We start from the raw sequence: 437,141 nt of genomic DNA, 5'->3' as shown, positions 1-437,141 counted from the left end.
GACGACATCGCCCAGCATCCGCTCCGAGAACCTCGGACTCATCTCGATCAACACCCTTCAATAATCAGGTGTTGCTCTAACCGTTAGAACCCGCGCGCCCATTCGGGGATTTTGCGTCACCGGAATGACTTGACGACTCGCCTGCTCGCCGCTATCTTATCGATTGTCGTTATTATCGATAAGCATTAAGGAGTATCCGCGTGCAGGTTGAAAGCAGCGTTCGTCCCACCCGGTCCGAGAGGATCGATCTGTGGACGGTCATCGTCGTCGGAGCTGTCGCCGCTCTCATCACCATCGGTTTCGCGGCGGTCAGGCTCGCGGGCATCCTGCCGAACTCCGGGGTCGAGGTGCTCGTCCCCTTCGTCAACACACCGGCTTCGCTACCGATCGGGCCCGGCGGAGCGGCCGTCGACGTCGAGGTCGACCAGGGAGTCCTGACGGTATCGGGGCTGCCCGGCAGCGTCGTCACGTTTCTCGCGCTCGCTGTCCTCGTCGACGCCGTGATGACACTCACCATCATCGGGTGCCTGGGCATCGTCTGCGTCAACCTCATGAAAGGTCACGCGTTCTCGCGCACGAACCCACGGCTGATCATCGTCTCGGCCGTCGTGCTCATCGCCGGTACCGCGTTCGGCAGCATCCTCCAGACGATGGGGGCCAATGGTGCGCTCGCCGCTGTGAGCGGCGGATCCTTCGACGGGGTCGTCGCGAGCGGTTCGATCGCACCGTACTTCGTCGCCGCCGGCCTGGCCGCCGTGTCGGTCGCGTTCACGGCAGGCGAACGGATGCAACGCGATACGGCGGGTCTCGTCTAGTGGGCGGCGGGGACGACGAGCCCACCGGCATCCGATGTCGGCTGGATGACCTCCTCGCAGCACGGTCGATGACCTTGACCCAGCTCAGCGAGCGGGTCGGGGTGAGCATCGTCAACCTTTCTGTGCTGAAGAACGACCGGGCACGGGCGATCCGCTTCTCGACGCTCGTCGCGGTCTGCGACGCCCTCGACTGCGAGGTCGGCGAGCTGCTCGAGCGCGACCGCCGATGACCCTCAGCTCAGCTGGTGGATCCCGAAGCTGACGAAGAAACCGAGGGTGGCAATGAGCCCGGTGAACGCCTTCGCGTCGCGGAACGCCTCGGGGATCATCGTGTCGCAGATCATCGCGAGGATGGCGCCGGCCGCGATCGCGGTCACGAACGCGGCCAGTTCGGCCGGAGCGTCCTGCAGAAGCACCAGACCGCCGAGGGCGGAGAGGGCACAGGCGAGGGTGATGCCGATCCAGAGCGTGAAGACGTAGCGAGGCCCGCGACCGTCCGCTTTCAGATCGGCCGTGGAGGCGAGTCCCTCAGGCACGTTGGAGATCACGATCGCCACAAGCACGGGGATCGAAACCTGCCCGCCGGCGACCATGCTGAGCCCGAGGACCGCCGTCTCGGGAACGCCGTCGAGCAGGGCGCCGATAGCGATGCCTGTTCCTGACCCGGGTGACTCCGCCGACCCCCGGCGGTTGCGCACATTCGCCCGGTCGAGAACGAGGTTGGCCGCAACATAGACGACCGCGCCGGTGACGAAGCCCGCCATCGCCGGCCAGAATCCGCCCGCCTCCGCCGCCTCCTCGACAAGGTCGAAGGCCAGGGCAGAGATCAGGACCCCGGAGCCGAACGCCATGATCGTGGCAACCACGCGGCGGGGCACGGCCACGAACCAGGCGATGAGGGCTCCGAGGAGCAGGGCTCCCCCAGCCAGCGCCCCTGCGCCGAGTGCCGCCCATTCAGCCATCCGGCCAGACTATGCCCGGATGCTACTGGAGCGCAGAACTGAGGCGAGCGAGGTTGTCGAGGACCGTCGATCTGAGCGGCTGTTTCATCCACTCGTCCAGGGTGAGTTCGCGGCTCTTGAGCCGGTACTCGTCTTCGACCTCGCGCATGTCGGAGACGAACGAGGCACCGCGGACCATGAGCGACACTTCCAGGTTGAGGCCGAACGATCGCATGTCCATGTTGCTCGATCCGATCACGGCGACCTCGTCGTCGATCGTGAAGTGCTTGGCGTGCAGGATGTACGGTGCCGGATAGAGGTAGATGCGCACCCCGGCCCGAAGCAGGGCCTCGTAGTACGAACGCTGGGCGTGGTAGACGAGTGCCTGGTCCCCGATCTCGGACACGAACAGATCAACGGGAAGACCGCGCTGCACCGCAGTGGTGATCGCGTACAGCATCGATTCGTCCGGCACGAAGTACGGGCTGGTGATGACGATGCGCTTCTGGGCCGCGTAGATCAGGCCGAGGAACAGCCGCAGGTTGTTCTCGCCGTCGAAACCGGGCCCGCTGGGCACGACCTGGCAGTCAAGCTCGCCGTTCTCGAGGTCGGGATCGGTGACGTCGATCTCGCGGGTCACCAGCTCGCCGGTTTCGCTGTACCAGTCGCTGAGGAAGATCGCGTTGATTCCCCCGACCACCGGTCCCTCCACACGGGCGACGAGTTCCTGCCATTTCAGGCCCCGGCGCAGGTTGCCGCGCTTGTTGTAACTGCGGTCGATGACGTTCTGCGAACCCATGAACGCGACGTCGCCGTCGACGACGAGGATCTTGCGGTGGTTCCGCAGGTCTGGTCGCTGGAACTTTCCCCGCAGTGGCTGCAGCGGCAACATCAGATGCCACTGGGCGCCGGTCTCGTCGAGCCGGCGCCTGGTTTTGCGGTACCCCTTGCTGCGCAGGTTCGCGATGTGATCGAGAAGCACGCGCACCTCCACACCGCGCTGCACCGCTCGCTCGAGAGCGTCGAAGAACGGCGCCGTGGTCCGGTCGCAACTGAGGATGTAGAACTCGACGTGCACATGGTGCTGCGCACCGTCGATCGCCCGTGTCATGGCCTCGAGGGTCTTGTCGTAGTCGCCGAGCAGCCGGGCCTCATTACCGCCGAGCAGCGGAAGAGCACCGAGGTTGCGGTTGAGCTGTACGAGGTTCGTGAACCAGAGGGGCAGCCCCGGCTGCAGATCCTGCTTCGGCAGGTTCTCTCCCGCGATCCGGATGTAGTCGTTGATCTCCTCCTGGATCTCCCGGCGCTTTCGTGGCAGCTTGGGGTGCCCGATCAGCAGGAAGGCGATGACACCGACATACGGGATGAAGAAGATCGCCAGGAGCCAGGCCATGCCGGCGGTCGGGCGGCGGTTGCGCGGAACCACGACGATCGCAATGACTCGGATGAGAAAGTCGATCGTGAAGAAGAGGACGACCCACCAGTCGGCGAACATGCTCGCCCACAGGGCCGCTAGATCCACGCGTCGGCTCCTGTCGTCGGGAAGAGAGGCCTCCAGTCTATCGGCGCAGGCCGATCAGCTCTCGACGGACCCGTCCCTGGCGTCGGTCGCCGGCGGAAGCCCGAGGCGGGCACGCTCGGCGGCCTCGAGGTTGGCGTACGCTGCCCGCTCGTCACGGTCCGCACGGAGAATCGCGCGCATGACGAACCAGAAGATCACACCGACGAGGACTGTCGGGATGATCGACCAGAGTGCGTTGAGCCAGTAGTTGTCCATGACTCTTCAAGGATACCCCGGCCCGGCCGTCAGCCCGCCGCGATAATTCCGATCACGCCGGAGATCACCAGGTACAGGCCGATGCCGCCGACGACCACCCAGATGATGATCCGGTTGGTCGACGGCTTCCGGGGGTCCTTGGGGTTCAGTTCTTCCTTGGGCAGGTAATCGCTCATCACAGCCTCATTTCACCAGGGGGAACAGGATCGTCTCGCGGATGCCGAGTCCGGTGAGGGCCATCATCAAGCGGTCGATGCCCATGCCCATGCCACCGGTCGGGGGCATACCGTGTTCGAGAGCGCGGAGGAACTCCTCGTCGAGGCGCATCGCCTCGGTGTCTCCCCCTGCCGCCAGTCGGGCCTGTTCGACGAAGCGCTCCCGCTGGACGACCGGGTCGACCAGCTCGGAGTACCCGGTCGCGAGTTCGAAACCGCGGATGTAGAGATCCCACTTCTCGACCACTCCCGGGATCGACCGGTGCGCCCGCACGAGCGGCGACGTGTCGACCGGGAAGTCCCGCACGAACGTGGGGCGGACGAGCGCGGACTTGACGAAGTGCTCCCAGAGCTCCTCGATGTACTTGCCGTGGATGGGGTGCGGGATGACGATGTCTTCCCGCACGGCGAGTTCGCGCAGCTCCTCGATCGGTGTCTCGGGCGAGATCGTCCGCCCGATCGCCTCCGAGAGGCTGTCGTACATGGAGATCCGCTCCCATTCGCCGCCGAGGTCGTACTCGGTGCCGTCGGCCCAGGTCACGGTGTGCGATCCCGCGATCGCGAGGGCGGCATCCTGGATCAGGGTCTGGGTGAGTTCGGCGATGGAGTTGTAGTCCCCATATCCTTCGTAGGCCTCGAGCATGGCGAACTCGGGGCTGTGCGTCGAGTCAGCGCCTTCGTTGCGGAAGTTGCGGTTGATCTCGAAGACATGGTCGATGCCCCCGACGATGGCGCGTTTGAGGTACAGCTCGGGCGCGATGCGCAGGAAGAGTTCGGTGTCGAACGCGTTCGACGTGGTGACGAAGGGGCGGGCGGATGCTCCGCCGTGCATCACCTGCAGCATCGGGGTCTCGATCTCGAGGTAGCCGCGCTCGGTGAAGGTGCGGCGCAGGCTGGCCACCGCTTTCGACCGCTGGACCACGTTCTGGCGGGCCTGTTCCCGGGCGATCAGGTCGAGGTAGCGGCTGCGGACGCGGCTCTCTTCGCTGAGTTCGTTGTGCAGGTTCGGCAGGGGCAGGATCGCCTTCGACGCGATCGTCCACTCGCTCACCATGATCGACAGTTCACCGCGGCGGCTCGAGATCACTTCACCGGAGACGAAGAGGTGGTCGCCGAGGTCGACGAGTTCCTTCCACAGCGCGAGGGATTCTTCGCCGACTTCGGCGAGGGAGACCATCGCCTGGATCCGGCTGCCGTCGCCGGACTGCAGGCTGGCGAAGCACAGCTTGCCCGTGTTGCGGAGGAAGACGATGCGACCCGCGACGCCGACGACATCACCGGACGTCTCGTCGGCCTGGAGCGAGCTGTGCCGTTCGCGGACGGCCGGGATCGTGGTGGTGATGGGCACGGAGACGGGGTACGCACCACCGGCCGCGTCTGCCGACAGCGCAATGAGACGCTCCCGCTTGGCCAGGCGAACGGCCTTCTGCTCGAAGATCTCTTCAGCGGTCGGCTCGACGGGCTGGTCTGGGGTGGGGGCAGTCATGATGAAAAAACGTCTCCTTGTGGGGTCGTCCCAGTTTACGTGCCGCTGCCGGGGCCCCTCACCGCGGCCCTGAATGGGTCAGTTGATGAAGAACCGGCTGTTGTCGATGAGGCGCGTAGTCCCGACACGTGCCGCGATGAGCGTGATCGCGGTGCCGTGGTGGTTGCCGGAGACCGGCAGGAACGTCGCCGGGTCGACGACCGCGAGGTAGTCGAGCTGGACGCGGGGTTCCCCCATGATCACGGACTGGGCCGCGGCGATGACGGCGTCGACCCCGCGGTCGGCTGCTGACGCGGCAGCCTCGAGCGCTCGGGAGAGCACCCGGGCGGAGCGACGTTCGACGTCGTCGAGGTAGACGTTCCGGCTGGACAACGCGAGGCCGTCCTCGGCCCGGACGGTTTCGACGCCGTGCACCTCGACGGCGAAGCTGAGGTCGCTGGCCATACGCTTCACGAGGAACAGCTGCTGGCCGTCCTTCTCGCCGAACACGGCGGCATCCGGGTCGATGATGTGGAACAGCTTGGCGACGACGGTGAGCACACCGTCGAAGTGCCCGGGCCGTGTGCGCCCCTCGTACCGCGTGCCGATGTCGCCGGCGCTGACCGTGACGGACGTCTGGCCGTCGGGATACATCTCGGCGGCTGTCGGGGCGAAGACGAGCTTCACGCCACGCTCGGCGAGTCGTGCGACGTCGTCATCGAGGGTGCGAGGGTAGCTGGTGAGGTCTTCTTTGGGGCCGAACTGCAGCGGATTCACGAAGATCGACACGACGACGATGTCGCCGAGTTCCGCCGCCCGGTCGACCAGGGCGAGGTGCCCGTCGTGCAGGGCGCCCATCGTCGGCACGAGCACGACCCGGGGGTTCGCGGTTCCGCTGTCGATGGCCTTCCGGCGAGCGTCTGCGATGCCGGAGCGGATGTCATCGATACTGTTCGTCACCCACCGATGCTACCGGTCGGCGCGGTGCCCTCGTCGCCGAGGTCGAAGCCGCTGGCGTCCAGACGCGGGCGTCCCGCCTCCTGCAGCGCGTTGTCGACGGATGACCGGACGAGGGACGAGAGGAACGCCCCGGGATGCTCCACCCCGATCCCTCCGAGAATCCCCGTCGCCTGCGTGACGATCGAACGGGAGAACGCCGTGGCGATCTCGATCGCTTCGGCATAGGCGGCGCGGTCGGCCTCGGCGACGATCACCGGCTCGCCGCCCATTTCGACGACGAGCGCCTGCCCGATGGGCTGGACGGGACCGGGCGCTGTGACGGCGAACCAGCTCTCGGTGAGCCGCGCGATGTCGATGCTCGTCCCGGTGAAGTCCATGGCCGGGTGGATCGCCAGCGGGATCGCGCCGAGCGCCTGGGCCGGCGCGAGGACCGACGTGCCGAACCCGGCAGCGGTGTGCATCACGAGTTGCCCGGGCAGCCAGGTCGAGGTGGCGGCGAGGCCGGCGACGAGCGACTCCAGCTCGGAGTCGGGGACGGCGAGGATGACGAGCTCGCTGCGCTCGACGATGCTGGGGATGTCGAGGATCGGCACCGCGGGAAGCATGGCTTCGGCGCGGTCCCGGCTCTCGGCGGAGACCGCGCTGATCCCGGTGATGGCGTGACCCGCTCCGGCGAGTGCCGCACCGAGCACTGGTCCGACCCTCCCTGCTCCGATAATGCCGATGCCGAGACGGCCGGCCCGCGCGCTCACAGCGAGCCCCCGGTGGACGGGGGAACGGTGTCGGCCTGAGCCTCTGCCCAGCGATGGCTGTGGTCGGTCCGTGACGCGACGACGATCCCGGCGGACACCTGCTCGAACAGGTTCGCGGCCTCCGCGGTTCCGATGACCGGGAGCGTCGCTGTGATGGGGCCGATGACGGTGTGGGCGCGCGCGGACGCGAGGCGGAGCATCCGCTCGAGCGGGCCCTGCGACACCGCGAAACTCACCATCCTCGCCAGGGGAAGGAGGTCGAGCTTGCGCCAGATGACGCCCTTGCGGAAGATGAGCAGGCCGTCGTGGAGGGCGTAGCCCGTGCGGCGCCACGCAAGCGGATCGAACCAGCGCGCGCGGCGCGGAGCGAGGACGAAGCCGGAGCGGGACGGGTCGCGGATCGCCAGCCCGAGTTCGTTGTGGAGCGCGGCCGTCGGGGCCACGCCGAGCAGAAGTTCCACCACACGTGACACGTCGGTCAACGTTCCGACGGGCAGGACCGTGGTGTTTCCCTTGCCTCCGGCGGCGGCCTCGGCCGACAACCCGGCCTTGTTGATCTTGACCTGCCACCAGCCGAACGGCCGCCAGAGAATCGACTGTGACACCTCGATGGCGTGCACCCGACCCGGCGGAAGGGTGTCGTTGCTCGTGGAGAAGAGGCCGAAGCCGATCCGGACCCCGGAGGGCGTTCCCGCAATCGAGTACCTCAGCGATCTGGTGACCGTCGTCCAGAAGTAGCTGACGATCCCGATCACGCTCGGGATGAACCAGAACAGCGCCCAGATCTGGCCGTTGACGAGTGACACCATCATCACCACGGCGAGGAGGAAAATGAAAACGGTCCCGAGGCTGAGCACGGTCGAGCCGATCAGCCGGCCGAGGGGGATGCGCACGACGGACTCAGGAGGAGCGGCCCCCGGGTCGAGCTCGGGGGCGAGAAAGTCGTTCACCCGCTCGTTGACGATCCGGCTGAGGGCCGCCTCGTTCTGGATGCCGTCCGGCCCGACCGTCGGAGCGGGGGCGAGGCCCTGGCTGGCGAGGTGCACACCGGATGCCAGCGTGAGCACGTCGCGGCGAAGGTCGTCGGCATCCCGGGAATAGAGGTACTCCAGCTTGACGCTGGCATCCGCGCCGGCGACGCTGACCTCCATTTTCGCGGCACCGAACAACCGCGGCAGGAACGGGCGCGAGATCCCGACGCCCTGGATGCGGTCCAGTTTGGCGTTGCGGTGCGTCCGGAAGAGGATGCCGCTGCGCACCTCCACCGCCTCGTCGGTGACCCGGAAGGTGTGCATGCGCCAGGAGAGATAGAAGGCGGCCATCACCACGGCGAGGACCCCGAGGACGCCGAGGAGGGCGAGCCCCACGTAGCCGTGCTCCCAGACGTAGGTGAGCGGGTCGTAGTTCTCATCGAACTCGGCGGCGCCGGGAACGAAGACGTCCAGCAGCCGCTCACGAAGGTTCGCGATGACGAATCCCGCGATCGCGAGGACGGCGATACCCCCGCGCAGGAGCGGGGTGGCTGCGTGCAGCCGGTGCCACTCGCCGTCGGTGAGGCTGCGACGTGCAGGCCCGGCCGGCTGACCGGCGTCGTTCACCGGCAGGGGAACATCCGATTCGCCCGTCATAGACCGGTCCGCCTGCTCTCTGCCACGACGACGAGGTGGTCACGCAACTGTTCGGCTTCCTCCTCCGGCAGGCCGGGCAGGACGATGGCACTCGCCGCAGACGCGGTCACGAACTTGAGTTCGGCGAGTCCGAACGCCCGCGCGACGGGGCCGCGGTTGATGTCGATGAGCTGCATGCGCCCGTATGGCACAGCGACGACGCGTGTCCACATGATTCCGCGGCGGAACAGCAGGTCATCCTGCCGAAGCTGGTAGCCGATGGCCCGAATGCGACGCGGTGTGAACGCAGCGCCGATGGCGATCGCGACGAGCAGCGCCGCCATCACCCACCACTGCCAGGCCTGCTGGAACAGGACGGCCCAGAGGATCGCGACCGCGATCACGATAACGGCGGTGATGCCGGCGCCGATGAGGTCGACGAGGATGTACTTCGGCGAGACCCGTCGCCATTCACCGCCCACCTCGACCCGCCGGGGCGCCTCGACGACCGGCGGCACGTCGGGAGCCGAACCGGGCAGGTCAGGAACTGCGGGGTGCTCCGGGAGCGTCATCGTCTTCATCCTTCGGAAGCGTGCAGAGGTGTTCGGCAATCAGTCCTGCGGCCATGAGCACCGCCGCGCCAACGCAGGAGGCGATCGCGAGCCACATCGAGCCTATCGCGGGCAACACCGGCCGGGTCGTGAAATAGAGCACGGCACCGAGGGACGCACCGGTGAGGAGGGCGCCGACGAGACTTGACGCCTTCGCGAGGACAACGATCCGCGTCGCCTGGAACGGATCGATGCGAGCCCGGCGTTTGCCGGTGACCGCTCTCCGGATCGGGATGGACACGCTGATCACGACGGCGGCGACCACCAGAAGCGTGAAGGGCATCGTGAGCGGCGGAACGACGAGGGGCCTGCCGTACGCCTCCAGGCCGTATTCGAGCAGGAACCCGGCGACGAACCCGAGAGCGGCCAGACCGATCAGCGGGGTCGGGTGAGTACGGTTCACCGGGCGGCTCCCGAGGAACCCGACAACGTCTCGAGGAGATGCGCGACCGGCCCCGCGCCGGGCAGCACGGCGTCGGGGGCGACCTCGAGCCACGGGGCGAGGACGAAGGACCGCTCGGCGGCCCGAGGGTGCGGAAGCACGAGGTCGTCGGTATCGAGTCGCAGCGAGCCGTAGGTGATGATGTCGATGTCGAGCGTCCGGTCACCCCAGCGCTCGGCGCGAACCCGGCCGAAATCGGATTCGATCGATTGAACGGTGCGGAGCAGCGCCCGCGGCGGGAGTGTCGTCTGCACGAGCGCGACGCCGTTGAGGTAGCGGGGCGCGAACTCGTCCTCGCCGTCAGGCTTCACGGCGACCGACTCGATCAGGGCCGAGACCGCCGTCACGGTCACGCCGTGCCCCGGAAGGGCGGCGAGGGCGGCACGGATGGTCCCCTCGCGGTCGCCGAGGTTGGCGCCGAAGGCGAGCACAGCGTCGACCGGCCGAAGCGGACGGACCGGCGGGTGGATCGGGGGTTTCGGAATCGGGGTCATGACCGGGCGGCCCGCTGCGCGCTTGTCGCCGCATAGCGGAGGATGCTGACGGCCACGTCGTCGAACGGAACCGAGATCGGGGCATCCGGTTTGTGCACGGTGACGCGCACACTCGTCGCGACCGGATACGCCAGCACGAGGTCAGCGACCCGTTCGGCGACGGTCTCGATGAGGTCGACCGGGTCGGATGCCACAGCGGCCGCGACCTTTTCGGCAAGCTCCCCGTAGTGGATCGTCTTCGCCACGTCGTCGCTCGCCGACGCCGCCTGGAGGTCGACCCCGACGGTCAGGTCGATCACGAAATCCTGGCCGTTTTCGCGCTCGAAGTCGTAGACCCCGTGATGCGCCCGCACGCGGAGTCCGGTCAGGGTGATGGTGTCGCCGGTAGTCACAGTGCCCACTCTACGGTTCATCGCCCCGCGCGCGGGAGCCCGGACAGGCGCCGCTGAACGTCGAGTGCGATCGTGGTCGCGCGCACGTTGTGCACGCGAACGCCCCAGATCCCGGCGTCCGCCAGCAGTGCGCTGATCACCGCGGTGGGCAGGTCCCGGTCGGCCATGGGGGCGCCGTCCTCGAGGAGCGTCCCGACGAATCGCTTGCGCGAGGCGCCGATCAGCACCGGAAGCCCGATGGACTGCAGCTCGTCGAGTCGGGCGAGGATCTCCCAGTTGTGCCCGGACGCCTTCGCGAAGCCGAGCCCGGGATCCAGGATGATCCGCTCGCGGGCGACGCCGGCCGATTCGACGACACCGAGCTGCGCGACCAGCTCGGCACGGACGTCGCGGACGACGTCGTCGTAGTTCGCGTGCGCATCCATGTCGGTGCTGTGCCCGCGCCAGTGGCTGAGCAGGAACAGGGCGCCGGTCTCCGCGGCGACGGATGCCATGAGCGGGTCAGCGCGTCCACCGGAGACATCGTTGATGATGTCGACGCCGGCCTCGACCGAAGCCCGGGCGGTGTCCGCGTTCATTGTGTCGACGGAGAGGCGGATGCCGTCGGCCGCGAGGGCGCGGATCACCGGCAGGATGCGCCGCTGCTCCTCGGCGCTGCCGATCCGTTCGGCACCGGGGCGGGTCGATTCACCGCCCACATCGATGAGGTCGGCGCCGTCGGCGACGAGTCGCCTGCCGTGCTCGATCGCCGCCGCGTGGTCGAGGTATCGACCGCCGTCACTGAACGAGTTCGGGGTGACGTTGAGGATGCCCATCACCAGCATGCGCTCGGCGGGTGCGGCCTCAGGCATGGGACGGGTGTGCGCCCCGGCCGATCAGCGTGATGATCTCGGCGCGCCTCACCGGGTCGGAGAGCTCTCCCCTGCTGGCCAGTGTGAGGGTCGACGCGGCTTCCTGCCGGGACCCACGGGCCGAGACGCAGCCGTGCACGGCGTCGAGGACGACGAGGACTCCCCGGGCGCCGAGCCCGCGTTCCAGCGTGTTGGCGATCTCTTCGGTGAGCCGCTCCTGCAGTTGCGGGCGCGACGCGAGCGTGTCGACGACGCGCGGCAGCCGGCCGAGTCCGACGATGCGGTCGCTCGGCAGGTAGGCGATGTGGGCGACACCGAGGAACGGGAGCAGGTGGTGCTCGCAGATGGAACGGAAGGAGATGTCACGCACGACGACGGCTTCGCCCGGTCCGTCGCTGCCGACCGGGACGGCATCCGTCAGAAGGTCCAACGGGTCCTCGCTGAGGCCGCCGAAGAACTCCGCGTAGGCCTCGGCGACACGCTCAGGGGTGCGGGCGAGCCCCGGCCGGGCCGGGTTCTCACCGATCGCGAGCAACAGTTCCGTGACCGCCCGCTGAATCCTCTCGCTGTCCATCCGGGCCCCTTCGGTGTCGCCCATGGGGGCTTATGCCGTTGCCGGTCGCGGGTTCACCTGTGGCGCGCGGGTCGGCTTGGAGTCGCTCTCGACGCCGCCGTCCGTGACACCCGGGTCGATCGGCGCCTTCGCGATCGGAACGGCGATCGGCGGGGAATCCGAGACCGGACGGTTGGTGCTGGAGAGCCACTGCGGGCGCGGCGGCAGCTTGCGGATGTTCGTGAAGATCTCGGCGAGCTGGTTGTGGTCGAGCGTTTCCTTCTCGAGCAGCTCAGCGGCCAGGCGGTCGAGGATCTCGCGGTTGTCGTTGAGCACCTGCCACGCCTCGTCGTGGGCCTGTTCGATCAGCACACGCACTTCGGCGTCGACCGTCTCTGCGATCTGCTCCGAATAGTCGCGCTGGTGTCCCATGTCGCGGCCGAGGAACACCTCCCCGCTCGACTGGCCGAGCTTGATCGCTCCGACGTTGGCGCTCATGCCGTATTCGGTGACCATCTTGCGGGCGATGCCCGTGGCCTTCTCGATGTCGTTGGACGCTCCGGTGGTGGGGTCGTGGAACACCATTTCTTCGGCGACACGGCCGCCCATCGCGTAGGCGAGCTGGTCGAGGAGTTCGTTGCGCGTGACGGAGTATTTGTCCTCGAGCGGGAGCACCATCGTGTACCCGAGGGCCCGGCCGCGCGGGAGGATGGTGACCTTCGTCACCGGGTCGGTGTTGCGCATCGCCGCGGCGGCGAGGGCGTGGCCACCCTCGTGGTACGCGGTGATGAGCTTCTCCTGGTCCTTCATCACGCGGCTGCGACGCTGCGGGCCGGCCATGACCCGGTCGACGGCCTCGTCGAGGGCACGGTTGTCGATGATCTGTGCGTTCGAACGCGCGGTGAGCAGGGCGGCCTCGTTCAGCACGTTGGCGAGGTCGGCGCCGGTGAAGCCCGGCGTCTTGCGGGCGAGAACGTCGAGGTCGACGCTCTCGGCCATCGGCTTGCCCTTGGCGTGTACTTCGAGGATGTGCGTGCGTCCCTTGAGGTCGGGAGCGTCGACGCCGATCTGGCGGTCGAACCGGCCCGGGCGCAGCAGCGCCGGGTCGAGGATGTCAGGGCGGTTGGTCGCGGCGATCATGATCACGTTCGCCTTGGGATCGAAACCGTCCATCTCGACCAGCAGCTGGTTGAGGGTCTGCTCGCGCTCGTCGTGTCCGCCGCCCATGCCGGCACCGCGGTGCCGGCCGACGGCGTCGATCTCGTCGACGAAGATGATCGCCGGCGAGTTCTCTTTGGCCTGGGTGAACAGGTCACGAACGCGACTCGCACCGACACCGACGAACATTTCGACGAAGTCGGAGCCGGAGATCGAGTAGAACGGAACGCCGGCTTCACCGGCGACGGCGCGCGCGAGGAGGGTCTTACCCGTTCCGGGAGGGCCGTACAGCAGCACACCCTTCGGGATCCGGGCGCCGACCGCCTGGAACCGAGCCGGCTCCTTGAGGAAGTCCTTGATCTCTTCGAGCTCCTCGATCGCCTCGTCACTGCCCGCGACATCCGCAAAGGTGACCTTCGGCGATTCCTTGGAGACCAGTTTCGCTTTCGATTTGCCAAACTGCATGACCTTCGATCCGCCGCCCTGCATGCTCGACAGCATGATCCAGAAGAAGACACCGATGAGCAGGAGCGGAAGAAGCAGTCCGAGCGCCGACAGCCACCAGCTGGGCTGTGGGACCTTGTCCGTGAATCCGTCGGCCGGCGCCGCGGCGTCGACGGCGGCGACGACGTCTTCGGCCCGTGCGGTCAGGTAGTAGAACTGCACAGTTGTGCCGTTCTCGCCGTCCGCCTTCGCCAGGGTGAGGTCGGCGCGGTTGTCGCCCTCGGTGAGCGTCACCTCGGTTACCTTGCCGTCCTTGAGCAGCTCGAGACCGTGGTCGGTCGAGACCTCGCGCATACCGTTGACGTTGAGAAGGCTCGACCCGACCCAGAAAACGATGATGGCGATCAGGATGTAAGGAAGCGGGCCCTTGAAGATGCGCTTAAAGTTCATAGTTCGGATGAGCGGATGCCCAACACCTTTCTGAAGGTACGGCGAAGCGTCGAACGCCCCGTGAAGTAAAGGTTATCGCCAGAACGCTGGACGCGGCCTCTATGTTCGCCGAAGGGGGAACGGCGGTCTTCAGGCGTAAACGTGCGGCGCGAGCACCGCCACGTCGCGCAGGTTCCGGTAGCGCTCGTCGAAGTCGAGGCCGTAGCCGACGACGAAGTCCGTCGGGATGTCGAAACCGACGTACTTGCAGTCGATCTCCACCTTCGCCGCCTCCGGCTTCCGGAGCAGCGCGCACACCTCGATGGACGCCGCGCCGCGCGAGGCGAAGTTGTCGAGCAGCCAGGACAACGTCAGCCCTGAGTCGATGATGTCTTCGACGATCAACACATGCCGGTCGGTCAGGTCGGAGTCCAGGTCCTTGCGGATCTGCACGACGCCGCTCGACTTCGTTCCTGCGCCGTATGACGACACGGCCATCCAGTCAATCGACACGTGGCTGGTCAGGGCCCGGGAGAGGTCCGCCATGACCATGACCGCTCCTTTGAGCACTCCGACCAGCAGAAGGTCCTTGCCCACGTAGTCGGCGTCGATGCGAGCGGCGAGCTCAACCAGTTTGTCCTGAATCTGCTGTTCGGTGACAAGGATCGTGGTGAGGTCGCGTGAGATGTCGCTCGATTCCATGCGTTCATCCTATCCGCGCGCCGAGAACACGATCAGGCCGCCCTCGCGCCGGACGCGGATGCCGGGAACGTCGATCGGGCCCTGCCCGTGCCAGTCGGTGACCAGGCGCGCGATCTCGAGCGTGTGGTTTCGGTCGAGCGAGCGGCCGAATTCGCTCGACGCGACGAGCCGGATGATCCGGTTGCGAAGCGCCGTGGGATTCACCGCGAGCGCGCGCACGTCGACGGCGATCCCCGCCTCAGCCGGTTCGCAGATCTCCTCGATCATCTCCTCGACCATGCGGTCGAGGGCCTCGGAATCTTCTCGCAACTGCTCGGCCGTGCGGACGAGGGCTTCAGAGATGCCAGGCCCGAGTTCCTTTTCGAGCACCGGGAGAACCGACGTGCGCAGACGGACCCTGGTGAACCGCGGGTCGGAGTTGTGCGGGTCGATCCACGGTTCCAGGTTCTCGGCCACGCAGGCGGCGTGGGCGGTTTTCCGGTGCACATTCAGCAGAGGACGCAGGTAGACGCCGGCAACCGGGGCCATCCCGCGCAGGCTGCCCGCCCCCGAACCCCTCGCGAGCCCGAGCAGCACCGTTTCGGCCTGGTCGTCGAGCGTGTGGCCCAACAGCACCCAGCGGGCATCCGTCGACTCGACGACGTCGTCGATCGCCCGGTACCGGGCGTCGCGGGCGGCCGCCTCGGGGCCGTTCCCCAGCACGACGTCGACTTTCCTCACCACAACGGGTGAGAGTCCGAGCCGTTCGGCGGCGGCAGCGGCCTGAGCGGCCGCGTCGCCGGAACCGTCCTGCAGGCCGTGGTCGACGATCACCGCTCCCGCCCGGAATCCGAGCGGCGGCGCTTCGAAGGCGGTCGCGGCGGCGAGGGCGAGCGAGTCCGGCCCGCCGCTCAGCGCGACAAGAACGAGGTCGCCGTCAGGCCGCCCCGACACACCGGTGGCGGCGAGCGCCCGCCGCACCGCGAGGCGGACGTCGGCGACCGCACGATTCAGCGGCGGGCGGCGCGGAGAACTGTTGTTGGGCATCAAGTAACGTTATTGCAGACTTTCGAATAACAGAGGAGAACACTTCATGGCCGAATATGACGTCGTCGTCGAGATCCCCAAGGGCAGCCGCAACAAGTACGAGGTCGACCACGAAACCGGTCGCGTCTACCTGGACCGCGTCCTGTTCACCGCCTTCAGCTACCCGGTCGACTACGGCTACTTCGAGAACACCCTCGGCCTCGACGGCGACCCCGTCGACGCGCTCGTGCTTCTCGAGTACCCGGTGTTCCCCGGCGTCGGCATCAAGGTGCGCCCCGTCGGCGTCCTCAACATGACCGACGAGGCAGGCTCCGACGCGAAGGTCGTGTGCGTCCAGCACAAGGACCCGCGCTGGGCGCATATCCAGGACATCACCGATGTGCCGGAACAGACCCGCCAGGAGCTCGAGCACTTCTTCGCCCGGTACAAGGATCTCGAACCCAACAAGTGGGTCACCATCGAAGGGTGGGGCGACGTCGTCGAAGCCGAAGCCATCGTCGAGGCCGGCATCGTCAAGCTGCGCGACGAAGGCCACTAGGCATCCGCTCCTTGAAACCCCGCAGCTTGCGAGCTGCGGGGTTTTTCCGTCCCGGTCAGACCAGGACGGGGAAGGTGGCCAGGATGATCATCCCGGCGACCGCGACGAGGACGCCGAGTCCGAGCAGGAACCATCCGGCGAAGGACGACGTGCTCCGTTGCGCCATGGCCGTGAAGAACAACACCAGGGCGAAGAGCACGGTGAGGATCGAGTAATTGTCTCCGCGCTGATTGCTCTCGAGCGCCGCGTCGAACGTCTCGTCGGCTCGAGCCGCGGCCGCGGCCGCCTCCTCGCTCCCGGCCGGAACATACGACGGTTCGCGGAACGGGGATTCCAGCTCTTGCCCATCGGCTTGCCAGTCGTCGAACGCGATCGCGAAGGCGGGCGAGAATCGCGCGCTGATGTACTCGGCAAGTGCGACATCACCGCGCGCTGTGGCGAGGATCCACTCGGTGTAGATGGCGAGGTCCACCGCCCGGGCATCGCGCGAAGCACTCGCGAAATCCACGGACTGGATGCGGGCAGCGGAGGCCTGGCTGAACTGGATCGACATCTGCCCACCCCACTTCGAGGACTCGAAGCCGCACCACGCCGTGAGGATGGCCGTGATCGCCAGGAGAAAGACGGCGAGGATCTCTCGCGCCTCGGCCCAGCGCCGCGGGGCAGTTCCGTCGGGGGGATTCTCTGCCATCGCACCGCCCATTTCTCACGGATTCCCACTGCAGACAGCCACACGGTAACGACCCGGACCCCACCTGCGAATCATCCTGCCGGGGTGAGCGCCACACCGTCGATGACCTCGTTTTGGCAAATCGCGCTCAGACCCGTATGCTTCTTCTCGGTAGTTACGGAGCCCTCACAGGCTCTCGGCCCCATCGTTTAGTGGCCTAGGACGCCGCCCTTTCACGGCGGTAGCACGGGTTCGAATCCCGTTGGGGTCACATAGCTACTACACTCAGTACAAGTAAAAAAGTAAGGCCCTGTAGCGCAGTTGGTTAGCGCGCCGCCCTGTCACGGCGGAGGTCGCCGGTTCAAGTCCGGTCAGGGTCGCTGAGGAGAAGAGCCCTTCCGCAAGGAGGGGTTTTTCACCTTTCGGCGGCGAAAGTTGCCTGGCTCTGTAGCTCAGTTGGTAGAGCGTTCGACTGAAAATCGAAAGGTCACCGGATCGATGCCGGTCGGAGCCACTGAAATCCTCGTAAGGCTTCTACTTACGGGGATTTCTTCATTTAAGCCCGAGTTTCCGCCGAAAGACCGAGGGTAGATTCCGCCGGACAACCGACGGTTTTCCCGTTTCAGCGGTCGATTTCCTCGGGCCCTCGCCGAGGCTGTGCCATTAATGTGCCATTAAGGCGGGCAGGGGTCCGCTGCTGGTCCATTTCCGGTAGGGCGCCCTCGTCTTTATTCATCGCGTCGTTGAGGGCGGCTCCTGCACGAAGCGCGACGCCCTCCCGGGCACGCGAATAGCGCTCGGTGACTTGGAGGCTCGAGTGACCCAGGGTCGCCTGCACATCGGGAGCGCTGGCGCCGGCGTCGAACAGGATGGTCGCGAAGGTGTGGCGGAGGTCGTGGATCCGCAGGTTGGGTCGGCCGATCGCCGTCCGTAGCTCCTCCCAGTCGGCGCCCCTGCGCGCATTGTGATTCGTGAGCCGTCCGCCATCGGCGCCGTCGAACAGCAGGTCGTTCGGCCGTTTGCCCCGCGCAGCCGCCTCGGCGTATGGGCGCAGCGCGTCGATCAGCGGAACCTCGCGTGACTTATGGCTCTTCGGCGACTGCTCGATCAGCTCGCCACGCATGCCTGGACTCAGCGACCGGCTGACCCGGATGATGCCACGCTCGAAATCGACATCGCCGACCCGCAACGCGGTGGCCTCCCCCGCCCGCATCCCGGTGTAGACGAGAGCGGCGAGGTAGCGTCGGTAGACGCCGTCGGGTACGAGTTCGAGCAGCTCGCGAATTTGGTCGAGGGTGAGCGCCCGCGAGACCGGCGAGATTGACTCGCGCATGCTCGGCCGTTTGACCTCGCGCGCCGGGTTGTAGTCGATGAACCGGGAACGCCGGGCGCCGTCCAGCAGTCGTGACAGCACGGCGAGTGCATCGTTCTTGGCGGAGGCCCCGCCCGACCACGCGACCATCGCCGACTCGATCATCGGCGAGGTGATGTCCTCGAGCCGATGGCGGCCGAGCGCCGGCCTTATACGGAGTCGCCAGGCGACGCCGTAGCTGCGCGCGGTAGCGGGCCGCACCGATGACTCGATCGCCGGCCAGTACTTCTCGTGCCACTGCTCGAGCGTCATCGAGCCGTTCGGGTTGCGGCCGGCTACCAGCTTCGCGAGCTCGCGCTTGGCTTCGGCCAACGTCAGGAACGTGCGCGACCGTTCTGCGGCGCCGCCCTCGACGCTCGGGCCGACGACGCGGATCTGGTACCGCTGCCGGTCAGCGCGCCAGCGGATGCCCTCTGGGAGCGGGCGCCCCGTGCGCGGATCAACCCTCGTCGGGGAATCCCGGCTGGGCCGCCCGGCCATCAGCTTTCCGTCCCACCCCGCGCTAGCAGATCGTCGATCGTGTCGGCGCTCCACAGCAGGTGCTTGCCCATGTGCGCGTCGGGCTCAGGAATCAGCCCGTCGTGACGAAGCTTGTCGAAAGTCGAGACTGGAACGCGGCACCGAGCGGCCGCCTCGACACGACTCAGATACTCCACCCTCAGCGCGGCGTCGACCATAATGCACTCCTTCGGCTGACTTGCCTACGGTGCTGGCGTCTAGTGCACGCCGGCACACGCGCGGCTATTTGCAATTACCTGAGAATACCATCGTCACGCGGCTTTTGGCAAGAACCTGAGATGTTTGGCTAGACTCGGTGCATGCCTCTTTCCACGCCGCGCCCTGGCGACCAGTCGTACGACGGCCTGCTGGTCGCGGGCGACCTGCCCGACGGGTGGTACCTGCCCAGCCGATTCCCCGGCGAGCGCGACGATAACGCGAGCGAGCAGATCGATCGCGTGCTCGGGTACAACGACTGGGTCGCAACCGAGTCGCAACGGGAGACGCAGAGTGTCTCCGAGGAGATCGAGACGATTGACGGTCGTTGGCGCTACATCGAGCACACGGCGACGCATACGCGAGTGATGATCCGGCTGCAGCGTCAGCTCTTCGCCGCGCCCGAAGAGGTCCGCATTACCGGCGTGATCTACCTACCCTGGCGCCCAGGCGACCCGATCACGAGCCAGCTCCTCCGCGAGCTGCCAACCGCCCGCATCGAGGCGGCGATCAACAAGCGGCTGTTCGCGATGAAGCGCACCGAGACCATCACCGGCGGGAAGATCGTGCTGCCGTCGGGACGGAAGATCAGCGAGCGGGGTTTACTCAAGCCGCTGGGTGATCCGAAGAAGGATCCGGACTTCTACGCACTGGTCGCCCTCCAGCACGGCCGGCTCACCCAGCAGAGGGACGCGAATCCGAGCGCCACGATGGCGCAGCTCAATGGTGTTGCACTGTCAACGGCGCAGGGGTGGGTCACCAAAGCTCGCGAGCGGGGGTTGCTGCCGCCAGGGAGGCGCGGGCGGGCGGGGTAGGTAGCCCATTGACGGCATCCGCGTACTCACAGGGATGTCCGCCGCTTCTCGCGAACGTCACGATCTCCCACCTGATCGAATGCGGCCTGATAGCACCGACCCTTCGGCGCATACAGTCCGACGTGCCCTTTTCCTCCGGGTTTCCGACAGCGAAACAGCGCGGACCGCAGTCGGAAGCGCGTACCTCAAGTTGCCCCGTTTACTGAATGGACGTATGCTACCGTAGGTAGTTGCAAGAACCTGAGTCGGCTCGGAGGGCGGCTATGAAGGGCGGGGTCATCCTGTTCCGGGGCTCTGGGGCGGACGCGCGCCGTTACCTAGAGTCGGATCGGTCGCGTGCCGACGAGTACTACCTCGAAGGCGGGACAGCCCTCGCCGAGTTCTCCGTCGTCGACGGCGACGGCGTGGTGATCGGCGAAGGGGGACTCACCCCAGACGAGTACGCGCAGTGGGTCGATTGGATCAACCCACTCACCACCGAGTCGATGGGCAAGCCGAGGCTACCGGGAGACGGACGGCAGGGATCGCCGCGCTTCGCTGAGATGGTCGTGAACGCACCGAAGTCGCTGTCGATCGCCGCGGCCCTGCACCCCGAGGTATCCGTCGCACTCGACGCCGCGCAACGCGACGCAGTCGCCGCAATCCGCGCCTGGCTCGGCCAACATTCCGTCACCCGCGTCGGACCGCGCGAGCAGCAGCGTGTCGTGCCGGTCGAACAGTTGGAGACGATCGCCGTCTCACACAAGACCTCGCGCGCGGGCGACCCTCACCGACACATGCACTTCCAGATCGGTACGCGGGTGTGGGCGGCCGAGGCCTGGCGCGGCCTCGACACCGCGGCGCTGTTCCGTCAGCAGGGAGCGATCCGTTCACTGGGCACGGCCGTGATCGCCGCGCATCCGCAACTCGCGGCTGCCCTCGACGTCCACGGCCTGACACTGGACCCCGTGACCGGAGAAGTCGCGGAGCTGCAGCCCTTCAACGCCCTGATGAGCAAGCGGGCTGAGCAGGTCGCGCGCAACCTGGCGCACTTCGAGAAAGAGTGGCGCACGGCGCATCCCGAGCAGCAGCCTGGCCCGGCTGCGATGTCGCGGCTAATCGCCATGTCCTGGGATCACGAGCGGCCGCACAAGCGACCGACCGAGCTCGGCAACGAGGCGGCATGGCGTACAGAGCTCGAGGACGCCGGCTACCAGTCCGACCTCGAGCGCGCGCCGGTGCGCGCATCGGTCTTGCTGGACGAGGTAAGCGTTCGGGATGTCGCATCGCGGGCCCTCGACCGCTGCGCGGCTTCGGCGTCGACGTGGACAGCGCACGACATCCAGGAGCAGGTTACTCGCATCATCACGGAGGCTGGCGTGCGCGCCGACCCCGAGCCGCTGCGCGAAGTCGTCACGCTCGCGACACGGTTGGCCGCGGATGATTGTCTGTCCGTCCTGCCACCCGACAGGCCGCATCCCGAGCACGTCGCACACCTCACGAGCCTGCACGTCATCGCCTCCGAGACTCGGCTGCGAGACCTACTCATGGCACGGGCTGCGTATGCCGGCCGCGGCCGGGCGCCGAACATGATGCACATCGCGCGCCGCCACCGGCTCGACCCTGCGCAGGCGCGGGCGGCCGCAGCGGTGGCATCCAGCGATCCGCTCGTCGTCGTGGAAGGCGCTGCCGGCGCGGGCAAGACGACGATGCTCGCCGCCGCGATCGAGGCCGCTGCCGCGCACGGCCGCGCAACCCGGGTGATCACGCCGACGAAGAAGGCGGCCGACGTCGCGCATCAGGAACTTGGCGTTGCAACCGACAGCGTCGCGAAGCTCGTCCACGAGCACGGATGGCGATGGAATCGCGATGGCGCCTGGACCCGACTCTCCGTTGGGGAGACCGACCCCGAGACCGGTGCCCGCTACACGGGCCCCACGGCGGCCGCGCGGCTCGTGCGCAGCGACCGGATCGTGGTCGATGAAGCCGGCATGCTCGACCAGGACGCGGCACTCGCGCTCCTCACCATCGCGGACGAGCACAGAGCCACCCTCGCCTTGGTCGGCGACCGCGCACAGCTCGCCGCGATCGGCCGCGGCGGCGTGCTCGACATTGCCGCGCAACTCCTCCCCCGCGTGCACGCCATGACGACCGTGCACCGTTTCGCCGATCCGGCGTATGCCGCGCTCACCGTGCAGCTGCGACGCGGGGAACACCCCACATCGCTATTCGACCGGATAGACACACTCGGCCTCGTCGTCGTGCATGAGAGCGCAGGCGCCCTCCATGACGCGGTCGCACGTGAATGGCGTGAGGGAGACGCGATCACCGTCGCGACAAACGACGAAGCGCGCGCACTGAACATGCGCATCCGCGCCGAACGGGTACGCGCGGGCCGAGTTGACGACTGCCGCATCTCCACCGGTAGCGACGGTCTGAACATGGGATGCGGCGATGTAATACAGACGCGGCAGAACGACTCAGCTCTGCACGTGGCGAACCGGCAGACCTGGATTGTGCAGAGTGTGGGCGACGACGGTGCGGTGTGGGTGAAGAACCAAAACGCGGGTCGAAGACAATCCGCTGTGCGACTACCGACGGAGTACGTCACCGAGCACACCCATCTGGCGTATGCGTCGACCGCACACGGAATGCAGGGCGCCACTGTGGACGAGTCCGGCACAATCCTCGGCGACGCCATGGATGCGGCTGGCCTCTACGTGGGCATGACCCGCGGAAGGAACTCCAATCGTCTGCACCTCGTCGCGTCCAGCTTTGATGATGCTCGCGAGCAGTTCATCCGTGCGATGGAGCGCGATCGGGCAGATCGCGGGCTCACGCACGCGACGGCCGCAGCGCGAGAGTCGATACGTGGCCTCGCCCCCGGCACCGACCGGCTCCAGCGCATCGCACAATCACCCGCCGTTATGGCCTTCGAGCGCAACGGCAGCAGAACGAACCCTTCGAGATCGGGTCTGAACCGGTGAGCCGCGTCCCTCGACCGAGTTTCGAGCGTAGCGGCAGGCACCGAGCTCACGCTGGTGAGCAGGTTCGCAAGACCCGGGAACCCTCAGCCGGACAAATGGACCGCAGCGTTCGAGGTGAGGTCACCCTCCCGTGAGATAGATGCACCTCGACCTGCTCGCACTCCAGACGAGTGCGCCAGCGGGAGGAGAGCAGTCAGGAGCCCAATGATGTGGAGAGTCCCGGGCCCGTTCAGATAGCGCGTAGCTGGAGCACCAAGTGGCCGCACGCGATAGACTTCCGATTACATTCCGAATATGCTGTCACTATGACAATCATGCAGGACCCCCGCACAACCAGCCGACGCTCATCCGATCTGAGCAAGCACTCAGCTGACGTGTTCGCCGAGGCTGAGGAGCACCCGGTCCAAGTCACACGGCGCGATGGTGAGCCTCTGGTGCTGATGTCTCAGCGCGAGGTTGACGCGCGAGACATGCTCCTGCAATTCGCTGCTGATCTCATCACGGTCACGCTCGATGACGACGGCACACTTGCCTCCCGCATGGCACGTAGGTTCTCTTGGATGCTCGCCCTTTCGACCGAAGACCAGGCGAGTTGTGCCCAGGATCTTGTTAACGCTGCACGGGCGTCCTTCTCCACGGGACAGGCACACCTCGCTGCGGCCGAACTTACCTCTTGGCGCGAGACCGCGACAGCGATCGCCGCAGGTCTCACGTCAACGCCGGTCGAGTGGCTTGATACCGCGTCGCCTGTTGAGCGCCCCTAGAGCGTGTCGAAGAGCGAGCAGGTCCCGAGGCCGACGAAGAAGTCCGAGTACACGATCCGATTCGCGTCAGTCAGTGCACAGAAAGGGTGGCGCAACCTGGCTTCCCAGATCCGTAACCAACTGGCGGACTCGTGGGACTTTCTGACCCGAACGCCGACAGAGCGCACTCCGACGAACTACCCGCTGAAGGGTAAGGAGCTGGGGTCAATCGAGCGTGGCGGCAAGACGTACGTGCGTTGGCAACACAAGCCCACAGCACAAGGGGACGCACGGATCTGGTTCTATGTCGATGGTCAGCACGTCTTCCTCGAGCAGGTGCACACCAAGCATCCGAACGAGACGAAATAGCACCGATAGGCCAAACATCGACGCGATCATCGGCGTCCGGCTCAAATGGCGGGTATTTTCAGCGCAGCCATTTGGCAGGCGCTGCCTTCCCACCCCACCTCGGGGGCGGCCGTCGTGCTGGACTTCCTTCAACGTGAGGCCCTGGGTTTGGCGTGCCATCCCGCGTTTCCCCCGGCGAGGCGTCGTTGCTCATTGTCGTGCAAGATCGAAGGGTGGTTCGCCGTGACCTGTAGTTCTTGGCTGTGGAGCTGCGTAATTCTGGACCCTGAGTGAGCGACTTTGTACTGGCAGCGCAGACGAGTCTGATCATCGCCGCCTCACTCGCGTCCATCTTGTTCATCGGTCAAGTGATTAGGCATTCAACCGAACCCGACTCACCGTTCAAGAGGTGGAAGACAGCGGCTGTCATAACGCTCACGCTGACAGGCCTGCTTCTCGTCACCACAGTTCTGCTTCTGTGGACATGAATCATCGTCCTAGGCGATGTACTCATTGTCTCGATTGCGAAAAAGTGCTTCGTGAATCGTGGCGGTGGCGGGACGCCCATCGGAGGCTCAACGCGGATAGTCGAGTTGCCCCTTGAAAGTAACCTGCGGGATCTCGATCGCGGACGAATCGGAGATGCCGTGATGACACGGAAGCGCTCGATGGTTGCGTCGGAGCAAGATTTTGCCCTCCGGGGACACTCTCTAGTGCACGGACCCATCTGACATGATCACCAAAGGACCACCGACCATTAACGACGCCTACCAAGGGAAATGATGAGCGCTGCAACGCGAATGAGGCTTGCCGCTATCGTGGGGTCGATTATCTTGATGACCATCACCTCGGCATGTGCGCACGATACGGCGACGACGCTGCTGGACGATGCGGCGGGGCCGCCGTATTCAGTTCGAGATAGCGTCGATCAATTCGGCGGGCTCGAGTTTGACTACGACCCATTTCGCTCGCCAGCCGCACTCGCTGAAAAAAGTTCCCTCGTGGTGACAGGAACGATCGATCGAGTCCAAGAAGGCCGGGTTCAGATCGTGCCCAAGAATGAAAATGCCGCGGGAGTCTCCACCATCGTTCTCGTTCTTCGCGATGCGAAGGAAGTCCTGGGAAGCGTTGATGACGGCAATGATGGGTTTGTCTATATCGAGTTGCCAAATCCGGGCCAGCAGGAGCCGGGGGCGTACTCGGACGGTCTCCGTACGGGCTCCGACGTCGTCGCGTACCTCCTTCCGGCCTCAGACGGGGCACCTGCGGAGGGTGTGGACATCGCCATCGCTGACCCTGTGGCGGGTCGACCCGATGGGCAGGCTCTCTACGTTCCGACAGCCCCCCAGGCGCTGATCCTCCAGCACCAAGACGAAGCGGTTGTCTGGCCCCTGATCGGCGAGAAGCGTGACGGCAGGATCGAGGACACGCTGCCGGGCGGAAAACTCATCGCACCCTGATTCAGCTCACAGCCCGCGTCGGTCGGGTCGTGTTCCCTACTCTCCACGAAGATCCTGCCGACCGATCAACCGAGCGACGACGGACGGCGTAGCCCGTCGGACGGACGCTCAACGGAAACCTTCTGCGGGAAACTCGGCGCGCAAAGATGGTGAGCGTCCGTGGAGGATCTCGAACGGCCGTGTTACGACCGAGCGCGGAAGCTATGTTGAGCCCATGACTAATCGGATAGGTGCGCTCGTCGCTCTGGGCTTTGCATCCCTGCTCCTTGCCGGGTGCGCCGGTCAGCGACCGGCGACTTGGGTCGAGGACGTCTGCAACATCCACGCGTCGTGGATCTCGTCTGATCGACCGCAGGCCGACGAGGAACGACTGACGAACTCGTTACGAGATTCGATCCCGGAAAGCAGCGACGGCGCGGTCGCGGACTCCGCACGAGCTTTCATTAACGCCGCACAGGAAGACGACCGCTCAGAGGTCGAGTCCGCCGACGAACAGCTCGTAGCGGCGTGCAAGGACAGCGGATGGGAGCCCGCGGAAGGCTAACCCCTGCCCCTCATTGGGAATCCTCAGCGAGACACCGATACCCGAACGCGTCGGGCCTTTCGCTCCAACGCTTTCCGTTGTGATCGTCCACGCTTGCTGAGAAGATACGCCCATGAGCGAGGTTGATCCGGACGACGACACAATATGGCGATGGGTGATTCACCACTATCGATTTGACCCAACGCGTAATCAGCGGCGCAACGTTCGCGTCGCGGCATACGACGATGAAAGCGAATTCCGGTCCGAGCTGGATCGATACACCGAGCTGATTCGTTCCGAAATCGCAGTTGGCACACGTAGCAATCGCGAGTCAGTCAGCGGCATTGCCTTAGAGCCCGGACACCTCGCGGCCCAGGCAGGCGGACACGACGTCCGCAGAGCGATCGAACACAATGTGAATCCGGAGCGGCTTCTGCGAACCGCTCCGATACCGCACAACATGGCGCTGTTGGGCTTTCACGACGAAGACTCTCCACCCGCCGGCCCACGCCCATAGCCCGCAGGCGCAACCCTCAACGGGAACGAATCTTCAGCTGGTCGGCGACTCGTGGTCGCACCCCAGACGAGAGTGTCGGACTGCGAACCTGATGGCGGTCTCAACGCGTTACGCTGACGGACAACCTGCGAATGGAGCCCCGATGGCGAAATCTGACGAAGCCAAAGGCGTGTCGGGGTGGTGGCTTGCCGTTATGGGAATTGTTTCGATCGCCTTCGGCCTGGGCGCGTACCTACTTGATTCCGTTAACATCATCAACGTTTCATACGAGCCTCTGATCACATCCCCGGTTGGCGTTGGTGTTGTTTTACTGATCATGGGCATCGTCATGGGCATCAGGGGAACCCGAGTCGAGAGCGACGGGAGAAACCGATACGGAAGGTTGATGAACAAGGACAACGACGCAGGTGGTTCCAGCAAGCCGAAGGACTAAACGGTCGGCGCGGATGCCCAAATACGAACCTTCAGCGGGACGGGTCAGGCGCTTCGCGGACTTCGGCAGAAGGCTTCATGCCCTCTCCTGCCTACGGCCGGGCCGGCTCCAACATGCAGAGGTTGAAGAGGCGATCTTCCGGCGAGAGCTCGTCCCAAGCGTCCTTTTGAGCCTCGGCTTTCTCCCAGGATCCGCTCACCTCAAGGAGATCTTGCGGCAGGACGAGGGTGCTGCTGTCGGGGCTTTCGTCCGAACTAGCTTTCGCGGCGCTGATGCGCTGATTGATCTCCGGGTTGTCACAAGCCTCGCGCTCCTCCGCGGTGATCTCCACGGTTATTAGCGCCAGATTTGGGGAGGGAACCGCCGAACTTGTCGAAACGGCGCCGCCGCCACCCAGTGACGCGCCACAGGCTGACGTCCCAAGGAAGACAGCGAGTGCGATCGTTCCTAACATTGGGATTCGACGGTTCATCAGTGCCCTTCGGTCCGTACTTTATGGTTGGTCAGTCCGGAGCCACTCCACGCCTCCGCGTGCGTTACGTCTGGCCCGCCACAGCTTATATAGCCAAGCAGCGACGAGGTCGAGACCGAAAACGATGCTGTCACCATTCGTCGCCACGCGAAGTGTCGCCTGCTCGGAGCGACAAGTTATTCGGCCACCTGCGCAGAGACGTAGACGGCAGCGAAGAGCGCTGACCCCTGACTTATGCAGCCCTACGAAGATGAGGGGTACAGGCAATCGGAATCCGGGTCTGCTAAATACGCGTCCGGGTAAGTTTCTCTGCTCAACCCGCCGGACGACACGCACCCCCCGAAGTCCAGCGACTGGAGCCATCCGATTCCGAGAGCAAAGAGGACGAGGAATATTGCAATGCAGACTGCGGTCACGATAGTGAACCGCAGCAACGGGCGCCAGGCCGGTTCGGGTTCCACTTTGACGAAGGCTGAATCACGAGCGAGGAAGATCTCTGGCAGCTCGGTCATGGTGTTACCATATCGAACTCGGTTGCGACAAGGGTCGTGAACTCGGTCTTTTCGTAGCCGGTTGACGGCTCCAAGGGGACGGTGACGGCATGCACATCTGCTCGTTGTCTTGGTCACCATGGGGTTGTTCGCCGCGGTCTTCGTCGCCGTGGTGCGGGGCATCGTCTGGACTAGCCAAAAGCGCGGACGGAACGCTGACCGGGCATGTCCTGGAGGACTCCGGCCCGCCTCCGTCGATGAAAGCTCCGATGGGGTCCCTTGGAGGCGCTTCTGCACCCTTCGCGACGGTGTTGGCAGACCGTGGTGCTCCGGTCGCGGAACCGGGGGCGCCGCTCGTGCCGGTGCGGTTCACTCGTCTGCGTACGGGTCGACCCAATCGGTTACGAGGTCCGCGTTCAGCGTGAGCACGTCACCCGGCTGGATCACAGCGCCGTGGCTGTAGCCGTTCAGGAGGCCGAGCGCATTTCCGTTGTAGATACAGAAGCGCTCGCCGATCCGGGTCAGCACGTCGCCGGGAGCGACGGTGTACGTCGCCGGGCGACCCTGGTCGTCCAGGCTGACCTCACCGTTCGCGAAGTCGAGCGGCCCCATGTCGACGAGGTCCGCGCCGCCCTGCTCGACGTGCATCGGCTCGTTCCCAGTGCTGCCGATCCAGATGTAGGCGGACGACTCGCACTCGCCGGGGCCGCCCACAGGAATGGAGGTCCCGGGACCGACGTTCACGTACTGCTCCGGGACGTCCGCCTCCACCTCAGGCTCGACCGCGGTCGGTTCCGGTGCCTGGCTCGCGGCGGGCTTCTCCGACGGGTCCGCCGCTTGCCGTGCCGTCGTGGCGGTACACCCGGCTAGCGCGGTTGCCCCAAAAACAAGGGCGGCAAGGGTCGCGGTGAGCTTGGCTGTGCTGGACATAAGGTCTCCTCGTTCAGGCTGCGAGTGCCGCTTCGGTTCGGTGGTGGGCATGGAGGCGGGCCATCAGCTACCGAAAGCATCTGCACCAACGGCGTTTCCACTACGAGCGCACGGTCGCGAAGTTGCAGTGCGGAAACGTGGGAGCGCATCCGCTCACAGTATCGGCAGCAGCCAACGGCTCGCGGGCCCCCGACCGGGGACTTCAGTGAGCAGGGTGGGCGGTCGTTCGGCTCCCCGTCGAGCCGCGTTAGAGAGCGAATCGGTTCCCGCACGACCGACCTCTACGGACACAGAATGAGGCCACACCCTCGAACCTCCTATTCTGACCGCGACGTGTCAGTTGGGAACGCTCACCGGGAATCACCGAAAGACCATGAAGATGCTGGCGTGCTCAGACTTCCACGGAGTAGTTCAGCTGCAACTCGTCAGCGGGTACTCCCCGAATTCCCCAGTTCGCACGAGGCGTCTCGGTGATTGTGATTTCAAGGTCGTTCGAAGTGACGCCGACCGCCGCAACACTGCTGATGAGCTGGCGGATGAAGTCCTTCTTTGTAGCCGTCGTGCGACCCTCGAACATGCTGACCTCGATGATGGTGTAGTCGATCGAACGATCCGAAGGCGTGATGAACTGTTCGGGATCCAGAGTGATGAAACGGTGGAATCGCTTCTCAACCGGCAATTGGAGCGCCGATACTGCCGCTGTGTGGATCGCGTCGGACAGCGAGGAGATGCGAGAGGCAAGCGCCGCTTTGTGTCCGTAGACAATGATTTGAGCCATGCCTTAGTTTCGCAGGTCACGCAGTTCGCGCCGCCCGAGCCTAAATCTCAAGCCCGTAAGCAGGACGATTGGCGGAACCCTCAGCGGGACATGGCAAACGGTCGGGGAGTGTATTGCTAATTAGAACGCGGCAACCGAGCCGCAGCGGCCGTCGTTCTGACGCTGCGCGCTCGAAGGCGACAGCTAGTTCTTCTCCATTTCCACGGTCGCAGAGTTGCCTTGGATGCTCACCGTGAAGCTAATGATGCCGTCCTCGTAGCTGAAATCTTTGGTGTCGTCTGTCGACGCCATGACCGCGGTGTCGGTCGCCGCAGCGTCTCGTTGCGAAGTCCAGGTGTGAGGCTCGGTCGCGTCAGCCGGGGCCTCGAACGTACCCACCCAGTAGACGGCGGTGATGTCTTCGCTGCCCAGCTCCCAGTCAATGCTGATGACCCCATCGGTGATGGCAGCCGTCATGAAGTCGGTCTCGCTCTGCGAGTTGCTCTGCTTCCAGTCTCCTGCCAGGTCGGGAGCCTTGGGCGCTTCCTCAACGGGCTTGGGCTCGTCAGCGGCAGCGGGCGAAGTGCTGGCAGGCGCGGCATTCGTCGCACCGCAACCGGTCAGGGCGAGAGCGGCGACGAGGACGATAGGCGCGATAATTTTCTTCATGGGCCCTATCGTGGCAGATCTCTGAAGCCCTCCCCGACGCCTCAGTCGGACTGAAGTGTTGAAGGGTGTTGTCTTCCTACGAACTCGACGCCTTTCATTGGGTGGGCGTGCGATACGCCCCTCTAGATCATCGTCGAATTCGCTCACGACCCAAAGATCTCTGGCTCCGTTTGAGTTGCAACGACGATCGTCGAGATAGTCGAGGTCGAGGTCGAGGTCGAAAGGAAGCGTCTCTTCCGCGGTCTGCCGTGCTCGACCGGCCGGACACACTGCCTCTTCTGTGGCTTAGCGTGTCACCTGGCGAGCATGCATATCGCCCCGAACACGTCACACGTTTTGAAAATTGTAGTGAGCGGCCTGCGGCAGGATGATAGCTATGAACAAGCTCCTCGCCCCGGTCGCTCCACTCGTCCTCCTAGTTGCTTTAGGACTGTCTGGATGCAGCAGCTCTGTTACGCCGGACGCGGCTCCCACGACCGGCACTGAGGTGGAGGTTGACGCCCCGAAGGAGGAGACACCCGCTGATTCCTTCGTTGATGGCGTCCTTAACACCAACGAAGTCAAAATCGCCATTACCGACTACCGCGTGATTCCCGTTGGGGAGGTCGGAAATGAATACGGTGAGGTGCCCGTGCTCGCCATCTGGTACGACACCACGAATCTCGGAACCTCTGACCGGGACATCTCGCCCATGGAGTTCATCTACACATTCGAGGCGTTCCAGGACAACGACCCCGACCGAGAGAACACGCTGGACGTGGGATCGCTTCCCGATGACGCGTTCCTCGACACGCAGACGGAGAACATCAAGGCGGGAGGCACCCTGTCGAACGCTATCGCTTATGAACTCGACGACACCACCACGCAGGTCGAGCTTGTCGCTGGAGGAATGATTGGTGACGAGATCGGTCGAATGTCCTTCAAGCTGAACTAAGACCATTTCGAGCGGTGTCCGTGCGAGAAGCTCGATTAGTCGTTGCATGTACCTAGCGGGCACATGTCGCACAGCGACCTTGGCGAGCTACGCTCAATGAGCGTCGCGCGAGGCTAACGGTGGCAGTATTCGACTATGAAAACATGGTTCCGCGGCGCGCACTTGCGTCAGGCTGCAAAAGGGCTGGGCGAGCTCGTCGGGGAGCGCCCAGAAGTCCGCGGCGTCAAGGTCTACGCAGAGCGCGAATCACGTGTCGGCTACGCGCTGGTCGAGTTCGTGCGACTTACGCCGAAGGGCAAACTCAAGATGCTCAAGTTCGCACTTCATTGGGACGACGACGGGCGAAGGCTCCTGCTGGTGAAGGCGAGTGCGTATGGCACCGGGCCCACAATCGAAAAGCGAAGTATCCCGGGAGATATGGTGCACCCCTGGCTGACAGCAGCCACCTCAATGCTCGAGGGGCTGTCCGAGAAGAAAGCCAAGCGCTCAGGTTGAGGCGCACTCGAGGCTGAATTCATTACCACAAGCGGGTCCGGTGTCAGAGTCGACCGTCGCGGGGGGACTGATCGTACCAATCAGAGCAGTGGCCAACCGGAGAGACGTGGCACGAAGTGAGACGTGGATGCTCGGCATCCGTGGTCATCGGAGGAACGACCAGCGGACGTCTTCGGAACATCCGGCTAGGTGGCCGGTGGATGCTCACCGAACTTCAAGGTCTCGGGTCGGTATGCTCGCCCTGTGTGGTTGGTCCTCCTCGAAGCGGTGCTCTGGTTTCTAACCTGGCTCGTGGAGCGCCCGAGAACGAAGCCTCCGAGGCGGAAACGCCGGAATAGCTAGGTTTGCAGCTGTCACTCAACGCAGTTCGCATATGCGTCGCCGAAGTCGGCCACGACAGGCCTTGAGCGTTGCTTACCCGTCGAACTCGTTGATTGACACAACCTGCCCTCCCGGCGCCAGCCTCTCCGTGAGCGCGCGCTCGCAATCCTGATCGGTCCATCCCCATCGGGGCCGCGGCTCGAAGTCGATGGTGAGCTCGGAGCAGGCGTATACAGAGGGCGGCCCGAAGTACAGGCCTTTCGACCCAGCGCTATTGTCAGCCGCAGCATCGCGCGGCCCAGAGCTGAGCAGCACATCGAACGATAAGCCGCCGGTGCGCTCCTTCAGGTCATGGATCACGAGACCTCCATCTTCCAAAGCGATGCTGTCGAGACGGGCTTCGCCATCCCAGTAGACGCCGGCGAGGAGGCTGCCATCACGGATGCCGCCGGCGAGATCCTCAACAGGCGTTATCTCGAGCGTGTTGACGAGAGATCGACTGAACGGATCTTTGAAGGCCGCCACCTGCCGCCACAGCACACCGTCGACGCCCTGCGATGCGCAACCGGATAGGGCCGTCACCACCAGCAGAGCTGTCGCGGCCTGGCGGAAGACGTAGCGCTGCGAGTACCCCATATCCGTAACCTATCGCGGCCCCGGACTATAACGGATTGGTATGGCGACGCAATGACCGAGCCGCTGAGCACTCACCCTCGAGACGTTCGCGGAAAGAGCCGCCGGAGATTCTCGACGCGCGTGCTTCAGCCTTTCGTCGTTCGGAACGTCCAACGGGACATTGACCCTAGAGGGCGGGTTCTCGGGAGACTTCGTGTCGTTCGCCGGTTCCTCTGTCCGCGCGCGCCGTTTGTCCATTGACAGCGACGCCGGATGAACGGTTGTATGGCGGCAGGGCACACGCCTCGTCTGAGGGGACGGAAGTCTCGGTCAGAACGGAGAGCATGGGCATGCACGCCACGAAGGAGCCTGGCTGGATCCCGTATCGGTGGTGGTGGGGCCTCGGAGCGGCATGCATTCTGCTCGCGATCCTGTTTGCCGTCGAGCGTTGGTCCATCTGGGCATCCATCGCCATGGGCTTCGCTGGCGTGACGCAGGTGATTCTCGGCTTCATCGAGAGGAACCGCGGTGCACCGCCGCTCTGACCTCGAAGGCATCAGCTCGTGAGCCCCCGCCTCACAGGAATCCTCACCATGATTGCCGCCGTCGGCCTGGCGATCTTTGGCGGCACCCTGTTCCAGTTCGGATGGGCGGGCATCGTCGGAGCCTTCGTCATCGTCAGCGCTTCGATTCTCTTCGCGATCGGGTCGGTGTGGACGTTGCGCAAGACGTGGGCGGATCGGACGTGGCCGCCGGATGTGTCGGTGGATGCGGCCAAGGCTATGCGCAGGCTTCGGGTTTTCTCGGTGGTCTCGTGCTGCTCCGGCGTCATCATCATCGGCGGGGCGATCGCTTTGATGGTGCTTGACGAATCATTCTGGCGGTACGCCTTGACACTGTTTATTGGTGTCCTGACTCTGTCCAACGGGATCCTCCTGCTTCGGGGCCTGACCCATCCTCCGAAGGACGACTTCTGGACGTCTAAGTAGGTCTCGGCCGGAACCGAGAGCCTTCGGGTGGCTAGCCGTGCAGGTACCCAACGCGGGATCGACCGCCAGTGTCCGGCGGCAAACGCAGATACCGTCGAGGGTCAACCGCTTTTCTTTGCACGTCGCAGTGTTAGTGCCACCATGACGAAGGCCGCCACACAGCAGAATGAACAGACACCGCCAAGCCAGACGTTCTGAGCAGTGAACTGAGATACCGCGAGCACGGCGAATCCCACTCCCGTCAGAAGGAAAATAATGGAACCAATCAAGAGTCTGGGTCGTCCTGGACCGTTGGTTGCCATCATTACCGCTCCTGACCTAAAGAAATCTTGCTCCTGGAATCCATCGAGGAGCCCCCTCCAGCCCCGAACCTACCGCTTTGAGGTCCCGCGCACACGGCCTCATAATGGGGACCCCCAGAGCATCAGCGCAGAGCGTCCTCGTATGCGGCGAGCCATACCCCGGACGTCATTCTTCGAACGTGAGCAGCAAATGCGAACTTCGTGAAGCATGCGCAGCCAATGACCAGCAAAACCCCAAGCGCCCAGCCCACCACACCGCCAAAAGCGGATAGCGCACCCATTGAGCTCGCAAGCAAAGTCAACGCGGCGACCATGATCGCGAAGACGGCCGCTGGCGTCTCGGCCCCGTTCGTACTGTGCGCACGAAGGACGGCCAGGACGGCGAGGCGCACTTTCGGTTTGTCGTTCGTGCCTTCGACGAACGCCTTTACCCGATCCACATCAAGCGATTCGTAGGGATCGTGCGGGAGGTAGAGCGCTGCCTCACCTGGCACACGATCGGTGATGTACGGCACGGAAGGGGACATGAGCGGAGAGCGAAGTTTCGACACGTCTACATGCTGCTTCGACCCACCGATATTACTCATAGCCTGCAATGGGCGCCGAGGCCCCGTCGCATGGCGGACCCTTCTCGGCCTTGTTCGCCTTGCCGTATTCCCGGCGGACTTCTGCGTGATCTCACGGCGCGACGCCATCGACAACTCTCTGTGCACACCGCCAGGAAACCACCACCGGCTACGCGGACATTCTCCTCTGAGGCACCCGAAGCCCTTCCCGGACCGTTTACGTGAGGCTCATCGGGGGCTGTCGTCCCCGCGGGCCCGGGGCGTACGATGACGCGCAGGCGCCTCGCTGGGGGTGCGCGCAAGTCGTGACAGCAGTGGTGGGGCAGATCAAACTTCAGGGCGAGTGCGGGACTCTACTGCAGGAGGCAGTGATGACCGAGACGACGACGGGAGCTGGCGATTCCCTGCCGCCTGGGGAAGGATCTGATCGAGGGCCTTCGATGAACGCTCGCACTGGAAGTCCGTTCAACCGTCTGCTCGTCCATGGGACCGGCGTCATCTGGGTCATGGTGGCCGGAGGGATTCTCTGGATTCTTCACGGCTACTTGCGGTCCATGACTCCCTTGGGCCATGACCAAGTGTGGCGGGAGGATCTCGGGTATTCGCCGATTCTCAGCACCGAACTTTTCCTGCTTTACGACCTGCCAGGAGTTCTGGCCCTTCTGCTCACATCCTGGGCGACACTCTCATACCTGACGATGCTTCGCACTCCACGCATTAGTCTGAAGCGCGCGGCCAAGCTGCTCGTGATTCTGGCATACATTTTCGGCCTGGTCGCCGCCGCAGGTCTGGTGATTTTGTTCGTGCCCCCGACCACGGCCGGACTCAACTTCGGAATTGCTGTCCTTGGTCTGGCTCTTTTCCTCGCTGGACTCGCTGCCCTCAAGGGCGGCGATGGCCTGTACGGCCGTCCGGGGCTATCGGGGCCAGTGCTGATGCTGCTGGCTGCCATTGGGATGTTCACGCTGCCTCTTCGGCCGCTGATGTACGCGTTTGCACTGGTACCTCTAGCATTCGGAGCCGCGGTATTCGCTCTGTACGGCGCAGGATGGATCGTTTTCGGCATCGGCCTTCGTCAGGAAACGGTCATGGTGCCGTGAAAGTACGTCTCGGAGAACTGAAGCATCGCGAGTATCCGGCTCACGCTCTTCTTCGTCGCCGTGAACGCTAACCAGTCAAGGAGTGCGTTCATCGCGTGCCCCTTCGTGTCGTCCAGGCCAAGCGACGCGTCGACGCGATTGCAAGATCCTTCGGGCGCCACAGCCAAACCCAACGTCCCTGAACGGTACACGTAGCGGGCGATCTCCTCCACGGGGCCCGATCCGGCGAGAACGCTGGACTGCATACCATGGACCCCGACGACCTCAACCGTGACCCATCTCCTGTGAGAGGCGTTACTGTAGCCGCATTCGGGCACGAGGGCGTCCAATCTTGGTGAGCTCGGCCAGGTCGCATATCCGATCGCGGTTTTGGATGAGCGTGACTGTTCCGGGAAACCGCAACGCGATCCGCAACGTGATTTCAACGGCCTCACCGTGCGAGGCAGTTTTCGTGCCCGTTTGACGGACGACGAGCGCGCCAAGGACGAGCGCCAGGAACCGCGACACGACCACGCCACCGCTTAGGCACGGCCCTGCGGTGCGTACTACGGCTCCGATGAGCGCCAGTAGCAGCCGTCACGTCAGGCCCATGTTGGTCAGCTCGGATCCCGCGTATGCGTTTCGGTCGAGGTTGAGGATGGTGTGGGGGTTCTCTCGTTGGGTCCATCGCCCGGCGGCCCGGTTGTAGCGGCGGCCGCGCCGCGCAGCAGCTTCTTGTAGCCCTTCCAAGCGACTACCAGTCCAACGGCGAACAACACGAGCCAGCCTCCAAGCAGTATCCATCCCAGTGGCGCGCGAGGCTCCCGCAGGGCGAACAGAAGAAGGGAGCTGGCCAGCCCATAGCCCAACACCACAGCGATCAAGATTTGAATGTAGCGCCGCTTCGCGGCGCCCGTCGGGGCCTGCGTAGTCACGTCCATAAATCGACCTCTGTTCCTGCCGGAGACCTTCATCCCCTCGGGCGGGCTTCGCCTCATGGTCGTCATACAACTCGCCACGTGGGGTCCCTGTCAACAGCGCCAGTCCAAGTCGATATCGCTGTGGCAATCCGGCGCCCGCGAGCCGGACCCCCTATGCGAATCGTTGCACGAGCGCCGTAGTTTGAAGATGCGCTGGCAACCCTCAGCGGCGTGCGCGCAATCCACGACCACCAGCGATTGCAACGGGAATCGCTGCAACGAAAACAGTCACGCCAAGTACGCGCAATATGAAGTCCTCCGCGGACAGAATCATAAAGACGCCCGCGGCCCACAGCGCCACCGCGACAATCACGAAAAGTATGGATCTTTGACGTCTACTCACACGGCTGACAGTAGCGGCTGAGCGTCCCCTTTGCGATGCCCCTGAACGCCCGATGGCGGGACGTCTATCGGGAACGGAGCCTCATCCGGCCGTACGCCGAACATATACCCAGGGCGTGCCCGACTCTTGCGTCCCCGCAAGCCGGACCCTCAGCGGGAACGAACGCCGCCCTGCAACGCCACGAACGTTTCATCCTGCGAAATGCGTTGGGCGCGGGTTGAGGGGTGTCGTCACGACGGATCACGCGATTCAGAACGCATTCGATTCCGGCGAGTGGCTCAATCGTTTGGAAGTCTCGTTTGACCCGCCCAAATAGATTCGCAATCGAGGTGCCTCATACGGCCGAAGCGATTGCTAATTCAATCCTTGGGGTAGCGCGATGTCTACCCCGATCCCAAGTGGGCTAGTACTGGTCGTCGCAGACGTTCGTGCAGCTCGGGAGAACGAGCGTCAGACGATCGGTGACAGAGACAGCTAGCGTCGTCGCGCGAAGTACGAATCCCTGTGGGGTGCGAAACACAGTGCACGTGAGGGCTTGGAAACTCACACCCAGAGCGTTAGAATTCAAGCATGAGATCGCGTGAGGCGCTGCGAGTGCTGGCGGAGGTGACCGAGTCCCACTGGGGCATGGTCACCTCCGCACAAGCCAGCGCGCGCGGCGTCAGCCATATGAACCTCACAAGGCTGACGGAATCTGGGGACCTGATCCGCCTGTCGCACGGGGTCTACAGGGATGCAGGCGCACCGGGCGGCCAGCACGAAGAACTGCGTGCGGCGTGGCTGGCGACCGACCCCGCGAAGCTTGCGTACGAGCGCCTCAGCGAAGATCCGAAGAGCGCCGTCGTTTCAGGCGAATCAGCAGCTCGACTCCACGGCATCGGGGACCTTCGGGCAATGAAGAGCGAGTTCACGACGCCGACTCGCAGGCAGACCCAGCGCGCAGACGTCCGATACCGAACCCGAGCGCTGCCCGATCGGGACGTTACCGTGCGGGAAGGCCTACCCACCACGACTCGGGAACGCACGATCGCCGACCTGGTCGAGGACCGCCACGACTTCAGCATCGTCGGCAACGCGCTGCGCGACGCGGTCAGGCAGTCCCAACTGGACGTGGACCGGCTCACCGAACTTCTGAGCCCGCTCGCCGAACGCAACGGCCACCGCAAGGGCGACGGCGATGCCGTCCTCGAAGACCTCCTGCGAGTCGCTGGTATAGACCAGGACGGCATCGCGAAGCAGATCGCCTCGATTCCCTCTCTCGGTGGCCTCATCGCGGCACGGTACCTGGAGGACCTCCCGAAGGTCGACACCACGAGTGCGCTCGCCGCACAGATCGCTTCGTCAGGCGAGGCGAGCGCTCACGCTCGCCTCGCAGAACAACTGCGCATTGTCGACTGGGCCTCGCTCGCCCTGGCTTCGCAACCGACGAGGAAGGAAGGTTGAGGCCGTGACCGAGACGGAGCGATACGCCACCCCTGGCGCCGTCGAAGCGGCCATCACCGCAGCAGCCCGAAAAGCGTTCACCGCGGACAACTCCCTCACGATCCAGGAACGCATCCGACTCGAGTATTCCACCGCTTTCTCAGTCGAGTGCTCTCCGAGGCAGACGACTCCGACTGGATGCTCAAGGGCGGCACCGCGATGCTGGCGCGCGTCGCTTCGGCGCGCACGACGATCGACGTCGACCTCTCCCGTCGCAGCCGCACTCTGGACACCGCGCTCGATGACCTCCGCAGGCTGGCTGCCGTCGATCTCGGCGACTTCTTCCGATTCGACTACACCGGGTACTCGAACGCCATTGACGGCAATCAGCAGACATACACCGAGGGCTACCAAGTGAGCTTCGACGTCTATGTCGGTGCGAAGAAGAAGGACAGTTTCCACGTCGACCCCGTCGTGAACGTCGTCATGACCGGTGAAGTGGAGATCGCCGAGCCGGCCAATGCGCTCGAGCTGCCGAAGCTGCCGAGCAACCCGTACCGGCTCTACCCGGTCGTCGACCAGATCGCCGACAAGGTGTGCGCGACGCTCGCGCTCTACAACGGTCGCCCGTCGAGCCGCGAGAAGGATCTCGTCGACCTCGTTGTCCTTGCCGCCACCCAGACGGTGGACGCGACGAAGCTCCGTCGCGCCTTGGACGCTGAAGCCCGTGTCCGCTCCCTGAGGCTTCCCGGCGATCTCGACACGCCCGCGAACTGGGGCGCCCGATACACGAAGCCCGCATCCAACGTTCCCGCCTGCGCCGGCTTCGAGACGGTCGAACTGGCGAGGAAACCCATGCTCACGTTTCTCAGCCCGGTGCTCCGCGGCGACGCATCAGGCCTCACCTGGTCGCCCGAATCGCTCACCTGGGGCTGATCACCGACCGAATCTTGTGCCATTAATGTGCCATTAATGGCCCGAAAACGAACTGAAACCAACTGCGACCATTCCGAAGAAGTCCTGATCAGCGCGATATCGCAACCATAGATACAGTGCGAAAACACCCCTGGGCTCACTGAAAATCGAAAGGTCACCGGATCGATGCCGGTCGGAGCCACTGAAATCCTCGTAAGGCTTCTACTTACGGGGATTTCTTTATTTAACGAAAAGCCGCACACGACCCTCTAAATCTGAGCATTCCTCACCCCTCTATCTGGGGGGAGTCTGCTGCGGGAGTCGCGGCTACTGTCGGTACTGCACCAAACGTGAGGCACCCTCGCCTTTTCCGGTACTGGTCCTCGGACAGACGCTCGCGCGTTCCGACAACCCGTCGGGGCGATCCGAGGTGCGCCCTCAGAAGGGAGACGACATGACACTCGACTCTTTCACAGGCGCTCACGGATTGCACCCGATCGCAGGAATCTCATGACTGAAGTCAAGTCTCGTGTTCTCTTCCCCGGACTCTTCCGGCCGCGAATCGGCGGCGGCATGCCCCCGGATGTTCGCGAGCACACCATGCGCCAGGCGTCCGAGCGCGTTTGGGCCCGCAACTATCGCATCCGCCTGCGGCTGACAGACGTGGCCACCATCATGCTTGCGGTGACCCTTGCCTTCTCGATGAGGTTCGGTGTCGAGGCCATCCCGGCGAGCGCCCGCATGGATGACGCCCAGTACCTGCTCATCTCGGCGGCCATCGTCGTCTGCTGGCTGGTGTCACTGGTCGCTTTCGGCGTCCACGACTCACGCGTCATCGGCGTCGGCGCGAGCGAATACAAGCGCATCGTCAACGCGAGCGCGACGGCGTTCGGCCTGCTCGCCATCGTTTTCCTCGTGCTCAAAGTCGACATCGCTCGCGGCTTCTTCATGCTTGCCCTTCCCATCGGCACGGTCAGTCTTCTGACCGTGCACTGGCTCTGGCGTCGTTGGCTCGTCTCCCAGCGCACCCTCGACCACTATCTCTGCCGGGCGCTCGTCGTCGGCGAACTCGACGACGTCGGCTACGTGATCCGGCAGATCCAGCAGAAGTCCGGCGCCGCCTACAACATCGTGGGGGCTGTGGTCTCCGACACCGATGCCCATTCCGTCACAACGGGCCAGAAGCCCGTCCCGATCCTCGGCATGCGCGACGTGGCGCAGATCGCGCGCAACGTCACGGCAGACACCGTCATCATCGCGGGTCAGCCCAAGGGCGGCGCCAATTTCATCCGCAACCTCGCGTGGCAGCTGGAGGGCACAGCGACAGACCTCGTGCTGGCGTCGCAACTGACGGATGTCGCCGGCCCGCGGATCCACTTCCGTCCGGTCGAAGGCCTCCCGCTTATCCACGTGGAAATCCCTCAATTCGAGGGAGGCAAACACGTCCTCAAGCGCGCATTCGACATCGCAGCATCCGGCGCCGGGCTCCTGGTGCTCGCCCCCGTCTTCCTCGCCATCGCGTTGTTCATCAAGTTCGACGACGGGGGTCCCGTCTTCTTCCGGCAGGAACGCGTGGGCCGCAACCAGCGGAACTTCCAGATGGTGAAGTTCCGTTCGATGGCGACAACGGCCGAACGGGACCTGGCGGCTCTCGTCGACAAGAACGAGGGCAACGGTCTGCTCTTCAAGCTCAAGGACGACCCCCGGGTCACGGCCGTCGGTAAGGTCCTCCGCAAGTACTCCCTCGACGAGCTCCCCCAGCTCTGGAACGTCTTCGTCGGGGAGATGAGCCTGGTCGGTCCGCGCCCACCGCTGCCTCGCGAAGTGGAGTCCTATGAGAGCCATGTGCACCGTCGGCTGTACATCAAGCCCGGGCTCACCGGCATGTGGCAGGTCAACGGCCGGAGCGATCTGAGCTGGGACGAAAGCGTCCGGCTCGACCTGTACTACGTGGAGAACTGGTCGCTGACCGGTGACCTGATGATTGTCTGGCGCACCGTGAAGGTGCTGCTCAAACCGGTGGGGGCCTACTGACATGACCGTTCCCTTCCCTGTACATGAGGACGCCGATCGACCGGGTCGTCCGCCCCACATCGCCGACAGCGCTGACATCGACAGTCTCGCCAGCATCGGCGACGGCGCACTGATCTGGCATCTCGTTCAGGTGCGTGAACGGGCCCGCATCGGTGCCGGGTGCATCCTCGGACGGGGCGCGTACATCGGCCCCGGCGTGGTCCTCGGCGAGAACTGCAAGGTGCAGAACTACGCACTGATCTACGAGCCGGCCGTTCTCGAGAACGGTGTCTTCGTCGGCCCTGCGGCCGTCTTCACCAATGACGTCTTCCCGCGGGCGATCACGCCAGACGGCCGGCGGAAGGACGCCGATGACTGGGATGCCGTCGGCGTGACGGTCCGCACCGGCGCCTCGATCGGAGCGAGGGCCGTATGCATTGCGCCGGCGACGATTGGGGCCTGGGCGCTGATCGCGGCGGGTGCCGTCGTCACCGGCGACGTCCCCGACTACGCGCTCGTCGTCGGCGTGCCTGCGCGCCGGATCGGCTGGGTCGGCCGCGCGGGCGTCCCCCTCACACCCATCGGAGACGACCTGTTCCGCTGCCCGTCGACGGGAGAGGAGTACCACGAGCACAACGGTGTGCTTCGGGCGTCCCTCGCGAAACCGGACAGGCCGGGTCGTCTCCGATCGGCAGACCACCTGCCCGAACTGAGCACGTCGAAGGCGCAGGGATGACCGGACGGGCGTCGCGACGCGCTCTCGTAGCCGTCGTCGCGACGCTGGGACTTGCCCTCGTCACCGTGGTCGCGGCCGCCGTGCTGGATACTCTCACGGGCGCAGGCACCACCGCGTCGACGCGGTCGATTCCCGCCTTCCCCCCGGCGCCGTCCGACGCCCTTCGCGCCCCGGGCGACGCCTCGGACACCGGTGCCTCCGCGACACCGAAGAGCGAGCCGCAGGATGCCGCCCCGATTACTGAACAACAGGGCTCGGAGGCGTCCCCGGCCACCGGGGAGACGTCGCCGATCGGGCTTCCGCCGTCGCCGCCGCTCCCGGACCTCGTCACCCTCCCCTTGCCTCCGAGCGCGAGCGAGACCGGTGCTCTTGCTCCCGGGTATCCGGCTGGCCTGGTTCCCCCGGTTCCAGGCGCGACCGTGACGTCGAGTTCCGTGGCATCCGCTGAGAGACACCTGCAGGTGACGCTCGCGGCAGACACATCGATGGAGGCGACGGCCGTGCTGGATTTCTACCGTGCGGCGTTTGCGGCGAACAGTCTTGTTGACAGCGTCGCTCCGGCGGCCGGCGGCTCGAGCGCCCTGCTCTTCTCACGCGGCTCCGACACCGTGGTCCTCACCGTCACGCCCACCGCCGGCGGATCGACCTACGGCGTCTTCGGCGCGTTTTCGGCGAAACACTAGGAGGGAGCCGGGGCTGATGTACATCTCGCTGTCCAACCGGAACCCGGTTGAACCGAACACGGCACGACCGCCACGACCCACGCAGTCGACGACGACGCGGGTCTCCTCCGTCGTCATCGCGCTCGGCGTCGTCAGCATGTTCACCGACATCTCCACCGAATCCGTGTCGGCGATTCTCCCGCTGTACATAACCGGAGTGCTCGGCCTGTCGACAGTCGCGTACGGGGTAATCGACGGCCTGTACCAGGGCATCAGCGCCGTCGTCCGGATCGCCGGCGGCTACGCGTCCGACCGCGGCGACCAGCCGAAATGGGTGGCGTTCTTCGGCTACGGCGTCTCGGCCGTCGCCAGGGTGGGTCTCCTGTTTGCAACGGGCTTCGCCGCGCTGAGCGCGGTCATCGCCCTCGACCGCCTGGGAAAGGGCGTCCGCACAGCGCCCCGCGACGCCCTGATCACGGCGTCGTCAGCACCGGAAAGCCTCGCCCGCTCGTTCGGCGTCCACCGCATGCTCGACACGGTCGGTGCCGCAATCGGACCGCTCCTCGCCTTCGCAATCCTCTTCTTCATCCCGGACGGGTACAGCACGATCTTCGTCGTTTCGCTAGCCTTCGCTCTTCTCGGGGTTCTTCTTCTCGGCGTCCTCGTGCCGAACACGCGGCCGAGGAGCGAACGTGCGGCCGCCCGGGCCCAGCCGCGGGCACGGTTCCGCTGGCGCGACCTCAACGACCGGCGGCTGCGCCGGCTCCTGCTCACGGCCGGCCTCCTCGGGCTCGTGACGGTCGGGGACGGCTTCATCTACCTCGTGCTGCAGAGCAAGAGCGGGTTCGCGACCGAATACTTTCCGCTGCTCTACGTCGGCACGAACGTCGCCTTCCTCGCGCTGGCCATTCCGCTCGGACGCCTGGCAGACCGGTTCGGCCGCGCCCGGATCTTTCTCCTCGGCCACGGTGCGCTGCTCGCCGCATACGTCTGCGCGGCCCTGCCCGAGACAGGCTGGCAGCTCACCGTCGCCTGCCTGATCCTGCTCGGTGCGTTCTACGCGGCGACCGACGGCATCCTTGCCGCCCTCGCCTCGCAGTCCACTCCCCTCGAGACCCTGGCCAGCGGCATCGCGGCCGCACAGACGGCCGTGGCAGCCACCAGGCTCCTCGCGTCCGTCGGCTTCGGCGTGCTCTGGTATGCGCTCGGGCGGGACACCGCCATGGTCGTCGTCGCCGTCGCCCTCGCGGTCGTGATTCCGCTGACCGCGGTCATCCTTCGCGATTCACTCCGGGGAACGCCGTCATGATCTCATTCCGGAAGTGGCTGGCACTCGCGCTCATCTCTCTTGTCGTGCTCGGTGCGGCACTCGTCTACGGTGTCAGCGCGTACCTGCGCTACCAGGCCAAGGCGGCCGCCCCGAGCGAGGTACTGACGACGTCTGCCGAGACGACGAACGCGGACCCGCAGATCGTGTTCCGCAACACCGCCAGCGGAGAAGGCTACGGCAGGGTGGCCGCCGTCCCCGTCGCGGCGCCGGCTGCGACGCGGGCGCTCTCGGAGCAGGCCTGCGACCGCGTCTATGCGACGACCGAGGTGATGTCGTGCCTCCAGATCAAGCGGGGCGTCCCGACGACGTATGCAGCCACCGTGTTCGACCGGAATGGCGCGGAAGTGTCGTCGCGGCCGCTCCCCGGCATCCCGAGCCGCACCCGGCTCTCGTCGGACGGCTCGCTCGTCGCGACCACCTCGTTCGTCACTGGCCAGTCCTACGCCACCGTCGGGTTCTCGACCGAGACGGTGATCGCCCGACCCGGCGGCGAGAGCTTCGGCAACCTCGAGCATTTCGCGTTGTGGATCGACGGCGAGCGGCTGATGGCCGTAGACCGCAACATCTGGGGCGTCACCTTCGCAGGGGACGGCAACTCCTTCTATGCGACGGCTGCGTCGGGCGGACAACGCTGGCTCGTGCAGGGCGACCTCACGAACCGCACGTTGACCGCGGTCGCCGACGACGCCGAGTGCCCGTCGCTGTCGCCAGACGGAAGCCGGGTCGCCTACAAGAAGAATTCCGGGACGACGGATGCCCCGCACTGGGGAATCGCCGTTCTCGACCTGACCAGTGGCGAGGAGGTCGTCCTGCCCGAACCGAGGAACGTCGACGACCAGGTCGAATGGCTGGATGATTCGACGCTGCTGTACGGCCTGCCGCGGAACGGCACGCCGGGCGACAGCGACGTCTGGTCGATTCTGGCAGCGGGGACCGTCGAGCCGTCGCTGCTGATCGCGCACGCCTGGTCGCCATCGGTGGTGAGGAAATGAGCGTCGACGCCGCTCCCGCGGGATGGCCGGGGCCGAAGCCGCGCATGGTCTTCTTCCGGATCAACGAGACGAACCTGCCCGAATTCATCACGGGACATTTCCGTGACCACGTGCGGTGTCTCGAGCAGTTCTTCGACATCGAGGTGATCAGCACGAACGCCGATTACGACGAGGTCGTCGACCGGGTACAGCCCGACATCGCCCTGTTCGAGTCCGGCGTCTACGCCCGTGCGGGGCGTGCGATCACGAACACGCACCGACACCCGACGATCCCGAAGGTCGGCTTCCTCGATTCGGACGCCTACTGCCTGACCCGGTCGGTTTTCCTCGCCGACATGGACGACTGGGGCGTCGACACCTTCTTCTCGATCGGCGTCTCCGCCGGCGGCTACACCCCCGACATCGCCGACCGGACGTTCGCCTGGCCCAACTTCGCCGACCGGTCGGTCTTCCGGACCTATCCGGGTGGCCCGACGCAGTCGATCCTGCTGAGTGGCAGCCGGGAGAACAACTACCCGTGGCGGGTTCGGATCGACCGGCTGCTGCGCGAGCGATTCCCGGTGCGAGCCCTCCCCCACGCCGGCTGGTTCGATCGGGACAAGGCCGCCGCAATGCCGTCGGGCGAGGAATACGCCCGGTCCCTCGGTTCTGCGCTCATCGTGCCCACCTGCGGCACCATCGCCGGAGACCTCGTGCGGAAGCATTTCGAGATCCCCGCGTCCGGCGCGCTCCTTCTCACCGAGCGGACCGCGGCGGTGGAGGCCGCCGGCTTCGTCGACGGCGAGAACTGTGTCTTCGCCGACCCGTCGGATGTCGTCGACAAGGTCGAGTTCCTCCTCGACAACCCGGAGGTCCTCGCCCGCATCTCCCGCGCCGGGCAACACCTCGCCCACAGCCGGCATTCGATCGAGAACCGGGATCAGATCCGGCAGTGGTTCGAACTGGGTCGAGCCATGCCCGGTGGTCGGATTCTCCAGCCGGAGATCTTCGGGCCGTTGCGGGTGGACGGGGAATCGGACGGGCCGGTCAGCTTCATCGCGCCGGCCGGGATCGATCGGGACCTTCTCGCCGCAGGACACCGGCACCTGGCATCCGGCGAACCGGGCGTCGCGGCGGAGCGGTTCGCCGAAGTGCTCAACTACCACTTCGAGCCGGAGGCCGCCCTCGGGCTTGCCCGGAGCTGGATCCGCCTGGGCCGGCCGGCCTGGGCTCGTCCCATCCTGGAGTACTCCACCGGCGTCGTCCTCAAACCGCATGGTGCGTCGCATCCGGATCCTGTCGAGTGGGCGTGGGTTGCGCGGGTCGCCCTCTGCGAGTCGGACCTGCCGCGAGCCCGAGCCCTCGCGGAGCAGTATCCCCGGCTCCGCCATCCCGAGCTGGACCGCATCCGGGCCGTTCTCGGCGTGGCCGCGGATGGCGCCTCGCCATCGCATGAGGGGCACCGCAGCGTCCATGCCGGCCGGGGCGAGGAGTGGGATGCCTGGATCGCCGACCTCGTCCGGGACCTGACCGCCTGCGGCCAGGACGCACTCGCGCGTCGGGCGGCGAGCCTCGGCGACCCTTCGCTGCATGCGACCAGACGGACGGCGGTCTCAGCCCGCACCACCTCGGCTGCGCGCGCGGGGCGGGCCTCGCTGGCGTCGCGGCGGTTCCTCGAAAGAGCTCGACGCCGTGCGGGCAGGGAGTGGTCGAGGGTGCTGGGCAGCGACCTCACGCCGGACCGGATGTCGGCGTTCCAGCTGCTTGAGGGCCGGCAGATCGACACCGTCGTGCTTCTCGTCGTTCCGGGCCCCACAGCCGACAAGGTCGAGTCCCTCGTCGACAACGACCCGTCCGCTGTCACGCTCGTGCGAATCGGGCGAACGGGACCACCGGTTTCCGGCCACGACTTCGCGCCCCGCGGGCTTCGCTCGGGAATCGACCCCGTTCTCCTCCGGCAGGTGCCTGAGTGGGGACGAACGCTCGTGATCGCCAGCCGGATTGGCGCCAGCATGCTGGGCACCGAGCACCTGGTCTCCACCGATCTCGTCATCATCCTCGGAGACGACGCTGCCGAAACCGGGGTCGAGGAGTTCCTGGGCTCGGGCTCCGGATGGCGTCTCGCGTCCGACGCGCTGACAACGCACGTTGCGGATGCGCTGGCGCAGCCCCGAGCCACCGTGTGGGAGAGAACAGCCGGCGACACCGGAGGCGATACCGTCGCTGCCGGCCGTGCGCCGGTCAGCCGGACGGTGAACATGCCGTGGGCAGGAGGGAGAACGTAATGAGGAATTTCGCACCGGTGTCCACGCAGATCCGCGAGGTGGTCGATCGGCACGCCATCCCCAGCACGTGGCTGGCGGCGGCCGCGGCTCTCCGTCCCTCGCACCTGCGTCCGATGGAACGGGTGCCCGCACGCGATGTTCCCCGCCAGGTTCGGCGCGCTCGCGTCTCAGTGGTCGTTCCCTGCTACAACTACGCGCACTTCCTGAGGGGCGCCGTCGGAAGTGCCCTGGCCCAGGAGGACGTCGACGTCCAGGTGGTCATCGTCGACGACAGGTCGCCCGACGACACGGCGTCGGTCGCCGCAGAGCTTGCGCAGGATCCACGGGTCACTGTGGTGTCGAACGAGCAGAATCTCGGCCACGTGCGCTCCTTCAACCGAGGGCTGGAGCAGGCCGACGGCGAATTCCTGGTGCGCCTCGATGCCGACGACCTCCTGACGCCTGGATGCCTGTCACGCGCCGTCGCCCTGTTCAGGCACGATCCCGGAATCGGCCTGGTGTACGGCAACCCGTACCATTTCACCACCGCTACTCCCCCGGCCCCGCGATCATCCAGGGTCTCCTGGACGATCTGGTCCGGTGCCGACTGGCTCGAGGAGCGCTGCCGGCGGGGAGTGAACTGCATCACCACGCCCGAGGCGATGGTGCGGATGTCGGTCATGCACCAGGTCGGCCCGCTCGACACGCGCCTCCGGTTCGCCCAGGACATGGAATTGTGGTGCCGGATCGCGGCGGGAAGCGCCGTCGGCCGGGTCAACGGCGTCGACCAGGCGCTTCACCGCGACCACGACTCGTCGATGAGCGCGACCGACGGGTCGCCGGCTCTCGTCGACCTCGAGGAACGCCGCCAGGTCTTCGCCTCGGTCTTCGAGAGCACGGGCGCCGCGCTGCCGAATGCCGCGGAACTCCACTCGCTGGCGACCCGGGTGCTGGCTCGCGAGTCGGTGACCTACGCGGACCGCGCGCTCGATGCCGGGGACCGTGCACTGGCGGAGCAGTTCCTCGGCTTTGCGCGCGAAACGGCTCCAGCCGTCCTGCACGAACGCGGGATGTCGTCGGTGCAGCGGCGGACACGGAACGAAGCGTCCCGCTCGCGGCTGCGGGTGCTTCGCCGTCGCCTCGCGGGAGTCGGCCGGGAATTCGACTACGTGCGGTGGGCGGTGCACGGTGTTTAGCGCGACGACGTTGAGCGCATCGGCGGGCGAGAAATCCCGGCAGCTCGGATCTCGTGTGAGCAGGGCCACAGACATCCTGCGCCACGACGGCCCTCACGCCCTCGCGCAGCGACTCGCGCGGTACGCCTATCAGAGGCTCGGGGCGGCGAACCTCGGCGACCCGCTCCACGACGACGACGTCGCCGATTCCACCCGGCTCGACCTGGCGCTCCCCGAACGCCGCCCTTCGCGAGGCGAACGGTTCACTGTCGGCTGGGTGATGACTCCGCCGAGCGCCGGTTCAGGGGGCCACACCACCCTGTTCCGGATGGTCGAGGCGCTCGAGCGGGCCGGGCACGTGTGCGTGCTGTTTCTCTACGACCGGTACGGCGGGGACATCCGGGCGCACGAGCAGGTCATCCGCAGCTGGTGGCCCGAGATCAAGGCGGAGGTGCGCGACGCCACCGCCGGGATCGACGGCGTGGACGCGAGCGTCGCCTCGTCCTGGGAGAGCGCCCACGTGCTCGCGCGGCGGGGACACGCCCCGATGCGCCGGCTCTACTTCATCCAGGATTACGAACCGTATTTCTACGCGCGGGGCGCGATGTACGCGTTGGCGGAAGATTCGTACCGCTTCGGATTCCGCTGCATCGCGCTCGGCGGCATGGTCGCCGAACTGCTGAGGAGCGAGGTCGGTGTCGACCCCGACGTGACCGAGTTCGGCTGCGACACATCGGCGTACCGGTTGCTCCCCGGGCGCGAGCGCACGGGAATCGTGTTCTTCGCACGGCCCGACTTCCCGAGGCGCGGCTACTGGCTCGCGCGGCTGGCGCTGCAGCGATTCCACGAGCTGCACCCCGACGTGGACATCCACTTCTATGGGTCGAAGGTCGAAGGCCTTCCGTTCCCCGCAACGCAGCATGGACGGTTGACCCCGGTCGAGCTCAACGAGCTCTACAACTCCTGTGTTGCCGGCCTTGTCCTGTCGTTCACCAACATTTCGCTGGTGCCGGAGGAGATGCTCGCTGCGGGAACGATCCCGGTCATGAACGATTCGGCGCACGCGAAAATGGTGCTCAGCAACGAGCACGCCGTCTGGGCGACGCCGACACCCAGCGGCCTGGCCGAGGCCCTCAGCGCGGCGCTGAGTCGTCCCGGAGGGCAGGAAGCGGCCCGCGCGGCATCCGAGTCGGTCCGGAAGTTCGGCTGGAGCCGGGCGCAGGCCGACATCGTCCGGATTCTCGAGAACGACGTGTACGGGCCGGAAGACCCCCACGTGGCGAACTGATGGCGACGACCATGACCGATCACAAGTCCGAAGCGACCAGGCCGACGAACTCGTCCATCAGCACGCAGACGGCGTCCGGTGTGCTCTGGATGACCGTCCAGAAATGGGCGATCCGTGTCTCAGGACTGGTGACGATCGCCGTCCTGACCCGTTTCCTCAGCCCGGAGGACTTCGGCACGGTGGCGGCCGCCTCAGCGGTTCTGCCGTTCTTCTACCTCCTCTCCGATATCGGGTTCTCCGCCTACATCGTGCAGGCAGACCGGGCGGATCGGCGGATGCTGAGCACGGGCTTCTGGTTCTCGACACTCGCGGGACTCCTGCTGGCCGCGGTGCTGGTCGCGGCAGCACCGCTCTTCGGCCTCCTGTTCACGTCCGATGAATTCGTGCCGGTGCTGCAGGTCCTGTCGCTGACGGTGATCTTCACGGCGCTGTCATCGGTGCCGATGGCTTTGCTCCGGCGCGGGATGCGGTTCCGTGCACTCGCGGTGCAGGGGGCAACGGCTGCCCTGGTTGCGCAGGTGATCGCGGTGGCGATGACGCTGGGCGGATTCGGGGTCTGGGCGCTCGTCGGCCAGGCGATGGCGTCACAGGTGGTCGTGGCGGTGCTCGCCTGGGCGACGGCGAAGTGGACGCCGGCCTTCGCGTTCTCCCGGAGCGAGTTCTGGACCATGGCCAGGTTCGGAAGCAAAGTGCTTGGCGTGGAGTTCGTGACCATGTGCCGGGTTTCAGCGGAGGCGGCGATCGTCTCGGCAACGCTCGGCATGGCCGCCCTCGGCTACCTGAACATCGCGCAGCGGTTGGTGCAGATCGTCCAGGACCTCACCGGCGCCGCACTCGTTCCGGTCTCGACCGTCGCGTTCGCCAGGATCCGCGAGTCATCCGAACGGCTTCGGAACGCGTACGTCCGTGCCCTCCGGATGACCTATGCAGCCATGTCGCCGCCCCTCACGCTCCTGGCGGTGGCTGCGCCGCTGATCATTCCGATCCTGTTCGGGGACGGCTGGGACGAGAGCGCCAGAGTGGCCCAGATCCTCGCCCTCGCAGGCCTCATGGTGGTCGGGGCGACGCTCGATCACGGCCTCTTCTACGGCACCGGCAAGCCCGGCCAATGGTTCGTGTATGCCGTTCTCATCGACGCGCTGACCGTCGCCGTCACGGCGGTGACGGCGCGGTGGGGCCTCGAGGCCATTGCCTGGGGCTTCCTCGGGGTCGCCGTCGTGGCGACCGTCACACGCTGGTTCCTCGTCGCGAGATTGCTGCACGCATCACCGAGAACGCTCGCCGGGCCTTTCGGCTTCCTTGCGGCTGCGGTGCTGGCGGGTGGCGGGGCAGGCTGGGCGGTCCTCGAGCTCACAACCGGGCTGCACCCGATCGTCCGGATCGGGCTCGCCGGCGTTGCCGTCCTGGTTGCCTACCTCATCGCTGTGCGCCTGTTCGCCCGTCAGGTTCTCGGAGAGCTGGCCGCCTACCTGCCGCATCCCAGCTGGATTTCACGGATACATCCCACCCCGAAAACCAAGGAGCAATCATGACTGGCGCCGCGTCGATTTCCCCGCACGTGCTCATCATCGTGCAGAACCTCCCTGTGCCGCTGGACCGGAGGGTGTGGCTGGAGTGCAAAGCGCTGATCGCCCGGGGCTACCGGGTCAGCGTCATCTGCCCGAAGGGTCCCGGCGATCCCTCGCGTCAGCGCATCGACGGAGTGGACATCTACAAGTACGCACCGGCACCGCAGGCGAGGGGGCCCGCCGGCTATGCGTGGGAGTTCGCCTATAGCTGGGTCCGCACCGCGGCGCTGTCCCTGACAGTACGGCTCAACCTGCGGTTCGACATCATCCAGGCCTGCAATCCGCCGGACACCTACTGGCTGCTGGCCCTGTTGTGGCGCGCCTCCAGGGTCAGGTTCGTCTTCGACCACCACGACCTGAACCCGGAACTCTTCATCTCGCGGTTCGGTGAACCACGGGGTCTGCTGAAGTTGCTCGAGTATCGCTTCCTGCTCTGGCTCGAACGCCGCACCTTCCGCCTGGCCGATCGGATCATCTCCACGAATGAGTCGTACCGTTCCATCGCGATCCGGCGTGGACACCGACGACCGAACGAGGTCACCGTCGTCCGGAGCGGACCCGACACCACCCAGATGCGTCCGATCTACCCGGCGCGCCCACGAGCTGCAGGCGAGATCAACCTCGTCTACCTCGGCATCATGGGACCGCAGGACGGGGTCGACCAGGTGCTTCTCGTCGTCGACGAACTCGTTCACCGCCGGGGACGGACCACCGTGACGGCCACACTCCTCGGCTTCGGCGACTGCCTGGAAGACCTCAAACGGCAGTCGGCCGTGCTCGGGCTCGAGGACCACGTGACGTTCACGGGTCGCGTGGACCGGGTGCAGATTGCCGAACACCTCAGCCGCGCCGACATCGGACTGTGCCCCGACCTCAAGACACCCCTCAACAACCTGTCCACCATGAACAAGACCATGGAGTACATGGCCTATGCCCTGCCGGCCGTGTCCTTCGACCTGCTCGAGACCCAGGTCTCCGGCGGGGACTCCGTGCTCTACGTGCCGTCAGGTGACATCCAGGCCTTCGCCGACGCCGTCGAGAAACTGATCGACGATCCCCAGCTTCGCGCGGAACTCGGGAGACAGGCGCGCACGAGGGTAGCCACCTTCCTGGACTGGCGGCCGCAGGCGGAAGCGTACGTCTCGGTGTTCGATGAGCTCTCCGGCTTCTCCCCCGTTGCGCCTGCTCCTCTCACGGCCGACGCCGACTCCAACGGTCGGCGCTACGTCGACCTCGACGACCCCGAGGAATTCGGCCGTTACCTTCTGCAGCGGGCCCACGGTGCGGAGAGGAGCCCGCGATGACCGCGTTGCGGGCCAACTTTCACCATCTGCTCTCCTCGGCAGCGCAGAAGACCCCGGCGAGCGCCGCGCTCAGCTACCGAGAGGTCACCGTCGACTACGCCGAAACGTGGCGGATGTCCTGCTCGACGGCGTCGCACCTGCGCGCCCTCGGCGTGACGCGCGGCGACCGGGTGGCGATCTACCTCGAGAAGCGGATCGAAACCGTCGTGGCCATGTTCGCGGTCTCCGCCGCTGGCGGCGTCTTCGTCCCGGTCAACCACGTGCTCAAGTCGAACCAGGTCAGCCACATCCTCGGCGACAGCGGGGCACGAGTGCTCATCACATCCGCTGACCGGCTCTCCCAGCTGGCCGCCTCGCTGCCCGGCACGCAAGTCACGGACGTGATCGTCGTGGGAAACACCGCCCCTCACGACGTCGGCCCCTGGGCTCTGCACACCTGGGACGACAGCAGAACGGGAGCGACGGTCCCTGAGCGGTCGCCGGTCATCGACCTCGACCCGGCAGCGATCCTGTACACGTCCGGCAGCACCGGGAAACCCAAGGGCGTCGTCCTCAGCCACCGCAACCTCCTCGTCGGGGCCGAGAGCGTGGCGAGCTACCTCGGCAACACGAGCGACGACGTTCTCCTCAGTGTGCTCCCGCTGAGCTTCGACGCCGGCCTGAGCCAGGTGACGACGGCTTTCTCCGTCGGCGCCCACTGCGTCCTGATGAACTACCTGCTGCCGTCCGAGGTGCCGAAACTGTGTGAACGGTACGGCGTCACCGGCCTCACCTGCGTGCCGCCGCTCTGGTTGCAACTGGCCGGGGTGGCCTGGCCCGAAGCCGCGGCTCGCCGGCTCCGGTACTGGGCGAACACCGGTGGCAGGATGCCGCGCTCGACCCTCGACCGGCTGCGGGGCACCTTCGCCGAGGCCGACCCGTACCTGATGTACGGCCTGACCGAGGCATTCCGGTCCACCTTCCTCGACCCGTCCGAAATCGACCGCCGGCCGGACTCGATCGGCAAGGCCATCCCCAACGCCGAGATCCTGGTGCTCCGCCTGGACGGCACACCGTGCGACCCGGGCGAGGAAGGCGAGCTCGTTCACCGCGGGGCGCTCGTGGCGCTCGGCTACTGGAACGACCCGGTGCGCACGGCTGAACGGTTCCGGCCCCTGCACCGGCCAGGAGAGGAATGGCGATCAGCCGAAACGGCGGTCTGGTCGGGCGACACGGTGGTCGCCGACCAGGAAGGATTCCTGTATTTCGTCGGCCGCCGTGACGCGATGATCAAGACGTCCGGGTATCGGGTGAGCCCGAGCGAAATCGAGGACGCGGCCTACGGAACAGGCCTCGTGCGCGACGCCGTGGCCATCGGCGTCGACGATGACGCGCTCGGCCAGCGGATCGTCCTGGTGGCTACCCCGATCAGATCCGACCTCGACGCCGCGACGCTCACCGCCGCGCTGAAGCAGGTCCTGCCGCTCTACATGGTCCCGTCCTCCGTCGATCTGCGGGACGAACTGCACCGTTCCCCCAACGGCAAGTACGACCTCAGTCTGCTCAAAGCAGAGGTGTCCGTATGAAAACGCACGAGCACATCGCCGGATTCGGCACGGCCGACGGCGAACTCCTGGTCGGCGGGATGACGGTCACGAGACTGGCCGCCCGCGTGGGATCGACGCCGTTCTTCGCCTACGATCGGGGGCTGCTCGAGGCGCGGGTTGCGCGCCTGCGATCGGTGCTTCCCGCGAAACTCGAACTCAGCTACGCGATGAAGGCGAACCCCATGCCCGCCGTCGTGCAGCACCTGGCCCGCAGCGTCGACCGGCTCGACGTCGCTTCGGGACTCGAGCTGCAGGCCGCACTCGACACCCCGATCCCCGCAGGCAAAGTCAGTTTCGCCGGCCCGGGCAAGAGCCCGGCAGAGATCCGCCAGGCGGTCGCCGCGGGCGCCCTGGTCGAGGTCGAATCGTCCACCGAGCTGCGACGGGTGATCGACGCGGGCGACGAACTCGGACATCGCCCGAACGTCGCGGTGCGGGTGAACCCCGACTTCGCGGTGAAAGGATCGGGGATGCGCATGGGCGGGGGTCCCCAGCAGTTCGGTATCGACGCAGAGCAGGTGCCACGTGTGTTGCGCGAGCACGCCACCGCCGGAGTGAACGTGCTCGGTTTCCACGTCTTCGCCGGTTCCCAGAACCTGAACGCCGAGATTCTCGCGGATGCCCAGCAACGCACCGTCGACCTCGTCTGCGCGCTCGCCGACGAGCTGCCGACACCTGTGCGCTACGTCAACCTGGGCGGCGGGTTCGGCATCCCGTACCTGGACCGGGACCAGCCCCTCGACCTCGACGTCGTCGCGGAGAACCTCCACCGGCTGGTGGACGGTCCGATCGCTGAGAGGATGCCGGAGGCGAGCCCGGTGATCGAGCTCGGCCGCTATCTCGTCGGCGAGTGCGGGATCTACGTGACCCGGGTCATCGACCGGAAGGTGTCCCGCGGCACCACCTTTCTCGTCGTCGACGGGGGAATGCATCACCAGCTCGCCGCCTCCGGCAACTTCGGCCAGGCGATCCGCCGGAACTATCCGCTCGCTGTCGGCAACCACGCCGAGCCCGGCCCCGAGGAGCGGGTCACGATCGTCGGCTGCCTCTGCACACCGCTCGACCTGCTCGGGGAGAACGTGGACCTGCCTCACGCCGCCCTCGACGACCTCATCGTGATCTTCCAGGCGGGGGCATACGGCCTCACCGCCAGCCCGACCGCCTTCCTCGGACATCCTGCTCCGGCGGAAGTCCTCGTCTGAACCCCGACCGCTCGGAAGGAGCATCCCATGACCAACACTCTGGACGCCGTACGTACGGTGCTGATCGAATCCCTCGAGTTGCAGCAGCGCCCTGAGGACCTGCGCGAGGACACCGTGTTGTTCGGTTCGCTGCCGGAACTCGATTCGTTCGGAGTGGTTCAACTCGTGACATCCCTGGAGGACCGGTTCGACATCAGGGTCGACGACGACGAGTTCGGCGCCGACATCTTCGAGACGGTGGGCACCCTGACCGAGTTCGTCGATGCCAAACTCGCCGTCGCCTGAGCGGCGAGGTCCCCACGCGGCACTGCCCGGTTTTCTGGCACTGCACCGCGACGATCCGGCGCTGAGTGAGGTGCTCGGCGCAACCGCCGGAGTCACCACCACGGCCTGCGGTGCAGCGAACCTGGCCTTCTGGGGGCTGACCTCGCTGACCGTCCCGACCCCCACCCTCGCGCTCTCCCGCGTCGCCCGCACCGAGCACGGAGAAGTCTCGTCCACCCGGATCGCCGAGGCCATGCGCCGCGACCCGGCCAGCCTGACACCCCTGCTCCCGCCCTTCGCTGCGGTGCGGGGAGCCGACAGCGGGGTGACCATGGTCGCGGACTCCATGGGTTTCCGCCAGCTCTATCACAGCAGCCCGGATGCCACCCAGCGGCCCGTCCTGTCGACCTCCGCCCTGTTCGCCGGGTGGGCGCTCTCGGCGGAACTGGACCACACGGCAGTGGCCGTGCAGTCCCTCCTGGGCTGGCAGCTCGGCCAGCGCACCCTGTTCCAGGGAGTCCAGAAACTCGCCCCAGGCGCCGTCGCACGCCTGGACGAGCGCGGAGTCGAACTGGAACGACCGGCACCGTCCCAGGATCCGGCGCTCACGCTCGAGGAGGCCGTCCCGCTCGCCGCGGCCCTGCTCCGCACGTCTCTGAACGCGCTGCTGGACGACCACCCGGGCGCTGTTCTGCAACTGACCGGCGGCCAGGATTCCCGACTCCTTCTCAGCGCGATTCCCGCCGCTCGCCGACGGGGCCTTTCCGCGATGACGCTCGGCGTTCCCGGCAGCGGCGATGTCACCGTCGCTCGCCAGCTCGCCGAGCGATATGGTTTGCGGCACGAGGTTCACGGTCTCGCGACTCTCGAAGACCTGGGCGACTCGGATGCGTGGGACCTTTCGCGGGAGGCAGCGATGCGTCTCGATGGGATGTCCGACCCGATCGCACTCGCCGCCCTCGACGCGGCCGAGGGCAGTTTCGACCAGGGTGTGAGGATCTCGGGACTCGGCGGGGAGGTCGCCCGCGGGTTCTACTACGTCGGCGCGGTACGCGAACGGCCCTTCTCACCGAAGGACGCCGAACGGCTCGCCGCCTGGCGGATGTTCGTGAACGAGGCCGTGGAACCGGACCTGCTCGACCCCGGGTTCGCTGCGTGGGCGCGTGCGGCCGCGAACGCCGAGGTCGCAGCAGCAATGGCTGCCGCGGGCGGCGAATGGTTCCGGGCGACCGACGAGTTGTACCTGCGGCACCGCATGCAGCGCTGGGCGGGAGTCACCGACACGGCGGTCGGCGATCGCCGTGTGGTCATCAACCCGATGTTATGCGAGCAGTTTCTCCGGATCGCGTCACGACTGCCGCCGACGGCGAAAGCGCGCTCACGGTTCCTCGCCCGGTTGCAGATGGAGCTCGACCCCGAACTCGGCAGCATCCCGCTCGAGGGACGCCCCTCCCCGGCTGCCGCGGCGTACCCGGGCCCGTGGCGATCAGCGAACGCGATGATCCGTACCGGGCGGCGCCTGGGCCGCAAGGTGACCCAGCGCATCCGTCGCCAGAACCGTCCACCCGCCGGCGGTTCCCTTCTCGCCGGCAAAGTCGTGGAGCACTGGCGGGCACACCCCGACCTCCTGTCTTCGGCGCAACTGGGGACCTTCGTCCGCACGGAGTGGATCGAGAGCGTTCTGACAGGCTCGATTGCGCCGCGCCCGAGTTCGGTCGCATTCCTGACGAACCTGATCGTGGCTGCCGGTGATCCGGCTGAGAAGCGCGGAAAAGAAGTACGGAAGAGAAGCGCCTGAACACGAGGAAACCTCGAATTTGACTTGCCCCACAATGTTCGTTGTAATGAGAGAGCGTTACATGTCCCCCGAATGGGGGTCGCCCTCCCGACAGGCGGGTGCCCGTCCGCCGGCTAACCGACACGGACCGCGTGGGCACAATCTCTCGATTCTACGAATCAGGCTCATCTTGTTTTCTTCTCACACTTTCGTGCGCCCTCGTGCGCAAAAAACGACCCCGACACCCATTATTCGCTTCGGCGCTGTCGCTGCTGCGTTCGCGATGCTGCTCGCCACCTTCCTGGCGATCGGCCCACTGACGGCCTCTCCAGCAGCCGCTGCCACCAGTACCCTCCTCGGTACGCCCACCAACCTCGTCCAGCACTCCGACACCGGCGGCGTCGAGGTCGGCACCAAATTCACCGCCGTCTCAGACGGCAGCGCCACCGCCATGCGGTTCTGGAAAACCAAGGACACCGTGGCATCCCACGGCGGAAGCCTCTGGTCGAGTTCCGGGACGAGGCTCGCCAGGACGACGTTCTCCAACGAGACCGCCTCCGGCTGGCAGACGGCAGAGTTCGACCAGCCGGTCGCGCTGAAAGCCGGCCAGACGTACGTCGTGTCGTACTACGCGCCGCGAGGCCAGTACGCCGTCACCTACGATTTCACCGGCCAGTCGCAGTCAGCTGACCTGAAGATCGCCGCCGGATCCGGCCTCTTCACCTACGGATCGACATCGCAGTTCCCCACCTCGAGCTGGCGCAACAGCAACTACTGGGTTGATGTTGTGTTCGAGCCGGCGCCGAAACCGGCACCGGCCCCGGCCCCGGCGCCGACGCCTGAGCCGACTCCTGAGCCGACTCCTGAGCCGACCCAGCCGTCCACCGGGTTCCCCTCCGCGGCGACAACCGGAGTACCCGCAGGAACGGCTCTCTCGACCTACACCGGCCCGTGCCGGATCACGACACCGAACACCGTCATCGACGCCAAGATCGTGAACTGTGGCGACCTGCGGATTGAGACCACAGGCGTCAGGATCGCAAACTCGATCATCAACGGCAAGGTCTACACCGACGAGCACGGCATCGGCGCCTTCACCATCACAGACAGTGAGGTCAGGGCCGGCAACTGGGAGGGCACCGGCATCGGCGATGCCCGCTTCACCGCGACCCGGGTCGAGGTGTCCGGCGGCAGCCGATCGGTCAACTGCTTCCTCAGTTGCACCATCCAGGACTCGTACGTGCACGGCCAGTTCACTGACTACACGGGGCGTGCCCACGAATCCGGGATCCGGATGGGATCCAACGCCGTGATCCGGCACAACACCATCGCGTGCGACGCACCCGACATCGCACCGGACGCGGGATGCTCCGCGGCACTGACCGGCTACGGCGACTTCTGGGCCGTGACCAACAACACGATCGACCGCAACCTGTTCGTCGGCGGTTCCGGCGGCTATTGCTCGTACGGCGGATCGACGGCAGGTAAGCCGTACTCCAGCGCGACCCGGGACATCCGGTTCACCAACAATGTGTGGGAGCGCGGAGAGAGCGGCCAGTGCGGATTCTGGGGACCGATCACGTCGTTCGATGTGAATGCGCCAGGCAACGTCTGGAGCAACAACACCTACGACGACGGATCAGTCGTCCGACCGGCGAACTGACCAGGACCGACCCGAGCGTCGCGGCCACCTTCGGGTGGCCGCGACGTTTTCGTTGTGCCTCACCACTCGAGCAGGGTCAGCTCGCTGTAGAGATAGTCCACGGCCTCGGGGGCGACAGCCTTACTGAGGAGCATCTTTGCCCGAGGCGTGCGCAATGCGTAGCCGTGCGGGACATCGAATCCGAGGATGCGGCGTTCGGCGAGCGTCGCCAGCGCACCCTGTCTCAGCAGCAGATGCGACGCGAGGTGGGGCCACGACGACCGCAGAAGCTCGGTACTGCCCCCGGCGTAGAGCGGGGTCGCGAAGAGCGGGAGGCGTTTGCGCCGATCCCGCCGGACGACGAGGTAGCAGTATGCCCCGCCCGCGGTCGCGACGATATGGCGGGCGGCCGGAGCATCCCGATGGTCGCGGAAGACCTGTGCGTCCCGCCCCGACAGGATGCCGTCGATCACGGCCACATCGTCCGTCACGGTGAGACCGCGGTGCGGCAGACGGGGCAGATTGGGCACCACCCGGGTGGCGGTGTCGAGTTCCTGGAACCCCAGCCGCCGGTTCAACGCGACGACGTTTCCGCTCGGGGAGAAGTCGGTGAACTCGAAATCCCGCTGGGCGAGGATCGCCCGTACCAGCCGGAAGCTCTGGGCCCGGTGGTCCTCCCGAACGCAGAACGCCGCCAGGTTGCAGAATCGCCTGGGGACGCCATCGACCTCCCGCTCTGAGTAAACCGCGACGTAGGCCCCGACGATGTCGGAGTCGACCACGAGCTGGAAGCCGTGGTTCGGCGCCTCGCCGTTCCACGGGGGCGCCAGGATCGCGTTCCACGCGTCGACAGACACCCGGGGATTCAGGTGGGTGTGAAGAAAACGGGAGACGGCATCGGCATCCGTGCCGCTGATCGGTCGGACTTCCGCTTTCCCGGGCTCCATGAGCCGAATAATACGGCACGCGCGGCGCGGGCCCGGTATCCTGCTCGACAGAACTGACTTGTCGACCGCGAACCACCGGAAGGACCCTCAGGATGCCGAGCGTCGTGATCGCCGCGCACAATGAGGAGAGCGTGTTGGGGCAGAGCCTCGATGCACTCCTCGACCAGGCCACGTCCGCGCCGTTCGAGATCGTTGTCAGCGCGAACGGCTGCACCGACCGAACGGTGGCTGTCGCCACCCGACCGGGTGTGACGGTGATCGATCGCCAGGAGCCGGGAAAGGCCGCGGCGCTCAATGCCGGAGACCAGGCTGCTGTCGGGTACCCCCGGATCTACCTCGATGCCGACATCCTGGTTCCGCCTGGCGCTCTTGCGGAGGTACTCGACAGCTTCGCCGGGTTTCCGTCCCCGCTCGCCGTTGTGCCTCGGCGCCGTCTGAACACGACGGGTCGGCCCTGGCCGGTTCGGGCGTATTTCGCCATCAACGAGCGGCTTCCTGCTTTCCGGAACGGCTTGTTCGGCCGCGGGATGATCGCACTCTCGGAGCAGGGCCGGGCGCGGTTCGACGCGTTCCCCGCTATGATCGCAGACGACCTGTTCCTGGACTCCCTGTTCTCGGATGCCGAAAAGGTTGAGCTGAGCGGTGTCGAGGTGGTCGTCGAGGCGCCGTTCACAACCGGCGACCTGCTCCGGCGGCTCGTGCGGGTCCGGCGCGGCAACGCCGAGATGAGGAAAGCGGCCGCCGCCGGACAGGTCGACGTGGTGGTACGACCCTCCGACCGGTGGGCCTGGCTGCGCGACGTGGTTCTGCCGAACCCGCGCCTGGCAGCGGCGGCTGTGCCGTATCTGTCCATCACGGTGTTCGCCGCACTCCGTGCGCGCCGGGGGGCCGCCGATGCCTGGGGCCGCGACGAGAGCACCCGCCGGCAACCACCGTCGGCGAGGAACGAGGCCTCAGCGTGAACGTCAATCTCTGCTTTCATGGCATCGGCACAAGCGTTCGCGAGCGGGAAGAGGGAGAATCGCGCTACTGGGTCAGCGAGAATACCTTCCTTCGCATCCTCGATGTCGTCGCCGGCAACCCTCGCGTTCGGCTGAGCTTCGACGACGGCAATCGGTCAGACGTCGACATCGCGCTTCCCGCCCTGCGTGACCGCGGGCTCCATGCCGCGTTCTTTGCCCTTGCCGGCCGCCTGGAGGACGAGGCGAGCCTCTCGGCCGGCGACCTGCGCGACCTGCGCGCGGCCGGGATGACGATCGGCAGCCACGGCTGGACCCATGTCCCCTGGCGCGGCCTGGACGAAGCGGCAGCGCGACGGGAACTGGTGGATGCGCGCGCGATTCTCGCGGAGGCCAGCGGGGGCGCGATCGACGACGCCGCGCTCCCCCTCGGACGGTATGACCGGCAGCTCCTGCGGCGCCTGGCGGCGATCGGGTACAGGAACGTCTACACCAGCGACCGATTCCCCGCACGCGCCTCCACGTGGCTGCAGTCCCGCTACAGCGCCACCGCCGCCGACTCCGCAGAATCGATCGGCTCGCTGCTGACGCGCCCTCCCGGCGCATCGGAGTTGCGGGTCCTCGCATCGAGCGCGTTCAAGAGGCTGCAGTAGCCGCCTGGCGGTGGCTCACAGAGCCCTCGGACGAATCTCGACCTGCTCGTAGAGCTGCACCATCCGATCGACTCGCTGTTCCCACAGATGAACGCGTGCGGCACGCTCGCGCGCAGCAGCCCCCATCCGAAGCCGCAAGGCCGGATCCTCGACGAGCGAGCGGACCGCCACGGCGCAGTCGGCTGCCAGCTGCTCCGGCGAGACGGCGGGCAGCCGGAACGCACAACGATCATCGACGTTCGCCCCGGGACCGCCACGATCGCAGACGACGAGGGGCAGACCGAACGCCATGGCCTCGAGGCTGACGTTGCCGCCCGGTTCCCGGTAGCTGGGAAAGACGAACACGTCGGCTCGCTCGTAGAAGCCGTCGACAGCCCCTCGCGGCACAGTGCCGTGGAAAGTGACGCGGTCGGTCAGGCCGAGCTCCCGGGTCAGCGACTCACACGCTTCCCGGTCGTTGCCGTCCCCCAGGACATCCAGCACCACGTCCAGGTCCTGCAGGCGATACAGGGCGCTGATGACGTCGCGCAGTCCTTTCGTGCGCACGATCCGGCCCACGTGCAGCAACCGCACAGGACCCGCGCGCGTGGACCGGTCGATGCGCGGACGGACCTCATGAACGGCTGTCTCACTCATGATTTCGAACCGCTGCAACCGGACGCCGGCGAGAAACTCCTCCACATACGGGGCGACCCCGATCACGCAGTCCGCGGACTCGTAGGTTCCGCGCAGCAGCCGGTCATGTCGCAGCCGCCAGTCGTCGAGTCTGCGGAGACGCTGGTACCACGGGGTGGCCCCCTCCTCGACGACGAATGCCGGAGGCGACGAAAGGCTCCCGCCGACCGGGCCGAGAATCAGGGGGATGCCGAGCCCGGCGGCCGGCGAGGGATAGCGCATGGCGACCGGCACGACCTGGTGGGCGAGATCGAACTGTTCACCCTCCGTCATGCACTGTCGGATCCATCTCCGCGCACGGGCATAGAAGACGGCATACGAGGGCTGCAACAGGGAGTTCAGGCGCTCGAACCGGCCGACGATCGGAGGCTCACCCCATTCGATGACGCGCACCCCCCGCAGTTGCCTGGAGGGCGGAGTGTGGCCCTGCTTGTAGGTGGTGAGCAGGGTCACGTCGAAGTGCGTCGACAGCAGGTTCGCCCACTGGAACGCCAGCCATGACTCACCCACATCCTCGCCGTCGCAGGCGGGCGCGATCATCAGGAGTGTCTTCATCGCGTCACCGGGGCAGGATCGCCGTGCTGGCGTTGAGCTGGGGAGGACGGAGCGAGGGGCGAAGCAGGGCGCGCACTGTCGACCAGGACTTGCGGTGCCCCAGGACCGCGCGCCGGAGTTCCACCAGGACGGTCATGACGAAGTAGAGCCACGCGCGCAGGTCGCCTGCCCGTCGGCGATACAGCCGGATCCTGTTGACCATCTTCATCGTGTGTGTCGCGGCGCTCTCCCCCGAGCCCCCTCCCACGTGCATCGCTCCGGCGTGGGGGGAATACACCGTGGCCCACCCCGCATCCCGTGCCCGCAAACTGAAATCGGTCTCCTCGGAGTACAGGAAGAAGGACTCGTCGAAGCCGTGAAGGGCATCGAAGCACCGGCCGTCCACGAGCAGGATCGCTCCGACCGCCCAGTCGACCTCGTGCTCGCTTACATACTCGCTCACCTCCTCGATCCGTTCCGTGAAGGCCGGAAGGCCGGTGAAGCTCAGGCCGCCGGCCCGGCCGAGGGTGGGACCTCTCCTGAGGGTTGGGGAGAGGCTGCCGTCCTTCTCCCGCACGCACGGCGCGACGATCCCGACGGATGGCCGCCGGAGCGTCTCGAGCATCCGCGGTACGGCGCCCGGGTCGAGGGTGGCGTCGGGATTGAGGATGAGAATCGCGGATGCCGGCGGCGATGCCTGGACCGCGCGGTTGATTCCGGCTGCATAACCATCGTTCGTCGATCTCACGATGGTGACCTCCGACCGGGAGACCAGCAGATCCGGGGTTCCGTCGACCGAATCGTTGTCGACAACGACGACGGAGTAGCTGACGTCGCCGAACGCCGCAGGCAGGCTGTCGAGGAGGGCGAGAACGTGGCGGCGGCTGTTGTAGGTGACGACGACAGCAGCGACGTCGACGGGCACAGGGGTCATGGTGTTGGGGGTCCAATCCGGTCGAAATCTTCACTCGGGGCGCGGCCATCGCGGCGATCGGGGATCGGGCGCGTTCCGGCCGATTCCGGCATTCCCGGACCGTCCCCGGCCGCAACAGCGCGGATGCTCGCACACAGCCCCAGGAGCAGGAAGAGCATGCCTCCGGCGATCGGAAAGGAGAGCCCGTCGAAGAAGAGAAAGAGAACCGCGACGTTGAACATGGCCGCGGCAAGCGCGTGTCCGAGCAGCCGGATCCCGGGGTCGGCCGAGAACCGGGCCCGGCGGGCACTCCAGATGCCGGCGACGAAGAGGCCGGCGAACGCGAGAATGCCCAGGGTGCCGAGTTCGACCGCGAGGAGCACCCACTGGTTGTCGAAGATGTAATACCGGGGCAGGAAGATGCCGTACCCGGTGCCGATCAGCGGTGAATGGGACATGAACCCGGGAACCAGTTCCACCCCCCGGGTCCGCGACTGGGTGCTGGGGTCATCACCGATGCCCGTGAACAGGCCGATGGTCGTGGACAATAATCCAGGGCTCGCCGCGAAGACGGCGAACGCGACGATCGTTCCGACCCCGAGTGTCGCTGGAAGGTATCGGCGCGGAACCGCGGGGAGCATGGAGATCACGGCGACGACGAACCCGATGATCGCCGACCGTGAGACAGCGACCAACGATGAGACGGAGATGAGACCGACGGGCAGCCACCACCAGAGGTCCCTGCTCGAGGGATTTCGCCGGAACCCGAGAGACACCGCAACGGCGATGACGAGGGGAAGCGCGGCGTTGAGGGCTGTCGCGTATTCGAGCGGGTGAATTGCCGTCCCGGATGACCGGATCACCCCCGCGCGCTCGCCGAGGCCGCCGGCGAGGCTGAGACCGGGAACGGAGCCGAAGAACCCGACGAGTGCCTGCCCGGTGACGACCTGCAGCAGGCCGAGGGCCGCGAGCAGTCCGGCCCCGATCCCGATCCGGCGCACCATGGCCGAGAGCTCGCTCATCGTGCGGATGCCGTCCACCGCGACGAGGAACACTCCCGCCCAGGACAGCAGCCGGATCAGTGCCGTGACGGCAGGACTCAGCTGGTCATCCGGCTGGCCGCGGAGCATCGCGGCCGCGAAGCTGAGCAGTGCGACGACCACGAACGCCGCGAACGCGAAGCGAACCGGCTGGGAAATGCCCGGCACCCCGTCTGCGTCCGTCTGCAGCCGCGCGACGGCCCACCAGACGACCAGGACCAGCCCCCAGATCAGGGATGGCCGGCCCAGGGTGCCCAGCGCGGTGATCGTGACCCCCGACGGTATCGCGAGGAGCAGCACGAGGTACACGGTGAGCATCGTGACGGCATCGATCTCCCTGCGCGCGCCGATGGCGAGGTGGAGGGATGCAGCGTGTCGCGGCGATCGGCTTTCGAGCGTCATGCGGGATCACCGTCTGGCGTCCGCGTGGGGACGTTGCGCTTCAGACAGAGTCTCGTCGACTGGCAGGCTCGCGGACGCGTCCTCGCGCTGGGCTGGCGCTCCCGGCGTCGCCTGTGCTTCAGCCGCACCGGCCTTGTGCGATCGTGGCGCCGCCCCGGGCTCGTGTTCTCCTCGAACAGCGGGTTCGCGCTCCCGCCTGCGCCTGCTGGATCCTTCGACGAGGCTCGCGATGAGCAGCGTGAGTATTGTTCCGACCAGGGCGACACCGGCGACAGCCAGGGCCCGGTCACGCACCTGCTCCTCACCCTGCTCGTCGACCGTCACGGGGATGACAGTCATCCGGTTGTTGTCGGGAATGCTCTCGACATCCTGGAACTCGTTGAGCACCGTCACCGTCCGATCGATGAGCATCGCCAGGACCGCCTCCGCGGCGGCATCGCTGCTCGCCGTCACCGTGATGAGGACGATCGGCCCGGCAGTTGTGGTGTCTCGCGAGATCTCCACATCGATTCCCGGATGCTCCTCGACCACGTCGTTCAGCACGTTCTCCGACCCGACCGCGCGCACGAGGACGTCGGCGGCGGGGGCCAGGCCGCCCAGGAACAGGTAGGGGTTCCCGCCTTCGGGGATGCTGTTGTCCCCGGGAATCAGAAGCTGGGTCGCTGACCGGTTGTAGTCAGGGGGGATCGCGAACCAGGCGCCGACCGCAAGGGACGCCGCGATCAGGAGGCCAGGAACAACGATGTACCACCGCCGCAGGAGGCCGAGGATGGTGTCGGTGAATTTCATGGTGTCACTCCTTCGCCCGGGCGGCCGCGGATGCTCCGGCGATCCCGGTTGGGATTGGGTCGTCTCTTCGACAGCACACCGTCCACGGTCACCGAGGCCCACGCAGCGGTGAGCACCGCCGCAGCGAGCATGGCGGCGAAGGCGGTGAACTGGGTCCTGCGGGAGGGGGTGATGTAGTCGATCTGGGTGGTGAGGGGAACAATGGACGCCGAAATCCGGTCGGCCGGCGACGCCCCCACGATCTCCTGCAGGGAGTCTGAAGCGGAGAGGATCCTGTCGATCGTCTCCTCCTGCTCTGACTTGACCTCGGCGAAGCTCCTGCCGGCGATGTCGATTTCGATTTCCGCTTTGCTGACGGACGAATACCATTGGTTTCCCGAGTTCGTCAGCGATACCTCGGTTCCCTCGCGGATACCGGCGCCGTAGTACGGGGCGTCCGCCAACGAATAGCCCTCGGGAGGTCGGCCGTCGTTGGCTTCCAGGACGACGGCCGCAGCAAACGCGATGATGCTGGCGTCGTCTGCTCCGTTGTCCGGTGAGAGGCTCGTGCCGGCGGAACGGAGAAACGTGATGACCGTCCTGGTCGTGTAGATGCCCCCGTCACGCGCCATGAGCACGGCGGCAATCGCAACGCAGGCGAGAATCGTGAGCGGGACGTACCAGCGCCTGACCATGGCGCCCACGATGGAACGGAGAGTCATGGCCGCAACGCGCCTTCGAGGCTGGCCGCGACGTACTCCTGCTGGTCGGGCGTGATGTGCGGGTACAGGGGAAGAGAGAGCATGGTGGATGCTGCCTCCTCGGCGACCGGGAAGCTCCCGGCTCCATATCCAAGGTGTGCGAAAGCACCAGTGAGGTGGACCGGCACCGGGTAATGAACCCCCACGCCGATTCCGGCATCGGTCAGCGCGCTGAGGATGCGGTCCCGATCGGCGACGCGAACGACATAGAGGTGCCAGACATCGACGTTGCCTTCCGCCGTGGTGGGGAGCACCACGTTCCGAAGACTCCCGAGCAGCGTCGAATAGTGAGCGGCCGCGGCTCGTCGTCGGTCGTTCCACGCTTCGAGCCGACGCAACTTGGCGTTGAGGACGACGGCCTGCACGGTGTCGAGCCGTGAGTTCATGCCGACGACCTCGTGCTGGTATTTGACGGCGCTCCCGTGCGCCCCGAGCAGGCGCACACGAGCGGCAACCTCTTCGCTGTTGGTCGTCACCGCTCCGGCGTCGCCCGCAGCACCGAGGTTCTTCCCCGGGTAGAAACTCGTCGCTGCGGCGAGTCCCCAGGACCCGGCCGCTCTCGAATGGCGGGAAGCGCCCTGGGACTGGGCGGCGTCTTCGATGAGCGCGGCCCCGCACTCGCGTGCGATCTGCTCGAGCATCTCGACAGGCGCGACCTGGCCGAACAGGTGAACGGGGACGATGGCCTGGGTGCGTTCGGTTACCGCTGCCTCCACCCGAGTGGGGTCGATGAGCAGGTGGGTGGGATCCACGTCCACAAGGACCGGGCGGGCTCCGATGCGCGCGACGGCTTCGGCCGTCGCGACGAAGGTGTTTGCCGGCAGGATGACTTCTCCTCCCGGCGTCACACCGGCCGCACGGAGTGCAAGTTCGAGAGCATCGGTGCCGTTCGCTACCCCGACGCAGTACCGCGCACCGACGAGTCGTGCGTACGCCTGCTCGAATTCCGTGACATCCGGACCGCCGATGAACGCCGTACTCGCGAAAACGGCTTTCAGGCCGGCCTGGACTTCGTCATCCACCTCAGCCTGCTGGGCTGCCAGATCGACCAGCGGAATCCGTGGAAGGACTTTCATGGCGCCCCCTCGGCTGGCGACGCGGTGGTCTCTGGCGGACGCTCTAAGGCCTCCGGGATTCTCAGGGGTCTGGCCGGGACGCCCGCCCACGTTTCTCCGTCGGGAAGCGGTTCAAGAAGCACGGCGCCCATCCCGAGGACGCTGCCGTCTCCTACCCGCACCTTTTGGCGCACCGACGCATTCATGCCGATGTAAGCGCCTCGGGCGATCTGCACGCCTCCACCGAGGACGGCGCCGGCGGCGATGGTGGCGAAGTCGTCGACGGCGTCATCATGGGTGAGCGTCACGTTCGGCATGATGACGACGTGGGATCCGATGCTCACGTCGGCCGTGAGGACGGTGTTGGCGAGAACGATGGAACCTGGACCGGGAACGCAGTTCCCGTGGTTGCTCACACTGGGGTCGATGACCGTCGTGTAGGAACCCGGCCCGAGACCGAGCGCAGCCAGCCTCTCGACGATGTTCTTCCGAGCCTCCCCGGAGCCGACACAGACCAGAAGTTTGATGTCGATGTACTCGATTGCCCGTTCGATCGAACCGAGCACGGGCACGCCGGCGAATGACTCGGCCATGTCTGCCCAGCCGTCGTCGAGGACGCCGAAGACCACCTGGGAGGTTCCGCTCTGGGCCAGCGCCAGCACTTCCCGTGCCAGCCCGCTCGCCCCGATCATCAGTATCTTCTCCATCGGTTCAGTTCCTCACTGCGGAATAGCTGTGGGACCGTCGCTGTTCGCCTGCGGCTAGCCGGATGGAGCCGACAACCCGCTCGATTTCCGCCGCAGTGATCTGGTGGAACACCGGGAGGATCAGCGTGTGGTCGGTCAGACGTTCGGTTACGGACAGGTCGGCCGTCCCGGTATCGCGGTCCCGGTACGCGGGCTGGCGGTGGGATGCCATGATGCCGCGGCGGGCCGAAATGTCAGCGGTGGCGAGGTGCTCGAGCAGCTGGTCTCGAGAGAGCGGGAACTCCGGCAGAACCTCGACCCAGAGGGACTGGAAATTGCTGGTCCCCCACTCCGGGTCGCGGACGAAGCGGATCCCCTCCACATCCCCCAGGGCTTCCGCATAGGTTTCGGCGATCGCCCGTCGCCTGGCGACGATCTCCGGCAGCCGACCGAGTTGGACGATGCCCACGGCAGCCTGCAGGTCGGTCATGCGGTAGTTGAAACCGATCTCGCCGTACTCTTCCGGCGACGCGAGCACACTGGCGTGACGGGCAGTGGCCGAAACGCTCATCGCATGCTCGCGCAGCCGCCGGGCCCGGTCCGTCCAGTCCTGGCGGGACGTTGTGAGCATCCCTCCTTCGCCGGTCGTGAGGAGCTTCCGCGGATGGAACGACCACGCAGCGATCTCGGCGCGGGCGCCGACCGGGGCGCCGCGGTAGGTCGACCCGGCCCCGCACGCGGCGTCCTCGATCACCCGGATGCCCCGGAGGTCACAGAGGGCGCGGATCGGGTCGAGGTCCACGGGAACACCGCCCTGGTCGACGACGATGACGGCTGCGGTCCGTTCGGTGAGGGCTGCCTCGATCGTGTCTGCGGTGACGTTTCCTGTGGTCAGGTCCACGTCAGCGAACACCGGGCGTGCGCCGACGTAGGTCGGAGCGTTGGCCGTGGCGATGAAGGAGAACGACGGAACAACGACGTCGTCTCCGGCTCCGACGCCCGCGACCACGAGGGCGAGGTGAAGGGCGGTCGTGCAATTCGACGTGGCGACGCCGAACGACGCGGCCATGGCATCCGCGAACGAGGCTTCGAACTGCGCCACTCGTGGCCCCTGCGCCACCCAGCCCGATTCGATCACAGCGGTGACCGCCGCGATCTCCTCATCGCCGAACCAGGGCTGCATCACGTTGATCCGGGTCACGTCAGAACTCCCTGCCGGTTGGCGGCGATCTCGTCCCGCAGCGGTTGCCACCAGCCCACGAGCCGGCGAAGGCCCTCTTCAAGAGGCACCGTCGCCTCGAAGCCGAGGTCGGCTCGGGCGGCTGACGTGTCGGCGAGGCGACGGGCGACGCCGTTCACAGCCCGCTCGGGGCCGTGCTCCACGGAAAGCCCGGAGTCCATCGCCCGCAGCAGGGTCTCGGCGAGGTCGAGGAGGCTCGTCTCGGTTCCGCTCGCGATGTTGTACACGCCCTCCGTCAGGGTCGACGATGCGGCGAGAAGGTTGGCTCGCGCGATGTCGGTGGTGAAGACGAAGTCCATCGTCTGGGAGCCGTCGCCGAAGATCAACGGGGCCTTGCCGTCGGCGATCCGCTCCATCCAGCGGACGAGCACTTCGGTGTAGACGCCGTGCACATCCATGCGAGGCCCGTACACGTTGAAGTACCGCAGCAGCACGTAGTCCAGGCCGCGCATCGCGCGGAAGCTGCGCAGCATCCCCTCGTTGAACGACTTTGCGGCGCCATAGAGAGTGTCGTTGTTGTGGTGGTGGTGTCGCTCCGATGTCGGGAACTCTTCAGCCATGCCGTAGACGGATGCGCTCGAGGCCGCGATCACCTTGTCGACGGATGCTTCGACCGCCGCCTCGACGACGTTGAAGGTTCCGTCGACGAGCACCTCGAGTGCGAGGCGCGGTTCCTCGGCGCACTGGGTGATCCGGATCGCCGCCTGGTGGAAGACGAGGTCCTTGCCCCGGGTGACGTCGTGAACGAGGTCGCGGTCGCGGATGTCGCCGTCGACGAGCGTCACCCGCCCCGACGCGAGTGCATCGTCGAGGTTCGCGCGCCGGCCACGGACCAGATTGTCGAGCACGTCGACGTGGTCCACTCCGGCGTCCAGCAGTTGGTCGACGATCGTCGATCCGATCGTGCCTGCCCCTCCGGTGACGAGAACCCGGGCTCCCCGAAGCTCGCTCATCGCGCTGCCTCCATTTCTCGTTCTTTGTCGCCCAACGGCACCGCGCTGCCCGACTGGGAAAGGCTCCGGGTCGCCGCCTCGAGCACCGCCAGGACGCGCCGGCCGGCTTCTCCGTCCGTGCGCGAGGGCTGGCCCGTGCGGATGCTCGACGCGAATTCGGACGCCATCGTCGAGAGTGCTTCGCGTTCCGGGAGGGCAGGCGACCACGTGTCACCGAGGCGGTATGAGATCGTCGCGTCCCGTCGGTCCGAGCGCCCTGCTGCCTGCTTTCCGAGGTCGACTCCGCGGTCATAGACGCTCAGCCGCTGCTGCGGATTGAGGTCGTCCCACACCAGCGTGCGCTTCGTTCCACCGATGACCATCTGCCGGATCTTGGTCGGGCTCAACCAGTTGACGTGGACGTGGGCGATCGCACCGCTCTCCAACGGGAGGGCCAGGTAGCCGATGCAGGAGCGACCCGCTCCGAGCGGGTCCGCACCGTGGGCGGCTACTGCGGTCGGGTGGAGTCCCCCCGGCAGGACGAAGTCCAGGATAGAGAGGTCGTGGGGGGCGAGGTCCCAGAAGACGTCGACATCGGGCTGGATGAGGCCGAGGTTGATCCGCACGGAGTCGATGAAGAGGATGTCGCCGAGTTCGCCCTCGGCGATGAGGTCCCGGATCTTGAGGACGGCCGGCGTGTAGCAGTACGTGTGGTCTGCCATGAGGATCAGCCCGCGCGCCGCAGCTTCGAGGACCATCGCCTGGCCGTTGCTGCCTGAGTCCGCCAGGGGTTTCTCCACCACCACGTGTTTTCCCGCGGCGAGCGCCTGCATCGCGATCGGGAAGTGGGTCTTCGCGGGTGTGGCGATGGCGATGGCGTCAAGATCGTCGGCGGCCAGCAGTTCGGTGAGCGAGGGAACGACGGGCACGTGACCGACCTGGTCGGACACCTGCCTGGCGCGGTCCTCGTCGAGGTCACAGATCGCCGCAAGGTCCCAGTCGGGGCTGGCAGAGAAGTTTCGTGCCAGGTTCGGGCCCCAGTAACCGGCGCCGACAACGGCGATTCGCAACGTTCTGTTCGTCATGTCCATTCCCATCGCTGAAGGGGATCGTTCGTCATCGGGATGCCTTACTCGTCCGGCCGGAACAGGGCATCCACCCAGAAATTGTGATTCGTCGTCGAGGTGGGCTTGCCCGTGCTGTAGGTGTAGCGCCCCCCGGCGGCTGTGCTGCTCAGTGGGCCGTTCAGGTGGGGGTCGAGGAGACCGTTCACCGTCACCGAGTACCGGCCGACGGGGGCCAGATAACTGACGACGTATTCGGTGCCCGGCTGGATGGACACCGGGGTGTCGAACACGGCGAACTGCCAGCCGCTCGCGCTCTCGCGGGTAAAGGTCACGGTGGCGAGGGCGTTCCCGTCGGGACCCCACAACGAGCCGGTGTGCTGACCGACATCAAGGGTTCCCTTGTAGAACCGGACGCCGAGCACCTTCCCGGGCACCGTCGTGGTGAAGGCCATCCCGAGGTGCACCGGCCCCCCTTCGTCCCAGTTCGTGCTCGACGGCTCAGCCGTCGACCCGAAGACCGAGATAACCCCGGGCTGCGTCAGCGGGTCGACCGGCTCCGTGGGCGTGGGGGTGGGTGTTGGTGTCGGTGTGGGCGTGGGCGTCGGCGTGGGCGTGGGCTCGGTCGCAACGGTCGAGAATTCGATGTCGACGAAGTAATTCGATGCGTTCCAGGAGTAGGTCGGCAATCCGCCCCCGCTGCCGTACAGGTATCGGCCGACCACCGCGGACAGGGGGCCCGAGGTGCGTGGGGACTGGAAGTACGCGGAGCTGTACGAATAGTGACCCTGGGGTGCGTAATAGGAGACGACGTACTCCTCACCGGCGCTGAGCTGCAGGGGCGTGTTCAGGCGAGCGACCTGCCATCCAGAGGCTGATTCGTTCGGGAAGCTCACCGTTGCCAGTCGCACACCCGCCGCGTTCCAGAGCGATCCGGTATGAGTGCCGACGTTGCCCTGTCCTTTGAAGAACCGGATCGCTGTCACCGAGCCGGCCTGGCTCGCGGTGAACGCCATCCCGAGCTCGACCGGCGACGCATCATCCGCCGAGAGCACAGCGGGCGTCTCATTGCCGAGGATGCTGTGTGTTGTGGTCGTGGCGGTGGAGGCAGTCGTCCGGAACGACCAGTCCTGGTCGGCGAGGGAGATCCCGGCCGTCGAGCGTATCCCGGAGGCGGTGACGTCGACGACAGCGTCGGGCGGCAGGTTCGACTCCGGCCGGAAGAGGATCGACTTGCGGTTACCGCTCAGCGATGTCGAGCCGTCGACGCGGGAGCCGTCCACCTCGACGAGCACGTCGAATCCGTCTGCGATCGCAGACGAGAACGTGATCGAGACGTCGGTGTTCCGATCCACATCGACCGCGCCCGCAGCGGGAAGCGTACTGACGACGGCCAGCGGGGCAGGGGTCGTTTCAAAGATCACATCGACGGAGTAACTCGTCGATGTCCTCGCGTTCGGGAACGCGTTGGCGTAGCTGTACACACCGGAATCCGCGGCCACCTGCAACGGCCCGTTGCTGAGCCCGGCGCTGAACGCCCCAGGCGTCACCGCGTACTGTCCCACCGTGGTCCGGTACGAGGCCACATACTCGGTGTCGGCCGCCACGGTCACGGGCTGCGAGAAGTAGGCGGTCTGCCATCCGGAGGTGCTCTCCGACGAGAACGTGGCTGTGGCGAGCTGCTGGTCACCGTCCGAGGTCCATAGCGTTCCGACGTGGGTGCCCGTGTTGCCGGCACCTTTGTAGAAGCGGATGCCCCGGACGATTCCGTCGTCGGTCGCTGAGAAGCGCACGCCGAGGGTGACGGCGTTGGGGTCGCCCACCTCGAGGATGGCGGGCACGTCGCCGTCGTCGTAGAGGCTGCAGGGGCAGATCCCCGGCTCCGCCGGCGGCTTGACTGTCGTGAACGACCAGTCGCCGCGTGCCACGCCCGAACCGTCCACCGTGAGGGAGACCGAATGCTTCACGAAGCCGGCGAGGGGCTCGGCCGGAACGAAGGTCACCGTGCGGGTCGCGGCATCGTACGTGGTCTGGCCGCTGACGCGAGCATCCAGACTGTCACGGACGGAGATGTCGACCGAGTCCGCCGCCACGTCCCTGGAGAGCACCGCTCGAACGACACTCGACGCGGCCACGCTCGAGGACCCCGGAAGCGGCCACTGCTGGGTGGCGAGCAACGGTGACGTGTCTTCGGTGTCGAAGACGGCATCGACGAAGTAGTTTCCACGCTGATAGACGCTCGTCGGAAAAGTCCGGGTCGTGCTGTAGACGCCGGCGGGCTGCGATCCGAAACCGCCGGTGACCGAGAGCGGGCCGTTGGTGGTTGCCCTGTACGCGCCGAAGTACGGCTGGGCCGCGTAGTGCCCCGATGGCGTGTAGTACGACACGGTGTATGTGCGTCCCGCGACGACGGGGGCTCCGGTGTCGAACGACGCCGTCTGCCAGCCGGACGGACTCTCATCGCTGAAGGTTGTGGTTGCGAGTCGGACCCCGGCGTCGTCCCACAACGAGCCGGTGTGGGTTCCGGTGTTTGCGCTGCCCTTGTAGAAGCGCACACCGAGCACGAATCCATCGATTTCAGGAGTGAAGCGCATCCCGAGTTCGACAGGCGAGGCGTCGCCCTTGTCTGGCACCGCGGGAATCTCGTCCCCGAAGAATGAGAAGGGCCCCGTGATGTCCAGTGCGAGGGACGTCGCCGTTGCCGGGAAGTTCGCACTGTCGTCGATGGCGCGGACGAGAACGCCGATCGTTCCCCTTCCTTGCTGCACGTACCGGTACGTCCAGTTCGCCGTGCCGGTGGCCGGATGCCATGACCCGCCACCGTCCGTCGACACTTCGACAGCGGCGACCCGGCCCCCGACATCGCTCGCGGTGCCGGCCAGGTCCACGACAGCTCCGTTCGGAATCGTCGTTCCGTCCGTGTGACTCGTGATTTCCGCAGTCGGCGCTGTCGTGTCCGAACTCGGCGTCGCGGCGACAAGGGCAGAGTCGAGCGATCCGGGCTGGGCTCCCATGTCGGCCAGCAGGTTCACCTGCGCCTGCTGCATGCGGCGGTCGGCCGGGGCACCGTTTCCGTCGTGCTCCGAGTCCAGCCCCCACGCCCATTGGATGCTTGCTGCCGAGAACACCAGCGCACCGCTTGCGGCCCGGTAGAGGGTCAGGTGGTGCGTGGTGGTACCGGGCGCGACGATGCTGCCGAAGTCGGTGAGGTACTCGGCGACGTCCCCTGTCGTCGTCGACAGGTGAAGAAGACCGTCCGGCCGGAACCCGTTGTCGACATCCTCATTGGACTCATAGCCGATGGTGTGCTGGGCGAGCGATGCCGTGGACCCCGGGGGCAGTTCTGCGAGGCTTGTGTTCCGCCAGAGCCGGAGCCTGCCCTCGCTGGCGGACACCTGCATGGCCAGGTCCGAATGGTTCACCTGGTACTGGGTTCCGATCAGGCCGTTCTCCGGCGTGCCGCCACCCGCCGACTGCGGTGCGAAGCGAGGATCACGCCAGGTTCCCGTCCACTCGGGCGACGGGTCGATCTTGTCGTTGCTCCAGGTCTCCTTGTAGCTCACCAGGGTGCGGTACGCGGTCGAGCTGGGGTCCGCTGACGGCTCATACCTGGTTCGCCAGTAGCCCTCGTTGCCCGAAAGGAATTGCAGGTTCACTCCGGCGTCGCGGGCGGCCTCGATGTTCGCCTTCTGCGCGCCTGACCAGTACTCGTCATGGCCGACCGACAGGAAGACGCGATGATTCGTGAGCAGCGTGCCCAGCCGGTCGGTGTCGACTCCGCTGAAGTAGCTGACGTCGTACCCGTTCTTCTCCAGGAACCGCACCTGCGCGTACTCGCTCGAGAAGTAGAAGTCACGTCCCGCCTCGTCGGCTCGGGTGTTGAACGGCCGGTTGTAGCTGATCTTGTAGGCACGGCCGTTATCGGCCCCCTGGTAGAAGTCGCTGCCGCCGTAGCTGTTGTATGCGTGCCAGGTCGGGTCCGAGGTTTGGAAGAGGACGTCGGATGTGCTGGCCTCGTCCCGGACGATGAAGGTGATGTGGCTGCTACCGGCAGTGTCCGCGCGGGTGAGGAGGGCGACATACACGCCGGAGACGGCGTCGGCCGGAACGTCCCATGAGGCCGATACGCTCCAGGTTCCGCAGTCGTAGAGCTCGGTCGCAGCGTCGGTGATGCACTCGTCCTGGCCCGCGGGCCGGTTCGGCGCGAGGTCAGCCGTGTCGATGAACCGAGCGCCGAGGCCCTGGTACCACCCGGTTCGGTAGATGTCGACGGTGTAATCGAGCACCTCGGCATCGATCTTGAAGTCGATGCGGTTTCCGACGTTGACGCTGATGTCTGTTGCGAATCCCTGAATGCTCTCGTCGCCGGCTCCCTCGATATCCCAGACGCCGGGATGTGTTCCCGGTTTCGAGTTCTCGCACACGATCTGGTTCGACCCGGGATCGCACGGGCCGACGGCGTGCGCGGCACCGACGGGGACGGGCAGCGTGACGAGCAGGGTCAGCGCCGCAACGAGTGCCGCAGAGCGTCGCGAAGGACGCATGCTGAACCGGGAGGTCAGCCTGCTGGAATTGAGCACGTCGTTTCTCTTCTCACGCTGAAAAATGGCCGCACGAATCCGTCCCCCCGTCTTCGGATGCGGCAAGAAGGAGAAACAACGACCCACTGTGATCGCATTATTCAAAACATGATGGAATGTCACGTTCTGTGCTGAAAGGCTAGCCCGGGACGAACGCCGGGGGATCCCCCCTTTTCGGGTGAGAAAAGCTCATATTTGCCCGACTTTCCTCGGGTTTCCACCCATTTTGGGGGGCGTCGCGCGGGCTTGACAGCGCCTAACATCCATACAAGCCGAAATGTGAGCAACTCTCGCCTCTCGGATTCGCGCAACGAAATGCCGTCACGACGAGGAGGAGATCTGATGTTCCTGCCAGTCGGGTGCCCGCGGCACATGTTCTCGACTCTCATACGCCCGGCCGGCGCGTATTGACAGTGCCGCACGCAAACCCAGGAGGTCGTTGCCCATGCGTATCGCCATGATCGGAACCCGCGGAGTTCCCGCCGCCTACGGGGGCTTCGAGACGGCCGTGGAGGAGATCGGCCGCCGTCTCGTGGAGCGCGGCCACGATGTCACCGTTTACTGTCGCTCGACAGCGGAGCGGACCCCGGAACACCTCGGCATGAAACTCGTCTACGTCCCGGCGTTGCAGTTGAAAGCGTGCGAGACCCTGAGCCGCACGGCACTGTCGGTGGCGCACGCCGTCACAGGCCGGCCGGTCGACGCAGCCTTCGTCTTCAACGCCGCCAATGCACCATTCCTGCCGCTGCTTCGGGCCAGGCGAATCCCGACCGCTGTGCACGTCGACGGCCTGGAGTGGAAACGGGACAAGTGGGGAAGCGCCGGGCGCCGGTACTATCGCTGGGCCGAGGAGGTCGCTGTACGACAGGCGGATGCCCTGATCTCAGACGCCGAAGGAATCGCCGACTACTACCGTGAGGAGTTCGCGGTCCCCACGGAACTCATTCGCTACGGAACGCGGATTCTCAGCCACACCCCGACTGACCGACTCGCCGCACTGGGCTTGTCACCCAACGGCTATCATCTCGTCGTTGCCCGGTTCGAACCGGAGAACCACGTCGACGTCATCCTCGAGGGCTACCGGAACAGCCGGGCGGGTCTGCCGCTCGTCGTGGTGGGCACCGCGCCATACGCCGCCGGGCACCTGGCCAGAATCTCCGAACTGGCCGACGGCGATCCGAGGATCCGGCTGCTCGGCGGCGTCTGGGACCAGGAGCTGCTCGACCAGCTGTACGCGCACGCGCACACCTACCTTCACGGGCACTCGGTCGGGGGAACCAATCCTTCGCTGCTCCGGGCGATGGGGGCAGGAACGGCTGTCCTGGCCTGGGACGTCGTCTTCAACAGGGAGGTCCTCGGCGCGGTCGGCTCGTATTTCAGCGACAGCGCGAGCCTCGCGATGCTCCTCGACGACGCGGAACTCAGCCCGCACCACATTCTCGAGGTCGGCGAGGCCCTCCAGTCCCGCGCCGCGGCACGGTATTGCTGGGAGGACGTGACGACGTCCTACGAGACCCTCGCGACGCGACTGGTTGCCGGGTACAGCACGCGCGGGGCCAGTCGCGGGCGCCTGCGCGCCGACGGGTGGGACGTCTTTCCCGCTCCGGTAGCGTCACCGTCAGACGCGGTCATCCGGGGTCGATTGTCATGAAGACAACCGCAGCGACGGGGTCGGAACACCTTCCGTCCGGCAGCTACAGCGACACGGTCCGGTCGCTGGCCGCTGCCCAGAAGCGCGCGGCGCCCGGCGCTCCGCCGTACTCCATCTACGTCAACCGGAGGGTCGGTCGATATCTGGCGGCGTGGGCGTTTCGACGAGGCCTGACACCGAACCAGGTCACGATGATCAGCGCCGCCTTCACGTTCTCGGCCCTGGCGCTTGTGGCCCTTGTGCCCCCGGCGGCGTGGCTGGGCGTCGTCGTCTGGTTCGCCCTCGCGGTCGGTTATGCGTTCGACTCTGCCGACGGCCAGGTCGCGCGGCTGCGCGGCGGGGGCTCCGCGTCCGGCGAGTGGCTCGACCACATCGTGGACAGCGTGAAGATCGCCTGCCTTCATGCCGTCGTTCTCATTTCGGTCTACCGCTTCTTCGATCTTCCGAACGACGCCTGGCTGCTCGTGCCGATCGGTTATGGGGCAGTCGCGAGCGTGTCGTTCTTCGCCATGATCCTCAACGACCAGCTCAAGGCGAACCGCGGCGATCGCAGGTCGGTGGCGCACGCCGCCACGAACGGCAACTGGTCCTGGCTCAAATCCGTACTCCTCCTCCCAACGGACTACGGCGTCCTCTGCGGTGTCTTCCTCCTCCTGGGCGCCCCATTCCTCTTCTTCGCCGTGTACTCGGCGATGGCTGTGGCGAACGCTGCGCACCTCGCGCTCGCGCTTGTGAAATGGTTCGGCGACATGCGGAACCTCGACCGCGCGGGGCGGTCAGGACGATGACCGGGCATCGCATCCTGCTCGCCCACCCCAGCGCCGATCTGTACGGCTCCGATCGGGTGCTTCTCGAAAGCATCGACGCGTTGCTTGCCGACCAGGCCCGGGTGACGGTCACCATGCCTGTGCCTGGACCGCTGGTCGCCGAGATCGAAAAACGCGGCGCCACCGTGGTGATCTGCCCGTCCCCGGTACTGAGAAAGGACATTGTCACTCCACGCGGGCTGGCACGGTTCCTCGCCGCTACCGTCCGGGGAGTCCTGTCCGGGCGCCGCCTGATCAGGACCGAACGGCCCAGTGCGATCTATGTCAACACCATCACCGTTCCCCTGTGGCTGCCGCTCGCGAGGCTCTCCGGCATCCCTTCGCTGTGCCACGTGCACGAAGCAGAAGGCTCCGCGGGGCGGCTGGTGCGAGTCGCGCTCGCGACCCCCCTGCTGTTCGCGACGAGGATCATCGCCAACAGCGAATACAGCGTCGATGTGCTGAACAGCGCGATCCCGCGGGTCGGCGCCCGCACCCAGGTGATCTACAACGCCGTGCCCGGACCGGACACGGCCAGCGAGGCGCGCGCGGAGCTGACCGACGGCATCCGCCTCGTGTACGTCGGCAGGCTTTCCCCGCGCAAGGGCGTGGACGTCGCCGTCTCGGCGCTGTCCGTCCTCCACGCACGGGGCATTCCGGCCTCCCTCGACGTGGTGGGCTCGGTATTCCCGGGCTACGAGTGGTACGAGCACGATCTTCGCGCCCAGGCTGCGCGGGTGGGATCAGTCCGGTTCCACGGCTATCAGGATCCCGTCTGGGATCATCTCGCCGAGGCGGACGTGGCCGTTGTGCCGTCCCGCTATGACGAACCGTTCGGCAACACGGCCGTCGAGGCGATGCTGGCACGTCGACCGGTCATCGTCAGCGCGACCTCAGGGCTGCGGGAGGCGACGTCCAGGTACCAGTCGGCGCAGAGGGTGCTCCCGTCGAGCCCTGACGCGATCGCGGATGCCGTCGAACAGGTCGCCTCCAACTGGGCAGAAATCCGTGCAATGGCCTCCGAAGACCGGGACCTGGCGCGAGACCGGCACAGCGCCGGCCGGTACGCCGCTGCCATCACCGGCGTCGTCCACGAGATGATCGCAAACGAGGACGAGCGTATGTTTCGTGGAAAGAAACTTTCGACGTCGATTGGGTGACGGGGACCCCACTCAGGCACGCCGAAGAATTCTCCTCTGGGAATATGAAGGAATAGCTCTGTGGCCTGCTGTTTAAGAAACATTCCTACGGACGAATAACGCGGGATTTTCCCCGTGGATTCGGGGCGGCCGGCGGTTCTCCCCGAGCTCGACGGCGTCCGCAAGCGTGACGATCAGTCAGATTCGTATGCATATAATGCTTAGGCGTGCCGCTCACACCCCCTGTAGAGGGGTCGGCACGGCCTCGTCACAAATCCAAGGTCGCCCTTCGGACTCTCACACGGCGCAGGCATTCCTTTGACCCCGATAGACAAGTTGAGTCTTTTCTTTGCCTAAAACACCTTCGAAACTGAATAAACCGCGCCTTCTTGCCATTCTGGCGGGGGCTTTGATCGCCACAGCGGGCGCCATCGTGCCGGCAACGGCAGCGTCCGCCGCCATCACCGTCCCGTTCGCCGTCCCGTCTGCCACGACCACCGGCGTGCCTGCCGGAAAGGTCCTCAAGGTCCACAACGGCAACATGGTCATCCGGACCGCCAACACCGTTCTCGACGGCTGGGAGATCCGCGGCACCCTTCGGATCGACGCTCCAGGAGCCGTCATCAAGAACTCCAAGATCACCGGTGGCTCGAACCCGGGCAACGCCGGCATCGTCCAGAACCTGGCCAGCGGAGCGAAGTTCACGATCATGGACTCCGAGATCTACGCGGCCACGCCGAGCAGCACCGCCGACGGCATCTTCGGAAGCAACTTCACCGCGCTGCGCGTCAACATCCACCACGTGATCGACCCGATCCGCGTGGTCAGCTCGAACGTCCGCATCCAGGACTCGTGGCTGCACAACAACCTGCACTACACGTCCGACCCGGCTCACGGTGGCGGCCCGAGCCACGATGACTCGATCATGATCCAGGGCGGCAGCAACATCGTCGTCACGGGAAACCGACTCGAGCACTCCCACAACGCCGCCATTCAGATCGTCCAGGACCGCACTCGCCCCCAGGTGAACGGCGTTACCGTGTCGAAGAACTACCTCGACGGTGGCGGCTGCACCGTGAACGTCGCGGCAGGTTACTTCCCGGGAATCAACATCACCGGCAACGTCTTCGGACCGCACCGCCAGTACGTTCACTGCCCCGTCATCGCGGGCAACAACCCGACGCCGGCCATGTCCGCCAACGTCTGGTACCTCACCGGCACCACGGTACCGATGGTCCGCCGCTAAGACCGGCTCACCAAAGCCGCCTCGGCGGTCCACTCAGGAAAGCCGCAGCATTGTGCTGCGGCTTTTCTGCGTCGGTGTGCGCCTTTGATCACGCCCTGATGCCCATCCGCTTGCGGCGCGCGCCGTACTCGCTGAAGGCGAACCCTCCCGAGCCTGCAATCATGCCTGCCCCCCGGTAGACCGTGCGAAGCCCCCGGGCCCGGTGAGACAGGGAGCCCGAGAGCACGCCCCAGCAGGAGCGTGCTCCTCCTCCCGCCACGCGAACGAGTCCCCGGAAGAATCGCTCGACTCTCACGAGCAGCCGCTCGGTCGCATCCTGTGCGAGGGCGATGTCGACCCGGGTCGATGTGTTGCCGAAACGGAACACGCGCATGAGGATCCAGGCTCGATTGAACCGCTCCTGGTCCTCGAGCTCCACGACGAGGGCATCCTGCGCCCACCGGATGGTGCCGCCACGCGCGACCAACTGCCGGGTGAACAGGCTGTCGCTCCCCCCGGTCAGCCCGAACGCCTCATCGAAGCGCAGTCCGAGCCGCCTCACCGTGGCAAGGTCGAGAAGGAGGTTGTTGGTCGCGGCTTCGTCCATCGACTGCCCATCGGCACGCTCGGGGCGGCGGAACGCTCCGCTGGCTCGAACCCACGGGTCTGTTCCCGGCGGAAAGTCCGTCTGGACCCGACCGGCAACAGCGTCGGCGCCCGTTTCCCGGTGCCGCGCGACGAGGGTGGCCAGCCAGCCGTCGGTCGCGATCTCGTCGTCGTCGAGGAAGACCAGCGCGTCGGAATCCATGCTTTCACCGAGCGCGCGATTCCGGACGGCGGCGATGCCTGGCCTTGGTTCGTGGACGTAATCCACGGCGAAGGATGCGACCGGCTCGCGGGCAGACGCATCCGGATCGTTGTCGATCACGAGCACACGGACCGACACCTCGCCGCCAGAACCCAGGGCCTCCGCCTGGGGAAGGACCGACTCGAGCGCCGCCACGATACCGGCCGGCCGGCGGAAGGTGGGGATGGCGACGGTGATGGAGTAGGGCATCACGCCATCTCCAGGGACCGGCAGATGGAGAGGTGCAGGGCATGCTGGTACGCCCGGAGATGGTCTGCTCCTGTCTGGTCCCAGTCACGCAGGTCCAGCCGGGGCCGAGGGCCCGCAGACCTTTCCCGGACGGTGTGCACGGCCTCGAGCAGCGCTTCCGAGCTCAGCGCACCGTCGAAGAAGTGAACCCACCCGGCGCCGACTTCACGGGCGAGCGCTTCGTTCGCCGGCGTTCGCGGCACGAGGACCGGACGGTCGAGGGACAGCGCGGCGAGAGCCGCACCCGAGTTGTGCATGCGCCGGTACGGAAGCACGACGATCTCGCTTTCGGTGATGATCTCGGTGAGCCGTTCATCCCGGACGTAGCTGAGCTCGAGGGAGATGTCGGGGTCTGCCAGCGCAAGCCCGCGCAGTTTCTGCGCGATGGCCTCATCACGAGGCTGGCCGGCCACAACCAGCGAAAGTGCGGGCTCCGCCCGGTGGGCTTCGAGGAACGCCGCCACGAGGTCGTCCGCACCCTTGTACGCCTTGATCAGACCCACGTATCCGATTCGGCCGGCCACTTGCCGGCGCCGGGGCATCGGCCCGAACCAATCGCGGTAGTGCCCGTGAGCGATCAGCTCGCTGGGAACGTCAGGCGGTACCTCGGTCGCCGGGTTGATGCGGATGCGCAGGGACACCAGGTCTTCCAGGTGGCCGATCAATGCCCGATCCAGCGCACGTCCCTCGGCCGCCGTGACGTTGTGCACCGTCTGCACGACAGCAGTGCCCCTGAGCCGGAGGCGGAGAAGCAGCGCTGCGAAGGCAAGGCGCTTGCCCAAGCGCGTTCCGGGATTCCGGGCGGCGAGGAGCGCGTCAGGCCAGTGGACGTGAAACACGTCATAGGAGCCCCGCAGCGCCTCTTTCCATGAGAACGGCAGGTGGGTGATTCCGGGAGTCGAACTGAGCTCCCGTGCCAGCATGGAGATGTAGGGATTCGTCGTCGGGCGCGGGACGCCGAACGATTGCATCACCCTGATCGCAGCTGGCACGGGGTGCCCCTATCGGACCGCGACGTTGTCGACGCGGACGAGAACCGGTCCGTTGGTGTTGGTGCTGGTGACGTAGGCCGAGATCCCGACCTGGCCGGCCCGCTGCAGTTGCGCCTGGGAGTCCGTCGTCGTGAGGAACCACGCCGTCGGCTCCGCCTGCCCTGCCGCCCACACCTTCGCCCTGAGGGTCGTCGTCGTTGCGCTTGAGGAGACGACCTCCATCCGGGTCTCCAGCACCGTGCCCGGCGTGTAGGTGAAGCCGGGCATCGGCAGGTTGGCGAGGAGCGTCTCGGCGGTTCCGACGACTTTCGCGATGCCGACGTTGACGACCCCGGTCGAGGCGATGCGAAGCTTGAGGCGGTAATCGCCGTCGACGGTCTTCCTCGTGAGGATGTTGAGGTGGGTTCCGCCACCGTCAGCGACGATGTTCGTCGACACCGACATCCGGGCGTCGACGTTGCTCGCGCTCGCCGCCGGAAGGAGCGTTGTGCGCGTCTGGGTCCGCGCAACGGAGATCTTCCCGGTGCCTTCACCGACCGAGAAGTCCGTCGTAGCGGACCACGCGCCGCCGACCTCGGCGGTTCCCCAGCCGGACGCCACCGACCGCTCGAAGCTGTCGCGAGCCACGTCCACCGCCGCACCGATGGTGACCGTTGCGGTCGCCTGGTCAGACGCGCCCAGGGAGTCCGTCGCGGTCAACGTGATCACATAGGTCCCCGCACTCGCGTAGGTGTGTGACGCTGTGGCGCCGGACCCGTCAGCCGTTCCGTCACCCCAGTCCCATGAATAGGTCAGCGTGGCACCGTCGGATGCTGTCGAACCTCGCCCGTCCACGTTCACGGTCGAGCCGGCGGTCGACACCTGCGCGGCGGCGACTGGCGCAGCATGCGGAGCCGTCGTGTTCACGACCCGGGACTCGGTGTCGCGGAGCCCGGCCGAGTCGGTGACCGTGAGCGTCACCGTATATGCGCCGGCGCTGGCGTAGTTGTGCGTCACCTGCCTGCCGGATCCGAGCGCCGTGCCATCACCGAAGTTCCACTCGTACGCGGTGATGGTCCGACCGGAGGGAGCCGTCGATGCGCTCGCATCGAAGGCCACACTGAGCGACGTGCCCGAAGACGTGAACGCGGCCGTCGGCACGGGCTGTGCCGACCCAAGGCTGTAATGAGCGGCGACCCGGCTGGCAGAGAGAACCGAGCCGTACACAGCGACCTCGTCGATGGCGCCCGTGAACCACTGGCTCGCGGGCAGGTTGGGCCAGGCGGCGAGGTTGTCGCCACCGACCCGCCAGAATCCGTTGAACGGCAGGGCCACCGTCGCCGACTCGTCGGATCCCACGAGAACTCCGTCGACGTAGAACTTCAAGCCGGTCGGGCCCAGGGTTCCCACGGCGTGGTGCCACTGGTTGTTGTTGTATGCCGCCTGTGATGTGACGGTCTTGTTCACGCCCTGGTGTTCGCCGAAGACGAGTCGCCCGTCGTTCTGCATGTAGATGTGCCGATCGTACGACGTCGAGTTTCCGGTCTGGTTGCTGCCGTAGCCGATCAGCTTGCCTCCCCGCGTGGTGTTCGTCTTGAACCACAACTCGACCGAGAGATCGGTCTGGGCGCCGACGGCGCGCGTGGAACTGATCAGTCCGTCCACGGTGCCGTTGAACGAGGACGCCGGTTGAGCATTTCCGGAGATGGCGCCGGGGGTCGTCGAGGTGACTCCCGAGCGCACGACGCCGTTGTTGGTGCCCGCCCAGTCCGTGCCGGCTTCGGCCGACGTGCCGCCGAGCGGCCAGTACAGCGTCGCCCCGTCGTCCAGGACCGCGTTGGTGTAGGCGGAGGCAGCGGATCCGCTGACGGTGGCCGTCACGCGGGTGCTGTCCTGCCCCGCGTTCCCGTTCGGGTCGCGGGCGACGACGCGGTACTCGTGCGTCGCGCCCGGTTGCAGATTGCGGTCGATGAGCGTCACGGTCGGCCGGTTCCAGTAGGTCGACTGGACCGTCGCCGTCGCGACCGCTGGTCCGACGCCCGTGCGGTACAGGGAGTAGGTGAGGGTCAGGTCGTCGCGATCCCAGTTGGCGGGAACCTGTACCCGCATCGTTCCCGTCGACACGGATTTCGCCGTGGGAACCCAGTTGGCGGTCGTCAGTCGTGGCGCGGACTTCGGGCCGCTGGGGGGCGCGTTCGAGAACCGCGCGAGGCCCTGCTGCCGCTGGCCGTTGACGAACGGGAACTCGCCGCCGTACACGACGTACTGGCCGTTGCCGGCGACGGACCAGCCCGCCTGTCCCTGGCCACTTCCTGTTCCTGTGACCCAGTCCGGGAACCAGTTGACGAAAGCCGGGGCGGCCCAGCCGCTCCAGTCCGCGTAGGTGCCGTTCACGTACTGCGAGCGGGCAAGGGTTCCCTTAGGCGCGGCCGTCAGCGCTGTCGCGTTCCTCATGTTGCCGGGAGCCGGGTTCAACTGAGTCATCCCACCGGCGGTTTCGCAGGCGTGGGCATGGCTCGCGGAGTACACGGTCGTTCCGTCGGAGTAGACACCGTAGTGGTCGCCGTGGCAGTCGGCGATCCATCGGATCTTTCCGGATCCGCCTTCCGCGGAGAAGACACCCTCGAGGTTGCCGACGGTCCTGTCTGCGAAGACCCACCCGGTGCCGTAGACAGCGTTCGCGTCCGTCGTCAGGCTCCAGATGCCGGCACGCCCGGCCAGGGTCCCGGTACCCACCCCGTTCTTGATCGTGTTCGGCGCCTCCCAGGGCAGGAGAGACCCGGTGGAGAGGTCCAGCGCAGCCAGTCCTCGCTGGGTCACCCCGTTGACGGTGCCGAACCGGCCACCGACGATCAGCTTGTCCTTCGTCGGAGACAGGACGAGCGCATCCCCCTGGAGGTCGGAGGTGGGCGCCCAGCCGAGCAGTGCGCCCGAGTTGCTGAAGGCCGCGAAGTTCTTTCGGGTGACCCCGTTGGCCGCGCCGATCAGGCCGGTCACGTAGACCGCGCTGCCGGTCGCGACGATCCCGTTCACGTACGAGCCGCCCACGGGCGGCTTGAACGACTCGAGGAGCGCTCCGGTCGCCGTGCTGAACGCCGCGATGTTGTAGCGCGTCGCACTGCCGACGCTCGTGAATTTACCGCCGACGTAGAGCACCGACCCGTCGGGCGACGACTCGAGCGACTTGACCTCACCGTTGACCTGCGGCGCGAAAGATGTGGCGACACCCGTCCGGATGTCGTAAGCGAGGATGTTACTCCGCGGCATGAGCCCGACACCCGGTGCCGCCCCTGCCGGGCGGGCATTCGTGAACTTTCCTCCCGCATACACGATGTTTCCGACGACCTCTTGTACCCAGACCACACCGGAATCGATCTGAACCGTGGGCAGCACGTCCGCCGTCGCCGTCGTCGCGCTGCGCTGCTCGACCGGGGAGGGGCCTGGTGCGGCGGTGGCGGCAGTCGCGGTCCCGAGGACCACCCCGGCGGCGATCAACGCCGTCGCCGCGGTCATCGCGATGACCCGCCTGGCCGAACGGTCGAACCTATTCATGATGTACTCCAGTTCACTGAGAAGCGTCGCCAACGAGGAGCACAACAGGCACTCCCGCTGAATAGGCAATGGTCAATTCGATGGGATCCCTGGCTCCTTCTGGAACCAGGAAGACGTAGACGCCGTCAGCGGACCCGCCTGGCGGTATCGACCCGGCGAATGGCCGGGCGGGGTCCGCTGTGGTGGGAGAGGCTGCGGCTCCTGCTGCGTCGAGCAGGGTGACCATGACGGTCTCGACGTCGAGGTCGGCGGCCGAGTCGTTCTCGATCCTGATCGTCACGGCAAGCGCCGGTCCGGCGGTCTCGCCAGGGGTGTGCGCTTCGACGTCGATCTCGGCGACGTCAGGGGCCGAGATCGTCACATCACTGTCCAGGACGGCGACGTCGCCGAGGTCCGCCTTGATCTGCTCGGGCTCAGGCGCAGGTTCGATGATGTCCTCGATGGTTCCGCCGTCCGGAGCAGGAACCGGCGTCGTGCGGGCAGGTTCAGGCGTCGCGTCTGTCGAGGGCTCCGATGTCGGCGAACTGGTCGGGCCGGCTTCGGGGGCGCCGCTCGTTGTGCACCCGGTCAGGACGGACAGCGACACGACGACAGCCACCGCAAGGGCGGCGAATTCAGGGATTCCGCCGTGAGCCGTAGCGCGCATGGGCGCCTTCCAATCGTGGACTCGGGTATGAGAACTGAGTAATCCTCATTGTCACAATTCTCATTGTCGCGTGAGGAATCGTCACTTACCAAGGCATCCCGATGAGATCACCCGCGAAGTGGGGGACCACCGTTGCGGCGTCCGCTTCGACGCGACGACGCGCGAGTCTTTCGCGGTCAGAGCGGGCGACGCACCCAGGGAGTCAGAGGGTCCCCTGCGCGCGTCACGAACGTGAGCGAGGAGAGCAGGACGCCGTTCTGGGAGGTCTCCAGACCGAGTCCCTGGCCGGCGAGGGACTCGGCCAGTTCCGGGAAGCTGGAGAAGTGGGGAGCGAGGATGTGGCTCGACGAGGCCAGGAGATAGAGGTCGGCCACCGAGGCGACGAGGGCGGACTTGCTGTTGTAGTCGCCTTTGTCGTGCTGGCTGACCGCGTCCGGGAATTCCTGCAGGATCTGCTGCAGCGCGGCATCCGTATCGGCGGAGACGAAAAACCCGACGTCAGGCCACATGCCACGGATTTCCTTCATCCGGGTCAGATACCAGCTGACCGGGGAGTGGAGCCGGGTTGCCTCATGGGAGTGGGCGTGAGCCCGAACCATGATGCCCACGAACGGCCGGTCACTGAACGCGGCGTCGAAGACCCGGCTCACCCTCGCGCGCACGTCGCTGACGGGGCGCAGGAGGCGGAGTTCGTCCTCCCACGACGCGGGCGACGGCAGGCTGAGGGCATGAGGCGTCCGGAGCTGCCAGAGCCTCTCCTTCCGCGCCCTGTCGTCGAGCCAGCCGAGCTTTCCGTCGCGGTACGGCGCTCGCCAGGCGAGGGCACGGGACACCAGGGCGGGCACCCGAACGCGGTCGTACTCCCATAAGTCGTCGAACGCGGCCCCGAACGTTGCGCCGGTGGGCCAGGCGTAGGCGAAGACGCGGCCTTCGAGCCGGGCGAGAACCTCGCTGCCGAGGACAGCGCGCACCCGGTTTCCGAGGCCGTGGTACTTCCCCGCCGCCACGATGAGGGACTTCTCGGTCATGAGGGACACGGCGGCGCTACGGAGCGGGCGTGACATCCGTCCGGCCCTTCCGTTCGTGCGCCGTCGACAGCATCCGCTCTCCGTCACGGATGCCGCGGAGAGCCGGCAGGATCGACCGCGCAGGATGCAGGAACTGGCGACGACCACCGCGAAGCAGAATGCGGTAGGCGGCCCCGGGCGTACGGCGGCGCCATCGCCTCAAGTCGGCCGGATCAAGGTGCTTCGATGCGTACAGCAGCCGGTTCCGGACGTTGTAGTAGTAATACTCGGGCGACTTGACCCGCCGTCCGGGGTCCGTCGTCTGGGTCGAACCGGGCTCGTGGACCGCTCGCGCGTCACCGTCGACCTCAACCGTGGCACGGAGCAGGGCGGCGCGGGCACAGAGGTCGATGTCTTCCCAGTAGAGGAAGAAATCCTCATCGAATCCCCCGAGAAGGTCCCACAGTCGCGCGCTGATCGCGAAGCACGCCCCACTCACCCACGGCGTCACCCGCTCGTTCGGGGTTCCGGGGGCGCGTTTCGACCGCCGGAGCGACTCTCCACGGTCGAGGTAGAGGTCTGTCAACTCCGAGAACACCCTGCCGTCCGGACGAAGCACGACGGGGGCGACGAGCGCCAGCTCGTTCTCCGCCACTCTCCTGTGCAACAACCGGATGCTGTGCGGATCGATGAACGCGTCGGGGTTGAGAAGCAGAAGTTCCGTGGCGCCGAGGTCGATCGCGGTACGGGCCGCCAGGTTCATTCCCGCGCCGAAGCCCAGGTTCACCTCGGACAGGACGCACGTCCAGCCCTGCGACGCCGCAAGTCGGTGCAGGGCGCGCTGCTCCGCCTCTGTGGTGAAGTTGTCGACGACGATGACCAGTCCGGCAAAGCCGTCGTCGAGCGATCGGGCGAGGTTCTCGCCGATCAGCTCATGCGAGCCGTAGTTCACCACAAGCACAGCCAGCGACGGCGACCATCGCTCAGGCACGGGAGGCCTGGTCGCGTCCGCACGCCTCGTGTCGGGCGGCTCGGCTCTTGGTCATGTCCCCTGACTTTCACGAACGAGTTGACGGCGACCGGCCGCCCCGACTCCGGCCTGTCGTTGCGCTGTCGTGCCGGCTCGCGCATTCTAACAAGACCGGTCAGGGATCGACCAGCAACGGATGTTGCTTCGTGGTCGGCGTCGACGACCCGCCCTAAACGGATCCCTTTCCGGGAGCGCGGTCTCGAGGCGACTTCAGGACGAGGCGTGCGAAGTCCCGAAGCAGCTTCAGGTCCAGCCGGTACATGCGCAGGACCAGCGCCACACCTGCGACGGCGAACCCGGCGGCGATGCCGAGAATCAGGGAGGCCCACGCCGGCAGGGCGCTCGTCAGCTCGCCCGACCAGTACGACACGCCCGCGACGGCGGCGACAAGGCCGAGGATGCGGAAAGCTCCCGCGTAGAGCGCCCTCACCGGTGTGGGAGTGAGCCGGGAGAGCCAGAACAACGAGAGCGGCCAGGAGATCATCGGCGCGACCGCAAAGCCGACGGCTACCCCGACGAACCCGAAGAGGGAGCCGATCAGGATGCAGGCGATCTTGATCCCGGTGGTGAGAAGGGTGAAGCGAAACAGCTGGGGGCCCAGTCCGCGGGCGAGGTAGATCCAATAGCCGACATAGGACAGCGTGTGGAGGATTCCCGCGACCGCGAACAAGCTCACGATCGGCGCCGCGTCGCTCCACTGCGGCCCGAGGAAGACCGCGATGACGTCGGAGGACAAACCGACGGCGAGGGCGAGCGGGACGCCGAGACCGTATCCGAGGCCCAACTGGCCCGCGACGATATACCGCGCGAAGCGGTCCGGCTCCTCCTGCATGCGCGAGAGCACGGGCAGAGCCACGGTGGTGAGCGGGCTCCGGATCTGGCTCAGGGGCGTCATGACGAGCTGAAACGCCCGGCTGTACAGGCCGAGCGGCGCAACACCGAACCGAAGGCCGACGACGATCGTGTCTGTTTGCGACCCGAAGTAGGTGAGGATGTTCGTCGCCACCAGGCTCCAGCCGAACTTCACGATGTCCCGAACCGAAGAGTGCCGGGAGGGCAATCGCGGCAGCCACCGGGATGCCGCGATCACGCCGATCACCGCCGCCGTCCCCATCACGAGTTGCTGCACCACGAGCGCCCAGTATTCCCAGCCAGCGACGGCGGCCAACACCCCCGCGATGAGGGCGATCGCGGCCGACGCGACGTCGATCGATGCCAGGGCGCGAAAGCGGAGTTCGCGCATGAGGGTTGCCCGGTACTGGGTCGCCACCCCGTTCAGGAAAAAGACGACGGCCAGCGCCTGCGCGATCGGTGCGACGGCGGGCTCCTGGACGATGGCAGCGAGGACGTCGGCCAGGGCGAACATCACGATTGCCAGCAGCAGGCCGATGGCGGTGTTGATCCAGAACAGATTGTCGCGCTGTCCCCGGGAGAGCACCTCCGCCTGAACGGACGCCGAGGTCAGTCCGAAGTCGCGAAAGATCTCGCCGAACGCCACGACAACGAGCACGATGGCAAGCAGCCCGTAGTCCGTCGGGCTGAGCAGCCGGGACAGGACGATGACGGAGAGAAGCTGGATGAGGATCTTCGCCGCCTGGGCGGAGAGCGTGAAGAAGACGCCGCGTGCTGCCGCACCCGCGAGGGTCGGTGTGCTCACGGGGCATCCTCCGCCCACAGCACCAGAATGCGCATTGCGGCTTCCTCCCAGTCGGGTGCTGCGCCCAAACCCGTCGAACGTTCTTATGCTAGGGCATACTCAAGCAGCGGAATCGATGGCGTCAACGTGAAAGGAGGGCGGGTTGGAGCTCACCCTGATGAACGCGATCCTCGCAGTTCTTGCCGTGTGCGGCATGGTCGGAGCGGTGCTTCTTTTTCGCGCCTACCCGCGAATCGTGATCGTCGTGTGGGCCGCCACTCTCTTCCTCGTACCGATCTGGGTCGGTGTCCAGGCCGGTATCTACTTCTCTGCCCTGGTTCTGGTGACCGTCCTGGCGATCGCCTCCGCTTCGCTGCACGGCTTGCGGTGGACGGTGGTCGACACCCTCGTGGTTACCTTCGTTCTCCTCCTTCTGATGGCGACGGCGATCGGCGGTTCGACCGGTGGCCACCTGCTCATCGTCCTCATCGACTGGATGATCCCGTACGCGTGGGGACGCGTCGTGCTCTCACGGGTCGACATTCACTGGGTTCACGGCGTCCTGGCCGGCGGAGCGGTCCTGATCTCGGTTCTGGCGCTCGCCGAATTCGTGGTCGGCACCAACGTGTTCGTCGCGATCGACACAGCCAACCCGCAGTATCTGACCTGGGGTGAGCTCCAGCCGCGCGGAGGAGTGATGCGGGTGGAGGCATCCTTCGGCCATTCGATTGCGCTCGGCTCGTCGCTGGCCATCGCGTCCGGGTTTGTTGCGGTGGCGAGATGGCCGATGTGGCTCAGGCTCCTCAGCCTGGTCGTCGTTCTCGCCGCGGCGGGGGTGACCTTCAGCCGGATCGGAATCGTGGGCGTGTTCCTCACGCTCCTGCTTGCGGCTGCGTTCCTCGGAGCGTGGATGCCGCGGGCCTTCCGCATCGCCCTCGTGGTACTGCTTGCCGCGATCGCGGCGATCGGCCTCCCGTTCATCTGGAACGTCTTCGAGCAGGCGGGCGAGGAGGCAGCGGGGAGCGCCGAGTACCGCGGCAACCTGGTCGCGCTCCTCGGCGACTCGTCGGTGCTCGGCATCACTCCGAGCTGGACGGTGCTCCCGACCGGCGAGACCTACTACGGTTCGTTCCAATCGATCGACAACGCGCTGATCCTCACCGCGCTCCGGTTCGGTCTGCTGCCGCTCGGCGTACTCATCGCCATCGTCGTCGTGGGTCTCGTGACCATCCTGCGAGGACGAGGAACCCCGGCTTCGATAGCGCTTGTGGCGCAGACGCCTGCGCTGGTGTCTGTCGCCCTCATTACGCAGTACGCCGATTTTCTCTGGTTTACGGTTGGACTTGCCGTCGCGTCGTATACCCTCATCAGCAAGAAGGAGCCGATCGAACCGCACGGCGGGTATCTCGATCAGCCGGCATTGGAGCTGGGAGGAGCCGGACGTGACCGCTGAGACACAGGCCGCGACGACGCGACGAGTTGTCGTCAGCGTCCTCAAACGCTGGTACATCGTCGCCCTGGCGGGGCTTCTCGGTGCGGTGCTCGCTTTCACGGCCTCGGCACTGACAGCGCCGGTCTACCACTCGTCATCGACACTGTTCTTCGCGCTCCAGTCGGGCAATAGCGGATCGGACATCAACCAGGGGTCCACCTACACCCAGAATCAGATGCTGTCGTTCGCACGACTCGGGATGTCCTCCATCGTGCTCGGCGACGTCATCGAGCAGCTGAACCTGGACATGAGTGAAGCCGAACTGCGTCATTCAATGGACATCACGATCCCCCAGAACACCGTCGTCCTCGATGTGCGAGTCGGCTCGACCGACAAGGAGCAGGCCGCGGACATCGCCAACGGCGTGGCTCAGCGGCTGGCGATCGTCGTCAGCGAGATCGCGCCGGCAGACGTGCAGGGCAACCCCACGGTTGTCGCGGAAGTCATCGAGCCCGCCGCACCGGCCGAATTCCAGACAACCCCGAACAAACAGCGTGACACGCTCGTCGGCGCGCTCGCCGGCGCTCTGCTCGCGATCCTGACGATCGCACTCGTGACGGTTCTCGACACGCGGGTACGGTCCGAGACCACCCTGGCGACAGTGACGAACCGTCCCCTGCTCGGCGCCATCAGCACCTACGTGGCGAAGAGCGACACTCGCCCGATCTCGCTCCGCTCGCCGAACAGTGTGCAGGCCGAGCAGTTCCGGAGAATCCGGTCAAGTCTTCGTTTCGCCTCAGCAAGCCACGACTTCACCTGCGTCGCCGTCACATCGTCGATTTCGGGCGAAGGCAAATCCACCGTCTCGACGAACCTGGCCGTGACGCTGGCGGAGACCGGGGCCCGTGTTCTGCTGATCGACGCGGACCTTCGCCGGCCGACCATCGCGACCCTCCTCGGCCTCGAACCGACCGTGGGCCTGACGACGATCCTTGTGGACAAGGTCGCGGCCGGAGACGTCGTCCATCGTTGGGGGCGGACAAGCCTCGATGTGCTCGCAGCCGGCGAGGTTCCACCGAACCCGGCGGAGCTCCTGGCGTCCACTCGGATGAAGGATCTTCTCGCGACGCTGTCTGAGCGGTACGACTTCATCATCGTCGACACCGCGCCGGTTCTCTCTGTTGCGGATGCGACGGTCATCGCCCAGCAGGCGGATGCGACGATCCTCGTTGTCGATGCGAGTGCGGTTCGGCGGGCACAGGTGAGCCAGTCGATCAACGCGCTCGAACTGGCCGGCGCCTACGTGTCCGGTGTCGTGCTCAATCGCATCCCTGCCCCCAAACACCAGGACCCGTACTTCACCGAGGACGACGAGGTCCCGAGCCCGAAGACGACGAGACGGGACACTCCCGCGTCACGTCGCACCCGGCTTCCCACCCGGACCTGACACCCCCACTTCGCGGGCGATTCCGGATTCGCGCCCTCGTTCTCGGCTAACCTTTTCTGAGGAATCCTCACACACGTGAGGAGCGGCGGATGGGGTGGACATGACGAGGATCGGATATGCGGCCGGTGCCTTCGATCTCTTCCACGTCGGCCACCTGAACATCCTCAAGCACGCCAAGAGCGAGTGCGACTTCCTCATCGCGGGCGTCGTCAGTGACGAGCTCCTCCTCCAGCGCAAGAACAGCGCCCCGGTGATCCCACTGAATGAACGCATGGAGATCGTCGGGAACATCCGCTTCGTGGACCGGGTCGTCGCCGAGACGCTGCCGACGAAGCTGGACATGTGGAGGGAACTCAGGTTCAACGTCTTCTTCAAGGGCGACGACTGGCGCGGCACGACCGAGGGCGTCCGCCTCGAACGACAATTCGCTGAGGTGGGTGTCGACGTCGTGTACTTTCCGTACACGATGACGACCTCGAGCACGGGCCTCCGCCGCGCACTCGATCTGCTGGAAGCGCGAAGCGACCGCGGCGGGCTTCCGGCCTCACTGCAGGCGTAGAGACAGTCCTTCGCCCACGGCGATGAGCGCCTCACGCTCGGTCAGCATTGCCGGGCAGCAGCGCCTACAGCTGCGAGCCGTCCACGGCGAAGGTGTCGCAGGCTCCCGCACCGTTCTCGTACCCGGTGGTGAACCAGCGCTGGCGCTGCTCGCTCGAGCCGTGCGTCCAGGCCTCTGAGTTGACCTCCTGGCCTGAGCCCTGCTGGATCCGGTCGTCGCCGACGGCGGCTGCCGCGTCGAGGGCATCCGTCACCTGCGCCTGGGTCGGGGGCTCGAGGAAGTTGGTACCGCTCGCATCGTCGGTTTCGGACGCGCCGGCGACCCACGCACCGGCGAAACAGTCGGCCTGGAGTTCGATGCGGACCGAGCCGGAATCCGGGCCGGTGCCGGTGCGGTCGGCGGAGTCCATGATGCCGGAGATGTTCTGGATGTGGTGGCCCCACTCGTGTGCGGCGATGTACATCTGCGCCAGGGTTCCACCGGTCGTGTCGAACGGCGGCTGGCGAAGCTGGTTGAAGAAGGTGGTGTCGATGTAGATCGTCTGGTCTGGCGGGCAGTAGAACGGCCCGGTCGCGCTGGAGGCCGCGCCACATCCGGTCGTCGTCGACTGGTCGAAGAGAATGAACTGCGGCGTGACGTAGGCGTTGCTCGCGACGGACGGGTACGCGTCCACCCAGAAGTCCTCGATCGACGCGCTCGCACCCTGCATCAGGCAGGTCACATTTTCGTTGGCGTCCTCGCCGGTCTGGCACTCGGTGATGGCCGTATCGGGGCCTGCTGCGCCCTGCTCGCCGCCGCCGATCAGCCCGCCGATGTCGACACCGGTCAGCTGGGAGACGACGAAGACGACGATCACGCCGACGATGCCCACGCCGCCGCCGACGGCAACGCCGCGGCCACGTCGCTTGACGTTGCCACCGGAGATATCTGAATCGGGATTGAAGGTCACGATGCCAACTTATCCCCCGGGTTCTCCACGGGCCACCACATTGCGCCGACGTCGTTCGAGGACTATGAGGCGAAGCGGTCTGTGGCCTCGACCAGGGCGTCGAGGATGCCCGGTTCGTCGAAGGCGTGGCCGGCGTCCGGGATCATCTTCAGTTCCGCGTGCGGCATCGCGTCGGCGAGGGCCCACGCCGTCATCGGCGGGGTGCAGATGTCGTATCGGCCCTGCACGATCACCGTGGGGATGCCGGCGAGCCGAACGGCATCCCGGATCAGCTGGCCGTCGTCCCACCATCCGCCGTTCATGAAGAAGTGGTTCTCGATGCGTGCGAAAGCCACGGCGTAAGCCGGTTCGGTGAACTGGGCGATCACGTCCGCTCGAGGAAGCAGGGTGATCGTCGAGGATTCCCACCGTGACCACGCGACGGCTGCCGGGCCGTGGATGGCCGGGTCCGGATCGTTGAGCAGGGTCGCATAGGCGCGGATGAGGTGCCCTCGCTCCCCGACCGGGACCGGGGCGAGGAATTCCTCCCACAGATCGGGAAACAGGGCGGCGGCGCCTCCCTCGTAGAACCAGTCGAGTTCGACCTGCCGGAGCGTGAAGATGCCGCGGAGGACGAGCTCGCGGACGCGGTCCGGGTGGGTCTCGGCATAGGCGAGCGCGAGCGCGCTCCCCCAGGAACCGCCGAAAACCTGCCAGCTGCCGATGTCGAGGTGTTCGCGCAGCTTCTCGATGTCGGCAACGAGGTGCGAGCTGGTGTTCGCCGAGAGGTCGGCCTCCGGTGCGCTCGCGTGGGGCGTGCTCCTGCCGCAGCCGCGCTGGTCGAACAGCACGATCCGGTACCGTGCCGGGTCGAAGAGGCGGCGGTGGTCGGCGCTGGACCCGCCGCCGGGGCCCCCGTGCAGGAACACGACAGGCTTGCCGTCGGGGTTTCCGCAGGTCTCCCAATAGACGGCCTGGCCGTCGCCGACCTCGAGGAGCCCGGAGTCGTACGGTTCGATCTCGGGGTACAGGGTACGCATCCTCCGACGGTACCCCTCCCCCGTGCGTCCTGTCCCGTTTCGTCCCGGCGACCTCGCGCGTAGGCTGTGCGCATTGAGACCAAGGGAGCTCCCATGACTGCGACCACTCTGGCGACGGTGACGCTGACCGGTGCCGGCGGGCAGATCGGCTACGCCCTGCTGTTCCGCATCGCTTCCGGGCAGTTGCTCGGGCCGGACACCCGGATCCGGCTGAACCTCCTCGAGATCCCGGCAGGGCTGGCCTCCGCCGAAGGCGCAGCGCTCGAACTGCAGGATGCCGCGTTCCCGCTCCTCGATGCCGTCACCGTCACCGACAGTGCGGCGACCGCGTTCGACGGCGCCAACGTTGCGCTGCTCGTCGGCTCGCGGCCGCGCGGCCCCGGCATGGAACGGGCCGACCTGCTGGCGGCGAACGGGGCCATTTTCGGGCCGCAGGGCGCCGCGCTCAACGCCGGCGCGGCATCCGACATCCGGGTCGTCGTCGTGGGGAACCCGGCCAACACGAACGCCCTGATCGCGTCGGCGCACGCGCCGGACATCCCGGCCGAACGGTTCACCGCGCTGACGCGGCTCGACCACAACCGGGCGGTCGGGTTACTCGCCGAGAAGCTCGGACTGGGCGCAGGCGAGATCGACGGGGTCACGATCTGGGGCAACCACTCGGCCACCCAGTATCCGGACCTGTCACAGGCCACCGCCGCGGGGCGGCCGGTCCGTGAACTCGTCGAGGAAGCCTGGGTTCGCGAGGAGTTCATCCCCCGGGTGGCCAACCGTGGCGCTGAGATCATCGAGGTCCGGGGCTCGAGCTCGGTCGGGTCGGCGGCAAGCGCCACGCTCGACCACATGCACGACTGGGTGAACGGGCATCGCGGTCGCTGGACGAGCGTCGCCCTGCCGTCGGACGGCAGCTACGGGGTACAGGAAGGCCTGATCTCGTCGTTCCCCGCCGAGAGCGTCGACGGTGCGTGGCGAATCGTGCCGGGGCTCGACATCGACCCGTTCTCCCGCGAGCGCATCGACGCGTCGGTCGCGGAACTTGCCACAGAACGCGAGCAGGTGCAAGCGCTGGGGCTGCTTTAGCAGCCGAGGCGGGTTCGGGCATAGCGTGGCGGCATGGACTATCGCTACCTCGGAAACTCCGGCCTCAAGATCACCGAAATCACCTACGGCAACTGGCTCACCCACGGCTCGCAGGTCGAGAACGACGCGGCGCGAGCCTGCGTCGCCGCCGCCCTGGAGAGCGGGATCACGAGCTTCGACACGGCGGACGCGTATGCGAACACCGCTGCTGAGACCGTTCTCGGGGAGGCACTCGCGTCGGAGCGGCGCGAGTCCCTGGAAATCTTCACGAAGGTGTACTGGCCGACAGGGCCGAAGGGCGCCAACGATTCCGGACTCAGCCGGAAGCACATCCTCGAGTCGATCAACGGCTCACTGGCGCGGCTCGGCACCGATTACGTCGACCTCTACCAGGCACACCGGTTCGACGCTGAAACCCCGCTCGAAGAGACGATGCAGGCGTTCGCCGACGTCGTCCGGCAGGGGAAGGCGCTGTACATCGGTGTCTCCGAGTGGGACGCCGACCAGCTCCGCCGCGGCAGCGCACTCGCGAAGGACCTCGGCATCTCGCTGATCTCGAACCAGCCGCAGTACTCGATGCTCTGGCGGGTGATCGAGGAGGAGGTCGTTCCGGCATCCCGCGAGCTCGGCATCTCACAGATCGTATGGTCACCGGTCGCCCAGGGGATCCTCACCGGCAAGTACAAGCCGGGGCAGCCGCTGCCCGAGGGAAGCCGCGCCACCGATGAGAAGGGCGGGGCGGATGCCGTTTCGCGCTTCCTCCGGGACGACGTGCTCACCGCCGTGCAGAACCTCCAGCCAATTGCGGATGAGCAGGAACTCACCCTGGCCCAGCTCGCGATCGCGTGGGTGCTCGCGAACGACAACGTGGCATCCGCCATCATCGGCGCCTCACGGCCCGAGCAGGTCCGCGACAACGTGAAGGCGGCCGGTGTGAAACTGTCGCCAGACACTCTCGCGCGCGTCGACGAGGTGCTCGGGAGCATCCCGGAGACCGACCCGCGCAAGACGGTGTCGCCCGAGGACCGCCCGTCCTGACTGGACGCTGACCCCGAACGAAAGGCCGACACATGAGTCGAATAGTTCTCATCGGAGGGCACGGCAAAATCAGCCGCCTGCTCACGTCCCTGCTGGTTTCGAACGGAGACGAGGTTGTCAGCGTCTTCCGGAATCCTGCCCACTCGAGCGACATCGAAGCGCTCGGGGCGGAAGCCTTTGTGTGCGACGTCGAACCGGCATCCGTCGCTGACCTGGTGCCCGCGATGGCCGGTGCGGACGCAGTCGTGTTCGCCGCAGGCGCCGGCCCCGGGTCTGGTGCGGCCCGCAAGTACACCGTCGACTATGAGGCGTCGCTCAAATCAGCGGAGGCAGCGCAGCAGGCCGGTGTGTCCCGGTTCGTGCAGGTCTCGGCGATCGGCGTCGACGAAGGCCCGGACCCGCGAGCCGATGAGGTGTGGGCGGCGTACATCGAAGCAAAACGCGACGCGGATGCCGCTTTGCGGCGGAGCGGGCTGGACTGGACGATCCTGCGGCCAGGTGCACTGACCGACGACGAGCCGACCGGGATGGTGGAGCTGGCGGAGCACACGGAGCGGGCGTCCATCCCCCGGGCGGATGTCGCGGCCGTGATCGCCGCTGTGCTCACGTTCCCGGAGACCGCCGGGCACTCGTGGGACCTCATCTCGGGCGAGACGCCCATCCCCGCCGCCGTCGCCGCGGCCGTCGCGGCGGGCTGAGCCCGGCTCGCCGGTCGGGCCCACAGGGTCACTCCCACCGTCGATCGGGCCCACAGGGCCACTCCCACCGTCGAGGGGGCCCACAGGGTCGTTCACATCCACGCGAACGACCCTTGTGGACCAACCGAATCGCCACGAAACGCGCTCTGCTCCGCAGGCGAACAACATCTCGCGGCGAATCGGCCGCCGCGCCAGCAGTTTGTGGTGACTCGACTGCCGCGCCGGTAGGGCCTGAAGGGTCACTCCCACCGTCGATCGGGGCCCACAGGGTCGTTCACATCCACGCGAACGAACCTTGTGGACCAACCGAATCGCCACGAAACGCGCTCTGCTCCGCAGGCGAACAACATCTCGCGGCGAATCGGCCGCCGCGCCAGCAGTTTGTGGTGATTCGATCGGCCGCCGCAGGAGCAGCTTGTGGTGATTCGACCGGCCGCCGATCGCTACTGTTGCGCGCGAACGAACGCGACGACGCCGTCGATCACCCGGGCAAGACCGAACTCGAAGGCCAGCTGCGGGTTGCTCGCGGCGTTGTAGGCCTCCCCTGAGGCCTGGCCGACGCGCCCGGCGAGCGGGTAGTTGGCGCCGCTCATGACCCGCTCGAGCAGAGGCGCGTTGATTTCCCACCACTCGGCGTCGCTCATTCCGGAGCGTTGCTGCGTACGCTCCATGTCCCTCGCCGAGCGCGCGGCGCTCGAGACGAAGCCCGCGAGCAGCGTCACAATCTGGTCCATCTCGATGTCGCTGACCCCGATGCCCTCGACCGCCGAGAGTTCCCACTCGTAACGATCGGCGAGGTTCGGCCCGAGCCAGGGGCGCGACGTATCGACCTGAAGCAGCCACGGATGCCGCCGGTACTCGTCCCAGAGGTGGCGGGCAACGGCATCCAGCCGGGCAGCGAGGTCCCCGTCGAGTGGGGGGTGGGGACGCTCCCCCATGACCTGGTCGACCATGAGACCGATCAGTTCGTCGCGGCCGGGAACGTAGGTGTACACCGACATGACGCCGAGTCCGAGCCGCTCGGCGACCTTGCGCATCGAGAACGTGTCGAGACCCTCGTCGTCGGCAAGGGCGATGCCGCTCCCGATGACCGCGTCGACCGTTGTCTTCTGCTTCGGCCCGCGAGCGGAGCCGGAACCCGCCTCCACGACCCGATGGCGCCAGAGCAGCGCGAGGGTTCGGTCTTCGGTGCCGGCAGTTCCGTCTGTGGCCATGGCACTAGTGTACGTACTCCGTATGGTGTACGCTCGCACATATTTGTAACTCCGTACAATGTACGACGATGGGAGTATCGTGCCCTCACACCTGTCCCTGTCTGCGGTCGGGCTGCGCAAACGCTACGGCGACGTCGCTGCGCTCGACGACTTCAACCTCGCCGTCCCCGCCGGCACCATCCACGGGCTGCTTGGCCCGAACGGCGCAGGAAAGAGTACCGCCGTCCGCGCCTTCACCACCCTGATCGACCTTGATGCCGGGTCGGCGTCGGTCGCCGGATACGACGTCAAGGCCGAGCCCGGCCTCGTACGCCGGAGCATCGGACTCGTCGGCCAGTCGCCGGCTGTCGACGAGATCCTCGGAGGACGGCAGAATCTCGTTCTGTTCGGGCGGCTCTTCGGCCTCAACTCGAAGGCGGCGCGGGCCCGCGCCGACGAGTTGCTCGCCCGATTTGACCTCACCGACGCAGCCGAGCGCCCGGTCTCGGGATATTCAGGCGGCATGCGCCGCCGGCTCGACATCGCGGCCGGGCTGATCCTGACGCCCGCCGTGCTGTTCCTCGACGAGCCGACGACCGGACTCGACCCGCGCGGCCGCAACGAAGTCTGGAACGCCATCCGGCTGATCGCCGAATCGGGCACCACGGTGCTCCTCACCACCCAGTACCTCGACGAGGCCGACCAGCTCGCCGACACCATCTCGGTGATGAACGCCGGCCGGGTGATCTCGACCGGCACCCCCGACGAACTCAAGAAACGCCACGGCGCCGACCGCATCGTCGTGACGGTGACGGATGCCGGCCAGCTCGACCGCGCCGCGGCATCCGTTCGCTCGATGTCAGAACCGGTGATCGACCCTCTGGCGCGAACGGTGACCGTGGAGTCGCCGTCCGGAACCGCCGGCATCCTCTCGGTCGTTCGGATCCTGGATGCCGCCGGCATCGATCCCGAGGACCTCGCGCTCCGCCGCCCCACCCTCGATGAGGTCTTCCTGGTCCTCACCGCGAAGGAGAGCACCCGATGACCGCCACGACTGCCGCACCGTTCTCAGCTCTGCGGAACGCCTGGATCCTCACCCAGCGCGAACTCCTGCACTGGGTGAGACAGCCGGCGCTCCCCATTTTCGGACTGTTGTTCTCGATCATGCTGCTGCTCATGTTCGCGTTCCTCTTCGGCGGGGCCATCGCGGTGCCTGGCGGCGGCGATTACATCAACTTCCTGCTGCCCGGGATGCTCACGCTGACGATGCTGTTCGGCCTCGACGGCACACTGCAGGCGATGTCGACGGATGCCGCGAAGGGAATCACCGATCGGTTCCGGTCGATGCCGATCGGCAGCTCAGCGGTGGCGCTCGGCCGCAGCGGCGCCGACATGGCCTCGTCGATCCTCAACCTCGTCGTGCTGATCGTCGGCGGTCTGTTGATCGGCTGGCAGATCACGTCCGACCTCGGGTCGGCGCTACTGGCTGTGTTCCTGCTGCTGTGGTTGCGCTTCTCGCTGCTCTGGATCGGGATCTTCCTCGGACTCATCTTTCGCGGGCCTGGGGCGACCATGGCCGTGCAGGTCCTCATCTGGCCCGTCGGGTTCCTGTCCAACGTCTTCGTGTCGCCCGAGACCATGCCCGGCTGGCTCGGCGCCGTCGCCGCCTGGAACCCGATCTCGGCAACGGCGACGGCCACCCGGCAGCTCTTCGGGAACCCGACGGGGCTCAGCGGCGGCTGGATGGTCGACAGCGCCATCGCCCTGGCCGTGGCCTGGCCTCTCGTTCTCACGCTCGTGTTCCTGCCGCTGTCCGCGCGGGCGTACCGGCGGCTGAAGCGGTAGCCGCGGCATCGATCGGGCCCGAAGCGACCCTTATGGACTACTCGATTTGCCACGACATGCGCCCCGACGCCCAGGCGGAGCGCACAGTGCGGCAACTCGAGCGCCGCAACGACACCTTGCGGCAACTCGAGCCCGCCACGGTCGGGCCCAGAGGGTGACTCCGCCGATCGGTCGGGCCGAAAAAGTGACCCGACCGTGGGCGGGCGACCCTTATGGACCACTCGATTCGCCACGACATGCGCCCCGACGCCCAGGCGGAGCACACAGTGCGGCAACTCGAGCGCCGCAACGACGCCTTGCGGCAACTCGCGCCGGGCTACTTCCTGCTCTTCTTGGGGTGGTTCAGTGCGTCGAACGTCGACTTCGTCGCCTTCTCGTCCACCGGGGCGTTGCCCGATGCCCGCAGGTCAGCCAGGTACGCCGCGGCTTCCTCCTGCCGTTCCGTCTCGATGCCCGAGGCGATCGGCGCCCGGAGGTGGGCCTGCGTGTAACCGAACGCGTCGACGAGGTCGACGGCGTGGGGGCGCAGACGGGCCAGCAGCCGGTCGATGTACGCAGTGACCGACTGGGCACGCTGGCCGGACAACCGCCCATGGATGAGGTACCAGGCGAGGTGCTTCTCGACCAGCCCGAACCCGAACAGGTCCCGCAGCCAGGTCAGGACCTTCTTCGTAGCCGGGTCGGAGATCGTCGAGAGCGCCTCGGTGAACGCCTCCCACTGCAGCAATTCGGCGTGGGCGATCGCCGCTTCGATGAGTTCGTTCTGGTTCTGGTTGAACAGCGCAGCCGCTTCGGCCTTCGAGAGCTTGCTGGCCGCGCGGAGCCGGCCGGCGATGGTGCCGATCATGCTCTCGACACGATCGGTGAGGAGTTCACGTTGTGCCTGCTCGTCCTGGAGCCGTCCGACCGAGCGCGCCGTCGATCCGAAGTCGGCGACGGTCTGGGCGAGGGAGCGCAGCCCGGTGCCGTTCACGACCTTGCCACGGGCCTGTTCGGCGGCGAACCGGGCCAGCGTCGTGGCATCCGCGTCCTTGAACCGCTTGCCGTAGTCGCCGAGCAGCCGCTTGCCGACGAGCTGGAGCAGCACGTTGTTGTCGCCTTCGAAGGTGACGTAGACGTCGAGATCGGCGCGGAGGCTGGTGAGGCGGTTCTCCGCCAGGAATCCGGCGCCGCCGCAGGCTTCGCGCGCCTCCTGCAGAACGTCGAGGGCATGCCAGGTCGACAGGGACTTGAGGGCTGCGGCCAGGGTCTCGAGGTCCTGCCGGTCGTCGTCGGTGTCCCTCTTGCCGCTGAACACGCCGTCGAACTTCACGAGCAGCTCATCGTGCGCGAAGGTCTGCGCGTAGGTCGTGGCCAGCTTCGGCAGCAGCCGGCGCTGGTGGCGCTGGTAGTCGAGGATCACTTCTTCCTGCACGTCACTGGCCGCGTTGAACTGGCGACGCTGGCTGGCGTAGGTGATCGCGATCTGCAGGCCGACAGCGGATGCCAGGACGGCGGCCCCGTCGAGCGACACACGACCCTGGACGAGGGTGCCGAGCATGGTGAAGAAGCGTCGGCCCGGGCTGGCGATCGGCGACGAGTATGTGCCGTCCGCGTCGACATTCCCGTACCGGTTGAGAAGGTTCGAGCGCGGGATGCGGACGTTCGTGAAGTGCAGCCGGCCGTTGTCGATGCCGTTGAGGCCGCCCTTGATGCCGTCGTCCTCGCCCCCGACGCCGGGAAGGAACCCGTCGTCGTCGCGGATCGGCACGTAGAAGCAGTGAACGCCGTGGTTCACGCCGTTCGTGATCAGCTGCGCGAAGACGGCGGCCGCTTTGCCGTGCACGGCGGCGTTGCCGATGTAGTCCTTCCATGCCGCGCGGATCGGCGTGTGGATGACGAACTCCTCCGTCTCGGCGTCGTAGGTCGCCGTCGTGGCGATCGACGCGACATCCGACCCGTGCCCGATCTCGGTCATGGCGAACGCGCCCGGGGTCTCAAGGCTCATGATGCCCGGCAAGAATCGCTCGTGGTGTTCCCGGGTGCCGAGGTGGAGCACGGCCGCGCCGAACAGACCCCACTGCACGCCCGACTTGATCTGGAGCGACGGATCGGCGGTGACGAGTTCCTCGAAACCGGCGATGTTGCCGCCGTGGTCCTCCATGCCGCCGAGCTGCTTCGGGAACGCCCGGTGCACCTGTCCGTTTTCGACGAGCAGTTTGAGCTGGCCGAAGACGGTGTCGCGGTACTCCTCCAGCGACTGTCCTTCGATGCGGTGGAACTCGGGCCTCGCGGTGAGCCGACGTGCCGCCCGACGCTGCTCCGGCCAGGAACCGAGCATTTTCTCGCTGAGTTCTTCGACGTCGATCCGGATTCCGTCAGTGACGTGGTCGCGGTCCTCGTCGAGGATGCCGCCCTCGACCGCGGCGGGAGAGAGGGAAGTGTCAACCATGGGTGTTCCTTTGTCTTTCATCGCTGAAGTACCTGTCCTTCCACGGTACGAGTCAGCGTCAGACCGGCGAAATGCCCCGTCAACGGCCTACAAACTCCCTCGCGGGTGGAGCACACCCGATTGCGGAAACCTACAGACGCAGAGGGCTTTTTACAGCCAGTGTCGACAACGCGGGGAACGCCATCGCTTCGCGCGGGCGGACCGGGGCTCCGCCCGTACCACTGTCGCGGTTAACAGCGTATGGTCGAGGGAACACAGCCGGCACAGCTGGCAGGCCAAAGGAGTACGGATGCCTAGTAAGTCACCTCAGAAGAACTCTGCGAAGAAGGAACCAGCGAAGTCCCTGAAGGAGAAGCGCCTCGACAAGAAGGCGAAGGGCGAGGACAAGGCCCGCAAGGGTTAGACCCTCCAAGACCTGGCGCTGCGCCGACCTGCGGGTCCGCGCAGCGCCTTTCGTTAACCCGCTGCGCTCTCCGTCGCCGTGGCGACCACCCCGAGGAGCGCGTCGCCGTAACTCGCGCGTTTCTTCTCACCGATGCCGCTGATACCGGCGAGGTCGTCGAACGTCCGCGGCCTCTCCGTCGCGATGGCCCGCAGTGTGGCGTCGCCGAAGACGATGTAGGCAGGCACGCCCTGTTCCTTCGCCTCAGCAGCACGCCAGGTGCGCAATGCTTCGAACAGCCCGGCATCCGCCGGGGCGAGATCGGCGACGGCTGCCTTCCGGGCCGCTCCGACCGAGGCCTTGCGCTCGGGCTCGTTGCGCATCGGCACGGTCAGCCCGCCGGACAGGACGTCGGCGCTTTCGTCGGTGAGCCCGAGCGTTCCGTATTCTCCGCGGGTGGCGAGCAGCCGCTTGGCCAGGAGCTGGCGGACCACTCCGCGCCATTGCTGCTCGCTGAGGTCGACCCCGATGCCCCAGGTGGCGAGCGTCTCGTGCGACCACTGCGTGGTGCGCGGCGTGGTCTTGCCGCGAAGGATGTCGATGAGGTGCCCGGCACCGAACTCCTGGTTGCGTTCGCGCTTCAGCCGCACGATCGTCGAGAGGAGCTTCTGGGCGGGGATCGTTCCGTCCCAGACGGCCGGCGGGTCGAGGCAGGTGTCACAGTTTCCGCATGCCTCAGAGGGCTGGCCGAAGTAGCTGAGCAGGTTGCGGCGGCGGCACTCGACCGTTTCGCAGAGCGCGAGCATGGCGTCGAGGTGCGCCGCCATGCGCCTGCGGTGGGCGAGGTCGCCTGGCGAATCGTCGATCATCCGACGCAACTGGACGACGTCCTGGAGCCCGTACGCCAGCCAGGCGACGGATGCGTCTCCGTCACGCCCCGCGCGCCCCGTCTCCTGGTAGTACCCTTCGACGCTCTTGGGCAGGTCAATGTGTGCCACGAACCGGACGTCGGGCTTGTCGATTCCCATCCCGAACGCAATCGTGGCGACGATGACGATGCCGTCTTCCCGGAGGAACCGTGACTGTGTCCTCTGCCGCAGGGAGGCGTCGAGTCCGGCGTGGTACGGCAGCGCGGTGATCCCGTTCGCCTGCAGGTGAGCCGCAGTCTTCTCCACGGTGTTGCGGCTGAGCGCGTAGACGATGCCGGCCTGGCCGGCCCCCTCTTTGCGGATGAACTCGACGAGCTGCTTGCGGGGCTCGTTCTTCGGAACGATCCGGTACTGGATATTCGGCCGGTCGAAGCTGGCGACGAAGTGGCGGGCGTTGTGCAGGTGGAGCCGGTCGGTGATCTCGCGGTGCGTGGCATCCGTCGCTGTGGCGGTCAGGGCGATCCGCGGCACGTCGGGCCAGCGTTCGGCCAGGTCGCCGAGGCTGAGGTAGTCGGGGCGGAAGTCGTGACCCCACTGGGAGACACAGTGGGCCTCGTCAATGGCGAAGAGGGCGATCCGGCCGTTCGCGAGGAATCGCTTGGTGGACTCGGAGCCGAGCCGCTCGGGCGCGACGTAGAGAAGGTCGAGTTCTCCGGCGAGGTACGCGCGTTCGACCCGGTCACGTTCCTCGGGTGACTGGGTCGAGTTGAGGAACGCGGCGCTGACGCCGACGGCGAGGAGGGCGTCGACCTGATCCTGCATGAGGGCGATCAGCGGCGAGATGACAACCCCGGTGCCTTCGCGCACGATCGACGGCACCTGGTAGCAGAGGCTCTTGCCCCCGCCGGTCGGCATGAGCACGACGGCGTCGCCGCCCGCGACGACCTGGTCGACGATGGCCTGCTGTTCGCCCCGGAAGGAGTCGAACCCGAAGACGCGAGAGAGCACGTCGGCCGCGCTGGGACGGACCGGTGCGGTCGGGCTGGGCAGTGGGGCGGTTGTCACCTGACGAACGATAGCCTGCGCCCCTGACAACTGACGAATTGCCAACCGACGAATTGCCCACCAGCGAATTGCCCACCAGCGAATTGCCCACCAGCGAATCGAAAGGTGAGCCGCACGCGCGCTGGCCGTCCGCGCGTGCGGCTGGGGGTCAGGGCGCGACCGGCGGGTCGCCGGGGCCGGATGCCGTGTCGGCACCGTCGGCTGACCGGGTCCGCGACCGCGCGACGAGCAGGATCACGGCGGCCGCGAGAACGAGGACGCCCAGCCCGGCACCGATCCAGAGGATGTCGGCTGCCGCTGTCGACGCCTCGTCCGTGTCGGCGGCAGGTGTGCTGGTTGCTGTCTCGGCCGGTGCGGCCGGTGCGGCCGGTGCGGCGCTCTCATCGGGAGCCGGGGTCTCACCCTCGGCGGGCGCCTCGCCGCAGGTCGGGGGCGCTGAATAGCCTCCGCCCAGTTCCTGTCCGTCGGCCGGCTGCCATGTGAAGGCGATGTCGCTGGCGCCGGGGTCTGCGCTGGTGATGGGGTGCCCGTCTGCCGACACGACCCCCCACGCCACGGTGTATTCGCCAGGCTCGCCGAGCTGCACGGGCATGGTGATGCTGGCCCCGTCGACGGTGGCGCATCCGTCCCCGTAGTAGAGCTGGGCGGCGCCGGGGCCGCGCACCTGCAGGTACGTCCGGCTGCTGTCTAGGCCCAAATCGAGCAGAGCGTCACTCGTCGTGATCACGAACAGGCCCGGCTGCTCGGTCACGACAGATCCCGCAACCGGGGTCGACGAGACAAAGGCGTTGTGGGCCTGGGCGGGAGCGGTTCCGACCAGGGCGGCGAGCGCGATGCCGGCGATGCCGCCGAGGCCGATCAGCGTGCGGAGGTTCATGAGTCCGAGCCCTTCGACGGTGCCGCCACCCGTGCGGCAGGGCGGCGGAAGAACAGGACGAAGAGAATGGCGGCGACTCCGGCGACGAGGCCGGCCAGGCCGAGGCCGCGGGCGACGAGATCGGGTTCCGCCACGGTCGTGCGGCCGGATGCCGCGCTGGCTGAGAGCTCAGCCCCGACAACCGGGGCGGCGTGGTCCACCACGGCCGCGGTCACGTCCACGGCAGGCGCCGGGTGATCGAGGTCATGCGGGTCCTGCCCTTCATCGGCGACCTGGTTCCAGTCGGTTTCGCCGACCTCACAGGTCTGGAGCACCGGGAACGCCAGCGTCGAGCCGTTAGCGTCAGCCGGCAGCGTGAGCTGCAGGGTGACGGTGTCACGGAACCCGTCCTCGAGCGGCGTGTTGGCCGTGTAGACGACCTGCCCGACCCGCTGCACCAGCGAGTTGCCGTGCGCGTCGGTGATCGGCTGGGCCAGATCGACGAGCACCTTTTCCGCGGTCCAGTTCGGGTGCACCGTCGGAGTGACCGAAACGATCTCCTCGGGAATGGTGAAGGTGAGGCCGGTGGTTGCCGAGCCCTCGCAGCCGTGGCCGACGGCGAAGGTGAGCTGAGTGGTCGACCCGGCCGCCGTCGACGACGGGGTCACCCCGACGTGGGCGACAGCGGCCAGGGGTGCGGCGAGAGCGAGGGCCGTGCCGGCGAGAATGCCGGTGAGAACGCCGGCGGCGACGGGACGGGAACGGCCGGCAGGCTGGCGGCCGGCAGAAGAAAGGAACGAAGACATCGGAGTAGTCCTTAAGACAGAGTAAGTACACGGCGGGCCGAAGGCGACCGGGCCGAGGAATGAACAGGTGACCGCAGGGGGTCTAGGCGAACGTCAGTGTGCGTCCGGCAAGCGGCGGGCCGCGCCGGTTCGCCGAGAACGGCAGCAGCGCCGTCGAGACGGCCGACGGCGGCAACCAGGCCGGCACCGGCGCACCGGGCGTGGCGACCGGACGTGCGGCGATCGCGGTGATCAGTGCCAGGAAGGCGAGTCCGAGGGTGGCGCCGATCGCGGAGATCACCCGCTCGCCGTGCAGCAGGGAGACGACGGTGACCACGGCGGCCGCAGCGTGGCCCAGCCACATGCCGACGTCGGTCGACGCGTGCGCATGCGTCACGGCATCCGTGGTCAACGAGATCATGCCGTGGTGAGCTGCCTGGGTTGCCGTGCCCGTCGTCACCGGAAGCGCGGCGAAGAGTGCGTGGAACGCGGCCTGGCTGACGACGACGGCGAGCGTCAGCCGCAGCGGGCTCGACCGGCCGGCCAGAGCGACGCAGAACGTGAGAGCGAGAACGGATGCCACGGCGAGCGCCAGCACACTCGGGGCTTCTCCGGAGGCGACGCCGTGCGAAAACGCGGCCGCGAAGGTCGCCACGGCCGCGGCGAGGACACCGCGTACCACCCGTGTTCGTCGTGCCTGCATGTCGTTCTCCTGTCGCTTCCACTGTACTTCGGAGCGGACGCCCAGCCGGATCGGTGGCCGACGATACGCTGATCCCCATGCTCACCGTTCTCATCGGACTCACCGGCGCGCTCATTTTCGGGGCGGCCGACTTTCTCGGCGGGCTGGCGTCGAAGCGCATCAGTCCGATCCGGGTCACCGCTGTCGCGGCCGCAGCTGGACTTGTAGGACTGCTGCTCGTGCTCGCCCTCGGATTCGGGGCCTGGTCGGCGGAGGCTGTGTTCTGGGGCGCGCTGTCGGGCGTCACCGGTGCCCTCGCCATCTCGCTGCTGTACGCGTGCCTCGCCATCGGGCCGATGAGCATCCTCTCGCCGCTCACCGCTGTCGTCTCCGCGATCGTCCCGATGACCTGGGGCCTTCTCAGCGGGGAACGCCTCGGCGTGGTCGGCTCCCTGGCGCTCGGGCTCGCCCTCATCGCCGTCATCCTCGTCGGATTCGTTCCGGAGAAGGGAGCGGTGCGGCCAAACCTCAGGGGAATCCTCATGGCGATCGGCTCCGGGGCGATGATCGGCGGGTTCATGATCCTCATTGACCAGACACCAGACGACTCCGGGCTGGTGCCCCTCGTGATGAACCGCACGGTCAACGCCACGCTGATGTTCACGACCGTCGGGGTGCTGTGGCTTCTCGGCCGCCGGGCCGCGCGAACGCGCGTGCCTGAGACGATCCACGAGGATGCGGCGGAGGTTCTGCACCAGGCCACCGCGCACGGTTCCGCGCCGATCAGCACCGGGTGGAAGCCGGGGCTCGCCCTCGCGGTCGCCTGCGGCGTCGTCGACGCCCTCGCGAACGCTCTCCTGCTGATCGGAATCCGCCTCGGCGACCTCAGCGTGATGAGCGTCCTGACGGCGATGTACCCGGCAGGCACCATCCTCCTCGCCGCCATCGTGCTGCGGGAACGGATCGCCCCGGTGCAGTGGGTCGGACTGGCCCTCGCCCTCGTCGCCGCGGGGATGCTCGCCCTCGCATAAATCCATGCATGCGAATAAAATGAGCCGGAGAGAGGTTGAGGAGAAGACTCACCGAAAAGCGGGACGGAGCACGCACTGTGACTGCAGAACAGGAACCGCGGCTGTTGCGTAACGACGCCGAACGCCGTTACGAGATGTGGCTGGGCCAGACCCTGGCCGGGGTCGCCACCTTCCGTGAGTCGGAGACCCAGGTGACGTTTCTCCACACGATCGTCGACGAGGCGTTCGGCGGCAGGGGCCTCGGCACGAAGCTCGCAGCGTTCGTGCTGCAGGACACGGTCGACCGGGGCAAGCGGATCGTCCCGGTCTGTCCGTTCATCCGGGAGTACCTCGAGAGCCATCACGAGTTCGACGACCACCTCGACCTGCCGAAACGGGTGCCCTCATGACCCGGTTCGACGCGCCGGTCGCCGAGAGCAGCTGCCACCGGATCGATCAGGACGGGCCGGCCACCCGCCTGCTGGAGGCGCGCGAGGTGCCCCTGGGCGGCATCCGGGGAATCCTGGTGCACCGATCGCTTCCGCAGCGGGAGCTGCCCATGGTGGGCGCGTGGTGCTTCCTCGACCGTTTCGATGACGACGAGTCCCGCATGCGGGTGCTGCCGCATCCGCACACCGGGCTGCAGACGGTGACCTGGCCGATCGAGGGCAGCATCCGGCACCGCGACAGCGTCGGCTCCGATGTTGCCGTGACGCCGGGCGAACTCAACATCATGACCAGCGGCTACGGCATCGCCCATTCTGAATTCTCGATCGGCGACCTTCAGTCGCCGTTGCGGGGCCTGCAACTCTGGGTGGCCCTTCCCCGTGAGATGGCCGCGGTCGACCCGTTCTTCGAGCGACACACGAATCTCCCCGTCTACGAAACCGACGGCCTTTCGGCGTCGGTCCTCGTCGGCAGGCTCGGGAACGTCGAGTCGGATGCGACGATCTTCACGCCGCTGATGGGGGCGGATGCCGTTCTCGACGCGGGCGCGGAGGTCACGATTCCGCTCGACGCCTCTTTCGAATACGCGGTGATGGTGATCTCCGGTTCGCTCGACGTCGCCGGGCATTCCCTGCCCAGCGGCCCACTGCTTTACCTCGGCATCGGACGGGAACGCCTCACCGTGTCGAGCAGCGATGGCGCCCGCTTCGTCCTGCTCGGCGGCATCCCGTTCGGGGAGGAACTCGTCATGTGGTGGAACTTCGTCGGCCGCAGCCACGATGAGATCGTGGCCGCCCGCGAGGACTGGGAGCGTGGAAGCGACCGGTTCGGCTTGGTCGACGGCCACGGCGGCGAACGGATCCCCGCTCCCCCGCTGCCCACCGTGCGGCTCACCCCGCGCCGTCGCCGCCCCTGACCGACCCCGCCCTTGGGAATGAGGCACGCCTCAACTAAATTGAGGAGTGCAGCGTCGCCCGGAACACATCGACCGATACGTAGAGAGCGCCCATGCGAAACACCAGCACACGGCTCCTCCTCACCTGCGCCGCCATCGGTGTTGCTGGCGGGCTGGTCTTCGTGGCGAGCGGGTACGTCCAGGGGCTCGTCGCCGCCACGCTCCCCATCGCGTACGGGTTGCTCGTCGGGATCTACTTCCTCCCGGGTGTCATCGCGCAGTCGCTGCTGCGACGTGGCGGGGTTGCGCTGCTGACGGGTCTCTTCGCCGGGCTCGTGGCTGCCGCGTTCAGCCCGCAGTGGTTCTTTCGCTACCTCGGCGCCGGGCTGGCCATCGGAGTGCTCCAGGAACTGCCGTTCCTCATCACCCGGTACCGCTACTGGCGAGCATGGATCTTTTACCTGGCCGCTACGGTCGCCGGCCTCATCCTGGGCTTCGGCGTCTTCGTGGTCATCGGCCTCAGCAGCTTCGCCGGCTGGGCGAACCTCGTCTACTTCGCGCTGTTCGCCGTCAGCCCCGTGATCGTCACCTGGCTGGGCCGGATCATCGCCGACCGGCTCGACAAGACCGGGGTGGCTCGCGGCCTGCAGCACGAGATCGACCGTCGGGCCGGCCGCTCGGAAACCACGAATGCGCTGATGGTCGCGGCGTGAGCCGCTGACGGGGATGGACGTTCGAACGGGTCTGCCCGTGCGCGTGCGCGACGTGCGCATCCGCCACGATGGACGCACCGGGAACACCCCGGACGGCGTCTCTTTCGACATCGCCCCGGGCGAGGTCGTGCTGCTGCTCGGCCCGTCCGGCTGCGGCAAATCCACCCTTGCCCTCGCGCTCAACGGGCTGGTGCCGCACGCCGTTCCCGCCCGCCTGACCGGCACGGTCAGCGCCGGCGGCATCGACACGGCGGATGCCACGGTGGCGCAGCTCTCCGAGAAGGTCGCCATGGTCTTCCAGGACCCCGATGCGCAGATCGTCACGGGATCGGTGCTCGACGAGGTGTGTTTCGGCCCTGAGAACCTGGGACTCCCGGTCGCGGTGGTTCTCGCACGCGCCGAAGACTCGCTCCGTGCGGTCGGGCTCTGGGAACGCCGGGCCGAGAACCCCGACCTGCTCTCCGGCGGCGGACGCCAGCGCCTGGCCATCGCGTGTGCCCTGGCCATGGAGTCGCCGCTGCTCGTGCTCGACGAGCCCACCGCCAACCTCGACCCGGTCGGCATCGACGAGGTCTACGCGGTGCTCCGCAGCCTGGTCTCCCACGGGGACCGGTCGATCCTGCTCATCGAACACAACCTCGACGCCGCGATCGAGCTCGTCGACCGGGTGATCGTCCTCGACCGGGTCGGCCGGGTGGCGCTCGACGGTCCGACCCGGGAGGTGCTCGTCGAGCGTGCGAATCAGGTCGCGGCGCTCGGCGTCTGGCTGCCCGTCGCGACCCTCGCGGCGCTGCGGCTCCACCACGCCGGGGTGCACGTCAACCCGCTTCCGCTGACCGGCGGGGAGCTCGCGGCCGCGCTCGACCGCATCCGTTCGCTCCCCGAGCCGGTCACTCCCGCGTCGGTTCGTCGCGCCACGGAAGTCGCCATCCGGGTACGGGACCTCAGCGTCGTTCGCGGTAAGAGCAGGTTGCTGGATGCCGTCTCGCTCGACATCGCCGAAGGCGACTTCACCGCGGTCATCGGGACCAACGGTGCGGGCAAGACCACCCTCGTGCAGGCGATCGCCGGCGTCGTCGCGCCGCCGCGCGGCCGGATCAGCGTCGGAGGCCTCGACCCGGCGACGAGCGATGTGCGTGCCCTGGCCGCGCACATCGGTTTTGTCTTTCAGAACCCGGAGCACCAGTTTCTCGAGAACACCGTGGAAGACGAACTTGCGCACGGGTTGCGGCTGACCGGTGCGTCGCTCGACGCCGCCGGCATCGAGGCGGCCGTCACCGGGATCCTCGATCGGTTCGGCCTCACCGAGCTTCGCAACGCGCATCCGTTCCTGCTCTCAGGTGGACAGAAGCGCCGGCTGTCGGTCGGCACGGCGCTCGTCACCGGCGCGCCTGTGCTGATCCTCGACGAGCCCACCTTCGGCCAGGACCGGGAGCGCGCGGACGAGTTGCTGGCGCTCCTCGCCGCGCTCAATCGGGGCGGGCGGACGGTTGTTGCCGCCACCCACGACCTGCAGCTCGTCGCCGAGTACGCGTCCTCCGTCGCCGTGCTCGCTTCCGGACGCCTGCTGGCTTTCGGCCCGACGGCCCAGATCCTCGGCGATGAGGAGCTGATCGACCGCGCCGGGCTGCGCCTGCCACCCCTGGCGCGCGCGATGCGCACTGTCGAGAACCACGCGTCGTGGCGATCGGTCACCCGCATGGCCGACCTGCCGGGGAGCCCGGCATGACAGCCGACCCGTACGCGGCGGTGACGGCGCCGCCACGATTCTTCCTCCATCGGCTGAACCCGCTGTCGAAGCTCGCCGCCCCGCTGCCGTTCATGGCCGTGCTGTTGGTGGCCCGTGAGGTGTGGACGCCGCTGCTGTTCCTCGTGTTCGCGATCGTCACGATCCTGATCGGCGCCCGGCTGACCCCGCGCCAGGCGGTCCTGCTCGTGGTCGGGTTGCCGGCCCTTGTGCTGGTGCTGTCGTTCAGCTTCGGGTTGTGGACGGATGCCTCGCTCGTCGACACGACGCCTCTCGTCTTCCAGGTCGGCGAGTACCGGTTCTTCCTCGGCGCCTGGCTGATCGGTCTGGCGACGGCCCTGCGGCTCGGCGCCGTCCTGGCGCTCGCGCTCATCCCGGGGCTGACCACCACCGGACCGGAGCTCGTCCGCGCCTCGGTCCAGCACCTGCGCGTGCCATACCGTGTCGGTTATACGGCCCTCGCGGCGTACCGGTTCGTGCCGCGGTTCCGGCACGACCTCGACCTCATCCGGCAGGCCCACCGCGTGCGGGGGGTCGCAGGGGGACGCGGACCGATTGCCGGCATCCGTCGTGCCTTCGGGTACGTCGTTCCGCTGCTCGCGGGCGCGATCCGCCATGCCGAGCGGGTCTCGTTCGCGATGGACTCGCGTGCGTTCGGGGCGTACCCCACGCGGACGGAGCGGCACCTCCTGCCGTTACGGCCGCGGGACGCCGTTTTCGTCGGTGTGTTCTGGCTGGTCGGGGCCGGACTGCTGATGCTCGCGGCTCGGCTGAACTGAGCGGCGCGGACTCTGAGAGCGCTTCGCACCAGAAATCGTACGCCGCCTCCCCGGAGGTTCACGGGACCGTTTTGTTCACAGGTGGGCGATTCTCCCCGGCTCCGTTCGAATCTATGTTCTAATTGCTCCATGCGGTGGGATGGACAGCAGCTCGGCACGGAGGAACCCTCCGCGCTGCCAGGGCTTGCGAAACTCAACAACCTGGTGCGCAGCGTGCAGACGCCCGAGTTCGCCGGTGTGACGTTCCACGAGGTGCTGGCGAAGTCCGCGCTCAACCGGGTTCCGCGGCAGTCGCAGATGCCCTTCGGCTGGACGATCAACCCGTACCGCGGCTGCAGCCACGCCTGTGTGTACTGCCTCGATCCCGACACGCTCATCCTCATGGCCGATGGACGGCAGAAACCGTTGAAATCAGTGAAGGTCGGCGACGAGATCATGGGCACGCGGACCGAGGGCCGCTATCGGCGTTACGTTGCCACCACCGTCCTCGCCTCCTGGGCCACCATCAAACGCGCCTACCGCATCACCCTCGCTGATGGCACCGAGATTGTCGCGAGCGGGGACCACCGGTTCCTCACGGAGCGCGGCTGGAAATACGTCAGGCCGGCGGGGGATGGAACACAACGCCCGTACCTGACCCTCGACACGGGCCTCGCGGGGCTAGGGATCCAGGGTCTCAGCAGGGTGACTTCGATTGAGAACGCGATTGAGAACACGATTGAGAACTCGGAAGTCGCCTCAGACGCGAAGCTCCAGGTCGTGGCCATCGACGACCTGGGCGAAGAGATCGACATGATCGACATCACCACCGGAACGGGTGACTTCATCGCCAACGGCGTCGTGAGCCACAACTGCTTCGCCCGCCCCACCCACACCTACCTCGACTTCAACGCCGGCGCCGACTTCGACAACCAGGTCGTCGTGAAGATCAACGTCGCCGACGTGCTCGCCAAAGAGCTGGCGAAGCCGAGCTGGGGGCAGTTCCCCGTCGCCCTCGGCACCAACACCGACCCATACCAGAGGGCAGAAGGGCGCTACGCCCTCATGCCGGGCATCATCGACGCGCTCGCCCGGTCGGGCACTCCGCTGTCGATCCTCACCAAGGGCACACTGCTCCGGCGCGACCTCCCCCTGTTCGCAGAGGCTGCCCAGACAATTCCCGTCGACCTGGCCATGTCCATCGCGATCTATGACGACGAACTGCAGAAGTCGATCGAGCCGGGCACCCCGTCGGCAAAGGCCCGGCTCGCCACCGTCACTGCGGTCCGCAACGCAGGGCTGGACTGCAGCGTCTTCCTGATGCCGATCCTGCCCTACCTCACCGACACGAAGGCACACCTCGACGAAGCGCTTCGCCGCGTGAAGGACGCCGGGGGCACGAGCGTCCTGTTCACCTCGCTCTACCTCAAACCCGGCGTGAAGCCGTGGTTCATGCACTGGCTGGAGCGACAGCATCCGGAACTGGTCCCGAAATACACCGCGCTCTACGCCCGCGGTCAGTACGCACCGAAGGAGTATCGCAGCTGGCTCGCGGCGAGGATCTCGCCGCTCATCCGCGCCCACGGGCTGGAGCGCGGTCGCGAAGACCCGTCGACGGGTGGTATCCGGTCGAAGGCGCTCGGGATGCTCCGCAACGACGCGGGCGAGCGCGTCGCATTCGCGAGCGACGACGGTTCCACCGGTGCCCGCATCCTGCCGGCGACGGAACAGCCGATGCTGTTCTGAGCTGACCTCCGTGGACGCGTCAAGGTCTCGCAGACAAGCCATTCCCCTCGGTGAGCTGACGCATCAGTGACGCGTCGTCGCGGACCGCCCAGTGCTCGACGCCCTTGCCGTCCACGACGCGAACCATGTGCATCTGCTTGTAGGCGAAGGCGCGCCCGGTGGCCGGCACCCCGAAGAAGTCGCCGGTGTGCCGACCGCTGTGCGTGCAGTACATGACCACCGTGTCGCCTTCGGCCAGCACCTTGTGGATCTCCCACCGCTGGTCGGAGAACGCCGCCGCCAGCATGTGCATGTAGAAGCTGATTCCTCCGAGCCCTGGCGGCGTCCCCGGGGGTGCCTCGTGGTTGACGAACGTGTCGCTGACCAGTTCCCGCAAGAGGTTGTCATCGTTGTTCGGGAACGCCTCTTCGAGCACACGGCGCGCTTGTTCCTTGATTCCTCGCTGCTGCTCGACCAGTTGGTCGTTCATATTCCGCTCCTCTGTGGTGTGAATTCTGGCGTGTCCCCCTGCTATCACCGTATTGATGCCACTATCATTCTCTCCAATGTCAGAGAAAACAAGCCCCCGTCGTCGCTACGACGCAACCCTGCGTCGGGAGCGAGCCGCCCAGACCCGGGTGGCGATCGTCGAGGCAGCCGCAAAAGAGTTCCTTGCCCACGGATACGCCGGCGCGACGATCCCGGCTATCGCGGCATCCGCCGGAGTGGCCGTGGAGACGGTGTACCGATCCGCCGCCGGGAAGGCAGGCTTGCTCGAAGCCGCAGTGCAGGCGGCGCTCGCCGGCGGGGTGAAGCGCTCGGCCGTGCCCGTCGAGGAGCGTCCCGGCATCCGGAGAGTAATCGAAGAAAACGACCCGCGGCGCCAGATCGAAGCGTACGTCGCAACGCAACCAGGAGTGTGGAGCCGGGTGGGCCCCTTGTTGCGCGTACTCGACGAGGCGGCCGCTTCCGACAGCATGCTCCAGGGACTCCGGGAACAGCACGCGGCGCAGCGCCGGCGAGGACTTCAGGGCTTCGCCGACCTGCTTCTCGAGCGTGGCGCCCTGCGCGAGGACGTTTCGGCCGGCCGGGCGGCCGACATCCTGTGGGCTTTGTGTGCTCAGGCGAACTATGAGGGCCTCGTGTCCTACCTCGGCTGGAGTGATACCGAGTACACGTCGTGGCTCAGCGCGCAACTCACCCACGCCCTGCTCCATGACGGCGGCGCAGCAGAACGCGAGTAACGGCATCCGGCGTCCCGAACGCGAAAACACCCGCCCCGGACGAAAGCATCCGGCGTAGCGGGTGGTTTCGCCCGGAACGGGTGTTCCGGTTGCAGCTGCGTGTTAGCGCGTGAGCTTCGCGTTGGTCATGCGACCGGCGATCTCTTCGACGATCTCATCGCCGGGGCGCGCGTTGACGTAGTCGGCCTCGATCTCGGCGCGGCCGAGGAGGTCCGTCATCCGGCGCTGGCGTGCCTTCGGGATGAGCGTGACAACCATTCCCTCCTTGCCGGCGCGGCCCGTGCGGCCCGAACGGTGCAGGTAGGTCTTGTACTCGTCGGGAGCGTCGGCCTGGATCACCAGGGTGATGTCGTCGACGTGGATGCCACGCGCAGCGACGTCTGTCGCCACCAGCACGTTCACTCGCCCGGAGGTGAGCTGTGCGAGGTTACGGGTGCGGCGGGCCTGGTTGAGGTCACCGTGAAGCGACACGGCACGGATGCCGGCGTCCTCCAGCTGGTCGGCGAGACGCTCGGCGTACGCACGGGTGCGCGAGAAGATGAGGGTCTTCTCGTCGCGGTTGGCGAGTTCCTCGATGAGGCGGTCCTTGTCGCGGTGCTCGACCACGAGAACACGGTGGTCGATCGTCGCCGAGGCCTGGTCTTCACCGGCGACCTCGTGGACGGACGGCTTCGGGAGGAACTCCTTGACGAGCGAGGCGACACCCTTGTCGAGGGTCGCCGAGAAGAGCAGCTTCTGCCCACCGGGAGCGGTCAGGCGGAGGATCCGCTGGACCGGCTCGAGGAAGCCGAGGTCGCACATGTGGTCGGCCTCGTCGAGGACGGTGATCGTGACTTCGGAGAGGTCGAGGCGACCCTGCTCGATGAGGTCTTCGATCCGGCCGGGGGTTCCGACGATGATGTCGACGCCGCGCTGGAGGGCGCCCACCTGACGAGCCTGCGGCACACCGCCGTAGATCTGCGTGGTGAACAGGCCGACGCTGCGGGCGATCGGCTGCACGGTGCGGTCGATCTGGAGGGCCAGTTCACGGGTCGGCGCGAGGATGAGGGCGCGGGGCTTGCGGCCCATGGCGCGCTTCTTGCCGCCGCCGTTCTCCATCAGCTTCTCGACGAGCGGAGCGCCGAAGGCGATCGTCTTGCCGGAGCCGGTGCGGCCGCGGCCGAGAACGTCCTTGCCGGCGATGACGTCGGGGATGGTCGCTGCCTGAATCGGGAACGGGCTCGGGGCACCGAGCTCGGCGAGCGCGGCGACGATGTTGCCGCCGAGGCCGAGGTCGGTGAAGCTCACGCCGACGACATCGGTCGCGAGGGTTGCCTGCGCTTCGAGACGCTCGAGCACGACGTCGTCTTCGGGCGTGAAGTTGCCCTTGGCGTCGCGGTTCGGGTAGAAGTTCTTCTCGCCGGCGTCACGACGGGGACGGTCGTTGCCGAACTCCTTGCGGGGCCCGCGGTCGTCGCGGTTGTACGAACCGCGCTCCGGACGGTCACTGAACGAGCGCTGCGGGCGATCGTCACGGCCTGCGGAGGTGCGACCGGTCGACGGTCGCTCGATCCGCTCGCCGCGGGTGAAGGTCGGGCGGCCGCTGTTGTACGCAGGACGCTCGGTGCGCTCGCCACTGTTGTACGCGGGACGCTCCGTGCGCTCGCCACGGTTGTACGCAGGACGCTCGGTGCGCTCCGGGCGGTTCTCGCCACGGTTGTACGCAGGACGCTCGTTCCGCTCGCCACGGTTGTACGCGGGACGCTCGGTGCGCTCCGGGCGGTTCTCACCACGGTTGTACGCAGGACGCTCGTTCCGCTCGCCACGGTTGTACGCGGGACGCTCGGTGCGCTCGGTACGCTCGTTCCGGTCCGGGCGATTCTCGCCACGGTTGTACGCGGGACGCTCGTTCCGGTCCGGGCGGTTCTCACCGCGGTTGTACGCCGGGCGATCGGTGTTGCGCGCGGCCGGGGCGTCATAACGCTCGTCGCGGGGGGCGCGCTGTTCGCGCGGTTCGTCGGAGTGACGGCGTGCGGCACGCTCATCGGCGTTCCAGCGAGCCTTCTTGGGCGCGTCGCCGTCGACCGGGCGGTAGCCGCGGTGTCCCGCGCTACGGCTCCCTGCCGGACCGCCGCTCTTGCGGGCGTAGCCGGGATCGAAGTTCTTAGCGGGTCGTCCGCCGGCCGGTTTGCTGTTCTTAGGCATAGTACTTTCCGGGTTTTTAGTCATGCATGAATCGCAAGCGCGCGCAGCAGTAACCGCGGCATTCTCATACCCGAGCAGTCGATGGCCGGGACCGTTTCACATCGTGTGAATACATACGCGTTATCGCGTAGTACAACCGGCCCACCAGACTTACAAAACCCTTCCGCAGTACATCCCGCGGTGTCCAGAGCCGACCCCGCAACATTACCCGAACCCAGCAGCCCTGTCACGCAATTGGGCAATATCGACTCGCCAGGTCACGGATTCGCGGCAAATCCCCAGAATGGGGGTACACCGGAGTATTATTCGGTTACACCCGCCTAACCCGGCGGCGAACCCGAGTCCCGGGCTCGGGACGTTCTTGAACAAATGGAGGTGGAGCTTTGAGCTTCCTCGCGTTTCTTCTACTCGGTCTGATCGCTGGTGCGATCGCAAAGGCCATCCTTCCTGGCAAGCAAGGCGGTGGGTGGTTCATCACACTGCTCCTCGGCGTCGTAGGCGCGCTCCTTGGTGGCTGGCTCGGTTCCCTACTCTTCGGCGTCGGTCTCGAGGAGTTCTGGAGCATCCAGACCTGGTTGGTCGCTATCGCTGGCGCCATCGTCGTCCTCCTCATCTACGGACTGATCACGCGCAACTCGCGCCGGGCGGCGTAAGCCGAACGGATTACAAAACGGATGCCTCCTCGCCACGGCGGGGAGGCATCCGCCGGTTAAGCCCCACATGTGAATAAGCTCCGAACCCGGGCCGAATGTTGAGAACCCCGGCCGGGTTCGGAAAGGTGGGACACTTCATTCGCCAACCGGAAGGAAGCACATGCTCACCCTCACCGAGAACGCAAGCACCATCGTTCGGACTATCACCACCCAGACCGCCGGCACCGAACAGAGCGGCCTCCGCATCTCCAGCCCCGCCGCGGAGAGCGTCGACCTCGCGGTTGCCGTCGCCGCGTCACCCGAGCCGCAGGACGAAGTCGTCGAGGTCGGCGGCGCCCGCGTCTTCCTTGAGGAGAACGCTGCCGTCGTGCTCAACGACAAGATCCTCGACGCCGAAGTTGACGAGGCCGGCGCAGTCCGCTTCGCCATCGGTGACCAGTCCGCTTTCCAGAGTTAAGCCGGTCGTAACCGTGGTGAAACAGATCCACGGTTGACTGGCGGCATGACGAGCTCGAAACCGACCGTGAGCCGCGCGCTCACCATTGCAGTGGAGAGTCCGCGCCGGGATGGCATCGCTCAGCTCCTCCAGCTCGGCACAGCGTTCGCAGAATCCCTCTATCCGCCGGAAAGTAACTTCCTGCTGGATGTCGCGGAGCTCGACCGCCCTGAAATCTCCGTCTATGTCGCCCGCGACGAGGGCGGCCATGCGATCGGCATGGCCGCCCTCGTTCCATGGGGCGTGGCGGTGACCGAACTCAAACGGATGTTCGTGCACCCTGATGCGCGCGGCCGCGGAGTGGCAACCAGCCTGCTGGCGCGGATGGAAGCCGATGCCCGCTCTGCCGGCCTGCGCCAGATCGTGCTCGAAACGGGAACACTCCACACCGCGGCCCAGTCGCTGTACGCGCGCTGCGGATTCTCCCCGATCCCCCAATTCGGCCGGTACATCGGCGAGAAGCACAGCTATTGCATGGCGAAGATGCTCTCCCACTGACGTCGGATCTGGCTCAGCCGCCAATCCGACGCGATAGTTCTGCGGCGGCGGCCGACACCGCGGAGACGAGGGAGCCCTGTTCAGCGTGCGTCTCGCTCGGATACGTGACGGCGATCGCCGCTGCCGGCCACCCGACGTGGTCGAGCACCGCGACGGCGACGGACGCCATCCCCTCGGTGATCTCACCATCCTCGGTCGCGAATCCGTCGGATGCCACCGTCTCGAGCAGCGCGCGCAGCTCACGGTACCGCGTGGGGCCGCTCCCCGTGAGATCGACGAACGCGGCGGCATCCGGGAACAAAGCCCGCACCTGCTGCCGGGGCAGCCGGGCGAGCATCGCCCGGCCGGACGCCGTCAGGTGCGCTGGGAGACGAACGCCGACGTCGGTGACCAGGTGCGGCCGCCGCGGGGCGCGCTCCTCGACGATGTAGAGCACATCCCTTCCGTGCAGCACGGCGAGGTGCGCACTCTCACCCACCCGGTCGACGAGGTCGGCGAGCAGCGGGTGGCCCAGGCGGCTCAACGGCTGTTGGCGGGCGAAACCCCCCGAGAGTTCGAACGCCGCAACCCCGAGCCCGTACCGCCGGGCCTCGGGCAGGTGCACGACGAAACCGCGCTCCTGCAGCACGCCCAGCAGTTGGTAGACCGTCGACCGCGGCAGGTCGAGTGCCGCGGCGATGGACACGGCGGCGACCGGGCCGCGCTGGGCCGCGAGGTGGCTGAGGATGCGCAGCGTGGCATCCGCCGCCGGCACTTTCGACTCGGGCACGCGCCTCCCTTGGTCAGCGTGTCTGGGATTCCGGACTGCTCCGAGTGTACGGCTGTCGTCACCGGAGCGATAACGGGCGCCGCGGCATCCGTCACCCGGGCACTCCGATGACCTCCTCCAACCGCCCGCGCGGGTCTTTTCGTCGGGCGCAGGTGGAACTGCGCCCGCGTCGGGCAGAAGCACCCGCGCGACCCGATCGCTGCGGCCGCCGCCCGAGCACGAGCACGGCCGACTCAGCCCCGTCGCCGCTTCGCCCGGGTGGGAATGAGCAGCCCGATGGCGACGAGCATGTAACCGAAGACCGCCACAGTGGGGAGGAACAGTCCGACGAGGATGAAGGCGAGATAGAGGGCGAGACCCGGTGTGAGGCGGCGCGTGAGCAGCTGGATGTCCTCGTCGTCGGGATCCCGTCGCACGAGGTTCTCCACGAGCGCGAACCGCCACAGTGCCGAGAGGCTCAGGGCGATCACGAGCAACACCACCCCGTACAGCGTGACCGCCACCCGTTCGGCATCCCGTGACGACATGTTCTCGGCCAGCAGATGCGTGGGGAACGGCAGGAAGCCGACGAAGAGCAGGAGGATCAGGTTGAGGCGGAGGAACCCCGGCGACACCTCGCTGAGGAACTCCGTCAGGTGGGCGTGCCCGAGCCAGATCGCGCCGATCGTCGAGAAGCTCACCAGGTAGGCCAGGTACGACGGCCACTCCCGCAACAGGGCCCCGAGAAGGTCGGCTTCGCTCGACGGGGGCACCGCGATCTCGAGGACGAGCAGGGTGATCGCGATGGCGAAGACGCCGTCGCTGAACGCCTCCATCCGCCCGGACCTCAGGCGGAGATGTCCCATCTCGTGCGCGTTCTCGCGACCCATGCACCGATGCTAGTGACGCGCCGCTTCGGCGAACAGCCTCCGTACCTGGCTGCGATCGGTGGGTGCCGTGGGGTACATGCCGCGGGGTGGATGCCGTCGAGCGGCTGGCCGGCATCCCGCGCGGGTCGATCGGCACGGCGCGGGCGCAACTGCACCGGCGCCGGGCCAAAGCACCCGCGCGAGCGGCTCAGCGGGGAGCCGACCCCGGCCGCGACCTCGAGCCCGGTGCCGCAACGCCCCGCCGTGCTGGGGCGAAAGCGGAGGGAAGCCCTATGCTGCCTGCATGGACGTTACGGGGCAGTCGGTGGATCGACGGACGATCGGAACGTACGCGATCGGTTCACTCGGCACAGGGGGTTTCGGGACGCTTCCCGGCCTGGTGCTGATCTACTTTCTGACCGACACCCTCGGCGTCGCCGCGCTCGCCGCCGGGCTCGTCGTCGGCGCGGCGAAGATCTGGGACGTCGTCATCGACCCGGTGATCGGCACCCGCAGCGACCACAGCCTCGCGACGACCGGGTCGCGTCGGCGGTACATGGTGCTCGGCGGGGTCTCGCTTCCGCTGTTCTTCTTCCTCACGTTCGCGGTCCCGGCGGGCATCGGGCCGACCGCGTCGGCCGCCTGGGTGTTCGTGGCCTTTCTTTGCTGCGCCACGGCGTTCAGCCTGTTCCAGGTGCCGTACATCGCGCTGCCGGCCGAACTCGCCACGCACTATAACGACCGCACGCGCCTGCTCACCTGGCGGGTCGTGGTGCTCACCCTGGCCATCCTTCTCTTCGGCGCGGGCGGTCCGCTGCTCCGCGGGCTGAGCGACGACACGCGCATCGGGTACCTCGTCATGGCGGCGGTTGCAGGGCTCGTCATCGGCGCGGGCATGCTCGTGGCGTCGACGGTTGCTCCGCGGGACAAACCGATCGCGCGCCGGTCGCCCGCGCAGTCACCGGTCGCCAGCTACCGGGCCGGCTTCGACGCGCTCCGCCGGAGCCGCCCGTTCCGCGCGCTTCTTGGTACGTTCGTCCTCCAGGGCCTGGCGACCGGGATGATGCTCGCCGGTGCCCAGTACGTCGCCACCTGGGTGCTCCGCTCCGAGGATGCGGTCACCCTGCTCTTCCTCGCGCTGATCGCGCCAGCGCTCTTCGTCGCACCGGTCTGGGGCCGGTTCGCCCGCCGGGTCGGCAAGGAGCGGGCCTTCGCCCTCGCCTCGAGCCTCTTCGCCCTTGCGGCGCTCTCGCTGGTCGGCCTGCTCTGGGCGCCGGGCGTCTGGATTTATGCTCCTGTCGCGCTCGGCGGTGCCGCGTACGCCGGCATGCAATCGCTCCCGATGGCCATGCTCCCCGACGTCATCTCGCACGACGCCCGCACCCACGGCGAGGGTCACGCCGGAAGCTTCAGCGGTGTGTGGACGGCCGGCGAAACAGCGGGGATGGCTTTCGGCGCGACCGTGCTCACCGTCATCCTCGCCGTGACGGGCTACACCGAGCGGGTCGCGGGCCAGGTTGCCGAGCAGTCGTCATCCGCCGTGGCCGGCATCGTGCTGAGTTTCAGCGTGGTCCCCGCGCTCCTCCTCGTCGCGAGCCTCGTCTCGCTTCGCCGGTACCGTCTGAGAAAGGCGGACATCGACCTGCCTCCCGTGCCGGCCGGAAGCGTCACCCGGTGACATCCGCTCTCCCCGACGGTTCCGCTCAGATTCTTGCGCGGCTCGAAGCGCTGCGCGAGGCGGACGCCGCCACCCACGGTGGCCGTGTGCTGTCGTACGTGTATGACTCAGGCCTGGCCGAGCTCGACCAGCTGGCGGCGGAGGCGATCCGCATCATGCAGCCGGTCAACGGCCTCGATCCGACGGCGTTTCCCTCGGTGGCGGCGTTGGAACGCGACCTGGTCCGGTTCGCCCGGCGGATGCTGCACGGCGGCGACGACGTCGTCGGCACGGTCACCTCCGGCGGCACGGAGAGCTGCCTGCTCGCGGTGAAGACGGCGCGGGATGTCTGGCGCGCGGCAGGCGGGACGGGAACACCACGGATCGTCGCCCCCGCGACCGTGCACGCGGCGTTCCCGAAGGCCGCGCACTACTTCGGCGTCGACCTCGACCTGGTGCCCGTCGATACCGACGGCACCGTCGACCCGGCACGCCTCACGGATCGGTTCGGACCCGACGTCGCCCTCGCCGTCGTCTCTGCCCCCGCCTACCCGCACGGGACGCTCGACCCGGTTGCTCCGGTCGCCGCCGCCGCCGCCCGGGCCGGTATCGCCTGCCACGTGGATGCGTGCATCGGCGGCTTTGTTCTGCCGTGGTGGGCCGGCGAGGACGACCCGCTGCCCGCGTGGGATTTCGCCGTCGAGGGCGTCACCAGTATTTCTGCCGACCTGCACAAGTTCGGGTACGCGCCGAAGGGGGCATCCGTGCTGCTGCAGCGCGGCCGCGACCGGCAACGTGCGCAGTATTTCGCCACCCGCGGCTGGCCCGGGTACCCGGTCGTGAACGCGACCATGCTCGGGTCCAAGTCGGCTGGGGCCCTCGCGGCGGCGTGGGCCATCATCGAACGGCTGGGCGAGTCGGGACTCGGTGAGCTCGCGGCTTCCTGCCGGCGGTCGACGGATGCCGTCACGGCAGCCGTGCGGGCGACCGACGGGCTGCGGGTGGTCGGCTCCCCGGTCGGACCGTTGTTCGCTGTGGCGACGGACGGAGCGGCGCCGGAACACCGCCGCGTCGACCCGCACCACTGGGCCGATTCGGTGCAGGAGCGCGGCTGGCGGCTGCAGTTGCAGCCGGGACTGGTGCAGGCCGACGGTACCCGGCTGCCGCACACCACCCATCTGACGATCACGCCGGTCACCGAGTCGGTGCTGCCCGAACTGCTCTTCGCCCTGGCGTCTGCCGCCGATGAGGTCCGCGGGATGCCGGCGGCCACGGCAGCGGATGTCGCCGCGTCGTTGCCCGGCGTCGGCGACGTGCTCGCGGGCCTCGCGGACCGGACCGAACCGCTCGACTCGGCGGAGGCATCCGCCCTGCTGGCCGGGCTGGGTGTCGGGACCGGCGCGTCGGCGCTCCCGCAGCGGATGGCCCCGCTGCTCGCCCTGCTGGAGTCGCTGCCGGCACCGATCACCGAGCGTCTGCTGATCGAGTTGCTGGCCGGGCTCGTCGAGCCGTAGAGCCACCAGGTCACCCGTTCCGGACGAAAACACCCGGCGCACCGGATGACCCCGACCGGAACGGATGCCCTCGCGTACAGGCGACCCACCGGATGCCACCCGGCCGCCGCTCCCAGCGGCATCCGCCTCCCGGGCCCACGGGGACCGCCAGCCCGCCCGACCCGGTCGCTTAGACGGACGGATCCGCCGACACGCCGACGCCACGGCCCGGCACACATCGTGTCGCGCAAACGATCCGTTTCGGGGCGCGCGGACGCCATAGGGCCAAACGGTCCGCCCTCCGCCGCCTGGTCATCCGTTCCGGACGAAAACACCCGGCGCACCGGATGACCCCGACCGGAACGGATGACCGCGCGAGCGCGGGCGGCCGCAAACTATCGGGCGACCGCCTCCGCAGCAGGCCCGACAGCAGGCCCGGCAGCGGCCTCCCGGGCCGCCCGGCGGGCGACCCGACGCTCACGGGCTCCCTCGACGAGGTTGTACAGGGTCGGCAGCACGATCAGGGTGAGGAACGTCGACGACACAAGCCCGCCGATGACGACGATCGCGAGCGGCTGCGAGATGAACCCGCCGTGCCCGGTGATGCCCAGAGCCATCGGCACGAGCGCGAAGATCGTGGCGAGGGCGGTCATCAGGATCGGCCGCAACCGGCGACTGGCCCCGTGCCGCACGGCATCCGCAACTCCCATGCCCCGGTCCCGGTACTGGTTCACGAGGTCGACGAGCACGATGGCGTTCGTCACGACGATGCCGATGAGCATGAGCACCCCGATCAGGGATGCCACGCCCAGCGGCACACCCGTCAGCACCTGCAGCCCGATGGCACCGGTCGCCGCGAACGGCACCGACACGAGCAGGAGCAGCGGCTGGCGCAGCGACCGGAAGGTCGCGACCATCACGACGTAGACGATGAGGATCGCGGCGAGCATGGCCAGCCCGAGCTGCTGGAACGCGGTCGACTGGTCGGCCGTCACCCCGCCGAGGGTGGCGGTGGCGCCGCCCGGCAGGTCGAGGGCATCGACCGCGGCGGAGACCTGGGCGCTGGCGGTGCCGATGTTGTCGCTCGCCGGGGTGATGGCGACGCTCGCCGACCGCTGCCCGCGGACCGTGGTGATCGACGACGGGCCGTCGACTTCACCGACCGTGGCGAGAGTGTCGAGGCGCACCGGGCCGAGCAGGGTCGGAACCGTCAGCGCGGCGAGTTCCTCGACCGAGGCGGGCGGGTCCTCACTGGCCAGGTAGATGCTCACCGTGGTCTCGTCGATGACGACGGTGCCGATCGTCGACGGCTGCATCGCCCCCGAGACGATGCTGCCGAGGGCGACCTCGGAGTAGCCCGCCTCGGCGGCGTTCAGCCGGTCGACCTGCACGGCGATGTACGGCCTCGAATCGCTGAGGTTGTTGGTGACCTGGCGCATGCCCGTCAGGTCCTCGGCCGCGGCGGTCACGGCATCCGTCGCCTCGCGCAGGGTCGCCTGGTTGGGAGCGGTGATGTCGACTTCGATGTCGCTCGTTGCGCCGAATCCACCGGATGCCGTCACCTCGATTTCCCCTGCACCGTCGAGTCGCTCGAGTTCGGTCCGCACCCGCGACTGGAGGGCTTCCTGGTCGGCGTCCTCGTCGGTGGTGATCGAGTAGGTGATGCTTCCAGCGCCGCCGCCGGTGAAGGCGTCGCGGAGCGAGCTTCCGGAGGAACCGATCGACAGCTGTATGCTCTCGATCTCGTCGGTGTCGCGCAGGACGTCCTCGACCCGGCTTGCGGCGGCATCCTGGGCCTCCAGGCTCGACCCGACCGGCAGCTTCTGCGACACGGTGAGGGTGTTCTGCCCGGAGTCGCCGAGGAAGTTCGTCTTCATGAACGGCAGCAGCGCGATCGTGCCGACGAGCACGAGGGCGGCGAGGAGGATCGTCACGACCGAGTGCTTGAGGGTCCAGTTGAGGATCGGCAGGTACCCCTTCTGCAGCGCGGTCGGGTGGTCGAGTTCGTCGTCGCCCTCCCCGCCGTTCCTGCGGCCGCGGCGGGTGCCGGCGGGCGCAGGCGTGACCGGAGCGGATGCTGTCGGGGCGGGCGACGCCGGAGGCTCCTCGACCGCGAGCATCGTCGAGACGGATGCCCCCTCGGCACGGGCGTCGGGCCGAGCCGGAGCGAGGAGGTAGCGGGCGTCGACGATCGCCGGGGAGGCGAAGACGCCGGCCGGCAGGCGACGCTCCTCAGGCGCGGAGTGGGCAACCGCAGCCTCGGCGGGCGCTGCGGCCGCTGCGGCGCGCGCCGCCTTCTTCGCATCCGAACGCGACACGGCGACCGGCCCGGCCGCTTTCGCCTCCTTGCCACGCAGGAACCAGTAGGCGAGAACGGGCACGATGGTCAGCGAGACGAGGAGCGACGCGAGCAACGCGATGGTGATGGTGAGCGCGAACGGGCGGAACAGTTCCCCGGTCATGTCGCCGACGAAGGCGAGCGGCAGGAAGACGGCGACCGTGGTGATCGTCGACGCGGTGATCGCCCCGGCCACCTCGCGCACAGCGGTGTGGATCGAGAACGCACGGCCGTCGGCGCTGCGGTCGCGCGCGGCGGTCATGTGCCTCTTGATGTTCTCGATGACGACGATCGAGTCGTCGACCACGCGGCCGATCGCGATCGTCAGCGCGCCGAGGGTGAGGATGTTGAGCGTGTAGCCGGTGGCCTGCAGCCCGATGAAGGTGATCAGAACGGAGGTCGGAATGGAGATCGCGGTGACCAGCGTGGCCCGCACGTCGAGCAGGAAGACGAGGATGATGAGCACCGCGAACGCGAGCCCGAGCAGGCCCTCGGTCGCGAGCGCCTCGATCGAGTCCTCGATGTACGGAGCCTGATCGAAAACGATCGTCAGGGTGACGTCGGAACCGAGCGCCTCCTCCAGGCCGGGCAGGAGCGCCCGCACGGCCTTCGACACGTCGACGGTGTTCGCGGCGGGGACCTTGGTCACCGCGATGGTCAGTGCCGGCTCACCGTCGACACGCGAGATGCTCGTCACGGGGTTGTCGGTGAGGGCGACGGATGCCACGTCGCCGATCGTGAGGACGCTGCCCGGCTGCTGGCCTGCGAGCGGCAGCGAGGCGATGTCGTCGACGGAGCCGAGCTTCGACCCGGTCTGAACGGCGAAGGTGACGTCGTTCTCGGTGATCTCGCCGGCCGGCTGGAGAACACCGTTCTGCTGCAGGGTGCCGCCGATCGCGGCGGTCGTGAGTCCTGCTGCCGAAAGCTGGGCGGCATCCGGGGTGATGGTCACGCGCTCGCCGACGTTGCCGATGATCGCTGCCTCGCGCACGCCGTCGACGTCTTCGATGTCGGGGACGGCAGTCCGGCTCAGGGCCTCGGAGAGTGCGTCGGTGTCGCCGTCGCCGCCGGTCGCCGCCAGCTGGAGAACCGGGAGGTCGTCGAGGCTGCCGGAGAGCACCTGGGGGTCGAGGTCGGCGGGGAGCCGGGACTTGATGCGGTTGATCGCCTGGTTGATCTTCTGCTCGGCGGTGGCGAGGTCGGTGCCGTAGGTGAACGTGGCAGAGATGAGGCTCAGGTTCGTCGACGAGGTCGCCGCCGTGGATTCGAGCCCGGCGACCCCCTGGATCGCTGTCTCGATCGGTGTGGAGACGTCATCGTTGACGACCTCGGGTGCCGCTCCGGCGTAATTCGTGATGATCGCCAACTGCGGGAACTGCACGCTCGGGGCGAGTTCCTGCTTGAGGCTGGTCAGCGCGATCCCGCCGAAGACGGCTGCGACGATCGTGACGAGCGCGATGAGCGCTCGGTTCTTCATGCTCAGAACAGCGAGGGCGTGCACGGTACTCCTGAAGGCCAGCGAAGGATGCCGCAAAACGCGACGACGGGGCGGCGTTTCCGCCGCTCAACCAGTGAAATTCTGTCACAGTACCCTGGCCGCTCAGAGCACACCTCCATGCACCCGATCACACCATTTCGGCCAGCAGGGCGGAGTCGGGGACGGGGGCTCGCATGATCGACTGCCAGGCAACGGCGAGCGCGTCGAGAGCCCTCTCGGTGTCGGGGAGCGGATAGGTGATGGGAATGCGGAGGAAACGCTCGAACGCCCCATCGATGCCGAACCGGGGTCCGGCCGCGATGAGGAGACCCTGGCTGCGGGCGGCGAGGACGAGCTGCGAACTCACCGGGGCGCCGAGGCCCGCCCAGACCGCCAGGCCGCCTTGGACGTGAGGCACCTCCCAGTGCGGGAGCCGGTCGGCCAGGATCTTCTCGACACCGTCCCGGGTGGCCGCGAGCTGCTCGCGCCTGCTGCGGAGGATGTCGGGCATCGTCGGGAGCAGCTCGAGAACGGTGAGCTGTTCGAGGATCGGGGTGCCGAGGTCGCCGACGCTGCGGGCGGCGACCAGTTTGCGGATCACACCGCGGTCGGCGCGGATCCAGCCGATCCGGAGGCCACCCCAGACGGTCTTGCCGACAGAGCCCACCGTGAGGATCTTCGCACCCGCATCGTCGGAGGCCGCGAACGGCACGAACGGCGCACCCCGATCGATGTCCAGTTCGGCGGTGGTCTCGTCGATGACGAGCACCGTACCCTGCCTCGCCGCCGCACGGCACACCCGTCGGCGGGCGTCGACCGACATGGTCGCCCCGGTCGGGTTGTGGAAGTCGGGCATGAGGTACGCGACGGTTGGCGACGACCTGTCGATCGCCTGCTCCAGGTCTTCGGTGTCCCAGCCGTCGTCGGCGGTGACGGCTACCGGCACCAGCCGGGCTCCCGCGGCCCGCAGGGCGTCGTGGGCGTGCGGATAGGTCGGATGCTCGATCACGGCCCGGTCGCCACGGGACAGGTGCGTCCTGGCGATCAGGCCGATCGCGTGCTGCGCGCCGAGGGTCACCAGGATCTCGTCCGGCGACGTGGGCAGACCGGCCTCGATGTACCGGTCGGCGATGGCCGCACGGAGCTCCGGCAGGCCGATCGTGTCGTAGTCGAAGGCGTCGAGGTAGTGCGGAAGCCTCGACGCGGCGCGCCGGGCGGCATCCGCGAGGCCGGGAACAGCGGGGAGCGCGGCTTTGCTGAAGTCCAGGTAGCCGAGTCCGCTCGCCGGCATCGGGCCGGGGCGGGCGCCCGGCAGCTGGGCGACGCTGCCGGAGCCGCGGATGCTCTCGAGGAAGTCACTGTCCCGAAGCTCCCGGTACGCTGCCGTCACCGTGGTGCGGCTGACGTCGAGCCGTTCGGCGAGGTCCCGCTCCGCCGGCAACCGGGTGTCCGCCGGGATCCGTCCATCGAGGATGAGCAGGCGGATGCGGTCGGCGAGCGAACGGTACGCGGCGTCGTCGGTTCGCCAGCGCCCGAGAAGCGCCGCGAGAGCCCGCGCGGTGATGTGGACCTCTGACATAAGGCCACTCTAGGAAGATTGGCCTCTTGAGGAAAGGCCAATTAATGAATTGGATGGACAACATGCTTCGTCGTGCCGTCCAATTGCTTCTCGGTCTCCTGCTGTACGGCATCGCGCTCGCGCTCATCGTCCGTGCCGAGATCGGTGTCGCACCGTGGGACGTCCTCACGCAGGGCCTCTCGCTCCAGACCGGGTGGGGCTTCGGCGCGCTCACCGTCGTCGTGGGTGCCGTCGTGCTGCTGCTGTGGATCCCACTGAAGCAGAAACCCGGAGTCGGTACCGTGCTCAACGTTCTCCTCGTCGGGCCGGCGGCGGACCTCGGCCTCTGGCTCATCCCCGAGGACCTCGACGTGTGGGTCCGCATCCTGATGTTCCCGGCCGGGCTCTTCCTGCTCGCCCTGGCCACCGGACTGTACATCGGCGCGCGCTTCGGCGCTGGGCCACGCGACGGGCTGATGACCGGCATCCACGAACGCTCCGGTTGGCCGATCTGGGTCGGCCGCACGGGCGTCGAGGTCGTGGTCCTCGCCGCCGGCTGGATCCTCGGCGGAAACGTCGGCGTCGGTACCGTTCTCTTCGCGGTGCTCGTCGGGCCGCTCTGCAACCTCACCATCCCCTGGTTCCGCATTACGCTGCCCAGCGACGCCCCGATCGATACCCGGCTGGCAGGCACGGCGACGCCGAGCGAGGCCCTGGTCGACTCCCCTGCGAACTAGGCGTATGGTCGCGGCCCCCGCCCGCTTGGAAAGGTTCGCGGGATGGCCCTTTCCGTCATGAGCGGGATGACCCGTGTGGGAAGAACGCGTGTGGGAAGAACGCGTGTGGGAAGAACGCGTGTGGGAAGAACGCGTGTGGGACCTATTTCGCCCCGACTACCAGAACCAAAGTCCTCGTCGCGACGCCCTGCCCGATTGTGCAGCGCCGCGAGCCCGGCGAGCTGCGCTGGCCGTGGACAGTCGATCACCGACCGTCAAACACCGATCGAGTGATTGTCGACGTTCGAGAGCAGTTCGTCGGCGTGGGCGCCGACGGCCCCACCGGGATGGCTGTGAAGGACCGACTCCCATGAGTATCCACGACGGTTCATGAGCGCCATAGCAAACGCGTCACCCCAGGCCGCGGTGGCGAGCGTCGAACCCATGGCGATGACTCCCCCGGGGTCAGCCGCCGAGGAGTCGACGAGAATGGCGAGGTCCACGAGTCGACCGAGCGGAGATTCCACGTTTGCGGTCAGTGCGATCGATTCAGCACCGCGATCCTTCGCCAACTGCACGAAGTTGGTGAGCTCGGCCGATTCACCGCCCTTGGAGATCGCGATCACGAGATCCCCGCCCCCAACTGCACCGACAGTTCCGTGTAGGCCGTCCGCCGCAATGAGGAAGAACGCTGGCGTGCCACAAACCGAGAGCAGGTGAGCGAGGCGGCGAGCAATCGCACCCGATGTGCCCGACCCGATGACCACGACCTTCCCCGCCAACGCGAGCAGCTTTTCAACCGCCTCGTCGAAGCTGTCGTCGATCTGGGCGGCGATCGCGGCGATGGCCGCAGACTCGGCGACGATGAGCCTGCGGGCCTCGTCCTGACTGGAAAAAATCTTGTCGGTCATGCGCGTGTGGTCCCTGCTGCGTGGATGGTGTCGGGGCTGGTGATATTTGGTGAGCGTGAAGGTTCGGAAGTGAGAGCAGCGCCGTCTGCCGGTGGTCTTTTCGTCATCCGCTGGATCCAACTGGTGAGTCGGCCCCGTCTCACCTCGACGACAAGCACGACAACGAGGATGAGTCCCTGCACGATCTGATACACGTACGGGCTGATATGAAGGCCGTTGAACCCACTCGAGATCGCCTGAAGGACGATCGCGGCGATGCTCACGCCCACAATGGGAGCGCGACCACCGAGTGGATTCGTACCACCGAGCACCGCGATAGTGATGGCGAGAAGAAGATACGACGAGCCGTAGTCGGCCGTTGCGCTTGCTGATCTCGCAGACATGAGGATTCCCGCAAAAGCTGCGATGGCCCCGGAGAGGGCGTATGTGCTCAACAGCACCCGACTACGACGGATGCCTGTGTAGTCGGCTGCCTCCGGGCTCGCGCCGACGAGAATGATGCGGAGCCCGAGTCCCGTCCGATTCATGACCGCCCAGATCAGGATGGTTGCGACCACTAACAACCAGAAACTCACGGGAATGATCGCGACGGTCTGCACACCCAGCGCGAGAATTGCGTTCGGGAGACCGTAAAGCGGGGTACCGCGAGTGAGGGCAACCGCGAGTCCGCTGAAAAGGGTCATGGTGGCGAGCGTTGCCAGGATGGGAGCGATCCGGACCTTGGCCACCAGCAAGCCGTTGATCAACCCGCAGCCGATACCGACCAGGAGTGCAACAGCAATCCCCGCAACGGCGGCGACGTCATCAGGCGTGCCGCTGGACAACAGCGCGATCGACACCGTCGCTGCGGCCAAAGCGCTGAGATTGGCGGTGGCAACGATGGAAAGGTCGATACCGCCACTCGACATCGTCACGGCGATCGCGAGAGCGAGCAGTGCAATCTCGGGCACGGCGTATGCGATCGACTGGAGGTTGAGGGGGGTCGGGAAAATTGTCGGATTCAGCAGGCTGAACACGACAATCACCCCGACGAGGAGAAGTCCGAGGTTTCCGGTGTGACCGGCTACGTCGAGCGTGCGGCGGGCGCGCGCAATGAACGACCGGGCGGCCGTGGATGTCGGACTCATGCGGTCACCGAGCTTTCAAGGATGGCGGAGCGCTTGTTACGGCGACGACGGCTCTGGGCCTGAATCGCGACTCCGAGGAGAATGACAACGCCGACGAATGCGGTGTGCCAGAACCCCGGCACTCCGAGTCGTACGAGCGAATTCTGGATGAGAGCGAGCAGCAGGACTCCGAGCGCTACACCCTGCACCGAGCCGCGCCCGCCGGTATCAGAGGCGCCACCAATCACCACAGCGGCAATCACGGTGAGTTCGGTTCCGACCAGTTCGAACGGGGAAGCATGTCCAACCAGCGCGACGTGAACCATACCGGCGAAACCGGAGAACGCCCCCGCGGCGATGTAGATGATGGTCTGCACTTGACCGACGCGGATACCGGCGCGCCGCGCCGATTCCGGCGCGCCGCCGATCGCGTAGACAGACCGGCCGAACATCGTCTTGCGGAGCACCGCCGAGAGACCTATGGCCAGGAGAATGACCGGGATCACCAGGACGCTCACGGCGGAGCCGCCGATTGTTGCGAGCCGTGCATCACCGACTTGGGCGAGCGCGGGCGGGAGCGACGAGATGTAGACGGAGCCGACGAATGCGAGCAGAGCACCGCGCACGATGCCCTGGCTGCCCAAGGTGGCAATGAGGGTCTGCAGCTTGAACCCGGCGACGAGAACTGCATTGACGATACCGATAAGGGCACCGATGACGGTGGCGGCGAGAAAAGGCAGGATGCCGTTGTCGAGCCCAATCGACCGCATCAGCACCACCGTGGAATACGCCGCAAAGATTGCGATCGCGGTGAATGACACGTCGATTCCACCCGAAATGATGATGAGCAGGACGCCCAATGCGAGCGCCATGTTGACGACCGAACTGCGTAGAACGTCGGAAAACATGCCGATCGAGAGAGTTCCGGGGCTGAATATCGCGATAAGGACGACCAAAAGCACGATGATGCCGAGAAGCACACCCTCGTTGTTGCGCCCGCGCAATCGCACGAGGTCGAACCGCGGGCTTCGGATGAGATCGCTCACGCGATGCTCCTTTCTCGGACGGCCTCAACCGTGACGTTGTCTGCGACGATCTCGTCGACGAGGCGGCCGCGACGCACGACAAGCACGCGATGGCAGACGCTTACCAGTTCGGGAACGTCATCGGAGATCAGTAGAACGGTGATCCCTTGTGCGGCCTTCTGGCGCAGGATCTGCAGGATGGCGGACTTCGAACCGATGTCGACGCCCACGGTGGGCCCGTTGAGCACGAGAACCCTAGGGTTGGTCGCCAGCCACTTTCCGATGACCACGCGCTGCTGGTTACCACCTGACAGGCTGGACACCGGATCCGCGGGTGAACCGACCTTCATGGAAAGGTCAGCAATCAAATCGTCGACCCCTTCGCGAATCGCCTTCGGCTGCAGCCACCCCAGGCGTGATGCAAACGACGAGATCGAGGATGCCACGAGATTGCGGCTGATCGACTGGTCGAGAAAGACTCCCTGGGTCAGGCGGTCCGATGGCACATAGGCGATGCCCGCAGCGATCGCACTCGCGACATCGCCGCTGCGGATGTCGCGCCCGTCGACAGACACGCGCCCGGACGTGAAAGGGATGATGCCGAAGATGGCGTCGGCGATTTCGCTGCGGCCGGAACCCATGAGGCCGGTGAGCCCGATGATCTCCCCGGCATGCGCCGTGAATGAGATATCGGCGAACAGACCCGGGGCGCTGAGCGAAGTGACTTCGAGCACAGGCGCGTCGTGTACCCCACCGGAGACGATGCGTTCTTCGAGTTCCCGGCGACCAATGAGTGCCTCGACGAGTGAGTCCCGGTCAAACTCGCCGGCTGTCCCCGCCGCGACGACCTTGCCATTACGCAGCACGGTTATACGGTCGGAAAGCGCGAAGACCTCTTCAGTCTTGTGACTGACGAAGACGATGGCGACTCCGTCGGCCTTGAGCGTTTCGATCACCTCGAACAGGGTGCCGACCTCGTTCCAGGTGAGGGCGGTGGTCGGTTCATCCATGAACAGCACTCGCACGTCATTGGCTATCGCGCGGCAGATGGCGACAAGTTGGCGCTGGGCGACGGAGAGCTCCTCAAGGAGCACATCGGGGTCGAAATCGAGCTTGAGTCGCTTCATCACGGTGATCGTCAGTTCTCGCGCGGCGGGAATGGAGATGATTCTTGCTTTTCCGGCAACACGCGTCGTCATGGCGACATTCTCTGCGACGCTCAGGTTCGGAAACAGCGAGAGGTCCTGGTAGATGACCTGGACGCCGTGCGAGATGGATCCGACCACGGACAGTTTCGGCACCACCTTGTCAGCGATGATGATGTCGCCGCGATCGGGCACTTCGACGCCGGACAGAATCTTGATGAGTGTCGATTTTCCGGAACCGTTGGCGCCTGCGAGGCAGTGGACTTCACCAGCGCGGATTTCGAGGTCGGCATTGGCGAGGGCATGTACCCCGCCGTACGACTTGTCGATCCCGCGCGCGCGAAGCACTATTGGGTGGTCAGTCATTGTGTAGCCTTCCGCGGTGGCCGGCTGCAATGAGCCGGCCACCGAGTTCACAGGGGTTAGAAGGGGTAGTCGGCCGCATTGTCAGCGGTGACGTCGACCCACGCGGTTCCGAAGAACGTGGTGGGGGAATCAGCTGACTGTGTGAGCTTCTCGTAGCCGGGGATACCGAGGTCTGCGCCGTCGACGAGCTTCTCGCCGTCGACAAGCAACTTCGCAATCGTCAGCATGGCCTTCCCCGCGAGGGCGGGGTCCCAGAAAGTGATGGTGTCGACCGCTCCTGTTTTAAGGGCGTCTCCCGCTGTCGAAGGCAGCGAGGTACCGATAACGCAAACACTGTCTTCCTTGCCTGCCTCGGCGATCGCACGACCAGCGCCGACGACGTCGGTTGAGGCGGAGCCGAGGACACCGCGCAGGTCGGGGTACGTCGCGAGCAGTTCCTTGGTGCGCTGGTAGGCGGTATCTGCACTCTCGTCCGACGAGATCGGGTCGCCGATCGACGTTACCTTCGGGTATTCAGCGGTGGCCTGTGCCTCGGCCCCCGCGACCCAGTTGTTGTGGCTTGTGACGGTGAGTCCGCCGACGAAATGAGCGTATGTACCACCGGCGTTGCCCATGCAGTCCGCGAGGAGATCCATCTGATGCGCGCCGTATGCCTTGTCATCGAAGGCCTCGATGTCGGCATCCGTGTTGACGATGCCGGCGGCCTCGTGCGTGACGACCACGACACCCGCGTCCCTGGCGCGCTTGAGGACGGCTTCGATGCTCTCAGGCGCGTTGGGCACGACCGTGATCGCCGCCGGCTGCTGCGGGATCGTGTCGCTGATGACAGCGATCTGCTTCTCAGGGCTGGAGTCGTCGCCGGCCGTCTGAGTAACAGTGAAGTCGTTCTCCGCGGCCCATTCCTGGTTGCCCGTCTCCATGCGGTTGAACCAGTCACCGCCGGAGAGCTTCACAATGTTGATCATCGACGTCGACGCCGAGCCTGCACCCTCGGCGTCGGCGCTGATTCCTGCGCCGCAGCCGGCCAAAAGCGATACGGTGGCGGCGCCAAGGGCGATCGCGCTGGCAGTTCTTGCAATTTTCACGAATGTTCCTTACAGCTCTGTATTGGTGGGATTACTGCGAAGTGGCCGCGTCATCGTAGACACGGCCCTTCAATCGGTGCATGACACCGACGTTCTGGCGGCCGAAATAGTCCACAAGCCCCAGGTAGTCGGCATAGGCCGACTCATAGGCTGCGGTGGCGGCTGGGTTAGGTGAATACACGTGCGATCGGAGTGCTCCGAGAGCATGGCCCGCCTGGTCGAGTGAGGCGAATCCACCGGCGGCGGGTCCTGCTGCGACGGCCGCGTGGATCGCCGCGCCTAGTGCGCCTGCTTGGGCGCTCTGCGAAACCTGGATTTCCCGGCCGGTGATGTCGGCGAGCAATTGCATGAACAGCGGGCTCTTGTGAGGCAGGCCGCCGCACGCCACGATGTCCTCGACGAGGATGCCGGCAGCTTCGAAGGTGTCGATGATGGCACGCTGACCAAAGGCGGCGGCCTCCAGAAGGGCACGGTAGACATTCTCCGGCTTTGTGCCGAGGGAGTATCCGATGACGGCGCCGCTCAGCGCTGAGTCGGCCAGGGGTGAGCGGTTGCCACTCCACCAGTCGAGCGCCAGAACGGTATTGCGACCAGATTCGATGGTGGTGGCGAGCGATTCGAGGTGAGAGAAGACGTCGATCCCAAGCGACGTTGCTTGTTCGACATAGGAGGCCGGCACGCTGTTGCGCACAAACCAGCCGAACATATCGCCGATGCCAGCCTGTCCGGCTTCATAGGCCCATGTACCTGGGATGATCGCGTCACGGACGACCCCGGCGACTCCGGCGACCGGCCTTCCGGTCTCGGAAAGCAACAGGTTACACACGCTTGTTCCCATGACGAGCACCATCCGACCTGGCGCCGTGGCATCACAGGCAACCATCGTGACCTGCGCATCCATGCTCCCCGTCGCGACCGCGATGCCGGCAGGCAGGCCAAGCGCCTCGGCCCACGCCGGCACCAGGGAACCGACCTGTGCTCCCGCTGGACTGAACTCGGTCGAGAGGCGGTCGAGGAGCGCACTGAACCCTGGCGCGAGCGCGTCGAGTGTCGAGGCAGACGCGTATCCGCCCGCCTCAACCCGAAAATTCGCTTTGAACCCCGCGGCCTGGGCGCTGCGCGATTCAGTCCCAGTCAGCTGCCAGGTTATCCAGTCCTGCGCTTCGATGAAGCGCTCGGTACGTTCGAAGACGTTGCGGGCTTCTTCGAACACCTGCAAGGCTTTCGGCAGCAGCCACTCGGAGGAGACCCGGCCCCCGTATGGGGTGACGTCGAGGTCGTCTACAGTCTCGGCGAGATTGTTGATCCGGTCGGCTTGTGGCTGAGCGGCATGGTGCTTCCACAGCTTGACCCAGGCGTGCGGTTGATCACGCAGATCCGCTACCCGACTGAGCGGGGTCGAGTCCGCGAGCGCCGGAACGATCGTGCATGCTGTGGCATCGATCGCGATCCCGATGATGGACGACGCTCCAGTCCCCGAGGCGGCGAGCGCTCCGGTGACAGCTTCGGTCAGACACCGCAGATAGTCGTCGGCGTCCTGAAGTGCCCAATCGGCAGCGAGCAGGACGCCCGAACCGGGGAGCGCGTCGGAGATGACCCCTGACGGGTAGTCCGAGGTGCACTCCCCGAGTTCCCGCCCGCTCGAAAGATCGACAACCACAGCACGGGCCGACTCAGTTCCGAAGTCGACGCCGATCGTACAGACGGCTGGTCTTTCGATCGTCGCGCTCATAGTCGCCTGTGACTCTCTTTCTAAAATGCTGCCCGCGATTTTCCGCGGCCCGAGCGAGCCTAGTCAAATGTGCGGAAAACATCCAAGTATGCTGCTCATATGAGCGAACAACCTGGCGGAGACGCCTTCACGGAGGAAGAACTCCGTCTTGCCGTGGAAATCGCGGAGCGCCATTACCTTCAGCAGCAGAGCAAGCTCACCATCGCCGCCGAACTCGATATTTCGCGATTCCGTGTGGCGCGTATCCTGCAACGCTCACTCGACGAGGGACTCGTGCGGATCTCGATTGCCGCTCCCCGCAGACGCAACACCGAATTGGCCGACCAGCTGCGGGCACGGTACGACCTCGAGCACGTGGTGCTCGTCGACATGCAGACGCTCAAGCAGGAACAACGGTTGCGCGAATTGCTGGGAGCCGCAGCCGCCGCCCTCGTCATGCGCATCGTTACCAAAGACGATGTTCTGGGCCTGGGCTGGGGGCGTTCCATTGCCGCGACAGCGTCTGCCATCTCCGCCCTGCCCCCATGCCCGATCGTGCAACTGGGAGGCATCGTCGGCTCCCTCGGCTCGAACTCGATGGAACCCTTGCGCATGCTTTCTGCCATCAGCCACGGCGAGACGTACCCGCTGTTCGCGCCGCTGCTGCTGCCCGATGCGGAGACGGCGAACGGACTGCGTCGTCAACCGGGCATCGCGTCCACCTTCGACATGTTCGACAAAACCACCATCGGAGTTGTCTCCGTGGGAAGCTGGACTCCGCCGAATTCGCAACTACGCGAAGCCTTCGTCCGCAGCGAACAAAGACGCATGACCGAACAGGGTGTACGCGCGGAAGTCTGCGGAGTACTTCTCGATGATCGCGGCAACCCCCTGATGCCGGAAGTCTCTGCCCGCACGATCGCCATAGGCGGCGAGCAGCTGCAGCAGATTCCGACCGTGATCGCAGTTGCCGGCGGGCTCACCAAAGCAAATGCCATCCACTCCGTATTGCTCGGCCGATATGCAACGTCGCTTGTCACTGATCTGGCCGTCGCTCGCGAACTGCTCTCGCGCGCCTGACGCAATTGCATCCGCGTCGCGCTCAAACGAGCGATTGAGTTGGAAATCCGGCGGGTCAACGGCCACACTGTGAAGAGCTCAGCGTAGAGGGCGGTGCCGAAGGGATACGCATGACGACAATCAGACTGTACGCCGACAGCGCGGAACGTTCGGCCGTCACGCCGCTGCTGACCGATGGGCTCATCACCGGTGTGACGACCAATCCAACGATCCTGGCACGCTCGAAGCTCGACTCAAGCGCAATTCCGGCGCTCTACGACGAGTGGCTCGCCGCAGGTGCTCACGAGATCTTCTTTCAGGCATGGGGAACCACTGCTGATGACCTCGAGCGCACCGGCCGGACAATCCTCAGCTTGGGCGAACGGATCGTCGTCAAGGTTCCCGCCTCAACCGAGGGCCTCCGCGCCGCCGCCCGGCTGACACGCGATGGCGCGATCGTACTCCTTACCGCCGTATACAGTCCCGGTCAAGCAGTCGCTGCCGCAGCCATCGGCGCCCGGTATGTCGCACCATATCTCGGCAGGCTCCAGGATGCGGGTCGACCAGGTCTCGATGAGATCGAAGGAATGCACAGATTGCTGGAGGGAACCGGCTGTGACGTGCTCGTCGCGAGCCTGCGCACTTCCGATGCGATCAGCGACCTCGCGGGCCGCGGCATTCGCCATTTCACAGCTGATCCCCAGGTGGTCAAAGCCTTGTTCACAGACCCAGCGAGCGACCGCGCGATCGTCAACTTTGAAGCGGCGACCGCCGACTGGGAGGTCTGGCCTCCTCGTGTCCCGCTTCGTGGACGAGACTCCGCTCCTTTTCCAAACCAGCGCTGAACGACTGGAGACCCTTGGAATTCAGGGGCACAAGACATTCGAAGGCGATGGCTTTCTTAGGGCGGGCACGGACGGCTGACCCACGCCGACGATCACCCACGCGCAACTCGGGCACGGTGAATTGCACCGTGCTACGACGCCGATAAGAACGCGCGTGCCGTTGACGGACTTGCGGCATCCGTCCACCAAAACAAACGGATGCCGCAAGGCAGACAGGCACTACAGGTTGCGTTCCGCGTACACCGCCAGGGCATCACGGACGAACCGGGCGCCCGCGAGCGGGTCCGCGGCGTTCGCGGACGCGTAGTTGGCCGCGAAGCGCTCGTCGGCGACGTACATCTCGCCGAGGCCTGTGACATACTCCTTCACCGCGCCCGGGGTCCCGGGGATCGACGCGAGCCACTCGACGTGGCGCCCCGCGATTGCCTGCGCCTCGTCGCTGTCAGCGGCGATACCGGACTCGGCCGCGGCGATCCAATCGGAACCGAGCTGTGCGGCCCGCGTCTTCCAGTCGGCCTTCTCGGCATCCGACATCGACCGCCACCAGGTGTCGCTCTTCGCGTAGGCGTCCTTGCCCCAGCGCTCCTCGACTTCCTCTTTGTACTGCGTGTGGTCGAAACCATCGAACATGTTCTCTGCCATCAGTTGTTCACCTCCTTCCAGTTTGTTGAGGGTGTCCTCCACCGCAGCGATCTGCAGCGTGAGTCGGTCCTGTTCCCGCCGCAGCCAGTCCAGGTGGGTCCGGAGCGCGCCGACCTGGTCGGCCGACTGCGCGAGGACATCGGCGATGGCCGGCAGCCCGAGGCCGAGCTCGCGCAGCAACAGGATTCGCTGCAACCGCACAAGTGCGTCCTCGTCGTAATAGCGATAGCCGTTCGCTCCCACCCTGCTCGGCCGCAGCAGGCCGACGTCGCCGTAGTGCCTCAGCGTTCGGCTCGTCGTGCCCGCGTGCCGGGCGATCTCCTGGATCGACCAGTCCATGTGCATTTCCTCCTGACGATTCCCACGCTAAATGTTTACGCCGCGTCAATGTCAAGGCGGGCGCCAAATTGCTAATGCTCGCACGGTGGCGAATAATCGCACCGATACCTCTTCGATTGGACCCGCCATGGACACCATCACCGTCACCGAACTCGCGCGGCTGAACGACGCCGCGATCATTGACGTGCGCGAGCCCGACGAATTTGAGCAGGTCCGGGCCGTCGGCGCCTCGAGCATCCCGATGAGCCAGTTTGTTGAGCGCGAAAGCGAACTCCCGGCCGACGAGACGCTCTATGTCATTTGCGCCTCAGGAGCGCGAAGCGCCCGTGTCGTCGAATATCTCGAGGCACGCGACTACCGGGCCGTCAACGTCGAGGGCGGCACCTATGCCTGGCGCGACGCCGGCCTTCCCGTCGCGGAGGGCTGACACCTTACCTGAGTGTTGCTCGAAAGCCCTTGATCTTCCCACAAACGCGATATATCGTGACTTCTCAACGGTTGCGATATATCGCGACCTCGAAATCGACCTCAGGGTCGGCAGAGAAGGAAGAACAATGGCATTGGAAAAATGGGTCGTGCTCCCCGGGGAGTCACGCATCATCGACGTCGAGCTTGTGCGCAGGCTCAAAGTCGGCCTCATCGGCGGCCAGATCGACATCCTCGGCCACGATGAGGATTCCGCCCGGATCGAGGTGCACAGCGTCTCGGGCAAGGACCTCAAGATCTCGATCGACGGCGACGTTCTCGAAATCGACCACCCACAACTGGGCTGGGACAACTTCCTCGACGTCTTCAAGTCATTCGGCCAGAACTCCGCGAAGGCCGAGATCAGCGTGCTGGTTCCCCGCCGCATCGCCCTGACGTTCGGCATGGTCTCGGCAAGTGCCCTCATCTCCGGACTGAAGACCAGCGCAAACCTGTCGACGGTCAACGGCGAGCTCCAGGTCGAAGGCGTCACCGGCGACCTCGACCTCAAGAGCGTCTCCGGCGAGATCAGCGTGCAGTCACATACCGGGGCCATCAACGCCCACACGGTGTCGGGCGACATCACCGCCGCGGGAAACATCTCGAAGTTCTCGAGCGACGGGGTCTCCGGCGACGTGTTCGTCGACGCCCAGGGGCACTGCGACCGGATCGCCACGAACACGGTTTCCGGCAACCTGACGGCCCGCCTGTCCGCCGATGTCGGCACGCGCTACGTCGTCAACACGGTGTCTGGCCGGCTTCAGCTCGACAACGCGGTGATCAAGGGCACCCGCGGTCGCGGCTTCCAGAGCACCACGGAAGGAGACGGCAACTTCTACACCGACGTCGTCGCCAATTCGGTCTCGGGCAACGTCACGGTGATCCGCCGCCCGGACCCCGCGCCGGCCGACAGGAACGCCTTCTCGACGGGTGGCGTGGCATGAGCCCCGTCTTCAGCCACGGAAGCCTCCGCCTCTACCTGTTGAGCCTCCTCGCGGAAGGCCCCAAGCACGGCTACGAGTTGATCCAGTCGCTCTCCGACCGCTTCGGGGGGACCTACTCCCCGAGCGCCGGCACGATCTACCCGCGGCTGGCGAAGCTCGAGGAAGAGGGACTGGTGTCGAAGGAGAGCGACGGCCGCAAGACCGTGTACTCGATCACCGATGTCGGTCGCCGGGAACTCGAGGGGCGCCAGGGCGACCTCGACGCCATCGAACTCGAGCTCACGGACTCGGTGCGGCGCCTCGCCGACACGGTCCGCACCGGCGTCACCGACGCGATGCGCAGCCTCAAAGCGGACCTTGCGTCCGCCGCCCGTCAGGCCTCGCAGTCGTCATCGAGCGCCCCGTCCGTTTCCACCGAGGAGCCAGACGACCGCGTCGCCAGCCGGATCGCCCTGCACGACGCCGACATGGTGATCGCGCAGTTCCGGCAGCAACTCCGTTCAGACCTCCGCCAGCAGGTGGCGACCGGCTCGCTGACGGATGCCACGGTGCAGCAGCTCCGGACCGATCTCGACCGCGTGCGTGACGGCATCCGGGCGGCATTCGGCACGACCACGGAGTAGCGGCTCGTGAGGGCGGACCGACAGGGTGGGTGTCCGGCGACGGACACTCACCCTTCTCCACGCTCTCGGCTGCCCGCGCGGCCGTTCAGGGCGGGGCGCCATGCTAAGATCGAGGTTAGTCTTTATCGTTCCCTGGTGGGTGAAAACCATAGGGCGGAACTTCACCGCCCCGCTACTAATTCGTAAGGGGGTCTCGCATGGGGCGTGGCCGTCAGAAGGCAAAGCACACCAAGATCGCGCGTGAGCTGAAGTCGTTTAGTCCTGATGTGAACTACGACGCGCTTGAGCGTGAGCTCACGGGTCATTCACACGACGACGCTTACAGCGACGAAGCGGCGAAGTGGTCGGAATACACCGACGACTTCCCTGCGGGCGAACCCAAGAGGGCTTGATCTCGACAAGCTCGATCCAAGGACCTCGGATCTCGATGTCGCGCGGTTCCTGAGCCTGTCGAAGGGCGATCACCGGGTAGAGCTATGCCCGGGCGGCGCGACGGGCGTTCCACCATGCCCAGAATCGCGCGAGCATCCGTTTGAGCAATCCGGCCGCCTTGCCGGCCCAGACGAACTCGGTTCCGAGAATCGCCAGCCCGAGAAAGACCACGAGCCATCCGGGCCCGGGGAGCGGGACCAAAAGCAGCCCGAGCAGGGCGATGCCTCCCCCGAGTCCGCCGACGGTGAATCGGTAGAAGCTGCGGAGGCGTGGCCGCGTGTCGATCCAGGCACGCACCCGTCGCAGCATCCGCCGAACGGGCCGGTCGGGGTTCTCCCCCGCGGCGATCTCGCGGCTCAGTTCTGCTTCGGTGACCATGTCGTCACGCTATATCGCGAGACTGGGTTTTCGCCGCGAGGTTAGCTGGCGACGGCGACGACGACCCAGGCGATGGCGCCGACGACCGAGATCACGCCGGTGCCGCCGGCGATCACCATCAGCAGTTCGTCGCGGGCACCCTGGCGAACCTCGCTGAACGGACTCGCCATCCTCTGGTTGTGTCGTGCGATCAGGCTCATAGTGAAAACTGTGTCACGGACGGCTGGCCCACGAAGCAGCATTGACAGCAGCGCCGGCGATGCGCTACGGGGTGGGTCAGGAGAGCTGGTTGCGCTCGACCCAGTCGAGGTACTCGGGTGTGACCGTTCCCGTGACGTAGTCGCCGGTGAAGCAGCTCATTTCGAGGTCGGTGACGCTCGAGCCCTGGATGATGGCCTGCTTCATGTCTTCGACCTCCTGGTAGATGAGGCGGTCGGCGCCGAGTTCGCGGGCGATCTCAGGAATCTTACGGTTGTGCGCGACGAGCTCCGATCGCGATGGCATGTTGATGCCGTAGACGTGCGGGTACCGCACCGGTGGTGCCGCTGAGGTGAACGTGACCTTGTTGGCGCCGGCGGCGCGAGCCATGTCGACGATCTCCTTCGACGTGGTGCCTCGCACGATCGAGTCATCGACGATGAGGATGTTCTTGCCCTTGAACTCCGTCGACATGGCGTTGAGTTTTTGTCGCACGCTCTTCTTGCGCTGCGCCTGCCCGGGCATGATGAAGGTACGGCCGACGTAGCGGTTCTTGTAGAACCCCTCGCGGTACTCGATGCCGAGCTTCTGCGCCACCTGCATGGCCGCCGGGCGCGAGGAGTCAGGGATCGGCATGACGACGTCGATGTCACCCATCGGCGTGTGTTCGGCGATGGTCCCCGCCAGTTTGTCGCCGAGACGCAGGCGCGCTTCGTACACCGAGATGCCGTTCATGACCGAATCCGGGCGGGCCAGGTAGACGTACTCGAACGAGCACGGCACGAGTCGCGGGTTCTTCGCGCACTGGCGGGAGTACATCTCACCCGAGGTGGTGATGAAGATCGCCTCACCCGGGGCGACCTCACGCACGACGTCGTAGCCGGCGCTCTCGAGAACGAGTGACTCCGACGTGACGATCCATTCGTCCCCGACGAACCCCGCTGAGCGGCGCCCGAGGATGAGGGGGCGGATGCCGAATGGGTCACGGAAGGCAAGCAGGCCGTGACCGGCGATCATGGCGATCGCCGCGTACGACCCCTCGACCCGTTCGTGCACCTGCGACACGGCCGTGAAGACCTGGTCGGGGTCGAGTTCGAGGCCGGTGATCTGCGACTGCAGTTCGGTGGCCAGCACGTTGAGCAGCATCTCGGTGTCGCTGGTGGAGTTCACGTGGCGGCGGTCGATGTGGAACAGGTCGTCGGCGAGTTCACGGGTGTTCGTGAGGTTCCCGTTGTGCACGAGGATGATGCCGTACGGCGCGTTCACGTAGAACGGCTGGGCTTCCTGCTCGTTGTCTGCGACGCCCTTCGTCGCGTAGCGGACGTGGCCGAGGCCCATCTTGCCCAGGAGCGACCGCATGTCGCGGGTGCGGAACGCTTCGCGCACCTGCCCCTTCGCCTTGTGGATGTGGAAGGTGGAGCCATCTGCCGTGGCAATGCCCGTGGAGTCCTGCCCGCGATGCTGCAGCAGCAGGAGCGCGTCGTAGACCTGCTGGTTGACCGGTTCCGGAGAGACGATGCCGACGATGCCGCACATACCTAGCGGGCTCCTTGCGTTGGAGGAATGTTAATGGGAATAGCTTCCGACGAGGCGGACGGCTCCGCCGTCGACGCCCTTCGCGCCCTGTTCGAACCCGGTGAGGTCGCGACGGGAGGTGGAGACCGTGCCGACCTGCCAGGCCGGGATGCCGCCGGCCGTGAGGTCCGCCGTGATCGCCGACGCGGCATCCGCCCGGACGACGGCGAAGAAGCCGATGCCGAGGTTCCACGTGCCCTCAGCACTCTCGAGCGTCGAGGAAGCGAGGTCGCTCAGCGCGCGGAAGACCGGGGCAGGAGACCAGCTCGTCCGGTCGACCTCGACCCAGCTGCCGACCGGAAGCACGCGCGCGAGGTTCGCGGCGATGCCGCCGCCGGTGACGTGCGAGAGCGCGTGGACGGCGCCCGGGTGGCGGCCGATGAGGTCGAGGAGCGGCGACGTGTACAGGCGGGTCGGCTCGAGGAGGACCTCTCCGACGACGCCGCCGAGCTCCGCCGACGTGTCGGTGAAGGCGATCTTGCGCTGGGCGAGGATGTGACGCACGAGGGAGTAGCCGTTGGAGTGGAGCCCGGAGGACTCCAGCGCGATCACGGCGTCGCCGTCTTCGACGAGGTGGGCGCCGAGCAGGGCGTCTGCCTCGATCACGCCGGTCGCGGCGCCGGCAACGTCGTAGTCGTCGGGGCCGAGCAGGCCGGGGTGTTCGGCGGTCTCGCCGCCGACGAGCGCGGTGCCGGTGTCTGAGCAGGCACGGGCGATGCCGGCGACGATGTCGGCGATGCGCTGTGGCACCACTTTGCCGCAGGCGATGTAGTCGGTCATGAAGAGCGGTTTCGCACCGACGACGACGATGTCATCGACGACCATGCCGACGAGGTCCTGGCCGATGGTGTCGTGCTTGTCGATGGCCTGCGCGATGGCGACCTTCGTGCCGACACCGTCGGTTGAGGTGGCGAGGAGGGGACGCTTGTACGAGGTGAGGAACGACACGTCGAAGAGGCCGGCGAACCCGCCGACGCCACCGAGAACTTCGGGTCCGTGGGTGTTGGCGACCGCTGACTTCATCAGCGAGACGGCCAGGTCCCCGGCCGCGGTGTCGACGCCGGCCTGCCGATAACTCGAGGAGGAGTCGTCGGCCGGGGTAGATGTGCTCACGCTTTGCCCTCGTTCGTGGTGGGGGGAAGATGCGGGGGGTTCTGCTCGAGAGCCGGTGCGGGCGCCGGGTCGATCGTCTCCGACTCGACCTGCGCGGGAGCCTCGTGCACGTCAACCTTATCCGCTTCGACGACACGGCTTCTCCGACTGCTCCTCCGGTCGAGCAGGAGGGCGACGACGAGGGCGAGGGCGATGCCGATCACGAGACCGATGAGCAGCAGGAACCCGAAGATCTGCAGTTGCGAGTACTCGGCGAACCCGTTGTCCCTGGCGTACTGGAGGTCCTGGGGAATCGAGACGGTGAGCACGAACGCGACGACGGCGCCGAGCAGGGCGCCGATCAGGACGAAGTTGCCGTACTTCGGTGAGCGCCTGACCGCTACCTGCCGACGGCCAACCGGCAGGCCGGATGCGGCGGGCTCTGCGGAGGGGGAGTCTGGCTCAGGACGGGCTGGCTCAGTGTTCATTGTTCTATTGTCGCTCATTACGCTGGGTGCTCCTCCCGCCCCGTTCGTATCGAGACGCGAGCGAAGCGAGCGTATCGAGACGCCGTGTCCTACCCTGTGAGCATGACGAGCAACACGACGAAGGTCGGCTTCCTCACCGGGTTCGGCCTGGGCATCCGGCTTCTCGCCCGTGGCTTCCGGCTCTGGGCGACGTCGCCCCGCCTCATGTTGATCGGCGCGATCCCCGGGCTGGTCACTCTTGTGATCATCGTCACGGCAGCCGTTGTGCTGGCCCTCAACCTCGAGAACATCTCCACATTCCTCACCCCGTTCGCCGACCGGTGGGACGAGGTGTATCGGACCGGCATCCGTCTGCTGGTCATGGCCGCGATCGCCGGTGCCGGCCTGCTCATCTTCGTCTACAGCTATACCGCGATCACCCTGCTGATCGGCCAGCCGTTCTTCGAGAGAATCTCCGAGCGGGTCGAGGCCTCGCTCGGCGGCGTCCCGCAGCAGGTCGACGCACCACTCCTCGCCTCCATCGCCCGCGGCATCGGCGAGTCCGTGCGGATCCTGCTTGTGACGCTCGCGATCGGTCTCGGTCTCTTCGTCCTCGGCTTCATCCCCGTCGTCGGAACGGTCCTCGCGTGGATCCTCGGTGCCATCACCGGAGGCTGGTTCCTCGCGCTCGAACTGTCGACACCGGCCTTTGAACGCCGGGGACTCCCGCTCAGACAGCGACGCGCTGCGCTCGGTGCCCAGCGCTCGACGACCCTCGGTTTCGGGGTCGCCGTGTTCGTGCTGTTCCTCGTGCCGCTCGGCGCCCTCGTCACCATGCCCGCGGCCGCTGCAGGCGCAACGCTTCTCGCCCGCCGCTCCCTGGGAGAGACCGACCGCCTCCCGGTGCAGAACGCATCCGGGACACCGCGCACGTAGGGCTGCCCCCGGCGCCTGGTCATCCACTTCGGACGAAGGCACCCGGCGCGCCGGACGACTCCGACCGGAACGGATGACCTCGCGGCCCAGGTGAAGCCAGCGATCAGTGCGGCAAGCGCAGCACCGGGATGTGACCGGTGAGGTCTGCGCGCTGCCCGGAGGCGGTGACGGTGCCGGATGCCGCGGCATCCGTCCACGACAGCGCTCCGGTCGCGAGGGCGAGCCAGGTTTCGGCATCCATCTCGATGACGTTCGGCGGCGTGCCGCGGGTGTGCCGTGGCCCTTCGATGCACTGCACGGCGCCGAACGGGGGGACCCGGACTTCGAGGGTGTTCCCACTCGACCGCTCGGCGAGCAACTGGAGGGTGTAGCGCACGGCGGTGGCGACCTCGTCGCGCGATGCCGCCTCGCGAACCGCGAGGTCGACCGCGTCGCGTCCGACGTCATCCGGAATACGGGCACGTGCCATGCGCTCTAGGCTAGTACGCGTGAAGATCCTTGTCCTCGGTTCGGGTGCGCGAGAGCACGCCATCATCCTGTCGCTCCTCAGTGAGGACGCCGACCACGAGGTTCTGGCAGCCCCGGGCAACGCCGGGATCGGGCAGGTCGTCGAAACCGTCGACCTCGACCCGAACGACCCCGTGGTCGTCGCCAACTACGCCATCGCCCAGGGCATCGCCCTCGTCGTGATCGGACCGGAGGCGCCCCTTGTCGCCGGTGTCGCCGACGAACTGCGTGAGCAGGGCATCCCCGTCTTCGGACCCGGGCGGGCGGCCGCCGAGCTCGAGGGTTCGAAGACCTTCGCGAAGCGCGTCATGGATGTCGCCGGTGTACCCACCGGTCGCGCCCGCCGTTCGTCCACTCTCACCGAAGCAGAGGCGGCGCTCGACGCGTTCGGCGCGCCCTACGTCGTCAAGGCCGACGGCCTCGCCGCCGGCAAGGGCGTCCTGGTCACCACCGACCGCGCGGCCGCCGTCGAGCACGCCCGCACCTACCTCGAACAGGGCAGCGTGCTGGTCGAAGAGTTCCTCGACGGGCAGGAAGTCTCCCTGTTCTTCGTCAGCGACGGCCACACCGTTGTGCCGCTGTCCCCCGCCCAGGACTACAAGCGCCTCGCCGACGGCGACGAAGGCCCGAACACCGGCGGCATGGGTGCTTACTCGCCGCTGCCCTGGCTCGACGAGACCTTCGGCAGCGAAGACGCCTTCGTCACGGAGGTGCTCGAGACAATCGCGAAACCGGTCGTCGCCCGGCTCGCCGACGAGCAGACCCCGTTCATCGGCCTGCTCTACGCCGGTCTCATCCTCACCTCCCGGCGCGAGAAGGCCGACGACCGCGGCATCCGGGTGATCGAATTCAACGCCCGCTTCGGTGATCCCGAGACCCAGGTCGTGCTCCCGCGGCTGACGACGCCCCTCTCCGAGCTGCTCTACGCGGCCGCGACCGGAACGCTCCGGGACGACCGCCCGACGTTCGCCGCGGCATCCGCCGTTACCGTCGTTCTCGCGAGCGAGAACTACCCGTCGGCGCCCGCCACCGGGCGCCCCCTCCGCGGCCTCACCGAAGCGGAGGCCGTCGCCGGCGTCCACCTGGCGCACGCCGCCACCGCGGTCCAGGGCGACGAGCTCGTGTCGACGGGCGGCCGCGTCTTGAGCGTGGTCGCGCTGGGCGACGACTTCACCGAGGCCCGCGCCCGCGCCTACGAAGCGCTCGGCCACATCTCGCTCGAGGGCGCTCAGCACCGGACGGACATCGCCGCACGCGTGGCCCACTGACGCCCCGCGCCACCTCACCCCGGACGATCGCGGCGACGCGCGGGGCGATCGGCGTCGCGCGGGCGCACTCGCACCCGCGCGAGGCCGAAACACCCGCGCGACGGAGCCGCCCCGTTCCGGCGCGATAATGGACGGGTGAGCGAATCGACGAACCTGCCCGGCTGGACCCACCTCTACTCAGGCAAGGTTCGTGACCTGTACGAACGCGACGGCGCGGCATCCGATGCCCTTCTCGTCGTGGCGAGCGATCGGGTGAGCGCGTTCGACCACGTGCTCTCCCCCGGCATCCCGGGCAAGGGCGAGCTGCTGACCACCCTCAGCCTCTGGTGGTTCGACCGGCTCGATGTGCCGAACCACCTGCTCGCCGACCACGAGCTCGCGGCGGCGGTTCCGGCCGAGGTCGCCGGTCGCGCGATGCTCGTGAAGAAACTCGACATGTTCCCGGTCGAGTGCGTCGTGCGGGGCTACCTCACCGGCTCCGGCTGGAAGGAATACCTCGAGTCGCGCAGCGTCTGCGGGATTCCCCTTCCCGACGGCCTGAACAACGGCGACCGCCTTCCGGAACCGCTCTACACGCCCGCGTACAAGGCGCCGATGGGCGAACACGACGAGAACATCTCGTTCGAGCAGAGCGTCGACCTGGTCGGCGAAGCGGATGCCACGGCGCTGCGGAACGCGTCGCTCGCGATCTACGCGCAGGCCGCCGCCATCGCGGAGCAGAGGGGCGTGATCCTCGCCGACACCAAGTTCGAGTTCGGCCGCGACCCGAAAACCGGGGTGCTCACCCTCGCCGACGAGGTCCTCACCTCCGATTCTTCGCGGTACTGGGACGCCGCCGTCTACGCCGGCGCCGAAACCCCCGAGGCCCGCATGGCGAGCTTCGACAAGCAGATCGTGCGCGACTGGCTCGCCGCGAACTGGGACTCGGCCGGCACCCCGCCCGAGCTTCCGGCCGGGATAGTCGAAAAGACCGCGGCACGCTACCGGGAATTACTGGAGCGACTGACAGCGTAATGTTCTGAGAGATGTCTGAACTCTCTCCGAACGATGCCCACGCCAACCGAGTCAAGTGGGAGAGCTTCTGGGTTTGCGTCGGTGTGGCCTGCCTCACCATTCTTGACATCGCCAAGATCAACGTGGGACTGCCATCGGTCGAGGACTCGCTCGGCGGCGGCGCCACCGAGCTGCAGCTGATCGTCGCCGGCTACGCGCTGGCTTTCGGGCTCGCGCTCGTCCCGTCGGGGCGACTGGGTGACATCCGTTCCCGCCGCACCATGTTCCTCATCGGCCTCACGTCGTTCATCCTCGCCAGCCTGCTCTGCGCCGTCGCACCGACGATCGAGATCCTCGTGATCGGCCGCATCCTGCAGGGCGTCGCCGCGGGCATCCAGATGCCGCAGGTGCTCGGTCTCATCCAGCAGCTCTTCCAGGGCCGCGACCGCGGCAAGGCTTTCGGTCTGTTCGGGGCCGTCATCGGCCTCTCCACCGCCTTCGGCCCGACCCTCGGCGGGCTGCTCATCGCGATCGGCGGCCACGAGGACGGCTGGCGGCTGCTGTTCTGGATGAACATCCCCCTGGGTATGATCGCCATCTGGTTCGCCTGGCGGCTCCTGCCGAAGACGCAGGTCCACGAAGCCGGGGCGAAGAACCTCGACGTCACCGGAATCCTGCTGCTCGGCGCCGCCACGTTCAGCCTGATGCTGCCCTTCGTGCTCACCACCGGCGGCCCCGACGACGACCCCGCCCGCTGGTTCTGGCTCGTCGGCTTCGTCGTCGCCGGCGCCGCGTTCGTCTGGTGGGAGCGCCGCTACCTCCGGATCGGCAAATCGCCTGTCGTGCACTTCGGGCTGCTCCGTCTCTCGTCGTACCGGAACGGCATCCTCATCGCCACGGCCTACTTCGCGGCGATCCCGGCCATGTTCCTCATCGTCACGCTGTTCCTCCAGCAGGGCCTCGGCCTCGAAGCGGTGTTCGCGGGCATGGTCTCGATCCCGTTCGCGCTCGCGTCAGCGGTCACGTCCTGGCTCGGCGGCCGGCTGGTCAACACGCACGGCCGGTCGGTGGTCGTGCTGGGCGTCGTCCTCGCCGGACTCGGGATCGGCGCCACGCTGCCGATCGCGGCGTTCGCGAGCGAAGCCTGGATGCCCTGGCTGCTCGCCGCGGTTCTCGCCGTTGCCGGCGCGGGTGGCGGGTTCGTCATCTCTCCGAACCAGACCCTCACCCTCCAGGACGTACCGGTCACGCAGGGCGGCGTCGCTGGTTCGGTCGGGCAGGTCGGGCAGCGCGTCGGCACCGCCATCGGCGTCGCCGTCGCCTCGAGCACCTTCTTCGCGACCCTCTACGCCGAGCAGGGGCTCGACAACCCGGTGGAGATCTACCGGGATGCCTACCTGCGGGGCACAACGATCATCGTCGCCCTCCTCGTCCTCGCCCTGATCCTCAGCCTGCTCGACCTGCGGAAGCGCGCGGTGTCCGCCTGAGTACGAAGAATGTGCCCGTAGCGGGAATGTTGTCGCTACAACTATAGTTATACCCATCATGAACTCGCTCGCACCCTCAGACAAACTTGCCGCAGACACCGCGATGGGCCCCGTGACGCTTCTCGTGGCCGACCTCGACGCGATGACGACGTACTACACGGATGCCGTTCCCCTGCACGTCCTGTCGGCCACCGAACACACGGTGAGCCTGGGCCGGGGCGGCGTTCCCGCCGTCATCCTCGAGCACGCCCCCGAGCTCAAGCACGCCTCGCCCGGGTCGGCCGGCCTCTTCCACACGGCCATCCTGTTCGAATCGAAAGCCGCCCTCGCCGCTGCGCTCTACTCGGTCGCGCGTAAAGCGCCGGGAACGTTCACGGGCAGCGCCGACCACCTCGTCAGCATCGCCTTCTACTTCACAGACCCCGAGGGCAACGGCGTCGAACTGTACTGGGACCGTGACCGCACCGAGTGGAGCTGGGTTCACGGGCAGATCGAGATGGCCACGCTCTACGTCGACCCCAATGAGTTCCTCTCTCAGCACCTCACCGAGCAGGGCCAGGCCATGCCCGGCGACGAGTCCGTCTTCGGCGGCGCGCAGGTCGGGCACGTCCACCTGTCCGTCGGCGACGTGACATCCGCCCGCGAGTTCTACGTCAACACGCTCGGCTTCGACGCCACCACCATGTTCGGCAACCAGGCGCTCTTCGTCTCGGCCGGCGGCTACCACCACCACATGGCGATGAACGTGTGGAACTCCCGCGGCGCGGGCCCCCGGATGCCCGCACTCGGCCTCGGCCGGATCGACATCGTCGTTCCCGAGGGGGATGCCATCGGCGAACTCACCGAACGCCTCACCCACCACAAGGTGCAGGTCCGCGACGACGGCCAGACCCTGAGCTTCGGCGACCCGTGGGCGAACCTCATCCGGGTGCAGTCCGCCTCCTGAGAACCCCGCAGGCCCGGCGCCGGGCCAGCCGTCAGGTGCACCAGTCAAGCCCGTACCGGAATCCTGCGCCGCCCGGCCGGACTTGGTACTGTCGAGCCCACCGAAAAGGAGGGATCGCCGTGCCACTCGATCCGTACTTCCGCGCCATGTACCTGGCCAGGCGACGCGACATGATCGTCGAGACCCGCAGCATCCTCCTCGGCTTCGTGACGAGCGCGGTCACGCGGCTGTTCCCCTGGCGACGGGATGCCGCGAAGCTCGCCCTCGTGGAATCCCCGGCCCGCACGGTCGGCACCAAGGCGGCGGGCACGGCCGTCGCCGGCGCCGAAGCATCCCACGCCGCAGCGGCTCCCACCATCAAACCGCCGCTCTCGCCGGAAGAGAAGGCCAGGCGCAAGACCCCGGCCTGGAAGCGGCACAACGCGCAGAAGTGGGACACCAAGCTCTACCGCCGGGTCGGTCTGGAACCTCCCGAGGTGGAGGTCACCGACCATCAGGTCGATGTTCCCGGCCATCCGACGGTTCGCGTGCGCGCGTACCGACCGCTCGACGGCGACGGAAGCGGAGTCGGCCGAGGCGAATCGGGGCCGCTGTTGCCCGCCGTCCTCGCCTTCTTCGGCGGTTCCTTCCAGCTCGGCGGCGTCGACTACACGAGCATCGATGCCACCTTCCGGTCCCGCACCGTCGACGCCCGCGTGATCCATGTCGCCGTCGACTACGCGCTCGCCCCTGAGCACCAGTACCCCACCCAGATCGAGCAGGGGTACGCCGCCCTCGACTGGCTCGTCGCGAACGCGGAGCGGCTGGGCGTCGACCCGGATCGCATCGGCATCACCGGCATCTCTTCCGGCGGGAACATCGCCGCGAGCGTCACGCTCGTCAACCGGGACCGTGCCCGGCATCCGCTTCGGCTCCAGGTGCTCGAGGTGCCCGTCACCGACCTCACCGGCAAGTCGATCGACATGGCGCCGGTCCGTGAGATGCGCATCCCCCGGTTCCTTGCACATCGTGAGCTCGTGCAGGTTGCGGAAGCGTACCTGGGCGACCTGACGCGGGCGAAAGAGCCCTACGCGTCACCGGCGCGCGCGCTCACCCACCGCGGACTGCCCCCCGCCTGGATCTTCACCGCCGAGTACGACGCCCTCCGACTCGACGGAGAGGGTTATGCCGCCATCCTCCGCGCCTCAGGAGTCGACGCCAGCGCGGTGCGATACCAGGGCGCCACCCATGAGGCGGCGATCTACACGAAAGTCGTGCCGCTCGCCCGCCGGTGGCACGCCGACGTTGTCACCGCGTTGCGCATCCTGCACGAGGATCAGGTCGGTCGGATGTAACCGCGGTCGCGGGCGGATGCCACGGCGGCCGTCCGCGACGACACCTGCAGTTTCGTGAAGATGTGCACCAGGTGGCTCTTCACGGTGGCCTCGGAGAGGAAAAGCGCTTTCGCGATGGCGCGGTTGGAGCATCCGTCGGCGACGAGCCCGAGGACTTCGGCTTCCCTCGTCGTGAGTGTCTCACCCGAGGAGTTCGCTCGCGCCTCGAGCCGCCCCGCGACGGTCGGCGCCAGGGCGCTTTCGCCCCGCGCCGCCGCACGCACCGCCGCGATCAGTTCGGCCGGCGGCGCGTCCTTGAGCAGGTAGCCGGAGGCACCGGCCTCGACCGCCCCGAGGATGTCGGCGTCCGTGTCGTAGTTGGTGAGCACGAGCACATGCGGCGCGCCGGCCGCCGACCGGATCCGGCGTGTGGCTTCGGCGCCCTGCATGCCACCGCCGAACTGCAGGTCCATGAGGACGATGTCGACGCCAGTCCCGCTCTGTTCGACCGCGCGCTCTCCGGTTGCCGCCTCCGCGACGACGTCGAGGTCGGGCTCCGTCGCGAACAACGCGCGCAGGCCGGCCCGGACGACCGGGTGGTCATCGGCGATCAGCAGCCGAATCACGCGGACACCTCCGATCGGGACGGAGCGGTTGGTGCTTCGTGGAGGATGGGCACGGTGACGGCAAGGGCCGTTCCCTCGCCCGGGGCTGACTCCACGCTGAGCACGCCGCCGAGCGACGCAACGCGCTGGCGGATCGCGCGCAGCCCGAAGGAGTCGCCGGGAGCGGCGGATGCCGCCTCGCCGGGATCGAAGCCGATGCCGTCGTCGACGACGTCGAGCGAGACACTGTCGGACTGGTAGGTGAGCGTGACGTCGGCGCGCGATGCCCGCGCATGCCGGGCGACGTTCGCGATCGCCCCCTGCGCGATGCGGAGCAGCGTCGCGGTGACGTTCATCGGCAGCGGCACCGGATCGCCCTCGAGCTGGAAGTTGACGGCCGCAGGTGTTCCCGCGGCGCGCAGGGTTTCGGCGGTGGAGTCGGCGAGGCGCGCAAGCGCGCCAGGCAGCGTGCGGTCGTCGAGCGCCGGCGGAGTAAGCTCGCCGATGATCCTCCTCGTGTCGACGAGGGAATCGGCCGCGGTCTGCCGCGCCAGCTGTAACTGCTCCAGGCCGGGGCGGTCGCCGTCGAGGCGCTCAGCCGCGTGCAGCAGAAGCTGGATGCTCGACAGCGCCTGCGCGATGGTGTCGTGGATCTCCCGGGCGAGGCGCTCGCGTTCGGCCAGCACCCCCGCTGCCCGTTCGGCGGCCGCGAGTTCACTCCGGGTCTCGACCAGTTCGGTGATGAGTTGTTGCCGTTCCTCCGCCTCCCGGTAGAGCGCCCGGTAGCCGAACCCGATCGCAAGTGCGACACCGGCACCGATGATCGGCCCGATCACCCCGCCGATCGTGAACGTGGAATGGATCCCGATGGCGGCCACGGCGAGCGCCGTGGAAACGACGACGGCGGCCACGGCGACGCGTGACGGAAGCAACTGGAGGAAGAGGAAGAAGAGCGGGAAGACGAGAAAGGCGGCATCCGGGGTCAGCCAGACGAGGGCGAGCCAGAGCAGGCTCAGCACGCCGACCCACAACCAGGCGACCCACCGCAAGGTCCGCACGCTTTCGGGTTTCAGATGCGCCAACAGGGAACCGCCGAGGTACACGACGAGGAGACTGGAGGCGAGGCCGTGGATGAGGGCCTCATGAGGGGCATCGCTGATCACCGACCGCACCATCACCACGACGATGAGCGCGATCAGCAACGAGTGCAGCGACCAGCGCAGACCCGTGAATACGGGTGTCAGGGCTGAATGGTTCATGGGCTCCCTCTCGCCGAAAGCCTAGTTGGGTGCGGTTCCCGCGGCATCCATCGTTAGTTCGAGGTGCCGGTAGGATTGAGGTATTCCCCCACCTCTATCACCCGGGAGACATTCGGTGCCCACCATCCTCGTTGAAGTAATGCCCAAAGCCGAGCTGCTCGACCCGCAAGGCAAGGCGGTCTCCGGGGCGCTCACGCGGCTCGGCAAGTCCGAGTTCACCGATGTTCGCATCGGCAAGCGGTTCGAACTGACCGTCGACGGCCCGATCACGGATGCCGTCCGCGCGGACGTTCAGCACATCGCCGACGAGATCCTCTCGAACTCGGTGATCGAGGACGTCGTCGCGATCACCTACCCGGAGGCCGAGTAGTCATGCGCATCGGCGTCATCACCTTCCCGGGCTCGCTCGACGAGCGTGACGCCCAACGGGCGATCCGTATCGCCGGTGCAGAACCGGTCGCCCTGTGGCACGGCGAGCACGACCTCCACGGCGTCGACGCCCTCGTTCTGCCCGGTGGATTCAGCTACGGCGACTACCTGCGTGCCGGTGCCATCGCATCCGTCTCGCCGATCATGGCGGAGGTCATCGACGCCGCGAACAAGGGTATGCCTGTCCTCGGCATCTGCAACGGATTCCAGATGCTCACCGAGGCGCACCTGCTGCCCGGCGGCCTGATCCGCAACGACCACGGCCATTTCATCCGCCGCGACCAGGCGCTGCGCGTCGAGAACGCCGACACCGCGTGGACGGGCGACTTCACCGCGAACGACGAGATCGTCATCCCGCTGAAGAACGGGGAGGGCGGCTTCATCGCCTCAGAGAACGAACTCGATCGGCTCGAAGGCGAAGGCCTCGTGGTCTTCCGCTACCTCGACCGCAACCCGAACGGCTCCCTCCGCGACATCGCCGGCATCACCAACGAACGCGGCAACGTCGTCGGCCTCATGCCGCACCCGGAGCACGCGGTCGAGCCCGGCTTCGGACCGGACACCCCGGATGCCATGCGTTCCGGCGTCGACGGCCTCACGCTCTTCACGAGCGCGATCGCGGCACTCCAGGCGGTCTAACACCTCCCTCGTTCACCGCGATCAGCGCTTGGCCGGAGCGACCACGGGGATGCCTGCGGTGTCCGTTCGACGGTAGCGCGGGTGCGGCGGCCGGGTCTCGAGGTGGTCGGCGTCGACGGCGCCGAGGTTGCGGATCAGGATGATCAGCCAGGAGAAGATGAGGAACGCGGCGATGAGTTCCGTCGCCGTGAGGTTGTAGTAGCCCTGCAGGAACGCCACCGCGGCGCCCACGATCACCCCGAGGAAGACGAAGCCGAGGGCGACGAACGCGCGTGAGATCGCCGGGACGAGATAGCCCATGCTGATGATCAGCGCGGCGTACACGGTCAGCATCCCCGACGCGACCGAATTGTGGACAGCGAGGTTCTCGTCGACGGGGAACAGTCCGACGCAGGCGAGCAGGATGCCCATGAGGACGAGTCCGCCCTGGAGCAGCAGGACCCGCCGACGCGACTTCTGTGACTTCGACTGCGCCGCGATCTCCAGCTCCTTCGTGGCGAAGCTCGCGACGATGGTCACCATGAAGCCCCCAATCGCCAGGGTGAAGTTGAACGCGAACCCGGAGAGGGTGTCGCCCATCCCCAGCGCGCTGAGGTTCTTCTGCCACCACAGGGGGTCCTCCGCCGTGAGCATGCTGCTGAGCACCCCCATCGACAGGAACACGGCGAGAAGCGCCGCGAGGAGGTAGATGTTCATGTTCACGGCGGACAGGTAGGCGAAATAGGTGGTGACGGCACCGACGACACCGATGATCACGGCGCTCGCGAAGGGAAACAGGACGGCCCCGAGGAACGAGCGGGACAGGAGCGAGAACAGGGCAAGAGTGCCGATGAGGAACACAGACGCGTGCGCGATCGCAAGCGCGGCGATGTCGAAGACGTCGCGTGCCGTTCCTCCGCGACGATGGATCGGGGGCCTCGACCTGCGGCGCTTCACGATCCCGACCACAACGGCCGCGGCACCGAGGATGGCAGCGCCTCCCGCGGCTGTCGCACCGGCCGATCCGCGGCCCGACAGCGGCACCGGTTCACCACCAGAGGCGATGAACCCGACGACGCTCATCACCACGAAGCCCGCCGCTCCCACGGCCAGTGCCAGCGTTTCGGCCGTGACGGCGCTGGGCGAACCGTCGATGTTGGTCATGGTCGTCTCCCCTCACGCAGGTGTTGCTCGGATCATCCCAAACGGCCGGCGGCCGCGCGTCGCCCCGGGAGGATGAGACCGAGCCCTGCGTGGAGGGTCGGGCGATTCTCAGGTCACATCCCGCTTCCACGACACGAAGTAGCCGAGAACGGTGAGCACGAGGGCGAGGAAAGCGAGCAGGAGCCCGCCCTGCCACCACTCGAGCGGGTCGACGCCGACACCGGTCGCGCCGGTGGTGAACAGGCTGGGCGCGCCGACGAGGGCGTCGCTCGCGGCCCCGGGCAGGAACCGGCCGAGGGCTGCCGCCCAGTCGGCGAACATCGTCACCGCACGGAGGGTCGGCTCAACGAACTGGGTGAACGCGAGGATCACGACGATCGCGGCGACCTGGTTGGGGATGAGGGCGCCGAGCCCGACGCCGATGACCGCCCAGAGCGCGAGCGCGAGAACGCCCCTGCCGATCAGCGCCCAGGTGTCGCTGTGATCGAGCTGGGTGTCGAGGCCGAACAGCGCGACGACTCCTGCTCCGGCACCGACAGACGCGATCACGCCGAACACCCCGAAGACCGCGCCGAAGATCAGCAGGGCGGCACTCTTCGCGCTGAGGACGACACCGCGCTTCGGCGTCGCCAGGAACGTCGGCGTGAGCATCTGGTGCCGGTACTCGCCGGTCACCGCGAGCGCGCCCAGGAGCACGGGGAACACGTACCCGAACGTACTGACCGAGCCGTAGAGCATCGGGGCGAGGATGTCCATGGGAGGCGCGCCCTGGGCCTCAGCCCCTCCGGCTTTCGAGAGGAACCCGAAAAGGGCACCCAGCCCACCCGAGATGAAGGCGATGTAGACGACGAGGATGATGGCGAGGATCCACCAGATGCGAGTGGTGAGGATCTTCGCGATCTCGGCACGGAAGGCGGGAACGAACGTGTTCACAGCGATCCCCCCTCTCCGACCAGCGCGAGGAAGGAGTCCTCGAGTCCCGACTTCTGTCGGTGCAGTGAACTCACCTCCACTCCGGCCGTGAACGCGATATGGCCGACCTGCCCCGGTTCGAGCCCCGAGACGAGAATGCCGGCCCTGGCGACCTCGAAGGTGGCGGATGCCGCGGAGAGCGCCGCCGTCAGTTGCTCGCGATTCGGGGAGTCCACGATCACTTTCGTCGCCGACCCTTCGATCTCGAGGCTCGACAGCGGCCCGCGGTGCACGAGCTCGCCCCGCGCGATGATGACGACTTCGTCGACGCTCTGCTGGACTTCGCTGAGAAGGTGGGAGGAGATCAGCACCGTGCGCCCTTCAGCGGCGAGTGTGCGGAGGAAGCCGCGGATCCATTTGATCCCCTCGGGGTCGAGGCCGTTGATCGGCTCGTCGAGCACGAGCACGCCCGGGTCGCCGAGAAGCGCGAAGGCGAGACCGAGACGCTGGCGCATGCCGAGTGAGTAACCCCCGACCCGCCGGGTTGCGTGCGCGCTGAGCCCGACAGTGTCGAGGACGATCGGCACCCGTTTCGGATCGATCCGTGCGGCTTTGGCGTAGACACCGAGGTGGTCACGGGCGGTCCTGCCGGGGTGGAAGCTGGCGGCCTCGAGGGCCGACCCGACCGAGGCGAGCGGCGACGGCAGATCCCGATAGCGCACGCCGCCGAGTGTGGCGGAGCCGGCCGTCGGGGTGACGAGACCGAGCAGCATCCGCAGTGTGGTGGTCTTTCCTGCGCCGTTCGGGCCGAGGAAGCCGGTGACACGGCCGGGCTCGACGGTGAAGCTGAGGTCAGAAACGGCGGTGACGGGGCCGAAGCGTTTCGTGACGCCGGCGAATTCGATGGGGACTCCCGTTGGCATGCTGCTCCTGAAGTAGATGGGCGGGGGTACGTCTCCACTCTGGCAGCGATCCGGATGCCGGGGCATCCCCCGAACGGCGGAGATGGGCGACGGATGCCGTTACTCCTTTCGGACGACGCCCCGCCGGCGGGGCGCCTGCGAGGATGGAGGCATCCCGACTTTCCGACCGCGAGCATCCGTTCGCCTCGCGGCCGCCCTTCCCCTGGAGTGTCTTCCGTGTCTCCCCGCCTGTTCTACCGCACGCTCGCTTTCGCCGAGGCGGTCACCTGGACGCTCCTGATCCTCGGGCTGCTCATGAAGTACGTGTGGGACCTCGGCGACGTGGGCGTTCGCATCGGCGGGTCGATCCACGGTTTCGTGTTCCTGGCGTACGCGGCGACGGCAATCCTCGTCGGGCTGAACCAGCGCTGGAGCGTTCCGCTGATCGCACTCGGGGTCGTGACGGCGATCGTGCCGTATGCGACGATTCCGTTCGACCTGTGGGCCGATCGCACCGGGCGCCTCGACGGCGGGTGGCGTCGCGACGCGACCGACGACCCCCGGGACCGGAGCTGGGTCGACCGCCTGCTGCGCTGGTTCCTCGCCCACCCGGCCGTCCTCAGTTCGGTGTTCGTCGTCGCCCTCGTCGGGATCTTCGCGACGCTCCTGGTGATCGGTCCTCCCGGCGGCGAGCGCTGACGGAACTGCCCGGCCGAGTGGCTCGCGTTCCCCGGATAGAATCGAGGTATCCGGCACCCCTCGATCTAGGAGCCTCCCCCTCGTGAACACCCCCGCAACCTCTGTTGCCGACACCGTCTCGATTGCCTTGGCCACTCCCGAGAAGGAGCAGCCGTACGCGGCTCTCGGACTCAAGCCAGACGAGTACGAGAAGATCAAGGAGATCCTCGGCCGTCGCCCGACGTCGGGCGAGCTCGCCATGTACTCGGTGATGTGGAGCGAGCACTGCTCGTACAAGTCGAGCAAGATCTACCTCAAGCAGTTCGGCCAGAAAGTCACGCCGACGATGAAGAAGAACCTCATGGTCGGCATGGGCGAGAACGCGGGCGTCGTCGACATCGGCGAGGGCTGGGCCGTCACGTTCAAGGTGGAGAGCCACAACCACCCCAGCTACATCGAGCCGTTCCAGGGCGCTGCAACCGGCGTCGGCGGTATCGTCCGCGACATCATCTCGATGGGCGCCCGCCCGGTCGCCGTCATGGACCAGCTGCGCTTCGGTGCGATCGACGACCCCGACACGGCTCGGGTCGTGCACGGCGTCACGAGCGGCATCTCGTTCTACGGCAACTGCCTCGGCCTGCCGAACATCGGCGGTGAGACCTACTTCGACAAGGTGTACCAGGGCAACCCGCTCGTCAACGCTCTCTCGGTCGGCGTGCTCCGCCACGAGGACCTCCACCTCGCCAACGCGTCAGGCATCGGCAACAAGATCGTGCTGTTCGGCGCCCGCACCGGCGGCGACGGCATCGGCGGCGCGTCCATCCTCGCGTCCGATTCGTTCGACGCGGCCGGCCCGACCAAGCGTCCCGCCGTGCAGGTCGGCGACCCGTTCGCCGAGAAGGTGCTCATCGAGTGCTGCCTCGAGCTGTACAAGCAGAAGCTCGTCGAGGGCATCCAGGACCTCGGTGCCGCCGGGATCTCCTGTGCCACGAGCGAGCTCGCCGCGAACGGCGACGGCGGCATGTTCATCGAACTCTCCAACACGCTGCTCCGCGACCCGTCGCTCACGCCTGAGGAAATCCTCATGTCCGAGTCCCAGGAACGCATGATGGCCGTCGTCGAACCGGGCAAGCTCGAGGGCTTCCTCGCTGTGACTGCCAAGTGGGATGTCGAGACCAGCGTGATGGGCGAGGTGACCGACACCGGCCGCCTCATCATCAACTGGCACGGTGAGGAGATCGTGAACGTCGATCCCTCCACCGTTGCGGTCGACGGCCCGGTCTACGAACGCCCCGTGGCCTACCCGGCCTGGCTCGACGCGCTGCAGGCCGACACGGCATCCGCTCTGGAACGACCGACGGATGCCGCGACGCTCCGCTCGCAGTTCCTCTCGCTGCTGGGCTCGGCGAACCTCTCCGACAAGAGCTGGATCACCGACCAGTACGACTACTACGTCATGGGCAACACGGCGCTGGCCTTCCCCGACGACGGCGGCATGATCCGGGTCGACGAGGAGTCCGGGCTCGGGTTCGCGATCGCGACCGACGCCAACGGCCGCTACTGCCAGCTCGACCCGTCGCTCGGCGCGAAGCTCGCCCTCGCCGAGGCGTACCGCAACGTCGCCTGCACCGGCGCGGTCCCCGCCGCTGTCACCGACTGCCTCAACTTCGGCTCGCCCGAGAACCCCGAGGTGATGTGGCAGTTCTCGCAGGCCGTCGAGGGCCTGTCCGACGGCTGCCTCGCACTCGAGGTGCCCGTCACCGGCGGAAACGTCTCGTTCTACAACCAGACCGGCGACACCCCGATCTTCCCGACCCCTGTCGTCGGTGTGCTCGGCGTGATCGATGACGTCGCGCGCCGGGTGCCGAGCGGCTGGCAGGACGAGGGCGACAACATCTACCTCCTCGGCGTGACGAGCGAGGAGCTCTCGGGGTCGGCCTGGGCGGGCACCATCCACGACCACCTCGGCGGACTCCCGCCCGCTGTCGACTTCGACCGTGAGAAGGACCTCGCCGCCCTGCTGCACGCCGGCTCCCAGTCGTCGATCATCGCGTCGGCGCACGACCTCTCCGACGGCGGTCTCGCACAGGCCCTCGCCGAGAGCGTGATGCGCTTCGGCGTCGGTGCCCGGGTGTGGCTCGGCGAGATCCTCGAGCGGGACGGCATCGACATCGCGACGGCCCTGTTCTCGGAGTCGACCGGGCGCGTGCTCGTCTCGGTGCCGCGTGAGGACGACGTCAAGTTCCGCGGACTCTGCGAGGGCCGCAACTACCCCGTTCTTCGCATCGGCGTGACCGACAAGGCGACCCCGGCGCTGGAGATCCAGGACCTGTTCACCGCAACGGTCGACGAGTTGCGCGCGACGCACCAGGCGACCCTCCCGGCCGCGTTCGCGTAAATCCCCTGCGAGATACCGAAAAGGCGACGACGCTCAGCAGGAAACTCCGCGTCGGACCCGGCGTTTCGTCCTGTTGAGCGTGCAGAACGGTCACATCCTCCTGTCGAGCAGAGGGGATCGATACGATTGAGATCATGACGATCACCGCTGCCGCAGACGGCTCAGCCCTCGGCAACCCCGGCCCCGCAGGCTGGGCCTGGTACGTCGACGACGCGCACTGGCAGGCCGGCGGCTGGAAGCACGCCACCAACAACATGGGCGAGCTCAAGGCCGTGCTCGAGCTGTTCCGCGCCACCGCGCACCTCGACGACGACCTGCTCGTGCTCTGCGACAGCCAGTACGTGATCAACACCGTCACCAAGTGGATGCGCGGTTGGAAGGCCAAGGGCTGGCGCAAGGGCGACGGCAAACCGGTGATGAACCTCGAGATCATCCAGGAACTCGACGAGGTCATGGCCGGGCGCCGCTATCGATTCGAATGGGTGCGCGGCCACGCCGGCCACCCCATGAACGAGGCGGCCGATGCCCGCGCCCGCGCCGTCTCCGAGGCGTTCCAGGCGGGCCGGCCGATCCCGCACGGTCCGGGCTGGCCACGGGAGGACGTCGAGACGGATGCCGTCGCCGGCGTCTCGCAAGCGGCATCCGCTTCTCGACCGCTCGCGGAGATTCCTGAACCGGAGATCCCCGACGCGGAGATCGCAGGAGCACCAGACGACACCCTCGCTCCGGACAGCGAACTCGCCCTGTTCTCCCTCGACGATCCCGACCTGCACGAGGTCACGCTCTGGCTCACCGACGACGAGCACATCCGGCTGCACGAACGGGCACGGCAGGAAGGCGTCAGCGCCGAGGAGCTTCTCCGCGGCCTGATCTGACCGCGGCGTCAGTCGAGCGGTTCGGTGAGCGCGTGGACGAGGGCAGGCAGTGTGGACCGCGCGAGGGGCGGGGCCGAAATCGTGTCGGTGTCGCCGCCTTCGAGGATGGCCTCCTGGAGCGCTGATTCGTACACGTTCACGATGATGCCGATGGCCGCGATCGGGTCCATCGTGAAGCGGAGCCCCACCGAGCGCACGGCGCCATCGATGCGCTCCGCCAGCTGCTCGAGAAAGTCCCGCTGGTAGGCAAGGTAGCTCGCCGCGACGGCGGGGTCCCTCATCGCCAGGAGCTTGAACTCGGACTGGACGACGCACCAGCGCCGGTCGTCCGACTGGAGTTCGAGGAACCGGATGACGACCTCGCCGAGCGTCGCCCCGGTCAGCGGTGTCGAGTCGAGTTCGGGCAGGATGGCGTCGACCCCCTCCTGCAGTCGCTCGAACCGGATCCGGTTCTCCCGCTCGGCGAGGGCGAAAAAGAGCTCTTCCTTCGTGTCGAAGTTCGAGTAGAAGGCGCCACGCGTGAAACCGGCACGCTCGGTGATCATCTCGACGGATGCCGCGTGCACACCGGTGTCGGCGAAGACCTCATAGGCGGCGTCCATCAGCCGGTCCCGGGTTTTTCGCCGACGGGCGCTGTCGACCTGCGCCGACTCGGCGAGGGGGATTTCGGTGGGCATCCTGACACCTTACTGGGAACGTTTGGATACATCAGTGTATCCGATACAGTTGTGAATCGGATACAGTTGTGAATCGGATACAGTCGCGTATCCGCCCTCCCCTTTCTCCCAGGAGCCCCCGTGTCGTCATTGCTGTACTCCCTCGGTCGATGGGCATTCCGCGCACGCGGCATCGTGGTCGGCGCCTGGATCCTGATCCTGGCCCTCGTCGGCGGAGGCGCGCTCCTCTTCAACCAGGGCATGGACAACGCCATCTCCATCCCCGGGACCGAATCGCAGGCCGCCCTCGACTCACTCTCGACGACATTCCCGCAGGTGAGCGGCACGACGGCACAGGTCATCGTCGTCGCCCCCGAGGGGGACCGCGTGACGGATGCCGACACGGCCGCCGCGATCGCGGCATCCGTCGACGCACTCAATGAGTTCGACCAGGTCGCGCAGGCCGTGTCGCCGTTCGATGAGAACGTCACCGGTGCCGTGAACGACGACGCGTCGGCCGGGCTCATCAGCATCCAGCTCGACGGGGAAACCGCCGACATCACCAAGGCGACGAAGGTGGCCCTCGGCGACGAGGTCGCCCACCTGCAGGAGGCCCTCCCAAGCGGCGCGGTCGCATCGCTCGGCGGTCAGCTGTTCAGCACCAACCTGCCCACCCTCAGCCTCGTGGAACTCGTCGGCGTCGGCGTCGCCCTCCTCGTGCTCCTGCTCACTTTCGGGTCGTTCCTCGCCGCCGGGATGCCACTGCTCACCGCCCTGCTCGGCGTCGGCATCTCGATGGCCCTGATCTTCCTGGCGACGGCGTTCACCTCGATCAACTCGACCACGCCGATGCTCGCCCTGATGCTCGGGCTCGCGGTCGGCATCGACTACGCGCTGTTCATCATTTCGCGACACCAGGAGCAGCTCCGCGGCGACCTCCCTGCCGAGGAATCCGCGGCGCGGGCCACGGCAACGGCCGGTTCCGCGGTGATCTTCGCCGGGCTGACCGTGATCATCGCCTTGCTGGGCCTCGGCGTGGCGGGCATCCCGTTCCTCACCGTCATGGGTGTCGCCGCTGCCGTCGGCGTCGGCGTGGCCGTGCTCATCTCGATCACCCTCATCCCTGCCCTGCTCGGCTTCGCCGGCGATCGCCTGCGTCCGAAGCCGTCGAAGGCGACGCGCCGGACGCGCAAGGCACACGCCGACGCAGCCCCGGCTGCCGAGGGCGAAACTCCCCCGCCGGCCCACCGTCCCAACCGCTTCTTCCTGGGCTGGGTGCGGGCGGTCACCCGGTTCCCCATCGTCACGATCCTCGCCGTCGTCACCGTGCTCGGCCTCGCGGCCCTCCCTGCCCTCGGGCTCCGCCTCGCCCTCCCTGATGCCGGTGGACTCCCGTCGGACGACCCGGCCCGCGTGACCTACGACCTCGTCTCCGACAACTTCGGCGAAGGGTTCAACGGTCCCCTTATCGTCACGGGCTCGATCGTCACCTCGACGGACCCGCTCGGGCTCATGGCCGACCTCAAGAGTGAGATCGAAGCCCTCGACGGCGTCGCCGCGGTTCCGCTGGCCACGCCGAACGCGACAGCAGACACCGGCATCGTCCAGGTGATCCCGGAGAGCGCTCCGAACTCCGAAGAGACCAAGGCCCTCGTGGCTGAGATCCGTTCGATGCACGACTACTTCGTCGACGAGTACGACGTCGACCTCTCCGTCACCGGCTTCACCGCTGTCGGCATCGACGTGTCGGACAAACTCGGCAACGCCCTGCTTCCGTTCGGGCTCATCGTTGTGGGCCTGTCGCTCGTTCTGCTGACCATGGTGTTCCGGTCGATCTGGGTGCCGATCAAGGCCACCCTGGGATACCTGCTCAGCGTCGCCGCGTCGTTCGGCATCGTCGCGCTCGTGTTCGAGTACGGCTGGTTCGCCGACGCGCTCCACGTCGCCAAGGAAGGCCCCGTGATCAGCTTCATGCCGATCATCCTCATGGGCGTGCTCTTCGGCCTGGCCATGGACTACGAGGTCTTCCTCGTCGCGCGCATGCGTGAGGACTACGTCCACTCCGGCAAAGCGCGCGCGTCGATCGAGACCGGCTTCCTCGGCTCGGCAAAGGTCGTCACCGCCGCCGCGATCATCATGTTCGCCGTGTTCGCCGCCTTCGTTCCCGAGGGCGACGTGAACATCAAGCCGATTGCGCTCGGCCTCGCCGTCGGTGTCTTCATCGACGCCTTCATCGTGCGGATGACCCTCGTGCCCGCTGTGCTCTACCTGCTCGGCGACAAGGCCTGGTGGATCCCCCGGTGGCTCGACCGGGCGCTCCCGTCGTTCGACGTCGAAGGCGAGGGCCTGCACCGCGAGATCGAACTCCGCGACTGGCCGTCCGCGGCATCCGCCGAGATCCTCAGCGCCGAAGGACTCACCCTGTCCGGAACCCGGGCCCCGCTCTTCGAGGGTGTCTCCGCCGCTCTGCCGGAAGGCGGCACCCTCGTCGTCTCCGGCGACCGTGAGGCGAGCGTCACGGCGCTGCTCCTGACGTTGTCCGGCCGCATGCACGCCGACGCCGGCAGGTTGAAAGTCGCCGGTTTCGTGTTGCCGGTGCGGGCGGCATCCGTTCGCTCCCGCGTCGCGTTCGTCTCGCTCAGCGAGGCGATGGACCCGGTGCGCGCCATCACCGACGCGGTGCGTGAGTCGCCGCGGATCCTGACCCTCGACGGCATCGACACCGTGACGGATGCCGTCACGCGCCGCAACCTGCACGACGCGCTCTCGCACGCGCAGGCCGGAGCGCTCGCAAGCGATCGCCCGCTTGCCCTCATCGTGGGCACCGCATCCCCCGACACGCTCTCCGACGCCGTTCCCGGCACCGCCGGCGCTGAGCGCGTCGCCCTTCTCCCCTCCGACCTGTCGCACGAAGCAGAGGTACCCGCATGAGCACGCCCCTGTCACGATTCGAATCCGCCCGCGCCTCCGGACGGGTCACCTGGCTGTCGATCGTCGGCATCCTCCTTGTGCCGCTCGTCGTCGCCGGCGTGCTGGTGTGGGCGTTCTGGAATCCGGCTGAACGCCTCGACTCGGTGAAGGCGGCCATCGTCAACCAGGACGTTCCTGTGGAACTCGAGGGCCAGACGGTGCCGCTCGGGCGCCAGCTCGCCGCCGGACTCGTCGGCGGAGCATCCGACACCAATTACACCTGGGTGCTCACTGACGAGGACGACGCCGTCGATGGCCTCAGCACCGGCGAGTTCGCTGCGGTCGTCACGATTCCCGAGAACTTCTCGGCGGCAGCGACCTCGTTCTCGGGCGAGGCGTCCGACGCCGAGAAGGCGACCATCGACGTCACGACGAGCGACAAGAGCCGCCTCGTCGACGATGCCGTCAGCCAGGTGATCACCACGACAGCCGCGGGACTCGTCGGCAACGAACTCACCACCTCATACCTCGAGAACATCTACGTCGGATTCAACACGCTCGGCGACCAGCTGGGCACGGCTGCTGGCGGCGCCGCCGAACTCGGCACCGGGGCGACGACCCTCGCCGAGGGTGCCTCGAGCCTCGCCGCAGGAACGACCGGACTCTCCACCGGTGCCTCCGGGCTCGCCACGGGCGTCTCGGAGCTGACCGCGGGGCTGTCCTCGCTGGCATCCGGGCTCACCACCCTCGAGGAGCAGACCGCCGCGCTGCCGGCGCAAGCGCAGTCGCTCGCGACGGGCGCTGCAGGCATCGCCGACGGCATCGACCAGCTGCAACTCGCGCTCGCCGGGCAGGCGACGGCGCTGAACACCCAGACCGCCGATCTGACGGCTCTGGCGACGGAGGCGTGCACCACCGACCCGGCAAGCTCCCTGTGCTCGTCGCTGACCACCGCTGCGACCAACGCGGCCGTCTCGGCTGGGACGATCGGTGCCATCGCCACCCCCGGCGAACTCGCAGCGGGGGCTGACGCCGTGTCCGGCGGGATCGGCGCACTTGCCGCCGGCCTCACCCCCCTGACCGCGGGAATCGGCGACACGGCATCCGGTGCCTCGTCGCTCGCCGACGGTGGACTGGTGCTCAACTCGGGCGCATCACAGCTTGCCGACGGAGTCTCCGAGTTGAGCGCCGGCACAGCCGGCCTCTCAGAAGGCGCCGCCGGCGTCGCGGAGGGTGTGAACAGCCTCACCTCGGGTCTCTCCGAAGCCGTCGACGCCGTGCCCAGCTACAGCGAATCAGAGCGGACGACACTCGCCGAGGTGGTCGCCCAGCCCGTTGTCACCAACGGCGGCGACGCCCTCTCGTTCGGCACGGCGGGGGTCCCGTTCTATGCGGCGCTGGCCCTGTGGCTCGGGGCGTTCGCCAGCCTCATCGTGCTCAGGGCCAGGCCGCTCGGTGCGCTCGGGTCGACACGCCCGTCGGCACTGCTGGCGATCAGGGCCTGGGCGCCGGCCGCCGGGGTCGGGGCCTTGCAGGGCGTCCTCGTCGCCGCGATCCTCCAGCCGCTCCTCGACCTGGATGCCGGGGGCTGGGTCGGGTTCGCCGCCGTCGCCGCCCTCACCGGGGTCGCCTTCGCCGCCGTGAACCAGGCACTCAACGCCGTGTTCGGGGGCGCGGGCCGGTTCCTCGCGATGATCGTCGCCCTGGTGCTCATCGGCACGAGCATCATCGCAACGGCACCCGCCGCTCTCGATGCGACGCTCACCTTCCTGCCCGTACAGCCGGCCGTCAACGCCTTCCACACCGTCGTGATCTCGGGTGGCGGGCTCGGCGCCGCGATCGTCGGGCTGCTGCTCTGGACTGCGGGTTCGCTGGCGGCGACCACCCTGGCCATCGAAAGGTCGCGGACGGTGTCGGTGCGGCAGCTGGTGCCGCGCACGGCGTAGCTCGGCTGCTGCTGGACCCGGCGCCGGCTCAGGCTCGCGCGGGTCGCCTGGGCCCGCGCGGGTGTTACTGCACCCGCGCAGCACCGAAAGACCCGCGCGGCATCCCCAAGCCAGACCCGTGGGCCAGACCCGCGGGCCCGGTCCGTGGGCCCGACCCGCGGGCCGGATCCGCGGGTCAGACCCGCGGGCCGGATCCGCATGAACCGGATCTGCACGACCCGATGCGGCCCCAGGGCCCTCCCACCGTGGCGCGCGGGTCGAATGGGCGCGCGCGGGTGTTACTGCACTCGCGCAGCACCGAAAGACCCGCGCGGCATCCCCAAGCCAGACCCGTGGGCCAGACCCGCGGGCCGGATCCGCGGGTCCGACCCGCGTGAACCGGATCTGCACGACCCGATGCGGCCCGAAGGGCCCTCCCACCGTGGCGCGCGGGTCGAATGGGCCTGCGCGGGTGTTACTGCACCCGCGCAGCACCGAAAGACCCGCGCGAGCGGATCGCGCGAGCGGATCGCGACGGAGCATCACGCCGGGCGTCCCGCCGCTACAGGAACGGCACCCTCGTCGCGACCTCGGCCTCAGCCCAGATCACCCGGGCGACGCGTTCGTCGGTCGTGACTCGCGCCGGCCGGGCCTCGACGGGCGAGCCCTTCACCAGAAAGCGCGGGCCGAAAAACGAGCCGCCCGCGGCATCCGGGTCGGTGACCGCGCGCAGGACCGGCTCAGCACCGCGGTTCTTGCCCTGCGTGTACGGGGCCTGCAGCGTGTCGACGAAGCGCTTCGCCCGACCCGGCTCGTTGACGCCCGGCACCGGCGGGGTGCGACCCGAGATCGAATAGCCCGGGTGGGCGACGAGAGAACGGATGCCACTCTCCCGCTCCTGCAGGCGCCGCTCGAGTTCGAACCCGAACGACGACAGCAGGATCTTCGACTGGGCGTAGGCCTGCCAGCCGGAGTAGCGGCGGTTCAGCTGCAGGTCGTCGGCCCTCAGGGACACGAGCCTGCTGGCAATGCTGCCCAGCGAGACGACGCGCGAACCCGCTGTCCGTTCGAGCGCGCGGAACGCAAACGCGGTGAGCGCGAAGGCACCGAAGAAGTTGGTGGCGGCGACGAGTTCGAGCCCGTCTGCGGTCTCGACGCGACGCGACGGCGGGTGCACGATTCCCGCGTTGTTCACGAGCGCATCGAGCCGCGGGAGCCCGGCCAGGTGCTCCCCGGCTGCGCGCACCGACGTGAGGTCGGCCGTGTCGAGGTGCAGCACCGAGAGATCCGCATCGGGTACGCGGGCACGGATGGCGCGCACCGCGGCATCCGCTCTCTCCAGGTTCCGACAGGCCAGGATCACGGATGCCCCGGCGCCGGCGAGCGCGAACGAGGTCCAGAACCCGATCCCGGCGTTGGCACCGGTCACGGCGACGACGCGCCCGTGCTGGGACGGGAGCCGCGCCGGGTCCCAGGTCACCGGTGGCCGTTGGCGATCTGCTCGTGGTGGTGGATCACTTCGGCGACGACGAAGTTGAACCATTTCTCGGCAAACGCCGGGTCGAGGTGTGCCTCCTCGGCGAGGCCGCGGAGCCGGGCGATCTGGCGTTTCTCCCGCTCAGGGTCGGCCGGGGGCAAACCGTGTTCCGCTTTGAGGGTCCCCACCTGTTGCGTCGCCTTGAACCGCTCGGCGAGCATGTGGATGAGCGCGGCATCGATGTTGTCGATGCTGCGTCGAAGACTGCTGAGCTCTGCTGATACGTCGTTCTCGGCCATGCCTCCAATGTACCGCTCCGCCGCCTTGCCCCCGTTGCCCGGCGGCGAGCGTGCGTGGCGTCGCGACCTCGGTTCGATCTGCGCAAATCGAGCCGTAGTCCGATTTCAGGTCGATTTGCGCACTCTCAAGCCGTGCTACCCGGCTGCCGCCCGGCGGGGCAGCCGGATGCGCTGCTGAGTGAGCAGGATGCCGAGGAACACGAGCACGGCGCCGATCGGCTCATGCCAGCCCAGCGATTCGTGCAGGAGCAGTACGCCGAGGATCACACCGACGACCGGCGTGACGTACGTGACGCCGCTCGTCGCCGTCGGGCCCCACGCCGTCAGCACATTCATGTTGAAGATGTAGACGACCCCGGTGCCGAGAGCTCCGAGCCCGACAAGGCTGAGCACGACCCAGACATCCAGCTGAACCGGATGCCACGCCACCACCGGGGTGAGGACCAGCATGATCACGGCGGCGAGGCCGATGTACATGAACGCGGAGGTGATCGACGGCACGCGATACGGCGCCAGGAACTTGCGGAGGTAGCCGAGCGCGAAGCCGTAACAGGTCACCGCTCCCAGGCAGGCGAGCTGGCCGCGCCAGTCGCCGAGGAGCGCGCCGACCTGCCACGGGGCCACGATCACGACGACACCGACCATGCCGACGATCACGCCGAGGACCTGGCCCCAGTTGAGCTTCTCCACCCGAAAGACGAGCGTCGCCATGATCGCCGTCGTGATCGGAGTCACGGCGTTGAGGATCGAGGCCAGGCTGGATGAGATGTACTGCTCTGCCCACGCGAACAGGAGGTACGGCACGACGCAGAAGGTGACCGCGATGACCGTGAAGTGCAGCCAGACGATCGGCTGGCGGGGCAGGCGGGCCCGGGTCACCACGGCGATGATGCCGAGGGTGAGGGCGCCAAGCATGATGCGGGTCCAGGCCACCTGACCGAATGAGACGCCCTCGAGCGCGACCTTCATGAAGAGGAAGCTGGCACCCCAGATCAGCCCCATCGCGAGAAACTGGAGCACGATGCGCGGCTGGGCGCCCGCGGTCGGCGTCGACGCAGCGGCGCGCCCGGTGGTGCTGGAGGTGGTCACCCCGCCAATCTAGCGACTCTGCCGCGAAGCCACTGGCGGATTTCGGTCACGACACCGCGAGTTCCTGCCGGTTCAGGTCAGGCGCGGCACGACAGGTCCGTGCTGCCGGGCAAGCCGGGCTTCGAGCCCGGCACGGACGGCAGGCCAGTCGTCGATGATCACCGAAAACTGGGCGGTGGTGCGCCAGCTGCCGTCGGCGCGCCTCATGTCCCGGCGGATCAGGCCCTCGAAGGTGGCGCCGATCCCGGAAATCGCGGCGCGTGACCGTTCGTTGCGCTCATCGGCCTGGATCTTCACCCGCCCGAATCCCGCGCCGAAGACACGGCCGAGCAGCAGCAGCTTCGCTTCGGCATTGACTGCCGACCCCCACACCCGTGGACTGTAGGCGGTCCAGCCGAGGTGGGCGTGCTCGTTCACTTCGTCGAAGTCGCCGAGGGTGGAGGTGCCGACGATACGGCCGTCGGCGTCGCCACCGACGATGCGGATGGTGAACGACTGGTTGCTTCCCCTGTTGTAGTACCCGGCGACAAAACCCGCGAATGCCTCGAGGTCGCGAGGCAACCTGGCGAGCCCTCCCCCGTAGCCGCCGGCGAAGACCTCGGGCACCGCGATCGCGTCGAACAGCCCGGGGATGTCGTCGCGCGTCATCGGGTCGAGCCGGATGAACCTGCCGACCAGCGGCGCCGGTTCGGGAATCGCAGCAGGCACCGACACCGCCTACAGACGCGCCCGGACAAGGCAGGTCGGCGACCCGACCTCGATCGACCCGATCCGTTTCGACGGCACACCGCGGGCGTCGAGCCGAAAACTCGACACCTCGCCCGACCGCTGGTTGGCGACGTGAAGCAGCTCACCCGACTCGACGTGGTGCCGCGGCCAGTTGCCGCCGCTGTCCACATCGGCGACCGCGCGCAAGGTCGATCCGTCACCCGTGATCGCGAGGGTCGCCACCCGGTTCGTGCCGCGGATCGACACGTGCAGCTGGTCGCGCGACGCTGCGAGGCTGATCTCCGAGGCGTTGTCGCCCTCCTCGATCGAATCCGCCGTCGCGAGGACGGATGCCACGACCCGCCATCTCCCGTCATCGCCCCGCCCCAGCGTGAAGACTTCGTTCGAGTATTCGGTGATGAGGTGCACGTGGCCTGACGGATGCAGGACGAGGTGGCGCGGTCCGACGCCGAACGGCAGGACGATCTCCTGGCTCAGCGACAGTCGCGTGCCGCTGCGGCCCCAGATCCGCACGGTGTCGTGGCCGAGGTCGGTCGTGGCGATGCGGCCCTCCGGCAGCACGAGGGAGGCGTGGGCGCGCGACTGACGGTCGAGGGCGGCATCCGTCACCGCCTTGCGGAGAGCAAGCTCGGCGAACGGGTCGTCGCCGAAGTCCACGGGCTCCTCAGACGCCGCCTGCGCGGCGAGCGGATTGCCGTACGGATCGTTCGAGGCGTCCGCGACGACACCGTCGGCGGCGAACGAGCCGTTGGCCGCGAGCGCGTAGACGACGATCCGTCCGTCGCCGTAACAACTCGCGATGAGGGCCGAGCCATCGGGGGTCACCGTGAGCTGGCAGACCGCTTTGCCGGCTTCGATCGGTTTGCCGAGCGGCACGAGGCCGTATTCGCCGCGGCGGGCGAGGGCCGCGACCGTACCCGAGTACTCGAGTGCGGCGTACACGACCGGCAAAGTGGGATGGGTGGCGACGAACGACGGCGAGTCGAGCGCCGACGACGACAGCGGATGCAGCGTGCCCCGGTCTTCCTGTCGGAGTGCGGTGATCCCAGCACCGGACCGGCCGGCGTCCTCGGTGTACGACCCGAGCCAGAAAAAAGGATTGGATACCTCGAGTTGTGCCATGCCTTTCAGTCTGGCAGCAGTTCGTGCAAGCATGGGGACCATGGGCACAGCCTCGAGTTTTTCCCGCGCCGCCGACGTCTTCGTCGGCCTCGTCCGTGGCATCCGAACCGACCAGTGGGAGACTCACGGGCTCGGAGTGTGGACTGTGCGTTCGCTGGTCGGCCACACCGCCCGCGCACTGATTACCGTCTGCGACTACCTCGAACTCGACCCGGCGAACCAGGTCGACATGGAGACCGCCGGTGACTACTACGGACAGATCTACCTCGTGTACACGAACCCGGAAGCCATCGCCCAGCGCGGGGTCGACGCAGGGATCGCGCTCGGCGACGACCAGGTCGCCCGCATCGAGGAGCTCAAGGAGAAAGCGCTCGGCCTGATCCTGGCGCAGGAGCCGTCACGCCTGGTGTCGCTCGGCGGGATGGGAATCCCGATCGCGGAATACCTTCGGACGCGGGTGTTCGAACTCGTCGTGCATTCGATCGACATCGCCCGCGCCACCGGGCAGGTAGCCCGTTTCGACCCGGACCTGATCGAAGAGGCCGCCGCGCTGGCCGCCGGCATCGCCGCCCGCAAAGGCGACGGCGAGCAGGTGCTGATGGCTCTGACGGGCCGCGAGCCGCTGCCCGAGGGTTTCAGCGTCGTCTGATTTTCTCGCCTGAGCCCTGTTGACCGGTGCGGGTCGGGTAAGTACCGTCGGAGGATGAATTTCGTCGAGGCCACGGGCCTCACAAAGACATACACACCCAAGGGCGCTCAGCCGGTGCACGCACTGGACGGCCTGGACCTCTCCGTGCCGCGCGGCACCATCACCGCCATTCTCGGGCCGAACGGTGCGGGCAAGACGACGGCGGTGAAGGTGCTGACGACCCTCATCATTCCAGACAGTGGCACGGCGACGATCGGCGGTATCGACGTGCTGCGCCGGCCGGAGGCGATCCGGCCGATCATCGGTGTGTCGGGCCAGTACGCCGCCGTGGATGAGAACCTCACCGGTTTCGAAAACCTCGACATGGTCGGCCGGCTCTACCACCTCGGTGCGCGCGCATCGCGGGCGCGGGCGAAGGAACTCATCGACCTCTTCGACTTGTCCGAGGCGCAGAACCGGCCGGTGAAGGGCTTCTCCGGCGGCATGCGGCGGCGCATCGACCTGGCCGGCGCCCTCGTCACGCAGCCGGAGGTGCTCTTTCTCGACGAACCGACCACGGGGCTCGACCCGCGGAGCCGGCTGGGCATGTGGGACATCATCCGCTCACTGGTGAACGAGGGCTCGACGGTGCTGCTCACGACCCAGTACCTCGAGGAAGCCGACCAGCTCGCCGACGATATCAACGTCATCGACGAGGGCAAGGTGATCGCAAGGGGGTCCGCCGACGAGTTGAAGGCATCCGTCGGCGGCCAGAGGGTGGAACTGAACCTCGTCACCTCCGATGACACCGATGCCACCGTCGAGGTCCTGCGCCGCTATGGCACTGCCGAACCTGCCGTGTCGAACGACTCGCGCACGGTCACCGTCAGCGTGGCGAGCGGCCCGGAGGCACTGCAGCTCGTTCTGCGCGACCTCGAGCAGCAGAACGTCGCCCTCTTCGACGCGGGTATGCGGCGACCGACCCTCGACGACGTGTTCCTGCGGCTGACCGGGCACACCACCGCAGCTGTCGAGGACGAAACCGTGAAGGAGAAGGCACAGTGACCGCGTCGACGGCGATTCGGACGGATGCCGCAGCGGGGCCTGGCCCTGTCACGCGCTGGTTCAACGACGGCTGGATCACCACCCGCAGGAACCTCATCAAGATCAAGCGGGTGCCGGACATCCTCGTGTTCACCACCCTGCAGCCGATCATGTTCGTGCTGCTGTTCACGTACGTCTATGCCGGTGTCATCGATATTCCCGGCAGCACCTACACCGAGTTCATCATGGCGGGGATCTTCGCGCAGACCGTTGTGTTCGGCTCGACCTATTCCGGGTCGGCGATGGCCCAGGACCTCAAGGACGGCATCATCGACCGGTTCCGCACGCTGCCGATGACCAAATCGGCTGTCCTCATCGGCAGGACGAACGGCGACCTCCTCGTGAACAGCATCTCGATGGGTGTGATGATGGCGACCGGGTTCGTCGTCGGCTGGCGGATCCGATCCAGCTTTATCGAAGCGGTGGCGGGCGTCGCCATCCTTCTCTTGTTCGCCTACGCGTTGTCGTGGGTCATGGCGTTCCTCGGAATGATGGTGCGCAGCCCCGAAGTCATCAACAACGTGTCGTTCCTCGTGCTGTTCCCCCTCACGTTCATCTCGAACGCGTTCGTTCCGGCCGAGACCCTTCCGCCGCCGTTGCGGCTCATCGCCGAGTGGAACCCAGTCACCTGGCTGGTGCAGGCCGCTCGTGAACTCTTCGGCAATGTGCCGCCGGGAACACCGGTCGGTGACAGGTGGGTGCAGCAGAACCCGGCTCTTGCTGTGATGATCGGTGTCGTCGTGATCCTGATGATCTTCGTGCCGCTGGCCATCCGCCGGTTCTCGGAAGTGACGTCGCGTTGATTGCGCAGCTTCGGACCCCCCGAACTGGTGTCACACCTTAGGCAAACCTTGAGCTTGGGCGACCCGAAATCCTGATGATCGGGGGCGATGCTTTTCACAAGCGGCAACCCGAATACCGCTTTCGGGCCGATGCCCGGTGATTAACTTCAGGAGTAGGACCGTGGTGAACTCCCCCCTCAACACCACGCCCGCTCCTGAGGTCACCGGGCATCCGCCCCTTCTCGACCTGACTGCGCTCGACGACCTACTTGCGGAACTCGACCAGGATGAGACAGCGCTCGACGGCTTCGTCGACGCGTTCCTCCAGCACTGGCCGGAGCGGTTGCTTCGCGCCGAGGCGAGCATCTCCGCCGGAGACAGCGACGCCGTCCTCGATTGTGCGTTGAGCATCAAGGTAGCGAGTGAGATGGTCGGCGCCGCGTGGCTGTCCCACTGCGGCGGCGAACTGGAATCGATGGCCCGCTCGGGCCGGCTCGACCAGGCAGCGGTACTGCTCGAAACAGTACGGGCGGTCGGGAACGAGACCCGCGTCGCGCTCGCAGCGGCTCGCAACCGCGGACTGGCCGCCTGAGTCAGTCCCGTTCGGGCGGAAGCCGGTAACCGACGCCACGCACCGTTTCGACCCAGCGCGGATGCTTGGGGTCGTCTGACAGCTTGCGGCGCAAGTTCGCGAAGTGCACCTCGATCGAGCGCTCCTCCGATTCGCTGACGAAATCGTTGGCGATGTACGCCTCATCCCGCAGTTCGCGTACGAGATCGGCTTTCGAACGCACCCGGCGCCTGCTGTGCAGGAGCGAGCGGAGCAGGTCGAACTCGGTTCGGGTCAGCTCCAACTCGACGCGCTCGAGTTCGACGGTTCGGGTGTCTGCGTTGAGCACGAGGCCGTTGTGGGCGTAGACGAGTTCGTCGGTTGCCGGTGCCTCGGGTGCTGGTGCCGGCTGGGTCACGGGGATCGGTGTCGTCGCCGGGGCGGCTGGCGCAGCATCCGTGTCGAACGTGTTGGTGATGCGTGGGCGACGGAGCATCGCCTCGATGCGGGCGCGAAGTTCGCGGGGCCGGAACGGTTTGATGACGTAATCGTCTGCGCCGGACTCGAGACCGAAGAGCAGGTCTGCTTCGTCGGACTGCGCGGTGAGCATGACGATGTAGCAGTCGGTGAAGAGGCGGATGCGGCGGGCGACTTCGAGACCGTCGATGTCGATGAGGCCGATGTCGAGGGTGACGATGGTCGGCTTCTTGTCGCGAACGAGTTCGACGCCTTCGGTGCCGCTCGCGGTGGATGTGACTTCGAAACCAGCCTGGCGCAGGACGGTTTCGACCAGTCCGCGGATGTCGGAGTCATCTTCGATGACCACGGCGGTGCGGCGTATGTCTTCTGCCATGTGGTGCGGTTTCCCCCCGGACGTGCTGTGCACTCCAGTGAGCGCCCTCAAGTTTCGATCGAATCGAACTGATGCCACTCTAGCGGCGCTCGCGGCATTCGACATGCCCGGTGTCTCGCTGCGTCATGACTCAGGCGTCGTCGCAGGAAAAGCTCAAGATCCTCGCAAGAGGCGGGCCCCGCCCGAGCAGTTCGAGAACCTCCGGCAGCATCGGCGTATCCCCATTGTGGGTGACTCGTAATAGTCGAGATCCGCGAGTTTCCGGGCTTCCAGATGTTGTACGAGGGGATCGGACTGATCCTGAGCAACGTTTGAGGGTGAACGGGGGTCAATCCTGAGGCCACGACCGGATGCTTATCACCAAGAAGGCGCCGAAAGGTGCCAAGAGCGCGCATCAGCGCATTACCCAAAAAGGAATCTCTCATGGCCAAGATCAAGTCCCGCAAGAAGCTCATCGCGATCACCACCGCAGCCCTCCTCGTGGCCGGCGGCGGAAGCGCAGCATTCGCCTACTGGACCGCCGCTGGCGAGGGCACGGGAAGCGCCGCGACGGGAACAACCGAAGCATTCGTTGTTGCCGCAACCACGACGGTTGGGAACCCGCTCACGCCGGGCGGCGCCGCGCAGACCCACAACTTCACCGTCACCAACCCGGGTACCGGCCTCCAGCAGCTCACCTCGGTTGTCGTGTCGGTCGACCCCAAGTGGGTTGGCGTTACCAGCACGACGAGCAGCGACACTTGCGATGCCGGTGACTACACCGTCAGTGCCGCCACGATCGCAAAGGGTGAAATCGCTGCCGGTGGCAAGGTCACCGGTTCCTTCACTGTTGCAATGAACAACCTTTCCGAAGTCCAGGACGCCTGCAAGGGTGTGACCGTTCCCCTGGTCATCACCGCCAGCTAGTCGATCTCCTCCGCTGATGCTCCCGGTGAGCCGCCACCATCTTGGTTGGCTGCCCACCGGGGGCGCTCTTCACCTCATCGCACACGAATCTGACCAAGAAGGTTCAATGTCTTCCGTACTCAGCAGCCACTCGTCGCATGGCCCCCATCGCACTCCCATGCTTCGCCGCGCGCTGAGAGCTGGAACCCTGGCAGCCACCCTGAGTGTCTTCCTTTTGGTCACGATATTCGGGAACGTCGCGCCGGCGTCGGCCTATTGGAAGTCTGCCGGCACCGCCAGCACCAGAGCCGCAACTGGGACACTCCTCGCACCAGCGAGCGTCACAGTGCCCATTGCGAGTTCCGGGGACGTGGATGTCAGTTGGACCCCATCCGCCGGATCCCCAACGCCCTCGGGATACTTCGTAACCCGAACGACCGGTGGAGTAACAACGGCCGCGTGTGGTTCGAGCCGAACCGTGTTGCTCACCACTGCATCCTGCACCGACGTCAGCGTGCCCGACGGAACATACACGTACACGGTCACCGCGGGGTTCCGTTCCTGGACCGCGAGTCGCATCTCAAGCGGATCAGTCACAGTGACCAGCCCCGTCGCCACGAAGCTCGTCTTCCTCACCCCTGCGGTGTCCGGGCAGGCGTCCGACGTCGCCAACCTGGGCCCGATCACCGTCGAGTTGCAGGACGACTCCGGCGTTCCAATGGCCGCTCCATCAGGGGGCGCAGTTGTGACGCTCACGTCAAGTTCCCTGGGAACAAAAATCTTCTCCGCGGCCCTGGGAGGGCCTGCCGTCACAAGCGTGACGATTCCGGCCGGATCGTTTGCCGCAACGTTCTACTACGGCGACCGGACAGCGGGCACGCCAACGATCACCGCACGAACGGGGCTCCTGTCCGCTTCGCAGACTGCCACCGTGACCGCCGCAGCCGGCTCGACACTCGCATTCATCTCAGCACAGGCCAACGGTGCGGCGACGAACCCGAGCCGCGCGACGGTCGGGCCCATCACTTTGCAGTTCCAGGACAGATTCGGCAACGCGGTCATCGCAACGAGCGACATCGTTATCAATCTTTCCTCTGACTCAAAGAATGTCCCGGTCTTCGCTGCGACATATGCTGGCACCGCAACAACGACGGTGACGATACTCGCCAACTCTTCATCTGTCGCTTTCTTCCACGGCGACACCAAAGCCGGAGCACCCGAGATCACCGCCGCCACCATCAGCGGAACCCTGATCGCGAAGCAGAAGGTCAGCTTCAGCGCGCCGAACTCTGCGAACTTTGTGACGACGACGACAACCTCCACCACGTCCACAGCGCGTTCCGCACCCGCGCCGTCGCCCACCGAAGCACCGGTGGCGGCACTGGTCCCCACAGTCGAACCCACACCCACACCTGCACCTGCACCTGCACCTGCACCTGCTCTCGGAACGGAGCCGACACCGGCGACGGAGCCGACGCCCGTGCTGTCCCCCATCGAACCCCAGGCGGCCCCGCCCGTCACTGAACCGGTGGTCGCGAACGAACCCCTGGTCGCCATCGATCCCTCCCCTGAAAGCACAGGTTCCTGATGCACTCGACAGCGGATGCGTCGCTGGTGCCCTGCACCGTACTCGCCACGACGGGCGGATCCATTTCGCCCGTGCTGATCCTCAGCGCCGTAGCCCTCGTCGTCCTGGGTCTGCTGTTTCTTCTTCTCGGAAGGCGTCGCCGCGGGGGTAGCAAGCGCGGCCGACACGGCACGGGCGCTGCCGGAGCCCTTATCGTCATCGCCTTCCTCGGCATCGGGACCGTCGCCGCTCCCCCCGCGCAGGCTGCGACATCCCAGTGCGCCGCGAACCCGGCAACGGGAATGTCGGTCGCCGTCGAACAGACGTCGACCATGGTCGGGATGGCTCCTGGGATCGCCCCTGTGGCAATCGAGGGAATCGTGACGAACACGGGCGGGGTGGCTCTTCACATTGAGTCGGTAACGGTCCGGATCGTCGACGTCTCGAAAGCCGCCAGCGCCGTCGAAGGCAGCTGCGACGCCACCGATTACGTCCTCCCGGCGCCGGACATGCCGGTCGACCGCGGTCTCACCAGCGGCCAGGCGACCACCTTCGCGGGCGCCTCGATCGGCTTCAGCAACAAGTCCGTCAACCAGGACGCCTGCAAGGAAGCAACGGTCCACCTGGCGTACGACGTCACGGTTCGCTGACGTCCTGCGGGCCTTGCGCACTGACACCCGAACCGTAATAATTCGCATCTCCCCACGGTGGAATCTCCGGCGTATCATCTGCGCTGAGGGGGCTCAGAACCAACTAAAGGGAGAAGTGGATCGCAATGAAGCGTTCCTTAGCACTATTGATCAGCATGCTGCTCGGCGCAGTGTTCCTTGTGTCGACCGGTCCTGCCGCAACCGCAGCGCCGTACTGCGGTATCTACTGGGGATCACTCGCCAAGAGCGATCTCACGGGATCCGCGAATGCATCGATCGCGAACGTCCGCAGCGGACAGCATCCGTGCTTCGACCGGCTCGTTATCGATGTGTATGGCGACCTGCAGGGATATGACGTTCGATATGTCCCCGTTGTTCTTGAGGACGCATCCGGTATCCCGGTTCCCGTGCGCGGCTCGGGCGACCTGCAAGTTGTCGCGACGGCATGGAATGGCGGCCCTGACATGCCGCAGACGTACTTCCCGCGCAACGAGAGTGAGCTCGTCAATGTGACGGGGTACTCGACCTTCCGTCAGGTCGCCTACGCCGGCACCCATGAAGCCCAGACAAGATTCGCGCTCGGCGTGCGTGCACGCCTGCCGTTCCGGACATTCATTCTGGACGGACCGGGCACCGGAAGCCGTCTCGTCGTCGACGTCGCACATTTCTGGTAATCGATAGCGGATCATCCGCAAACTGACGTTCGAGTCGCGCGTCGCTGAGGGGATGCGAGACTCGAACTAATGTCGGTGGTCTGGTGTTGACTTGGGGTATGGAAAGCACAGGCGCTGTCCCCGACGAAACACCAGACGACGAAGAGTCGACTGAACCCACAACCGCCGCGCTCATCGCCGACGCGTCTGGCTCGCTACTCGCGTGTGTTTCGCAGATTGATCGCCTCAGCGCCCGGCAGTCCGCCTGGAAGGCCGAGTTTATCGATCAGGCCCGGCGCGTCGCGCTCATGACCGAAGCAGCCGTGATCACGGTCGGCAAGAATCTCTCCCCAGCACAGCGACAGGATCTCGCCCGCCGCGCCTTCGTGGCCGAGGTCGCGTGCGAACTCCGCATTCCAGAGCGCACGGCGATCACGCTGATCGATGAGAGCGAAGCGCTGATGAACCGTCTGCCGCTCACCCTTGCGGCGCTCCGAGAGGGTGAGATCTCGTACCGCCACGCCCAGCTTCTGATCGATCAGATCGCCACCCTTGACCCGGATGCCACGGCGCAACTCGAACAAGCCGCCCTCCCCTTCGCGCGCAACCTCACGCCCGCCCGATTCAGCCACAAGGCGCGAACTCTTCGTGAGCGCCTACGCCCCGAGTCGGCTGTCGCCCGGCGTGAGAAGTCCGCCACCGACCGCAGAATTGAGTACGTTCCCGCCCGAGACGGCATGGCCTGGCTCAACCTCTACACGACGGCACCCGTTGCCGGGGCGCTCTTCACCTCGATCCGGACACAATCGGTGAGTCTGCAGGGTCCCGCCGAGTCCCGTACCGTGAGTCAGCTCGATGCCGACGTGTGCGCTGACGCACTGTTCGCTGGCCTGCATGGTGACGTGCCGTCGACGACGCCCGCTCCAGGCGCCCCGAGTCAGGCAGGAACGACCGGCACCGCCGGCGCTGAACCGGGCGCAGCGTTCCGGCGGGTCAAGCCGAATGTCACGATCACGGTCCCGATCCTGTCCCTGCTAGGCCGGAGCGACGAGCCGGCCACCCTCGACGGCTACGGGCCGGTCGACATCGAGACCGCCCGCCGGCTGGTCGGCCAGGCGACATCGTTCACCCGGGTTCTGACCGATCCAGAAACGGGCGCCGCCGTGTCGTGGGGCACCAAACGCTACAAACCGACCAAGAGGATGAGACAGTTCCTCGGCTACCGTGACCAACGATGTCGCTTCCCGGGCTGCAACTGCGCCGCCGTGTTCTGCGACGTCGACCATACGTTCGATCGTTACTTCGGCGGCGCCACCGAACTCGACAACCTGGCGATGCTGTGCCCCAAACACCATCGCCTGAAACACGACACCACCTGGAAGGTGGAACAGATTGGCGGAGGCAACCTCCGCTGGACGTCCCCAAGCGGGCGCGAGTACCTCACCCTTCCAGAGAACGAGGTCCGGCCGTTCCAGCCGCGGAACACCAAAACCGAAGACACTGCGGCCGCAGAGTCGGCGGTCACGGACGAGGCGCGGCGGGAGCCCGAGGCCGGTGCCGCGGTCCAGATTCCCGAAGCGGATGCCTCAGGCGACTCCGCAGGAGACCCCGCGCCGTTCTAGTCGATCAGGTCGTGACGCACAACGATCGCTTCACGGCCGGGGCCGACGCCGATCGCCGAGATGCGTGACCCGCTCATCGCCTCGAGGGCGAGCACGTAGTCCTGGGCGTTCTTGGGCAGTTCTTCGAAGCGGCGGCATCCGGAGATGTCCTGCTGCCAGCCCGGGAACTCCTCGTAGATCGGGGTGGCATGGTGGAAGTCCGACTGCGACACGGGGATCTCGTCGTGGCGGACGCCGTCGACCTCGTAGGCGACGCACACCGGGATGGTCTCGAGCTCATCGAGGATGTCGAGCTTCGTCAGAACGAAGTCGGTGACGCCGTTGATCCGCGCCGAGTAGCGCGCGATCGGGGCGTCGTACCAACCGACTCGACGTGGCCGCCCGGTCGTCGTCCCGAATTCGAAACCACGCGAACGCAGGTGCTCGCCGGACGCGTCGAACAGCTCGGTCGGGAACGGACCGGCACCGACCCGGGTCGTGTAGGCCTTCACGATCGCGATGACCCGGTCGATGCGGTTAGGGGCAATACCCGAACCGGTCGCCGCCCCACCGGATGTCGCGTTGGACGACGTGACGAAGGGGTAGGTTCCGTGGTCGACATCGAGCATCGTCGCCTGGCCGCCCTCGAACAGCACGATCTCGTCGCGCTCGAGCGCCTGGTGCAGCTCCAGGGCGGTGTCAGCCACCATCGGGCGCAGCCGGTCGGTGTACGACAGCAGGTCGTCGACGATCTCGTCAGCCGAGATGGCGCGGCGGTTGTAAATCTTGAGCAGCATGTGGTTCTTGACGTCGAGCGCGCCCTCGACCTTCTGCCGCAGGATGTTCTCGTCGAACAGGTCCTGGATCCGGATCCCGACCCGGTTGATCTTGTCGGCGTACGCCGGCCCGATTCCCCGCCCGGTGGTTCCGATCTGACGCTTGCCCAGGAACCGCTCCGTGACCTTGTCGAGCGTGCGGTGGTACTGCGTGATGACGTGGGCATTGGCCGACACCTTCAGCCGCGACACGTCGACACCGCGCGCAGTCAGCGCCTCGAGCTCATGGAACAGCACCTCGAGGTCGATGACGACACCGTTTGAGATGACCGGGGTCACACCCGGCGTGAGAATGCCTGACGGCAGCAGGTGCAGCGCGTACTTCTCGTTCCCGACGACGACCGTGTGGCCCGCGTTGTTACCGCCGTTGAATTTCACGACGTAGTCGATCCGGCTGCCGAGAAGGTCGGTTGCCTTTCCCTTGCCCTCGTCGCCCCACTGGGCGCCGACGATCACGATTGCTGGCATGGCGGATGCTCCTTCTTAGCCTGAAAAAATTGGGTTACGCCGCGGTCGACGACGACGTCGACCTAGTCCTGCCCGCGAACGAAGAACACTTCGGTCGAGGGCGGCGGCCCCAGGGGCAAGCCCTCGGTTTCGATCCGCGCGGGTGCTGTCTCATCTGCGTCACGCAGGAACTCGGTGAGTCTGGTCACTTCGTCGACCTCGCCAATGGCATCCGCCGCGTTGCGCAAGGCATACAGTGCCCGAAGGAAGCCCTGGTTGGGTTCATGCGACCACGGCACCGGCCCCTGGCCGCGCCAACCCGCTTTGCGCAGCGCGTCGAGACCGCGATGGTAGCCGACCCGGGCGTAGGCATACGCGGCGATCGGGTGAGCCGAATCGAAGGAAGCCTCGGCGAGACGGGCCCAGGCCAGTGACGATGTGGGGTGTGCTGCGGCGACGGCGGCGAGGTCTTCGACCGTCGTGGAGCGGTCGAGGGCGTCCACAACCTCCGGTTCCGCTGGCAGGCGGGTCTCCGGTACTCCAAGCAGGTTTTCTCCAGTCACCCGACCAGCCTACCGCGTCCCTTGAGACCGGCGTGGGCAGGCACCCGCTATCGCTAGAGCGAGACGCCGCGAGCGCGGAGGAACGGAGCCGGGTTGACGTGGCTGCCGTTGACGTAGACCTTCAGGTCGAGGTGGCAGCCGGTCGCGACGCCGGTTTCTCCGACGTTACCGATGAAGGTACCGCCGTTGACTTGAGTGCCCGGGCTGACTCTGAACGAGCCAGCCTGCATGTGTCCGTAGTAGGTCTGCACTCCGCCACCGTGGTCGATGATCACGCGGTACCCGAAGGCTCCGTCGTTCCTCGCGGAGGTCACGACACCCGGGGCCACAGCCTTCATCGGCGTGCCGCAGGCGTTGGCGAAGTCGATCCCTGCGTGGAACGAGACCGAGCAGCCGTAACCGCCGCAGAGGATCGGGCGGTTGCCGTACCACGAGCTGATGTAACCGGGCAGTGGACGCCACCAACCCTGGGCCGACGGTTGGAAGTAGGTTCCGGTGGCCCCGGCGTTCGAGCCGTTGCCGCCACCACCGCCACCACCGCCGCCGCTGCTGCTGCTGCTGCTGTTGTTTCTCTTGGCTGCTTCTGCCGCCGCCGCCGCTGCCGCCGCCCGCTCACGCGCAGCACGCTCTTCAGCGGCCTTCCGCGCCGCTTCGACGCCCGCGGCATAGCCGGCCTCGATGGTCGCCGTTTCGCCCTGGAGGAACGAGAGCTGACCCAGCAGGGTCTGTTCGTGCTTTTCCTGCTCAGCTACAGCGGCCGCGGCAATGGCAGCGGCGTCTTCGGCTGCCTTCAGTTTCAGTTCGGAGTCGGCCCGCGCTTCTTCGAGCACCGTTGCGGCGACCACCGCCTGCTCGCTCAGGGACGTGACCTGGTTGGCATCCTGCTTCGCCTCATCGAGGAGCTGAGAGGACAGGCCGGCGAGTTTATCGATGGCCCCGAGCTTGTACAGCGTGTCGCCGGCGTTGTCGGAATCGACGAGCAGGCTGGCGGTCACGTCGAAGGTATTGGTTCGCCCCATCCGGGCGAACATCGACCCGGCCTGCTGGGCCGACACCGAGGCCGTCGCCTGGGCTGCTTCGAGCTGCGTCTTCAGGTCGGCGGACTTCTGCTCTGCCTGCTGGGCGACGAACAGCGCTTCCTGATATTCGGCGGCAGCGGCCGCCGCGGTCTGCTGCGCTTCGGCCGACGCCGTGCGGAGCGATTCGATCAGGTTCTTGACGGTGTCGATCTGCCCCTGCTTGGCGGATTCGTTCGCCCGGGCGTTCTGGACGTCTTCCCAGCTGGGGTAGCTGGTAGCAGCCGACGCGGGCACAGAGATCCCGACCGCTCCAACGACGACCGCGAGGGAGACAGCCGCTATGAGAGATCGGAAAGGCAAACGCATTGTCTCATCGTGACAGAAAAAGTCGGATATGTCTGGCGGGTAAGGGTGAGTCGCACCAACCCAAAGCGGGTGCCCCCCGGCACCCGCTTCGGGTCGACGCCAGCCTAGAAGAGGTCCTTTTCGGCGAGCCAGTCCTTGGCAAGCACCTCAGGAGAAGCCTTCTCATCGCCCTGATTACGGGTGTTGAGCTCGATGAGATCCTCGGTCGTGAGTTCGGCCGAAACCGCGTTCAGGACGTCTTTGACGGTGTCGGATGCCTTCTCGGAGTTGATGAGCGGCAGCACGTTCTGCGGAAGAATCATGTTCTCCGGGTCCTCCAGCGTGACGAAGCCGTTCTCCTTGATCGACGGGGTGGTCGAGAAGATGTCAGCAATGTTGACGGTGCCGTCGAGCAACGCCGCCGTGGTGAGCGGTCCGCCCGAGTCGCTGATCGGAACGAAGCTGATCTTTGCGGCGTCGACACCGTAAACGTCAGTCAGCCCCTTCGGGCCGTACGGGCGCTCGGCCAGTTCCGGGTTGCCGCCGACGATGAGGGGAACGTCGAGCCCGGCGAGGTCGGCAAGGCTGGTGACCCCGTTGTCTGCGCTGAACTCCTTGGTGACGTTGTAGCTGTCCTTGTCTTCTGCCTCGGACTGGTCGAGCACCTCGAAGCCCTCCGGCAGTGCATCGGGGAGCGCGGCGTAGACTTCGTCGCTTGACTTCGCCTCGGAGTCCTCGTCGAAGAACTGCAGCAGGTTGCCGCTGTAATCAGGGATGAGGTCGATCGAGCCGTCCTCCAGCGCCGCGATGTAGACATCGCGCTGACCGATCTGCCCCTGGAAGTCGACGGTCACACCGTTGGCCTCGAGCGCCTGCGCGAAAATCTGCGCGATAATCTCCGACTCGGCGAAACCCGCTGAACCGACGAGGATGGTTTCGGCGTCGCCCGACGGGGTGTCCCCTGTAGCGAGAGGGTCGCCACCGGCACCGCACCCGGTCAGGACGAGCGCGGTGCCCGCGGCAAGAACTGCGGCGGCCAGACGGCCGCGTCGTGAAAAGAACATCGAATTTCCTTACTGTGTGGGGGTTCGTCGTTCAGCCGGTCTGTGAGGAGGCTGTTGCGATGTGCGGAGACTTCCGAGGTGTTCGGAGTGGTGCCTTCGCTCGGATTGCCCGAACCCCGGCCGGAACGGTCAGTCGTTGGATCAGGATGAGAATCGCCTCGAGTACGAGCGCGAGGAGAGTGACCAGCAGCGCCCCGACGAGCACCTTGGTGTAGTCACGCACCGGAAGTGCGTCGATGATGTATCGGCCAAGACCTCCCAGTGAGATGTACGCGGCAACGGTTGCTGTAGCGACAACCTGCAGCACGGCCGACCGTATTCCCCCGATGATGAGCGGCAGCGCCAGCGGGATCTCGACCTTCCTCAGAATCTGCCACTCGGTCATGCCCATAGACCGCGCGGCATCCACCGTTCGGGGGTCCACCGACTCGATCCCCGAGTACGCGCCGGCGAGCAGCGGCGGGATCGCGAGCAGGACGAGCACGATGACGGTCGGGATGAGGGCCAGCCGGATGCCGAAGGGGAACGCGATGGCCAGAAACGTCAGCAGACCCAGGGTGGGTAGCGCCCGCAGCGCGCTCGTCGCACCGATCGAGACGCCACGGAACCTCCCGGTGTGCCCGATGTAGAGTCCGAGGGGCACCGCGAGCAGAACTGCGATGAACACGGTGAGTCCCGAGTAGCCGAGGTGCTCGATGACGCGCGTCGGGATGCCGTCTGGCCCCGTCCAGTGGGCCGGATCGCCGATCCAGGCGAACGCGTCGGCGAAGGCGTTCATGCGGCGACCGCCTTGGTCTGGGCGGTACGGGCGTTGCGCCTGGCAGCCGCGTCGACGCGCGCCCATGGCAGCAGCAGACGACCCGCGAGGACGAGGAGCGCGTCGAACAGCACAGCGATGAGCACCGTTCCGACGATCCCCGTCAGCACCTCGGTGGGGAACTGGCGCTGGTATCCGTTCGTGAAGAAATACCCGAGCCCCGACATCCCTACGAGGGCGCCGAGCGTGACGAGGCTGACGGTGCTGGTGGAGACGACGCGAAGTCCGGCGAGGAGCACCGGGCCCGCGAGCGGCACCTGGACCTGCCAGAACCGGCGCCAGCCACCGAACCCGACGGCGGTGGCCGACTGGGTGACATCCCCCGAGACCGCGTCGAAGGCATCCGTCGCCGTGCGCACCATGAGGGCGACAGCATAGATCGTCAGCGTGACGATGAGGTTGACCGGGTTGAGGATCTGGGTGCCGAGCACGGTCGGCATGGCCACGATGAGGGCGAGCGACGGGATCGTGTAGAGAAGCCCGCACACGGTGAGCAGCACCCCGCGTGACACGCGGTAGCGGTGAGCGAGCCAGCCGATCGGCACGGCGATCACAAACCCGAGAAGGATCGGCGGAATGCTGAGCAGGATGTGGTCAAGGGTGAGCGCCCAGATCTGCTCGAGATTCGCCAACACCCAGGTCATGTCGGTGTGCCGTCGTTCAGGATGCCGGCAAGGCGGCCGGTTCCGTCGATCACCACCTGGCGCCCGGACACCTCTTCGATCCGGAGCGCCCGCCGGCCCCGGTCGGCGCCGATGAAGTTGTTGACGAAGTCGTCCGCCGGGTTGGCGAGGATCTCAGCCGGAGTGCCGACCTGGGCGACCTGTCCGCCGGTTCTCAGCAGCACGACCTGGTCGCCGAGCAGGAACGCCTCATCGATGTCGTGGGTGACGAAGACGATCGTCTTGGCGAGATCCTTCTGGATCCGGAGGAGTTCCTGCTGCAATTCACTGCGGACGAGCGGGTCGACAGCCCCGAACGGCTCGTCCATCAGCAGGATGTTCGGGTCGATGGCCAGTCCCCGGGCCACGCCGACCCGCTGCTGCTGGCCGCCCGACAGCTGCGACGGGTAACGCGCGGCCAGCGAGCGGTCGAGGCCGACCGTGTCCATCAGCGTGAGCGCACCCTCTCGCGCTTCCCCCCGTTTCACACCGGAAAGCAGGGGCACCGTGGCGATGTTGTCTGCCACAGTGCGATGCGGAAGCAGGCCCGAGTTCTGCATGACGTAACCGATGCTGCGCCGGAGCTTCACCGGCTCCAGGGTGGAGATGTCGTCGTCGTCGATGTGGATACTCCCGGCGGTCGGGTCGACCATGCGGTTGATCATCCGCAGCAGGGTCGTCTTGCCTGAGCCGCTCGACCCGACCAGGACTGTGGTCGTCCGCGATGGAATGGTCAGGCTGAAGTTCTCGACGGCGAGCGTCCCATCCGGGAACTTCTTCGATACCGCGTCGAACCTGATCATGGGCGTGCCCCTCGAGCGAAGCCGGTCGGGTGGCTGTGCATTGCTTCAGCGTAGACAACGAGACGCCGACCGCGCCAGCGTTGCTAGGCGGGACTCTGCTGGTGTAAAGCGACGCGCCAGCTACCACCGCCATACACGTAGGTCGTCGCCATGCGGAGTTCAACCCTTTCGTCGCCACGTTTCGCGACCGCGCGATAGGCGACGATCCCGGCGTGATCACCGAGCCGGATAATGGCGGGCTCGTGGATCTCGTAGGCGTCCCACGGCACGGTTCCCGCGAAGGAACCGGCGACGTCGGCGCGACCGATCGAGGCTCCCTCGACGATCATCAGGCCGTCACGGGTCATCGCCCGCGCGTAGTGCTCACCGCCACGGCCCTCGAGAATGGCTTTCCAGCCGGCGTGTTCCTCACGGAGGAGGATGGCGGGCAGATCATCGGTGATCTCAGTCATGGCCTCACGCTACCCCCTCGGGGCGTTCCACCGACGATCAGTTCTCGAGCGCCGCGAAGCTGACGTGCTGCATCACCCAGGCGTGCATGGCGACGGCCGCCGCTGCTGACGCGTTGATCGAGCGGGTGGACCCGAACTGGCTGATCTCCAGAACAGCGTCCGAGGCGGCGATGGCCTCGGGAGACAACCCCGGGCCCTCCTGCCCGAACAGCATCAGACAGCGCTTGGGAAGACTGAACGTTTCGATCAGCACCGACCCGGGCACGTTGTCGATGCCGAGGATCGGCAGGTTCTCCGCGCGTGCCCACTCGACCAGCCCCGCGACATCCGGGTGGTGCAGAACGTGCTGGTACCGGTCGGTGACCATCGCACCGCGTTTGTTCCAGCGACGGCGGCCGACGATGTGCACGGTGTCGGCGCCGAACGCGTTCGCGGTGCGCACGATCGATCCGATGTTCATGTCGTGCTGCCAGTTCTCGATGGCGACGTGGAACGGATGCCGGTGCTCGTCGAGGTCGGCGACGATCGCGTCGAGCTTCCAGTAGCGGTACCGGTCGATGACGTTGCGGGTGTCGCCGTGGATCAGCAGGTCGGGGTCGAACCAGGTCTCCTCCGGCCAGTCCCCCTGCCACGGGCCGACGCCGTTCGTCGACAGCTCGTGGCTGGGATTCTCGGTATTCTCGGGCACCCTCCCAGCCTAACCGCGCGGCCGGGTCCCGCCCGCGTCCGTGGCCGTCACCCGGCCGGTATTCCCGTCGACGGTGACCAGCTGACCGGGAGTGAGCACCGTCGTGGCGGCCCCCGTGCCCATCACCGCGGGCAGCCCGTACTCCCGCGCGACGATGGCGGCGTGCGATCCGACACCGCCGCTGTCGACGACCACGGCGGCAGCGCGCGAGAACAGCGGCGTCCACGACGGGTTCGTGTACGGGCAGACGAGGATCTCACCGCTCTGCAGCGTGCCGAAATCGGTGGCGTCCCGGATGATGCGCACCCGTCCGGTAGCCACCCCGCCGCTGGCCGGGCTGCCCTGCACGAGCACTCCGCCGGTCGGTGCCGGGAAGACCTGTGAGAGGTCGAGAAGTTTCACCGACGCGAGTTCGTCCCTCCGCGCCGCACGCCGGCGGATGGCTGACCGTAGCCTCGCCGCCTGCGCCGACGGCATCCGTTGCGGATCGGCGATCGTCTGGAGCTCCTCGAGGCGCAGGTGGAAGACGTCCTCCGGGATGGCGATCAACCCGGAAGCGACCAGCCGCCGACCCATCTCGAGCAGGGCCGACCGCAACGGTGGCAGCAGTCGCAGGAACTCGAAGTGGGAATCCTCCCGAAACCGGATGCCTTCCCTCGCCCGCTCGAGGATGCGCAGGACGCGGCGCCTCGAGGCGGCCCGCGCCAGCAGCGGATGCCGCAAGAGCTCCGATTCTGCGTCGCCCGCGGGTGACGTGCGGTTCGGGTCCTCGGCGGTGGCGAGCACGGCGAGAAGGCCGAGGGCGACGACGGGCTGCTCCGACCAGGTCGGCGAGGACGCGAGCACCGGGCTCACGGTCTCACGGTGGCCGTACTCGTGGAGGAACGACGCGAAGCCCGCCCGGAAGTGGTCGGCACCGGCAAGCGAGGCGAGGGCGCCCTCGATGTCGGCGGGATCGTGGGCGAAGACCGCCTGGAGTGACGGCGTACTCCGAATCTCGGCAGCGAGGCGCAGGAGGGCGTCGTTCCCGTCGGTGGTGCGGGTGCGCGCTCCGACGAGGAGGTTCCCCAGCAGCCGTCGCTTGCCGAGCAGGGTCAGGATGGCCAGCAGCCGGCCGATCGCCAAGGCCGAGCCGGGAAGGTAATCGGCACGGAGTTTGGTGATCGGCGTGATGGCCGCGGCGACCGCTGCCGGGACGCGGAGGAGTGTGCCCCATCGCATCCGTTCCGGCCTCGCCGCGCGCAGCTTGTTCACCGCGGCTTCGAATCGCACGTAGTGGGGGTCATCGTGCCAGCGGGCCGGGTCGTGCCGGGCGGCGCGCCAGAGGATGCGGAACGGGGCGGTGAGAGCCTTCGGCGTGAGCTGCGGCATCGGCGGCGCGAACCGGTAGACGACATCGTCGATTTCGGGGAGCACCCTGGCCTCGTCGATGTGGATGCCGAGCCCGCGCGCGATGGCGAGCATGAGCCCGGCCGGGCCGAACCGCCACCAGGTGGTGACGTCGAGCGGGTACGGGCGCACCGGAAGGTAGTCGAGGAGGACAGACGCCACCCGCTTCTGGATCGGATTCAGCCGGATCGGCGGCGGAGGAAGCGCGGTCATCGGCCGGGCCTGGAGGAGGAACACGCTGCCGTCGGCGAGCGCCCATTCGAGGTCCTGCGGGCGCCCGAAGTGCGCCTGCACAGCTGCTCCGAGTCTGGCCAGCGCCGCGATCTCTGTGGGCTCGAGGAGCGGCTCTGCCGTTGCTGTGCCGGCCTCGTGCCGGACGCCGTCGGCGGTCGGCCGGATCACCACCTCACGACGCCCCGGTGTCCAGCTCAGGAGCGACCCGTGCTCGTCGAGGACGAGGTGATCCGGGGTCACGAGCCCGGAGACGACGGACTCCCCCAGACCGGCGCTCGCGTCGAGAATGAGACGACCGCGATGCCCGGTGACCGGGTCCGCGGTGAACAGCACCCCCGCGGCATCCGCGTCGATGAGCGACTGGACCACGACGGCGATCGCGACCTCGTCGGGAGCGATCCCGAGCCGCTTCCGGTAGGCGATGGCCCGGTCGGTCCAGAGCGACGCCCAGCAGCGCCGGACCGCGTCGACCACGGCATCCGCGCCCGCGATGCCGAGGTAGGTGTCCTGCTGGCCGGCGAAAGCGGCGCCGGGGAGGTCTTCGGCGGTTGCGCTGGAGCGTACGGCGACCTGTCCGCTGCCCAAGGCGTCATACGCCTCCGTGATCCGGGTACGCAGGTCGGCGGGGACGACCACCGAGGCCAGCGCGGCGCGGATCGCTGCGGCGTCGCCGGCGTGGTACCAGCCGGCGATGTCGAGCTCTTCCGCCACGCGGGCATAGGCGTCAGTCGTGACCACGAAGCCCGGCGGCACCGGAAAGCCGGCTCGGACGAGTTCCCCCAGGTTGGCGCCCTTGCCACCGGCGAGCGCGACGTCGCCCCTGCCGAGGGCGTCGAGGGCAAGCACGGGCGACGGAGCCGTCACGGGGACACCTCCTTCGGCGAGCAACTGCTTCCTGTCCAGTCCTACACGACGGAGAGCCCCGATTGCTCTTTTCGGTACGCCGAAATCTTGCTAAGGTTTCGGCATGCCGAAACCTGTGGGGATCCGTTGGGCTGCGTTCGCGCTGTCCGTTCTCGCTGTGTGCACCGGATGCTCGTCGTCTGCCGACGCCCCCGCGGCGGCAGACCCCCGCCCGCTCGCCCTGACGACCTTCACCGTGCTGCAGGATCTCGCCGAGAACGTCGCCGGCGACGTCATCCGGGTGGAATCGATCACCCGCGCCGGGGCCGAAATCCACGGGTACGAGCCGACGCCCTCGGATCTCACCCGCGCCGAAGGGGCGGACCTCCTCCTGGCGAACGGCCTGGGCCTGGAGAGCTGGTTCGAGCAGTTCACGGCCGATGTCGAGGCGCCGACCGTCGTCCTCAGCGAGGGGGTCGAGCCGATCCCGATCGCCGTCGGCGACTACGAGGGCCGGCCGAACCCGCACGCCTGGATGTCGCCCGTTGCCGCCGAGACGTATGTTCGCAACCTCGTGACGGCGTTCTCCAACCTCGTGCCGTCCGCGGCGGCGACGTTCGAGGCGAATGGGGCCGCCTACACGGCGAAGCTCCGTGCCGCCGCCGATGAGCTTGACGCCGCTGTCGCGTCGCTTCCGCCGGAGAAGCGCATGCTCGTGAGTTGCGAAGGCGCTTTCAGTTACCTCGCGAGGGATGCCGGCCTCGACGAGGGCTACCTGTGGGCGGTCAACCAGGAGGGGCAGGGCACCCCGCAACAGGCGGCACGGCTGATCGACACGGTGCGCGAGCGTGACGTTCCGGCCGTATTCTGCGAATCGACGGTCAGCGACGCCGCCCAGCAGCAGGTCGTCACGGACTCGGGAACGCGGTTCGGCGGCACGCTCTACGTCGACTCCCTCTCGGCCGGCGAACCCGTTCCCACCTACCTCGACCTCCTGCGCTACGACATCGAGCTCATCACCCGCGGATTGGGCCCCGCATGACCGCGGCGATCTCGGTCGAGAACCTCACGGTCCGGTACGGCGAGGTCACCGCCCTGTCCGACGTGAGTTTCAAGGTCACGCCGGCCACGATCACCGGGCTTCTCGGCATGAACGGATCGGGCAAGTCGACGCTCTACGCCAGCGTGATGGGACTCGTGAAACCGGCGGCCGGTCGCGTGAGGATCTTCGGCACCTCGAACGGCGCGGCGCGGGGATCGAATGCCGTCGCGTACGTTCCCCAATCGGAGTCCGTCGACTGGAACTTCCCGGTCTCCGTCCGTGACGTGGTGCTGATGGGCCGGTACGGCCGGATGGGCTTCTCCAGGCGCCCGCGACGGGCAGACCACGATGCCGTCGATGCGGCGCTCGAGCGAGTCGGCCTCACCGACCTGGCCTCCCGCAGCATCGGCGCCCTGTCCGGCGGGCAGCGCAAACGAGCCTTCGTCGCCCGCGGCATCGCCCAGGACGCCCGGCTGCTCCTCCTCGACGAACCGTTCGCGGGCGTGGACACCGGCAGCGAGGCCACCATCACCGTGCTTCTGCGGGAGCTGCGGGCGGAAGGACGCACCATCCTCCTCTCCACCCACGATCTCGGCGGCGTTCCCGAGCTCTGCGACGACGTCATCCTGCTCCACCGCCACGTGCTGTTCCAGGGCCCGCCGCATGAGGCGCTCACCCCCGACCGGCTCGCCCTGGCGTTCGGGGTCCGGTCATGATCGACGCCCTCCTCGCCTGGATCACCGACCCGCTCCAGTACGGCTTCATGGCGCGGGCCCTCGCCTCGACGCTCATCGCCGCCGTGACCTGCGGGCTGCTGTCGTGCTGGCTCGTACAGATCGGCTGGTCTCTGATGGGTGACGCCGTGTCGCACTCGGTCCTGCCCGGCGTGGTTCTCGCCTATGCGATCGGCTGGCCGTTCGCGGTAGGCGCCTTCCTCTTCGGGGTGGGGGCGGTCGCCCTCATCGGCGGCATCCAGTCCAACACGAAAATCAAGGCGGATGCCGCGATCGGCGTGGTCTTCACCAGCCTGTTCGCCCTGGGCATCGTCCTCATCTCGGTGACGCCGAGCCAGATCGACCTGGCGCACATCCTCTTCGGCAACGTGCTCGGCGTCGGCCCCGAGGACCTCCTCCAGGTAGCGGTGATCGGGCTCTTCACCTGCTCCGTGCTCCTCGTGAAGCGACGGGATTTCACCCTCTTCGCGTTCGACCCCCTCCATGCGCACGCGATCGGCATCAACACCCGCCTGCTCCGCGTGATGCTCCTCGGCCTTCTCGCGCTCACCGTCGTCGTCACCCTCCAGGCCGTCGGCATCGTGCTCGTCGTCGCGATGCTCATCATCCCGGGCGCGACGGCGTACCTCGTCGCCAGGAGCATGGGCGGCATGCTCGCCGTCGCCACCGCGGCCACCTGCGTCGCCGCCCTGGCCGGCGTCTATGTGAGCTTCTACGCGGATTGGTCGACCGGCGGCTCGGTCGTTCTCGCGCAGGCTGTGCTGTTCTGCCTTGCCTTCCTCTTCGGCCCGCGTGGCGGGGTCGTGACGGTGCGCCTCCGCTCACGCGCGGGCAGTCTGGTCAGCTCATGAAACCGTCGAAGCCGGTCGTCGAGGACTACCTCAAGACCATCTACTCCCACACCGAATGGCAGGCGGATGCCATCACCCCGTCGGCCCTCGCCACCCGCCTCGGACTGGCGCCGTCGACCGTCACCGAGATGGTGAAGAAGCTCGCCGCGCAGGGCCTCGTCACCCACGTCCGCTACGGCGCGATCTCGCTCACCCCGGCCGGAACCGCCCAGGCTGTCGCCGTCGTGCGGCGACACCGGCTGGTCGAGACCTGGCTGGTGAAGGAGATGGGATACGGCTGGGACGCGGTCCACGACGAAGCCGAGGTACTCGAACACGCGATCAGCGACCGCCTGCTGTCGAGCATCGACGAACGGCTCGGGCACCCCGACCGGGATCCGCACGGCGACCCCATCCCCGCTGCGGACGGAACAGTGCGTCGTGAGCGCGCCGTGCTGCTGGAGGACGCCAGCGACGGGCATACCGGCTGCGTGTTGCGGATCAGCGACCGCGACCCGTCCCTGCTGCGCGAGCTGGAGGCATCCGGCATCGATGTCGGCACGACGGTCTCGGTTCGAAACGGCGCCCTGCTCGTCGGATCGACGCGCGTCAGGCTCACGGCATCGGCGCACTCGGCGATCTGGCTGAGCGCCTGACCCGTGGCCCGCCACCCTAAACTGGCTGTGAGCGAAGGAGTTTCTTGCATGACGAGACGCGATGAAGTTGAGTGCTGGCTGACCGACATGGACGGCGTCCTGGTGCACGAGAACCGTCCGCTGCCCGGAGCCGCTGAGCTCCTGCAGCAGTGGCGAGACCAGGGAAAGCCGTACCTGGTGCTGACGAACAACTCGATCTTCACCCCCCGCGACCTCAGCGCCCGGTTGCGCGCGTCGGGCCTCGAGGTGCCCGAGGAGTTCATCTGGACGTCAGCGCTCGCGACCGCTGCGTTCCTCAAGGACCAGATGCCCGGTGGCTCCGCCTTCGTCATCGGCGAAGCGGGCATCACGACCGCGTTGCACGAAGCCGGTTTCATCATGACCGAGACGGCGCCGGACTATGTCGTCGTCGGCGAGACCCGCAATTACTCGTTCGAGGCGATCACCAAGGCGATCCGCCTGATCAATCACGGTGCGCGATTCATCGCCACGAACCCGGATGCCACGGGGCCGAGTGCGGACGGCCCGATGCCGGCGACCGGTGCGATCGCCGCCCTCATCACGAAGGCCACAGGCAAAGAGCCCTACATCGTGGGCAAGCCCAACCCGATGATGTTCCGCTCGGCGCTCAACAAGATCGGCGCCCACTCCGAGAACACCGGAATGATCGGCGACCGGATGGACACCGATGTCGTCGCTGGAATCGAAGCGGGGCTTCACACGATCCTCGTGCTCACCGGCATCAGCGACCAGACGGAGATCAACAAGTACCCGTTCCGCCCGTCGGAGATCCTCGGCGGCGTGGTCGACCTGCTCGAACCCCATCCGGTCGAGTCAGAGGTCGTCTGACCGCCCGTCAGCCTTGTGCGGCGACGGACCCGGTCAGCGGTTCACCGCTCGAGCGATTGACGAAGCAGAAGTAGTTGCGTTCTCCATCAGCCCACTGCTCCTCCGAGACCGGGTAGGTGCCCTGAACCTGCAAGTCTGAGTACTCACTCGCTGCCGCAGCGTCGAGGACGCCCGGGGCACTGCACCACAGGTAGATCTGCTGGAGGATGGCGTCTTCGCCGGGGTAGGCGGCTGCCGGGTCCTCGTTCACCGGGCCGGTGGCGATCATCTGCGCCGCGTGGGGGGCGCCGCAATCGACGATGGTGAACGTTTCAGCCCACGGCGTCGAGTACGGGTCGATGCATTCCCCGCCGGCGAGGACGGCCCAGTCCTGCTCGCCGAGCGCGGCGGGACCGGCGGGCGCCGCGGGAGCCGTCGGCTCTTCCGTTGGGGCCGGGGTCGGGGTGGGCGTTGCAGTCGGTGTCGCCGCGGGGCCGGCCAGCAGGGCGGGGAGCTGGGAGCCGAGGAAGAACAACCCGCCGAGAACGAGGAGCGCGACGACGGCGATCGCCCCGAGGACGACGGGACGGGATGCCCGCGCTCCCCCTGCGCGAGCGGGACCAGCGGGACGCGCCGGGCGGAGAGGTCGCCGTGCGGGGCCGGGCGGCAGGCCCAGGGTTCCCGGTGACGCCGGCTCGGTCGCGGGGCCGGTGTAGGTCTGGCGGCGCGGCCCCGGTGCACCGGAATCGGCCCGGCCCGGGATGATCACGGGCTCTGCAGGTGTTGCGTCCTCGCGACGGCTCGGGACGGTGTCTTCGGTATCCGTGTCGTCCGAATCCGTGTCGTCGGAATCCGCGTCGACGACGGGGAGAACGGATGTCATTCCGTCGTTCCACTTCTCGTCCGGCACCTCGGTGGCACCAGCGGTATCGCGGTGGATCAGCGGGTCGAGCTGTTCGTTCCGGGAGAGCTTCCAGCTGAAGTTGTCGAGGTCGTCGGTGTCGTTCTCGGTGTCGGTGTCGGTGTCGGTGTCGGGCCTCGCGGGCGCCGCGGGCTCGGTCGGCTCCGGACGGAACGCCGAAGCAGGCGCGGGCACGGGCACAACATCGGGTTCATCGTCGCGCCCGGCAGGCCCGGCAGCAAGGTCGGCGTCGGTCGGCTCGACGTCCGGAACGAGGGGGTCGCGCGCTGACCGCGGCTTGAACAGCGGGGGCTCGACCGACGGAATCAGACCGGTTTCGGCTTCGTCCTCGAGTTCGGGTTCGAACGTGTCGTCAGCGCCGAGGCTCCAGCTCCGGTCAGCGTCGTCGTGAACGTCCGATCCTGCCGTGTCGGTGTGTGCGGCATCCGGGGTCGGAGCGTCACGGTTCGACGGCAAGGGAATCCAGGCGGGCTCGGGAAGGAAGGCCGCCTCGGGAACGAACGCGGCCTCATCGTCGACGGGCGCCTTTGGTTTCTTTTTGGCCGGGCGCGGCTGGGGCGCCGGCTCAGGGCGGGGAGGCTCGCTGTCGTCGGTGTCGCCCCCATCCGGGCGTGATTCGGGATTGACCAGGCCGTCGGCGGCGATGAGCTTGTCGCGCCACCACGCCAGCACCGGGTTATCCCCTGCTCGGCCCGGGGCGGAGGTACCGTCGGCGTCCTTCGGCGGGGTGGTGTCGAATTGACCTGTCGGCGCCGCGTCAAGCTGGGAGAGCAGCCAGTCAGCGCCGCCGACCTCGTTCTCTCCGGTGGGCGGGTCAACCGGCGTCTTGTCCTCGTCCGGTCGGCGGGTATCGTCAGACATCACTCAAGCCCCAGGTCGGACAGGCCGATCGCAGCGTAATACGGGTAGCCGGCGGCCTCGATGATCTCGCGGGCCCCGGTGTTGCGGTCGACGACGACGGCCACGCCGGCGATCTCGGCGCCGACCTTCTTGAGCGCCTCGATCGCGGCCAGCGGGGATCCTCCGGTGGTCGACGTGTCCTCGAGCACGACAACGCGTTTGCCTGCGAGGTCGGGACCCTCGACCTGCTTGCCCCGGCCGTGGTCCTTGGGCTCCTTGCGCACGACGAACGCATCGTAGGCGAGGCCACGGGCGGCGCCCTGGTGAAGGACGGCGGCGGCGACCGGGTCGGCGCCCATGGTCATGCCACCCACCGCGACGACGTCGGGGATGTCCTCGATCAGGTCGATCATGACCTGTCCGATCAGCGGCGCGACACGATGGTCGAGGCTGACCCGGCGGAGGTCGACGTAGTATGTCGCCTTCTTGCCGCTGGTCAGGGTGAAGTCCCCATGGAAGACGGCATCTGCCGTGATGTACTCGATAAGTTGCTGGCGCGCGTCGGTCACACCCGCCAGTTTAGCGATGTGCGGTTCCGAGCGCCGAATGCCGCGACCAGAACGTCCCGGCGAGTTCGCAAGAGCCTGCCTTACGGCAGAAGGACGTACGTGCGGGTCGGCACCCGACGGTAGCCGTCACGCTTGACGACGACAACACTGCCGGCGATGGCGGCGACGCTGAGGGCGATGATTCCTGCAAAGAAGACGAACATGAGGATTCCAGCCCTTTCCGTGGGTGAGAGCGCGCGGTGGGTGCCGCTGGCTACTCCTCAATAGTGTCTCCTTCAACTATTCAGCACAAGCGAAGAACTATTGGCCTATTCAGTAGCATTGCTTCATGGATGTTCGGCGACTGGATCTTCTCCGCGAGCTGGCTGAGCGGGGCAGCATTGCGGCCGTCGCGGCCGCCACCCACCGCACGCCCTCCGCGGTCTCGCAGCAGCTCAAGGTCCTCGAACGGGAGGCGGGCGTGCCGCTGACCGAGCGGAGCGGACGCGGCGTGACCCTGACGGATGCCGGCCGGGCGCTCGCCTCGAGCGCCTCAGACATCGCTGTCGCCCTCGAGCGTGCCGCCGCGGTGTGGGACGAGTACCGTAACGACGCGACAGGCACCGTCACGGTCACCACTTTTCCGACCGCCGGGCAGATGCTCCTGCCGAAGGTGCTCGCGTCGCTTCAGCCGGGGCTCGACGTCACCATGGTCGACCGCGACCCGGAGACCGAGGACTTTCCTGCGCTGACCGCCGACTTCGACATCGTGCTCGCGCACTCGGTTCCCGGCGGACGATCCTGGAGCGGCCGCGGACTGCGCAACCTGTACCTCCTCAGCGAACCGCTCGACATCGCGCTTCCCATCGGGCACCCGCTGGCGGAGGTGGACGAGCTGACGCCGGACCACCTCGTGAATGAGCCGTGGATCGGCGTCCCGGAGGGTTATCCGTTCGACCGCCTCCTGCACGAGATCGAAGCTGTCACTGGCGCGTCGTTGACCGTGGTGCAGCGCGTCACCGACAGCGGAATCACCGAGGCGCTCGTCGCCGCCGGCATCGGGATCAGCCTGATCCCCCGGTTCACGGCATCCGGCCCGGACAGCGGCATCGTCACTCGCCCCCTCATCGGCGTCGACATGTCGCGCCACATCGTCGCGCTGATGCGCCCGGACAAGGCAGAACGCCTCGCCGTGCGCACCGTGGCCGACGCGCTGCAACGGGAGGCGGCAGCGCTGCAACGGACCCACATCCCGCGAGCTGCCGAGGTTGAGGGGGTCTAGTCGGGATCAGACCCCCTCAACCCCAGCAACTCGCGGCCGGGTCAGTCGTGCTCGGGGAAGCCGAGGTTGATTCCGCCGTGGCTCGGGTCGAGCCAGCGGCTGGTGATCGCCTTCTCGCGGGTGAAGAACTCCACGGCCTGCGGCCCGTACGCCTTGGCATCGCCGAACATCGAGTGCTTCCAGCCGCCGAAGGAGTGGTACGCCACCGGCACGGGGATCGGCACGTTGATGCCGACCATGCCCACGGTCACCTCCCGCTGGAACCGTCGTGCAGCGCCGCCGTCGTTGGTGAAAATCGCCGTTCCGTTGCCGTACGGGCTGTCGTTGATGATTCCGAGCCCTTCGGCGTAGCTCGACACCCGCACGACCGAGAGGATCGGCCCGAAGATCTCGTCGCTGTAGACCGTCGACGACGTCGGCACGTGATCGATCAGGGTGGGCCCGAACCAGAATCCGCCGTCCTCACCGTTGACCTCGGGGTTCCGGCCGTCGACGACGACGGTTGCTCCGTCCGTCGTGGCCACGTCGACATACGCGGCGACCTTGTCGCGGTGGACCTCGGTGATCAGCGGCCCCATGTCGCAGCCGCGACGCCCGTCGCCCGTGGTGAGCGCGGACATCCGCTCGGCGATGCGGGCGACGAGGTCGTCCGCGATCGTGTCGACGGCCAGGAGCACGCTGATCGCCATGCAGCGTTCGCCCGCCGAGCCGAAACCGGCGTTGACCGCGGCGTCGGCGGCGAGGTCGAGGTCAGCGTCGGGCAGGACGAGCATGTGGTTCTTCGCGCCGCCGAGTGCCTGGACCCGCTTGCCGTGCTTCGCCGCCGTCTCGTAGATGTAGCGGGCGATCGGGGTTGACCCGACGAACGACACCGACTGGATCACCGGGTGCTCGAGGATCGCGTCGACGGCTTCCTTGTCACCGTGGACGACGTTGAAGACACCGTCCGGGAGGCCGGCTTCCTTGAGCAGTTCGCCGAGCCACACCGCGGCTGACGGGTCCTTCTCGCTGGGCTTCAGAACGACGGTGTTCCCGGCGGCGATCGCCAGCGGGAAGAACCAGAGCGGAACCATGGCCGGGAAGTTGAACGGGCTGATGATCCCCACGACGCCGAGCGGTTGCTTCACGGTGTACACGTCGACACCGGTCGACACGTTCTCCGAGTGCTCGCCTTTCAGCAGGTGAGGGATGCCGGTGGCGAAGTCCACGACTTCGAGGCCGCGGGCGATCTCTCCGCCGGCATCCGACAGCACCTTGCCGTGTTCGGAGGTGAGGATCTCGGCGAGCTCACCCTTGCGTGCGCTGAGCAGTTCCCGGAACGTGAACAGCACGGCCTGCCGTTTCGACAGGGACGTCTCGCTCCACGCCGGGAACGCCGCCGCAGCGGCCTGGACGGCTGTGTCGACGTCGGCGGTGCTGCCGAGCCGGACCTCTTTCGCGACGGCACCGGTCGCCGGGTTGAAGACGGGTGCGGTGCGCGTGGACTCGCCCTCAGCGGTCGTGCCCGCGATGAAGTGGTTGATGTAAACGGTCATGCGTGTCCTCCCTGGACAGTGGTGAAGACGGCGTCGTAGGCAGCGATGGCCTCGGCGACGTCGTCGTCGGTGACGGTGCACGGGGGCACCACGTGGATCCTGTTGTCCTGCACGAACGGCAGGAGGCCGCGTCCGACGAGCGCGGCCTTGAGCTGCGCCATCGTTGCCGCGGGAAGCGGTTCGCGGGTGGTGCGGTCGGCGACGAGTTCCATCGCCCAGAACACACCCTCTCCCCTCACCTCGCCGATGAGCTCGTGTTTCTCGGCCAACCCGGCGAGCGCAGGCCCGATCGCCTCCCGCCCGATGCGGGCGGCGTTCTCGACGATGCCCTCGTCGGCCATCGCGTCGAGCGCCCCCACGATCGACGCCATGGCGAGCGGATGCCCGGAGTAAGTCAGCCCGCCGGGGAACACGGTCTCGTCGAAGTCGGCTGCGATGGGGTCGGAGATGATCACGCCCCCGGCGGGCACGTAGCCGGAGTTCACTCCCTTCGCGAAAGTGATGAGGTCGGGCACGACGTCGTACCCCTCGAAGGCGAACCAGCGACCGGTGCGGCCGAAACCGGCCATCACCTCGTCGAGGATGAGCTGGATGCCGTAGCGGTCGCAGAGCGCACGCACTCCGGCCAGGTAGCCGGGCGGCGGCACGAGGATGCCTGCGGTTCCTGGGACCGACTCCAGCAGAATGGCGGCGATGGTCGAGGCGCCCTCCGCCTGGATCACCCGCTCGAGGTGGTGCAGGGCGCGTTCCGCTTCCTGTTCGGGCGTCGTCGCCCAGAACTCGGAACGGTACAGATACGGCCCGAAGAAGTGCACGTGCCCGCGCGCGTATTCGTTGGGCATCCGCCGCCAGTCGCCCGTCGCGACGATCGCAGCGCCGGTGTTGCCGTGGTACGACCGGTAGGTCGACAGCACCTTGTCCCTGCCCGTGTGCAGGCGGGCCATCCGGATGGCGTTCTCGTTGGCATCCGCCCCGCCGTTGGTGAAGAAGACCTTGTTGAAGCCGTCTGGGGCGAGGTCGGTGATGCGTCTCGCCGCCTCCCCGCGGGTGAGGTTCGCTGTCGACGGCGCGACCGTGGTGAGCTGATCGAGCTGGGCTTTGATGGCGGCCAGAACGGCCGGATGCTGGTGGCCGATGTTCACGTTGACGAGCTGGCTGGAGAAGTCGAGGTACTCGGTGCCTTCGAAATCCCAGACGCGGCTCCCCAGCCCCCCGGCCAGGACGAGCGGCTTGAGCGAACCCTGTGCCGACCAGGAATGAAAGACGTGGGCGCGATCGAGGTCGAGCGTCTGCTGGTTGGTCTCGGATGTAAGCGTGAGTGCCACGACATCTCCTTTGTGCGTGAGTGTGTTGCTGGTGGAGGCCCAGGACGGCGGAAGCCGCCCTGGGCCGGTGGTGCTAGTTGCCGCCCTCGTTGAGGGTGACCTCGATGGGCTCGAAGTCGGCGCCTGAGGTGTCGACGTCGTCTTCTGCCAGCTCATCGAGCGCCTGCTGGACGTACTCGTTGGAGTACGCCGTCTCGGGCGGTTCGGTGGTGATGATCGTCGCGCCGGTTTCGTTCTCGGTGCCGAGCGCGATCTCGACGGTCTGCTCCCAGGCCGCTTCGTCGATCAGGCCGATCCCGTTCGTCGACGGCCAGATCAGCTTGTTGATCTCGTTGGTCATCCAGAGCTGGTGGCTCTCGCCGAGGGTCGAACCGGCTGCCGTGACGATCGCCGCGGCTTCCTCCGGGTTGTCCTTCGCGTAGACCCAGCCCTTGATGGACGCCTTGATGAACTTCACCGTCGTGTCGGCGTAGTCCTCGTCGTCGAGCTTCTCGGTGTCGGCCCAGATGGCGTCCTGGAGCATCGCCGTTCCGACGTCGTTCCAGTTGATGACGTTGAGGTCCTCGGGCTGGTACAGCTCACCGGTGTCCGGATTGACGCTCTCCAGCACCTGCGCGTACTCGTTGTACGTCATGGCCTGCGCGGCGTCGATGTCTCCGGCGAGGAATCCGTTCATGTCGAACGCCTGCTGGACGAGGCTGATGTCGTCGAGCCCGACGCCCTCCTTCTGCATGCCGGCGAAGAGCTCCCACTCGTTGCCGTAACCCCAGCTGCCCACGTTCTTGCCTGCGAGGTCCGCCGGCGAGGTGATGTTCTTGTCCTTGAACGAGATCTGCGTCGTGGCGGAGCGTTCGAAGATCTGGGCGACGTTCGTGATGTTCGCGCCCTGTTCGATGGAACCGAGCACCTTGGGGACCCAGGAGATCGCGTAGTCGGCATCTCCTGCGGCCAGGACGTCCTGCGGCACGATGTCGGCGCCGCCCTCGAGGATTTCGACGTCGAGGCCCTCCTCCTCGTAGTAGCCCTGGTCGACGGCCGCGTAGTACCCGGCGAACTGGGCCTGCGCGACCCACTGGAGCTGGAGTTTGACCGGGGTCAGCTCGCCCGAGTCAGCGTCGCCGTCGCTCGGTGAACCTGATCCCGAACAACCGGTCAGAACGAGTGCGCTTGCCGCTGCGATCGCGCCGATCGCCAGGCCAAACCGTTTGCTGTGTTTCATTCTTCCTCCTTCTAGCTTCTGAAGTCTGTGGTGCTGTGGTGGTGCTTCGACCGCGATGCGGACGTTTCAGGGGGTCGGCCGGTGCCGCGAAACGAGTTTCTCGAGGCCGAGGGTGATCGAGTAGAACACGAGGCCGAGCAGGATCGAACCGAGCACGTAGGCCCAGGCGAGCGAATAGTTGCTGCTCGACGCCGCCGAGGTGATCGACTTGCCGAGACCGCCGACCGGGCCACCGAAGTATTCGGCGATGAGCGCGGAGATGACGGCGAGGCTCGACGCGATTCGCAGCCCCGTGAAGATGAACGGCAGCGCGCTCGGGATGGTGACGTTGCGCGCCGTCTGGATGCCGGATGCCGCATACGCGTGCATGAGTTCGCGGTGCACCGGGCGGACCTGCCGGAAGCCGCGCAGCGAGTTGAGGTACACGGGGATGAAGACGGCGATGGCCGCGACGATCTGCCGTGCGGTCTCGGCGCCCGCCCCGTACATCGTGTACAGCACGGGGGCAAGCGCCACGATCGGGATGACCGCGAGCGCGGCGACGATCGGGGCGCTCAGCTCGTCGAGCACCGGCCACAACACGGCCAGGGTGGCGAAGAGCACCCCGGCCACAGCACCGAGCACGAGTCCGACGAGGGCGTTCCAGCCGGTCACCGCGCTCGCCGTCCAGACGTTGTCGAAGTTGCCGAAGAACTGGTCGGCGATCGCCACAGGGCCCGGCAGCACGAACGGTTTGATCTCCAGGGCGACGACCGCGAGCTGCCACAGGACGAGGACCGCGAGGCCGAGCAGGACCGGCGCGATCACTGTCCTCGCCGACGTGAAGTGCAGCCTCATCGGGAGTCCACCCCTCGAGCATTCCCGGCATCCGGGACGCCGTGCAGGCTCTCACGCACGGCGCTGACGCCCTCGAAGAACGCGGCGTCCTCGCGGATGTGCTCGCTGCGGTCATCGGGCCCGCCCAGCCGGATCGGCAGCACCGAACGGATGCGACCCGGTCGCGGCGACATCACCACCACACGGTCGGAGAGGAACACCGCTTCAGGGATCGAGTGGGTGACGAAGACGACGGCGGCCCGGGTCTCGGCGCAGATCCGGATGAGCTCGTTCTGCATTCTCTCCCGGGTCATCTCGTCGAGCGCGCCGAACGGTTCGTCCATGAGCAGGAGGTTCGGGCTTTCGGCGAGCGCACGGGCGATGGCCACCCGCTGCTGCATGCCGCCGGAGAGCTGGTCGGGGTAGCTGTCACCGAAGTCACCGAGCCCGACGAGTTCGAGCAGCTCGGTCGACCGAGCCTTGCGGGCGGTCGCCCCGACCTTGTGCAGCTCGAGCGGCAACTCGATGTTCGCCCGCACCGTCCGCCACGGCAGGAGCCCGGCCTGCTGGAAGGCGATGCCGTATTCCTGGTCGATCCGCGCCTGCCGAGCGGTCTTGCCGAACACCTCGATGGTCCCTGCTGTGGGCTGGTCGAGGTCGGCGATGAGCCGCAGCAGCGTCGACTTGCCGCACCCGGACGGGCCGATCAGTGACACGAATTCGCCGGGTGCAACACTGAGGTCGACCGATTCGAGTGCCGTCACCGCCGGTTTTTTCTTCATCGAGAAGATCCGGCTGACCCCGGTCACGTTCACTGCGTGGGCATCGGTCACGGTCAGGGAGTCCTTCCGGGTCATGCGGGAACCTCTGCTCTGCGGTAGCGGCGGAGGGTGAGGCCGATCAGGGAGACCAGGCCTGCGGCCAGGAGGCCGACGAGGACGGCGCCGAAGATCGGGGCCCAGGGTTTGCCCGGGTCGCCGCCGGCCGCTGCCGCGAATTCGACGATCATCCGTCCGAGGCCGCCGCGCAGGCCGATCGACACCTCGGCGACCACCGTACCGATCACGGCGCTGGCCGCCGCGAGACGGAGCGCAGGAAGCAGGTACGGGACGCTGGCCGGAAGGCGCAGCCGGACGAGTGTCCTCCACCAGCCGGCCGCGTAGCTGTGCATCAGTTCGACATGGTTCGTGTCCGGGGATTCCAGGCCGCGGAGCGCGCCGATCGAGATGGGGAAGAACGCGAGGTAGGAGGCGATCAGGGCCACGGACATCCAGTTCTCCCAGGAGAACTCCCCGACCTCGAGGGCAGACCCCCAGCGCCGGACGAGCGGGGCGATGGCGATGAGCGGCACGGTCTGGCTGAGGATGATCCAGGGCAGGACCGCCTGCTCCGCTGTGCGGAATCGCTGCATCAGCAGCGCGAGGAGCATCCCGACGACGACGGCCACCAGCCACCCCACCGCAGCGACCCCGAGGGTGAACGCCGACGCCTGCAGCACGGCGAGCCACATCGGCGGCGAACCGGCCGCAGAGGTGACCGGCTCGAACAGGCGCTCGAACATCACCCAGATGTGCGGCATGGCGAGGTCGCTGGTGCGGGGAAGCACGGTGACGCCGTTGATGACCACGCCCTCGGCCGGCCCGAGGAACTTGTACAGTTCCCAGGCCCCGGCGAGGAGCGCGACGCCGAGCAGGCCGAAGACGAAGCGCCGCCACCAGCTCGTGCCTCTCGTCATGCGGTCGCCACGATCTTTTCCTTCAGCGCCGGGATGACGGTCTCGCCGTACACCCGCAGCGTCTCTTCCTTGTTGTCGTGCTGGAGGTACCCGGCGAACTGGTCGACACCGAGAGCCTTGAGCGCTTCGAGTTTTTCGATGTGCTGGTCCGCGGTGCCGAGGATGCAGAAGCGGTCGACGATGTCGTCCGGCACGAAGGAAGTGTGCGTGTTGCCCGCCTTGCCATGCTCGTTGTAGTCGTAGGACTCGCGGCCCTTGATGTAGTCGGTGAGCGCCTGAGGAACTCCGCTGCCCGTTCCATACTTGGCGACGATGTCGGCCACGTGGTTCCCAACCATGCCGCCGAACCAGCGGCACTGGTCGCGCATGTGCTCCCAGTCGTCGCCGATGTACATCGGTGCAGCGACACAGAATTTGATCGACATCGGATCGCGGCCGGCCTTCTCGGCGGCATCCCGAACCGTGGTGATCATCCATTCGGCGATGTCGAGGTCGGCGAGCTGCAGGATGAAACCGTCGCCCACCTCGCCGGTGAGCTTGAGGGCGAGCGGGCCGTACGCCGCCACCCAGATGTCGAGCTTCGAGCCGACACTCCACGGGAACTGCACTGTCGCGCCGTGATACTCGACCGGACGCGAGTTCGCGAGCTCACGGATGACGTGGATCGACTCGCGCAGCGTCTTGAGATTCGACGGCGCACCGTTGGTGGCGCGCACCGCCGAGTCGCCGCGGCCGATCCCGCAGATCGTGCGGTTGCCGTACATCTCGTTGAGCGTGGCGTACGTGGATGCCGTCACCGTCCAGTCCCGCGTGGCCGGGTTGGTGACCATCGGGCCGACGGTGATCCTCTTGGTTTCGTTGAGGATCTGGCTGTAGATGACGTACGGCTCCTGCCAGAGCAGGTGCGAGTCGAAGGTCCAGACGTGACTGAAGCCGTACTGCTCGGCGAGTTTGGCGAGGTGGACGGTTCTCGAGGCGGGCGGGTTGGTTTGGATTACTGCTCCGAAGTCCATGGCTGCCCTTAGATCAGGTACTGGCTGAGTCCGCGGGGAACGTATTTGCCGTCACCCTTGGTTCCCAGGTAGGAGTTGTCGTCGACGATCACCTTGCCGCGGGAGAGCACGGTGTCGACGTGGCCGTCGATCTCGTAGCCCTCGTACGCGGAGTAGTCCATGTTCATGTGGTGCGTCTTGCCCACGCCGATCGAGGTGTGGCCGTTCGGGTCGTAGATGACGACGTCGGCGTCCGCGCCGGGCTGGAGAACCCCCTTCTTGCCGTACATGCCGAACATGCGCGCCGGAGTGGTCGAGGTCACCTCGACCCAGCGCTCGAGCGAGATCTTCTTGTCGACGACGCCCTGGTAGAGCAGGTCCATCCGGTGCTCGACGCCGCCGATGCCGTTCGGGATCTTCGAGAAGTTGCCGAGCCCCATGTCCTTCTGCCCCTTCATGCAGAACGGGCAGTGGTCGGTGGAGACCATCTGGATGTCGTTCGTGCGCAGGCTCTGCCACATGTGGTGCTGGTGGCCTTCAGCCTTCGACCGGAGCGGTGTCGAGCACACCCATTTGGCGCCCTCGAAGTCGCCCCACTCCTCGCTGGTGGCGCCGAGCTGGTCTTCGAGCGACAGGTAGAGGTACTGCGGGCAGGTCTCCCCGAACACGTTCTGTCCGTTGTCGCGGGCCATCGCGATCTGCTCGACCGCCTGCTTGGCGCTCACATGCACGACGTAGAGCGGAGCCCCGGTGAGGTTCGCGAGCATGATCGCGCGGTGGGTCGCCTCCTCCTCCGCCTGCCAGGGGCGGGTGATCCCGTGGTAGTACGGCGTGGTGTTGCCTGCGGCGAGGGACTGCTGCACGAGGAGGTCGATGACGCTGCCGTTCTCGGCGTGCATCATGATCATCGAGCCGTTGTCGCTCGCGCGCTGCATCGCCTTGACGATCTGGCCGTCGTCGGAGAGGAGGACTCCCTTGTAGGCCATGAAGAGCTTGAAGCTGGTGACACCTTCTCGCACGAGCTCATCCATGGCGGTCAGCGATGAGTCCTGCACGTCGCTGAGGATCTGATGGAAGCCGTAGTCGATGGCGCAGTTGTCGCGGGCCTTCTCGTGCCAGAGGTGGTACTGGTCGAGCACGTTCTCGCCGGCGTATTGCACGACGAAGTCGACGATGCTCGTCGTGCCGCCGTGCGCGGCCGCCCGCGTGCCGGTTTCGAACGTGTCGCTGGCCTCCGTGCCGCCGAACGGCATCTGCATGTGGGTGTGGGCGTCGATGCCGCCGGGGATCACGTATTTCCCGGATGCGTCGATCACGGCGTCGACGTTGCGCTCGACGTCGAAGCCGAGCAGGGTCGAGCCTGGGGCGAGCACGGCGGCGATCGTTTCGCCGTCGACGAGCACATCGGCCTGGGCGGTCCCCGTCGAGTTCACCACGGTGCCGTTCTTGATGAGGGTTTTCATGGTTCCTCCTTCGCGCTACGGCTTCGGGATGGACGTGTAGGACTCGGGACGACGGTCGCGGTAGAACTGCCAGTCGTCGCGGACTTTCCTGATCATGTCGAGGTCCAGGTCGCGGATGACGAGATCCTCGTGCTCGGAACTGCCGCGCTCACCGACGAAGTTGCCCTGCGGGTCGGCGAACTGGCTGGTGCCGTAGAAGGTGACGGCGAGGTCGCCGTACTCGTTGTCCTCGGTGCCGACGCGGTTCGGGGCGGCGACGAAGTAGCCGTTCGCCGCGGCGGCGGTGGCCTGCTCGAGATCCCAGAGCCGGTTCGACAGGCCGGGCTTCGTCGCGTTCGGGTTGAAGACGATCTGGGCGCCGTTCAGGCCGAGTTCGCGCCAGCCCTCGGGGAAGTGCCTGTCGTAGCAGATGTACACACCGACCGGCCCGACGGCCGTGTCGAACACCGGGTACCCGAGGTTGCCGGGGCGAAAGTAGAACTTCTCGTAGAACTTCTCGAGGTGCGGGATGTGGTGCTTGCGGTACTTGCCGAGGATCGTTCCGTCGGAGTCCACGACGACGGCGGTGTTGTAGTACACGCCCGGCATGTCTTCCTCGTAGATGGGGAGGATCATCACCATGCCGAGTTCCTTGGCCAGGGCCGCGAAGCGCTGCACGATCGGTCCGTCCGCCGGCTCGGCGTAGTCGTAGTACTTCTTGTCCTCGGTGATCCCGAAGTACGGACCGTAGAACAGCTCCTGGAAGCAGATGACCTGCGCGCCCTCGGCGGCGGCATCCCGGGCGAACTGTTCATGTTTCGCGAGCATGGATTCTTTGTCGCCGGTCCAGGTGGTCTGGGTGATTGCGGCGCGGACTACCGTCATGTTGAGCCTCCGTATCGTCATTGAGCGGTGGGCGCTTCAGCCTGGTCTCCGGCTCCCGATGGGGGGTTTTCCGGATCTCAGGTCGCAAGCTGTTCTGCTGTTCCGCTCATTTGTTATTATTCGAGCTGAACATTTCTCCATTGTTTCCTTCTGTGACGCATTCGTAAATACCCAATTTGGGTTTTTCAGGGAAGGCCGACCATGATCCCGGCGTACGGCGAGCTGATCGACGACCGTTCCCCCCGGGGAATCGCCGAGGCGATCTCGCGCCTGATCACAGCGGGAATCCTCGCTCCGGGTGATCGGCTGCCTACGGTGCGCCAGCTCGGCGCCGAGCTGGGGGTCAGCCCGGCGACCGTCAGCCAGGCCTGGCAGGCCATGGGGAGCGTCGGCCTCATCGTTTCGCGGGGCCGGAGCGGCAGCTTCGTTCGGGCCAGCCCGGTGCCCTGGCTCACCCCGCGCGTGCAGTCGATGGCCGGGCACCTGGGCCAGTCACGGCTCGACCTCTCCCGGGGCGCCCCAGACCCCCTCCTGCTGCCCGATCTCACGCATGCGCTCACCCGGGTCTCCGAGTCCGCCGGCACCTTCAGCTACCAGGAGCTTCCGGTGATCCCACCGCTCCTGGAGCACCTGCGCGCCGCCTGGCCGTATGACGTCGAGGCGATCACGGTCGTCGACGGTGCCCTCGACGGGATCTCACGCTCGCTCGAGCAGGTGATCCGCTTCGGCGACCGCGTGATCGTCGAGGACCCGACGTTCCCGCCGTTCTTCGACCTGCTCGACCAGCTCGGCGCCGTGCGCATCCCGGTGCCGGTCGACGCCGAGGGCCTCGAACCGGCCGCGCTCCGACGCGCGCTGGCGCTCGGGCCGGCAGCACTGATCCTGCAGCCGCGGGCGCAGAACCCGACCGGCATTTCGATGACGGTGGAGCGCGCCGAGGAACTCGCGCGGATTCTGCGGGCCAGCCGGCAGGCATCCGAAACGGTCGTGATCGAGGACGACCATTCGGCCGGAATCAGCGCGTTCACCGAGGTCAGCCTGGGCCGCTGGTTGCCGGAGCGGGTGATGCACGTGCGCAGCTACTCCAAATCGCACGGGCCGGACCTCCGGATCGCCGCACTCGGTGGGCCGGAGCGGCTCGTGAACCAGGTCGTCGCCCGGAGGATGCTCGGGCCAGGCTGGACCAGCAGGATGGTGCAGACCATCCTGTACGAACTCCTCACCAGCCCGGATGCCATCAGCACGGTGGCCGCCGCGCGCAGCGTGTACCACTCCCGGCAACGGCAATTCGCGCAGGCCCGGCTCGCCACCGGTTTCTCAGCGCCGCAGACCGACGGGCTGAACACCTGGATCGAGGTCGGCGACGAACGCCACGCGCTCGTGCAGCTGGCCGCGTCGGGCATCCGCGTCACCGCCGGCTCCCCGTACATCTCTGCACCGGGTGACCGCCAGTTCGTGCGGGTCACGGTGGGGATGCTGCGCGACGATTTTCGCGAGGTCAGCGACGCGCTCGCTTCCGTCGCACCCGGCCGCTGACCGCTCGCGCTCGTCGCATCGCGCGCAATAGGCTCGGGGCGTGCACCAGGTCAACGACGACGAGCCCAGCGCCCCCTCCGACAGCGATTCCCTCCTCCGGCGCGTCGACGGGCGGATCGGCCGGATCACCCTCAACCGCCCCGACGCGCTCAACGCCCTCACCCCGGCCATGCTCCGCGACCTGTCGGTCGCCCTGACCGAGTGGGCCGACGACGACCGGATCGACGCCGTCATGATCGACGGGGCCGGCGGGCGCGGACTCTGTGCCGGCGGCGACATCCGCCTGATCGCCTCGATGACCGCCCCGGAGGCCGCCCGGTTCTGGCGTGACGAGTACGCCACCGACCTGCAGACGAGCCGGTTCCCCAAGCCCTATATCGCGGTCATGGACGGCATCACGATGGGCGGCGGGGTGGGGATCTCTGCCCACGGCTCGGTGCGGATCGTCACCGAACGGTCGCGGGTGGCCATGCCTGAGGTGCGGATCGGGCTCGCTCCCGACGTCGGCGGCAGCCTGCTGCTGGCGCGCGCGCCCGGCGAGCTCGGTGTCCACCTCGGCCTCACCGCGGGGACGATGACCGGGCCGGATGCCATCCTCTGCGGTTTCGCCGACCATTACGTGACCTCGGCGAAGCTGGGTGCGCTGCAGGCTGCCCTCGCCTCGAGTGGAGAGGACCCGGAGGCCGTGGTGCGGGAGTTCGCCGAACGACCCCCGGCGGCACCGCTCGCGGAGCATCGCGAGTGGATCGACGCGTGCTATTCCGGCGATTCGGTTCCCGCCATTCTCGACCGGCTGGCCTCTGCCGGTGCCGACGCTGCGGCATCCGCCCGGGAGGAGATCCTCGCGATGAGCCCGACCTCGGTGCTGGTGACTCTGGCTGCGATCCGCCGTGCGGGCACCCTCGACTCCCTCGACCTCGTGCTCGAGCAGGACCTGCGGGTCTCGACCGCGCTCTTCGCCAGGCCCGACCTGGCCGAGGGCATCCGGGCGCAGGTGATCGACAAGGACCGGTCGCCGCGCTGGAACCCGGCCACTCTGGACGCGGTGAGACTGCACACCGTGCGGGCCATTCTGGGCACCGACCGGCTGTCGATTGACCGCGACATCAGCATCTGACAGACTTACTGTCCGTCCGGTCGGTTATTATCCGGCCGACGTGATGCACCGACGATGCAGTCTGGAGTTTCGATGGCCGAGGCCTACCTGATCGGCGGAGTTCGCACGCCGACCGGTCGTTTCGGTGGTGCCCTGTCCGGCGTTCGACCGGACGACCTCGCCGCCCTCGTGGTCCGTGAAGCGGTGTCGCGCGCCGGGATCGATCCGGCCCTCATCGACGACGTCATCCTCGGGGCCGCGAATCAGGCCGGCGAAGACAACCGGAACGTCGCCCGCATGAGCGTGCTGCTTGCCGGCCTCCCCGACTCGATCCCCGGCATCACGGTGAACCGGTTGTGCGCGTCGGGAATGTCGGCCATCACGATGGCCGCCCAGGCGGTGCGGGCGGGCGACGCCGACATCCTCATCGCCGGCGGCGTCGAGTCGATGACGCGGGCGCCGTGGGTGCAGGCGAAACCGGAGAAGGCCTTCGCGAAACCCGGCGCCCAGTACGACACGTCGATCGGCTGGAGGTTCCCGAACCCGGTCCTCGCCGCGCGCGACAAGGCGACCTATTCCATGCCGGAGACGGCGGAGGAGGTCGCACGCGTCGACGGGGTCACCCGCGAGGACGCCGACGCCTTCGCGGTGCGAAGCCAGCAGCGCGCCGGCGACGCACTCGACGCCGGGCGCTTCGACGACGAGATCGTCGCGGTGCCCACCCGGGAGGGAACGGTCTCAGTCGACGAGACGCCGCGCCGCGACACGACGCTGGAAGGCCTCGCCGCGCTCCGCCCGGTCGTTGCAGGCGGACGCGTCGTCACCGCGGGCAACTCCAGTCCGCTCAACGACGGCGCCTCGGCCATCGTCGTGGCCAGTGCGGATGCCGTCGCCCGGCACGGCCTGATTCCCCGAGCGCGCATCGTGGTCGGCACGAGCGTAGGCCTGGCGCCGGAGATCATGGGGCTCGGCCCGGTTCCCGCGACCGAGCGGGCGCTGGCGCGCTCAGGCATCCGCCTCGATGCGATCGGCTCGATCGAACTCAACGAGGCGTTCGCCACCCAGGCGATCGCGTGCATCCGCCGGCTCGGACTCGACGACGAGCGGGTCAACCGCGACGGCGGCGCCATCGCCCTCGGGCACCCCCTCGGCTCCAGCGGCGCCCGGCTCGTCGTCACCCTGCTCGGCCGGATGGAACGCGAGAACTCACGCCTCGGCCTGGCCACCATGTGCGTCGGGGTCGGGCAGGGCGCCGCGCTGATCGTGGAACGCGTCTGATGCCCCTGCCCCGTTTCCACCCTCGTTTCCTCCTGGAGGCACCATGACCGACATCCTGCCCAGCTACATCTCCGGGAGCTGGTGGACCCCCGAGGACACAACGGATGCCGTCGAAGTCACCGACGCGTCGACCGGCAAGGTCCTGGCCCGGGTGTCCACCGCCGGACTCGACCTCTCCTCAGCCCTCGAGTACGCGCGGACGGTGGGGCAGGCATCCCTCGGCACTCTGACCTTCCACCAGCGAGCCGTCCTGCTGAAACAGATGGCCCAGGCGCTGACCGAGCGGAAGGCGGAGCTGTACGAGATCTCCAGCCGGACCGGCGCGACGAAGGCGGACTCGTGGGTCGACATCGACGGCGGCATCGGCGTTCTCTTCACCTATTCGTCGAAGGGCAGGCGTGAGCTGCCGAACACCGTCGTCTACCCTGACGGCCCGGTGGAGTCGCTCTCGAAGGACGGCTCTTTCCTCGGCAGGCACATATACACCCGGCTGCCAGGCGTCGCCGTGCAGGTCAACGCCTTCAACTTCCCGGTCTGGGGTGCGCTCGAGAAGTTCGCACCCGCATTCCTCGCCGGCATGCCCACCCTCATCAAACCGGCCACCCCGACCGGGTACCTGACCGAGGCCCTCGTCCGCATCCTGATCGACTCGGGGCTGGTGCCCGACGGGGCGCTGTCGCTCGTCTCGGGCAGTGTGCCGAACCTGCTCGACGCGCTGCGGCTCGGCGACCTCGTCGCGTTCACCGGGTCGGCCTCGACGGCCGAGACCCTGCGCTCCCATGAGAACGTCCGGGTCGGCGGGGTTCGCTTCACGACCGAGACCGACTCGATCAACGCGTCCATCCTGGGAACGGATGCGACGGAAGGCACCCCCGAATTCGATGCCTACGTCAAGCAACTCGTCACCGAGATGACGAGCAAGAGCGGGCAGAAATGCACGAGCATCCGCCGTGCCCTCGTGCCGATGGGCCTCGTGGACCCGGTGATCTCCGCCGTCCGGGCACGCATCGGAGAACGGGTCGTGCTCGGCGATCCGCGGGCGGACGGCGTGACGATGGGTCCGCTCGTGTCCCTCGGCCAGCGCGATGAGGTGCTCAGCCAGGTCGCCAAACTCGTCGACGCCGGCGGCCGCATCGTCGTCGGGTCGACGGACGCCCCGAGCGTCCGTCTCGCCGACGGCAGCGACCGGGTCGCCGAGGAAGGCGCGTTCGTCGAACCGCTGCTTCTCCACTTCGAGGACGGCAACGCGGATGCCGCGCACACCGTCGAGGCGTTCGGTCCGGTCTCGAGCGTGATCGGGTACGACGGCATCCCCGACGCCGTCCGGCTCGTCACCCTCGGCGGCGGCTCCCTCGTCACGAGCCTGGCCACCCACGACCCCGCGGTCGCCACCGAAGTGATGACGGGGATCGCGGCGATGAACGGCCGCGTGCTGCTCCTCGACCGGGATGACGCCCGCTCCTCGACGGGGCACGGCTCCCCCGTTCCCCACCTCGTGCACGGCGGCCCGGGCCGGGCCGGCGGCGGCGAGGAGCTCGGCGGGATCCGCGCCGTCCTGCACCACATGCAGCGAACCGCGATCCAGGGCTCACCCGACATGCTGACGGCGATCACCGGGATCTGGCACGCGGGCGCGGCCGCGAACCCGACCGGCGGGCATCCGTTCCGCAAGAGCCTCGCCGAGCTCCGGATCGGGGACCAGGTGCTCTCGGCCGAACGCACGATCACGATAGAGGACATCAGCCACTTCGCCGAGTTCACCGGCGACACGTTCTACGCCCACACCGACGAGGAAGCGGCGGCGGCGAACCCGTTCTTCCCCGGCCGGGTGGCGCACGGGTACCTCCTGGTGTCGTGGGCGGCCGGCCTGTTCGTCGACCCCGACCCGGGGCCCGTGCTTGCGAACTACGGGCTGGAGAACCTGCGGTTCGTGACGCCGGTGTCGCCGGGCGACAGCATCCGGGTGGCTCTCACGGCGAAGCAGATCACCCCGCGGGAGACCGACGAGTACGGCGAGGTGCGCTGGGATGCCGTGATCTCGAACCAGAGGGACGAGCTGGTCGCCAGCTACGACGTGCTCACCCTCGTGGCGAAGGAGTAGCGGGCGGGGTCGGCTGCCTGCTGGGGGCGCCCCGCGCGGGTGTTGCAGCGGTGCGCGGGTGAAAATGCACCCGCCCACGGCCAACGGACCCGCGCGTGCTCCTGGCCCCGAGCCAGGGGGCTGCCCGGACGGTCATGGACAGGGAGCCTCCCGGCCACTAGCTTCGGACCATGACTGACAACGCCGCCCGGACCAGGGCTCCGTATTCGAGAGAGATGGTCGCACTCCCGATGGGCCTCTGACGATGAGCCGGGAAGAGACCGACACCTACCTCGCCCGGAGCAGCCAGCCACTGAAGGGTGCGCTGCGGGACCTGTGCGACCTCATCCGCGCCGTCGACCCGCGCATCGACGAGAGCATCAAGTGGAACGCGCCGAGCTTCTCGATCGACGACCACTTCGCGACGACCGGCTTCTCTCCGGCCGGCGCGCTCCGGCTCGTGCTCCACACCGGTGCGGCGAAGCGGGCGGTTCCTCTCGTGCTCGACATCGAGGATGCCGGGCTGCCGTTCGCGTGGAAGGGCACCGACCGCGCCGTGCTCACCTTCACGTCGGAGGAGGACGTGCACGACCGGGCCGATGCGCTCCGTTCGGTGCTCCGGCAGTGGATCGCGCAAACGCAGCGCTGACGCCGGCAACGCCGGCCGAACTCGGGCGGCGCGGGTCCAGTTGCGCTGCGCGCGTGAAACCGCACCCGCGCGCGCCGAAAACACCCGCGCCGGTGGCCAACGCCGCCGGCGACCGGAGCGCTGAGGGGTGCGTGTAGCGGGTAGCGGGTAGCGGATCACGCACGCTCGGCCTCCTCACCCGCGCTCGCGCGGGTCCGTTTGCGCTGCGCGCGTGAAACCGCACCCGCGCGCGGCGAAAACACCCGCGCGACGTGAAGCCAGTCCCCGTGAACGCGCGATCGCCGGAAGCCCCGGGCACCCGAGCGGCCAGCGGGTCAGCCGACGAGGTCGCCCGCGGGACGGGACGGAGGCATCCGCAGCCCGTCGAGGGCGACGGCGAGCACGTCGTCCGCCAGTTGTTCGGTGCTCTCCGGGCCTCCCGGCCGGTACCATTCGACGATCGAGTTGATCATGCCGAACAGCAGCCGGGTGACGATCCGCGGGTCGATGTCGCTGCGCAGCGAGCCCTCATCGCGGGCCTCAACGACGAGCGCGGTGACGAACCGGTCGAAGGCCCGCCGGCGGGCGAGGGCGTCGCGCTCCACGTCGGTGTTGCCGTGGACGCGCAGAAGGAGCGTCACGTACGACAGGTTGTTCACGAGCACGACCACGGCGCCGCGCAGCACGAAGGCGAGCCGGTCGGCCGCCCGCCCGTGCAGGGCTTCCGGAGCGGTGAGCACACCCTCCAGCGCGGTGAGCGCCTCGTCCAGGGCGAGCCGGAGCAAATCGCCCTTCGACGGGAAGTGGTGGTAGATCGCGGACTTGCTCAGCCCGAGCCGCGCGGCAAGCACACCCATCGAGGTCGCGTCGTAGCCGTGCTCGATGAACGCGGCCACCGCGATGTCGAGCACCTGGCGCTGGTCGTATCCCGGACGGCCACGCTTCGGCTCGTCCGGCAGAGACGACGAAACGGATGCCGGCGCGGCAGCGGGTTCGGGGGAAGATGGCATGTCGGACAAGTCTGCCACGGGCGGAAGGCTGGTCACCGCAGGTCGTACAGTCGCTTGAGCTTGCCGGCGCTGCGTTCGAGGGAGCCGGGTTCCTCGAGCTGCACCCGGACGGTGGTGCCGATCTGCACCTTGATCCGCTCCGCCAGCAACGGAGCCGCGCGATCCCGCGCCGCGGCATCCGCATCCGGGCGCGGTTCGATGCGGACGAGGAGGTCGTCCATCCGGCCGCGCCGGGACAGTTCGAGGAGGAAGTGGGGCGAGAGGGCGTCGATCCCGAGCGCGATCTCCTCGATCTGCGTCGGGAACAGGTTCACCCCGCGGAGGATGATCATGTCGTCGTTCCGCCCGGTGATCTTCTCCATCCGCCGCATCCCGGGACGCGCCGAACCGGGGCGGAGGGTGGTCAGGTCGCGGGTGCGGTACCGGATCACCGGGAACGCCTGCTTGGTGAGCGAGGTGAAGACCAGCTCACCGGCCTGCCCGTCGGGCAGCGCCGCCCCGGATTCGGAGTCGATCACCTCGGGCAGGAAGTGGTCCTCCCAGAGGTGCGGCCCGTCCTTGGTTTCGATGCACTCGTTGCCGACACCCGGCCCCATCACCTCACTGAGCCCGTAGATGTCGAGGGCGTCGATGTCGAGCCGCTCCTCGAGTTCCTCGCGCATCTGGTTCGTCCACGGCTCCGCTCCGAGCACGCCGGCCTTGAGCGACGTCGTGCGCGGGTCGATGCCCTGCTCGATCATGCAGTCGACGATCGTCAGCAGGTAGGTGGGCGTGCACAGGATGACGTCCGGTTCGAAGTCGACGATCAGCTGAACCTGGCGGGCCGTCTGCCCGCCGGACATCGGAATGACGGTCGCACCGAGCTCTTCGATCCCGGCGTGCGCGCCGAGCCCGCCCGTGAACAGCCCGTACCCGTAGGCGTTGTGCACTTTCATCCCGGGGCGGACTCCGGATGCCCTCAGGGAGCGTGCGACCAGTTTCGCCCAGTTCCGGAGGTCCTCCGTCGTGTAGCCGACGACGGTGGGACGGCCGGTCGTGCCCGACGACGCGTGGACGCGCGCGACCCGGTCCATCGGCACGGCGAACATGCCGAAGGGGTAACTGGCGCGGAGGTCGTCCTTGGTGGTGAACGGCAACAGCCGGATGTCACTCAACTCACGGATGTCGCCCGGCTGCACCCCGAGCTCCTCGAACTTTCTGCGGTAAGCGGGCACGTTCTCCCAGGCGTGGCGAACGGTCCACTGGAGCCGGGACAGCTGCAGCGCCTGAAGCTCGTCGCGCGACATCCGCTCCTCGGCGTCGAGCTCGGTCTCGGAGGGAGCCGAGAAGTGTGCTTTCGTTCCAGTGGCCATGGTTGCTCCCGGGTGTCAGGCGGTCGGGCGGTCGGGGACGGCGCGATTGGTGGTGAGGCTCCTGCCGCGGAACTCGGCGACGATGTGCTCGCCATCCGAGACCTGCACGTCGTAGATGCCGCTGCGGCCGCTTCGGGTGCGGGTGACCGCGGTGGCGGTCAGCGTCTGGCCGAGCGTGGTCGCGCGGAGGAACACGATGTCGGCACCCGCAGCGAGGGTGACCCGTTCGTCCTCGTTACAGGCGATGGCGAACGCCGTGTCGGCGAGCGCGAACACCATCCCGCCGTGGGTGACGTCGAACCCGTTCAGCATGTCTTCGCGGATCGTCATCGAGACGACCGCATGCCCCGGATCGTCGCGGTGGACGACCATCCCGAGGGCGGCGGATGCCCGATCCCGCGCCATCATGGCGCGCACTCCGAGTTCGGGGGACCCTGTCATCTGGAACCTCGGCAATCTCGACTGTGAGCGCTCAGCTGCTGCAGCGATCGACATTGCCGCCGCAACGTCGACCAGTATATACTAAGTGAACGATCGTTCAGTAATGCGGGGTGCGAAGGAGTCCGGGAATGAGCCAGGCCGAGTTGACGCTGCCCGAAACGGACGAGGCACAGGAACGCTACTTCCAGGAGCTCCTCGACCGGGACTCGCGGATCGAGCCACGCGACTGGATGCCGGAGGCGTACCGCAAATCGCTCATCCGGCAGATCTCCCAGCACGGCCATTCGGAGATCATCGGCATGCAGCCGGAGGCGAACTGGATCACCCGCGCGCCGAGCCTCAAACGCAAGGCGATCCTGATGGCCAAAGTCCAGGACGAGGCGGGGCACGGGCTGTACCTCTATTCCGCCGCCCAGACGCTCGGCATCAGCCGCGACGAAATGGCCGAGCAGCTGATCGCCGGCAAGGCCAGGTACTCCTCGATCTTCAACTACCCCGCCCTCACCTGGGCCGACATGGGAGCGATCGGCTGGCTCGTCGACGGCGCCGCGATCTGCAACCAGGTGCCCCTCTGCCGGGCATCGTACGGCCCGTACGGGCGCGCGATGGTGAGGATCTGCAAGGAGGAGTCGTTCCACCAGCGCCAGGGCTTCGAGATCCTGCTCGAGCTGTCGAACGGCACCGCAGCGCAGAAGGAGATGGCGCAGGATGCCGTGAACCGCTGGTACTGGCCGAGCCTGATGATGTTCGGGCCGCCCGACAACGACTCCCCCAACTCGGCGCAGTCGATGGCGTGGAAGATCAAGCGCTTCTCGAACGACGACCTGCGCCAGCGGTTCGTCGACATGATCGTGCCGCAGGCCGAGGTTCTCGGCCTCTCCCTCCCCGATTCCCTGCTGGCGTGGAATGAACAGCGCGGGCACTACGACATGGGCGAGATCGACTGGACCGAATTCCACGAGGTGCTCGCCGGCCGCGGCCCGTGCAACGCGCAGCGGATGCAGCGCCGGCGGGCCGCCCACGAGGACGGCCGGTGGGTCCGCGAAGCGGCCGCCGCCTACGCCGAGAAGCAGGCCATGGCATCCCTCGAGGCGGCGTCATGACCACCCCGGGGGAACGCGACATCACCGACACCTGGCCGCTCTGGGAGGTGTTCGTCCGGCCGAGCCGCGGCTTGTCCCACGTGCATGTCGGGTCGCTGCACGCGCCTGACGAGACGATGGCGGTGCGCAACGCCCGCGACCTCTACACCCGCCGCAACGAGGGTGTCTCGGTCTGGGTCGTTCGGGCTGCCGACATCACGACGAGCGACCCGGATGCCAAGGGCGCCTTCTTCGAGTCCCCCGCGGGTAAGAACTACCGGCACGCCTCGTATTACACAAAATCAGAGGGCGTGAAGCACCTGTGAACGACGAGAAACACGGACACGTCGACGTTGAGACGGTGACGCTCAGCGAGGAGATCGTCGACCGGGCCTCCGTCGCATCCGCCGATGTCGCCGAGTACGCGACCTGGCTCGGCGACGACGCGCTGATCCTGGCGCAGCAGCTCGGCTGGTGGATCTCGCGTGCCCCCGAGCTCGAGGAGGACATCGCGCTCGGCAACATCGCCTTGGACCTGATCGGGCATGCCCGGTCGCTGCTGCACTACGCCGGGACGGCGAGCGGGCGGAGCGAGGACGACCTGGCCTACTTCCGCGACGAACCCGAGTTCCGGTGCGTCCACCTCGTCGAGCAGCCCAACGGTGACTTCGCCCACACCATCGTCAGGCAGCTCCTGATCAGCGTCTACCTGTTCGAGCTCTACCGGCGGCTGGCCGGGTCGGCGGACCCGACGCTCGCGGCCATCGCCGGCAAGGCGGTGAAGGAGGTCGATTACCACCGCGACCATGCCTCCCAGTGGATCCTCCGGCTCGCGCTCGGCACCGAGGAATCCCGCGCCCGCCTCCTCGTTGCGCTGAACGACCTGTGGCCGTACATCGACGAACTGTTCCAGGACGAACCGCTCCACGATGCCCTCCCCGGCATCGCCATCCGGCCGTCGGAGCTGCGGGGAGCCTTCGACCGGGTACTCGCCGACCTGTTCGCTGAGGCGCAGCTCGACGAGCCGCGCACGCCCATCGCCACCGGCGGCGGCAGGCGCGGACAGCACTCCGAATACCTCGGCTACCTCCTCACCGAGATGCAGGTCCTCGCGCGCAGGCATCCGGGGGCGACATGGTGACCATCAGAACGGCAACGGCGCCGCGACGTTCCCCCGAGGCGCAGGCCGCGGCGTGGGCGACAGCCGCGACCGTCGTCGACCCGGAGATCCCTGTGCTCACCATCGAGGACCTCGGTGTGCTCCGGGAGGTGCGTGTGAGCGGTCGGGCCGTCTCGGTCGTCCTGACCCCCACCTACTCCGGCTGCCCGGCGATCGAGGCCATGCGTGACGACGTCGTCGCCGCCCTGACCCGGGACGGCTGGGGCCCGGTCAGCGTGGACTTCGCCCTCTCCCCTGCGTGGACTACCGACTGGATGTCCGAGGAGGGCAAGGCGAAACTGCGGGCATACGGGATCGCCGCGCCGAACGGGCACGCGCCCGCCCGCGACGCCGGTCCGGTGCGCGTGCAGCTGTCGGTGAAGTGCCCGCGGTGCTCCTCGCTGCGCACCCGTGAGCTGGCCCGCTTCGGGTCGACCTCGTGCAAGGCACTGTACGAGTGCCTGGACTGCCTCGAGCCCTTCGACTATTTCAAGGTCCTCTGACGATGGCCGCGAAAAACCTCGGCGCGACGAAGCACCGGGGCCGGTTCCATCCCCTCACCGTCTCGGCGATCCGACCGCTCACCGCCGACAGCGTCGAAGTCACCTTCGCGGTGCCCCCCGAGCTGCACGGATCGTTCGACTACCTGCCCGGGCAGCACGTCGCGCTGCGGGCGACCGTCGACGGGCACGAGCTCCGCCGCAGCTATTCGATCTGCCGGCCACCGACGACCGGCAGCATCAGCGTCGCCATCAAACGGGACCTCGGCGGGGTGTTCTCCAGCTGGGCAAACGAGTCCCTCCGCGTCGGCGACCGCATCGACGTGATGAGCCCGCAGGGCACCTTCACCGTTCCGCTCGACGACCTCGACGACAGGCACCTCGCCGGCATCGCGGCCGGTTCCGGCATCACCCCGCTGATGTCCCTCGCCCACACGGTCCTCGCCGCCAGCGAGACGTCCCGGTTCACGCTCGTCTACACGAACCGCACGGTGCTCGATGTGATGTTCCTCGAGGAACTCGCGGACCTCAAGGACCGGTACCCGGCCCGGCTCGCGCTGCACCACGTGCTGAGCCGGGAGCAGCGTTCGTCACCGCTCCTGTCCGGCCGGATCGACGACGAGAAGCTCGACACCATCCTGCACTCCCTCCTCCGGCCGGAGTTCGTCGACGAGTGGTTCCTCTGCGGCCCGTTCGACCTGGTCGAACTCTGCCGGGTGGCTCTGGAGCGCGCCGGAGTCGACCCCGGCGCCGTGCACTTCGAACTGTTCACCACCGGCGACCCGATCCAGGCGCAGGGCGACCGGGGCCGCCCCGTGGTCACGAACCCCGGCGACGCCACCGTCAGCATCGAGTTCACCCTCGACGGGCAGACGGCGACGGTGTCAACGCCCGTCCACGCGAACGAGAGCATCCTCAACGCCGCGCTGCGGGTCCGGCCGGATGTTCCGTTCGCCTGCGCGGGCGGCGTGTGCGGCACCTGCCGGGCGCGGCTGGTGGCCGGGAACGTCACGATGACCGAGAACTACGCCCTCGAACCCGACGAGCTCGAACGCGGGTACATCCTCACCTGCCAGTCCCACCCCACCACCGAGACCGTCGTGGTGGACTACGACGTCTGACACCCGGAAGGATCCGTCATGATCGACCTCGCCCTCGACGCCGACGTCGCCTACGTCACGCTGAACGCGCCCGCGAAGCTCAACGCGCTGGATGCCGACGCGCTCCGTGATCTGGATGCCGCGTACGCGCGCGCCGAGAAGGCGGGCGTGCGCGCGCTGGTGCTGCGCGGGGAGGGCAGGGCGTTCTGCGCCGGCCGGGACATCTCCGGCGTCGACCCGCGGACCGATGACGTCGCCGGCTACCTGGACGGACTGGTCACGCCGCTGCTGCAGCGGATGAGCGACTTTCCGGCCCCCACCTTCGCGGCCGCCCACGGGGCCTGCCTCGGTGTGGGCCTCGGCCTGCTGATCGCGACCGACGTGGTCTATGTCGCCGACACGGCGAAGATCGGCTCGCCGTTCGCGGCCCTCGGCGCCACCCTCGACTCGGGCGGGCACGCGCTCTTCACCGAACGGCTCGGGGCGCACAAGACCCTGGACCTGATCTACACCGGGCGCCTGATGTCCGGGACGGAAGCTGTCGAGTCCGGTCTGTTCAGCCGGGTGTTCCCGGCCGACGAGGTGCGTGCGGCCACGGAGGCGGCCACGGTCGCCGCCTCGACCGGGGCGACGCGGGCGTTCCTGGCCAGCAAGGCGCTCGTCGCCGAGCTGCGCGACCAGCGCCTCGGGCTGTGGGCGTCGATGACGCACGAGAACGCCGCCCAGGCGGCCCTCTGCGACACCCCCGACTACCGGGAGGGCTTCGCCGCGTTCCAGGAGAAGCGGGCCCCCACCTTCACCGGCCGCTGAGCCCGGATGCCACCGCCGTCGTCACAGGCGTTTGGGTTGCCGCTGCACGTCTCACGCGGGTCTATTCGCGACGCGCGGGTGCAATTTCGCCCGCGTGGGCCCGTCGCACCCGCGCGAGCCGTCCGCGCAGGCTGTCCGTGGCATCGGGTTTGCTCCAGCAGCGATTTGCCGTTCCGCCGTCTGGGGACGCTGGTAGCGAGGCCGCGCCGGTCTCTTTGCAGCACGCCGGTGTCACCGCACCCGCGCCGGACAAGACGACCCGCGCAGAGCCCGAGCAGGGCCGGAACCGAGCGACTCAGGCGTTCACGTCGACGACGGTTCGCCCTCGAACACTCCGCGAGTTGCTACCTTTGCGGGGGTCCGCGCGGCTGGGAACCACCCCAACTTCAGCAATTCGCGTGGGGGTCAAGCCGCGGCATGGCCGAGGTAGGCGTTCCGCACCTCGGGCAGTTCGACGAGCTCGCCCGGGGTGCCCTCGAGGACCACCCGGCCGCGTTGCATCACGACCGCCCGGTCGGCGATCCCGAACGAGGCGCGCACGTTCTGCTCGACCAGGAGCACCGCCATCTTCTTCTCGACCTTGAGCCGGGCGAGCACCTCCATGATCTCGGCCACCACCTTCGGTGCGAGGCCGATCGACGGCTCGTCGAGCATCATTACGGTCGGGGATGCCATCAGGCCGCGCCCGATCGCGACCATCTGCTGTTCGCCACCGGAGAGGGTCCCTGCGGCCTGCGCCAGCCGGGTCATGAGCCGGGGAAAGAGCTCGAGCACGGCATCGAGGTCGCCCTTACCGCCTTTCGACCACGCCCCGAGCATCAGGTTGTCCCGCACCGAGAGGGTGGGGAAGCACAGCCGGTTCTCGGGCACGTGGGTGAGCCCGAACCCGGCCATCCGTTCAGCCGCCCGGCCCGTGATCACCCGGTCGTCGATCCGGACCGAGCCGGCGCTCGGCCGGATCAGGCCGCTGACGGCGCGGAGCAGCGTCGTCTTTCCCGCGCCGTTCGAACCGACGACGGCGAGGATCTCCCCATTCTGCACACTCAGCGAGACGTCGTGCAGCACGGCCAGCTGGCCGTAGCCGGCGTCGAGGTTCGCCACAGAGAGGGTCATACCAGCTCCTCGAGTTCGGATTCCGCTTTCTTCACGTCGGTGCCGAGGTACGCGACCATGACCGCCGGGTCGTTCCGCACCGCCTCCGGTTTTCCGTGGGCGATCAGCACGCCGTCGTCGAGGACGGCGACCGAGTCGGCGAGCGACATCACCTGACCGACGTCATGCTCGACCAGCACGATGGTCAGCCCGGCGTCGCGCAGCGCGCGCAACAGGTCGGCGAGCATGTCGCGCTCCTGCCCGCTGAGCCCCGCCATCGGCTCGTCGAGCAACAGCACCGCCGGCTCGGAGGAGAGGGCGCGGCAGACTTCCATCATCCGCTGGCGGCCGAACGGCAGCGAACCGGCCGCGACATCCGCGGCATCCGTCAACCGCATCGACGAGAGGATGTCGGACGCGGTGCGCCGGTTCGCGTGCTGCTCCGTCCCCTGCAGCCCGAGCATGCCGCGGAGGATGCCGGCTTTCCCGAGACGGTACCGCCCCATGTAGACGTTGCCGACGACATCCGTCGAGGTGAACACCTGCAGGTTCTGGAAGGTTCGGGTGAGGCCGCGGAGCGCTGAGACGTGCGGTTTCCTGCCGGCGATCTGCTGCCCGAGGAACGTCACCGTGCCGGAGCTGGGGCTGAGGGCGCCGGAGATGATGTTGAAACAGGTGGTCTTGCCTGCCCCGTTGGGTCCGATCAGGCCGAGGATCTCTCCGGCGGGCACGGTGAGGTTCACCGCGTCGAGGGCGACGACGCCTCCGTAGCGTTTGGTGAGCCCGGACACCTCCAGGATCGTCTCCCCCCGGGGAACCGGCGAGCTCACCCGGGGAAGCTGGGCGACAGGTTCATCGGAAGCGGCCACCTCCGCTGCGCCGGTGTCGCCGGCTGCCCGCCCACGCCTGAGGCGCTTGCGCGCGGCATCCCAGAGGCCGATCACGACCTGGTGCAGCCCGCCGGGCAGCAGGAGGATCACGAGGATGAGCACGAGGCCGAAGCCGACGAGCTGCACTTCGCCGGTGGCGCCGGGGATGAGGATCGGGATGAGGTCGCGGAGCCCTTCGCCGAGCAGCTCGATCAGGACGGCTCCGGCGAGCGCGCCCCAGACGGATGCCAGCCCGCCGATCACCACCATGAGGAGCAGTTCGACGGAGAGGTGGAACTCGGCCACCTGCGGGCTCACGATGCCGACCTGGTAGGCGTAGAAGACTCCGCCGAGCCCGGCGAACCCGGCCGAGAGAACGAACACCTTGAGCCGGAGGGCGTACGTGTTGACGCCCAGGGACTCGGCGGCGAGTTCGGAATCGTTCACGGCCGACAGCGCGCGCCCCGCCCGGCTGCGGGTGAGGTTGATGGCGAGCACCAGCCCGACGATCACGAACGGGGAGACGAACCAGAAGAAGTAACCGTTGTTGCTGATGGGGATGCCGAACACCTCCGGACGCGGAATCCCGTAGATGCCCGTGGTGCGCCCGGTGAAATCCCACTCGCGCACGGCGATCGCGACGATGAAACCGAGCCCCAGGGTGGCGAGCGCGAGGAAGTGGCCCCTGAGCCGCATCAGCGGAAGGCCCACGAGGAGGGCGACGAGCATCGCACCGGCAACGCCGATGACGGCGGCGACCGGGCCGGGCAGGTCGAACGTCGTCAGTAGGATGGCGTGCGTGTACGCGCCGATGGCGAAGAAGGCGGCCTGGCCGAGGCTCACCTGCCCGGCGAGGCCCATCAGCAGGCTCAGGCCGATCGCCGGCAGCGCGAAGATCATGGCGAACACCGCCACGTTCATGAGCGAGGACGACACGACGAACGGGATGATCACGATGGCGACGACGAGGGCGGCCACGCCGAGGATCGTCCCCCGGTTCCTGGTCCAGTACCCGCCGGCGAGATGCGCGTCGCTGACGAAAGCCGTTTCGGTGGGAAGCGCCATGGGTCACACCCTCACGGGAACGGAGCGGATCAGCAATCCGGACGGACGGATGATGAGCACGAGGATCAGGATGAAGAACGCGACGGCATCCCGCAACCCGCTGGCGATGTAGGCGGAGACGTACGCCTCGAGCATGCCGAGAAGCAGGGCACCGACGATCGCCGCCCGGAACGACGACAGCCCGCCGAGCACCGCAGCCACGAATCCCTTGAGCCCGAGAAGCAGGCCCCCTGACCAGATCGACAGGGCCACCGGCGACGACACGACGCCCGCGACGGCGCCGGCGACACCCGCGATGGCGAACGCGATCACCGCGGCCATCACCGGTGAGATGCCGACGATCCGGGCGGCGTCGGGCTGCTCGGCACAGGCACGGAGCGCTTTGCCCCACCGGGTCTTCTCGTAGAAGAGGAGGATCGCTCCGCCGACGACGACGAGTGCACCGAGCATCCACAGGTCCTGCGACCGGATGCTCACCCCTCCGATCGAGAAATTCTGGCCCGGGAACGCCGGCAGACCCTCGGCTTCAGGCCCCCACAGCAGCAGCATGATCGACTGCAGCAGTGTCGACACCCCCAGGGTCAGGATGATCGACACCAGGGTGGTCAGGTTCTTCACCCGTGCGAGGATCAGCCGGTCGACGGCTACGGAGACCAGCGCGACCGAAAGGATCGCGATCAGGATCGCCGCCATCAGCGGCATCCCCGCGGCGGTCATCCAGATCGCGCCGAGGCCGGCGAGCATCGCGTAATCGCCCTGGGCGATGTTGATCACGTGTCGGACGGTGTACACCGCGATGAGGCCGACGGCCAGGAGAGCGTAGACGGATCCCTGCGACAGCCCCGCCAGCGTGAGCTGCAGGAAATCGGTCATCGTTACTCCTTGTACAGGTTCCAGCGCCCGTCCTTCGCCTCAGCAAGGATGAGGGCCGAGGCGTCGAGTCCTGAATGGTTCTCGGGGGTCATGGTGAAGATGCCCGAGATGCCGACCAGGTCGGTCGTCTTCTCGATCTGGTCCCGGAGCTCCTCCGGATCGGTCCCGACCTCGGTGATCGCGGTGATCGCCACCATCCAGGCGTCGTACGCGTGCCCGGCGAACGACGACGGCGCTTCGCCGGTTTCCTCCTCATACGCGGTCTTGAACTCCTCGATGACCTCGAGCTGCGGGTCGTCTTCAGGAAGCTGGTCGACGACGAGAAGCCGGCCCATCGGAGCGATCGCCCCGGTTGCGGCGTCACCCGCCGCATCGAAGAAGGCCTGGTTCGCGACACCGTGTGACTGGTAGACCGGCTTGCCGACGCCGAGGTCGACGAACGCCTTCTGCGCCAGCCCGGCAGACGGGGTGATGCCCCAGATGATCACAGCGTCGGAACCCGACGCGCGGATGTTCGTCATCTGCGGGGTGAAATCGGTGGCACTCGGTTCGAACGCCTCGACCGTTCCGAGGGTGATACCGCGTTCGGCGCCCAGCTCGGTGATGATCTCAGCGACTCCCTCACCGAATCCGGTGGCGTCACGCACGAGGTCGATCGTCGTGTACCCCTTCTCTTCGGCGTCGTCGAGGATGCGCTCGAGCACGACGGTGTCGTTCTGGGCGGTTTTGAACACCCAGTCGGAGCCTTCCACGATCGCCGCGTTGGCAGCGACCGAGATCATCGGGATCTGCGCCGCTTCGACGATCGGGCGCATCGCGATGCTCGGGCCGGTCCGGGAGGCCCCGATGATGAGGTGCACGTTGTCGCTCTCGATGAGTTGCGTCGTGGCCTTCGCTGCCCCGTCCTCCGTCGACTGGTTGTCTTCGATGATCAGCTCGACCTCACGGCCGTCGATGCCCCCGTCGGCGTTGAGCTGGTCGGCGAGCATCGTCAGCGTCTTCTGCTCCGGCACGCCGAGGTTCGCCCCCACACCGGTGATATCGAGGACCGCGCCGATCGTGATCGGTCCGGTCTCCTCCTCCCCGCTGTCGTCTCCGCCTCCTCCGCCTCCCAGGTTGTCGCTGCTGCAGCCGGCGAGGGCGACAGCGGTGAGGAGGGCGAGGGGCGCGAGGTACCGGAGGCGAGACTGCTTCATCGAAATCTCCTTCATTGGGTCCGGAGTTGCTGACCGTTCGGTCAGGAATTCGGATGGGGAAAACGATATCGGGAGTCGGGACCCGCCTGCAAGCACGGCAGGGTCTCGTTACCCGCTTGCAACCTCGCACTCCAGGCGTGAACTGAGCCCGCGGGTGCTGGCTCCTTCCAGCTCGGCGGCGTAGAATCCGGGCACTGCAGTGGCCGAACGAAGGATGTTGATCGTGTCGCGTAAATCGCTCAAATGGCTTCCGGCCGTTCTCGCCCCTGCACTGATCGCTGCCGGCGTCGTCGCTGTCCCGCTGCAGGCGGGAGCCTCTGTCGATCTCCCCGACAAGACCGCCAACGAGGTCCTGCAGCTGATCGCCGAGAGCACCGAGGACTCGTTCTCCGGCACCGTGGTGAAGACCGCGAACCTCGGCCTCCCCGAGGGGCTCAGCGCCGGCCTGTCAGGGATGTCCGAGTCCGCGCCCGGGGGCATGAGCGGCATGACGGGGGACGCCGGAGCAGCAGGTGCGCTTGCGTCAGGCCTGGAGCTGCTGAGCGGATCGCACGAGGCGCGGGTTTTCGTCTCCGGCCCGATGAACCTCCGCATCCAGGTGAAGGATCGCCTCGCTGAGCGCACAGCGGTGAGCGACGGGACGGATGCCTGGTTCTACGACTCCGAAACCAATGTGGCCACCCACGTTGCCATCCCCTCCGAGGCGCGTTCGGAGCTGAGTGAGGAACTCGGGAACGCGGCCGAACTCGCGACACCGGCGCAGGTCGCCGACCGGATCCTCGACAAACTCGGCGACAGCACCGACTTCGCCGTCGGCACCGATGCGCGGGTCGCCGGACGCACCGTGTACGAGCTCGTGCTCACCCCGAAGCCAACGGAAACACTCGCCGAGTCCATGTCGATCGCTGTCGACTCGGAAACCGGGCTGCCGCTGCAGGTGTCCGTCGCTGCCCGCGGCCAGGCCGAACCCGCGATGCAGGTCGGGTTCAGTTCCATCGACGTCAGCGAACCCGCTGCTGACCTGTTCACCTTCGACCCGGGCGACGGAGTGACCGTCGAGGAGCTGCCGGTTCCGACCGAGCCTCCGACGGGCACCGTCCACCCGGACCCCGGAATCGAGGAACCGGTCGTCACCGGCACCGGCTGGGACGCGATCGTCGAGATCCCGGCGGCATCCGCCCTGGAGGAACTGAGCGCGAACCCGCTCTTCGCCGAACTGACCACGGAGGCCGACGGTGGCCGTGCGTTCTCGAGCGCCCTGGTGACCGTCTTCTTCACCGACGACGGACGCGTGCTGGCGGGCTCTGTCCCCCTCGACCGGCTCCAGGCCGCGGCGTTCTGACGTGACGGCCGACCCCGAGAAACCCGCCCGGTGACGGCGGCCGCCACCGGCGAGCTCGCCATCGAGAGCCGGGCGCTGACAAAGGTGTTCGGCTCGCAGCGAGCAGTCGATTCGATCGACCTCGCCGTGCCCCGCGGATCCGTGTTCGGGTTCCTCGGGCCGAACGGCTCAGGCAAGACCACGAGCATCCGGATGATGCTGGGGCTCGTGTCGGCGACGAGCGGCGACGTCCGCGTCCTCGGCGAACGGATGCCGGAACGCCTCCGCGACGTGCTCCCCCGGGTCGGCGCCCTCGTCGAGGGGCCGGCGTTCTACCCGTTCCTGTCGGGCGAGGCGAACCTGCGCCGGTTCGACAGCGCCGACAGACACGCGTCGGCGGCGACCCGACGCGCCCGCGTGGCATCCGCCCTCGACCGGGTCGGGCTCAGCGCGGCCGCTGCCAAGAAGGCGGGCGCGTACTCCCTCGGCATGAAGCAGCGGCTGGGGATCGCCAATGCGCTCCTCCAGCCGCGTGAGTTGCTCGTGCTCGACGAACCGACCAACGGGCTCGACCCCCAGGGGACACGCGAGGTGCGCAGCCTGGTGCGGTCCTTCGCCGCCGAAGGCACCACGGTGTTCGTTTCCAGCCACCTCCTCGCCGAGGTCGAACAGATCTGCACCCACGCCGCCATCATGAGCGCGGGAGCTCTCGTCGCCCAGGGATCGCTCGCGCAGCTCCGCGGTGCCGGGCAGAGTTCCGTTCGGGTCTCCACCCTCGACCCGGGTGCGGCGGCAGCCGTCCTCACCGGGTTCGGCCTGACCCCGGCACTGTTCGAACCGGCCGCGGGCGCCGCCGAGGTGTCGGCGCTGCTTCCCGATGCTTCGTCGGCGAGCGGCGGCATCGAGATCGACGCCATCCTCCCGGCGCTCGTGCGGGCCGGGGTGCGCGTACGCGGCTTCGTCATCGAGGAACCCAGCCTCGAGGAACGGTTCGTCGCGCTGACCGGGGAGGGCTTCGATGTCGTTCGTTGACACGCGAACGAAGCGCGCGGGGCTGGACCTGCTCGGTTCAGAGCTGTCCGTCCTCTTCCGCCGACGGCGCACCTGGGCGATGCTCGCCGCTGTCGCCCTCATCCCCATCCTCCTGGCCGTCGCCCTGCGCCTGTCGTCCGAGACGGTGGAGCCGGGCGAGGGTCCACCGTTCCTCGACCGGGTCACGCAGAACGGCCTGTTCGTCAGCTTCACCGCCATGGTGGTGGCGATCCCGCTGTTCCTGCCGCTGACGATCGGCGTCGTCGCAGGAGACACGATCGCCGGTGAGGCCTCCCTGGGAACGCTCCGTTACCTCCTCGTCTCGCCGGCCGGTCGCATCCGCCTGCTCCTCGTGAAGTACGCGGGAGCCGCCGCGTTCTGCCTCGTGGCGACGCTGACCCTCATCGTCGCCGGTGCCCTCATCGGCGCGCTCCTGTTCCCGGTCGGGCCGGTCACCCTCCTGTCCGGGGACGTCATCAGCGTGCCGGAATCGGTGTGGCGGTCGGTGCTCGTGGCGTGTTACGTCAGCGTCTCGCTGCTCGGCATGTGCGCGATCGGCCTGTTCATCTCCACGCTCACCTCGGTGCCTGTCGGGGCGATGGCCGCGACGGTGGTGGTGTCGGTGATCTCGCAGATCCTCGGTGTGCTGCCGCAACTTGCCTGGCTGCACCCGTGGCTGTTCACCCACCACTGGCTGGGATTCGCCGGGCTCTTGAGCCAGCCCCTCGACGCGAGCGCGTTCGGCGACAACGCCCTCCTCCAGGCCGGCTACATCCTCGTCTTCGGCGCGCTCGCCTACGGCCGGTTCGCCACCAAGGACATCCTGTCGTGACGACTCCACGGCCCGTCTGACGCGGATGCCGGCTTTCTTATCTGACGCGGATGACGACTTCGGGGCACGCAAACCGGCATCCGGGCCAAACGAAGCACCCCGCCGCACCTACCCCAAGACTTATCTGACGCGAATGCTGACTTTCGCGCGCGGAAACCGGCATCCTGGTCAAACGAACCACGGATGCCTGTCAGCGCGCATCCTGTCGTGACGGGGTCCGCGGGCGGGTGTATCGTCGGAAAAGACCACTGGTTGGCTTTGACCGGTTGAGCTTCCCGGATTTGGGTGGCAGGTCGTACCGCACGTCGTGCTGCACCCTGCCCACAAACGCCCAGATCCGAGGTCTCATGGCATCCGCCCACCCCTTCTCCTCCCCTGCTCGCCCTCTCCTTCGGCGCTCCGTTCCCGCGCTCGGCCTCACCGCTCTGCTCCTGCTCACCGGCTGCGCAGCGGAGAAGGCACCGGCGGCCGCCCCCGTCGAGTCGACCGCACCGGCGGCATCCGCGTACCCGCTCACGCTCGAGAACTGCGGCGCCGAGGTCTCTGTCGAGAAAGCACCCGAGAGGGTGCTCACCATCAAGTCCACGTCGACCGAGATGCTTCTCGCGCTCGGGCTTGAGGACCGGCTGATCGGGCGCGCCTTCCCCGACGGGCCGATCCCGGAGGATCTCGGCGGGACGGACGTGCCGGTGGTGAGCGACAAGGTGCCTGGGCAGGAGGCCGTGCTCGCCCTCGAACCGGACTTCATCTTCGCGGGCTGGGAGTCGAACTTCTCCGCTGACGGCGCCGGCGACCGCGCCACCCTCGCCGGCCTGGGCGTGAACACCTATGTGTCACCGGCCGCGTGCCAGGCGGCCGGCAAACCGGACAAGCTCGGGTTCGACGACGTCTTCGACCAGATCACCGAGGTCGGCGCGATCTTCGACGTGCCGGATGCGGCAGCCGAACTCATCGCCGAACAGCGAACAGCCCTTGACGACCTCACCCCCGCCTCCGACCTGAGCGCCCTGTGGTACTCAAGCGGGTCGGACACCCCGTTCGTCGGCGCCGGCAGCGGTGCACCGCAGATGATCATGGACGCCGTCGGGGTCACGAACATCGCCGCGGACGTTGACGAGTCGTGGTCGCCGTTCAACTGGGAGTCCGTCGTCGACGCGAACCCTGACGTGATCATCCTCGTCGTCTCGGACTGGGGTACCGCCGAGAAGAAGATCGGTGTGCTCCAGTCCAACCCCGCGACGGCGAAACTGGACGCCGTCGTGAACGAACGGTTCATCACCGTGCCGTTCGCTGCGACCGAAGCGGGCGTGCGCAACGTCGAAGCCGCCGCGACCATCGCCGAGCAGCTGGAGTCGCTGGGACTGTGACCGCGACGATCGCCCGAGGCACCCGCCCGGCGCCCCCTGCCGGGCGGGCGCTCCGGCGCGTGCCGACCAGCGTCTGGGTCGTCGTGCTGTCGGTGGTGCTGTTGCTGTCGATCGTGTTCGCCGTGACCTTCGGGCCGGCCGACATCCGGCCCGCCGAAGTGTGGGGGTCGATCCTCGGCCACCTCGGGCTCGACCCGACGGCGTTCGGCGGTGAGGTGCTTTCCCCGCTCCGCGACGGGATCGTCTGGGAACTGCGGATGCCACGGATCCTGACGGCGGCCGCGGTCGGCGCGGGGCTCGCCCTCTCCGGAACGGTGATGCAGGCGATCACCCGCAACCCGCTCGCCGACCCGTACCTCCTCGGGTTGTCAGCCGGGGCATCCCTCGGTGCCGTCGCGGTGATCCTCCTCGGCGTCAGCCTGATCCTCCCGGTCGCCGCCTTCGCCGGCGCGCTCGCCGCGCTGCTCGCCACGCTCGTGCTCGCCGGGGCGGCCGGCTCCCTCACGCCGACCCGCACCGTCCTTGCCGGACTGGCCGTGTCGAGTTTCTTCGGGGCGCTCACCAGCCTGGTCATCTTCTGGTCGGCGACCGGGGACACCTACCGTGAAATCCTCAGCTGGCTGCTCGGTTCGCTCAGCGGCGCCCGCTGGCCGGCCGTGGCGATCGCGCTCGGCGCCCTGCTCATCGTCGGGATCCCGCTCATGCTGACCGGGCGCACACTGGACGCGTTCGCGTTCGGCGATCACGCGGCATCCGCCCTCGGTGTCGGCGTCAACTCCACCCGCTGGCTGCTGCTCACGGCGACGGCACTCCTGACCGGCGCCATGGTCGCGGTCTCCGGTTCGATCGGTTTCGTGGGGCTGATCCTGCCGCACGCGGTCCGGCTCGTGGCCGGGCAGAGGAACCGGGTCGTGCTTCCGCTGTCGGCGCTGGCCGGCGCGATCTTCCTGATCTGGATCGACACCGGTGCGCGGACCCTGTTCGATCCGCGGGAGCTGCCGGTCGGCATCCTCACCGCCGTCGTCGGCGCCCCCGTGTTCGCGCTGCTGCTGCTCCGGGCGAGGAGGATCCGATGACCACGACGGGATCGGCACACGGCATCGGCGACGCCGTCTCGACGGCTGCGCCCGCTGCCCTCGCCGCCAGCCGGCTCTCGTTCTCCCGGAACGGTCAGCTGGTGATCGACGGGGTCGACATCGACCTGCCCGTCGGCTCGTTCGGCGCCGTGATCGGGCCGAACGGCGCCGGAAAGTCGACGCTGCTGCACCTGCTCGTCGGCACCCTTCCCGTGGACGCCGGGGCCGTGCTGTTTGACGGCGCCGACCTCCTGGCCCTCCGGCGCCGCGACCGGGCCCGGCTCGTCGCGCTCAGCGAGCAGCACGGCGACGGCGACACGGGCCTGCTCGTGACCGATGTCGTGCTGCTCGGGCGCACCCCGCACATCGGCCGGTGGTCGAGCGAGGGGCCCGCCGACCGGCAGGTGGTCGCCGACGCCCTCGCCGCGGTCGGGATGACGGCGTTCGCGGAGCGCCCGTTCGACACCCTCTCCGGCGGGGAGCGCCAGCGGGTACACCTCGCGCGGGCCCTCGCCCAGGAGCCCCGGCTGCTTCTGCTCGACGAACCGACCAACCACCTCGACGTGCGTGCCCAGTTGAGCCTGTTGTCGCTCGTGCGGGCGCAGACGGCGGCGGGTATCACCGCAATCGCCGCTCTCCACGACCTCAACGTCGCCGCCGCCTATGCCGATTCGGTGGTGGTGCTGAGTGAGGGCCGGGTCGTCGCGGCTGGACCGGCGGCATCCGTTCTCACCGGTGAGCTGATCGGCGACGTCTACGGGGTGCGCGCTGACGTTTTGCGGCACCCCCGCACGGGCCGACCGCTGATCGCGTTCGACACGACCTGAGCGGCGCGGCCCGTCGTGTGCGCATAACTCCGCCAGGGCCCGGCACCGAAAGGGAAGAACCCCGTATCTACCGGCGCCGCCCACCCGGCTCACCAAGAGTCAGGCGGAGTTATGAACCGCTCGCGTCGTCGCCGGCACGCCGCCCGGCCTGGAATCCGGCGGCGTACGCCTCATCCGAACCGAGCCGGAACATGTCCTTCTCCGCGGTGCGCACGAGCGCCCGTGCGCCAGGGCCGTCCTCCTCGGTGAGGAGGTGCGGCAGCCCGCGCACTACGGCGACCGGTCGCCCGGCCGCTTTGCCTTTGACCAGGTCGCCCGCCCCGGCGAGTTCGTCGGCGACGGCCGCGATGGTGACGGTGAGCGGTCGCCCTGAGGCATCCGTCTGGCCGCGCAGGTCGTCGACGACGCGGATGCCAGCGGCCCCGATCGCGATGTCGGTCTGGCCTTCACGCCACGGCCGGCCCACCGTGTCGGTGATCACGACGCCGACCGAGACCCCGAGGCGCGAACGCAGCGCGCCCCGCAGAACCCGGGCTGACGCGTCGGGGTCGACGGGCAGCAGCAGCACGGTGCCGTCCGGGGTGTTGCTCGAGTCGACGCCGGCCGCCGCCATCACGAGGCCGAGCCGGTTCTCGACGATCCGGGTCACGCCGTTCGGATGCTCCCGGCTGGCCACCACGCGCACCGTCTCGTCGGTGATCGCCTGCTCCCGGTCCGCGGCGAGAACCCGGCGGCCCTCGGCCTTCGACACGATCTTCGAGGTGATGAGGAGGATGTCGCCGTCCTCGAGGTCGGCGCCGACGGCATCCACCACGATCCGGGTCAGGTCGTCGCCCGCCGCGATCTCCCCGATACCGTCGGGGGCCCAGATGCTCAGCATGGTCAGCGCACCAGCTTCGGGAGGACGTCGCGGCCGAAGGTCTCGATCCACTCCCGCTGGTTGCGGCCGACGTTGTGCAGGTAGATCCGGTCGAAGCCGAGGTCGGCGAACCGCTGGATCTGAGCCCGGTGCACGTCAGGGTCCGACGAGACCACCATGCGGCCGTCGAAATCCTCCGGCCGCACCATCTTCGCCATCTGTTCGAACTCGAACGGCGAGCGGATGTCGGCCTTCGGAAACCGCATTCCCCCGTTGGGCCATTCGACGAGCGCGTTCCGCATCGCCTCTTCGTCGGTCGGCGCCCAGGACAGGTGCAATTGCAGGACCTTCGGCATCGTGGCGGCGTCGCGACCGGACTCGCGTGCGCCCGCCGCGAACCGCGCGAACAACATCGAGATCTTCTCGAGGGGAGCCCCGACGGTGATGAGCCCGTCGACGTGTTTTCCCGCGCGCTTCGCGGTCACCGGGCCGGCCGTCGCGACGAGGATCTCCGGGGCCACCTCGGGCATGGTCCACAACCGGGTGGACTCGAGCTTGAAGTACGGGCCGCTGTGCTTGACGTCGCGCCCGGACAGGGAGGCGGCGAAGAGTTTCTTGATGATGTCGGCGGCCTCGAACATGCGCGAGATCCGCTCCGCCGGCTCAGGCCAGTACTGACCGACCACGTGCTCGTTGAGCGCCTCACCCGACCCGAGGCCGAGCCAGTGACGGCCGGGGTACATCGACGCCAGGGTCGCCGACGCCTGCGCCACGATGGCGGGATGCATCCGGAACGTGGGCGCGGTGACCCCGGTTCCGAAATCCCCTGTCGTCCGTTCGCCGAGGGCACCGAGCACGCTCCAGACGAACGACGACTGCCCCTGCTGCGGAACCCACGGCTGGAAATGATCGGTCGCCATCACCCCGGTGAACCCGTGCTCCTCGGCCAGGGCGCTGAGCAAGACCGCTTCCTGCGGAGCGAACTGCTCCAGCATGGCGGCGTAGCCGACGGTGAGAGAACCCATGACCCCATCTTGGCGCACACTTCGCGCTGCTCCACGTCGGATAGCGTGGAGTCCATGCGCATTGCCACCTGGAACGTCAACTCGATCCGAGCCCGCGTCGGCCGCACCGTCGACTGGATGGTGCGCGAAGACATCGACGTGCTTGCCATGCAGGAGATCAAGTGCAAGCCAGACCAGTTCCCGAGTGAGCTCTTCGAGGAGGCCGGCTACGAACTGGCCGTCCACGGGCTCAACCAGTGGAACGGCGTCGCCTTCGCCAGCCGCCTCCCCATGACGGATGTCGTCACCGCGTTCACCGACATGCCCGGCTTTCTCAAGGGCGAAGAGGGCCCCGGCCTGCCGCTCGAGGCCCGGGCGATGGGGGCGACCGTCAACGGCGTGCGGTTGTGGAGCCTGTATGTTCCCAACGGCCGGTCCCTCGACGACCCGCACTACATCTACAAGCTCGACTGGCTCCGCCGGCTGAAGACGGATGCCGCCGCCTGGCTGGCCGCGAACCCGGGCGTTCCGTTCGCGCTGATGGGCGATTTCAACATCGCACCGTTCGACTCCGACATGGGTGACCCCAGCGTCGTGCCCGGCCTCTCCACTCACATCTCCCAGCCGGAGCGGGACGCCCTTGCGGCGTTCGGCGAGATCGGACTGACCGACGTGGTCCGGCCGTTCCGGCCGGAGGGCTTCACCTACTGGGACTACAAGCAGCTCCGTTTTCCCCGGAACGAGGGGATGAGGATCGATTTCATCTTCGGCTCTCCCGACTTCGCGAAGCTCGTGACGGACGCGTCGATCCACCGCAACGAGCGCAAGGGCGAAGCGCCGAGCGACCACGTCCCGGTGGTCGTCGACCTCGACCTTCCGGTCGAAGACGACGACGATCGGCCCATGATCTTCTGACGTCGGCCCGTCTTCGGGCGGGTTCCGCGGCTCCCCGCGACCGGGCACGTCCGGTTGCGGGGAGTTCTTTGTTTTTTTCTGTGTTTGGTCTTGCATTCCCACACAATCGGGCATAAAGTCACTGAAACAAAGATTCACGCTCCGGCGTGAACCCCCACCTTTGTCCGAAGGGTCAGCGTCGACATGTATGCCATTGAACGCCACGAGCGCATCGCCGAGCTTCTGCAGGCCAGCGGCCGCGTCACCGTCACGGACCTCGCCGATTCGCTCTCGGTGACCGCCGAAACCGTCCGCCGCGACCTCGACGTGCTCGAGCGGCAGGGCGCACTCCGCCGGGTGCACGGCGGCGCCGTCGCCTCAGGCAAGACCAGCCTCGTCGAGTCGACGGTCGCCGATCGCGCCGTGCGGGCACGCGAAGCGAAAGTCGCGATCGCCCGGGCCGGGTTCGCCCTCGTCGGCGACAACTTCCGCGGATCGATTCTGCTCGACGCGGGCACGACGACCGGCGCACTGGCCGAACTCCTCGCCGACTGGCGCGGCGACGAGCACATCACGGTGATCACGAACTCTGTTCCGATCGCCGCGCTGCTCCACCGCAATCCTGCGCTCGATCTGCACCTCCTCGGGGGCAGCGTGCGCGGCGTCACGGGCGCCGCCGTCGGAGGCAGCACGATCGAACAACTCGCGCACCTCCGGCCGGACATTGCGTTCCTCGGCGCGAACGGCATCTCCGCCGATTTCGGCCTCAGCACTCCGGAGGAGCGCGAGTCCGCGGTCAAGTCCGCCATGGTGCGGGCAGCCCGTCGCACCGTCGCCCTGGTCGACTCCTCAAAGCTCGGTGACGAAGCGCTCCACCGCTTCGCCGAACTCCGCGACCTCGACACCCTCATCACCGACGCCGATCCGATCGGCACCCTCTCGGCCGCCCTCGACGCCGACGAGGTGGAGGTGATCGTCGCGTGATCGTCACCGTCACACTCAATCCGTCGTTCGACCGCACGATCGACCTCGACGCGCCTCTCGAACGCGGCCAGGTGCAACGAGCCGCAAGAGCCGTCCAGGAGCCGGGCGGCAAAGGGGTCAACGTCTCGCGCGCGCTTCACACGGCCGGGATCGACACCATCGCCATCCTCCCGGGCGCGTCGACCGACCCCATGGTTCTCGCCCTCCGCGCCGATGGCATCGACGCCCGGACGGTTCCGGTGACCGCCGCGATCCGTTCGAACACCACGATCACGGAGCCGGGTGGAACGACGACGAAACTCAACGAGCCGGGCGCCCCGGTCTCGGGCGAGACGGCGACGGCGTTGCTCGACCTCATCGTCTCGCGGTCGGCGGATGCCACGTGGCTCGTTCTCGCCGGATCGATGCCCCCCGGCCTACCGACGGACTTCTACGCCGGCATCGTCTCGGAGGTGCGTGCCGCGGCCTCCCGCGGCGGGTACGACGCTCCCCGCATCGCCGTCGACAGTTCGGGTGAGCCCCTCGCCGCCCTCCTCGCCTCCGGCGAGCCCGTCGACCTGATCAAGCCGAACGCAGAGGAGCTCTTCGAGCTTGCGGCGGCGCTCGGCATCGCCGTCCCCGACACCGACCCTGAATCATTCGGTCATGACGACGACGCAGTCGTCCAGATCGCCGACCAGATCCTGCAGCGCGGGCTCGGCGCCGCACTCATCACGCTCGGCTCCCGCGGGGCCGTTCTCGCCACCGCCACCGAGGTCCTGGCTGCGGCCGCGCCACGCATCGTCGCCCGCAGCACCGTCGGCGCCGGCGACTGCTCCCTCGCGGGCTTCCTGCTCGCGTCCGAACGTGGCGACGACGCCGCCGGGTGCCTCGCCCAGGCCGTCGCCCACGGAGCGGCTGCCGCGTCGCTTCCCGGTTCGAAGGTACCCACCCTCGAACAGGCTCACCCCGGCGGCGTTGCCGTCACCCGCCGTCCCCGCGCTCTCGCCGAGTAGCGGCATCCGTTTCCACCTCACGACAACGAAGGAGTTTCGTCCCATGTCATCACTGATCACCCCCGAGCTGGTCGTCCTCGACCAGAACCTCGGAACCGACCGCGCAGCGGTCATCCGCACACTCGCTCAGCGGGTCGTCGATGCAGGTCGCGCCACCGACGTCGACGCCCTCTTCGCCGACGCGTGGGAGCGCGAGTCGAAGACCGACACCGGCATTCCCGGCGGCCTCGCCATCCCGCACTGCCGCTCCGCCGCGGTCACCGTGCCGACGCTGGTCATGGCACGACCCAACCCCGGTGTCGACTTCGGCGAAGAGGATGCCCCCGCAGACCTCATCTTCTTCATCGCGGCTCCGGCGGGCGCAGACCAGGCGCACCTGGCGCTGTTGTCAACCCTCGCCCGCTCGCTCATCCGTGAAGACTTCACCGATGCGCTCCGCAGCGCGCCCACCCCGCAGGCTGTCGTCGACCTCGTCGACGACGCCCTGGCCCCCGCGGCACCCGCCGAACCGGCCGCGACGGCTCCCGACACCGAAGCATCCGCTGCTTCCGCATCGACGACGGCCAGGCCGGTGCTCGTTGCGGTCACGGCCTGCCCGACCGGGATCGCTCATACCTACATGGCCGCGGACTCCCTGGCCGCCGCGGCCGAACGCGCCGGAGCCGAACTGCACGTCGAGACGCAGGGATCGTCGAGTGTCACACCGCTCGACCCCGCCGTCATCGACCGCGCCTCCGCCGTCATCTTCGCCGTCGACGTCGACGTGCGCGACAAGGGCCGGTTCGCCGGAATGCCGCTCGTGCAGGCGCCGGTGAAACGCGGAATCGACGAACCCGACAAAATGATCGCCGAGGCACTCGCAGCATCCACCGACCCGAACGCCCGCCGCGTCTCGGGCAGCGGAGCGGACGCCGCAACGGCCGGCGACGACGCACGGTCGGAGCACTTCGGCCAGAAGCTCAAGCGTTACCTGCTCACCGGTGTCAGCTACATGATCCCCTTCGTCGCGGGCGGCGGTCTTCTCATCGCCCTCGGCTTCCTGCTCGCCGGCTACCAGATCACTGAAAACGCGGCAGACATCGCGCTCAACAACAACCTGCTGAACCTGCCGGACGGCGGACTCGCCCAGTACCTCGGCGCCGTCGCCTACGTCATCGGCGATGCCTCGATGGACTTCCTCGTCCCCGCCCTCGCCGGCTACATCGCCTACGCGATCGCCGACCGCCCGGGCATCGCCGTCGGTTTCACGGCGGGTGCCGTCGCGGTCTTCATGAACGCGGGCTTCCTCGGCGGACTCGTCGGTGGCCTCCTCGGCGGTTTCATCGCCTGGGCGATCGGGCGCCTCTCGGTCCCGCGCTGGCTCCGCGGCCTCATGCCGGTCGTCATCATCCCGCTCGTCGGCTCGATCTTCGCATCCGGGCTCATGATCGTGGTTCTCGGCGGACCGATCGCCGCGCTCTCGAGCGGACTGACCACGTGGCTGTCCTCGCTCACCGGCGCCTCAGCCGTGCTGCTCGGTCTCATCCTCGGCACGATGATGGCCATCGACCTGGGAGGCCCCGTGAACAAGGTCGCTTACGCGTTCGCCGTCGCCGGACTCGGCGTGGCATCGCTCGAGAACCAGGTGCCGTGGACGATCATGGCCGCGGTCATGGCTGCCGGAATGGTGCCGCCGCTCGCCCTCGCGCTGGCGACCGTCGTCGACCGCAAGTCGTTCAGCGGCGCTGAGCGCGAGAACGGCAAAGCCGCCTGGCTGCTCGGGGCGGCATTCATCTCCGAGGGAGCGATCCCGTTCGCCGCGGCCGACCCGCTGCGCGTCATCCCCGCCGGCATCGTCGGAAGCGCGATCACCGGTGCGATCGTGATGGGAACCGGCGTCACCTCGCAGGCCCCCCACGGCGGGATCTTCGTCTTCTTCGCCATCGGCAACCTGGCCATGTTCATCGTCGCCATCCTCGTCGGGACGATCGTCTCCGCGGCACTGGTCGTGCTGCTCAAGCGGTTCGCCCGGCGTCGCCCGACCGCCGCAGACGCCTCGACGACGGATGCGACGACAGCCTCCGGCGTGCCGGCGACCGTCTGACCCCGTCCCATCCATCCACACCAGTCAGGAACTCCATGTCAGAACGCACAGCAGTCATCGCCAGCCGCGTCGGTCTCCACGCCCGTCCCGCATCCCTGTTCATCGACGCGGTCAAGCGCCAGCCGGTGAAGGTCACCATTGCGAAGGGCGACAGTGGCGCGCTCAACGCGGCAAGCATCCTGTCGATCATGAGCCTCGGCGCGGCGAACGGTGAGACCGTTACGCTGGCAGCCGAGGGCGACGGAGCAGACGCCGCGCTCACCGAGCTGGTGGCGCTGCTCGAAACCGACCTCGACGCCGACTAGCCTGCATGACAAAGGACCAGCCCCTCGGGGTTGGTCCTTTGTCATGGATGGAGTCAACTGGCCGTGACGATGGCGAACCCTCCTGGCTGGATCGTGACGTGGGCAGGGCCACTGATTGTGTACGAGGCGAGAAGCCGCCCGCCGGAGTCATAACTCCGCAGCGTGCCGGGCCCGCCGCCCTCGTTCATGGCGACCCGCTGCGGGATCCCGCTTGACGAGTGCGCGAGTTCGGTGCTGCCGATCGGGCCGGAGAACACGAGCCGGCCGATCACCGGCCGCACGATCAGCGCGTCAAGCGCCACCGTGCCGGTCAGCGTCGTCACCGACACGGCGGACTGCGATGCCGGCAGGCTGGTTCGCAGGGACTGCGGTAGCAGGGCCCCGGGAACGGCGGTGACGCCCTGGTCGCCGACGCCGTGTTTGAGCACGCCCAGCGGAATGACGCCGCCGCGCCACAAGGACTTCGCCTTTCCGTTCTCAGCGGAGAAGACCACCGGCTCGATCAGCCGGGCCGTCTCGGATGCCGGCAGACGGAACGTGGCGGTTTCTCTCTTGTTCAGTTCGAGATAGCCGGAACCGGAGTACTGCGATTCGCCCGTCCAGGTCGCTGCGGGCTTGACGACAGAACCCGTCGTTGTGCTTGTCGTTTCGGCCTCGACGACCGTCAACCCTGAGCGGGACTCCACGGTGGTGAGCCCGACGGCCCGCTCGGCGACATCCGGATGGGCGTCGAGGGCGAGCATCGACAGCAGCCCGTGGATCGTGCTCTCGGCGCCGCTGTTCCGGTTGATCTCGCCCTCCGGGTTGACCCCGTCATAGGTGACCCCGGTGTCAGGGTCGTAGATCGCTTCGCCGGAGGCGTTCGTGCCGAAGTACCAGCTGCCGAACAGTGACGCCAGTTCCTCCAGCCCGGGCAGCCCGGCCACGTCGGCAACGGCGAGCAGCGACTGCAGGCGCGAGTCCACCCCGTAGGCGATCTGGGTCCTGTCGATCGGGGTGGGCAGCCAGGCATTGTCCGGACCGCCTGCTGTGAGCAGGATCGGGTCGAAGACGGCGGAGTCGGTGATGGCCGGTGCCAGCAGCTCCGGCCTGTCGAGGGTCGCGGATGCCGCGGCGAGGGCAGCAGGCATCTGCGTGCCCCAGGCGTGCCAGATCGACCGTGACTCCGCCCACGGCAGGATCGCGCCGTACGGCCAGTCCTGAGCGTCTCCCGCCCCCATTTTGGCGATGCCCTCGGCCAGTTGTGACAGGGCGTCGCGGGCTGCGGCATCCGTCGGCGCTGCCTCCACATAGGCTGCGAGGCCGAGCACCGCTTCGGCGCTGGCATCGGCACCGTTGGTGATCAGCCAGGCCGGCAGTTTCACACCGTCGACGACGAGGTAGTCGCCGTAGGCATCGAGGACCTGGCGGTCGACGGCAGCCACGCTGAGTTGCAGCCGGTCCTGCAGGAAGGCGGCGAACTCGGGATCGACGTCACGGAACGCCGCATAGCCCTCGCCGAGTGCCCAGAGGGTGCGGGCCAGCCAATAGCTCTCTGCGGAGTCCGACGGATCGGGAAGCTCCACCGGTTTGGCGCTGGGGTTCAGCGTCCCGTCTGCCTGCATCCACAGCACGACGTTGCCGGCGTTCGGCCCTGTCGCCGTCTGGAAGTAGGCGACAGACCGGAGCAGTTCATACGCCTTCTGCCGCGACGCGTCGTCGTCGAACTGCTGCCAATGGCGGAGATAGACCACCGCGGCGCGGGTCACATCGTCGGCGTTGAACGCTCCCTGTCCCCAGTAGCCTGTCGCCGGATCCGGGTCTCCGCCGCCGACCAGCTCGAACGTGCCGTCGTCGTTCGCATTTGCGTACGTCCACGGCATGACGAGCGACGGTTCCTCGGCCAGCCGATACGTCGTGTGTTCCTCGGTCGCCGCAGGGGCGACATCGTCCAGGAGGAAGTCGAGGTGCGCGACATTGGTGAGCGGCTCAGGAGCGGCGGACGCCGGAGCTGCGGCGAGCGCACCGGTTGCGAGGAGCGCGGCGGTGAGGACGGCCAGGATCCGGTGACGGGCTCCTCGAAACATGTACCGCTCCTCTCAAGCGTCGGCGCTGTGAGTGATCGTCAGCTTACGCTCTCCAGCCGTGCAGCGCCGATCTTCGAGTCTGCCATCCCGTAGAACACGAAATGCGCATCGCCGATCTTCTCGATCGCGGTGGGAAAGACGACGTTCGGCACGATGCCGCTCTTCTCGTCGGCGGTTTCGGCGGCAAGCAGCGGTTCTTCCGTGCGCGTGACGACCTTCCACGGCTGATCGGCGTCGAGGATCATTCCGCCGGCAGCGTAGTTCACGTTCTGCTGCTGGTCGAAAGCGCGCGCCAGGACCCCGGTGACGCCGTGGTGGAGCAGCAACCAGCCCTCGGGGACCCGGAGCGGGGCGGGACCTCCCCCGACCTTGACCTCCTCGAACGGGAACGCCGGCCCGGCAAGGAACCGGTGGCCGCGCCAGAGGGTCAGGGTGCGGATGTCACGGGCGACGTCGTCGACGTGGACGAAGCTGATCCACATGCTCTGCCGGGTGTCCTCGACTCCGGCGGGCACCCGGACGCCCTGGCCGGGCTTGACCTCGTCGAGGTCCCACATCGGACGGTGCAGCACGGCGAAGCTCCGCACCCCGTCCGGGCCGGTGACCGCCTCAGGGAAGAAAACCGTGTCCTTGTTGTGGAACAGGTTCAGGTCCATGTCGAGCGCGTCGTCGTACTCGAAGAGAACCGGACCGAGCCGGGTCCACTCGCGGAGGTCTGTCGAAATCGCGATCGCGCTGCGGGGTCCGAGCGGGCCGTAGGCGACATACGTCATCACGTGAAGGCCGAGCTCGTCGATCCAGGTGATGCGGGGATCTTCCACGCCGGCGTTGCCGACCCCGCGTTCCCAGCCGCGATCGGGTGCGAGTACGACACCCTGCCGTTCGACCGAGACCGGCACGCCGTCTTCGACGACGACCCGGGCAAGGCCGACCCTGGAGACGTTCCCAGCCTCGACCATCCGCGGCAGAAGGTACAGCTCTCCGTCTGGTCCACGACCTGAGCCGGGGTTGAGCACCCCTTCGGCCTCGAGCTCGTTGCCGGGTTCTGGGGTCATCACGACCCCGACCCGGGTGAGTTTGTAGGGAAAGCGAGTGGACTGGACTGACATGTTTAGCCTTTCACCCCGGACCCGATGTCCGTGGAGACGAAGTAGCGCTGGAACCAGATGAACAGCAGGACGATGGGAGCGGCGAGCACGACGGCGCCGGCGAGCATGGAGCCGAACGGGTTGGTCGTCGACGAGGCGATGGTGGTCATGTAATTGGCGAGTGAGACGGCGAGCGGCTGGAGGCTGGAGTCCTTCGTGATGAGGAACGGCCAGAGGAACTCGTTCCACGGGCCGATGAAGGAGATCAGGATCACCGTGACCAGTGCCGGCTTCACGAGCGGGATCGCCACCTGTCGAAGCACCCGCAGTTCGCTGGCACCGTCGATCCTGGCGGCGTCGAACATCTCCTTGGGGATCTGCAGGAAGTACTGGCGGAAGATCACCACTGCTGTCGAGTTGATGAGGAACGGCAGGATCATGCCGGCATGGGTGTCGCCGAGGCCGTAGTCCCGCGCGATCATCACGTAGAGCGGGATCATGAGAAGCTGAAACGGAACGACCTGTACCAGCAGCACGATGGCGAAGGTCGTGCCCCGCCCGCGCCATTTGAGCACGGCGAGCGCGTAACCGGTGACCATTCCGAACAGGATCGTGCCGACGACGACCGCGCCGGCGAAGATGCCCGAGTTGACGAGCCCGGTGAACAGGTTGATGCGCTCGTTGATCGCGACGTAGTTCGCTCCGGTGATGTTGGAAGGGTTGGGGAAGATGCCGGCGATCGAGGTGTCGGGAGTCGTCTGGAACGACCCGATCACCATGTAGTAGAACGGGAAGAGGAAGAGAAGCGCGCCAAGGGCGAGCACGGTGCCGCGAAGGGCGGCCTGCCCGCGGGTGAGTTCGCCTGGGACGCGACGTTTCGTGGACATCAGTCTTCCTTTCCGCCGGCGAACCGGTTCTGCAGCAGGGCGATGATGAGCACGACGATGACCAGCACGACGCCGATCGCGGCCGCGAAGCCAGGTTTCCCCTGCTCAATGCCCTGCTGGTACATGATGAAGACCGGCGACGTCGATGCCCCGTTCGGCCCACCGCCCCCGGTGAGAAGGTACGGCTCAGTGAAGAGGTTCGCTCCGGTGATGGTCGCCAGGATGAGCACGAGAACCGTCGCCGGCCGAACGCCGGGAACGGTGACCGAGAAGAACGATCGAATGGCTCCGGCCCCGTCCGCCGACGCCGACTCGTAGAGTTCCTTCGGCACGTTCTGGAGGGCAGCAAGGTAGAGCAGGATGAAGAAGCCCAGTTGCTTCCAGGTGACGAACAGCGCGATCGTCGGCATCGCCAGGAGTGGGTTGATCAGCCAGCTTGGATCCGGCGCCAGAGGACCGAGGACGGTGTTGACCAGTCCACTGCCGCTGAACATGAACAGCCAGACGGCGACGACGGCGACACTTGCCGTGACGTACGGCACGTAGAAGCTCACCCTGAGGAATGTTCTGAAGTGGATGACGCGGTCGAGCGCCGTTGCGAGGACGATCGACAGCACGACGGTGAGCGGGACGTTGATGATCAGGAAGACACCGACGTTGAGGAAAGACCGCAACACAGCGGGGTCGGTCAGCGCTGCGACATAGTTGTCGAGGCCCACGAACGGCCGTTCGACCACCGCGCCGGGTGCCGAGAAGAAGTAGTCGTGCAGTGACATGTACACGGCGAAGATGAGGGGGTACGCGAAGACCACGGCGAGGAAGATCAGATAGGGCGTGCTCAGGAGTACGCCGAGCGGGTTCTTGCCGAAGATGCGTTGGAGAACGGGTCGCTTGCGCGATCCCTGCCCGGCCGCCCCACCGGGGGTGACGACCCCGGTGGAACGGCCGACCGTTTCAGAGGACATGACTTATCCCTCTTCTGCCAGAGCGTCGACCTTCTCGGCGGCCGCCTTGAATTGCTCCTCGAGGTCGCCCTCGCCGGAGATCACGGCCTTGGAGTACGTGTCACGCACGATCTGCATGATCTCGACGGTGTTGCTTCCCGGGGGCACTTCGACCATGCGGGATGCCTGGTCGCCGAACTGGGTGTATGCCGGGTTCGCTTCGAAGTAGTCCGGGTAGGTGTCGGGAAGGTTCGTGCGCAGAGGCATCTGGCCGGTGAGTTCGAGCAACTGACCGTCCTGCTCCTCGCTCGTCGCGAACTTGAGGACGTCCCACGCCGTTGCCTGGTTCTTGCACGCAGTATAGAGGCCGACGTTCTTGGCGTCGCTGAAGGTGTAGGTCTCCTCAGGTGCGATGCCGGAGCTCGTCGGCACCGGCACGGAACCCCAGTTCATGTCGCCATAGACAGAGACGGCCCACGGGCCGACGATCGACATCGCCGCGACGCCGTCCGCGAAGGCGTCGCCCTGGACCGCCTCGCGTCCGGCCAGACCTTCGTCGTAGAGGGTCTTCCAGAAGTTGGCGACGGTGATTCCTTCTTCGTCGGCGAAGACCGCTTTGCCGTCCTCGACGAGTCCCATGCCCCCGCTCTCAGCGGCGAACGTCGGGAGGAAGTCGAAGCCGACCTGGAAGAACTGGCTGTCGGTCGACGGGTTGATGGCGAACGGCGCCACGCCGGCGGCGGACAGGGTTCTCGAGGTCGCCAGGAAGTCGTCGAAGGTCGACAGAGCCGGGTTCTCCGGATCGAGTCCTGCCTGGGCGAACATGTCCTTGTTGTAGAAGATCATCACCGGGTTGGCCTTCCACGGCATCTGGAAGTAGCCGCCCTCCGGCGCCTGGTACTGCTCGGCCGAATCGCCGCTGCGCTCTTCGATGTACGAGGTCCCGTCCTCGAAGCTGGCAAGGTCGACGAGACCGCCCTGCTTCTGGAACTGCCCGACAGCGGACGGCGCGGTGTTGAAGACGAGGCAGGGGGCCGTGCCGGCAGTGATGGCAGCGCCGATCACTTCCTCGCTCGTCTTTCCCGCAGGGATTTCCTGGCCTTTGATTTGCTCGTCGGCGTTCTCGGCGTTCCAGGCCTCGACCATCGCCTTGGCCCATTCGATCTCGAATTCGTTGTTCGAATACCAGATGGTGATGTCGCCACGGGCGGTGGAGGCATCCTCATTGGCTGCGTCTCCTCCTCCGCACGCGGTGAGCGCGAGAAGAACGGCTGCCGCTGAGGCGGTCGCCGCAATGCGTGTGCGTCGTTGCACGGTGTTTCTCCTTAACTGTGCGCGGCTGCGTCAGCCGCGGTCTGATGGTGCTGGGCCGGTGGACGCCCGGATGAGGAGCGAGGCAGGGGGAAGCTCGACGCTGTCGGCAGCGCCGGTGGCCACGAGTTCGAGCAGGGTGCGCGCCGCAACCCGACCCCATTCGACGGGGTCGCTCGTGATCGTCGTGAGGGCAGGGAAGACGTAACCGGAGATGTCGGTTCCGTCGAATCCGGTGATCGACAGCTCCTCCGGAACCCGGAGGCCGCGCTGCTGGGCGACCCCCAGTCCTGCGATGGCCATCGGGTCGTTGGCGTAGACGATCGCGGTCGGGGGCTGGGCTGCGTCGAGAAACCGTCGCGTGGCATCCGCCCCGCTGGAGGCGGAGAAGTCGGTCTCGATCACCAGCGAAGAGTCGAGCCCGGCGTCGCGCATGGCGTCGTCGAAGGATCCGCGGCGGCGACCGCCGTGCATCATGTGGGGGTCTCCGGCGACGTGCGCTATCCGGGTGTGGCCGAGCTCCACGAGGTGGGCGACAGCCTCGGCGATGCCGTGGGTGTCGTCGACCTGCACGGAGGGGACAGCCACGGCGGGGTTCGGCCGGCCGAGGGCCACGGCGGGGAGTCCGAGATCGGCGAGCAGTTCGAAGCGTTCGTCGTCGGTACGGAGGTCGGTGAGGAAGACGCCGTCGACGCGGTTGTCGCCTGCGAGAGTGCGGTAGCTCCGCAGTTCCGCCTCGGCGTCCGGGACCACACTGAGGACGAGGGCACGGCCCTCTTCGGTGAGGACGGATTCCACGCCGGCGATGAATGCCGGAAAGAACGGGTCGGCGCTGATGACCTCGGCCTTGCGTCGGATCACGAGCCCGAGCGCGAACGACGTGCTCGTCGACAAGGACCGCGCGCTCAGGCTGGGACGCCAGCCGAGGTCGCCGGCGACCTCGAGGATGCGCTTGCGGGTTTCGGGCGAGACGCCGGGTTTGTCGTTGAGGGCGAACGACACGAGGCCCTTACTGACTCCGGCTGTGCGGGCGACGTCGGTGATCGTCGGCTTGCGTTGAGCCACGTCGCCTCCCCATCGAGAATCATCCGGACTTAACCGGTTTAGGCACAAGCTATACCGGTTTAGTTCGAAGGTCAAGGAAAACCCCGGGCGCCTCACCTTCGTCGCTGATCGAGTAGCCGACGGAGCATGCGGGGCCGGCGTACCGAGATCGCCGCCCAGCAGACTCCTCCACAGCAGGTTTTTCTCGGAAAGTTGTCCACACCGGCCCTTTCCCGAGGGTTCCCTGGGGTGGGAATGTCGGTGGTCGCTGGGACACTGGTGCCATGAAGGATCCGTGGGAGTCAGACGACGACCGGCCGGAGTGGATCATCCCGACCGGCGCTGAAGCTCGCGCGGGCGCGATCAGCTGGCTTCAGTTCTTCACCGTCCGTTTCGACCTGTGGCTGTTGAACGCTGGCGCTTTGGGCATGCCGGACAGCGGCGCCCTCGCCGACGGCTGCTCGAGCATCGTCGATGAGATCGCGGATTTGGACCGGGCCGAGGCCCGGCGGCAAGCGTGGAAGATCGAACGGATCGATGAGGCCCGGCGGGCGGCGGAAGCGACCCTGCACGGGGTGCGGGTGCTCGGCTCCGACCTGTCCGCGAACCAGCAGCGGGAGATGGCGCAGCGGTCCCTGGTCGCGGAACTGGCCTGCGCGCTGCGGCTGCCGGAGAGCACGGTGGTCGGGATGATCGCCGACGCCGACGCGTTGATGCACCGGCTACCGGCGACGATGACCGCGCTGCGGGCCGGGGAGATCTCCTACCGGCACGCGAAAGCAATGGTCGACCAGACCGGCACCCTCCCGCCGGAGGCCGCCCTCATGCTGGAGGGGCAGGCGTTGCCGTTCGCGCGGGTGTTGACGGTGGCGAAGTTCCGGGCGAAGACCCGGCTGCTGCGTGAGTCCCTCGACCCGGACTCGATCGCCGACCGGGTCGCGAAATCGGCGCAGGTTCGCCGGCTCGAGTTCGAACCGGCGAACGACGGGATGGCCTGGCTCAGCCTGTACACCACCGCCCCGGAGGCGACGTCGATCTACACCGCGGTCCGGGACTACGCCGTCGCGGCGCAGAGCCCGGATGATCCGCGCACCCTGACCCAGCTGACCGCCGACGTCTTCACCGACGCGCTCTCCGCCGCGCTCAGCGGAGACCTCACCGAACGCGACACTCCAGACACTCCGGACACTCCAGACACTCCGGTGCAGGGGCGAGCGCGGATACGGTTCGGGTCCGGGGCCGCGTTCCGGAAGATCCGCCCCACCGTCACCGTCACCGTTCCCGCGCTGACCCTGCTCGGGGTGTCCGAGGACCCGGCGACGCTGGACGGCTACGGCCCGATCGACGCCGACACCGCGAGGGCCCTCGCCGGGCAGTCGGACACCTGGTACCGGATCCTCACCGACCCGAAAACCGGTGCACCGATCGCGTTCGACCGCACCAAATACCGGCCCACCCCGAAGATGAAACGCTACCTCCGCTACCGCGACGGCACCTGCCGGTTCCCCGGCTGCAACCGCGCCGCCCGCCACTGCGACCTCGACCACACCCACGACCGACAGCACGGCGGCCTGACCGAATGCGAGAACCTCGCCCACCTCTGCCGAAAACACCACCGGCTGAAACACCAAACCACCTGGAAGGTGCGACAACGAGGCAACGGAGTTCTGGAATGGACCTCACCCGGAGACCGCAGCTACATCACCCACCCCGACCTGCTCCTCACCAGCCCCGAACCACCACCCGACCAGCCGGACCAGAACGACCAGCCACCGCCAGCCCCACCAACACCGAAGCGGTCGTTGAACGATCCACCGCCGTTCTGACGAAGCGGTCAGTGAACAGGAGCCGTCAGTGCAGCAGGAACGATACGACGACCAGGACCCCGACCGAGCCCACCGTGGTCAGCAGGATGGTGTCGCGTGCGAGCAGCACTCCGCGGTCGTACCTCTGGGCATAGTTGAAGACATTCTGCGCGGTGGGCAGACCCGCAAGCACGACGATGGCGAAGAGTTCGATGCCGGTGATGCCGAACCCGTACTGTCCGATCAGCCAGGCGGCGACCGGCATGAACGCGAGCTTGATGATCGTCGCCAGCAAGACGTCCCGCCGGCCTCCCCCCGGTTCGAGGATCTTCGTTCCGTGCAGGGACATGCCGTAACTGATGAGGATCATCGGCACGGCGGCCGCCCCGATCAGCCGGAACGGTTCCATCACCGGCGCGGGAATTTCGAGCCCCGTGACGGACACCAGCAGGCCAAGCACCGAGCCGATGATGATCGGGTTGCGGAAAGGTTGGGTGAGAACGCTTCGGACAGACACCTTCCCGCCGGTTCCGACGTCGAGGAGCGTCAGGGCGACCGGCGCGAACACAAGCAGCTGAAGAAGCACCACGGGCGCCGAATACGCGGCGTCCCCCAGCACATATACCGACACCGGAATACCGATGTTGTTGGCATTCACGTATCCGGAGCACATCGCCCCGACCGTGGCTTCCGGCAGTTTTCGCCGCCAGAACACAGCAGCGACGACGACGAACAAGCCGAAAGCCGCAACTGCGGCAAGGAGGGAAACGACGAGAAGCGGCGAGAACAGCCGCTCGACCTCGGCGTCGGCGAGCACGGTGAAAAGCAGAAACGGCGACAGGACGAAGAAGACGGTCCTGGCGATGACCGGTTGGCCGTGCGGTCCGAGGAGGTCGATCCGGCCGACGACATAACCGATCGCAATGATGGCGCCAATGACGCCGAAACCCGTGAGGACGCCAGACACTCGTCAATCCTGTCATGCACCGCGAGTGGCAGAGACCAGAAATCGCTGCGCTCTAGCTGTCTCGCCCCTGCGTCGCTACTCTCGAAGAATGCCCCACGTCGACGTGCCGGGATCCCGGCTTTTCTACGAGACAGCCGGCCACGCCTCGGGCGAACCGCTTCTCCTCCTCCACGCAGGTATCGCGACGTCGCGCATGTGGGATCCGCTGGTCGAGACCCTCGCCGCAGACCACTACGTGATCCGCTATGACTGCCGGGGGTTCGGGCAGACCGACTGTGAGGCATCCGGGTTCTCCAACCGCGATGACGCCCGCGCCATTCTGGACCACCTCGGGGTGTCCCAGGCGACGCTCATCGGCGCGTCGCGCGGTGGACGGATCGCGCTCGACGTCGCGGTCGAGACACCGGACCGCGTCGCGGGAATCGTCACGATCGGATCCGGCCCGGGTGGGTTCCCCGAGGTGGAACTCACCGACGAGGAAGAAGCACTCTGCACCGACCTCGACCGGGCCTGGGAAGAGCGCGACTTTCCCAGGATGATCGACCTTGAGACGAGGCTCTGGGCGATCGGTCCCCTCCGCAATGAGGACGACCTCAACCCCGAGTTCGTCCGGACGGCCTACGAACTCGGCCGAGCCAACCTGCACCACCAGCCCGGTGTGGAAGCGACCGCCGACGACCTCGAACCGCCGGCTTACGACCGGGTGGTCGACCTCGATATCCCGGCCCTCGTCACCGTCGGCGAATTCGACATCACTCCCGCGCTCGTGCAGTTCGAATACCTCGCGGCGACGATTCCCGGGGCTTCCCGGCATGTCTTCCCGAACACCGCCCACCTGCCGAGCGTCGAGCATCCGGACCAGTTCCTTGCCGTCGTGTCGCCGTGGCTGGCGGATAACGGCCTTTAGCCCGCCTCCCGCTTTGCTCGGGTGACCACGTCGTACGCGGCGAGCGCCGCCCGCCTCGTCGCGGCGAGGTCCACGATCGGGTCTGGATAGGCGTCCGTGCCCCACTCGGGCACGTTCTGCCGGATGTATTCGCCGTGCGGGTCGAACTTCTTCGCCTGCAGTTCCGGGTTGAAGATGCGGAAGTACGGGGCGGCATCCGCCCCTGAACCGGCGACCCACTGCCAGTTGAAGGCGTTGCTGGCCGCGTCGGCGTCGACGAGGGTGTCCCAGAACCATTGCTCGCCGAGTCGCCAGTCGATGAGCATGTTCTTGGTGAGGAACGACGCCACGATCATCCGTACCCGGTTGTGCATGGCGCCGGTGCGCCAGAGTTCACGCATCCCGGCGTCGACGATCGGGATGCCGGTCCTCCCGCGCTCCCACGCCCGGAGCGCTTCCTCGTTCACCGGAGGCCACGGGAACGCGTCGAACTCGCGACGCCAGTTGACGGTGGCGAGGTCGGGGGCAGCGAAGAGCACATGGGAGGCGAACTCTCGCCAGCCGAGTTCGGTGAGGAACCGGGTGGCGCCGGCTGCCGCCCTGCCGCTCGCGCCGCGTCGCGCCGCCTCGGTCTCGTGCAGCACCCGGTAGGGGCTGATCTCGCCCCAGCGCAGGTGCGGCGACAGGCCCGACGTCGCCGACTGCGCCGGAATATCGCGTTCGTCGTCGTAGGAGTCGAGCTTCTCTGCCAGGAACTCGTCGAGCAGGCGGCGGGCGGATGCCTCACCCGGCTCCCATGCGTCGCGGAGGCCCCCTGCCCAGTCCGGCTTCGTCGGCAGGAGAGCCCAGTCGTCGAGGTTCTCACTGGCCGCCTGCCCGCTCCAGCCGTCGACCGTTGCGGGTGCATCCAGCGGCGCCCGGGGCGGTGGCGCATTCTGACAGGCCCGCCAGAACGGGGTGAACACCGAGTACGGCGTGCCTTGCCCCGTCGCGATCGTCCACGGCTCGTACAGCAGCGAGGCCGCAAAACTCGCCACCTCGACGCCGTCGTCGCGGAGTCCCGTCTTCAGCCGGGCGTCGACCGCGCGTTCCGCTGCGCCGTAGCGGCGATTCCAGAACACCGCCTCGGCACCGGTCTCAGCCACGAGCACGGGAAGCACCTGCTCGGCCGCTCCGCTGCGCAGCATGAGCTGCGCGCCGACGCCCTGCAAACCTCCGGCAAGCGATGTGAGGCTCTCGTGCAGCCACCACTTCGCGGCCCCGCCGAACGGGCGGATGCCGGCGGACTCCTCATCGAGGACGTACACGGCGACAACGGGCCCGCCCCGCCGGATCGCGGCGAGCAGCGCGGGGTTGTCGTCAAGCCGCAGGTCGTCGCGGAACCAGACAACGGACGGTGTCACAGCCATTTGTTCTTCTTGAAGACGATGTAGAGGCCGATACCCATCCCGAGCATGAGGAGGATCGCGAATGGGTACCCGAGCTGCCAGTGCAGCTCGGGCATGTGGCGGAAATTCATACCGTAGATCGTGCCGATGAGCGTCGGAGCGAAGAGGATCGCCGCCCAGCTCGAGATCTTCTTCACCTGCTCGCTCTGCGCGTAGCTCGCTTCCGACAGCCTGCGGGTCTCCTCGTTCTGCCTCTGCCCGACGAGGGCGCTGTTCACCGTGAGGGCATTCTGCAGGAGCGAACGGAACGCATCCGCCCGTTCGATCACCCGGAGGACGTGGTCGTGCACGTCACGGAGGTGCCGGCGGAGTTCGACGTCGACGTCGTACTTCTCGAAACCGGCGGTGAGCGCATCGAAGACGCCGACGAGGGGCTTCGTCGCCCGCTGGAATTCGATCACCTCGCGGCTGAGCGCGTAGATGCGCTTCGACGACTCCTTGCCCTCGGTGAAGAGGGCGTCGTCGATCTCGTCGATGTCGTTCTGCAGCCCGGCGATCACGGGCGCGTACCCGTCGACGATCTCGTCGATCACCGCGTAGAGCACCGCTTCGGGCCCCCGTGCCAGCAGGGGCGCGTTGTTCTCGAGCCCCTTGCGGACGGCGGCGATGTTCGGCGTCTCCGCGTGCCGCACCGTGATGGCGAAGTCGGGGCCGAGGATGACGTGCACCTCGCCGAACTCGACGCGTTCCTCGGCATCGAGATAGCGGGCGGCCTTGAACACGGCAAGGAGAGTGTCGCCGTACCGTTCCATCTTCGGCCGCTGGTGGCCGCGGAGGGCGTCTTCGATCATGAGTTTGTGCAGCCCGAATTCGGCGGCGACCGACTGCAGTTCGGCGTCGTCGGGGCGGTACAGGCCGATCCAGGCCATACCGTGCTTCTCGTGCAGTACCTCGTAGGTGTCGTCCAGGCTCGGCGGGCTGGCCACCCGCTCACCGCGGACATACACCGCGTTGTCGACGACGACCATGGGCCACTCCTCCTCCGGCTGCATTCGCCGCTGCCCGCCAGTGTTACACAGTGTTTCGGCTCGGTGGCGACCGGCGCAAGCGCCTCGGTACCGTGGTATACCCGTCTCCCTACCCTCGGAAGCTCCGTATGCCATCCCCCAGCACCGCACCGGCACTTCCCGGCACCTCCGCTGTGCCCGGGGCGTCGGATGCCGGCTACGCGGTCGAATTCGCGTCGGTCGGCCGGTCCTTCCCCAGCGAGCACGGTGCCCGCACCGTCCTCCGCGATGTCTCCATCACCGTGAAACCCGGTGAGGTTGTGGCGATCCTCGGCACGAGCGGCTGCGGCAAATCCACCCTGCTGCGGATCGCCGGCGGCCTCGACGCCGCCTCGACCGGCCGGGTGCTCATCGACGGTTCAGCGGTCACCGACTTCGACGGTCGGACGGCTGTCGGGTTCCAGGAGCCGCGCCTGCTGCCCTGGCGCAGCGTCACCGACAACGTCGCGCTCGGCCTGCCTCGGGGCACGGCGAAGGCAGACGGCGTCGCCCGTGTCGCGCGGCTGATCGAGCTCGTCGGCCTGGGCGATTTCGCGGGTCACCGGCCGCGTGAGATTTCCGGCGGGATGGCGCAGCGGGCATCCCTCGCTCGCGCCCTTGCCCGGAACCCCGGTGTTCTGCTCCTCGACGAACCGTTCGGAGCGCTCGATGCGCTGACGCGGCTCAAAATGCAGGACCTCCTGCTCGACGTGCACGCAGCAGCACCCACCACTGTTCTTCTCGTCACCCACGACGTCGACGAAGCCCTCCAGCTCGCCGACCGGATCATCCTGCTCGGCCGCGAGGATGGCGCCGACGGCTCGACGATCGCCCAGGAGCTCGTCGTGCCAGGCACCCGTCCCCGCGACCGCGGGTCGGCGGAGCTCGCCGAGCTTCGCGGCCGGCTCCTCGACGGGCTCGGCATCGACCGTCACGGCCAGGCCCGCGGCGTCGAGTCGACGACAGCAATGCCTCACTTCCCGTACTGACCCGCTTCACGCAGCACCCAGCACCCAGCACCCAGCACCCAGCACCCAGCACCCAGCACCCAGCACCCAGCAAAGGATTCTCTTATGATTCGTAAACGCCTCTCAGCCGCGGCGCTTGTCGCCGGCGCTGCCGCCCTCCTCCTGACCGGATGTGTTGCGGGCGAGAACACCGCCGGTTCGTCGGAATCCACGACCGACCCGGCCGGCGAGATCGTCACCACCGGCGGCGAACTGAACATCGACTTCGCCACCTACAACCCGCTCTCCCTCGTCATCAAGGAGAAGGGCTGGCTCGAGGAAGCCGTCGCAGATCAGGACGTGACGGTGAACTGGATCCAGTCGGCCGGTTCGAACAAGGCTAACGAGGCCCTGCGCGCCAACGCCGTCGACGTCGGATCGACGGCCGGATCCGCGGCTCTGCTCGCGCGCGCCAACGGCTCGCCGATCCAGGTCATCGACCTGTACTCGCAGCCGGAATGGTCGGCACTCGTCGTCGGCCCGGACTCGTCCATCACCGACGTCGCCGAGCTCAAGGGCAAGAAGATCGCCGCGACTAAGGGCACCGACCCGTACTTCTTCCTGCTGCAGGCACTCGAAGAGGCCGGCCTGAGCCAGAACGACGTGACCATCGAGAACCTCCAGCACGCCGACGGCTGGGCCGCACTCCAGAACGGCTCCGTCGACGCCTGGTCCGGGCTCGACCCGATCATGGCCGGTGCCGAGCAGGCCGGCGCCAAGCTGATCTACCGCAACGTGGACTTCAACAGCTACGGCTTCCTCAACGCCACAGAGACGTTCCTCGAGGAGAAGCCCGACCTCGCCCAGACCGTCGTCAACGCCTACGAGCACGCCCGCGCCTGGGCAGCCGAGAACCCGGAAGAGACGGCGCAGATCCTCGCGGATGTCGCCGGCCTCGACCTCGAGGTCGCCACCAACGTGATCACCGAGCGCTCCAACCTCGACGTGGACCCGATCCCGGGCAGCGCGCAGCGCGACGTGCTCGAGATCATCGGCCCGATCTTCGTCGAAACCGGTGACGTCACCTCGCAGGAGCAGGTCGACGACGCCCTCGACACGATCATCAACGACACATTCGCGAAGAAGGCCGACGCCGACGCGATCGGCTAGTCGCCTGGCGGGGATCCCCGGATCCCCGCCACCCACCGCAAGAGGACCGGACATGAGCCGCAACGACAACCTGACGACCAGCGAAACAGTGCGCACCGGAACTGCATCGTCGGCCGGCATGGACGGCCAGCAACCCGTCGCCGTTCGGGCAACCCCCTCTGTCGTTGCCGCCACAAAGGCCGCCGACAAAGCAGCCGACCGCGCCGCGGGCCGTGTTCCACTCACCCGCCGCACCTGGTTCGTGATCGCCGGCGGCGCGCTTCTTCCCGTCATCGTGCTCGTGGTCTGGCACCTCGTCACCACGCTCGAACTCGTACCGATCTCGCAACTGCCGTCGCCGAGGATGGTGTTGGAAGCCGCCGTCGACCTGTTCCAGCGCGGTCAGCTCGGCCAGTACATCGCCATCTCCACCCAGCGTGTGCTGATCGGGTTCAGCATCGGCGCGCTCCTCGGACTGCTGTTCGGCGCGATCGTCGGACTGTCGAAGCTCGGCGATATCCTCCTCGCCCCCAGCCTCGGCGCCATCCGTGCCGTGCCGTCGCTCGCGTGGGTGCCGCTCCTCATCATCTGGCTGAAGTACGGCGAGGAATCGAAGATCACCCTCATCGCCATCGGCGCCTTCTTCCCGGTGTACACCACCGTCTCCGCAGCCCTGCGGCACGTCGACCGGCAGCTCGTCGAAGCGGGCCGGGCCTTCGGGCTGAACGGCACCCGGCTGTTCACGACCGTGCAGCTGCCCGCCGTGCTGCCGTCGGTCGTCTCCGGCCTGCGTCTCGCCCTCGCACAGGCCTGGCTGTTCCTCGTCGCCGCCGAGCTGCTGGGCGCGTCGATGGGCCTGGGATTCCTGTTGAGCGATTCGCAGAACAACGGCCGCCTCGACCGGATCTTCCTCGCCATCGTGCTGCTGGCCGTGCTCGGCAAGCTCACCGATTCACTGGTGGGGCTCTTCGAGCGCTGGGTGAACAAACGCTGGAGCTGACCGCGCTGCGCTGACGTTCGCGGCATCCGCCCTTTCACGGCGCGAGGTCATCCGTTCCGGACGAAAACACCCGGCGCGCCGGATGACCTCGACCGCAACGGGTGACCTGGTGGCCCCCTCCGCCGCGGCAAGCCGACCCGGAGGCGTCCGGCGCAGCCTCCCTTGTCAAAGCACACCGTCGTTGGCGATGATGGAGGTGCCGACACCGCGCCACCCGCGCACGCGTCGGCATGCCCACACCCCGGGCACGACATCACCCACAAGGAGATACGACAATGACGTCAGCTTTTCACGCGGGCGCGTCCCTCGACGCCCTGCACTCCCCCACCCTCGACCACGAGACGGTCCTGGTCACCCGCGGCATCCGTTCCGGGCTCACGATCAGTGTCGCCGTCCACTCCACCCGCCTCGGTCCCGCCCTCGGTGGCGCCAGGGTCTGGCACTACGGGTCGTGGCTCGAAGCCGTCGAGGACTCCCTCCGGCTCTCCGCGGGGATGACCCTCAAGAACGCGGCAGCAGGACTCGCCCGCGGCGGCGGCAAGTCGGTGATCTTCGTTCCGAGCGGCATGACCCTCGACGACAGCGCCAAACGCGCCGCGATGCTCGACCTCGGTGACGCGGTCGAAAGCCTCGGCGGCAGCTACCAAACCGCAGAGGATGTCGGCACGAGCGCCGAGGACATGGCCGTCGTCGCCGAACGCACCAGCCACGTCTGCGGGCTCCCGGCCGATCGCGGCGGGGTCGGCGAACCGAGTGACGCCACCGCGGCGGGCGTGTACTCGGCGGTAACCGCCACCCTGGACACCGTCTACGGGAGCCCGCTCGTGCGCGGCAGGCGAGCCACGATCTCGGGGCTCGGCCAGGTCGGCGGCCGCCTCGCCCGCAGACTGGCCGACGCCGGGGCATCCCTCATCGTGACCGACGTCAATCCCGCCCGCCGGGCGCTCGCCGAAGAGATCGGCGCCAGCTGGATCGAACCCGGCGACGAGCACCTCTTCGAGACCGACCTGTTCATCCCGTGCGGTGTCGGCGGAGCCCTGAGCCGCGAGGTGATCGCGCAGCTGCGCTGCGCCGCCGTCGTCGGAGCGGCCAACAACCAGCTCGCCGAGCACGACGGAGCCGAACAGTTGGCCGAGCGCGGCATCCTCTGGGCGCCCGACTTCGTCGCCAACGCGGGCGGGGTCATCTATCTCGACATGGCGTCGCAGCCGGGTGCCGACCTCGAGTCGATCCTCGCGCGGGTGAACGGCATCGGCGACACGTTGCGGTCGGTCTACCGCTCAGCGAAGGAACAGGGCGTGACGACCCTGGCGGCCGCGGAGAAGCTCGCGACGGACCGGCTCGAGGGGGTCGCGCTCACAGCGGCGTAGATCGCGGACGCGAGCGGATGCCGGTGCGGCAGGAGCGCGCGGCATCCGCTCGAGTCAGCGCATCGCCCGGTAGCGGGCGCGGTCCTCGGCAGGCAGGTGCTCGGTCGCGTAACTGAGGGCGGTCCGCCCGAGCAACGCCGCATGGGTGTCGAGGAAGCCGGTGAGCACGCTGCGATCGATCCGCTTACCGACCTCGCGGAGCATCCATCCGACGGCTTTCTGCATGAGGTCGGCGCGGTCGTCCTGCAGGCGCTCGGCCAGTTCCAGGGTGGTCGACGCATCGCCCGCGTAAATGAACCCCGCTGTCGCGATCATGGCCGCCCGCCGATGCCACAGCACGTCGCTGTCGGCGAGCTCGAAGAGCACGTCGCGGGGCCGGTCGAGCAGGTAACCGCCGAGCAGGGTCGGCGCCGACGAGTCGACGAGGTCCCAGTTGTTGACCCGCCCGCGACGGACGGCGGCCAGGTAGAACGCGGCACGTTCGCGGCGCACGGCGTCATCGCGCTTCGGCGGTTTCGAGGCCCGGGCGAATTGCGCCACCAGAATCAGGAGTGCGGCCAGCCGGTGCTCGTGCACGGGGCTCTCGAGCAGCGCGTCGACCTCGGCGAGCGGCAACTCCGCGAACCGTTTCACGACGACCCGCGTGTCAGGCACGGTGACGCCGAGAAAGACATCGCCTTCCCCGTACTCCCCCGGGCCGGTCTTGAAGAAGCGAGCCGAACCGATCGCACGCTCGGGCGATGCGACTGCGGCGAGCGCGTCCTGCACGTCGGTGGCTGTCGCATGCGTCATGTCTCGCACTCTAGCCCGACTCACGCAGTTAACCTGCGTGACCAGCGCAAACTGCGCAGCCAACGCTCGCGAGAGTCAAAGAATCGCCTGAGGCAGGGCGGATACGCTCAATGCACACTGATCGAATCGACGCCGGGAGGGTTGTTATGTCTGAATCTCACGCACACGTGATCGTTGGCGAGCCCGAGGTGTTAGAAGACACCCCCGACCTCGCCACCTCCCCGGCCTGGCTGCGCCTGAAGGAGGCGACCGTCGGCATCCGCCCGCTGCAGGTCAAGGACGGCTCGATCCCCGAGACGGATGCCCACGGCGCCGCCCGCGAGTACGTCGCCACGATCGTCGGTGCCGTCCGCGAACTGGCGCCACGGTTCCCGTGGGATGCCGCCTACCTCGACGCCGTCGTGGTCGACGTCGAGCGCTGGGCAGCCGAGGACTTCGGCGTTCCGGACTTCTATGACTCGCTGATGGCGTTCCAGCCGCAGCAGCACCGCGCCAATGGCCGCACCCACCTCGTGCTGTTCCCGATGTACACGCAGAACGGGTCGACCGACCGGCTCGTCGAGGCTGTGCTCATCGAGGTCCTCTGGCCCGACTTCATCGCCGAGCTCGAGGCCGGCGACTACTCGAACAAGCTGTTCGTGCCGATCCGGTTCCTCGACTTCACGCCCGGCTACGACACCAACTCGGCCGTACTGTTCCCCGAGACCGTCGCGATGCGTGCCATCCCGACGTTCACCTGGGGTGCGATCTTCGCCGACCGCGAGGCCGCCCGGTTCCGCCGGGTGGTGAAGGCCGCCGCCGAGATCACGAAGCTCGAGCTGCCGGCCGACGCGCAGGCCCTCCTCGAGAACCAGCAGCTCGCCGAGGAGACCTTCGTCATGTGGGACCTCATCCACGACCGCACCCACATGCGCGGTGACCTGCCGTTCGACCCGTTCATGATCAAACAACGGATGCCGTTCTTCCTCTATTCGCTCGAGGAACTGCGCTGCGACCTCACCGCGTTCCGCGAATCGGTGACGCTCGAACGCACCCTGTCGGCGCAGAGCCCGGCCGAGCTGACCGAGGCCCAGACCGCGATCCTCGCCCACGCGAAACTCGTGCAATACGCGGTGATCTTCGACCGGATCTTCCGGTTCGCGCTCACCGGTACGCGGGTGCGCAACTATGACGGGCTCGGCGGCCAGCTGCTGTTCGCGTGGCTGCACCAGCACCACGTGCTGCACTGGACCGACACGGCGCTGACCATCGACTGGGCCGAGGTGCCCGACGTCGTGGTCGCCCTCGGCACCGCCATCGACGAGCTCTACTGGCGCTCGATCGACCGGCCGAAGGTGTCGCACTGGCTCGCCGCGTACGAGCTCGTGTCCGGCACCGTCGAACCGCACCCCGCTTCGGCGTGGGCGCGCGGGCTGCCAGACGACGTGCTCACCGGAGCGCCGAAGGGGTACACCGACCTCGTGATGGACGACGAGTTCCCGCTGAGCATGTTCTACGAGGCACTCTCGAAGAAGATGCGCGACGTGATCGAATCCACTGCAGGGATCACCGGTCGTGACTGATCCCGGGCATCGGCCTGGCGTCGCTGGTCGCACCGTGCTTCTCGCCGGTGCGACCAGCGCGGCGGGCGTCGCCGTCAGCCGCGCCCTGGCGGCAGCCGGCGCACGCGTCATCGTTGTCGGATCGAACGCCGACCGGCTGCGCGGGCTGACCGACCAGGTCCCGGATGCCGCCGGTTACGTCTGCGACCTCGCCCGCTTCGACGAAGTGACCGCGCTGGCCCAGAAGGTACACGCCGAGCACGGCCCGATCGACGGGCTTCTCCACCTCGTCGGCGGCTGGCGCGGCGGCGGCGGGCTCGCCGGCCAGACCGACGAGGACTGGGACTTTCTGCACACACGCGTGCTCACGACCCTCCGCAACACCACCCGCGCCTTCATCGACGACCTGCACGCGTCGGATGCCGGCCGCCTCGCGATCGTCTCGAGCGTCACGCTGGAGCATCCGACGCCGGGGGGCGCGAACTATGCCGCGGCGAAGGCCGCAGCGGAGACCTGGGTGAGCGCCATCGCGAACGGTTTCGCGAAATCGGCGCCGTCGGCATCCGCCACCATTTTCGTCGTGCGGGCGCTCGACGGTCTGGAGTCGCGACTCGCGACCGAGGTGACGGCGTTGTGGGACGCCGGCGCCGCATCCGGGTCGCTGCGGCGCGTGCCGCTCGTGCCCGGAACCTCGTAGCGAAATCCGTCGCGCGGCGGATGCCGGCGGCCCTGCGACTGGTTAGCGTTGGAGTGTGAGTTCACCCGCCCTCCTCGCCGTCGACCCGAGCGATACCGCGTGGCGTCGCCCTCCGGTGACGCCCAGTGGCCTGCGTGCGGATGCCATCCTCGCCGCCGCCCTGTTGGTGGGGGCGCTGCTGAGCCTCATGCTCTACCGGGTCGCGGGCGTGTACGACGATCCGGCGCCGATGTGGCTGAGCCTGGTCTGGGCCGTGCTCATCACCCTGCCGCTCGCCGTCCGGCGCAAGTGGCCGACAGCGGCGGCGCTCGTCGTCGCGGCGGCGTTCATCGCCGGCGGTGAACTGCGTGTTCCTGAGCTGCTGATCTCGAACATCACCCTGTTCATGGCTCTGTACGCGGTCGGCGCCTGGGTCGACAACCGCCGGACGGCGTTGCTGGTGCGCGTGCTGATCATCGCGGCCATGCTGGTCTGGCTCGTCGTGGCGATGGTGCGGCAAACGACGGACCCGGACGCGCTCGAGGGGATCTCGCGTGTCGGCGCGTTCTCTCCGCTCGTCGCGTTCCTGATGATCCAGATCCTCACCAACCTGCTCTACTTCGGCGGTGCCTACTATTTCGGAGACCGGTCCTACTCCGCTGCGCGACAGAAGGCGCTGCTCGAGTACCGGACCCAGGAGCTCGAGCGGGAACGCGAGCTGAATGCCGACCAGGCGGTCGCACTGGAGCGGGTTCGGATCGCCCGCGAGCTGCACGACGTCGTCGCCCACCACGTCTCGGTGATGGGCGTGCAGGCCGGTGCCGCCCGCACCGTCCTGGAGTCCGATCCGGCCGCAGCGCGCGATGCCCTGGCCAACGTGGAGCTCGGGGCCCGCTCGGCCATCGACGAACTGCAGAAGCTCCTTCACACCCTGCGTGAGAGTGAGGAGCCCGGCGCGACGAATGACCGGGCGGGCGACCCGACCGCTTCGATGAGCGCCTCGACACTCAGCCTCGATTCGCTGTCGGCCCTGATCGCCGACTCCACGGCGTCGGGTATGCCCACGACGCTGGAGATCATCGGAGAACCGGTCGAGCTGTCCGGGATGGCTAAGCTCAGCCTCTACCGGATCGCCCAGGAAGCGCTCACAAACGCCCGCAAGTATGCAGGGCCCGCGGCGACCGCCGATGTGCGCGTCCGGTACCTTGACGGAGCCGTCGAGCTCGAAGTGTCGAACACCGGCATGGTGCCGTCCCGGCCGCGACCGGGGGGCCTCGGGCAGATCGGGATGCGGGAACGGGTGGATGCCCTCGGGGGCACGATCGAACTCGGACCACGGGCACGCGGCGGGTACCTCGTTCGCGCCCGCGTGCCGGCGACCAGGACCGCCCCGTCGACCGGCGACCCTGAGTCTGGCGTCGCCCGCGTTTCCCCGGGGAGGACCCGGTGATCCCGGCTCGGGTGCTCCTCGCCGACGACCACGACATGGTGCGGGCGGGGTTCCGCATCATCCTCGGGTCGCAGCCTGACATCGACATCGTCGGGGAGGCCGCCACCGGTGCCGAAGCCCTCGCCCTCGCCGCAGAACTCGCACCCGACGTCATCTGCATGGACGTGCAGATGCCCGATATGGACGGTCTCGAAGCGACCAGGAGGATTGTCGCGGACGAGGCCGTGGCATCCGCCGTTCTCATCCTCACGACGTTCGACCGCGACGACTACCTGTTCGAAGCGCTGCAGGCGGGGGCGAGCGGGTTCCTGCTGAAGAATTCCACGCCGGAGCAGCTCATCGACGCCGTGCGGGTTCTGGCCGCCGGAGACGCGCTGCTGTCACCGGCGGTCACCCGCCGGGTGATCGAACGTTTCGGCGCCCGGGCCGACGCCGCCGAATCCTCCTCGGCCGCCTCCGCCGCACTCGCCACGCTCACCGATCGCGAGTCCGAAGTGCTGCAGCTCGTGGCGCAGGGCCTGTCGAACGCCGAGATCGCCGGCAGCCTGTTCGTCGGCGAGGCGACCGTCAAGTCGCACGTGTCGAAGGTGCTGCAGAAGCTCGGCCTGCGCGACCGGATCCAGGCGGTGGTCTGGGCCTACGAGAACAAGGTGGCGGTTCCCGGGGCCTGAACGCCCGGATGACAGGTCGCCGGCGATCAGGCTCGAGTTGCCTCGAAACGCTGCTCGCGCCGCCGAACCACCACACATTGCTGCTCCCCGCGCCCGCGAGCGACACAGTGCGTCAACTCGAGCCCGCACCGCCGCTCTCCGGGCGCTGCTGCGGGCGTTCACGTGGCATCCGCAGCGCCGACAACGCCGCGAGAAGCAGGAACACCGCGGCCACACTGAAGGCGGCGGGAAAGGATGCCACGTCGACGAGCCAGCCGGCGACGAGGGGCCCGGCGATGGCTCCGAGGTCGCTGGCCATGGAGAACAGGGCGACGGGGCGCCCACCGCGTGCGCCCGCTGTCGCGTCGCCGACCGCCGCAGCCGGGGCCGTGCCCATGAACGCTGCCGCGACGCCGTAAACGCAGAGCAGCACGGTGAGCACCGCAAAGTTCGGCGCCACCGCGATCGCGAGGATGGTGCCCGACGCCACCAGGTACGCGCCGAGGATGGCGGGCCTGCGCCCGACCGTGTCGACGAACCGACCGGCCGGGCCGAGGGCGATCGTCTGCACCACAGCGGCGATCGCGAAGGCGACACCGGTCCAGGCGGCGGTGCCCGCCAGCACGTCGACGACGAGCACCGGGATCAGGGCACTCCGCACACCGAGCGACGTCCAGCCGTTGGCAAAGTTCGCGAGGCAGGCCGCCCGGTACCGCGGGTCGCGCAGCACGGTGCGGATCGGGAGAAGGGGGGCCGGGGCGGCGGAGTCCCCCTCGACCGCCGTGCGCTGCAGCAGGACGAGTCCGACCAGCCCGGCGACGGCCAGCGTGCCGGCGTAGAAGAAGAACGGCGCCGTCAGCGACACGGTGGCGAGGACTCCGCCGATCGCGGGACCCGCCATGCCTCCGAGCAGGAACCCGCCATGGTAGAAACTCACCGCCCGGCCGCGCGAGGAACCCGGCGTCGACCGGAGCAGGAGGGTCATCGCCGACACCGAGAACATGGCCGAACCGATACCGCCGGCGCCGCGCAGAACCAGCACCTCGACGTAGCTGCCGGCGAACCCGACGAGCGCGCTCGAAATCGCGACGATCCCGATGCCCAGGGCGAGCAGCGTCCGTTCACCGAGCCAGTCGATCAGCCGCCCGCAGAACGGGCTCGCAGCGAACCGCATCAGCGCGAACGCCGACACCACGGCACCGACCTCGAGGTAGCCGACACCGAAATTGCGCACGTACACCGGCAGCACGGGCACGACCACGCCGAACCCCACCATGACGAAGAAGGCGATGACGCCCAACACGATCACATCGCGGGGCAACCGCGGCTGGCCGGTCGGTCGGCGGAGGACGGGCAGGCGAGGCACCAGCCCAGCGTAGGCCCTCGTCCCCCGGGCGACCCCACTCCCCCGGACGATGGAGAGTCGCCGCGGCGAAAGACCCGCCTGCAGGCGGATGCCACGGGCACGGTTGCGGTCGTACCGTGGGACCAGGGTTCACAAGGAGGCACCATGCTCGAGATCCGAGACGTCAACAAACACTTCGGCACGGCCCACGTGCTCACCGATGTCAGCTTCGACGTCCTGCCTGGGCGGATGACCGGCTTCGTCGGCGGGAACGGCGCAGGCAAGACCACGACGATGCGTATCATCCTCGGCGTGCTCGCCGCCGAAAGCGGGACCGTCACCCTCGGCGGCGCCACTCTCACTCCGGAGGACCGGCGCCGGTTCGGCTACATGCCCGAGGAACGCGGGCTCTACCCCAAGATGAAGGTCGAGGAGCAGCTCGTCTACCTCGCCCGCCTGCACGGCCTCTCGACCGCGGCAGCGAAGAAGAACACCGCCGGCCTGCTCGAACAGCTCGGACTCGGCGAGCGCGCCGGGTCGACGGTGCAGAGCCTCTCCCTCGGCAACCAGCAGCGGGCGCAGATCGCCGCCGCGCTCGTCCACGACCCCGACGTGCTCATCCTCGACGAACCATTCTCGGGTCTGGACCCCCTGGCCGTGGATGTCGTGGTCGGCGTGCTCAAGGACCGCGCGACCGCCGGCGCCCCTGTGCTCTTCTCCTCGCACCAGCTCGACATCGTCGAGCGGCTCTGCGACGACCTGGTGATCATCGCCGACGGCGCGATCCGGGCAGACGGTTCCCGCGAGGCCCTCCGCGCCCGGCACTCCACCCTGCGGTACGAGCTGGTCTCCGGTGGGGATGCCGGCTGGTTGCGTTCCGTACCCGGCGTCACGGTCATCGACTTCGACGGCGGCTACGCGCTCTTCGACGTCGACTCGGAATCGACCGCCCAGGCGGTCCTTCGAGACGCCATCGGCAGGGGCGACGTCGCCACCTTCGCCCCGCGGCATCCGTCACTCGCCCAGATTTTCAAGGAGGTCATCCGATGAGCACCCAGACACCCGCACGCCCCGCGGCCCCCAGCCTCGCGCAGAGCACCTGGCTCGTCGCAGAACGTGAAATCACGATGCGCCTGCGCAGCAAGACGTTTCTCATCTCCACCGCCATCCTGCTGCTCCTCGTGCTCGCGTCGATCGTGATCGGCGGCTTCATCGCCCAGAACAGCAGCGACGACACCATCCCCGTGGCCGTCGTCGGCACCGCCGATCAGGCGATCGGTGACGCCGCCGGCCTCGACGTGACCGACGCGGCCAGCGTCGAAGAGGCCACCGAGCTCGTCCGCGACGGCACCGTCGACGCCGCCATCGTGCCCGACGACTCGACTCCGCTCGGCATCGCGATTCTCGCCGAGACCGAAGTACCCGCGTCGCTGGTCGCCCAGCTGAGCGTGTCGCCACCGGTGACGCTCCTCGACGAGACCGCCACGAACCCGTTCCTCACCTACCTGGTCTCGCTGGCCTTCGGTATCGTCTTCTTCATGTCGGCGATGACCTTCGGCTCGACCATCGCCCAAAACGTCGTCGAGGAGAAACAGACCCGGGTGGTCGAGATCCTCATGTCGGCGATTCCCGTGCACGCCCTCCTGGCAGGCAAAGTGCTCGGCAACTCGATTCTCGCGTTCGGGCAGATCGCGGTGACCGCAGCACTGTCGATCGTCGGGCTGACGATCATCGGGCAGACCGAGCTGCTCACCGGGCTCGGGATGCCGATCGTCTGGTTCGTCGTGTTCTTCGCCATCGGGTTCGTGCTGCTGGCCTCACTCTTCGCAGCGACGGCGTCGATGGTGTCACGCCAGGAAGACATCGGCTCGACGACCACCCCGGTGACCATGCTCGTCATGCTGCCGTACTTCGCCGTGGTGTTCTTCAACGACAACCCGACGGTGCTGACGATCATGTCGTACGTGCCGTTCTCCGCCCCGGTCGGGATGCCGGTCCGCCTGTTCCTCGGCACAGCCGCCTGGTGGGAGCCACTCCTCTCGCTGGCCATCCTGCTGGCCACGACGGCCGTGACCATCTGGCTGGGGTCACGGATCTACCAGAACTCCCTTCTGAAGATGGGCGCCCGGGTGAAGTGGGGCGAGGCTCTCACGAGCTGATCCTCGACGCCACTTCGGGGGGAATTCCCGCCAAGAGTAGTGACATGAGGTTTCCTCAGGATTAGTGTTTCGGTCATTCGCCGGTGCTTACCCGAAGGGACCGTCATGACCTACCCCGCTGTGCCCACCCCCGTCACCCGACGAGAACGGCAGAGACAACTCAACCCGCTGCGTTACTCACCGATGGTCAACCCGGTGCACATTCCTGAACCGGTGAACCTCGAACGGCAGCCCAGGCGCCTGAGCGTCACCGCGCTCGTGCTCGGGCTGTCGTCGGTGCTGGTCGGATTCACCGTCGTCATCCCGCTCGCCGGTATCGTGTTCGGCATCCTCGGGGTCGGCAGCGAACCGACCCGCAAGGCCCTCTCGGTGACCGGCATCATCGCCGCCGGAGTCTTCGGCATGGCGTGGGCGGCTGCTGCTCCCCCGATGCTGACGATGCTCTTCGGCTGAGCCCACCGGCGGCGCTGGACGGCCACCGCATTGCCGACCAGACTGGAACCCCGGTACCAAGGAGGGTCCCATGTCGACGTCGCAGCTCCCCCAGCATCCGATCGAAGCGCACCTGAGCAATCTCGGGTCGCGCTGGCTCCTCGTGCTTGAACGCACCCTGCCCAATTCACCCCAGGAGATCTGGGCGGCGCTCACGCAGAAGGACCTGGTTCGCCGGTGGGCGCCGTTCGACCCCGACCGGGACCTCACTGAGACCGGATTCGTCGCGCTCCCGGAGGCCGGCGCGGGCGCCGCCGATGACAGAGACGACGCCGACGACACCGACGAATCGATCGGCACGATCGTCACTGTGGCACCGCAACGGATGCTCTCGCTCGTCTGGGGCGGAGACGCCCTCGATATCGAGTTGGCGCCGACGGCGTCCGCAACCATCGTCCGGCTCAGCCACACCTTCGACGACCGGGAGAACGCCTCCAGTTACGCGGCAGGCTGGCATCTCTGCCTCACTGCGCTCGACGGCGTCGCCAGCGGCCTCGACGTGCCCAGGATGGTCGGCGAGGACGCCAAACTGCACGGCTGGGACGCACTGCAGGAGAAATACGAGGACCTGTTCAGCCGCTGAGATCGCGGACGCGCGCAGGCGTGCTGCTCGCCGCGCGCAGGAGCGCACGATTCCGGTTCGCGACCCCGACGCCGGATGCGCAAAACTAGGGGGGTGACCGACATTCTGCACGACCCCAACTCCCGCGGCTTCGCCAGTGACAACTACGCCGGCGTGCACCCCGAGGTCCTCGAAGCGATCGGTGCCGCGAACGGCGGGCACCAGGTGTCATACGGGGCGGACGTCTACACCGCCCGCCTGCAGGAGGTGTTCGCCACGCACTTCGGCGACGGCGTGCAGGTGTTCCCCGTCTTCAACGGCACCGGCGCGAACGTCATCGGGCTGCAGTCGATGCTGCCCCGCTGGGGCGCCGTGATCGCCGCATCCACCGCGCACATCAACGTCGACGAGAACGGCGCCCCCGAGCGGGTCGGCGGCATGAAACTGCTCACCGTGCACGCCCTGGACGGCAAGCTGACGCCGGAACTGATCGACCAGGAAGCGTGGGGGTGGGGCGACGAGCACCGCGCCCAGCCGCTCGTCGTGTCGATCACCCAGTCGACGGAGCTCGGCACGCTGTACACCGTCGACGAGGTCCGGGCGATCGCCGACCACGCGCACGCCCACGGCATGAAGCTGCACATGGACGGCGCCCGGTTGTCGAACGCCGCCGCGGCGCTCGGAGTGCCGTTCCGCGACTTCACCACCGATGCCGGTGTCGACGTCCTCTCGTTCGGCGGCACCAAGAATGGGCTGCTGTTCGGTGAGGCGGTCGTCGTGCTCAACCCCGCCGCATCCGACGGCCTCATCTTCCTGCGCAAACTGAACATGCAGCTCGCATCGAAACTGCGCTTCGTCTCCGCACAGCTGATCGCCCTGCTCGACGGCGACCTGTGGCTGCGGTCAGCCTCGCACGCGAACGCGATGGCCGGGCGGCTGCGGTCGTCGCTCGACGACCTCGTGGCATCCGGGCAGGTGAGCGGTCTGAGCTTCAGCCAGCCCACCCAGTCCAACGCGGTGTTCGCGGTGCTGCCGACGGATGCCGCGAATCGCCTCCGCGAGACGTTCCACTTCTACGACTGGGACGCGTCGAAGGGTGAGGTGCGCTGGATGGCGTCGTTCGACACCACCGAGGCCGACATCGACGCGTTCGTCGCCGGGATCCGCGCAGAACTGGGCTGACCAGGCCACGCCGACCGGTCAGGTGTGTTCCGCGACGAGCCGGTCGAACAGGGCATCCTGTGCCGGGTCGGCCACCCGACGTGAGGCGTCGGCGTCGTACCAGTCGAGGATCTCCTGCGCACCGTCGGCGAAGAGCGTGCGCTGGCCGAAGTCCGGCACGAGCGCCTTCAGTTTGCTGTTGTCGAACACCATCGAGTGGCTCTTGTCACCGAGGAGACCGGGTCCCAGGTCGGGCGACGCCGCGGCGATCATGTCGCTCGTCACGTGGGCGAGCACCGGTTCGACGCCTGCCGCTGCGCCGAGGGCCCGGTAGATCGCATCCCAGGTCGGCGCTTCGTCGCCGGTGATGTGGAAGGGATGCCCGATCGCACCAGGATGCCCGAGGAGTCCGACGAAGCCGACCGCGAAGTCCCGGGTGTGCGTGATCGTCCACAGGGAACTGCCGTCACCGTGGACGACGACCGGCGCACCGCGTCGCATCCGCTCGATGTCGGTCCAGCCGCCGAGGGTCGGCAGCATGGTGCGGTCGTAGGTGTGCGACGGGCGGACGATGGTGATCGGGTAGCCGGTCGCGCGATACTCGGCGACGAGAGCGTCCTCGCAGGCGATCTTGTTGCGGGAGTACTCCCAGAACGGGTTGCGGAGCGGTGTCGACTCGGTCACCGGCAGCCGCGACGGCGGGGTCTGGTAGGCGGACGCCGAGCTGATGAACACGTACTGGCCGGTGCGGTCCCGGAACGTGTCGAGGTGCAACTGGTCGGGCGTGAAGCTGAGAAAGTCGGCGACGACGTCGAACCGGCGCTTCCCGAGTGCGCGCGTCACAGCATCCGCGTCGCGGACGTCTGCCTGGACGGTTTCGACCCCGGCCGGGAGGGGGCGCACGGACGATGCCCCGCGGTTGAGGACCGTGACCTCCCATCCGCGGTCGGCGGCGAGCTCCACCGCCGCCGAGCTGATGACTCCGGTACCGCCGAGAAACAGGACACTTTTCGCACTCATTCCCCCATCCTCTCGCGAGTTGCTCCGGATGCGGGGGTTACACGGCGGCGGAACCCCTGCATCCGCAGCAACTCGCGAAGATTACGTTGGGTTGCTCCAGAATTCGGTCGTGGAGACCGCGAGCCGTAACGTCGGAGGATGCCTTCCGCATCCGCCCCCACCCTCGCCAACCTCTCGACCGAGACCCGACGGTTCCCCGCGCCGCCCGCGTTCACGGCGCAGGCGAACGTCAGCGCCGCCGACTGGGAGAAAGCGGATGCCGACCCGGTCGCGTTCTGGGCGGATGCCGCCGCGCGGCTTGAGTGGGCGGAACCCTGGCACACGACGCACTCCTGGCAGCCGGTCACCCACGGTCCCGACGGCGAACTGACCGTGCCGAAGGCCGAGTGGTTCGCCGGCGGCACGCTCAACGTCGCGGTGAACTGCGTGGACCGCCACGTGGCATCCGGCAAGGGCGACAAAATCGCACTGCACTTCGAGGGTGAACCGGGCGACCGGCGCTCGATCAGCTATGCGGAACTGCAGCGCGAGGTCTCGAAGGCCGCGAATGCGCTCACCGCGCTGGGCATCGGCAAGGGCGACCGGGTCGTGATCTACCTGCCGGTGATCCCCGAGACCGTGATCGCGACGCTCGCGGTCGCACGGGTCGGCGCGATCCACTCGCTCGTCTTCGGCGGGTTCAGCGCGGACGCACTGCGGTTCCGGGTCGAGGACACCCGGGCGAAGCTGCTCATCACCACCGACGGCCAGTACCGGCGGGGACGCGCCGTCGCGGTGAAGGACAACGCTGATGCCGCGGTGTCCGGAGTCAAGAGCATCGAGCACGTGCTCGTGGTGCGGCGGACCGGCGACGAGATCCCGCCGATCGCGTGGACCGATGGGCGCGACGTCTGGTGGCACGACGTCGTCGGCGGGGCATCCGAGGAGCACGAGGCCGAAGCGTTCGACGCGGAGACGCCGCTGTTCATCATCTACACCTCGGGCACCACCGGCAAGCCGAAGGGCCTCGTGCACACGTCAGGCGGCTACCTGACCCAGGCGTCATGGAGCCACTGGGCGATCTTCGACGCCAAAGAAGACGACGTCCACTGGTGCACCGCCGACCTGGCCTGGGTCACCGCGCACACCTACGAGATCTACGGGCCGCTGTCGAACGGGCTCACCCAGGTGATCTATGAGGGCACCCCGAACACGCCGCACACCGCCCGGCATTTCGAGATCATCGAGCGTTACGGGGTGACGACGTATTACACGGCGCCGACGCTCATCCGCACCCTGATGACCTGGTTCCCCGACGGCGTGCCCGCCGGGTACGACCTCTCCTCGATCCGTCTGCTCGGCACCGTCGGCGAGGCGATCAACCCCGAGGCATGGGTGTGGTTCCACACTCACCTCGGCCGGGGCGAGACGCCGATCATCGACACCTGGTGGCAGTCGGAGACCGGCGCCTCGGTGATGGCACCGCTTCCGGGGATCTCGACGCTCAAGCCCGGCTCGGCGAACCGGGCGCTGCCCGGGCTGTCGACGCTCATCGTCGACGACGACGGCAACCCCGTGCCGTACGGCGAGGGCGGCTACCTCGTCGTCGACCGTACCGGTCCCGGGCTCGCCCGCACCGTCTGGGGCGACCCGGAGCGCTACCGGGACTCCTACTGGTCGCGGTTCTGGAGGCAGGGCTACTTCTTCAGCGGCGACGGGGCGAAATGGGATGCCGACGGCGACATCTGGGTGCTCGGACGCGTCGACGACGTCATCAACGTGTCAGGACACCGCCTGTCGACGATCGAGATCGAGTCGTCGCTCGTGGCGCATCCGGCCGTCGCCGAGGCGGGAGTCGTCGGGGTGACGGATGCCCTCACCGGGCAGGCCATCGCGGCGTACGTCATTCCCGCGTCCCGTTCCCTGGGGAGCGAGGTGGAGCATCCGGATTACTGGGTGGGCCTCGCCGGCGAACTCACCGACCTGCTGCGGGCACACGTCGCCACCCAGATCGGTCCGATCGCGAAGCCCCGCGACGTGATCGTCGTTCCTGATCTGCCGAAGACCCGGTCGGGCAAGATCATGCGGCGGCTGCTCGGCGACATCTCCGACGCCCGCCCGCTCGGCGATGTGACGAGCCTGCAGGACGACACGGTGCCGGCCCGGATCGAGCAGATCGTTCGAGCCACCCCTTCCCGCTGATTGAGTAGCGCCCGAGCGAAGCGAGGCCGCGTCGAAGGGCGTTCCTCGCTACTCGATCAGCGGGAATGGCTCAGCGATGCGTGAACGCCGCCTGCCGTTTTTCGCTGAACGCCGCCATGCCTTCCTTCTGGTCCTCCAGGGCGAAGGTGGCGTAGAACGCCCGGCGCTCGAAGCGAACACCTTCGGCGAGCGTCGACTCGGACGCGACCTTCACGGCCTCCTTCGCCGCGTACGCAACCGGCAGCGACTTCGCCGCAATCGCCGTCGCTGTGGCGATGGCGTCGTCGAGCAGTTCGGCTGCCGGCACGACGCGGGCGACCAGCCCGGCCCGTTCCGCTTCGTCAGCGCCCATCGTGCGACCGGTGAGGATCAGCTCCATGGCTTTCGCTGTGCCGATCGCCCTCGTCAGACGCTGCGTCCCACCCATCCCAGGGATCACGCCGAGGTTGATCTCCGGTTGCCCGAACGTCGCGCTGTCCGAGGCGAGGATGATGTCACACATCATGGCGAGTTCGCATCCGCCACCAAGCGCGTAGCCCGCCACGGCGGCGATGGTCGGGGTCCTCACGGCCGCGAAGTCGTCCCATCCCGAGAACAAGCCGCCGAGAGAGACGTCCTGGAAACTCCGGTTCGCGATCTCCTTGATGTCGGCGCCGGCGGCAAAGGCACGTTCGGAGCCGGTGAGAACGATGGCGCCGACACCGGGATCGTCATCGAACACGCTCGCAGCCTGGACGACCTCGATCATGAGCGCTTCGTTGAGCGCGTTGAGGGCCTGAGGGCGGTTGAGCGTGATGATGCCAACGCGCCCGCGCTGCTCGACGAGGATGTTCTCGTAGTCGGTCATGACTCCTGCTTTCTGCTGCGCTCGCGAATATCTTCGATGATGCCGGAGAAGTCACGGTTTGCTCCGGTTCCATCCGCGAAGCGCCGGTATATCGTGCTTGCGAGCATGCCGATCTCGGAGTGGACACCCGCCGACCGGATCGCCTGCTCGGCCAGTCCCAGGTCCTTCGCCATGAGCGCCCCCGCGAACCCGGGCTCATAGTTCCTGTTCGCGGGGCTCGTCGGGACGGGGCCGGGCACGGGGCAGTTGGTCGTGAGCGCCCAGCATTGTCCGGAGGCATTGGATGCCACGTCGAAGAGCGTCTGGTGTGACAGGCCCAGCGTCTCGCCCAGCACGAATGCCTCGCTCACCGCGATCATCGACGCGCCCAGGATGAGGTTGTTGCAGACCTTCGCGGCCTGGCCGAGACCGGGTCCTCCGCAGTGCACGATTCGGCCGCCCATCACCTCGAAGACGGGCAGGGCGGCCGCGAAGTCATCGTCCTGCCCTCCCACCATGAAGGCGAGGGTCCCGGCGGCCGCGCCGACCGTCCCGCCGGAGACAGGGGCATCCATGGCGCGGTGCCCAGCGGCAACCGCCAACTCATTCGCCCGCAGGGCGTCGCCCACGGCGATCGTCGACGAGTCGATGAAGAGGGTTCCCGGCCGGGCGGATGCCAGCAGCCCAGGGTCCTCACGCGACCCGGTGTAGGCGTCGATCACATCCGGACCGCTGGGGAACATGGTGATCACGATGTCGGCCGATGCGACCGCGTCGATGGCGGTGGCCGAGACCGGGAGCCCCGCCGCCTGCGCGCTCGTCATCGCCGCGGGAACGACGTCGAAACCGGTCACCTGGTAGCCGGCAGCCATCAGGTTGAGGGCCATGGGTCCGCCCATGTGGCCGAGGCCGAGGAAGGCGATTGTCGAAGTCATTGTGATCTTCTCTCTCGACGACGTCGTCGTGGTCGCGTGGCGATGCCCGCGGTCGACCGCGCGCAGACGGGGTGGGTCATGCCGACTTCTCCACGACCGCCCGGCCGACGATGAGCCGCATGATCTCGTTCGTTCCTTCGGCGATCTGGTGCACCCGAAGGTCGCGGACCACCTTTTCGACACCGTACTCAGTGAGGTAGCCGTTTCCCCCGTGTAATTGCAGTGCCGAGTTGGCGACGGAGAAACCCACATCGGTGGCGAACCTCTTGGCCATGGCGCACAGGCTGGCCAGGTCGGCCTGTGCCGTGTCCAGTGCCCACGCAGCATGGCGGAGCAGGCAACGCGCAGCCTGCAGCTCGGTCTCCATGTCGGCGACGGCGAAGACGAGCGCCTGCTGCTCGCTGAGTGGTTTGCCGAATGCCTGCCGGTGCCTGATGTACGCCACCGCGCGGTCGAGCGCCCACTGGGCTCCGCCGATCGAACAGGCGCCGAGGTTGAGCCGTCCGCCGTGGAGCCCGGTCATCGCGATGCTGAACCCGCTGCCTTCGTCTCCGAGCCGGTTCGCAACGGGTACGCGGACGTCGCGGAAGATCACCTGGCGGGTTGGCTGGGCCTTCCAGCCCATCTTTATGTCGGGTGGGCCGAAAGACAGGTTTTCGGCTTCGGCGGGCACGACGATGGCGCTGATGCCTTGAGGCCCTGGCCCCCCGGTGCGCGCCATCACGACGTAGACGCTGGAGGCGCCTGCGCCCGACGTGAACTTTTTGGTCCCGTTGATCACGTAAGTATCCCCGTCGCGCACCGCGGATGTCGTGATCGCTGCGGCATCCGACCCGGCATCGGGTTCGGTGAGACAATAACTACCCAGATGCTCCATCGACGCGAGTTTCGGTATCCAGCGGTGCCGCTGCTCGTCGGAGCCGAAGGCGTCGATCATCCCGACCACCATGTTGTGGATCGAGATGTAGGCAGCGATCGCGGTGTCGCCTTTGGCGAGTTCCTCGAAAATGACGATGGAGTCACTGCGGCGAAGGCCGGCCCCGCCGACGTCTTCCCGGGCGTGGATGCCACCGAGCCCGAGTTCGCCTGCCTGGCGCAGCACGTCGACCGGGAAGTGTTTTTGCTGGTCCCATTCGACCGCATGCGGCGCGAGCCGGGCAGCGGCGAAATCGCGCACAGCGGAGACGATCGCCTGCTGTTCGTCGCTGGGCACGATCATGTCTGTGCGTTGCTTTCCCGTCGCCGGTTGGCGTGTGTCCGCTGATCCTATTTGCGGGCCACCGTCTTTACTAGGGGTTCACAGGGAGCGACACCGTGCCCCTTATGCTGGCACCCATGAGATTTGGAACTTTCATCCCACAGGGATGGCGACATGACCTCGTTGGAATCGACCCCGCAGAGCAGTGGGAGACGATGAGCAGCCTGGCGGCCCATGCGGATGCCGGCGCCTGGGAATCGATCTGGGTGTACGACCACTTCCACACGGTGCCGGTGCCGTCGGAGGAGGCGACCCACGAAGCATGGACGCTGATGTCCGCTTTCGCCGCCACCACGAAACGCGTGCGTCTCGGCCAGATGTGCACCTGCATGAGCTACCGCAACCCGGCATACCTGGCCAAGGTTGCGGCGACGATCGACGTCATCTCCGGCGGTCGGGTCGAGATGGGCATCGGCGGCGGCTGGTACGAGCACGAGTGGCGCGCGTATGGCTACGGCTTCCCCAGCGCGGGCGACCGGCTCGGCCGGCTCGACGAGGGCGTCCAGATCATGAAGCAGGCGTGGGAGACCGGTACCGCCACCCTCGACGGCAAGCACTACCAGGTCGACGGCGCCATCGTCCGTCCGCTGCCCCTGCAGGAGGGTGGCATCCCGTTCTGGATCGCCGGAGGAGGCGAAAAGGTCACACTCCGCATTGCCGCGAAGTACGCGCAGTACACCAACTTCGACGGCTCCCCCGAAGGATTCCAACACAAGAGCGCGATACTGCGCGGGCACTGCGACAAGATCGGGCGCGACTTCGACGAGATCGTTCGCAGCTCGAACTACAACGTCGTCATCGCCGACACCGAGGCGGAGGTGGCCGACCGGCTCGACGCCATCCAGGCCCGCGTCACGCCATACCTCGGAGAGGCGAAGGCTACCGAGTTCATGGCCGAGTACCGCAGCGGCAAGGCGCTGGGCGTCGGAACCCCTGAGCAGATCGTGGAGCGTCTGGGTGCGATGGAGGATCGCGGGCTCGCGTATGCCATCACGTACTTCCCTGAAGCGGCATACGACCGGTCGGGGATGGAGCTGTTCGAGCGCGAGGTCCTCCCGGCGTTGAGTGGCGACGAAGCAGAGAGCGAGGCCGCGTAACGTTCCGACCCCGACGTCACAAAAAGCGAAGGCGCCGCGGAATACTCCGCGGCGCCTTCTGCTTGCATCTGACTGGGTCAACGGCGACGTGAGAACAACACCGCACGACCGAAGGAAGCCATGACCACCATCACCCGCACCGCCGTCACCAGCGAACCGATCCACGAGATCCTCGCCGAGCGCTGGAGCCCCCGCTCCTTCGACACGAGCGTCGACGTGCCGGAAGCGAAGATCACGGCAGCCCTCGAAGCCGCCCGCTGGTCGGCATCCGCGTCGAACACGCAGCCGTGGCGCTTCATCGTCGCCCGCCGCGGCACCGCTGAGCACGCCACGATCGTCGAAAACCTGATGGGTTTCAACCAGGCCTGGGCGGTGTCGGCGCACGTGCTCGTCGTCAACCTCGCCGTCACGGCTGAGGACGGAACGCCGCTGCGCTGGGCGCAGTACGACCTCGGCCAGGCGGTCGCCCACCTCTCGGTCCAGGCCCACCACGACGGTCTTCACGTGCACCAGATGGGCGGTATCGAGATCGACGGCCTGCGTGCCGCATTCGCCCTCGATCCGGCGCTGGAGCCGATGTCCGTCACCGCCCTCGGCGTGCTCGGCGCCCCCGAGGCACTGGCCAGTGACGTGCTCCGCGAACGCGAGGTCGCGCCGCGCCGCCGCCGCCCACTCGACGAGCTCGTGCTCGTCAGCGCGTAGCCACCGGCGTCAGACCGGGACTGCGACGGTGCCGACCGTGAGCGAATCGCCGGCCGGGTCGAGGTCGACGCGGACGGTGTTGCCGTCACGGACCGTGCCGTCGAGGATCGCCGTTGCCAGCCGGTCGTCGATCTCGTTCTGGATGAGCCGCCGCAACGGGCGGGCCCCGTAGATCGGATCGTAGCCGCGTTCGGCGAGCCAGCTGCGGGCATCCGGTGTCACCGCGAGTTCGAGGCGGCGCTCATGCAGCCGGCGCTGCAGCCTGTCGATGTACAGCTCGACGATCTGGCTCAGGTCCTCTTCGGTCAGAGCCGAGAACACGACGATGTCGTCGAGCCGGTTCACGAACTCCGGCTTGAACGCCTGGCGGACGAGCTGCTGCACCGCCTCCTCCTTCTCCGGCCAGGACAGGCCGGAGTCGACGAGGAACTGGGAACCCAGGTTGGAGGTGAGGATGAGGATCGTGTTGCGGAAGTCGACCGTGCGCCCCTGGCCGTCGGTGAGCCGGCCATCGTCGAGCACCTGCAGCAGCACGTCGAACACCTCGGGGTGCGCCTTCTCGATCTCGTCGAAGAGAACGACGGAATACGGCCGACGGCGCACCGCCTCGGTCAGCTGACCGCCCTGCTCGTACCCGACGTATCCGGGAGGCGCACCGACCAGTCTGGAGACCGAGAACTTCTCGCCGTACTCCGACATGTCGATCCGCACCATGGCCTTCTCGTCGTCGAAGAGGAACTCGGCGAGCGCCTTGGCCAGCTCGGTCTTGCCGACACCGGTGGGACCGAGGAACATGAACGAACCCGTCGGACGGTTGGGGTCGGAGATGCCCGCGCGGGTGCGCCGGACGGCATCCGCCACCGCTTTGACCGCCTGCTTCTGGCCGACGAGCCGCTTGCCGAGCTCGGTCTCGAGGTGCAGCAGCTTCTCGGTCTCGCCCTGCAGAAGACGACCGACGGGGATGCCGGTCCACGCGGCGATGACGGCGGCGATGTCGTCGGCCGAGACCTGGTCGTTGACCATGAGCGGGCTCTCGTTCTCTGCCCGCTCGGCCTCGGCGATCTCCTTCTCGATCTTCGGGATGACTTCGTATTCGAGCCGCGAGGTCTCCTGATAGTCCGCCTCGCGGAGAGCACGGTCGCGACGGGACTTCATCTCGTCGAGCTGGGTCTTGAGGTCACCGACCCGGTTGAGGTTGGCGCGCTCCTTCTCCCAGCGCGAAGCCAGTTCGTCGAGGGACGCCTGCTTCTCGGCCATGTCCTCGCGGAGTTTCTCGAGGCGCTCCTTCGACGCGTCGTCCTTCTCTTTCTTCAGGGCGAGCTCTTCGAGCTTCAGCCGGTTGACGCTGCGTTGCAATTCGTCGAGCTCGACCGGCGAGGAGTCGATCTCCATCCGCAGCCGCGACGCGGCCTCGTCGATCAGATCGATCGCCTTGTCAGGCAGCTGCCGTGCCGGAATGTACCGGTTCGAGAGGGATGCCGCCGCGACGAGTGCCGAGTCGGCGATGGTCACCTTGTGGTGCGCCTCGTAGCGCTCCTTGAGCCCGCGCAGGATCGCGATGGTGTCTTCGACGCTCGGCTCCCCCACGTAGACCTGCTGGAACCGCCGCTCCATGGCGGCATCCTTCTCGATGTATTCGCGGTATTCGTTGAGCGTCGTCGCGCCGATCATGCGCAGTTCACCGCGCGCAAGCATGGGCTTGAGCATGTTGGACGCGGCGACCGATCCCTCGCCGGCGCCCGCGCCCATGAGGGTGTGCAGCTCGTCGATGAAGGTGATGATCCGGCCTTCGGCCTCGTTGATCTCCTGCAGCACGGCCTTGAGCCGTTCCTCGAACTCGCCTCGGTACTTCGCCCCGGCAACGAGGGCAGCGAGGTCGAGAGCGACGATCTGCTTGTTCTTCAGCGATTCGGCGACGTCACCCTCCACAATGCGCTGGGCGAGTCCCTCGACGACGGCCGTCTTGCCGACGCCAGGCTCGCCGATGAGCACCGGATTGTTCTTGGTGCGCCGGGTCAGGACCTGGCTGATGCGACGGATCTCAGCGTCCCGGCCGATGACCGGGTCGAGCTTGCCTGACCTCGCGATCTCGGTCAGGTTCACTCCGTACAGTTCGAGGGCGCTCTTCTGCTCGTCCTGCGGGTACTGGCCGGGTTGCATGCGATCTCCTTCAAAGTTGAGTCTGTCTGGCTCAACTTTACCAAGGACCACACGATGGCGCCAGCCATTCGGAGCCGCGTAGCCTGACGAATCAGGCTCTTCCCAGAAAGGACACCGCAGGCACCCACTTTCATCTTCCACGGAAGCATTGCGTCGTTCTTTCCCCGGTCGAAGAAGACGGTCACGCTCAGGTTCCGCACCGGCGCCACGATGGTCGATCCCCTCGGCCTCTTCGAAGGCGATGGCGAGGTCTCCCGGGTCGCGCGGTTTGCGGACAGCGCCGATCTTGAAGAGAAGACGCCGGCGCTCGAGGTTCGTGAGTGGATCCACTCGAAGAGCTGACCGCGAGGGGGCGTGGGATGGCTGGCAGACTGGACGAGAGAAGCGGGAGTCCCCGCGAGAAACGGAAGTGCCATGTCAGACGTCGATGTCATTGTGATCGGACTCGGATCCATGGGCGGAGCGGCCGCCAACACGCTCGCCCAGCGGGGCTTGAGCGTACTCGGGCTCGAGCGGTTCTGGCCGTCGCACGACCGCGGCTCCGCGCACGGCGGCACCCGGATCATCCGGCAGTCGTACTACGAGGGAGTCGAGTACGTTCCGCTGCTGCTTCGCGCCTACGAGGGCTGGCGGCGGCTCGAGGAGCAGTCCGAGCAGAAGCTCGTCACGATCACCGGCGGCATCTACATCGGCGATCCCGATGAGGAGACATTCACCGGCGCACTGCGGTCAGCCCGCCAGTGGGACCTGCCGCACGAGGTGCTGTCGAGCGCTGAGATCACGGCACGGTTCCCCGCGATGCGGCCGGCCGATCACGCCGTCGGCCTGTTCGAGGCCAACGCCGGCTTCGTGAACCCCGAAGCCACCACGGCGGCGAACATCCGGGTGGCGACGGAGCACGGAGCCCGGTTGCACTTCGGTGAAGCGGTCCGTTCCTGGACCGCCACGCGCGGCGGCGGGGTGGAGGTGGTGACCGAACACGGAACGTACGGCGCGGACCGGCTGGTCGTCGCGCCCGGTGCCTGGTCAGCGCAGTTGCTGGGTGAGGTGGGCGCGCCCGTGGCATCCGAACGCCAGGTCATGTACTGGTTCGAACCGGGGTACTCCCCCGGCCGGCCCGTGTTCGAGGATTACGCGGTCGGCAGGCAGCCGGTGTTCATCGAACGCACCGACGGCAACGAGCAGGTGTACGGCTTCCCGATCGCAGACGGACCGGGTGGCGGCATCAAGATCGGCTTCTTCCACGAAGAGCGTCCCACCGATCCGGATGCCGTCGATCGCGCGGTGCTCCCGTTCGAGGTCGCGCGGATGCAGTCGCGGGCACTCGACCTGTTTCCGCACCTGACCGGGCGCCTGATCGACGCGAAAACCTGCCTGTATCCGAGCGCACCCGACGACCACTTCATGATCGGACTGCACCCGGAGCACTCGCAGGTGACGATCGCAACCGGCTTCGGCGGCCACGGCTTCAAATTCGTGCCGGTCATCGGCGAGATCGCCGCCGACCTGTCGACACGGGGACGGACGGACCTGGCGATCGACCTGTTCGCGGTGGACCGGCCCGCCCTGCAGGGCTGAGCGGGGCAGAAAAGAGCAACGGCAGGTCAGCTGAGTCTTCCGAGGGGCATCGGATGAGGTCGGCTGACCTGCCGTCACAACTTTTCGATTATCGCCCAGCCGGGGGGACAATCGGTGGAGCCAGCGGCGTGTCGTCGTCAATATGTGTGTCGTCGGCGCCGACCCGTGGCGCGTCTTCTCCGGCCGGCCCTGCGGACGCGGCGAACTCGCTCGGGGACTCACCGGTGACATTGCCGGGGTGGGTTTCGTCGAAGGCGTCGAGGATGCCGTTGGTCTGGTCGAACGGGTGGGCGACGTCGCCGAGAACGCCCATGTTGTCGTCCGTGGTGTCCGCGGACGTGGAGCCGGTGTTGGCGGCATCCGTGCGATCAGCGCGCTGAACGTCAGCGTCGTTGGTCTTCAGCTCGTCTCTCATGTCTCGTGTATCGCTCATACCTGTGACGGTACGCGTGACACATTCTGCGGCAAGACCCTTGACATTCTGCTCAAACAGGGTCGCCAACGGGTCACACGCGGATCGAGCTGACCTTGAACCCCGCGCCGCGGTGCTCGGGCGGGAGTTGGTCGCCGCGGCCGTGCAGCTTGTTGCGCAGGGTGCCCGGGGCGTAGTCGCTCGGGTACGCATCCCGTGCCTGCAGCTCGGGAATCACGAACTCGACGATGTCCTCGAACGTGCCCGGCGTGATCGCGTAGGCGAGGTTGAAGCCGTCGACGTCGGTGTCGTCGACCCACGACTGCAGCTGGTCCGCGACGTCGGAGCCCGATCCGATGATCCGGGTACCCAGACCGCCGATGCCGGCCCAAGCGGCGATGTCGCGCACGGTCCACTCGCTTCCGTCTTCCGATGCCGCCTGGAAGTTCGCGACGGCCGACTGGATGGCGTTGCTCTTCACGTCGCCGATCGGGTCGTCGAGGTCGTACTGGGAGAGGTCGATGCCCATCCAGCCCGACATGAAGACGAGAGCACCTTCGACACTCGCGTACTGCTGGTAGTCCTCATGCTTGGCCTGCGCCTTCTCCGTGGTCTCGTCGGTGATGATCGTGACGAGCTGGTAGATCTTCGCGGAGTACCGGTCCCTGCCGGCCGCTTCGAGGGCATCCCGGATCTTCGACACGGTCGCCTTGAGCAAGGCCTTCGTCGGCGAGCCGACGAAGATCGCCTCGGCGTTCTCGGCGGCGAACTGGATGCCCCGCCCGGAGGCGCCGGCCTGGAAGATCACGGGCGTGCGCTGCGGCGACGGTTCGGACAGGTGGATGCCCGGCACCGTGAAGTTCTTGCCTTCGTGCCCGATCTCGTGCACCTTGGCCGGGTCGGTGAAGACGCCGGTCTCGCGGTCGCGGACGACGGCGTCGTCCTCCCACGAGCCCTCCCAGAGCTTGTAGAGCACTTCGAGGTATTCGTCGGCGATGTTGTACCGCTCGTCGTGTTCGATCTGGTCGTCGTGCCCCATGTTGCGCGCGGCGCTGGGCAGGTAGCCGGTGACGACGTTCCAGCCGATCCGGCCTTTGGTGAGGTGGTCGAGGGTGGAGAGGCGGCGCGCGAACGGGTACGGGTGCTCGTACGCGGTTCCTGCGGTGATGCCGAAGCCGAGGTTCTTCGTGACGGCGGCCATCGCCGAGACGAGCAAAAGCGGGTCGCTCACCGGAACCTGCGCGCCGTTGCGCAGGGCTGCTTCGTGGTTGCCGCCGTAGACGTCATAGGTGCCGAGCACGTCGGCGATGAACAGGCCGTCGAACTTGCCGCGCTCGAGCAGCTGGGCCAGTTCGGTCCAGTAGCTGAGGTCGGTGTACCGGTGCGACTGGTCGTCCGGGTGGCGCCAGAGCCCGGGCGACTGGTGGGCGACGCAGTTCATGTCGAAGGCATTGAAGCGGATGTGACGAGGCATTCGTCCATGGTGCGCGCTCGGTCGCTCCGACGCGAGAGCGGCCGCAACATGGCGTCACAGAGACCGCCGCGCCGCGAAGTCATCCGTTCCGGACGAGAACACCCGGCGCGCCGGAGAACTGCGACCGAAACGGGTGACCAGGCGGGTCAGCGTCGCGCGAGCACCCGCTCGTAGACGCCGATCATCCGCGCCGTCTGGGAGCTCTGCCGGAACGCACGACTGGTCTGCGGTTCGACCACCAGTGCCGAACCGGATGCCACATCGGCGGCCACCGAACGGATCGCTTCGGCGAGCGCCGGCACCGATCCGTCGGCCGGTTGCCAGTAGACGCCGTTGGGGAGTTCGCCGGCGATATTCGGGTCGCTCACGATCGACGGGGTCCCGAGCGCCGCCGCCTCGAAGACGGTCATGCCCTGCGTCTCGAACCCGATCGACGTCTGCACAAGGGCGTCCGCCGAGGCGATCGCGGTCAGCGCCTCCTGATAGGGCACCTTCCCGGCGAACACCACTCGGCCGTCGAGGCCGTGTTCGCGCACGAACGACTGCGCTTTCTTCAGCAGGAGGCCCGCGCCGTACAGCCGGAATTCGGCGTCGACGCCCGACAGGCGGATCGCGTCCAGATACTCGAGGATGCGCTTCTCAGAGCTCATCCGTCCCATCCAGACAAACAGGGGACGGTCGCCTGAGTGAGGCACCGCATCCCGCAGCACCTGTTCGACGACGGAATCATCGGCGCCCGTGAGGATCACCTCGACGTCGGCTGCGACACCGTTGCGCTCGAGCAGCGACGCGAAGTGACCGCTCGGTGCCGTCGAGGCATCCGCCCGGAGGGCAAGCTCGTTGAGGTAGGCCCACGCGCTCGGAGCGAGAACCGACCGCGCTGGCTTGAGGACCCGGTGCTGCCACCAGAGCAGTGCGCGAATGGCCACGGCCGGAACCGGGACGACCTGTTCGAGGCCGAACTCCATGTGGTTGTGGAACGTGTGCACCGCCCGGATGCCGTGCCTCGCCGCGTACCGGTACCCCAGCATCGCGCCCCAGTAGTCGGCCTGCACGTGGACGATGTCGACGGGTGGGCGGGTGGCGAGTGCTGCGTCGAGGAACCGGTCAGCGCGACGGCCGACGAGGGTCATCGAGTATTCGCGATCGAGTGTGATCGGAACGGACGGGGTGTCGATGTAACCGGGGCTCCCGACGTGGTCCCGATGCATTCTCGGAGCGCACACGGTCACCGTGTGACCATCCTGCTCGAGGAAGCGCTTCTGCAGCCTGAGGGAGACCTGCACCCCGCCGAGCGAGTCCGCGTGCTGGTCGCTGAACATCAGTATGTGCATGGTGCTTCTAGGCTAGCGGGGCGCTCGCCCCCTCTAGCCTGTGATGCCCTCGACTTCTTCCAGCGCCTCGAGCAACGAGCCTTGCGCGAAGCCGAACCAGTCGTAGAGGCTTTCCACGTATTCGGCGTCAGGCGTCTCGATCCCGCCCTCGTCGGTGACGGTCGCGATTCCGAGGCTCGTGGCGAGCACGAGCCGCAGGTCCGTCAGCGTTCCGAGCCAGTACATCGCGTGCTCCCGGTCGAGTTGCACAAGTCGGACCTCACCGTCGGTGGTCCGCCGGGACTGGGCGATCCGGAAGGAGGCAAGCACCCCCCTCGCATTCTCGACCTTGCGGTCGATGAGGTCGTCGAGGGTGAAGCGACGGAATTCGTCGGCCGACCCCGGGTCGTCGGCGTACGCATCCGGAAACAGGCGCGCCAGCACACTGGGCTCGACGTCGGCTTCGCCCTCTTTGACCCGCTCGAGCAATCCGATGATCTGCTCGACCAGATCGATGAACAGTGCGACCTCCTGGGTCTCGAACTCGGCGAGGAGGTCACCGCCGGGTGTTGCGTCGAATGCCCTCATTCCGGAACCTTCACCAACGTCGACAGAAGTCCGAAGCCGTGCATGGCCGCGACGTGCCGTTCCATCTCTTCCCGGGTCCCCGTCGCTACGACAGCGCTGCCGGAGTTGTGGACCTGGAGCATGAGTTCGTCGGCGCGGGCGCTGCTGAATCCGAAGTAGTTGCGAAAGACCCACGACACGTAGGTCATCAGGTTCACCGGGTCGTCCCAGACAACAGTGTTCCAGGGCGTGCCGAGCGTCAGCGACTCGGCGAGGTCCAGGCGGTGGTCTAGTTGTGGCACGCTCCAAGCTTTGCACTGTCAAGCGGCAATGCCCAGTGCAGTTCCGGAGCAAGGCCCGATAGTGTCGAAACGTCGGCGAATGACGCCGGGAGTTCTTGGTGTGGAGGCGCTCGTGTTGAAGTTGGGTGTGAAGGCGTCGGCGGAGCAGTTCGGGCCGCGCGACCTCGTTGAACTGGGCGTCAAGGCCGAGGAGCACGGATTCGACAGCGTCACCGTGAGCGACCACTTCCAGCCCTGGCGGCACAACGGCGGCCACGCGCCGTTCTCCCTCGCCTGGATGACCGCAGTCGGTGAGCGAACGGAACGGATCCAGATCGGCACGTCCGTTCTGACGCCGACCTTCCGCTACAACCCGGCCGTCGTCGCCCAGGCGTTCGCCACCATGGGCTGCCTCTACCCGAACCGGGTGTTCCTCGGTGTCGGCACCGGCGAGGCTCTCAACGAGATCGCCACAGGGTTCCGGGGCGAATGGCCTGAATTCAAGGAGCGGTTCGCCCGCCTGCGCGAGTCGGTCGACCTCATGCGCCAGCTCTGGGTCGGTGACCGTGTGGACTTCGAGGGCGAGTACTACACGACCACAGGCGCGTCCATCTACGACGTGCCAGACGGCGGCATCCCGGTCTACATCGCTGCAGGCGGGCCGGTCGTCGCCCGATACGCCGGTCGCGCCGGTGATGGGTTCATCTGCACCTCCGGCAAGGGCATGGAGCTGTACACCGACAAGCTGCTGCCCGCCGTCGCCGAAGGCGCCGAGAAGGCCGGCCGGAACCCCGCCGACATCGACAAGATGATCGAGATCAAGATCTCGTACGACACCGATCGCGAGGTCGCACAGGAGAACACCCGGTTCTGGGCACCGCTGTCGCTCACCCCCGAGCAGAAGCATTCCATCGACGACCCGATCGAGATGGAGGCTGCGGCCGACGCCCTGCCGATCGAACAGGTCGCCAAACGCTGGATCGTCTCGAACGACCCGGACGAAGCCGTCTCGCTGATCAAACCGTATCTCGACGCCGGTCTCAACCACCTCGTCTTCCATGGCCCTGGGCACGACCAGAATCGGTTCCTCGACCTGTTCGCGCGGGACATCGCACCCCGGCTGCGCGAACTGGGCTGATGGGCGTGCCTGTGCACTCCAGCGCGCTCACCCGTGTGGTCCTGGCCCCCAATCCCGGGCCGATGACGCTCGACGGAACCAACAGCTACCTGATCGGCGCCGCTGATTCCCCGTCGGTCGTCGTTGTCGATCCCGGCCCGGACGATCCCGGCCACCTCCGATCGCTGGCGAACGCCGGGCCCGTCGAACTCATCCTCATCACCCACCGCCACCGCGACCACACGGCGGGCAGCGCGGAACTCGCCCGGCTGACCGGCGCCCCCGTGCGCGCGTTCGACCCGGCCTTCTGCATCGACGGCGACCCGCTGACCGACGAGGAGGAGATCTCCGCCGCGGGAGTTCGCATCAGCGTCGTCGCCACGCCGGGGCACACCGCCGACTCGGTGTGCTTCGTCCTCGCTGCCGACGGCGCCGGGTCGATCCTCACCGGGGACACCATCCTCGGCCGGGGAACGACGGTGATCGCCGCCCCCGACGGCGACCTCGCCGACTACCTCGACTCGCTCGCAACGCTGCGCCGCCTCGGCTCGCTCGCGGTCCTGCCGGCGCACGGACCGGGCCTCCCCGATCTCGCCGGAATCTGCGACAACTACCTCGCCCACCGGCGCCAGCGGCTCGACGAGGTGCGCGCGGCGCTGGAGCGATTGGGGGCGGATGCCACCACCTCCGCGGTCACGGACCTCGTCTACGCCGACATCGACCCGGCTGTCCGTTTCGCTGCCGAGCACTCGGTCGAGGCGCAGCTGGCCTACCTGAGAACGACCGACGGACTCGACTGAGCCATGCCGGGGCGCCCGCCCGAACCCCACCCTTCGAGGCCCCTTGCTCGGCCACAAACGGATGCAGCACCCGCCGCTCCGACAAAACGGCAGGATTTTTCGACGAAATCGCAGCCGTTCCTGCCGGAGCACGCCCGACCAGGGACCGCAGTCGGCCCTGACGTGCCCCCGATGGGTGGACGACAGCCGTCAGGCATCCCCCTAGGATGAACAGCCGAGGCAACCTCACGTTGGGCTGCCTGGCACGGGACGGGAAACTCATGGCTGAGCGCATCGGAGTCGTCGGCGGCGGAATCGTCGGGGTCGCCCTCGCCCGCGCGCTCACCCGGCACGGACTGGGTGAGGTCACCGTTCTCGAGAAGGAGCGCCGGCTCGCCCTGCACCAGACCGGCCGTAATTCAGGCGTGGTGCACGCCGGGCTCTACTACGCCCCCGGCTCGCTCAAGGCCAGGCTCTGCGCCATCGGCCGCGAACTCACCCGCGAGTTCTGCGCAGAGAAAAAGCTCCCCTACCGCGAAGTCGGCAAGCTCGTCGTCGCCGTGACGAGCGCCGAGTTGCCCGCCCTCGCCGACATCGAGGCCCGGGCGACGGCGAATGGCGTCCCGGGACTCCGGCGCGTGAACCCCGACGAGCTGCGCGCCCTCGAACCACACGCCGCCGGAGTCGCTGCCCTGCACTCCCCGCACACCGCGGCGGTCGACTACACGGCGATCACGGAGGCGATGGCCGACGACGTGAGGCAGGGCGGTGGGCGGATCCTCCTCGGTCACGAGGTGACCGCGATCTCCACAGTCCCGTCCGGCGTTCGGGTGGTCACGCCGACGGACGACTTCACCTTCGACCGGCTCATCGTCTGCGCCGGGTTGCAGTCGGATGTCGTCGCCCGATTCGTCGGCGCGTCGGCGTCGCCGAAGATCCTGCCCTTCCGCGGTGAATACTGGGCGCTGGCGCCGGCACGACAGCATCTGGTCCGCGGGATGATCTACCCGGTCCCTGATCCCCGTTTCCCGTTCCTTGGCGTGCACTTCACCCGCGGCGTCTACGACGACGTCCACGTCGGCCCGAATGCCGTGCCGGCCCTCGCCCGTGAGGGGTACACCTGGGGCCGGATCTCTGCACGCGACACCTGGGCGTCCCTGACCTGGCCGGGAGCGGCCGGCCTGGCGCGGGCACACTGGCGCATGGGAGCGAAGGAGATCGCGGCATCCCTCGTCAAACGCCTCTACTTCGCTGAGGCCCGACGATTCATTCCCGAACTCGAGATGGCCGATCTCAGCCACAAGACGGCCGCGGGCGTGCGGGCGCAGGCCTGGGATCGCAGCGGCGCCCTGCTCGACGACTTCGCCGTCGACCCGGTCGGCGCGGTCACCCTGCTCCGGAACGCGCCGTCACCCGCAGCGACCTCGGCGATGGCGATCGCCGATCACGTCATCGACACCTACGTCCGGGTGCGCCGCTGATCAGCGCGCAACCGACACGGTGACGGTGAACTTCGTGTTCCGCCCCAGCTGCCTGGTCGGTCCGACCGTACGATCGAGCGTCGGCCGATAGCCGAGATGCGAGTTCCACACGGTCCACAATTCGCCGCCCGGTTTCAGCACACGGGCCGCATCGTCGAAGAGTTTCTGCGCGATTCCCGCGTGCACGGTCGCGCCGACGTGGAACGGCGGATTCAGCACGATCAGCTCCGCTGAGGAATCCGGCCAGCCCGACAAGCCGTCGTCGCGCACCACGGTGATGCGGTCCGCGAGCCCGTTCGCTCCTGCGGTCTGGCGGGCGGATGCCACGGCCGCCGCGGACTGGTCGGTGGCCGTCACCCGCATGGCCGGCCGGGCCCGGGCGAGAGCCGCGGCGATCACCCCCGTGCCGCACCCGAGGTCGATCGCCGTTTCGGCCGCGGGGAGCCCGTCGAGAAAACCGAGGAGGAACCGGGTGCCGATGTCGACCTTCGTGCCCGCGAAGGCGGCGCCGTGGGCACACACCCACAGGCCGAGGTCGTCATGGAACTCCCGCGCCGGCCAGCGCGAGTTCCCCACCGGCCGGCGCGGTTCCCGCGCGGTGAGAACGCGTGACTTCTGCTGCGCGAGCGATGCGGTGACCGACCCGAACAAGGCGCCGAGGACGTCGGTCATCGCGTGGGCCATGTGCTTGACCCGTCCGCCGGCGTACACCGTGACATCCGCTGCCGCATGCCTCGCAATCAGGTCGGCGATTTCGGCGAGGGCGTCGAGCGACCGCGGCAACTGCAGCACGACGACGCGAGCCCCCTCGACGACGGATGCCTCCAGCGGCAGATTCGTATACCCATCGGATCGTGAGAGGGTCGCCGCGTTGTTCGCGAGGGCTCGCTCACCCGAAAGCTCATCCTGGTGCACGCGGATGCCGGTGGCCCCGGCAGCGACAGCGCCCAGCGTCAGCGCGCCGAAACGATCTCCGATCACCGCGACATCGCCCGGTGCCGATGCAGCAAGATCCGCTGCTGCCACGTCGAGCAGGAGCCGATCGGTGGCGTCGAAGGCGAACAGGTTCGGCGCCGAAATTTCGGGCCAGCGGCTCAGCCGTTCGAAGGGGAAGTCCGTCACCGTCTCAGGCTAGCGGGGCCGCCGCGGGGCCGGGCACGCACCCCGGCCGCGTCAGCTCCTTCCCGGCTGCTGCTCCTGGCGTTCGCGGAACGCGTGCGCCATCCACCACCAGCTGAGCAGGCCGATCCCGGCGTTCACGAGAACACTGAGGAGGAGGAAGCCCACGCCGATGCCGATGAACGGTGCGACGTCGAAGCCGGTCAGGTCGGGCACCCCGCCGACCCCCTCGGGTGACCCGATGTCTGGCGTCCAGAGGTTGAACAGCCCGGATATCGGCGAGCTCAGGGCGCTCAGCGCCCAACTGCCCACGATCGCGATCCCGAGGGCGCTCCAGGTGACGGCGACCGGGCGGTTCACCCGGTGGCTGCGGAGGATCCCGAGGCTGGCGAGGTAGCCGAGAATCCAGAGGATGATGCCGAGGATGACCAGACCGATCATCCAGGGCAGGAACGTGGACCACGCGTCGGCGATGAACCGTTCGAAGTCCTCCGGCGGCACACCCCCGTCGATCGAGATGTCGTCGCGACTGTTCGTCGCCGCCCAGGAGAACAGCGTGCTGAAGAGCGCGCCGAACAGGCCGATGGCAAGCGGGATCGCGACGAGGGCGAAACCGAGGCTCATGAGCGAGAAGCCGACGGCACCGGCAAGCATCGCTCCGCGCTTCTGCCGGGGCGCGAGAGGTGGTCGCGGCGGCACTGCCGGGCGTGCCGGGGCCTGTGCGATATAGCCGGGCTGCGGGTATCCCTGCTGCACCGGGTACTGCTGCTGCGGATAACCGTGCTGCTGCGCCGGATAGCCCGGCTGCGGTGGATATTGCTGCGGATAGCCCTGCGGCGGATACTGCTGCGGGTAACCCTGGTGGGGCGGGTATTGGCCGGGGTTACCCGCCTGCTGCGGATAGCCGGGCTGCTGGATCGGGCCCGGTGCGGCCGGCGACGCGCCGGCCGGGGGCAACGGCGTTCCCTGCGGAGGCGCGAGGGGAGAACCCGGTGGCGGGCTGGCCTGCTCGCCCTGGCCGGGCCGCGGTTCTGTCGGCGGGTCAGGCTCGCGCTGCGGGGTGACTGACGGTTTCTCGTCCGGAATTCGGGGCTCGTTCTCGCTCATGCGGCTCAGCTTAACCACCGACCCGGATCGGCGTAACCCACCCTGGGTACCGATCGGAACCGCCCTGGGTACCGGCAGCTCAACGCTGGAACGGCCGCCAGACGACGAGTTCGGTTCGTCGCTGCGCCCGCGTGCCGCTCTTGAGAGGGACGACGTCACCCTGGGACCCGGCGGCGAACACCCGGCGCCCCGGCGACTTGACGAGTTCATCGGCGAGCGCGTGTTCGAGCTCGCGCACGCGGGCGCGCAGGGCGACGACCTCGTTCTCGAGGGCGAGGATACGACCGATGCCTTCAAGGCTGACGCCTTCGGCGCTGAGCCGCGCGACCTCACGCAACTGCACGACATCGCGCATCGAGTACCGCCGGGATTTACCCGCGGTCCTCGTTGGGGAGACGAGGCCGAGCCGGTCGTACTGCCGCAGCGTCTGCGGATGCATTCCGGCCAGCTCGGCCGCCATCGCGATCGCGAAGATCGGCGAATTCTCGTCCATGATCGTTATCCCCGGGCCCGGACGATGAGGTCGTCGCGCGGGTTTTCGTGCGGTTCGAGCTCGTGGAAGCGCTCGAGCGCAGCACGTGCCTCAGCGCTGAGGTGCGACGGCACCGCAACCTGGACGACCGCGAGCAGGTCGCCTGTGCCTTTCGAGGTCGACACGCCGCGTCCTTTGACCCGCAGCACGCGGCCGGAAGGAGTCCCGGGCGCGACCCGCAGCTTGACCGGCTCACCGCCGAGGGTCGGCACCTCGATCGTCGCGCCGAGCGTCGCCTCGACGAACGTCACAGGAACGTTCACCCGCAGGTTCAGCCCGTCGCGCTCGAACACCGGGTGCTTCCGCACCGCGACGGTGAGGACGAGGTCGCCAGCGGGCCCGCCGTCGGGAGACGGGTGGCCCTTGCCGCGCAGCTTGATCTTCTGGCCGTCGGCGACCCCGGCGGGAATGTTCACCTTGATCGTTCGCCCCTCAGCGGTCTGCAGGGTGATCTGGTCACCCTTCGTCGCCGTGAGGAAATCGATGGTGGTGGATGCCGTGACGTCGCGGCCGGGGGTCGGGCCGCCGAAGCCGCGGTAACCGCCGCTCGGCTGGCCGAAACCACCGCGCCCGAAGACCCCGCCGAGGATGTCGTCGAAGTCGGCCTGCTGGTAACTCGTGCTTCCCCCGCGTCCGCCACCGCCGAACATCCCGCCGAAGACGTCGTCGAACCCGCCGCCCGCGCCGCCGCCACCGGGGGCGGTGAAGCGGGCGCCGGAGCCCATGGCGCGGACCGCGTCGTACTCCTTGCGCTGTTCAGGGTCGTTGAGAACGGAATACGCCTCGCTGAGTTCCTTGAACTTTGCTTCTGCGTTCAGATCGCCCGCGTTGGAGTCGGGGTGATACTTGCGCGCGAGCTTGCGATAGGTCTTCTTCAGTTCGGCCGGTGTGACATCCTTCTTCACGCCGAGAATCTTGTAGAAGTCCTTATCGAACCAGTCCTGACTTGCCATCAGGCCTACTCGGGAACGGCGACAACGACCTTGGCCGCCCGCAGGAGAGTCGAACCGATCGTGTAACCGGTCTCGACGACGTCGAGGATGGTTTCGGTTTCGACGTCGGGGCTGGGCTGCTGGAAGATCGCCTCGTGCAGGTTGTGGTCGAACGGCTCGCCTTTTTCACCGAACGGCGCGAGGCCGAGCTTCGCGATGCTCGTGCGCAGCTTCGCGGCGATCGCCGAGAACGGGGTGTCGGCCTCGAGGTCACCGTGCTTCTCGGCGCGGTCGATGTCGTCCAGCACCGGGAGCAGCACTTTGATGACGTCACCGGTCAGGCGCTCGCGTTCCATCTCGCGGTTGGCCTCGGTGCGCTTGCGGTAGTTCGCGTATTCGGCGCTCACGCGCTTGAGGTCGACGAGGTGCTCGTGTTCCGGGGAGGCGTCAGCGACGCGTTCCGCATCGACCTCCTCCTCGAGACCGTCGGCCTGGGCTGCGTCGAGGATGTCCTGGACGGTGAGTTCGTCGTCGTCGATCGTTTCGGGGAGTTCGGAGTCCACCTGCGACTCAGGGTCGGAAGCAATCGCTTCCGACCCTTCGTCCACTGGCTGAACCTCGTCGCCGTTTTCTGGAGTCGGGTTCGTGTCAGTCATCGTTACTTTCGTGCCCCCGTCGAAGAGTCGGTCTCGGTCTCGTCGTCGACGACTTCAGCGTCAACGACATCCTCCTCGGATGCCGCATCCGCCGGCTGCTCAGCGCCGCCGGTGGGTGCTGATTCAGCCTGCTGCGCCTGCGAGTAGATGGCCTCGCCGAGCTTCACCTGGCTCTCGTTGAGCTTGTCGTACGCGGTCTTCACCGCGGCCTCGTCGTCTCCGGCGAGGGCCGACTTGAGCGCGTCGACATCGCCCTGCACGGAACTCTTGACGTCTTCAGGCAGCTTGTCGGCGTTCTCACGGATCAGCTTGTCGATCGAGTAGGCGAGCTGCTCGGCCGTGTTGCGGGTCTCGGCTGCCTCGCGGCGGGCCTTGTCCTCTGCAGCGTGCTCCTCAGCTTCGCGAACCATGCGCTCGATGTCTTCCTTCGCCAGCGACGAACCGCCGGTGATGGTCATCGACTGCTCCTTGCCCGTGCCCTTGTCCTTCGCGGACACGTGCACGATTCCGTTGGCGTCGATGTCGAAAGTCACCTCGACCTGCGGGATGCCGCGGGGCGCGGGGGCGATTCCGGTGAGCTCGAACGTGCCGAGGTTCTTGTTGTCGCGCGTGAATTCGCGCTCGCCCTGGAACACCTGGATCGCGACGGACGGCTGGTTGTCGTCCGCGGTGGTGAAGGTTTCGCTCCGCTTGGTCGGGATGGCCGTGTTGCGCTCGATGAGCTTGGTCATGATGCCGCCCTTGGTCTCGATACCGAGAGACAGCGGGGTGACGTCGATGAGCAGGACGTCCTTGCGCTCGCCCTTCAGCACGCCGGCCTGGAGAGCGGCGCCGACGGCGACGACCTCGTCAGGGTTGACGCCCTTGTTCGGGTCCTTGCCACCGGTCTCCTGCTTGACCAGGTCGTAGATGGCGGGCATACGGGTCGATCCACCGACGAGAACGACGTGCGCGATGTCGCCGACGGAGATTCCCGCCTCGCGGATGACGTCCTGGAACGGCTTCTTGGTGCGGTCGACGAGGTCGCTCGTCATCTGCTCGAACTGCGCGCGGGTGAGCGTCTCGTCGAGGTTGGCCGGGCCGTTGGCTGTGAGCGAGAGGTACGGCAGCTGGATCGAGGTGGACATGCCCGAGGACAGTTCCTTCTTCGCCTGCTCGGCGGCTTCCTTGAGGCGCTGCTTGGCGATCTTGTCGTTCGAGACGTCGACGCCGGTGGTCTCCTTGAAGCGCTTGATCAGGTGCTCGACGATGCGCTGGTCCCAGTCGTCTCCACCGAGGCGGTTGTCACCGGCGGTTGCACGGACCTGGATGGTCGAGAAGTCGTCGTCCTTGCCCACTTCGAGCAGGGAGACGTCGAACGTTCCACCACCGAGGTCGAAGACGAGAATGAGCTCGTCTTCCTTGCCCTTGTCCAGGCCGTATGCCAGCGCGGCGGCGGTGGGCTCGTTGATGATGCGGAGGACGTTGAGTCCGGCGATCTCACCGGCCTCCTTGGTGGCCTGGCGCTCGGCGTCGTTGAAGTACGCGGGAACGGTGATGACGGCATCCGTCACGGTGTCGCCGAGGTACTGCTCGGCGTCGCGCTTGAGCTTGGCGAGGATGCGGGCCGAGATCTCCTGCGGCGTGTACTTCTTGTCGTCGACCGCGAAGGTCCAGTTGGTGCCCATGTGGCGCTTGACGGATGCGATGGTGCGGTCGACGTTGGTGACGGCCTGGCGCTTCGCGGTCTCGCCGACGAGCACCTCGCCGTCCTTCGTGAACGCGACGACCGACGGGGTGGTGCGGAGGCCCTCGGCGTTCGCAATGACGGTGGGCTCACCACCTTCGAGGACGGCCACACACGAGTTGGTGGTTCCGAGGTCAATTCCTACTGCACGTGCCATGTGTTTTATCTCCTTAGGACCGGTCAGGGTCTTTTCGATGTCGGCCGGGTTGCGGCCAGCAGATATCAAGTTCGTGACGCCTGCTCAAATAGTTGAGCGGCGATGACTCAAGTTTACCGGTCGCCTCCGTGCTGTCAACTTCTCACGGCAAACCCTGAGCCTGGGCGGCTCAAGTTTCAGACCGACGAAAGCGGGCGGCCCCCGCAGGGACCGCCCGTCAGGAGACGCGAACGCATGCCGTCAGTCGGCCCTCCGGACCGCCGCCGCAATCCCGGCGACGACGAGAACCACTCCCCCGGCCACCAGCCCGGCGATGATCCACGCGCTTGGGTCGACGACGAACGGGACGATCGCGTTCGTCACCATGAACCCGGCGAAGACCAGCACGATGACGCCCCAGAGAATGGTTCCGAACCGGGGCCGGAGGCGCTCCGGCTGCGGGAGGGGCCCGGCCGGGCCGGGCCACGACGCTGCCGGTTCTGTCCGGCCGGAGTCGCCGAACAGCACATCCGTGGCATCCGCGTCCGGTGCCGGCGTTGCCGGCCGGACAGGCGTGGTGTCATTCGTGTCGGTCATCGTGTGCTCCTCGTGGTGTCTGCAATGTCGACGCTTCCGGCGCCGAGCCAGATCCGGACGGTTGTCATGTCGTCGCCGGAGGTGTCGCCGAAGCGCAGCACCTCCCGGTAGGCCGGCGCTCCGCGTTCACGCGCCTCGCCGTCGGCGTCGGTGTAGCTGAGCCCGGCGATGCCGCCGGCGACCTCGAGGACCACGGGCACGTCCTCCGGCAGCACCAGCTCGACGGTTCCGGCGCCCAGCCAGAGTTCGACGGTGCCGCCGACCTCGGCGCCCCGGTCGTCGAGGCCCGACAGGTCGAGTGTGGGTGAACCGGCGGCCATCGAGTATCCGGTCGACGTGCCCGGCGCGGCATCCTCCACGACCCAGGTGGTGTTCCCGACCACCGAGACGGCGGTTCCTCGGGGGAAGACCCCGACGAAGAGCAGCACGAGAATCGCGACGACGGCGAAGAAGCCGAGCGCGCCGCTCTCCTTGCCGCGGATGCCGGCGAGGATCGTCGCGAGGGCGATCACGCCGAGTGCGGTGCCGACGCCGACGAGCACGGCGGTGTCCGAGAACGTGGTGTACCCGAGGGCGACGGCGACGAACACGCCGGCGAGCAGCGCCAGCCCCAGCGAGATCGAGACGAAGGCGGCGCCCGGCTGGCGCCGGCGGTACCGTTCCTCGTGTTCACGGCGCTGCTGGGCGCGGGCCGCATCGCGGGCTTGCCTCTGGGCGTCCCGCTCGGCCTGGCTTCGTGCCTGTGCCGGATTCCAGGCGTTCGGAGAGGCGACGCCGGAATGTGCCGCCTCCGGGGTCGCGTACCAGATGGAGTCGGTCCCGCTAGTGGACGCCGGCCCGGGGGACGAGGCATCCGCCGTGAACGGGGTCGGAGTGCCGAACGACGCGCTGCCTGCCGTTGGGGCCTCGGCCGGTGTCGCCGAGTTCGTCCAGAAGTCTGCATGGGCGCGAGGCTCCTGGCCGGGTGCGGTCGATGGAGTACGCCGGGCGATCACGACGGTGAGCCAGATCAGACCGGCGACCAGGGCAAGGACCCAGCCGGAGCGGAGGGTGGACTCGAGCCATTCGGGCATGTTCCAGAAGTCGGGGGCTCCCTGCCACCAGATGCCCTGCATGAACGGCACGAAGGTGAGAACGACGAGCACCCCGATGGCGATCATCGCCGGGTCGAAGATGCCCTTGATCGCCCGTTCGAGGTGGATGCGTCCCTGGCTGTCGGGGAGCAGCGCCCACGCGACGGCGTAGAGGAAGAGGGCGGGGCCGCCGAGGATGGCGACCACGAGGATGATGCCGCGGACGATCAGCGGGTCGAGGCCGGTGCGCCTGGCGATACCGCCGGCGACGCCGGCCAGCCAGGCGTCGTCGGTGCGGATGAGGCCTGCGCCTCGGATCCAGTCAAAGAAGGTGCCCTGCTGCGACGCTGTCGGCGCGTTCGCCTGGGTCGGGCCGGGGGTGGGAGGTGCTTCGTTCATGACTCGAGTCTGGCGGCGTCGGCCGGCACCGTGCCATGGGGTATCCCCCTGATCAGACCCTGAGATCACCGGCACGGGTGCCTCATCGACGGCCGGGGGTGCTTGGATTGCTCCATGGACACCCCTCGCATGACCCGCCCGCGCGTGCGGCTGGTCGGCGGCGTCTGTGCCGGGTTCGCCGAGCACACCGGTCTTCCGCTGCCGATCGTGCGGACGGTCACGGTGCTGCTCACCGCGTGCGGAGGGGCCGGGTTGCTCCTGTACTGCTGGCTGTGGGCGACCACGCCGATCGCCGCGGATGCCACGGACCCACTGAAACGCGTGCTCACGCGCCCCAGCGACCCGGCAGCCGCTGCCCCGGAGGCCGCGCCGACGCGGTCGGCCCCGATCACCGAGATTCTGCTCGGCGTGGCCCTCCTCGCCGCGGCGGGCGCGCTTGTGGCATCCCGGATGGGTATGGACGTTCCCCTCGCCTTCGTCATCCCCGCGATCGTCGTGCTCGGCGGTGCCGGGCTCGCCTGGCGGCAGTTCGACGACCTTCGCCGGCAACGGTCGTCATCGTCGTCGGCCCTGCTGGTGCGGGCACTCGGCGCCCTGGTGCTCGTGGCCCTCGGCATCCTCCTGTTCTTCGTGACCGGTGAGGAACCGAACGTGTGGACGGTCTTCGTCGCCGCACTCGCCGTGCTGTTCGGCGTCGCCATCGTCGTCGCCCCGTGGCTCGTGCGGCTGACGCGTGACCTGGCCGACGAGCGGGCGGCTCGCGTGCGGGAGGCGGATCGCGCGGAGATCGCCGCGCACCTGCACGACTCGGTGTTGCAGACGCTTGCCCTCATCCAGCAGAAAGCCGACCCTGCCAGCGACGCCTCCCGTCTGGCCCGGGCGCAGGAGCGCGAACTGCGGGACTGGCTCTTCGCCGGCTCCCCGAGTTCGTCCGTCGACCTCGCCGACGAACTCCGCCGCCTCGCCGCCGTGGTCGAGCAGGAGTACGCCGCCCAGATCAACGTCGTCGCCGCCGGGCAGAGCCCCGGCACGGTGCCAGACGCGCTGCTGGGCGCAGCCCGCGAGGCGATGTTGAACGCGGCACGCCACGCCGGCGGCACCGTCTCGGTCTACCTCGAGTCGTCGCCGACAGCGGTCGAGCTCACCGTCACCGACCGCGGGCCGGGGCTCAGCCTCGAGAGCATCCCGTCGGACCGGATGGGTGTGCGCGAATCCATCCTCGGACGGATGCGACGCATTGGCGGGACCGCCGAGGTTTCTCCGGGGCCCGGCGGCACCGGCACCGAAGTCCGCCTTTTTCTTCCGTTGACCGAGGGAGCCCACCATGTCGACACCTGACCCCACCGCCGCCGACCTCACCGTGGTGATCGTCGACGACCACTCCATCTTCCGCTCCGGTCTGCGTGCCGACCTGGCCGACGGCATCCGCGTTCTCGGCGAAGCGGCCACCGTGGATGACGCTGTCGCCCTCGTGGTGGCCACCCAGCCGCAGGTCGTGCTGCTCGACGTGCACCTGCCGGGCGGGGCGGGCGGCGGCGGAGCCGAGGTCATCCGGCGGTCTGCCGCCCAGGCCCCGAACACGCGGTTCCTCGCGCTGAGCGTCTCCGATGCCGCCGATGACGTGGTGACGGTCATCCGCAGCGGCGCCCGCGGCTACATCACGAAGAGCGCGTCGGGTGCTGACGTGTCGGATGCCGCCCGTCGCGTCGCCGACGGGGACGCCGTGTTCTCGCCCCGGCTCGCCGGGTTCGTGCTCGACGCGTTCGGCGCCGTCTCGGGTGAGACCGCCGAGGCATCCGACGAACTCGATCGGCTCTCGGCACGGGAGCAGGAGGTGATGCGGTTGATCGCCCGCGGGTACGCCTACAAGGAGGTCGCCGCGGCGCTCTTCATCTCGGTGAAGACGGTGGAGACCCACGTGTCGAGCGTTCTGCGCAAACTGCAGTTGTCGTCGCGTCACGAATTGACCGCGTGGGCGCTGGAGCGCAAGCTGCTCTGAGGCGCACCGCCGCGGCGACACGACGGGAGAATGCGTTCACCCGTGCGCGGGCGGATGCCACTACCCTGACCTCATGACGACGAACCCCAGCGACGGCACCGTCGCCCCCGCGCTCTCGGAGGCGCCCGCCAGGATCAGCCCGAAACGCGTGCTGGCCTGGGGACTGTGGGACTGGGGCTCCGCCGCATTCAACGCCGTCATCACAACCTTCGTCTTCACCGTCTACCTCACCTCCGACGCGTTCGGCGGGGAGGCAGCCGTCTCGGCCCAGCTGGGCTGGGCACTGGCTGCGGCCGGCCTGCTCATCGCCCTGCTCGCCCCGGTCACCGGGCAGCGCTCGGACAGCGCCGGGCGGCGCAAGCTGTGGCTCGGGGTGAACACCTACATCGTTGTCGCTCTGACGGCGTGCATGTTCTTCGTCGCTCCCGAACCGGACTTCCTTTGGCTGGGCCTTCTGCTCGTCGCGGCGGGAAACGTGTTCTTCGAGTTCGCCGGCGTCAACTACAACGCCATGCTGGCCCAGGTCTCCACGCCGAAGACGATCGGCAGGGTCTCCGGCATCGGCTGGGGTTTCGGCTACCTCGGCGGTATCGCGCTTCTCCTCATCGTCTACTTCGGCTTCATCGCGCCGCCGGTCGGGCTTTTCGGCATCACCGGTGAGGACGCCATGGACGTGCGGGTCACCGTCCTGGTCTCGGCGATCTGGTTCGGGCTGTTCGCCCTGCCCGTCCTCCTGACCGTGCCCGAGTACGAAGGGGTCGGCGCGCGTCGTGCGAAGGTCGGGTTCTTCGCCTCCTACCGGCGCCTCTTCAACGACATCCGCAAGCTCTGGACCGAAAGCCGCCAGACCGTCTACTTCCTCCTGGCCAGCGCGGTCTTCCGCGACGGCCTCGCCGGCGTGTTCACCTTCGGCGGCGTCCTTGCGGCCGGCTGGTTCGGCTTCTCGGCCCAGGAAGTCATCATCTTCGCCATCGCCGCGAACGTCGTCGCCGGGATCTCCACCATCACCGTCGGGCTGCTCGACGACCGGCTCGGCGCGAAACCGGTGATCATGGCATCCCTCATCGGACTCGTTCTCGCCGGACTCACCGTCTTCTTCCTCCACGACGGCGGTGCGATCGTATTCTGGATCTTCGGTCTCGCCCTGTGCCTCTTCGTCGGCCCCGCGCAGTCGGCGTCCCGGTCGTTCCTGGCGCGGCTCATTCCGGCCGGCCGCGAAGGGGAGGTGTTCGGCCTCTATGCGACGACCGGCCGCGCCGTCTCGTTCCTCGCGCCGACCGCATTCGCCCTGTTCATCACGATCGGCGGGGAACAGTACTGGGGCATCCTCGGTATCGTCCTCGTCATTCTCATCGGGCTTCTGCTGCTGATTCCGGTCCAGGCGAAGCAGCAGCAGCTGCGGTAGCGCGCCGGCCCGCTGGCGCGCCAGGTCATCCACTCCGGACGAAAGCATCCGGCGCGCCGGGTGACCCCGGCCGCAACGGGTGACCTGGCCGCGAACCGTCCGAACTCTTCACCGTGTCCGGCGCAGCAGCGCCTGACCGTCCGGACCGGCTACTGTCGCGAACGGCACGACACAAGGAAATAGACCTGAGATAAGGATGCTGTCGCGACAGCGTCCTTATGCGGCGCCTTTTTCCTTATCCCGAGCGGGTGAACGAGCGACTACAGCCCGTCGGCGACCGCCGCAGTCACCTGAAGCCACGCCTCGCGGGTCTGCGGCGAGAGGACCTCGACGTTGAGCGGGCCGCCGCTCTGGAAGCCGGGGTCGTACGGAACCTCGAGTACCACGCGGGTGAGGGCGGAGAAGTGGGCGTGCAGGCGCTGGGACAGCTCCGGCTGCGCGGCGTCGCCGGGTGCTGACAGGATCGTCACCGCCTGGCTCACTTTGTCCTGGTGGCCCTTCTGGCGGAGGCCGTCGATGAGCCACGCGGCGCTTGCCGCCGTCTCCTCGTTCACGGTCGTCACCACGACGAGCTGATCGGCGGCCTCGACCGCCGCCTCCCAGTTCGATGCGCGCATGTTGTTGCCCGTGTCGATGACGAGCAGGCGGTAGAACCGGCTGAGCGTCGAATGCAGACTGTCGAACGCCTTCGCGTCGATCGTCGACGACGCCGCGGCATCCTCGTCCGAGGCGAGGACGTCGAACTGCGCATCTCCCTGGCCACGAACGTAGTTGTCGAGGTAGCCGACCCGGGCCGATTCGACGTCGGCGAACCGGCCGACGTCGCGGAGCAGGTCGACGGCGGTGTTCGAATGCCGTGACGGCTGTGCGCGCCAGCCGAGCGTACCGCGGGTCTCGTTGTTGTCCCAGGCGAGCGTTGAACCGCCGCGGTGGATCCCGAACGTCGCCGCGAGCAGCAGCGTCGCGGTCGTCTTGTGCGCGCCGCCCTTCGGGTTGAGCACGACGATGGTGCGCGGTCCCTTGAGGCTGCGCTGCACGCGACGGATGGCATCCCGGTGCGACTGCTCGGTCTTGCCGGGCCGCGGCGAGATGAGGCCGCCGCTGATGCGGTGCAGAACTCCCTGCCAGCCTTTCTTCGCCGGCCCTTCCGGCGCCGACGGGCGGGACTGGAGGAAGTCGTCGAGCGTCGGCGCGTCGGCTGCGTCCGCGGTTGGTGGAGAGAACGTGGGCGCGTCGGAGGGAGTCTCCAGCGGTGCCGGGTCGACGAGGACAGGCTCGACGGGGACAGGCTCGACGGGGTCGGATGGTGCGGACTCGATGGCGACGGCGACGGATGCCTCGGGCTGGGTGGCGGCGCCGACGGGGGACGATGCGGCGGCGAACCCCGGCTCGTCGTACGACGGAGTCTCGGTGAATCCGTCGTCCCGGCCGTCTCCGGAGTCGGCGCTCGAGTCGGTGCTCGAGTCGGTGCTCGTGTCGGTGCTCGTGTCGGGAAGGACCAGATCGTCGCCATACGCGCGGAATGTCGAGCGACGCCCCGGGGCGGGCTCGAAGTGCCTGCCGGACCGGTGCGCGGGTTCGGGTTCAGCCCGGTCGAGATACTCGTCGATCTCGAAGGGGGGCGGCGGGATCAGCGACGCCTCAGGCTGGCCTGGGGCGTCCTCGTTCCCGCTCACCGCGAGGACCGGCCCTTCGGACTCGACGTCGCCGTCCGGGTGGACGATCAGCAGGTAGACACCGTCGAGGTCGGTGATCTCGACCCGTACCGGGCGGTCGCGTGCGGCGGCCTCATCGGCGACGCGGGCGATGACGGTGCCGCGAGCGCCGGCCACGTCACTGGCATGCACCTCGGACCGATTGCCGTCGACGAACACTTCACCCGTACCGTCGGTTCGGACGATGGCAGTGATTTGTGGCTCATTCGACACGTCGGGTCACCGTTTCTTTCCGCGGCCGAACGACGCCCGTCCGGCGTCGAAGCAACCAGTTATGACTACCAGTATTGCGTGACCCACATCCGGGGGCGCAATCGAGCCGGCAACGCGGGTGCATCAGCGGCGGTCACGCCGGGATGAGACCCCTCTCGGCGAGCGTCGACCACAGCCCATCGGGAACCGACTCCACCATCCGGGCGGCGTTCTGTTTGAGCTGTTCCGGCGCGCTGCCCCCGACCACGATCGAGCGGACCGCCTCGTCGCGCAGCGTGTACTGCAGGGCCGCGGTGGGCAGCGACACCTCGAAGTCGCGACAGACGGCGGCGATCGCCTTCACCCGGTCGAGAAGCGCCGCGGGCACGTCGCCGTACTCGTAGCGGCCGTCAGCGCCAGGCGTGTCGGTGGCGAGAAGTCCCGAGTTGAACACGGAGGCGTTGACGATACCCACACCCTGCACGTGGCACGCGGGCACGACCTCGGCGAGCGCCGGTTGCTCCGCGAGCGTGTACCGGCCGGCGACCATGACCAGGTCGAGGGCGCCCGTGTTCACCGACGCGAGGAGCGCGTCGGTATCCATCGACCCGACGCCAATGGCCCTCGTCATCCCCTGGTCCCGAAAGCGCGCCAGAGCGGGGATGGCGACGTCGAGTCCCTCCTGCAGGTTGTGCCGCTCCGGGTCATGCAGGTACAGCGCGTCGAACCGGTCGAGTCCGGTGCGGTCCAACGACTCCTCAACGCTCGACCGGATGCCGTCGGCTGAGAAATCCCACACCCTGCGGTGGTCGGCGGGCACGGCGAAGTTGTTCTCGACGTCGAGCTCGACGGCACCCTCGGGGTGCGGGACGAGCAGCCGCCCCACCTTGGTCGAGACCACGTACTGGTCGCGCGGCTTTGTGGCGAGGAACGCGCCGAGCCGCCGCTCGGAGAGGCCGAGGCCGTAGTGCGGCGCGGTGTCGAAGTACCGGATGCCGGCATCCCAGGCCGCCTGCAGGATCTCCCAGGCGGCGTCATCGGTCATGGCACGATACAGGTTGCCGATGTTGGCGGCGCCGTAGCCGAGCTGGGGCAGGTGCAGTTGGCTCATGTGCCGAAGCGTACCGGGCCCGGTGCCCCGCACGCACCCCACGCCTAGTTGATGCGCCGGCCCTCGTTGTGCTCGTTGAGCACCCAGGTGCTGCCTCCGTCTTCCGAGACGAAGCTCTCCCAGGTGTACGAGGTGTCCGTGATCCGCGAGAAGTTCCAGCGGATCAGGAGACCGTCGTTCCGGGTGCCGTCCTGGCGGATGCCGTCACGCTTGTGTGCCGTCGCGACCAGGTGCGCGTACTCCCCGCGCTCAGGTTCGAAGTAGCTGACCCGCCAGGCGCCCATGTCACGGTCGTACACGCGCACGGCTGTGGCGATCGCGTCGTAGCCGCCGTCGTCACGGGGGTGCAGCGCGACATCCTGCACCGCCTTGCCGCCGAGGATGAACGACATCACCCAGAGAAAGTCTGTTTCGTGCCAGGAGCCGGTCTTCTCGTCGAGGCGCTTGGAGTGCACGTCCCAGCGTCCGACCATGCGGCCGAAACGCGACATGCGATTGGGGTACTGCGAGGTGGCGGCATCCGAGATGAGGGCTTCGGCGAAGGGGAGGTCGGCGGGGTCACTCATGGCGGGAGCCTTTCTTAGCTGCCGGGGCTTCCGACGTCGACGACGCCGACGTCCGTGCGGTGGAAGTTCTGGAATGAGCGGGACGCGGTCGGACCGCGTTGCCCTTGGTACCTCGAGCTGTACTCCACCGAGCCGTAGGGCCGCTCGGCCGCTGAGCTCAGCTGGAAGAAGCAGAGCTGGCCGATCTTCATTCCCGGCCAGAGCTTGATCGGCAAGGTGGCGACGTTGCTCAGTTCGAGCGTCACGTGGCCGCTGAAGCCGGGGTCGATGAAGCCGGCGGTCGAGTGGGTGAGCAACCCGAGGCGGCCGAGCGAGCTCTTGCCTTCCAGCCGCGCCGCGACGTCGTCCGGCAGCGTGATCTGCTCGTAGGTCGAGCCGAGCACGAACTCGCCCGGGTGGAGGATGAATGCTTCGTCGGGCTTCGCTTCGATCAGGCGGGTCAGTTCCGGCTGGTCTTCGGCCGGGTCGATGTACGGATATTTGTGGTTGTCGAACAGCCGGAAGTACCGGTCGAGGCGCACGTCGACGCTCGAAGGCTGGACCATCTCGGGATTCGACGGTTCGAGGCCGATGCGCCCGGATGCCAGCTCGGATTTGATGTCGCGGTCAGAGAGAAGCACGAGGTCAGTTTATCGGGGCGGGGCTTGCTAAGATTACGAAAGTCGCTGAGGGCCGATTCCGGTCCGGAGCGTCGCGCGGATGTAGTTCAATGGCAGAACTTCAGCTTCCCAAGCTGATAGCGCGGGTTCGATTCCCGTCATCCGCTCCAGTGGCCCTGCCGGGTAGATCCGAAAGCTCCCGAGGGGCACAATCGCGTGTATGAACGCATCGGTGGAGGCGGAAGCTGCGATCCGAACGCCGGATCAGCGACTACGCGTTTTCGTGAGTTCGACTCTCAAGGAACTCGCGCCTGAGCGCCAGGCCGCGCGGTCAGCAATCGAGCGACTGCATCTCGCTCCGGTCATGTTCGAACTCGGCGCGCGGCCGCACCCTCCTCGAAGGCTCTACCGCGCTTACCTGGAACAAAGCGACGTCTTCGTCGGGCTGTATTGGGAACGTTATGGGTGGGTCGCTCCCGGCGAGGAGGTGTCAGGACTCGAGGATGAGTACAACCTCTCAGGCGATCTGCCGAAACTCATCTACATCAAGGAACCCGTTGGAGCCCGCGAGGCCAGGCTCAAGGAACTCCTCGATCGTGTACGGGACGACGACGGCACGTCGTTCAAATACTTTTCGACGGCCCGCGAGCTGAAGAAGCTGCTCGAAGCCGACCTCGCGACGCTGCTCGCTGAAAGGTTCGCTGAGAGTCGCTCCGGTCCCGCAGGGGGTCCTGACACCGCCCGGGCAAACGCACCACTGCCTTCGCCACTCACCGGGCTCATCGGCCGCGATGCGGATGTGGAAGCGGTTGAGGCACTCCTCGCACGCGAGTCGGTTCGGCTGGTCACCCTCACCGGACCCGGCGGCATCGGAAAAACCCGGCTGGCGATCGCCGTGGCGGCTCGGTACGGGCACCGCACCGACGAGGAGACTGCCTTCGTCGACCTGTCAACGTTGGATGATCCGTCCCTCGTCCCTCAGGCCATCGCCGACGCGGTGGGGGTCAGCAACACCGGCGACGAACCGTTGGAAGCCAAACTGAAATCCGCGCTTCGGCCTCGGCGCATGACGATGATTCTCGACAACTTCGAAGTCGTCCGGGGAGCCGGCCCAATGCTCGCCCCGTTGCTGTCCGCCGCCCCCGGGCTCAAGGTCCTTGTCACCAGTCGCATGCGGCTGCACGTCTCGAGCGAGTACATCTTCGATGTGGGGCCTCTGGCACTTCCGCCGGCGCCGACTCCCGGTGAAGCGGCCACCACACCCGACAGCCTCCTCGACTCTCCCGCCGTCGCACTCTTCGTGGAACGCGCCCGTGCGGTCAAGCCTGATTTCGAACTCACAGCGGAAAATTCGGATGCCGTCGCCTCGATTTGCATCGCGGTGGACGGGGTTCCGCTCGCCCTTGAACTGGCGGCGGCCAGAGTCCGGGTCCTGGCGCCGAAATCACTGCTCGCCCACCTCGACCGCCGGCTTTCGCTCCTCGCAGACAGCGCGTCCGACCGCCCGCCCAGACAACAGACGCTGCGCAGCACGATTGAGTGGAGCACACAACAGCTCTCCGACGGCGAGAGAACTCTCCTCGCCGAACTCGGTGTGTTCTCCGGCCTCTTCGCGCTCGACGCCGTCGAGGCGGTGTCCCAGAGTTCGGTGGACGCTGACCTGCTCGCGCGGATGGATTCACTCGTAGACAACAGCCTCGTCCGGGAACACGACCGGGGTGGATTGTCATACTTCTCACTGTTGGCCACCGTGCGTGAATATGCCCTCGAGCGGCTCGAGGCAGGAGGGAACCTGCAGACAACCCTTGCGCGACACGCCGCATACTACGTTGCCTGGGGCGACTCCGTCGAAGTTCCGGTCGAGGCGGCCCGGCAGCGTGAGTGGATGTCCCGGATCGAGGACACGCACGACAACGTGCGCGCAGCGGTCCGATTCCTCCTCGACAACCGCGACTGGGAGGCAGCAATGCACCTGGCGTGGTCGCTCCGTTTCTACGCGTGGATCGCTCTCCTTCATGGAGAGGTGAGCGCCTGGACGGACGAGGTACTCGCCTCGGGAGACGACCTCTCACCGCGCACTCGGGCGATAGCGATCAATTGCACGTGGGGGGTTGCCCTCATGCGCAGCCCGAATGAGGCGGCAGTCACAGCATTCACAGAATGTGTCGACCTCTTCCATGCTGCAGGCGACGTGAACGCGGAAGGACTGGGCCGGGTGATGCTGGCCACGGCCATGATGCTTACGGGAACCGATGGTGCCCGAATCGATGACCAGCTCTCGACCAGCCTTCGCCTCCTCCGTGACACAGGAGACACCTGGGGCCAGATGTCGGCGCTAGTGTCCCTCGGGCAGGTCTCGATGATGAATGGAAACATCGGTCGGGCACTGGAGCAATTTGAAGAGGGCGTGGACCTCGCCCGACGTCACGAGGGGGGCGGTTACGTGACGGCCTACGCGATCGTCCATCTCGCCTGGGCGAAGTTTTCCGTCGGCGACATCGCAGCCGCAACCGACCTCTTCACCGAATCGCTCACCATCTCGGCCAGCCTCCAACACGCCGTCGGCGTGGCTCACACGCTCGACGGTCTCGTAGCGGTCGCCGTCGCCGACGGTGACCCCCAACGGGCTGGTCGCCTTCTCGGCTCGTCCGAGAACGTGTGGAAGAGGCTGGGGCAGCTCAACGTGCGCGCCATGTCGTTGGGCCGCTTCCTCCTCGATCAGGTGCTGGCCGACGTGGACATGGCTGGACTGGCGGCTGCCCGGACCGAGGGAAGCGCGATGTCCCTCGAGGAGATCATCGCCTACGCGCTGGCGGACAGGAAGCCGGCCGACACTGTGCCAGCCGCGTCGGTACCGATCAGCACTCGGCGACCGCCCGGCTGACGCCTCAGCTCGCGGAACGGCGAAGGCCCCCGGCGAACTCGCCGAGGGCCTTCCCGCAATCGTCAGGACTACGCGTCCTTGAGGTCGATGCCCTTCGTTTCCTTCATGAACAACGTCGCGACGATGGTGAGGACGCAGAGGAACATGATGTACACGCTGAACATCCAACCCAGATCGAACGAGACGAACAACTGGTTCAGGTACGGCGCGGTTCCACCGAACAGCGCCACCGACAGGGCGTACGCGATGCCGATGCCCCGGGTACGGATGCGGGTGGGGAAGTTCTCCGCCAGCACGGCCGAATAGATGGAGCCGGGGATCGCCCAGAGTGTGAGCGCGATGCCGACGGCAACCAGCAGGGTCCAGCCCTGGTCGCTGATGAGGGTCGTCAGCGGGATGGTCAGGGCGATCGACGCAATGGCGAACACGAAAATCATGGGCTTGCGACCCACCCGGTCTGAAAGCATCCCCCAGAACGGCATCGAGATGCAGCAGATCAGCTGCGCGATGACGCTCATCCAGTAGGCGGTGCTCGCTTCCATGCCGCGCTGGGTGATGGCGAAGGTCGTCATGTACGAACCCCACGTGTAGTTGACCGCGGTCACGCCGGCCGTGAAGAAGATCATCTTCAGGGCGATGCGAACGTTCTGGGCGCGCGTCGTTGGAGGCGTCGCGTTCAGGGCCGCATCAGCAGCATCCTCTTCGAACACGTCGCTCTCGTCCATGTTGCGGCGAAGCCACAACACGACCAGGGCGAGAAGGCCGCCGAGAATGAAGGGGATGCGCCAGGCCCATTCGCCGACAGCCTCAGCGCCGAAGATGCTCGTGATGATGGCGCCGATGAGGAATGCGAGGACGCTTCCGCCGGTGATGGCGATGAACACCGCCGAGGTCCACAGTCCGCGCTTTTCCTTCGGCGCGATCTCGGCCACGTAGGTCGTCGAGGCCGCGGATTCACCACCGTGGGCGAAGCCCTGCAGGCAGCGGAGCACCAGCAGCAGAACGGATGCCCACACCCCGATTTGCGCGTATCCGGGCGCAAGGCCGATGAGGAAGCACGCAGCCGCCATCATCAGCATGGTGATCAGGAGGACGAATTTGCGGCCGCGGCGGTCGCCAATGAGGCCGAAGACCCATCCGCCGATCGGCCGCATGAGGAAGCCCACCGCGAAGACGGCGAAGGTCGCCAGCAGCGCGGAACCCGGGTCGCTCGGTTCGAACATTGCAGCCGCGATGAAGGGCGAGAAGACCGCATATGCGCTCCACTCGTACCATTCGAGCAGATTGCCCGCAGTGCTCGCGAAGAGTGATTTCACTCGGGAAGCGAGCGATGGCCTCGAGATAGGTGCCTGAGGCGCGATGATGGGCGTAGTCAAGGTGAGAGCTCCCTCGCTCTAGATGTGGATACGGCAGGGTTTGCGAGCAGGTTGGTGCATGGCTGCGCCCCATCGGGCCGCTGGAACCCCGTGCACGGCCCGGCGACCGTGAAATGCACAGCCGACGAGCGTTGTCGACTGAGTGCTGTCAGGAGCGTAGCCGCAGATGGATACATTCGCAAAGTGAACCGGCCGGGTGCATCGCGAATGGTGACACCACTGGCGGCATTTTGAACCATTTAATGACGCAGATGAGCTCAAGAGGTTCACCCATCGGATCCAATTTGGGTTAGCCTCATGACAGCCCAGCGACGTGCTGGGGCGAAGGCGGGTAATGACATGACGACGACGCGGCCGCGGAACGCAATAGCGAGCCAGCGCATCGCGGACGAATTGCGCGTGGCGATCCTCGACGGATCGCTCGTCCCGGGTGAGCGCATCCTGCAGGAAGAACTCGCCGCGCAGTACAACGCCAGCCGACTGCCGGTGCGGGAAGCGATTCGCATTCTCGAAGCCGAAGGCCTGGTGAGCATCGTCGCCAACAGCGGCGCCTGGGTCTCCAAGCTGGACCTCGACGAGTGCGTCCAGATTTACAAGATCCGCGAACGGATCGAACCGCTCGCCCTCGCCGAGAGCGTCCCCCGCCTCGGAACGCGCCAACTCGAAGAATTGTCTGAGCTCGTCGACGCCATGGCCGCAGGCACGGACGTCGAGAACTTTCTGGTCCTCGACCGACAATTCCACCTTCTGACGTATTCCGAGTCCCGAATGGTTTCCCTGAACCAGTTGATCGAGCGGCTATGGAACACGACCCAGCCGTACCGGCGGGCGTTCTCGATTGCGCTGGGGAGCGAACGCAACTGGATGATCCATGCCGAACACAAGTTGCTGATGGAAGCAATCAAGCGACGTGACGTCGACGAGGCGGAGCGGACCGTCCTTGGCCACATCCGGCGCACCCGGATTGAGCTCGAGGGTCGGAGCGACCTGTTCCGATAAGGCGTGGCCACGGTCAACGAGGAACGAGCCGTTCACTCCAGCCGGCTTAGCCGAGTTCTGCGCAGATGTCGCGCGATTCGCCCGTCGTGCTGAGAATCGTGAAGACGCCCTCGGCCGACCTCTCGTACACCACACGGCCGACGTACAGCGTTGTGGTCGGCCCAGCAGGTACATCGGTTGGGAAGAGAATGACGACATTGTGTCCGGTGAGGGCGACCGTTTCGGTCCCGTCAGCGTTCAGCGTCGTTCTCGTCACGAACCCGTTGCCCTTCAACGAAACCTCGACCGCGGTGGAGGCGTTCGAGAAGGTCAGATCGGATCCCTTGCCCGCGTTGATGGTGCGAACCACGTTTCCGTTCCGGTCCGTGAACTCCCTGAAGATGGTGTTGGGTTGCGAATCGAAGTTCACCCCGAGATCGAAGTGTGCGCAGGCCAACCCTGCGTCGAAGACCGCATCGTAGGGCGGCGGCGCGGCGGCCGCCGGTGCAGGAGAGGCAACAGCAACGAGTGCCGCCGCGGCCAGGGTGGAAGCGCCTACCCGGCGCCGGGCTGAAACGGACATCACGACCCCCAAAGGGATTCAGGCGGAATCGTCCCGTTCCGAAGTGGGCGGGCACGTGACGGCCGGGCGGTCGCCGAATTACCGCAGTTGAGCACCAGTTTTCCAGAGTCGACGCGAGCGCGAGGGAATGGACGCCACAGGCTGTGGATAACTCTTTCGCACCCATTCACGTGCAGGCGATGACGGAGGGAACGCGGGAATCCGGTCCGTCGCGGCCGAAGGGCTACGCGGCGGCGATCGCCTTCTTGATGCGCTTTTTCGCGGCGCGTTCGGTCAGGATGGAGAGGTAATCGCGAACAGGACGCCCCGCGATGGCGCCGAATTCCTCACGAACGATTGCTTCGACGTCGCCCCGCGCCATCTCCGGATACTTGGTCTGGAGGGCATCCGCAACATGCTGGATGGTCTCTTCGTCGTCGATGACCTTTGTCACTTTCGGGGATTTTTTCGTCACCTCCCGAGTATTTACCGCGCCAGCGGCTCCGTCAAATTTCCACGGTCCGGGTGTGCCCTCGCGCCGTTCAGGCGTCGGCACCGGCGGAGACGCGGAGGACGACGTTGCCTCTCTTGTGTCCGCCATCGACATAACGGTGCGCGTCCACGATCTGAGCGAGGTCGAAGGCGCGGTCGACCACCGGGCGAAAAGAGCCCGATTCAGCGAGGTCGACGAGGAACGCGAGATCCTCGGGCGGGTTGGGCCCGACATTCGCGGTCACAGTCTTTCCGCTTCGCCGGCTGTCTCGTCTCGCCCGGACCAGGCCGGAGAGGTCGGTGACCACCAGGAGAAGGGCGCCGCCAGGGTTGACGAGGTCCCCGGCACGCCGGAACCCGGCGTTGCCCACGCAGTCGACGATCACGTCCCAGGTTTGTCCCACCGCCGCGAAATCCGTCGTGGTGTAGTCGATCACGCGGTCAGCGCCGAGCGAGGTGACCAGGTCGGCATTGGCCCCGCTGCAAACCGCGGTGACGTGGGCACCCGCGAGCTTCGCCAGCTGGACCGCTGCTGTGCCGACGGCTCCTGACGCGCCGTTGACGAGGACGCTCGTCCCGCTCTGCAGTCGGGCCTGTTTGAGAAAGCCGCGGGCGGTCATACCGCCGAAGACGAGCGTCACCGCGTCGTCGAAGGTCAAGTTGGCTGGCTTTCGTGCGACGGCGGCATCCTGTTTCACACAGACGTACTCGCCATGACCGCCGAAAGCACCGCCGAGCATCGCGAGAACGTCGGCGCCCGGGCGAAACCGGGTGACGTCCGCGCCGACGCTCTCGACGACGCCGGCGGCATCCATTCCCAGGATGCGGTGGCGCGGTCGCACGAACCCGAGCCCGGCTGCCGCCAGGAGCTGAAGTCCGCGAGGTACGCGGCGGCTGCGCGCGCGGTGGTCGGCAATGCTCACGGTGCTCGCCCGCACCCGGATCAGGAGTTCGTCTGGGCGAGGTGACGGCTTGACGACCCTTTCGACGTGAACGACCTCGGGCGGCCCGAACCGCCGGTACACGGCAGCCGACATCGTCTCGGCGGGCTTCGAATGAGAAGGCGACGTCATGATGTGCTCCCAGAGTGCAGAGGGACAGGTATACGCCGTACACCTGCGCGGTCAAGAGTAAGGTGTACGGTGCCGACCGCGCCACCCGGGCGGCGAGCTCTGTTACCCGGTGAGGAGCCCGCAGCCGCGCCACCGACTCAGAGGTGCGCCAGAGCCCCGCTGATCTCGGCAGCGGCGTCGATCACGGCGGGGCGGTAGTCATTCAGGATGCGCTCAAGGCTCGCCGTCGAGGTGGAGGTCGACACGTTGATGGCAGCGAGAACGCGCCCGTCCACCCCGCGGAGGGGCGCCGCGATCGATCGCAGCCCGGGCTCGAGCTCCTGATCGACGAGCGCCCAGCCCTGCCGGCGGACCTGGAGCAGGGTCTCCCGCAGCGTTGCGGCATCCGTCACCGTGTTCTCGGTGAGGGCTGCCCTCCCGATCGAATTCAGGTAGCGGTCCAGGGCGCCATCGTCGAGTCCCGCGAGCAGCACACGGCCCATCGAGGTGGCATGCGCGGGGAACCGGGTTCCGACGGTGATCGAAACCGTCATGATCCGCCGGGCGGGAACCCGCGCGATGTAGACGATGTCGCCGTCATCGAGTACCGACGCCGAGGCGGACTCATTGAGCCTCCGGGACAGCTGCTCGAGGTGCGGCGCGACGATCTCGGGCAATGCCAGCCCGGAGAGGTAGGAGAATCCGAGCTCGAGCACCCGGGGAGTCAGCAGGAACAGCCTCCCGTCGGTGCGCACGTAGCCGAGCTCGATCAGGGTGAGCAGAAAACGCCGAGCGGTCGCTCGCGTCAGCCCGGTGACCTCGGCGATGTCGCTCAGAGTCATGCTCGGCCGATCACGCCCGAACGCGCGGATCACGCTCAGACCCCGCGCCAGGGATTGCACGTATTGCCCGCTCGGCTCCGGATCGTCCCTCATGGTCGTAACGCTATCGCTCGAGCACGACCGCCAGGCCCTGACCCACTCCGATGCAGATCGCGGCGACGCCGATTCCGCCGCCACGGCGCTTCAGCTCCTGGGCGAGGTGGCCGATGATGCGGCCGCCTGACGCTCCCAGCGGATGCCCGATCGCGATCGCGCCCCCATGGATGTTCACCTTCTCCGGGTCCAGGTCGGGCCACAGTTCGAGGCAGGCGAGGCTCTGCGAGGCGAACGCCTCGTTCAATTCGACCACATCGACGTCGGCCCAGGTCTTGCCGGCACGCGCGAGGGCACGATTCGCCGCCTCGACCGGGGCGATCCCGAACGTGTCCGGATCGTTGCCGCTGACTCCCCGCCCGACAATACGGGCAAGAGGTTCGGCGTCGAGAGGCGCGTTTTCGCCGCCGATCAGAAGCATCGACGAGCCGTCGCTCAAGGGCGAGGAGTTGCCGGCGGTCACCGACCCGCCCTCCCGGAACGCGGGCTTCAGCGGCGCGAGCGAGTCGACGGACGTGTCGTCGCGGATTCCCTCATCGCGCGACAGCGTGGCGCCGGGCACCTGGACGACCTCGGCGTCGTAGAAGCCGGCTGCCCAGGCGGTCGCTGCGGCGTGGTGGCTGCGGACGGCGAAAGCGTCCTGCCGCTCGCGGCTGATCGAGAACCGGTCGGCGAGCAGCTCGGCGGTCTCGCCCAGCGAGACGGTCCACTGCTCCGGCATCCGGGGGTTCACCATCCGCCAGCCGAGCGTCGACGAGTGCAGGGTTTCGTGCCCGGCCGGGTACGGCTTCGACGGTTTGAGCATCACCCAGGGCGCCCGACTCATCGATTCGACGCCGCCGGCGATCACGAGGTCGGCATCGCCCGTCTCGACGGCGCGGCTGGCCTGGATCACGCTCTCGACGCTCGACCCGCACAGGCGGTTGACCGTCGCGCCTGGCACCGAGGTGGGGAGCCCGGCGAGAAGCGCCGCCATCCGGGCGACGTTCCGGTTGTCTTCGCCGGCCTGGTTGGCGTCCCCGAGCAACACCTCGTCGATGCGGGCCGGGTCGAGGTCCGGGTGCCGGGCGAGGAGCGCCGAGAGGGTGTGTCCGGCAATGTCGTCCGGACGGATGCCGGCGAGCCCTTTCCCGTAGCGGCCGAACGGCGTGCGAACCGCGTCGTAGATGAAACTGCCGGTCATGCGAGCTCCTTGTCTGTGGCATCCGTCGAGGTGGCGTCGTCGAGGACGAGGCCGGTGAGAGTTGCCAGCTCGGTGATCGTGTTGTCACCGAACAGTTCGAGCACGGCCAGGCCTGTCGGGGTGACGTCGAAGATCGCGTGATCGGTGTAGATCCGGTTGACGCAGCCGACACCGGTGAGCGGGTAGCTGCATGTGCGAACCAGCTTCGATTCGCCTGACCGGGTGAGGAGGTCCGTCATGACGAAGACCTGGCGGGCGCCGATCGCGAGGTCCATCGCCCCGCCCACGGCGGGGATCGAGTCGGCCGCGCCGGTCGACCAGTTGGCAAGGTCACCGCGTTCTGACACCTGGAACGCCCCGAGAACACAGATGTCGAGGTGCCCGCCGCGCATCATGGCGAACGAGTCGGCGTGGTGGAAGTACGCCGCACCGGGCAGTTCCGTCACCGGCTGCTTACCGGCGTTGATGAGGTCGGGGTCGATCCGGTCGGCGGCGGGCTCCGGGCCCATGGCCAACATGCCGTTCTCGGTGTGCAGGATGACTTCGAGCCCCTCGGGCAGGAAGTTGGCCACCCTGGTCGGCGCTCCGATGCCCAGGTTCATGACAGCTCCCTCGGGGATGTCTCGTGCAATCCGTGCTGCGAGCTCGTCGCGGGAGATTCGTGTCGTCATGATGCGTCTCCTTCGACTGAGGCGGCTCCGACGAACTCTCCGTCGCGCAGCCAGGCCCGTTCTCCGACCGCGACCACCCGGTTCACGTAGAGGCCGGGGGTGACGACCGATTCGGGGTCGAGCGCCCCGAGTTCGACAATTTCGTCGACCTGCACGATCGTGGTGGTCGCCGCTGCGGCCATGATGGGCCCGAAGTTCCGGGCTGTCTTCCGGTAGACGAGGTTGCCCCAGCGGTCGGCACGGTAGGCGCTCACGAGCGCGACGTCCGCGTGCAGTGCGTGTTCGAGGACGTACGAACGACCGTCGATTTCACGGGTCTCCTTGCCTTCGGCAAGCGCCGTGCCGAAGCCGGTCGGGGTGAAGAAGGCGCCGATACCGGCACCGGCGGCGCGGATCCGCTCGGCGAGGTTGCCCTGCGGCACGAGCTCGAGCTCGATCTCCCCGGCGCGGTAGAGGGCGTCGAACACGTGTGAGTCGCTCTGCCGCGGGAATGAGCAGATGATGCGGCGAACACGGCGGGCGGCAAGCAGAGCAGCCAGGCCGGTGTCTCCGTTGCCTGCATTGTTATTGATGACCGTGAGATCGGCGGCGCCGTGCGCCAGAAGCGCGTCGATCAGTTCGACCGGTTGGCCGGCGCGGCCGAACCCGCCGATCATCACCACGGCGCCGTCGGCGATGCCCCGAACCGCCTCCTCGACGCTGCCGGTCACTTTTGAAATCATGTCAGTCCCGTTCACCTAGCGAACAAATGTTCACATCACGTCTATGGTAGCCCCAGCACGGCCCGCTCCGATAGAGATCGGACGCACCAGTGATGCAGGACCGGGGCCCTTCCGCCCCGCCTGGAGCCGCCATACGATGGCCCGGTGAACCCCCGCGCGACCTTCGCACTGATCCACGGCGGCGGGTCGACCGCGTGGGACTGGCATCTCGTGCTCCCGATCCTCGCCCGGGCAGGCCATTCACCAATCGCCGTCGACCTGCCGATCGACGATGACGGCGCTGACCTCGACGACTACGCCCGGACTGTCGCCGCTGTAGTCGGCAGCGCCCGCGACGTCATCGTCGTCGGCCATTCGCTCGGAGGCTTCACCGCCCCGCTGGTCTGCGACAAGGTCGATGCCATCGGACTCGTCTATCTCGCGGCCATGATTCCTGCGCCGGGCGAATCCTTCACCGACTGGTGGGCGAACACCGGATACGACGAGGACGTCGACGACTCCGCGTTCTTCACCGGGGTCCCCGACGACCTCGCCCGCGAGGCCCGTTCCCGAGAACGGGAGCAGCGCGGTGAGTGGATGTCGCGTCCCTGGCCGGCACCGCGGCATCCGCTCGTCCCCACGCGCGTGCTGCTTTGTCGCGACGACGCGTTCTTCCCCGCCCCATTCCAGCGGCGGCAGGCACGGGAACGCCTGGGTCTGGAGCCGGTGGAGATATCAGGCGGGCACTACGCCGCGCTGGGCGCCCCACAAGCGGTGGCGACGGCGCTTCTCGACTTCGCCGGGGAACTCGGCCGACTGCCGAGGGGGGACTGACCGAGATTCCGGTTCCCCCGACCAGCGCCTGGGGGCATACTGGCACCATGACGGACAAAGACGTGGGTGCCACGGCACAGGACAGCGACTCGAGCACTCCACGGATCGTGGTCGGCATCGACGGGTCGGAGTCGTCGGTGAAGGCGCTGCGCGAAGCGCGTCGGTTGGCCGACGCCCTTGGCGCACCGCTCGAGGCGGTCGCAGTCTGGCAGCAGAGCCATTCCATGTACGACTTCTACCAGTCCGAAACGGGTTGGACTCCGGAGAAGGACGTGGAGAAGCTGCTTCGGGATGCCGCCGATGCGGCGTTCGGCTCCGACCATCCACCACGGTTTCGGATGTCGATCCTCCAGGGAGTCCCCACCAAGGCATTGATCCGCCACAGCGCCGGTGCAGAGATGCTCGTGCTCGGTTCCCGCGGACACGGCGGTTTCGCCGGATTGCTTCTCGGTTCGGTGAGTTCGGCCTGCGTGGCGCACGCGACCTGCCCTGTGCTCATCGTGCACAACAAGGACCAGGTAAGGGTGGACGCCGAGAAGAGCGCGGCGAAATACTGAACCGTGTCCTGCTCCTCTCACCCTGAATGGCTTACGCTGGCGGTGTGAGAAGCAATGTGAGCCCCGGCTGGTCGTGGCTTTCGAGATTGTTCAGGCGTTCTCCGTACCTGCCACCATTTCGGCCGGATCCCCAGCCGCTCGCCCCGTTCGAGCAGGCGCTTGACGAAGGACTCCTCATTGCCCGGCACGGCGTGACCCTCGCGGTGCGGAACCGCCTCATTGTGCGGGCGCTGAAGGAGAACGAGGCCTTCGATGACGCTGCCACCGCGCGAATCGTCGACGAGGAGCTCCAGCGGGCCGCGGAGGAGCAGCGGGAGAATGCCGAGGGCGCGCAGGCCCTCCACGCGGTTGCGGGCCGGTCGGGCGGGATCGCAGACCACGCTCACGACTACCACCGCATCGACACCGCCACCCTCGAACGCCGCGAGCGCCTGTACCTGGCGCTCGAGGAGTCCCTCGAGGCATCACGGAACGATCCCGACTTCATCGCAGCCATGAGTGAGCGGGCGAGGGACGACGCCTGGAAAGACATCGGCGATAACGTCGTTTCCCGTCTCAACCAGTCGATGGTGTCGGCAGCCGATGAGCCGGATTATGTTCTCTACCGCCCGGATCGGATCCGACAGCTTCTCGAGGTGGATCTCGCCTCGCTGCTCCCCCGCGAGGATCCCGACGCCTCAGACCGGTGAGTGCTGGCGGGCGGGCGTCCGGGCTCGTGACTGGCCGGCGAGTCGCGGGGTGCCGGCAAGCACGGCAAGGATTCCCGAGGCGGCGGCGCCACCGAAGAACAGGATCATGCCTCCGGTCTCGGCGGAAGCGGCCGGAACGCGCGAGGGCGGGTTTACGAACAGGTGCACCGACAGGATGCCGTACCCCGCCACGACAACGCAGAGCACGATCGCGCGCGTGAGCAGGCCTGCCCGGCGCGGGTTCGGGTCGAGCCCCGCGACCGACGCGGAGAACAGGCAGCCGGTCACGAAGATGCACATGTGGACAACGGCGAAGAGAAGCCCGTTGGTGTGCAGGCGGGGGTAGAGCCCGCCGGCGTAGAGCAGCCAGAGCCCGCCCAGATAGAGGCCGGCGGCCGTGATGGGGTGCCCGACGAAACGGGCAGGTCGGCTCTGCAGCAGCCGCTCCAGTCGCCGGGCGGGGACAGGGCTCAATGACTGCAGCGACAGTGCGATCGGGGCAGAGAGCATGAGCAGGACGGGAGCGAGCATGCCGAGTCCGACGTGGGCGAGAGCGTGCACGACGAAGTCGTCATGCTTTGCGATCAACGCCTGCACGCTGACCGCGGCGACGAAGCATCCGGCGATCCAGAGAACGATGCGATACCTCGGCCACCGGCCGTGAAAATCCGACCGCAACGCAGCGAACAGGTAGACCGCAAGAACGGCAAGGAGCGCGACGCCGAGGATCTCGGTCAGGGAGATGCCGCCGCCGTGGTCATGCATCGTCGGCTCCTGCCGGGTAGCGCACGGCCTCGGCCCCCGCCGCGATCAGAAGACCGGGCGGGGGCGCCCCACGAACGGAGCCGGTCCGACCGCTCATTCAACGACGAGTCGTTGAATCACGCTGGCCCAGCAGCAGGCCGAGCGCGACCATGGCAATCGCGAGAACGAGGTGGAGCCAGTTGTCTGCGGTGTTGAGGGGTACGAAGTTCGCCGGCGAATCCATGCCGGCCACGAACAGGCCGTAGATCCACAGAACGAAATAGGCCGCCCCGCCCCAGATGAGGAAGTTCCGGGCTCCCGGGACCGTGCGTGCGAGCGCCACACCGGCGATGCCGATGAGCAGGTGCACGATGTTGTGGAGGATCGACACCTGGAAGAGGCCGATCAGAAGGGCTCCTGAGTCGCTTCCGGCAAAGAGGAGCGCGTCATAGTTCGACGTGATTCCCGGGATGAAGCCGAGGATCCCGACGACGATGAACACGATCCCGAACACAAGCGATGTCAGCTGCACCGGGGTCCGACCGGCGCGAGTCGTGGAGGTGTTTGCAGGTCGAGATGTCATGGTGTGCTCCTTGTTGAGTGTGAAACCCACCTGGAGAGCCACACCGTCGGCGTCACCCTCCAGCTGAATCGACGATATCCCTTGTCACAGGCGATTTTCAGCGGGTTGACATCGCCCCAGGAACGCATTCAGCGATTCCTCTCCCACGGCCACTACGCTCGTGGTCTATCGAAGGGCAACCATGGCACACAGAACCGTGATCGTTACCGGCGCGAGCGACGGGATCGGTGCGGCCGCTGCCCGTGCCCTCCGGGACCGGGGCGATCACGTCGTCGTGGTCGGCCGGTCACCAGCGAAGACCCGCGCTGTGGCCCAATCGATCGGTGCCGACTCCTTCGTGGCCGACTTCGCCCGCCTCGCAGACGTTCGGGGCCTGGCCGCCGACCTGCTCGAGCACTACCCCCAGATCGACGTCCTCGCCAACAACGCCGGCGGCATCCTCGGTTCGCGGGAGATCACCGTCGACGGAAACGAGAAGACGTTCCAGGTCAACCACCTCGCCCCGTTCCTCCTGACGAATCTGCTCCGGGACCGGCTGATCGAGAGCGGCGCCCGAGTGATCAACACGTCGAGCGTCGCCAACGCCCGTTTCGCCCGGTTCGACATCGACGACGTCCACGCCGAAAACGGCTACTCCGAGAACCGCGCCTACGGCAACGCGAAGCTCGCCAACATCCTCTTCACGGCTGAGCTGCACAACCGATTCTTCGAGCGAGGCATCTCGACGGCCGCATTTCACCCGGGCATCGTCGCGACCGGCTTCGCCACCGGGTCGACGAGTCTCATGCGCCATCTCTACCGCTCGGTGTTCAAGGTCTTCCTGGTCTCCCCGGAACAGGGAGCAGACACCCTCGTCTGGCTGGCGACGACGGTTCCCGGTGTCGACTGGGTGTCTGGCGCGTACTACGACAAGCGGAGCATCGCCCGCGCCAACCCGCTGGCCTATGACACGACGCTGGCCGCGCGGCTGTGGGACCTCAGCGCCGAACTCGTCGGCCTGCCGGTGGAGAGCCGGTGACGGGGCAGGCGATCAGCCGCGAACGTCCCACCGGTGATGGACGACGTCGTGCAAAAGGTACCGTCCGAGCGATTCGACGGTGAAGCGCGAGCCGTCACTCCGGCGACCGGTGCGGGATGCCGCCTCGGCCGGCAGGCGTTCGAACGAGTCAGCGAGCGCGGTTCCGGCTTCAACGAGCTCGTCGCTCACCCGCTTCGGATCCTCGTCGGCGTATCGGGCTGCCACCGCCGTCGCATCCTGGTCCCAGTTCACGAACTCCGGGTCGTGCTCCGCGAGCATGAGATTGAGCCGGCCGAGGAAGATGCGGAAGACGTCGCGCACATGGGCGCCGTATTCGAGTGGTGACCAGGTCGAATCGTCGCGCCGGACGTTCACGTCGGGGCGGGCCAGCACGGCCGGCCACGACGCGATGTTATCGCGGAGCACGTCAGGCAGGTCGGCGAGCGAGACGCCAGCCGCGTCGAAGCCGCACTCGGGGCACTTCCGCTCGAGAACCCAGGTCCAGTTCTTCGTGTCCGGTTCAATTGGCATGGCTTCACGCTAGGGCAGATGTGCGGCCGGATCACGCGTTTCGGTCAGAAACACGCGGCGTGCCGGGTGATCCCGCCCGGAAGAGATGATTCGGCGGACCCCGGTCAGGCTGCCGGCTGGCAGACGGCCCCGGCCGCGAGCCGCTCGGTCATCTGTTCTTCCGACCAGGGCAGGCCGACGAGGGGGAGTTTCTCCCCGTCCGCGGGCTGGGCCTTCGCCGCGATCGCGGCGAGTTTCATCGCGAGGGTCTGGGCGAATCCCGACCCTGCCGTCGAGTTGTTGAGCAGCACGACGACGGTGAGCCCCGTGCCGGGGTCGGAGAGCATCGCCGAGATGTGGCCGGGGATGTAGCCGGACTGGCCGCGCAGCGGACCCATCTGCACCCCGCCCGGTCCGAACCCCTGCCATGCCGGGGCATCCGCACTGAGCGGGACGGTCTCCCAGGCCTTCTCTTTGAGGTCGTCGCTGAGGAGGGCGCCGGTGGCGAAGGACTGCGCATACCGTTGCATGTCGTCGAGGGACGAGACCACTCCCCCGGCGGTGAACGCCAGCGAGTTCGAGAGCTGGGTCTCGTCGCGGGGAGCGTCGCAGGCGAGGGTTCCGTCTGGCGCCCTCGGCGCCTCCCAACCGGGCACGAACGGCCCGGAGATCTCAAGGGTCGTCGGCTCCGGGAACACCGAGTCGTCCATGCCGAGCCGGTCGAAGACGAGACGCTTGTACAGCGTTTTCCAGTCGCTGTGCGTGGCTTCCTCGAGGGCGAGCCCGAGCAGCGCGTAGTTCGTGTCGGAGGGCGCGTATGCGTCGCCTGGGCGGCCGGTCCGCGAACTTGCGATGCCGTCGGAGACCAGTTCGAGCGCCGACCACTGTCGGGTCGGGTTGGCCGGGAAGAGAGGACCGAGCGTCTTACCGAAGTCCCCGAGCCCCGACGTGCCATGGCAGAGCTGGCCGAGCGTGATACCGCCGATTCCGCCGAGGGCGGGCAGGTAGTCAGAGACCTCGTCGTCGAGGGCGACCGTGCCTTCTGCAACCAGGCCGTACAGCACATCACAGGTCATCGGCTGGGTGTTGTCGCCGATGCGGAACCGCATGTCTGTCGACATCGCCTCGGCACCGCCGGGAGCCGTCGTTCCCTGCGCCGATACCCACGACCCCGACCAGGGCGCCCATACCCCGGCGAGAGCGCCGGGTGCCGCGGCGAGCGCCATCGCCTCGGCCAGCGAGGCGTCGAACGCCTCGACCGACGCGGCAGGAAAGCTGTGGCTGGGCTGTTCCTGCAGCGAAACAGGCGCCGCTGTCGCGCCGGCGCAGGCCGTCAGGCCCAGAACGACGCCGAGGGCGACTGCCAGCAGACCCGCGCGCCTGCCCCAATTAATGCGTTTCGTCATCCGTACCCCGCTACCCCTGTAACGGGGGAGTCTAGCCGAGGCTGTGGTCTGGAGTCCGTCGGGACGCGGAATGTCGCGAACTGCTTTCCGAAGACCTCTTAGAACAGTCGCTTCGTCGACTCGTCGGCCACCCGCAGCCAGCGGTACCCGTATGCCGGAAGGGCGAGGTCCGCCTTGCCCGCGTCGGAGAGGCTCACCTCGTTGCTTTCAAGCAGATCGATGAGTCGCGTGGACGCATCCGCGTCCGGCACCGTTACCGAAACAACGGCCGGGTTGGGGCCGAAGTTATGCAGGGCGACCATGCGTCCCTGGGCGCCGGTGACCGAGTGGACGAGGACCGCTTCGTTCGGCTGTTCCAGAACCGCGAACTCGCCCCAGCCGATCTCGACCGAGTTGCGGTAGGTCCGGATCAGCAGGCGCATGAACTGGAGCAGCGAATCCGGGTCGTGCCGCTGGTCGGCGACGTTGATGTGCTCGGGCGCGAATCCATCATCGACGACCGGGGCCGCGAGCCGCGCCTTGCCTGCCCTCGAGAATCCGCCGTTGGTGCCGCTGGTCCACTGCATCGGGCTGCGCACCGACTGTCGACCCGGGATCGCCAGGTTCTCGCCCATGCCGATCTCCTCACCGTAGAACAGTACGGGTGTGCCCGGCATGGAGAAGAGCAGGCTGTACGCCATCCGGATGCGACGCGGGTCGCCCTCGAGCATGGTCGGCAGCCGGCGGACGATACCGCGATCGAAGACACGCATGGCTTCGTCGGGGGCGAACGCCTCGAACACCTCAGCACGTTCGGATTCGGTGAGCTTGTCGAGGGTCAGCTCGTCGTGGTTCCTCAGGAAGTTCGCCCACTGCGACTGCTGCGCGATCTCGGGGCGCGCGGCGAGCGCGTCAGCGAGGGGACGGGCGTCTGCGCGAGCCAGAGAAAGGTAGAACTTCTGCATGGCGACGAAGTCGAATTGCATGGTCAGTTCGTCGGATGCCTCGCCACCGAAATACTGGACCTGCTCCTCCCGCGGCAGGTTCACTTCGCCGAGCAGGATGCCGTCGCCGGTTCGCCGGCCGAGGAACGAGCGCAGCGACTTGAGGTAGTCGTGCGGATCCCCGTAACTCTCGCCTGCCACCGTTCCGGCGGACGGTTCGAGCAGGAACGGCACGGCATCGACCCGGAACCCGTGGATGCCCAGTTCGAGCCAGAAGCCCATGACCTTGGCGATCTCGTCGCGGACCCGCGGGTTCTCGACGTTGAGGTCAGGCTGATGACGGTAGAACCGGTGCAGGTAGTACTGCCCGGTCTTCTCGTCGAGTTCCCACACGCTCGTCTCTTCACCGGGGAACACGGTCTCCGCTTGCTTCGCCGGCGGCTCATCTCTCCACACATAGAAGTCCCGATAGGGCGAGTCGACGCTTGAGCGGGCCGCCTTGAACCACGGATGCTTGTCGGACGTGTGATTGACGACGAGGTCCGCGATCACCCGCATGCCGCGGTCTCGTGCGGTCCGCAGGATCTCGACGAGGTCACCGTGGTGACCGAGCCGGGAGTCGACGCCGTAGAAGTCGGTGATGTCGTAGCCGTCGTCGCGGTCAGGGGTCGGGTAGAACGGCATCAGCCAGAGGCAGGTGACACCGAGTTCGGCGAGGTAATCCATCCGGTGGGCGAGACCCGACAGGTCTCCGACCCCGTCGTCGTTCCAGTCCATGAACGTCTCGACGTCGAGGCAGTACACCACCGCGGTCTTCCACCAGAGGTCCGCGGTATCCGTCATCCTCATGCCGTCACCCCAGCCTGGGCGACCTGCGGCAGAACACGCTCACCGAACACGTCGATGAACTCGGACTGTTCCACGCCGACGTGGTGGAGGTACAGCTCGTCGAAGCCGAGCTCGGCGAATTCGTGCAGTTTCGCCGCGTGCCAGCCGGGGTCGGAGGAGATGAGGACGGTCGAGTGCATGTCGGCGGGCGTCACGTGCTTCGCGGCCTCGTCGAACGCCTCGGGTGAGTCCAGGTCCCAGCAGACCGGCGGGGAGAAGACGTTCGTGCGCCACTGCTCGTGGGCGAGGGCGACGGCCTTGTCGTCTGTCGGTGCATAGCTCACGTGTACCTGCAGCACGAGGGGGCCCTTGCCGCCCGCACCTCGGTACGCGTCGACCATCCGCTTGAGATCCTCCGGGTCCTGCGCCACGGTGGCGAGGCCGTCGGCCCAACCGGCAGCCCACTCGGCCGTTTCGGGGCTCACCGCCGCGGCGAGCAGGGGCGGCGGAGTCTCGGGACGGGTCCAGAGCCGCGCTCGGTCGACGGTCACCAGCGAGTCGGTGCTCACTTCTTCGCCGGCGAAAAGTCGGCGCATCACATCGACGCTCTCCCCCAGCCGCGCGGTCCGCACGTCCTTGCGAGGCCACACGTCGCCGGTGATGTGCTCGTTCGAGGCTTCGCCTGAACCGAGGGCCGCCCAGAATCGGCCCGGGTACATCGCCGCGAGCGTCGCCGCAGCTTGCGCGATGATGGCCGGGTGATAGCGCTGGCCAGGCGCGTTGACGACACCGAGGCGCAGCGACGTCGCCTGGAGAGCAGCGCCCAGCCACGCCCATGCGAAGGCCGATTGCCCTTGCCTTTCGCTCCACGGCGCGAAGTGGTCCGAGCACATCGCCGCCTGGAATCCGGCAGCCTCCGCCCGGATCACGGCGTCAAGAAGCGCGCTCGGGTGGACCTGTTCGTGTGAGGCGTGGAAGCCGATGAGTGGCATAAATCCCTTCCGGTTCCGGTCGAGCCTAGGCAACCGCCGATCCGGGCGGCTACCCCTCGCGAGTCGGTCCCCGGCCGTGCTAACGGCGAATTGACAGGGCGGGCGCCGTGCACTCCAATGAGGACATGACCGCGCACACGTTCAGTCCCGAGATCGTCGATGCGGTTCTGCGGCACATGAACACCGACCATCCGGGCGACAGCCTCGTCATCGCGCGCGCGTTCGCCGACCCCGCTGCTGAAGCCGCCGTGATGATCGACCTCGACGGAAACGGTGGTGTGTGGTCCGTCAGCTCCGCTACCGGCGAGATGACGGCGAAGATCGAGTGGGCGTCCCCCGTGACCGAGCGTTCCGGCATCCGCCGTGAAGTGGTCGCCCTCTATGACGCCGCCTGCGAGAGACTCGGCATTCCGCCTCGCCCTCACTGACGCGGGCGTGCGATGTTCGGGAAAGAACCAAACCATTCCGTCGAGGTTTCCGAATCTGATGATGTGCGGCATCCGCCGCACAGACAATCAGGAGGAACCCCCATCATGCGCAATTCACCGAACCGTCTTCTCGCCACCGTCTTCGGCGGCGTCTACATCCTCGTCGGCCTGCTCGGCTTCGCCGTCACCGGCGGCGTCGGCTTCATCGCCACGGAGGGAAACCTCCTGCTCGGCCTGTTCGCCGTCAACCCGCTGCACAACATCGCCCACCTGCTCATCGGTGCGGCCCTGCTGATCGCCGGACTCTCCAACGTCGCTGCCGCCAAGTCCGTCAACACGGTCGTCGGCGCGGTCTACCTCCTGCTCGGTATCGTCGGGTTCTTCCTCGTCGGCACCGCGCTGAACATCCTCGCCCTGAACACGGCAGACCACTTCCTGCACCTCGCCAGCGCGATCGTGCTCCTCGGAGTCGGCCTGGCCGCAGACAAGAACACCGTCAGGAACACAGACACGTCAGCCCGCGTCCACGCGTAACGGACGGCTGACACAGACGGAGAGGGGAGCGATCGTGACCGACAGCAGTCGAAGCGTGATGGCCCTGGCGAGCCTGGGGGTGGGCCTGGTCCATCTCGCCGTCGGAGCGGGCTCCCCTCTCTTCCTTGCGATCCTCCTGGTCGGGTTCGGCATCGCCGAGCTCGGCTGGGGGGTCGCACTCCTCGTGCGCGGACGGGTCGTCCTCCCGCGCGCAGCACTCCCCCTCGCCCTCGCGCCGGTCGCCCTCTGGGGACTCGACATCACGGCATCCGTGGCCCTCGGCGGGTCCGGCATGGCCGCGTCGCTGCCGTTCGGGCCGATGGCGGCTGCGTCTGCGCTCAGCTTCTTCCTCGGGGCCGGACTGGCCTTCGCACGGCGACGTCCGCCGGCCCCCCTGGCTGCATCCGCCGCACGGCCCGGGCGTTACCTGCTCGGAATGACACTCGGCGCGATGCTCGTGGCCGGCCTGGTCACACCGGCGCTCGCCGGAACGAATGCCGGAACCGCCGCCGTGCCGCACGGCGAGCACGGGACGTCGACACTCGACGACGAGCCGACCGTGCACTCGGGACATTAGGAGCGCGCCGAATCTCGCTAGGCTAAGGCCACCCTTAGTTCCGACGGGAGTGTGATGACGAACCTTCTTCCTTTCTCGCATGAGCTGCGGGAGCGAACGCGCACCAGCCACTCCGAGAGCGAAGGCGCCGACTTCATGGGCGATCTGATGTCGGGCAAAGGAACCCGTGAGGACTACATCGCCCTGGTGGCGCAGCACTACTTCATCTACGAAGCCATCGAGAGCGCCGCCGAGCAGATGCGGAACAATCCCGTCGCCGCACCGTTTCTCTCCGACAAGCTGACCCGCCTGCCCGCCATCGAAGAGGACCTCCGGTTCCTTCTCGGCGAGAACTGGCGGAACCAGATCGCTCCACTCCCCACCACGGCAGCGTACGTCGCTCGCATCCGTGAGGTCGGGGCGACGTGGGCCGGCGGCTTCGTCGCCCACCACTACACCCGGTACCTCGGCGACCTCTCGGGCGGCCAGGTCATCCGCTCCATCCTGCAGCGGCAGTTCGGCTTCGAGACGAACGGGGTCGGGTTCTACCTCTTCGCCGACATCGCCAGGCCGCGGGAGTTCAAGGACACCTACCGGGAACAGCTGGATGCCGTGCCCTGGGACGAAGCAGAACGCGCGCGGGTGATCGACGAAGTCCTCGTCGCATACCGGTTCAACACCGACCTTTTCCGCGACCTCGCCGCCGAGAAAGCGCAAACCGTCGCCTGACATCCCGGGCGGCAGCTTTCCCGGCGCCAGCCCCAAACCGAGGAGCAGTGTGAGCACCTTCGAAACCAAACCCTGGCTCGACGCCTACGCGCCCGGAGTTCCCCACGAGATCGACCTGCCCTCCGGGTCCCTCGTCGACATGGTCGAGGATGCCGTCACCCGGTTCCGGCGCAGAACGGCGCTGCAGTTCTTCGGTGAGCAGACCAGTTACGCCGAACTCGGGGACCGGATCGACCGCGCAGCCGAAGGTCTCCGCCGCCTCGGCGTGCAGAAGGGCGACCCGGTGGCGATCGTGCTGCCGAACTGCCCGCAGCACGTTGTCGCGTTCTATGCCGTACTGCGCCTCGGCGCGGTCGTCGTCGAACACAACCCGCTGTACACCGCGCGGGAACTCCGGCACCAATTCGAGGACCACGGCGCCCGCGTCGTGATCGCCTGGGACAAGGTCGCCGGGCTGATCACCGGGTTCCCCGACGACCTGCCCATCGACGCCGTGATCTCGGTCGACCTGACGAAGGCGATGCCGTTCGGCACCCGGCTCGCACTGCGGTTGCCCGTCTCGAAGGCACGAACCTCCCGGGCAGCACTGACCACCGGCACCCGCGTCCGGGGAACCACGTCGTGGGAGAAACTGGTCTCCTCGGGGAGCCTGCGCCGCAAGCATCCGCGCCCCGATGGCGCAGACCTGGCCCTCCTGCTGTACACGAGCGGCACGACCGGCAGCCCCAAGGGCGTCATGCTCACCCACTCCAACCTCCTCGCGAACGCAGCCCAGGGCCGCGCCTGGGTACCCGGGCTCTCGGAGGGTGGCGAAGTCTTCTACGCCGTGCTGCCGCTGTTCCATGCGTACGGCATGACCCTCTGCCTGACCTTCGCGATGAGCATCGGCGCCACCGTCGTGCTGTTCCCGAAGTTCGACGTCGACCTCGTTCTGTCAGCATTCTCGAAAACCCCGGCGACCTTCCTGCCCGCCGTCCCACCGATCTATGAGGCGCTCGCGCGCGCCGCTGAACGCCGCAAAGTCGACCTGTCCGGCATCCGTTTCGCGATTTCAGGCGCGATGAGCCTGCCTGTGTCGATCGTCGAACGCTGGGAGGCGGCCACGGGAGGGCTCCTCGTCGAGGGCTACGGCATGACGGAGACGTCACCGGTGGCGCTGGGCAACCCCATTGGCCCGAGCCGGCGGCCGGGGACCGTTGGCGTCCCGTTCCCGAACACCGAGATCCGGGTCGTCGACCCGGACGATCCCTCGGTCGACCGCGGACCCGGCGAGGCGGGCGAGCTGCTGATCCGGGGCCCGCAGGTGTTCTCCGGTTATTGGAAGCGACCCGCCGAGACCGCGACCGCGCTGCTGGCCGACGGCTGGCTCCGCACCGGCGACATCGTCGAGGTGTCGGCAGACGGCTTTGTCACCGTGGTCGACCGGGTCAAGGAACTCATCGTCACCGGGGGCTTCAACGTGTCACCGTCCGAGGTCGAGCTCACGCTGGTGGGACACCCCGATGTGCGGGAAGCCGCCGTCGTCGGGCTGCCCCGCGAGAGCGGCGGCGAGGATGTCGCCGCCGCCGTGGTCATGCAGGACGGGACCGTGTTCGATCAGAACGCGCTCCGCGACTTCTGCCGCAGGAGCCTGACCGCCTACAAGATCCCCAAGCGCATCGTGCAGGTCGACGACCTCCCCCGATCGCTCATCGGCAAGGTGCTGCGCAAGGACGTGCGGGAACGGATGCTTAAAGAAGGCTCCTAAAGGGACGCGGCGCCGCAAAGGATGGACGCAGGCGACACGGCGTCGTATCGTCGGCTCATGGATGTCGTGCTTGTTCCCGGGTTCTGGTTGAAAGCCTCCAGTTGGGATCCGGTGATACCCGCCCTCAAGGATGCCGGCCATCGCGCCCACCCGCTCACCCTGCCCGGCCTTGAGTCGTTTGAGGCTCGCCGCACCGGAATCGGCCTGCGTGACCATGTGGACGCAGTGGTGGCACGAATCGACTCGCTCGGCGGACCGGTGGCGCTCGTCGGCCATTCCGGCGGTGGCGCGATCATCCACGCCGCCGTCGATGCCCGGCCGGACCGCGTGGTTCGCGCCGTCTACGTCGACAGCGGACCGCTCGCGGACGGCTTCCTCATCAACGACGAAGTGCCGAGCGCGGGTGACGACCTGCCGCTGCCCGACTGGTCCGAGTTCTCGGATGCCGACCTCGTCGACCTCGACGACAGGCTGCGTCGTCGCTTCCGGGAGATCGCGGTACCCGAACCGCGGGGTGTCGCGTTCGACCGCCAGGAGCTCTCCGATGAGCGGCGCTACGACGTGCCCGTCACGGTGATCACCTGCACCTTCCCCTCTGCCGCGATGCGGGAAGCAATCGACAGCGGCGCGGTGTTCACCGCAGAGCTGGCGAAGGTGAACGACTATGAGATCGTCGACCTGCCGACGGGGCACTGGCCGCAGTTCACGAAGCCGAGAGAACTGGCCGAAGCGCTCGTCGAGGCTCTGCGCGAGCGCTGACCGCCCGATTCGCAGGCGCGCCGGCCCTCGACCTGCCGCCGACCCGAGATAAGGAAAAAGCCCCGAAATAAGGATGCCAGCCCCACGGCATCCTTACCTGGCGCCTTTGTCCTTCTGTCGCGCTGTTGCCGCAGCCAGAGCAGCAGCTTCTTACGCCTTGCGACGGAGCCGAGGCGACGCTAATCGACGTCCAGCGTGGGCTCAGCAGGCGGAAGTGGCGCCCGTTCCCTAGAGGGTGGCGGCGGAGTCGCCAACCGAAGGGGGTCTGTCGAACCGCATAAACCTCTCCACATCGGCGTCGACGAGGATGTCGCCGGGCCGCAACGGCCGGGTGAGGTAGAGCCCTTCGAGCGAGGTCAGCCGGCTGAGGGCGACGTAGGTCTGGCCGGGGCTGAACGCCCGCGACCCGAGGTCGACGATGGCACTGTCGTAGGTCTTGCCCTGTGACTTATGGATCGTGACCGCCCAGGCGAGCCTCAGCGGGAACTGGGTGAACTCCGCCACGATGTCTTTCTTCAGCTGTTTCGTCGCGGCGATGTAGCTGTACCGGTACTTCTCCCACACCACCGGTTCGACCTCGACGACCTCACCGTCGATCTCCACGAAGACGTTGGTGTCGATCTTGGTGACGCGCCCGATCGTGCCGTTCACCCAGCGCTGTCCTTCGCCGCCACCGCCGGAGTCGTTACGCAGGAACATCACCTGCGCACCCACCTTGAGCTCGAGGTTCTCATCGGCCGGGTACGCACCCTTGCCGAAGTCCCCGCTGACCTCGGCGCTGGCTTTCAACGCCCGCCCGGGCAGCTTCGCGAGCGCCGCGGCGTTGATGCGGTTGACGATGTCATTGCGGGTGGCAAGGGTGATCGTGCCGTCGTCCGGGGGCGTCCGCGCGCCCATCGTGTTGAGGGCCCCGGCGATCTGGGCGGTGACCTGCCCGTGCCGAACCGCGTTGAGCATGTATTTGAAGTCGGCATCCGACTGCCGGTGGATCTCGGTGAGCTCGATGATGTGAAGCGGGGTCTCCTGCCACACCTTCGCGTCGAAGAACCAGAACGACCGGTAGGTGTCGTGGATGTAGTCGCGTTCCTCGCCCTGCCCAGGCACCGGGGCGAGCTGGTACGGGTCGCCGAACAGCACGACCTGCACGCCACCGAAGGGTTCGTGCCGGCGCTGGCGCGCCTGGCGAAGGCTGCGGTCGATGGCATCCATCAGGTCGGCATTGACCATCGAGACCTCGTCGATGACGAGCGTGTCGATGGTGTTGAGCAGCTTCTTGACCTGGTCGCTCTGGTCGATGTCGTGGTCTGCGATAAGGCCGATCGGCAGGCGGAACAGTGAGTGGATCGTCTGTCCGCCGACGTTGAGCGCTGCGACACCGGTGGGCGCGCAGATGACGATCTGCTTCTCGGTGTTCCACGACAGGTGGTTGAGCAGGGTGGACTTTCCGGTTCCCGCGCGACCGGTGACGAAAACGTTCTCCCGTGTGCCTTCGATGCGGTCGAAGACGGACTGCTGCTCGCGGGAGAGTTCGAATGCCGGCTTGGGGTTGGTCACGGATGCCTTCAGAAAGTGTTCGCTTGAAGTATCCATCGTATTCGCCGGTGCTGGGGGCCGCGTACGGAGCCTGTGGAACGGCATCCGTTCGTCGCCGTCGGCCGAGGGACGACGTGGCACGACGCCATAAGATAGCTGCGTGAGCCAGCCCCAAAGCCCCGCCCGGATGCACACCCCGCAGAGTGCACCGGCCGGCTGGACGGAACCTCCCGCGCCCGCCGCCTCGCCGATGTCGGCACGGTCGAAGGCGACTCTGATCTGGGCGCTCGTCGGGGCGATGCTCATCGCCGCGGCTTTCGCCGCCATGGGAGCGCTCAACCGCGACGTCTACAGCGCCGGGGCATTCGTCGGCCACTATCTCAGCAAGCTGCAGGGCAAGGATGCCGCCGGCGCGCTCCGGATCCCGGGGGTGACGCTGGACGAAACAGAGCTGAAGGAAGCCGGCCTGCCTGAGGGGAGCACCAATGCGCTGCTCCGGAATGCCACCCTGCCCGAACTGACGGACCTGGCCCTGATCGACGACGCCGACAAGGGCGACGGAGTGCACGCCGTCACCTGGTCGTACGAAAGCAACGGAGCGCACGGCGAATCCACGTTCCTCGTGCGGAGCGCGGGCACGCGGTTCCCACTCATTCCGACCTGGTCGTTCGCGCAGAGCCCGCTTGCCGTGGTGAACCTCGCCGTCGAGCATTCGACAGTGTTCTCAGCGAACGGGTTCGACGTCGACACCCGGTCGCTGACGGGCGACAAGGCCCCGTCCTTCCACAACATCGTGAACGTGCAGGTGTTCACGCCGGGCGCCTACGTCTTCGAGTCCTCCAGCGACTTCGTGGCATCGGAAAAGGAGTCGGTGCTCGTGGACGAGCCCGCCCAGCTGCACGAGGCGGTTGTGGAGGCAGAACCGACCGACTGGTTCATCGGGGTCGCGCAGGAAGCCGTGAACGAGCAACTCGACTCCTGCGCCGAGCAGAAGGTGCTCCAGCCAACCGGATGCCCCTTCGGCATCGTCGTGGACGACCGCATCTCCGGCGATCCGGCATGGTCGTTCGAGGACTACCCGGACATCACCGTCGAGGCCGGCGCCGAGTCCTGGGTGATTCCGGTCGTGCAGGGCGATGCCCACCTCGAGGTCGACGTGCAGTCGCTCTTCGACGGCTCGATCACGCCCTACGACGCCGACGTGCCGTTCTCGATGGTGGGCAACGTGTACGTTCTGTCCGACGGGACGGTGGAGGTCACCCTCGCGGAGGACGGCAACGCGTAACGGCTATTCGCGTCCGGCCATTCGGGCCAGGCGCTCGTTGTACTCCTTGAGCTCGGCGTCGTCCGTGCGCTCGGCGTTGCGGTCGACGCGCTTCTGCTCCCGTGCGTCGCTGCGGCTCCACTGGATGGCCACGGTGATCGCGAGCGCGATGGTCGGCAACTCGCCCAGGCTCCAGGCGATGCCGCCGCCGATCTGCTGGTCAACCATCGGGGGCGGCCCCCAGGTGCGCCCCATGGCACCGAACCAGTCGGCGAGGAACAGGCCGACATTCGACATGATCGCGAGACCGAAGAAGGCGTGCGCGGCCATGGTGGCGAGCAGGAGCAGCAGGCGCAAGGGATAGGAGAGGCGGAACGGCACCGGGTCCACCCCGATGAGCGACTGGACGAAGAGATACCCCGTGAGGACGAAGTGGACGATCATCCATTCGTGGCCGATGTGGTCGGTCATCGCCCAGCGCAGAAGCGGAGAGTAGTAGAAGACCCACAGCGACCCGGCGAACAGCCCGGCAGCGACGACCGGGTTCGCAATCACCCCGGCGAACTTCGAGTGCACGGCCAGGAGGATCCACTCCCGCGCGCCGCGCGAGCCGTCGTTCCTCTTCTCGATGGCCCGCATGGCGAGTGTCACGGGGGCGCCGGGCACGAGCAGCACCGGCACGACCATGGCGAGGCCCATGTGGACGAGCATGTGCACACTGAACAGGTAGTCCTGGTAGGCCGCGATGCCACCGCTGGTGAGGTAGAACAGCACGATCATTCCGGTGACCCAGAGCACGGTGCGGTGGACCGGCCATCGATCTCCGCGACGGTGCAGCCGGACCACGCCCGCGAGGTAGAAGAAGATCCCGAACGCGGCGACAAGCAGCCAGATCAGGTCGAAGTCCCAGGTGGTGAAGAAGCGCGCGACGGTCAGCTCCGGTGGGAGTGGTTCACCGGTGAGCAGTTCGGCGGCGGTCGGCGCCGCCGCGAGCTCCTCCGGAATCGGCGTGGCCGTTCGGGCGAGGGCCGCGGCCAGACCCGAGGCGATGCCCATGAAGGCGAGCTCTGCCACCACGATCCACCAGAAGTACCGCCCGATGGTCGCTGCCGCGGTCTTCATCCGGCCGATGAGCCAGTTGCGGTGCACGGCCCCGAACAACCCGATCGCGATGAGCGCGGCGACCTTGCCGAGCACGAGCACGCCGTACGGGGTGAGAAGGCGCTCGAGCGAGCCGATCCGGAGTTCGGCGCTGGCGTAGCCAGACATCGCGACGACGAGAAAGGACACGAGCGCGAGGGTCGAGTACCGTTCGATCACCGGGACGATTCGACCCGAGCCGAGCGTGTCTCGGAGGATCACGATCGTGAGCAACCCGCCGAGCCACACCGCGGCGAAGACGAGGTGCAGGCCGAGCGCCGTGACAGCCGCGTCGTGCCCCGCCGTGCCGGCGGCATGCCCCTGCTGGGCCATCGGCACGAGGGAGACCAGGGCGAGGACCCCGACGAACACCATGAGGGTCTGGCCGCGCACCGCGAAGCACAGCACCGTGAGGGTGGCGGCGATGAGTGTCGTGGCGAGCCAGGCCTGCCCCAGTTCGACATCGGTGAAGAACAGGCCGAGCTTGGCGCCGAATTGGTCGTCGAGTGTGATGGCGGTGCCGGTGACGTTCAGGAAGGTGAGGAATCCGGTGGCGCCGGCAGCGACCGCGTAGACCGCTGCGCCGGCCGCCGCGACGTCCAGGGCGCGGTGGTACTCGTCTTTCTTCGGCGACAGGGCGAACAGCGCGAGGACAATGGCCCCGAGCGTCACGGCGGCGCCGATATTCACCAGCAGTTTCGCGATCGGCAGTCCGATTCGGACGAGAGCTCCCGGGTCGCCGATGGGACGCGCGTCGGCTCCTCCGCCGTAGGCCAGTCCGGCCAGGAGGGTGAGGAGCGCAACGGCGACGAGGACGGCAGGGCCGACGATCCGGGTTACGCGAAGCACACCTCAAGCCTACGTTGTGCCCTGCTCGCGAACCTCCGGGCCGGCTGACCGGGTGGCGGCAGCGTGAGCGGATGCTTTCGCACCCGTTAACGACGAAAGGGGATGCCACGCAGTGCGCGGCATCCCCTTTACAGACGACTACTTTGCGGCAGCCTTGAGCTTCGATCCAGCCGAAACCTTGACCGAGTGGCCGGCCGGAATCTGGATCTCGGCGCCGGTCTGCGGGTTGCGGCCGGTGCGTGCTGCGCGTGAGGTGCGCTCGACAGCGAGCCATCCCGGGATGGTGACCTTGACGTCGTTGCTGACGGAGTCAGCGAGAACGCCGAACAGCGAGTCGAGGACGCCGCCAACGGTCGCCTGGCTCTGGTTCGTCTCTGATGCGATCTTGGCAACGAGCTCGGTCTTGTTAAGCGACTTATCAGCCATTGAGTTGTCCTCCTCGGACTTTGCTTTACAGCCTGTTTCAAAACGTGCCCCGAGCCGATCCTGCGCCCGGGTTGGTCTGTCTGACCGCCTCGAATGTATCAGAGTTCCGCATGATCTCGCGGAAATACGCCTCTTGTGGCGACTTTTTCTGCGGCGTGTCACAGCATCCGTCACTTTGACACCACCTTTTACGCCTTGGATGACGCCCTGAGCGAAATTCCGCGTCTTTCTGCGGATGTGCCCCTTAACGACGCAACGGGCGCCGACCCGAAGGTCGACACCCGTTGCGAGGGAGATCTGGAGTGCTTACCAGCTCGACTTGGTGATGCCGGGCAGTTCGCCCTTGTGCGCCATGTCACGGAAGCGGACACGCGAGATGCCGAACTTCGAGAGGTGGCCGCGGGGGCGTCCGTCGACGGCGTCACGGTTGCGCAGGCGCACCGGTGAAGCGTTGCGGGGAAGCTTCTGCAGGCCGATGCGAGCAGCTTCACGCGTCTCGTCGGTGCCGTTCGGGTCCACGAGGGCCTTCTTCAGCTCGAGGCGCTTTGCCGCGTAACGCTCAACGATAACTTTGCGCTGGTTGTTCTTCGCGATCATGCTCTTCTTGGCCATGGCTTAGCGCTCCTCTCGGAATTCAACGTGCTTGCGCACTACGGGGTCGTACTTCTTGAGTACGAGACGGTCGGGGTTGTTACGACGGTTCTTCTTGGTCACGTAGGTGTAACCGGTTCCTGCCGTCGAACGAAGCTTGATGATCGGACGGACGTCCTGTGCTTTTGCCATTAGATCTTCCCCCCACGAGCCAGGATGTCCTTGACGACCGACTCAATTCCGCGAGCATCGATGACCTTGATGCCCTTGGCGCTCAGCGTGAGCGTGACGTTACGGCGAAGCGACGGTACGAAGTACGTCTTCTTCTGCACGTTCGGGTCGAAGCGACGCTTGGTGCGTCGGTGCGAGTGCGAAATGTTGTGTCCGAAGCCGGGAATGGCTCCGGTCACCTGGCAGGTTGCTGCCATGGTTCTCTCCTTCAGTACCGCAGGACTTTCGCCCTGCCCAAGATCTCTTGTCGGCACACGCAAACCACCTGCATTTCACAACAGGGGGATGTTTGTGCGATCCGAACGGGAGGTGCCCGTTCAGCCAAGGGTCTATCGTACAGGAGATCCGGGACTTCTGCGAAACGTCCGGGTCCCAACGGGGTGGAGACCCCGGCCCTCTCACTTGTCGTACCCCGACTGGTCGAGGATCATCTTGCCCAGTTCCGAAAAGACCTCGGGATCGTCGGAGAGGCGGGTGAGGATGTTCATGGTGACGTCGCCGACTCGCACGATCATCTCAGGAACGCTGTCGGGCGAGGCTGGGGAAGGTGCATCAAAATAGGCTGCGTCCCCGAGCCCTGGAGTGGGCTCGACTCCGGTACCCGCCCAGGCGTCGTGGAAGTCCTGCAGGTCGGCGTCCGGAATTGATTTCCACGCCACCGTGACCCATTCTTCGTCATCGGCGTCTGTGTAGGCGCACTCCAGGAGGACGTCACCGTATCGCGTCTCCACAACCTCGCTGAGTCCGGGGAAGAACAGTTCGACGGTGCCACCGACCAGATTCTCGCAGCCGCCAGGAGCGCTGAGCGGATCCACCGGACGGTTTCTCATCGGGTCAGCGTTGGCCATTGGTCGATAGTCGATGCCGTCCAGTGCCGCCTCTCCGAGCTGGACGAAGACGTCCGGGTCGGTCACTTCTTCGGAACTGATCGTGACGATCGACTGCCCGAACAAGATCGACAGCATGGCAGCGGGTGGATCGGTATCCGGTGATGCCTCGGTGAAGAACGCCGCCTCCCCAAGCCCGGGCAGGTATCGTCGCCCTTGAGCCTGGTAGCCCTCGCTGAGATCCCGGATGCTCAGTTGCAGCTCAGAGTCGTAAGTGAACGTCACGTCCCCCTCGAACCCTGATGAATAGGTGCACTCAAGCGCCGAGAACGACCCATCGTTGACGATCACGTCGGTCAACTCCCCGACGATTCGACCCACATCGTCGCTGGCAACAAGACCGTCACAGTCCGCGGGAACGGTGTACATGTCTGCCGCCTCAGGTGTAGCGGTGACCGTCACCGTTGGTACAGGCGCAGGCGCAGGCGTCGAACAGCCCACAAGAGCCGATGCACACAGAACCATCACTGCGCCCAATCCGCTGCGGAACACCGTGACGTTCGTACGCATCGACATCGGTACCTCGATTCAGGAGTACCGAGAGTATCGGCCGCTGGTCTGCCGACGCTAGCCCTGTCGCAGACCGCAGCGAGTCGGTCTGCGAAACATCCGGTACTGCGCCGTCGGCAAGTCAGCAGGCCGCTCTTGGTCGGTTGATAGCAAGGGTGCGGAGGATCGACACAGGCACGATGCAACCGGAGGCACCCATGACCGACGAACCAACGCCCGTCGCCCCTCGACCCGAGCCACGCCCCGTTCCCGAGCCCGCTGAAGAGAAGGCAGCGGACACGACCGCCACGACACCCCTGTCGCCGGCACAGGCGCAGGGCCCATATCCGCTGTCCGCGTTCACCTATCCTGCCGCGCCAGCAGAGCTGCCGCGCCGCTCGTGGGGAAAGCGCACCGTGCTCCTTCTCATCGGCGCGGCTGTCATCGTATCCGCCCTGCTGTTCGGCGGCGGATTCTGGGCCGGTTCGGCCGTCAGTTCCGTTCCGGGCATCTCGTATGACCGCTCCGGAGACGACCCCCGCGTGGGACCGGGCGGACCGGGCGACCGCCGACTCCCCGGCCGCGAAGAAGACGAGTCCGACACCGACACCGACTCCGACTCCACGGACCCGACGATCTTCGAGGGCTGAGCCCGGATCTCCGTCAAGGTGCGCGAATCGACCCGAACCGGCCACGGGAGGTCGATTTGCGCACCATGTACCCGGCTCAGCTCAGGCTAGGCGCCCGACGCCGTCGCGCACGCCGTGCACAGGCCGAAGATGTCGACGACGTGTCGGGCATCCGTGAATCCGTGATCGGATGCCGTCTGCCTGGCCCAGCGCTCCACCTCGGTCGCCTCGATCTCTACGGTGAGACCGCAGTTGCGGCAGATCAGGTGGTGATGATGGCCGGTGCTCGCACACGCCCGGTACAGGCTCTCCCCCTCGGGGGACTGCAGCGAATCGGCCTCGCCGACACTCGCCAGATCTGCGAGGGCGCGGTAAACGGTGGCCAGCCCGATGTGGGATCCGGCGTCGCGGAGCCCCTGGTGCAGGCCCTGCGCGCTCACGAAACCGTCGCGGGAGTCGAGCGCCTCGCGGACGGCTTCCCGTTGCCAGGTATTCCTCTTCACTGCCACGCTTGCCTCCGTCGACCTGGTCCTAGCGTAGCCCGGCGCGGGGGCGGGCACGCAGGCCCACCAGCCGGGCGGCGAGGTAGATGAGGAACGAGATGGTGGTGATGTACGGGCTGATCGGCAGCGACCCGCCGATGGCCAGCAGGATGCCTCCGACTGCCGACACGAACCCGAACACCATGGCGAGAGCCGGCACGACAATGGGCGATGCCGACAGGCGCAGTGCCGCCGCTGCCGGGGTGACGACGAGCGCAAGCACGAGAAGCGCCCCGATGATCTGCACCGACACGGCGACGATGAGCCCGAGCAGCACCATGAATGCCAGCGAGACGAACCGCGTCGGCACGCCACGGGCGGCGGCGACGTCGGCGTCGAGGCTGTCGAAGCTCAACGGCCGCCAGATCAGCAGCAGCCCGACGAGCACGATGAGGCTGATGACGCTGAGCCAGGTCAGCTGAGGGTCGTCGACCGAGATGATCTGTCCGGTGAGCAACCCGAACTTGTTGGCGCTGCGCCCCGGGTACAGGGCGAGGAACAGGATGCCGAGCCCCAGCCCGAACGGCATGAGCACGCCGATGATCGAGTTGCGGTCGCGGGCCCTCGACCCGAGGATCCCGATCACGACGGCGGCGACGAGGGCACCGGCCAGGGAGCCGGCCACGACGTTGGCCCCGAACAGCAGGGCGGCCGCGGCCCCAGCGAAGGACAGTTCGCTGATGCCGTGCACCGCGAACGCCATGTCGCGCTGCATGACGAAGACACCGATGAGACCGCCGACGACGCCGAGGATGGCCGCGGCGAGGATGGAGTTCTGCACCAGGCCGAGGAGCTCACCGTAGTTTTCGAAGTTGAACAGGCGCGACCAGAGGTCGTCTTCGCCGACCGCCGAAACGACTGAGGCCCTCACGCGCCGGCCTCCCCGTGGCCGTGGTGGTGTGTCTCACTGTCGGGGATGCCGACGACGACGACCCGACCGCCGGTGCGAAGCACATCGACGGGGGTTCCGTACAGTTCGGTGAGAACCTCGCTGCGCAGCACTTCGTCCGGTGTCCCCTCCCGGAACTGGCCGCCGGCCAGGTAGAGGATGCGGTCGACCATGCCGAGCACCGGGTTGACGTCGTGGGTGACGAAGACGACGGGGGTGCCGTGCTCACGACGTCGCCGATCGATCAGTTCGGAGACGCCGCGCTGGTGCTGGAGGTCGAGGCTGAGCAGGGGTTCGTCGCAGAGCAGCATCCGGGGGTCGCCGGCGAGGGCCTGGCCGACCCGCAGTCGCTGCTGCTCACCGCCGGAGAGATTCCCGACGGGTTCGTCGGCGTAGCCGGACGCACCGACCGACTCGAGCAGGGCATCCACTTGCCGTCTCTCCGCTCCCCGGCTGACCGGCATCCCGAAACGGTGGCCGTTGACGCCGAGGGCGACGAGGTCGCGCCCGCGCATCGGCGTTCCGCCCGGAATGAGCTTTTGCTGGGGGATGTACCCAATTCGCCGGTCGCCGCGGCGAACCGGGTGCCCATCGAACGCGATCGTGCCCGAGTCGAGGGGCTGCTGACCGAGAATCGTTTTGAGCAGGCTGGTTTTTCCTGACCCGTTCGGGCCGAGAACGGCGAGGAACTCGCCGGCACACACGTCGATGGTGAGGTCGTTCCACAACACGCGCTCGCCGAAGCCGAGCGCGGCATCCTTCAGGCTGAGGATCGGGTTGCTCGGGTGACGATGACCGGTTGGCTGGGCAGCGGCCGTCACGAGCGGAGCACGTCCGTGATCGCGGTGATGTTCTCGGCCATCCAGCTCACATAGTCCTCACCGTCCGGGAGCGTCTCGGCGAAGGACACGACCGGAACGGAATTCTGCTCGGCAGCGGCGCGGACCTGCTCGGTCTGGGGGCTGCTGGTCTGCTCATTGTAGGCGAGCAGCGCGACGTCGCTGGTTTCGAACACGGCGAGGGTGTCGCGGAGACTTGCCGGCGACACATCCGCACCTTCTTCGATCGCGGAACTGAATTCCTCCGGTGTGATGTTGACCAGGCCGGATGCCTCCAGCAGGTACAGCGGGACCGGTTCGGTGATCGCCACTCCGGCTCCGTCGAATTCCGTCGCGAGGGCATCCGTCGAGGCCGTGAGTTCAGCGATGTCCTCGGAGAACGCCGTGTAGTTTTCGGCGAAGGTGGAGGCGTTTTCTTTGTCGAGCTGCGAGAAGACGTGGGCGAGAGTGCTGGCGAGTGCGTCGGCCGTTGCCAGGTCGTACCAGACATGCTCATTGAGCCCCTCGACGTGCCCGTGCCCGTCGCCGGCCGAGTGTTCCTCATCCGCACCGTGTTCCTCCGCACCGTGCTCGTCGGCACTGTCGGCCTCGTCGACCGGTGCGAGCCCGGAGAGGTCGACGACGTTCACCATCTCGAGGTCGTCCGCACCGGCGGCGTCCACGAGGGCGTCAATGAACGGGTCGTATCCGCCGCCGTTCTCAATCACCAGGTCCGCTTTCGAGATGACGAGCTGGTCCTGGGCGCTGGCCTCGTAGCTGTGCGGGTCCTGCGCGGCGGAGGTGATGATGCTCGTGACGTCGACGTGTTCCCCGCCGATGGCCGACGCGATGCTGCCGTACACGTTGGTGGACGAGACCACGCGGATGCCTGTGCTCTCGCTCGCAGTGTCGCCCGCGGCGGCGGAGCATCCGCTCACAAGGAGAGCGGCGGCGGGCAGGAGCAGGAGTGGCGCGAGGCGGGACGTGTTCACGTCGCTTACGTTACCCGTAATGATAACGGTTATCAAACCACGCGGCACGCTTGCCCTCGGCAGTCGAGATCGTGGCCCGGACGCGACGAAGCCCGGCCCTCGAGGAAGAGCCGGGCTTCGGGGGAGCGTGTCGACCTAAGAGGTCAATCCGTCCTAAGAGGTCAATCCGTCCTAAGAGGTCAATCCGTCGACGTACTCCTGGTTCTCGGAGATCCATTTCTCGACGATCGGGGCGTAGTCATCGCCCTCGTACTCCACGAACAGGGCGTTCTCGAGCGAGGTCGTGGTCGCGAGATCCATCTCGAAGTCGGCAAGCCAGCCGGCGACGGTCGGGTGGCTCTCACTGAAATCGCTTGCCGCGTAGGAGTGGATGGATTCCGCAGCGCCGAGGGCTCCGTCGGGGTCCTCGAGGTTCTTCAGCGGGTACACCTCGTATGCCCAGTGCGGCTCGGCCAGAGTCACGGCGATGTTCTCTCCGGCGTCAGTAGCCGCTTTGAGTTCGGTGAGCATGGCGGGCGTCGATGAGGTCACGAATTCCATCCCCTCCAACCCGTATCCGGGGATGACCCGGTCCTCGGTCGCCATCGTCAGTCCGGCACCCGGTTCGATGCCGACGATGCGGTTGCCGAACAGGTCAGCGTTCTCGGCGAGTTCCGTCAGTGAGTCGATCGGGGCATCCGCGTTGACCGCGATGGTGTTCCTGGCTTCGGTGTTCCACGCTCCGAGGTCCTCGACTTCGTCACCGAATTCCTCGATATAGCTTTTGTGGGTGAGCGGCAACCAGACGTCCATGCTGACGTCGTAATCGGATGCGGCGAGGCCCGCAAAAACGGGAGCCGGGTCAGCGTATTCGAGCTCGACCTCGTAGCCTTCATCCGTGAGGATGCTCTCCCAGAGCACACTCGCCGCGATGCCTTCTGGCCAGCCGTTGAAGACGGCGATGGTGACATCCTTCTCATCACCGTTCTCCATCGCTGCGGAGCTGGTTTCTCCGGTGCACCCCGTGAGCGCGACGACTCCGGCGACCAGGGCGGCCGCGGTTGAGATCTTTGTGCTGTTCTTCATGGTGAAGCCTTTCATCCACCGGGAACCGGCGGGATTCTCTGAGCCATGATGGCCCCGACATGACAATCGCCGGGGTGAGTGGCTCACCCCGGCGATCCGAGTTCGACGCGACCTAGGAGGTCAGTCCGTCGACGTACTCCTGGTTCTCAGAGATCCACTTCTCGACGACGGGGGCGTAGTCGTCACCCTCGTACTCCACGAACATGGCTTCGACGAGCGACATCAGGGTTTCACTGTCCATGGTGAAGTTCTCGAGCATCTTCGCGGCCTCCGGCGAGGACTCGGTGAACTCAGTGCTTCCGTAGCTGTGGAGGCTCTCGGTCGCGCCGAACGCCCCTTCGGTGTCCTCGAGGTTCTTGATCGGGAACTGGGCGTAGGCGCGGTGCGGCTCCCACAACGTGACAACGACGTTCTCGCCCTTGTCTGTGGCCGACTTCAGCTCGGAGAGCATCGCGGCGGTCGACGAGGTCAGAAACTCCATGTCGTCGAGGCCGTAGGTCGGGATGACGGCTTCTTCCATGGTCGCGGTCAGGCCGGCGCCGGGCTCGATACCGACGATGCGGTTGCCGAAGAGGTCGGCGTTCGCGGCGAGCTCTTCGATCGTGTCGATCGGCGCGTCCTCGTTCACCGCGAGCGTGAGCTTTGATTCGTCGTTCCACGCACCGAGGTCGACGATTTCGTCGCCGTAGCTGTCGATGTACTCCTTGTGGGTCAGGGGCAGCCAGATATCGGTGGTGAAGTCGTAGTCACCCGACGAGATGCCTTCGAAGACCGGGGCCGGGTCGGCGTATTCGAGTTCGACCGTGTAACCCTCGTCCTCCAGGATGGTTTTCCAGAGCCAGCTGGTAGCGACTCCTTCATCCCATCCGTTGAACACGGCGAGGGTCAGATCCTTGTTCTCTCCGGCCGCTGCACCGGGTTTGATGTTCGCGAATCCGGCGAAGCCGACCAGGCCGGCCGTGACGGCAGCGGCGATGCCGATGACGACGATGCGGCGCTTCTTCTTGGCCTTCAGGAGCGATCCGTTCGATGCCGCTAGTTGCCCGTCCTGGGCGTCGGATGCGACCGGGACAGCCGCGGCCTTCTTCACCCGGGCCTTGCGGGTACCGAGGGATGCCGTGAGCCGGTCGAGCACGATGGCCAGGATGACGACGGACAGGCCGGCTTCGAAACCGAGACCGATGTCGATCCGGTTGAGGCTGGCGACCACGTCGCCGCCCAACCCGCCGGCCCCGACCATGCCCGCGATGACGACCATGGAGAGCGACAGCATGATGACCTGGTTCACGCCGGCCATGATGCTCGGCATGGCGAGAGGCAGCTGGATCTGGCGCAGGATGCGGAACGGTGACGACCCGAAGGCGTGGCCCGCTTCGACCACTTCCTTGTCAACGCCGCGGATGCCGAGTTCAGTCAGCCGGACCCCGGGCGCGAGCGCGAAGATGATCGTCGCCACGATGCCGGGAACCACGCCGACCCGGAACAGGATCAGGGCAGGGATGAGGTAGACGAACGCCGGCATGGTCTGCAGGAAGTCGAGGATCGGCCTGAGGACTCGCGACGCGGTGTCAGACCGGGCCGCGAGGATGCCGAGCGGCACGCTGATCAGGACGGCGAGAACGCTCGCAACGAGCACGAGGGACAGCGAGTCCATCGCGTTCTCCCACTGGTCGACCGCGAGGATCAGTCCGAACCCGACGATCACGCCGACGGCGAGCTTCCAGCCTTTGGCGAAGAAGCCGAGCACGGCGATGACCAGAATGATGATCCAGAACGGCGGTGACTGGAAGATCCAGTTGACGAGGTCGTAGAGGCCGAGGAAGACGGCACGGAGCACGTCGAAGACGGGCTGGAGGGTTTCGGTGAGAACGTCAACGAAGGCTTCGACCCACTGGCCGAGCGGAATACGGAAATCCATCAGATGAAGCTTCCTTCTCGCGCGGTCTCGACATCGTCGGAGGGCACACGGGTTTTCGAGTCGACTTCGTCGGTCATGCCGGCGGTATCGCGGAGGGTTTGGGTGATGACGTCGACGGCGACGGTTGCCGGCGTCTCGATGACCTGGTTCTCACCCGTCGTCGTCGGGACGTTCGCGAGCGCGGCGAGGAGGGTCACCCGGGGAATGGCGCCGAGCAGGCGGCCCTTCTCGTCGACGACGGCGACCGGCAGGTGGCTTTCCGCTGCCGGTTCGAACAGGTCGACGAGGTACTGGTCCGGTCCGACCGTTGCCGGATCGTTGCGCACGATCGTCATCAGGTCGCGGTTTCCGGCCTTGACGTGCCTGAGCACGTCGCGGTCGTGCACGACACCGAGCAGTTTGCGGCCGTGGCCGACCACGAAGGCGGCGGATGTCTGCATGTCGCGCATCGTGCGGAGGGCGGCACGGGGGCCGGCTGAACCGGACACCACGGCGCGCGCCGGTTCCATCACGCTCGCAGCGGTGAGGACCCGGGCCCGGTCGACGTCCTGGACGAACTGGGCGACGTAGTCGTTGGCCGGGTCGGTGAGGATCTCGTCGGGCGTGCCGACCTGGACGATGCGACCGTCCCTCATGACTGCGATGCGGTCGCCGAGGAACATGGCCTCGTTGAGGTCGTGGGTGATGAAGATGATGGTCTTGCCGAGTTCCTGCTGCAGCTCGACGAGTTGTTCCTGCATCTCGCGCCGGATGAGCGGGTCGAGCGCCGAGAAGGCTTCGTCCATGAGCAGGACGTCGGTGTCGGATGCGAGCGCGCGGGCCAGGCCGACGCGCTGCTGCATGCCGCCGGAGAGTTCCCCGGGCAGCTTGCCTTCCCAGCCGGAAAGACCGACCCGGTCGATGACATCCTGAGCCCGCTTGCGGCGCTCGTCGAGGCCGACACCCTGAACTTCCAGTCCGTACGCGGCGTTGTCGAGCACGGTGCGGTGCGGAAGCAGCGCGAAGTGCTGGAAGACCATGGAGATCTTCTTGCGCCGGACGTCACGCAACTGCTTCGCCGGGATGCCGCTGACCGGCGAGCCGTAGACGGTGACGCTGCCTGCCGTGGGCTCGAGGAGCCCGTTGAGCATGCGGATCAGCGTGGATTTTCCGGAGCCGCTGAGCCCCATCACGACGAAGATTTCGCCTTTCTTCACCTCGAAGGAGGCGTCGATGACGGCAGCGGTCCCCTGCGCGGTGAGTTCGTCGCGGGAGGCACCGGCGTGGAGTCGTTTGAGGACCTCGCGCTGCCGTTTGCCGAATATCTTGTAGACGTTGCGTACCTCGAGGGCAACAGTGTCGGTCACGTTTTCTCCGTGCGCGCAGGCGCGCCACACCGTCCGGTCAAAAACCGGCTCGATGCGAAGAGCTGCTCGCGTAATTCACGACCGGGTCAGGGACGAATGCACGAACCCCACCCATCAAGCGGCGACGACCTGTGCGTCAGAAGCGAATCGGGGGTTGAGCAGGCGCGGCCATGGGGCCGCCGCCAACGTCGCAGGACCATACGACCGAATGTGCGACATTGCTGTGTCACATCCGCTCGCGGACTAGCGTTTGGGCCATCATGGCCGCCAACGAGCCTAACAGAACAGGCTGAAGAGCCCTATTCGAGCCGCCCGCCACGGCTTCCTCCCTCTCGCTTCTCGCAGTACGCTCACGGCATCCGTTCATAGACTGTGACCGACAGATCGCGCAATCCTGGGAGAACACGATGGGCTTTTTCGACAGACTTTTCGGCACCGGACAACGGGAGCAGGAGCCGGTTCGCCGGCAGTACGTGCCACAGCCACAGGGACGCACCGACGACGAGATCGCCGTCGAGCGCTACCGCTACCTGCTGAGGACCGCGCCGCCTGAGGCGATCGAGCAGGCCCATGAGGAGGCGTTCTCAAAGCTCACCCCCGAACAGCGCCGCCTGCTGTTCCAGCAACTCAGTGCAGACGCCGCCCCGGGTGACGCCCCGCGCGGCGACGACCCGCATTCGCTGGCACAGTCGGCTACGCGGTCGGAACTGCGCCAGCCTGGCACCATGGAACGCACCATGACCGGGCCCAGCTTCGGCAGCATGGTCGGCAGTTCGCTGCTCGGCACGGTTGCCGGGTACTTCATCGCGTCGGCGGTCGTCGGCGCGTTCATGCCCGACATGTCCGGCGGCGAAGCCGGTGGCGAGGGTGGAGATGCCGGCGGTGACGCCAGCGCGGACGCCGGCGGTGATGCCGGCGCGGATGCCGGCGGTTCCGATTTCGGCGGCAGCGGAGGAGACTTCGGGTCGGACTTCGGCGGCAGCGGAGGCGACTTCGGTGGGGGCGGCGACTTCGGCGGCGGTGACTTCGGCGGCTTCTGAGCCGAGGGCCGCGTTCGCGCGCGGGTGGATCGTCGCGCGCCTCCGGCATCCGTGATATGACGCACTGTGCTGCCGAACGCGCGTGAAAGCGACAGAGTTCGGCAACTCGACACTCGCAACGACATGTCGTGGCAACTCGATGCCCATCCACGATTCAAGCGGAACGCGCGCCACCGGCATCCGCGATATGACGCACTGTGCTGCCGAACGCGCGTGAAAGCGACAGAGTTCGGCAACTCGACACTCGCAACGACACGTCGTGGCAACTCGACGCACGCGGGTCGATCGATCGACCGACCCGCGCCAGCACACTCAGTCGAGCAGGAGAGCCGGTTCCTCGAGGATCGACGCGACGTCGGCCAGGAACCGGGATGCCACGTCACCGTCGACGACCCGGTGGTCGAATGACGCGCCGAGCGTCGTCACGAACCGCGGACGGACGTCACCGTCGACCACCCAGGGCTTCTGCTTGATCGTGCCGAGCGCGACGATTCCGACCTCACCGGGGTTGAGGATCGGCGTGCCGGTGTCCATGCCGAAGACACCGATGTTCGTGAGGGTGATGGTGCCGCCCTGCTGGTCGGCGGGCGGCGTCCTGCCGTCCCGTGCGGTCAGGGTGAGCTGCTCGAGGGCCTGCGCGAGCTGCAGCAGGCTCATCGCCTGCGCCTCCTTGACGTTCGGCACGATGAGCCCCCGCGGGGTCGCCGCGGCAACACCGAAGTTCACGTAGTGGTGCACGATGATCTCGTCATCGGTCCAGGTCGCGTTGACCGTCGGGTTGCGCCGAACCGCCCAGATCATCGCCTTGGCCATGATCAGAAGCGGCGACACCTTCACGCCGGCGAAGTCGGTCGAGTTCTTCAGCCGCTTGATGAACTCCATCGTGCGGGTGGCGTCGACGTCGACGAACAGGGACACGTGCGGCGCTTTGAACGCCGACTCCACCATGGCGTTCGCGATCTGCTTGCGTACGCCCTTGACCGGGAGCCGCTCCTCGCGGGCGTCGCCCCACTCCGGCGTCTCGATGTTGCGGAAGACGCTCGCCTGGCCTGCTTCGCGAACGACGTCGTCGCGGGTGACCTCTCCCCCGATGCCGGTTCCGACGACCAGCTTCAGATCGACGCCGAGGTCCTTCGCGAGCTTGCGGATCGGCGGTTTCGCGATGACAGGACCGGCGGAAACCGGAGCGGATGCCGGTCGACCGGCAGGGGCGCTCGCCTCCGCTCGGCGACGACGGGAGGTGACGGCGCCGGCGTTGCCGTAACCGACGAGGACAGCCCCCGGCTTCTCGTCGTCGATCGAGCTGCGCGTGTCGGCGACGGCCTCTTCGGTCTCACTGGAGATGGCCGACGGAGCGACGGCGGCAGCAGCCGGGGCGCCGGCATCGGCGTCGTCGCCGGCCGCGGTGATGGTGATGATCGGTGTGCCCACGTCGACGGTGGTGCCCTCGTCGACGAGGATCGCCGACACCGTGCCCTCGTAGGGCGACGGAAGTTCGACGAGTGACTTGGCGGTTTCGATCTCGACGATCACCTGGTTGAGCTCGACGGCGTCACCGGGCCCGACCTTCCACGAGACCACTTCGGCCTCGGTGAGTCCCTCACCGGCATCCGGCATCAGAAACTGGAACTCGCTCATGGTTTCTCTCTTTCAGCGTCAGACGCTAGTAGGCAAGTGCCCTGTCGACGGCCTCGAGGATTCGGTCGGCGTCGGGGAGGAAAAGCTTCTCGAGCTTCGCGGGCGGGAACGGCACGTCGAATCCTGACACCCGGAGCACGGGCGCCTCGAGCGAGTAGAAGGCGCGCTCGGCGACCGTCGCAGCGATCTCCGAACCCACCGAAACGTTGCCGGGAGCTTCCTGGGCGACGATCAGCCGGCCGGTCTTTCGGATGCTCTCGAGCAGGGGCTCGTAGTCGATCGGCGAGATCGACCGGAGGTCGACGACCTCGAGGCTGATGCCGTCGGCGGCGGCGAGTTCGGCGGCCTGGAGCAGGACGCTGACCATCGCACCGTGGGCGACGAGCGTGGCATCCGTTCCCAGGCGGACCACCCGGCTGGCGTGCAGCGGGGCGGCCGAGGCCGACAGGTCGACGTCTCCCTTGGGCCAGTAGCGGCTCTTCGGTTCGAAGAACATCACCGGGTCGTTGGAGGCGATGGCCTCCTGGATCATCCAGTAGGCGTCGTTCGGCGTGGACGGGCTCACCGAACGCAGCCCGGCCGTGTGCGCGAAGTACGCCTCAGGACTTTCCTGGTGGTGTTCGACAGCCCCGATGTGCCCGCCGTACGGCACCCGGATGACGACAGGCATCTGCAGCGCACCCTCGGTGCGGTTCGTCAGCTTCGCCAGCTGGGAGGTGATCTGGTTGAACCCGGGATAGATGAAGCCGTCGAACTGGATCTCGCACACCGGGCGGTAGCCGCGCATGGCGAGGCCGATGGCGGTACCGATGATGCCGGATTCGGCGAGCGGGGTGTCGAGGACACGGTTCTCACCGAACTCGGCCTGCAGCCCTTCGGTGATACGGAACACTCCCCCAAGCTTTCCGATGTCCTCGCCCATGAGCAGGACCTTGGGGTTCTCTGCCATGGCCTGCCGCAGTCCGGCGTTAAGGGCTTTCGCCATCGGCATCGTCTGCAGCTTCGTCTCGACGCTCAAGGTCATGATGCGCTCCCGTCCAGGGCGGCCTCGTACTGTTCGAGCCACGATTTCTGCTCGATCATCAGCGGGTGGTCGTCGGAATACACGCCGTCGAACATGAGCCCGATCCCGGGGTCGGCGATCGCGTGGGTGCGGCGGCGGATGTCGGCCGCGTAGTCGTGGGCTTCAGCGGTGACGCCGGCGAAGAACGCGTCGGAGGCCCCCTGGGCGCGCAGGAACGCGTGGAAACGCACGATCGGGTCGCGAGCGATCCAGGAGTCGGTGAGTTCCTGGGTGCGGTACTTGGTCGGGTCGTCGCTCGTGGTGTGGGCGCCGATCCGGTAGGTCAGGGCTTCGATCAGCTGCGGGCCGCCACCGGAGCGGGCGTCGTCGAGGTGTTTGGCCGTGACGGCGTAGCTGGCGAGGACGTCGTTGCCGTCGACCTGGACGCTGGGCAGGCCGAATCCGGCAGCGCGCTGGAACAGGGGCGTGCGGGACTGGGTGGTGACCGGAACGCTGATCGCCCAGTGGTTGTTCTGGAGGAAGAACACCTGGGGGGTCTGGTAGCTGGCCGCGAAGATCATGGCTTCGTTGACGTCGCCCTGGCTGGTGGCTCCGTCGCCGAAGTAGACCATGACGGCTTCATCGCTGTCAGCGTCGCCGGTCGTGGAGACACCGTCGAACTTGACGCCCATCGCGTAGCCGGTGGCGTGCAGCGCTTGCGCGCCGATGACCAGCGTGTACGGCCGGAAGTTGCCGTTCGACGGGTCCGAGGCGTCCCAGCCCGAGTGGGTGGTCCCCCGCATGACCTCGATGATGCCGAGCAGGTCGACACCGCGGACGAGGCCGACCGCGTGCTCCCGGTACGAGGGGAAGATGTGGTCCTGGGCGCGGGCGGCGCGGCCGGAGCCCACCTGGGCGCCCTCCTGGCCGTGGCACGGCGGCCACAGGGCGAGCTGGCCCTGGCGCTGCAGGTTCGCGGCCTCGGTGTCGAACGCGCGCGCGAGAACCATGTCACGGTAGAACTGCTCGTGATCGTCGGAACTGAGGCGCTCGAGGTATTCGAGGTACGGCTCGGCGGATGCCGTCGGCGAGACGGTTCCGTCGACCGCGAGAATCTGCACCGGGGGCGCAGGGGAGTCGATTGCAGTTTCCGCCATTGGTCTAACCTAACCGCCGGGCTGGATGCCCCGCTGGTAGCAACTCGACAATTCGGCTGGTGATCGGTAGGAGTTTGTCCACAGACTCTTCTTCGCCGACACTGACCCGGATGCCGGAGCCGGGGAACGCTCGGGCGACGATTCCGCCGTCCAGCAGTGCCTCATTGGCGACATCCGTCTCGTTCCCGGTCGCGAGCCAGACGAAGTTGCCCTGGGCTTTCGGCAGGTTCCAGCCCTGATCGGACAGGGCTGCGGCGAGTCGGTCGCGCCGGGCGGTGAGCCGGGACACGCGGGCGAGGAGCTCGTCCTCGAGCTCCAGTGAGGCGATGGCTGCGACCTGGGCCGCTTCCGTCACTGAGAGCGGGATGGCAGCGGCGCGCGCCGCGTCAAGGATCGGTGCCGGGCCGATCGCCCAGCCGACCCGGAGGCCAGCGAGGCCGTAGGCCTTCGAGAATGTGCGCAGGACGACGAGGTTCGGGTACCGGGCGAGGAGGGGAAACCCGCGGACAGCATCCGGGTCGGTTACAAACTCGGCGTACGCCTCGTCGAGCAGGACGAGGATATCGCTGGGAACGGCGGCCATGAACGTGTCGAACTCGGCAGCGCTCACCGTGGTGGAGGTGGGGTTGTTCGGCGAGCAGACGATGACGACGCGAGTCGTGTCGTCGACGGCTGCCGCGAGTGCCTCCATGTCGTGTGATCCGTCGGCACGGTTGGGCACCTGAACACTCGCCGCCCCCGAGACGGTGACGAGACCCGGGTAAGCCTCGAACGACCGCCAGGAGTAAACCACGGTGTCACCCGGTCCCGCAGCCGCGTCGATGAACTGGCTGAGCAGGGCGACCGACCCGGAGCCGACATGGATCTGTTCGGTCGACACACCCCGCCGCGCGGCAAGGACCTCGCGAAGCGCCAGGGCGGAGGCATCCGGGTACCGGTTGATCGCCCCGGACGCGGCGACCGCGTCGAGGACACCAGGAAGCGGCGGGAACGGGTTCTCGTTGCTCGAGAGCTTGAACGCGTCGGCAGTTGCCGGCCTGCCCTGCCGGTACGGCGGGCTGGCAAGGATCTCTGGGCGAAGCCTGACCGCGGGCGCGACGGGCTCGTCGGCGGAAGCTGGGAGAAAGGTCACGCACCGAGTCTAGACAGCCACGTTTTCCGGGACCGGCATGCTGGGCTTCCCGAGGCCGTCACAGTGGCTCACGAGCACCCGGTCGCGCGGCGACGATGGGGCTGGCATCATGGGGCGATGGCCCGATTCCTGCTCAGTGTCGTGATCAACGCCGTCGCCATCTGGCTGACCACGTTCATCGTCACCGGCGTGCACGTGACGCCCTATCCCCCGGGCGACACACTGGCCGTCGTTCTGACCTACCTGTTGATCGCCGTTCTCTTCGCGATCGTGAACACCGTGGTCGGCACGTTCATTCGAATTGTTGCCTTCCCGCTCTACCTGCTCACGCTCGGCCTGATCTCCTTCTTCGTGAACGGGCTGCTGCTGCTCCTCGTCGCCTGGATCATGTCGCCCCTCGACTTCGGGCTGAGGATCGACGGCTTCTGGTGGGCGGTTCTCGGCGCACTCGTCATCAGCATCCTCAACGGAATCTTCTCCCTGCTGCTGCGCCCGCAACTGAAGGAACGCCGCCGCCGCTGACCTCAGCCCCGGTCCCGTTCGGCCCGATACAGTGTCGCCCATCCCCCGGCGCCGAACCCGGACAGCGCCTCGCGCATCGGAGTCAGCCGTGGGTCCGGCGAGCCGTCGATGAGTTCAGCGGTCTCGGCGTATCGAGCCATGTGATGCGCATCGCCGGGCGAGGTGCCCGGCGGTGGCCCCGTTTCGTCGAAGAGGCCGCGGGTAACCACGATCCGCTCCCGGCCGTCGGTACCGCCGATCGGCGCTCCGCCCAACGCCGGCGTGATGTCCTCCGCGTGTTCCACCGCGACGTGCGCGATGGAGTCGGGGACCCGAATCTGCCCTGACGGTGACCCGAAAGTGACGAGGCTCTGGGTCGAATAGACCCCGGATGCCGCGATCCGCGTCGCAACGAGGCCGCCCTGCGAATGCCCGAAGAACGACACCGCGTCCCCGCGGCGGATTCCGGCGTCGTTCATCGCTTCGACCGTGGCCTGCTGGGCGGCGGTGTCGCGCCCGGCGATGCCCGCCAGATTGCTGGCCATGTCGAACGGCTCGCTCCCGCCCACGGAGAAGTCGCTGGTCCCCGCGATGTAGACGGCGTAGGACGCCCCTCCGCGCCGGTCGGCGTAGCGCTCGATCCGCACCTGGGGCTTGCCCGCGCCGCTGGCTGGGATCCGTGCCGCGGCGTCGGCGAGGGTGGCGGGCGCACTCACGGAGGTCGTCGACGAGCGCGTCATCGTCAGCGGAGTGGCCATGTATGCATTCCGGCCGGCGAGGAGAAGAAGCGCCTCGGCCATCGAACCCAGGCCGACGACACCAGCGCCTTCGTCGCCGAGGAACCAGGCGACCGTCGGGGCAACCCCGGTCGCACCCATGGCGACATCGTCAGCGGATGCGACGAGCGTGCGGACCAGACGGACGAACGCCGGGCTGACCAGGAGTTCGGGATGGTCGGCGATCGCGGCAGCCACCGGCTGACCGACGACCGCGGCGAGACGGCGGAACTCGGGATGCTGGGTGATCAGCAGCGCGATAGCAGCCGTCGGCGCGCCTGCGCCAACGGTCAGGTTGCGCAGGAAGCCCCCGGCGAGGATACCGGCGAGGGCGCTGAGTATCCCGCCGACATCGGAACGATGTTGCTCACCATTCGCATACTCGACAGCGGCGCGCTCGAGCTTGAGGCCGAGGGATTCGGCGAGAGCCGACGCCTCCAGCAGTTCCGCGCCGGACCGGGCCAGGTCGGGCTCGGCGAAACCGAACGGAGCGGCATCCGCTGACCACTCGGTGACGCACCGGGCGATGGCCGCCTCGTGGGACCAGTCCCGTGCGTCGACGGCGAGCACCGCCAGGGCGGTGGCGAGCAGAAACAGGTCGTCGGTCTCGACGCTGATGCTGGACCCTTGTGAGACGTCGATGTCGTCGTGTGTGGATCTCATGGGCGTTGCGGCCCGGCGAGCAGCACGGAGCGCGCGCGGTCACACTCGGACTGCGCCGCCCGGAGTGCCGTCGAGCACCGGTCGAGCCTCTGGTGCAGGTCAGCCAGGCGCAGGTCGAACTGGTATCGAGCGGGTGACCGCCAGGCCGGCACGACGGTGGATGTTTCGAGTGCCCGCCGGCCGGCGGCGACGCGTTCGGCCAGACCCGAGATGCGTCGGCGCTGCTGGTCCAGCAGGTCGAGGACCCGGGCACGTGTGGCATCGTCCAGCGACGCCGGGCCGGCGTCGCTGACCTTGGAAGACATCGAGGTTCCCCTTCCGGATGCCGCGACCGGCGGCATCCATCTTCCATGATCCGGAGTCCGGGCTCGCCGAAACGGGAGCAGGGGGCATCGGTGAGTCGCCGGCAAACCGACCCCGGCCTGTGAGGGAGCCGTCTAACAGCCCCTCAGCGCCATGACGCCGTCGCTCAGTGCGCCGGGACCGCCGAGGAGGGTCACCGTGTCGGCGCTGCGGAGGATGGCGCTCCGCGTTCCGCCCGGGATGCAGGTGGGTTGGACCACATAGAGTGGGGCACCCTTCGCCCCGGCGAGCGCCGCGCCCGCGAGGGCGTCAGGGAACTGGGTTCCCGTCGCGAGGAAGACCGTGGCCGGACTCCGAAAGACCGCGTTCACAGCGAGGCTCGTGGAGTACCTGTCGTCCCCTGCGACACGGCTGACCGCGCTGGTCTTCGCGAGCGACGACTGGATGCCGGCGCTCACCGCGTTCGGGCCCCCGACGATCACCGTCTTGGTCACGTTGAGACCGTCGAGCAGCTTGCTCGTGTCGCTGTCAATCGTGGGTTGGGGTCCGTTGACGAGGATGACGGGCGCTCCGATCGATCCGGCGGCCGCCGCGGCGGACAACGCATCGGGGAAGTTGTTCCCGGTCGCCACGTACGCAGTTGCGGTTGAGTCGAAGGCGTCGTCGACCACCGCGCGCGCTGTGGCGAACCTGTCGGCGCCAGCGATCCGGTCGGGCCGCGGCACGCCTGGAATCGCGTCGAGTGCCTCGAACACCGTCGGCGACACCGCAGAGTTTCCGCCTACGACGACGATCCTCGTGGGCTTCAGATCCTCGATCAGGTTCCGGACGTCGTCCCGCAGGGAATCGGACGGGGTGAGCAAAAGCGGCCCGCGGTCCTTCACGGCTGCGGGCGCTGCGCTGAGTGCGTCGGGATAGTTGGCGCCGGTGGCGACGTAGACCACATCAGCTGTCGTGTACCCCTTCTTCGCGATGGCGACGGCGGTCGCGTACCGGTCGTCGCCCTGGATCCGATCGATCGTGGTCGGCCCCCCGAACTCCACCGACACCGTGGCGGTCGACAACGTCTGCGCGAGAACCGTGACCCTCAGCGCTCCGGACTCAGAGGTGAACGTCTGGGCCGGTTTCAGTGTCAGGCTCTTGGAACGGCCTGGCAGCGCCTCCTGCGCGACCGCTACCGAGGTCGGGGCCCCGTTGTCGTAATTGGTCGTCAACACCCTCACGCCGATGCCCATCCGTAGAGGGAAGTCCCAGATCCAGTTCGTCGCGTAAAAGGTTCCGGCATCCATCCCCGTGCCCGATCGGAATTCAATCTGGTAGTCCCGGTGCGACACCGGGTCGGTGATGTTGAGGGTCCGCAACCCTGCGGTTGCAGAGGCCGCCTGAAGCACGGCGGTCGTCGTGGTCGTGACCGTCTGCGTCGAGCCGGCGGGAAGGAAGCCCAGCGTGCGCTTGTGGCTGGCGTTGAGCGCTCCGAGTTTGTTCGTCGTGACACAGGACAGGAAGCAGGCCTGGTACCCACCGGACATGATGTCGAAGTAGTCCTCGTACTCCAGGTCACCGCAGCCCTGGTCGGCCGAGCCCTCGACGCGGGTCGGTTCAGCGCATTCGTGTACGTTCGAGTGCCCGAGACCGAGGTTGTGCCCGAATTCGTGCCCGACGGTGTGGAGGTCCACCTCATCGTCGACCGACGCCCAAATCAAGCCACCGGAGTGGACCTGGGTGCCGACGGTACCGAGGCCGGCACCGCAGCGAGAGTCGGTGAGGACGAGGAGGTGCTCGCCGCGCCCGTTGTTCCAGTAGTCGACCGGACCCTTTCCGAACCTGGAGGCGGCAGCCTCCCAGAAGTCTTCCTGCTCACAGTAAGGGCTCACGTTGCGCTGGATCGTGCCCCTCCGGGTCACCGAGGTGACGACACCGGCGGACTGAGATGTCCAGTACGAATTCAACCCGGCGAGCAGCGCGTCGACTTCGATGTCGCTGAAAGTCGTCCCCGCGGCGATGGCCACGTCGATGGTGTGGCCGCGCGGCGTCGCTGCCGCAGCCGCCGTCGTGAAGTCGATCGTTCCCGTGACGATCTGGAGCGGACCGGCAGTCGCCGCCAGGTCGACGACCTCTGCTCCAGCGGCCGACGATGCATTGAGCGGAGCATCCGCCGACTTCTCGACCTCGTCAGCGTGGCTGTCGTCGACGGCCTCGACGACGGACTCGGGGATCGCGACAGTGCCGGTGAACGCGTCTCCTGTGGAGACTCCCTCCGGCAGGTCGCCCGTGATGGCGACGGCATCCCCTGCCGGTGTGGCCACGGCGTATTCGGTGTGGGAGGACGCCTCGCCATCCGCGATGACGACGCGGAGGTCTCCGGCAAGCGTCAGCTGCGGTTCATCGGCCAGCGACGCGTCCCCCACATCGACGGGATCGGACTGGCTCGATGACGCGGCCACGGCAGGGGTTGGCGGCTCCGCGGCTACGGCCGGCGCCTGGATGCCGAACACGAGGAAGGAGAGCCCGGCAACGGATGCCAGCGCGCTGCGGAGGGGGCGTGAAGGGGTGCGCATGGGGGATCCTCGCTGGTCGATGCGGTCGCAGGTACAGGGAACGGACCGAACCGCGGTCCCCCCACCGGTGATTGTGAGCCTAGACCGGCGTGCTGCCCTCCGGCGAAAAATCAGCCAGCCCCATAAGGAGGGGAGGCCGGCGAATCTGTCGAATGGGGCGTCAATGGGGGGTCCCGCAGGCAGCGCGTGGAGTACAGAATGGGGGGATGATTTCTGACCCGGTCCCTACCGAGGTCCAGCCCTTCCGTGTGTGCTTTGTGTGCGCCGGCAACATCTGCAGATCCCCGATGGCAGAGGTTGTGTTCCAGAGCATGGTGCGGCAGGCAGGCCTCACCCGCTATGTCGAAACCCTGTCGGCTGGCACCGGTGACTGGCATGTCGGCGAGCAGGCCGACATGCGGACCCTGAGCGCGCTGGCTCGCAACGGATACGACGGCGCCCAGCACCGGGCCAAACAATTCGACCCGGAGTGGTTCGACAGCCTTGATCTCATCGTGGCTCTCGACCGCGGCCACGACCGCATCCTCCGGGAGTGGGCGCCCACCGAAACCGACCGCGGCAAGGTGGCTCTCCTGCTCAGTTTCGACGATGAGCAGACCCATTTGACCGATGTTCCCGACCCTTACTACGCCGGCGATGAGATGTTTGACCGAGTATTGGGCATGATTGAGAGCGCAAGCCGCCAACTTTTTCGGCAGCTTGAACCGGCAATTCGACAGGGAGCCATTCGATGACAGCACTACCCGCCCAGCCACTCAGCCCACTTGATGGCCGTTACCAGGCGGCCGTCAGCTCCCTGGGAGAGTTCCTCAGCGAGGCGGGATTGAACCGGGCGCGCGTGCAGGTCGAAGTGGAATGGCTGCTCTACCTCACGTCGCACAGCATGTTCGGGTCTGCCCCGCTGTCGGCCGAGCAGGCCGCGTCGCTGCGCGCCCTCTACCTGGAGTTCGGCCAGGCCGACATCGACTGGCTGGCCGAGAAAGAAGCGGTCACCCGCCACGACGTGAAAGCCGTCGAGTACCTGGTACGCGACCGGCTGGCATCCCTCGGCCTCGACTCCATCGCCGAGCTCACCCACTTCGCCTGCACGAGCGAGGACATCAACAACCTCTCCTACGCCCTCACCGTGTCTGCCGCGGTTCAGGAGGTGTGGCTGCCGAAGCTGCACAATGTGATCGGTCTTCTTCGGAACCTCGCCGTCGAGCACCGGGCGGATGCCATGCTGGCACGCACGCACGGACAGCCGGCCACCCCGACCACGATGGGCCGCGAGCTCGCGGTTGTGGCCTGGCGCCTGGAGAGGATCGCCGTCCAGGTGAAGAACACCGAGTTCCTCGGGAAGTTCTCCGGCGCGACCGGAACCTTCGCCGCTCACGTCATCGCTGACCCGTCAGCCGACTGGACCGCGATCTCGCGGGAGTTCGTCGAGTCCCTCGGCCTGACCTGGAACCCCCTGACCACCCAGATCGAATCCCACGACTGGCAGGCCGAGCTGTACAACCGGGTCTCCCATGCCAACCGGGTGCTGCACAATCTCGCCACCGACATCTGGACCTACATCTCGATGGGCTACTTCCGCCAGATTCCGCAGGCCGGTGCGACCGGTTCATCGACGATGCCGCACAAAATCAACCCGATCCGGTTCGAGAACGCCGAGGCCAACCTCGAGCTGTCCAGCGCGGTGCTCGACTCGCTCGCGGCTACCCTGGTCACCTCGCGCTTGCAGCGCGACCTCACCGATTCCACCACGCAGCGCAACATCGGCGTCGGTTTCGGCCACTCGCTGCTCGCTCTCGACAACCTCGCCCGCGGCCTCGGCGAGATCGACCTCGACCGCACCGCGCTTGCCGCCGACCTCGACAGCAACTGGGAAATCCTCGGCGAGGCGATTCAGACCGTCATCCGCGCCGAGGTCGTCGCCGGTCGCTCGACCATCTCCGACCCGTACGCGATGCTCAAGGAACTCACCCGCGGAAAGCGGATCGGCCGCGACGACCTCGTCGCGTTCGTCGAGAAACTCGACATCGGCGACGACGCCAAGGGGCGCCTGCTCGAGCTCACACCGGCGACGTACGTCGGCCTGTCAGACGAACTGGTGGACCGCCTGCCGTAGGGTCCCGCCTGCCGTACGCGCGGCATCCGGGCCTTTCGCCGCCCGCGTGCCGCGCGTACGCTGGAACGAGGAGGCCAACATGCACACAACGGCAGGTGAGCGGATCATCATCCGCGGGCAGACAGTGGGGGCGCCGGACCGGCACGGTCTGATTCTCGAGGTCCGTGGCGACGAGGGAACGCCGCCATACATGGTGCGGTTCGACGACGGCCACGAGAGCCTCGTGTACCCGGGTCCGGACTGCGTCGTCGAGCACGCGCCGCGCACCGGCTGACGACCCCGCTGGGGGGCTTAGTGCCCGGAGTCCTGCTCGTGGATGTCTCGCTTCTCCAGGTCGCCGGGTTTGACCGACAGAGCGAACATGGCGATGCCGACCAGGGTGACGATGAAGGCGACGCCGAAGAAGATGAGGGCGAGCGTCATATCGCGCGTCGACATGAGCACGATCACGCCGGCGAAGATGCCGGCGACGGCGGCGAAGAGCAGCAGTTCGATCGGTTTGAGGATCTCGCGGCGGCTGGGTTGGGGCTGGCTCATGAGTGCGACTCCGTTTCAGGGGTCACTCGGCCGCTCGGGTCGGTTCCCCACTTGAGCGAGAATCCTCCGATCACGAGCAGCACGGCGACGATGGCGGCGTAGGCGCCGAAGATTCCGACAGTGACGATGGATGCCGTCAGGCTGCGTGCGATCCCGTCCGGGCCGGTGAACTGCTGGTCGAGCCCCTGGGGCACGACGAGGAACGCCACGGCGAGGAGCACCGTGACCAGCCCGACGGAGGTCCAGTCGCGAGAAAGCGGTGAGCGTCCGCGCAGGCGGAACCCGTTGTACAGTTCGAGCGCGCCGGTGAGGAGCGCCCAGGTGAGGACGATGGCGAAGAACGCCGGAAGGCTCGGGGATGCCGCCACCGCAAGCGAAACTCCACCGGCAGAGAGGGTGAGGAGAGCCTGGGCGACGAAGGTGTGCTGCGCGACCCGGTCGGTCCTGAGGCTCGACGAACCCGCGAACAGTGCGAGTGCCGTGAGGACCGCGAAGCCGCCGAAGACGGTGAGGCCGAGGGCGGCTGAATGATCCTGCGAGAAGGTGATGACGATCGCGGCGACGGCGGCGACCGCAGCCCGGGAGACGGGGACCAGCCAGTACCGTGAGTTCGTCTGCACAGCGCCGGCGGGTGCGGCAGCGACGGGGGTGGCCACGGTTGAAGCCTCTTTCGTAGGGGTGCGGGAGAACATCCCTAGTCTACGCCGCGTAGAACTGGGCGCTCCCCGGTGCGCTCCGTGTGCACGCTGATCGCCCTTCGACAAGCTCAGGAACCAAGCAGGTCGCCCCGCGACCGTGTCGAGATCCGGGGCTACGCGGGTGCGAGGTCCGCGAACCTCGAATAGTGCCCGTGGAACGCAACGGTGACGGTGCGGGTCGGTCCGTTTCGGTGCTTGGCGACGATGAGGTCGGCTTCACCGGCGCGCGGGTTGTCTTTCTCGTACGCGCTCTCGCGGTGCAGCAGGATGACCATGTCGGCATCCTGCTCGAGCGATCCGGACTCTCGAAGGTCGGAGATCGCGGGCATCTTGTCCGCGCGCTGCTCGGGGCCACGGTTCAGCTGTGACAGGGCGATGACCGGCACCTGGAGCTCCTTGGCGAGCAGCTTGAGCGCACGCGAGAACTCCGAGACCTCCTGCTGGCGGCTCTCGACGCGCTTGCCGGAAGTCATCAGCTGGAGGTAGTCGATGACGACGAGCTTGAGACCGACGCGCTGCTTGAGCCGCCGGCACTTGGCGCGGATCTCGACGAGGGTCATGTTCGGGCTGTCGTCGATGTACAGCGGAGCGTCGTTGATGCGCCCGCGGACAGCGGCGAGCTTGTTCCAGTCGCGCTGGTCGACGGTGCCCTTGCGCATGCTCTGGAGCGGAACGGATGCCTCGGCCGAGAGCAGTCGCATGGCGATCTCGCTGCGGCCCATTTCAAGGGAGAAGAAGATCGACGGATGGCCGTTGCCGATGGAGGCCGCCCGGGCAAAGTCGAGCGCAAGCGTCGACTTACCGAGCGCGGGCCGGGCGGCGACGATGATGAGCTGGCCGCCGTGGAATCCGTTGGTGAGGTCGTCCATCTCGGCGAAGCCGGTCGGCGTGCCGGACATCCCGCCGTCTGAACTGTTGTTCGCTTCGATTTCTTCGAATGCCGTGCCAACAGCTTCGTTGAGCGGAACGTAGTCTTCGGCCTGGGTGGACCCGGTGACGCCGTAGATCTCGGCCTGGGCCGTGTTCACGAGGTCGAGCACCTCGCCTTCACCTGCGTACCCCATCTGGACGATGCGGGTGCCTGCTTCGACGAGCCGGCGAAGGAGGGCACGCTCCGCGACGATGGAGGCGTAGAAGCCGGCGTTGGCGGCTGTCGGGACGAGTCGGGTCAGCGTGTGCAGGTAGTCAGCACCGCCGGCGCGGGAGAGTTCACCGATTTTGATGAGTTCGTCGGTGACCGTGATGACGTCGGTCGGCTCACCGTGGGAGTAGAGCGAGAGGATCGCATCGAAAATGATCTCGTGCTTGGGAATGTAGAAGTCGACACCGCGCACCGCTTCGACGACGTCTGCGACAGCATCCTTGGAGAGAAGCATTCCGCCGAGGGCGGACTGTTCCGCGAGCATGTCGTGCGGCGGGGTCCGGTCGGCCCGGTACTCCCCGCGATTTTCACCGGCGGGAGTCTGGTCCGACAGGCCGAGATGGGCGATCGACACGCAATTCCTCCTTCTGCGGCTGAGCCGGTTCGACCGGCTGGCGCATGGCCGTCATGCTCAGAATGAAGCCAATACCCAACCACCGACACGGTGGCCGGGAAGAGGCCGCGCACGCCGGCGGGAACCTGCGCTGCCCCACACTATGAGCCACGCGGCACAGGCACAAATAGCCCTGTGGATAACTCTGTGAGTAGATTGCAGGAAACGCCGGGGTCGGTGTGCACAACCTGTGGGCAACCCTGTGGAGAAGAAAGAATATTTTGCACAGAACTAGGGTTTGACCAGCAGATTTAGTTTCCACAGGCAGTGGGGAGAAATCTGGTTAGAGTCTGTGTTGAAGCTTGCGGTGCCCAACGTTTGCCTGTGCACAAAAAGACTTGACGCGGGGTGTTCCCGGGGTATACGAGGCGGCCTTTCGGGGGGAAACGCGCCTGGCCGCTTTGTGCTGTTCGCGCCGCTTAAACGACCCGTGGCGACGAGCCGGAGCCCGTCGCCACAGATTGTGAACGTGCCTACTTGGCAGCGACCACCTGAAGGGTGATGACTGCGCTGAGGTCCTCGCGGAGACGAACAGTCGCCTCGTGCTGGCCGACCGACTTGATCGGGGAGGTGATCTCGATCTTGCGCTTGTCGATCTGTCCGAGACCGGCTGCCGCGACGGCATCCGCCACGTGAACGGTCTTGACCGAACCGAACAGACGGCCTTCTGCGCCGGCCTTGACGGCAAGCTTGACCTTGGTGCTCTCAAGGGCAGCCTTGAGCGCCTGGGCCTCTTCGAGGGTAGCGAGCTCGCGTGCTGCACGAGCGGCCTTGATCTGCTCGACCTGCTTTTCAGCACCGCGGCTCCACGCAACGCCGAAGCCCTGCGGGATCAGGTAGTTACGTGCGTAACCGTTCTTGACCTCGATGATGTCACCAGGAGTACCGAGGCCAGTGACCTCGTGGGTGAGGATGAGTTTTGACATGTCGGTGTTCCTTACCTGCCGGAGCCGGCGTAGGGAAGCAATGCCATCTCGCGTGCGTTCTTGACGGCACGTGCGATCAGGCGCTGCTCCTGGACCGAGACGCCGGTGATCCGACGGGCGCGGATCTTTCCACGCTCGGAGATGAACTTGCGGAGGGTGGGGACATCCTTGTAGTCGATGACCCCAACGCGGATTGCCTTCGCGGGAGCGAGCGGCTTGCCGCCTTTGCCACCGCGGACAGGCTTGCGGCTTGCGCCGCTAGACTTTCCAGCCATGTGAGTTTCCTTAGGTATGGTGCCGCAAGGGAACCGAAGCTCCCTCCCTGGCAGAGAAGTGTTTAGAAGGGGGTGTCGTCGCCGTAGGAACCAGGGGTGTTCCAGCTGTCGCCGGACCCTGATGCCATCGCGCCGCCGGCCGGAGCGGCCGTCGGAGCGCTGGCCGCCCATGGCTCGTCCTGCTGGACGGCTGCGGGGCCGCGGCCGCCGCCTCCACCGGAGGACTGGGCACGGGTGACCTGTGCGGTGGCGTAGCGAAGCGAGGGACCGATCTCGTCAACTTCGAGTTCGATCGAGGTGCGCTTCTCGCCTTCCTTCGTTTCATACGAACGCTGCTTCAGACGCCCGGTAGCGATGACACGGCTACCCTTGGTGAGCGATCCGGCGACATGCTCGGCGAATTCACGCCAAACGCTCGCGCGCAGGAACAGTGCTTCGCCATCTTTCCACTCGCTCGACGCTCGGTCGTAGTTACGCGGGGTGGAAGCGATGGTGAAGTTGGCAACCGCCAGGCCGTTCTGCGTGTAACGCAGTTCCGGGTCTGACGTGAGGTTGCCCACCACGGTGATGACGGTCTCGCCGGCCATCGGGACTAAGCGTCCTTTTCGGCGGGCTTGGCGTCGGCGACAGCTTTCGCTTCAGCCGCTGCGGGCTTGGCGTCGACCTTGGCCTTGGTGGCAGCAGCCTTGCGGGCGGCCTTCTCCTCGGCGCGCTTGCCTTCGGACTCGACGAGAGCGATGGCTTCTTCGGCCCGCAGCACCTTGGTGCGCATGACGGCTTCGGAGAGCTTCAGCTGACGGTCGAGCTCAACCGTGGCTGCGCTTGTGGCGGTGAAGTCGACGACGGCGTAGATGCCTTCGGTCTTCTTGTTGATTTCATAAGCCAGGCGACGACGGCCCCAGATGTCAACCTTGTCGATGGTTCCACCATCGTTGCGGATGACATTGAGGAACTTGTCGAGACTGGGAGCAACGGTGCGCTCGTCAATCTCGGGGTCGAGGATAACCATGAGTTCATACTGATGCGTCACTAACCCACCTCCTTCGGACTCGAACGGCCGCAGACGATCTGCGGCAGGAGGGTAATAGCATCGTTGCGTCGCATGGGAGCAGAGTGCGCACATACGGGCAACCTGAGTAGCTTACCCGATCGGCGGCGGTGCTCGCTACCGAAGCCGGCGGCATCCGTCTCAGTGCCGCGAGGTCGCCTTGGTCATCCGCATCGGACGAAGGCGTCCGGCGCAACGGATGACCACGACCGGAACGGGTGACCACGCGAACGAACCGGCCTCCCTCCACCGCGGTTTCCGCATCCCACTCATTCCCCACCCCCAGCTTTTCCCGATACGGACGCCACAAAGCGAGAGAAGCTGAACGGCATGGCTATCGACCCTCTACGTGATCCCAATGTCCTCCAGCTGTCTCGTGCTGCGACCCTGATAGGCATGGATGGGCGATCGCTCCGGCGCGAGCACGCCGCGGGTGCCCTGATGAGCATCCGCCGTGGCATGTACACGCCGTCTTCCTTGTGGTCCGACCTCGCCGCCCGCGACCGCTACCTGTTGCGAATGCGGGCGGTGCTCGACTCGCGCAAGAGCGACGCCGTCTTCAGCCACGCATCCGCCGCAGCTCTTTGGGACCTGCCTGTCGTAGGCCCGTGGCCCGAATTCGTGCACGTGTACACCGTTGACGGGTCGAGACGAAGTTCCAGAAGGGGTATCCGCTGGCACAGAGCGCCGCTCCTCGAGGGTGACATCGTGGAGGTGGACGGCGTGCTGGTCACAAGCCCTCTGCGCACGCTGCTGGACCTCGCGCGCACGACGACCTTCATGTCTGCGGTGACGACGCTCGATGCCGGGCTGGCCCGAGCAGTCAATGAGAACGGCAGGGCGGATGCCGCGGTTCGGCTTCGCGAGATGCTGGTCGATCGCCTCGACGCTCTTGCCCGTGCTCCCGGTACTGCGAAGGCCCGCTGCGCCATCGATTTTGCGACGCACCTGGCCGGTTCACCGGGAGAATCAGTGAGCCGCGTTCAGATGCATGTGCTGCGCTTCCCGAAGCCTGAGCTCCAGTTCCCGGTCATCGACCGGAACGGTACGCTCTGGCACTCAGACTTCGGCTGGCCCGTGTATCGGCAACTGGGAGAATTCGACGGTTTCACGAAATACACGCGTGCGGCGTACACCAACGGGAAACCGATCGAAGAGATCGTGTGGGCCGAGAAAAAGCGCGAAGACCTCATGCGTGCGGCCACCGGCTATGGCATGGCCCGATGGTTGTGGAGTGATGCACTCCGCGCACCACGGCTCAGCGGCATACTTTCGGAGGCAGGACTCCCTCGCAACCGACCCGCCTGGTCGTCCACTCCGGACGAAAGCATCCGGCGCACCGGATGACTCGGTCCGCACCGGATGACCACGCAGAGCACCCGCCCAACGGATGCTCCGCCGCCGCAAGCCGGGACGGCATCCGTTCCACGCGACGCCGACAACCGCCTGGTCGTCCACTCCGGACGAAAGCATCCGGCGCACCGGATGACCCGGTCCGCACCGGATGACCAGGCGGGGGGGAGTGCGTGAAGTGGCCCCGCGGGCCCGGCGGCTCAGCCGGCGATCGCGGCGTTCGCCGCACCCTCGGCCCGGGTGAGACCTGCGGCGGGCTCCAGGGCGCCGGTGAAGATGTCCTGGAAGAGAGGGTCGAACTCCTCGAAGCCCTTGCCGTAGTTCGCCCCGCGCGGTGCCCCAATAGTCTTCTCGCCGTTCGCAACGTCGAAGAAGGGCTTCACCGAGACACCCTCCCCTTCCCAGAAGTCGAAGTAGGCCTGCTGGGCGTCGGTCACCGCGGGAACAGCTGCGCCAGAGGCGCCGAGGTAGCTGTTGGCTTCTTTCGAACCGAGCCAGGTGAGGAGCTTGCCGATGGCCTCCTGCTTCTCCGACTCTGCGTTGCCGGCCACAACCACACCGTTCGTCACCGAGACCCGACCCGCCGGTCCGCTCGGCATGGATGCCACGCCCCACTCGAAATCGGCGCCGTCGGCCACGTTCTTGAGGTTGTAGAGCCCTGACTGGAACATCGCCATTCGGCCCTCGAGAAAGGCGTCGCGGCTCAAGTCGCCGTTGGCGTTGGTCTCCGCAGCGGGCGGTGCGACCTTCGCGGTGTTGATTGCCTTCACGAGGTATTCAAACGCCAGAACCGTCTTGGGGTCGGAGAAAGTGAAAGTGTCGCCCTCCTGGAAGACTCCACCGTTGGAGCCAATGAATGGGAGCATGATCGCCTGCGTGTCATAGGCGAGGTTCGTTCCGTACTGCACCGGGATGCCGTCGAACTCGGGCGCCGCAGCCGACACACCCGCCGCGTCGAGCGTGAGCGCTTTTGCCGCCGGCAGGTAGGTATCGACGGTTTCATCGGGCGACCAGGTGAGGCTCTCGAGGTCAGCCGGCGTCATCCCGGCCGCTTCGAGCAAAGCGGTGTTGTAGTAGACGGCGATCCCCGCGTCGTACAACTGCGGCACTCCCCACAGGGTTTCGCCCCGGGTGAATTGTGTGACGACGCTGTCCTCCCACACATCCTCAGCCTCATCACCGAACAATGCGGTGATGTCGACGAGCTTGCCCGCGTCGGCGTAGGCGCCGAACGACGAGTTGTTGAGCCAGAACACGTCGTCCATCGTCTTTTCGGCGATGTCCGTGCGCAGGGCGGTCCAGTAGTCAGCCCAGCCGACGACGGTGACATCGACGTCGACGTCGGGGTTCTCCTTCTCGAACGCAGCGAAAGAGGCCTCATACGCGTCGGCGACGGTCTCGTCCCACAGCCGGAACGAGAGCGTTGTCGGCTCCTCCGCGTCGCCTGCGCCGGCCGCACAGCCGGTCAGCATGAGGGCGGATGCCACGACAATCGTCGCCAGTTTCGTCAATCGCTGAGCCATTCCGGTCTTTCTCTCTGCCGATGTCCTGCGATTGGAGGCTAGCAGTTGTGACTGGTGTGACTCGTGTGTCAGCTGTCGTGATGGCGCTGCCGTACCGCGACCACACGTTTTCGCGGTACGGAATGGCCGATCAGGTCTCCGGAATGGCGGAGTTGTTCCCCGGCGTCGCGTGCGGGATTTCTTCCTCGGCTTCGTGCTGGGGCGAGGTGATCGGGTTGCCCGGGGTGGTGTAGTCGACATCACCCTCGACGTCGTCCTCGCCGCTCAGCGGGCGCCCGGCGGTTGCATGCAGCCGATCCTCTTCGGCACGGTGTTGTGCGGAGTCGATCGGGTCGCCGGTGGTCGTGTAGTCGGCGTTATGGTCGTCATCGCCGCTGGCGGGCCGGGCGACGGGTTCACGTGCGCCGTATTCGTCGGCGGGCACGACGGGTTCGACGTAATCGTCGTTGTTCAGGTTGTTGGTCATGCGCCGACGCTACGCCGGACCGGCGCAGGCATCAAGGCCTTGCGGCGCCGACGGTTGAGGCGCAACCGTCGTGCCGCGTCCTGGTCGGCGGATGCCGTGCCCCCGGTATCCGCCGACCACGACTTCTCTTCAGGCGCGTTGCGCCAGACTCGGGTCGATGACCTCGATCGGTACCGTGTTGAGCAGGTCACGGATGCTCTGGTCGAGCGTCAGTTTCTGGGAGACCTCGACGGCACGGGCCAGGTCGGGGCCGCTGAGCGCGACGTAGACGGGCGCGACGTGGTGGACGTAACCGATCTCACGTCCGTTGACGACCACGCGCTCGATGTCGTTCTTGAGATGGTCAAGGGACACCTCGACGTCAGTGTCGACTTTGCCCGCTTCGAAATGCACGTGGACGTTCCACGTGGCTTTTTTCTTGTTGTCGCCCCGCTGTGAAGTCGTCATCGGCTTCTCCCCTGTCCATCTGTTGCGTGGGCTCCATCGCCCCCAGACACCTAAACTAGGGTCAATCCCGGCGCTTCGGGAGGGGTTGACAGCGTATATGTGAGGATTTCACACGATTGTCACGCCATCGCTGTGGGTTGTTCATCTTCCGGCAACATTCGGTCAGGCCTGAGCGGTTCCCGTCTCGGCCGCGCGTTCGAGGATCACGCGCGCACGGCCCGCCATGGCGGCGTCGACCATCTCCCCGGAGGGAAGCGTGCTGACTCCCCCGTCGTCAAGCGCGGCGAGCACGCTTCGCGCCCAGTGCACGTCGCGTGCGGTCGCCGCAAAGACCTCTTCGATGACGGCGAGCTGGCTGGGGTGGACGGCCGCGCGGCCGAACCAGCCGAGCTCCCGTCCGCGCTCACAATCTCGGCGGAGACCGTCGAGATTGCGGATGTCTGGGAAAGCGGACAACATCGGCGCAGGTAGCCCGGCCGAGCGGGCGGCGAAGAGCACGCGGATCCTGGCATGGTCGATCAGCGCCGCTGCGGCACTGCCCAGGTCGCTGGCGAGGTCGGATTCACCGAGTGCGAGGCGTGTCACCGCGGGGTGAGCGGCGATCAGCGCGGCGTTCTCCACACCGCGCGCGGTCTCGAGGAGTGCGGTGACGGGCCGCCCGGCGAACGGGTCGACGTCCGCCGGTTCCTCGACCTTCGGAACCCGCACGCCGATGGCGGGGTCGAGGCCGGCGAACACGGGCAGGTCCTCCGATCCGTTTACGCGGACCTCTACCAGCGGGCCGCCTGGCATCCGCGTGGCGAGCCAGGCGACGACGTTCCTGCGCGCCCCGTCCTTCCGGTCCGGTGCGACGGCATCCTCGAGGTCGAGGATGACGAGGTCGGCGCCGGACGCGGCCGCCTTGTCGAAACGGTCGGGCCGGTCGCCGGGCACATAGAGCGCGGTGACGAGGCGGGTCATACGATCCCCCGTTCACGGAGTTGCGCGAGCTGCTCGGCCGTGACCCCGATCTCCTCGAGCACGTCCTCGGTGTCGCGTCCGTGGGGCCGACCGGCCCAGCGGATGCCGCCGGGGGTGCCGGAGAGTCGAAACAGCACGTTCTGCATCTTCACCGGGCCCAGTTCGTCGTCATCCACGGTCTGCACCGTCCCGATCGCAGCGTACTGCGGGTCGGCGAGGATGCCACGGACGTCATACACCGGCGCGACGGCGGCATGCGCCTTCTCGAACTCGGCCAACACCTCGGCCGTCGGCCGGGCGGCGATCCACGCGGCCACGGCGTCGTCGAGCACGTCGGCGTGCTGCGCCCGCGAATGGCCTGACGCGAACCACGGTTCGGTGACGAGGTCGGGCCGCCCGACCAGCGTCATCACCCGTTCGGCGATGGACTGGGAGCTTGTGGACACAGCGACCCATTCCCCGTCGCCGGTCCGGTAGACGTTGCGGGGCGCGTTGTTGACCGACCGGTTCCCGGTCCGTTTCTGCACCGCGCCCAGCTGGTCATAGGCGGTGATCTGGCCGCCGAGGAGCATGAGGATCGGCTCGATGATGGCCATGTCGACGACCTGCCCGGTTCCCGTCGCCTCGGCACTGCGCAGCGCCACCATGACGGCGTAGCTCGTGGCGAGAGCGGCGATGCCGTCGGCCAGCCCGAATGGGGGCAAGGTCGGCGGTCCGTCGGGTTCGCCGGTGAGGGCGGCGAACCCGCTCATCGCTTCGGCGAGACTGCCGAACCCGGGGCGGGAGGAATAGGGGCCGACCTGCCCGAAGGCGGTGACCCGGGCGATCACGAGCCTCGGATTCACGGCATGCAGCTCTGTCGGGCCGATGCCCCACCGTTCGAGAGTTCCCGGGCGGAAGTTCTCGATGAGCACATCCGCGTCGGCGACGAGGCTGCGCAGCAACTGCGCGCCCTCCGGCGCTCCGAGGTCGATCGTCACGGTGCGTTTGTTGCGGCCGAGCGTCTTCCACCACAGGTTGACGCCGTCCTTCGCGGGCCCGTGGCCGCGTGCGGCATCCGGCTTCCGCGGGTGTTCCACTTTGATCACGTCGGCGCCGTAGTCGCCCAGGAAGGTGGCTGCCAGCGGGCCGGCGAAGAGGGTGGAGATGTCGAGGACGCGGATGCCGTCGAGCGGCCCGCCTGCCCCGGTCACGCTTCGTCCCAGGCGAGTCGGAATCCGATGCTCGGCGACCGGTCGATGCCGAGGCCGGCGATGAGGTATTTGAGGCTGAACGCTGGGCCGCGCCGCCCGCCGTCGACGTACCAGTCGGACCCGGTCGACTCGTGGTCGCTTCCGCCCTTGAGCATGACGAACCGGGTGACGCCGTCGGTGTGCTCACTCTCGGTCCAGTTCCAGACGACCGGGTCGCGGCGGCGGAACGCCGGGTCGGCCGCGGAAACCTGCCATTCGAACTCCGTCGGGAGTCGCGCCCCCGCCCACCGGGCGTAAGCCCGAGCATCCTCGAGGCTGATCCCGGTGACCGGAGCGTCCTCGTCGGCCGGCCCGACGAGGAAACGATTCGAAACGGCCGGCTCGTAGCCGGTAGCGGCGAGGAACCTCGTGAATTCCGCCCGCGACACCTCGCTCGTCGCAATCCGGACCGGGCCGAGGTCGACGGTCACGGTTTCGCTGCGCGGATCGTGCAGGCGGGGCGGGAGAGGTTTCCACTCCTCGACGTAGGGCGCCTCTCCGTACATTCCGCTCTCGCGGCGGCGGTGCTCCACCGCCAGTCCGCGCTGCCCCGGCTCGACGCGGATCGCGTCTGACGGCGCCGCTCCGGTCGAGGATTCCGGTTGGACGCGGACGATCTCGCGGGCCGGGAACGTGGCATCCGTGTCCTGGCTGTCGGCGCCGGCCTCGGCGAGGAGACCGGCCAGCCAGGCAGGTTCCTCCCCCTCGATGGCGAGGATGCCGGCGATGCCCCGGGCGGGCACGGTGACCTGTTCCGAGTCGAGCCGCCTGCCGGACGTGACGTCGACGACGGCGGTGCCGCCGAGGAGCGCGGCCAGGGGCTGGACGGCGTCGCCGGTGAAGTCCGTGTCCCCACGGTTGACGAGCGTCCAGAGGGTGAGGCCGTCAGTCTCGAACCGGGAGGTGTACACGCCGGCGGCGATCGCGGCATCCGTTCCGTCGGCGAGCGGCGACCAGGTCCCGTCGATCAGCACGACGGACAGCGCGCGCTGGGCGCGGAGCATCCGCCGGAGGGTCGCCTTGTCGCGGGCGTTCCAGCCGACCCAGACGCCGAACACGGTGTCCCAGACGAGGATTCCGGTGCCGTTCATCCACGCGGACTGCAGCTCGTCGCTGTGGTCGCGGTTCCAGCGGCGGGTGCCGTGCATCATGTGGCGGCGCTCGTACCAGTGCGCTCGCATTACGCCGGGGGCCGTACTGTCGGCGAACCACTGCGCCCAGCTGAGGTGGTGGTCTTCGACGCGGGCGTTGGGCACGCGGGACTCCCCCTCGAGCACCTGGGGAGGAGTGGCGGAGGTGAGCGCGGTGACGAGGGCGTTGTCGCCCTCCTTCATCGTGTCGAGGAACACGCCGTCGACACCGAGCTCACCCACGAGGGCCGCGAGTTCGGTCGGGTCGCCGGAGGCTGCGCGGCGCGTGCCGGTGTCCCACGGGTTGTAGTCGATGAAGACCCGGATGCCGCGGTCATGGAAGGCGGCGACGAGGTCGGCGATGCCCGGGACGTCGCGGTAGAAGTCGAACTGGTTGCGGTCGTCGATGCCGATGACCGGGTAGGCGTGCCAGAGCACGACGCCGTCGAAGCCGCCGAGGTCGGCGGTGTCGGCCAGGAAGGCGTCAATCGTGAATGCCTGACGCTCGACGTCGAAGAGGCGCTCGTCCCAGAGCCAGACGAGCGCGACGCTGTAACAGGTGGCTGCCCAGCCGGCCCAGTCCAGTTCGTATGCCGTGCCACGGTAGACCAGGCGTTCGCGCGCCTCGGTGCGCCACACGTCGAGCGCCTCGCGCCAAGCCGGCCAGTCGGACGGGTCCTCGGGCGCGGCGAAGATCTTCGCGATGTCGCCGACGACGGGGTCGATCCGCCCGTCGGGTGGAAGCACGGTGGGCAGGTCGATGGCGCGGGGTACCAGCGGGTTGATCTCGTTGGTGTTGGCTTCGTCGGGGTCGATGTCAGTGCGTGGCGCGGAAATCGGTAATCTCCTTTTCGAGCGGGATGGAGGGGACGGCACCGGCCCGTTGGACCGAGAGCGCGGCCGCAGCGGTGGCAAAGCGGGTGGCGTCGTCGAGGTCGGGGGAACGGTCGAGTGCGGCGACGAGCGCGCCGCAGAAGGTGTCACCGGCGCCGGTGGTGTCGACAGCGGTCACGCGGATGCCCGGAACGTGCGTCGCCGTGTCGCTGCCGCGTTCGCGGACGACGGCGCCTTCAGGCCCCAGCGTGAGGATGACGGCGGGAACGCTCCGGACGAGCTCACCGGCCAGGCGCGCGGCTTCGTCGGCGGTGACCGGCACAGAGGTCCGTGTGGGGTCGAGCTGGCTGGCCAGCAGGTCGGCCTCGTGCTCGTTGACGATGAGCAGGTCGACGGCGTCGAGGAGCTCCTGCGGAAGGGTCCGGATCGGGGCGGCGTTGAGCACAACATACGTGCCCGCTGCCTTCGCATGCCGGGCGGCGTCGAGCACCGTCGGCAGCGGGGTCTCCAGCTGCAGCAGGAGGAAGCTCGCCTCGCCGATCGCCGACAGCTCGGCGTCGGTCAGGCCGATAAGCTGCGCGTTCGCTCCGGAATTGACGACGATGGTGTTCTCGGCCGACGCGTCGACGGTGATGAGTGCCGTCCCGGTGGGTTCGTCGATCCGGCGGATCAGGTCGTGCACACCGGCGGTTCGAAGGGAGGTCAGCAGCGGGTCGGCAGCGGCATCCGTTCCCAACGCGGCGATGAAGGTGACGTCGGCGCCGGCCCTGGCGACAGCGGTGACCTGGTTGTTGCCCTTGCCGCCGGGGTACGACGCGAAGCCGGTCGCCAGCACCGTTTCTCCAGGCGAAGGGATCCGGTCGACCGCGTAGACGAGGTCGAGGTTGGCGCTGCCGAGCACGACGACACTCATGCCCCGGCCCCCAGTGCAAGGGTGCGGCGTGCAAGCTCATCGAAGCCGATGCCGTCAAAGCCGGGAACGGAGGAGGCGAGCCGGTTCTGCAACGGGTCGATCCACGACGCGGGGAGACCGGATGCGCCGGTGAGGGCTCCGCTGATCGAGCCCGCCGTGGCGCCGACCGAGTCGGTGTCCCAGCCGCCCGAGACGGCGGCGGTCACGGTGGCGGCGAAATCTCCGGCGCCCCGGGTGAGCGCGAAGGCGAGCAGGGCCGAGTTGTTGAGGGCATGGACCCAGTGGAGGTGACCGTAGTCGGCGTAGATCGCGTCGAGCGCGTCGTCCAGGCTCAGATCGCTGCGCCCCAGCTCTGACCCGCGCCGGATGGCGGCGGTGTACCGGCTGCCAGCCGGAACGACCGAGAGCCCGGCGTCGAGAACCTCATCGACCGTCGAGGCGACAACGGCGGCCGAGCAGGCCGCCGCCGCGAACATCGCGCCGTAGAGCCCGCTCCGCCGGTGGCTGAGCCAGGCGTCCACGTGGGCAAGTCGCGCCGCGCGGACGGGGTCGCCCGGCGACGCCCAGCCGTAGACGTCGGTGCGGATCTGGGCACCGATCCAGTCGGCGAACGGGTTCCCGGCGGTGGCGGCGTCCTCGGGCTCGATGCCGTCGAGGAGGTTGCGGTAGACGATCCGCTCGGCTGTGAACACCCGGCCGCCCGGGAGGTTGGCGAGCCAGGACTGAGCGACGTCGTCGACGGTGAAGCCCGGCCCGACCCGCTCGAGCAGGTCGAGGGCGATGAGCGGAAAGTTGAGGTCGTCGTCCTCCGGCATGCCGGAGATATTCTCGACGAGGCTGGTGGGGCGGCTGCGGCGGTTCCACGGGAACCGGCCGGCGATCTCCGGGTCGAGGCCGACCTCGGTGAAGTAGGTCTGCAGGGGCCAGTTCCCCGTCGATTCCGCGATCGCACGGATGCCGTGGCGCGGGATCTTCTCCACCGGCTTGCCGAGCAGACAGCCGGCGGCGCGGCCGAGCCAGGCACCCTGGATCCGGTCGAGAGAGGTGTCGGTTGACAGCAGGGGCGGCGGGCCGGCGAGTGTCATGATGTCGTCGAAGCTGTCCGGCTCGGCGGCACGCAGGGCGCCGGGAACCGGGCGGGCGGCGATCCCGGTGAGGATTGCCCGTGCCAGTGTGCGCACCGCGTCGGGGGCCGGGTCCGGGGTGGCCCCGCTGACCGCGGGTTTCTCCGCTCCCCCGGCGGCCACCCAGTCGGCGGCAAGGTCGTCGACCGGGATGCCGTCGAGGTCGGCGGCGCGGAGGGCGTGCGGGGCAAGGTCCTCAGGCTGGGTCCAGCTCAGTCGGAGCACTACAGCACCCCTGCCGGGGCGAGGAGGGAGGACAGACCGGCTGAGCGCTGCTCGAACCGGGCGCGGTCCTTCTCCCAGATGTCTCGACTGACCGCGGCCATAGTGGGCCCGGTGGCGGTGATGTCGATGCGGCTTCCTTCGATGACGCCGTCGATCCAGTCCTGGGGCACAGCGGCCCGGCCTCCCAGCGCGCCGGCGATCGACCCGGCCATCACGGCAATGGAGTCGGAGTCGCGTCCGTAATTGATCGACCCGAGAACGGATTCACGGTAGTCGCCGTCGGCGACGACGAGCATCCCGAGGGCGATGGGAAGTTCCTCGATGGCCTTGGTCCTGCTCGGGATCCGGGCGTCGCGTGCCGGGGCGCGGTAGTTCGGGCCGACGGTGTCGAACGGGCTGACGGCTGCGCGCAGTTCAGCGAGCGACGAGCGCCACTCGCTGCGGCCGGCGGCCGCGGAAACGACCGCGTCGATGGCATCCTGTGTGCCGTCCTTCGCCAGGCGCAGGGCGACCGCGATAACCGAGTCGACGTCGGCGCCCGGCCGCATGGCCTCGGCGATGCACGCGGCGTAGACCCCGGCGGCCTCCCGGCCGTAACTGGACTGGTGCGCGCCGGCGACGTCGACGGCTTCGGCATACGCACCGTCGGGGGATCCGGCGTTGGCGATGCCGATCGGCGCCATGTACATGGTGGCGCCACAGTTGACGACGTTGCCCACGCCCGCTTCGCGCGGGTCGATGTGGCCGTAGTGCAGTCGGGCGACAAGCCACTTCTCGGCGAGGAATACCCGCTGGAGCAGGATGGCTTCCGTTTCGAGTTCAGGGATCCAGCGCTTTTCGCCGATCATCAGCGGCACGAGGTGCTCGGCGATGGCGTGGGCGTCGAGGTGGTCCCGCACCGTGCTGTACACGTCGACGAGCGCCGTGGTCATCAGGGTGTCGTCGGTGATGTGCCCGTCGCCCTTGTGGTACGGGGCAATCGGCCGGGCATTCCGCCAGTCGGCGAGGAACGGGGGAACGATTCCGGTGATGAAGCCGTCGTACCGCTCCTGTATGGCTTCAGGGGTGTTGCCTTCGGCCGCACCTCCGAGCGCGTCTCCGACGGCCGCTCCGGCGAGCGCCCCCGTTGCCTTGTCCTCGAGCAGGTCCATCCGGTGTCTCCTTGTGAGTGTGGTTCGAAAGTGTGGGGCGTGGCCCGCCCGCGCGGGGCGGGCCACGGAGGGTCAGCCGGAAACGGAGTCCCAGCCGGCGGTCAGCTGCTCCGCCAGCTGCTCGCGGGTGATTGAGTTGGCGAAGTACTGCTGGAGGCCAGGAGTGGCGTACTGGTCCTTCCACTGCGGGTAGTTCGTCGCCTTCTGGAACGGCGCACCCGACAGGTTTTCACCGGTCTTGAGCAGTTCCGCCCAGCCGTTCTGGTCGGCGGTCTGCGACTCGAGCTCGGCGCGGGCGTCAGCGGATGCCGGGATCAGCCAGTCGCCGAGGGCGAGTTTCGCCTGGTTCTCGGCGTTCATGAAGTAGTCGATGAACTTGGCTGACTGCTCCACGTGCTTGCTCTCGGCCGCAACGGACATCGTCTGCGGGTTGGCCGCCTGAACGGGGCCTGCGCTGCCGGCGAGCGGGGGAAGAACTGTCCAGTTGAACCCCTCGGGCGCGCTCTCGGTGATCTGCTGGGCGAGGAAGTTTCCGCCGATGTACATCGCGTATGAGCCACCGAGGAAGCCGGGCATGACGTCGGATCCGCTCTGGGTGAGCGTCACCGGGTCGAGCGACTTGTCCTCGTAGGCCATGGCGTGGATGGCGTCAGGCACGGCGAGTTCTTCGTCCCCGACCTCGATCGTGGCGGTGCCATCCTCTTCGACGTCGAAGAAGCCGCCGTCGAAGCCGAGTGCGGTGTTCATGATCGCTGCGGTGGGCTGCTTGAGGCCCCAGCCGACGCCGAACTGGCCGCCGGTGGTGAGGTCCTTCGACAGGGCCTGCAGGTCATCCCAGCTGAGCTCGTCGCCGGCAGGAACCTCGACTCCCGCCTTGGCGAAGGCATCCTCGTTGGCGAAGACGACGTAGGTCTGCAGAAGCGTCGGCGCGGCGATGACCTTGCCGTCACCGGTGGTGACGGTCTCCCAGACGTCGTCGGAGACGGCGCCCTTGGTCTCTTCGCTGAGGTACGGGCCGATGTCGGCAAGGTAGCCCTGGTTCGCGAACCCGAGGATGTCGGACGACTCGTCGTGGATGACGTCCGGACCCGTGCCGCCCTGGAACTGAGTGACCAACTGGTCGTGAACGTTGTCCCAGCTGCCCTGGGTCAGCTTCACCTGGATGTCGGGGTTCTCCTCGTTCCAGCTGTCGACGATCTCCTCGGTCGCGGCGACGGTGGTGTCCTGATAGGCGAGGCTCTGGAAGGTGATCTCGACCGGACCCTCGTCCGCGGTCTCTTCGGGGGCGGCGCCGCCTCCGAAAGCGCAGCCGGCGAGCAGGGTGGCGACGGCGACGGCGCCGACGGACAGGTAAGCCTGTCTTCTCATGGTGTACTCCTTTGTCGATGTGTGCTGTGGAAAAGCGCTCCACGGCGACGTGGGGCGCGGTGGGTCAACCCTTGACCGCTCCGTTCAGCAGCCCTGAAGTGAGCCGGCGCTGAATGAGGGCGAAGAAGACAAGGCTGGGAATGGTGGCCAGGAGCGACGCCGCCGCGAGCTGGCCGAGCTGCACCTGGCCCTCGGCGCCGACAAAACGGGCGAGGGTCAGCGGCAGGGTCTGGAGGGCGGGGTCCTGGATGAGCACGAGTGCGAAGAAGAACTCGTTCCAGGCCGAGATGAACGTGAACAGGCTCGTCGCGACGAGTCCGGGGGCGAGGAGCGGGAGCACGATCGTGCGCAGCACGAGCAAGCGTCCGCCACCGTCCATCGCCCCGGCCTCCTCGAGTTCGACGGGGATGCCAGCGACGTAACCCTGCAGCATCCAGAGGGCGAACGGAAGCGACCAGACCGCGTAGACGATCACAAGCCCGAACAGGTTGTTCACGAGCCCGATCTGCTTGAGCACGAGGAACAGCGGGATGATGATGAGGATGAATGGGAACACCTGGCTGAGCAGGATCCACCCGGTGGCGAGGCCTCGGAGCTTCGTTCGGAACCGCGCAAGCGCATAAGCGGCCGGCAGCGAGATCAGCGTGACGATGACCGTCGTCGCGACCGCGACGAACAGACTGTTGGCTGCGGCCTGGACGAGGTTGGCCTTTTCAATGGCCTGCACGAAGTTGTCGAAGTTGAGGCTTTCAGGCAGGAACGACGGGTTGGGAGACAGGAGCTCCTGCGGCGTCTTGAACGCGGTGACGAGCAGGAACAGCAGCGGGAAGCCGAGAAAGACGATGTACGCGAGGAGCGCGACGTACTGCAGCGGGCGAGAGATGCGACGCTGCCGCTTGGCCGACGGCAGCTGCCGGGTGGCCGGTCGGACAACGGTCTGGGTCATGAGAGTCGGCTCCTTGCCTGGCTGCGCAGATAGATGAAGAGGAAGATCGCGATGACGATCACCATCACGTTGCCCATGGCTGCCGCGTAGCCGAAGTTGCCGTACCGGAACGCCTCGTTGTAGGCGAAGAGCATGGGCAGCATCGTCTGCCCGCCCGGCCCGCCGGCCGTGAGCACGAAGACGAGCGCGAATGAGTTGAAGTTCCAGATCAGGTCGAGCGTGGTGATCGCCACGATGATCGGCCGGAGCGAGGGGAGGGTGACGTGCCAGAACCGCTGCCAACCGGTAGCGCCGTCGATCGCGGCCGCCTCATGCAGTTCGCCGGGAACGTTCTGCAGGCCGGCCAGCAGGGTGATGGTGGTCTGCGGCATGCCAGCCCACACGCCGACGACGATGACGGCGGGGAGGGCGGTGGCGAAGCTGCCGAGCCAGTTGATGTCTCCAGGGAGGCCGAGCGCCCGAAGCGACTCGTTGATCGGGCCATACGTCGGGTTGAGCATGAGCCGCCACATGATCGCGATCACGACGGGCGGCATCGCCCAGGGCACGAGCGCGAGGGTGCGCGCGAGCCACCGGAGTTTGAGGTCGAGGTTGAGCAGGAGCGCCAGCCCGAGCGAGGCGAGGAACTGCAGAGTGGTGACGCCGAAGGCCCAGATCAGGCCGATCCGGAACGAGTTCCAGAACAACTCGTTGTCGAGCAGCCGCACGTAGTTGTCGACCCCGTTGAAGCTGACCGGAACGTTGAGTCCGGCCTTGGCGTCGGTGAAACCGAGCAGGATGCCTTGGACGAGCGGGTACACGCTGAACAGCACGATCGGGATGAGTGCGGGAAGCACCAGCATCCAGGCGTCGCGGTTGCTGCCGCCGCCCGGGCCTCCCACTCCCCTGCCCTTGCGCCGGCGCACCGGAAGGGCCGGGCGCATGAGGGTGTTCTGGGTCATGAGAGGACCGCCTCGGTGGCGTGGACGGATGATTCACGGACGGTGAGGCTGGGTTCGATGACGACTTGCTTCACGGGGGCTCCTGGTTCGTTCAGGCGTCGCAGCAGGAGCTTCGCCGCAGCGCGGGCGCGGGCGACGGATCCGAGGTTGACGCTTGTGAGAGAGGGGTTGGCGAGTTCGGCGATGTCGGTGTCGTCCATTCCGACAAGGGCGACGTCGCCGGGGACGCTGAGTCCGCGCTGGGCCAGAACCTTCATGGTGGCGACCGCGAGCAGGTCGTTGGCGCAGACAATGGCGTCAGGGGTGGATCGGCTGAGCAGAATTTCGGCGGCCTCGAGTCCCGCCTTGAACGTGAAGTCGGAGGCGCTGACCTGGGCGTCGGGGTCGATGACGAGATCCCGTTTCGCCATGGCTTTGAGGTAGCCGCCGAGCCGGGCGGCACCGGGGACCGTGTCGACGGGTCCGTTGACGAAGGCGATGTGCCGTCTGCCCTGGCGGGCCAGGTGCTTCACCGCGAGGCCCATACCGCGCACCGAGTCTGCGCGGACGTTGTCGAGTTCGACGCCGTCGGGCAGCGAACCGATGATGACGATCGGCAGCCGGCTGTCGCGGAGCCGGGCGACGAGGTCGTCGGTGACCCGCAGCGGGCTGAGGATCAGTCCGTCGGCGAAGCCCCGGTTGAGTCCGTCGAGGAGGTCGATCTCGTCCTGCACCGCGCCGCCCGTTGAGGAGAGTACGAGCCGGTACCCGTCTTTCGCGATCACCCGGGAGACTTCGTGCATCATGGCGACGTAGACGGGGTTTCCCACGTCGGCGACGGCCAGGGCGATCTGCTCTGTCTTGCCGACCTTGAGTGACCGTGCGGTGGCATCCGGCACGTAGCCGAGGTCTCGTGCGGCAGTGCGCACGCTCTCGATGACACGGTCCGATGCGGGGAGGCCGTTGAGAACGCGGGACACCGAGGCGGTAGAAACCCCGGCGCGTTCGGCGACGAGCACGAGCGTCGACTTCTTTGCCGGGGTCATGAGGTTTCCTTGCATCTTCGGAAGGGTGCTTGTAATCGTTTACAAGAACGTTTACAAAACTGTACCCCGGCTTTTTCGATCGGTCAAGCCGGCCTCAGAAAAAACGCAGGAACGACGCCGCGGCTCAGTCCCAGGTGGCGTCGAGCGCTGCCGAAAGGTCGGCGATGATGTCGTCAGGGTCTTCGAGCCCGACCGAGAACCGCAGATGCCCCCAGGTGCGGAATTCTTCCGGGTAGAACGCCACGCGTGGCCGGGCATCTGCCCCGCCGGCGACGTGCACGATGAGCGATTCGTCGTGCCCGAGAGAGACGGCCGAGGTGACCACGCGCAGGTTCGCAACGAACCGGTCCTGCGTCGCCGCGTCGCCGGAGACCGCGAAGGCCATCATGCCGCCGAAGCCTCTCCCCTCGAACAGACGCAAAGCGACGTCGTGCTGCGGATGCTCCGCCAGACCCGGGTAGGCGACGAACGCGATCCGCGGGTCGGCCTGCAGGAATTCAGCGATTCTCTGAGCGGATGCCTGGTGCTGGGCGAGGCGCAGAGGCAACGTCACCGAGCCACGCATGATCAGCCACGCGTTGAACGGCGAGATCACCCCGCCGACGTCGACCATGGCATCCGACTTGATCCGCTGGATGAGGTCCCGCCGGCCGATCACCGCACCGCCCATCGCATCCCCGTGACCGTTGATGTACTTGGTGAGCGAGTGCACGACGAGGTCGGCACCATGTTCGAGCGGGCGGAACAGCGGCGGCGGGGTGAAGGTCGAATCGACGCTGAGAAGCGCGCCGGCGTCGTGGGCGACCGCAGCGATCGCGCCGATGTCGGTGACCTTCGTGGTCGGGTTGCCGATCACTTCGACGTGCACGAGGGCGGTCTCGGGGCGAAGGGCGGCCCGCACGGCATCCGGATCGGAGGAGTCGACGAAGGTCGCCGTGATCCCGTACTTCTCGGGAAGCAGTTCGGCGAACAACCGGTAGATCGCCTCATAGGTGACGTCGCCGACGACGACATGGTCGCCGCTCCTGAGAACGGTGAAGAAGACGCCGTGCAGGGCGGCGACGCCGCTGGCCAGGACGACGGCGTCGTCCCCGTGCTCCAGCGCGGCCAGTTTGGCCTGCAGTCCCTGCTGATTCGTGCCCGAGTTGCGGGTGTACAGCGGAACGTCGGTGCCGGACCAGCTGATGGTCGACGCATCCTCGGGCAGCGCGTACGAGTTCGCCATGACGATCGGCGTGCGGATCGCCCCAGACCCGGCGTCGATGGCGTTGCCGGCGTGCACTGCCTGACTGGAGAAGGCCATCGTGCTGGGGTCGTGCTTGTTCGGTCGCTGGAAAGCAGTCATGGATTCAGGCTAGAGCCCGTCTCCACCATTCTGCTGCACCGGAACGCCCGTCACACCGAACGGTCGGCCCACCAGGCCCGAAGGCGACGTTCGGCTTCTTCCTCACCGAGCGGGCCTTCGTCGAGGCGGAGCTCGAGGAGCCACTTGTAGGCCTCGCCCACGTCGCGACCAGGCCGGATCCCCAGCACCCGCTGAATCGCGTTTCCGTCGAGGTCGGGACGCACCGCCTCCATCTCCTCCTGCTCGCGGAGCTCAGCGATGCGCGTCTCGAGGTCGTCGTAGGCGAACCCGAGGCGATCAGCCTTGCGGCGGTTGCGGGTGGTCACGTCGGCGCGGGTGAGGATGTGCAGGCGTTCGAGCAAGTGCCCGGCGTCGCGCACATACCGGCGGACGGCGGAGTCGGTCCAGGCGCCCTCGGTGTAGCCGAAGAACCGCAGGTGCAGTTCGATCAGCCGGGACACGTCCTTGATGGTCTCGTTGTCGTAGCGGAGCGCGGTGAGCCGCTTCTTCGCGAGCTTCGACCCGACCATGTCGTGGTGGTAGAAACTCACCGCTCCCCCGGGCTCAAGCCGCCGGGTGGCGGGCTTGCCGATGTCGTGCAGCAGCGCGGCGATCCGCAGCGTCAGGTCGGGGGTTTCGCCCGGGTGCCGGGATTTTTCGTAGCCGATCGCCTGCTCGAGAACCGTGAGGGAGTGCTGGTAGACATCCTTGTGGTGGTGGTGTTCGTCGATTTCGAGGCGCAGCGCCGGGACCTCGGGCAACACGATCTCGGCCAGGCCGGTTTCGACCAGAAGCTCGATGCCGGTGCGCGGCTCGTCGGTGAGCAGCAGCTTCGAGAGTTCGCCCTGCACGCGTTCCGCTGACACGATCCGGATGCTGTCTGCCATGTCGACCATCGCGGCCTGCGTTTCGGCATCGACGACGAAGCCGAGCTGGCTGGCGAACCGGGCGGCGCGCATCATCCGGAGCGGGTCGTCCCCGAAGCTCACGGCCGGGGTGCTCGGGGTCCGGAGGAGGTGGCTGATCAGGTCCTCGACGCCGCCGCACGGGTCGACGAGTTTCACGTCGGGCACCCGCAACGCCATGGCGTTGACCGTGAAGTCCCGGCGTCTGAGGTCATCCTCGAGGCTGTCGCCGAACGCGACGACGGGTTTGCGCGTGACGCCGTCGTAGGCATCCGCCCGATAGGTGGTGATCTCCACGATTTCGGAGCCGGTGCCGGTCGGAACGCGCGCCCCGATCGTGCCGAACTCCCGCCCGATGTCCCACTGCGCGTCGGAGATCGGGCTGACGACCGTGAGGATCTCGTCTGGCGAGGCGTTCGTCGTGAAGTCCAGGTCGCTGACGATGCGGCCGAGCATGGCATCCCGCACCGGACCGCCGACCAGAGACAGTTCGAATCCGGCGTCGGCGAAGGCGGATGCCACCGTCGAGACGACCGGGGAGGCGGCGAGTTCCGACAGGCGCACCAACGATTCCGCCATGCTCACCATGGCCTCAATCGTAGCGATCCCGAGGATCCCCGCTGAACCGCGCGAGGGCAGAAATGGGGATTCCCCGGCACTTCGGCGTCGACAGCCGGGGTACCGGGGAGATCCACCTGTTAGGGAACAGGAATTTTCACAGTCCACCCGACGACGTGTTCAAGCTGCCCCGCAAGAACACGTCACCGGATTATTCCGCTGTTTCCAGTGTTCCCCATCGCCGGCGGTGCGTGCCTAGGGAATGTCCCTAGTTCCCCTCGATGATGCCGCGGATACCGCGGCGCGACGACAACCCGAGCTTCGCCAGCACGTTGCCCATGTGGTACTCGACGCCCTTCACCGAGACGAACAGCCGGCCTGCGACCTCCCGATTCGTCAGTCCCTGTGCCGCAAGGTGGGCGACTTCCCGTTCGCGGCTGCTCAGCACGGCGAGGGCGTCGACCGCGGGCGGATTCGCCGGCCCCATGGCATCCGCGAGAAGCTCCTCCCACCACGCATGTTCGATCTGGGCGTGCACCGGTTCGCGGGCGATCGCCCGGCGGGCCAGGAACGCTGCCGTCCCTGAGTCACCCGAGGCCCGCGCCAGGAGCGCGCGGGCGAAGTCCGCCAGCCGGAGGTAGCCGTTGTTCACCACCGGCGCGGGCATGGCGGCCGCGTCGGTGAGCCAGTTCTGCGCCGCGTGAAGGTCGCCGCGAGCCGCCGGAACGAAGGCGGCGACCGCGTAGGCCGAGGCGCGCGCGCCAGGGTTTTCGACGTCGTCCGAAATGGAGACGGCTGCGGCGGCCGTGGCCGCCGCAGCATCCCACTGTCCGTCCCGGAATTGCGCAAGCGCCAGTTCCATTCGCCCATAAGCCGACAGTTCGGGCCGACCGTAGTCGGCAAGCATGATGCCTGTCTCGAGATCGGCGATGGCCTCCGTCAGGTGGCGCTGCTGGCGATGCAAGTATCCCCGGGTCAGCATCAGGACCGCGTGCCGCGGCTGGAGCGCACCACGGTGGGCTTTGGCGATGAGATCGTCGAGTCGATCCCTGCGGTGGTCCGCCTGGCCGGACTGCCACGCCGCAAGCGTTCGCATGGACACCGCGACGGCTTCGAATTCGTCGAGGTCGACGCTCACGGTGTCGGTCGGATCGGTGCTGGGGCGCAGTTCGGAAAGAGCGTCAAGAACCGCAGCCGAGTGTCGGAGGCTTCGTTCAAAGTCGTCGCCCATCAGGGCCAGCTCGGCGAGCGTCTGGTGAGCGGTTGCCCGCATGATCCGCTGCCGGGTCGTTCCGGTCGGGGTCGATCCGGCGGCCACCTCCAGATACTGGACGGCGGATGCCATATCGCCGGTTGCGAGCGCAGCGTTGCCGAGGAGAACTTCCCGCTCGGTTCCCGCGCTGAGATTCCGGAACTCCGGCAACGCCGTTGGAAGAAGGTCGTGCCGGCGAGCGGCGATGGCGTGGACTCCCGCGTCAACGGTGCGACGTTCTTTATTGACCGGGGTGCCGCTGAACAAGGCGGCCCATCGCGCGTAACGGAAGGCGCGGTCGACCTGGTGCTCGGCCGCGGCCAGCCGGGCCGCCGTTTCAAGTTCCTCGGCGAGAGCCTCGTCGGGACCGGCAGCAGCGAGCGCCCGGTGGTCAAGCCCACGGTGGCCGCCGAGAACCGCCCCTGCCGCCGCGTGGATCTCTTGTTTGGCCTGCAGAGCAAGACCGGCCACGAGGACAGCGCGTACCCGCTCATGTTGCATGCGGACCACCGAATCGTCGTCCGCAAGAGTCAGGAAACCTGTCGCGCACGCTTCGTCGATGTCGCCACCGGTCAAGGCGTGTGCGCCATATCGCTCGGCGATGGCTGCGAGGTCGGGAATAGACGCGGTGTCGTGGAGCACGGCGACGATCTCGAGCACGGCGCGCGCGGCCGGGCGAAGGCCATGGAGCGTTTCCCGGGTGACGGAGCGGAAACCGGGGGCGGCGGGTGGAGTGCCTCGCAGCATCCGGTCGAGGGAGTCGAGCGGATCGGAGCCGGACACCGCCTGGTTCAGCAGGGTCTGAAGGTGGAGGGCGTTGCCGTCGGTGGCAGCGACGAGACCTGATGCGAGGCGGCGGGGCGCGGCCCGGCCCGTCCGTCGTTTCAGCAGCGCGGCCACCGAATCGACACTCAGCCCCCCAACCTGCAGGCGCGCTCCCCGTTCCTCTTCGGCGACGAGGACGCGCACCCGTTCGAGGAACGCCGTCTCGTCGGGTCGTGCGGCGATGAGGACGAGCAGGCGGTCTCGGAAGGAGCGCCGCCCGGCGAACCACAGGGCATCGGCTGATGGCTGGTCCACCCACTGCGCGTCGTCGATCGTGACACAGGTGGCGCCTTCGCTGCTGTCGATCAGGTTCAGCAGCGCGGCACCGGCGACCATGGCGGGCACGTCGGGTGGGATTCCTCCGCGGAGCATCGGATCGAGCTCGTCCGGGTCGTCGACCTGGCGCAGCAATTGGTTGAGGACCCCGTACGGCAGGTCGGCTTCGTTCTGGTCCGCGATCGCGGAACGGGTGGGCCAGAGTGCGACCGTTGCCGCCGCGGCGCGGAGCAGGGCGGATTTGCCGAATCCCGACTCGCCTTCGATCAGGACGAACTGGGCGCTGCCCGCACGTACCCGGGCGACCGCCCCGGAGACAGCCGACAGTTGCCGCTCACGCCCGAGCAGGGGCGGCGCAACGGTGGGCTCATCCGGGGGCAGACGGGTGGCTGACATGGGACCTTCAGCGTATTGACCGAACGCGACGGGCCGCTATCCCTTTTATGGGGTTGACCCAGAAGAGGCCGACTCGAGAGGAGGCCATCTGGCTGGGCACCGGGACGTCACCAGCACCGTCATGGGGCGGGAAAGTCCGGCTCCGGCGCGGATACCGGATACCAGCGGCCGCCGTCCCGCACCGTCACCGCCCACGTCTGCGGCTCTGCGACGTCGGTGAGCCGGTCGACGACCTCGGAGCCCACCCGCCACCCGACACCCACGTCGTCGGCGGTGAAACGGATCACGATGCGGGCGGCTCCGCGCACGACCGCGAGGTCGGATGCCTCCACTACGGCAATCCTGGCGGCTGCGGCGGCGGCGAACGGCAGAACTGCCTCCGGCTGGACACCCGGTCGGAGCGCACCGATGGTCACGGTCACGCGGAAAGACGGCATCCGACCAGCCTAGGGCGGCACCGCGGATGCGGCGAGCGCATACAGTGGCACAGTGCAGCCTCGTTCAGCCGGTTCCGCCCGCGCGGACACCCCACTTGCCCCCTCTGTCCTGTTCACGCTCCGCCACCCGAAGGCGCTGAGCGTCGAAGTGCTCGCCGGCGTCGTCACCACCCTCGCCCTCATTCCCGAAGTCATCTCGTTCTCGGTGATCGCCGGGGTCGACCCCAAGGTGAGCCTCGTGGCATCCGTCGTCCTGGCCATCTCGATGTCGATCCTCGGCGGCCGGCCCGCCATGATCACCGCGGCGGCCGGTGCGGTCGCCCTCGTGGTCGCCCCGCTCGTGAAGGAGCACGGGGTCGAATACCTGCTGCCCGCGGTTCTGCTCGCCGGCATCATCCAGATCCTGTTCGGTGTCGCCGGCCTGGCCCGGCTCATGCGGTTCATTCCCCGCTCGGTGATGATCGGCTTCGTGAATGCGCTCGGCATCCTCATCTTCACGGCGCAGGTGCCCCACCTTCTCGGTGTGCCCTGGCTCGTCTACCCGCTGTTCGTGCTCACGATCCTCATCGTGCTCGTCCTGCCCCGGTTCACCACCGCGGTGCCAGCCCCGCTCGTCGCCATCGTGGTCGCCACAACGATCACCATGGTGGCGCACCTCTCGGTCCCGACCGTCGGTGACGAGGGCGACATCGCCGGCGGGCTGCCCGGGGTCACTTCCCTGCTCGTGCCGCTCAACCTGGAGACGGTGCAGATCATCCTGCCAACAGCACTCAGCGTCGCCTTCGTCGGTCTGATGGAGACGCTCCTCACCGCGAAACTCGTCGACGACATCACCGAAACCCGGTCGGCCAAGGGACGCGAATCCTGGGCACTCGGCATCGCGAACATCCTCGCCGGTTTCTACGGAGGAATTGCCGGCTGCGCCATGATCGGCCAGACCGTCGTCAACGTGAAGCTCGGCCGAGCCCGCACGCGGATCTCCACCTTCGTCGCCGGCGTCTTCCTACTGCTCCTCGTAACGGTTCTCAGTGACCTGATGGAGCAGATCCCGATGATCGCACTGGCGGCGGTGATGATGGTCGTGGCGATCACCACGGTCAACTGGCACAGCGTCGCACCGTCCACCCTTCGTCGGATGCCGCTGCCCGAAACGATCGTCATGCTCACGACGGTCGGCGTGGTCGTGGCCACCGGCAACCTCGCCATCGGCGTCGCCGCCGGCGTGCTCCTGGCGATGGTTCTCTTCGCTCGCCGGGTTGCACACGTCGCCCGGGTGGATCGCCGGCTGTCGGACGACGGTGCATCGGTCAGTTACACGGTCACCGGCCCACTGTTCTTCGGCTCGAGCAACGACCTCGTCGAGCAGTTCTCGTACGGCGTCGACCCTGCCCGGGTCGCCGTCGACTTCACGGCAGCGCAGATCTGGGACGCGTCCACGGTCGCGGTGCTCGACTCGGTCGAGTCGAAGTACGCCGCCCACGGCGCCAGAGTCGAATTCACCGGGCTTGATGAGCGGTCGACGCTGCTCCACGGCCGGCTCACCGGCACACTGGACTAGCCAGGGTTCAGCCGCTCACCGTGAACGTCGCAACGATCCCGAACGACAGCCGGAGCGGCATCGCCGATGCGAGCCAGAGGGCGGTGAGGTGGTCGGTGCTGATCGAATGACTGCGCAACTGCACATTCGTCGTCCGTTCCCCGAGTGGGACCGGGAGCACCGGGCTCTGTTGCACGACGGATCGGGCGGTTCCGAATGCGCGGTGGCTGACGGCATCCGCGTCCGACGTGTCACCCGGGTAGGCGCTGAGGAGGTAGAACAACTCGGCGATGTTGTGGGTCGTGCCGGGTGGTTCGTGGCCGTCGCGGTATCCGGTGAGGTCGTCGTGATAGAGGAACAGGTTGACGGATGCCCCGGAGATGCCGATGCGGGCAGCATCCGGAGTGCGTGCCGTCACCTGCAGCTTCGCGGGCGCGGCGGAGAGCAACTGTTGCAGGGCGACCGTGGTCGACGCGATCGCCTGCCCGTAGGTGGAAAGGGTCGGCATTCGAACTCCGATGTCCGGGGCGGCGAACCCGCCTGTCGTGCTGACGCTACTCCGAACGGCGGCCAGCCGGAAGGTGTCGCCGCGTCACGCCGCTTTCAGTGGAAGCAGCGCGCCGCCGGTCTGGCAGGTCGGGCAGTACTCGGCCGTGGTGCTCGCGAATGAGAATTCGCGGATGGTGTCGCCGCAGGCCGGGCACGGCTCCCCCGCCTTGCCGTGTACGCGCATCGCCGAGATCTTCGCTGCTTTGAGGTCCGAAATCGGGATGCCGCGGCGAGCCTTGATCGCCGCGGTGAGCGTGCTGACCGTCGACTCGAAGAGTCGGTCCAGCTGGGCTATCGTCAGGGCGGCGGCGTGGTCGAGCGGTGAGATCTTCGCCGCGTGCAGGATCTCGTCGGAGTACGCGTTGCCGATCCCGGCGAGGGACTCCTGCTCCTGCAGCACTGCCTTGATCTGTTTTCGACGCCCGGTCACCGTCCGATCGAAGTCAGCCCGCGAGAACCCGGGCGCTGCGGGGTCTGGGCCGAGTTTGGCGATCGCCGGCACCTCGGCCGGATTGTCGACGATCCAGCAGCCGAGCGACACCCACTCTCCGGCGTCGGTGAGTTCGAGGACGTGGCCGTCGTCGAAGGTGAGGGCCACCAGCGTCGGTGCGTCGGAGCTATCCGTCGCAGCATCGCCGTTCGCGTTCGGGTACCGCGCCCAGCCGTGCCGACCGAGCGACACAACCAGGTGTTGCGCGTCACCCACGCGCAGATCCACGTGCTTGCCGTGCCTGGCAGCGCCCCGCATCCGCTCGCCGACGAGCGACGACGGTGGACGCGCCCGGGTCTTCGTCACGCGAAACTCCGCGACGTCGACGTCGACGATCTCGCGGCCGGTCAGCCGCGCGCCGAGGTCCTCGACGAGGGCCTGCACTTCTGGCGACTCGGGCATGACGCCAGCCTTGCACGCCGGCCGGCGCCCGGGAAGCCCGGGCGCCGATGCATCAGCTAATCGGATTCGAAGTCGAGCATCGAATCGGCGACGGCGATCACCGACCAGACGCCGCCATCGGTGTCGCTGAACTCGTAGGCGGGAACCACGAGGACGCTTCCGTCCGGCTGCCACTGGCTTGCGAGGCCCAGCCGGGCACTCACGATCTGGACCTCCTTCACCGGCCAGGAGACGGATTCGCCTGGGGAGGGGGTCGCGGGCGGCTCAGTCGGTGGCACCCACTCGGTGCCCGTTCCCGCCGCGCCTTCGGCTACCGGCAGGATGGTCGGCGCTGCACCGAATCGCGGGTCCGACAGCCGTTCGAAGCCCTCCCGCTCACTCACCACGGCGTACTCGCCGAGCCCGACCACCTCGGCGAGCGCGCCGTAGGCGGAGACGACTCCACCCTCGCTGACTTCCATCGACCACGGCTGGTCGATCTGCTGTCCGTTCACCACCATCCTCGCCTCCGCCGTCCGGGTGGGCGAGCCCTCCCACACGTGCGACGTGAACTGGAACGCGCCCGGGTCCCGGCCGGCAGCGACGAGGAGCGAGCGAAGCGCACCGATCGCGACGTCTTCTGTGGGGGGTTCGCCGGACGGCTGGCAGGTCCCGACGTCGTCGCACCGCCACGGGTTGATCCGGGGGTCGTGGAAATAGAAGGAAAGGGCGCCGTCGACGCTGACGAACAGGTTCGGGGCGCTGCCGTCCTCCGGGCCGGCGGTCCACGCACCGTTCGTGAACTCGACCGGGGATGTGATGCCGAGTGCGGTTGCGAGCGCGGGAATGGCGGCTGAGTTCGATGCGGCGCGTGCGTCGAATGCGTAGGCCTGGGCCGAGGTTTCCTGTGTGCCGAGACCGTTTGCGCTGAATGAGTTCCGGCCGTAGCCGGTCGGGTAGATCGCATCGGTCGTTCTCTGGTCCGCACCGCCGGCGGCAGACTCTTGTCCCGTTTCCGCCGTGCCGTTCCCCGATTGCAGGGAGATGGGCGGAGCGGCCTCACCATCAGCAAGGTTCGTGCCGGATGTCGTGAACCCAAGCCCGTATCCGGCGGCACCGACGATCACGATGGACGCGGCGACGGCAGCAACCGCAATCCAGCGCCGGTGTGCTCGCGTCGCCGCCAGGTCGGCGACCGGGGCCGATTCGACGGTCGGGTCGACAGCCGGATCGGCGACCCTGCCCGTCGCCTGCGCGACCACGTTCTCGGCGAATCCGGCGCGGGGTTCGAGATCGTCAGCCGGATCGGCGGCGCGTAGTCGCTCGACCGGATCGAACTCGGTGTCGTCGTTCATGTCAGCCTCCCGGAATGCGGTTCACCTGTGGATATGTGCACGGCGCCCCACATCTTGCAGGTGTCAGAATGACATCCGTTCACCCCACGCCTGCCGCAGTCGCTGGCGTGCCCGTGAGAGGGCGGCATCCGCCCCGGACCGGGAGATTCCGAGCACGCCGGCGAGTTCCGCGCCGTCGAGTCCTTCCCACGCGTGCAGCAGCAGGATCTGCCGGTCGCGTTCGCCCACACTGGCGAGAGCACCGCGGAGTTCTTCGTCGAACAGGGCGTTCAGTTCCGGATCGCTGTCGACGCGCACCGCACCGGACTCGGGAACCGCGTCGACCGGAAGGTCGCGATGCTTGCGGCGGTGGTTCGCCAGAGTGAACCCGGCCGTGCGGTAGAGCCAGGGCAACACGGCATCGCGCGGCACGTCGTCGCGGCGCCGCCAGGCGGTGGCGAGAACGTCGGCGGCGAGGTCCTCGGCGTCCTGGCGCGGGCCCCGACGAGCGAAGTAGCGCACGAGCGCTGTGGAGTGTTCAGAGACGATGGCCGTGAACCAGTCGGCATCGGCGTTTGTCGCCGGCGAGTCGGGGCTGTCGGGCATCGCGACTCCCTTGGTCACGTCCGCGGCTGCCGCGGTGCTGGCGATCCTCACGCCTTGAATATGTCTCCACATCGGCGAGACTTGCACGCGACGCTACTCCGAACGACGGCTGGCCGAAAGCCGTCGCCATTCTTCAGCGACCTGCGTATCGTCGGCTGCGGACCTACGAAAGGAATCTCAGATGGACCAGCAGCACCCCACGAAGAATGGCAACGACACCCTGCCTGAACTGCCCGACCAGGGCCAGCGCGACGGCAGCTACGAAGAAGCGAAGAACCAGGGTTTGGCGGAACAGTCTTCACTCGAAGACCCGCCAGATGACGGCACCACCGCGGGTTCGGCACCGTCGGGCTCCGATGCCTCGGTTGACGGCGCCGATGACGAAGGCGGAACGAAAGCCTCGGGGCAGACGGGCAACTACAGCGACGCTGGCACCGACGCCGTCGACGAGACGGTGCCCGTTCAGGACTGACATGAGCGACATTCGCCGGCGCTTTCTTGTTCACGGACGTGTACAGGGTGTGGGGTTCCGATACTGGACCCGCGGCGAGGCCGCGCGCCTCGGCGTGAACGGGTGGGTCTGGAACCGCCCGGACGGTACGGTCGAGGCCGAGGTGGAGGGCGAGGTGGGCGCTGTAGACCAGTTGCTCAGCGCGCTCCGCCAGGGCCCGCCCGGCGCGATCGTCGACAACGTCGACGTCACCGAGGTCCCGCCGGAGGGCGAGTCCGGCTTCCGGATCCGTGCCGGAGAGGGCGGCCGAATGTCCGGATGGTTTCGTCGAGGTTAAGGCCTCGGTTGCCCGCTGACAGAGCGGCGCGAGCGGCGTAGCATGCGAAGGAACACCCCATTCCTCGAAAGGACACAACCATGAACATGGCTATGCAAATGATGGAGTCCCACCAGAAGGACATGCCCGTCCAGGGCATGGACATGACAATGATGCAGGACTGTATTGAGGCCTGCTCCGCGTGCGAGCAGGCGTGCACGATGTGCGCGAGCACCATGATGGGTGACGGCATGTCGATGTGCATGAACATGTGCATGAATACCGCTGACATGACGAACACGATGATGCGGATGATGATGCGCCCCGCAGGGATGCACATGGAAAGCATGATGGCGATGATGCAGGCCACCATGACGATGTGCATGGCCTGCGCCGACGAGTGCATGAAGATGAAGGACATGCACCCGGACTGCGCGATGTGCGCCGATGCCTGCCGTCAGTGCGCCATGGCGCTGCAGAAGATGATGGACTCGATGAGCGGGGCGATGCCGAAGGCCTGAGCCCCGAACGCGGTCCCTGAGCCCTGAACGGGCTAGAGAGCCGCGGCCACGAGAACGCTGAGTCGCTCAGAGCCGAGCGCCAGCGTGGAGTACAGTGCGTGCAGCGCGACCGGCTGGCCGACGGTCAGCTCGTCAGGCACGTCGTGGGTCCAGGCCCACGCGACGTCGCCGGAATCGACGAAGGTCACGCTGATCCAGCCACCGGACACCGACGAGACGATGCCGTCGCGCCATTTGCTCGGGGTGGCTGCGGCGATCCGCTCCTGGATCGGCCGGAGCGAGTGGCCCGGGCCGGTTTTGTCGCAGCTTCCGCCGGAGGCGCTCGAGCACTGCATGACCAGTTCTGCTCCTGGTTTGAGATTCGACATCCTGACCTCCTGCCCGGCACCCAGGCCGGACGAGTTCCGGCGCTGAGATCAACGGTAGGTCGACTGCCGAAAGCTGTCACCTGCGGTCGTCACACAACGCAACATTTGAGGTCGGCTCAGGTTGGGGTCATCCGTTCCGGTCGAAAGCATCCGGCGCGCCGGGTGTTTTCGTCCGGAACGGGTGACCCGGCGCCCGGTGACGCTCGCCTTGCCTCAGCCGGCGGGCGCCTCGTCAGGGAAGACCCGCTTGTAGGAACGCCCGTCGGGCAGTTCAATGGTTTCCGCTCGGAGCGCTCCGCGGCTCACCCGGAGGTAGATCGCCTGGGCGCTGACGCCGAGCCGGGCGGCGGCTTCGGCGACCGAGAGCCCAGGCAGGCCGGTCGGAACGCTGCTCGGCCGGGCCGACCGTTTACGGCCCGCTTCGTGACGCTCGGCGATCTCGGCGTCGGTGCCCTGCCAGCGCCACTTCGCCGCGGCCGGCTTCAGCCCGGCTGCCGCGGCGACCTTATCCCAGCCTGCCCCGCCGTCGAGCGCGTCTCGGACCGCCTGGAGGGTCGCCGGGTCATGCTCGAGGGCGTCGAGCAGCGCGTGGATGTCACGGAGCCGTTGGAGGGCGTCCGTTTCGTCGTCACGGTCGCCGGCGAGCACGCGTTCCAGGGCGGCGCGGGAGGAACTCGACAGGTACGGCACGGCCCCATGGTAGTGCGGCGACGAAGGCGAGGCCCGAGCTTCGCAACCCCCTGTGTTCCAGCCGCCAGGTGCGAAAAGATGGAGGTGACGCTGAAGAGCATCCGTGCGCGAGCCGAGAAACACGCGCTGTCTGGCCGGGGCCGGCAGCGTCAACTCGGATCCACCCGTCTTGCGGCGAATGCCGCAGCGTATGCTTGCCGTCTGATCACGGCAAGCCACGAACACCCGAAGGGAAAACAATGACCGATTCGAATGAACGTGTAAACGAAAACATCACCGCCGCTGCGGAGGATGCGCACTCGGCTGTGGATAACGCCCCCGATGCGCCGGACACGTTGAAGGACGCCGCGCACGACGCCGTCGACGCCGGTTCCCAGGCCGCTGCGCCCCTGGCTGAGACGACGGGGGACGTTCAGGATGCGGCGACCAGCGTCGGCGCAAGCGCCAGCTCTCTGGCCGCGGATGCGTCGGCCAGACTCAAGGACGCCTCGCGCGACGCGTCAGAAGCTGCCCGGGATCTCTCGGCCCAGGCGTCGGACATTGCCAACAAGGCCACGGCGGCGTCGAAGGACGCTGTCGACGCCGCCCGGGAAGCCACCACCGCCGCGGTTTCCGAGCTGCAGCACAAGTACGAGGAACGCCCGGGAACCGTCATCGCGATCGCGGCTGTCGCTGTCGTCGCGGTCATCGGACTGATCATCAGGATTGCCCGGCGCTGAGCACGGCTGGAAGCAGACAGAGAAGCGCCGGTGCGGCGCGCGAAACGTCCCGGGGAGCACGCTCCCCGGGACGTTTCGTTTCGGGGCGTCAGTCTTTCTCGCCCGGGATGAGGATCCACAACAGGATGTAGATCACCACTTGAGGCCCTGGCAGGATGATGCTGAGCACGGTGAGGACGCGGACGAGGGTGGGCGACCAGCCGAATCGGTTCGCTACGGCCAGGCAGACACCGGCGAAGACCCGGCCGTGCCTGGGTCGGTAGAGTTTCATGCCCTCAGACTGGCACCAGCACGTGGTGGCGGCAATCGGGGTTCCACCTGATTTTTCGGCCGGAAAACCCGACCAGCCCAGGGGAGGCGAAGCATCAGACCAGTTCGAGGCTCGTGTCGACGCGGCTGTGGCCGGCGTCGGTCACCGTGATGCGCAGCTTCGCCGGAATCTGCTCTTTCATCGCTTCGACGTGGCTGATCAGCCCGATCGTGCGGCCACCGGACCGCAGGCCGTCGAGTGTCGACATGGCGATGTCGAGCGTTTCACGGTCGAGCGAGCCGAAGCCTTCGTCGATGAAGAGCGTGTCGAGGCTGATCCCGCCGGCCTGATTGGTGACGACTTCGGCCAGGCCGAGCGCGAGAGCGAGCGAGGCGAGAAAGGTCTCGCCTCCGGACAACGAATGGGTGGCGCGGGCACGACCGGTGTGCTCGTCGAGGATGGCCAGTCCGAGACCCGACTTGACGTTGCGGTATTGCACGGAGTCATCGTGCTGCAGCGTGTAACGCCCGCTCGTCATCGTACGCAAGCGTGCGTTGGCAGCGGTGACGATCTCCTCGAGCTGGCCAGCGAGCACGTACGTTTCGAGGCGCATCCGTTTGGTGTTGGGCTCGCTGCCCTGAACCGCGCTGGCGAGCGCCCGGACCTGGTCGTATTCGTCACGCAGGCGGGCGGACGCCTCCTGCTCGGCATGGACACGAGCCACGATGCCCTCGAGTTGCGAGACCCGATCGGCGAGAAGACCGGATTCCCGGAGGGCGTTATCGCGCACGGCACTGGCCTCGGCGACGAGGGTGGCGGACGGCCCGAGGTCGACAAGGCCGGCGGGAAGGCCGCCCAGCTCCGGCTCGCTCAACGTCGCCCGCGCGGTGCCGACGGACTGGTCGTGCTCTCGGATCCGGGATTCCAGGGCGGCGATCTCGGCGGTGTCGCGGCGGGCCGTCTCGACCTCGTCCTCGTCGGAGAACGCGTTCTCAGTCAGCTGCGCAGCAAGGATCTCGCGGGCCCCGACGAGCGCGCTGGCCCGCACCTCGCGGTCGTCGATCGCCGCCGCAAGACGCGTCGCGGCATCGAGGGCGGCCCGCAGCGAGGCGGCCCTGTCTTTCACCGAGCCGAAGTCGGCGCGGGCCGCATCGACCCGGGAAGTGACGGCGGCGAGTCCGGTGCGGGCACGGGTCAACTGGTCGGCTGCCGCGGCCAGGTTGGCGCGCAACTCGTCGAGGTGTGTGGATGCCGTGTCGAGCGCCGTGCGCAGTCGTGCCTGGGTTTTCTCGCCGTCAGCGACGACGGCCACCGCGGCGTCGGCTTCCATCAGCGCGGCGGTCGCGTCGATCAACTCGGTTTCGAGTTCATCGATCGATTTGTTGCCTGCGGCCGCGTGCGCTTCGGCGAGCTGCGCGACGAGGCCGTGTGCGGTTGCGGTGGCCGCGTCGAGTTCGGCTCGGCGAGCGGCGACCGCCGTCGCCGCCGAATCGATGTCTGCCTCGGTCACCGGGGCAGCGTCGATCGTTGCCGGTTGGGGATGGTCGGCGGAGCCGCAGACCGCGCAGGGAGCGCCGTCGACCAGCTCGCCAGCCAGTTCGGCGGCGAATCCGCTGAGCCGACGGGCGAAAAGGCCGTCCTGGGCTCGAGTCGCCTCGGTCAGACGTGTACTTGCGTCTTTCTCAGCGAACCGGGCCTCGAGAAGGCGGCGTTCGAGGGTGACCGCCCGTTTCGCGGCTGTCCGCGCGGCGTCGAGTCGGCCGACGCGGTCCCGCGCCGGCGCGGCTCCCGCTGCCCTGACCCGCGCGACAGCGAGGGATTCGGCGAGGTCATCGAGCTGCGGAGGAAGCGACGCTACGAGCCCGGTCGCTTCGTCGACAGCCGTGCGGCTCGAGCTGTGGTGCTTCTCGCTGCGCTGGACGGCGGCGTTGAGCGGGGGGAGCGATTTCTCGTCATCGAGCACCTGCTCCAGGCCGCCGAGGCGACGGGCGAGGTCATCGACCACGTGTCGAACCGCGGCGGCATCGCAGTCGCCAGGGCTGGCGTGCACCACGCCGTCGGCGGCCGTGGCGAAGTCGGCGCGACGACGCGTCTCGGCGACGACGGCGTCATCGTGGGCACGCGCCGCACGGCGGACGGCGGCGACGTGGGCCCACACGGATGCCGCCCGCTGCGCCTTCTCCAGTCGGACCCTGTCGGAGTCGATGGCCTCGGTCTGGGCTTCGAAGGTGGCGAGGGTGTCGCGGGCGCTGTCGCGTCGGAGCTGCAGGCGCCGGGTGTTCTCGAGGGCGCGATGTTCGGCATCCGCCGCCGTGAACTCGGCGTCGGCGACGGTCGCGTTCTCGGCAGCGGCAGCCTGGGCCTCGCGGAGCTCGGTGAGGATGGCGTCGAACCAGGCCAGTGTCGGCTCGCCCGGGGTCTCTGCCTGCACGAGGCTCGCGGCGTGCTCAGCGGACAGGCGCAGCGTGCCAGCGGTGGACTCGAGCGCGGCAGCCAGGGTTTTGCGCCGATCGAGGAGGGCGAGTTCCACCTGCTCGAATCGTTCCGTGCCGAACAGGGTACGGAGCACGGCCTGACGTTCGTCGTTCTTCGCGAGAAGGAATTCCTGGAAGCGGTTCTGCGCGAGCAGGACCACCTGGAGGAACTGGTCTTTGGTCAGCCCGACGATCGTGTCGAGTTCGCGGGCCACATCGACGGGCCGGGCGGCGATGCCCTCCCATTCCCCGTCGTTCTGCACGAACAGCTCGGCCCGCGCCTTCTCGGGGGTGGTGCCGGACCCGTTCTTCTTCAGCCGCAGGTACTCGGGAGTGCGCACAACCCGGTAAGAGACCCCGTGGATGCTGAACTCGAGTTCGACCCGCGTCGGATCACCGGGTTCGCAATAATCGCTGCGGAGCTTCGGCTGGGTTCCGTCGTAGCGGGGCGCGCTGCCGTAGAGCGCGAAGCAGACGGCGTCGAGCAGGCTGGACTTGCCCGCCCCGGTCCTGCCCGTAATGAGGAAGATGCCGTCGTCGTCGAAGCGTTCGAAGTCGATCTGCTGCTCGTCTTTGTACGGGCCGAACCCGGCGAGTGTCAGCCGCTGGATCTTCATGCGTTCACCCTCGTCATGCGTTCACCGGAACCCACTCGGGCTCTGCCGTCGCCCGGTCATCGGCGGCCGGCTCGTCGTGTTCGGCACGCTCCACTTCAGCCAGGACCTCGGCGACGATGGCTTTCTCGATGTCGGTCGGACCGACTCCGTTGCGCACGTGGGAGAGGAAACCCGCGACGATGTCGAGGTCGCTCTGCCCCTTCACTCGCTCGGCGTAGCTGTCGCCAGCCGCAGCGGCGGTGACCGCCGGGCGGTGTTCGAGGGTGACACAGTGCGGAAAACGGGCCTGCAAGCGGCGCATGCCATCGAGGGGACGCACGTTGTCGGTCAGCACGACCGACAGCCAGGACGCCTCGACCCCGCCCAGGGCGGGATCAGACAGGATCTCGTCGAGAACGCCGGTGACGACCGCCAGGGGCCGGGGGACCGGAAGCTCCACCCAGCCGACCGAGGCCAGCCCGCTCGCGTCGAGGTCGACCAGCCACGCCCCGCGCGGCTTGGCGGCCTCGGAGAAGGAGTAATGCAGCGGGGCGCCGGAGTACCGGGCGCGATCGCTGAGAGCGGCCCGGCCGTGGATGTGGCCGAGGGCGACGTAGTCGGGGCCGTCGAAGACGGAGAGTGGAACGTAGTCGAGGCCGCCGGAAGTGATGTCGCGTTCGACGTCGCCCGCGCCGTGTTGGCTGGCACCGACGTCGCTCGCGCCGTGTTGGCTGGCACGGTGTTTGCTGGCACCGACGTCGCTCGCGCCGTGGCCAGAGGCGTCGTTGTTTGTTGCATCGGCGTCGGTCGCCGCAACGTTGACCGCGAAGCAGTGCGAGAGCACGACCGAACGGCCACCCCGCCGCGCCAGGTCGGCGCGGATGCGGTCCATCACGAAGGTCAGGACCTGTTCGTGGGTACGTAACGCGGCATCCGGGTAGTGGTGGCGGAGAAGCGACGGCTCGAGGTACGGGATGCCGTACACGTGGACCGGGCCGTGCTCATCGGCCAGTGTGATCGGCTGGTCGTGCTGCTCCTGCCGGGTCACCACGTGAACGCCGGCCAGACCGGAGAACCGCGACATGAAGCCCAGCCTGGTGGCCGAGTCGTGGTTGCCACTGGTGAGAACGACGGATGCCCCTGCCTCGCGCAGGGCAACGACCGCGGATTCGAGCACGGTGTAGGCCTCGGCGGCGGGAGTGGCGGAATCGAAGATGTCGCCGGCGACAACCACCACATCGACCGAACGTTCGCGCACCTCGACCGCGAGCGCGGCCAGCACCGAGCGCAGGTTCGCCAGGGTCGAGTGACCGTGGAACGTGCGACCGATGTGCCAGTCGGAGGTGTGCAGGATTCTCATGCTGTCACGGTAACCCGGGCCGCCGACATTGCCGGGGTGCGCACGCCGCGATCGCGTCAATACGCCCCGGACGGACCCGCGCCGACGCCCGGGGCATCCGGGATCGCAACCAGCGAAATCAAGCCCCTGCGTGAATCCGACGTCCCGCCACCCCCCTCGTTTAGCCTTGGCCCATGACCGTTTCAGAACTATGGCTGGTGAGGCACGGCGAGTCGACGGCGAACATCCTGGCGTCCGAGGCGCAGGCGGCGAGGCTCGAGGTCATCGCCGTCGAGCACCGGGACGCCGACGTTCCGCTGTCGCCGACCGGGGTGCAGCAGGCTGAGGCGCTGGGCGCCTGGCTCGCAGAGAACGCGGGAGGCACGGTGCCGTCGGCGATCTGGAGTTCCCCGTACCTTCGCGCCCAGCAGACGGTCTCCGTGGCCCTCGGGGTCAGCGGGCTGAACCGCTCGTTCCTCGTCGATGAGCGGCTCCGCGACCGTGAGCTCGGCATCCTCGATACCCTGACCTCACACGGCGTCGACCAGCGATATCCGGAGGAGGCGGCTCGCCGGCGCTGGCTGGGAAAGTTCTACTACCGTCCGCCCGGCGGGGAGGCATGGACGGATGTCGCGCTGCGGATCCGGTCCTTCCTCCGTGATGTCGACGCAGGTGAAGCATCCGGTCCGGTCCTCATCGCTGCGCACGACGCCGTGGTGCTCGTGTTCCTCTACCTCTGCCTCGGCTGGTCGGAGCAGGAACTGCTCGCGTTCGCCGCCGACAACACCGTGCTGAACGCGTCAATCACGAGGCTCACCCGGCGACCCGGCGACCGGTTCTGGACGCTGGAGGTGTTCTCGCACGGCGAGCACCTCGAGGCGGTCGGAGCGCCCGTCACCGAACACGCAGGAGACACCGATGTCCGGCCCCGCTGAGCACGAGACGGTCACCCCGAACTCGCTGCGAACATGGCCCCTCCCCGAGGCCGGCGACTCGAAGTACGGGCGCGGTGCGCTGGTCGTCGTCGGCGGGGCACGCCGGTCGCCCGGAGCGGCGATGCTGTCCGGGCTGGCGGCACTGCGGGTGGGCGCGGGCCGGCTGACCCTGGCGGTGGCAGCGTCGGTGGCGACAGCGGTCGCCGTCGCCGTGCCCGAGTGCGGGATCGTCCCGCTCGACGAGACCGCCGACGGGGGCGTTCGCGGGGCCGGCGTCACCGCGGCAGAGGGCGACCTCTCCGGGGCCGACGCTGTACTCATCGGGCCGGGGCTCGACGATCCGGACGAAATGCAACGGATGCTGCTTGCGCTCGTCCCCCTGATCGGCCCGGACGCCATCGTGGTCCTCGACGCGTTCGCGCTCGGCGTGCTGCCGAAGGTCCCCCAGTTCGCCGAGGCTTTCAGCGGCCGACTGGTGCTGACCCCGAACAAGGAGGAAGCGGCGCGGCTGCTCGAGCGTGACCTGGGCGACCTCGTCGACGACATCGGCGAGATCGCCCGACGGTACTCCGCTGTCGTCACCTGCTACGACGTCATCGGGCACCCCGACGGGCGGATCTGGCGCACCGGCACGGGGGGCGGCGGGCTGGCGACGTCAGGAAGCGGCGATGTGCTTGCCGGCGCGATCACGGGGTTGTGCGCGCGGGGTACCAGCCCCGAGCAGGCCGCGGTGTGGGCCTCTCACGCCCATGCCGCAGCCGGCGACCGGCTGGCCGTGCAGGTGGGGCCGCTCGGGTATCTCGCGAGCGAACTTCTGGACGAACTCCCGCGGGTCCTGGTCGAGATCGGCGTCTGAGCGCAGCACGCCCCACCGGGTCGCGCTCCATCTCGTAACGGATGCCGTGCGCCAGCCGGTTGACGCAGGCACATTTTTCGGACTTTTCTTCGCCGGTGTGGAATAGCTTGCCCGGCCCCGTCGTTCCGTTCCTTCGCCGCTGGCTTTTTCGCATCGCGCTGCTGTTCTTTCACCCGCTCGAGGCAGATGAGCCCGCGGGAGCCGCTCGTGGCATCCGCTCCACCTGATTTTTCTGTCCGGTTCCGACCATTGGATCCCCGTGAACGACTCCCCCACCGATCTCGACGCCACCGGACTCGACACGCTCGGCACCACCGGGCGCTCACCGGCGCCCCAGCGGGTGGAGCAGGACCACACCGCGCGGAACTTCCGCGTGATCTGGCTGATGCTTGCCGCCACTTTCGTCGTCATCCTCAACGAGACGATCATGGGTGTCGCGTTGCGGGAGCTCATGCTCGACCTGAACGTCGACGCACGCGCGGCACAGTGGCTGACGACCGCGTTCCTGCTGACAATGGCGATCGTCATCCCGATCACCGGATTCCTGCTGCAGCGTTTTCACACCCGCCCCATCTTCATCACGGCGATGAGCCTGTTCTCGGCCGGCACGCTGCTCGCCGCCCTGGCACCCAACTTCGAGGTTCTGCTCGGCGCCCGGGTCGTGCAGGCGTCGGGCACGGCGATCATGATTCCGCTGCTGATGACGACGATCATGACCCTGGTTCCTGTGGCGCAGCGTGGTCGGACCATGGGAAACGTCTCCATCGTCATCTCGGTCGCCCCGGCGATCGGACCCACGGTGTCGGGGATCATCCTCAACGCGCTGTCCTGGCGCTGGATGTTCTGGATTGTGCTGCCGATCGCCCTGGTCATGCTCGTGATCGGCATTCGCCGCGTCGAGAACGTGACCGAACCCGAGCGGGTGCCGCTCGACGTCACCTCGGTCATCCTCTCTGCCTTCGGGTTCGGCGGACTGATCTACGGACTGAGCCGCATCGGCGAGAGCGGACCAGAAGACGCAACGGCGGCGGAGCAGGCCTCAGCGGCGATGCCGATGGTGATCGCGCTCGTCGTGGGCGCGCTCGGCCTGGGCTTGTTCGTCTGGCGGCAGCTCAGGCTGCAGCGCCGTGATCGGGCCCTGCTCGACCTGCGGACGTTCCGCTCATCGAACTTCAGCGCCTCCATCGCGGTCATGGTCGTGAGCATGGCTGCCTTGTTCGGCACGATCATCCTGCTGCCGATCTTCATGCAGCAAGTGCTCGGCCTCGAGCCTGTGCAGGCCGGATTGCTGCTGTTGCCCGGTGGGCTGCTCATGGGTCTGCTCGCCCCGTTCGTCGGGCGCCTCTACGACCGGTTCGGTCCGAAGCCGCTGGTCATCCCCGGGTCGATCATCGTCAGCGCCGCGCTGTGGGGGTTCGCCATGGTGAACGAGTCGACGTCGCCGTACTACCTGCTCGGCGCTCACCTGCTGCTGAGCCTGGGTCTCGCGACCCTGTTCACCCCGCTGTTCACCTCCGCGCTCGGTTCGGTGAACCCGCACCTGTACGCCCACGCTTCCGCGACGGTCGGGACGGTTCAGCAGGTTGCCGGCGCTGCCGGCACCGCCCTGTTCGTCACGATCATGTCGACGATGAGCGCGACTCTGTCGAGCGAGGGCGCCTCGGGCGCGGTCGCCGCTGCTGGGGGAATCCAGACAGCGTTCGTGGGCGGGGCGCTCATCTCGATGCTCGCCATCGTCGGTGCACTCTTCGTGCGCAAGCCGGCCGATGCGCCGGTGGGCATGCCCCCCGCACACTGACATCCGATCGGGACGGATGCCGGCTCGCGGTCTCGCGGGTCGGCATCCGATTTTCACGGAGAACGCAGCGGCCGGTACGTCGCCTGGGTGAAGCCTGCGGGAAGATCTCGGGTGCCGGTCAGTTCGAGCAGCACGTCTCGGTCCAGGCTGCCGAACAGCGGAACGCCGGACCCGATGAGCACCGGCGCGATGCTCACCGTGATGTCGTCGAGCATGCCGGCCCGCAGGAACTGCTGCACAACGGTGCCTCCGTCGACGTAGACGTGCCGTCGGCCTTCACGCTCGAGTGTGGTGAGAGCGTCGTCGACGGTGCGGTGCACGGTGGCGTCTGGCCAGTCCACCGAGTCGAGGGTGGTGCTCAACACGAGCACGCGTTTGCCTGCGTACGGGTACTCGTCAAAAGCCGCGACGATGTCGTAGGTGTTGCGGCCGATCAGCATGGAGTCGACGGCGGCGAAGAAATCGTCGTAGCCGGTGTCACCGAGCTCGGCACCGGCCTCCAGCAGCCAGTCGAGGTTTCCGTCGGTGCGGGCGATGTACCCGTCGAGGCTCATCGCCAGGAACGCGGATGCCGTCAGGCGGGGGGACGTGTCGGTCATGCGCGCACGCTACCACCGGCATCCGACAACGGACAGGGGCGTTTCATCCGTTCGGACGCGGACGGAGGATGCAGAACTCGTTGCCCTCGGGGTCCCGCAGGACCTTCCAGTCGCCTCCGTCGCAGATGTCGTCGGCGAGGGTCGCGGCGAAGCTCAGCGCCTCAGCGATCGCGGCCTCGTAGTAGCGGCCCTGCAGGTCGAGGTGGAGGCGGTTCTTGCCCGCCTTCGCTTCGGGAACCCTGAGGAAATCGAGACGTCCGAGCCGTCGCGCAGCCGCAGTTCGGCGTCACCGCTCTCATCGACGATGACCCGCCCGCCGAGGAGGTTCTGCCAGAACGTCGCGAGGGCCCGAGGGTCGGCGCAATCGAACGCCAGCGCGGCGATGCCGGAGATGGAGGCGCTCATGGCTCCCAGGAGAGCACCGCAGGCCTCAGGGGTCAACAGGTTCAGGAGCGAACTACGCTGGAGGCATGGTTCCCGAATTCGCCCACGAACCCGACGCGCACCGGTACACCCTTCGCCTCGGCGACGAGCTGGTCTGCCACGCCGACTACTCGGTGCGGCCCGGGCAGATCTACTTCACCCACACCTACACGTCGCCTCCGCGGCGCGGAAACGGCCACGCGGCATCCCTCGTCGAATTCGCGGTGAAGGATGTGGCCTCAACCACGGACCTGCGGATCGTGCCGGTCTGTTCCTTCGTCGTGGACTGGTTCCACGACCACCCGGAGTACTCGGGGTTGCTCCGTCGCGGCGCGACCGGGTAGCCGCTGCTGCGCTGAGGCCGGTGCTGTGACGCGGGTGCGCTGGGCCCCACCGGGATCCCGCGCGGGTGTTCCTGCACCGCGCCGGTGAAAAAGCACCCGCGCACTGCCGAAGGACCCGCGCAACTCGCCGGGGCTCGACGCGAAGCGCTCCCGCCCGCCCGCGGTCCGCTCGGTCCCACTGCTGTGCTACTGGGGTCGCCGGGCACGCCGACTCACCGGGACTCGCCGGCCGAGCCGCGGCATCCCGCGCGGGTGTTCCTGCAACCCGCCGGTGAAAAAGCACCCGCGCACTACCGAAAGACCCGCGCAACTCCTCGGGCTCGACGCGGAACGCTCCCGCCCGCGCCGCTCGGACCCGCCGGGCTCGGCTACGCTCACTCGGGCTCGCCGGCACGGCTACGCTCACCCGGGCTCGCCGGCCGTGCCGCGGCTTCCCGCGCGGGTGTTCCAGCACCGCGCCGGTGAAAAAGCACCCGCGCACTGCCGAAGGACCCGCGCAACTCGTCGGGGCTCGACGCGAAGCGCTCTCGCCCGCGCGCGCCGCGCACCGCAGACCGCCCCCTCCCGGCGCAGTGCGGCCGGCTGCGGCTGCGCGCGACCCGGACAGCGGTCAGCGGTCAGCCCGACCGGCTCAGCGCTGGTCGGGCTCGACGAGCGTGATGAACGCGCTCAGCTCGGCGATTCCCCCGGCGGTCACCGGCAGGTAGTCGGTCAGCGCCGGCGAGTAGACGAGGTACGCCGCCCACTTCGCCCGCGAGATCGCGACATTGAGCCGGTTCTTGAGGATGAGGAATCCCATCCCCCTCGGCACCTCGGACGGAGCGGATGCCGCCAGCGTCACGATCGCGATCGCCGCCTCCTGCCCCTGGAACTTGTCGACGGTGCCCACCCGGACGCGGTCGAACCCGGCAGCGGCGAGCGCGTCACGGACGACCGCCACCTGGGCGTTGTAGGGCGACACGACGATGACGTCGTCCTGGACGAGTGGATCGCCGGCGCGGGACTCGGTCGGGTCCGTCCACGCACGCCCCATCGCCGCACGCACGAGATCGACGACGCGGGTCGCCTCTTCCACCGACGAGACGGCGTTGCCGGAGTGCTCGACCGGTTCGATGTGCAGCCCGGGTTCGATTCCGTCGAGAAAGCGGGTGGAGGTGACCTCGTGCGCGTGCAGTTCGCCCTCGTACGACAACCGCGAAACGGGCTCGGTAACGGCCGGATGCATCCGCCGGCTCTCGGCGAGGAAGTAACCGAGGTCGGGCGGCAGCACATCGTGGCCGTCGCTGACCCAGCCGAGCGCGGACGTGTCGATCGGTTCGGGGTGCAGCCCCTGGCTGACCTGCGGCAGCTGCTGCGGATCGCCGAGCAACAGCAGGTTGCGGGCGGCGACACTGGCCGCGATGGTGAACGCGAGCGAGTACTGCCCCGCTTCGTCGACCACGAGAAGGTCGAGCGAGTGCCGCGGGAACCGCGCCTTGTTGCTGAAGTCCCAGGCAGTGCCGCCGAGGACGAAGCCAGTCGCCTCGTTCTCGGCCGCGAACATGAGGTGGCCGTTGGCGTCGAGCGGCGTGAACGGGACCTCTGCGGCATCCGCGCTGCCCTTCTGCACTTTGCCGACCAGCCCCGCGGGAAGGCCCGCCTTCACGACGGCGGCGAGGAGGTTCTCGACCACGGCGTGGGACTGGGCGACGACACCGATCTTCCAGCCGTGGTCGCGCACGAGAGAGGCGATGACGTGGGCGCCCAGGTAGGTCTTACCGGTGCCGGGGGGACCTTGAACGGCAAGGTAGGAGGCGTCGAGGTCGAGGATGCTCGCGATCACGGCCACAACTCGTTCACCGGCGACCGGCATCAGCGCACCGGACCTCGTGCGCGGCGGCGTGCGGCGGAGGATGTCGACAACCGGGTCCTTCGGCCACTCGGGCGCGCGGTCGACGATGGCCTGCGCCCACTCCTCGATCGCCGGTTTCTGCTGCCCGGCAGGCGGCGGCGCCGCCGGGGTCAGCGCGATCGGGAGCGTGTCGAACGGTTCGACTCCGGCCTGCAGGGTCTCCTCGACGAGGGCTCCACGATCGTCGACCTCGAGCACCCGCACCGTGCGGCTCGGCCGTGAGCCGGGGTCGCCGATCGTCGCCTCGAACGGGCCCGGGTGCTCGTAAAGCACGTACGGCCCCGCCTGGTCGCCCGGCTTGACGCTCGAGCCCGGCGCCCACTTGCCGGTGAGCCGGACCCATCGCCGGTCGGTGCGTTGCTTGCCCTCGCGGAACCACGGCCGCTCGACCCGCGCGCCGCCGTCTTCGACCACGAGGACGTCGCGAGTGTCTTCCCAGGTCTGGACATCCTGGATCAGCCGCGCGAAGTGGCCCCACCAGAAGCTCTTCTGCTCACGCTGGTGGTAATCGAGAGCGGCCGCAGCGAACGCCGCTGCGGTCTGGTCGGCGCTGCGCCCGGCGGCGAGGCGATCGCCGGCGAGGGTGAGCAGCGCGTAGCGGAGCGGGGACGGCTCGATCTCGGGCACCGAGTCCTTCGCCTCGTGCAGCGTGCCCGGCAGGATGCCGTTCTCCCGGCCCCGGTCGAGCAGCCAATCCCGCAGGCGCAGCGTGGACACGCAGTCGTACCGGTTGTAGTCAGCGATCTCGTCGAGTTTGTGCTGCCCCTCGGCGGCGTTTCCGTTGGCGAGGAGCTCCCGGGCATCCGCGTACTCGGTGATCGACGCCGCGGCGTTCGTGACGTCTCCGGTGCGCAGTTCGTGGCCCATGTAGAGCGGTTCGAGTTTCTTGATCGAGTAGGAGCGGGAGCCGACGCGCACGCTCCGCTTCACCATCGGGTACAGGTCGACGAGCACGTTGTCGCGGAACAACTGGTCGACCTCGTCTTCACCTTCACCGTGGCGGGCCGCGATCGAGGACAGGTGGGTGCGTTCGTACGACGCGTAATGGTAGATATGCAGATTCGGGAATGCACGCCGCCGCTCGGCGACGTAGTCCAGGAACTGGCGAAGCGCGACGCGTTCCTCGGCGAAGGAATGGGCCCAGAAGGTCGTGAACGCCCCGGCGGTGTCGACCATCCCGAAGAGATAGTCGAGGCCCCACGACCGACCGTCGCCTTCGGTGTAGAGCGGGTCGCCTTCGAAGTCGAAGAAGATGTCACCCGGGTCTGGTTCGGGAAGCGCGGCGAGAATCCCGGCGTTGAAGACCCGCACCGGCGGCGGCGTGCTCGGGCTCAGCTCCGGTGGAGCTTCGAGCTGAAGCGCCGCCTGCAACTTCAGACCGGCGAACGTTGTCGCACCGATGCCGAACTCACTGGCGTCGCCGGTGAAGGCGGCCAGCTCGTCGATGGTGGTGATCCCCTGTGCGGCGAGCCGGGCGCGCTGCGTCACCCGGAGCCCGCCGACGAGGAGGACGTCGCGGCTGGCCTGGATCTCGGCCTCGCAGGTTTCGCACCGGCCGCAGATGGCATAGCGCGAGTCGCCCCAGGCGACGGGAGCGTCGTCGGGGTCGTGGAGCCGTTCGTCGATGATCCGCTTCAACCGCTGTTCGCGCTTGCGATACACGGGAAGGATGTCGCTGACCCGGTGTTCACTCGTCATCCCGTTGCCGAGCAGGAGTTCGACGGTGTCGGCCGGTTCGACGCCAAGATGGCGCAGCTGCTCAACGTACGCGGCCAGTTGCAGCAGCGCGGTGACCTTGGCCGAGCGGGCGAGTTTCGTGTCCTGGACGAGGTACCGCCCGTCGGGTTTCCGCACGATGAAGTCGGCGAAACCGACGAAGCTGCCGTCGAAGAAGGTGGCCTGGAAGACGACATCCGCCCCGCCATCGAACGCGCGCTTCGTCGCCGCGACGGCCTCGGCCAGCGCCTCTCGGGTCAGCTCGTCAGGGCGCTCGATCTCGACGACACCGGCCCCGAACTCCGCCCGGTATGCCTCGAGGACCCGGGCCTCGTGTTCGTCACCGAGCCGACCGGTACGCGCGAGCATGGCGTCGACCACCTCGTCAACCCGCTCGATGCGTCCCAGCTTCGCGTCGAGCTTGCGCAGGAACGCAAACTCACACTTCGAGGCGGTCGTCAGGTCGCTCGCGCTCGTGACGAGCGAAGCGGTCGTGACGAGCGAGCCGGAAGAAACGGGATCGTCGAGGAAGAACACTACAACTCCAATGGTCGGGCACTTCCGAGGCTAGCGGCAGCCACCGACAGGACGGTGACAGCCAACAGGGAAGAGTGCGAACGGTTCGAAATACCCTTCCGGGAGCGCCGCACCGGGCGTACCGTTGAGGCATGAACAACAGCGACAACGCCGTCGCCGAACCGGCCGAAGCGCCCGAAGCACCCCTTCGAAAGCGCCGCGGTCAGCCTGCTGACGGCATCCCAGATGGGTCCGGATCTGACGGACACCCGGACTCCGACGATGACACCGCATCGGGCGGACCTGCCCGCTGAACCCGTTTAGCACAACAGGGGCGGATGCCGCGCCGCTCTATCGCGCGCGCCCCCGGGCCGCGTACGGTGGGGCCATGACTGACAACGAGCAGACCGAACACCCGAAGCCCCGCGACCGTTCGCACCACGACGAAACGAACCGCCCAGGGCAGTCGGCCGAGGGCATCCCTGACGGTTCAGGCACGAACACCACGGCGAACGACGACACCGCCAAGGACACCGCGTCGGGTGGCCCCGCGGACTAGGTCGATCTGGGCTGCGGGGGTCGACTGCCGTCCCGGTTCCTTGAGGGATACGGCGGAGCCGCAGCCCGAAGGATGACAAGATAGAAGGATGTCGACTCCCGCCGCTCCCCTGGTGGATGTCACGGACATCATCCGCCTCGTCGGCAACGCCGCCTTCAATCGCGCCACCGCGTACGCCCGTACCGGCGCCGTCACCACGCTCGACTGGGACGACGAGTCCCGGAGCCTCACCGCCGAAGTGCATGGAACGTCGCCGCGCCCCTACCGCTGCCAGGTCAGCCTGGCCCCGGCCCGCAAGGATTTCAGCCGGCCCACGTCATCGAGCTGCACCTGCCCGATGCACCTCGACTGCAAACACGTTGCCGCGGCCCTTCTCGCCAGCAACGCCCTTGCGGTGAAGAGCATCGCGCTGCCCCCGTCCGGCCTCGGCGAGATCGCGCCCGACTTCCCGACGGATGCCGCCGCGCATGATCGCGCCTGGATCGAACGCCAGATGCACGAGGCCGACTCGTGGTACGAGGGTGAGACCAGCTGGCCGAGCGCTTCCCGGGCTGCGCCGGAACCGGCCGGGCCGCCACTTCCGGCGTGGAAGTCGGCCGTCGGGGCGCTGACCGGCCACCCGACGGCATCCGGGACCCTGCCGACACCGATGGGTCTGCAGTTCGAACTGCGCGAGCAGACGCCCCGGTCGAAGCACCGCTGGAACGGGCCCACCGCCCGCACCGCGAAGTCGACGTCGGATGTCGCCGAATACCGGCTCGGAGTTCGGCCGGTGATCCGCAACGCCAAGGGCAACTGGGTGCGCACGAACGTCGGCTGGAACACGTTCAGCTACCAGGTCAACCGGCTCGGCCTCGACCCGGCCCAGCATCGCTGGTTCAGCCAGTTCGCCGCACTGCACCGGGCCGCCCGCAACGTCTACGCCGTCGGCCAGGACCTCGACTGGCTCTACCTCGACGACTTCAACAGCCCGCTGCTCTGGAACCTTCTCGCCGAGGCGACCTCCCTCGGGATCGAGCTGGTCGGCAGCCGCAAGGACGCCGTCGTCACCATCGGGACCGCCGCCTCGGTCTCCCTTGACGCCACCGCCGACACCGACCTGCACCTCAACGCGACCCTCAGCATCGACGGCGTCCAGCACCCTCCGCAGTCCGCCGGGCTCCTCGGCGACCATGGTGTCTACGCCTACGCGCTCGAGCCGACGGCGCGTTTCATCCTCGCCCCCACGCCCGAACGCCTCACCGATGAACAGAAACGCCTCGTCGGCGCCTCGAGCAACGTCGTCGTTCCGGCCGCGGACATCGACGAGTTCCTCACCGAGTTCTACCCGCGGTTGCGGCACACCATCCCGATCACCTCGACGGATGCCACCGTCGACTTTCCGCCGGTCGTGCCACCGGCCCTCGTGCTCACCGCGATCTTCTCGGCCAAGCACACCCTCGCCCTGGCCTGGGACTGGGAGTACACCGAAGGCACGACGACCACCCGGATGCCGCTCTACGCGACAGCGCACGACTCCAGCCTCCGCGACCTGCAGGTCGAGCACGCCATCGCCGAACGGGCGCGCGCCATCACGCCGCTGGAATCGCAAACCCTGGTCGGGCTCGACGCCGCCGAGTTCACAGACAAGATCCTGCCGGGCATCGAGGCGACCGAGGGCGTGCGGGTCGACGTCACCGGCATCCGCCCCGACTACCGCGAACTGACCGAGGCGCCGAAGCTCAAGATCACGACGGTGGAGACCGACCAGCGTGACTGGTTCGACCTCGGCGTCGTCGTGACGATCGAGGGCCAGAAGATTCCGTTCGGCCCCCTGTTCAAAGCTCTGTCGAAGGGCCAGACCAAGCTGCTTCTCGTCGACAACAGCTACCTGTCACTCGAGCACCCCGCGTTCGAACAACTGCACGACCTGATCGAGGAGGCCCGATCCCTCGCCGAGTGGGACACCGGCATGCGGATCAGCCGTTACCAGTCGAGCCTCTGGGAGGACCTCGAGGATCTCGCAGACGAATCCGAACAGGCGGCGTCCTGGCAGGCGACCGTGAGCGGCCTGCGCGAGCTCACCACGGTCGAGCAGACCCCGCTGCCCTCCGGCATCCAGGCGACCCTCCGCCCGTACCAGCTCGACGGTTTCGCGTGGCTCGCGTTCCTCTGGAAGCACCAGCTCGGCGGCATCCTCGCCGACGACATGGGGCTCGGTAAGACCCTGCAGACCCTCGCGCTGATGGCACACGCGAAGGACGCGACCGCCCCGGAGAAGCGACGGCCGTTCCTCGTCGTCGCCCCGACATCCGTCGTCTCGAACTGGCAGATCGAAGCGCACCGCTTCGCCCCCGACCTCGACGTGCGCACCATCACCGCCACCCGGGCGAAGAGCGGGCCGGTCATCGACGTCGGCAGCGCGGATGTCATCATCACCTCGTACACGCTGTTCCGGCTCGATTTCGACGCCTACGCCGACCACGAGTGGGCTGGGCTGATCCTCGACGAAGCCCAGTTCGTGAAGAACCGCACGGCTAAGGTGCACCAGTCCGTCCGAGACCTGAATGTGCCGTTCAAACTCGCCATCACGGGCACCCCGATGGAGAACAACCTGCTCGAACTGTGGTCGCTGTTCGCGGTCGTGGCGCCCGGCTTGTTCCCGTCGGCGCGCCGGTTCCTCGACGAATACGCCAAACCGATCGAGGGCGGCGACCGGCCGGAGCTCCTCACCCGGCTGCGGCGTCGCATCCGCCCGCTGATGATGCGTCGCACCAAGGAACTCGTTGCCACCGACCTGCCCGCGAAGCAGGAGCAGGTGCTCACCATCGACCTCAACCCGAAACACAAGAAGCTCTACGACACGTTCCTGCAGCGCGAACGGCAGAAGCTGCTCGGCCTGCTCGACGACATGGACAAGAACCGGTTCATCGTGTTCCGCTCGCTCACCCTGTTGCGGATGCTCAGCCTCGACGCCTCGCTCGTCGACGAGTCGTACGCCCACGTGCCGTCGTCGAAACTCGACGCCCTGTTCGAGCAGCTCGAGGATGTGCTCGCCGAGGGCCACCGCGCGCTGATCTTCAGCCAGTTCACGTCGTTCCTGGGCAAGGCGGCCGCGCGGCTCGACGCCGAGGGCATCCCGTACGCGTACCTCGACGGGTCGACGACGAGACGGGCGGATGTCATCAGGAAGTTCAAGGACGGCGTCGCCCCGATCTTCCTCATCAGCCTCAAGGCGGGCGGGTTCGGCCTCAACCTCACCGAGGCGGACTACGTGTTCCTGCTCGACCCATGGTGGAACCCGGCCACCGAGGCGCAGGCCGTCGACCGCACCCACCGGATCGGGCAGACGAAGAACGTCATGGTCTACCGGATGGTCGCCAACGGCACCATCGAAGAGAAGGTGATGGCGCTGAAGGCACAGAAGGCGAAGCTGTTCAACGCGGTGATGGACGACGACGCCGTGTTCAGTTCCGCCCTGACCGCGGACGACATCCGCGGGCTTCTCGAAGAACCCGAATCCCCGTCGGTGATCGAGAGCGTCACCGCGGAGTACGCGGCGGCGGATGCCGAGAAACGGTCACGCTGGTCGGCAGCCGACTGAGCACCCTCGTCGGGGTACAGACAGCAGCCTTACTTGTACCTACACTGTACGGATGACTACGGGACCAGCACGCACGCGATCGGACGACCGCGGCCACGACGAGTTCGGGCTGGACTACGACCCGACTCTCGCTGGCGAGTCGAGTTTTGGCCCTGAGGACTTCCCCCGGATGTGAGCTTGCCGGTCAGGCGCGTTCCGCCACACTCGCCAGCCCGTCGAGCATCGAACGCCACATCCCGGTCGAGTGTTCCGCGGCCTCTGCTGTCGGGTTGTTGTCCTGGGTCAGCGTCACATGGGTGCCGGATGCCGTCGGCGTGAGCCGGTATTCGAGCTGGTGGTAGTTCTCGGGCACATCCTCCTGCCCGGTCAGCGGGCTGAAGTGCGTCAGGCGCAGGATGTGACCCGGTTCGATCTCGAGGATCTCACCGTGGTCTTCATACGCCTTGCCCTCCCACTCCCCGGACCAGCTGATGCGGTCGCCGACGCGCCAGGTGGACTCGATCCGGGCCCCGAACATGATCTCGGGGTTCGGGCCCGGGTCGGTGAGGACGTCCCACACCGTCTCAGGCGGTGCGGCGATGTCGCGTTCGGCGCGGGCGATGTGATCGGTCATGGTTCGAGGGTGCTCCACGGCTCGACTGCCCGCAAGGGGCATCGAGATGGCAGTAGTGGCCCGAAAAGCGAGCGTTTTGGGCCACTACTGGCATCTCATCCAGTCGGTCGCAGGGCCGCACGAAGCTATCGGCGGCAACCGCCCAACCGACAGAATGGTGGTCACGCCGCATCGACGCGCGCCGAAAGGATGCCATGACCACCATCGCGATCATCGGCGCCGGATACATGGGGCGCACACATGCGGCGGCCTGGGCTGCGCTCGGGCATGGCGACGGCATCCGTTACATCTGCAGTCGGCGGGAGGGGTCGGGGTTCGCCGAGGCGCCGGCCGCGCGGGTGGTCACCGACCTCGCCTCCGTCCTCGCCGACCCGGAGGTCGACATCGTGTCGGTCTGCACCCCCACGACCACGCACCGCGACATCGCCGTCCGCGCGCTGAACGCCGGCAAACACGTGCTGCTCGAGAAGCCCATCGCCCTCACCATCGCCGATGCCCTCGCGATCTCGGCGGCGGCATCCGCGAGCAGCAGAACCTTCATGGTCGCGCATGTCGTCCGCTTCTTCGAGGGTTACCGGCGCGCCCGCGAGGACGTCGAGGCCGGCCGGATCGGCACGGTCCTCTCAGCCCGCGCCCGGCGGCTGATCACGAAACCGGACTCCGCGTGGTGGTACGACGACGAGAAGTCCGGCGGCGTCGTGGTCGACGTCGGCATCCATGACTTCGACCAGATGAATCTGTTCCTCGGCCCGCCGGTCGCCGTGACGAGCACGGCGAACGACCCACTCGGCCCGATCGAGACGACGATCGACTACCGCTCGGGAGCAATCGGGCAGGTCCTCACCTTCGCCGGCGTCCCGGCGGGAGCACCGTTCACGACCTCGCTCAACCTCGTCGGGACCGCTGGGCTCCTCGATTACGAATTCTCGGCGGATGCCCCGACAGCGGCGGGCGGGACCTCCGGCGTCAATGCGTACCGGCTCGCCACCGCGAACGGGGCCAGCAGCACGACGCTCGCGCCGCTCGACCCGTATCGGCGGCAGGCGGAGTATTTTCTCGAGTGTGTGCGGACCGCGACCGATCCGGGCTTCAGCCCGACGGCATCCGCGGTCCGCGCCCTGGAGGTCGCGCTGGCAGCTCGCCAGTCGCTCATCAGCGGCGAAACCGTGCCGCTCGAGGAACGAGCCTGAGCGTTCCCGTCCACCGCACATCGCGCAACCCGAAAGGACCCACGGTGACATCGATCCGCCGAGGCACCCTGACCCTGCCGACCTCGTTGTGGGGGCCGGCGAATCCGCTGCCGAACATCTTCGGCAGCGGCGACATCCACGCGGAATCGGGGTTCGAGGATGCCGAGAACATCGACGGGGAGGGCGTCGACGAGCGACGGAGCCGGGCTCAGACCGCGCTGCCCTACCTCGACCAGGACGGGTACCTCGCCCGTGAGCAGCTGCAGGAGCATGCCACCATCGTGCTCGAGAACGAGCACCTGACGGCGACATTCCTGCCGGGGCTCGGCGGGCGGCTCTGGTCGCTTCTCGACCGTGCGACCGACCGGGAACTGCTGCACCAGAACGAGGCGATCCGGTTCCGCAACCTCGCCCTCCGCAACGCCTGGTTCGCCGGCGGGGTGGAGTGGAACATCGGCATGATCGGGCACTCCCCGTTCACCAGTTCGCCCGTCCACGCCGCAGCGCTCAGCGGCCCGAACGGCGAGGTGGGGCTCCGGTTCTTCGAATTCGAGCGCATCCGCTCCGTCAGCTTCCGCGTCGACGCGTGGCTGCCCGACGACTCGCGTGAGCTGTTCATCCGCGGGACGATTCTCAACGATTCATCCCGCGCGACGCCGATGTACTGGTGGTCGAACACGGCCGTTCCCCAGCAGGATTCGACGCGCGTGCTCGCCCCGGCGGCATCCGCATGGAGGTACGGGCACGAGCGCGTGCTCAGTTCGGTTCCGGTTCCGGTCGTGGACGGCGTCGACATCACCTGGCCGGCCCGGACCTCGAACACCGTCGACTACTTCTTCGACACGGCAGGCACGCGGATGCCGTGGGTCGCCGCGGTGGACGGCACCGGTTTCGGTCTCGTGCAGGCGTCGACGGCAAACCTGCCTGGACGCAAACTGTTCGCCTGGGGTCAGGACCGGGGCGGGCGGCACTGGCAGCAGTGGGTGTCGGGGGCGGGCTCGTACTGTGAGATCCAGGCAGGGCTGGCGCGGACCCAGCTCGAATACCTGCGGATGCCGGCCGACACCGAGTGGTCGTGGGTCGAGGTGTATGGGGCACTGCAGCTCGACGTCGCGGTGGCCCACTCGGAGGATTGGGCGGCGGCGACCGCCGGTGTCGCCGAGAACCTTGCCGGCCGGGGCGTTGAGGAGCGGCTCACGGCCCTCCACGGTCGGGACCAGTCCGATGAGTTGCTCGTCGAGATCATCCCGGGCGGGTCCGGCTGGGGCGCGGTCGAGAACGAGTTGCGCCGGCATGAGGGCCGCGACCCGATCGACCCGCGCACGCCGTTCCCGGCGGACGCTGTCGGCCCGGACGAGCAGTACTGGTTGCGCCTGCTGGCCGGCGAGCCCGCAAGCGCTGCCGAACTCGACCCGTCACAACCGCCCCGCTCGTACCAGATCGACCCGCGCTGGGTGCCGTTGCTCCGGCGGCGGGACGACTGGCTCGCTCTGCTCCACCTCGGGGTGATCGCGGCCGCGTCAGGGTCGTTCGCCGAAGCCGGCGAGTTGTGGCAGGCATCCGTCGACCGCACACCCAACGCGTGGGCGCTGCGGAACCTGGGTGCGCTGGCCGCGGACCGCGGCAATTGCGCTGAGGCCGTCGGCTCTTACCGTTCGGCGCGTGAACTGGCGCCGGACCTGCTCCCGCTGACCCGGGAGCTGCTCTCGGTTTTGCACCGCGACGGGCAGGCCGCGGAGGCTCTGGCGGTGATCGAGTCCCTTCCGTCCAGGCAGCGCGAGGACGGGCGAGTTCTTCTCGCCGGGGCGCGCGCCGCGTTGGCGACCGGGGATGTCGACCGGTGCCGCAGCATCCTCGACCGCAAGCTCGTGATCCTCGACCTGCGGGAGGGTGACTCGCTGCTCGAGGACGTGTGGAACGAGTACCAGGCGGCGGTCGGGTCTGCCGACCCGCTGCCGACGGAGTACGACTACCGGATGTGACCCTCGCACCCCCCGCGAGTTGCTGCAGATGAGGGTGTTCACCCGCCGGCGCACCCCCGCATTGTCAGCAATTCGCGGTCGATTCTCATACATGAGTGTCACGATTCAGGAATGACGGTCACGACGACATCCGTAACGCTGGCGCACCAGCTGCGTGCCGCCGGGCTCGGCTGGATTCCCGAGTCGGGCGACCAGTTCTGCCTGGACACCACCGAGTTCGAGGGTGAAGTGTTCACGGTCAGCGACATGACGATCGAACCGCACGACTACGACACCGGGACGATCTTGGGTTTCAACGGCACGACCGAGTGGGCGCTGGATTCCGTCGCCCTGGAGAAGACGCTATGGCTGCCGCGGGAGGATCAACTCCGTGAGCTTCTCGGTTCGACGTTCAGTTTTCTGCTGCGCGTCGACGAGATGTGGGTGGTCGAGATCGACCGCGGCGGGCACAAGCTGCGTTTCGACGCCGCAACGGCTCCGGATGCCTACGCGCTCGCCGTACTCGGGGTGCTCAGCGCGCAGACCGCCTGACCCGGAGCTCGGCCCGCTCGCTGGAGGAGCGCAGCGACGACGCCGAGGCCCCGCACGCTCGACGCGCAGGGCGCACGCTTCGGTCGCTGGCGCTCCCTCAAGCGAGCGGAGTGTGGCGAACTCCCAGCCCTACGCAGCCACCCGCGCCTCGACCGGCCGACGCTCGACGAGCAGCTCGTCGCCCCCGACCGACACCGCGATCGACGACCCGGCGTCGAACTCTGCGTCGACCATGAGCCCGGCAATGCGGTCTTCGACCTCGCGCTGGATCACCCGGCGCAGCGGACGGGCACCGTACTCGGGTTCGTAGCCGCGGGTCGCGATCCAGTCGACGGCATCATCGGTCGCGCTGAACTCGACGCCCTGGGCGCCGAGCCGTGCGGCCGTGCGCGCGAGCAAGAGCCGGACGATGTCGTGCAGCTGCGACTGTTCCAGCTTGCCGAACAGCACCACCTCGTCGATCCTGTTGAGGAACTCGGGACGCATCGCCTCACGCAGCTTGCCCATCACCCGGTCGCGAAGCGCCTTCTCCGAACCGAAGCCGCTGCCGTCAGCGGAGTCCGCGACGAAGCCGAGCGCACCGCTCCGGCTGGCGAGGAACTCCGAGCCGATGTTCGAGGTCATGATGACCACCGTGTTGCGGAAGTCGACCGTGCGGCCCTGGCCGTCGGTCAGGCGACCGTCGTCGAGCACCTGCAGCAGCAGGTTGAACACGTCGGGGTGTGCCTTCTCGATCTCGTCGAGCAGGATCACCGAGTACGGGTTGCGGCGCACGCGCTCGGTCAGCTGACCGGCTTCGTCGTAGCCGACGTATCCGGGAGGGGCACCGACGAGCCGCGACACCGTGTGCCGTTCGCCGAATTCGCTCATGTCGAACCGAAGCATGGCGCTCTCGTCACCGAACAGCGACGCGGCCAGAGCCTTGGCGAGTTCGGTCTTGCCGACACCGGTCGGGCCGAGGAACAGGAAGCTGCCGACCGGCCGGTTCGGGTCGCCCATGCCGGTGCGGTTGCGACGCACAGCCTTCGCGATCGATTCGACGGCGTCGTTCTGCCCGATCACCCGCTCATGCAGTTCGGACTCCAGCGAGCCGAGCCGTTCCCGGTCGCCCTGGGTCAGCCGGGTGGCGGGGATGCCGGTGGCCCGCGAGATGATCTCAGCGATCTCCGCTTCACCGACGACGGCAGGAACCGAAGCGGATGCCGCGGCATCCGCTGACGCTCGATCCGTCGACTCGGCGGCGGCGATCTGCAGGGTCAGCACCTCGATCTCGTCTCGCAGCCGGGACGCTTCTTCGTAGTGCTCGGCCGCGACCGCCTCGTCCTTTGACGCCTCGAGCGTGGCGACGTGGTCGCGGATCGCCGTGGTGTCGACCTTGGGAGCCTTTCGGAGGCGCAGCCGTGCGCCGGCCTGGTCGATCAGGTCGATGGCCTTGTCGGGCAGGAACCGGTCGGTCACATACCGGGCGGACAGGTCGACGGCGGCGCGGAGGGCCTCGTCGGTGTAGCTGACGTCGTGGAACTCCTCGTAGCGCGGGCGGAGCCCACGCAGGATGGTCTCGGCGTCGGCGACGCTCGGCTCGTTCACGTGCACCGGCTGGAACCGGCGTTCGAGGGCGGCATCCTTCTCGATGCGGCGGTACTCCTTGAGCGTCGTCGCGCCGACGACGTGCAACTCGCCGCGGGCGAGGCGGGGCTTGAGGATGTTGCCGGCGTCCATGCCGCCGCTGTCGCCACCGCCGCCGGCACCGACGACGGTGTGCAGTTCGTCAACGAAGATGATCAGCTCACCCTGGTGCGCCGAGATCTCGTCGAGCAGCTTGGTCAGGCGCTCCTCGAAGTCGCCGCGGTACCGGGTGCCGCCGACCATCGAGGCGAGGTCGAGGCTGATCACGCGCTTGTCGCGCAGCAGTTGCGGCACGTCGTTGTCGACGATGGCCTGGGCAAGCCCTTCGACGACGGCGGTTTTGCCGACGCCGGCCTCACCGATCAGCACCGGGTTGTTCTTGTGTCGCCGCGAGAGGATCTCGATCGTCTGTGCGATCTCGTCGGTGCGGCCGATCACCGGGTCGAGTTTGCCGTCGCGAGCCAGCGCGGTGAGGTCGGTGCCGAACTGGTCGAGCAGCGGGGTGGCGGATGCCGTCGGCTGGCCGGGTGCATCGGCGTGATGGGCGCGGGCGGATTCGTATCCTGCCTGCAGCGACTCCGGGGTGATGCCGAACTGGCCGAGCAGCTGGCCCGCGGGCATCTCCTGGTTGGCCACGAACGCGAAGAAGAGGTGCTCGGGGTCGATGTAGGTCGAGCCGAACGCCCGGGCGACCTGGTACGCCTCAAGCAGGGCACGCTGCGTCGACGATGTGATCGAGGCGGACTGCACTTGGCGATCCGCCTTCTCCGGGAGCCGTTGTTCGACGGCTTCGGCGAGCGCTGCGGGGTCGGTGCCCAGCGAGCGGAGGGCGTCGGCGACCGGTGGCTTCTCGACGAGCACACGGAGGACGTGCAGCGCATCGACCTCGGAGTGGCCGTGTTCGACCGCGAAGCGCGCGGCGTCGGCCAGCACCTCCTGGGTGCGGCGGCTCAGCAGCCGGGTGATGTCGACCGTGCGCCCGGACTGGGCAGCGCGCTGCCCTTGCAGGTAGCGGGCGAGGAATTCGTCGAACGATTCGCTTTCTGAACCGGCCGGACCGAAGAATGTGGGCATGTGTCCTCCTGGAACTTGAGTGCCTTCGACTCAACTCAACGGCAGCACCAGATCGGGTATTCCCACCCGCTTCAAAAACTTGAGTCGCTCCGACTCAAGTCATCCTGTGGCCCTGTCCGGACTCGCGGCGCGCGCCGGGTCACCCACTCCGGACCAAAACACCCGGCGCGCCGGATGCTTCGGTCCGAAGCGGATGACCAGACGTTGTGCCAGGGCGCCGGCTCAGTCCACCGGCAGCAGCGTCGGGCGCTTCGGCTCCCGCCCGTCACCGGAGGAACGCCCGGTGACCCGGCGCCCGATCCACGGCAGCACGAACTCGCGGTAGTACGCGGCAGTGTTGCGGGAACGCGGCCCGGCACCGGCGGCAGCGACCTCCTCCACGCCCCACTCCTCGGGCACCGGCACGCCCAGCCCGGTGAGCACGTTCGACGCGACGCGGGCGTGCCCGAGGGCGTTGAGGTGCAGCTTATCGACCGACCAGTAACGGATGTCGGTGAGCGTCTCGTCTGCCCAGTTGTTGACCAGGGTGACGGGAGTGTCGCGCAGCGCGGTGAGCACGGCATCCGCCAGCAGGTCGCCACGCTTCTGCATCAAGCCGCCCATCGGCAGGTGCCGCGACGGGTTCGCGCCGGCGAGCACGACGATGTGGAGCCCCGGCGTCTCGAGCGCGCGGTGCACGAGCTTCACTGTCTCGTCGACGACCCAGCTGATCGCGACTCTCGGCCGCATGATGTCGTTGCCGCCCCCGTTGAACGTGAGCAGGTCGGGGTTCAGGGCGAGGGCCGGCTCGAGCTGTTCGGCGATGATCGGGCCGAGCTTGCGGCCGCGGATGGCGAGGTTGGCGTACCCGATCTGTTCGTCGGCTGAGGCCTGCAGCCCCAGGGCGACGAAATCCGCCCAGCCGCGCACCCGCCCGTCGGGCAGCTCGTCGCCGACGCCCTCGGTGAAGCTGTCGCCGAGCGCGACGTAGCGGGAGAAAGGTGCGGTCATATCGTGGTCACTCCGAACGGATGCCGCCGGTGAGCCGGGTGCGCAGCGGGCAGCATCCTCCATTATGGGTTGCCGTCCTGTGGATGCTGCTGAGCGGCATCCGCCCCCCACTTGAGGTTCTTGTCGAACGGGGCCGATGGGTCTAATGTGCGGGGCAGACGCTCGATGTGCGGTTGTAGGGGACGCGCATCACCCGCCTGGCCACGCAACCCGACGTGCAGGGAGCACCCCATGCGTATTGCCAAGTCGTTTGCAGCAGGGGCGGCTGGCGCTGCCCTCGTGCTTTCACTCGCCGCCATCCCGGCCCTCTCGCAGGGGCCGAAGCCAGCGGTCGCGGAACTCGCCGCGACTCCGGACGCCGTGCACTTCACGGCGTCCGGGGACTTCGGCACCAACCAGAGCGCATCCGACGTTCTGAACGAGATCAAGGCGATCGGGCCGGACTTCCACGTCGCCCTCGGCGACCTGTCGTACGGCGAGCCCGGCACCGAGCAATCCTGGTGCGACTTCGTCACGTCGCGGGTGGGAGCAGGGTTCCCGTTCGAACTGCTCACGGGCAACCATGAGAGCAACGGTGAAGACGGCGCCATCAACAACTTCTCCGCCTGCCTGCCCAACCAGCTGCCCGGGGTCATCGGAACGTACGGTCAGCAGTACTACGTCGACGTTCCGCAGGTGAACCCGCTCGTGCGCTACATCGGCATCTCGCCGAACCTGACCTTCCCGGACGGCATCTGGTCCTACGCGGCGGGCACACCCCGGTACCAGTGGACCGAATCCGCCATCGACAGCGCCCGCGCGGCGAACATTCCCTGGGTCGTCGTCGCGATGCACAAACCATGCCTGTCGATCGGCATGTACACCTGCGAAGTCGGCCCCGCCATCGCGAACCTGCTCGTGTCGAAGAAGGTCGACCTCGTCCTCAGCGGGCATGAGCATCTCTACGGGCGCACTCACCAGCTGGCGCATTCCACGGCCTGCACGGCGGTCAACCCGGGCAGCTACAACCCGGCCTGCGTCGCGGATGCCGACAACGCGATGAGCAAAGGCGCCGGCACGGTCTTCGGCATCGTCGGCACCGGCGGGCAGGTTCTCCGGAACGTGAACCTGACCGACACCGAAACCAACTACTTCGCCTCCAGTTCGGGGCTCAACAAGAATCCGGCGTACGGAAACATCGACGTCCAGGCCACGCCGGGAAGCCTGACCGCGCGATTCGCGCCGATTCCCGGGGCGAGCTTCACCGACCAGTTCACGATCACGGCGGGAGCGCCGCCGGCGAACACGCCGCCGACGGCATCCTTCACGGCGTCGTGCAGCAACCTCGACTGCGCCGTTGACGGCCGGGCGTCGACGGATCCGGACGGGTCGATCGCCGGGTACGCCTGGGCTTTCGGCGACGGCGGAACCGCGACCGGCGCGCAGGCGAGCCACACCTACGCCACCGCAGGCAGCAAGACGATCAGCCTCACCGTCACCGACAACCTGGGCGCGACGGCGACGACGACCCGGACCGTCACCGTGACGAGTCCCCCGCCGGCGGGCTCGTTGGCAGCCGACACTTTCAACCGGACGGTGACGAACGGCTTCGGCACCGCGGATTCCGGCGGGGCGTGGACGACGTCCGGCTCGGCGACCGCGTTCTCGGTAAGTGCGGGGGCCGGACGGATCCGCTTCGCGACGCCCGGCGTCACCAACGCGGCCTACCTCAACGCGGTCTCGTCGAACGCCACCGACCTGACCTTCCGGGTCAGCAGCGACAAGGCGGCATCCGGGAGCGGCACCTACGTGACGGCTGTCGGACGGCGGGTCGGCTCGACCGCCGCGTACCAGGCGAAGATGGTGATGCGGTCAGACGGGCGCGCCACCATCGCACTCGAACGCACCGCCGGAACGGCCGTGACGGTGATCGCGCCTGGGATCCTCGTTCCCGGCCTGACCATCGCCGCCGGTGACAGCGTGACCGTGCGGATGTCGACGGTGGGGGTGTCTCCGACCACCGTGCAGGCAAAGGTCTGGAAGACCGGAACGCCGGAGCCATCCGCGTGGCACCGCACCATGACCGACAGCACCGCGGCGCTGCAGGTCGCCGGTTCGGTCGGGGTGAGCGTCTACCTGTCCAGTTCGTCGACGACCGCGCCGGTCGTCGTGTCGATCGACGACCTGGTCGCTGTGCGGCCCTGAGCGATCAGGCGCCCGCCACAATCCGCTCGAGTTCGGGGCCGAGCCCGATGTCGACCACCACGAGCCGGCCCACGTAATCGGCGGCAGGCGCGATGAGCAGCCCCGTTTTGCACGCGCCGAACGTCACGGTCACGTCGGCCGGCAGCACGGTCGGGTCAGGAACCGATCCGTCGTCCGGATGAACCCCACTGGGCAGATCGACGGCGACGACGATCGGCGGATGCTCCCCCGCCAGCACCGTCCGGATCGCAGCGACGATCTCCCGCGCGCGACCCCGCAACGCCGTGCTGGCGCTCGTTCCGGTGCCGAGGATGCCGTCGACGATCACATCGCAGTCCCGGGCGACGGTCGCCGTATCCTCCGTCGCAATGTCGGCTGACAGCATCCGCGCACCCGCGTCGACAGCAGCCGCGCGTCCCTCGTCGTGCAGGCGGTCGGAGGTGGGCAGAACGGTGACGGCGCTGCCGAGGGAGGCCAGTTCGGCGCCGGCGAAGAGGGCGTCGCCGCCGTTGTTGCCCGGGCCGACGAGCAGCAGCACGCTGCCGGGTCGGTCGGCGGGAAGCAGCAGGCGGATCTCGCGCGCAAGAGCTGCCGCCGCCCGCGCCATCAGCGGGACGCCCGCGGCGAGCAGCGGCGCTTCGGCGGCACGGACCTGCGCTGCGGTGTACGCCTCCATCAGTGTGGGCTGAGGTCGCGCCAGTTTTCCGGCACCCGGCCTTCCGGCCCCGGCGACGGCTGGTCGGGCGGGCGACTGCGCGGTTCGGCCAGCTTCGGGCCGAAGAACCGCAGCTTCTTGCGGTAGTTCCAGAACCAGTCCTCGCCGGGTTCGAAGCTCTGCACGATCGGATGCCCCGTTTCGGCGTAGTGTTCGGACGCGTGTTTCGACGGGGAACTGTCACAGCATCCGATGTGGCCACACTGGGCGCAGCGCCGCAGGTGCACCCACCACCCGTCGACCGCCTCACAATCGAGGCAGACGGTGGCGACCGGCTTCACGCTCGGGTCGATTCCCTCGATGTCGAACATGCTGGGAGCATACTCCCGGCCGCCCACTCGCCACGAGATGCCAAAAGAGGTTGTCTATGCGCCCTGACGGGCGGCATCCGCGACCCTTTTAGGTATCGCGCGGAACTCAGAGCCGCGCGTACTTGGCCCGCGCGAAGCAGTAAACGCCGTAGGCGATGAGGCCGAGAGCGACGAGCGCGAGAATGAAGACGCCGAACGGCAGAGCGGCCAGCGTTTTGAGAGCGCCGTCCAGGCCGGTGGCTTCGCTGGGGTCGTGGGTGAATGCGGCGACGCAGAACAGGATGCCGACGACGCCGATCGCGATGCCCTTGGCGATGTAGCCGACCATACCCAGCGTCTTGACCGTGCGGCCTGTGGTACCGGCGGGGAGAGTGATGTCCTCAAGGAACTTCTTCTTGGCGCCCTTGATGACGAAGTAGACGCCGATGCCGATGACACCGAGTCCGAGAAGTACGACGAGGAACACTCCACCGGGCGACGCAAGCAGCTGGGCGGTGATCCCCTGAGACTGGCTCGAGCTGTCGGTGCTGCCTCCCATGGCGACGCTTGCGGCCGAGATGCCGATCGCCAGGTATGCGATGGCTTTGCCACCCTCCTTGCCCCGGTCGACCCAGGCGTCCTTGTCGTTTCCGCGGACCAGGAACGTCTCGAGCACCTGGAACAGCCCCAGGGCGAACATGCCGATGGCGACGACCCAGAGCAGGAATGTTCCGCCGGGGGTGGCCGCGAGTCCGGCCAGCGCACCGCCCTGGTCGGCCTGGCCGCCGGAGCCGAAAGCCACGCCGAGGGCGATGCCGCCGATGAGGATGTGGAGGAGGCCGTTGACGGCGTGTCCAACACGGGCCATGAGCTGGAACGTGGGGTTGTCCTGCAGACGAGAGGCGGCCGATCGAGCGGATGCCGGGGAGGATGCGTGTGACATGGATTCACAGTAGAGCCGCGCGGCCAGGCGCGGCAGGTTTTTCATTACCCCTTGCGCAGATGAGGCCCGTCGTGCTCATTCGGTGATTTACGCCGCACTCTTCCCGCCGACGGGGCCGGAGGGGTAGGGTCTGGCACATCGTGCCGGTTCAATGAGAACCCGTCACGTTTCACTTCCCATGAAGGAGTAATGAATGTTTGAAAGACGAAGGGCACACATCGGCGTCGGGGCGACGATCGCCGCAGGCGCGATGATCATTGCCGGCGTGACCGGGCCGGCACAGGCCGCCATCCCTGTGGACTCGCAGGCGCTGCGGGACGCCGTGTCAGCAGAAGGCATCATTGAACACCTCGAGGCCTTCCAGGCCATCGCCGAGGCGAACGCCAACAATAGGGCCGCGGGGACTTCCGGCCACGTGGCATCCGCCGAATATGTGGAGAGCCAACTGCAGGCCGCCGGTTACGACACCTGGCGTCAGGAATTCAGCTATGACAAGACCATCGTGGACACCGCCGTGCTGGCCCAGACCGCACCGGGAGATGTGACCTACGAGTACGGCGTCGACTACATCGAAATGGACTTCGCCTCCGAGGACGACGTGACGGCCGCGGTGACCGCCGTCGACATCAACCTCGAAGGCGACCGGGCATCGACGAGCGGATGTGAGGACGAAGACTTCGCCGCATTCCCGTCCGGGAACATCGCCCTGATCCAGCGCGGAACCTGCACCTTCCGCGAGAAGGCCGAGAACGCGCTGCAGGCCGGTGCGACCGGCGTGATCATCTTCAACCAGGGCAACGTCTCTGAAACCGAAGACCGCGAAGGGCTTCTCTTCGGAACGCTCGACCCGCCGATCTTCCCGCTCCCGGTCGTGGGCGCCACATTCGCGCTGGGTGCCGAACTCGCCGCCATCGAGGGGCTCACCATGCGCCTCGCGTTCGAGGCCCACACCGAAACGGTGAACACGTTCAACGTTCTTGCTGACAGCGAAGGACGCACCGATCGCACGGTCGTCGTCGGCGGCCACCTCGACAGCGTGCTCGAAGGCCCCGGCATCAATGACAACGGATCGGGAACCGCCGCGATCCTGGAAACAGCGATCCAGATGGCCGAACTGGGCATCGAGCCGGTGAACCGGGTGCGCTTCGCGTTCTGGAGCGGTGAAGAAGACGGCCTGATCGGCTCCGACTACTACGTCGCGCAGCTGACCAAGAAGGAGATCAAGGATCACGCCGTGAACCTGAACTTCGACATGGTCGGCTCGCCGAACGCTGTGCGTTTCGTCTATGACGGCGACGGCGACGCCTTCGGAACCAAGGGCCCGACGGGCTCGAGCGTGGTCGAAGAAGTCTTCGTCGAGTACTTCGCGTCGCAGGGTCTGGCCAGTGAGCCGACCGCCTTCGACGGACGTTCGGACTACTTCGGCTTCATCGAGAACGGCATCCCGGCCGGCGGCCTGTTCTCCGGCGCCGAAGACATCAAGAGCGCCGAGCAGGCGGCCATTTACGGCGGAACCGCGGGCGCTCCATACGACCCGTGTTACCACCAGGCCTGCGACGACATCACGAACATCGACCCGGTCGTGCTCGAACAGATGGCGGATGCCATCGCGCACGCGACCCTGACGTTCGCGATGACCAGCTCCGCAATCCCGGGAACGGGCAAGGGCAAGGCCGTTGGCACGACCGACCTGCAGTTCAAGGGCAACAAGGCGCTGAAGTAACACTGCTCCACGAAGAAGCGGCCCTCACCGTCAGGTGGGGGCCGCTTCTTCGTGGAGGTTCGGTTCTCAGCCGGCGAGAAGCTTCGCCTTCTGCACCTCGAACTCCGCATCGGTGAGCACTCCCTGCGCTTTCAGCTCACCCAGTTTCTGAAGTTGTTCCAGCGGGTCGGCGGCCGCAGGCGCTGGTGCGTCGTAGGCCGGCTGCGCGTATGCCTGCTGAGCGTAAGCCTCCTGCTGCGCCTGGTCTTCCTGCGAAGCCCATCGCGCCTGTTGACGGCGCTGCACCCGACCACTCACTGCCGTCGCTGTGCCGGCGACAACCGCCGTGCGAGCTACTCCTCGTAACAGTCCCATGTCTGTTTCTCCTCAGTTCCTTGCTGCGGCTTCGGCCGCGTCGAGCGCGTCCATGATGTCCTGTGCCGGGATGCGGGCACTGGCGATCACGTCACCACCGGCTTCCCGCGCGGCGGCGACGAACGGGATGGCCCAGATGTTCTCGTAGATGAGAAGTGCGGCCACCGTGCCCGGGTTCATCGCGTCAGCGGCCTGGGCGATGTCGTCTTCGTCGAGCAGGCCCGATTGCACCGACGCCAGCGCGTCGAAGCCTTCAAGCCCGGCGCCCTCGCTCTCCGACCATTCGATGCCGGCCACCGATCCGTCCTCGTCCTTGGCGATGATCAGCAGGTCGTAGACCCAGACGATCCTTCGCTCGATCAGGTCCATCAGAGCCGCGGCGGTCTTGCCGGTGGTCTTCTGGTCCAGTGGGAATTCGATCAACAGAAAGTCGATCGGGCCGTGCACATTTGTCGTTGCCACGAAACATCACCTCTACACTTTTGTCGGCTTGGGAAAGACCTGACCAGTGTCCGTCCCGGTCATGCCTGCGGCCTCACCCGGGCCGGATGATCTTGACCGGGCAACGCAGAAACCCCCGCCGCAAGGCGTCCTCATCCTCGCTGGGTGATCTCGATAACCGTCATCCGCCGTATTTTGGTTGATCTCTCTCCTTCTTTCACGTGACGACGGGACACGAACATGACCGAGAAGACCGTCCAGACCCAGGCGCGAGGGGTGCTCCTCCCGCTCGCGCTCGCGCAGTTCATCTGCAGCTTCGCCGGATCGAACATGAACGTGATGATCAACGACATGAGCGAAGACCTCAACACGACGGTGCAGGGCATCCAGATCGCCATCACCGTCTTCCTCCTGGTCATGGCGGCGTTGATGATCCCGGGCGGCAAGCTCACCGATCGTTACGGCCGCAAGCGCCTGTTCATCCTCGGCCTGATCGTCTATGGCATCGGCGCCCTGATCAGTGCCGTCGCCCCCGGGCTCCCCGTCCTGATTCTCGGCAACTCGATCCTCGAGGGCATCGGCACGGCGTTGCTCATTCCCCCCGTCTACATCCTCACGACCATGCTCTTCCACGACCTGGGCGCGCGGGCCAAAGCGTTCGGCGCGATCAGCGCCATGGGCGGCATCGGATCTGCGGCCGGCCCACTGATCGGCGGGCTGATCACGACGGCGATCAGCTGGCGGGCGGCGTTCGTGTTCCAGGCCCTCATCATCGTGGTGATCGTGCTGCTCAGCCGCAACATCAAGGACCCGCTCCCACCCGACCCGACCCGCGAGTTCGACGTGCTGGGGGCGATCCTCTCCGCTGTGGGCCTCATCCTGATCGTCCTCGGCATCCTCGCCACAGACGACAGCCTGGTGCTGATGCTCGTCCTGATCGCCTCGGGCGCCCTGGTGCTTCTCGGCTTCTTCCTGTCGGTGCGCGCGAAAGAGCGGGCAGGAAAGGAACCCCTGCTGTCGACGAGCCTGTTCCGTAACCGCACGTCGAACCTCGGCCTGATCACCCAGAACGCGCAATGGCTGATGCTGCTGGGGTTCTCCTTCGTCGTCGCCAGCTACCTGCAGGTGGTGCGCGGATACAACGCCATCGAAACCGGCATCATCTTCAGCGCGGCAACCGCGGGTCTTCTGGTGTCGTCGCTGGCTGCGGGACCGCTGTCGAAGCGGTTCGCGCAACGGACACTCATTCTCGCGGGCTTCGCCCTCACCGTTCTCGGCATGGTTCTGGGTCTCTTCATCGTGCAGGGCTCACAGACAGCGTGGGCGTTCGCGCCTGGTCTGCTGCTCACCGGTCTCGGCGTCGGCCTGATGCTCACCCCATCGGTCAACGTCGTGCAGTCGAGCTTCCCCGAGTCGAAGCAGGGCGAGATCTCGGGCCTCTCGCGGAGCGTCTCGAATCTGGGGTCGTCAATGGGAACGGCGATCGCCGGCACGATCCTCGTGGCGGGCATCGCGGAAACTCCAGGGCAGAACTATACGGTCGCCTCGCTGGCCCTGGCTGCTGTCGGCGTGATCGGATTCGCGGCGGCGGTGTTCCTCCCGCGCAAGATCTCGCCGGCGGAAGAGACGACGCCCTGACTCTGCCCGGCCCGGGATCAGCCGTCGACCTGAAGGAACTCCAGCGCCGCCGCCCGGAAGTCCTTCGACGTCGGAGCGTTGAAGTGGTTGCGGCCGGGGATCTCATAGAACGTCCCGTGCGGCGCTGCGCCGGCCAGCGCCCGCGACTTCTCGAGGATCGAGTCTTCACTTCCCGTCGCGAACAGGACCGGCTGCTGCGGCGGGTTCCCGGGATCGGGCTGAACGCCTCCGCGCATCCCCTCGACGAGCGAGATCAGCGCGGCAAGATCGTTGCCGCGGATGCCGCTGGCCATCGTCACATAGGCGGCGGTCAGCCTGTCGGTCGGGGCGACCCCGGTCTCGAGGCAGGCCCGCGCCTCCTCGGTACGGAATCGGGTGAGCGGATCGCCGTCGGGGATGCCGCCGAGGACGGCGTGGGTGATGCGGCCCGGCAGTTCGAGGCAGGCCTGCCAGCCCACCCGCGCACCGAGCGAATAGCCGACGAAAAGCGTCTCGTCGAGCATGAACGTGTCGAGCACATCGAGCAGGTCGTCGACGAGCAGCGGCATCGTGTACGCGTCACGGGTGTGCGGTTTGCTGCTGGCCCCGTGCCCGCGCTGGTCGATCGCAATCACACGGTATCCGGCGCGCCCCAGAACCCGGGTCCAGCCCGAGTGGTGCCAGTTCAGAAGCCCGCCCGAGGCGAAGCCGTGAACGAGCACGACCGGTTGCCCGCCCGGATCGCCGAACTCATACGTGGCGATGCGGATGTTGTCGCGTGCGAGCACGAAACGGGGGTCAGGCGAGTCAGGGACCAGGGGCATAGTCCCATTATTGCGGCGACAAACGCATGCGCCCCGCTGAAATGGCGGGGCGCATGCGTGCCGGGATATTTCGGGGACGGTCAGCTCTTGCGGCTCTCCTCGTCGCGCTTCTCGGCCTCACGCCGTTCCGCGTTCCGAATCCGCTCGGCCTTGCGGCCCTCCGCTGTCTTGGTTTCGGTTGTGCTGGATTCGGCGTGATCCTCCGCCTCGCCGTCGTGCTCGTCGGTGTCGGCGCTGTTCCCAGCAGTTTCACGCAGCTTGCGCCCGCTCTCGATGTCTTCCTTCTCCTTCTCCTGCTTCTTCTCGCTCGCCTTCGTGTCGCGCGGCGGCAGCTGGAGCGAATCCTCAGCTTCGATCCCACCCTGCAACTGCCGACCCCGCTCCATTTCGGCGTCGAACTCGGCGCCGAAGAGCAGGGAGAGATTCACAATCCAGAGCCACAGCAGCATGACGATGACACCGGCGACACTGCCGTACGTCTTCTCATAGTTTGAAAAGTTCGCGACGTAGACGAAGAAGGCGAGCGATGCCAGTGCCATCACAACGAGGGCGATCAGGGCGCCGAGTGACATCCACCGGAACTTCGGCTGCTTCACGTTCGGGGTGCCCCAGTAGAGCACGGCGACCATGAGCACCGCGAGGAACGCGACGACCGGCCACTTGGCGATGTTCCAGACGGTCAACGCAGCGTCGCCCAGTCCGATCGCGGATCCGATGGCTTCGGCGATGGGCCCGGAGACGACCAGGAGGAGGATGATCGCCACCGCGATGACGAGCAGCACGACGGTGATGAGCACGACCACGGGGCGCAGCTTCCAGAACGGCCGACCCTCATCCACTTCGTAGATCTGGTTCATGGCCTGGCTGAACGCGCTGGTGTAGCCGGATGCCGACCAGATCGCCCCGAGCAGACCGACGACGAGTGCCAGTCCGGCCGTATCGGAACTTGCGAGTTGTTCGATCGGCTGACGGAGCGTCTCGGCGGTTGAGGCATCCCCGAGGCTTTCCACGATCTGGAGCAGCATCTGCGTGGTCTGTTCGGCCTGACCGAACAGACCGATGAGCGAGAGCAGGGCGAGAAGGGCGGGGAAGATCGCGAGCACCGCGTAGTAGGTCAGTGCAGCCGCCAGGGTGGTGCACTTGTCACTGCCGAATTCGCGCAGGGTCCGCTTGAAGACATATCCCCACGCTGGCTTCTTCACATCGGTGGGGTCGTCTGGTTTACGCGAGTCCTCCGGGTCCGGAGCGTTCCGCTCCTTGGCCACGCTGTCTTCGCGGCCTTTGTCGTTGGTTTTCGAATCCGTGCTCATGTCGCCCCTTCAGGATTGCCGGGCACAACCCGGGTTTCAAGGTTCCACGCACGGTTCAATTCAGGCCAGAGGGTCGACGGATGCCGTCGGCAAAGTTATAGTGCGGCGTGGCCCTCCAGTTCGGGCTGCCCCACGGCGTCCACGAGCCGGTCGAGGGTCTGGCTCCAGCCATCGTGCGGGCCATCTGTCTCCCACACCCGGACCCGGTCTGCTGGCCACGAATCCGGCAGCGCCAGGGTGAACACCATCTCGGTCAGCTCGCCGCGATTGCCAAGCACCACCGTCGCAAGCGGGCCATCGTCCAGATGGGCGCGGTCGATCTCGGGCCACCCGCCGACCGCGCCCCAGTAGAAGGAGAGCCGGCCGGGCGGCGTGATCTGGCGGTAGATGCCTCCGGTGATGTAGCTCGTTGCCCCGTCGACGACCATCCGCTGCCGCCACTCGCCTCCGACGGTCAGGTCGACCTTGATCGGCTCCGCCGGGGTCGGCTGGGCAGGGTTGAAGAACCAGTGCAGGTGGTCCGGGTCTGTCCAGGCTCGGAAGGCGCTGTCCTGGGGCGCGTCGAGGACGCGCGTCAGGGTGAATCCACGATGGAGCTCATAGGTGGCGGTCATCTATACAGTTCACCGGCCGAACCGGCCAGCGTCAACCGCCCTCCCCGCGTGCGCATCGAGACCGTCCGACGAGATCGACGACAGGTCGCGTGTCGCCCGCTCAGGTACCTCGACCGAGGACTTGCACGAACGCAAACCCTGCGCTGCGGCCGATCACCGAACCGACCGGCCATCGGTTCGCCGTGGCGCGGGACGTCCGCACCATCGTCGCGGCGTTACCGTTGCGCGCACACTCACGACAGCATCCGCCCGCGACCATCTTCCAAAACTGTTTGACGTCGACAAATGGCAGGTCCGCGATGATGGCCTGCGTTGTCAGCCTGCCGGAGCCCGCCCCGATGAACGAGTAGCCGGCTACGCAGTCGTCGACGTCGCACGAGCACGGGCCGGGGTCGATGAGCAGCTCGCCTTCGATCGCGAGAGAGTTGATGCTGCCGTCGTCGGTTTCCACGACCGGTGGTGCCACGAGTACCTTCATGATGTCCTCCATCGAGATGAATAGGTTCATCCGGCACATCTCAGGTATACGACGACCCTCCGACATTTCAGACGTCAGCGGGCAGCCGATCAGAGAGCGTCCTGCCCCGAGGTCACCCGCGCAAGATCCGCCACAACGTCGACGAGGTGCCCCGTGCGCCGGAAGACGGCGCGCTGACGGTCGGCGCCGTTGCCGCGCCCGAGCACCTCACCCGCCTGAAACTCGACGAGCGCCTCGTCGCCCGATTCCGCGAGCGCGGGCCGCACATGCGTGATCAGGTCCGCCACCACGTCTGCGGCCGGTCGCGGCTGGAGCGTCAGTGGATCGAGCAGGGTGCCGCCGACGCCGTAACGGCCGGCCTGCCAGGTCGCGAGGCGCAGCATCGATGCGGGAATGGGCGGAGCGGCGCCGCCGGCCTGCCAGGAGGACGCGGCGGTCTCCACGAGTCCACGAACGAGGGCGGCGATCAGGACGGTGTCGGCGGCATCCGCACAGACATCGGCCACCCGGATCTCCACCGTGGGCACATGATGCGACAGGCGGGCGTCGAAGTAGACCATCCCCTTGTCCATCATGACGCCCGACGACAGCATGGCGTCGACGGTGGCGTGGTAATTGGCCGCCGATCCGAACACATCGGCGGGTCCGGCGGTCGGCCAGCGGAGCATCGCCTGCGACCGGAAGCTCGCGTAGCGGGTGTCGAGACCCTGCCAGTAGGGGGAGTTCGCGCTGAGCGCGGTCAGCACCGGTAGCCAGCAGCGGATCCGGTCGAGAACGGCGACGCCCTCGTCGTCGGACTCCACCGCGACATGCACGTGGCAGGCGCAGGTCAGTTGCTCGCTCGCGGTGATGCCGAAGGTCTGGGCGATCAGCAGGTAGCGCGGGTCAGGAAACTGCCGCGGCTCGACGGGAAGCGGCGACGTACCAGACGCGATCACGCGTACACCTGCCTCGCGGGCCGCGGTGATCGCCCGGTTGCGGCAATGCCGGATGTCATCGGCCAGCTCGGTCAGATCGGCGTGTGGCGCGGAGTTCGTCTCGAGCATCTGCTGCTGGAACTCGTGCTCCAACGATCCGCTGAGCCGACCGGGGTCCGATCCGGCGACCACCCCACCGGCATTCTTGAGGATCCGCGTCGCGACGGATCGCGGTCCGCCGCTCTTGGGATCCACCAGCAGGAGCTCTTCTTCGACCCCAACGGTTCGCATGGGTCCAGTGTCCCAGCCAGAATCAGTTGCCACCAGCGAAAGAATGGAGAAAGCTTGACCGCGAACAGTCGAAAGGGGGTCGAGACGTGTGTCGATTGCTTGGCTATGTCGCCAGCCACCCTCTCGCGGCCGCCGACGTGCTCGGCGCATCCGGGTTCAAGGCGTTCACCTCGCTGGCCTCGCTGCATGGTGACGGCTGGGGGCTGGCCTGGCGCGGTGCCGACCAGGCGACGCATGCCGTCTCGCGGCCGGATTCCGCCGCACTCGACCCGCTGTACGGGGAACTCACCCGGGAGCCGCTCGGATCCGCGGGCCTCGTGCACTTGCGCTGGGCGACCGGAGGGCTCCCTGTTGTACCCGAGAACACGCATCCGTTCACCGACGGCGACTACGCATTCGCACACAACGGCAACATCAAGCCGATCGCGCGGCTCGAGGAATTGCTCACGCCGGCGTCGATGGCGAAGCTCAGGGGCGACACCGACAGCGAGCGGTACTTCCGGTTCGTGATGCAGTGCATCGGCGAGAGCGACAGCGAGGCGGAAGGGGTCACGCGGGCGCTGCACCGGCTGGAACACGAATTCCCGAACGTGAGCCTCAACGCGCTGATGCTGACGCCGGAATCGCTGTTCGCGATCCACGTGAACAGCAAGGCGACGTCGCCGCCGCGCGCGCTGACCACGTTGTACGAATCGGATGCCGACATGCCGCACCGGCACGCGACCGAGTACTACTTCATGGACTACAAGATCACTCCCGACGCCGTGTTCGTCATCTCGAGCGGCATCGACGAGCCCGGCTGGCTGGAGGTGCCGCCCGACTCCGCCGCGATGATCGACCTGCGCACCCGCGAGTTGACGAGGCTCGAGTTGCTACCGGTGGGCCCAGGAGCCTGACGGGCTCGGGGCTTGTTTCTCGGGCCCCGGCGCACGTGTTCACGCCGTCCGGTCGAAAACACCCCGCGCGCCGGG

At 67.3% G+C, this 437,141-nt stretch carries 415 protein-coding genes, 4 tRNA genes and 4 pseudogenes; 187 read left to right on the top strand and 236 right to left on the bottom strand.

Going from position 1 to position 437,141, the window contains the following annotated elements:
* The first annotated feature begins 200 nt into the window (after window positions 1–200).
* Window positions 201–815 (top strand): hypothetical protein, encoded by a 615-nt coding sequence (locus tag ABIE24_RS04760; protein WP_354497314.1) that lies wholly within the window; start codon window positions 201–203, stop codon window positions 813–815.
* On the top strand, window positions 815–1,045 hold the full coding sequence (locus tag ABIE24_RS04755; RefSeq protein ID WP_354497312.1) for a helix-turn-helix domain-containing protein: 231 nt from the start codon (window positions 815–817) through the stop codon (window positions 1,043–1,045). Before ABIE24_RS04760 ends, ABIE24_RS04755 begins: the two co-directional genes overlap by 1 nt.
* A 3-nt stretch (window positions 1,046–1,048) precedes the next feature.
* On the opposite strand, the gene ABIE24_RS04750 is transcribed toward ABIE24_RS04755, so the two are convergent.
* The 17 genes from ABIE24_RS04750 to tilS form a co-directional block, all read right to left on the bottom strand.
* The gene (locus ABIE24_RS04750) at window positions 1,049–1,777 is read right to left on the bottom strand and encodes a ZIP family metal transporter (RefSeq protein ID WP_354497310.1); all 729 of its coding nucleotides are present in this window, start codon (window positions 1,775–1,777) and stop codon (window positions 1,049–1,051) included.
* Window positions 1,778–1,799: 22 nt separating this feature from the next.
* On the bottom strand, window positions 1,800–3,251 hold the full coding sequence (gene cls, locus ABIE24_RS04745; protein ID WP_354497330.1) for a cardiolipin synthase: 1,452 nt from the start codon (window positions 3,249–3,251) through the stop codon (window positions 1,800–1,802).
* An 81-nt stretch (window positions 3,252–3,332) separates the two neighbouring features.
* Window positions 3,333–3,533: a hypothetical protein gene (locus ABIE24_RS04740; RefSeq protein WP_354497308.1), complete on the bottom strand. Its 201-nt coding sequence runs from the start codon at window positions 3,531–3,533 to the stop codon at window positions 3,333–3,335.
* A gap of 29 nt (window positions 3,534–3,562) precedes the next feature.
* Window positions 3,563–3,709: a hypothetical protein gene (locus ABIE24_RS04735; RefSeq protein WP_354497306.1), complete on the bottom strand. Its 147-nt coding sequence runs from the start codon at window positions 3,707–3,709 to the stop codon at window positions 3,563–3,565.
* Between the two features lie 7 nt (window positions 3,710–3,716).
* Window positions 3,717–5,234 (bottom strand): lysine--tRNA ligase, encoded by a 1,518-nt coding sequence (gene lysS / locus ABIE24_RS04730; protein ID WP_354497304.1) that lies wholly within the window; start codon window positions 5,232–5,234, stop codon window positions 3,717–3,719.
* A 78-nt stretch (window positions 5,235–5,312) separates the two neighbouring features.
* Complete coding sequence (gene panC / locus ABIE24_RS04725; RefSeq protein WP_502916237.1) at window positions 5,313–6,173, bottom strand: pantoate--beta-alanine ligase; 861 nt, start codon at window positions 6,171–6,173, stop codon at window positions 5,313–5,315.
* Window positions 6,170–6,925, bottom strand: coding sequence for a Rossmann-like and DUF2520 domain-containing protein (locus tag ABIE24_RS04720; RefSeq protein ID WP_354497302.1), 756 nt, complete (start codon window positions 6,923–6,925; stop codon window positions 6,170–6,172). The genes panC and ABIE24_RS04720 overlap by 4 nt, the downstream gene beginning before the upstream one ends.
* Window positions 6,922–8,553 carry a PH domain-containing protein gene (locus ABIE24_RS04715; RefSeq protein WP_354497300.1) on the bottom strand — a complete coding sequence of 544 codons (1,632 nt, stop codon included), beginning with the start codon at window positions 8,551–8,553 and terminating at the stop codon, window positions 6,922–6,924. Before ABIE24_RS04715 ends, ABIE24_RS04720 begins: the two co-directional genes overlap by 4 nt.
* Window positions 8,550–9,104, bottom strand: coding sequence for a PH domain-containing protein (locus ABIE24_RS04710; RefSeq protein ID WP_354497298.1), 555 nt, complete (start codon window positions 9,102–9,104; stop codon window positions 8,550–8,552). Before ABIE24_RS04710 ends, ABIE24_RS04715 begins: the two co-directional genes overlap by 4 nt.
* Entirely contained in the window at window positions 9,073–9,546 is a 474-nt protein-coding gene (locus tag ABIE24_RS04705; RefSeq protein ID WP_354497296.1) for a DUF3180 domain-containing protein, read from the bottom strand. The genes ABIE24_RS04710 and ABIE24_RS04705 overlap by 32 nt, the downstream gene beginning before the upstream one ends.
* On the bottom strand, window positions 9,543–10,079 hold the full coding sequence (gene folK, locus ABIE24_RS04700) for a 2-amino-4-hydroxy-6-hydroxymethyldihydropteridine diphosphokinase (protein ID WP_354497294.1): 537 nt from the start codon (window positions 10,077–10,079) through the stop codon (window positions 9,543–9,545). The genes ABIE24_RS04705 and folK overlap by 4 nt, the downstream gene beginning before the upstream one ends.
* Window positions 10,076–10,471 carry a dihydroneopterin aldolase gene (gene folB, locus ABIE24_RS04695; protein ID WP_354497293.1) on the bottom strand — a complete coding sequence of 132 codons (396 nt, stop codon included), beginning with the start codon at window positions 10,469–10,471 and terminating at the stop codon, window positions 10,076–10,078. The genes folK and folB overlap by 4 nt, the downstream gene beginning before the upstream one ends.
* A gap of 17 nt (window positions 10,472–10,488) precedes the next feature.
* Window positions 10,489–11,322, bottom strand: coding sequence for a dihydropteroate synthase (gene folP / locus ABIE24_RS04690; protein WP_354497291.1), 834 nt, complete (start codon window positions 11,320–11,322; stop codon window positions 10,489–10,491).
* Window positions 11,315–11,896, bottom strand: a complete 582-nt coding sequence (folE, locus tag ABIE24_RS04685) for a GTP cyclohydrolase I (protein ID WP_354497289.1) — start codon at window positions 11,894–11,896, stop codon at window positions 11,315–11,317. The genes folP and folE overlap by 8 nt, the downstream gene beginning before the upstream one ends.
* A gap of 30 nt (window positions 11,897–11,926) precedes the next feature.
* Entirely contained in the window at window positions 11,927–13,927 is a 2,001-nt protein-coding gene (ftsH, locus tag ABIE24_RS04680; protein ID WP_354497287.1) for an ATP-dependent zinc metalloprotease FtsH, read from the bottom strand.
* 129 nt (window positions 13,928–14,056) lie between these two features.
* The gene (gene hpt, locus ABIE24_RS04675; protein ID WP_354497285.1) at window positions 14,057–14,608 is read right to left on the bottom strand and encodes a hypoxanthine phosphoribosyltransferase; all 552 of its coding nucleotides are present in this window, start codon (window positions 14,606–14,608) and stop codon (window positions 14,057–14,059) included.
* 9 nt (window positions 14,609–14,617) lie between these two features.
* Window positions 14,618–15,634 carry a tRNA lysidine(34) synthetase TilS gene (gene tilS, locus ABIE24_RS04670; protein ID WP_354497284.1) on the bottom strand — a complete coding sequence of 339 codons (1,017 nt, stop codon included), beginning with the start codon at window positions 15,632–15,634 and terminating at the stop codon, window positions 14,618–14,620.
* 46 nt (window positions 15,635–15,680) lie between these two features.
* Here tilS and ABIE24_RS04665 point away from each other — a divergent pair, with 46 nt between their 5' ends.
* Window positions 15,681–16,172 (top strand): inorganic diphosphatase, encoded by a 492-nt coding sequence (locus tag ABIE24_RS04665; protein ID WP_354497282.1) that lies wholly within the window; start codon window positions 15,681–15,683, stop codon window positions 16,170–16,172.
* A gap of 55 nt (window positions 16,173–16,227) precedes the next feature.
* Here ABIE24_RS04665 and ABIE24_RS04660 read toward each other — a convergent pair whose 3' ends face one another.
* Window positions 16,228–16,863, bottom strand: a complete 636-nt coding sequence (locus ABIE24_RS04660) for a hypothetical protein (protein WP_354497280.1) — start codon at window positions 16,861–16,863, stop codon at window positions 16,228–16,230.
* Window positions 16,864–17,040: 177 nt separating this feature from the next.
* On the opposite strand from ABIE24_RS04660, the gene ABIE24_RS04655 reads away from it, so the two are divergent.
* The 3 genes from ABIE24_RS04655 to ABIE24_RS04645 all read left to right on the top strand — a co-directional run bounded on the left by ABIE24_RS04655 (window position 17,041) and on the right by ABIE24_RS04645 (window position 17,356).
* Window positions 17,041–17,113: transfer RNA gene (locus ABIE24_RS04655), tRNA-Glu, on the top strand.
* A 35-nt stretch (window positions 17,114–17,148) separates the two neighbouring features.
* A tRNA-Asp gene (locus ABIE24_RS04650) sits at window positions 17,149–17,222 on the top strand.
* 61 nt (window positions 17,223–17,283) lie between these two features.
* Window positions 17,284–17,356, top strand: a tRNA-Phe gene (locus tag ABIE24_RS04645).
* 108 nt (window positions 17,357–17,464) lie between these two features.
* Here ABIE24_RS04645 and ABIE24_RS04640 read toward each other — a convergent pair.
* Entirely contained in the window at window positions 17,465–18,694 is a 1,230-nt protein-coding gene (locus tag ABIE24_RS04640) for a tyrosine-type recombinase/integrase (protein WP_354497279.1), read from the bottom strand.
* Window positions 18,694–18,891: a helix-turn-helix transcriptional regulator gene (locus ABIE24_RS04635; protein ID WP_354497277.1), complete on the bottom strand. Its 198-nt coding sequence runs from the start codon at window positions 18,889–18,891 to the stop codon at window positions 18,694–18,696. Before ABIE24_RS04635 ends, ABIE24_RS04640 begins: the two co-directional genes overlap by 1 nt.
* 141 nt (window positions 18,892–19,032) lie before the next feature.
* On the opposite strand from ABIE24_RS04635, the gene ABIE24_RS04630 reads away from it, so the two are divergent.
* The 8 genes from ABIE24_RS04630 (at window position 19,033) to ABIE24_RS04595 (ending at window position 26,733) form a co-directional block, all read left to right on the top strand.
* Entirely contained in the window at window positions 19,033–19,743 is a 711-nt protein-coding gene (locus ABIE24_RS04630; protein WP_354497276.1) for a hypothetical protein, read from the top strand.
* A gap of 263 nt (window positions 19,744–20,006) precedes the next feature.
* Window positions 20,007–22,709 (top strand): MobF family relaxase, encoded by a 2,703-nt coding sequence (gene mobF / locus ABIE24_RS04625; RefSeq protein WP_354497274.1) that lies wholly within the window; start codon window positions 20,007–20,009, stop codon window positions 22,707–22,709.
* A 305-nt stretch (window positions 22,710–23,014) separates the two neighbouring features.
* Window positions 23,015–23,473, top strand: a complete 459-nt coding sequence (locus ABIE24_RS04620) for a prevent-host-death protein (RefSeq protein ID WP_354497272.1) — start codon at window positions 23,015–23,017, stop codon at window positions 23,471–23,473.
* A gap of 3 nt (window positions 23,474–23,476) precedes the next feature.
* A complete protein-coding gene (locus ABIE24_RS04615; RefSeq protein ID WP_354497270.1) occupies window positions 23,477–23,821 on the top strand; it encodes a hypothetical protein in 345 nt (114 codons plus the stop codon).
* Window positions 23,822–24,636: 815 nt separating this feature from the next.
* The gene (locus ABIE24_RS04610; RefSeq protein ID WP_354497268.1) at window positions 24,637–25,260 is read left to right on the top strand and encodes a hypothetical protein; all 624 of its coding nucleotides are present in this window, start codon (window positions 24,637–24,639) and stop codon (window positions 25,258–25,260) included.
* 214 nt (window positions 25,261–25,474) lie between these two features.
* Complete coding sequence (locus tag ABIE24_RS04605; RefSeq protein ID WP_354497267.1) at window positions 25,475–25,804, top strand: hypothetical protein; 330 nt, start codon at window positions 25,475–25,477, stop codon at window positions 25,802–25,804.
* A 112-nt stretch (window positions 25,805–25,916) separates the two neighbouring features.
* The gene (locus ABIE24_RS04600; RefSeq protein WP_354497265.1) at window positions 25,917–26,300 is read left to right on the top strand and encodes a hypothetical protein; all 384 of its coding nucleotides are present in this window, start codon (window positions 25,917–25,919) and stop codon (window positions 26,298–26,300) included.
* A gap of 142 nt (window positions 26,301–26,442) precedes the next feature.
* A complete protein-coding gene (locus ABIE24_RS04595; RefSeq protein WP_354497263.1) occupies window positions 26,443–26,733 on the top strand; it encodes a hypothetical protein in 291 nt (96 codons plus the stop codon).
* A gap of 91 nt (window positions 26,734–26,824) precedes the next feature.
* Here the strand turns inward: ABIE24_RS04595 and ABIE24_RS04590 are convergent, their stop codons facing one another.
* The 5 genes from ABIE24_RS04590 to ABIE24_RS04570 all read right to left on the bottom strand — a co-directional run bounded on the left by ABIE24_RS04590 (window position 26,825) and on the right by ABIE24_RS04570 (window position 30,052).
* On the bottom strand, window positions 26,825–27,064 hold the full coding sequence (locus ABIE24_RS04590; protein ID WP_354497262.1) for a hypothetical protein: 240 nt from the start codon (window positions 27,062–27,064) through the stop codon (window positions 26,825–26,827).
* Window positions 27,065–27,447: 383 nt separating this feature from the next.
* Window positions 27,448–27,717: a hypothetical protein gene (locus ABIE24_RS04585; RefSeq protein WP_354497261.1), complete on the bottom strand. Its 270-nt coding sequence runs from the start codon at window positions 27,715–27,717 to the stop codon at window positions 27,448–27,450.
* A 348-nt stretch (window positions 27,718–28,065) separates the two neighbouring features.
* Window positions 28,066–28,626 (bottom strand): LysM domain-containing protein, encoded by a 561-nt coding sequence (locus ABIE24_RS04580; protein ID WP_354497260.1) that lies wholly within the window; start codon window positions 28,624–28,626, stop codon window positions 28,066–28,068.
* Window positions 28,627–29,017: 391 nt separating this feature from the next.
* Entirely contained in the window at window positions 29,018–29,404 is a 387-nt protein-coding gene (locus tag ABIE24_RS04575) for a tautomerase family protein (protein ID WP_354497258.1), read from the bottom strand.
* Between the two features lie 183 nt (window positions 29,405–29,587).
* A complete protein-coding gene (locus ABIE24_RS04570; RefSeq protein WP_354497256.1) occupies window positions 29,588–30,052 on the bottom strand; it encodes a hypothetical protein in 465 nt (154 codons plus the stop codon).
* Between the two features lie 376 nt (window positions 30,053–30,428).
* On the opposite strand from ABIE24_RS04570, the gene ABIE24_RS04565 reads away from it, so the two are divergent.
* Together ABIE24_RS04565 and ABIE24_RS04560 are read left to right on the top strand one after the other, a co-directional pair.
* Window positions 30,429–30,986 (top strand): DUF5067 domain-containing protein, encoded by a 558-nt coding sequence (locus tag ABIE24_RS04565; RefSeq protein WP_354497254.1) that lies wholly within the window; start codon window positions 30,429–30,431, stop codon window positions 30,984–30,986.
* A gap of 135 nt (window positions 30,987–31,121) precedes the next feature.
* Entirely contained in the window at window positions 31,122–31,481 is a 360-nt protein-coding gene (locus tag ABIE24_RS04560) for a hypothetical protein (protein ID WP_354497253.1), read from the top strand.
* A gap of 414 nt (window positions 31,482–31,895) precedes the next feature.
* Here the strand turns inward: ABIE24_RS04560 and ABIE24_RS04555 are convergent, their stop codons facing one another.
* Complete coding sequence (locus ABIE24_RS04555; RefSeq protein ID WP_354497251.1) at window positions 31,896–32,438, bottom strand: hypothetical protein; 543 nt, start codon at window positions 32,436–32,438, stop codon at window positions 31,896–31,898.
* A 329-nt stretch (window positions 32,439–32,767) separates the two neighbouring features.
* On the opposite strand from ABIE24_RS04555, the gene ABIE24_RS04550 reads away from it, so the two are divergent.
* Together ABIE24_RS04550 and ABIE24_RS04545 are read left to right on the top strand one after the other, a co-directional pair.
* Window positions 32,768–32,962 carry a hypothetical protein gene (locus ABIE24_RS04550; protein WP_354497250.1) on the top strand — a complete coding sequence of 65 codons (195 nt, stop codon included), beginning with the start codon at window positions 32,768–32,770 and terminating at the stop codon, window positions 32,960–32,962.
* Between the two features lie 48 nt (window positions 32,963–33,010).
* Entirely contained in the window at window positions 33,011–33,406 is a 396-nt protein-coding gene (locus tag ABIE24_RS04545) for a hypothetical protein (RefSeq protein WP_354497248.1), read from the top strand.
* 424 nt (window positions 33,407–33,830) lie between these two features.
* Here ABIE24_RS04545 and ABIE24_RS04540 read toward each other — a convergent pair whose 3' ends face one another.
* Entirely contained in the window at window positions 33,831–34,259 is a 429-nt protein-coding gene (locus tag ABIE24_RS04540) for a hypothetical protein (RefSeq protein WP_354497246.1), read from the bottom strand.
* A 386-nt stretch (window positions 34,260–34,645) separates the two neighbouring features.
* Here ABIE24_RS04540 and ABIE24_RS04535 point away from each other — a divergent pair, with 386 nt between their 5' ends.
* The 18 genes from ABIE24_RS04535 (at window position 34,646) to ABIE24_RS04450 (ending at window position 58,816) form a co-directional block, all read left to right on the top strand.
* The gene (locus tag ABIE24_RS04535; protein WP_354497244.1) at window positions 34,646–35,374 is read left to right on the top strand and encodes a hypothetical protein; all 729 of its coding nucleotides are present in this window, start codon (window positions 34,646–34,648) and stop codon (window positions 35,372–35,374) included.
* 1,872 nt (window positions 35,375–37,246) lie between these two features.
* On the top strand, window positions 37,247–38,119 hold the full coding sequence (locus tag ABIE24_RS04530; RefSeq protein ID WP_354497243.1) for a type IV toxin-antitoxin system AbiEi family antitoxin domain-containing protein: 873 nt from the start codon (window positions 37,247–37,249) through the stop codon (window positions 38,117–38,119).
* 21 nt (window positions 38,120–38,140) lie between these two features.
* Complete coding sequence (locus tag ABIE24_RS04525; RefSeq protein ID WP_354497327.1) at window positions 38,141–39,034, top strand: nucleotidyl transferase AbiEii/AbiGii toxin family protein; 894 nt, start codon at window positions 38,141–38,143, stop codon at window positions 39,032–39,034.
* Between the two features lie 489 nt (window positions 39,035–39,523).
* The gene (locus ABIE24_RS04520; protein ID WP_354497241.1) at window positions 39,524–41,047 is read left to right on the top strand and encodes a sugar transferase; all 1,524 of its coding nucleotides are present in this window, start codon (window positions 39,524–39,526) and stop codon (window positions 41,045–41,047) included.
* Between the two features lies 1 nt (window position 41,048).
* Entirely contained in the window at window positions 41,049–41,762 is a 714-nt protein-coding gene (locus ABIE24_RS04515) for an acyltransferase (RefSeq protein ID WP_354497239.1), read from the top strand.
* Window positions 41,759–42,445 (top strand): hypothetical protein, encoded by a 687-nt coding sequence (locus ABIE24_RS04510; RefSeq protein WP_354497237.1) that lies wholly within the window; start codon window positions 41,759–41,761, stop codon window positions 42,443–42,445. Before ABIE24_RS04515 ends, ABIE24_RS04510 begins: the two co-directional genes overlap by 4 nt.
* A 16-nt stretch (window positions 42,446–42,461) precedes the next feature.
* Window positions 42,462–43,733 carry an MFS transporter gene (locus ABIE24_RS04505; RefSeq protein WP_354497235.1) on the top strand — a complete coding sequence of 424 codons (1,272 nt, stop codon included), beginning with the start codon at window positions 42,462–42,464 and terminating at the stop codon, window positions 43,731–43,733.
* Window positions 43,730–44,746: a TolB-like translocation protein gene (locus tag ABIE24_RS04500; RefSeq protein WP_354497233.1), complete on the top strand. Its 1,017-nt coding sequence runs from the start codon at window positions 43,730–43,732 to the stop codon at window positions 44,744–44,746. Before ABIE24_RS04505 ends, ABIE24_RS04500 begins: the two co-directional genes overlap by 4 nt.
* Window positions 44,743–47,010 carry a glycosyltransferase family protein gene (locus tag ABIE24_RS04495; protein ID WP_354497231.1) on the top strand — a complete coding sequence of 756 codons (2,268 nt, stop codon included), beginning with the start codon at window positions 44,743–44,745 and terminating at the stop codon, window positions 47,008–47,010. Before ABIE24_RS04500 ends, ABIE24_RS04495 begins: the two co-directional genes overlap by 4 nt.
* Window positions 47,010–48,185 carry a glycosyltransferase family 2 protein gene (locus ABIE24_RS04490; protein ID WP_354497229.1) on the top strand — a complete coding sequence of 392 codons (1,176 nt, stop codon included), beginning with the start codon at window positions 47,010–47,012 and terminating at the stop codon, window positions 48,183–48,185. Before ABIE24_RS04495 ends, ABIE24_RS04490 begins: the two co-directional genes overlap by 1 nt.
* A gap of 55 nt (window positions 48,186–48,240) precedes the next feature.
* Complete coding sequence (locus tag ABIE24_RS04485) at window positions 48,241–49,452, top strand: rhamnosyltransferase WsaF family glycosyltransferase (RefSeq protein WP_354497227.1); 1,212 nt, start codon at window positions 48,241–48,243, stop codon at window positions 49,450–49,452.
* Window positions 49,453–49,463: 11 nt separating this feature from the next.
* On the top strand, window positions 49,464–50,984 hold the full coding sequence (locus tag ABIE24_RS04480; protein WP_354497225.1) for a lipopolysaccharide biosynthesis protein: 1,521 nt from the start codon (window positions 49,464–49,466) through the stop codon (window positions 50,982–50,984).
* Window positions 50,981–52,324 carry a glycosyltransferase family 4 protein gene (locus tag ABIE24_RS04475; protein ID WP_354497223.1) on the top strand — a complete coding sequence of 448 codons (1,344 nt, stop codon included), beginning with the start codon at window positions 50,981–50,983 and terminating at the stop codon, window positions 52,322–52,324. Before ABIE24_RS04480 ends, ABIE24_RS04475 begins: the two co-directional genes overlap by 4 nt.
* Window positions 52,321–53,889: an acyl-CoA ligase (AMP-forming), exosortase A system-associated gene (locus ABIE24_RS04470; RefSeq protein ID WP_354497221.1), complete on the top strand. Its 1,569-nt coding sequence runs from the start codon at window positions 52,321–52,323 to the stop codon at window positions 53,887–53,889. The genes ABIE24_RS04475 and ABIE24_RS04470 overlap by 4 nt, the downstream gene beginning before the upstream one ends.
* Window positions 53,886–55,112 (top strand): pyridoxal-dependent decarboxylase, exosortase A system-associated, encoded by a 1,227-nt coding sequence (locus tag ABIE24_RS04465; protein ID WP_354497219.1) that lies wholly within the window; start codon window positions 53,886–53,888, stop codon window positions 55,110–55,112. Before ABIE24_RS04470 ends, ABIE24_RS04465 begins: the two co-directional genes overlap by 4 nt.
* Before the next feature lie 27 nt (window positions 55,113–55,139).
* Window positions 55,140–55,397, top strand: coding sequence for an acyl carrier protein (locus ABIE24_RS04460; protein WP_354497217.1), 258 nt, complete (start codon window positions 55,140–55,142; stop codon window positions 55,395–55,397).
* Window positions 55,375–57,174 (top strand): hypothetical protein, encoded by a 1,800-nt coding sequence (locus tag ABIE24_RS04455; RefSeq protein ID WP_354497216.1) that lies wholly within the window; start codon window positions 55,375–55,377, stop codon window positions 57,172–57,174. Before ABIE24_RS04460 ends, ABIE24_RS04455 begins: the two co-directional genes overlap by 23 nt.
* 262 nt (window positions 57,175–57,436) lie before the next feature.
* The gene (locus ABIE24_RS04450) at window positions 57,437–58,816 is read left to right on the top strand and encodes a DUF4082 domain-containing protein (RefSeq protein ID WP_354497214.1); all 1,380 of its coding nucleotides are present in this window, start codon (window positions 57,437–57,439) and stop codon (window positions 58,814–58,816) included.
* 59 nt (window positions 58,817–58,875) lie between these two features.
* Here ABIE24_RS04450 and ABIE24_RS04445 read toward each other — a convergent pair whose 3' ends face one another.
* Entirely contained in the window at window positions 58,876–59,742 is an 867-nt protein-coding gene (locus tag ABIE24_RS04445; RefSeq protein ID WP_354497212.1) for a hypothetical protein, read from the bottom strand.
* A gap of 92 nt (window positions 59,743–59,834) precedes the next feature.
* On the opposite strand from ABIE24_RS04445, the gene ABIE24_RS04440 reads away from it, so the two are divergent.
* On the top strand, window positions 59,835–60,704 hold the full coding sequence (locus ABIE24_RS04440; RefSeq protein WP_354497210.1) for a glycosyltransferase family 2 protein: 870 nt from the start codon (window positions 59,835–59,837) through the stop codon (window positions 60,702–60,704).
* Window positions 60,701–61,354, top strand: a complete 654-nt coding sequence (locus ABIE24_RS04435) for a polysaccharide deacetylase family protein (RefSeq protein ID WP_354497208.1) — start codon at window positions 60,701–60,703, stop codon at window positions 61,352–61,354. The genes ABIE24_RS04440 and ABIE24_RS04435 overlap by 4 nt, the downstream gene beginning before the upstream one ends.
* Before the next feature lie 15 nt (window positions 61,355–61,369).
* Here ABIE24_RS04435 and ABIE24_RS04430 read toward each other — a convergent pair whose 3' ends face one another.
* From ABIE24_RS04430 to ABIE24_RS04380, 11 genes are read right to left on the bottom strand one after another with little or no spacing between them, the layout of a single operon-like run.
* The gene (locus ABIE24_RS04430) at window positions 61,370–62,584 is read right to left on the bottom strand and encodes a glycosyltransferase family 4 protein (protein WP_354497206.1); all 1,215 of its coding nucleotides are present in this window, start codon (window positions 62,582–62,584) and stop codon (window positions 61,370–61,372) included.
* Window positions 62,585–62,588: 4 nt separating this feature from the next.
* Window positions 62,589–63,497, bottom strand: a complete 909-nt coding sequence (locus tag ABIE24_RS04425) for a glycosyltransferase (RefSeq protein WP_354497205.1) — start codon at window positions 63,495–63,497, stop codon at window positions 62,589–62,591.
* Complete coding sequence (locus ABIE24_RS04420; protein ID WP_354497203.1) at window positions 63,494–64,918, bottom strand: O-antigen ligase family protein; 1,425 nt, start codon at window positions 64,916–64,918, stop codon at window positions 63,494–63,496. Before ABIE24_RS04420 ends, ABIE24_RS04425 begins: the two co-directional genes overlap by 4 nt.
* A 6-nt stretch (window positions 64,919–64,924) precedes the next feature.
* Complete coding sequence (locus ABIE24_RS04415; protein ID WP_354497202.1) at window positions 64,925–65,707, bottom strand: YveK family protein; 783 nt, start codon at window positions 65,705–65,707, stop codon at window positions 64,925–64,927.
* Window positions 65,704–66,408 (bottom strand): hypothetical protein, encoded by a 705-nt coding sequence (locus ABIE24_RS04410; RefSeq protein ID WP_354497200.1) that lies wholly within the window; start codon window positions 66,406–66,408, stop codon window positions 65,704–65,706. Before ABIE24_RS04410 ends, ABIE24_RS04415 begins: the two co-directional genes overlap by 4 nt.
* Window positions 66,405–67,523 (bottom strand): DegT/DnrJ/EryC1/StrS family aminotransferase, encoded by a 1,119-nt coding sequence (locus tag ABIE24_RS04405; protein ID WP_354497198.1) that lies wholly within the window; start codon window positions 67,521–67,523, stop codon window positions 66,405–66,407. Before ABIE24_RS04405 ends, ABIE24_RS04410 begins: the two co-directional genes overlap by 4 nt.
* Window positions 67,520–68,209, bottom strand: coding sequence for a NeuD/PglB/VioB family sugar acetyltransferase (locus tag ABIE24_RS04400; protein WP_354497196.1), 690 nt, complete (start codon window positions 68,207–68,209; stop codon window positions 67,520–67,522). The genes ABIE24_RS04405 and ABIE24_RS04400 overlap by 4 nt, the downstream gene beginning before the upstream one ends.
* 4 nt (window positions 68,210–68,213) lie before the next feature.
* On the bottom strand, window positions 68,214–69,371 hold the full coding sequence (locus ABIE24_RS04395) for a DegT/DnrJ/EryC1/StrS family aminotransferase (RefSeq protein ID WP_354497325.1): 1,158 nt from the start codon (window positions 69,369–69,371) through the stop codon (window positions 68,214–68,216).
* A gap of 14 nt (window positions 69,372–69,385) precedes the next feature.
* On the bottom strand, window positions 69,386–70,381 hold the full coding sequence (locus ABIE24_RS04390) for an NAD-dependent epimerase/dehydratase family protein (RefSeq protein ID WP_354497195.1): 996 nt from the start codon (window positions 70,379–70,381) through the stop codon (window positions 69,386–69,388).
* The gene (locus ABIE24_RS04385) at window positions 70,378–71,445 is read right to left on the bottom strand and encodes a Gfo/Idh/MocA family protein (protein WP_354497193.1); all 1,068 of its coding nucleotides are present in this window, start codon (window positions 71,443–71,445) and stop codon (window positions 70,378–70,380) included. The genes ABIE24_RS04390 and ABIE24_RS04385 overlap by 4 nt, the downstream gene beginning before the upstream one ends.
* 44 nt (window positions 71,446–71,489) lie before the next feature.
* The gene (locus ABIE24_RS04380) at window positions 71,490–76,004 is read right to left on the bottom strand and encodes a DUF4082 domain-containing protein (RefSeq protein WP_354497191.1); all 4,515 of its coding nucleotides are present in this window, start codon (window positions 76,002–76,004) and stop codon (window positions 71,490–71,492) included.
* Between the two features lie 445 nt (window positions 76,005–76,449).
* Here ABIE24_RS04380 and ABIE24_RS04375 point away from each other — a divergent pair, with 445 nt between their 5' ends.
* The 4 genes from ABIE24_RS04375 to ABIE24_RS04360 all read left to right on the top strand — a co-directional run bounded on the left by ABIE24_RS04375 (window position 76,450) and on the right by ABIE24_RS04360 (window position 80,846).
* Window positions 76,450–77,655, top strand: coding sequence for a DUF1972 domain-containing protein (locus ABIE24_RS04375; protein WP_354497189.1), 1,206 nt, complete (start codon window positions 76,450–76,452; stop codon window positions 77,653–77,655).
* Window positions 77,652–78,443, top strand: a complete 792-nt coding sequence (locus tag ABIE24_RS04370; protein ID WP_354497187.1) for a CDP-alcohol phosphatidyltransferase family protein — start codon at window positions 77,652–77,654, stop codon at window positions 78,441–78,443. The genes ABIE24_RS04375 and ABIE24_RS04370 overlap by 4 nt, the downstream gene beginning before the upstream one ends.
* Window positions 78,440–79,621, top strand: coding sequence for a glycosyltransferase family 4 protein (locus tag ABIE24_RS04365; RefSeq protein WP_354497185.1), 1,182 nt, complete (start codon window positions 78,440–78,442; stop codon window positions 79,619–79,621). Before ABIE24_RS04370 ends, ABIE24_RS04365 begins: the two co-directional genes overlap by 4 nt.
* Window positions 79,622–80,009: 388 nt before the next feature.
* A complete protein-coding gene (locus ABIE24_RS04360) occupies window positions 80,010–80,846 on the top strand; it encodes a hypothetical protein (RefSeq protein WP_354497183.1) in 837 nt (278 codons plus the stop codon).
* A gap of 88 nt (window positions 80,847–80,934) precedes the next feature.
* Here the strand turns inward: ABIE24_RS04360 and ABIE24_RS04355 are convergent, their stop codons facing one another.
* The 7 genes from ABIE24_RS04355 to ABIE24_RS04325 all read right to left on the bottom strand — a co-directional run bounded on the left by ABIE24_RS04355 (window position 80,935) and on the right by ABIE24_RS04325 (window position 90,784).
* Window positions 80,935–81,882, bottom strand: a complete 948-nt coding sequence (locus tag ABIE24_RS04355) for a glycosyltransferase family 2 protein (RefSeq protein WP_354497181.1) — start codon at window positions 81,880–81,882, stop codon at window positions 80,935–80,937.
* On the bottom strand, window positions 81,882–82,913 hold the full coding sequence (locus tag ABIE24_RS04350) for a glycosyltransferase (protein ID WP_354497179.1): 1,032 nt from the start codon (window positions 82,911–82,913) through the stop codon (window positions 81,882–81,884). The genes ABIE24_RS04355 and ABIE24_RS04350 overlap by 1 nt, the downstream gene beginning before the upstream one ends.
* A gap of 9 nt (window positions 82,914–82,922) precedes the next feature.
* Window positions 82,923–86,444 (bottom strand): PKD domain-containing protein, encoded by a 3,522-nt coding sequence (locus ABIE24_RS04345; protein ID WP_354497177.1) that lies wholly within the window; start codon window positions 86,442–86,444, stop codon window positions 82,923–82,925.
* 13 nt (window positions 86,445–86,457) lie between these two features.
* A complete protein-coding gene (locus ABIE24_RS04340; RefSeq protein ID WP_354497175.1) occupies window positions 86,458–87,090 on the bottom strand; it encodes a DUF4352 domain-containing protein in 633 nt (210 codons plus the stop codon).
* Window positions 87,091–87,266: 176 nt separating this feature from the next.
* Window positions 87,267–88,154, bottom strand: coding sequence for an O-fucosyltransferase family protein (locus ABIE24_RS04335; RefSeq protein ID WP_354497173.1), 888 nt, complete (start codon window positions 88,152–88,154; stop codon window positions 87,267–87,269).
* Window positions 88,135–89,088 carry a glycosyltransferase family 2 protein gene (locus ABIE24_RS04330; protein ID WP_354497171.1) on the bottom strand — a complete coding sequence of 318 codons (954 nt, stop codon included), beginning with the start codon at window positions 89,086–89,088 and terminating at the stop codon, window positions 88,135–88,137. The genes ABIE24_RS04335 and ABIE24_RS04330 overlap by 20 nt, the downstream gene beginning before the upstream one ends.
* A gap of 208 nt (window positions 89,089–89,296) precedes the next feature.
* Window positions 89,297–90,784: a lipopolysaccharide biosynthesis protein gene (locus ABIE24_RS04325; RefSeq protein ID WP_354497169.1), complete on the bottom strand. Its 1,488-nt coding sequence runs from the start codon at window positions 90,782–90,784 to the stop codon at window positions 89,297–89,299.
* A 142-nt stretch (window positions 90,785–90,926) separates the two neighbouring features.
* Here ABIE24_RS04325 and ABIE24_RS04320 point away from each other — a divergent pair, with 142 nt between their 5' ends.
* The 3 genes from ABIE24_RS04320 (at window position 90,927) to ABIE24_RS04310 (ending at window position 94,201) form a co-directional block, all read left to right on the top strand.
* Complete coding sequence (locus ABIE24_RS04320; protein ID WP_354497167.1) at window positions 90,927–92,216, top strand: hypothetical protein; 1,290 nt, start codon at window positions 90,927–90,929, stop codon at window positions 92,214–92,216.
* On the top strand, window positions 92,206–93,642 hold the full coding sequence (locus ABIE24_RS04315) for a tyrosine-protein kinase domain-containing protein (protein WP_354497166.1): 1,437 nt from the start codon (window positions 92,206–92,208) through the stop codon (window positions 93,640–93,642). Before ABIE24_RS04320 ends, ABIE24_RS04315 begins: the two co-directional genes overlap by 11 nt.
* A gap of 100 nt (window positions 93,643–93,742) precedes the next feature.
* Entirely contained in the window at window positions 93,743–94,201 is a 459-nt protein-coding gene (locus ABIE24_RS04310) for an FAD synthase family protein (RefSeq protein ID WP_354497164.1), read from the top strand.
* A gap of 64 nt (window positions 94,202–94,265) precedes the next feature.
* Here ABIE24_RS04310 and ypfJ read toward each other — a convergent pair whose 3' ends face one another.
* Both ypfJ and pip read right to left on the bottom strand, forming a co-directional pair.
* Window positions 94,266–95,150, bottom strand: a complete 885-nt coding sequence (ypfJ, locus tag ABIE24_RS04305; protein WP_354497162.1) for a KPN_02809 family neutral zinc metallopeptidase — start codon at window positions 95,148–95,150, stop codon at window positions 94,266–94,268.
* Between the two features lie 62 nt (window positions 95,151–95,212).
* Window positions 95,213–96,169, bottom strand: coding sequence for a prolyl aminopeptidase (pip, locus tag ABIE24_RS04300; protein ID WP_354497160.1), 957 nt, complete (start codon window positions 96,167–96,169; stop codon window positions 95,213–95,215).
* A 93-nt stretch (window positions 96,170–96,262) separates the two neighbouring features.
* Between pip and ABIE24_RS04295 the strand changes: the two genes are divergently transcribed.
* Genes ABIE24_RS04295 through ABIE24_RS04285 form a run of 3 tightly spaced genes read left to right on the top strand, consistent with a single transcriptional unit; the run spans window position 96,263 to window position 98,985 of the window.
* Window positions 96,263–97,249, top strand: a complete 987-nt coding sequence (locus ABIE24_RS04295) for a malate dehydrogenase (RefSeq protein WP_354497158.1) — start codon at window positions 96,263–96,265, stop codon at window positions 97,247–97,249.
* A 33-nt stretch (window positions 97,250–97,282) separates the two neighbouring features.
* The gene (locus ABIE24_RS04290; protein ID WP_354497156.1) at window positions 97,283–98,287 is read left to right on the top strand and encodes an aldo/keto reductase family protein; all 1,005 of its coding nucleotides are present in this window, start codon (window positions 97,283–97,285) and stop codon (window positions 98,285–98,287) included.
* Window positions 98,288–98,319: 32 nt separating this feature from the next.
* Window positions 98,320–98,985 carry an SDR family oxidoreductase gene (locus ABIE24_RS04285; RefSeq protein WP_354497154.1) on the top strand — a complete coding sequence of 222 codons (666 nt, stop codon included), beginning with the start codon at window positions 98,320–98,322 and terminating at the stop codon, window positions 98,983–98,985.
* 443 nt (window positions 98,986–99,428) lie between these two features.
* On the opposite strand, the gene ABIE24_RS04280 is transcribed toward ABIE24_RS04285, so the two are convergent.
* Entirely contained in the window at window positions 99,429–100,199 is a 771-nt protein-coding gene (locus tag ABIE24_RS04280) for a TetR/AcrR family transcriptional regulator C-terminal domain-containing protein (RefSeq protein ID WP_354497152.1), read from the bottom strand.
* 79 nt (window positions 100,200–100,278) lie between these two features.
* On the opposite strand from ABIE24_RS04280, the gene ABIE24_RS04275 reads away from it, so the two are divergent.
* Window positions 100,279–101,223 (top strand): ATP-binding cassette domain-containing protein, encoded by a 945-nt coding sequence (locus ABIE24_RS04275; protein WP_354497150.1) that lies wholly within the window; start codon window positions 100,279–100,281, stop codon window positions 101,221–101,223.
* On the top strand, window positions 101,220–102,023 hold the full coding sequence (locus tag ABIE24_RS04270; RefSeq protein WP_354497148.1) for an ABC transporter permease: 804 nt from the start codon (window positions 101,220–101,222) through the stop codon (window positions 102,021–102,023). The genes ABIE24_RS04275 and ABIE24_RS04270 overlap by 4 nt, the downstream gene beginning before the upstream one ends.
* A 316-nt stretch (window positions 102,024–102,339) precedes the next feature.
* On the opposite strand, the gene ABIE24_RS04265 is transcribed toward ABIE24_RS04270, so the two are convergent.
* The 5 genes from ABIE24_RS04265 to ABIE24_RS04245 form a co-directional block, all read right to left on the bottom strand.
* The gene (locus tag ABIE24_RS04265) at window positions 102,340–104,454 is read right to left on the bottom strand and encodes an acyl-CoA dehydrogenase family protein (RefSeq protein WP_354497146.1); all 2,115 of its coding nucleotides are present in this window, start codon (window positions 104,452–104,454) and stop codon (window positions 102,340–102,342) included.
* A gap of 456 nt (window positions 104,455–104,910) precedes the next feature.
* Window positions 104,911–106,770, bottom strand: coding sequence for a DNA helicase RecQ (gene recQ, locus ABIE24_RS04260; RefSeq protein WP_354497144.1), 1,860 nt, complete (start codon window positions 106,768–106,770; stop codon window positions 104,911–104,913).
* A gap of 148 nt (window positions 106,771–106,918) precedes the next feature.
* Entirely contained in the window at window positions 106,919–107,647 is a 729-nt protein-coding gene (locus ABIE24_RS04255; RefSeq protein WP_354497143.1) for a copper resistance CopC family protein, read from the bottom strand.
* Window positions 107,644–108,432 (bottom strand): YcnI family protein, encoded by a 789-nt coding sequence (locus ABIE24_RS04250; RefSeq protein ID WP_354497141.1) that lies wholly within the window; start codon window positions 108,430–108,432, stop codon window positions 107,644–107,646. Before ABIE24_RS04250 ends, ABIE24_RS04255 begins: the two co-directional genes overlap by 4 nt.
* Window positions 108,433–108,514: 82 nt before the next feature.
* Window positions 108,515–109,114 carry a hypothetical protein gene (locus tag ABIE24_RS04245; protein WP_354497139.1) on the bottom strand — a complete coding sequence of 200 codons (600 nt, stop codon included), beginning with the start codon at window positions 109,112–109,114 and terminating at the stop codon, window positions 108,515–108,517.
* 77 nt (window positions 109,115–109,191) lie between these two features.
* Here ABIE24_RS04245 and ABIE24_RS04240 point away from each other — a divergent pair, with 77 nt between their 5' ends.
* From ABIE24_RS04240 to ABIE24_RS04210, 7 genes are all read left to right on the top strand, one after another.
* The gene (locus tag ABIE24_RS04240) at window positions 109,192–110,124 is read left to right on the top strand and encodes an EamA family transporter (RefSeq protein ID WP_354497137.1); all 933 of its coding nucleotides are present in this window, start codon (window positions 109,192–109,194) and stop codon (window positions 110,122–110,124) included.
* A 77-nt stretch (window positions 110,125–110,201) separates the two neighbouring features.
* Window positions 110,202–110,513: a GNAT family N-acetyltransferase gene (locus tag ABIE24_RS04235; RefSeq protein ID WP_354497135.1), complete on the top strand. Its 312-nt coding sequence runs from the start codon at window positions 110,202–110,204 to the stop codon at window positions 110,511–110,513.
* Entirely contained in the window at window positions 110,510–111,466 is a 957-nt protein-coding gene (locus tag ABIE24_RS04230; RefSeq protein WP_354497133.1) for a pirin family protein, read from the top strand. Before ABIE24_RS04235 ends, ABIE24_RS04230 begins: the two co-directional genes overlap by 4 nt.
* A gap of 92 nt (window positions 111,467–111,558) precedes the next feature.
* Complete coding sequence (locus ABIE24_RS04225) at window positions 111,559–112,158, top strand: ECF transporter S component (protein ID WP_354497131.1); 600 nt, start codon at window positions 111,559–111,561, stop codon at window positions 112,156–112,158.
* 13 nt (window positions 112,159–112,171) lie between these two features.
* Complete coding sequence (locus tag ABIE24_RS04220) at window positions 112,172–113,887, top strand: ABC transporter ATP-binding protein (protein ID WP_354497130.1); 1,716 nt, start codon at window positions 112,172–112,174, stop codon at window positions 113,885–113,887.
* Entirely contained in the window at window positions 113,884–114,684 is an 801-nt protein-coding gene (locus ABIE24_RS04215; RefSeq protein ID WP_354497128.1) for an energy-coupling factor transporter transmembrane component T family protein, read from the top strand. Before ABIE24_RS04220 ends, ABIE24_RS04215 begins: the two co-directional genes overlap by 4 nt.
* 129 nt (window positions 114,685–114,813) lie before the next feature.
* The gene (locus ABIE24_RS04210) at window positions 114,814–116,409 is read left to right on the top strand and encodes an Rv2578c family radical SAM protein (protein WP_354497126.1); all 1,596 of its coding nucleotides are present in this window, start codon (window positions 114,814–114,816) and stop codon (window positions 116,407–116,409) included.
* Between the two features lie 19 nt (window positions 116,410–116,428).
* On the opposite strand, the gene ABIE24_RS04205 is transcribed toward ABIE24_RS04210, so the two are convergent.
* The gene (locus ABIE24_RS04205; protein ID WP_354497124.1) at window positions 116,429–116,878 is read right to left on the bottom strand and encodes an ester cyclase; all 450 of its coding nucleotides are present in this window, start codon (window positions 116,876–116,878) and stop codon (window positions 116,429–116,431) included.
* Window positions 116,879–116,954: 76 nt separating this feature from the next.
* On the opposite strand from ABIE24_RS04205, the gene ABIE24_RS04200 reads away from it, so the two are divergent.
* Window positions 116,955–117,632: a TetR/AcrR family transcriptional regulator gene (locus ABIE24_RS04200; RefSeq protein WP_354497122.1), complete on the top strand. Its 678-nt coding sequence runs from the start codon at window positions 116,955–116,957 to the stop codon at window positions 117,630–117,632.
* Between the two features lie 102 nt (window positions 117,633–117,734).
* On the opposite strand, the gene ABIE24_RS04195 is transcribed toward ABIE24_RS04200, so the two are convergent.
* Complete coding sequence (locus tag ABIE24_RS04195) at window positions 117,735–119,816, bottom strand: DEAD/DEAH box helicase (protein WP_354497120.1); 2,082 nt, start codon at window positions 119,814–119,816, stop codon at window positions 117,735–117,737.
* Window positions 119,817–120,199: 383 nt separating this feature from the next.
* On the opposite strand from ABIE24_RS04195, the gene ABIE24_RS04190 reads away from it, so the two are divergent.
* The 3 genes from ABIE24_RS04190 to ABIE24_RS04180 all read left to right on the top strand — a co-directional run bounded on the left by ABIE24_RS04190 (window position 120,200) and on the right by ABIE24_RS04180 (window position 121,463).
* Window positions 120,200–120,469: a GlsB/YeaQ/YmgE family stress response membrane protein gene (locus tag ABIE24_RS04190; RefSeq protein WP_354497118.1), complete on the top strand. Its 270-nt coding sequence runs from the start codon at window positions 120,200–120,202 to the stop codon at window positions 120,467–120,469.
* A 160-nt stretch (window positions 120,470–120,629) separates the two neighbouring features.
* Window positions 120,630–120,926 (top strand): Fe-S cluster assembly protein HesB, encoded by a 297-nt coding sequence (locus ABIE24_RS04185; RefSeq protein WP_354497116.1) that lies wholly within the window; start codon window positions 120,630–120,632, stop codon window positions 120,924–120,926.
* 66 nt (window positions 120,927–120,992) lie between these two features.
* Window positions 120,993–121,463 (top strand): GNAT family N-acetyltransferase, encoded by a 471-nt coding sequence (locus ABIE24_RS04180; protein ID WP_354497114.1) that lies wholly within the window; start codon window positions 120,993–120,995, stop codon window positions 121,461–121,463.
* 13 nt (window positions 121,464–121,476) lie between these two features.
* Here ABIE24_RS04180 and ABIE24_RS04175 read toward each other — a convergent pair whose 3' ends face one another.
* Together ABIE24_RS04175 and ABIE24_RS04170 are read right to left on the bottom strand one after the other, a co-directional pair.
* Window positions 121,477–122,232, bottom strand: coding sequence for an IclR family transcriptional regulator (locus tag ABIE24_RS04175; RefSeq protein WP_354497112.1), 756 nt, complete (start codon window positions 122,230–122,232; stop codon window positions 121,477–121,479).
* Between the two features lie 233 nt (window positions 122,233–122,465).
* Entirely contained in the window at window positions 122,466–123,101 is a 636-nt protein-coding gene (locus ABIE24_RS04170; protein WP_354497110.1) for a TMEM175 family protein, read from the bottom strand.
* A 283-nt stretch (window positions 123,102–123,384) separates the two neighbouring features.
* Here ABIE24_RS04170 and ABIE24_RS04165 point away from each other — a divergent pair, with 283 nt between their 5' ends.
* Both ABIE24_RS04165 and ABIE24_RS04160 read left to right on the top strand, forming a co-directional pair.
* Window positions 123,385–124,758 carry an MFS transporter gene (locus tag ABIE24_RS04165; RefSeq protein ID WP_354497108.1) on the top strand — a complete coding sequence of 458 codons (1,374 nt, stop codon included), beginning with the start codon at window positions 123,385–123,387 and terminating at the stop codon, window positions 124,756–124,758.
* Window positions 124,755–126,251 (top strand): pyridoxal phosphate-dependent decarboxylase family protein, encoded by a 1,497-nt coding sequence (locus ABIE24_RS04160; protein WP_354497106.1) that lies wholly within the window; start codon window positions 124,755–124,757, stop codon window positions 126,249–126,251. The genes ABIE24_RS04165 and ABIE24_RS04160 overlap by 4 nt, the downstream gene beginning before the upstream one ends.
* Window positions 126,252–126,625: 374 nt before the next feature.
* Here the strand turns inward: ABIE24_RS04160 and ABIE24_RS04155 are convergent, their stop codons facing one another.
* Both ABIE24_RS04155 and yczR read right to left on the bottom strand, forming a co-directional pair.
* Window positions 126,626–130,069: an efflux RND transporter permease subunit gene (locus tag ABIE24_RS04155; protein WP_354497104.1), complete on the bottom strand. Its 3,444-nt coding sequence runs from the start codon at window positions 130,067–130,069 to the stop codon at window positions 126,626–126,628.
* 124 nt (window positions 130,070–130,193) lie between these two features.
* Window positions 130,194–131,624 carry a MocR-like transcription factor YczR gene (gene yczR, locus ABIE24_RS04150; RefSeq protein ID WP_354497102.1) on the bottom strand — a complete coding sequence of 477 codons (1,431 nt, stop codon included), beginning with the start codon at window positions 131,622–131,624 and terminating at the stop codon, window positions 130,194–130,196.
* Between the two features lie 62 nt (window positions 131,625–131,686).
* On the opposite strand from yczR, the gene yczE reads away from it, so the two are divergent.
* Entirely contained in the window at window positions 131,687–132,340 is a 654-nt protein-coding gene (yczE, locus tag ABIE24_RS04145) for a membrane protein YczE (protein WP_502916241.1), read from the top strand.
* Between the two features lie 254 nt (window positions 132,341–132,594).
* On the opposite strand, the gene ABIE24_RS04140 is transcribed toward yczE, so the two are convergent.
* The 6 genes from ABIE24_RS04140 to ABIE24_RS04115 are packed head-to-tail and all read right to left on the bottom strand — an operon-like array spanning window position 132,595 to window position 139,689.
* The gene (locus ABIE24_RS04140) at window positions 132,595–133,230 is read right to left on the bottom strand and encodes an SIS domain-containing protein (protein WP_354497098.1); all 636 of its coding nucleotides are present in this window, start codon (window positions 133,228–133,230) and stop codon (window positions 132,595–132,597) included.
* A complete protein-coding gene (locus tag ABIE24_RS04135) occupies window positions 133,227–134,357 on the bottom strand; it encodes an ABC transporter permease (RefSeq protein ID WP_354497096.1) in 1,131 nt (376 codons plus the stop codon). The genes ABIE24_RS04140 and ABIE24_RS04135 overlap by 4 nt, the downstream gene beginning before the upstream one ends.
* Window positions 134,354–135,382, bottom strand: coding sequence for an ABC transporter permease (locus ABIE24_RS04130; protein WP_354497094.1), 1,029 nt, complete (start codon window positions 135,380–135,382; stop codon window positions 134,354–134,356). Before ABIE24_RS04130 ends, ABIE24_RS04135 begins: the two co-directional genes overlap by 4 nt.
* Window positions 135,379–136,872, bottom strand: a complete 1,494-nt coding sequence (locus tag ABIE24_RS04125; RefSeq protein ID WP_354497092.1) for a sugar ABC transporter ATP-binding protein — start codon at window positions 136,870–136,872, stop codon at window positions 135,379–135,381. The genes ABIE24_RS04130 and ABIE24_RS04125 overlap by 4 nt, the downstream gene beginning before the upstream one ends.
* A 56-nt stretch (window positions 136,873–136,928) precedes the next feature.
* A complete protein-coding gene (locus tag ABIE24_RS04120; protein WP_354497090.1) occupies window positions 136,929–137,957 on the bottom strand; it encodes a substrate-binding domain-containing protein in 1,029 nt (342 codons plus the stop codon).
* A gap of 31 nt (window positions 137,958–137,988) precedes the next feature.
* Entirely contained in the window at window positions 137,989–139,689 is a 1,701-nt protein-coding gene (locus tag ABIE24_RS04115) for a ribulokinase (RefSeq protein ID WP_354497088.1), read from the bottom strand.
* A gap of 153 nt (window positions 139,690–139,842) precedes the next feature.
* On the opposite strand from ABIE24_RS04115, the gene ABIE24_RS04110 reads away from it, so the two are divergent.
* Window positions 139,843–140,748 (top strand): sugar-binding transcriptional regulator, encoded by a 906-nt coding sequence (locus ABIE24_RS04110; RefSeq protein ID WP_354497085.1) that lies wholly within the window; start codon window positions 139,843–139,845, stop codon window positions 140,746–140,748.
* Window positions 140,749–140,858: 110 nt separating this feature from the next.
* A complete protein-coding gene (locus ABIE24_RS04105) occupies window positions 140,859–141,572 on the top strand; it encodes a transaldolase family protein (protein ID WP_354497083.1) in 714 nt (237 codons plus the stop codon).
* 219 nt (window positions 141,573–141,791) lie between these two features.
* Here the strand turns inward: ABIE24_RS04105 and ABIE24_RS04100 are convergent, their stop codons facing one another.
* Window positions 141,792–142,553, bottom strand: coding sequence for a MerR family transcriptional regulator (locus ABIE24_RS04100; RefSeq protein ID WP_354497081.1), 762 nt, complete (start codon window positions 142,551–142,553; stop codon window positions 141,792–141,794).
* A gap of 127 nt (window positions 142,554–142,680) precedes the next feature.
* Between ABIE24_RS04100 and ABIE24_RS04095 the strand changes: the two genes are divergently transcribed.
* From ABIE24_RS04095 to ABIE24_RS04080, 4 genes are all read left to right on the top strand, one after another.
* Window positions 142,681–142,980, top strand: coding sequence for a rhodanese-like domain-containing protein (locus tag ABIE24_RS04095; RefSeq protein WP_354497079.1), 300 nt, complete (start codon window positions 142,681–142,683; stop codon window positions 142,978–142,980).
* A gap of 127 nt (window positions 142,981–143,107) precedes the next feature.
* Window positions 143,108–143,962 carry a DUF4097 family beta strand repeat-containing protein gene (locus tag ABIE24_RS04090; protein ID WP_354497077.1) on the top strand — a complete coding sequence of 285 codons (855 nt, stop codon included), beginning with the start codon at window positions 143,108–143,110 and terminating at the stop codon, window positions 143,960–143,962.
* Window positions 143,959–144,585: a PadR family transcriptional regulator gene (locus ABIE24_RS04085; RefSeq protein ID WP_354497075.1), complete on the top strand. Its 627-nt coding sequence runs from the start codon at window positions 143,959–143,961 to the stop codon at window positions 144,583–144,585. Before ABIE24_RS04090 ends, ABIE24_RS04085 begins: the two co-directional genes overlap by 4 nt.
* Window positions 144,586–144,782: 197 nt before the next feature.
* Window positions 144,783–144,977, top strand: a complete 195-nt coding sequence (locus ABIE24_RS04080) for a DUF3073 domain-containing protein (protein WP_090710591.1) — start codon at window positions 144,783–144,785, stop codon at window positions 144,975–144,977.
* Window positions 144,978–145,059: 82 nt separating this feature from the next.
* Here the strand turns inward: ABIE24_RS04080 and ABIE24_RS04075 are convergent, their stop codons facing one another.
* The 5 genes from ABIE24_RS04075 to ABIE24_RS04055 all read right to left on the bottom strand — a co-directional run bounded on the left by ABIE24_RS04075 (window position 145,060) and on the right by ABIE24_RS04055 (window position 148,748).
* Window positions 145,060–145,395 (bottom strand): PGPGW domain-containing protein, encoded by a 336-nt coding sequence (locus ABIE24_RS04075; protein WP_354497073.1) that lies wholly within the window; start codon window positions 145,393–145,395, stop codon window positions 145,060–145,062.
* 41 nt (window positions 145,396–145,436) lie between these two features.
* On the bottom strand, window positions 145,437–145,595 hold the full coding sequence (locus ABIE24_RS04070; protein ID WP_354497071.1) for a hypothetical protein: 159 nt from the start codon (window positions 145,593–145,595) through the stop codon (window positions 145,437–145,439).
* Between the two features lie 76 nt (window positions 145,596–145,671).
* Window positions 145,672–147,129 (bottom strand): amidophosphoribosyltransferase, encoded by a 1,458-nt coding sequence (gene purF, locus ABIE24_RS04065; RefSeq protein ID WP_354497069.1) that lies wholly within the window; start codon window positions 147,127–147,129, stop codon window positions 145,672–145,674.
* A 30-nt stretch (window positions 147,130–147,159) separates the two neighbouring features.
* Entirely contained in the window at window positions 147,160–148,281 is a 1,122-nt protein-coding gene (gene purM, locus ABIE24_RS04060; protein ID WP_354497067.1) for a phosphoribosylformylglycinamidine cyclo-ligase, read from the bottom strand.
* A complete protein-coding gene (locus tag ABIE24_RS04055; protein ID WP_354497065.1) occupies window positions 148,278–148,748 on the bottom strand; it encodes a hypothetical protein in 471 nt (156 codons plus the stop codon). Before ABIE24_RS04055 ends, purM begins: the two co-directional genes overlap by 4 nt.
* Window positions 148,749–148,850: 102 nt before the next feature.
* On the opposite strand from ABIE24_RS04055, the gene ABIE24_RS04050 reads away from it, so the two are divergent.
* Entirely contained in the window at window positions 148,851–149,663 is an 813-nt protein-coding gene (locus ABIE24_RS04050) for an EI24 domain-containing protein (RefSeq protein ID WP_354497063.1), read from the top strand.
* A 103-nt stretch (window positions 149,664–149,766) separates the two neighbouring features.
* Here ABIE24_RS04050 and ABIE24_RS04045 read toward each other — a convergent pair whose 3' ends face one another.
* Entirely contained in the window at window positions 149,767–150,132 is a 366-nt protein-coding gene (locus ABIE24_RS04045; protein ID WP_354497062.1) for a sterol carrier family protein, read from the bottom strand.
* Between the two features lie 19 nt (window positions 150,133–150,151).
* On the opposite strand from ABIE24_RS04045, the gene purD reads away from it, so the two are divergent.
* The 5 genes from purD (at window position 150,152) to ABIE24_RS04020 (ending at window position 156,198) form a co-directional block, all read left to right on the top strand.
* Complete coding sequence (gene purD, locus ABIE24_RS04040) at window positions 150,152–151,438, top strand: phosphoribosylamine--glycine ligase (protein WP_354497060.1); 1,287 nt, start codon at window positions 150,152–150,154, stop codon at window positions 151,436–151,438.
* A 135-nt stretch (window positions 151,439–151,573) separates the two neighbouring features.
* Window positions 151,574–152,452, top strand: coding sequence for a phosphoribosylaminoimidazolesuccinocarboxamide synthase (locus ABIE24_RS04035; protein WP_354497058.1), 879 nt, complete (start codon window positions 151,574–151,576; stop codon window positions 152,450–152,452).
* Between the two features lie 11 nt (window positions 152,453–152,463).
* The gene (locus ABIE24_RS04030) at window positions 152,464–153,918 is read left to right on the top strand and encodes an MFS transporter (RefSeq protein WP_354497057.1); all 1,455 of its coding nucleotides are present in this window, start codon (window positions 152,464–152,466) and stop codon (window positions 153,916–153,918) included.
* Window positions 153,919–153,976: 58 nt separating this feature from the next.
* Window positions 153,977–154,864, top strand: a complete 888-nt coding sequence (locus ABIE24_RS04025; protein WP_354497055.1) for a VOC family protein — start codon at window positions 153,977–153,979, stop codon at window positions 154,862–154,864.
* Between the two features lie 119 nt (window positions 154,865–154,983).
* Window positions 154,984–156,198, top strand: coding sequence for an alpha/beta hydrolase (locus tag ABIE24_RS04020; protein ID WP_354497054.1), 1,215 nt, complete (start codon window positions 154,984–154,986; stop codon window positions 156,196–156,198).
* Here the strand turns inward: ABIE24_RS04020 and ABIE24_RS04015 are convergent.
* The gene (locus tag ABIE24_RS04015; protein ID WP_354497052.1) at window positions 156,180–156,803 is read right to left on the bottom strand and encodes a response regulator; all 624 of its coding nucleotides are present in this window, start codon (window positions 156,801–156,803) and stop codon (window positions 156,180–156,182) included. The genes ABIE24_RS04020 and ABIE24_RS04015 overlap by 19 nt on opposite strands.
* Complete coding sequence (locus tag ABIE24_RS04010) at window positions 156,800–158,041, bottom strand: sensor histidine kinase (RefSeq protein WP_354497050.1); 1,242 nt, start codon at window positions 158,039–158,041, stop codon at window positions 156,800–156,802. Before ABIE24_RS04010 ends, ABIE24_RS04015 begins: the two co-directional genes overlap by 4 nt.
* 139 nt (window positions 158,042–158,180) lie before the next feature.
* Between ABIE24_RS04010 and purS the strand changes: the two genes are divergently transcribed.
* Both purS and purQ read left to right on the top strand, forming a co-directional pair.
* A complete protein-coding gene (gene purS, locus ABIE24_RS04005) occupies window positions 158,181–158,411 on the top strand; it encodes a phosphoribosylformylglycinamidine synthase subunit PurS (RefSeq protein ID WP_502916236.1) in 231 nt (76 codons plus the stop codon).
* 2 nt (window positions 158,412–158,413) lie between these two features.
* Window positions 158,414–159,109, top strand: coding sequence for a phosphoribosylformylglycinamidine synthase subunit PurQ (purQ, locus tag ABIE24_RS04000; RefSeq protein WP_354497046.1), 696 nt, complete (start codon window positions 158,414–158,416; stop codon window positions 159,107–159,109).
* Between the two features lie 21 nt (window positions 159,110–159,130).
* Here purQ and ABIE24_RS03995 read toward each other — a convergent pair whose 3' ends face one another.
* The 3 genes from ABIE24_RS03995 to ABIE24_RS03985 all read right to left on the bottom strand — a co-directional run bounded on the left by ABIE24_RS03995 (window position 159,131) and on the right by ABIE24_RS03985 (window position 162,087).
* Window positions 159,131–160,252 (bottom strand): hypothetical protein, encoded by a 1,122-nt coding sequence (locus ABIE24_RS03995; RefSeq protein ID WP_354497044.1) that lies wholly within the window; start codon window positions 160,250–160,252, stop codon window positions 159,131–159,133.
* Window positions 160,253–160,360: 108 nt separating this feature from the next.
* A complete protein-coding gene (locus ABIE24_RS03990) occupies window positions 160,361–161,185 on the bottom strand; it encodes an ABC transporter permease (RefSeq protein WP_354497042.1) in 825 nt (274 codons plus the stop codon).
* Window positions 161,182–162,087, bottom strand: a complete 906-nt coding sequence (locus ABIE24_RS03985; protein WP_354497040.1) for an ATP-binding cassette domain-containing protein — start codon at window positions 162,085–162,087, stop codon at window positions 161,182–161,184. Before ABIE24_RS03985 ends, ABIE24_RS03990 begins: the two co-directional genes overlap by 4 nt.
* A 216-nt stretch (window positions 162,088–162,303) precedes the next feature.
* Between ABIE24_RS03985 and ABIE24_RS03980 the strand changes: the two genes are divergently transcribed.
* The 3 genes from ABIE24_RS03980 to ABIE24_RS03970 all read left to right on the top strand — a co-directional run bounded on the left by ABIE24_RS03980 (window position 162,304) and on the right by ABIE24_RS03970 (window position 166,017).
* Window positions 162,304–162,765 carry a DUF3817 domain-containing protein gene (locus ABIE24_RS03980; RefSeq protein WP_354497038.1) on the top strand — a complete coding sequence of 154 codons (462 nt, stop codon included), beginning with the start codon at window positions 162,304–162,306 and terminating at the stop codon, window positions 162,763–162,765.
* Between the two features lie 82 nt (window positions 162,766–162,847).
* Complete coding sequence (purL, locus tag ABIE24_RS03975; protein WP_354497036.1) at window positions 162,848–165,142, top strand: phosphoribosylformylglycinamidine synthase subunit PurL; 2,295 nt, start codon at window positions 162,848–162,850, stop codon at window positions 165,140–165,142.
* Window positions 165,143–165,276: 134 nt separating this feature from the next.
* On the top strand, window positions 165,277–166,017 hold the full coding sequence (locus ABIE24_RS03970) for an RNase H family protein (RefSeq protein ID WP_354497034.1): 741 nt from the start codon (window positions 165,277–165,279) through the stop codon (window positions 166,015–166,017).
* A gap of 8 nt (window positions 166,018–166,025) precedes the next feature.
* Here ABIE24_RS03970 and ABIE24_RS03965 read toward each other — a convergent pair whose 3' ends face one another.
* Complete coding sequence (locus ABIE24_RS03965; RefSeq protein WP_354497032.1) at window positions 166,026–166,694, bottom strand: TetR/AcrR family transcriptional regulator; 669 nt, start codon at window positions 166,692–166,694, stop codon at window positions 166,026–166,028.
* Between the two features lie 120 nt (window positions 166,695–166,814).
* Between ABIE24_RS03965 and ABIE24_RS03960 the strand changes: the two genes are divergently transcribed.
* Together ABIE24_RS03960 and ABIE24_RS03955 are read left to right on the top strand one after the other, a co-directional pair.
* Entirely contained in the window at window positions 166,815–169,604 is a 2,790-nt protein-coding gene (locus ABIE24_RS03960; protein ID WP_354497030.1) for an MMPL family transporter, read from the top strand.
* Entirely contained in the window at window positions 169,601–171,529 is a 1,929-nt protein-coding gene (locus ABIE24_RS03955) for a YhgE/Pip family protein (protein WP_354497028.1), read from the top strand. Before ABIE24_RS03960 ends, ABIE24_RS03955 begins: the two co-directional genes overlap by 4 nt.
* A 541-nt stretch (window positions 171,530–172,070) precedes the next feature.
* Here ABIE24_RS03955 and ABIE24_RS03950 read toward each other — a convergent pair.
* From ABIE24_RS03950 to ABIE24_RS03930, 5 genes are all read right to left on the bottom strand, one after another.
* Window positions 172,071–172,988 (bottom strand): SDR family NAD(P)-dependent oxidoreductase, encoded by a 918-nt coding sequence (locus tag ABIE24_RS03950; RefSeq protein WP_354497026.1) that lies wholly within the window; start codon window positions 172,986–172,988, stop codon window positions 172,071–172,073.
* A complete protein-coding gene (locus tag ABIE24_RS03945; RefSeq protein WP_354497024.1) occupies window positions 172,985–173,284 on the bottom strand; it encodes a chorismate mutase in 300 nt (99 codons plus the stop codon). Before ABIE24_RS03945 ends, ABIE24_RS03950 begins: the two co-directional genes overlap by 4 nt.
* A gap of 135 nt (window positions 173,285–173,419) precedes the next feature.
* Window positions 173,420–174,373 carry a DMT family transporter gene (locus tag ABIE24_RS03940; RefSeq protein ID WP_502916235.1) on the bottom strand — a complete coding sequence of 318 codons (954 nt, stop codon included), beginning with the start codon at window positions 174,371–174,373 and terminating at the stop codon, window positions 173,420–173,422.
* A 72-nt stretch (window positions 174,374–174,445) separates the two neighbouring features.
* Window positions 174,446–175,081, bottom strand: a complete 636-nt coding sequence (locus ABIE24_RS03935) for a GNAT family N-acetyltransferase (RefSeq protein ID WP_354497022.1) — start codon at window positions 175,079–175,081, stop codon at window positions 174,446–174,448.
* A gap of 9 nt (window positions 175,082–175,090) precedes the next feature.
* Window positions 175,091–176,224 (bottom strand): lactonase family protein, encoded by a 1,134-nt coding sequence (locus tag ABIE24_RS03930; protein ID WP_354497020.1) that lies wholly within the window; start codon window positions 176,222–176,224, stop codon window positions 175,091–175,093.
* Window positions 176,225–176,264: 40 nt separating this feature from the next.
* Here ABIE24_RS03930 and ABIE24_RS03925 point away from each other — a divergent pair, with 40 nt between their 5' ends.
* The 4 genes from ABIE24_RS03925 (at window position 176,265) to ABIE24_RS03910 (ending at window position 179,330) form a co-directional block, all read left to right on the top strand.
* Window positions 176,265–176,873, top strand: coding sequence for a maleylpyruvate isomerase family mycothiol-dependent enzyme (locus ABIE24_RS03925; protein WP_354497018.1), 609 nt, complete (start codon window positions 176,265–176,267; stop codon window positions 176,871–176,873).
* Window positions 176,874–176,927: 54 nt separating this feature from the next.
* A complete protein-coding gene (locus tag ABIE24_RS03920; protein ID WP_354497016.1) occupies window positions 176,928–177,917 on the top strand; it encodes an ATP-binding cassette domain-containing protein in 990 nt (329 codons plus the stop codon).
* Entirely contained in the window at window positions 177,914–178,759 is an 846-nt protein-coding gene (locus ABIE24_RS03915) for an ABC transporter permease (protein WP_502916234.1), read from the top strand. Before ABIE24_RS03920 ends, ABIE24_RS03915 begins: the two co-directional genes overlap by 4 nt.
* A 160-nt stretch (window positions 178,760–178,919) precedes the next feature.
* Window positions 178,920–179,330: an Hpt domain-containing protein gene (locus ABIE24_RS03910; protein ID WP_354497014.1), complete on the top strand. Its 411-nt coding sequence runs from the start codon at window positions 178,920–178,922 to the stop codon at window positions 179,328–179,330.
* Between the two features lies 1 nt (window position 179,331).
* Here ABIE24_RS03910 and ABIE24_RS03905 read toward each other — a convergent pair whose 3' ends face one another.
* A complete protein-coding gene (locus ABIE24_RS03905; protein WP_354497012.1) occupies window positions 179,332–180,141 on the bottom strand; it encodes a response regulator transcription factor in 810 nt (269 codons plus the stop codon).
* A 423-nt stretch (window positions 180,142–180,564) separates the two neighbouring features.
* On the opposite strand from ABIE24_RS03905, the gene ABIE24_RS03900 reads away from it, so the two are divergent.
* Complete coding sequence (locus ABIE24_RS03900; protein ID WP_354497010.1) at window positions 180,565–181,047, top strand: hypothetical protein; 483 nt, start codon at window positions 180,565–180,567, stop codon at window positions 181,045–181,047.
* Window positions 181,048–181,299: 252 nt separating this feature from the next.
* Here the strand turns inward: ABIE24_RS03900 and ABIE24_RS03895 are convergent, their stop codons facing one another.
* On the bottom strand, window positions 181,300–181,782 hold the full coding sequence (locus ABIE24_RS03895) for a hypothetical protein (protein WP_354497009.1): 483 nt from the start codon (window positions 181,780–181,782) through the stop codon (window positions 181,300–181,302).
* A gap of 99 nt (window positions 181,783–181,881) precedes the next feature.
* Window positions 181,882–182,358 carry a hypothetical protein gene (locus tag ABIE24_RS03890; protein ID WP_354497007.1) on the bottom strand — a complete coding sequence of 159 codons (477 nt, stop codon included), beginning with the start codon at window positions 182,356–182,358 and terminating at the stop codon, window positions 181,882–181,884.
* 255 nt (window positions 182,359–182,613) lie between these two features.
* Between ABIE24_RS03890 and ABIE24_RS03885 the strand changes: the two genes are divergently transcribed.
* The 3 genes from ABIE24_RS03885 (at window position 182,614) to ABIE24_RS03875 (ending at window position 185,518) form a co-directional block, all read left to right on the top strand.
* Window positions 182,614–183,243 carry an LAVTG motif-containing sortase-dependent surface protein gene (locus ABIE24_RS03885; protein ID WP_354497005.1) on the top strand — a complete coding sequence of 210 codons (630 nt, stop codon included), beginning with the start codon at window positions 182,614–182,616 and terminating at the stop codon, window positions 183,241–183,243.
* Between the two features lie 125 nt (window positions 183,244–183,368).
* Window positions 183,369–183,917, top strand: coding sequence for an AMIN-like domain-containing (lipo)protein (locus tag ABIE24_RS03880; RefSeq protein ID WP_354497003.1), 549 nt, complete (start codon window positions 183,369–183,371; stop codon window positions 183,915–183,917).
* Window positions 183,918–184,015: 98 nt separating this feature from the next.
* Window positions 184,016–185,518: an HNH endonuclease signature motif containing protein gene (locus tag ABIE24_RS03875; protein ID WP_354497001.1), complete on the top strand. Its 1,503-nt coding sequence runs from the start codon at window positions 184,016–184,018 to the stop codon at window positions 185,516–185,518.
* On the opposite strand, the gene ABIE24_RS03870 is transcribed toward ABIE24_RS03875, so the two are convergent.
* From ABIE24_RS03870 to ABIE24_RS03825, 10 genes and pseudogenes are all read right to left on the bottom strand, one after another.
* Complete coding sequence (locus ABIE24_RS03870; protein ID WP_354496999.1) at window positions 185,515–186,801, bottom strand: adenylosuccinate synthase; 1,287 nt, start codon at window positions 186,799–186,801, stop codon at window positions 185,515–185,517. The two genes, ABIE24_RS03875 and ABIE24_RS03870, sit on opposite strands and share 4 nt — an antisense overlap.
* A 62-nt stretch (window positions 186,802–186,863) precedes the next feature.
* A complete protein-coding gene (locus tag ABIE24_RS03865; protein WP_354496997.1) occupies window positions 186,864–187,343 on the bottom strand; it encodes a DUF3151 domain-containing protein in 480 nt (159 codons plus the stop codon).
* Window positions 187,344–187,396: 53 nt separating this feature from the next.
* Window positions 187,397–188,728, bottom strand: a complete 1,332-nt coding sequence (locus ABIE24_RS03860; protein ID WP_354496995.1) for a peptidoglycan DD-metalloendopeptidase family protein — start codon at window positions 188,726–188,728, stop codon at window positions 187,397–187,399.
* Window positions 188,729–188,832: 104 nt separating this feature from the next.
* Window positions 188,833–189,771: an ABC transporter substrate-binding protein gene (locus ABIE24_RS03855; protein ID WP_354496993.1), complete on the bottom strand. Its 939-nt coding sequence runs from the start codon at window positions 189,769–189,771 to the stop codon at window positions 188,833–188,835.
* A 31-nt stretch (window positions 189,772–189,802) separates the two neighbouring features.
* Window positions 189,803–190,549: an ABC transporter permease gene (locus tag ABIE24_RS03850; RefSeq protein WP_354496991.1), complete on the bottom strand. Its 747-nt coding sequence runs from the start codon at window positions 190,547–190,549 to the stop codon at window positions 189,803–189,805.
* On the bottom strand, window positions 190,546–191,232 hold the full coding sequence (locus ABIE24_RS03845) for an ABC transporter permease (protein WP_354496989.1): 687 nt from the start codon (window positions 191,230–191,232) through the stop codon (window positions 190,546–190,548). The genes ABIE24_RS03850 and ABIE24_RS03845 overlap by 4 nt, the downstream gene beginning before the upstream one ends.
* Window positions 191,229–191,969, bottom strand: a pseudogene (locus ABIE24_RS03840) (ABC transporter ATP-binding protein); the annotation flags it as partial. The pseudogene ABIE24_RS03840 and the gene ABIE24_RS03845, both read right to left, overlap by 4 nt.
* 167 nt (window positions 191,970–192,136) lie before the next feature.
* Window positions 192,137–192,505, bottom strand: coding sequence for a DUF4440 domain-containing protein (locus tag ABIE24_RS03835; RefSeq protein WP_354496985.1), 369 nt, complete (start codon window positions 192,503–192,505; stop codon window positions 192,137–192,139).
* A 37-nt stretch (window positions 192,506–192,542) separates the two neighbouring features.
* On the bottom strand, window positions 192,543–193,193 hold the full coding sequence (locus tag ABIE24_RS03830; RefSeq protein ID WP_354496984.1) for a TrmH family RNA methyltransferase: 651 nt from the start codon (window positions 193,191–193,193) through the stop codon (window positions 192,543–192,545).
* A gap of 9 nt (window positions 193,194–193,202) precedes the next feature.
* Window positions 193,203–195,680 carry a PEP/pyruvate-binding domain-containing protein gene (locus ABIE24_RS03825; RefSeq protein ID WP_354496982.1) on the bottom strand — a complete coding sequence of 826 codons (2,478 nt, stop codon included), beginning with the start codon at window positions 195,678–195,680 and terminating at the stop codon, window positions 193,203–193,205.
* A 103-nt stretch (window positions 195,681–195,783) separates the two neighbouring features.
* Here ABIE24_RS03825 and ABIE24_RS03820 point away from each other — a divergent pair, with 103 nt between their 5' ends.
* Genes ABIE24_RS03820 through ABIE24_RS03800 form a run of 5 tightly spaced genes read left to right on the top strand, consistent with a single transcriptional unit; the run spans window position 195,784 to window position 199,770 of the window.
* The gene (locus tag ABIE24_RS03820; protein WP_354496981.1) at window positions 195,784–196,701 is read left to right on the top strand and encodes a metal ABC transporter substrate-binding protein; all 918 of its coding nucleotides are present in this window, start codon (window positions 195,784–195,786) and stop codon (window positions 196,699–196,701) included.
* Entirely contained in the window at window positions 196,698–197,417 is a 720-nt protein-coding gene (locus ABIE24_RS03815; RefSeq protein ID WP_354496979.1) for a metal ABC transporter ATP-binding protein, read from the top strand. The genes ABIE24_RS03820 and ABIE24_RS03815 overlap by 4 nt, the downstream gene beginning before the upstream one ends.
* Window positions 197,414–198,286 (top strand): metal ABC transporter permease, encoded by an 873-nt coding sequence (locus ABIE24_RS03810; RefSeq protein ID WP_354496977.1) that lies wholly within the window; start codon window positions 197,414–197,416, stop codon window positions 198,284–198,286. The genes ABIE24_RS03815 and ABIE24_RS03810 overlap by 4 nt, the downstream gene beginning before the upstream one ends.
* Window positions 198,283–198,921, top strand: a complete 639-nt coding sequence (locus ABIE24_RS03805; RefSeq protein ID WP_354496975.1) for a metal-dependent transcriptional regulator — start codon at window positions 198,283–198,285, stop codon at window positions 198,919–198,921. Before ABIE24_RS03810 ends, ABIE24_RS03805 begins: the two co-directional genes overlap by 4 nt.
* Before the next feature lie 48 nt (window positions 198,922–198,969).
* Complete coding sequence (locus ABIE24_RS03800; RefSeq protein WP_354496973.1) at window positions 198,970–199,770, top strand: HAD-IIA family hydrolase; 801 nt, start codon at window positions 198,970–198,972, stop codon at window positions 199,768–199,770.
* A gap of 7 nt (window positions 199,771–199,777) precedes the next feature.
* On the opposite strand, the gene ABIE24_RS03795 is transcribed toward ABIE24_RS03800, so the two are convergent.
* From ABIE24_RS03795 to ABIE24_RS03785, 3 genes are all read right to left on the bottom strand, one after another.
* Window positions 199,778–201,532, bottom strand: a complete 1,755-nt coding sequence (locus ABIE24_RS03795) for a hypothetical protein (protein WP_354496971.1) — start codon at window positions 201,530–201,532, stop codon at window positions 199,778–199,780.
* The gene (pyrE, locus tag ABIE24_RS03790; RefSeq protein ID WP_354496969.1) at window positions 201,532–202,080 is read right to left on the bottom strand and encodes an orotate phosphoribosyltransferase; all 549 of its coding nucleotides are present in this window, start codon (window positions 202,078–202,080) and stop codon (window positions 201,532–201,534) included. The genes ABIE24_RS03795 and pyrE overlap by 1 nt, the downstream gene beginning before the upstream one ends.
* An 80-nt stretch (window positions 202,081–202,160) precedes the next feature.
* Window positions 202,161–202,283 carry a hypothetical protein gene (locus ABIE24_RS03785; protein ID WP_354496967.1) on the bottom strand — a complete coding sequence of 41 codons (123 nt, stop codon included), beginning with the start codon at window positions 202,281–202,283 and terminating at the stop codon, window positions 202,161–202,163.
* A gap of 125 nt (window positions 202,284–202,408) precedes the next feature.
* Between ABIE24_RS03785 and ABIE24_RS03780 the strand changes: the two genes are divergently transcribed.
* The gene (locus ABIE24_RS03780; protein ID WP_354496965.1) at window positions 202,409–203,341 is read left to right on the top strand and encodes a LysR family transcriptional regulator; all 933 of its coding nucleotides are present in this window, start codon (window positions 202,409–202,411) and stop codon (window positions 203,339–203,341) included.
* A 41-nt stretch (window positions 203,342–203,382) separates the two neighbouring features.
* On the opposite strand, the gene ABIE24_RS03775 is transcribed toward ABIE24_RS03780, so the two are convergent.
* The 9 genes from ABIE24_RS03775 to ABIE24_RS03735 form a co-directional block, all read right to left on the bottom strand.
* Window positions 203,383–204,876 (bottom strand): CoA-acylating methylmalonate-semialdehyde dehydrogenase, encoded by a 1,494-nt coding sequence (locus tag ABIE24_RS03775; protein WP_354496963.1) that lies wholly within the window; start codon window positions 204,874–204,876, stop codon window positions 203,383–203,385.
* Entirely contained in the window at window positions 204,873–206,201 is a 1,329-nt protein-coding gene (locus ABIE24_RS03770; RefSeq protein ID WP_354496961.1) for an aspartate aminotransferase family protein, read from the bottom strand. The genes ABIE24_RS03775 and ABIE24_RS03770 overlap by 4 nt, the downstream gene beginning before the upstream one ends.
* A 73-nt stretch (window positions 206,202–206,274) precedes the next feature.
* Complete coding sequence (locus ABIE24_RS03765; RefSeq protein ID WP_354496959.1) at window positions 206,275–207,420, bottom strand: ABC transporter substrate-binding protein; 1,146 nt, start codon at window positions 207,418–207,420, stop codon at window positions 206,275–206,277.
* A 66-nt stretch (window positions 207,421–207,486) separates the two neighbouring features.
* On the bottom strand, window positions 207,487–208,257 hold the full coding sequence (locus tag ABIE24_RS03760; protein WP_354496957.1) for an ABC transporter permease: 771 nt from the start codon (window positions 208,255–208,257) through the stop codon (window positions 207,487–207,489).
* Window positions 208,254–209,093 carry an ABC transporter ATP-binding protein gene (locus ABIE24_RS03755; protein WP_354496955.1) on the bottom strand — a complete coding sequence of 280 codons (840 nt, stop codon included), beginning with the start codon at window positions 209,091–209,093 and terminating at the stop codon, window positions 208,254–208,256. The genes ABIE24_RS03760 and ABIE24_RS03755 overlap by 4 nt, the downstream gene beginning before the upstream one ends.
* Complete coding sequence (locus tag ABIE24_RS03750; RefSeq protein ID WP_354496953.1) at window positions 209,090–209,971, bottom strand: ABC transporter permease; 882 nt, start codon at window positions 209,969–209,971, stop codon at window positions 209,090–209,092. The genes ABIE24_RS03755 and ABIE24_RS03750 overlap by 4 nt, the downstream gene beginning before the upstream one ends.
* The gene (locus ABIE24_RS03745; RefSeq protein ID WP_354496951.1) at window positions 209,968–210,984 is read right to left on the bottom strand and encodes a TIGR03842 family LLM class F420-dependent oxidoreductase; all 1,017 of its coding nucleotides are present in this window, start codon (window positions 210,982–210,984) and stop codon (window positions 209,968–209,970) included. The genes ABIE24_RS03750 and ABIE24_RS03745 overlap by 4 nt, the downstream gene beginning before the upstream one ends.
* An 8-nt stretch (window positions 210,985–210,992) precedes the next feature.
* Complete coding sequence (gene hydA, locus ABIE24_RS03740) at window positions 210,993–212,426, bottom strand: dihydropyrimidinase (RefSeq protein ID WP_354496949.1); 1,434 nt, start codon at window positions 212,424–212,426, stop codon at window positions 210,993–210,995.
* Between the two features lie 15 nt (window positions 212,427–212,441).
* The gene (locus ABIE24_RS03735) at window positions 212,442–213,290 is read right to left on the bottom strand and encodes a nitrilase-related carbon-nitrogen hydrolase (protein ID WP_354496947.1); all 849 of its coding nucleotides are present in this window, start codon (window positions 213,288–213,290) and stop codon (window positions 212,442–212,444) included.
* 201 nt (window positions 213,291–213,491) lie between these two features.
* Between ABIE24_RS03735 and ABIE24_RS03730 the strand changes: the two genes are divergently transcribed.
* From ABIE24_RS03730 to ABIE24_RS03710, 5 genes are all read left to right on the top strand, one after another.
* The gene (locus ABIE24_RS03730) at window positions 213,492–214,826 is read left to right on the top strand and encodes an aminotransferase-like domain-containing protein (RefSeq protein ID WP_354496945.1); all 1,335 of its coding nucleotides are present in this window, start codon (window positions 213,492–213,494) and stop codon (window positions 214,824–214,826) included.
* A 40-nt stretch (window positions 214,827–214,866) separates the two neighbouring features.
* Window positions 214,867–215,943, top strand: coding sequence for an enoyl-CoA hydratase/isomerase family protein (locus ABIE24_RS03725; RefSeq protein ID WP_354496943.1), 1,077 nt, complete (start codon window positions 214,867–214,869; stop codon window positions 215,941–215,943).
* A 72-nt stretch (window positions 215,944–216,015) separates the two neighbouring features.
* Window positions 216,016–217,200 (top strand): acetyl-CoA C-acyltransferase, encoded by a 1,185-nt coding sequence (locus ABIE24_RS03720; RefSeq protein WP_354497322.1) that lies wholly within the window; start codon window positions 216,016–216,018, stop codon window positions 217,198–217,200.
* Window positions 217,201–217,243: 43 nt separating this feature from the next.
* Window positions 217,244–219,301, top strand: coding sequence for a phenylacetic acid degradation bifunctional protein PaaZ (gene paaZ, locus ABIE24_RS03715; RefSeq protein WP_354496941.1), 2,058 nt, complete (start codon window positions 217,244–217,246; stop codon window positions 219,299–219,301).
* A 244-nt stretch (window positions 219,302–219,545) separates the two neighbouring features.
* Window positions 219,546–219,929: a DUF1801 domain-containing protein gene (locus ABIE24_RS03710; protein ID WP_354496939.1), complete on the top strand. Its 384-nt coding sequence runs from the start codon at window positions 219,546–219,548 to the stop codon at window positions 219,927–219,929.
* Window positions 219,930–220,243: 314 nt separating this feature from the next.
* Here the strand turns inward: ABIE24_RS03710 and ABIE24_RS03705 are convergent, their stop codons facing one another.
* From ABIE24_RS03705 to paaI, 3 genes are read right to left on the bottom strand one after another with little or no spacing between them, the layout of a single operon-like run.
* Window positions 220,244–220,918 (bottom strand): TetR/AcrR family transcriptional regulator, encoded by a 675-nt coding sequence (locus tag ABIE24_RS03705; protein WP_354496937.1) that lies wholly within the window; start codon window positions 220,916–220,918, stop codon window positions 220,244–220,246.
* Between the two features lie 32 nt (window positions 220,919–220,950).
* Complete coding sequence (paaK, locus tag ABIE24_RS03700; RefSeq protein WP_354496935.1) at window positions 220,951–222,270, bottom strand: phenylacetate--CoA ligase PaaK; 1,320 nt, start codon at window positions 222,268–222,270, stop codon at window positions 220,951–220,953.
* A gap of 15 nt (window positions 222,271–222,285) precedes the next feature.
* Window positions 222,286–222,711: a hydroxyphenylacetyl-CoA thioesterase PaaI gene (paaI, locus tag ABIE24_RS03695; RefSeq protein WP_354496933.1), complete on the bottom strand. Its 426-nt coding sequence runs from the start codon at window positions 222,709–222,711 to the stop codon at window positions 222,286–222,288.
* 128 nt (window positions 222,712–222,839) lie between these two features.
* On the opposite strand from paaI, the gene paaA reads away from it, so the two are divergent.
* The 6 genes from paaA to ABIE24_RS03665 are packed head-to-tail and all read left to right on the top strand — an operon-like array spanning window position 222,840 to window position 227,362.
* Complete coding sequence (gene paaA, locus ABIE24_RS03690) at window positions 222,840–223,814, top strand: 1,2-phenylacetyl-CoA epoxidase subunit PaaA (RefSeq protein ID WP_354496931.1); 975 nt, start codon at window positions 222,840–222,842, stop codon at window positions 223,812–223,814.
* Window positions 223,811–224,119 carry a 1,2-phenylacetyl-CoA epoxidase subunit PaaB gene (gene paaB / locus ABIE24_RS03685; protein ID WP_354496929.1) on the top strand — a complete coding sequence of 103 codons (309 nt, stop codon included), beginning with the start codon at window positions 223,811–223,813 and terminating at the stop codon, window positions 224,117–224,119. Before paaA ends, paaB begins: the two co-directional genes overlap by 4 nt.
* Window positions 224,116–224,934, top strand: coding sequence for a 1,2-phenylacetyl-CoA epoxidase subunit PaaC (paaC, locus tag ABIE24_RS03680; protein ID WP_502916233.1), 819 nt, complete (start codon window positions 224,116–224,118; stop codon window positions 224,932–224,934). The genes paaB and paaC overlap by 4 nt, the downstream gene beginning before the upstream one ends.
* The gene (paaD, locus tag ABIE24_RS03675; protein WP_354496928.1) at window positions 224,928–225,455 is read left to right on the top strand and encodes a 1,2-phenylacetyl-CoA epoxidase subunit PaaD; all 528 of its coding nucleotides are present in this window, start codon (window positions 224,928–224,930) and stop codon (window positions 225,453–225,455) included. The genes paaC and paaD overlap by 7 nt, the downstream gene beginning before the upstream one ends.
* A 2-nt stretch (window positions 225,456–225,457) precedes the next feature.
* Window positions 225,458–226,573, top strand: coding sequence for a 1,2-phenylacetyl-CoA epoxidase subunit PaaE (paaE, locus tag ABIE24_RS03670; RefSeq protein ID WP_354496926.1), 1,116 nt, complete (start codon window positions 225,458–225,460; stop codon window positions 226,571–226,573).
* 18 nt (window positions 226,574–226,591) lie between these two features.
* Window positions 226,592–227,362 (top strand): enoyl-CoA hydratase/isomerase family protein, encoded by a 771-nt coding sequence (locus ABIE24_RS03665; RefSeq protein WP_354496925.1) that lies wholly within the window; start codon window positions 226,592–226,594, stop codon window positions 227,360–227,362.
* A gap of 405 nt (window positions 227,363–227,767) precedes the next feature.
* Here ABIE24_RS03665 and ABIE24_RS03660 read toward each other — a convergent pair whose 3' ends face one another.
* The 4 genes from ABIE24_RS03660 to ABIE24_RS03645 are packed head-to-tail and all read right to left on the bottom strand — an operon-like array spanning window position 227,768 to window position 232,457.
* Entirely contained in the window at window positions 227,768–228,475 is a 708-nt protein-coding gene (locus tag ABIE24_RS03660; protein ID WP_354496923.1) for an ABC transporter ATP-binding protein, read from the bottom strand.
* On the bottom strand, window positions 228,472–230,388 hold the full coding sequence (locus tag ABIE24_RS03655) for a branched-chain amino acid ABC transporter ATP-binding protein/permease (protein WP_354496921.1): 1,917 nt from the start codon (window positions 230,386–230,388) through the stop codon (window positions 228,472–228,474). The genes ABIE24_RS03660 and ABIE24_RS03655 overlap by 4 nt, the downstream gene beginning before the upstream one ends.
* A gap of 3 nt (window positions 230,389–230,391) precedes the next feature.
* Window positions 230,392–231,261, bottom strand: coding sequence for a branched-chain amino acid ABC transporter permease (locus tag ABIE24_RS03650; RefSeq protein ID WP_354496919.1), 870 nt, complete (start codon window positions 231,259–231,261; stop codon window positions 230,392–230,394).
* Window positions 231,262–231,263: 2 nt separating this feature from the next.
* The gene (locus ABIE24_RS03645) at window positions 231,264–232,457 is read right to left on the bottom strand and encodes an ABC transporter substrate-binding protein (RefSeq protein ID WP_354496917.1); all 1,194 of its coding nucleotides are present in this window, start codon (window positions 232,455–232,457) and stop codon (window positions 231,264–231,266) included.
* A gap of 223 nt (window positions 232,458–232,680) precedes the next feature.
* Here ABIE24_RS03645 and ABIE24_RS03640 point away from each other — a divergent pair, with 223 nt between their 5' ends.
* The 6 genes from ABIE24_RS03640 to ABIE24_RS03615 all read left to right on the top strand — a co-directional run bounded on the left by ABIE24_RS03640 (window position 232,681) and on the right by ABIE24_RS03615 (window position 238,912).
* The gene (locus ABIE24_RS03640; RefSeq protein WP_354496915.1) at window positions 232,681–233,799 is read left to right on the top strand and encodes a LolA family protein; all 1,119 of its coding nucleotides are present in this window, start codon (window positions 232,681–232,683) and stop codon (window positions 233,797–233,799) included.
* Between the two features lie 30 nt (window positions 233,800–233,829).
* Window positions 233,830–234,810 carry an ABC transporter ATP-binding protein gene (locus tag ABIE24_RS03635; RefSeq protein ID WP_354496913.1) on the top strand — a complete coding sequence of 327 codons (981 nt, stop codon included), beginning with the start codon at window positions 233,830–233,832 and terminating at the stop codon, window positions 234,808–234,810.
* Entirely contained in the window at window positions 234,797–235,642 is an 846-nt protein-coding gene (locus ABIE24_RS03630) for an ABC transporter permease (RefSeq protein ID WP_354496911.1), read from the top strand. The genes ABIE24_RS03635 and ABIE24_RS03630 overlap by 14 nt, the downstream gene beginning before the upstream one ends.
* Before the next feature lie 347 nt (window positions 235,643–235,989).
* On the top strand, window positions 235,990–237,009 hold the full coding sequence (locus tag ABIE24_RS03625; RefSeq protein WP_354496909.1) for a putative F420-0 ABC transporter substrate-binding protein: 1,020 nt from the start codon (window positions 235,990–235,992) through the stop codon (window positions 237,007–237,009).
* Window positions 237,006–238,085: a putative F420-0 ABC transporter permease subunit gene (locus ABIE24_RS03620; RefSeq protein ID WP_502916232.1), complete on the top strand. Its 1,080-nt coding sequence runs from the start codon at window positions 237,006–237,008 to the stop codon at window positions 238,083–238,085. The genes ABIE24_RS03625 and ABIE24_RS03620 overlap by 4 nt, the downstream gene beginning before the upstream one ends.
* On the top strand, window positions 238,082–238,912 hold the full coding sequence (locus ABIE24_RS03615) for an ABC transporter ATP-binding protein (RefSeq protein WP_354496907.1): 831 nt from the start codon (window positions 238,082–238,084) through the stop codon (window positions 238,910–238,912). Before ABIE24_RS03620 ends, ABIE24_RS03615 begins: the two co-directional genes overlap by 4 nt.
* Before the next feature lie 109 nt (window positions 238,913–239,021).
* Here the strand turns inward: ABIE24_RS03615 and ABIE24_RS03610 are convergent, their stop codons facing one another.
* A complete protein-coding gene (locus ABIE24_RS03610) occupies window positions 239,022–239,792 on the bottom strand; it encodes a coenzyme F420-0:L-glutamate ligase (RefSeq protein WP_354496905.1) in 771 nt (256 codons plus the stop codon).
* 2 nt (window positions 239,793–239,794) lie between these two features.
* Window positions 239,795–240,796 (bottom strand): TIGR03557 family F420-dependent LLM class oxidoreductase, encoded by a 1,002-nt coding sequence (locus tag ABIE24_RS03605; protein WP_354496903.1) that lies wholly within the window; start codon window positions 240,794–240,796, stop codon window positions 239,795–239,797.
* Window positions 240,797–240,850: 54 nt separating this feature from the next.
* Between ABIE24_RS03605 and ABIE24_RS03600 the strand changes: the two genes are divergently transcribed.
* From ABIE24_RS03600 to ABIE24_RS03580, 5 genes are all read left to right on the top strand, one after another.
* Window positions 240,851–241,690: an exodeoxyribonuclease III gene (locus ABIE24_RS03600; protein WP_354496901.1), complete on the top strand. Its 840-nt coding sequence runs from the start codon at window positions 240,851–240,853 to the stop codon at window positions 241,688–241,690.
* Window positions 241,691–241,873: 183 nt separating this feature from the next.
* Window positions 241,874–242,653 carry a DeoR/GlpR family DNA-binding transcription regulator gene (locus ABIE24_RS03595; protein WP_354496900.1) on the top strand — a complete coding sequence of 260 codons (780 nt, stop codon included), beginning with the start codon at window positions 241,874–241,876 and terminating at the stop codon, window positions 242,651–242,653.
* Window positions 242,650–243,648 (top strand): 1-phosphofructokinase family hexose kinase, encoded by a 999-nt coding sequence (locus ABIE24_RS03590; protein WP_354496898.1) that lies wholly within the window; start codon window positions 242,650–242,652, stop codon window positions 243,646–243,648. Before ABIE24_RS03595 ends, ABIE24_RS03590 begins: the two co-directional genes overlap by 4 nt.
* A 43-nt stretch (window positions 243,649–243,691) precedes the next feature.
* A complete protein-coding gene (locus ABIE24_RS03585; RefSeq protein WP_354496896.1) occupies window positions 243,692–245,731 on the top strand; it encodes a PTS fructose transporter subunit IIABC in 2,040 nt (679 codons plus the stop codon).
* A 35-nt stretch (window positions 245,732–245,766) separates the two neighbouring features.
* Window positions 245,767–246,036, top strand: a complete 270-nt coding sequence (locus ABIE24_RS03580; protein WP_354496894.1) for an HPr family phosphocarrier protein — start codon at window positions 245,767–245,769, stop codon at window positions 246,034–246,036.
* A 53-nt stretch (window positions 246,037–246,089) separates the two neighbouring features.
* On the opposite strand, the gene ABIE24_RS03575 is transcribed toward ABIE24_RS03580, so the two are convergent.
* Genes ABIE24_RS03575 through ABIE24_RS03550 form a run of 6 tightly spaced genes read right to left on the bottom strand, consistent with a single transcriptional unit; the run spans window position 246,090 to window position 253,397 of the window.
* Entirely contained in the window at window positions 246,090–248,102 is a 2,013-nt protein-coding gene (locus ABIE24_RS03575) for a hypothetical protein (protein ID WP_354496892.1), read from the bottom strand.
* A 38-nt stretch (window positions 248,103–248,140) separates the two neighbouring features.
* Entirely contained in the window at window positions 248,141–249,211 is a 1,071-nt protein-coding gene (locus ABIE24_RS03570) for a glycoside hydrolase family 130 protein (protein WP_354496890.1), read from the bottom strand.
* 2 nt (window positions 249,212–249,213) lie between these two features.
* Window positions 249,214–250,077: a carbohydrate ABC transporter permease gene (locus ABIE24_RS03565; RefSeq protein WP_354496888.1), complete on the bottom strand. Its 864-nt coding sequence runs from the start codon at window positions 250,075–250,077 to the stop codon at window positions 249,214–249,216.
* The gene (locus ABIE24_RS03560) at window positions 250,077–251,042 is read right to left on the bottom strand and encodes a carbohydrate ABC transporter permease (RefSeq protein WP_354496886.1); all 966 of its coding nucleotides are present in this window, start codon (window positions 251,040–251,042) and stop codon (window positions 250,077–250,079) included. The genes ABIE24_RS03565 and ABIE24_RS03560 overlap by 1 nt, the downstream gene beginning before the upstream one ends.
* Before the next feature lie 3 nt (window positions 251,043–251,045).
* Window positions 251,046–252,335, bottom strand: a complete 1,290-nt coding sequence (locus tag ABIE24_RS03555; protein ID WP_354496884.1) for an extracellular solute-binding protein — start codon at window positions 252,333–252,335, stop codon at window positions 251,046–251,048.
* A gap of 30 nt (window positions 252,336–252,365) precedes the next feature.
* On the bottom strand, window positions 252,366–253,397 hold the full coding sequence (locus ABIE24_RS03550) for a LacI family DNA-binding transcriptional regulator (RefSeq protein ID WP_354496882.1): 1,032 nt from the start codon (window positions 253,395–253,397) through the stop codon (window positions 252,366–252,368).
* Between the two features lie 263 nt (window positions 253,398–253,660).
* Here ABIE24_RS03550 and ABIE24_RS03545 point away from each other — a divergent pair, with 263 nt between their 5' ends.
* Window positions 253,661–255,202, top strand: a complete 1,542-nt coding sequence (locus tag ABIE24_RS03545) for an HNH endonuclease signature motif containing protein (RefSeq protein ID WP_354496880.1) — start codon at window positions 253,661–253,663, stop codon at window positions 255,200–255,202.
* Between the two features lie 25 nt (window positions 255,203–255,227).
* On the opposite strand, the gene ABIE24_RS03540 is transcribed toward ABIE24_RS03545, so the two are convergent.
* Complete coding sequence (locus ABIE24_RS03540; RefSeq protein ID WP_354496878.1) at window positions 255,228–256,148, bottom strand: AEC family transporter; 921 nt, start codon at window positions 256,146–256,148, stop codon at window positions 255,228–255,230.
* Window positions 256,149–256,236: 88 nt separating this feature from the next.
* Here ABIE24_RS03540 and ABIE24_RS03535 point away from each other — a divergent pair, with 88 nt between their 5' ends.
* Complete coding sequence (locus ABIE24_RS03535; RefSeq protein ID WP_354496876.1) at window positions 256,237–257,055, top strand: alpha/beta fold hydrolase; 819 nt, start codon at window positions 256,237–256,239, stop codon at window positions 257,053–257,055.
* On the opposite strand, the gene ABIE24_RS03530 is transcribed toward ABIE24_RS03535, so the two are convergent.
* Window positions 257,052–258,443 carry a cryptochrome/photolyase family protein gene (locus ABIE24_RS03530; RefSeq protein WP_354496874.1) on the bottom strand — a complete coding sequence of 464 codons (1,392 nt, stop codon included), beginning with the start codon at window positions 258,441–258,443 and terminating at the stop codon, window positions 257,052–257,054. The genes ABIE24_RS03535 and ABIE24_RS03530 overlap by 4 nt on opposite strands.
* Complete coding sequence (locus tag ABIE24_RS03525; RefSeq protein ID WP_354496873.1) at window positions 258,434–259,450, bottom strand: magnesium and cobalt transport protein CorA; 1,017 nt, start codon at window positions 259,448–259,450, stop codon at window positions 258,434–258,436. Before ABIE24_RS03525 ends, ABIE24_RS03530 begins: the two co-directional genes overlap by 10 nt.
* Before the next feature lie 128 nt (window positions 259,451–259,578).
* Between ABIE24_RS03525 and ABIE24_RS03520 the strand changes: the two genes are divergently transcribed.
* The 4 genes from ABIE24_RS03520 (at window position 259,579) to ABIE24_RS03505 (ending at window position 263,934) form a co-directional block, all read left to right on the top strand.
* Window positions 259,579–260,457 (top strand): ABC transporter ATP-binding protein, encoded by an 879-nt coding sequence (locus tag ABIE24_RS03520; RefSeq protein WP_354496871.1) that lies wholly within the window; start codon window positions 259,579–259,581, stop codon window positions 260,455–260,457.
* An 84-nt stretch (window positions 260,458–260,541) separates the two neighbouring features.
* On the top strand, window positions 260,542–261,585 hold the full coding sequence (locus ABIE24_RS03515; RefSeq protein WP_354496869.1) for an aliphatic sulfonate ABC transporter substrate-binding protein: 1,044 nt from the start codon (window positions 260,542–260,544) through the stop codon (window positions 261,583–261,585).
* Between the two features lie 118 nt (window positions 261,586–261,703).
* Window positions 261,704–262,564 carry an ABC transporter permease gene (locus ABIE24_RS03510; RefSeq protein ID WP_502916240.1) on the top strand — a complete coding sequence of 287 codons (861 nt, stop codon included), beginning with the start codon at window positions 261,704–261,706 and terminating at the stop codon, window positions 262,562–262,564.
* Between the two features lie 275 nt (window positions 262,565–262,839).
* Window positions 262,840–263,934 (top strand): Glu/Leu/Phe/Val dehydrogenase family protein, encoded by a 1,095-nt coding sequence (locus ABIE24_RS03505; RefSeq protein WP_354496865.1) that lies wholly within the window; start codon window positions 262,840–262,842, stop codon window positions 263,932–263,934.
* Between the two features lie 54 nt (window positions 263,935–263,988).
* On the opposite strand, the gene ABIE24_RS03500 is transcribed toward ABIE24_RS03505, so the two are convergent.
* On the bottom strand, window positions 263,989–264,726 hold the full coding sequence (locus tag ABIE24_RS03500) for a DNA alkylation repair protein (RefSeq protein WP_354496863.1): 738 nt from the start codon (window positions 264,724–264,726) through the stop codon (window positions 263,989–263,991).
* 146 nt (window positions 264,727–264,872) lie between these two features.
* Between ABIE24_RS03500 and ABIE24_RS03495 the strand changes: the two genes are divergently transcribed.
* From ABIE24_RS03495 to ABIE24_RS03480, 4 genes are read left to right on the top strand one after another with little or no spacing between them, the layout of a single operon-like run.
* A complete protein-coding gene (locus tag ABIE24_RS03495) occupies window positions 264,873–266,288 on the top strand; it encodes a DUF6421 family protein (protein WP_354496861.1) in 1,416 nt (471 codons plus the stop codon).
* Window positions 266,281–266,964, top strand: coding sequence for an SDR family NAD(P)-dependent oxidoreductase (locus tag ABIE24_RS03490; RefSeq protein ID WP_354496859.1), 684 nt, complete (start codon window positions 266,281–266,283; stop codon window positions 266,962–266,964). The genes ABIE24_RS03495 and ABIE24_RS03490 overlap by 8 nt, the downstream gene beginning before the upstream one ends.
* Window positions 266,965–267,019: 55 nt before the next feature.
* Window positions 267,020–268,393, top strand: a complete 1,374-nt coding sequence (locus ABIE24_RS03485) for a sensor histidine kinase (protein ID WP_354496857.1) — start codon at window positions 267,020–267,022, stop codon at window positions 268,391–268,393.
* Between the two features lie 35 nt (window positions 268,394–268,428).
* Window positions 268,429–269,064, top strand: coding sequence for a response regulator (locus ABIE24_RS03480; RefSeq protein ID WP_502916239.1), 636 nt, complete (start codon window positions 268,429–268,431; stop codon window positions 269,062–269,064).
* A 112-nt stretch (window positions 269,065–269,176) separates the two neighbouring features.
* Here ABIE24_RS03480 and ABIE24_RS03475 read toward each other — a convergent pair whose 3' ends face one another.
* On the bottom strand, window positions 269,177–270,409 hold the full coding sequence (locus ABIE24_RS03475; protein WP_354496853.1) for an MFS transporter: 1,233 nt from the start codon (window positions 270,407–270,409) through the stop codon (window positions 269,177–269,179).
* 144 nt (window positions 270,410–270,553) lie between these two features.
* Here ABIE24_RS03475 and ABIE24_RS03470 point away from each other — a divergent pair, with 144 nt between their 5' ends.
* The 5 genes from ABIE24_RS03470 to ABIE24_RS03450 all read left to right on the top strand — a co-directional run bounded on the left by ABIE24_RS03470 (window position 270,554) and on the right by ABIE24_RS03450 (window position 274,783).
* Entirely contained in the window at window positions 270,554–271,438 is an 885-nt protein-coding gene (locus ABIE24_RS03470; RefSeq protein ID WP_354496851.1) for an ABC transporter ATP-binding protein, read from the top strand.
* On the top strand, window positions 271,435–272,547 hold the full coding sequence (locus tag ABIE24_RS03465) for an ABC transporter permease (RefSeq protein ID WP_354496849.1): 1,113 nt from the start codon (window positions 271,435–271,437) through the stop codon (window positions 272,545–272,547). The genes ABIE24_RS03470 and ABIE24_RS03465 overlap by 4 nt, the downstream gene beginning before the upstream one ends.
* A 105-nt stretch (window positions 272,548–272,652) precedes the next feature.
* Window positions 272,653–273,000, top strand: coding sequence for a hypothetical protein (locus ABIE24_RS03460; protein WP_354496847.1), 348 nt, complete (start codon window positions 272,653–272,655; stop codon window positions 272,998–273,000).
* A gap of 70 nt (window positions 273,001–273,070) precedes the next feature.
* Window positions 273,071–273,622, top strand: coding sequence for an SRPBCC domain-containing protein (locus ABIE24_RS03455; protein ID WP_354496845.1), 552 nt, complete (start codon window positions 273,071–273,073; stop codon window positions 273,620–273,622).
* Window positions 273,623–273,697: 75 nt separating this feature from the next.
* Window positions 273,698–274,783 carry a threonine aldolase family protein gene (locus ABIE24_RS03450; protein WP_502916231.1) on the top strand — a complete coding sequence of 362 codons (1,086 nt, stop codon included), beginning with the start codon at window positions 273,698–273,700 and terminating at the stop codon, window positions 274,781–274,783.
* 18 nt (window positions 274,784–274,801) lie between these two features.
* Here the strand turns inward: ABIE24_RS03450 and ABIE24_RS03445 are convergent, their stop codons facing one another.
* Window positions 274,802–275,782, bottom strand: coding sequence for an NAD-dependent epimerase/dehydratase family protein (locus ABIE24_RS03445; RefSeq protein WP_354496841.1), 981 nt, complete (start codon window positions 275,780–275,782; stop codon window positions 274,802–274,804).
* A gap of 138 nt (window positions 275,783–275,920) precedes the next feature.
* Between ABIE24_RS03445 and acs the strand changes: the two genes are divergently transcribed.
* Window positions 275,921–277,963, top strand: a complete 2,043-nt coding sequence (gene acs, locus ABIE24_RS03440) for an acetate--CoA ligase (protein ID WP_354496839.1) — start codon at window positions 275,921–275,923, stop codon at window positions 277,961–277,963.
* A 70-nt stretch (window positions 277,964–278,033) separates the two neighbouring features.
* Here the strand turns inward: acs and ABIE24_RS03435 are convergent, their stop codons facing one another.
* From ABIE24_RS03435 to ABIE24_RS03425, 3 genes are all read right to left on the bottom strand, one after another.
* Window positions 278,034–278,810 carry an enoyl-CoA hydratase gene (locus tag ABIE24_RS03435; protein WP_354496837.1) on the bottom strand — a complete coding sequence of 259 codons (777 nt, stop codon included), beginning with the start codon at window positions 278,808–278,810 and terminating at the stop codon, window positions 278,034–278,036.
* Complete coding sequence (gene mmsB, locus ABIE24_RS03430) at window positions 278,807–279,724, bottom strand: 3-hydroxyisobutyrate dehydrogenase (RefSeq protein ID WP_354496835.1); 918 nt, start codon at window positions 279,722–279,724, stop codon at window positions 278,807–278,809. The genes ABIE24_RS03435 and mmsB overlap by 4 nt, the downstream gene beginning before the upstream one ends.
* A gap of 76 nt (window positions 279,725–279,800) precedes the next feature.
* Window positions 279,801–280,943: an acyl-CoA dehydrogenase family protein gene (locus tag ABIE24_RS03425; protein ID WP_354496833.1), complete on the bottom strand. Its 1,143-nt coding sequence runs from the start codon at window positions 280,941–280,943 to the stop codon at window positions 279,801–279,803.
* 116 nt (window positions 280,944–281,059) lie between these two features.
* On the opposite strand from ABIE24_RS03425, the gene ABIE24_RS03420 reads away from it, so the two are divergent.
* Window positions 281,060–282,079, top strand: a complete 1,020-nt coding sequence (locus ABIE24_RS03420; protein WP_354496831.1) for a TIGR03560 family F420-dependent LLM class oxidoreductase — start codon at window positions 281,060–281,062, stop codon at window positions 282,077–282,079.
* A 120-nt stretch (window positions 282,080–282,199) separates the two neighbouring features.
* The gene (locus ABIE24_RS03415; protein ID WP_354496829.1) at window positions 282,200–282,781 is read left to right on the top strand and encodes a nitroreductase family protein; all 582 of its coding nucleotides are present in this window, start codon (window positions 282,200–282,202) and stop codon (window positions 282,779–282,781) included.
* Between the two features lie 9 nt (window positions 282,782–282,790).
* Here the strand turns inward: ABIE24_RS03415 and ABIE24_RS03410 are convergent, their stop codons facing one another.
* Complete coding sequence (locus ABIE24_RS03410) at window positions 282,791–284,941, bottom strand: ATP-dependent Clp protease ATP-binding subunit (RefSeq protein WP_354496827.1); 2,151 nt, start codon at window positions 284,939–284,941, stop codon at window positions 282,791–282,793.
* A 210-nt stretch (window positions 284,942–285,151) separates the two neighbouring features.
* Between ABIE24_RS03410 and ABIE24_RS03405 the strand changes: the two genes are divergently transcribed.
* Together ABIE24_RS03405 and solA are read left to right on the top strand one after the other, a co-directional pair.
* Window positions 285,152–285,283 carry a hypothetical protein gene (locus ABIE24_RS03405; RefSeq protein ID WP_354496825.1) on the top strand — a complete coding sequence of 44 codons (132 nt, stop codon included), beginning with the start codon at window positions 285,152–285,154 and terminating at the stop codon, window positions 285,281–285,283.
* A 72-nt stretch (window positions 285,284–285,355) separates the two neighbouring features.
* Entirely contained in the window at window positions 285,356–286,519 is a 1,164-nt protein-coding gene (solA, locus tag ABIE24_RS03400) for an N-methyl-L-tryptophan oxidase (RefSeq protein WP_354496823.1), read from the top strand.
* Window positions 286,520–286,607: 88 nt separating this feature from the next.
* On the opposite strand, the gene ABIE24_RS03395 is transcribed toward solA, so the two are convergent.
* The 5 genes from ABIE24_RS03395 to clpS all read right to left on the bottom strand — a co-directional run bounded on the left by ABIE24_RS03395 (window position 286,608) and on the right by clpS (window position 290,587).
* Window positions 286,608–286,952 (bottom strand): hypothetical protein, encoded by a 345-nt coding sequence (locus ABIE24_RS03395; protein ID WP_354496821.1) that lies wholly within the window; start codon window positions 286,950–286,952, stop codon window positions 286,608–286,610.
* Between the two features lie 73 nt (window positions 286,953–287,025).
* Window positions 287,026–288,405: an LLM class flavin-dependent oxidoreductase gene (locus ABIE24_RS03390; RefSeq protein WP_354496819.1), complete on the bottom strand. Its 1,380-nt coding sequence runs from the start codon at window positions 288,403–288,405 to the stop codon at window positions 287,026–287,028.
* Window positions 288,406–288,551: 146 nt separating this feature from the next.
* Entirely contained in the window at window positions 288,552–289,739 is a 1,188-nt protein-coding gene (locus ABIE24_RS03385) for a glycosyltransferase family 4 protein (RefSeq protein WP_354496817.1), read from the bottom strand.
* A 33-nt stretch (window positions 289,740–289,772) separates the two neighbouring features.
* On the bottom strand, window positions 289,773–290,306 hold the full coding sequence (locus ABIE24_RS03380; protein ID WP_354496815.1) for a DUF2017 family protein: 534 nt from the start codon (window positions 290,304–290,306) through the stop codon (window positions 289,773–289,775).
* Window positions 290,303–290,587, bottom strand: a complete 285-nt coding sequence (clpS, locus tag ABIE24_RS03375; RefSeq protein ID WP_354496813.1) for an ATP-dependent Clp protease adapter ClpS — start codon at window positions 290,585–290,587, stop codon at window positions 290,303–290,305. The genes ABIE24_RS03380 and clpS overlap by 4 nt, the downstream gene beginning before the upstream one ends.
* Before the next feature lie 79 nt (window positions 290,588–290,666).
* Here clpS and fgd point away from each other — a divergent pair, with 79 nt between their 5' ends.
* From fgd to lhgD, 3 genes are all read left to right on the top strand, one after another.
* On the top strand, window positions 290,667–291,704 hold the full coding sequence (gene fgd / locus ABIE24_RS03370; protein WP_354496811.1) for a glucose-6-phosphate dehydrogenase (coenzyme-F420): 1,038 nt from the start codon (window positions 290,667–290,669) through the stop codon (window positions 291,702–291,704).
* Window positions 291,704–292,483, top strand: a complete 780-nt coding sequence (locus ABIE24_RS03365; RefSeq protein ID WP_354496809.1) for an MBL fold metallo-hydrolase — start codon at window positions 291,704–291,706, stop codon at window positions 292,481–292,483. Before fgd ends, ABIE24_RS03365 begins: the two co-directional genes overlap by 1 nt.
* Before the next feature lie 260 nt (window positions 292,484–292,743).
* On the top strand, window positions 292,744–293,943 hold the full coding sequence (lhgD, locus tag ABIE24_RS03360) for an L-2-hydroxyglutarate dehydrogenase (protein ID WP_354496807.1): 1,200 nt from the start codon (window positions 292,744–292,746) through the stop codon (window positions 293,941–293,943).
* Here lhgD and ABIE24_RS03355 read toward each other — a convergent pair whose 3' ends face one another.
* From ABIE24_RS03355 to ABIE24_RS03320, 8 genes are all read right to left on the bottom strand, one after another.
* A complete protein-coding gene (locus ABIE24_RS03355) occupies window positions 293,944–295,065 on the bottom strand; it encodes a class I SAM-dependent methyltransferase (RefSeq protein ID WP_354496805.1) in 1,122 nt (373 codons plus the stop codon).
* Window positions 295,066–295,116: 51 nt separating this feature from the next.
* Window positions 295,117–296,169 carry a hypothetical protein gene (locus ABIE24_RS03350; protein WP_354496803.1) on the bottom strand — a complete coding sequence of 351 codons (1,053 nt, stop codon included), beginning with the start codon at window positions 296,167–296,169 and terminating at the stop codon, window positions 295,117–295,119.
* A 79-nt stretch (window positions 296,170–296,248) separates the two neighbouring features.
* Window positions 296,249–296,662 carry a heat shock protein transcriptional repressor HspR gene (locus ABIE24_RS03345; protein ID WP_354496801.1) on the bottom strand — a complete coding sequence of 138 codons (414 nt, stop codon included), beginning with the start codon at window positions 296,660–296,662 and terminating at the stop codon, window positions 296,249–296,251.
* A 5-nt stretch (window positions 296,663–296,667) separates the two neighbouring features.
* Complete coding sequence (locus ABIE24_RS03340) at window positions 296,668–297,654, bottom strand: DnaJ C-terminal domain-containing protein (protein ID WP_354496799.1); 987 nt, start codon at window positions 297,652–297,654, stop codon at window positions 296,668–296,670.
* Window positions 297,655–297,659: 5 nt separating this feature from the next.
* Window positions 297,660–298,289: a nucleotide exchange factor GrpE gene (locus ABIE24_RS03335; protein ID WP_354496797.1), complete on the bottom strand. Its 630-nt coding sequence runs from the start codon at window positions 298,287–298,289 to the stop codon at window positions 297,660–297,662.
* A gap of 2 nt (window positions 298,290–298,291) precedes the next feature.
* A complete protein-coding gene (dnaK, locus tag ABIE24_RS03330) occupies window positions 298,292–300,172 on the bottom strand; it encodes a molecular chaperone DnaK (RefSeq protein ID WP_354496795.1) in 1,881 nt (626 codons plus the stop codon).
* Between the two features lie 240 nt (window positions 300,173–300,412).
* On the bottom strand, window positions 300,413–300,748 hold the full coding sequence (locus ABIE24_RS03325) for a hypothetical protein (protein WP_354496793.1): 336 nt from the start codon (window positions 300,746–300,748) through the stop codon (window positions 300,413–300,415).
* Window positions 300,745–302,220 carry a PspC domain-containing protein gene (locus tag ABIE24_RS03320; RefSeq protein WP_354496792.1) on the bottom strand — a complete coding sequence of 492 codons (1,476 nt, stop codon included), beginning with the start codon at window positions 302,218–302,220 and terminating at the stop codon, window positions 300,745–300,747. Before ABIE24_RS03320 ends, ABIE24_RS03325 begins: the two co-directional genes overlap by 4 nt.
* Before the next feature lie 114 nt (window positions 302,221–302,334).
* On the opposite strand from ABIE24_RS03320, the gene ABIE24_RS03315 reads away from it, so the two are divergent.
* From ABIE24_RS03315 to ABIE24_RS03305, 3 genes are all read left to right on the top strand, one after another.
* Entirely contained in the window at window positions 302,335–303,558 is a 1,224-nt protein-coding gene (locus tag ABIE24_RS03315; RefSeq protein ID WP_354496790.1) for an ATP-binding protein, read from the top strand.
* On the top strand, window positions 303,545–304,219 hold the full coding sequence (locus ABIE24_RS03310; RefSeq protein WP_354496788.1) for a LuxR C-terminal-related transcriptional regulator: 675 nt from the start codon (window positions 303,545–303,547) through the stop codon (window positions 304,217–304,219). The genes ABIE24_RS03315 and ABIE24_RS03310 overlap by 14 nt, the downstream gene beginning before the upstream one ends.
* Before the next feature lie 73 nt (window positions 304,220–304,292).
* Window positions 304,293–305,624: an MFS transporter gene (locus ABIE24_RS03305; protein WP_354496786.1), complete on the top strand. Its 1,332-nt coding sequence runs from the start codon at window positions 304,293–304,295 to the stop codon at window positions 305,622–305,624.
* 260 nt (window positions 305,625–305,884) lie between these two features.
* Here ABIE24_RS03305 and ABIE24_RS03300 read toward each other — a convergent pair whose 3' ends face one another.
* The 4 genes from ABIE24_RS03300 to dcd form a co-directional block, all read right to left on the bottom strand.
* Window positions 305,885–307,552, bottom strand: a complete 1,668-nt coding sequence (locus ABIE24_RS03300) for a MinD/ParA family ATP-binding protein (protein WP_354496784.1) — start codon at window positions 307,550–307,552, stop codon at window positions 305,885–305,887.
* Between the two features lie 133 nt (window positions 307,553–307,685).
* Window positions 307,686–308,642, bottom strand: coding sequence for an aldo/keto reductase (locus tag ABIE24_RS03295; protein ID WP_354496783.1), 957 nt, complete (start codon window positions 308,640–308,642; stop codon window positions 307,686–307,688).
* 44 nt (window positions 308,643–308,686) lie between these two features.
* Window positions 308,687–309,208 (bottom strand): hypothetical protein, encoded by a 522-nt coding sequence (locus tag ABIE24_RS03290; protein WP_354496781.1) that lies wholly within the window; start codon window positions 309,206–309,208, stop codon window positions 308,687–308,689.
* Window positions 309,209–309,222: 14 nt separating this feature from the next.
* Window positions 309,223–309,828: a dCTP deaminase gene (gene dcd / locus ABIE24_RS03285; protein WP_354496779.1), complete on the bottom strand. Its 606-nt coding sequence runs from the start codon at window positions 309,826–309,828 to the stop codon at window positions 309,223–309,225.
* Between the two features lie 75 nt (window positions 309,829–309,903).
* Here dcd and ABIE24_RS03280 point away from each other — a divergent pair.
* Together ABIE24_RS03280 and ABIE24_RS03275 are read left to right on the top strand one after the other, a co-directional pair.
* Window positions 309,904–309,977 (top strand) — tRNA-Gly (locus tag ABIE24_RS03280).
* A 113-nt stretch (window positions 309,978–310,090) separates the two neighbouring features.
* On the top strand, window positions 310,091–312,691 hold the full coding sequence (locus tag ABIE24_RS03275; RefSeq protein WP_354496777.1) for an ATP-binding protein: 2,601 nt from the start codon (window positions 310,091–310,093) through the stop codon (window positions 312,689–312,691).
* 68 nt (window positions 312,692–312,759) lie between these two features.
* Here ABIE24_RS03275 and ABIE24_RS03270 read toward each other — a convergent pair whose 3' ends face one another.
* Window positions 312,760–314,007, bottom strand: coding sequence for an MFS transporter (locus tag ABIE24_RS03270; RefSeq protein ID WP_354496775.1), 1,248 nt, complete (start codon window positions 314,005–314,007; stop codon window positions 312,760–312,762).
* A 399-nt stretch (window positions 314,008–314,406) separates the two neighbouring features.
* On the opposite strand from ABIE24_RS03270, the gene ABIE24_RS03265 reads away from it, so the two are divergent.
* Complete coding sequence (locus ABIE24_RS03265) at window positions 314,407–315,066, top strand: GntR family transcriptional regulator (protein WP_354496773.1); 660 nt, start codon at window positions 314,407–314,409, stop codon at window positions 315,064–315,066.
* 46 nt (window positions 315,067–315,112) lie between these two features.
* Here ABIE24_RS03265 and ABIE24_RS03260 read toward each other — a convergent pair whose 3' ends face one another.
* The 7 genes from ABIE24_RS03260 to ABIE24_RS03230 all read right to left on the bottom strand — a co-directional run bounded on the left by ABIE24_RS03260 (window position 315,113) and on the right by ABIE24_RS03230 (window position 320,662).
* Window positions 315,113–315,628 carry a hypothetical protein gene (locus ABIE24_RS03260; protein ID WP_354496771.1) on the bottom strand — a complete coding sequence of 172 codons (516 nt, stop codon included), beginning with the start codon at window positions 315,626–315,628 and terminating at the stop codon, window positions 315,113–315,115.
* Window positions 315,629–315,851: 223 nt separating this feature from the next.
* Complete coding sequence (locus tag ABIE24_RS03255; protein ID WP_354496769.1) at window positions 315,852–316,082, bottom strand: three-helix bundle dimerization domain-containing protein; 231 nt, start codon at window positions 316,080–316,082, stop codon at window positions 315,852–315,854.
* 67 nt (window positions 316,083–316,149) lie between these two features.
* Window positions 316,150–317,172 (bottom strand): NAD(P)-dependent alcohol dehydrogenase, encoded by a 1,023-nt coding sequence (locus ABIE24_RS03250; protein WP_354496767.1) that lies wholly within the window; start codon window positions 317,170–317,172, stop codon window positions 316,150–316,152.
* 137 nt (window positions 317,173–317,309) lie between these two features.
* A complete protein-coding gene (locus ABIE24_RS03245) occupies window positions 317,310–318,086 on the bottom strand; it encodes an IclR family transcriptional regulator domain-containing protein (protein ID WP_354496765.1) in 777 nt (258 codons plus the stop codon).
* Between the two features lie 10 nt (window positions 318,087–318,096).
* Window positions 318,097–319,269 carry a thiolase family protein gene (locus ABIE24_RS03240; protein WP_354496764.1) on the bottom strand — a complete coding sequence of 391 codons (1,173 nt, stop codon included), beginning with the start codon at window positions 319,267–319,269 and terminating at the stop codon, window positions 318,097–318,099.
* Window positions 319,266–319,940 carry a 3-oxoacid CoA-transferase subunit B gene (locus tag ABIE24_RS03235; protein ID WP_354496762.1) on the bottom strand — a complete coding sequence of 225 codons (675 nt, stop codon included), beginning with the start codon at window positions 319,938–319,940 and terminating at the stop codon, window positions 319,266–319,268. Before ABIE24_RS03235 ends, ABIE24_RS03240 begins: the two co-directional genes overlap by 4 nt.
* Window positions 319,937–320,662: a 3-oxoacid CoA-transferase subunit A gene (locus ABIE24_RS03230; protein WP_354496760.1), complete on the bottom strand. Its 726-nt coding sequence runs from the start codon at window positions 320,660–320,662 to the stop codon at window positions 319,937–319,939. The genes ABIE24_RS03235 and ABIE24_RS03230 overlap by 4 nt, the downstream gene beginning before the upstream one ends.
* 144 nt (window positions 320,663–320,806) lie before the next feature.
* Between ABIE24_RS03230 and ABIE24_RS03225 the strand changes: the two genes are divergently transcribed.
* From ABIE24_RS03225 to ABIE24_RS03215, 3 genes are read left to right on the top strand one after another with little or no spacing between them, the layout of a single operon-like run.
* A complete protein-coding gene (locus ABIE24_RS03225; RefSeq protein WP_354496758.1) occupies window positions 320,807–321,475 on the top strand; it encodes an alpha/beta fold hydrolase in 669 nt (222 codons plus the stop codon).
* Between the two features lie 47 nt (window positions 321,476–321,522).
* The gene (locus tag ABIE24_RS03220; protein WP_354496756.1) at window positions 321,523–322,032 is read left to right on the top strand and encodes a universal stress protein; all 510 of its coding nucleotides are present in this window, start codon (window positions 321,523–321,525) and stop codon (window positions 322,030–322,032) included.
* 44 nt (window positions 322,033–322,076) lie between these two features.
* Window positions 322,077–322,721, top strand: coding sequence for a hypothetical protein (locus ABIE24_RS03215; protein WP_354496754.1), 645 nt, complete (start codon window positions 322,077–322,079; stop codon window positions 322,719–322,721).
* Here ABIE24_RS03215 and ABIE24_RS03210 read toward each other — a convergent pair.
* Together ABIE24_RS03210 and ABIE24_RS03205 are read right to left on the bottom strand one after the other, a co-directional pair.
* Window positions 322,710–323,486, bottom strand: a complete 777-nt coding sequence (locus tag ABIE24_RS03210) for a cytochrome c oxidase assembly protein (protein WP_354496752.1) — start codon at window positions 323,484–323,486, stop codon at window positions 322,710–322,712. The two genes, ABIE24_RS03215 and ABIE24_RS03210, sit on opposite strands and share 12 nt — an antisense overlap.
* A 97-nt stretch (window positions 323,487–323,583) precedes the next feature.
* The gene (locus tag ABIE24_RS03205; protein ID WP_354496750.1) at window positions 323,584–324,048 is read right to left on the bottom strand and encodes a DUF4383 domain-containing protein; all 465 of its coding nucleotides are present in this window, start codon (window positions 324,046–324,048) and stop codon (window positions 323,584–323,586) included.
* Window positions 324,049–324,229: 181 nt separating this feature from the next.
* Here ABIE24_RS03205 and ABIE24_RS03200 point away from each other — a divergent pair, with 181 nt between their 5' ends.
* Complete coding sequence (locus tag ABIE24_RS03200) at window positions 324,230–325,066, top strand: SDR family NAD(P)-dependent oxidoreductase (protein ID WP_354496748.1); 837 nt, start codon at window positions 324,230–324,232, stop codon at window positions 325,064–325,066.
* 12 nt (window positions 325,067–325,078) lie between these two features.
* Here the strand turns inward: ABIE24_RS03200 and ABIE24_RS03195 are convergent, their stop codons facing one another.
* From ABIE24_RS03195 to ABIE24_RS03180, 4 genes are all read right to left on the bottom strand, one after another.
* On the bottom strand, window positions 325,079–325,597 hold the full coding sequence (locus ABIE24_RS03195; protein WP_354496746.1) for a DinB family protein: 519 nt from the start codon (window positions 325,595–325,597) through the stop codon (window positions 325,079–325,081).
* 104 nt (window positions 325,598–325,701) lie between these two features.
* Window positions 325,702–326,982, bottom strand: a complete 1,281-nt coding sequence (locus ABIE24_RS03190) for a serine hydrolase domain-containing protein (protein ID WP_354496744.1) — start codon at window positions 326,980–326,982, stop codon at window positions 325,702–325,704.
* A 98-nt stretch (window positions 326,983–327,080) separates the two neighbouring features.
* Window positions 327,081–328,754 carry an alpha-amylase family protein gene (locus ABIE24_RS03185; RefSeq protein WP_354496742.1) on the bottom strand — a complete coding sequence of 558 codons (1,674 nt, stop codon included), beginning with the start codon at window positions 328,752–328,754 and terminating at the stop codon, window positions 327,081–327,083.
* Entirely contained in the window at window positions 328,751–329,725 is a 975-nt protein-coding gene (locus ABIE24_RS03180) for a TIGR03885 family FMN-dependent LLM class oxidoreductase (protein ID WP_354496740.1), read from the bottom strand. Before ABIE24_RS03180 ends, ABIE24_RS03185 begins: the two co-directional genes overlap by 4 nt.
* 125 nt (window positions 329,726–329,850) lie before the next feature.
* Here ABIE24_RS03180 and ABIE24_RS03175 point away from each other — a divergent pair, with 125 nt between their 5' ends.
* The 6 genes from ABIE24_RS03175 (at window position 329,851) to ABIE24_RS03150 (ending at window position 334,478) form a co-directional block, all read left to right on the top strand.
* Window positions 329,851–330,153: a DUF2470 domain-containing protein gene (locus ABIE24_RS03175; protein ID WP_354496738.1), complete on the top strand. Its 303-nt coding sequence runs from the start codon at window positions 329,851–329,853 to the stop codon at window positions 330,151–330,153.
* A 105-nt stretch (window positions 330,154–330,258) separates the two neighbouring features.
* Window positions 330,259–330,687, top strand: coding sequence for a DUF4383 domain-containing protein (locus ABIE24_RS03170; RefSeq protein ID WP_354496736.1), 429 nt, complete (start codon window positions 330,259–330,261; stop codon window positions 330,685–330,687).
* Between the two features lie 34 nt (window positions 330,688–330,721).
* Window positions 330,722–331,264, top strand: coding sequence for a hypothetical protein (locus tag ABIE24_RS03165; protein ID WP_354496734.1), 543 nt, complete (start codon window positions 330,722–330,724; stop codon window positions 331,262–331,264).
* A 54-nt stretch (window positions 331,265–331,318) separates the two neighbouring features.
* Entirely contained in the window at window positions 331,319–331,972 is a 654-nt protein-coding gene (locus ABIE24_RS03160) for a biliverdin-producing heme oxygenase (protein ID WP_354496732.1), read from the top strand.
* A gap of 49 nt (window positions 331,973–332,021) precedes the next feature.
* Window positions 332,022–333,719 (top strand): long-chain-fatty-acid--CoA ligase, encoded by a 1,698-nt coding sequence (locus tag ABIE24_RS03155; protein WP_354496730.1) that lies wholly within the window; start codon window positions 332,022–332,024, stop codon window positions 333,717–333,719.
* A 57-nt stretch (window positions 333,720–333,776) separates the two neighbouring features.
* The gene (locus ABIE24_RS03150; protein ID WP_354496728.1) at window positions 333,777–334,478 is read left to right on the top strand and encodes an alpha/beta fold hydrolase; all 702 of its coding nucleotides are present in this window, start codon (window positions 333,777–333,779) and stop codon (window positions 334,476–334,478) included.
* Window positions 334,479–334,706: 228 nt separating this feature from the next.
* On the opposite strand, the gene ABIE24_RS03145 is transcribed toward ABIE24_RS03150, so the two are convergent.
* The gene (locus ABIE24_RS03145; protein ID WP_354496726.1) at window positions 334,707–336,068 is read right to left on the bottom strand and encodes an ATP-dependent DNA helicase; all 1,362 of its coding nucleotides are present in this window, start codon (window positions 336,066–336,068) and stop codon (window positions 334,707–334,709) included.
* Window positions 336,069–336,171: 103 nt separating this feature from the next.
* Between ABIE24_RS03145 and ABIE24_RS03140 the strand changes: the two genes are divergently transcribed.
* Entirely contained in the window at window positions 336,172–337,296 is a 1,125-nt protein-coding gene (locus ABIE24_RS03140; RefSeq protein WP_354496724.1) for a hypothetical protein, read from the top strand.
* 3 nt (window positions 337,297–337,299) lie between these two features.
* Here ABIE24_RS03140 and ABIE24_RS03135 read toward each other — a convergent pair whose 3' ends face one another.
* From ABIE24_RS03135 to ABIE24_RS03110, 6 genes are all read right to left on the bottom strand, one after another.
* On the bottom strand, window positions 337,300–339,264 hold the full coding sequence (locus ABIE24_RS03135; protein ID WP_354496722.1) for a bifunctional copper resistance protein CopD/cytochrome c oxidase assembly protein: 1,965 nt from the start codon (window positions 339,262–339,264) through the stop codon (window positions 337,300–337,302).
* 138 nt (window positions 339,265–339,402) lie between these two features.
* Complete coding sequence (locus ABIE24_RS03130; protein ID WP_354496720.1) at window positions 339,403–339,690, bottom strand: HU family DNA-binding protein; 288 nt, start codon at window positions 339,688–339,690, stop codon at window positions 339,403–339,405.
* A gap of 306 nt (window positions 339,691–339,996) precedes the next feature.
* On the bottom strand, window positions 339,997–340,302 hold the full coding sequence (gene rpsN, locus ABIE24_RS03125; protein WP_354496718.1) for a 30S ribosomal protein S14: 306 nt from the start codon (window positions 340,300–340,302) through the stop codon (window positions 339,997–339,999).
* A 3-nt stretch (window positions 340,303–340,305) separates the two neighbouring features.
* The gene (gene rpmG / locus ABIE24_RS03120; RefSeq protein ID WP_091182394.1) at window positions 340,306–340,473 is read right to left on the bottom strand and encodes a 50S ribosomal protein L33; all 168 of its coding nucleotides are present in this window, start codon (window positions 340,471–340,473) and stop codon (window positions 340,306–340,308) included.
* The gene (gene rpmB, locus ABIE24_RS03115; protein ID WP_354496715.1) at window positions 340,473–340,709 is read right to left on the bottom strand and encodes a 50S ribosomal protein L28; all 237 of its coding nucleotides are present in this window, start codon (window positions 340,707–340,709) and stop codon (window positions 340,473–340,475) included. Before rpmB ends, rpmG begins: the two co-directional genes overlap by 1 nt.
* A 201-nt stretch (window positions 340,710–340,910) precedes the next feature.
* On the bottom strand, window positions 340,911–341,768 hold the full coding sequence (locus ABIE24_RS03110; RefSeq protein WP_354496713.1) for a hypothetical protein: 858 nt from the start codon (window positions 341,766–341,768) through the stop codon (window positions 340,911–340,913).
* 338 nt (window positions 341,769–342,106) lie between these two features.
* On the opposite strand from ABIE24_RS03110, the gene ABIE24_RS03105 reads away from it, so the two are divergent.
* Window positions 342,107–342,538: a hypothetical protein gene (locus ABIE24_RS03105; RefSeq protein WP_354496711.1), complete on the top strand. Its 432-nt coding sequence runs from the start codon at window positions 342,107–342,109 to the stop codon at window positions 342,536–342,538.
* Between the two features lie 86 nt (window positions 342,539–342,624).
* Here the strand turns inward: ABIE24_RS03105 and ABIE24_RS03100 are convergent, their stop codons facing one another.
* From ABIE24_RS03100 to ABIE24_RS03065, 8 genes and pseudogenes are all read right to left on the bottom strand, one after another.
* Window positions 342,625–343,026, bottom strand: a complete 402-nt coding sequence (locus ABIE24_RS03100; RefSeq protein WP_354496709.1) for a Fur family transcriptional regulator — start codon at window positions 343,024–343,026, stop codon at window positions 342,625–342,627.
* A gap of 22 nt (window positions 343,027–343,048) precedes the next feature.
* Window positions 343,049–343,930, bottom strand: coding sequence for a metal ABC transporter permease (locus ABIE24_RS03095; RefSeq protein ID WP_502916230.1), 882 nt, complete (start codon window positions 343,928–343,930; stop codon window positions 343,049–343,051).
* Entirely contained in the window at window positions 343,927–344,769 is an 843-nt protein-coding gene (locus tag ABIE24_RS03090; RefSeq protein ID WP_354496707.1) for a metal ABC transporter ATP-binding protein, read from the bottom strand. Before ABIE24_RS03090 ends, ABIE24_RS03095 begins: the two co-directional genes overlap by 4 nt.
* A complete protein-coding gene (locus ABIE24_RS03085) occupies window positions 344,766–345,758 on the bottom strand; it encodes a metal ABC transporter solute-binding protein, Zn/Mn family (RefSeq protein WP_354496705.1) in 993 nt (330 codons plus the stop codon). The genes ABIE24_RS03090 and ABIE24_RS03085 overlap by 4 nt, the downstream gene beginning before the upstream one ends.
* A gap of 171 nt (window positions 345,759–345,929) precedes the next feature.
* Window positions 345,930–346,823 (bottom strand): glycine betaine ABC transporter substrate-binding protein, encoded by an 894-nt coding sequence (locus ABIE24_RS03080; RefSeq protein WP_354496703.1) that lies wholly within the window; start codon window positions 346,821–346,823, stop codon window positions 345,930–345,932.
* 112 nt (window positions 346,824–346,935) lie between these two features.
* Window positions 346,936–347,706: pseudogene (locus tag ABIE24_RS03075) on the bottom strand (glycine betaine ABC transporter substrate-binding protein); the annotation flags it as partial.
* A gap of 189 nt (window positions 347,707–347,895) precedes the next feature.
* Window positions 347,896–348,744, bottom strand: a pseudogene (locus tag ABIE24_RS03070) (ABC transporter permease); the annotation flags it as partial.
* Entirely contained in the window at window positions 348,741–350,087 is a 1,347-nt protein-coding gene (locus ABIE24_RS03065) for a quaternary amine ABC transporter ATP-binding protein (RefSeq protein ID WP_354496701.1), read from the bottom strand. The gene ABIE24_RS03065 and the pseudogene ABIE24_RS03070, both read right to left, overlap by 4 nt.
* A 407-nt stretch (window positions 350,088–350,494) precedes the next feature.
* On the opposite strand from ABIE24_RS03065, the gene ABIE24_RS03060 reads away from it, so the two are divergent.
* The gene (locus ABIE24_RS03060; protein ID WP_354496699.1) at window positions 350,495–351,127 is read left to right on the top strand and encodes a hypothetical protein; all 633 of its coding nucleotides are present in this window, start codon (window positions 350,495–350,497) and stop codon (window positions 351,125–351,127) included.
* Between the two features lie 312 nt (window positions 351,128–351,439).
* Here ABIE24_RS03060 and ABIE24_RS03055 read toward each other — a convergent pair whose 3' ends face one another.
* From ABIE24_RS03055 to ABIE24_RS03040, 4 genes are read right to left on the bottom strand one after another with little or no spacing between them, the layout of a single operon-like run.
* Entirely contained in the window at window positions 351,440–352,765 is a 1,326-nt protein-coding gene (locus ABIE24_RS03055) for a dihydrolipoamide acetyltransferase family protein (protein WP_354496697.1), read from the bottom strand.
* A 25-nt stretch (window positions 352,766–352,790) separates the two neighbouring features.
* Entirely contained in the window at window positions 352,791–353,789 is a 999-nt protein-coding gene (locus ABIE24_RS03050) for an alpha-ketoacid dehydrogenase subunit beta (protein ID WP_354496695.1), read from the bottom strand.
* On the bottom strand, window positions 353,786–354,925 hold the full coding sequence (locus ABIE24_RS03045) for a thiamine pyrophosphate-dependent dehydrogenase E1 component subunit alpha (RefSeq protein ID WP_354496693.1): 1,140 nt from the start codon (window positions 354,923–354,925) through the stop codon (window positions 353,786–353,788). The genes ABIE24_RS03050 and ABIE24_RS03045 overlap by 4 nt, the downstream gene beginning before the upstream one ends.
* Window positions 354,926–354,929: 4 nt before the next feature.
* Window positions 354,930–356,057: a histidinol-phosphate transaminase gene (locus tag ABIE24_RS03040; RefSeq protein WP_354496691.1), complete on the bottom strand. Its 1,128-nt coding sequence runs from the start codon at window positions 356,055–356,057 to the stop codon at window positions 354,930–354,932.
* Window positions 356,058–356,174: 117 nt separating this feature from the next.
* On the opposite strand from ABIE24_RS03040, the gene ABIE24_RS03035 reads away from it, so the two are divergent.
* Window positions 356,175–356,579: a phage holin family protein gene (locus ABIE24_RS03035; RefSeq protein ID WP_354496689.1), complete on the top strand. Its 405-nt coding sequence runs from the start codon at window positions 356,175–356,177 to the stop codon at window positions 356,577–356,579.
* A 2-nt stretch (window positions 356,580–356,581) separates the two neighbouring features.
* Here the strand turns inward: ABIE24_RS03035 and ABIE24_RS03030 are convergent, their stop codons facing one another.
* From ABIE24_RS03030 to ABIE24_RS03020, 3 genes are all read right to left on the bottom strand, one after another.
* The gene (locus ABIE24_RS03030; protein WP_354496687.1) at window positions 356,582–357,997 is read right to left on the bottom strand and encodes a hypothetical protein; all 1,416 of its coding nucleotides are present in this window, start codon (window positions 357,995–357,997) and stop codon (window positions 356,582–356,584) included.
* A complete protein-coding gene (locus ABIE24_RS03025; protein WP_354496685.1) occupies window positions 357,994–358,302 on the bottom strand; it encodes a hypothetical protein in 309 nt (102 codons plus the stop codon). Before ABIE24_RS03025 ends, ABIE24_RS03030 begins: the two co-directional genes overlap by 4 nt.
* Before the next feature lie 132 nt (window positions 358,303–358,434).
* Entirely contained in the window at window positions 358,435–360,858 is a 2,424-nt protein-coding gene (locus ABIE24_RS03020) for a cell wall-binding repeat-containing protein (protein WP_354496683.1), read from the bottom strand.
* Window positions 360,859–361,064: 206 nt separating this feature from the next.
* Here ABIE24_RS03020 and ABIE24_RS03015 point away from each other — a divergent pair, with 206 nt between their 5' ends.
* From ABIE24_RS03015 to ABIE24_RS03005, 3 genes are all read left to right on the top strand, one after another.
* Window positions 361,065–361,592, top strand: a complete 528-nt coding sequence (locus tag ABIE24_RS03015; protein ID WP_354496681.1) for a low molecular weight protein-tyrosine-phosphatase — start codon at window positions 361,065–361,067, stop codon at window positions 361,590–361,592.
* Window positions 361,589–362,971, top strand: a complete 1,383-nt coding sequence (purB, locus tag ABIE24_RS03010) for an adenylosuccinate lyase (protein WP_354496679.1) — start codon at window positions 361,589–361,591, stop codon at window positions 362,969–362,971. The genes ABIE24_RS03015 and purB overlap by 4 nt, the downstream gene beginning before the upstream one ends.
* 79 nt (window positions 362,972–363,050) lie before the next feature.
* The gene (locus ABIE24_RS03005) at window positions 363,051–363,245 is read left to right on the top strand and encodes a DUF1918 domain-containing protein (protein WP_354496677.1); all 195 of its coding nucleotides are present in this window, start codon (window positions 363,051–363,053) and stop codon (window positions 363,243–363,245) included.
* A gap of 17 nt (window positions 363,246–363,262) precedes the next feature.
* On the opposite strand, the gene ABIE24_RS03000 is transcribed toward ABIE24_RS03005, so the two are convergent.
* The 7 genes from ABIE24_RS03000 to rpsF form a co-directional block, all read right to left on the bottom strand.
* Entirely contained in the window at window positions 363,263–363,508 is a 246-nt protein-coding gene (locus ABIE24_RS03000) for a hypothetical protein (RefSeq protein WP_354496675.1), read from the bottom strand.
* Window positions 363,505–364,164 carry a hypothetical protein gene (locus tag ABIE24_RS02995; RefSeq protein WP_354496673.1) on the bottom strand — a complete coding sequence of 220 codons (660 nt, stop codon included), beginning with the start codon at window positions 364,162–364,164 and terminating at the stop codon, window positions 363,505–363,507. The genes ABIE24_RS03000 and ABIE24_RS02995 overlap by 4 nt, the downstream gene beginning before the upstream one ends.
* A gap of 155 nt (window positions 364,165–364,319) precedes the next feature.
* On the bottom strand, window positions 364,320–365,702 hold the full coding sequence (gene dnaB, locus ABIE24_RS02990) for a replicative DNA helicase (protein WP_354496671.1): 1,383 nt from the start codon (window positions 365,700–365,702) through the stop codon (window positions 364,320–364,322).
* Between the two features lie 512 nt (window positions 365,703–366,214).
* A complete protein-coding gene (gene rplI / locus ABIE24_RS02985) occupies window positions 366,215–366,667 on the bottom strand; it encodes a 50S ribosomal protein L9 (protein ID WP_354496669.1) in 453 nt (150 codons plus the stop codon).
* 11 nt (window positions 366,668–366,678) lie between these two features.
* The gene (gene rpsR, locus ABIE24_RS02980; RefSeq protein ID WP_090711605.1) at window positions 366,679–366,942 is read right to left on the bottom strand and encodes a 30S ribosomal protein S18; all 264 of its coding nucleotides are present in this window, start codon (window positions 366,940–366,942) and stop codon (window positions 366,679–366,681) included.
* A 62-nt stretch (window positions 366,943–367,004) separates the two neighbouring features.
* Window positions 367,005–367,529, bottom strand: a complete 525-nt coding sequence (locus ABIE24_RS02975) for a single-stranded DNA-binding protein (protein ID WP_297358458.1) — start codon at window positions 367,527–367,529, stop codon at window positions 367,005–367,007.
* Between the two features lie 5 nt (window positions 367,530–367,534).
* Window positions 367,535–367,951 (bottom strand): 30S ribosomal protein S6, encoded by a 417-nt coding sequence (gene rpsF, locus ABIE24_RS02970; protein WP_411719826.1) that lies wholly within the window; start codon window positions 367,949–367,951, stop codon window positions 367,535–367,537.
* A gap of 435 nt (window positions 367,952–368,386) precedes the next feature.
* Between rpsF and ABIE24_RS02965 the strand changes: the two genes are divergently transcribed.
* Window positions 368,387–369,337 carry a type IV toxin-antitoxin system AbiEi family antitoxin domain-containing protein gene (locus ABIE24_RS02965; protein WP_354496664.1) on the top strand — a complete coding sequence of 317 codons (951 nt, stop codon included), beginning with the start codon at window positions 368,387–368,389 and terminating at the stop codon, window positions 369,335–369,337.
* A gap of 15 nt (window positions 369,338–369,352) precedes the next feature.
* Window positions 369,353–369,520, top strand: coding sequence for a hypothetical protein (locus ABIE24_RS02960; RefSeq protein ID WP_354496662.1), 168 nt, complete (start codon window positions 369,353–369,355; stop codon window positions 369,518–369,520).
* A 23-nt stretch (window positions 369,521–369,543) separates the two neighbouring features.
* Here the strand turns inward: ABIE24_RS02960 and ABIE24_RS02955 are convergent, their stop codons facing one another.
* The 17 genes from ABIE24_RS02955 to ABIE24_RS02875 all read right to left on the bottom strand — a co-directional run bounded on the left by ABIE24_RS02955 (window position 369,544) and on the right by ABIE24_RS02875 (window position 389,622).
* Window positions 369,544–370,866, bottom strand: a complete 1,323-nt coding sequence (locus ABIE24_RS02955; protein WP_354496660.1) for an extracellular solute-binding protein — start codon at window positions 370,864–370,866, stop codon at window positions 369,544–369,546.
* A 130-nt stretch (window positions 370,867–370,996) separates the two neighbouring features.
* The gene (locus tag ABIE24_RS02950) at window positions 370,997–371,332 is read right to left on the bottom strand and encodes a hypothetical protein (protein WP_354496659.1); all 336 of its coding nucleotides are present in this window, start codon (window positions 371,330–371,332) and stop codon (window positions 370,997–370,999) included.
* Window positions 371,333–371,461: 129 nt separating this feature from the next.
* Window positions 371,462–371,779, bottom strand: a complete 318-nt coding sequence (locus tag ABIE24_RS02945) for a hypothetical protein (RefSeq protein WP_354496657.1) — start codon at window positions 371,777–371,779, stop codon at window positions 371,462–371,464.
* Between the two features lie 162 nt (window positions 371,780–371,941).
* The gene (locus ABIE24_RS02940; RefSeq protein ID WP_354496655.1) at window positions 371,942–372,739 is read right to left on the bottom strand and encodes an HpcH/HpaI aldolase/citrate lyase family protein; all 798 of its coding nucleotides are present in this window, start codon (window positions 372,737–372,739) and stop codon (window positions 371,942–371,944) included.
* Entirely contained in the window at window positions 372,736–373,932 is a 1,197-nt protein-coding gene (locus ABIE24_RS02935) for a CaiB/BaiF CoA transferase family protein (RefSeq protein ID WP_354496653.1), read from the bottom strand. The genes ABIE24_RS02940 and ABIE24_RS02935 overlap by 4 nt, the downstream gene beginning before the upstream one ends.
* Window positions 373,929–375,977 (bottom strand): formylglycine-generating enzyme family protein, encoded by a 2,049-nt coding sequence (locus ABIE24_RS02930; protein WP_354496651.1) that lies wholly within the window; start codon window positions 375,975–375,977, stop codon window positions 373,929–373,931. Before ABIE24_RS02930 ends, ABIE24_RS02935 begins: the two co-directional genes overlap by 4 nt.
* Window positions 375,919–376,848: a ribokinase gene (locus ABIE24_RS02925; RefSeq protein ID WP_354496649.1), complete on the bottom strand. Its 930-nt coding sequence runs from the start codon at window positions 376,846–376,848 to the stop codon at window positions 375,919–375,921. The genes ABIE24_RS02930 and ABIE24_RS02925 overlap by 59 nt, the downstream gene beginning before the upstream one ends.
* Window positions 376,845–378,197, bottom strand: a complete 1,353-nt coding sequence (locus ABIE24_RS02920) for an ADP-ribosylglycohydrolase family protein (RefSeq protein ID WP_354496647.1) — start codon at window positions 378,195–378,197, stop codon at window positions 376,845–376,847. Before ABIE24_RS02920 ends, ABIE24_RS02925 begins: the two co-directional genes overlap by 4 nt.
* Window positions 378,197–379,348 (bottom strand): ADP-ribosylglycohydrolase family protein, encoded by a 1,152-nt coding sequence (locus ABIE24_RS02915; RefSeq protein WP_354496645.1) that lies wholly within the window; start codon window positions 379,346–379,348, stop codon window positions 378,197–378,199. Before ABIE24_RS02915 ends, ABIE24_RS02920 begins: the two co-directional genes overlap by 1 nt.
* Before the next feature lie 72 nt (window positions 379,349–379,420).
* Window positions 379,421–380,716, bottom strand: coding sequence for an ABC transporter substrate-binding protein (locus ABIE24_RS02910; protein ID WP_354496643.1), 1,296 nt, complete (start codon window positions 380,714–380,716; stop codon window positions 379,421–379,423).
* A 64-nt stretch (window positions 380,717–380,780) separates the two neighbouring features.
* Window positions 380,781–381,662, bottom strand: a complete 882-nt coding sequence (locus ABIE24_RS02905) for a carbohydrate ABC transporter permease (RefSeq protein ID WP_354496641.1) — start codon at window positions 381,660–381,662, stop codon at window positions 380,781–380,783.
* Window positions 381,659–382,603, bottom strand: coding sequence for a carbohydrate ABC transporter permease (locus tag ABIE24_RS02900; protein ID WP_354496639.1), 945 nt, complete (start codon window positions 382,601–382,603; stop codon window positions 381,659–381,661). Before ABIE24_RS02900 ends, ABIE24_RS02905 begins: the two co-directional genes overlap by 4 nt.
* Window positions 382,600–383,628 (bottom strand): LacI family DNA-binding transcriptional regulator, encoded by a 1,029-nt coding sequence (locus ABIE24_RS02895; protein ID WP_354496637.1) that lies wholly within the window; start codon window positions 383,626–383,628, stop codon window positions 382,600–382,602. Before ABIE24_RS02895 ends, ABIE24_RS02900 begins: the two co-directional genes overlap by 4 nt.
* Window positions 383,629–383,752: 124 nt before the next feature.
* On the bottom strand, window positions 383,753–384,973 hold the full coding sequence (locus ABIE24_RS02890; RefSeq protein WP_354496635.1) for a trans-sulfuration enzyme family protein: 1,221 nt from the start codon (window positions 384,971–384,973) through the stop codon (window positions 383,753–383,755).
* A gap of 50 nt (window positions 384,974–385,023) precedes the next feature.
* Window positions 385,024–386,466 carry a CCA tRNA nucleotidyltransferase gene (locus tag ABIE24_RS02885; RefSeq protein ID WP_354496633.1) on the bottom strand — a complete coding sequence of 481 codons (1,443 nt, stop codon included), beginning with the start codon at window positions 386,464–386,466 and terminating at the stop codon, window positions 385,024–385,026.
* A 238-nt stretch (window positions 386,467–386,704) separates the two neighbouring features.
* On the bottom strand, window positions 386,705–389,185 hold the full coding sequence (locus ABIE24_RS02880; RefSeq protein WP_354496631.1) for an AAA family ATPase: 2,481 nt from the start codon (window positions 389,183–389,185) through the stop codon (window positions 386,705–386,707).
* 119 nt (window positions 389,186–389,304) lie between these two features.
* On the bottom strand, window positions 389,305–389,622 hold the full coding sequence (locus ABIE24_RS02875; RefSeq protein ID WP_354496629.1) for a hypothetical protein: 318 nt from the start codon (window positions 389,620–389,622) through the stop codon (window positions 389,305–389,307).
* 52 nt (window positions 389,623–389,674) lie between these two features.
* On the opposite strand from ABIE24_RS02875, the gene ABIE24_RS02870 reads away from it, so the two are divergent.
* Entirely contained in the window at window positions 389,675–391,180 is a 1,506-nt protein-coding gene (locus ABIE24_RS02870) for a SulP family inorganic anion transporter (RefSeq protein WP_354496627.1), read from the top strand.
* 7 nt (window positions 391,181–391,187) lie between these two features.
* Here the strand turns inward: ABIE24_RS02870 and ABIE24_RS02865 are convergent, their stop codons facing one another.
* From ABIE24_RS02865 to ABIE24_RS02850, 4 genes are all read right to left on the bottom strand, one after another.
* A complete protein-coding gene (locus tag ABIE24_RS02865; protein WP_354496625.1) occupies window positions 391,188–391,667 on the bottom strand; it encodes a Pvc16 family protein in 480 nt (159 codons plus the stop codon).
* 84 nt (window positions 391,668–391,751) lie between these two features.
* The gene (locus ABIE24_RS02860) at window positions 391,752–392,600 is read right to left on the bottom strand and encodes a DNA-formamidopyrimidine glycosylase family protein (protein ID WP_354496623.1); all 849 of its coding nucleotides are present in this window, start codon (window positions 392,598–392,600) and stop codon (window positions 391,752–391,754) included.
* 56 nt (window positions 392,601–392,656) lie between these two features.
* The gene (locus ABIE24_RS02855; protein ID WP_354496621.1) at window positions 392,657–393,934 is read right to left on the bottom strand and encodes a hypothetical protein; all 1,278 of its coding nucleotides are present in this window, start codon (window positions 393,932–393,934) and stop codon (window positions 392,657–392,659) included.
* A 63-nt stretch (window positions 393,935–393,997) separates the two neighbouring features.
* The gene (locus ABIE24_RS02850; protein ID WP_354496619.1) at window positions 393,998–394,570 is read right to left on the bottom strand and encodes an RNA polymerase sigma factor; all 573 of its coding nucleotides are present in this window, start codon (window positions 394,568–394,570) and stop codon (window positions 393,998–394,000) included.
* Between the two features lie 130 nt (window positions 394,571–394,700).
* Here ABIE24_RS02850 and ABIE24_RS02845 point away from each other — a divergent pair, with 130 nt between their 5' ends.
* The 3 genes from ABIE24_RS02845 to ABIE24_RS02835 all read left to right on the top strand — a co-directional run bounded on the left by ABIE24_RS02845 (window position 394,701) and on the right by ABIE24_RS02835 (window position 395,807).
* Window positions 394,701–394,991, top strand: coding sequence for a hypothetical protein (locus ABIE24_RS02845; protein WP_354496617.1), 291 nt, complete (start codon window positions 394,701–394,703; stop codon window positions 394,989–394,991).
* Window position 394,992: 1 nt separating this feature from the next.
* Entirely contained in the window at window positions 394,993–395,307 is a 315-nt protein-coding gene (locus ABIE24_RS02840) for an acylphosphatase (RefSeq protein WP_354496615.1), read from the top strand.
* A gap of 80 nt (window positions 395,308–395,387) precedes the next feature.
* Window positions 395,388–395,807, top strand: a complete 420-nt coding sequence (locus ABIE24_RS02835; RefSeq protein WP_354496613.1) for a four-helix bundle copper-binding protein — start codon at window positions 395,388–395,390, stop codon at window positions 395,805–395,807.
* A gap of 32 nt (window positions 395,808–395,839) precedes the next feature.
* On the opposite strand, the gene ABIE24_RS02830 is transcribed toward ABIE24_RS02835, so the two are convergent.
* Entirely contained in the window at window positions 395,840–396,175 is a 336-nt protein-coding gene (locus ABIE24_RS02830; protein WP_354496611.1) for a hypothetical protein, read from the bottom strand.
* A 213-nt stretch (window positions 396,176–396,388) separates the two neighbouring features.
* Window positions 396,389–396,865 (bottom strand): hypothetical protein, encoded by a 477-nt coding sequence (locus tag ABIE24_RS02825; RefSeq protein WP_354496609.1) that lies wholly within the window; start codon window positions 396,863–396,865, stop codon window positions 396,389–396,391.
* Between the two features lie 239 nt (window positions 396,866–397,104).
* On the opposite strand from ABIE24_RS02825, the gene ABIE24_RS02820 reads away from it, so the two are divergent.
* Window positions 397,105–397,584, top strand: coding sequence for a hypothetical protein (locus tag ABIE24_RS02820; RefSeq protein ID WP_354496607.1), 480 nt, complete (start codon window positions 397,105–397,107; stop codon window positions 397,582–397,584).
* Between the two features lie 88 nt (window positions 397,585–397,672).
* Here ABIE24_RS02820 and ABIE24_RS02815 read toward each other — a convergent pair whose 3' ends face one another.
* From ABIE24_RS02815 to ABIE24_RS02805, 3 genes are all read right to left on the bottom strand, one after another.
* Complete coding sequence (locus ABIE24_RS02815) at window positions 397,673–397,855, bottom strand: PspC domain-containing protein (protein ID WP_354496605.1); 183 nt, start codon at window positions 397,853–397,855, stop codon at window positions 397,673–397,675.
* A gap of 94 nt (window positions 397,856–397,949) precedes the next feature.
* Entirely contained in the window at window positions 397,950–400,925 is a 2,976-nt protein-coding gene (locus ABIE24_RS02810) for an AAA family ATPase (RefSeq protein WP_354496603.1), read from the bottom strand.
* Window positions 400,926–400,938: 13 nt separating this feature from the next.
* Entirely contained in the window at window positions 400,939–402,264 is a 1,326-nt protein-coding gene (locus ABIE24_RS02805) for an exonuclease SbcCD subunit D (protein ID WP_354496601.1), read from the bottom strand.
* A gap of 173 nt (window positions 402,265–402,437) precedes the next feature.
* Between ABIE24_RS02805 and ABIE24_RS02800 the strand changes: the two genes are divergently transcribed.
* The 3 genes from ABIE24_RS02800 to ABIE24_RS02790 all read left to right on the top strand — a co-directional run bounded on the left by ABIE24_RS02800 (window position 402,438) and on the right by ABIE24_RS02790 (window position 405,832).
* Window positions 402,438–403,178, top strand: coding sequence for a histidine phosphatase family protein (locus tag ABIE24_RS02800; RefSeq protein ID WP_354496599.1), 741 nt, complete (start codon window positions 402,438–402,440; stop codon window positions 403,176–403,178).
* The gene (locus ABIE24_RS02795) at window positions 403,162–404,034 is read left to right on the top strand and encodes an NAD(P)H-hydrate dehydratase (RefSeq protein WP_354496597.1); all 873 of its coding nucleotides are present in this window, start codon (window positions 403,162–403,164) and stop codon (window positions 404,032–404,034) included. The genes ABIE24_RS02800 and ABIE24_RS02795 overlap by 17 nt, the downstream gene beginning before the upstream one ends.
* A gap of 259 nt (window positions 404,035–404,293) precedes the next feature.
* Window positions 404,294–405,832 carry a DHA2 family efflux MFS transporter permease subunit gene (locus tag ABIE24_RS02790; RefSeq protein WP_502916229.1) on the top strand — a complete coding sequence of 513 codons (1,539 nt, stop codon included), beginning with the start codon at window positions 404,294–404,296 and terminating at the stop codon, window positions 405,830–405,832.
* 53 nt (window positions 405,833–405,885) lie between these two features.
* Here ABIE24_RS02790 and ABIE24_RS02785 read toward each other — a convergent pair whose 3' ends face one another.
* Together ABIE24_RS02785 and ABIE24_RS02775 are read right to left on the bottom strand one after the other, a co-directional pair.
* The gene (locus ABIE24_RS02785; protein WP_354496595.1) at window positions 405,886–406,431 is read right to left on the bottom strand and encodes a dihydrofolate reductase family protein; all 546 of its coding nucleotides are present in this window, start codon (window positions 406,429–406,431) and stop codon (window positions 405,886–405,888) included.
* Window positions 406,432–406,474: 43 nt separating this feature from the next.
* Window positions 406,475–406,836, bottom strand: a pseudogene (locus ABIE24_RS02775) (VOC family protein).
* 65 nt (window positions 406,837–406,901) lie between these two features.
* On the opposite strand from ABIE24_RS02775, the gene ABIE24_RS02770 reads away from it, so the two are divergent.
* Window positions 406,902–407,198 carry a GNAT family N-acetyltransferase gene (locus tag ABIE24_RS02770; RefSeq protein WP_354496591.1) on the top strand — a complete coding sequence of 99 codons (297 nt, stop codon included), beginning with the start codon at window positions 406,902–406,904 and terminating at the stop codon, window positions 407,196–407,198.
* 631 nt (window positions 407,199–407,829) lie between these two features.
* Here the strand turns inward: ABIE24_RS02770 and ABIE24_RS02765 are convergent.
* Complete coding sequence (locus ABIE24_RS02765; protein WP_354496589.1) at window positions 407,830–411,342, bottom strand: TM0106 family RecB-like putative nuclease; 3,513 nt, start codon at window positions 411,340–411,342, stop codon at window positions 407,830–407,832.
* Window positions 411,343–411,473: 131 nt separating this feature from the next.
* On the opposite strand from ABIE24_RS02765, the gene ABIE24_RS02760 reads away from it, so the two are divergent.
* The 4 genes from ABIE24_RS02760 (at window position 411,474) to ABIE24_RS02745 (ending at window position 415,638) form a co-directional block, all read left to right on the top strand.
* On the top strand, window positions 411,474–411,635 hold the full coding sequence (locus tag ABIE24_RS02760) for a hypothetical protein (RefSeq protein WP_354496587.1): 162 nt from the start codon (window positions 411,474–411,476) through the stop codon (window positions 411,633–411,635).
* Window positions 411,636–411,709: 74 nt separating this feature from the next.
* Window positions 411,710–411,880, top strand: coding sequence for a hypothetical protein (locus ABIE24_RS02755; protein ID WP_354496585.1), 171 nt, complete (start codon window positions 411,710–411,712; stop codon window positions 411,878–411,880).
* 88 nt (window positions 411,881–411,968) lie between these two features.
* On the top strand, window positions 411,969–415,463 hold the full coding sequence (locus tag ABIE24_RS02750) for a DEAD/DEAH box helicase (RefSeq protein WP_354496583.1): 3,495 nt from the start codon (window positions 411,969–411,971) through the stop codon (window positions 415,461–415,463).
* A 52-nt stretch (window positions 415,464–415,515) separates the two neighbouring features.
* A complete protein-coding gene (locus tag ABIE24_RS02745; protein ID WP_354496581.1) occupies window positions 415,516–415,638 on the top strand; it encodes a hypothetical protein in 123 nt (40 codons plus the stop codon).
* Window positions 415,639–415,647: 9 nt separating this feature from the next.
* Here ABIE24_RS02745 and ABIE24_RS02740 read toward each other — a convergent pair whose 3' ends face one another.
* Complete coding sequence (locus ABIE24_RS02740) at window positions 415,648–416,076, bottom strand: SRPBCC family protein (RefSeq protein ID WP_354496579.1); 429 nt, start codon at window positions 416,074–416,076, stop codon at window positions 415,648–415,650.
* Between the two features lie 194 nt (window positions 416,077–416,270).
* Here ABIE24_RS02740 and ABIE24_RS02735 point away from each other — a divergent pair, with 194 nt between their 5' ends.
* The 3 genes from ABIE24_RS02735 to ABIE24_RS02725 all read left to right on the top strand — a co-directional run bounded on the left by ABIE24_RS02735 (window position 416,271) and on the right by ABIE24_RS02725 (window position 419,779).
* Window positions 416,271–417,266, top strand: a complete 996-nt coding sequence (locus ABIE24_RS02735; protein ID WP_354496577.1) for a Gfo/Idh/MocA family protein — start codon at window positions 416,271–416,273, stop codon at window positions 417,264–417,266.
* Between the two features lie 44 nt (window positions 417,267–417,310).
* Window positions 417,311–419,248 (top strand): DUF5107 domain-containing protein, encoded by a 1,938-nt coding sequence (locus tag ABIE24_RS02730; RefSeq protein WP_354496575.1) that lies wholly within the window; start codon window positions 417,311–417,313, stop codon window positions 419,246–419,248.
* 111 nt (window positions 419,249–419,359) lie between these two features.
* Window positions 419,360–419,779 carry a hypothetical protein gene (locus ABIE24_RS02725; protein ID WP_354496573.1) on the top strand — a complete coding sequence of 140 codons (420 nt, stop codon included), beginning with the start codon at window positions 419,360–419,362 and terminating at the stop codon, window positions 419,777–419,779.
* 129 nt (window positions 419,780–419,908) lie between these two features.
* On the opposite strand, the gene ABIE24_RS02720 is transcribed toward ABIE24_RS02725, so the two are convergent.
* Entirely contained in the window at window positions 419,909–422,479 is a 2,571-nt protein-coding gene (locus tag ABIE24_RS02720; RefSeq protein ID WP_354496571.1) for an ATP-dependent Clp protease ATP-binding subunit, read from the bottom strand.
* A gap of 222 nt (window positions 422,480–422,701) precedes the next feature.
* Entirely contained in the window at window positions 422,702–423,469 is a 768-nt protein-coding gene (locus ABIE24_RS02715) for an SGNH/GDSL hydrolase family protein (protein WP_354496569.1), read from the bottom strand.
* A gap of 231 nt (window positions 423,470–423,700) precedes the next feature.
* Here ABIE24_RS02715 and ABIE24_RS02710 point away from each other — a divergent pair, with 231 nt between their 5' ends.
* A complete protein-coding gene (locus ABIE24_RS02710) occupies window positions 423,701–425,653 on the top strand; it encodes a PKD domain-containing protein (protein WP_354496567.1) in 1,953 nt (650 codons plus the stop codon).
* A gap of 4 nt (window positions 425,654–425,657) precedes the next feature.
* On the opposite strand, the gene ABIE24_RS02705 is transcribed toward ABIE24_RS02710, so the two are convergent.
* The 3 genes from ABIE24_RS02705 to ABIE24_RS02695 form a co-directional block, all read right to left on the bottom strand.
* Window positions 425,658–426,329: an NAD(P)H-hydrate epimerase gene (locus tag ABIE24_RS02705; protein ID WP_354496566.1), complete on the bottom strand. Its 672-nt coding sequence runs from the start codon at window positions 426,327–426,329 to the stop codon at window positions 425,658–425,660.
* Window positions 426,329–426,679 carry a UBP-type zinc finger domain-containing protein gene (locus ABIE24_RS02700; RefSeq protein ID WP_354496564.1) on the bottom strand — a complete coding sequence of 117 codons (351 nt, stop codon included), beginning with the start codon at window positions 426,677–426,679 and terminating at the stop codon, window positions 426,329–426,331. Before ABIE24_RS02700 ends, ABIE24_RS02705 begins: the two co-directional genes overlap by 1 nt.
* 106 nt (window positions 426,680–426,785) lie before the next feature.
* Window positions 426,786–427,601 (bottom strand): DUF1206 domain-containing protein, encoded by an 816-nt coding sequence (locus ABIE24_RS02695; RefSeq protein ID WP_354496562.1) that lies wholly within the window; start codon window positions 427,599–427,601, stop codon window positions 426,786–426,788.
* A 193-nt stretch (window positions 427,602–427,794) separates the two neighbouring features.
* Between ABIE24_RS02695 and ABIE24_RS02690 the strand changes: the two genes are divergently transcribed.
* Window positions 427,795–429,324 carry a M20/M25/M40 family metallo-hydrolase gene (locus ABIE24_RS02690; protein ID WP_354496560.1) on the top strand — a complete coding sequence of 510 codons (1,530 nt, stop codon included), beginning with the start codon at window positions 427,795–427,797 and terminating at the stop codon, window positions 429,322–429,324.
* A 66-nt stretch (window positions 429,325–429,390) separates the two neighbouring features.
* Here the strand turns inward: ABIE24_RS02690 and ABIE24_RS02685 are convergent, their stop codons facing one another.
* On the bottom strand, window positions 429,391–429,678 hold the full coding sequence (locus ABIE24_RS02685) for an SHOCT domain-containing protein (RefSeq protein ID WP_354496558.1): 288 nt from the start codon (window positions 429,676–429,678) through the stop codon (window positions 429,391–429,393).
* Window positions 429,679–429,690: 12 nt separating this feature from the next.
* The gene (locus ABIE24_RS02680) at window positions 429,691–430,140 is read right to left on the bottom strand and encodes a DUF6325 family protein (RefSeq protein ID WP_354496556.1); all 450 of its coding nucleotides are present in this window, start codon (window positions 430,138–430,140) and stop codon (window positions 429,691–429,693) included.
* 219 nt (window positions 430,141–430,359) lie between these two features.
* Here ABIE24_RS02680 and ABIE24_RS02675 point away from each other — a divergent pair, with 219 nt between their 5' ends.
* Window positions 430,360–431,757, top strand: a complete 1,398-nt coding sequence (locus ABIE24_RS02675) for an MFS transporter (RefSeq protein WP_354496554.1) — start codon at window positions 430,360–430,362, stop codon at window positions 431,755–431,757.
* 17 nt (window positions 431,758–431,774) lie between these two features.
* Here ABIE24_RS02675 and ABIE24_RS02670 read toward each other — a convergent pair whose 3' ends face one another.
* From ABIE24_RS02670 to ABIE24_RS02650, 5 genes are all read right to left on the bottom strand, one after another.
* Entirely contained in the window at window positions 431,775–432,560 is a 786-nt protein-coding gene (locus tag ABIE24_RS02670; RefSeq protein WP_354496552.1) for an alpha/beta fold hydrolase, read from the bottom strand.
* An 80-nt stretch (window positions 432,561–432,640) separates the two neighbouring features.
* Window positions 432,641–433,870 (bottom strand): YhjD/YihY/BrkB family envelope integrity protein, encoded by a 1,230-nt coding sequence (locus ABIE24_RS02665; RefSeq protein WP_354496551.1) that lies wholly within the window; start codon window positions 433,868–433,870, stop codon window positions 432,641–432,643.
* Window positions 433,871–433,965: 95 nt separating this feature from the next.
* Window positions 433,966–434,484 (bottom strand): SRPBCC family protein, encoded by a 519-nt coding sequence (locus ABIE24_RS02660; protein WP_354496549.1) that lies wholly within the window; start codon window positions 434,482–434,484, stop codon window positions 433,966–433,968.
* A 100-nt stretch (window positions 434,485–434,584) separates the two neighbouring features.
* Window positions 434,585–434,992 (bottom strand): DUF7715 family protein, encoded by a 408-nt coding sequence (locus ABIE24_RS02655; protein WP_354496547.1) that lies wholly within the window; start codon window positions 434,990–434,992, stop codon window positions 434,585–434,587.
* A gap of 59 nt (window positions 434,993–435,051) precedes the next feature.
* Window positions 435,052–436,170, bottom strand: a complete 1,119-nt coding sequence (locus tag ABIE24_RS02650) for a carboxylate-amine ligase (RefSeq protein WP_354496545.1) — start codon at window positions 436,168–436,170, stop codon at window positions 435,052–435,054.
* An 86-nt stretch (window positions 436,171–436,256) separates the two neighbouring features.
* Between ABIE24_RS02650 and ABIE24_RS02645 the strand changes: the two genes are divergently transcribed.
* Window positions 436,257–437,066, top strand: a complete 810-nt coding sequence (locus ABIE24_RS02645; protein WP_354496543.1) for a class II glutamine amidotransferase — start codon at window positions 436,257–436,259, stop codon at window positions 437,064–437,066.
* Window positions 437,067–437,141 lie beyond the last annotated feature (75 nt).

Origin of the sequence: Mycetocola sp. 2940 (assembly GCF_040548835.1) — a bacterium.
Classification (GTDB): Bacteria; Actinomycetota; Actinomycetes; order Actinomycetales; family Microbacteriaceae; genus Mycetocola_A.
The sequence above is the reverse complement of the archived record's forward strand: the minus strand, read 5'-3'. Positions and strand labels throughout refer to the sequence as shown.

Coding starts and splice junctions, on each gene's coding strand:
- rpmB (WP_354496715.1), bottom strand. CDS start 340,709: ATGGCAGCAACCTGCCAGGTGACCGGAGCCATTCCCGGCTTCGGACAC.
- ABIE24_RS03230 (WP_354496760.1), bottom strand. CDS start 320,662: ATGATTTCAAAAGTGACCGGCAGCGTCGAGGAGGCGGTTCGGGGCATC.
- ABIE24_RS02925 (WP_354496649.1), bottom strand. CDS start 376,848: ATGAGTGTCGTCGTGCTCGGCAGCGCCAACCTCGACCTCGTCTACGCG.
- ABIE24_RS04450 (WP_354497214.1), top strand. CDS start 57,437: ATGCTGCTCGCCACCTTCCTGGCGATCGGCCCACTGACGGCCTCTCCA.
- purQ (WP_354497046.1), top strand. CDS start 158,414: ATGCGCATCGGCGTCATCACCTTCCCGGGCTCGCTCGACGAGCGTGAC.
- ABIE24_RS03195 (WP_354496746.1), bottom strand. CDS start 325,597: ATGCCAATTGAACCGGACACGAAGAACTGGACCTGGGTTCTCGAGCGG.
- ABIE24_RS02695 (WP_354496562.1), bottom strand. CDS start 427,601: ATGTCACACGCATCCTCCCCGGCATCCGCTCGATCGGCCGCCTCTCGT.
- ABIE24_RS03535 (WP_354496876.1), top strand. CDS start 256,237: ATGCCCCACGTCGACGTGCCGGGATCCCGGCTTTTCTACGAGACAGCC.
- ABIE24_RS03900 (WP_354497010.1), top strand. CDS start 180,565: ATGGCCAAGATCAAGTCCCGCAAGAAGCTCATCGCGATCACCACCGCA.
- ABIE24_RS04410 (WP_354497200.1), bottom strand. CDS start 66,408: ATGACTCTCCGTTCCATCGTGGGCGCCATGGTCAGGCGCTGGTACGTC.
- ABIE24_RS03735 (WP_354496947.1), bottom strand. CDS start 213,290: ATGACGGTAGTCCGCGCCGCAATCACCCAGACCACCTGGACCGGCGAC.
- ABIE24_RS03250 (WP_354496767.1), bottom strand. CDS start 317,172: ATGACGTCGCCTTCTCATTCGAAGCCCGCCGAGACGATGTCGGCTGCC.
- paaK (WP_354496935.1), bottom strand. CDS start 222,270: ATGGCCACTGGAACGAAAGCACACTTCTCGGCTCCCTCCGAGACCGAG.
- ABIE24_RS03810 (WP_354496977.1), top strand. CDS start 197,414: ATGATCGACGCCCTCCTCGCCTGGATCACCGACCCGCTCCAGTACGGC.
- ABIE24_RS04310 (WP_354497164.1), top strand. CDS start 93,743: ATGACGAGGATCGGATATGCGGCCGGTGCCTTCGATCTCTTCCACGTC.
- ABIE24_RS04600 (WP_354497265.1), top strand. CDS start 25,917: ATGAGCGAGGTTGATCCGGACGACGACACAATATGGCGATGGGTGATT.
- ABIE24_RS03655 (WP_354496921.1), bottom strand. CDS start 230,388: ATGGCGCTTCCCACCGAAACGGCTTTCGTCAGCGACGCGCATCTCGCC.
- ABIE24_RS03595 (WP_354496900.1), top strand. CDS start 241,874: ATGTATGCCATTGAACGCCACGAGCGCATCGCCGAGCTTCTGCAGGCC.
- ABIE24_RS04595 (WP_354497263.1), top strand. CDS start 26,443: ATGGCGAAATCTGACGAAGCCAAAGGCGTGTCGGGGTGGTGGCTTGCC.
- solA (WP_354496823.1), top strand. CDS start 285,356: ATGTCAGACGTCGATGTCATTGTGATCGGACTCGGATCCATGGGCGGA.
- ABIE24_RS02885 (WP_354496633.1), bottom strand. CDS start 386,466: ATGGTGAGCATGGCGGAATCGTTGGTGCGCCTGTCGGAACTCGCCGCC.
- ABIE24_RS02795 (WP_354496597.1), top strand. CDS start 403,162: ATGTCCGGCCCCGCTGAGCACGAGACGGTCACCCCGAACTCGCTGCGA.
- ABIE24_RS02800 (WP_354496599.1), top strand. CDS start 402,438: ATGACCGTTTCAGAACTATGGCTGGTGAGGCACGGCGAGTCGACGGCG.
- hydA (WP_354496949.1), bottom strand. CDS start 212,426: ATGAAAACCCTCATCAAGAACGGCACCGTGGTGAACTCGACGGGGACC.
- fgd (WP_354496811.1), top strand. CDS start 290,667: ATGACGCCGGGAGTTCTTGGTGTGGAGGCGCTCGTGTTGAAGTTGGGT.
- lhgD (WP_354496807.1), top strand. CDS start 292,744: ATGGCTGAGCGCATCGGAGTCGTCGGCGGCGGAATCGTCGGGGTCGCC.
- ABIE24_RS03705 (WP_354496937.1), bottom strand. CDS start 220,918: ATGCCATCTTCCCCCGAACCCGCTGCCGCGCCGGCATCCGTTTCGTCG.
- ABIE24_RS03055 (WP_354496697.1), bottom strand. CDS start 352,765: ATGAGCGAGTTCCAGTTTCTGATGCCGGATGCCGGTGAGGGACTCACC.
- paaA (WP_354496931.1), top strand. CDS start 222,840: ATGAGCCAGGCCGAGTTGACGCTGCCCGAAACGGACGAGGCACAGGAA.
- ABIE24_RS02940 (WP_354496655.1), bottom strand. CDS start 372,739: ATGACCCGCCTCGTCACCGCGCTCTATGTGCCCGGCGACCGGCCCGAC.
- ABIE24_RS03465 (WP_354496849.1), top strand. CDS start 271,435: ATGAGCACCCAGACACCCGCACGCCCCGCGGCCCCCAGCCTCGCGCAG.
- ABIE24_RS03380 (WP_354496815.1), bottom strand. CDS start 290,306: ATGAGGGCATTCGACGCAACACCCGGCGGTGACCTCCTCGCCGAGTTC.
- ABIE24_RS04125 (WP_354497092.1), bottom strand. CDS start 136,872: ATGACTGACCACCCAATAGTGCTTCGCGCGCGCGGGATCGACAAGTCG.
- ABIE24_RS04265 (WP_354497146.1), bottom strand. CDS start 104,454: ATGGTTGACACTTCCCTCTCTCCCGCCGCGGTCGAGGGCGGCATCCTC.
- ABIE24_RS04230 (WP_354497133.1), top strand. CDS start 110,510: ATGACCCGGTTCGACGCGCCGGTCGCCGAGAGCAGCTGCCACCGGATC.
- ABIE24_RS03650 (WP_354496919.1), bottom strand. CDS start 231,261: ATGACCGATTTCCTGCAGCTCACGCTGGCGGGGCTGTCGCAGGGATCC.
- ABIE24_RS04405 (WP_354497198.1), bottom strand. CDS start 67,523: ATGAAAGTCCTTCCACGGATTCCGCTGGTCGATCTGGCAGCCCAGCAG.
- ABIE24_RS04375 (WP_354497189.1), top strand. CDS start 76,450: ATGCGTATCGCCATGATCGGAACCCGCGGAGTTCCCGCCGCCTACGGG.
- ABIE24_RS02880 (WP_354496631.1), bottom strand. CDS start 389,185: ATGTCAGCCACCCGTCTGCCCCCGGATGAGCCCACCGTTGCGCCGCCC.
- folK (WP_354497294.1), bottom strand. CDS start 10,079: ATGACCCCGATTCCGAAACCCCCGATCCACCCGCCGGTCCGTCCGCTT.
- ABIE24_RS02905 (WP_354496641.1), bottom strand. CDS start 381,662: ATGACCCAGACCGTTGTCCGACCGGCCACCCGGCAGCTGCCGTCGGCC.
- ABIE24_RS04510 (WP_354497237.1), top strand. CDS start 41,759: ATGACCGGACGGGCGTCGCGACGCGCTCTCGTAGCCGTCGTCGCGACG.
- ABIE24_RS03450 (WP_502916231.1), top strand. CDS start 273,698: ATGCGCAAAACTAGGGGGGTGACCGACATTCTGCACGACCCCAACTCC.
- ABIE24_RS03930 (WP_354497020.1), bottom strand. CDS start 176,224: ATGGCACAACTCGAGGTATCCAATCCTTTTTTCTGGCTCGGGTCGTAC.
- ABIE24_RS04385 (WP_354497193.1), bottom strand. CDS start 71,445: ATGACGAACAGAACGTTGCGAATCGCCGTTGTCGGCGCCGGTTACTGG.
- ABIE24_RS03615 (WP_354496907.1), top strand. CDS start 238,082: ATGACCACGACGGGATCGGCACACGGCATCGGCGACGCCGTCTCGACG.
- ABIE24_RS04115 (WP_354497088.1), bottom strand. CDS start 139,689: ATGAGCGCGACGATCGAAAGACCAGCCGTCTGTACGATCGGCGTCGAC.
- ABIE24_RS04505 (WP_354497235.1), top strand. CDS start 42,462: ATGTACATCTCGCTGTCCAACCGGAACCCGGTTGAACCGAACACGGCA.
- ABIE24_RS02810 (WP_354496603.1), bottom strand. CDS start 400,925: ATGAAGATCCAGCGGCTGACACTCGCCGGGTTCGGCCCGTACAAAGAC.
- ABIE24_RS04185 (WP_354497116.1), top strand. CDS start 120,630: ATGCTCACCCTCACCGAGAACGCAAGCACCATCGTTCGGACTATCACC.
- ABIE24_RS04045 (WP_354497062.1), bottom strand. CDS start 150,132: ATGGCACGTGCCCGTATTCCGGATGACGTCGGACGCGACGCGGTCGAC.
- ABIE24_RS02890 (WP_354496635.1), bottom strand. CDS start 384,973: ATGACTGCTTTCCAGCGACCGAACAAGCACGACCCCAGCACGATGGCC.
- ABIE24_RS03220 (WP_354496756.1), top strand. CDS start 321,523: ATGACGGACAAAGACGTGGGTGCCACGGCACAGGACAGCGACTCGAGC.
- ABIE24_RS04475 (WP_354497223.1), top strand. CDS start 50,981: ATGACTGGCGCCGCGTCGATTTCCCCGCACGTGCTCATCATCGTGCAG.
- ABIE24_RS03320 (WP_354496792.1), bottom strand. CDS start 302,220: ATGAACGAAGCACCTCCCACCCCCGGCCCGACCCAGGCGAACGCGCCG.
- ABIE24_RS04665 (WP_354497282.1), top strand. CDS start 15,681: ATGGCCGAATATGACGTCGTCGTCGAGATCCCCAAGGGCAGCCGCAAC.
- ABIE24_RS04075 (WP_354497073.1), bottom strand. CDS start 145,395: ATGGTCACCGAAGCAGAACTGAGCCGCGAGATCGCCGCGGGGGAGAAC.
- ABIE24_RS02690 (WP_354496560.1), top strand. CDS start 427,795: ATGTTTGAAAGACGAAGGGCACACATCGGCGTCGGGGCGACGATCGCC.
- ABIE24_RS03860 (WP_354496995.1), bottom strand. CDS start 188,728: ATGCGTTTGCCTTTCCGATCTCTCATAGCGGCTGTCTCCCTCGCGGTC.
- ABIE24_RS03005 (WP_354496677.1), top strand. CDS start 363,051: ATGCACACAACGGCAGGTGAGCGGATCATCATCCGCGGGCAGACAGTG.
- ABIE24_RS03105 (WP_354496711.1), top strand. CDS start 342,107: ATGACCGACGAACCAACGCCCGTCGCCCCTCGACCCGAGCCACGCCCC.
- ABIE24_RS03030 (WP_354496687.1), bottom strand. CDS start 357,997: ATGAGATCCACACACGACGACATCGACGTCTCACAAGGGTCCAGCATC.
- ABIE24_RS03845 (WP_354496989.1), bottom strand. CDS start 191,232: ATGACCTGGGTGTTGGCGAATCTCGAGCAGATCTGGGCGCTCACCCTT.
- ABIE24_RS04250 (WP_354497141.1), bottom strand. CDS start 108,432: ATGTCTTCGTTCCTTTCTTCTGCCGGCCGCCAGCCTGCCGGCCGTTCC.
- purF (WP_354497069.1), bottom strand. CDS start 147,129: ATGTGCGGCATCGTCGGCATCGTCTCTCCGGAACCGGTCAACCAGCAG.
- ABIE24_RS03880 (WP_354497003.1), top strand. CDS start 183,369: ATGAAGCGTTCCTTAGCACTATTGATCAGCATGCTGCTCGGCGCAGTG.
- rpsF (WP_411719826.1), bottom strand. CDS start 367,951: ATGGTTATCCTCGACCCCGAGATTGACGAGCGCACCGTTGCTCCCAGT.
- ABIE24_RS03560 (WP_354496886.1), bottom strand. CDS start 251,042: ATGTCCTCTGAAACGGTCGGCCGTTCCACCGGGGTCGTCACCCCCGGT.
- pip (WP_354497160.1), bottom strand. CDS start 96,169: ATGCGTACCCTGTACCCCGAGATCGAACCGTACGACTCCGGGCTCCTC.
- ABIE24_RS03080 (WP_354496703.1), bottom strand. CDS start 346,823: ATGAAGAACAGCACAAAGATCTCAACCGCGGCCGCCCTGGTCGCCGGA.
- ABIE24_RS04370 (WP_354497187.1), top strand. CDS start 77,652: ATGAAGACAACCGCAGCGACGGGGTCGGAACACCTTCCGTCCGGCAGC.
- dnaK (WP_354496795.1), bottom strand. CDS start 300,172: ATGGCACGTGCAGTAGGAATTGACCTCGGAACCACCAACTCGTGTGTG.
- ABIE24_RS03585 (WP_354496896.1), top strand. CDS start 243,692: ATGTCATCACTGATCACCCCCGAGCTGGTCGTCCTCGACCAGAACCTC.
- ABIE24_RS03985 (WP_354497040.1), bottom strand. CDS start 162,087: ATGCCAACGGGAGTCCCCATCGAATTCGCCGGCGTCACGAAACGCTTC.
- paaE (WP_354496926.1), top strand. CDS start 225,458: ATGGCCGCGAAAAACCTCGGCGCGACGAAGCACCGGGGCCGGTTCCAT.
- ABIE24_RS03630 (WP_354496911.1), top strand. CDS start 234,797: ATGTCGTTCGTTGACACGCGAACGAAGCGCGCGGGGCTGGACCTGCTC.
- ABIE24_RS04750 (WP_354497310.1), bottom strand. CDS start 1,777: ATGGCTGAATGGGCGGCACTCGGCGCAGGGGCGCTGGCTGGGGGAGCC.
- ABIE24_RS02760 (WP_354496587.1), top strand. CDS start 411,474: ATGAACAACAGCGACAACGCCGTCGCCGAACCGGCCGAAGCGCCCGAA.
- ABIE24_RS03660 (WP_354496923.1), bottom strand. CDS start 228,475: ATGACCCTCTCTGTGGCGAACCTCGACGCCGGCTACGGCCAGCTGGCC.
- paaI (WP_354496933.1), bottom strand. CDS start 222,711: ATGACAGGGTCCCCCGAACTCGGAGTGCGCGCCATGATGGCGCGGGAT.
- ABIE24_RS02745 (WP_354496581.1), top strand. CDS start 415,516: ATGACTACGGGACCAGCACGCACGCGATCGGACGACCGCGGCCACGAC.
- ABIE24_RS04205 (WP_354497124.1), bottom strand. CDS start 116,878: ATGAACGACCAACTGGTCGAGCAGCAGCGAGGAATCAAGGAACAAGCG.
- ABIE24_RS03625 (WP_354496909.1), top strand. CDS start 235,990: ATGGCATCCGCCCACCCCTTCTCCTCCCCTGCTCGCCCTCTCCTTCGG.
- ABIE24_RS03365 (WP_354496809.1), top strand. CDS start 291,704: ATGGGCGTGCCTGTGCACTCCAGCGCGCTCACCCGTGTGGTCCTGGCC.
- folP (WP_354497291.1), bottom strand. CDS start 11,322: ATGCCTGAGGCCGCACCCGCCGAGCGCATGCTGGTGATGGGCATCCTC.
- ABIE24_RS04565 (WP_354497254.1), top strand. CDS start 30,429: ATGAACAAGCTCCTCGCCCCGGTCGCTCCACTCGTCCTCCTAGTTGCT.
- ABIE24_RS02650 (WP_354496545.1), bottom strand. CDS start 436,170: ATGCGAACCGTTGGGGTCGAAGAAGAGCTCCTGCTGGTGGATCCCAAG.
- acs (WP_354496839.1), top strand. CDS start 275,921: ATGCCTTCCGCATCCGCCCCCACCCTCGCCAACCTCTCGACCGAGACC.
- ABIE24_RS02845 (WP_354496617.1), top strand. CDS start 394,701: ATGGACCAGCAGCACCCCACGAAGAATGGCAACGACACCCTGCCTGAA.
- ABIE24_RS03920 (WP_354497016.1), top strand. CDS start 176,928: ATGAATTTCGTCGAGGCCACGGGCCTCACAAAGACATACACACCCAAG.
- ABIE24_RS03965 (WP_354497032.1), bottom strand. CDS start 166,694: ATGCCCACCGAAATCCCCCTCGCCGAGTCGGCGCAGGTCGACAGCGCC.
- ABIE24_RS03290 (WP_354496781.1), bottom strand. CDS start 309,208: ATGAGTGACCCCGCCGACCTCCCCTTCGCCGAAGCCCTCATCTCGGAT.
- paaZ (WP_354496941.1), top strand. CDS start 217,244: ATGACCGACATCCTGCCCAGCTACATCTCCGGGAGCTGGTGGACCCCC.
- ABIE24_RS02915 (WP_354496645.1), bottom strand. CDS start 379,348: ATGGACCTGCTCGAGGACAAGGCAACGGGGGCGCTCGCCGGAGCGGCC.
- ABIE24_RS03710 (WP_354496939.1), top strand. CDS start 219,546: ATGAGCCGGGAAGAGACCGACACCTACCTCGCCCGGAGCAGCCAGCCA.
- ABIE24_RS03780 (WP_354496965.1), top strand. CDS start 202,409: ATGGATGTTCGGCGACTGGATCTTCTCCGCGAGCTGGCTGAGCGGGGC.
- ABIE24_RS04340 (WP_354497175.1), bottom strand. CDS start 87,090: ATGCGCGCTACGGCTCACGGCGGAATCCCTGAATTCGCCGCCCTTGCG.
- ABIE24_RS03525 (WP_354496873.1), bottom strand. CDS start 259,450: ATGGTCGTCGTCGACAACGCGGTGTATGTCCGCGGTGAGCGGGTGGCC.
- ABIE24_RS03420 (WP_354496831.1), top strand. CDS start 281,060: ATGAGATTTGGAACTTTCATCCCACAGGGATGGCGACATGACCTCGTT.
- ABIE24_RS03385 (WP_354496817.1), bottom strand. CDS start 289,739: ATGCACATACTGATGTTCAGCGACCAGCACGCGGACTCGCTCGGCGGG.
- ABIE24_RS03720 (WP_354497322.1), top strand. CDS start 216,016: ATGGCCGAGGCCTACCTGATCGGCGGAGTTCGCACGCCGACCGGTCGT.
- ABIE24_RS02705 (WP_354496566.1), bottom strand. CDS start 426,329: ATGGAGGCGTACACCGCAGCGCAGGTCCGTGCCGCCGAAGCGCCGCTG.
- folE (WP_354497289.1), bottom strand. CDS start 11,896: ATGGACAGCGAGAGGATTCAGCGGGCGGTCACGGAACTGTTGCTCGCG.
- ABIE24_RS04430 (WP_354497206.1), bottom strand. CDS start 62,584: ATGAAGACACTCCTGATGATCGCGCCCGCCTGCGACGGCGAGGATGTG.
- tilS (WP_354497284.1), bottom strand. CDS start 15,634: ATGCCCAACAACAGTTCTCCGCGCCGCCCGCCGCTGAATCGTGCGGTC.
- ABIE24_RS04570 (WP_354497256.1), bottom strand. CDS start 30,052: ATGAAGAAAATTATCGCGCCTATCGTCCTCGTCGCCGCTCTCGCCCTG.
- ABIE24_RS03110 (WP_354496713.1), bottom strand. CDS start 341,768: ATGTACACCGTTCCCGCGGACTGTGACGGTCTTGTTGCCAGCGACGAT.
- ABIE24_RS02665 (WP_354496551.1), bottom strand. CDS start 433,870: ATGAGCACGGATTCGAAAACCAACGACAAAGGCCGCGAAGACAGCGTG.
- ABIE24_RS02975 (WP_297358458.1), bottom strand. CDS start 367,529: ATGGCCGGCGAGACCGTCATCACCGTGGTGGGCAACCTCACGTCAGAC.
- ABIE24_RS03025 (WP_354496685.1), bottom strand. CDS start 358,302: ATGTCTTCCAAGGTCAGCGACGCCGGCCCGGCGTCGCTGGACGATGCC.
- ABIE24_RS03180 (WP_354496740.1), bottom strand. CDS start 329,725: ATGCCACTCATCGGCTTCCACGCCTCACACGAACAGGTCCACCCGAGC.
- ABIE24_RS03730 (WP_354496945.1), top strand. CDS start 213,492: ATGATCCCGGCGTACGGCGAGCTGATCGACGACCGTTCCCCCCGGGGA.
- ABIE24_RS03545 (WP_354496880.1), top strand. CDS start 253,661: ATGAAGGATCCGTGGGAGTCAGACGACGACCGGCCGGAGTGGATCATC.
- ABIE24_RS04345 (WP_354497177.1), bottom strand. CDS start 86,444: ATGAATAGGTTCGACCGTTCGGCCAGGCGGGTCATCGCGATGACCGCG.
- ABIE24_RS02685 (WP_354496558.1), bottom strand. CDS start 429,678: ATGGGACTGTTACGAGGAGTAGCTCGCACGGCGGTTGTCGCCGGCACA.
- ABIE24_RS03390 (WP_354496819.1), bottom strand. CDS start 288,405: ATGCCTCGTCACATCCGCTTCAATGCCTTCGACATGAACTGCGTCGCC.
- ABIE24_RS03945 (WP_354497024.1), bottom strand. CDS start 173,284: ATGGCCGAGAACGACGTATCAGCAGAGCTCAGCAGTCTTCGACGCAGC.
- ftsH (WP_354497287.1), bottom strand. CDS start 13,927: ATGAACTTTAAGCGCATCTTCAAGGGCCCGCTTCCTTACATCCTGATC.
- ABIE24_RS03015 (WP_354496681.1), top strand. CDS start 361,065: ATGATTTCTGACCCGGTCCCTACCGAGGTCCAGCCCTTCCGTGTGTGC.
- ABIE24_RS04025 (WP_354497055.1), top strand. CDS start 153,977: ATGAACTCGCTCGCACCCTCAGACAAACTTGCCGCAGACACCGCGATG.
- ABIE24_RS04140 (WP_354497098.1), bottom strand. CDS start 133,230: ATGACCGACAAGATTTTTTCCAGTCAGGACGAGGCCCGCAGGCTCATC.
- ABIE24_RS02945 (WP_354496657.1), bottom strand. CDS start 371,779: ATGACGACTTCACAGCGGGGCGACAACAAGAAAAAAGCCACGTGGAAC.
- ABIE24_RS04245 (WP_354497139.1), bottom strand. CDS start 109,114: ATGCAGGCACGACGAACACGGGTGGTACGCGGTGTCCTCGCCGCGGCC.
- ABIE24_RS03665 (WP_354496925.1), top strand. CDS start 226,592: ATGATCGACCTCGCCCTCGACGCCGACGTCGCCTACGTCACGCTGAAC.
- ABIE24_RS04225 (WP_354497131.1), top strand. CDS start 111,559: ATGCGAAACACCAGCACACGGCTCCTCCTCACCTGCGCCGCCATCGGT.
- ABIE24_RS04100 (WP_354497081.1), bottom strand. CDS start 142,553: ATGGACTGGTCGATCCAGGAGATCGCCCGGCACGCGGGCACGACGAGC.
- ABIE24_RS03835 (WP_354496985.1), bottom strand. CDS start 192,505: ATGACTGAGATCACCGATGATCTGCCCGCCATCCTCCTCCGTGAGGAA.
- ABIE24_RS04585 (WP_354497261.1), bottom strand. CDS start 27,717: ATGACCGAGCTGCCAGAGATCTTCCTCGCTCGTGATTCAGCCTTCGTC.
- ABIE24_RS03245 (WP_354496765.1), bottom strand. CDS start 318,086: ATGAGGGACGATCCGGAGCCGAGCGGGCAATACGTGCAATCCCTGGCG.
- ABIE24_RS04545 (WP_354497248.1), top strand. CDS start 33,011: ATGATTGCCGCCGTCGGCCTGGCGATCTTTGGCGGCACCCTGTTCCAG.
- ABIE24_RS04220 (WP_354497130.1), top strand. CDS start 112,172: ATGGACGTTCGAACGGGTCTGCCCGTGCGCGTGCGCGACGTGCGCATC.
- ABIE24_RS04295 (WP_354497158.1), top strand. CDS start 96,263: ATGACTGCGACCACTCTGGCGACGGTGACGCTGACCGGTGCCGGCGGG.
- rpmG (WP_091182394.1), bottom strand. CDS start 340,473: ATGGCAAAAGCACAGGACGTCCGTCCGATCATCAAGCTTCGTTCGACG.
- ABIE24_RS03445 (WP_354496841.1), bottom strand. CDS start 275,782: ATGAGTGCGAAAAGTGTCCTGTTTCTCGGCGGTACCGGAGTCATCAGC.
- yczR (WP_354497102.1), bottom strand. CDS start 131,624: ATGTCAGAGGTCCACATCACCGCGCGGGCTCTCGCGGCGCTTCTCGGG.
- ABIE24_RS04105 (WP_354497083.1), top strand. CDS start 140,859: ATGACGACAATCAGACTGTACGCCGACAGCGCGGAACGTTCGGCCGTC.
- ABIE24_RS03345 (WP_354496801.1), bottom strand. CDS start 296,662: ATGGACGAGAATTCGCCGATCTTCGCGATCGCGATGGCGGCCGAGCTG.
- ABIE24_RS04470 (WP_354497221.1), top strand. CDS start 52,321: ATGACCGCGTTGCGGGCCAACTTTCACCATCTGCTCTCCTCGGCAGCG.
- ABIE24_RS03505 (WP_354496865.1), top strand. CDS start 262,840: ATGACGTCAGCTTTTCACGCGGGCGCGTCCCTCGACGCCCTGCACTCC.
- ABIE24_RS04580 (WP_354497260.1), bottom strand. CDS start 28,626: ATGTCCAGCACAGCCAAGCTCACCGCGACCCTTGCCGCCCTTGTTTTT.
- ABIE24_RS03765 (WP_354496959.1), bottom strand. CDS start 207,420: ATGAAACACAGCAAACGGTTTGGCCTGGCGATCGGCGCGATCGCAGCG.
- purS (WP_502916236.1), top strand. CDS start 158,181: ATGCCCAAAGCCGAGCTGCTCGACCCGCAAGGCAAGGCGGTCTCCGGG.
- ABIE24_RS03570 (WP_354496890.1), bottom strand. CDS start 249,211: ATGTCAGTCCAGTCCACTCGCTTTCCCTACAAACTCACCCGGGTCGGG.
- ABIE24_RS02835 (WP_354496613.1), top strand. CDS start 395,388: ATGAACATGGCTATGCAAATGATGGAGTCCCACCAGAAGGACATGCCC.
- ABIE24_RS03235 (WP_354496762.1), bottom strand. CDS start 319,940: ATGACGACACGAATCTCCCGCGACGAGCTCGCAGCACGGATTGCACGA.
- ABIE24_RS03190 (WP_354496744.1), bottom strand. CDS start 326,982: ATGACGAAACGCATTAATTGGGGCAGGCGCGCGGGTCTGCTGGCAGTC.
- ABIE24_RS04270 (WP_354497148.1), top strand. CDS start 101,220: ATGACCGCCACGACTGCCGCACCGTTCTCAGCTCTGCGGAACGCCTGG.
- ABIE24_RS04635 (WP_354497277.1), bottom strand. CDS start 18,891: ATGGTCGACGCCGCGCTGAGGGTGGAGTATCTGAGTCGTGTCGAGGCG.
- ABIE24_RS02875 (WP_354496629.1), bottom strand. CDS start 389,622: ATGCCGTCTTTCCGCGTGACCGTGACCATCGGTGCGCTCCGACCGGGT.
- ABIE24_RS03210 (WP_354496752.1), bottom strand. CDS start 323,486: ATGCATGACCACGGCGGCGGCATCTCCCTGACCGAGATCCTCGGCGTC.
- purB (WP_354496679.1), top strand. CDS start 361,589: ATGACAGCACTACCCGCCCAGCCACTCAGCCCACTTGATGGCCGTTAC.
- ABIE24_RS02700 (WP_354496564.1), bottom strand. CDS start 426,679: ATGTTCGACATCGAGGGAATCGACCCGAGCGTGAAGCCGGTCGCCACC.
- mobF (WP_354497274.1), top strand. CDS start 20,007: ATGAAGGGCGGGGTCATCCTGTTCCGGGGCTCTGGGGCGGACGCGCGC.
- ABIE24_RS04460 (WP_354497217.1), top strand. CDS start 55,140: ATGACCAACACTCTGGACGCCGTACGTACGGTGCTGATCGAATCCCTC.
- ABIE24_RS04195 (WP_354497120.1), bottom strand. CDS start 119,816: ATGCCTAAGAACAGCAAACCGGCCGGCGGACGACCCGCTAAGAACTTC.
- ABIE24_RS04400 (WP_354497196.1), bottom strand. CDS start 68,209: ATGGAGAAGATACTGATGATCGGGGCGAGCGGGCTGGCACGGGAAGTG.
- paaB (WP_354496929.1), top strand. CDS start 223,811: ATGACCACCCCGGGGGAACGCGACATCACCGACACCTGGCCGCTCTGG.
- ABIE24_RS03425 (WP_354496833.1), bottom strand. CDS start 280,943: ATGATCGTGCCCAGCGACGAACAGCAGGCGATCGTCTCCGCTGTGCGC.
- ABIE24_RS03600 (WP_354496901.1), top strand. CDS start 240,851: ATGCGCATTGCCACCTGGAACGTCAACTCGATCCGAGCCCGCGTCGGC.
- ABIE24_RS04425 (WP_354497205.1), bottom strand. CDS start 63,497: ATGACCCCTGTGCCCGTCGACGTCGCTGCTGTCGTCGTCACCTACAAC.
- ABIE24_RS04610 (WP_354497268.1), top strand. CDS start 24,637: ATGACCATCACCTCGGCATGTGCGCACGATACGGCGACGACGCTGCTG.
- ABIE24_RS04010 (WP_354497050.1), bottom strand. CDS start 158,041: ATGAACCATTCAGCCCTGACACCCGTATTCACGGGTCTGCGCTGGTCG.
- ABIE24_RS03905 (WP_354497012.1), bottom strand. CDS start 180,141: ATGGCAGAAGACATACGCCGCACCGCCGTGGTCATCGAAGATGACTCC.
- ABIE24_RS04490 (WP_354497229.1), top strand. CDS start 47,010: ATGAGGAATTTCGCACCGGTGTCCACGCAGATCCGCGAGGTGGTCGAT.
- ABIE24_RS02960 (WP_354496662.1), top strand. CDS start 369,353: ATGACCACGCAGAGCACCCGCCCAACGGATGCTCCGCCGCCGCAAGCC.
- ABIE24_RS03205 (WP_354496750.1), bottom strand. CDS start 324,048: ATGACATCTCGACCTGCAAACACCTCCACGACTCGCGCCGGTCGGACC.
- ABIE24_RS02785 (WP_354496595.1), bottom strand. CDS start 406,431: ATGACCGACACGTCCCCCCGCCTGACGGCATCCGCGTTCCTGGCGATG.
- ABIE24_RS03000 (WP_354496675.1), bottom strand. CDS start 363,508: ATGAGCCAGCCCCAACCCAGCCGCCGCGAGATCCTCAAACCGATCGAA.
- ABIE24_RS03775 (WP_354496963.1), bottom strand. CDS start 204,876: ATGACCGTTTACATCAACCACTTCATCGCGGGCACGACCGCTGAGGGC.
- ABIE24_RS02675 (WP_354496554.1), top strand. CDS start 430,360: ATGACCGAGAAGACCGTCCAGACCCAGGCGCGAGGGGTGCTCCTCCCG.
- ABIE24_RS03480 (WP_502916239.1), top strand. CDS start 268,429: ATGGTGCGGGCGGGGTTCCGCATCATCCTCGGGTCGCAGCCTGACATC.
- ABIE24_RS03045 (WP_354496693.1), bottom strand. CDS start 354,925: ATGGCGGAAACTGCAATCGACTCCCCTGCGCCCCCGGTGCAGATTCTC.
- paaD (WP_354496928.1), top strand. CDS start 224,928: ATGGTGACCATCAGAACGGCAACGGCGCCGCGACGTTCCCCCGAGGCG.
- ABIE24_RS04335 (WP_354497173.1), bottom strand. CDS start 88,154: ATGTCACGCCCGCTCCGTAGCGCCGCCGTGTCCCTCATGACCGAGAAG.
- ABIE24_RS03435 (WP_354496837.1), bottom strand. CDS start 278,810: ATGACCGACTACGAGAACATCCTCGTCGAGCAGCGCGGGCGCGTTGGC.
- ABIE24_RS04200 (WP_354497122.1), top strand. CDS start 116,955: ATGTCAGAGAAAACAAGCCCCCGTCGTCGCTACGACGCAACCCTGCGT.
- ABIE24_RS02710 (WP_354496567.1), top strand. CDS start 423,701: ATGCGTATTGCCAAGTCGTTTGCAGCAGGGGCGGCTGGCGCTGCCCTC.
- cls (WP_354497330.1), bottom strand. CDS start 3,251: ATGTTCGCCGACTGGTGGGTCGTCCTCTTCTTCACGATCGACTTTCTC.
- ABIE24_RS03460 (WP_354496847.1), top strand. CDS start 272,653: ATGACCTACCCCGCTGTGCCCACCCCCGTCACCCGACGAGAACGGCAG.
- ABIE24_RS02900 (WP_354496639.1), bottom strand. CDS start 382,603: ATGACCCAGAACACCCTCATGCGCCCGGCCCTTCCGGTGCGCCGGCGC.
- ABIE24_RS03750 (WP_354496953.1), bottom strand. CDS start 209,971: ATGACGAGAGGCACGAGCTGGTGGCGGCGCTTCGTCTTCGGCCTGCTC.
- ABIE24_RS03510 (WP_502916240.1), top strand. CDS start 261,704: ATGGACGGCCAGCAACCCGTCGCCGTTCGGGCAACCCCCTCTGTCGTT.
- yczE (WP_502916241.1), top strand. CDS start 131,687: ATGCTTCGTCGTGCCGTCCAATTGCTTCTCGGTCTCCTGCTGTACGGC.
- ABIE24_RS03035 (WP_354496689.1), top strand. CDS start 356,175: ATGGCCCGATTCCTGCTCAGTGTCGTGATCAACGCCGTCGCCATCTGG.
- ABIE24_RS03955 (WP_354497028.1), top strand. CDS start 169,601: ATGAGCACGCCCCTGTCACGATTCGAATCCGCCCGCGCCTCCGGACGG.
- lysS (WP_354497304.1), bottom strand. CDS start 5,234: ATGACTGCCCCCACCCCAGACCAGCCCGTCGAGCCGACCGCTGAAGAG.
- ABIE24_RS03580 (WP_354496894.1), top strand. CDS start 245,767: ATGTCAGAACGCACAGCAGTCATCGCCAGCCGCGTCGGTCTCCACGCC.
- ABIE24_RS02715 (WP_354496569.1), bottom strand. CDS start 423,469: ATGACCGCACCTTTCTCCCGCTACGTCGCGCTCGGCGACAGCTTCACC.
- ABIE24_RS04735 (WP_354497306.1), bottom strand. CDS start 3,709: ATGAGCGATTACCTGCCCAAGGAAGAACTGAACCCCAAGGACCCCCGG.
- ABIE24_RS02895 (WP_354496637.1), bottom strand. CDS start 383,628: ATGACCCCGGCAAAGAAGTCGACGCTCGTGCTCGTCGCCGAACGCGCC.
- ABIE24_RS03855 (WP_354496993.1), bottom strand. CDS start 189,771: ATGTTCTTTTCACGACGCGGCCGTCTGGCCGCCGCAGTTCTTGCCGCG.
- ABIE24_RS03185 (WP_354496742.1), bottom strand. CDS start 328,754: ATGAGGATGACGGATACCGCGGACCTCTGGTGGAAGACCGCGGTGGTG.
- ABIE24_RS02725 (WP_354496573.1), top strand. CDS start 419,360: ATGACGGTCACGACGACATCCGTAACGCTGGCGCACCAGCTGCGTGCC.
- ABIE24_RS04555 (WP_354497251.1), bottom strand. CDS start 32,438: ATGGGGTACTCGCAGCGCTACGTCTTCCGCCAGGCCGCGACAGCTCTG.
- ABIE24_RS03970 (WP_354497034.1), top strand. CDS start 165,277: ATGACGATCACCGCTGCCGCAGACGGCTCAGCCCTCGGCAACCCCGGC.
- ABIE24_RS02910 (WP_354496643.1), bottom strand. CDS start 380,716: ATGAGAAGACAGGCTTACCTGTCCGTCGGCGCCGTCGCCGTCGCCACC.
- ABIE24_RS03495 (WP_354496861.1), top strand. CDS start 264,873: ATGTCTGAATCTCACGCACACGTGATCGTTGGCGAGCCCGAGGTGTTA.
- ABIE24_RS04290 (WP_354497156.1), top strand. CDS start 97,283: ATGGACTATCGCTACCTCGGAAACTCCGGCCTCAAGATCACCGAAATC.
- ABIE24_RS03150 (WP_354496728.1), top strand. CDS start 333,777: ATGGATGTCGTGCTTGTTCCCGGGTTCTGGTTGAAAGCCTCCAGTTGG.
- ABIE24_RS03415 (WP_354496829.1), top strand. CDS start 282,200: ATGACCACCATCACCCGCACCGCCGTCACCAGCGAACCGATCCACGAG.
- ABIE24_RS03060 (WP_354496699.1), top strand. CDS start 350,495: ATGGGCTTTTTCGACAGACTTTTCGGCACCGGACAACGGGAGCAGGAG.
- ABIE24_RS02755 (WP_354496585.1), top strand. CDS start 411,710: ATGACTGACAACGAGCAGACCGAACACCCGAAGCCCCGCGACCGTTCG.
- ABIE24_RS03260 (WP_354496771.1), bottom strand. CDS start 315,628: ATGTCCGTTTCAGCCCGGCGCCGGGTAGGCGCTTCCACCCTGGCCGCG.
- ABIE24_RS03520 (WP_354496871.1), top strand. CDS start 259,579: ATGCCATCCCCCAGCACCGCACCGGCACTTCCCGGCACCTCCGCTGTG.
- ABIE24_RS04090 (WP_354497077.1), top strand. CDS start 143,108: ATGGCATTGGAAAAATGGGTCGTGCTCCCCGGGGAGTCACGCATCATC.
- ABIE24_RS04550 (WP_354497250.1), top strand. CDS start 32,768: ATGCACGCCACGAAGGAGCCTGGCTGGATCCCGTATCGGTGGTGGTGG.
- ABIE24_RS02820 (WP_354496607.1), top strand. CDS start 397,105: ATGACCGATTCGAATGAACGTGTAAACGAAAACATCACCGCCGCTGCG.
- rplI (WP_354496669.1), bottom strand. CDS start 366,667: ATGTCAAAACTCATCCTCACCCACGAGGTCACTGGCCTCGGTACTCCT.
- ABIE24_RS03340 (WP_354496799.1), bottom strand. CDS start 297,654: ATGGCAAGTCAGGACTGGTTCGATAAGGACTTCTACAAGATTCTCGGC.
- ABIE24_RS03755 (WP_354496955.1), bottom strand. CDS start 209,093: ATGACCCGGAAGGACTCCCTGACCGTGACCGATGCCCACGCAGTGAAC.
- ABIE24_RS04240 (WP_354497137.1), top strand. CDS start 109,192: ATGCTCACCGTTCTCATCGGACTCACCGGCGCGCTCATTTTCGGGGCG.
- ABIE24_RS04500 (WP_354497233.1), top strand. CDS start 43,730: ATGATCTCATTCCGGAAGTGGCTGGCACTCGCGCTCATCTCTCTTGTC.
- ABIE24_RS02655 (WP_354496547.1), bottom strand. CDS start 434,992: ATGAACCTATTCATCTCGATGGAGGACATCATGAAGGTACTCGTGGCA.
- ABIE24_RS04710 (WP_354497298.1), bottom strand. CDS start 9,104: ATGACGCTCCCGGAGCACCCCGCAGTTCCTGACCTGCCCGGTTCGGCT.
- ABIE24_RS03470 (WP_354496851.1), top strand. CDS start 270,554: ATGCTCGAGATCCGAGACGTCAACAAACACTTCGGCACGGCCCACGTG.
- ABIE24_RS04280 (WP_354497152.1), bottom strand. CDS start 100,199: ATGGCCACAGACGGAACTGCCGGCACCGAAGACCGAACCCTCGCGCTG.
- ABIE24_RS02750 (WP_354496583.1), top strand. CDS start 411,969: ATGTCGACTCCCGCCGCTCCCCTGGTGGATGTCACGGACATCATCCGC.
- ABIE24_RS03870 (WP_354496999.1), bottom strand. CDS start 186,801: ATGCCAGCAATCGTGATCGTCGGCGCCCAGTGGGGCGACGAGGGCAAG.
- rpsN (WP_354496718.1), bottom strand. CDS start 340,302: ATGGCCAAGAAGAGCATGATCGCGAAGAACAACCAGCGCAAAGTTATC.
- ABIE24_RS03995 (WP_354497044.1), bottom strand. CDS start 160,252: ATGACCAACATCGACGGTTCGCCCAGCGCCGTCACGGCCGAAACGCTG.
- ABIE24_RS04390 (WP_354497195.1), bottom strand. CDS start 70,381: ATGAGCGAGCTTCGGGGAGCCCGGGTTCTCGTCACCGGAGGGGCAGGC.
- ABIE24_RS03885 (WP_354497005.1), top strand. CDS start 182,614: ATGCACTCGACAGCGGATGCGTCGCTGGTGCCCTGCACCGTACTCGCC.
- ABIE24_RS03530 (WP_354496874.1), bottom strand. CDS start 258,443: ATGGCTGTGACACCGTCCGTTGTCTGGTTCCGCGACGACCTGCGGCTT.
- ABIE24_RS03760 (WP_354496957.1), bottom strand. CDS start 208,257: ATGAGGCTGCACTTCACGTCGGCGAGGACAGTGATCGCGCCGGTCCTG.
- ABIE24_RS03850 (WP_354496991.1), bottom strand. CDS start 190,549: ATGAACGCCTTCGCCGACGCGTTCGCCTGGATCGGCGATCCGGCCCAC.
- ABIE24_RS03295 (WP_354496783.1), bottom strand. CDS start 308,642: ATGAGCCAACTGCACCTGCCCCAGCTCGGCTACGGCGCCGCCAACATC.
- mmsB (WP_354496835.1), bottom strand. CDS start 279,724: ATGACTTCGACAATCGCCTTCCTCGGCCTCGGCCACATGGGCGGACCC.
- ABIE24_RS03565 (WP_354496888.1), bottom strand. CDS start 250,077: ATGTCCACGAAACGTCGCGTCCCAGGCGAACTCACCCGCGGGCAGGCC.
- ABIE24_RS04255 (WP_354497143.1), bottom strand. CDS start 107,647: ATGAACCTCCGCACGCTGATCGGCCTCGGCGGCATCGCCGGCATCGCG.
- ABIE24_RS04715 (WP_354497300.1), bottom strand. CDS start 8,553: ATGACGGGCGAATCGGATGTTCCCCTGCCGGTGAACGACGCCGGTCAG.
- ABIE24_RS03325 (WP_354496793.1), bottom strand. CDS start 300,748: ATGACCGACACGAATGACACCACGCCTGTCCGGCCGGCAACGCCGGCA.
- ABIE24_RS04355 (WP_354497181.1), bottom strand. CDS start 81,882: ATGCCCTACTCCATCACCGTCGCCATCCCCACCTTCCGCCGGCCGGCC.
- ABIE24_RS02860 (WP_354496623.1), bottom strand. CDS start 392,600: ATGCCCGAGTCGCCAGAAGTGCAGGCCCTCGTCGAGGACCTCGGCGCG.
- ABIE24_RS03175 (WP_354496738.1), top strand. CDS start 329,851: ATGACCGCGCACACGTTCAGTCCCGAGATCGTCGATGCGGTTCTGCGG.
- ABIE24_RS02865 (WP_354496625.1), bottom strand. CDS start 391,667: ATGCCGACCCTTTCCACCTACGGGCAGGCGATCGCGTCGACCACGGTC.
- ABIE24_RS02720 (WP_354496571.1), bottom strand. CDS start 422,479: ATGCCCACATTCTTCGGTCCGGCCGGTTCAGAAAGCGAATCGTTCGAC.
- ABIE24_RS04455 (WP_354497216.1), top strand. CDS start 55,375: ATGCCAAACTCGCCGTCGCCTGAGCGGCGAGGTCCCCACGCGGCACTG.
- hpt (WP_354497285.1), bottom strand. CDS start 14,608: ATGGAATCGAGCGACATCTCACGCGACCTCACCACGATCCTTGTCACC.
- ABIE24_RS02955 (WP_354496660.1), bottom strand. CDS start 370,866: ATGGCTCAGCGATTGACGAAACTGGCGACGATTGTCGTGGCATCCGCC.
- ABIE24_RS03265 (WP_354496773.1), top strand. CDS start 314,407: ATGACGACGACGCGGCCGCGGAACGCAATAGCGAGCCAGCGCATCGCG.
- ABIE24_RS03020 (WP_354496683.1), bottom strand. CDS start 360,858: ATGCGCACCCCTTCACGCCCCCTCCGCAGCGCGCTGGCATCCGTTGCC.
- ABIE24_RS04445 (WP_354497212.1), bottom strand. CDS start 59,742: ATGGAGCCCGGGAAAGCGGAAGTCCGACCGATCAGCGGCACGGATGCC.
- ABIE24_RS04030 (WP_354497057.1), top strand. CDS start 152,464: ATGTCTGAACTCTCTCCGAACGATGCCCACGCCAACCGAGTCAAGTGG.
- ABIE24_RS03170 (WP_354496736.1), top strand. CDS start 330,259: ATGCGCAATTCACCGAACCGTCTTCTCGCCACCGTCTTCGGCGGCGTC.
- ABIE24_RS03350 (WP_354496803.1), bottom strand. CDS start 296,169: ATGAGCGAGAACGAGCCCCGAATTCCGGACGAGAAACCGTCAGTCACC.
- ABIE24_RS02815 (WP_354496605.1), bottom strand. CDS start 397,855: ATGAAACTCTACCGACCCAGGCACGGCCGGGTCTTCGCCGGTGTCTGC.
- ABIE24_RS02660 (WP_354496549.1), bottom strand. CDS start 434,484: ATGACCGCCACCTATGAGCTCCATCGTGGATTCACCCTGACGCGCGTC.
- ABIE24_RS04620 (WP_354497272.1), top strand. CDS start 23,015: ATGACAATCATGCAGGACCCCCGCACAACCAGCCGACGCTCATCCGAT.
- ABIE24_RS03315 (WP_354496790.1), top strand. CDS start 302,335: ATGGACACCCCTCGCATGACCCGCCCGCGCGTGCGGCTGGTCGGCGGC.
- ABIE24_RS04080 (WP_090710591.1), top strand. CDS start 144,783: ATGGGGCGTGGCCGTCAGAAGGCAAAGCACACCAAGATCGCGCGTGAG.
- ABIE24_RS03815 (WP_354496979.1), top strand. CDS start 196,698: ATGACCGCGGCGATCTCGGTCGAGAACCTCACGGTCCGGTACGGCGAG.
- ABIE24_RS04605 (WP_354497267.1), top strand. CDS start 25,475: ATGACTAATCGGATAGGTGCGCTCGTCGCTCTGGGCTTTGCATCCCTG.
- ABIE24_RS04210 (WP_354497126.1), top strand. CDS start 114,814: ATGCGGTGGGATGGACAGCAGCTCGGCACGGAGGAACCCTCCGCGCTG.
- ABIE24_RS02950 (WP_354496659.1), bottom strand. CDS start 371,332: ATGACCAACAACCTGAACAACGACGATTACGTCGAACCCGTCGTGCCC.
- ABIE24_RS03610 (WP_354496905.1), bottom strand. CDS start 239,792: ATGCTGAGCATCTGGGCCCCCGACGGTATCGGGGAGATCGCGGCGGGC.
- ABIE24_RS03405 (WP_354496825.1), top strand. CDS start 285,152: ATGGTCGATCCCCTCGGCCTCTTCGAAGGCGATGGCGAGGTCTCCCGG.
- ABIE24_RS03310 (WP_354496788.1), top strand. CDS start 303,545: ATGTCGACACCTGACCCCACCGCCGCCGACCTCACCGTGGTGATCGTC.
- ABIE24_RS04535 (WP_354497244.1), top strand. CDS start 34,646: ATGACCGAGACGACGACGGGAGCTGGCGATTCCCTGCCGCCTGGGGAA.
- ABIE24_RS04085 (WP_354497075.1), top strand. CDS start 143,959: ATGAGCCCCGTCTTCAGCCACGGAAGCCTCCGCCTCTACCTGTTGAGC.
- ABIE24_RS03645 (WP_354496917.1), bottom strand. CDS start 232,457: ATGAAGCAGTCTCGCCTCCGGTACCTCGCGCCCCTCGCCCTCCTCACC.
- ABIE24_RS03145 (WP_354496726.1), bottom strand. CDS start 336,068: ATGGATACTTCAAGCGAACACTTTCTGAAGGCATCCGTGACCAACCCC.
- ABIE24_RS04560 (WP_354497253.1), top strand. CDS start 31,122: ATGAAAACATGGTTCCGCGGCGCGCACTTGCGTCAGGCTGCAAAAGGG.
- ABIE24_RS02855 (WP_354496621.1), bottom strand. CDS start 393,934: ATGAACGACGACACCGAGTTCGATCCGGTCGAGCGACTACGCGCCGCC.
- ABIE24_RS03455 (WP_354496845.1), top strand. CDS start 273,071: ATGTCGACGTCGCAGCTCCCCCAGCATCCGATCGAAGCGCACCTGAGC.
- ABIE24_RS04575 (WP_354497258.1), bottom strand. CDS start 29,404: ATGGCTCAAATCATTGTCTACGGACACAAAGCGGCGCTTGCCTCTCGC.
- ABIE24_RS03160 (WP_354496732.1), top strand. CDS start 331,319: ATGACGAACCTTCTTCCTTTCTCGCATGAGCTGCGGGAGCGAACGCGC.
- ABIE24_RS03305 (WP_354496786.1), top strand. CDS start 304,293: ATGACGACGAACCCCAGCGACGGCACCGTCGCCCCCGCGCTCTCGGAG.
- ABIE24_RS04640 (WP_354497279.1), bottom strand. CDS start 18,694: ATGGCCGGGCGGCCCAGCCGGGATTCCCCGACGAGGGTTGATCCGCGC.
- ABIE24_RS04530 (WP_354497243.1), top strand. CDS start 37,247: ATGAGATCGCGTGAGGCGCTGCGAGTGCTGGCGGAGGTGACCGAGTCC.
- ABIE24_RS03875 (WP_354497001.1), top strand. CDS start 184,016: ATGGAAAGCACAGGCGCTGTCCCCGACGAAACACCAGACGACGAAGAG.
- ABIE24_RS03785 (WP_354496967.1), bottom strand. CDS start 202,283: ATGTTCGTCTTCTTTGCAGGAATCATCGCCCTCAGCGTCGCCGCCATC.
- ABIE24_RS02735 (WP_354496577.1), top strand. CDS start 416,271: ATGACCACCATCGCGATCATCGGCGCCGGATACATGGGGCGCACACAT.
- ABIE24_RS03395 (WP_354496821.1), bottom strand. CDS start 286,952: ATGAGCGATACACGAGACATGAGAGACGAGCTGAAGACCAACGACGCT.
- ABIE24_RS04495 (WP_354497231.1), top strand. CDS start 44,743: ATGAGCGTCGACGCCGCTCCCGCGGGATGGCCGGGGCCGAAGCCGCGC.
- ABIE24_RS03820 (WP_354496981.1), top strand. CDS start 195,784: ATGCCGAAACCTGTGGGGATCCGTTGGGCTGCGTTCGCGCTGTCCGTT.
- ABIE24_RS03925 (WP_354497018.1), top strand. CDS start 176,265: ATGGGCACAGCCTCGAGTTTTTCCCGCGCCGCCGACGTCTTCGTCGGC.
- ABIE24_RS03240 (WP_354496764.1), bottom strand. CDS start 319,269: ATGACCGGCAGTTTCATCTACGACGCGGTTCGCACGCCGTTCGGCCGC.
- ABIE24_RS03500 (WP_354496863.1), bottom strand. CDS start 264,726: ATGACGCATGCGACAGCCACCGACGTGCAGGACGCGCTCGCCGCAGTC.
- ABIE24_RS04395 (WP_354497325.1), bottom strand. CDS start 69,371: ATGCAGCCCTGGTTCGGCGATGAGGAGATCGCGGCGGTCACCGCTGTG.
- ABIE24_RS02805 (WP_354496601.1), bottom strand. CDS start 402,264: ATGAGAATCCTGCACACCTCCGACTGGCACATCGGTCGCACGTTCCAC.
- ABIE24_RS03745 (WP_354496951.1), bottom strand. CDS start 210,984: ATGGACTTCGGAGCAGTAATCCAAACCAACCCGCCCGCCTCGAGAACC.
- ABIE24_RS04050 (WP_354497063.1), top strand. CDS start 148,851: ATGACGAGCAACACGACGAAGGTCGGCTTCCTCACCGGGTTCGGCCTG.
- ABIE24_RS02965 (WP_354496664.1), top strand. CDS start 368,387: ATGGATGGGCGATCGCTCCGGCGCGAGCACGCCGCGGGTGCCCTGATG.
- ABIE24_RS04095 (WP_354497079.1), top strand. CDS start 142,681: ATGGACACCATCACCGTCACCGAACTCGCGCGGCTGAACGACGCCGCG.
- ABIE24_RS04740 (WP_354497308.1), bottom strand. CDS start 3,533: ATGGACAACTACTGGCTCAACGCACTCTGGTCGATCATCCCGACAGTC.
- ABIE24_RS03050 (WP_354496695.1), bottom strand. CDS start 353,789: ATGACCTTGAGCGTCGAGACGAAGCTGCAGACGATGCCGATGGCGAAA.
- ABIE24_RS04070 (WP_354497071.1), bottom strand. CDS start 145,595: ATGAGCCTGATCGCACGACACAACCAGAGGATGGCGAGTCCGTTCAGC.
- ABIE24_RS03515 (WP_354496869.1), top strand. CDS start 260,542: ATGATTCGTAAACGCCTCTCAGCCGCGGCGCTTGTCGCCGGCGCTGCC.
- ABIE24_RS02830 (WP_354496611.1), bottom strand. CDS start 396,175: ATGTCGAATCTCAAACCAGGAGCAGAACTGGTCATGCAGTGCTCGAGC.
- ABIE24_RS04365 (WP_354497185.1), top strand. CDS start 78,440: ATGACCGGGCATCGCATCCTGCTCGCCCACCCCAGCGCCGATCTGTAC.
- ABIE24_RS04440 (WP_354497210.1), top strand. CDS start 59,835: ATGCCGAGCGTCGTGATCGCCGCGCACAATGAGGAGAGCGTGTTGGGG.
- ABIE24_RS03335 (WP_354496797.1), bottom strand. CDS start 298,289: ATGACTGACACGAACCCGACTCCAGAAAACGGCGACGAGGTTCAGCCA.
- ABIE24_RS03805 (WP_354496975.1), top strand. CDS start 198,283: ATGAAACCGTCGAAGCCGGTCGTCGAGGACTACCTCAAGACCATCTAC.
- ABIE24_RS04055 (WP_354497065.1), bottom strand. CDS start 148,748: ATGAACACTGAGCCAGCCCGTCCTGAGCCAGACTCCCCCTCCGCAGAG.
- ABIE24_RS04465 (WP_354497219.1), top strand. CDS start 53,886: ATGAAAACGCACGAGCACATCGCCGGATTCGGCACGGCCGACGGCGAA.
- ABIE24_RS02770 (WP_354496591.1), top strand. CDS start 406,902: ATGGTTCCCGAATTCGCCCACGAACCCGACGCGCACCGGTACACCCTT.
- ABIE24_RS04170 (WP_354497110.1), bottom strand. CDS start 123,101: ATGGGTCGCGAGAACGCGCACGAGATGGGACATCTCCGCCTGAGGTCC.
- ABIE24_RS03410 (WP_354496827.1), bottom strand. CDS start 284,941: ATGCAACCCGGCCAGTACCCGCAGGACGAGCAGAAGAGCGCCCTCGAA.
- ABIE24_RS02740 (WP_354496579.1), bottom strand. CDS start 416,076: ATGACCGATCACATCGCCCGCGCCGAACGCGACATCGCCGCACCGCCT.
- ABIE24_RS04415 (WP_354497202.1), bottom strand. CDS start 65,707: ATGAAATTCACCGACACCATCCTCGGCCTCCTGCGGCGGTGGTACATC.
- ABIE24_RS03605 (WP_354496903.1), bottom strand. CDS start 240,796: ATGGGTTCTCTCACCGTCGGCTACGCCGCCATGCTGGAGCAGTTCGCT.
- ABIE24_RS04420 (WP_354497203.1), bottom strand. CDS start 64,918: ATGACGCTCGAAAGCCGATCGCCGCGACACGCTGCATCCCTCCACCTC.
- ABIE24_RS04630 (WP_354497276.1), top strand. CDS start 19,033: ATGCCTCTTTCCACGCCGCGCCCTGGCGACCAGTCGTACGACGGCCTG.
- ABIE24_RS04515 (WP_354497239.1), top strand. CDS start 41,049: ATGACCGTTCCCTTCCCTGTACATGAGGACGCCGATCGACCGGGTCGT.
- ABIE24_RS04660 (WP_354497280.1), bottom strand. CDS start 16,863: ATGGCAGAGAATCCCCCCGACGGAACTGCCCCGCGGCGCTGGGCCGAG.
- ABIE24_RS03575 (WP_354496892.1), bottom strand. CDS start 248,102: ATGTTTCGAGGAGCCCGTCACCGGATCCTGGCCGTCCTCACCGCCGCG.
- ABIE24_RS02670 (WP_354496552.1), bottom strand. CDS start 432,560: ATGCCCCTGGTCCCTGACTCGCCTGACCCCCGTTTCGTGCTCGCACGC.
- ABIE24_RS03795 (WP_354496971.1), bottom strand. CDS start 201,532: ATGTCTGACGATACCCGCCGACCGGACGAGGACAAGACGCCGGTTGAC.
- ABIE24_RS04285 (WP_354497154.1), top strand. CDS start 98,320: ATGAGTCGAATAGTTCTCATCGGAGGGCACGGCAAAATCAGCCGCCTG.
- ABIE24_RS04215 (WP_354497128.1), top strand. CDS start 113,884: ATGACAGCCGACCCGTACGCGGCGGTGACGGCGCCGCCACGATTCTTC.
- rpsR (WP_090711605.1), bottom strand. CDS start 366,942: ATGGCTGGAAAGTCTAGCGGCGCAAGCCGCAAGCCTGTCCGCGGTGGC.
- ABIE24_RS03800 (WP_354496973.1), top strand. CDS start 198,970: ATGACGAGACGCGATGAAGTTGAGTGCTGGCTGACCGACATGGACGGC.
- ABIE24_RS02840 (WP_354496615.1), top strand. CDS start 394,993: ATGAGCGACATTCGCCGGCGCTTTCTTGTTCACGGACGTGTACAGGGT.
- ABIE24_RS03130 (WP_354496720.1), bottom strand. CDS start 339,690: ATGGCTGATAAGTCGCTTAACAAGACCGAGCTCGTTGCCAAGATCGCA.
- ABIE24_RS03200 (WP_354496748.1), top strand. CDS start 324,230: ATGGCACACAGAACCGTGATCGTTACCGGCGCGAGCGACGGGATCGGT.
- ABIE24_RS04480 (WP_354497225.1), top strand. CDS start 49,464: ATGACCGATCACAAGTCCGAAGCGACCAGGCCGACGAACTCGTCCATC.
- ABIE24_RS04520 (WP_354497241.1), top strand. CDS start 39,524: ATGACTGAAGTCAAGTCTCGTGTTCTCTTCCCCGGACTCTTCCGGCCG.
- ABIE24_RS04165 (WP_354497108.1), top strand. CDS start 123,385: ATGGACGTTACGGGGCAGTCGGTGGATCGACGGACGATCGGAACGTAC.
- ABIE24_RS04135 (WP_354497096.1), bottom strand. CDS start 134,357: ATGAGTCCGACATCCACGGCCGCCCGGTCGTTCATTGCGCGCGCCCGC.